This window comes from Paenibacillus catalpae, assembly GCF_900112695.1.
Taxonomy (GTDB): domain Bacteria; phylum Bacillota; class Bacilli; order Paenibacillales; family Paenibacillaceae; genus Pristimantibacillus; species Pristimantibacillus catalpae.
Window position 1 is genome coordinate 115,343 of record NZ_FOMT01000003.1, and the last position, 461,373, is coordinate 576,715.

377 protein-coding genes, 1 tRNA gene, 3 pseudogenes and 1 other annotated feature (2 of these 382 only partly in view) are annotated in these 461,373 nt (G+C 49.2%); of the genes and pseudogenes, 303 read left to right on the forward strand and 78 right to left on the reverse strand.

The window, feature by feature from the left end; translation table 11 throughout:
- From purU to ppnP, 3 genes are all read left to right on the forward strand, one after another.
- Positions 1 to 707, forward strand: partial view of a formyltetrahydrofolate deformylase gene (purU, locus tag BM200_RS14265; RefSeq protein WP_041613315.1) — the 3' portion only. It extends 172 nt beyond the left edge of the window; only the last 707 of its 879 coding nucleotides appear in the window; the start codon falls outside the window, past its left edge; the stop codon is at positions 705 to 707.
- A 153-nt stretch (positions 708 to 860) separates the two neighbouring features.
- Positions 861 to 2,879: a transketolase gene (tkt, locus tag BM200_RS14270; RefSeq protein WP_091186590.1), complete on the forward strand. Its 2,019-nt coding sequence runs from the start codon at positions 861 to 863 to the stop codon at positions 2,877 to 2,879.
- Positions 2,880 to 2,917: 38 nt separating this feature from the next.
- Positions 2,918 to 3,235 carry a pyrimidine/purine nucleoside phosphorylase gene (gene ppnP / locus BM200_RS14275; protein ID WP_091186591.1) on the forward strand — a complete coding sequence of 106 codons (318 nt, stop codon included), beginning with the start codon at positions 2,918 to 2,920 and terminating at the stop codon, positions 3,233 to 3,235.
- A 264-nt stretch (positions 3,236 to 3,499) separates the two neighbouring features.
- Here the strand turns inward: ppnP and BM200_RS14280 are convergent, their stop codons facing one another.
- Positions 3,500 to 4,399: an NAD(P)-dependent oxidoreductase gene (locus BM200_RS14280; RefSeq protein WP_139230785.1), complete on the reverse strand. Its 900-nt coding sequence runs from the start codon at positions 4,397 to 4,399 to the stop codon at positions 3,500 to 3,502.
- A gap of 186 nt (positions 4,400 to 4,585) precedes the next feature.
- Here BM200_RS14280 and BM200_RS14285 point away from each other — a divergent pair, with 186 nt between their 5' ends.
- From BM200_RS14285 to BM200_RS14310, 6 genes are all read left to right on the forward strand, one after another.
- Complete coding sequence (locus BM200_RS14285) at positions 4,586 to 5,935, forward strand: glucose-6-phosphate isomerase (RefSeq protein WP_091186595.1); 1,350 nt, start codon at positions 4,586 to 4,588, stop codon at positions 5,933 to 5,935.
- Positions 5,935 to 6,567, forward strand: a complete 633-nt coding sequence (locus BM200_RS14290) for a YigZ family protein (protein ID WP_091186597.1) — start codon at positions 5,935 to 5,937, stop codon at positions 6,565 to 6,567. Before BM200_RS14285 ends, BM200_RS14290 begins: the two co-directional genes overlap by 1 nt.
- Before the next feature lie 264 nt (positions 6,568 to 6,831).
- A complete protein-coding gene (gene cysT / locus BM200_RS14295) occupies positions 6,832 to 7,647 on the forward strand; it encodes a sulfate ABC transporter permease subunit CysT (RefSeq protein WP_091187866.1) in 816 nt (271 codons plus the stop codon).
- Between the two features lie 2 nt (positions 7,648 to 7,649).
- A complete protein-coding gene (locus BM200_RS14300; RefSeq protein ID WP_091187868.1) occupies positions 7,650 to 8,447 on the forward strand; it encodes a sulfate ABC transporter permease subunit in 798 nt (265 codons plus the stop codon).
- 3 nt (positions 8,448 to 8,450) lie between these two features.
- Positions 8,451 to 9,515: a sulfate/molybdate ABC transporter ATP-binding protein gene (locus BM200_RS14305; protein WP_091186600.1), complete on the forward strand. Its 1,065-nt coding sequence runs from the start codon at positions 8,451 to 8,453 to the stop codon at positions 9,513 to 9,515.
- A 55-nt stretch (positions 9,516 to 9,570) separates the two neighbouring features.
- Positions 9,571 to 10,632 carry a sulfate ABC transporter substrate-binding protein gene (locus BM200_RS14310; RefSeq protein ID WP_091186602.1) on the forward strand — a complete coding sequence of 354 codons (1,062 nt, stop codon included), beginning with the start codon at positions 9,571 to 9,573 and terminating at the stop codon, positions 10,630 to 10,632.
- Between the two features lie 69 nt (positions 10,633 to 10,701).
- Here the strand turns inward: BM200_RS14310 and BM200_RS14315 are convergent, their stop codons facing one another.
- The gene (locus BM200_RS14315) at positions 10,702 to 11,508 is read right to left on the reverse strand and encodes a Cof-type HAD-IIB family hydrolase (protein ID WP_091186605.1); all 807 of its coding nucleotides are present in this window, start codon (positions 11,506 to 11,508) and stop codon (positions 10,702 to 10,704) included.
- A gap of 177 nt (positions 11,509 to 11,685) precedes the next feature.
- On the opposite strand from BM200_RS14315, the gene BM200_RS14320 reads away from it, so the two are divergent.
- The 4 genes from BM200_RS14320 to BM200_RS14335 all read left to right on the forward strand — a co-directional run bounded on the left by BM200_RS14320 (position 11,686) and on the right by BM200_RS14335 (position 14,640).
- Entirely contained in the window at positions 11,686 to 13,104 is a 1,419-nt protein-coding gene (locus BM200_RS14320; protein WP_091186607.1) for a S41 family peptidase, read from the forward strand.
- Between the two features lie 96 nt (positions 13,105 to 13,200).
- Positions 13,201 to 13,422 (forward strand): DUF1450 domain-containing protein, encoded by a 222-nt coding sequence (locus BM200_RS14325; protein WP_091186609.1) that lies wholly within the window; start codon positions 13,201 to 13,203, stop codon positions 13,420 to 13,422.
- A gap of 93 nt (positions 13,423 to 13,515) precedes the next feature.
- Complete coding sequence (locus BM200_RS14330; RefSeq protein ID WP_091186611.1) at positions 13,516 to 14,019, forward strand: ferritin; 504 nt, start codon at positions 13,516 to 13,518, stop codon at positions 14,017 to 14,019.
- Positions 14,020 to 14,091: 72 nt separating this feature from the next.
- Positions 14,092 to 14,640 (forward strand): hypothetical protein, encoded by a 549-nt coding sequence (locus BM200_RS14335; protein WP_091186613.1) that lies wholly within the window; start codon positions 14,092 to 14,094, stop codon positions 14,638 to 14,640.
- Here the strand turns inward: BM200_RS14335 and BM200_RS14340 are convergent.
- The gene (locus BM200_RS14340; protein ID WP_245773026.1) at positions 14,631 to 16,715 is read right to left on the reverse strand and encodes an ATP-dependent helicase; all 2,085 of its coding nucleotides are present in this window, start codon (positions 16,713 to 16,715) and stop codon (positions 14,631 to 14,633) included. The two genes, BM200_RS14335 and BM200_RS14340, sit on opposite strands and share 10 nt — an antisense overlap.
- A gap of 94 nt (positions 16,716 to 16,809) precedes the next feature.
- On the opposite strand from BM200_RS14340, the gene BM200_RS14345 reads away from it, so the two are divergent.
- The 3 genes from BM200_RS14345 to fur all read left to right on the forward strand — a co-directional run bounded on the left by BM200_RS14345 (position 16,810) and on the right by fur (position 18,608).
- Positions 16,810 to 17,376 carry a GNAT family N-acetyltransferase gene (locus BM200_RS14345; protein ID WP_091186615.1) on the forward strand — a complete coding sequence of 189 codons (567 nt, stop codon included), beginning with the start codon at positions 16,810 to 16,812 and terminating at the stop codon, positions 17,374 to 17,376.
- An 80-nt stretch (positions 17,377 to 17,456) separates the two neighbouring features.
- On the forward strand, positions 17,457 to 17,993 hold the full coding sequence (locus BM200_RS14350; RefSeq protein ID WP_245773027.1) for a GNAT family N-acetyltransferase: 537 nt from the start codon (positions 17,457 to 17,459) through the stop codon (positions 17,991 to 17,993).
- 144 nt (positions 17,994 to 18,137) lie between these two features.
- Positions 18,138 to 18,608 (forward strand): ferric iron uptake transcriptional regulator, encoded by a 471-nt coding sequence (fur, locus tag BM200_RS14355; RefSeq protein ID WP_091187871.1) that lies wholly within the window; start codon positions 18,138 to 18,140, stop codon positions 18,606 to 18,608.
- Between the two features lie 49 nt (positions 18,609 to 18,657).
- Here the strand turns inward: fur and BM200_RS14360 are convergent, their stop codons facing one another.
- Both BM200_RS14360 and BM200_RS14365 read right to left on the reverse strand, forming a co-directional pair.
- Positions 18,658 to 18,990, reverse strand: coding sequence for a DUF1904 family protein (locus BM200_RS14360; protein ID WP_091186620.1), 333 nt, complete (start codon positions 18,988 to 18,990; stop codon positions 18,658 to 18,660).
- 148 nt (positions 18,991 to 19,138) lie between these two features.
- On the reverse strand, positions 19,139 to 21,004 hold the full coding sequence (locus tag BM200_RS14365; RefSeq protein ID WP_245773028.1) for a prenyltransferase/squalene oxidase repeat-containing protein: 1,866 nt from the start codon (positions 21,002 to 21,004) through the stop codon (positions 19,139 to 19,141).
- Between the two features lie 119 nt (positions 21,005 to 21,123).
- Here BM200_RS14365 and BM200_RS14370 point away from each other — a divergent pair, with 119 nt between their 5' ends.
- The gene (locus BM200_RS14370; RefSeq protein ID WP_091186622.1) at positions 21,124 to 21,471 is read left to right on the forward strand and encodes a hypothetical protein; all 348 of its coding nucleotides are present in this window, start codon (positions 21,124 to 21,126) and stop codon (positions 21,469 to 21,471) included.
- A 53-nt stretch (positions 21,472 to 21,524) separates the two neighbouring features.
- Here the strand turns inward: BM200_RS14370 and BM200_RS14375 are convergent, their stop codons facing one another.
- Positions 21,525 to 21,821 carry a DUF6509 family protein gene (locus BM200_RS14375; protein WP_091186624.1) on the reverse strand — a complete coding sequence of 99 codons (297 nt, stop codon included), beginning with the start codon at positions 21,819 to 21,821 and terminating at the stop codon, positions 21,525 to 21,527.
- 13 nt (positions 21,822 to 21,834) lie between these two features.
- On the reverse strand, positions 21,835 to 22,797 hold the full coding sequence (locus tag BM200_RS14380) for an RluA family pseudouridine synthase (RefSeq protein WP_091186627.1): 963 nt from the start codon (positions 22,795 to 22,797) through the stop codon (positions 21,835 to 21,837).
- A 278-nt stretch (positions 22,798 to 23,075) separates the two neighbouring features.
- Between BM200_RS14380 and BM200_RS14385 the strand changes: the two genes are divergently transcribed.
- From BM200_RS14385 to BM200_RS14395, 3 genes are all read left to right on the forward strand, one after another.
- Positions 23,076 to 24,614, forward strand: coding sequence for a stalk domain-containing protein (locus BM200_RS14385; protein ID WP_175532872.1), 1,539 nt, complete (start codon positions 23,076 to 23,078; stop codon positions 24,612 to 24,614).
- Positions 24,615 to 24,738: 124 nt separating this feature from the next.
- Positions 24,739 to 26,565, forward strand: a complete 1,827-nt coding sequence (locus tag BM200_RS14390) for a B12-binding domain-containing radical SAM protein (RefSeq protein ID WP_091186632.1) — start codon at positions 24,739 to 24,741, stop codon at positions 26,563 to 26,565.
- Positions 26,566 to 26,708: 143 nt separating this feature from the next.
- Positions 26,709 to 27,386: a deoxynucleoside kinase gene (locus BM200_RS14395; RefSeq protein ID WP_091186634.1), complete on the forward strand. Its 678-nt coding sequence runs from the start codon at positions 26,709 to 26,711 to the stop codon at positions 27,384 to 27,386.
- A gap of 46 nt (positions 27,387 to 27,432) precedes the next feature.
- Here the strand turns inward: BM200_RS14395 and BM200_RS14400 are convergent, their stop codons facing one another.
- Entirely contained in the window at positions 27,433 to 28,674 is a 1,242-nt protein-coding gene (locus tag BM200_RS14400; RefSeq protein WP_091186636.1) for an MFS transporter, read from the reverse strand.
- Positions 28,675 to 28,697: 23 nt separating this feature from the next.
- Positions 28,698 to 29,696 (reverse strand): ROK family transcriptional regulator, encoded by a 999-nt coding sequence (locus BM200_RS14405; RefSeq protein WP_091186638.1) that lies wholly within the window; start codon positions 29,694 to 29,696, stop codon positions 28,698 to 28,700.
- A gap of 472 nt (positions 29,697 to 30,168) precedes the next feature.
- On the opposite strand from BM200_RS14405, the gene BM200_RS14415 reads away from it, so the two are divergent.
- Positions 30,169 to 30,348, forward strand: coding sequence for a hypothetical protein (locus BM200_RS14415; protein ID WP_091186643.1), 180 nt, complete (start codon positions 30,169 to 30,171; stop codon positions 30,346 to 30,348).
- 116 nt (positions 30,349 to 30,464) lie between these two features.
- Here BM200_RS14415 and mnmM read toward each other — a convergent pair whose 3' ends face one another.
- Together mnmM and mnmL are read right to left on the reverse strand one after the other, a co-directional pair.
- A complete protein-coding gene (mnmM, locus tag BM200_RS14420) occupies positions 30,465 to 31,043 on the reverse strand; it encodes a tRNA 5-(aminomethyl)-2-thiouridylate-methyltransferase MnmM (RefSeq protein ID WP_091186644.1) in 579 nt (192 codons plus the stop codon).
- Position 31,044: 1 nt separating this feature from the next.
- Positions 31,045 to 32,016 carry a tRNA modification radical SAM protein MnmL/YtqA gene (gene mnmL / locus BM200_RS14425; protein WP_091186647.1) on the reverse strand — a complete coding sequence of 324 codons (972 nt, stop codon included), beginning with the start codon at positions 32,014 to 32,016 and terminating at the stop codon, positions 31,045 to 31,047.
- A gap of 288 nt (positions 32,017 to 32,304) precedes the next feature.
- Between mnmL and BM200_RS14430 the strand changes: the two genes are divergently transcribed.
- Both BM200_RS14430 and trmB read left to right on the forward strand, forming a co-directional pair.
- On the forward strand, positions 32,305 to 32,511 hold the full coding sequence (locus BM200_RS14430; RefSeq protein WP_091186649.1) for a hypothetical protein: 207 nt from the start codon (positions 32,305 to 32,307) through the stop codon (positions 32,509 to 32,511).
- 161 nt (positions 32,512 to 32,672) lie between these two features.
- Positions 32,673 to 33,437, forward strand: coding sequence for a tRNA (guanosine(46)-N7)-methyltransferase TrmB (trmB, locus tag BM200_RS14435; RefSeq protein ID WP_091186653.1), 765 nt, complete (start codon positions 32,673 to 32,675; stop codon positions 33,435 to 33,437).
- Positions 33,438 to 33,821: 384 nt separating this feature from the next.
- On the opposite strand, the gene BM200_RS14440 is transcribed toward trmB, so the two are convergent.
- Entirely contained in the window at positions 33,822 to 34,385 is a 564-nt protein-coding gene (locus BM200_RS14440; RefSeq protein ID WP_091186655.1) for a phosphatase PAP2 family protein, read from the reverse strand.
- Between the two features lie 273 nt (positions 34,386 to 34,658).
- Between BM200_RS14440 and BM200_RS14445 the strand changes: the two genes are divergently transcribed.
- From BM200_RS14445 to rplT, 5 genes are all read left to right on the forward strand, one after another.
- Positions 34,659 to 35,837: a glycosyltransferase family 4 protein gene (locus BM200_RS14445; RefSeq protein ID WP_091186657.1), complete on the forward strand. Its 1,179-nt coding sequence runs from the start codon at positions 34,659 to 34,661 to the stop codon at positions 35,835 to 35,837.
- Positions 35,838 to 36,185: 348 nt separating this feature from the next.
- Positions 36,186 to 37,424 carry a glycosyltransferase family 2 protein gene (locus tag BM200_RS14450; RefSeq protein ID WP_091186660.1) on the forward strand — a complete coding sequence of 413 codons (1,239 nt, stop codon included), beginning with the start codon at positions 36,186 to 36,188 and terminating at the stop codon, positions 37,422 to 37,424.
- Positions 37,425 to 37,501: 77 nt separating this feature from the next.
- Positions 37,502 to 37,666, forward strand: a sequence feature (ribosomal protein L20 leader region).
- A 56-nt stretch (positions 37,667 to 37,722) separates the two neighbouring features.
- Positions 37,723 to 38,220 carry a translation initiation factor IF-3 gene (gene infC, locus BM200_RS14455; protein ID WP_139230786.1) on the forward strand — a complete coding sequence of 166 codons (498 nt, stop codon included), beginning with the start codon at positions 37,723 to 37,725 and terminating at the stop codon, positions 38,218 to 38,220.
- Between the two features lie 20 nt (positions 38,221 to 38,240).
- Positions 38,241 to 38,441, forward strand: coding sequence for a 50S ribosomal protein L35 (gene rpmI, locus BM200_RS14460; RefSeq protein WP_091186665.1), 201 nt, complete (start codon positions 38,241 to 38,243; stop codon positions 38,439 to 38,441).
- A 54-nt stretch (positions 38,442 to 38,495) separates the two neighbouring features.
- A complete protein-coding gene (gene rplT / locus BM200_RS14465; protein ID WP_091186667.1) occupies positions 38,496 to 38,855 on the forward strand; it encodes a 50S ribosomal protein L20 in 360 nt (119 codons plus the stop codon).
- Positions 38,856 to 38,975: 120 nt separating this feature from the next.
- Here the strand turns inward: rplT and BM200_RS14470 are convergent, their stop codons facing one another.
- Positions 38,976 to 39,845, reverse strand: a complete 870-nt coding sequence (locus BM200_RS14470; RefSeq protein WP_091186669.1) for an AraC family transcriptional regulator — start codon at positions 39,843 to 39,845, stop codon at positions 38,976 to 38,978.
- Between the two features lie 197 nt (positions 39,846 to 40,042).
- Between BM200_RS14470 and BM200_RS14475 the strand changes: the two genes are divergently transcribed.
- Positions 40,043 to 42,361, forward strand: coding sequence for a glycoside hydrolase family 95 protein (locus tag BM200_RS14475; RefSeq protein WP_091186670.1), 2,319 nt, complete (start codon positions 40,043 to 40,045; stop codon positions 42,359 to 42,361).
- Positions 42,362 to 42,539: 178 nt separating this feature from the next.
- Positions 42,540 to 45,575, forward strand: coding sequence for a carbohydrate-binding protein (locus BM200_RS14480; RefSeq protein ID WP_091186672.1), 3,036 nt, complete (start codon positions 42,540 to 42,542; stop codon positions 45,573 to 45,575).
- 269 nt (positions 45,576 to 45,844) lie between these two features.
- Here the strand turns inward: BM200_RS14480 and BM200_RS14485 are convergent, their stop codons facing one another.
- Together BM200_RS14485 and BM200_RS14490 are read right to left on the reverse strand one after the other, a co-directional pair.
- On the reverse strand, positions 45,845 to 47,587 hold the full coding sequence (locus BM200_RS14485) for a sensor histidine kinase (RefSeq protein WP_091186674.1): 1,743 nt from the start codon (positions 47,585 to 47,587) through the stop codon (positions 45,845 to 45,847).
- A gap of 17 nt (positions 47,588 to 47,604) precedes the next feature.
- On the reverse strand, positions 47,605 to 49,206 hold the full coding sequence (locus BM200_RS14490) for a response regulator (protein ID WP_091186676.1): 1,602 nt from the start codon (positions 49,204 to 49,206) through the stop codon (positions 47,605 to 47,607).
- 210 nt (positions 49,207 to 49,416) lie between these two features.
- On the opposite strand from BM200_RS14490, the gene BM200_RS14495 reads away from it, so the two are divergent.
- From BM200_RS14495 to BM200_RS14515, 5 genes are all read left to right on the forward strand, one after another.
- Positions 49,417 to 50,400 (forward strand): ABC transporter permease, encoded by a 984-nt coding sequence (locus BM200_RS14495; protein WP_091187875.1) that lies wholly within the window; start codon positions 49,417 to 49,419, stop codon positions 50,398 to 50,400.
- Between the two features lie 27 nt (positions 50,401 to 50,427).
- On the forward strand, positions 50,428 to 51,315 hold the full coding sequence (locus tag BM200_RS14500) for a carbohydrate ABC transporter permease (RefSeq protein WP_091186679.1): 888 nt from the start codon (positions 50,428 to 50,430) through the stop codon (positions 51,313 to 51,315).
- Between the two features lie 106 nt (positions 51,316 to 51,421).
- Positions 51,422 to 53,053 carry an ABC transporter substrate-binding protein gene (locus BM200_RS14505; protein ID WP_091186681.1) on the forward strand — a complete coding sequence of 544 codons (1,632 nt, stop codon included), beginning with the start codon at positions 51,422 to 51,424 and terminating at the stop codon, positions 53,051 to 53,053.
- A 122-nt stretch (positions 53,054 to 53,175) separates the two neighbouring features.
- The gene (locus BM200_RS14510) at positions 53,176 to 55,233 is read left to right on the forward strand and encodes an alpha-galactosidase (RefSeq protein ID WP_139230787.1); all 2,058 of its coding nucleotides are present in this window, start codon (positions 53,176 to 53,178) and stop codon (positions 55,231 to 55,233) included.
- A gap of 269 nt (positions 55,234 to 55,502) precedes the next feature.
- Complete coding sequence (locus BM200_RS14515) at positions 55,503 to 55,889, forward strand: hypothetical protein (protein WP_091186685.1); 387 nt, start codon at positions 55,503 to 55,505, stop codon at positions 55,887 to 55,889.
- Positions 55,890 to 55,893: 4 nt separating this feature from the next.
- Here BM200_RS14515 and BM200_RS14520 read toward each other — a convergent pair whose 3' ends face one another.
- Positions 55,894 to 56,355 carry a GNAT family N-acetyltransferase gene (locus tag BM200_RS14520; protein ID WP_091186688.1) on the reverse strand — a complete coding sequence of 154 codons (462 nt, stop codon included), beginning with the start codon at positions 56,353 to 56,355 and terminating at the stop codon, positions 55,894 to 55,896.
- Between the two features lie 521 nt (positions 56,356 to 56,876).
- Between BM200_RS14520 and ilvB the strand changes: the two genes are divergently transcribed.
- The 27 genes from ilvB (at position 56,877) to BM200_RS14655 (ending at position 89,421) form a co-directional block, all read left to right on the forward strand.
- On the forward strand, positions 56,877 to 58,622 hold the full coding sequence (ilvB, locus tag BM200_RS14525; protein ID WP_091186690.1) for a biosynthetic-type acetolactate synthase large subunit: 1,746 nt from the start codon (positions 56,877 to 56,879) through the stop codon (positions 58,620 to 58,622).
- A complete protein-coding gene (ilvN, locus tag BM200_RS14530; RefSeq protein ID WP_091186692.1) occupies positions 58,619 to 59,104 on the forward strand; it encodes an acetolactate synthase small subunit in 486 nt (161 codons plus the stop codon). Before ilvB ends, ilvN begins: the two co-directional genes overlap by 4 nt.
- A 160-nt stretch (positions 59,105 to 59,264) precedes the next feature.
- Positions 59,265 to 60,257, forward strand: a complete 993-nt coding sequence (ilvC, locus tag BM200_RS14535; protein ID WP_015842927.1) for a ketol-acid reductoisomerase — start codon at positions 59,265 to 59,267, stop codon at positions 60,255 to 60,257.
- Positions 60,258 to 60,389: 132 nt separating this feature from the next.
- Positions 60,390 to 61,934 (forward strand): 2-isopropylmalate synthase, encoded by a 1,545-nt coding sequence (locus BM200_RS14540; protein WP_091186694.1) that lies wholly within the window; start codon positions 60,390 to 60,392, stop codon positions 61,932 to 61,934.
- A 103-nt stretch (positions 61,935 to 62,037) separates the two neighbouring features.
- On the forward strand, positions 62,038 to 62,436 hold the full coding sequence (locus tag BM200_RS14545; protein ID WP_091186696.1) for a secondary thiamine-phosphate synthase enzyme YjbQ: 399 nt from the start codon (positions 62,038 to 62,040) through the stop codon (positions 62,434 to 62,436).
- Between the two features lie 135 nt (positions 62,437 to 62,571).
- Positions 62,572 to 63,651 (forward strand): 3-isopropylmalate dehydrogenase, encoded by a 1,080-nt coding sequence (gene leuB / locus BM200_RS14550; RefSeq protein WP_091186699.1) that lies wholly within the window; start codon positions 62,572 to 62,574, stop codon positions 63,649 to 63,651.
- A 148-nt stretch (positions 63,652 to 63,799) separates the two neighbouring features.
- A complete protein-coding gene (locus BM200_RS14555) occupies positions 63,800 to 64,348 on the forward strand; it encodes a peroxiredoxin (RefSeq protein WP_091186702.1) in 549 nt (182 codons plus the stop codon).
- Positions 64,349 to 64,652: 304 nt separating this feature from the next.
- Positions 64,653 to 65,069 carry a hypothetical protein gene (locus BM200_RS14560; RefSeq protein WP_091186704.1) on the forward strand — a complete coding sequence of 139 codons (417 nt, stop codon included), beginning with the start codon at positions 64,653 to 64,655 and terminating at the stop codon, positions 65,067 to 65,069.
- A 162-nt stretch (positions 65,070 to 65,231) separates the two neighbouring features.
- A complete protein-coding gene (sigI, locus tag BM200_RS14565; protein WP_091186707.1) occupies positions 65,232 to 66,026 on the forward strand; it encodes an RNA polymerase sigma factor SigI in 795 nt (264 codons plus the stop codon).
- The gene (locus BM200_RS14570) at positions 66,023 to 67,318 is read left to right on the forward strand and encodes an anti-sigma factor domain-containing protein (protein WP_091186709.1); all 1,296 of its coding nucleotides are present in this window, start codon (positions 66,023 to 66,025) and stop codon (positions 67,316 to 67,318) included. The genes sigI and BM200_RS14570 overlap by 4 nt, the downstream gene beginning before the upstream one ends.
- A 172-nt stretch (positions 67,319 to 67,490) precedes the next feature.
- Positions 67,491 to 68,870, forward strand: coding sequence for an ATP-binding protein (locus BM200_RS14575; protein WP_091186712.1), 1,380 nt, complete (start codon positions 67,491 to 67,493; stop codon positions 68,868 to 68,870).
- Between the two features lie 73 nt (positions 68,871 to 68,943).
- Positions 68,944 to 70,461 (forward strand): leucyl aminopeptidase, encoded by a 1,518-nt coding sequence (locus tag BM200_RS14580; protein WP_091186722.1) that lies wholly within the window; start codon positions 68,944 to 68,946, stop codon positions 70,459 to 70,461.
- Positions 70,462 to 70,796: 335 nt separating this feature from the next.
- Entirely contained in the window at positions 70,797 to 72,365 is a 1,569-nt protein-coding gene (locus tag BM200_RS14585; protein ID WP_091186725.1) for a response regulator transcription factor, read from the forward strand.
- A gap of 15 nt (positions 72,366 to 72,380) precedes the next feature.
- Positions 72,381 to 74,114 (forward strand): sensor histidine kinase, encoded by a 1,734-nt coding sequence (locus tag BM200_RS14590; RefSeq protein WP_091186728.1) that lies wholly within the window; start codon positions 72,381 to 72,383, stop codon positions 74,112 to 74,114.
- A 133-nt stretch (positions 74,115 to 74,247) separates the two neighbouring features.
- A complete protein-coding gene (locus BM200_RS14595; protein ID WP_091186737.1) occupies positions 74,248 to 75,960 on the forward strand; it encodes an ABC transporter substrate-binding protein in 1,713 nt (570 codons plus the stop codon).
- 152 nt (positions 75,961 to 76,112) lie between these two features.
- Positions 76,113 to 77,015 carry an ABC transporter permease gene (locus tag BM200_RS14600; RefSeq protein ID WP_245773070.1) on the forward strand — a complete coding sequence of 301 codons (903 nt, stop codon included), beginning with the start codon at positions 76,113 to 76,115 and terminating at the stop codon, positions 77,013 to 77,015.
- Positions 77,016 to 77,053: 38 nt separating this feature from the next.
- Positions 77,054 to 77,974: a carbohydrate ABC transporter permease gene (locus BM200_RS14605; protein WP_091186743.1), complete on the forward strand. Its 921-nt coding sequence runs from the start codon at positions 77,054 to 77,056 to the stop codon at positions 77,972 to 77,974.
- Between the two features lie 159 nt (positions 77,975 to 78,133).
- The gene (locus BM200_RS14610) at positions 78,134 to 80,197 is read left to right on the forward strand and encodes an alpha-glucuronidase family glycosyl hydrolase (RefSeq protein ID WP_091186746.1); all 2,064 of its coding nucleotides are present in this window, start codon (positions 78,134 to 78,136) and stop codon (positions 80,195 to 80,197) included.
- 28 nt (positions 80,198 to 80,225) lie between these two features.
- On the forward strand, positions 80,226 to 81,233 hold the full coding sequence (locus BM200_RS14615) for an endo-1,4-beta-xylanase (RefSeq protein ID WP_091186751.1): 1,008 nt from the start codon (positions 80,226 to 80,228) through the stop codon (positions 81,231 to 81,233).
- 72 nt (positions 81,234 to 81,305) lie between these two features.
- Positions 81,306 to 82,880: a glycoside hydrolase family 43 protein gene (locus BM200_RS14620; protein ID WP_091186752.1), complete on the forward strand. Its 1,575-nt coding sequence runs from the start codon at positions 81,306 to 81,308 to the stop codon at positions 82,878 to 82,880.
- A 122-nt stretch (positions 82,881 to 83,002) separates the two neighbouring features.
- Positions 83,003 to 83,710, forward strand: coding sequence for a response regulator transcription factor (locus BM200_RS14625; protein ID WP_091186753.1), 708 nt, complete (start codon positions 83,003 to 83,005; stop codon positions 83,708 to 83,710).
- Complete coding sequence (locus tag BM200_RS14630; RefSeq protein ID WP_091186754.1) at positions 83,707 to 84,738, forward strand: sensor histidine kinase; 1,032 nt, start codon at positions 83,707 to 83,709, stop codon at positions 84,736 to 84,738. Before BM200_RS14625 ends, BM200_RS14630 begins: the two co-directional genes overlap by 4 nt.
- 62 nt (positions 84,739 to 84,800) lie before the next feature.
- A complete protein-coding gene (locus BM200_RS14635; RefSeq protein WP_091186756.1) occupies positions 84,801 to 85,721 on the forward strand; it encodes an ABC transporter ATP-binding protein in 921 nt (306 codons plus the stop codon).
- Positions 85,714 to 86,451, forward strand: a complete 738-nt coding sequence (locus tag BM200_RS14640) for an ABC transporter permease (protein ID WP_091186758.1) — start codon at positions 85,714 to 85,716, stop codon at positions 86,449 to 86,451. The genes BM200_RS14635 and BM200_RS14640 overlap by 8 nt, the downstream gene beginning before the upstream one ends.
- A complete protein-coding gene (locus BM200_RS14645) occupies positions 86,451 to 87,254 on the forward strand; it encodes an undecaprenyl-diphosphate phosphatase (protein ID WP_091186759.1) in 804 nt (267 codons plus the stop codon). The genes BM200_RS14640 and BM200_RS14645 overlap by 1 nt, the downstream gene beginning before the upstream one ends.
- Positions 87,255 to 87,466: 212 nt before the next feature.
- On the forward strand, positions 87,467 to 88,591 hold the full coding sequence (locus BM200_RS14650; protein ID WP_091186761.1) for an NADH-dependent flavin oxidoreductase: 1,125 nt from the start codon (positions 87,467 to 87,469) through the stop codon (positions 88,589 to 88,591).
- A 122-nt stretch (positions 88,592 to 88,713) separates the two neighbouring features.
- On the forward strand, positions 88,714 to 89,421 hold the full coding sequence (locus BM200_RS14655) for a DNA alkylation repair protein (protein WP_091186763.1): 708 nt from the start codon (positions 88,714 to 88,716) through the stop codon (positions 89,419 to 89,421).
- A 38-nt stretch (positions 89,422 to 89,459) separates the two neighbouring features.
- Here BM200_RS14655 and BM200_RS14660 read toward each other — a convergent pair whose 3' ends face one another.
- Complete coding sequence (locus tag BM200_RS14660; RefSeq protein ID WP_175532873.1) at positions 89,460 to 90,659, reverse strand: MFS transporter; 1,200 nt, start codon at positions 90,657 to 90,659, stop codon at positions 89,460 to 89,462.
- Between the two features lie 170 nt (positions 90,660 to 90,829).
- On the opposite strand from BM200_RS14660, the gene BM200_RS14665 reads away from it, so the two are divergent.
- Entirely contained in the window at positions 90,830 to 91,666 is an 837-nt protein-coding gene (locus BM200_RS14665) for a helix-turn-helix domain-containing protein (protein WP_091186768.1), read from the forward strand.
- A gap of 60 nt (positions 91,667 to 91,726) precedes the next feature.
- Here the strand turns inward: BM200_RS14665 and BM200_RS14670 are convergent, their stop codons facing one another.
- On the reverse strand, positions 91,727 to 92,326 hold the full coding sequence (locus BM200_RS14670; RefSeq protein ID WP_091186771.1) for a DJ-1/PfpI family protein: 600 nt from the start codon (positions 92,324 to 92,326) through the stop codon (positions 91,727 to 91,729).
- A gap of 333 nt (positions 92,327 to 92,659) precedes the next feature.
- On the opposite strand from BM200_RS14670, the gene BM200_RS14675 reads away from it, so the two are divergent.
- From BM200_RS14675 to BM200_RS14695, 5 genes are all read left to right on the forward strand, one after another.
- On the forward strand, positions 92,660 to 94,468 hold the full coding sequence (locus BM200_RS14675; RefSeq protein ID WP_091186773.1) for a cache domain-containing sensor histidine kinase: 1,809 nt from the start codon (positions 92,660 to 92,662) through the stop codon (positions 94,466 to 94,468).
- Positions 94,461 to 95,795 carry a response regulator gene (locus tag BM200_RS14680; protein ID WP_091186775.1) on the forward strand — a complete coding sequence of 445 codons (1,335 nt, stop codon included), beginning with the start codon at positions 94,461 to 94,463 and terminating at the stop codon, positions 95,793 to 95,795. Before BM200_RS14675 ends, BM200_RS14680 begins: the two co-directional genes overlap by 8 nt.
- 96 nt (positions 95,796 to 95,891) lie before the next feature.
- Positions 95,892 to 96,815 (forward strand): carbohydrate ABC transporter permease, encoded by a 924-nt coding sequence (locus BM200_RS14685; protein ID WP_091186777.1) that lies wholly within the window; start codon positions 95,892 to 95,894, stop codon positions 96,813 to 96,815.
- The gene (locus BM200_RS14690; RefSeq protein WP_091186780.1) at positions 96,812 to 97,684 is read left to right on the forward strand and encodes a carbohydrate ABC transporter permease; all 873 of its coding nucleotides are present in this window, start codon (positions 96,812 to 96,814) and stop codon (positions 97,682 to 97,684) included. The genes BM200_RS14685 and BM200_RS14690 overlap by 4 nt, the downstream gene beginning before the upstream one ends.
- 115 nt (positions 97,685 to 97,799) lie before the next feature.
- On the forward strand, positions 97,800 to 99,257 hold the full coding sequence (locus BM200_RS14695) for an ABC transporter substrate-binding protein (RefSeq protein WP_091186782.1): 1,458 nt from the start codon (positions 97,800 to 97,802) through the stop codon (positions 99,255 to 99,257).
- Positions 99,258 to 99,374: 117 nt separating this feature from the next.
- On the opposite strand, the gene BM200_RS14700 is transcribed toward BM200_RS14695, so the two are convergent.
- The gene (locus tag BM200_RS14700) at positions 99,375 to 100,235 is read right to left on the reverse strand and encodes an alpha/beta fold hydrolase (protein WP_091186786.1); all 861 of its coding nucleotides are present in this window, start codon (positions 100,233 to 100,235) and stop codon (positions 99,375 to 99,377) included.
- 4 nt (positions 100,236 to 100,239) lie between these two features.
- Complete coding sequence (locus BM200_RS14705; protein ID WP_091186789.1) at positions 100,240 to 100,725, reverse strand: quercetin 2,3-dioxygenase; 486 nt, start codon at positions 100,723 to 100,725, stop codon at positions 100,240 to 100,242.
- 419 nt (positions 100,726 to 101,144) lie between these two features.
- Here BM200_RS14705 and BM200_RS14710 point away from each other — a divergent pair, with 419 nt between their 5' ends.
- Complete coding sequence (locus BM200_RS14710; RefSeq protein ID WP_091186791.1) at positions 101,145 to 102,548, forward strand: glycoside hydrolase family 32 protein; 1,404 nt, start codon at positions 101,145 to 101,147, stop codon at positions 102,546 to 102,548.
- Positions 102,549 to 102,701: 153 nt separating this feature from the next.
- Here the strand turns inward: BM200_RS14710 and BM200_RS14715 are convergent, their stop codons facing one another.
- Positions 102,702 to 102,929, reverse strand: coding sequence for an NUDIX domain-containing protein (locus BM200_RS14715; protein WP_091186793.1), 228 nt, complete (start codon positions 102,927 to 102,929; stop codon positions 102,702 to 102,704).
- Positions 102,930 to 102,980: 51 nt separating this feature from the next.
- Between BM200_RS14715 and BM200_RS14720 the strand changes: the two are divergent.
- Positions 102,981 to 103,601: pseudogene (locus tag BM200_RS14720) on the forward strand (hypothetical protein); the annotation flags it as partial.
- Between the two features lie 462 nt (positions 103,602 to 104,063).
- Here BM200_RS14720 and BM200_RS14725 read toward each other — a convergent pair.
- From BM200_RS14725 to BM200_RS14740, 4 genes are all read right to left on the reverse strand, one after another.
- Complete coding sequence (locus tag BM200_RS14725; protein WP_281248380.1) at positions 104,064 to 105,452, reverse strand: sugar porter family MFS transporter; 1,389 nt, start codon at positions 105,450 to 105,452, stop codon at positions 104,064 to 104,066.
- 243 nt (positions 105,453 to 105,695) lie between these two features.
- Positions 105,696 to 107,042, reverse strand: a complete 1,347-nt coding sequence (locus BM200_RS14730) for a response regulator transcription factor (protein ID WP_091186794.1) — start codon at positions 107,040 to 107,042, stop codon at positions 105,696 to 105,698.
- On the reverse strand, positions 107,020 to 108,486 hold the full coding sequence (locus BM200_RS14735) for a sensor histidine kinase (protein ID WP_091186797.1): 1,467 nt from the start codon (positions 108,484 to 108,486) through the stop codon (positions 107,020 to 107,022). Before BM200_RS14735 ends, BM200_RS14730 begins: the two co-directional genes overlap by 23 nt.
- Positions 108,483 to 109,463 carry a substrate-binding domain-containing protein gene (locus tag BM200_RS14740; protein WP_091186800.1) on the reverse strand — a complete coding sequence of 327 codons (981 nt, stop codon included), beginning with the start codon at positions 109,461 to 109,463 and terminating at the stop codon, positions 108,483 to 108,485. The genes BM200_RS14735 and BM200_RS14740 overlap by 4 nt, the downstream gene beginning before the upstream one ends.
- A gap of 172 nt (positions 109,464 to 109,635) precedes the next feature.
- Between BM200_RS14740 and BM200_RS14745 the strand changes: the two genes are divergently transcribed.
- Positions 109,636 to 111,459: a PAS domain-containing sensor histidine kinase gene (locus BM200_RS14745; RefSeq protein ID WP_091186801.1), complete on the forward strand. Its 1,824-nt coding sequence runs from the start codon at positions 109,636 to 109,638 to the stop codon at positions 111,457 to 111,459.
- A 34-nt stretch (positions 111,460 to 111,493) separates the two neighbouring features.
- On the opposite strand, the gene BM200_RS14750 is transcribed toward BM200_RS14745, so the two are convergent.
- Positions 111,494 to 112,507 carry a LacI family DNA-binding transcriptional regulator gene (locus BM200_RS14750; protein ID WP_091186804.1) on the reverse strand — a complete coding sequence of 338 codons (1,014 nt, stop codon included), beginning with the start codon at positions 112,505 to 112,507 and terminating at the stop codon, positions 111,494 to 111,496.
- Positions 112,508 to 112,652: 145 nt separating this feature from the next.
- Between BM200_RS14750 and BM200_RS14755 the strand changes: the two genes are divergently transcribed.
- Genes BM200_RS14755 through BM200_RS14770 form a run of 4 tightly spaced genes read left to right on the forward strand, consistent with a single transcriptional unit; the run spans position 112,653 to position 117,096 of the window.
- The gene (locus tag BM200_RS14755) at positions 112,653 to 114,443 is read left to right on the forward strand and encodes an L-fucose isomerase (protein WP_091186807.1); all 1,791 of its coding nucleotides are present in this window, start codon (positions 112,653 to 112,655) and stop codon (positions 114,441 to 114,443) included.
- A 14-nt stretch (positions 114,444 to 114,457) separates the two neighbouring features.
- Positions 114,458 to 115,117 (forward strand): class II aldolase/adducin family protein, encoded by a 660-nt coding sequence (locus BM200_RS14760; RefSeq protein WP_091186810.1) that lies wholly within the window; start codon positions 114,458 to 114,460, stop codon positions 115,115 to 115,117.
- Between the two features lie 41 nt (positions 115,118 to 115,158).
- Positions 115,159 to 116,643 (forward strand): rhamnulokinase, encoded by a 1,485-nt coding sequence (locus BM200_RS14765; protein WP_091186812.1) that lies wholly within the window; start codon positions 115,159 to 115,161, stop codon positions 116,641 to 116,643.
- 24 nt (positions 116,644 to 116,667) lie between these two features.
- The gene (locus BM200_RS14770; protein ID WP_091186814.1) at positions 116,668 to 117,096 is read left to right on the forward strand and encodes an RbsD/FucU family protein; all 429 of its coding nucleotides are present in this window, start codon (positions 116,668 to 116,670) and stop codon (positions 117,094 to 117,096) included.
- A gap of 125 nt (positions 117,097 to 117,221) precedes the next feature.
- On the opposite strand, the gene BM200_RS14775 is transcribed toward BM200_RS14770, so the two are convergent.
- Positions 117,222 to 118,844: a glycosyl hydrolase gene (locus BM200_RS14775; protein WP_091186818.1), complete on the reverse strand. Its 1,623-nt coding sequence runs from the start codon at positions 118,842 to 118,844 to the stop codon at positions 117,222 to 117,224.
- Between the two features lie 247 nt (positions 118,845 to 119,091).
- Here BM200_RS14775 and BM200_RS14780 point away from each other — a divergent pair, with 247 nt between their 5' ends.
- Positions 119,092 to 120,621: a TolB family protein gene (locus tag BM200_RS14780; protein WP_091186821.1), complete on the forward strand. Its 1,530-nt coding sequence runs from the start codon at positions 119,092 to 119,094 to the stop codon at positions 120,619 to 120,621.
- A gap of 77 nt (positions 120,622 to 120,698) precedes the next feature.
- Here BM200_RS14780 and BM200_RS14785 read toward each other — a convergent pair whose 3' ends face one another.
- The gene (locus BM200_RS14785; RefSeq protein ID WP_091186824.1) at positions 120,699 to 120,995 is read right to left on the reverse strand and encodes a CD3324 family protein; all 297 of its coding nucleotides are present in this window, start codon (positions 120,993 to 120,995) and stop codon (positions 120,699 to 120,701) included.
- 426 nt (positions 120,996 to 121,421) lie between these two features.
- On the opposite strand from BM200_RS14785, the gene BM200_RS14790 reads away from it, so the two are divergent.
- The 6 genes from BM200_RS14790 to BM200_RS14815 all read left to right on the forward strand — a co-directional run bounded on the left by BM200_RS14790 (position 121,422) and on the right by BM200_RS14815 (position 127,142).
- On the forward strand, positions 121,422 to 122,102 hold the full coding sequence (locus tag BM200_RS14790; RefSeq protein ID WP_091186826.1) for a FadR/GntR family transcriptional regulator: 681 nt from the start codon (positions 121,422 to 121,424) through the stop codon (positions 122,100 to 122,102).
- A 94-nt stretch (positions 122,103 to 122,196) separates the two neighbouring features.
- Positions 122,197 to 123,522: an ABC transporter substrate-binding protein gene (locus BM200_RS14795; RefSeq protein WP_091186828.1), complete on the forward strand. Its 1,326-nt coding sequence runs from the start codon at positions 122,197 to 122,199 to the stop codon at positions 123,520 to 123,522.
- 66 nt (positions 123,523 to 123,588) lie between these two features.
- Entirely contained in the window at positions 123,589 to 124,470 is an 882-nt protein-coding gene (locus BM200_RS14800; RefSeq protein WP_175532874.1) for a carbohydrate ABC transporter permease, read from the forward strand.
- Entirely contained in the window at positions 124,471 to 125,298 is an 828-nt protein-coding gene (locus BM200_RS14805; protein ID WP_091186830.1) for a carbohydrate ABC transporter permease, read from the forward strand. It begins immediately after the preceding gene.
- 51 nt (positions 125,299 to 125,349) lie between these two features.
- Entirely contained in the window at positions 125,350 to 126,525 is a 1,176-nt protein-coding gene (locus tag BM200_RS14810) for a trans-sulfuration enzyme family protein (protein WP_245773029.1), read from the forward strand.
- 209 nt (positions 126,526 to 126,734) lie between these two features.
- Positions 126,735 to 127,142 (forward strand): acyl-CoA thioesterase, encoded by a 408-nt coding sequence (locus BM200_RS14815; RefSeq protein WP_091186837.1) that lies wholly within the window; start codon positions 126,735 to 126,737, stop codon positions 127,140 to 127,142.
- Here BM200_RS14815 and BM200_RS14820 read toward each other — a convergent pair whose 3' ends face one another.
- Both BM200_RS14820 and BM200_RS14825 read right to left on the reverse strand, forming a co-directional pair.
- Positions 127,143 to 128,369: an aspartate aminotransferase family protein gene (locus tag BM200_RS14820; RefSeq protein ID WP_091186838.1), complete on the reverse strand. Its 1,227-nt coding sequence runs from the start codon at positions 128,367 to 128,369 to the stop codon at positions 127,143 to 127,145.
- A gap of 160 nt (positions 128,370 to 128,529) precedes the next feature.
- Positions 128,530 to 129,873, reverse strand: coding sequence for a TrkH family potassium uptake protein (locus tag BM200_RS14825; RefSeq protein ID WP_091186841.1), 1,344 nt, complete (start codon positions 129,871 to 129,873; stop codon positions 128,530 to 128,532).
- Between the two features lie 107 nt (positions 129,874 to 129,980).
- Here BM200_RS14825 and BM200_RS14830 point away from each other — a divergent pair, with 107 nt between their 5' ends.
- Genes BM200_RS14830 through BM200_RS14840 form a run of 3 tightly spaced genes read left to right on the forward strand, consistent with a single transcriptional unit; the run spans position 129,981 to position 132,765 of the window.
- Positions 129,981 to 131,216, forward strand: a complete 1,236-nt coding sequence (locus BM200_RS14830) for a DUF445 domain-containing protein (RefSeq protein WP_175532875.1) — start codon at positions 129,981 to 129,983, stop codon at positions 131,214 to 131,216.
- A gap of 36 nt (positions 131,217 to 131,252) precedes the next feature.
- A complete protein-coding gene (locus BM200_RS14835; protein ID WP_091187880.1) occupies positions 131,253 to 131,993 on the forward strand; it encodes an ABC transporter ATP-binding protein in 741 nt (246 codons plus the stop codon).
- Between the two features lie 4 nt (positions 131,994 to 131,997).
- Positions 131,998 to 132,765 carry an ABC transporter permease gene (locus BM200_RS14840; protein ID WP_091186846.1) on the forward strand — a complete coding sequence of 256 codons (768 nt, stop codon included), beginning with the start codon at positions 131,998 to 132,000 and terminating at the stop codon, positions 132,763 to 132,765.
- Positions 132,766 to 132,881: 116 nt separating this feature from the next.
- On the opposite strand, the gene BM200_RS14845 is transcribed toward BM200_RS14840, so the two are convergent.
- Both BM200_RS14845 and BM200_RS14850 read right to left on the reverse strand, forming a co-directional pair.
- Entirely contained in the window at positions 132,882 to 134,243 is a 1,362-nt protein-coding gene (locus BM200_RS14845) for an arsenic transporter (RefSeq protein WP_091186848.1), read from the reverse strand.
- Positions 134,244 to 134,477: 234 nt separating this feature from the next.
- A complete protein-coding gene (locus BM200_RS14850) occupies positions 134,478 to 134,813 on the reverse strand; it encodes a winged helix-turn-helix transcriptional regulator (protein WP_091186850.1) in 336 nt (111 codons plus the stop codon).
- Between the two features lie 289 nt (positions 134,814 to 135,102).
- On the opposite strand from BM200_RS14850, the gene BM200_RS14855 reads away from it, so the two are divergent.
- From BM200_RS14855 to BM200_RS14865, 3 genes are all read left to right on the forward strand, one after another.
- Positions 135,103 to 135,843 carry a GTP cyclohydrolase II gene (locus BM200_RS14855; RefSeq protein ID WP_091187881.1) on the forward strand — a complete coding sequence of 247 codons (741 nt, stop codon included), beginning with the start codon at positions 135,103 to 135,105 and terminating at the stop codon, positions 135,841 to 135,843.
- Between the two features lie 123 nt (positions 135,844 to 135,966).
- On the forward strand, positions 135,967 to 136,968 hold the full coding sequence (locus BM200_RS14860; RefSeq protein ID WP_091186853.1) for a hypothetical protein: 1,002 nt from the start codon (positions 135,967 to 135,969) through the stop codon (positions 136,966 to 136,968).
- A gap of 92 nt (positions 136,969 to 137,060) precedes the next feature.
- Positions 137,061 to 138,023 (forward strand): aldolase catalytic domain-containing protein, encoded by a 963-nt coding sequence (locus tag BM200_RS14865; RefSeq protein WP_091186855.1) that lies wholly within the window; start codon positions 137,061 to 137,063, stop codon positions 138,021 to 138,023.
- A 422-nt stretch (positions 138,024 to 138,445) separates the two neighbouring features.
- Here the strand turns inward: BM200_RS14865 and BM200_RS14870 are convergent, their stop codons facing one another.
- The gene (locus tag BM200_RS14870) at positions 138,446 to 138,874 is read right to left on the reverse strand and encodes a GNAT family N-acetyltransferase (protein WP_425434570.1); all 429 of its coding nucleotides are present in this window, start codon (positions 138,872 to 138,874) and stop codon (positions 138,446 to 138,448) included.
- 38 nt (positions 138,875 to 138,912) lie between these two features.
- A complete protein-coding gene (locus tag BM200_RS14875; protein WP_091186858.1) occupies positions 138,913 to 139,215 on the reverse strand; it encodes a hypothetical protein in 303 nt (100 codons plus the stop codon).
- Positions 139,216 to 139,361: 146 nt separating this feature from the next.
- On the opposite strand from BM200_RS14875, the gene BM200_RS14880 reads away from it, so the two are divergent.
- From BM200_RS14880 to BM200_RS14910, 7 genes are all read left to right on the forward strand, one after another.
- Positions 139,362 to 140,654, forward strand: coding sequence for a VWA domain-containing protein (locus BM200_RS14880; RefSeq protein WP_091186860.1), 1,293 nt, complete (start codon positions 139,362 to 139,364; stop codon positions 140,652 to 140,654).
- 149 nt (positions 140,655 to 140,803) lie between these two features.
- On the forward strand, positions 140,804 to 141,511 hold the full coding sequence (gene pxpB, locus BM200_RS14885; RefSeq protein WP_175532876.1) for a 5-oxoprolinase subunit PxpB: 708 nt from the start codon (positions 140,804 to 140,806) through the stop codon (positions 141,509 to 141,511).
- 32 nt (positions 141,512 to 141,543) lie between these two features.
- Entirely contained in the window at positions 141,544 to 142,632 is a 1,089-nt protein-coding gene (locus BM200_RS14890) for a 5-oxoprolinase subunit C family protein (RefSeq protein ID WP_245773030.1), read from the forward strand.
- A 17-nt stretch (positions 142,633 to 142,649) separates the two neighbouring features.
- Positions 142,650 to 143,426, forward strand: a complete 777-nt coding sequence (locus BM200_RS14895) for a LamB/YcsF family protein (protein WP_091186865.1) — start codon at positions 142,650 to 142,652, stop codon at positions 143,424 to 143,426.
- 3 nt (positions 143,427 to 143,429) lie between these two features.
- Positions 143,430 to 143,855, forward strand: coding sequence for a gamma-glutamylcyclotransferase family protein (locus BM200_RS14900; RefSeq protein ID WP_091186868.1), 426 nt, complete (start codon positions 143,430 to 143,432; stop codon positions 143,853 to 143,855).
- Positions 143,856 to 143,947: 92 nt separating this feature from the next.
- The gene (locus tag BM200_RS14905; protein WP_015842998.1) at positions 143,948 to 144,136 is read left to right on the forward strand and encodes a hypothetical protein; all 189 of its coding nucleotides are present in this window, start codon (positions 143,948 to 143,950) and stop codon (positions 144,134 to 144,136) included.
- Positions 144,137 to 144,367: 231 nt separating this feature from the next.
- Positions 144,368 to 146,059 carry a methyl-accepting chemotaxis protein gene (locus BM200_RS14910; RefSeq protein WP_091186870.1) on the forward strand — a complete coding sequence of 564 codons (1,692 nt, stop codon included), beginning with the start codon at positions 144,368 to 144,370 and terminating at the stop codon, positions 146,057 to 146,059.
- A 504-nt stretch (positions 146,060 to 146,563) separates the two neighbouring features.
- Here BM200_RS14910 and BM200_RS14915 read toward each other — a convergent pair.
- The 3 genes from BM200_RS14915 to BM200_RS30030 all read right to left on the reverse strand — a co-directional run bounded on the left by BM200_RS14915 (position 146,564) and on the right by BM200_RS30030 (position 148,700).
- The gene (locus BM200_RS14915; RefSeq protein ID WP_091186873.1) at positions 146,564 to 147,835 is read right to left on the reverse strand and encodes an MFS transporter; all 1,272 of its coding nucleotides are present in this window, start codon (positions 147,833 to 147,835) and stop codon (positions 146,564 to 146,566) included.
- A 133-nt stretch (positions 147,836 to 147,968) separates the two neighbouring features.
- On the reverse strand, positions 147,969 to 148,430 hold the full coding sequence (locus tag BM200_RS14920; RefSeq protein WP_091186875.1) for a MarR family winged helix-turn-helix transcriptional regulator: 462 nt from the start codon (positions 148,428 to 148,430) through the stop codon (positions 147,969 to 147,971).
- Positions 148,431 to 148,556: 126 nt separating this feature from the next.
- Positions 148,557 to 148,700, reverse strand: coding sequence for a hypothetical protein (locus tag BM200_RS30030; protein WP_175532877.1), 144 nt, complete (start codon positions 148,698 to 148,700; stop codon positions 148,557 to 148,559).
- Positions 148,701 to 149,007: 307 nt separating this feature from the next.
- Between BM200_RS30030 and BM200_RS14925 the strand changes: the two genes are divergently transcribed.
- The 6 genes from BM200_RS14925 to BM200_RS14945 all read left to right on the forward strand — a co-directional run bounded on the left by BM200_RS14925 (position 149,008) and on the right by BM200_RS14945 (position 158,908).
- On the forward strand, positions 149,008 to 149,850 hold the full coding sequence (locus BM200_RS14925; protein ID WP_091186878.1) for a sensor histidine kinase: 843 nt from the start codon (positions 149,008 to 149,010) through the stop codon (positions 149,848 to 149,850).
- Positions 149,847 to 150,554, forward strand: a complete 708-nt coding sequence (locus BM200_RS14930; RefSeq protein WP_091186881.1) for a response regulator — start codon at positions 149,847 to 149,849, stop codon at positions 150,552 to 150,554. The genes BM200_RS14925 and BM200_RS14930 overlap by 4 nt, the downstream gene beginning before the upstream one ends.
- Positions 150,555 to 150,680: 126 nt before the next feature.
- Positions 150,681 to 150,809 (forward strand): hypothetical protein, encoded by a 129-nt coding sequence (locus tag BM200_RS30625; protein ID WP_281248384.1) that lies wholly within the window; start codon positions 150,681 to 150,683, stop codon positions 150,807 to 150,809.
- Between the two features lie 145 nt (positions 150,810 to 150,954).
- Positions 150,955 to 151,986, forward strand: coding sequence for a phenylalanine--tRNA ligase subunit alpha (gene pheS / locus BM200_RS14935; RefSeq protein WP_091186882.1), 1,032 nt, complete (start codon positions 150,955 to 150,957; stop codon positions 151,984 to 151,986).
- 18 nt (positions 151,987 to 152,004) lie between these two features.
- A complete protein-coding gene (gene pheT / locus BM200_RS14940) occupies positions 152,005 to 154,452 on the forward strand; it encodes a phenylalanine--tRNA ligase subunit beta (RefSeq protein ID WP_091186885.1) in 2,448 nt (815 codons plus the stop codon).
- Positions 154,453 to 154,720: 268 nt separating this feature from the next.
- Positions 154,721 to 158,908, forward strand: coding sequence for a hypothetical protein (locus tag BM200_RS14945; protein WP_091186887.1), 4,188 nt, complete (start codon positions 154,721 to 154,723; stop codon positions 158,906 to 158,908).
- A 119-nt stretch (positions 158,909 to 159,027) separates the two neighbouring features.
- Here BM200_RS14945 and BM200_RS14950 read toward each other — a convergent pair whose 3' ends face one another.
- The 3 genes from BM200_RS14950 to BM200_RS14960 form a co-directional block, all read right to left on the reverse strand.
- Complete coding sequence (locus BM200_RS14950) at positions 159,028 to 159,708, reverse strand: SDR family NAD(P)-dependent oxidoreductase (protein WP_091186890.1); 681 nt, start codon at positions 159,706 to 159,708, stop codon at positions 159,028 to 159,030.
- A 339-nt stretch (positions 159,709 to 160,047) separates the two neighbouring features.
- The gene (locus BM200_RS14955) at positions 160,048 to 160,416 is read right to left on the reverse strand and encodes a cupredoxin domain-containing protein (protein WP_091186892.1); all 369 of its coding nucleotides are present in this window, start codon (positions 160,414 to 160,416) and stop codon (positions 160,048 to 160,050) included.
- Between the two features lie 150 nt (positions 160,417 to 160,566).
- Positions 160,567 to 160,935 (reverse strand): phage holin family protein, encoded by a 369-nt coding sequence (locus BM200_RS14960; protein WP_091186895.1) that lies wholly within the window; start codon positions 160,933 to 160,935, stop codon positions 160,567 to 160,569.
- Between the two features lie 159 nt (positions 160,936 to 161,094).
- Here BM200_RS14960 and BM200_RS14965 point away from each other — a divergent pair, with 159 nt between their 5' ends.
- The 5 genes from BM200_RS14965 to cysK all read left to right on the forward strand — a co-directional run bounded on the left by BM200_RS14965 (position 161,095) and on the right by cysK (position 167,155).
- Positions 161,095 to 163,467, forward strand: a complete 2,373-nt coding sequence (locus tag BM200_RS14965; RefSeq protein WP_091186896.1) for an endonuclease MutS2 — start codon at positions 161,095 to 161,097, stop codon at positions 163,465 to 163,467.
- 54 nt (positions 163,468 to 163,521) lie between these two features.
- Positions 163,522 to 163,944: a DUF350 domain-containing protein gene (locus BM200_RS14970; RefSeq protein WP_091186899.1), complete on the forward strand. Its 423-nt coding sequence runs from the start codon at positions 163,522 to 163,524 to the stop codon at positions 163,942 to 163,944.
- Between the two features lie 199 nt (positions 163,945 to 164,143).
- On the forward strand, positions 164,144 to 164,650 hold the full coding sequence (locus BM200_RS14975; RefSeq protein ID WP_091186900.1) for a hypothetical protein: 507 nt from the start codon (positions 164,144 to 164,146) through the stop codon (positions 164,648 to 164,650).
- 144 nt (positions 164,651 to 164,794) lie between these two features.
- Positions 164,795 to 166,084: an MFS transporter gene (locus tag BM200_RS14980; RefSeq protein WP_091186903.1), complete on the forward strand. Its 1,290-nt coding sequence runs from the start codon at positions 164,795 to 164,797 to the stop codon at positions 166,082 to 166,084.
- Positions 166,085 to 166,237: 153 nt separating this feature from the next.
- Positions 166,238 to 167,155: a cysteine synthase A gene (gene cysK / locus BM200_RS14985; RefSeq protein ID WP_091186905.1), complete on the forward strand. Its 918-nt coding sequence runs from the start codon at positions 166,238 to 166,240 to the stop codon at positions 167,153 to 167,155.
- A gap of 20 nt (positions 167,156 to 167,175) precedes the next feature.
- On the opposite strand, the gene BM200_RS14990 is transcribed toward cysK, so the two are convergent.
- Positions 167,176 to 168,240 (reverse strand): CotH kinase family protein, encoded by a 1,065-nt coding sequence (locus BM200_RS14990; RefSeq protein WP_091186909.1) that lies wholly within the window; start codon positions 168,238 to 168,240, stop codon positions 167,176 to 167,178.
- A 316-nt stretch (positions 168,241 to 168,556) separates the two neighbouring features.
- On the opposite strand from BM200_RS14990, the gene BM200_RS14995 reads away from it, so the two are divergent.
- The 19 genes from BM200_RS14995 (at position 168,557) to BM200_RS15085 (ending at position 191,425) form a co-directional block, all read left to right on the forward strand.
- Positions 168,557 to 169,300 (forward strand): hypothetical protein, encoded by a 744-nt coding sequence (locus BM200_RS14995; protein ID WP_091186911.1) that lies wholly within the window; start codon positions 168,557 to 168,559, stop codon positions 169,298 to 169,300.
- Positions 169,301 to 169,374: 74 nt separating this feature from the next.
- Positions 169,375 to 170,040, forward strand: coding sequence for a DUF2642 domain-containing protein (locus tag BM200_RS15000; RefSeq protein ID WP_091186913.1), 666 nt, complete (start codon positions 169,375 to 169,377; stop codon positions 170,038 to 170,040).
- Positions 170,041 to 170,156: 116 nt separating this feature from the next.
- Positions 170,157 to 171,257 (forward strand): endospore germination permease, encoded by a 1,101-nt coding sequence (locus BM200_RS15005; protein WP_175532878.1) that lies wholly within the window; start codon positions 170,157 to 170,159, stop codon positions 171,255 to 171,257.
- 13 nt (positions 171,258 to 171,270) lie between these two features.
- Positions 171,271 to 172,767 (forward strand): spore germination protein, encoded by a 1,497-nt coding sequence (locus BM200_RS15010; RefSeq protein WP_091186918.1) that lies wholly within the window; start codon positions 171,271 to 171,273, stop codon positions 172,765 to 172,767.
- A complete protein-coding gene (locus tag BM200_RS15015; RefSeq protein WP_091186921.1) occupies positions 172,764 to 173,927 on the forward strand; it encodes a Ger(x)C family spore germination protein in 1,164 nt (387 codons plus the stop codon). Before BM200_RS15010 ends, BM200_RS15015 begins: the two co-directional genes overlap by 4 nt.
- A 73-nt stretch (positions 173,928 to 174,000) precedes the next feature.
- Positions 174,001 to 174,222 (forward strand): hypothetical protein, encoded by a 222-nt coding sequence (locus BM200_RS15020; protein ID WP_091186922.1) that lies wholly within the window; start codon positions 174,001 to 174,003, stop codon positions 174,220 to 174,222.
- Between the two features lie 57 nt (positions 174,223 to 174,279).
- Positions 174,280 to 174,663, forward strand: coding sequence for a spore coat protein (locus BM200_RS15025; RefSeq protein ID WP_091186924.1), 384 nt, complete (start codon positions 174,280 to 174,282; stop codon positions 174,661 to 174,663).
- Positions 174,664 to 174,757: 94 nt separating this feature from the next.
- Entirely contained in the window at positions 174,758 to 175,249 is a 492-nt protein-coding gene (locus BM200_RS15030) for an Lrp/AsnC family transcriptional regulator (RefSeq protein WP_015843024.1), read from the forward strand.
- Between the two features lie 12 nt (positions 175,250 to 175,261).
- On the forward strand, positions 175,262 to 176,470 hold the full coding sequence (locus tag BM200_RS15035) for an aminotransferase class I/II-fold pyridoxal phosphate-dependent enzyme (RefSeq protein ID WP_091186926.1): 1,209 nt from the start codon (positions 175,262 to 175,264) through the stop codon (positions 176,468 to 176,470).
- Positions 176,471 to 176,598: 128 nt separating this feature from the next.
- Positions 176,599 to 177,171, forward strand: coding sequence for a cob(I)yrinic acid a,c-diamide adenosyltransferase (locus tag BM200_RS15040; RefSeq protein ID WP_091186929.1), 573 nt, complete (start codon positions 176,599 to 176,601; stop codon positions 177,169 to 177,171).
- A complete protein-coding gene (locus BM200_RS15045; protein WP_245773031.1) occupies positions 177,168 to 178,112 on the forward strand; it encodes an RluA family pseudouridine synthase in 945 nt (314 codons plus the stop codon). The genes BM200_RS15040 and BM200_RS15045 overlap by 4 nt, the downstream gene beginning before the upstream one ends.
- Before the next feature lie 43 nt (positions 178,113 to 178,155).
- Positions 178,156 to 178,518, forward strand: coding sequence for an arsenate reductase family protein (locus tag BM200_RS15050; protein WP_091186931.1), 363 nt, complete (start codon positions 178,156 to 178,158; stop codon positions 178,516 to 178,518).
- A gap of 4 nt (positions 178,519 to 178,522) precedes the next feature.
- Positions 178,523 to 179,716, forward strand: a complete 1,194-nt coding sequence (locus tag BM200_RS15055) for an aminotransferase class I/II-fold pyridoxal phosphate-dependent enzyme (protein ID WP_091186934.1) — start codon at positions 178,523 to 178,525, stop codon at positions 179,714 to 179,716.
- Between the two features lie 646 nt (positions 179,717 to 180,362).
- Complete coding sequence (locus BM200_RS15060) at positions 180,363 to 181,220, forward strand: 5'-3' exonuclease (protein ID WP_091186936.1); 858 nt, start codon at positions 180,363 to 180,365, stop codon at positions 181,218 to 181,220.
- A gap of 285 nt (positions 181,221 to 181,505) precedes the next feature.
- Entirely contained in the window at positions 181,506 to 189,209 is a 7,704-nt protein-coding gene (locus BM200_RS15065; RefSeq protein ID WP_091186939.1) for an S-layer homology domain-containing protein, read from the forward strand.
- A gap of 161 nt (positions 189,210 to 189,370) precedes the next feature.
- The gene (locus tag BM200_RS15070; RefSeq protein WP_091186942.1) at positions 189,371 to 189,853 is read left to right on the forward strand and encodes a GNAT family N-acetyltransferase; all 483 of its coding nucleotides are present in this window, start codon (positions 189,371 to 189,373) and stop codon (positions 189,851 to 189,853) included.
- Complete coding sequence (locus BM200_RS15075; protein WP_091186945.1) at positions 189,850 to 190,368, forward strand: phage tail protein; 519 nt, start codon at positions 189,850 to 189,852, stop codon at positions 190,366 to 190,368. The genes BM200_RS15070 and BM200_RS15075 overlap by 4 nt, the downstream gene beginning before the upstream one ends.
- Before the next feature lie 16 nt (positions 190,369 to 190,384).
- The gene (locus BM200_RS15080; protein WP_091186947.1) at positions 190,385 to 190,882 is read left to right on the forward strand and encodes a phage tail protein; all 498 of its coding nucleotides are present in this window, start codon (positions 190,385 to 190,387) and stop codon (positions 190,880 to 190,882) included.
- Between the two features lie 21 nt (positions 190,883 to 190,903).
- Positions 190,904 to 191,425, forward strand: a complete 522-nt coding sequence (locus BM200_RS15085) for a phage tail protein (protein WP_091186949.1) — start codon at positions 190,904 to 190,906, stop codon at positions 191,423 to 191,425.
- Between the two features lie 54 nt (positions 191,426 to 191,479).
- Here BM200_RS15085 and BM200_RS15090 read toward each other — a convergent pair whose 3' ends face one another.
- Positions 191,480 to 191,752 (reverse strand): hypothetical protein, encoded by a 273-nt coding sequence (locus tag BM200_RS15090; protein WP_091186952.1) that lies wholly within the window; start codon positions 191,750 to 191,752, stop codon positions 191,480 to 191,482.
- A gap of 57 nt (positions 191,753 to 191,809) precedes the next feature.
- The gene (locus tag BM200_RS15095; RefSeq protein ID WP_175532879.1) at positions 191,810 to 192,106 is read right to left on the reverse strand and encodes a DUF3055 domain-containing protein; all 297 of its coding nucleotides are present in this window, start codon (positions 192,104 to 192,106) and stop codon (positions 191,810 to 191,812) included.
- Positions 192,107 to 192,310: 204 nt separating this feature from the next.
- Between BM200_RS15095 and BM200_RS15100 the strand changes: the two genes are divergently transcribed.
- Positions 192,311 to 193,294 (forward strand): HRDC domain-containing protein, encoded by a 984-nt coding sequence (locus tag BM200_RS15100; RefSeq protein ID WP_091186955.1) that lies wholly within the window; start codon positions 192,311 to 192,313, stop codon positions 193,292 to 193,294.
- A 23-nt stretch (positions 193,295 to 193,317) separates the two neighbouring features.
- Here BM200_RS15100 and BM200_RS15105 read toward each other — a convergent pair whose 3' ends face one another.
- Entirely contained in the window at positions 193,318 to 194,292 is a 975-nt protein-coding gene (locus tag BM200_RS15105; RefSeq protein ID WP_091186957.1) for a zinc dependent phospholipase C family protein, read from the reverse strand.
- 168 nt (positions 194,293 to 194,460) lie between these two features.
- Between BM200_RS15105 and BM200_RS15110 the strand changes: the two genes are divergently transcribed.
- From BM200_RS15110 to BM200_RS15135, 6 genes are all read left to right on the forward strand, one after another.
- The gene (locus tag BM200_RS15110; RefSeq protein ID WP_091186960.1) at positions 194,461 to 194,922 is read left to right on the forward strand and encodes a chemotaxis protein CheX; all 462 of its coding nucleotides are present in this window, start codon (positions 194,461 to 194,463) and stop codon (positions 194,920 to 194,922) included.
- Between the two features lie 114 nt (positions 194,923 to 195,036).
- Positions 195,037 to 195,810 carry an SDR family NAD(P)-dependent oxidoreductase gene (locus BM200_RS15115; protein WP_091186962.1) on the forward strand — a complete coding sequence of 258 codons (774 nt, stop codon included), beginning with the start codon at positions 195,037 to 195,039 and terminating at the stop codon, positions 195,808 to 195,810.
- Between the two features lie 24 nt (positions 195,811 to 195,834).
- Positions 195,835 to 197,256 (forward strand): DEAD/DEAH box helicase, encoded by a 1,422-nt coding sequence (locus BM200_RS15120; protein WP_091186964.1) that lies wholly within the window; start codon positions 195,835 to 195,837, stop codon positions 197,254 to 197,256.
- A gap of 116 nt (positions 197,257 to 197,372) precedes the next feature.
- Positions 197,373 to 198,569, forward strand: coding sequence for an S-layer homology domain-containing protein (locus tag BM200_RS15125; protein ID WP_091186967.1), 1,197 nt, complete (start codon positions 197,373 to 197,375; stop codon positions 198,567 to 198,569).
- A gap of 134 nt (positions 198,570 to 198,703) precedes the next feature.
- On the forward strand, positions 198,704 to 199,456 hold the full coding sequence (locus tag BM200_RS15130; protein ID WP_091186969.1) for an ABC transporter ATP-binding protein: 753 nt from the start codon (positions 198,704 to 198,706) through the stop codon (positions 199,454 to 199,456).
- The gene (locus BM200_RS15135; protein WP_091186971.1) at positions 199,453 to 200,706 is read left to right on the forward strand and encodes an ABC transporter permease; all 1,254 of its coding nucleotides are present in this window, start codon (positions 199,453 to 199,455) and stop codon (positions 200,704 to 200,706) included. Before BM200_RS15130 ends, BM200_RS15135 begins: the two co-directional genes overlap by 4 nt.
- A 44-nt stretch (positions 200,707 to 200,750) precedes the next feature.
- Here the strand turns inward: BM200_RS15135 and BM200_RS15140 are convergent, their stop codons facing one another.
- Positions 200,751 to 202,046, reverse strand: coding sequence for an aminotransferase class I/II-fold pyridoxal phosphate-dependent enzyme (locus tag BM200_RS15140; RefSeq protein WP_091186973.1), 1,296 nt, complete (start codon positions 202,044 to 202,046; stop codon positions 200,751 to 200,753).
- 437 nt (positions 202,047 to 202,483) lie between these two features.
- Between BM200_RS15140 and BM200_RS15145 the strand changes: the two genes are divergently transcribed.
- On the forward strand, positions 202,484 to 203,269 hold the full coding sequence (locus BM200_RS15145) for a helix-turn-helix domain-containing protein (RefSeq protein ID WP_091186974.1): 786 nt from the start codon (positions 202,484 to 202,486) through the stop codon (positions 203,267 to 203,269).
- 236 nt (positions 203,270 to 203,505) lie between these two features.
- Here BM200_RS15145 and asd read toward each other — a convergent pair whose 3' ends face one another.
- The gene (gene asd / locus BM200_RS15150; protein ID WP_091186977.1) at positions 203,506 to 204,297 is read right to left on the reverse strand and encodes an archaetidylserine decarboxylase; all 792 of its coding nucleotides are present in this window, start codon (positions 204,295 to 204,297) and stop codon (positions 203,506 to 203,508) included.
- Positions 204,298 to 204,459: 162 nt separating this feature from the next.
- Between asd and BM200_RS15155 the strand changes: the two genes are divergently transcribed.
- The 11 genes from BM200_RS15155 (at position 204,460) to BM200_RS15205 (ending at position 218,613) form a co-directional block, all read left to right on the forward strand.
- Positions 204,460 to 205,788, forward strand: coding sequence for a glycosyltransferase family 4 protein (locus tag BM200_RS15155; RefSeq protein WP_091186978.1), 1,329 nt, complete (start codon positions 204,460 to 204,462; stop codon positions 205,786 to 205,788).
- Positions 205,789 to 205,961: 173 nt separating this feature from the next.
- The gene (locus BM200_RS15160; RefSeq protein ID WP_091186981.1) at positions 205,962 to 211,742 is read left to right on the forward strand and encodes a WIAG-tail domain; all 5,781 of its coding nucleotides are present in this window, start codon (positions 205,962 to 205,964) and stop codon (positions 211,740 to 211,742) included.
- Positions 211,743 to 211,918: 176 nt separating this feature from the next.
- Positions 211,919 to 212,749: a glycosyltransferase family 2 protein gene (locus tag BM200_RS15165; protein WP_281248385.1), complete on the forward strand. Its 831-nt coding sequence runs from the start codon at positions 211,919 to 211,921 to the stop codon at positions 212,747 to 212,749.
- Positions 212,750 to 212,777: 28 nt separating this feature from the next.
- Entirely contained in the window at positions 212,778 to 213,500 is a 723-nt protein-coding gene (locus BM200_RS15170) for a sugar phosphate nucleotidyltransferase (protein WP_091186986.1), read from the forward strand.
- Between the two features lie 16 nt (positions 213,501 to 213,516).
- Positions 213,517 to 214,869 carry a glycosyltransferase family 2 protein gene (locus BM200_RS15175; protein WP_091186988.1) on the forward strand — a complete coding sequence of 451 codons (1,353 nt, stop codon included), beginning with the start codon at positions 213,517 to 213,519 and terminating at the stop codon, positions 214,867 to 214,869.
- 101 nt (positions 214,870 to 214,970) lie between these two features.
- Positions 214,971 to 215,261 carry a nucleoside-diphosphate sugar epimerase gene (locus BM200_RS15180; RefSeq protein ID WP_245773032.1) on the forward strand — a complete coding sequence of 97 codons (291 nt, stop codon included), beginning with the start codon at positions 214,971 to 214,973 and terminating at the stop codon, positions 215,259 to 215,261.
- A gap of 24 nt (positions 215,262 to 215,285) precedes the next feature.
- On the forward strand, positions 215,286 to 215,624 hold the full coding sequence (locus BM200_RS15185) for an alpha-helical endospore appendage domain-containing protein (protein ID WP_091186993.1): 339 nt from the start codon (positions 215,286 to 215,288) through the stop codon (positions 215,622 to 215,624).
- Positions 215,621 to 215,938 carry a hypothetical protein gene (locus tag BM200_RS15190; protein WP_091186996.1) on the forward strand — a complete coding sequence of 106 codons (318 nt, stop codon included), beginning with the start codon at positions 215,621 to 215,623 and terminating at the stop codon, positions 215,936 to 215,938. Before BM200_RS15185 ends, BM200_RS15190 begins: the two co-directional genes overlap by 4 nt.
- Positions 215,935 to 216,222, forward strand: a complete 288-nt coding sequence (locus BM200_RS15195; protein WP_091186997.1) for a hypothetical protein — start codon at positions 215,935 to 215,937, stop codon at positions 216,220 to 216,222. Before BM200_RS15190 ends, BM200_RS15195 begins: the two co-directional genes overlap by 4 nt.
- Positions 216,223 to 216,325: 103 nt before the next feature.
- On the forward strand, positions 216,326 to 217,432 hold the full coding sequence (locus tag BM200_RS15200; RefSeq protein WP_245773033.1) for a CgeB family protein: 1,107 nt from the start codon (positions 216,326 to 216,328) through the stop codon (positions 217,430 to 217,432).
- 11 nt (positions 217,433 to 217,443) lie between these two features.
- Positions 217,444 to 218,613: a CgeB family protein gene (locus BM200_RS15205; protein WP_091187001.1), complete on the forward strand. Its 1,170-nt coding sequence runs from the start codon at positions 217,444 to 217,446 to the stop codon at positions 218,611 to 218,613.
- On the opposite strand, the gene BM200_RS15210 is transcribed toward BM200_RS15205, so the two are convergent.
- Positions 218,575 to 219,564 carry a ketoacyl-ACP synthase III gene (locus BM200_RS15210; RefSeq protein ID WP_091187004.1) on the reverse strand — a complete coding sequence of 330 codons (990 nt, stop codon included), beginning with the start codon at positions 219,562 to 219,564 and terminating at the stop codon, positions 218,575 to 218,577. The two genes, BM200_RS15205 and BM200_RS15210, sit on opposite strands and share 39 nt — an antisense overlap.
- A gap of 169 nt (positions 219,565 to 219,733) precedes the next feature.
- Here BM200_RS15210 and BM200_RS15215 point away from each other — a divergent pair, with 169 nt between their 5' ends.
- Together BM200_RS15215 and BM200_RS15220 are read left to right on the forward strand one after the other, a co-directional pair.
- Positions 219,734 to 220,582, forward strand: a complete 849-nt coding sequence (locus tag BM200_RS15215) for a YhcN/YlaJ family sporulation lipoprotein (RefSeq protein WP_091187005.1) — start codon at positions 219,734 to 219,736, stop codon at positions 220,580 to 220,582.
- 196 nt (positions 220,583 to 220,778) lie between these two features.
- The gene (locus tag BM200_RS15220; protein WP_006040330.1) at positions 220,779 to 221,003 is read left to right on the forward strand and encodes a helix-turn-helix domain-containing protein; all 225 of its coding nucleotides are present in this window, start codon (positions 220,779 to 220,781) and stop codon (positions 221,001 to 221,003) included.
- Positions 221,004 to 221,214: 211 nt separating this feature from the next.
- Here the strand turns inward: BM200_RS15220 and BM200_RS15225 are convergent, their stop codons facing one another.
- Positions 221,215 to 222,843: a catalase gene (locus BM200_RS15225; RefSeq protein ID WP_091187006.1), complete on the reverse strand. Its 1,629-nt coding sequence runs from the start codon at positions 222,841 to 222,843 to the stop codon at positions 221,215 to 221,217.
- A gap of 190 nt (positions 222,844 to 223,033) precedes the next feature.
- Here BM200_RS15225 and BM200_RS15230 point away from each other — a divergent pair, with 190 nt between their 5' ends.
- The 18 genes from BM200_RS15230 to BM200_RS15315 all read left to right on the forward strand — a co-directional run bounded on the left by BM200_RS15230 (position 223,034) and on the right by BM200_RS15315 (position 249,286).
- Positions 223,034 to 224,638, forward strand: coding sequence for a response regulator transcription factor (locus BM200_RS15230; RefSeq protein WP_091187009.1), 1,605 nt, complete (start codon positions 223,034 to 223,036; stop codon positions 224,636 to 224,638).
- On the forward strand, positions 224,635 to 226,410 hold the full coding sequence (locus BM200_RS15235) for a sensor histidine kinase (RefSeq protein WP_091187011.1): 1,776 nt from the start codon (positions 224,635 to 224,637) through the stop codon (positions 226,408 to 226,410). The genes BM200_RS15230 and BM200_RS15235 overlap by 4 nt, the downstream gene beginning before the upstream one ends.
- Positions 226,411 to 226,527: 117 nt before the next feature.
- Complete coding sequence (locus BM200_RS15240; protein ID WP_245773034.1) at positions 226,528 to 227,967, forward strand: ABC transporter substrate-binding protein; 1,440 nt, start codon at positions 226,528 to 226,530, stop codon at positions 227,965 to 227,967.
- Between the two features lie 89 nt (positions 227,968 to 228,056).
- Positions 228,057 to 229,004, forward strand: a complete 948-nt coding sequence (locus tag BM200_RS15245) for a carbohydrate ABC transporter permease (RefSeq protein WP_425434571.1) — start codon at positions 228,057 to 228,059, stop codon at positions 229,002 to 229,004.
- Positions 229,004 to 229,834, forward strand: coding sequence for a carbohydrate ABC transporter permease (locus BM200_RS15250; RefSeq protein WP_091187013.1), 831 nt, complete (start codon positions 229,004 to 229,006; stop codon positions 229,832 to 229,834). The genes BM200_RS15245 and BM200_RS15250 overlap by 1 nt, the downstream gene beginning before the upstream one ends.
- 101 nt (positions 229,835 to 229,935) lie before the next feature.
- Positions 229,936 to 231,780, forward strand: coding sequence for a glycoside hydrolase family 127 protein (locus BM200_RS15255; protein ID WP_245773035.1), 1,845 nt, complete (start codon positions 229,936 to 229,938; stop codon positions 231,778 to 231,780).
- Positions 231,781 to 232,140: 360 nt separating this feature from the next.
- Positions 232,141 to 232,818, forward strand: coding sequence for a tetratricopeptide repeat protein (locus BM200_RS15260; protein ID WP_091187015.1), 678 nt, complete (start codon positions 232,141 to 232,143; stop codon positions 232,816 to 232,818).
- Between the two features lie 100 nt (positions 232,819 to 232,918).
- The gene (locus tag BM200_RS15265) at positions 232,919 to 234,664 is read left to right on the forward strand and encodes a sensor histidine kinase (RefSeq protein ID WP_091187018.1); all 1,746 of its coding nucleotides are present in this window, start codon (positions 232,919 to 232,921) and stop codon (positions 234,662 to 234,664) included.
- Positions 234,665 to 234,796: 132 nt separating this feature from the next.
- Positions 234,797 to 236,383 carry an SWIM zinc finger family protein gene (locus tag BM200_RS15270; RefSeq protein WP_091187020.1) on the forward strand — a complete coding sequence of 529 codons (1,587 nt, stop codon included), beginning with the start codon at positions 234,797 to 234,799 and terminating at the stop codon, positions 236,381 to 236,383.
- The gene (locus tag BM200_RS15275; RefSeq protein ID WP_091187023.1) at positions 236,380 to 239,274 is read left to right on the forward strand and encodes a DEAD/DEAH box helicase; all 2,895 of its coding nucleotides are present in this window, start codon (positions 236,380 to 236,382) and stop codon (positions 239,272 to 239,274) included. The genes BM200_RS15270 and BM200_RS15275 overlap by 4 nt, the downstream gene beginning before the upstream one ends.
- A 9-nt stretch (positions 239,275 to 239,283) precedes the next feature.
- Positions 239,284 to 239,466: a hypothetical protein gene (locus tag BM200_RS15280; protein ID WP_091187024.1), complete on the forward strand. Its 183-nt coding sequence runs from the start codon at positions 239,284 to 239,286 to the stop codon at positions 239,464 to 239,466.
- A 193-nt stretch (positions 239,467 to 239,659) separates the two neighbouring features.
- Positions 239,660 to 241,033: an extracellular solute-binding protein gene (locus BM200_RS15285; RefSeq protein WP_091187027.1), complete on the forward strand. Its 1,374-nt coding sequence runs from the start codon at positions 239,660 to 239,662 to the stop codon at positions 241,031 to 241,033.
- Positions 241,034 to 241,273: 240 nt separating this feature from the next.
- Positions 241,274 to 242,155 carry a carbohydrate ABC transporter permease gene (locus tag BM200_RS15290; protein ID WP_091187029.1) on the forward strand — a complete coding sequence of 294 codons (882 nt, stop codon included), beginning with the start codon at positions 241,274 to 241,276 and terminating at the stop codon, positions 242,153 to 242,155.
- On the forward strand, positions 242,155 to 243,012 hold the full coding sequence (locus BM200_RS15295; protein WP_091187030.1) for a carbohydrate ABC transporter permease: 858 nt from the start codon (positions 242,155 to 242,157) through the stop codon (positions 243,010 to 243,012). Before BM200_RS15290 ends, BM200_RS15295 begins: the two co-directional genes overlap by 1 nt.
- A gap of 24 nt (positions 243,013 to 243,036) precedes the next feature.
- Positions 243,037 to 244,857, forward strand: coding sequence for a cache domain-containing sensor histidine kinase (locus BM200_RS15300; protein WP_091187032.1), 1,821 nt, complete (start codon positions 243,037 to 243,039; stop codon positions 244,855 to 244,857).
- Positions 244,854 to 246,485: a response regulator transcription factor gene (locus BM200_RS15305; protein WP_091187035.1), complete on the forward strand. Its 1,632-nt coding sequence runs from the start codon at positions 244,854 to 244,856 to the stop codon at positions 246,483 to 246,485. The genes BM200_RS15300 and BM200_RS15305 overlap by 4 nt, the downstream gene beginning before the upstream one ends.
- A 26-nt stretch (positions 246,486 to 246,511) precedes the next feature.
- Positions 246,512 to 248,119, forward strand: coding sequence for a glycoside hydrolase family 3 protein (locus BM200_RS15310; RefSeq protein ID WP_091187038.1), 1,608 nt, complete (start codon positions 246,512 to 246,514; stop codon positions 248,117 to 248,119).
- A gap of 189 nt (positions 248,120 to 248,308) precedes the next feature.
- Positions 248,309 to 249,286 (forward strand): aldo/keto reductase, encoded by a 978-nt coding sequence (locus BM200_RS15315; RefSeq protein ID WP_091187041.1) that lies wholly within the window; start codon positions 248,309 to 248,311, stop codon positions 249,284 to 249,286.
- Positions 249,287 to 249,345: 59 nt separating this feature from the next.
- On the opposite strand, the gene BM200_RS15320 is transcribed toward BM200_RS15315, so the two are convergent.
- Together BM200_RS15320 and yfbR are read right to left on the reverse strand one after the other, a co-directional pair.
- Positions 249,346 to 249,774, reverse strand: coding sequence for an NUDIX hydrolase (locus BM200_RS15320; protein ID WP_091187044.1), 429 nt, complete (start codon positions 249,772 to 249,774; stop codon positions 249,346 to 249,348).
- An 84-nt stretch (positions 249,775 to 249,858) separates the two neighbouring features.
- Positions 249,859 to 250,455, reverse strand: a complete 597-nt coding sequence (gene yfbR, locus BM200_RS15325; protein WP_091187046.1) for a 5'-deoxynucleotidase — start codon at positions 250,453 to 250,455, stop codon at positions 249,859 to 249,861.
- Positions 250,456 to 250,691: 236 nt separating this feature from the next.
- On the opposite strand from yfbR, the gene BM200_RS15330 reads away from it, so the two are divergent.
- From BM200_RS15330 to BM200_RS15345, 4 genes are all read left to right on the forward strand, one after another.
- Positions 250,692 to 251,555 carry a Na-translocating system protein MpsC family protein gene (locus tag BM200_RS15330; protein WP_091187049.1) on the forward strand — a complete coding sequence of 288 codons (864 nt, stop codon included), beginning with the start codon at positions 250,692 to 250,694 and terminating at the stop codon, positions 251,553 to 251,555.
- Positions 251,556 to 251,565: 10 nt separating this feature from the next.
- A complete protein-coding gene (locus tag BM200_RS15335) occupies positions 251,566 to 252,597 on the forward strand; it encodes a bile acid:sodium symporter family protein (RefSeq protein WP_342716375.1) in 1,032 nt (343 codons plus the stop codon).
- 54 nt (positions 252,598 to 252,651) lie between these two features.
- The gene (gene pnpS / locus BM200_RS15340; RefSeq protein WP_091187052.1) at positions 252,652 to 254,427 is read left to right on the forward strand and encodes a two-component system histidine kinase PnpS; all 1,776 of its coding nucleotides are present in this window, start codon (positions 252,652 to 252,654) and stop codon (positions 254,425 to 254,427) included.
- A gap of 96 nt (positions 254,428 to 254,523) precedes the next feature.
- Complete coding sequence (locus BM200_RS15345; RefSeq protein WP_091187054.1) at positions 254,524 to 255,243, forward strand: response regulator transcription factor; 720 nt, start codon at positions 254,524 to 254,526, stop codon at positions 255,241 to 255,243.
- A 26-nt stretch (positions 255,244 to 255,269) separates the two neighbouring features.
- Here BM200_RS15345 and BM200_RS15350 read toward each other — a convergent pair whose 3' ends face one another.
- The gene (locus BM200_RS15350; protein ID WP_091187056.1) at positions 255,270 to 256,136 is read right to left on the reverse strand and encodes an AraC family transcriptional regulator; all 867 of its coding nucleotides are present in this window, start codon (positions 256,134 to 256,136) and stop codon (positions 255,270 to 255,272) included.
- A 163-nt stretch (positions 256,137 to 256,299) separates the two neighbouring features.
- On the opposite strand from BM200_RS15350, the gene BM200_RS15355 reads away from it, so the two are divergent.
- Positions 256,300 to 257,274 (forward strand): 2-hydroxyacid dehydrogenase, encoded by a 975-nt coding sequence (locus BM200_RS15355; protein ID WP_091187059.1) that lies wholly within the window; start codon positions 256,300 to 256,302, stop codon positions 257,272 to 257,274.
- A gap of 44 nt (positions 257,275 to 257,318) precedes the next feature.
- On the opposite strand, the gene BM200_RS15360 is transcribed toward BM200_RS15355, so the two are convergent.
- Entirely contained in the window at positions 257,319 to 257,867 is a 549-nt protein-coding gene (locus BM200_RS15360) for a pyridoxamine 5'-phosphate oxidase family protein (protein ID WP_091187061.1), read from the reverse strand.
- Positions 257,868 to 257,983: 116 nt separating this feature from the next.
- Here BM200_RS15360 and pdxR point away from each other — a divergent pair, with 116 nt between their 5' ends.
- The 3 genes from pdxR (at position 257,984) to BM200_RS15375 (ending at position 261,590) form a co-directional block, all read left to right on the forward strand.
- Complete coding sequence (pdxR, locus tag BM200_RS15365; RefSeq protein WP_091187064.1) at positions 257,984 to 259,441, forward strand: MocR-like pyridoxine biosynthesis transcription factor PdxR; 1,458 nt, start codon at positions 257,984 to 257,986, stop codon at positions 259,439 to 259,441.
- Positions 259,438 to 259,794: a nucleotide excision repair endonuclease gene (locus BM200_RS15370; RefSeq protein WP_175532881.1), complete on the forward strand. Its 357-nt coding sequence runs from the start codon at positions 259,438 to 259,440 to the stop codon at positions 259,792 to 259,794. Before pdxR ends, BM200_RS15370 begins: the two co-directional genes overlap by 4 nt.
- 176 nt (positions 259,795 to 259,970) lie before the next feature.
- Positions 259,971 to 261,590, forward strand: coding sequence for a glycoside hydrolase family 9 protein (locus tag BM200_RS15375; RefSeq protein WP_091187068.1), 1,620 nt, complete (start codon positions 259,971 to 259,973; stop codon positions 261,588 to 261,590).
- A gap of 199 nt (positions 261,591 to 261,789) precedes the next feature.
- Here BM200_RS15375 and BM200_RS15380 read toward each other — a convergent pair whose 3' ends face one another.
- The 4 genes from BM200_RS15380 to BM200_RS15395 all read right to left on the reverse strand — a co-directional run bounded on the left by BM200_RS15380 (position 261,790) and on the right by BM200_RS15395 (position 266,662).
- On the reverse strand, positions 261,790 to 262,695 hold the full coding sequence (locus BM200_RS15380; RefSeq protein ID WP_091187071.1) for a GNAT family N-acetyltransferase: 906 nt from the start codon (positions 262,693 to 262,695) through the stop codon (positions 261,790 to 261,792).
- Between the two features lie 12 nt (positions 262,696 to 262,707).
- Positions 262,708 to 264,402, reverse strand: a complete 1,695-nt coding sequence (locus BM200_RS15385) for a M3 family oligoendopeptidase (RefSeq protein ID WP_091187073.1) — start codon at positions 264,400 to 264,402, stop codon at positions 262,708 to 262,710.
- A 185-nt stretch (positions 264,403 to 264,587) separates the two neighbouring features.
- Positions 264,588 to 265,769, reverse strand: coding sequence for a M20 family metallopeptidase (locus BM200_RS15390; RefSeq protein WP_091187076.1), 1,182 nt, complete (start codon positions 265,767 to 265,769; stop codon positions 264,588 to 264,590).
- 65 nt (positions 265,770 to 265,834) lie between these two features.
- Complete coding sequence (locus tag BM200_RS15395) at positions 265,835 to 266,662, reverse strand: AraC family transcriptional regulator (RefSeq protein ID WP_091187078.1); 828 nt, start codon at positions 266,660 to 266,662, stop codon at positions 265,835 to 265,837.
- 126 nt (positions 266,663 to 266,788) lie between these two features.
- On the opposite strand from BM200_RS15395, the gene BM200_RS15400 reads away from it, so the two are divergent.
- The 8 genes from BM200_RS15400 to phoU all read left to right on the forward strand — a co-directional run bounded on the left by BM200_RS15400 (position 266,789) and on the right by phoU (position 277,186).
- Positions 266,789 to 268,864, forward strand: a complete 2,076-nt coding sequence (locus BM200_RS15400) for a beta-galactosidase (RefSeq protein ID WP_091187080.1) — start codon at positions 266,789 to 266,791, stop codon at positions 268,862 to 268,864.
- Positions 268,865 to 269,251: 387 nt separating this feature from the next.
- Positions 269,252 to 270,511 (forward strand): tyrosine--tRNA ligase, encoded by a 1,260-nt coding sequence (gene tyrS / locus BM200_RS15405; RefSeq protein WP_091187082.1) that lies wholly within the window; start codon positions 269,252 to 269,254, stop codon positions 270,509 to 270,511.
- A gap of 163 nt (positions 270,512 to 270,674) precedes the next feature.
- Positions 270,675 to 271,271 (forward strand): Gmad2 immunoglobulin-like domain-containing protein, encoded by a 597-nt coding sequence (locus tag BM200_RS15410; protein WP_091187085.1) that lies wholly within the window; start codon positions 270,675 to 270,677, stop codon positions 271,269 to 271,271.
- Positions 271,272 to 271,824: 553 nt separating this feature from the next.
- Positions 271,825 to 271,983: a hypothetical protein gene (locus BM200_RS30035; RefSeq protein ID WP_175532882.1), complete on the forward strand. Its 159-nt coding sequence runs from the start codon at positions 271,825 to 271,827 to the stop codon at positions 271,981 to 271,983.
- Positions 271,984 to 272,013: 30 nt separating this feature from the next.
- Positions 272,014 to 274,203 (forward strand): hypothetical protein, encoded by a 2,190-nt coding sequence (locus BM200_RS15415; protein WP_091187087.1) that lies wholly within the window; start codon positions 272,014 to 272,016, stop codon positions 274,201 to 274,203.
- Between the two features lie 166 nt (positions 274,204 to 274,369).
- Positions 274,370 to 275,506, forward strand: a complete 1,137-nt coding sequence (locus BM200_RS15420) for a methyl-accepting chemotaxis protein (RefSeq protein WP_091187090.1) — start codon at positions 274,370 to 274,372, stop codon at positions 275,504 to 275,506.
- Positions 275,507 to 275,713: 207 nt separating this feature from the next.
- Entirely contained in the window at positions 275,714 to 276,490 is a 777-nt protein-coding gene (gene pstB, locus BM200_RS15425; protein WP_217649569.1) for a phosphate ABC transporter ATP-binding protein PstB, read from the forward strand.
- 24 nt (positions 276,491 to 276,514) lie between these two features.
- Positions 276,515 to 277,186 carry a phosphate signaling complex protein PhoU gene (gene phoU / locus BM200_RS15430; RefSeq protein WP_091187900.1) on the forward strand — a complete coding sequence of 224 codons (672 nt, stop codon included), beginning with the start codon at positions 276,515 to 276,517 and terminating at the stop codon, positions 277,184 to 277,186.
- A gap of 126 nt (positions 277,187 to 277,312) precedes the next feature.
- On the opposite strand, the gene BM200_RS15435 is transcribed toward phoU, so the two are convergent.
- The gene (locus BM200_RS15435) at positions 277,313 to 278,446 is read right to left on the reverse strand and encodes a HupE/UreJ family protein (RefSeq protein ID WP_175532883.1); all 1,134 of its coding nucleotides are present in this window, start codon (positions 278,444 to 278,446) and stop codon (positions 277,313 to 277,315) included.
- A gap of 389 nt (positions 278,447 to 278,835) precedes the next feature.
- On the opposite strand from BM200_RS15435, the gene BM200_RS15440 reads away from it, so the two are divergent.
- The 6 genes from BM200_RS15440 (at position 278,836) to BM200_RS15465 (ending at position 291,580) form a co-directional block, all read left to right on the forward strand.
- On the forward strand, positions 278,836 to 285,630 hold the full coding sequence (locus tag BM200_RS15440) for an S-layer homology domain-containing protein (protein ID WP_091187094.1): 6,795 nt from the start codon (positions 278,836 to 278,838) through the stop codon (positions 285,628 to 285,630).
- A gap of 129 nt (positions 285,631 to 285,759) precedes the next feature.
- On the forward strand, positions 285,760 to 288,438 hold the full coding sequence (gene polA, locus BM200_RS15445) for a DNA polymerase I (protein ID WP_091187096.1): 2,679 nt from the start codon (positions 285,760 to 285,762) through the stop codon (positions 288,436 to 288,438).
- A 270-nt stretch (positions 288,439 to 288,708) separates the two neighbouring features.
- Positions 288,709 to 289,572, forward strand: coding sequence for a DNA-formamidopyrimidine glycosylase (mutM, locus tag BM200_RS15450; protein ID WP_091187098.1), 864 nt, complete (start codon positions 288,709 to 288,711; stop codon positions 289,570 to 289,572).
- A 117-nt stretch (positions 289,573 to 289,689) separates the two neighbouring features.
- A complete protein-coding gene (gene ytaF, locus BM200_RS15455; protein ID WP_091187101.1) occupies positions 289,690 to 290,388 on the forward strand; it encodes a sporulation membrane protein YtaF in 699 nt (232 codons plus the stop codon).
- A gap of 38 nt (positions 290,389 to 290,426) precedes the next feature.
- Positions 290,427 to 291,017 (forward strand): dephospho-CoA kinase, encoded by a 591-nt coding sequence (coaE, locus tag BM200_RS15460; protein ID WP_091187103.1) that lies wholly within the window; start codon positions 290,427 to 290,429, stop codon positions 291,015 to 291,017.
- Complete coding sequence (locus tag BM200_RS15465) at positions 291,014 to 291,580, forward strand: lytic transglycosylase domain-containing protein (RefSeq protein ID WP_091187902.1); 567 nt, start codon at positions 291,014 to 291,016, stop codon at positions 291,578 to 291,580. Before coaE ends, BM200_RS15465 begins: the two co-directional genes overlap by 4 nt.
- A gap of 78 nt (positions 291,581 to 291,658) precedes the next feature.
- Here BM200_RS15465 and BM200_RS15470 read toward each other — a convergent pair whose 3' ends face one another.
- Entirely contained in the window at positions 291,659 to 291,871 is a 213-nt protein-coding gene (locus BM200_RS15470) for an alpha/beta-type small acid-soluble spore protein (RefSeq protein ID WP_091187105.1), read from the reverse strand.
- Positions 291,872 to 291,988: 117 nt separating this feature from the next.
- Between BM200_RS15470 and nrdR the strand changes: the two genes are divergently transcribed.
- The 8 genes and pseudogenes from nrdR to BM200_RS15515 all read left to right on the forward strand — a co-directional run.
- The gene (gene nrdR / locus BM200_RS15475) at positions 291,989 to 292,474 is read left to right on the forward strand and encodes a transcriptional regulator NrdR (protein ID WP_091187107.1); all 486 of its coding nucleotides are present in this window, start codon (positions 291,989 to 291,991) and stop codon (positions 292,472 to 292,474) included.
- Between the two features lie 268 nt (positions 292,475 to 292,742).
- A tRNA-Ala gene (locus BM200_RS15485) sits at positions 292,743 to 292,818 on the forward strand.
- A gap of 391 nt (positions 292,819 to 293,209) precedes the next feature.
- The gene (locus BM200_RS15490) at positions 293,210 to 293,389 is read left to right on the forward strand and encodes a hypothetical protein (protein WP_091187108.1); all 180 of its coding nucleotides are present in this window, start codon (positions 293,210 to 293,212) and stop codon (positions 293,387 to 293,389) included.
- Positions 293,390 to 293,791: 402 nt separating this feature from the next.
- Entirely contained in the window at positions 293,792 to 294,259 is a 468-nt protein-coding gene (locus BM200_RS15495; RefSeq protein WP_091187110.1) for a hypothetical protein, read from the forward strand.
- Between the two features lie 148 nt (positions 294,260 to 294,407).
- Positions 294,408 to 294,701: a hypothetical protein gene (locus BM200_RS15500; RefSeq protein WP_091187112.1), complete on the forward strand. Its 294-nt coding sequence runs from the start codon at positions 294,408 to 294,410 to the stop codon at positions 294,699 to 294,701.
- Positions 294,702 to 294,830: 129 nt separating this feature from the next.
- On the forward strand, positions 294,831 to 295,277 hold the full coding sequence (locus tag BM200_RS15505; protein ID WP_091187113.1) for a hypothetical protein: 447 nt from the start codon (positions 294,831 to 294,833) through the stop codon (positions 295,275 to 295,277).
- A gap of 193 nt (positions 295,278 to 295,470) precedes the next feature.
- Positions 295,471 to 295,893, forward strand: a complete 423-nt coding sequence (gene fosM, locus BM200_RS15510) for a FosM family fosfomycin resistance protein (protein ID WP_091187115.1) — start codon at positions 295,471 to 295,473, stop codon at positions 295,891 to 295,893.
- Between the two features lie 497 nt (positions 295,894 to 296,390).
- Positions 296,391 to 296,585: pseudogene (locus BM200_RS15515) on the forward strand (manganese catalase family protein); the annotation flags it as partial.
- Between the two features lie 282 nt (positions 296,586 to 296,867).
- On the opposite strand, the gene BM200_RS15520 reads toward BM200_RS15515, so the two are convergent.
- Entirely contained in the window at positions 296,868 to 297,572 is a 705-nt protein-coding gene (locus BM200_RS15520; RefSeq protein ID WP_091187116.1) for a hypothetical protein, read from the reverse strand.
- Positions 297,573 to 298,751: 1,179 nt separating this feature from the next.
- Here BM200_RS15520 and BM200_RS15530 point away from each other — a divergent pair.
- The 8 genes from BM200_RS15530 to BM200_RS15565 all read left to right on the forward strand — a co-directional run bounded on the left by BM200_RS15530 (position 298,752) and on the right by BM200_RS15565 (position 308,770).
- Entirely contained in the window at positions 298,752 to 299,606 is an 855-nt protein-coding gene (locus BM200_RS15530) for an NAD(P)H-binding protein (protein WP_091187119.1), read from the forward strand.
- Positions 299,607 to 300,025: 419 nt separating this feature from the next.
- Positions 300,026 to 300,259 carry a DUF896 domain-containing protein gene (locus BM200_RS15535; protein ID WP_091187122.1) on the forward strand — a complete coding sequence of 78 codons (234 nt, stop codon included), beginning with the start codon at positions 300,026 to 300,028 and terminating at the stop codon, positions 300,257 to 300,259.
- An 85-nt stretch (positions 300,260 to 300,344) separates the two neighbouring features.
- Positions 300,345 to 300,743: a DoxX family protein gene (locus tag BM200_RS15540; RefSeq protein WP_091187125.1), complete on the forward strand. Its 399-nt coding sequence runs from the start codon at positions 300,345 to 300,347 to the stop codon at positions 300,741 to 300,743.
- 835 nt (positions 300,744 to 301,578) lie between these two features.
- A complete protein-coding gene (locus BM200_RS15545; RefSeq protein WP_091187127.1) occupies positions 301,579 to 302,478 on the forward strand; it encodes a LysR family transcriptional regulator in 900 nt (299 codons plus the stop codon).
- Positions 302,463 to 303,326 (forward strand): LysR family transcriptional regulator, encoded by an 864-nt coding sequence (locus BM200_RS15550; protein ID WP_091187130.1) that lies wholly within the window; start codon positions 302,463 to 302,465, stop codon positions 303,324 to 303,326. The genes BM200_RS15545 and BM200_RS15550 overlap by 16 nt, the downstream gene beginning before the upstream one ends.
- A 255-nt stretch (positions 303,327 to 303,581) precedes the next feature.
- The gene (locus tag BM200_RS15555) at positions 303,582 to 305,279 is read left to right on the forward strand and encodes a type 2 periplasmic-binding domain-containing protein (RefSeq protein WP_245773036.1); all 1,698 of its coding nucleotides are present in this window, start codon (positions 303,582 to 303,584) and stop codon (positions 305,277 to 305,279) included.
- Between the two features lie 38 nt (positions 305,280 to 305,317).
- Complete coding sequence (locus tag BM200_RS15560) at positions 305,318 to 307,204, forward strand: histidine kinase (protein WP_091187906.1); 1,887 nt, start codon at positions 305,318 to 305,320, stop codon at positions 307,202 to 307,204.
- Between the two features lie 9 nt (positions 307,205 to 307,213).
- Positions 307,214 to 308,770, forward strand: coding sequence for a response regulator (locus BM200_RS15565; protein ID WP_091187132.1), 1,557 nt, complete (start codon positions 307,214 to 307,216; stop codon positions 308,768 to 308,770).
- A 96-nt stretch (positions 308,771 to 308,866) separates the two neighbouring features.
- Here the strand turns inward: BM200_RS15565 and BM200_RS15570 are convergent, their stop codons facing one another.
- Positions 308,867 to 309,706, reverse strand: coding sequence for an alpha/beta fold hydrolase (locus BM200_RS15570; protein WP_091187135.1), 840 nt, complete (start codon positions 309,704 to 309,706; stop codon positions 308,867 to 308,869).
- Between the two features lie 75 nt (positions 309,707 to 309,781).
- Positions 309,782 to 310,420 carry a hydrolase gene (locus BM200_RS15575; RefSeq protein WP_091187136.1) on the reverse strand — a complete coding sequence of 213 codons (639 nt, stop codon included), beginning with the start codon at positions 310,418 to 310,420 and terminating at the stop codon, positions 309,782 to 309,784.
- Between the two features lie 290 nt (positions 310,421 to 310,710).
- Here BM200_RS15575 and BM200_RS15580 point away from each other — a divergent pair, with 290 nt between their 5' ends.
- Together BM200_RS15580 and BM200_RS15585 are read left to right on the forward strand one after the other, a co-directional pair.
- Positions 310,711 to 310,905, forward strand: coding sequence for a DUF1427 family protein (locus BM200_RS15580; RefSeq protein ID WP_245773038.1), 195 nt, complete (start codon positions 310,711 to 310,713; stop codon positions 310,903 to 310,905).
- A gap of 24 nt (positions 310,906 to 310,929) precedes the next feature.
- Positions 310,930 to 312,762: an amidohydrolase gene (locus tag BM200_RS15585; protein ID WP_091187139.1), complete on the forward strand. Its 1,833-nt coding sequence runs from the start codon at positions 310,930 to 310,932 to the stop codon at positions 312,760 to 312,762.
- A gap of 167 nt (positions 312,763 to 312,929) precedes the next feature.
- Here BM200_RS15585 and BM200_RS15590 read toward each other — a convergent pair whose 3' ends face one another.
- Positions 312,930 to 314,138 (reverse strand): MFS transporter, encoded by a 1,209-nt coding sequence (locus BM200_RS15590; protein WP_091187140.1) that lies wholly within the window; start codon positions 314,136 to 314,138, stop codon positions 312,930 to 312,932.
- Positions 314,131 to 314,538 carry a hypothetical protein gene (locus tag BM200_RS15595; RefSeq protein ID WP_091187142.1) on the reverse strand — a complete coding sequence of 136 codons (408 nt, stop codon included), beginning with the start codon at positions 314,536 to 314,538 and terminating at the stop codon, positions 314,131 to 314,133. Before BM200_RS15595 ends, BM200_RS15590 begins: the two co-directional genes overlap by 8 nt.
- 183 nt (positions 314,539 to 314,721) lie before the next feature.
- On the opposite strand from BM200_RS15595, the gene BM200_RS15600 reads away from it, so the two are divergent.
- The 3 genes from BM200_RS15600 to BM200_RS15610 all read left to right on the forward strand — a co-directional run bounded on the left by BM200_RS15600 (position 314,722) and on the right by BM200_RS15610 (position 317,380).
- Positions 314,722 to 315,159 carry a Dps family protein gene (locus BM200_RS15600; protein ID WP_091187144.1) on the forward strand — a complete coding sequence of 146 codons (438 nt, stop codon included), beginning with the start codon at positions 314,722 to 314,724 and terminating at the stop codon, positions 315,157 to 315,159.
- A 237-nt stretch (positions 315,160 to 315,396) separates the two neighbouring features.
- Positions 315,397 to 316,347, forward strand: a complete 951-nt coding sequence (locus BM200_RS15605; protein ID WP_091187909.1) for a ring-cleaving dioxygenase — start codon at positions 315,397 to 315,399, stop codon at positions 316,345 to 316,347.
- Between the two features lie 34 nt (positions 316,348 to 316,381).
- Positions 316,382 to 317,380 (forward strand): type I glyceraldehyde-3-phosphate dehydrogenase, encoded by a 999-nt coding sequence (locus BM200_RS15610; RefSeq protein ID WP_091187147.1) that lies wholly within the window; start codon positions 316,382 to 316,384, stop codon positions 317,378 to 317,380.
- 92 nt (positions 317,381 to 317,472) lie between these two features.
- Here BM200_RS15610 and katA read toward each other — a convergent pair whose 3' ends face one another.
- A complete protein-coding gene (gene katA / locus BM200_RS15615) occupies positions 317,473 to 318,924 on the reverse strand; it encodes a catalase KatA (RefSeq protein WP_091187910.1) in 1,452 nt (483 codons plus the stop codon).
- A gap of 277 nt (positions 318,925 to 319,201) precedes the next feature.
- Here katA and BM200_RS15620 point away from each other — a divergent pair, with 277 nt between their 5' ends.
- The 15 genes from BM200_RS15620 to desA all read left to right on the forward strand — a co-directional run bounded on the left by BM200_RS15620 (position 319,202) and on the right by desA (position 340,155).
- Complete coding sequence (locus tag BM200_RS15620; protein ID WP_175532884.1) at positions 319,202 to 319,585, forward strand: cupredoxin domain-containing protein; 384 nt, start codon at positions 319,202 to 319,204, stop codon at positions 319,583 to 319,585.
- A gap of 508 nt (positions 319,586 to 320,093) precedes the next feature.
- Entirely contained in the window at positions 320,094 to 321,878 is a 1,785-nt protein-coding gene (locus BM200_RS15625; RefSeq protein WP_091187153.1) for a glycoside hydrolase family 35 protein, read from the forward strand.
- Between the two features lie 2 nt (positions 321,879 to 321,880).
- On the forward strand, positions 321,881 to 323,272 hold the full coding sequence (locus BM200_RS15630; protein WP_091187154.1) for an alpha-L-fucosidase: 1,392 nt from the start codon (positions 321,881 to 321,883) through the stop codon (positions 323,270 to 323,272).
- 108 nt (positions 323,273 to 323,380) lie between these two features.
- Positions 323,381 to 325,603 carry a helix-turn-helix domain-containing protein gene (locus BM200_RS15635; protein WP_175532885.1) on the forward strand — a complete coding sequence of 741 codons (2,223 nt, stop codon included), beginning with the start codon at positions 323,381 to 323,383 and terminating at the stop codon, positions 325,601 to 325,603.
- Positions 325,604 to 325,905: 302 nt separating this feature from the next.
- A complete protein-coding gene (locus BM200_RS15640; RefSeq protein ID WP_245773039.1) occupies positions 325,906 to 326,814 on the forward strand; it encodes an ABC transporter permease in 909 nt (302 codons plus the stop codon).
- Between the two features lie 14 nt (positions 326,815 to 326,828).
- Positions 326,829 to 327,728, forward strand: coding sequence for a carbohydrate ABC transporter permease (locus BM200_RS15645; protein WP_091187161.1), 900 nt, complete (start codon positions 326,829 to 326,831; stop codon positions 327,726 to 327,728).
- A 149-nt stretch (positions 327,729 to 327,877) separates the two neighbouring features.
- Positions 327,878 to 329,542 (forward strand): type 2 periplasmic-binding domain-containing protein, encoded by a 1,665-nt coding sequence (locus tag BM200_RS15650; RefSeq protein ID WP_091187162.1) that lies wholly within the window; start codon positions 327,878 to 327,880, stop codon positions 329,540 to 329,542.
- A gap of 85 nt (positions 329,543 to 329,627) precedes the next feature.
- The gene (locus BM200_RS15655; RefSeq protein WP_091187165.1) at positions 329,628 to 331,937 is read left to right on the forward strand and encodes a glycoside hydrolase family 3 N-terminal domain-containing protein; all 2,310 of its coding nucleotides are present in this window, start codon (positions 329,628 to 329,630) and stop codon (positions 331,935 to 331,937) included.
- A gap of 5 nt (positions 331,938 to 331,942) precedes the next feature.
- Positions 331,943 to 335,086: an alpha-mannosidase gene (locus BM200_RS15660; RefSeq protein ID WP_091187168.1), complete on the forward strand. Its 3,144-nt coding sequence runs from the start codon at positions 331,943 to 331,945 to the stop codon at positions 335,084 to 335,086.
- A gap of 33 nt (positions 335,087 to 335,119) precedes the next feature.
- Positions 335,120 to 335,992 (forward strand): sugar phosphate isomerase/epimerase family protein, encoded by an 873-nt coding sequence (locus BM200_RS15665; RefSeq protein WP_091187170.1) that lies wholly within the window; start codon positions 335,120 to 335,122, stop codon positions 335,990 to 335,992.
- Positions 335,993 to 336,025: 33 nt separating this feature from the next.
- Positions 336,026 to 337,309, forward strand: coding sequence for an alpha-L-fucosidase (locus tag BM200_RS15670; protein ID WP_091187912.1), 1,284 nt, complete (start codon positions 336,026 to 336,028; stop codon positions 337,307 to 337,309).
- A 375-nt stretch (positions 337,310 to 337,684) separates the two neighbouring features.
- A complete protein-coding gene (locus BM200_RS15675) occupies positions 337,685 to 338,014 on the forward strand; it encodes a PadR family transcriptional regulator (RefSeq protein WP_091187172.1) in 330 nt (109 codons plus the stop codon).
- Positions 338,011 to 338,409, forward strand: a complete 399-nt coding sequence (locus BM200_RS15680) for a permease prefix domain 1-containing protein (protein ID WP_091187173.1) — start codon at positions 338,011 to 338,013, stop codon at positions 338,407 to 338,409. The genes BM200_RS15675 and BM200_RS15680 overlap by 4 nt, the downstream gene beginning before the upstream one ends.
- A 13-nt stretch (positions 338,410 to 338,422) precedes the next feature.
- The gene (locus BM200_RS15685) at positions 338,423 to 339,061 is read left to right on the forward strand and encodes a hypothetical protein (protein ID WP_091187175.1); all 639 of its coding nucleotides are present in this window, start codon (positions 338,423 to 338,425) and stop codon (positions 339,059 to 339,061) included.
- A gap of 47 nt (positions 339,062 to 339,108) precedes the next feature.
- Entirely contained in the window at positions 339,109 to 340,155 is a 1,047-nt protein-coding gene (gene desA / locus BM200_RS15690) for a Delta(5) desaturase DesA (RefSeq protein WP_091187177.1), read from the forward strand.
- 120 nt (positions 340,156 to 340,275) lie between these two features.
- Here desA and BM200_RS15695 read toward each other — a convergent pair whose 3' ends face one another.
- The gene (locus tag BM200_RS15695) at positions 340,276 to 341,373 is read right to left on the reverse strand and encodes a helix-turn-helix domain-containing protein (protein WP_175532886.1); all 1,098 of its coding nucleotides are present in this window, start codon (positions 341,371 to 341,373) and stop codon (positions 340,276 to 340,278) included.
- Positions 341,374 to 341,772: 399 nt separating this feature from the next.
- On the opposite strand from BM200_RS15695, the gene BM200_RS15700 reads away from it, so the two are divergent.
- Positions 341,773 to 348,357 carry an S-layer homology domain-containing protein gene (locus BM200_RS15700; protein WP_091187181.1) on the forward strand — a complete coding sequence of 2,195 codons (6,585 nt, stop codon included), beginning with the start codon at positions 341,773 to 341,775 and terminating at the stop codon, positions 348,355 to 348,357.
- Positions 348,358 to 348,460: 103 nt separating this feature from the next.
- Entirely contained in the window at positions 348,461 to 349,582 is a 1,122-nt protein-coding gene (locus BM200_RS15705; protein WP_175532887.1) for a HupE/UreJ family protein, read from the forward strand.
- Positions 349,583 to 349,626: 44 nt separating this feature from the next.
- Here the strand turns inward: BM200_RS15705 and gdhA are convergent, their stop codons facing one another.
- Positions 349,627 to 351,006, reverse strand: coding sequence for an NADP-specific glutamate dehydrogenase (gene gdhA, locus BM200_RS15710; RefSeq protein WP_091187185.1), 1,380 nt, complete (start codon positions 351,004 to 351,006; stop codon positions 349,627 to 349,629).
- A 151-nt stretch (positions 351,007 to 351,157) separates the two neighbouring features.
- Between gdhA and gltC the strand changes: the two genes are divergently transcribed.
- The 18 genes from gltC (at position 351,158) to BM200_RS15800 (ending at position 369,102) form a co-directional block, all read left to right on the forward strand.
- Positions 351,158 to 352,057, forward strand: coding sequence for a glutamate biosynthesis transcriptional regulator GltC (gltC, locus tag BM200_RS15715; protein WP_091187188.1), 900 nt, complete (start codon positions 351,158 to 351,160; stop codon positions 352,055 to 352,057).
- A 131-nt stretch (positions 352,058 to 352,188) separates the two neighbouring features.
- A complete protein-coding gene (locus BM200_RS15720; RefSeq protein WP_091187913.1) occupies positions 352,189 to 353,682 on the forward strand; it encodes a spore germination protein in 1,494 nt (497 codons plus the stop codon).
- A 15-nt stretch (positions 353,683 to 353,697) separates the two neighbouring features.
- On the forward strand, positions 353,698 to 354,789 hold the full coding sequence (locus BM200_RS15725) for a Ger(x)C family spore germination protein (RefSeq protein WP_091187190.1): 1,092 nt from the start codon (positions 353,698 to 353,700) through the stop codon (positions 354,787 to 354,789).
- Positions 354,790 to 354,827: 38 nt separating this feature from the next.
- Positions 354,828 to 355,928, forward strand: a complete 1,101-nt coding sequence (locus BM200_RS15730; protein ID WP_175532888.1) for a GerAB/ArcD/ProY family transporter — start codon at positions 354,828 to 354,830, stop codon at positions 355,926 to 355,928.
- Between the two features lie 94 nt (positions 355,929 to 356,022).
- Positions 356,023 to 356,205 carry a YjfB family protein gene (locus BM200_RS15735; RefSeq protein WP_425434572.1) on the forward strand — a complete coding sequence of 61 codons (183 nt, stop codon included), beginning with the start codon at positions 356,023 to 356,025 and terminating at the stop codon, positions 356,203 to 356,205.
- 177 nt (positions 356,206 to 356,382) lie between these two features.
- Positions 356,383 to 356,751, forward strand: coding sequence for a DoxX family protein (locus tag BM200_RS15740; RefSeq protein ID WP_091187197.1), 369 nt, complete (start codon positions 356,383 to 356,385; stop codon positions 356,749 to 356,751).
- Between the two features lie 275 nt (positions 356,752 to 357,026).
- Positions 357,027 to 357,983, forward strand: coding sequence for an alpha/beta hydrolase (locus BM200_RS15745; protein WP_091187199.1), 957 nt, complete (start codon positions 357,027 to 357,029; stop codon positions 357,981 to 357,983).
- Positions 357,984 to 358,012: 29 nt separating this feature from the next.
- A complete protein-coding gene (locus BM200_RS15750; RefSeq protein WP_091187201.1) occupies positions 358,013 to 358,576 on the forward strand; it encodes an NADPH-dependent FMN reductase in 564 nt (187 codons plus the stop codon).
- 62 nt (positions 358,577 to 358,638) lie between these two features.
- Positions 358,639 to 359,637 (forward strand): type I glyceraldehyde-3-phosphate dehydrogenase, encoded by a 999-nt coding sequence (locus BM200_RS15755; protein ID WP_091187204.1) that lies wholly within the window; start codon positions 358,639 to 358,641, stop codon positions 359,635 to 359,637.
- A gap of 185 nt (positions 359,638 to 359,822) precedes the next feature.
- Entirely contained in the window at positions 359,823 to 360,827 is a 1,005-nt protein-coding gene (locus BM200_RS15760) for an ABC transporter substrate-binding protein (protein WP_245773040.1), read from the forward strand.
- 3 nt (positions 360,828 to 360,830) lie between these two features.
- Positions 360,831 to 361,580 carry an IucA/IucC family C-terminal-domain containing protein gene (locus BM200_RS15765; RefSeq protein ID WP_091187207.1) on the forward strand — a complete coding sequence of 250 codons (750 nt, stop codon included), beginning with the start codon at positions 360,831 to 360,833 and terminating at the stop codon, positions 361,578 to 361,580.
- Positions 361,581 to 361,731: 151 nt separating this feature from the next.
- Positions 361,732 to 363,033, forward strand: coding sequence for an AraC family transcriptional regulator (locus BM200_RS15770; protein ID WP_091187210.1), 1,302 nt, complete (start codon positions 361,732 to 361,734; stop codon positions 363,031 to 363,033).
- On the forward strand, positions 362,985 to 363,398 hold the full coding sequence (locus BM200_RS29705) for an ABC transporter substrate-binding protein (protein ID WP_139230789.1): 414 nt from the start codon (positions 362,985 to 362,987) through the stop codon (positions 363,396 to 363,398). Before BM200_RS15770 ends, BM200_RS29705 begins: the two co-directional genes overlap by 49 nt.
- A 213-nt stretch (positions 363,399 to 363,611) precedes the next feature.
- On the forward strand, positions 363,612 to 364,421 hold the full coding sequence (locus BM200_RS15780; RefSeq protein ID WP_091187214.1) for an ABC transporter ATP-binding protein: 810 nt from the start codon (positions 363,612 to 363,614) through the stop codon (positions 364,419 to 364,421).
- 81 nt (positions 364,422 to 364,502) lie between these two features.
- Complete coding sequence (locus BM200_RS15785; RefSeq protein ID WP_245773041.1) at positions 364,503 to 365,270, forward strand: ABC transporter permease; 768 nt, start codon at positions 364,503 to 364,505, stop codon at positions 365,268 to 365,270.
- A gap of 60 nt (positions 365,271 to 365,330) precedes the next feature.
- Entirely contained in the window at positions 365,331 to 366,677 is a 1,347-nt protein-coding gene (locus BM200_RS15790; protein WP_091187218.1) for an LLM class flavin-dependent oxidoreductase, read from the forward strand.
- A gap of 27 nt (positions 366,678 to 366,704) precedes the next feature.
- On the forward strand, positions 366,705 to 367,724 hold the full coding sequence (locus BM200_RS15795) for an ABC transporter substrate-binding protein (RefSeq protein WP_091187219.1): 1,020 nt from the start codon (positions 366,705 to 366,707) through the stop codon (positions 367,722 to 367,724).
- A gap of 34 nt (positions 367,725 to 367,758) precedes the next feature.
- Positions 367,759 to 369,102: an LLM class flavin-dependent oxidoreductase gene (locus tag BM200_RS15800; RefSeq protein ID WP_091187222.1), complete on the forward strand. Its 1,344-nt coding sequence runs from the start codon at positions 367,759 to 367,761 to the stop codon at positions 369,100 to 369,102.
- Positions 369,103 to 369,164: 62 nt separating this feature from the next.
- On the opposite strand, the gene BM200_RS15805 is transcribed toward BM200_RS15800, so the two are convergent.
- Positions 369,165 to 370,076 carry an SDR family oxidoreductase gene (locus BM200_RS15805; protein WP_091187223.1) on the reverse strand — a complete coding sequence of 304 codons (912 nt, stop codon included), beginning with the start codon at positions 370,074 to 370,076 and terminating at the stop codon, positions 369,165 to 369,167.
- 172 nt (positions 370,077 to 370,248) lie between these two features.
- Between BM200_RS15805 and BM200_RS15810 the strand changes: the two genes are divergently transcribed.
- The 3 genes from BM200_RS15810 (at position 370,249) to BM200_RS15820 (ending at position 372,032) form a co-directional block, all read left to right on the forward strand.
- Entirely contained in the window at positions 370,249 to 371,208 is a 960-nt protein-coding gene (locus tag BM200_RS15810; RefSeq protein WP_091187226.1) for a helix-turn-helix transcriptional regulator, read from the forward strand.
- Between the two features lie 103 nt (positions 371,209 to 371,311).
- On the forward strand, positions 371,312 to 371,590 hold the full coding sequence (locus BM200_RS15815) for an ArsR/SmtB family transcription factor (protein ID WP_091187228.1): 279 nt from the start codon (positions 371,312 to 371,314) through the stop codon (positions 371,588 to 371,590).
- A 58-nt stretch (positions 371,591 to 371,648) separates the two neighbouring features.
- Positions 371,649 to 372,032, forward strand: a complete 384-nt coding sequence (locus BM200_RS15820) for a VOC family protein (protein WP_091187916.1) — start codon at positions 371,649 to 371,651, stop codon at positions 372,030 to 372,032.
- Positions 372,033 to 372,185: 153 nt separating this feature from the next.
- On the opposite strand, the gene BM200_RS15825 is transcribed toward BM200_RS15820, so the two are convergent.
- Positions 372,186 to 372,638 carry a Dps family protein gene (locus BM200_RS15825; RefSeq protein WP_091187230.1) on the reverse strand — a complete coding sequence of 151 codons (453 nt, stop codon included), beginning with the start codon at positions 372,636 to 372,638 and terminating at the stop codon, positions 372,186 to 372,188.
- 150 nt (positions 372,639 to 372,788) lie between these two features.
- Between BM200_RS15825 and BM200_RS15830 the strand changes: the two genes are divergently transcribed.
- The 5 genes and pseudogenes from BM200_RS15830 (at position 372,789) to BM200_RS15845 (ending at position 376,582) form a co-directional block, all read left to right on the forward strand.
- Positions 372,789 to 372,983 carry a DUF2188 domain-containing protein gene (locus tag BM200_RS15830; protein ID WP_091187233.1) on the forward strand — a complete coding sequence of 65 codons (195 nt, stop codon included), beginning with the start codon at positions 372,789 to 372,791 and terminating at the stop codon, positions 372,981 to 372,983.
- Positions 372,984 to 373,174: 191 nt separating this feature from the next.
- Positions 373,175 to 373,285, forward strand: a pseudogene (locus BM200_RS30390) (pentapeptide repeat-containing protein); the annotation flags it as partial.
- 14 nt (positions 373,286 to 373,299) lie between these two features.
- A complete protein-coding gene (locus tag BM200_RS15835) occupies positions 373,300 to 374,544 on the forward strand; it encodes a serine hydrolase domain-containing protein (protein ID WP_217649570.1) in 1,245 nt (414 codons plus the stop codon).
- A gap of 443 nt (positions 374,545 to 374,987) precedes the next feature.
- Positions 374,988 to 375,782, forward strand: a complete 795-nt coding sequence (locus BM200_RS15840) for a protein kinase family protein (RefSeq protein ID WP_091187234.1) — start codon at positions 374,988 to 374,990, stop codon at positions 375,780 to 375,782.
- 116 nt (positions 375,783 to 375,898) lie between these two features.
- On the forward strand, positions 375,899 to 376,582 hold the full coding sequence (locus BM200_RS15845; RefSeq protein WP_091187237.1) for a protein kinase family protein: 684 nt from the start codon (positions 375,899 to 375,901) through the stop codon (positions 376,580 to 376,582).
- Between the two features lie 188 nt (positions 376,583 to 376,770).
- Here BM200_RS15845 and BM200_RS15850 read toward each other — a convergent pair whose 3' ends face one another.
- From BM200_RS15850 to BM200_RS15860, 3 genes are all read right to left on the reverse strand, one after another.
- Entirely contained in the window at positions 376,771 to 378,174 is a 1,404-nt protein-coding gene (locus tag BM200_RS15850) for a family 43 glycosylhydrolase (RefSeq protein WP_091187238.1), read from the reverse strand.
- 257 nt (positions 378,175 to 378,431) lie between these two features.
- Positions 378,432 to 380,621 (reverse strand): catalase/peroxidase HPI, encoded by a 2,190-nt coding sequence (gene katG, locus BM200_RS15855; protein WP_091187241.1) that lies wholly within the window; start codon positions 380,619 to 380,621, stop codon positions 378,432 to 378,434.
- Between the two features lie 146 nt (positions 380,622 to 380,767).
- Positions 380,768 to 381,595 (reverse strand): alpha/beta fold hydrolase, encoded by an 828-nt coding sequence (locus BM200_RS15860; protein WP_245773042.1) that lies wholly within the window; start codon positions 381,593 to 381,595, stop codon positions 380,768 to 380,770.
- 154 nt (positions 381,596 to 381,749) lie between these two features.
- Between BM200_RS15860 and BM200_RS15865 the strand changes: the two genes are divergently transcribed.
- On the forward strand, positions 381,750 to 382,202 hold the full coding sequence (locus BM200_RS15865) for an Lrp/AsnC family transcriptional regulator (RefSeq protein WP_091187245.1): 453 nt from the start codon (positions 381,750 to 381,752) through the stop codon (positions 382,200 to 382,202).
- 57 nt (positions 382,203 to 382,259) lie between these two features.
- Here BM200_RS15865 and BM200_RS15870 read toward each other — a convergent pair whose 3' ends face one another.
- On the reverse strand, positions 382,260 to 382,658 hold the full coding sequence (locus BM200_RS15870; RefSeq protein WP_342716407.1) for a VOC family protein: 399 nt from the start codon (positions 382,656 to 382,658) through the stop codon (positions 382,260 to 382,262).
- 243 nt (positions 382,659 to 382,901) lie between these two features.
- Between BM200_RS15870 and BM200_RS15875 the strand changes: the two genes are divergently transcribed.
- From BM200_RS15875 to BM200_RS15960, 18 genes are all read left to right on the forward strand, one after another.
- Entirely contained in the window at positions 382,902 to 385,169 is a 2,268-nt protein-coding gene (locus BM200_RS15875) for a helix-turn-helix domain-containing protein (RefSeq protein WP_175532889.1), read from the forward strand.
- A gap of 373 nt (positions 385,170 to 385,542) precedes the next feature.
- Complete coding sequence (locus BM200_RS15880) at positions 385,543 to 387,159, forward strand: extracellular solute-binding protein (RefSeq protein WP_091187249.1); 1,617 nt, start codon at positions 385,543 to 385,545, stop codon at positions 387,157 to 387,159.
- 89 nt (positions 387,160 to 387,248) lie between these two features.
- The gene (locus tag BM200_RS15885) at positions 387,249 to 388,151 is read left to right on the forward strand and encodes an ABC transporter permease (RefSeq protein WP_091187251.1); all 903 of its coding nucleotides are present in this window, start codon (positions 387,249 to 387,251) and stop codon (positions 388,149 to 388,151) included.
- Between the two features lie 39 nt (positions 388,152 to 388,190).
- On the forward strand, positions 388,191 to 389,066 hold the full coding sequence (locus BM200_RS15890; RefSeq protein WP_091187254.1) for a carbohydrate ABC transporter permease: 876 nt from the start codon (positions 388,191 to 388,193) through the stop codon (positions 389,064 to 389,066).
- Between the two features lie 46 nt (positions 389,067 to 389,112).
- Positions 389,113 to 390,063 carry a sugar phosphate isomerase/epimerase family protein gene (locus tag BM200_RS15895; RefSeq protein ID WP_091187256.1) on the forward strand — a complete coding sequence of 317 codons (951 nt, stop codon included), beginning with the start codon at positions 389,113 to 389,115 and terminating at the stop codon, positions 390,061 to 390,063.
- A gap of 3 nt (positions 390,064 to 390,066) precedes the next feature.
- Positions 390,067 to 390,750: a hypothetical protein gene (locus BM200_RS15900; protein ID WP_091187258.1), complete on the forward strand. Its 684-nt coding sequence runs from the start codon at positions 390,067 to 390,069 to the stop codon at positions 390,748 to 390,750.
- A gap of 5 nt (positions 390,751 to 390,755) precedes the next feature.
- Positions 390,756 to 392,516, forward strand: coding sequence for a hypothetical protein (locus BM200_RS15905; protein WP_175532915.1), 1,761 nt, complete (start codon positions 390,756 to 390,758; stop codon positions 392,514 to 392,516).
- On the forward strand, positions 392,513 to 394,750 hold the full coding sequence (locus tag BM200_RS15910; protein WP_091187263.1) for a glycoside hydrolase family 88/105 protein: 2,238 nt from the start codon (positions 392,513 to 392,515) through the stop codon (positions 394,748 to 394,750). The genes BM200_RS15905 and BM200_RS15910 overlap by 4 nt, the downstream gene beginning before the upstream one ends.
- Before the next feature lie 24 nt (positions 394,751 to 394,774).
- Complete coding sequence (locus tag BM200_RS15915) at positions 394,775 to 395,446, forward strand: MgtC/SapB family protein (protein ID WP_091187264.1); 672 nt, start codon at positions 394,775 to 394,777, stop codon at positions 395,444 to 395,446.
- 97 nt (positions 395,447 to 395,543) lie between these two features.
- Positions 395,544 to 396,584 (forward strand): LacI family DNA-binding transcriptional regulator, encoded by a 1,041-nt coding sequence (locus BM200_RS15920; protein WP_091187922.1) that lies wholly within the window; start codon positions 395,544 to 395,546, stop codon positions 396,582 to 396,584.
- A gap of 112 nt (positions 396,585 to 396,696) precedes the next feature.
- Entirely contained in the window at positions 396,697 to 397,776 is a 1,080-nt protein-coding gene (locus BM200_RS15925) for a Gfo/Idh/MocA family protein (protein ID WP_091187267.1), read from the forward strand.
- 95 nt (positions 397,777 to 397,871) lie between these two features.
- Positions 397,872 to 398,366 (forward strand): VanZ family protein, encoded by a 495-nt coding sequence (locus BM200_RS15930; RefSeq protein ID WP_091187269.1) that lies wholly within the window; start codon positions 397,872 to 397,874, stop codon positions 398,364 to 398,366.
- 32 nt (positions 398,367 to 398,398) lie between these two features.
- Positions 398,399 to 398,506 carry an ATP-binding protein gene (locus BM200_RS15935; RefSeq protein WP_091187272.1) on the forward strand — a complete coding sequence of 36 codons (108 nt, stop codon included), beginning with the start codon at positions 398,399 to 398,401 and terminating at the stop codon, positions 398,504 to 398,506.
- A gap of 154 nt (positions 398,507 to 398,660) precedes the next feature.
- On the forward strand, positions 398,661 to 399,554 hold the full coding sequence (locus tag BM200_RS15940; RefSeq protein WP_091187274.1) for an ABC transporter permease: 894 nt from the start codon (positions 398,661 to 398,663) through the stop codon (positions 399,552 to 399,554).
- Between the two features lie 3 nt (positions 399,555 to 399,557).
- Complete coding sequence (locus BM200_RS15945) at positions 399,558 to 400,451, forward strand: carbohydrate ABC transporter permease (protein ID WP_091187276.1); 894 nt, start codon at positions 399,558 to 399,560, stop codon at positions 400,449 to 400,451.
- A 94-nt stretch (positions 400,452 to 400,545) separates the two neighbouring features.
- Positions 400,546 to 402,216: a type 2 periplasmic-binding domain-containing protein gene (locus tag BM200_RS15950; protein WP_091187278.1), complete on the forward strand. Its 1,671-nt coding sequence runs from the start codon at positions 400,546 to 400,548 to the stop codon at positions 402,214 to 402,216.
- A 104-nt stretch (positions 402,217 to 402,320) separates the two neighbouring features.
- Complete coding sequence (locus tag BM200_RS15955; protein ID WP_175532890.1) at positions 402,321 to 404,105, forward strand: cache domain-containing sensor histidine kinase; 1,785 nt, start codon at positions 402,321 to 402,323, stop codon at positions 404,103 to 404,105.
- Positions 404,106 to 404,107: 2 nt separating this feature from the next.
- Positions 404,108 to 405,709 (forward strand): response regulator transcription factor, encoded by a 1,602-nt coding sequence (locus tag BM200_RS15960; protein ID WP_091187282.1) that lies wholly within the window; start codon positions 404,108 to 404,110, stop codon positions 405,707 to 405,709.
- Between the two features lie 41 nt (positions 405,710 to 405,750).
- On the opposite strand, the gene BM200_RS15965 is transcribed toward BM200_RS15960, so the two are convergent.
- On the reverse strand, positions 405,751 to 406,578 hold the full coding sequence (locus BM200_RS15965; protein WP_091187285.1) for an AraC family transcriptional regulator: 828 nt from the start codon (positions 406,576 to 406,578) through the stop codon (positions 405,751 to 405,753).
- A 119-nt stretch (positions 406,579 to 406,697) separates the two neighbouring features.
- On the opposite strand from BM200_RS15965, the gene BM200_RS15970 reads away from it, so the two are divergent.
- Complete coding sequence (locus tag BM200_RS15970) at positions 406,698 to 408,752, forward strand: beta-galactosidase (RefSeq protein ID WP_091187287.1); 2,055 nt, start codon at positions 406,698 to 406,700, stop codon at positions 408,750 to 408,752.
- Positions 408,753 to 408,900: 148 nt separating this feature from the next.
- Here the strand turns inward: BM200_RS15970 and BM200_RS15975 are convergent, their stop codons facing one another.
- Positions 408,901 to 409,764 carry an AraC family transcriptional regulator gene (locus BM200_RS15975; RefSeq protein WP_091187289.1) on the reverse strand — a complete coding sequence of 288 codons (864 nt, stop codon included), beginning with the start codon at positions 409,762 to 409,764 and terminating at the stop codon, positions 408,901 to 408,903.
- Between the two features lie 183 nt (positions 409,765 to 409,947).
- Between BM200_RS15975 and BM200_RS15980 the strand changes: the two genes are divergently transcribed.
- From BM200_RS15980 to BM200_RS16005, 6 genes are all read left to right on the forward strand, one after another.
- The gene (locus BM200_RS15980; protein WP_091187292.1) at positions 409,948 to 411,921 is read left to right on the forward strand and encodes an alpha-L-rhamnosidase-related protein; all 1,974 of its coding nucleotides are present in this window, start codon (positions 409,948 to 409,950) and stop codon (positions 411,919 to 411,921) included.
- Between the two features lie 219 nt (positions 411,922 to 412,140).
- Positions 412,141 to 414,408 carry an AraC family transcriptional regulator gene (locus BM200_RS15985; RefSeq protein WP_091187294.1) on the forward strand — a complete coding sequence of 756 codons (2,268 nt, stop codon included), beginning with the start codon at positions 412,141 to 412,143 and terminating at the stop codon, positions 414,406 to 414,408.
- A gap of 246 nt (positions 414,409 to 414,654) precedes the next feature.
- Positions 414,655 to 415,620, forward strand: coding sequence for an ABC transporter permease (locus BM200_RS15990; RefSeq protein ID WP_091187297.1), 966 nt, complete (start codon positions 414,655 to 414,657; stop codon positions 415,618 to 415,620).
- A 69-nt stretch (positions 415,621 to 415,689) separates the two neighbouring features.
- Positions 415,690 to 416,589 (forward strand): carbohydrate ABC transporter permease, encoded by a 900-nt coding sequence (locus BM200_RS15995; protein WP_091187299.1) that lies wholly within the window; start codon positions 415,690 to 415,692, stop codon positions 416,587 to 416,589.
- A 36-nt stretch (positions 416,590 to 416,625) separates the two neighbouring features.
- Positions 416,626 to 418,281: a type 2 periplasmic-binding domain-containing protein gene (locus BM200_RS16000; RefSeq protein ID WP_091187924.1), complete on the forward strand. Its 1,656-nt coding sequence runs from the start codon at positions 416,626 to 416,628 to the stop codon at positions 418,279 to 418,281.
- 67 nt (positions 418,282 to 418,348) lie between these two features.
- Positions 418,349 to 419,383: a glycoside hydrolase family 88/105 protein gene (locus tag BM200_RS16005; RefSeq protein ID WP_245773043.1), complete on the forward strand. Its 1,035-nt coding sequence runs from the start codon at positions 418,349 to 418,351 to the stop codon at positions 419,381 to 419,383.
- A 73-nt stretch (positions 419,384 to 419,456) separates the two neighbouring features.
- Here BM200_RS16005 and BM200_RS16010 read toward each other — a convergent pair whose 3' ends face one another.
- Positions 419,457 to 420,074, reverse strand: a complete 618-nt coding sequence (locus BM200_RS16010; protein WP_091187304.1) for an NAD(P)H-dependent oxidoreductase — start codon at positions 420,072 to 420,074, stop codon at positions 419,457 to 419,459.
- 159 nt (positions 420,075 to 420,233) lie between these two features.
- Between BM200_RS16010 and BM200_RS16015 the strand changes: the two genes are divergently transcribed.
- The 8 genes from BM200_RS16015 (at position 420,234) to BM200_RS30400 (ending at position 429,714) form a co-directional block, all read left to right on the forward strand.
- Positions 420,234 to 420,866 carry a helix-turn-helix domain-containing protein gene (locus BM200_RS16015; RefSeq protein ID WP_091187306.1) on the forward strand — a complete coding sequence of 211 codons (633 nt, stop codon included), beginning with the start codon at positions 420,234 to 420,236 and terminating at the stop codon, positions 420,864 to 420,866.
- 145 nt (positions 420,867 to 421,011) lie between these two features.
- Positions 421,012 to 421,962 carry an ABC transporter permease gene (locus tag BM200_RS16020; protein ID WP_245773044.1) on the forward strand — a complete coding sequence of 317 codons (951 nt, stop codon included), beginning with the start codon at positions 421,012 to 421,014 and terminating at the stop codon, positions 421,960 to 421,962.
- 11 nt (positions 421,963 to 421,973) lie between these two features.
- Positions 421,974 to 422,846: a carbohydrate ABC transporter permease gene (locus BM200_RS16025; protein WP_425434573.1), complete on the forward strand. Its 873-nt coding sequence runs from the start codon at positions 421,974 to 421,976 to the stop codon at positions 422,844 to 422,846.
- Positions 422,847 to 422,962: 116 nt separating this feature from the next.
- Entirely contained in the window at positions 422,963 to 424,552 is a 1,590-nt protein-coding gene (locus tag BM200_RS16030) for an extracellular solute-binding protein (protein ID WP_091187307.1), read from the forward strand.
- A 140-nt stretch (positions 424,553 to 424,692) separates the two neighbouring features.
- On the forward strand, positions 424,693 to 426,117 hold the full coding sequence (locus BM200_RS16035; RefSeq protein WP_091187310.1) for a response regulator transcription factor: 1,425 nt from the start codon (positions 424,693 to 424,695) through the stop codon (positions 426,115 to 426,117).
- Positions 426,118 to 426,138: 21 nt separating this feature from the next.
- On the forward strand, positions 426,139 to 427,944 hold the full coding sequence (locus BM200_RS16040; RefSeq protein WP_245773045.1) for a cache domain-containing sensor histidine kinase: 1,806 nt from the start codon (positions 426,139 to 426,141) through the stop codon (positions 427,942 to 427,944).
- A gap of 17 nt (positions 427,945 to 427,961) precedes the next feature.
- Complete coding sequence (locus BM200_RS30395; protein WP_245773046.1) at positions 427,962 to 428,762, forward strand: UvrD-helicase domain-containing protein; 801 nt, start codon at positions 427,962 to 427,964, stop codon at positions 428,760 to 428,762.
- 211 nt (positions 428,763 to 428,973) lie between these two features.
- A complete protein-coding gene (locus tag BM200_RS30400) occupies positions 428,974 to 429,714 on the forward strand; it encodes a 3'-5' exonuclease (protein WP_245773047.1) in 741 nt (246 codons plus the stop codon).
- Positions 429,715 to 429,719: 5 nt separating this feature from the next.
- Here the strand turns inward: BM200_RS30400 and BM200_RS16050 are convergent, their stop codons facing one another.
- Positions 429,720 to 430,256, reverse strand: a complete 537-nt coding sequence (locus BM200_RS16050) for a TetR/AcrR family transcriptional regulator (protein WP_091187314.1) — start codon at positions 430,254 to 430,256, stop codon at positions 429,720 to 429,722.
- A 377-nt stretch (positions 430,257 to 430,633) separates the two neighbouring features.
- Here BM200_RS16050 and BM200_RS16055 point away from each other — a divergent pair, with 377 nt between their 5' ends.
- The gene (locus BM200_RS16055) at positions 430,634 to 431,113 is read left to right on the forward strand and encodes a beta-galactosidase trimerization domain-containing protein (RefSeq protein WP_175532891.1); all 480 of its coding nucleotides are present in this window, start codon (positions 430,634 to 430,636) and stop codon (positions 431,111 to 431,113) included.
- Positions 431,114 to 431,246: 133 nt separating this feature from the next.
- On the opposite strand, the gene BM200_RS16060 is transcribed toward BM200_RS16055, so the two are convergent.
- Entirely contained in the window at positions 431,247 to 432,086 is an 840-nt protein-coding gene (locus BM200_RS16060; RefSeq protein ID WP_091187317.1) for a helix-turn-helix domain-containing protein, read from the reverse strand.
- A 141-nt stretch (positions 432,087 to 432,227) separates the two neighbouring features.
- On the opposite strand from BM200_RS16060, the gene BM200_RS16065 reads away from it, so the two are divergent.
- The 6 genes from BM200_RS16065 to BM200_RS16090 all read left to right on the forward strand — a co-directional run bounded on the left by BM200_RS16065 (position 432,228) and on the right by BM200_RS16090 (position 442,023).
- A complete protein-coding gene (locus BM200_RS16065; protein WP_091187319.1) occupies positions 432,228 to 435,329 on the forward strand; it encodes a glycoside hydrolase family 2 TIM barrel-domain containing protein in 3,102 nt (1,033 codons plus the stop codon).
- Between the two features lie 121 nt (positions 435,330 to 435,450).
- Positions 435,451 to 436,980 carry a response regulator transcription factor gene (locus BM200_RS16070; protein ID WP_175532892.1) on the forward strand — a complete coding sequence of 510 codons (1,530 nt, stop codon included), beginning with the start codon at positions 435,451 to 435,453 and terminating at the stop codon, positions 436,978 to 436,980.
- Positions 436,981 to 436,983: 3 nt separating this feature from the next.
- Positions 436,984 to 438,711, forward strand: a complete 1,728-nt coding sequence (locus BM200_RS16075) for a cache domain-containing sensor histidine kinase (protein WP_091187322.1) — start codon at positions 436,984 to 436,986, stop codon at positions 438,709 to 438,711.
- A gap of 143 nt (positions 438,712 to 438,854) precedes the next feature.
- Complete coding sequence (locus BM200_RS16080; protein WP_091187324.1) at positions 438,855 to 440,210, forward strand: ABC transporter substrate-binding protein; 1,356 nt, start codon at positions 438,855 to 438,857, stop codon at positions 440,208 to 440,210.
- A 74-nt stretch (positions 440,211 to 440,284) separates the two neighbouring features.
- Complete coding sequence (locus BM200_RS16085) at positions 440,285 to 441,214, forward strand: carbohydrate ABC transporter permease (protein WP_091187325.1); 930 nt, start codon at positions 440,285 to 440,287, stop codon at positions 441,212 to 441,214.
- Positions 441,211 to 442,023 (forward strand): carbohydrate ABC transporter permease, encoded by an 813-nt coding sequence (locus BM200_RS16090; RefSeq protein ID WP_091187327.1) that lies wholly within the window; start codon positions 441,211 to 441,213, stop codon positions 442,021 to 442,023. The genes BM200_RS16085 and BM200_RS16090 overlap by 4 nt, the downstream gene beginning before the upstream one ends.
- Positions 442,024 to 442,202: 179 nt before the next feature.
- On the opposite strand, the gene BM200_RS16095 is transcribed toward BM200_RS16090, so the two are convergent.
- On the reverse strand, positions 442,203 to 443,012 hold the full coding sequence (locus tag BM200_RS16095) for an SDR family NAD(P)-dependent oxidoreductase (RefSeq protein ID WP_091187328.1): 810 nt from the start codon (positions 443,010 to 443,012) through the stop codon (positions 442,203 to 442,205).
- 283 nt (positions 443,013 to 443,295) lie between these two features.
- On the opposite strand from BM200_RS16095, the gene BM200_RS16100 reads away from it, so the two are divergent.
- The 12 genes from BM200_RS16100 to BM200_RS16155 all read left to right on the forward strand — a co-directional run.
- On the forward strand, positions 443,296 to 445,080 hold the full coding sequence (locus BM200_RS16100) for a sensor histidine kinase (protein ID WP_245773048.1): 1,785 nt from the start codon (positions 443,296 to 443,298) through the stop codon (positions 445,078 to 445,080).
- Positions 445,081 to 445,110: 30 nt separating this feature from the next.
- Complete coding sequence (locus BM200_RS16105; RefSeq protein ID WP_091187331.1) at positions 445,111 to 446,694, forward strand: response regulator; 1,584 nt, start codon at positions 445,111 to 445,113, stop codon at positions 446,692 to 446,694.
- A gap of 149 nt (positions 446,695 to 446,843) precedes the next feature.
- Positions 446,844 to 447,749, forward strand: coding sequence for an ABC transporter permease (locus tag BM200_RS16110; RefSeq protein WP_091187333.1), 906 nt, complete (start codon positions 446,844 to 446,846; stop codon positions 447,747 to 447,749).
- A gap of 2 nt (positions 447,750 to 447,751) precedes the next feature.
- The gene (locus BM200_RS16115) at positions 447,752 to 448,627 is read left to right on the forward strand and encodes a carbohydrate ABC transporter permease (RefSeq protein ID WP_091187334.1); all 876 of its coding nucleotides are present in this window, start codon (positions 447,752 to 447,754) and stop codon (positions 448,625 to 448,627) included.
- Between the two features lie 68 nt (positions 448,628 to 448,695).
- Positions 448,696 to 450,270 (forward strand): type 2 periplasmic-binding domain-containing protein, encoded by a 1,575-nt coding sequence (locus BM200_RS16120; RefSeq protein WP_091187336.1) that lies wholly within the window; start codon positions 448,696 to 448,698, stop codon positions 450,268 to 450,270.
- Between the two features lie 75 nt (positions 450,271 to 450,345).
- On the forward strand, positions 450,346 to 453,006 hold the full coding sequence (locus BM200_RS16125; RefSeq protein ID WP_091187338.1) for a glycosylhydrolase-like jelly roll fold domain-containing protein: 2,661 nt from the start codon (positions 450,346 to 450,348) through the stop codon (positions 453,004 to 453,006).
- Positions 453,007 to 453,164: 158 nt separating this feature from the next.
- The gene (locus BM200_RS16130; protein ID WP_091187340.1) at positions 453,165 to 454,448 is read left to right on the forward strand and encodes a glycoside hydrolase family 1 protein; all 1,284 of its coding nucleotides are present in this window, start codon (positions 453,165 to 453,167) and stop codon (positions 454,446 to 454,448) included.
- Between the two features lie 205 nt (positions 454,449 to 454,653).
- A complete protein-coding gene (locus BM200_RS16135) occupies positions 454,654 to 455,610 on the forward strand; it encodes an ABC transporter permease (RefSeq protein WP_091187342.1) in 957 nt (318 codons plus the stop codon).
- A gap of 152 nt (positions 455,611 to 455,762) precedes the next feature.
- Complete coding sequence (locus BM200_RS16140) at positions 455,763 to 456,647, forward strand: carbohydrate ABC transporter permease (protein WP_091187343.1); 885 nt, start codon at positions 455,763 to 455,765, stop codon at positions 456,645 to 456,647.
- A 130-nt stretch (positions 456,648 to 456,777) separates the two neighbouring features.
- Positions 456,778 to 458,538, forward strand: coding sequence for a sensor histidine kinase (locus BM200_RS16145; protein WP_175532893.1), 1,761 nt, complete (start codon positions 456,778 to 456,780; stop codon positions 458,536 to 458,538).
- Entirely contained in the window at positions 458,535 to 460,145 is a 1,611-nt protein-coding gene (locus BM200_RS16150; protein ID WP_091187347.1) for a response regulator transcription factor, read from the forward strand. The genes BM200_RS16145 and BM200_RS16150 overlap by 4 nt, the downstream gene beginning before the upstream one ends.
- Before the next feature lie 95 nt (positions 460,146 to 460,240).
- A protein-coding gene (locus tag BM200_RS16155; RefSeq protein WP_091187348.1) for an ABC transporter substrate-binding protein crosses the window boundary here: on the forward strand, positions 460,241 to 461,373 show its 5' portion. Its footprint extends 406 nt past the window's final position; 1,133 of the gene's 1,539 nt are visible here — the first part of the coding sequence; it begins with the start codon at positions 460,241 to 460,243; its stop codon lies beyond the right edge, outside the window.

Below are 461,373 nucleotides of genomic sequence, written 5' to 3' on the forward strand. Positions count from 1 at the left end.
GCTTTGAATTTGATTTGAACGATATGGACAAGGAGCTTCCGGTTCTCGTTGAAGATTTCGCCCGTGTCGCGGACCGCTTCGATATGAAATGGCATACGTTCCGCGCGAGCCGCAAGAAGCGTCTTGCGATCTTTGTCTCCAAGGAAGACCATTGCCTGATGGAGCTTCTGTGGCAGTGGAAAGCAGGCGACCTGGACGCGGATATTGCGATGGTCGTGAGCAACCACCCGGATATGAAGGACATGGTTGAATCGTTTGGCATTCCGTACCACCATATTCCGGTAACGGCGGACACCAAAGCCGAAGCGGAACGCAAGCAGATGGAGATCGTTGCGGACAAGGCGGACCTCATTGTACTTGCCCGTTACATGCAGATCATCTCGCCGAAATTCATCGAGCAGTTCCCGAACCGCATTATCAATATCCACCATTCCTTCCTTCCGGCGTTCGTTGGAGGCAAGCCTTATGCGCAAGCTTATAATCGCGGTGTTAAAATCATCGGCGCAACGGCACATTATGTAACGGAGGAACTCGACGGCGGTCCGATTATCGAACAAGACGTTCAGCGCGTCAGTCACCGCGACAATGTAGAGGAATTGAAACGAATCGGCCGTACAATCGAGCGCGTCGTTCTCGCGCGTGCCGTGAAATGGCATACCGAAGACCGCATTATTGTACATCAGAACAAAACGGTCGTTTTCAATTAATCCAATAAATGCTCTCGTCTTTCTCCATTTTAAGGATGGCAAACGGGTTTTCGGAATGGTACAATATTCAAAGCCTTGCGCTACAACTCGCGCTATATCCAGAAATATAGAGAGACAGAGCAATTTTAAACAGGAATTAGGAGGAAGTAAGAAATGACAGTTACACAAAAATCGATTGAACAGCTTTCGATCGACACGATCCGTACGCTGGCAATCGACTCCATCGAGAAAGCAAAATCCGGACATCCAGGCATGCCAATGGGCGCAGCTCCAATGGGCTATCAATTGTTCGCGAAAAACATGACACATAATCCGTCGAACCCGACTTGGATTAACCGTGACCGTTTCGTATTGTCCGCAGGACATGGTTCGATGCTGCTGTACAGCTTGCTTCACCTGAGCGGTTATGATCTTCCTCTGGAAGAGCTGCAAAACTTCCGTCAATGGGGCTCCCTGACTCCAGGTCACCCGGAATTCGGCCACACTGCTGGCGTTGACGCAACAACGGGTCCGCTTGGACAAGGTGTTGCTATGGCCGTAGGTATGGCGATGGCAGAAGCTCATCTTGCAGCTACTTATAACAAAGAAGGCTTTGACGTTGTTAATCACTTCACATACTCCATTTGCGGCGACGGCGACCTGATGGAAGGCATCTCCCATGAAGCTGCTTCCTTTGCAGGCCACCTGAAGCTTGGCAAATTGGTTGTTCTGTATGATTCGAATGATATCTCCCTTGACGGCGCTCTTGACTTGTCGTACTCCGAAAGCGTTCAAAAACGTTTCGAAGGCTACGGCTGGCAAGTTCTTCGCGTTGAAGACGGCAACGACCTGAACGCATTGTCCAAAGCTATCGCTGAAGCGCAAGCAGAAAGAGGCAAACCGACTTTGATCGAAGTGAAGACGGTTATCGGTTACGGCAGCCCGAACAAAGGCGGCAAAGGCGGACATGCTGGTCCTCACGGTTCCCCGCTGGGTGCTGACGAGACTAAACTGACCAAACAATTCTACGGCTGGTCCGAAGATCACCAATTCCATGTACCGGATGAGGTTCGCGCTCACTTCGCGGAAGTGAAACAAAACGGCGAGAAAGCAAACGCGGCTTGGAACGAGCAGTTCGCTGCTTATAAAGCAGCTCATCCAGAGCTTGCAGCTCAATTCGAGCTTGCTACTTCCGGTCAATTGCCTGAGGGCTGGGATGCCGATCTTCCTAAATACACAACGTCCGACAACGCGGTATCGACTCGCGTAGCATCGGGTAACGCCCTGAACGGTCTTGTGAAAAACGTGCCTAACCTGGCTGGCGGTTCCGCTGACCTGGAGAGCTCGACAATGACTCACCTTAAAGGTCTTGCACAATTCAAACCAGGCAGCTACGACGGCCGCAACATCTACTACGGTGTACGTGAATTCGGTATGGCTGCAGCAATGAACGGCATGAGCCTGCATGGCGGTATGAAAGTATTCGGCGGTACGTTCTTCGTGTTCACAGACTACCTCCGTCCGGCTATTCGCCTTGCTGCAATCATGAAACAACCGGTAACTTACGTTCTGACGCATGACTCGATCGCTGTTGGCGAAGACGGTCCTACGCATGAACCTATCGAGCAGCTGGCTTCGATCCGCATCATTCCTGATCTGACCGTTATTCGTCCTGCTGATGCAAACGAAACTTCTGCAGCATGGGCTTATGCGGTTGAGAACCAAAGCAATCCGGTAGCGCTTGTTCTGACTCGTCAAAACCTGCCGATCCTGGAAGGTACTGTATCCGGTTCCCGTGAAAACATTAAACGTGGTGCTTATGTTGTATCTGATGCAGCAAACGGCGCTCCACAAGCTCAAATCATCGCTACTGGTTCCGAGGTTCAACTTGCTGTTGCCGCTCAAAAAGCACTTGCTGAAGAGGGCATTCAAGTTCGCGTTATCAGCATGCCAAGCTGGGATTTGTTCGAGAAACAAGACAAAGCTTACAGAGATTCCGTTATTTTGCCTGAAGTTAAAGCTCGCGTAGCGGTAGAGATGGCTCATCCATTTGGTTGGGAACGTTATGTTGGCGACCAAGGCGCGATTATCGCAATCGACCGTTTCGGCGCTTCCGCTCCTGGCGACCGCGTCATTAAAGAGTACGGCTTCACGGTTGAGAACGTAGTAAGCAAAGTTAAGTCGGTCCTGTAATTTAATAAGCTATTTGGCGTAGAGGAGCTAACCATACAATGTCGCAATTTGAAAACGTAACGGTTGTCAAAGAGGCTAATGTTTACTTTGACGGTAAAGTAACTAGCCGTGCTGTTCTGTTTGCAGACGGCACGAAAAAAACGCTTGGCATTATGCTTCCTGGCGACTACGAGTTCGGCACGGATTGCATTGAAATCATGGAAATCCTGGCTGGCGACCTGAAAGTACAGCTTCCTGGGGAAACAGAATGGCTGCACATTCAAGGCAAAGGTGAATTCACCGTTCCGGCCAACACGAAGTTCAAGCTTCAAGTAGCGGCTGTATCTGACTACTGCTGCTCTTACATCTACGAATAGCATCGATTGAAAAAGGGGCCGTCCCATCGTCATAAATATGACGATGGGACGGCCCCTTTGTAATTAGGTTAAATTGCAAACTGCGCATCCGAATGTTCTTCCGATCGCCATTGCTCGGGGGTTCCTTTGAATTAAAGAAGTAAGGTTGGAATCCCCTCACAAAAGCGACCGCTTACGCTTCTCCAGAATCATAAGAAATCAAAACTAAAAGTGGCCATGCTTTAAAAACGGCATGGCTGCTTTTAGTATCTCAATGAAATATTTTTACTTATCTCCGCCGATCTTGCGGCCGATCCATTGCTCGTAGGCTTGCGTAACGCTGCTCATGTCGAGCTCTCCGAGTCCCATGGAGTCACCGACCTGGAACAAGCTCTTGGCGGCTTCCAGCATCGGTGTAGGTACTTTCAGGTTATCTGACAATACGGAGGACAGACGGAGGTCTTTCAGCATAAGCGCCAGGGAAAATTGGACATCATAGTCGTTAGCGAGAATTTTCTCGCCTTTCAGCTCAGCTGTCCGGCTTGCTGCGCCGCCCGATTGCACCAGCTCAAAGAACGCGCTGCCGTTAATGCCGCCGCTGGCTGCAATTGCCATGCCTTCAGCAAGTGCCGCCATATTGATGCCAACAATCGTGTTATGAGCGAGCTTGGCGGTAGCGCCGCTGCCGTTAGCCCCCATATGTATCACTTTGCGTCCCATAGCAAGCAATACGTCTTCGACGTCTTTAAGAGCTGCTTCCGTACCGCCAACCATAAACGTCAATGTACCGCCTTCTGCAGCAGGCTTGCTGCCGGTTACAGGAGCATCAAGGAAAACGGCGCCTTTCGACTCTGCCGTCGATGTCAGCTCGAGAGCCAGTGAAGGAGAGATCGTGCTGCTGTCAATCAAGATTGTGCCCGGACGAACTGCGCCGAATATACCATTGTCTCCAAAATACACCTCGCGGATCGCCGCATCATTGCTGATCATCGTAATGACAATTTCCGATTCACGAACGGCATCGGCAGGGGAAACTGCTTCCTTAGCCCCACACTGAATCAATTCGCCGGCTTTTCCGGCCGTCCGGTTGTAGACGGTAACTTCATAACCGCTGCGAAGCAGGTTCGCAGCCATGCCATTGCCCATAACGCCAAGACCGATAAATCCGATTTTTTTCATGTACATTTCCCTCCATTGTATCTTTATTATGATGATTAATTCATCAAGCTATAAAAGCTTTTACTAATCATTATAGATAATCTTCATACCTTTTTCATTGTTTAGTCGCTTGTTTTTCAAATCTAAATCCGATATTCTAAAGGCTAAGACAAGCAGGTTACTGAAAAACATTATCAGGGAGGCCTTTTTCTCATGAGTAAAACAGTAAAATTCGATTACACGAAAGCACTTGGCTTTATTGGTCAACATGAGATTGATCATTTGACAGAACAGGTTCGTATCGCCCACGAACAATTACATAACGGTACTGGCGCAGGCTCTGACTACCTCGGTTGGATTGACCTGCCTTCTAATTATGACAAGGAAGAATTCGCCCGCATCAAGCAATCCGCCGAGAAAATCCAATCCGATTCCGAAGTACTGGTTGTTATTGGTATCGGCGGTTCTTACCTCGGCGCGCGTGCAGCGATCGAAATGCTCTCGAATTCTTTCTACAACCTGCAGACGAAAGAACAACGCAAGACGCCTCAAGTTCTGTTCGCAGGCAACAACATCAGCTCGACTTATGTGACTCACCTGCTTCAATTGCTCGAAGGCCGTGACTGGTCGATCAACGTAATCTCCAAATCCGGTACAACAACAGAGCCGGCGATTGCTTTCCGTATTTTCCGCGAAGCGCTGGAGAACAAATACGGCAAAGAAGCAGCTCGCAAACGGATCTATGCAACAACCGACCAAGCAAAAGGCGCCCTGAAAAAACTGGCGACTGAAGAAGGCTACGAGTCGTTTATTATTCCTGACGATGTAGGCGGACGCTATTCCGTGCTGACAGCAGTAGGCCTTCTGCCAATCGCCGTTGCCGGCATTGACATCGACGCGATGATGCAGGGCGCAGCTGACGCATCGAAAGAATACAGCAACCCGAACCTCGCCGAGAACGAGGCTTATCAATATGCAGCAGCACGTAACGCCTTGTACCGCAAAGGCAAAGTAACGGAAATTCTCGTTAACTACGAGCCTAACCTGCACTTTGTATCCGAGTGGTGGAAGCAGCTCTTCGGCGAAAGCGAAGGCAAAGACTACAAAGGTATCTATCCGGCATCCGTTGACTTCTCGACAGACCTGCACTCGATGGGCCAATTCATCCAGGAGGGCAACCGCAATATTTTCGAAACGGTTATCCAAGTGAATGAAGTAGCGGAGCATATCACAATCGGCAGCGACCCTGCTGACCTCGACGGATTGAACTTCCTGACAGGCAAAACAATGGACTTCGTCAACAAGAAAGCATTCCAAGGTACGCTTCTGGCTCATACAGACGGACAAGTGCCTAACTTTATCGTAAACATCGCCGACACGACACCATATACGTTTGGTTACATGGTGTACTTCTTCGAGAAAGCCTGCGGCATCAGCGGTTACCTGCTGGGCGTAAATCCGTTCGACCAACCGGGCGTTGAAGCGTACAAACGCAACATGTTCGCGCTGCTCGGCAAACCGGGCTACGAGAAAGAAAAGGCTGAGCTCGAAGCTCGTCTGTAATGCTGGAGCGTTATTCAACGGTTAGAGCGCAGGGCAGTGAAGAGATCGTTATCAAGAAGTCCCGTTTTATCGGCTATGCAAAGCCGGTGGAGACGGAGGAGGAAGCCGTCCAGTTCATCGATGAGATTAAACGGCTTCACCGGAGCGCGACTCATAACTGCTCGGCTTACGTTGTCGGGGAGCGCGATCAGCATCAGAAAGCCTCCGATGATGGTGAACCAAGCGGAACGGCGGGCAAGCCGATTCTTGAGGTCATCAAGCATAAAGGGTTGAAAAATGTTGCTGTCGTGGTAACCCGCTATTTCGGCGGTATTATGCTTGGAGCCGGCGGACTTGTCCGTGCTTATACGGATGGCGCTGTAGCCGGGATCGAAGCGGCCGGCGAAATCGTGCAGGTGCTGCACCGCGAAGTTTTTGTGGATGTGGACTACACCTGGTACGGCAAAGTGGAGAATGAACTTCATGGCCGGGGAACGCGTCTAGGCGGAACCGAATTCACGGATCGTGTTATTGTGAAATGCCTGCCCGTCGTGTCAGAGGCGGATGCCTTTGTCGCATGGATCACCGATATGACGCAAGGTCAGGCTGTTATAACAGAAGGCGAAGAAGTCTATTATATTGAAGGCGAATAAAAGAAAGCCGCAGGTTGTCTTGGTTTAAAGACAACCTGCGGCTTTTTGCAATTCCTCCGCAGCCAAAGGATGAAATACTCTAGAAAAAATGGACAGCCTTCTTACGCAGAAATTGTAAAAATGGGATTGACTAGACCAGTTGTTGTCTGCTAAATTTAGAATACCAAGTGAGTTAATAGGAATTGTAATGAATAATTGATCATGATTACGATGAACAAGCAAACACCTGCGGCTCGAGCCGACGGTTTGGAGGTCATTAGCAGCATGAATGTCATGTTTCGCAGCAAGTGGTGGAGCTTCGGATTTCGAAGCGCGATTATGCTCTACTTTTTTATCTTAATTGTACTTCCCATTATCGGAATTTATTCGCAGTCGATTTCCAGTGGTTTCGTGCCATTCTGGGAGAGTATATCGGATCCTCTTGCATGGAAGGCAGTCCTGCTGACCATCAAGCTGGCGCTTATTGCTACCGTCATTAATGTGCTGCTGGGTTCCATGATCGGCTGGGTGCTCATCAGGTACCGTTTTCCGGGAAGAAGGATCTTGAACAGCTTGGTTGACCTGCCGTTCGCGCTTCCGACAGCGGTTACCGGACTTATGATCTTGCTTTTGCTTGGTCCAGGCAGTTTCGTCGGCGAGCTTGCTTCGAAGATGGGCTTCGAGATTGTATTCCATCAGCCGGCTATCGTTATAGCCATGGTCTTTGTTACTTTTCCGTTTGTGATCCGGGCTGTGCAGCCTTTGCTTGAGGAGATTGACAAGTCGGAAGAAGAAGCAGCCTACACGATGGGGGCTACCAAGCTTCGGACGTTCTTCAGCGTTATTTATCCTTCGATGCTTCCGGGTGTAATCAGCGGTGCGATGCTGGCTTTTTCGAGAGCGCTGGCGGAGTTTGGGGCTGTTGTGCTTGTAGCAGGCAATATTCCGGGAAAGACGCTGATTGCCGCCGTTTATATTTTCGGAGAAATTGAAAGTGATAATCCACAAGGAGCTGCAGCGGTTTCCGTAATGCTGCTGACGCTTTCGTTTATCATTTTATGGACGGTCAACCTGATTCAATCGAGGAGGCCGGGAAAATGACAATTAGACGAACGTGGATTGGCCTTACGTATATTGTTTTTACCTTATTGCTGATTATTCCGCTTATTGAAATATTTACAGGCTCTTGGGCTGACGGCTGGAGCGGCTTTATTGAAGGTCTGACCCGCAAGCAATCGCTGCATGCCCTTCAGATGACAGCCAGTATCGTCGTTGTTGTAACAGTCATTAACACGGTGTTTGGCGTGATGCTGGCACTGTATCTGGTTCGTGCCGAGTGGATTGGAGCACGCATGAAGCGTCTGCTCAACAGCATCGTCGATTTGCCGTTTGCCGTATCTCCCGTGATTGGGGGCTTGATGATTGTTCTCTTGCTCGGTCCTAATACGGTGATCGGTGCCTTCTTTGAGGATTCGGGATTTAAAGTGGTGTACGCTTTGCCGGGGATGATTCTTGCTTCCCTGTTCGTCACGTTCCCTCTGATGGTGCGTGAAGTACTGCCGGTGCTGCAGGAAATTGGAGCGCAGCAGGAGGAGGCGGCATCTACACTTGGTGCTTATTCGTGGTATACGTTCTGGAAAGTCACCTGGCCGTCAATCCGCTGGGGAGTAATCTATGGCGTTGTACTTACCGTCGCCAGAACGCTTGGCGAATTTGGTGCGGTTCTGGTCGTTTCAGGAAACATTATGAACAAGACGCAGACTGCGACGACACTCGTGTATCAGGACGTGGAGAACTTTAACGTAGTGGAGGCCAATGGCGTAGCTTTGGTGCTTGCGGTGTTCTCGGTAGGCCTTCTCCTCTTAATGGAATGGGCGAAAAAACGAAAGGAAGTGCATTAAGCCATGCATATTGAAGTTCGCAACCTTAACAAAAGCTTTGGCGATTTCCATGCCGTGCAAGATGTCAGCTTTGAGATTGAAAAGGGTCACTTGATCGGACTTCTTGGTCCAAGCGGCGGCGGCAAGACGTCGATTCTTCGTATGCTGGCCGGCCTTGAGACGCCAACCTCCGGCGATATCATTTTCCACGGCAAACGTGTGAATGATCTGCCTCCGCAAGAGCGGGGTATTGGCTTCGTATTTCAGAACTATGCTTTGTTTAAGCATATGACGGTGTATGAGAACATCGCTTTTGGTCTGAAGGTCAAAAAGCAGTCCAAAGAACAAATCCGAGAGCGCGTATCCACTCTGGTTGAGCTTACCGGCCTCAAAGGCTTCGAGCACCGTTACGTGCATCAGCTGTCCGGCGGTCAACGCCAGCGTGTTGCTTTTGCCCGCGCACTTGCTCCCGAGCCTCAGCTCTTGCTGCTGGATGAGCCGTTTGCGGCGATTGATGCGAAGATCCGTACCGAGCTTAGGACCTGGCTGAAAGAGATGATCGAGCGTGTCGGCATTACGTCTATCTTCGTTACTCATGACCAGGAAGAAGCGATTGAGGTGGCGGACGAGATTATGATCATCGGCAAAGGCCGGCTTGAGCAGAAGGGTACCCCTTGGGAAATTTATAAAAATCCGCAAACCCCGTTTGTTGCCAGCTTCATCGGCGAATCGACGATTGTGGAAGATATTAAAGTGTTAAAAGGCTTTGACGCTGCTTTGTCTTATCCGGGTACTAAGGCACTGATTCGTCCTGAATATATTGAGATCGGCAAGCCGGGCGAGATTCGCCTGCAATCTGCAACGGTGAAGGCAACAGTGAAGGCTTTGCATTTCCGCGGCAGTGAATGGATGGTTGAGCTGCTCGTCGATAATGTAAAGCTTATCACGTACCGCTCGCTTGAGAAGGAAGTGCTGCAGCCCGGGGAGCAGGTAAGCGTGCTTGTCCACCGTGCGTATCTCTTTAACGACAATGACAGCTGGATTATGGAAAACAGCCTGAAGGTTGACCCAATGCCGATTCATATTTAAAGATACCGTTTACGCTTGGCTATTATCTTTTAAGCAGAAAGAGTTGTATACGAACATGAATATAAATCGAAGAGCAAGCCGGCGGATTACCGTGCTGCTCCTTGCCGTACTGATGCTAATCGCAGCAGGCTGCGGCAAGGAAGAGCCGAAGCAGCCCGCCGAGTCTACCGCACAAGACGGTGATGTAACGCTTGTCATCGGTGCCTATTCCGTGGTGAAGGATGCGTTCAGCGAACTGCTGCCGCAATTCCAGGCCTACTGGAAGGAGCAAACCGGTCAGAAGGTTGTATTCCAGGAATCGTATGAAGCTTCAGGGACGCAAGCCCGGGCAATTGCGGGGGGCTTCGAGGCGGACGTTGCGATTCTGGCGATGGAAGGCGATCTCGATAAGATTACGGATGCAGGCTTCATCACGCAGGATTGGAAAGCTCAGCCTAATCACGGTCTCATTACGAAATCGATTGCTGTACTCGGTACAAGAGAGGGCAATCCGAAGGGGATTAAGGATTGGGATGATTTAACCCGCAAAGATGTTAAGGTGCTATATCCGAATCCCAAAACCTCCGGCGGCGCACAATGGGATATTAACGCGATCTACGGTGCCGGGCTTAAGAAATCCGAAGCGGAGACCGGCACGAAGGATCCGGCATTCGCCAAGAAGTATCTGGCGTCCATTCATAAGAATGTGGAATCGCTCGATAAGAGCGGCCGTGCTTCTATGGCAGCATTCGAATATGGCGTCGGAGATGTTATCGTGACGTATGAGAATGAACTGCTTGCCCGTATTATGAACGGCGTGAAGTATGATATTGTTGTTCCGAAGAATACTATCCTGATTGAAAATCCGGCAGCTGTAGTGGATAAGAACGTTGATAAACACGGTACACGCAAAGTAGCCGAGGCGTTTATCTCTTATCTGCAAAGCGAAGAGGCGCAGCGTACATTCGTGAAATACGGTTTCCGTTCGGTTGACGAGAAGGTAGCCGAAGAGTCGAAGGATAAATATGTCGTTCCTGAAGGATTGTTTGATATCAGCTATTTGGGCGGCTGGAAGGAAGTCCGCGCATCGCTCTATTCGAAGAAAGGCATCTGGTACCAGGTGCTTGCGGGGATCTAGGTTTTAAATGAGAAAAACTCCATGGTGGAAGCTTCGCTTCCCTACCATGGAGTTTTTTGCTGCACATATTTACTTGGCAGCAGGCTGCAATACGAATTTCTCAATGACATGGCGTACGCCTTCTTCATTATTCGTAAGCGTAATATAGTCCGCAATTTCCTTCAGCTTAGGCGTGGCGTTGCCCATCGCTACGCCAAGACCGGCTGCTTCGATCATCTCGTGATCATTCCACGCATCGCCAATCGCAATGGTCTGATCCAGCGTGCAGCCCAAATGCTCAGCCATAAAGCGGAGAGCATGGCCCTTGGTACCTTCCTTATGCATGAACTCGAGATAGTGGGCTTTGGATTTCGTAATATGAACTCGGTCGCCAATCATCGGCCTCAGCTGCTCGGCAAGCTGATCCAGATAAGCCGGCTCATCAATAATCAGCATTTTGTTGTTTGGCTTCTCCAGCAAAGCTTCAAAATCTTCAGCCACGACATACGGAATATTGGTTAAAGTCGAGTACTTGATGGCTTTGTCATTCGCTTCTTTCACATATAAAATATCATCCGCATAAAGCTGCAAATGGAGGCCGTGCTCCTCTGCAAAAGCGTAAAGCTCCTTTGCCGCATCCTGGGGCACGCATCGCTCGTACAGCACCTCTCCGTCCAGCAGGGTTTTGACCAGCGAGCCCTGATAGGTAATGATCGGGACATTCAGCTGGATCTGGTCGGCAATTTTTTTCGCGGAAGCGTACATCCTTCCGGTTGCCAGGGTAACGGTAACTCCTTGTGCGATAGCGTCCTCCATCGCTTTTTTTGTGCCTTCCGTTACCTTTAATTCATCATTAAGAAGCGTATCATCAACATCGATTGCAATTAATTTGTACACGTACTCTCTCTCCCGTCTCTGTATCGTCCAATTCCGAAAGCTAGGTTGATTGTAGCGAAAATAATAGTCCGGTTCAAGCCTGTTAAGGACATGCCTCCCCGCTATATTTGCTCCGCAGACCCCAAATAAGCTACAGTAGAAGACAGAACGATCAGTCATAGTCAGGAGTGACCCTAAGTGAAAGAATTCTCGAATGAGGCAGCGAAGCAGCGAATTATAACGCTGGCGATTCTTGGTGCATTATTATTTACGATTATCGGATTTATTCTTGGCTGGATCTGGATGGAAGTACGGTACCCGATGCTGAGGGAGCCGGCCTTCCGTAATTTTACGGTATCCTACAACACCATCATGGATAAATATTTAAACGGCGCGAAGTCGGAAGAGCTCATTAACGGCGCCTCTCAAGGCATGCTTGCTTCACTAGGTGATCCTTACTCCAGATATTTGATCAAGGAGCAGGGCAGCGCATATACGCAAGGCTATGAAGGGGAATTTTCCGGTGTCGGTATTACCCTTCAGGAAGCGGACGGCAAGTTTATCGTAGCCAGCATTACAGAAGGAGCACCGGCAGAGCGCGGAGGAGTCCATGCGGGGGATGAAATCGTTGGCGTGAACGGGATCTCTATTAAAGGGAAAGCTTATAATGACATCATAACGATTCTTCGCGGAGATGTCGGAACAAAGGTGAAGCTGACCCTGCACCGCGGAGGCGAAGCCAAGCCTGTTGAGGTGGAGCTTACGAGGGAAGCTATTGCCGTACATACCGTATCGTCGGAAATGCTTAGCGGAGGGATTGGGCATGTAACAATCTCGAAGTTTGGCGAGAAGACGGACGATGAGTTCAAAACCGAGGTGGAGAAGCTGCAAAAAGAAGGGATGACGAAGCTGCTGCTTGATCTTCGTTCCAATCCCGGCGGGCTGCTTCAATCTACGATCCAAATAGCGAATATGCTTGTACCTAAAGATAAAGCGATCCTTGAGGTTGTATACAAGAACAACAGCAAGACGATTACCTACCGTTCGAAGCAGGATAAACCTTGGACAATTCCGATTGTCGTCCTTGTAAACGGACAATCTGCAAGTGCCAGCGAAGTTCTGACAGCAGCGCTGAAGGAATCTGCTGGCGCGACGGTTGTGGGGGAGAAGACCTTTGGGAAAGGGATTGTTCAGACCTTCCAGCAGTTTAAAGACAAATCGGTTCTCAGTCTGACGGAGGCACAGTGGAAAACACCTGGCGGCACTTGGATCCATAAGCAAGGCGTAACACCGGATGTCAAGGTGGCGCTGCCGGCTTACGCAAACCTCAGCCAGCTTCCATTTGGAACAGAGCTTAAGACCGGCAGTTACGGGGAAAATGTGAAGACGCTCCAGCTGATGCTGCAGGAGCTGGGCTATACGCCTGTTGGCGATACCGGTTTGTTTGATGAACGGACCGCAGATGCGCTTAGCCGGTTCCAGAAGGACGAGAAGCTGGCGGATACCGGTAAATTCAACGATATGACGGGTTATCGGATTCTCGAGCTGCTGAGCGACAAGCTGAAGGAAGAGGATACGCAGCTTCACAAAGGGATCGAAATTTTGAATAGTAAATAAGCAGCCTCCGTATTCGCTATTGACAACGGGAATGATAATTATTATCATTTCTTATAGAATGTATTACACCGTTGCGCAGCGAGGTGAGCCGGCTTGATGAAGAAGATCAAATACTGCACCCGGAATTTGAAGAACGGGACAAAGCCCGTTTACAAGGCCATGAAGGCCAAATATCCGGAAATAAAGATGAAGAAGAAAGACTGTCTGGGCAACTGCAGAACCTGCAAGCGCGAAAGCTTTGTGATGGTTAAGTCGAAAAGCATCTGCGCATCAAGCCCGGACCAGTTGTATAAAGAGCTTAAGAAGATGATCGGATAATCAAATATTTTGGATAATTTTACAAAGGACGGCTTTTGCCGTCCTTTCTGTTTGTGTTAGAATAAGACAAACAAGGAAAGAGGTGCATAAGCGATGAATGATAACTTAGCAGAAGCGCTCAATGAACAGATGAATTTTGAATTTTATTCGGCGCATGTGTATCTTGCAATGGCAGCATATTGCTCCGGCGAAAGTCTCGATGGATTCGCGAACTTCTTCATTATTCAAGCGGAAGAAGAACGATTCCACGGTATGAAAATATACAAATTCCTGAATGACCGCGGACGTCGTGCTACACTTACAGCGCTTGGCGAACCAAAGAATGAATATGCGTCGATGCTTGATGCTTTCGAGCACGGCTACGCGCATGAGCAGCAAAATACGAAACGCTTCTACAACCTGGCTGATATCGCGCTGAACGACCGCGAGCATGCAACGATGTACTTCCTGAAGTGGTTCATCGACGAACAGGTTGAAGAAGAAGCATTGTTCGATAACATTATCCAGAAGCTGAAGCGGATCGATAAGGACAGCAATGCCTTCTACATGCTGGATGCGGAATTCGCACAGCGTTCGTTTGTGGCACCAGCGGAATAAAAGACATCATGAAAGAACAGGACCTGGCAGTAACACTGCCGGGTCCCGTTTTTTTTATGAGGATAAGACGAGGTGAATGCATTGTTGTTTACAGCTCAGCGCTTATTAGGTTTTGCTGCTCTATTATTTGGCGTTTTCATGATGTTTGTAACATTACCGCTTGGGCTTATCTTTGCAGGCGCAGGTTTTGTGCTTATATCTTTGGCCGAGCTTGTCCGAATGCAACAGGGTACTTATCATCTGGCATTAGGGCTCCCATACAAGAACGAACAGATTAATGAAATAATTAAACGCAGTACACCTGTGAAGGTGTTCTCGACTGGCTTGAGCATCCATCCATTCGACGGTACGGCGTATCCGCTGCTTCAGCTTCACGGAGAATCTTATTTACGGGCTAAGGCCTTTATTCCCTACATAGAACAGAGTGAAATGGAGTACCGGTTTTCCTTCCCGGATGTTGACCCGGTACTCCTCCTATGTGAGCCCCGCTGCGGACAAGGCAGCAGCTTGTTTCAGTTTAATGAACAGGTATTCGTTAAGCTATCGGCATTGCCCTTGACTATTAAGAGAGAAGGCGACAGGCTGCGGATTGAAGTCGCATCACAGCCGCATCAGTTATAGGCATTTATAATAAATGAGGATACCGCCGCGGGCTTGCCGCGGTAATAAGCGGGAGAGCTGATATACAGCTCCTCTTCTGCTCTTGTGACGGCCACGTAAGCAAGTCTTCTTTCTTCTTCCATTGCCGCTTCCGCGATGTTGTCGCCAGCTTGAATGGCACTGCGGTCGCTGTTCTTCTCCGCCGTGATCGCCGAGCTGTGAGGCAGAATGCCTTCGGATACTCCGCACACAAATACGACCGGAAACTCCAGTCCCTTTGATTTGTGAATGGTCATGAAGTTGACCGCATCGTCATTCCTGCTGCCCGATTTCATCCGCTTCATCTCTTCATGCTTCGCAGCAATTTCGTCGACGAAGGAGAGGAATGTTCCAATCTGATCAAACCGCTTCGCCGAGGCCTCGAGCTCATCCAGCATTTCTTTCAAGGAATCCTTGTGCTCGGTTAAGGCTGGACCGCTTTTGTTCGCATCAAGGAATTGATCGTAAAATTCAATGCGCAGCCGACGGATTGCGGCCTCCGGCTTAAGTCTCTCCAGGGAACGGATCAATTTGATCCGTTCTTTTATTTTCTCCTGATGGAAAGACTTAATATCGGGGAACCGGGTCAGGTGAATAAGCGGCCATTTCTTGGCCTGTTTCTTATCCTCGTTCCATATAAACGCCATCGCTTGATCCGGGCGGACATACATCGTGGCAAGCATCGCTTCCATGGCATCGAAGTTGCGGCGGTCAATGGACAAGCGAAGATGGGCGATAACCGGCTTAATGACCCATTGCTCATACAGGGATTCACCGCTGCCGTAATCGATAAACGGCACCTGGCGGATGACCAGCTGGTCGAACACCGCCCGGCTGCTGCTGGCTGTTCGGAACAAAATCGCAAAGTCGCGGTATGAGCGGTCTTTTTTCTCCTTCTGCTGCAGCAGGGTGTTTACGATGAGATCCGCTTCATCATCGCTGTTGCCGGGCCTTGCGTATACCGGAGGAAGGCCATGAGGCCTTGCAGTCAGCAGTGTTTTGCTCCGCCGCTGTTTATTATGACGGATAACCGCGTTGCCAAGGCCTACGATTCCCGAGCCTGAACGGTAATTAACGTCCAGGATGACATTGGTTGCGCCGGGGAACTGCTGCTCGAAGTTCAAGATGTATTCATTACGCGCCCCGTTAAACGAGTAGATCGTCTGGTCATCATCGCCAACCACCATCAGATTCCGATGCGGCTGAACAAGCAGCTTGATAATCTCATATTGGATCGTATTCGTATCCTGGAACTCATCAATCATGACGTAACGGAAACGGTGCTGCAGCATGGAGAGAAGCTTCTGATCCTGTTTCAGCAGCTGATAAGCCTCCAGCAGCATATCATCATAATCGATGAGATCCGCTTCCCGTTTCCATTCTTCATAACAGGTAAAGATAAGCTTAAGCTGCCTGTCCTCCTCCGTTTTCTCCGGGAGGTCCGAAACGGGAATCATCTGCATCTTATAAGAGGAGAGTAAAGTAATCAGCGTTTCCGGCTGGTACGTTTCATGCAAATTACGCTCCCGCAGCAGCCGTTTGAAGTAAATTTGCTTGCGTCCGGTTTCACCCAGAATGTTCTGCTTATACCCGCGTCTGCGAAGCAGGAGCAGGCAGAAGGAATGAAACGTACGTGCTTCGATACGCGAGGCTGCCGTCTCCCCGATATTCGGCAATGTGCTGATCCGAAGCTTCATTTCGTCGGCCGCTTTTTTGGAGAAGGTCATGAGCAGCAGCTGCTGGGGCTGAATGCCGCGGACCGACAACATATACCCTGTCCGGCAGACGAGGACGGACGTTTTGCCTGAGCCTGCGCCGGCGAGTGTCAGAATCGGGCCGTCAATGTGGCGGACGGCAGCGATCTGCCGTTGGTTGAGCCGAATTCCTTGGCTCTCCAGGGCCCGGAAATAGAAGGCGTCCTTATCGGAAGCCGGAACCAGCTGCTCGCTTGTATCTGCGGCAGCAGGCGCGGCAGGTACGAGATTTTTATTTACGACTCCATAAGGGCGTTTGTAGTAAATTTTATTGTTGGAATTTGTTGCATTGTTCATGTTCATTGTCTGTAATCACCTGTTGTCGATTATAGCATGATAGAATGGATGTTCGTACGTTAAACTGGAATTATTAATATTTGGAGAGGAACGTGACAGCATGATTGGACCGGCAGGCAAGGAAGATGTGGAGCAAGTAATGCCGCTCCTGCATGAAGCAATCGGCAATATCGCCTGTTCGCTTGCAGGAGTAGAGGATGAGGCGGAAGCGATGCGGATATTGGCTGATTTTTATAGGGAAGAGGGAAACCGGGTCAGCTACAGGAATGTGATTGTAGACAAAAGAGATGATGCTGTTGCGGGCATAGTCGTTTGTTATGCCGGGGATAAGGCGGAGGAGCTGGATCAGCCTCTTATTGAGCGCGTGAAACGGGTAACGGGAATTGCCGATTATTCGATCCTGACCGAAACCCGTCCGGGCGAGTTCTATTTGGACTCCATTGCTGTACATGCGTCGTTCCGCAATCAGGGGATCGCCAAAGCTCTGATGGCGGCTTTCGAGCGGGAAGCCGTGAAGCAGGGCTACAATCTCGTCTCTTTAATCGTCGAGGAATATAACGGTCAGGCACGTATGCTCTATGAAAAAATGGGCTATAAGGAAGATGGTGAGCTGATCGTCAGTGGTCATCGCTATACGAGAATGGTAAAGACTGTATCCGGAGAATAAAGGCGAGGAAAGAAGGAATGGGGCGAGTTGTGTCGAAAATGTAGAACCGGCGTAATATTAAACGTATTGGGTGATACATAATGAACTTAATCCCTTCTTCGTGGAGTACCCCGACTTTTAGTTGTGAAGATTTGCAGCCGTTTGAGATCGGCATGATGCAGGAGTTATACATGGCAAGTGCGCCGGTCACCTTATGGGACGGCAAAGAGCATGATCCCCATTACATCGAGCGTTCCTATCACGAAGGCATTCTGCCGGAAGGCGGCGTGAAGGAGCAGTTCCGGATTCAGACCATCAGGCTCAAAACAACAGAGGAAATTGTCGGCTTCATCAGCATGTATCACGGCTATCCGCAGTCCGATTCGCTTTATTTGGCGATGATGTGCATAAGCGGAGATTTTCAGAATCAGGGCTACGGCCAGGAAGTGATGAAGCATTTTCTGCTTGAAATCGGGCTGTTGGGCTATTTCGAGATCAGGGTTAATGTCTCACTCCGCAATTGGGCGGGTCTGCGGTTCTGGACCAAATCCGGCTTTAATCTGATCAGCGGCATCTTTGGCGACACGGAATTTGCAGAGGGCAAATTTGCGGATATCGAGCTGATTAACCGTTGGTGATAAAAAGCTGTGAATTTTTAGATGTCATTGTGTAATGATTATAACTATGTTAAGATTGTAATTATTCTAAATTATAATCATTCTAAATAAGATGGAAGTACAGAGTATAATGAAGCACAGGAAAGGCGGGTGAGCTTTACGATGATCGAGGAACAATTAGAAACGATCAACCGTCAACTAAGAACAAAGGGTTACAAATTAACGCCGCAGCGGGCAGCGACCGTTCGTGTATTGCTGGAGAATGAGAAGGATCATCTGAGTGCAGAGGATGTCTACATGCTGCTTAAACGCAGCAATCCGGATATTGGACTTGCAACGGTCTATCGTTCCCTGGAACTGCTGAGTGAGCTGCATGTTGTGGAAAAAGTGAATTTTGGCGACGGCGCGACGCGTTACGATCTTCGCAGCAGTGATCAGGAGCATCACCATCATCATCTGATCTGTACCGAATGCGGTACGGTTGAGGAGATTAAGGATGACTGGCTGCTTCCGATGGAGAATCGGATTGCAAAGGAATTCGGATTTAAGGTATTGGATCACCGGCTTGATTTCCATGGAATTTGCAAAGCCTGCAAAAGCAAGGCAAGCGACAATGACCATAAAGCGGTATCTTAAAATAATAAGGAGCCTTGGGATCGATGGATCGACCCAAAGGCTCCTTTTTTTATTCACATGGCTTGCCGTTTATGTAGTAGCTGTCCTCGCGATAAGTGCGGAACGCAACCTCCACCTCATCCGTTCCGATACTTGCCAGATATGTGGTGATCGCTTGCGCGAAACGGTCACGTACAGCTTGTCCGCGCTCGAACCAGCCCACTTCCACAAACGGGTAGGATTGTCCTTCGTCAAGGCCTCCGAAGATAGCGGTCGTGTGAATGTAGTCCATCGTAAAATTATCCGTACCGCACTCGCATATGGAAGCCAGTTCTTCTGCCAGGGCAAGGCTGACCGTTGAAAGCCGTTCTGCGGGTATTCCCCGGAATAATAGTTGCGGCATAATATGCTCACCTCTTTCCTTCATTGCTGTCTAACCAATAGATTACCTTGACCCGGCAACAGATTGCAATGGCGGTTGCGGACTTTGCTGTTTTTGCGTTATCGTTGAGAGAAGAAAGGCCCCCTTATGCAAGGGAGCCTGCCGGAATTCAACTGTATTTCAGCCAAATATTGCTGAGGGCAAGCAGCGGCCAAATATAATTGTTGCTGGCATAATGGACGTAGACACTGCCGGGAAGCGCTCCGCCCGTGGGGTAGGTGTAAGTCCAATCATGCCGGTCAAGAGACTGTAAAAGGGCTTCGACACCGCGCTCAAGGGCCGGTGTAGGCTTTGGCAGCGCGGCAGTCAGCCCATCAAGCGCCCATGCGGTCTGAGATGGTGTACTGCCGTTTAAAGGGACGTAACGTCTGACTTTATCGCTGATGCAGGATTCACCCCAGCCGCCATCCTCATTCTGGACTTCAAGCAGCCAATCGACGCCTTTTTTGACAGCCGGATGATCCTCCGCAATGCCTACAGCCGTCAGCCCCTGAATAGCGGCGCTTGTGCCATGTACATATGTGATGCCCCACCGGCCATACCAGCTTCCGTTGCTTTCCTGCTGGGACAGGACCCAACGGATAGTGGATTCGATCCAGCTGTTGCCGGCATTCATGCCAAGCTCCTGGCCGAGAAACTGCAATGTCCTTGAGGTCAAATCGACGGTAGAGGGATCAACGGCGATATCCTTGGCTCCGTCAAAAGCAAAAAAGTTGATCGGAAGCCGTGAGCCCTCCCGCTCAAAAGCCGGCCAGCCGCCATTATCGTTACGCATCGTCAGCACCCAGTTCAATCCGCGCTGCCAGTCCGCCTGAAGCTCCGGCGTACGTGAGCTGTAAGGCTGAATAGCGCGCAAAGCGGCGGTCGTATCATCCACATCCGGATAAAGGGTATTCACATTCGAGAAGCCCCAGCCGCCTGCAGGTGTCCCTGGATTGCGGATGGCCCAGTCCCCAAGCTGGCTTTGCTGTCTTTGGCGCAGATAGGTGCCGGCGTTCTCCAGTGCGGTTGAGGTCGGGTTTACTCCGGATTTGCGCAAGGCATGAACAAGCATGGCGGTGTCCCATACCTCGGAGGAGGCAATCTGCACATGGCTGTTGTTGCACATGACAGAACGGATGCCGGTTACCATGCGGTGAATCAGTGGTGAGCTAGGGGAATAACCGAGCATAAGAAGTGCCAGAATCATAAACATGGTAGCTGTTGTATAGGTAAGCAGCGTGCCGTCCGGTTCGAGACGGTCGAACATGAACTGAACCGCCTTCTCCTGCGGGGTAGGCGATTCGAACGGAAGCAGCTCGGACAGGGATAAGGATCCGACCAAGGTGGCAAGGGCTGCAATCCATGGCGAATCATTCTCGAATTTCTTCGAACTGCTTGCAAACAGATCGGACAGATCAGGCATGGACGCGCTGGGCTGCGTGAACTGGGCATTAGCCAGCATAATGATCGGTACGATATGTACGCGGGCATGCCCGGACAAGGAGTACAGATCAATACCGATCCCATGCTCGGAGAAAAAGACCTCCAGAGGAATGCGCATCGACTTCGGCCATGTTGCCTGACCTGCCGAGGCGAGAATGGCTTGCGTCAGAAGAGAACGGATTTTGGACAAGCCGCCCTTGCTTAGAATAAACTGCTTGGCTCGTTGCAGCCGCGGGTCCTGCTTGGTCAAATAACCGGAGTAAAGCAGAGCAAAATAAGCTTCGGAAGTAGCATCCAAATTGCCGTCTTCTTCGTCCGGGTATATTTTCCACGCACCGTTAGGAAGCTGTCTGCTTAATATCCGCTGGGCTATTTGTCGAATAAGGGCTTCGCCCTGTCCGTAACCAAGCATCCGGAGAATAATGATGAAGTAACTGTCCGGCATCGTGCCGGAATCAAAGCAAAGGCGCCATGCGCCATCCGACGATTGCAGCTGCAGAAGCTCACTCTGCATTCGTTCGATCCTCGCGCGGATCCGATTCATATCCATATTCCGCATTCATTCCTTTACTGCGATGATATTGCTGCTTGTAATGTATATGCGGGAGCCCGCGGGGAAAGCCTTGCAACTTTCCATGCGTTACCATAATGAGAGGAGATGTTGGTCCGATGTACGACATTACAATTGATTTGTATAAAAACTGGATTGATACCGTTAAGGAAGTGTTCAAAGGTTCAGGTCATCCGCTTCCGGGAGACCTGAGCGACACGGAGGTTGCTATTGCGTATTTCCGCCAGACCGCACAGTCGGATGAGGAGGCGGCAGCGCAGCAGCAGTTAAATGAAGAAAGGCTCAGGGGCATGCAGCAAACGATTATGGACAACTTCGAGGAGGTTGTGCTGCCGGATATCAGGAATCGGACGCGTTACTCAGGCAGCCGGTTCTGCTTCCAATGGGTATACAACAATGGCGAACATATTGTCGAGGAGTATTCCTCTTACCGTATTCCGTTGTAACAGAAAAAAGAGGCTGACCCGATAGACGACCGGGCAGCCTCTTCCTGTTTCAGTTATTCATCCGCTTCCTTGTAGTGCTCTGCGCAAAAGGCGAGCAGCTCCTGCTCTTCTTCATCCTCTAATTCGAAATCGAGCAGCTTCTCCGTAACCCGTTCAATCAGCTCGTGCTTGATCAGGCGGCCGCCGCTTTCCTCTGCACTGTATACGGCCCGGATATAAATGCCGCTCTTCGAATACAGCTCATCTTCCTCATCCAGATCAATATCAATCAGGAACTCATAACGGCGTCCGGATAAAATACCGAATGGATCTTTAATAAATTCTACGCTATAGCCTGTAATCTCAAGCATTGGTTATCATCCTTTACTTCTTCTGTCTGGTTTGGGCTGTCTCGTTCCGAAGCGGATTGTAGAACAGCTTGGGAATACCGGTATCAAACTTCAGCATTTCCCCGGTTACCGGGTGTTCAAAAGCAAGAATACGCGCATGCAGGCCAAGACGCCCGATCGGTTTGGTCCGGGAGCCGTATTTTTTATCTCCCGCGATAGGGTGCCCGATATCCTCCATATGGACGCGGATCTGATTTTTACGGCCGGTCTCCAGATGAACCTCCAAGAGGGAGAACGCTTTGCCGGGCTGCAGCAGCTTGTAGTGGGTAACCGCATGCTGTCCGTCGTTGGGGTACGGGCTGGAGTACATCTTCAGCGTCTTGCTCTCTTTCAGCCAGGAGGTAATGGTCCCCTCTGTCCGTTTCACTTCGCCTTCGACAAGCGCGACATAAGATCGTTCCTTCACGATGGTCTGCCACTCTTCCTGAAGCTTCTGCTGCACGGCTTCGCTTTTTGCGAACATCAGTACCCCGGAAGTATCCCGGTCGAGACGGTGAACGATAAAGATCCGGTTCTTCGGATCTGCCGTGCGGACATGCGCCATAAGCTGGCGGTATGCGGTCAGATCGGCTTCCTTGTCCGAAGCGATCGTGAGAAGTCCTGCGTCTTTGCTTGCGACAATGACATGATCATCCTCGTGCAGGATCGTAAGTCCGATGAAGGGAACCTTCTCCTGCTCCCGTTCTTTGCGGATGACCACGGTTTGTCCCGGCTGAAGCTGATAGTTATATTTCGTTTCAACGTGATCATTCACGTAAACTTGTCCATGCGCGAGGAGCGATTTGACCGAATTGCGGCCCTGGTTCAAATGAGCCAGTAAAAAAACGAGCAGCTCAGATGCCTCGGTGACGGCAAACGACTTGTTTGGCGCCGGATTCTTGGCCTGGGTGCTCTTGGCCTGACTATTTTTAGCCGGGCTATAGGGTTTCTTTGACATGAATTTACGTTCCTCCTGCTTTGTCCAAAACATGGGTTGCAAACCAACCCGTTTACTTGGCTTCTTCAAGCTTGACTGCTATCACTATACCATGACAAGGCTGGCAAATTCTACGCGGAGGGCTTCATATTGCGTTCATGTTGAGCCGATATAATATACGTTGGTATTATTACCCTATGAAACCATTTTCATAGACAAACGCAGGCAGATAGTGGTACGATTAATAAATCTATCATTATCACTGGTAATACAGTAAGAATTTGGGGGAAATGGTAAACGTGAAAAGAAATCTAGCTTATGCCTTGTTAAGCCCGCTGCTTGCAGCAGGCCTCTTGCTTTCTCCGCTGGCGGCGCCTCAGCATGCTGCAGCTGCTCCGGTCAAATTGGCTGCCACAGCCAAAACTTCGATTAGCGTCTATGTCGATGATAAGAAGCTATCTCTCTCCAAAGCTCCTTATACGAAAAATGGCGTAACCTACGTGCCGATGCGCGAGCTGTTTAAAGCCCTCGATGCTTCGGTAACATGGGAAGCCAAAGCACAAACGATCATTGTACGGAAAGACTTCACGTCCATTACGTTAACGATTGGCAATAAGACGGCTCTCATCAACGGGAAATCGGTGAAGCTGGATGGAGCGCCCGAGATTAAGAACAATACAACCTATGTTCCGGCCCGCTTTGTTGCCGAGTCGCTTGGCGGTACGGTGAAATGGGATAACGCAGGTCGTGCGGTGCGCATTACAACAGAAGAATATGAGTGGGAGAAGGAATACGAGCAGGTTCAGGAAGAGCTGAGCAATCGCCCGAAATATACACCAAAGCAAATCGTTGATATGTACGACGACAGCGTTGTAACGATTACGACGAATTTAGCTCTTGGCAGCGGCGTGGTTATTGACGACCGTTATATCCTGACGAATTATCATGTAATGCAGGATGCCTCTTCGGCAACGGCAATTACCGTTAATAACAAGGAGATCAAAGTGTCCGGCGTAGTCGCCTACAGCAAGGACAATGATCTCGCTATTATCCAGACAGACCGTTCGATCGGTGCAACGCCTGTTGAGGTAGGCTACGGCAGCCTGAACGTGAAAAAAGGCGATAAGGTTGTCGCGATCGGAAGCCCGCTTGGTCTTCAAAATACGGTCTCTGACGGATTAATCAGCGGCGTTGTATACATAGGCAGTACACGCTATATCCAGACGAGTGCTCCAATTGACCATGGCAGCTCCGGCGGTGCATTGTTTGATGAATACGGTGAGTTGATTGGCATTACATCCGGGGGGTATACCTCTCAGGCTGACTTAAACTTTGCCGTCTCGTCGCTCTATGGAGCGATTCTGATGGAGGATCTTCCTGCTAAGCCTGCAGATAACGTGAAATTCCTTGATCCAACACTGCCGGCAACTCTTGTCGGCGAATCGAATGACAAAATTGCGGCTCTGCTGAAAGAGCAGTTCAGCTCGCTTAATACGGACCAAGGAATGTTGGAACTGAGCAATTGGAAGGTTACTCGGGATTCGCAGGGCTGGCTCGTTATTACATCCGATATTGATCCGGTATTTTACACTTATTACGGCGGTCAGACCAAAGAGGAGCTTCGTACCTGGGCAATTAACCTGGCTTACGAGCTTCATCGCATGCTGCCAGGCGACAAGATCCAGTTCCAGATTTTCTTCGATCGTATATTTGGCTTCGAGCCGCGCGGCTTTGACTCCAGTGAAGTGAAGGCGCTCGGCAATGAGAAATGGCAAGTCCGCTTCCCGGTTCTGGATATGCAGTTTAAAGATCAGCTTTATATTGATGTAAGGGACTAATTCCTATTATACGAGAGGCTTACCGCGGGGAGATTTACGCTCCTTGCGGCAAGCCTCTTCTTTTTTACCCGTGTTTTCGGTACAATAGAAGTCATCTTGCATGAGAGTAGAAAGAGGTACCGTGATGAAAGTTGTGTTATCCACACTAAATGCCAAATATATTCATACCTCGCTCGCCCTGCGCTGCTTGAAAGCGTACAGCGGCGAGCAATTTGATATGGAGATTGCCGAGTATACGATTAAGGATCCGGTGATGAACATTGTTTCGGATATTTTCTCGCGTAATCCAGATGTCGTCGGCTTCTCCTGTTACATCTGGAATATTGAAGAGACCATTACCGTCATCAATATGCTGCGCAAAATTATGCCGGAAATTAAGATCGTCCTTGGAGGTCCCGAGGTAAGTTATGACACGGAATATTGGATGCAGCGGATTCCCGAGGTTGATTTTATCGTCGTTGGCGAAGGGGAAGAGACCTTCCATCATTTGCTGACGGAGATTGAAGGAGCGGGCAAGTACCATATGGTATTCGGTATTGCTTACCGCAAGCAGCGCGAGGACCGCGCAGACGTTCTTGTTAATCCGGGCCGTCCCAAGCTGGATCTAGCGACACTGCCATCACCGCACCGTTTCCAGGAGGATATTCCACATCTCGGCAGCCGGGTCGTTTATTTCGAGACAAGCCGCGGCTGTCCGTTCAGCTGCCAATTCTGCTTATCGAGTATTGAGGTTGGCGTCCGTTACTTCGATATGGAGCGGACGAAAGCCGATATTACGTATTTGATCGATTCCGGCGCGAAGCTGATCAAGTTTGTGGACCGTACGTTTAACATCAAGCGGGACTACGCTCTCGAGATGTTCAAATTCCTGATCGAGAACCACCGGGGCTGTGTCTTCCAGTTCGAGATTACGGCAGATATTATGCGACCTGAAGTGCTGGATTATTTGGCTGAGCATGCGCCGCCGGGCATCTTCCGCTTCGAGATTGGCGTGCAATCAACGAATGATCCGACGAATGAAGCGGTGCAGCGCCGCCAGAACTGGAAGAAGCTTGTCCGTACCGTCACGAAGGTGAAGGAGTCCGGCAAGATCGACCAGCATCTGGACTTGATCGCAGGCCTGCCGCTTGAGAATTACGATACATTCCGCGGCACGTTTAACGATGTATTCGAATTAGGGCCGGAAGAGCTGCAGCTCGGGTTCCTTAAGATGCTTCGCGGCACGGGCTTGCGCCTTGATGCTGAGAAGTGGGGTTATATTTATATGGATCATGCCCCTTACGAAATGCTCGGCAATGATCTGATGCCGTTCGGCGACATTGTGCGGATCAAGCGGGTGGAGGATGTGCTTGAGAAGTACTGGAATGCGCATCGGATGGACCGCACGCTGAACTATCTAATAAAAGAGGTATTCCCTTCGGCCTTTGATTTCTTCCAATCCTTCGGGGATTTCTGGGAAGGGAGAGGCTGGCAGAAGATCGGCCATCAGCTTGAGGATTTGTTCTCGCGGCTGTGGGCGTTCCTAGGCGAGTACAAAGCTGGTGCGGCATCCGAAGAAGTGGATAAGCTGGATCTTGATGTTGTACTTGGCCTCATGAAGTACGATTACTTCCTCAACCATAACTACAAGCCGCGAAAAACATGGTGGGAGTTCACCATGGACAAAACGGTATGGAGCACTTGGATGCGCCGTCTGATTGAGCATCCGGAGGAAGTATCGGAAGACTTTGCAGCGCTTGGCCTGAACGAGAAAGAACTGCACAAGCATACGGTTATCGAGATGATCCCGTTTGACCTGGAGCATTATCTGGCAACGGGCGAGATTAATAAAGATAAGCATACGCTGCTTGCTGTCCTGTACGCTCTGGCCTCCGGCGAGCGTCAGGCGAAGCCGACACCTAAGCCGTTTATGCTGAAAGTAAGCCGCGATGCATTGCCTGTAAGCTTGTAAAAGTATGGATAAGGCCGCCCTTTGTGGCGGCCTTTCATTGTTTAGCGCCGTTCGGCATTCCTTAGGGATATTAAACCATTGCTCACCGTTATCCATATGATACAATTAGAAGCTATGTGGAGTTTATAAAGGAGCTATTATTTATGGAACATTCTATTCCTTCTGACGCGCTGATTACCATAGCAGGTACGGTTGGAGTCGGCAAATCGACGTTAACCTCTGTTCTGGCCGAGCGCCTTGGCTTTCGCACATCGCTGGAGCAGGTTGATCATAATCCGTATCTGGAGAAGTTTTATCACGATTTTGAAAGATGGAGCTTTCATCTGCAAATTTATTTTTTGGCCGAGCGCTTTAAGGAGCAGAAAGCGATCTTTGAGGCAGGCGGAGGTTTTGTGCAGGACCGTTCCATCTATGAGGATACGGGCATCTTTGCGAAGATGCACGCGGATCAGGGGACGATGAGCGCAACGGATTATGAGACGTACACCAGCTTGTTCGAAGCCATGGTGATGACGCCGTATTTTCCGCATCCGGACGTTCTGATCTATCTGGAGGGCAGCCTGCCGTCCATTCTGAGCCGGATCGAGGCGCGCGGGCGGGAAATGGAAATTCAAACGGAACGCGCCTATTGGGAGCGGATGTATGAACGATATGCCGTCTGGATCGATGAGTTTACCGCATGCCCGGTGCTCCGGCTTAACATTGACGACTATGACGTCAATGACCCGGCATCGATGGATGGCATTATCGCGCAAATCGCGGAAGCAATCGGGGAATCGCGGCTGGCGAAAGCTCAAGCGGCTGCAGCTAGAGAACAATGATGTAATGGAAAAAAACTGCCGGACTCCGGCAGTTTTTTTGTGTTGTTCAGGATTTAATTGATTCGTCTGCGCTTATAACCGCCTGCGCTGTTTTGGCATTTGCATTTGGTTTGAGAAAGGCATTCAGCCGTTCAGAGAATAAGAGCATGGCTGCTGCGCACAGAACAATATAGAACGGGAAGATGCCGATGGTAAGGGAGGAAGCCAGTAATCCCAGAAGCGGCGGCATCAGCGTGCTGCCCGTATAAGCTACAGCCATTTGATACCCCATAATGGTTTGGGACTGTTTTTTTCCGAACCGCACTGGTGTCTCATGCAGCATACAGGGATAGATCGGAGCAAGACCAAACCCGACTATAATAAAACCAGCCAAAGTAAAGCCGTCGGGAAGCGGAAGGAAGAGCAGCAAAGCGCCGATTAGAGCAATCAGCTGACCGCCCCGGATCAGATTGCGATTGCTGACCTTAAAGGTGATAAAGCCAGTAATAAACCGTCCTGCCGTTATGCCTGCATAGTAGAGCGATACCCACTGAGCTGCCGTTGAAGCGGACACATTCTTCATGTTTACAAGGAAGCTGCTGCCCCAGAGGCCTACGGCAGCTTCAATTCCGCAGTACAGCATGAAGGAGACAAGAGCCAGCTTGACGCCCTTGATCTTCAGGGGATGCCTGGCAGCATCCTCTTCAGGCAGCTCATGGATTACATCTTCCTGCTCTGCTGTGGATGAAGCTTTGTGAATCTTGGCTACACGGTCCCATAACGGGAGGGTGAAGAACAAGATGACAACAAGCGCGCATTGGATGGCTGCCACGGTCAGATAGCCGTATCTCCAGGCGTTGTTTGTAATGAACTGGGCCATAATGACTGGACCAAGCGTAGCGCCTACACCCCAGAAGCAATGCAGCCAGCTCATATGATGCGCTTTGTAATGGGCGGCAACATAGTTGTTAAGGCCGGCATCAACCGCTCCTGCTCCCAGCCCTAACGGTATGGCACAGACAAGAAGCCAGATCAGGGACGGAGAAGTGGAATAGCCGAGCAAGGCACCGGCCGTCATAATACAGCTGACCAGGGTTACTCTTCCGGTGCCAAAGCGGCTAAGAATCGTACCGCTCGCCAGGCTGGAAACGATGGTTCCGGCCGCAATCGTCATATACAGGACACCTGCTGCACCAAGCGGAGCATGAAGCTCCGGCTGCATAACCGGCCATGCGGATCCGAGCAAGGAGTCGGGTAAGCCCAGGCTGATAAAAGCCAAATAAATAATGATCAAGAAGAACGTTGCCATGCGAATTCACCTGTTTCTTTTATTCATGTCGAAATCATAAGATCGAGACCCAGGCTTTGCAGCCCGTTCAGATAATCCTTTGTCATATCGCTGGCCATAAGCAGCGGAAGATGCTCCTTCGGAATATAATCGGCGCTCCGCTCCGATATTCTCTCAAGGAGCGAGGTATTAACCTCGGCATTATTAAAAATGATCGTATGGGGATTAATAATCGCCGTAAACGATGCGACCAGACGGCTGATGGCATCAAGCCGGCTCTCTCTGTCATTTTTTTGCATCGCCTGGTGGAAGTTGGATTGATCGTATTGGGGCACATAAGTAACCTCGCCTGAGAAGTAGGTGCTTCCCCTCACCACATCCCCGTTAATCATAATGCCGGCGCCGGGGCCAAATTGCCCGAAGTACAAATAGACGAGGGACGGATTATCCTTATGACCGCCATTCTTGTAATAGCCCAGGACGGCGGCATTCATATCGTTCTCGACCACAACCGGCAGAGCAAATCTCTCCTCCAGCTGCTCTTTCAGGTTGATATTCTGGAAATTCGGATAGTCCGGGATATGAATTATCCGTCCGTTATTAACCGCACCCGGAACACCAATTGCAATGGATTTGATTGTGGGATGGTTTTCAATAAGCTGCTCAATGTGCGTGGTCAGGCTGGGAACATCATTGATGAGCGCACTGGATGTTGTACCCTGCTCCTTGATCTCTCCTGCACAGTTAAAGATGGTATAACTCATATCCGATTTCTCGTAAAAGATCGCAAGCCCCAGCATAAACTCCGGGTTATACGCATAACGCTGCGCTCTTCGGCCGCCGCTTGAGTCATCTAGTCCAACGTTCAGGAGCTCGCCGGCTTCTTCCATTTGCGCGAGAAACTTGCTGATCGTGGGAAAGCTGATACCAAGCTTCTGGCTGAGCTCTGCCTTTGTGGCGCTTCCAAGCGTCAGCAGAGCAGACCGCAGGCCATGAAGAATGACATTTTTCATCTCTTTTGGTGTTGCGAGCAAATCACTCACGGTCGTATACAACTCCTCTACAGAGACTTATTAAACATGTTTAATAAGTTGGTTTGATCGTACCAGAAAATAATCCTTGGAGCAAGACGGGAGGCGAGAGAAAATGATTTACGCAGTTGACGGTTATGCGTGGCTTAGCGATGTATGACATCGTTAAGGAAGGGGAAGCAGCTAGTTTGTGAGCTTAACGATGCTGCCGATCGTCAAGGAGCGGCGTTGGGCGGGAAAGTGGCGGATTGAAGCCTGGGTTACACTTCCGGTGACGGCAAACAATCATATGGAACAAGCGCGGGCATGCAAGTTCAACGTTAAAATCCCCTTACAGAACACATATATTAAATCTATAAGTCCAAGGAAAACATATATTATTCTTATCATTATAACTCGCTTACTATGGATGTAGAAAGGATGAGGCTCTGAAATTAATAATCAACACGAGGTAAACCAAGCCTCGAATAAATGGGATGTTCTTATGCCGTACCATAATTACCATACTGCCGAGCTGCTGTACAAAATGCGCCAAGCCGAACTCAACCGGGCGATCCGCTCAGGGCTGTACGTCAAGCATGATGACGATTTTAATAAAACGCGCCGCAAACTCGCAGCTCCGCTGCTGCATATGATGAAGCCCCTCATGTGGAGAAAAAGATGATCAGCCGCGCATGTAAAAGGACCACCCCAGGTACGGACGGTCCTCCAATACTCTCTTCCATATTCATCATCAGCCAAGCAGAGCTTACCAAATGCCCGCCAATCAAGCTCCAGGCACTATCTCTTCTCCACAGCGATCAAATACGGCGCGGTGTCCCGTTGCGGCTGGCGGTACAGCACAGCCGCATATAATGCCCCGGGCAGGGAAGCTGCCCAGTCCTCGACAATCGCTGCCTCATCGGCTCCTCCCGGATGTCCCGGATACAGCGCGATCGTTACGATGCCGCCACGGCGCAGCAATGACAGAGCCGCATCCAGGGCGGCTACTGTAGTTGTCGGGACAGTAATGACTGACTCGTCGCCGCCCGGCAGATAGCCGAGATTGAACATCACGGCCGCAACCTTTCCCTGCGCGGAGGCACCGGCCGCCTCCGCCATTTTGGCGTGACTGACCAGATGCAGCTTCACTTCAGGAAGCTTGTCCGGATGTGCATAGGAGCGAAGGCGCTCCTGCGTGCGGTCCAGCGCCTCCTGCTGGATGTCAAAGGCGTGAACGATGCCGCGTGGTCCAACCAGCTCGGCGAGCGCAAGCGTATCTACACCTCCGCCGGCGGTCGCGTCAATGACCGTATCGCCGGGCTTAACACGTTCGGCGATCCATTTGTGTGCCATGCTGAGTATCGACAGGAATCCCATTTTACACCGCCCTCCAAAGCTTGCCTTGCCATGTGTTGCGGCGCTTCAGCTCGGCATCGATGGCGTTCAGGACAACCCATTTCTGCATGCTCCACATCGGTCCGACCAGAAGATCTTTGGGAGCATCTCCTGTGAGTCTCTGAATGATCATCTCGGGAGGCAGAAATTCGAGAGTATCAACGATCAGCTTCACATACTCATCAAGCTCGAGAAACCGGAGAAGTCCGGCTTCGTATTGCTTCACCATTGGTGTTTTGCGCATGAGATGGAGCAGGTGAATTTTGATGCCCTGCACGTCCATTTGTGCAACGGCGCGGCCTGTGTCGAGCATCATTTCATGGCTTTCCTGCGGCAGGCCATAAATAATATGCGCGCATACCCGGATGCCCCGCTCGCGAAGGCGGCGTACCGCATCCAGATAGCAGGCCGTATCATGAGCCCGGTTAATAAGCTGGGAAGTGGATTCATGCACCGTCTGAAGCCCCATCTCAATCCAGAGATATGTCCGCTCGTTCAGCTCCGCAAGATAGTCCACCACATCATCAGGCAGGCAATCCGGCCGGGTTGCGATGGACAAGCCAACAACGCCTGGCTGCTGCAAAATAACCTCGTAATATTCCCGCAGCTCTTCGACCGGCGCATACGTATTCGTATAAGCCTGGAAGTAACCGATATAATTCGCCTCTGGCCATTTCTGGTGCTGGCGGTCCTTGATTGTATTGAACTGTGTCACAAGATCGTCGCGCCTTCTGCCGGCGAAGTCACCGGAGCCGCGGGCGCTGCAGAAGGTGCAGCCGCCTGTCGCGATTGAGCCGTCGCGGTTCGGGCAGGTAAAGCCGGCATCCAGCATAACCTTAAAAACTTTTCCCCCGAACTGCTCGCGCATCTCGTAGTTCCATGTATGAAATCGTTTATCGCTCCACAGCATTGGCTGTTCTGGCGTCAATTGCGATGCATTTGCATTTGCTTTCATGCCGTTCTCCTTTTAAGCGGATAAGAATTGCATCCTTCATTTTATCGGAAAGCAGGGGCAAAAGCCACGTTGAATTACAGAGCTGTTGCAGGGCATTAGTTGACATGAGACGAGCTGGAAATTATTTCGCCGCCAGCAACATTTGGGCTTGCAAAACCTAACATGATCTGTTATATTAAAAGTGCGACAAATCAATGAAAAAACCTTACATGCTTAATTCGCAATGATCGTCATAAAACGTCGATAAACTGGTAATGCTGTAATAAAAAAATCGATGAGGTGATCTTAATGAGTCAACAAACAAGAATTCCGCATGGCGACGAGAAAGTAACAGTAGAATTAACAGTGAAAGAATTGATGGCGCTTTCAGGCATCCGGTTCCATAACAACCATCATATTGAAGTATCCGCGCGTAAGAAGCTGAACGAAGTGATTGAGAATACTTACCGCGATGTTCAAGCCGAAGGTCCAATTGATTATCAGCTGCTTGTTTAATCATTTCGCAGCGTTAGTATCCACACAAAACTAAAGCCTTGACGATTTCAGAATCGTTAAAGGCTTTTTCTTTTTGCCGTGATTGCGATTAGCATCTTTACAAGGCGGTGCAACTTGGGCACAATAAGGACTAGCATAATTAGTAGGAGGACCAGTACAAGATGCGTTTAAGAGGAAGAAAAGGAATCCGCGAATCGCTGGAGGCGCAGCCGGAGTTGGTTGTACTTGATGCGAAGCCGCTCAAAGGCAAATGGCGCGAGTTTTTCGGCAACGATAAGCCGATCCATGTGGAGCTTGGCATGGGGAAAGGCCGTTTTATCAGCAATATGAGCTTCCGTAATCCGGATAATAACTACATTGGTGTTGATATGTATGACGAGCTGATCCGCCGTGCAAGCGACAAAGCCCGCAACATTTGGGAGGAAAGCGGAGTAGAGGAGCCGCCGAATCTGGCGCTGCTTCGTGCCAACATCGAGCATATTGAAGAGATGTTTGAGCCGGGAGAGATCGAACGGATTTATCTGAATTTCAGCGATCCATGGCCAAAAAGCAAGCATGCCCGCCGCCGGCTGACGCATCCGCGCTTCCTGTTGAAGTATGCCCAACTGCTGAACGAACGCGGAGAGATTCATTTCAAGACCGATTCGGAATCCCTCTTCGAGTTCTCGCTCAACAGCTTTGCGGAAGTGGAGCTGCAGCTTCGCAATATCTCGCTTAATCTTCATAAGAATGGACCTCGCGAGGATCTTGTCTTTACCGAATACGAGATGAAGTTCATGGAGAAGGGCCAGCCAATCTTCCGCCTTGAAGCGGTTATCGGAGAAGCTGTTCTGCGTGAATACCGGGAAAACAAGCTGGAGAACTCGCGCCGCGAAGAAGCGGAAGCCGCGGCTGCCGGCCAGGACGAAGACGAATCAGCTGAATAAGTAAGCAATCAGTTAATAGCGCATATAAAATAACGGTGCAGGGAATATCCCTTGCACCGTTATTTTATAATTTTGGAGCATCCTATGTTGCTTCGCTCTACATTGGATTCCATCCAACATAATTCCCAATTGAAATGGTATTTGTCTGCCTACGTTGGAGTTGATGCACTATAAAGAGCATTATAGTTCTCAATATTTTCGTTTCTGAGAGGTTGTACGTTGGAGGAAATCCAGCCTGCAGCAGATTAAGAAGCATAAAAGAATAAATTTACCGGATTAACTCCAGCGTACGGCGCAGTGCTCCCGCTTTCCAGCCTTTTAGGCCGCTGAATAAAAAGAAGAGCTGTTCCACCGGTCATGACGACTTTAGGAGCAGCCCTTTTTCTAGAATAATGTAAGAGTCCAACCGTACTCCACCGTTAACGCCGTCAGCGTGCCGACAAGCGCGCCCGCACAAACATCCGACGGATAATGGAGTCCAAGATACATGCGGGACCATGCAACAGAAAGCGCAAGCACGACCGCGATTGGCATGATGACCGGGAACCATATTCCGCTTGCCCCGATAATCGGAATGATGAACGCGAAGACGGCTGTTGTATGTCCGGAAGGGAAGGAAGAGTCGACAAGCGGCTTTTTCCCCGTGTTAACCCCGTTTAACGCCTGATAAGGGCGAAGTCTTTTTAATTTTCGTTTCACGACATAAACAGGCAGATGACTTAAAAATACGGCAGTAAAACATTGCCAGCCTGTCATGCTCCATGGATTGGGTGCAAACATCGCAATAAGGAAAGAGCTGATGAGTGTAAAGGACGCTCCACCAACATGCGTCACTGTGCTTAGATATATCCCAAGACAACGGTGAAGCCTGCTTTGCGAACGGCGCTGATTCGCCCATAGGATCATTTGCAATTCCCGGGTTCGTAACCACCCTAGCATTCTTCTCATCCGTTTCCTCCTAAAAAGAATTGCGAAGCAATTCTTGCTTCGAAAGCATACGCTTAAAGAATTGCGAAGCAATTAGATTGCTTAATTCCCACACATTATAATCGATATTTGCTTATTATGGTTCAATTTATAAGCTTGTACAAGTTTTAAGTTTATACGAAGACAGCGGATTGCAAAAGATTAACTTATTTTTAAAATGACGTTAATTTTCCGCTAACAGACCTCCTGTAGAATGGAGCCGATCAAGGTTTCATTCCGAAGGAGGCGTTCTTCATGAGAGTTGCGCTTTTTACCGACACGTATGAACCTGATGTGAATGGCGTTGCACGCACGCTTGGCCGCTGGACCGATTATTTGAAGCGTCAAGGTGCCGAAGTGCTTGTCCTTGCCCCGGATTCCGCTTCCGGCAAGCCAAGCAGCAAAGGACCAAGCTCAGTAGAGCGCTTCGCAAGCCTGCCCTTCTTCTTATATCCCGAGTGCCGTCTGGCACTTCCTAACCCGATTCATATCCGCAGGGCGCTGAAGGAATTCCGTCCGACGATTATCCACGTGGCTACTCCGTTTAACCTGGGGCTTTGCGGCATCCATTATGCCCGCAAACTCCGTATTCCACTAGTTGCGTCCTACCATACCCATTTTGATCAATATTTGCCGTTTTACAATTTGCAATGGATGGCAAAGCTGTTATGGAGATATATGGAATGGTTTCACCATGATTGCCGCTCCATTTATGTGCCTTCCCGTTCCACTTACCAGGATTTGAAGGACAAAGGCTGGGATGCCGGCCGGCTTGAAATATGGAGCCGCGGCATTGATACGGATGCCTTTCATCCTTCCGTGAACCGGGAAGAGTGGCTCCAAAAGCATGGAATCGACAGCAGCCGATTTGTTGTGCTTTACGTTGGAAGGCTGGCTCCCGAGAAAAATGTCGATACCGCGTTAGATGCTTTTGCCGAATTCCGCCAAAATATATGCCAAGAAGCGGTTTTTGTCATAGCAGGTGACGGCCCTTCGTCAGATGCGCTGAAGGAACGCTGCCGCCGTGAAGGTATTGATGCCCGTTTTATCGGCTTTACAGCGATGCCGGATTTGCAGCAATGGTATGCTGCAGCTGATCTGTTCCTGTTCCCATCTGCGACGGAAACATTTGGCAATGTCGTGCTGGAGGCGATGTCCTGCGGTGCCCCGGTCATCTGCGCGGACAAGGGCGGCGTAACAGATTCCGTTCAGCATGGCGTTACGGGCTTGTTATGTGATCCCGAAAATCCCAGGTCATTTACGAATGCTATGGGGCTGCTCTACAGCAACCCTGAATTGCGCACCGCGCTTGCCGAGCAAGGCAGAATTTACAGTCAGAAGCAATCCTGGGATGCTATTTTCGACAAACTGGCTTCCAGTTTTGAACGTTATTCGATACCGGTTCAGCCACATATTCGTCACAAAGCAAAGTGATGGACCGGGAACATTGTATCAACTCTACACGTATGTATTGGACGTAAGGGCTAAAAATTCAGGAAATGGATGAAAATAAGGGCGATAGGACGCAAAAGGAGGTAATATAACCATCTGCTTGCTATGCAAGCGTTTTACTGGCTGGAAAACGGATAATGACGGGAAATAGAGGTTTTGACAAAGATAAGCAATGTGTGGAAAATCAAAAAGGTCTCACGAATCGCTTATACAAATAAAAAAGCGGCGTAAGAACACATGAGAGAAATGATAGTAAAGAGCCTGTCGGCGCCTGTAAGGGTGATCAGAACGGGCAATTAAAAAGGGGTCTCAAGGGGGCAGTACCGAAAAATGTTCAACACAATTATGCTAGTGTTCCAAGTCGTATTTGCATTGCTGGGCTTGTACCAACTGTTTTTGACTTGTTTTGGCTGGCACCGCAAGAAAGAAGATTTATCCCATCCGCCGCAAAAGACATTTGCCTTGCTGGTTGCGGCACATAACGAAGAGCAGGTTGTCGGGGCGCTTATTGAAAACCTGCTGAAGCTGAAATATCCGCGTGAGCTGTTTGACATTTTTGTCATCTGCGACAACTGCACGGACCGCACCGTCGATATTGTGAACAGCTATGAAGGCGTCTATGCCTGCGTGCGCAATAACAAGAACCAGCGGGGCAAGGGCTATGCCGTGGAATGGATGCTGAAAGAACTGTGGAAAATGCCTAAAAGCTATGACGGCGTTGCGATCTTTGATGCCGACAATCTGGTGGCGACAGACTTCTTGCAGTACATGAACAACGATTTGATTAACGGACATCAGGTTATTCAGGGCTATCTGGATACGAAAAACCCGAACGACTCGTGGATCAGCTCGGCAAATGCGATCAATTACTGGTTCTGTAACCGCCTTTGGCAGCTGCCGCGTACCAATCTGGGTCTTGCTAATTTCCTCGGAGGCACGGGCATGTGCTTTGACGCCAAGCTGCTGCAGGAAATGGGCTGGGGCGCAACGAGCCTTGTAGAAGATCTTGAATTTACTGTCCGTTGTATTCAACGGGGAATTTATCCGAAGTTTAATTTCGAAGCGAAAGTGTTCGACGAGAAGCCGATTACGTTCCAGGCATCGGCACGTCAGCGGCTGCGCTGGATGCAAGGACATTTCGACGTAACGCGCAAGTATATGCTGCCGCTCTTGTGGCAGGGTATTAAAGATCGCAGCATGACTAAGATTGACGCTGCGCTGTACGTATTCAACGCATATAACTACCTTGCCGGCTTCTTCATCGCGGCGATCATCTGGGGAGATGTGCTCCTCTTTGGCGGCAACAATGTGGAATCGGTCTATAACCTGCTGCCATTCTGGCTCAGCGTTCCGTACATGGCTTACGTGTTTATCCAAATTCCGCTCTCCATGTACATGGCGAAGGTGCCGTGGAAACTTTACCTGCGGATTCCGACATTCTTGTTGTTCACGTTGTCTTGGTGGCCCATTACGGTTCATGCGTTCTTCACGCAAAACAACAAGAAGTGGAGCCATACGCAGCATACGCGCGTTATTCGTCTCGAAGACGTGCAAAGCAAACAGCTGTAATAACACATGGTGAGATGGGTTGACACATATAAATCCACTGTGTTATAGTATGTCGGTAGCGTTTTTGACAAATATATTTGCACAAGCAGAAGCACCCGCTTCTCACCTTTCGGTTCAGCCGGCTGGTTCGCGATAATCGACTAAAAGCTTATCGAGTTACTTCCTTGGTGAAGATAACGAGGGCGGCCACAATGAACGGTTATACAATGCGGGTTCGTGCGAACCCGCATTTTTTATTTTGTAAACACACATAAACATCCTATCTTGGAGGTGGCACGTTATTAGCAGAGAACATCAAATCAACGATGAGATCCGGGCCAGAGAAGTACGACTTGTTGGCGCGGACGGCGAGCAAATCGGCATCAAATCGATCCGTGACGCTTTGCAGATGGCAATTGACCTGAGCTTGGATCTGGTGAATGTAGCACCGACGGCTAAACCGCCGGTATGCCGGATTATGGACTACGGTAAATTCCGTTACGAGCAACAGAAGAAAGAAAAAGAAGCGCGCAAGAATCAAAAGATCGTCGACCTTAAGGAAGTTTGGTTCCGTGCCAACATCGACGAGCATGACTATCAAACGAAATATCGTAATGTTGTGAAGTTCTTGGGTGAAGGCGATAAAGTTAAAGCTTCCGTACGTTTCCGCGGACGGGAAATTGCCCATGCGTCGATCGGCCAGAAAATTCTGGACCGCCTGGCGCAAGAGGTTGCCGAAATATGCAGCGTAGAACGTGCACCGAAGCTGGAAGGCCGGAGCATGATTATGATTTTGGCACCAAAAAGCAACAGCTAAATAAAGGGAGGATAATCGACATGCCTAAAATGAAAACACACAGCAGTCTGAAAGACCGCTTCAAAATTACTGGTACTGGTAAAGTGAAACGCTATAAAGCGTTCAGAAACCACTTGCTTTCCCACAAATCCGGTCGTCAAAAACGTGTACTTGCTGGCCAACCACTGATGGCAGCTGGCGACGTTCGTCGTATTCAACAAGGTCTCGCTAACCTTAAATAGTAGCAATTGTTCAGATAAGCTTAATCAAATTCAACCTACGGGAGGTTTCCACTCATGGCAAGAGTTAAAGGCGGTTTTGTCCGCGCTCGTCGTCGTAAAAGAATTCTTAAATTGGCAAAAGGTTATTTCGGTTCGAAGCACCGTCTGTTTAAAACAGCAAAGGAGCAAGTTGGTAAATCGCTTCTTTACGCATACCGTGACCGTCGTCAAAACAAACGTGAATTCCGCAGACTGTGGATCGTTCGTATTAACGCGGCTGCACGTCAAAACGGTCTTTCCTACAACAAATTCATGCACGGCCTGAAACTGGCTGGCATCGAAGTAAACCGTAAAATCCTGGCTGACCTGGCTGTTAACGATATCAACTCGTTCAACTCCCTTGCTGGCGTTGCAAAAGAGAAAATTAACGCTTAGTTCCAAGCGTGATGATAGAAGAGGTTGTCCCCCTTGCGGGGGACAACCTCTTTGTTTGTTTTGAGGGCCAAGCTGCCTGTTAATTCAGCATCGCAGAGGGCAATCTAATCAAAAAAGGATCTAGATGAGAGCGGAACCAGAAGAAGGCTGTAACCGGTAAGCCCGCGGGCTTGCCCCATAGTAAGAGCTGAAATGGCGGGTAAACGGATGTATCGATGTATACCCGAGCCGCTCCGCAATAGCGGTGACGGAATAATCCGTTTCGACGAGCAGCTGGGCTGCCTGTTTCATCAGAAGCCTGTGACGGTACACTTGCGGAGTAAAACCGGTCTCGCGCTGAAAGAGGGAATGGAAGTAGGAACGTTTGAGACCGCACATCGCGGCCCATTCCTCTACGGGGGTCCGCGTCTCTGGATGCTCGTTCAAATGGGCAAGCAGCTTGACGATCCGGAAATCTCTGGGCTGACGGCTGTGAATGACGTTGTACCAGCTGAGTATCCAGCTATACAGCAGACTGTTCACGAGTTCGCTGCGGTAGTGCGTGGATTCTTCAAATTGTCTTCCTATCGATACGAAGGAATCATACAGCCAGGGATAGGGCTGGAGCGAGAAGCGGCTGGGCAGGGAGTTCAGCTCCGGGCACGGTTCCACAACCGGGCCGGAATCCAACAGGAATGGTTCAGGTGCATGAATGAACACCCTATTATAGGAGCTGGGCGAGCCCTCCCACATATCGCAATACAGATTATGAGAAGACAGTGGCTGGCCTTTTCTAATATGAAAGGCATGAGGTTCGCCGGGACGCAGAAAAATGAGAGTCCGCCGTTCGATGGGATACAGCTTCCCGTTCACTTCCATTTCTCCCGGTCCGTCATCGAATAGATGGAACGCGTACACATTGCTGACGCGCAGCTTCTCATTCCATCCCCCCACATACAGATAACGCATGGAATCGCCGATATAAGGTTTTATTTCATTAAGGGTTCTCATTGCTTTCCCTGCCTTTGCAGCCCGTCCAGCCGGTAATCGGGTACGATCCTCTAAGCAATTTAACGGATGAATCGTCAAATGATTGGACTGGTGGGCAAATACGTCTATTCCTATCAATGTTACAATAATGACGCGATTTGCGAAAGGGCTTTCACCGCTAGAGCGGACGATTAGCCAACAGGGAGAGGGAGATTACGATGAGAATGATATATGCGCAGCCGGCTGCAGGCTGGAAGCAAGGGCTGCCGCTGGGCAACGGGCAGCTTGGCGCCGTGCTGCACGGCGGGATCAACAGTGAAACCTGGAATATGACGGAAGTGACCTTCTGGTCAGGCAAGCCGGAGCGCTTTGGAGGATCCAACGATGCGAGAGAAAAGCTGTCCGTCATGCGGGAAGCCTTTTTTAACGGCGATTATGTGCTTGGAGATAAGCTGGCGGCTGAGCAGCTGGAGCCAAAGAAAGGTAACTTCGGTACGAATCTGTCGTTATGCGATATTCTGATCGGCTATGGGGATGACGGCGGGGAATTGATTCGAGAGCTGGATCTGGAGCGTGCGGTTGCAACGGTATCTTACCAAAGCAGCTCCGGCGCGGCGATAAGCAGGGAAACGTTCGCGACACATGCGGATGGTGTACTGGTCTCCCGGATAAAGGGCGACCGGGCAGGAAGTATCTCCCTGACGCTTCGCATCCAAGGCAGAACCAATACGTTTGATGCTTGGCTGGAAGGGCCGGATAAGCTGGCCTTCCGCACGCAGGCGACGGAAACGATTCATAGCGATGGCACTTGCGGAGTCTGGAGCGAAGGCGGATTAAAGGCCGTCGTTACAGGCGGGCGCGTGCATGGGGAAGTTGATGCGATAGTCGTCGAGCAAGCCGATGAGGTAGTACTCTATTTTGCGGTGGGAACCGATTATGGCCATAAGGACGACAGATGGAAGGAAGAGAGCCCGGAGCGGCTGGCGGCAGCGGAGGAGAAAGGGTTCGAACAGCTATTGGAGGATCATGTACGGGATTATCAGGCGTTGTTTGGACGCGTTAGCCTTGACTTGGGAGGCTCGGATACCTATGCCTCTCTTCCAACGGATGAGCGGATCCGCCGGCTGCGGGCCGGCGAATCGGAAGACAACGGGCTCATCGCGTTGTTTTATCAATACGGGCGTTATTTGACGATTGCGGGCTCGCGGAGCGACTCCAGGCTGCCGCTTCACCTGCAGGGGATTTGGAATGACGGTGAGGCTAATGCCATGGCTTGGAGCTGTGACTATCATCTGGACGTCAACACGGAGATGAATTATTATCCGACAGAGGTTAGTAATCTGGCGGAATGCCATGTTCCGCTTATGAATTATATCGAGCAGCTGTCTGAGGCCGGACGTGCGGCAGCGGAAGATTTCTACGGCTGTGAGGGCTGGGTTGCTCATGTGTTCTCCAACGCATGGGGATTTGCTTCACCGGGTTGGGGAAGGTCGTGGGGGCTGAATGTAACGGGCGGCTTGTGGATCGCGACTCATTTGAAGGAGCACTACGAATATGGCATGGATGGCGAATTTTTGTCCCGTCAGGCGTATCCGGTCATGAGGGAAGCAGCGCTGTTCTTCCTGGATTATATGACGGTTCATCCGCAGTACGGCTGGCTGGTAACGGGACCATCGAACTCGCCGGAGAACAGCTTCTATCCGGGACCGCCGGAGCAGGGTGAGCAGCAGCTATCCATGGGAACAACGATGGACCAGATGCTGGTCCGAGACTTGTTCGTTTTCGTCCTGGAGTCGGCAGAGCTGCTTGAGACAGATGCGGAACTGCAACAGCGGCTGAGGGAGGCGATTACGCTGCTGCCGCCACTTCAAATCGGCAAGCGAGGCCAACTGCAGGAATGGCTGGAGGATTATGAGGAAGCACAGCCGCAACACCGGCATTTCTCTCACCTGTACGGCGTTTATCCGGGCAATCAGATTACGCCGGAGCAGACGCCGGAGCTAAGTGCGGCCATGAGACAAACCTTGCTGGGGCGGATGCTCGTCGACGAGCTGGAGGATATCGAATTTACGGCAGCGCTGTTTGCTTTAGGCTTCTCCAGGCTGCATGACGGGAATCAGGCGGTGAAGCATGTCCGGCATTTGATCGGAGAGCTTTGCTTCGACAATCTGCTGTCGTATTCCAAACCGGGTGTTGCCGGTGCCGAGACGAATATTTTTGTTATTGACGGTAACTTCGGCGGGACGGCAGCTATCGCTGATATGCTGCTTCAAAGCCATTCGGGCTCCATCCATCTGCTGCCCGCTTTGCCTATAGACTGGTCAACCGGTTCCTACCGCGGGCTGCGTGCTAAGGGGAATGCGATCGCTGCAGCCTCCTGGAAGGATGGCCGATTGACGGAAGCGGTTATAACGGCCTATTCCGATCTGGAGACGGTCGTCAAAAACGACGGCAGACAGATCGGTCTGCAGTTGGAAGCAGGCAAACGTTACCGGCTGGATGGCCAGCTGAACCTGATTGAGGTTAAGACGCTATAATAAATGCATTCCAAACCGCTAAAGGAAAGCGGCCTTAAGGGGCTTTGCTTCAAACTTTGGCGGTTTGTCGTATCGTTCGTTAAATATTTGGATTGTTCAAGCCCCTTCTCTGTTTTACAGTGAAGACGCAACGTGAAAGCGCTTTAACATTTTCGATGCGAACAGGAGGCTTGATGTAATGAAAAGGAAATATGGGGCATGGTCCGGCAAAGGCTTGTTCCTCTTGCTGGTGGCAGTCCTGATTGTCCAGTTAGCCGGGGGAACGATCGGGCGGGAAGTCGAGGCCGCAAGTACGGACACAACCGCAGCTCTAGCTGACGGCAGCTACTCGTATGAAGCGGAAGCAGCAGGGAATACACTGGCAGGCAAAGCGGAGATCAAAGCATGCGCGGAAGCGACCGGCTGCTCGGGCGGCCAAATAGTCGGCGGGCTGTGGGGCGGTTCGTCTCTGACCTTCAACGAAGTGACGGTAGAGACAGCTGGTGTATATACATTGACGGTGCACTACATTTCCGGTGATCCAAGATCGGTAGGAATTAGCGTAAACGGCGGCGCGCTGGATCATTATGATTTGCCGAAGACAGTGGATTGGAACACGCTTGGCGCCTATGAGCTGGAGCTTGAGCTGAAGGCGGGAAGCAACACCATTCGTCTGGACGACGAGGGCAGCTATTCGCCGGATATCGACCGGATCGAGCTCAAGCTGTCCGATGGTGGTCCTGGCGAGCCTGGTACAGGCACTGCTTATGAGGCAGAAGCGTCTGTCAACGTCTTGACGGGAAATGCGTCCGTCAGCGGCTGCAGTGCTGCTACCGGCTGCTCGGGCGGTAAGAAAGTAGGAAATCTGTGGGGCGGCTCTACCTTGCAATTCCATGATGTGATGGCGGAGAAGGCCGGTGTGTATTCGCTTAGCGTCTATTACATTTCGGGAGATCCGCGTCCGGTATCCATTGCTGTCAATGACGGCCCTTCGGACAATTACGCGCTGCCCAAAACCGAAAACTGGGACACCATTGGCGTGTTCAAGCTGGAGATTGAGCTGAAGGCGGGAGCAAACACAATTACGTTTAACGATGACGGCGGTTGGTCGCCGGATATCGATAAGCTGGAGATCGCAGCTGCGGAAGGACCAGGTGAGGATCCGGGTCCGATTGACAACATTGGCCAAATCGGCCAAGTGATCGACTCGAAAAAGTATGGATCTATCAAAGTAACGGCGCATGAGAAAGGAGCAACCTTCGTTTCCGGCTCCTACAGCATTACGTACAATACGGAATCGGGACTTGCGGCTTTTGCTTGGAACGGCAAAACGCTTGTAAAAGGCGCTTATGCCAGCGCTCAGCTGGGAGATCAGCTGCTGGAAAGCCGTAAATACGCGGAGCATCTCTTCAGGCTCAGCGACATCCAGAAAATCAAGGATGGACATGGTAAAGGCGTCCGCATTACGGTTGAGAACCGCAGCGAAGGCTTGCCGATCATGAAGCAAACCTATCAGCTGTATGAGGATCAGCCCTACTTCCTCGTATCGCAGCAAGTGGTGAGCAGCTCCGAGGTCAGCTCGAACGACATGGCTCCGCTTGTCGTAAATGCGAGCGGTGGCGTTGATATTGGCAGCTATGAAGACAACCGGGTTCTGATCACGCCGTATGACAATGACGCATGGTCGCGTTATCAGGCTCGCACGATCAATACAGCATTAAATAACAATAACTATATCAGCTCCGAGATGACGGCCATCTATGATAACACAACCCGCAGCGGCCTTGTCATTGGCTCGGTTACGCATGATGTATGGAAAACGGGCATTTTCTGGAGCGGCTCTAATGACAAGCTTAATAAATTAAAGGTGTATGGCGGCTTCACATCGCTCACATCAACGCATGACAGCATCGGGCATGGACAAGTAACGGGCACAACCATTACTTCCCCGCAAATTGCAGTAGGCTACTATGCGGATTACCGTGACGGACTGGAAAATTACGGGGAAGCCAACGCAGCCGTTGCTCCGCCGCTTAAGTTTGAGAAGGGCGTGCCTTCCGGCGTGCCGGTCGGCTGGAACAGCTGGGGGGCGTACGAAAGCTCGCTCAGCTACGATAAAGTCGTTGAAGTATCGAACTTCTTCAAGGCTAATCTGCAGTCTTTCACCAACAAAGGTACCGTCTACATCAATATGGACTCCTATTGGGATAATCTGTCCGAACAGCAGCTTCGCGACGCTGTGAAGCTGATCCGTAATAACGGGCAGAAAGCCGGCATTTACTATGGTCCTTTCGTATACTGGGGAGACAATATGTCGCAGCCCGTAGAAGGGACAAACGGCAAATACACCTACGGCGATATCGTGCTACGTGATGCTGATGGCAACATCCTTCCTAAGGTGGATGGCGCATATGCCATCGACCCTACACATCCGGGCTCGAAGCAGCGCGTTGAATATGTATTCAAGAAGTTCCTGGATTACGGCTTTGAATATATCAAGATCGACTTCCTGTCCCATGGCTCGTTTGAGGGCAAGCATTACGATCCTATGGCGCAGACTGGCATTCAAGCGTACAACCAGGGAATGGCTCATATCGACAAGACGCTTGGCGGCAAAATGTTCATCAGCGCTTCAATCGCGCCATTGTTCCCTAGCCAATACGCTCATGCAAGACGCATTTCCTGCGATGTCGACGGCTCGCTCGGCCGCACGGAATACCAGCTTAACAACCTGACCTACGGCTGGTGGCAGAACGGTACCATCTACACTTACACCGATCCGGATTACATGACGCTCGCAAAAGGCGGTTCATTTAATGCGGCGCAAACACGGGTTAATGCAGCAGCTATTTCCGGCACCGTGTATATGAACTCGGATGACGTAAGCAAGGTAGAAACACAAGAGCTGATGAAATCGCTGCTCACAAACAAAAACGTCAACGACATCGCCCTGATCGGCGAAGCTTTCCGTCCGGTTGAAGGCAATACGGGCAACGCTGCGGCAGACGTATTCGTTATGCAGGACAACAAGGACTACTACCTCGCCGTGTTCAACTACACGAATGACGCCGTAGTAAAATCCGTTGATCTGAAGCGTGCTCTAGGCATCTCCGCAACCTCGAAGGTTGAGCTCGCAGACGCTTGGACCGGCTCCAAAATCGAAGCTCAAGGTACTCTCCAATTGAGCCTGGAAGGCGCTCAATCCAAGCTCTTCAAGGTAAAGATCAAGAAATAATAGCAAAACGGCTGTGCCGGGGAAACCCAGCGCAGCCGTTTTGTTTTAAACGGTCACCCCAATATTGGTGACGTACTTTTTTCGTGGTAATTTAAGAACTTGATTAAAAGGTTAGATGCAAACGGAGCAATTAAATGATTCTGGAGAAGTGGTAACGTTCGCTTTTGTGAAGGGATTCCAATCCTATTGGAATAGTTCAAGGAATCCCTGAGCAATGGCGATCGGAAGAACATTTAATTGTGCAGTTGCCGTTTAACCTATATTTGTTCTTACTTGCCAGGAATCCGAATCGTCACCGTTGTCCCGATTCCAAGTCGGCTAAATATCGACACCCCATACGAATCGCCAAACAGCAGCTTGATCCTATTATCTACATTACGCACGCCATACCCCGACAGCGTATCCTCGCTTTGCGGCAGGGAATCGTTTGGCATCCGCATGCCCATGCCGTCATCAATTACTTTTAGCAGAATGTCCTGTCCCTCGCGATAAGCGCGGATAATAATATTGATGCCATGCTCGTGATCCCAAATCGCATGGTTAATGCAGTTTTCTACGAAAGGTTGAAGCGTCAGCTTAAGGATTGGGCAGGGCAGCACGGACTCTTCAATATCGTAGTGGACCCGGAGCAAATTGGCGAACCGCACCTGTTGGATCGAGACATAATAACGGGTCAGCTGAATTTCCTCATGCACCGACAGCGTGTTTTTCCCTTTGTTTAGTGATATCCGGTAAAACTTCGCCAGATCGGTCACCATCTTGTTCATCCGCGGATCGTCATTACGGATAGCAAGCGATGAGATCGACGCGAGCGAGTTGTACAGGAAATGCGGGTTAATCTGTGCCTGCAGTACGTTCAGCTCCGCCTCCCGCTTATCGATCTCCTTCATGTAGACATCAGAGATCAGTGAGCTCAGGCGCTGGCTCATTTTTCGCAGCGCATTGCCGATTTGGCCAATCTCATCCCGGCCAAGCGGCCGGATATCGATAAGCTCGAAATCCTCCCGCTCGATGCGGCGGATCATGCCGACAAGCTTCTCCATCCGTTTGGTGAACAGCCTTGCGGTCACATAAATCAGGACCGCCATGAGGGCGAGACTGACTAAAGCGTACGTCAATATCCGTTTGGCGGTTAAATGCGCCTTGGACAGAAAGCTGCTGTAAGGAATGAGAGAAACGCTTTTCCAGCCGTATTTGGTTGTATTGTAGACAACGAGCACACGCTCTCCCTTATACGTACTGTCGAATTGACCGCTCTTCTCGACCGGAAACGAAGCTGGCAGATCGATCGGCTGATTCAGAAGGCTTTTATCCTTGGCGGACATCACGATGCCTTCTTCGTTAATGATCAGTACCGTCTTGTCACTCGCTTCCTTCTCCATCAGCCGGAAAATATCGGATTCCAGTATATTGATCGTCAGTACGCCGTAGGGATTGTTCATGCTGCTAATATTCAGTAACCGCGACAGCGTGAACATCGGCGGCTTGTCGGGCTCTGAAGGGGAGGTGACGAACCTTACGTCCCCGAAGCTGCCGCTGAGCGATTGGTAAGCCAAGGTATTACGGAATTTTTTATCCATGGACTTAATGTACATGCCGTCGGTAGGAAGCGTCTCATTGCTGATGAAGACCGTCATGGATTCAATGTCCGGATTCGTCGTCAGCATGTTTACGAACGAGTTGTTAATGTATTTGTAAGCATCGACGAAGAGCGAAGGATCCTTCGAATAATCATTCGTCAGATAGGCGCGCAGCGTAGAGTCCAGATACAACGTAGCGGACAGCTTCGTGTACGTATCCAGCTTGTTCTCCAGGTTGGAGTTAATTTGCGCAACGGTTGAGCCTGTATTCGCTACCATTTGAGAAGAGAGCTCGCTGCGAATAGTGGAATAGGAATACTGAACGAAAAAGAGCAAGGGGAGAATGCCCCCCAGTAAGAACATAACAAACAGCTTCTCGCGAAGCCGCCAATTGTATAAGGGATTCATCAGCCATCCGGCAAACTTCCTCATGAACAGACCACTCCAGCCTAAAGTTGCAATTTGCGGTATTCGTTAGGCGTGCTGCCTTTATGCTTCTGGAATACCGAGCAGAAATAAGAGACGTTCTCATAGCTGACCCGATGGGCGATCTCGCGCACCTTCAGCGACCGGTCCTTCAGCAGCTCCGACGCATGACTCATGCGGACGCGGGTCAAATAATCGAGGATGGTCTCGCCAGTCTTTTCTTTAAAGATCGTCCGTACATAGTTTGGTGACAAAAAGACTTCTTTGGCGATATCCTCCACCGTAAGGGGCAGATGATAGCGCTCGGCGATCAGCTTCATAATCTGCTCGGCAACCGACTGATGGCGGTCAATATCCCGCTCAGCCGCAGCTTTCAGCAGCTCCGAACAAAAGCGAAGCGCATAGGCGTGATAATGGGCGATTGTCGGCAGCGACGATAGCTCCTTCCAATGATCGGCAAGCAGCTGTTCTCGAAGCGGTCCTACCATCAGAGAGGTAAAATGCTGCTCCAGGACGGTCAGCAGCTGGATGACCGCCCGAACGGCGAAATTCCGTTCAATCCGCTCCTGCCGCATGCTGGAGAACCAGTCGTCGAGCACCTGGCTGACACGCTCCGCATCTTCCGCTTGCACGGCTGAAATAAGGGAAGCCGCAGCGCCTTCGACAGGCATATCCGTCTGCTTCGCCATCTCCCCGCTGCAGCTACGGATGACGGAGCCTGCCTGCCGGTACAGCTTCACTTCATTGCAGCGCTGCGATTCCTCGAACGCCTCCTTGAGCAGATGAAACCCCTTGTAAGGGCCGGACAGTCCAATGGTCGCAAAGGCCTCTCCTTCAGCGGTTACTGTCAACAGCTCCTCCCGGAGCAGCTCCCAATAAGCCGTTTCCCAGTGCTGGGGTTTTCCTTGGAACAGAATAAATAACGTGTTTGGGCCGGTCTCCAGAACGATAGCGGCGTCCAGTCTCCGCTTCAGCAAATCCCGCGCTGACTCTGCTGCATCTGCCATCAGAATAGAGGAGGACTGCTGTGTCCGTTCGCTTTCGGACTCTCCCTCGGCTCTCTGGCTGCGAAAAGCCGGAGGCTCCAGCGTCATGTAAGCGGCTCCATAAGATTGATGGGCGAGGAAGCCGGAGGCCCCTTTCTCCCATTGCCTGATCCACCCGAGCCGACGTTCTGGGGAGGTCTCGCGAACAATGCGCAGCAGCAGCTTCTCCAGCCGCCAGCCGCCTCCTTCACTTGCAAGCTGCTCCTCCTCGCATTTCTTTTTAACCTTTTCCAGAAGAACAAGCAGCTCTTCCATGTCGATTGGTTTCAGCAGGTAGCCAGCCGCTTCGATATTCAGGGCGGACTTTATATATTGGAATTCGTTATGGCCGCTTAAATAAATAATTTTGACGCTCTTGTCAATTTGCTTCGCGCGCCGCCCGAATTCAAGCCCATCCATGATGGGCATGCGCACATCCGTTACAATGATGTCCGGCTTAAGCTCCGTGAGCTTGGCCAATGCTTCCTTGCCGTTTCGCGCCGTTCCGACGACCTGGATGCCGGCTTGCTCCCATGGAACGTAATGCTCCATCGTCTCCAGCTCGATCGCTTCATCGTCCACCAGCAGCACAGTATACATTTCGGCACCGCCTCTCTAGAAGTAATTTAACGATAATATCCACGTTGTTACTAGTTTAACGGCTATGCCGTTATTCAACAATGGAGCAAAAGGAAGTGTGTGGGTTTCGAGCATGAATCGGTAGATCTTATTATAGAACGGTCATTTTGCCCGGCCTATAATAAGGACACGAAGCAGATGAAAACGCAATCAATTCAAGGGGGCAACACGATGAACATGCAAACGAAGGCGCATCCGGAGGGAAAAGGAGCGCTTGCCGTCAAGCGGAATAGAGGCGGGCTGCTGGGCAGGCTGAAAGAGCAGCGGCTGCTTTACGTACTGATGCTGCCCGCAATCATCCTGACCCTGATGTTCTCCTATGTGCCGATGTTCGGGCTTTATATGGCGTTCATTAATTATCAGCCGGGCGGCGGATCATTTTTCAAGCAATTTTTCACGACGGATTTCGTAGGGCTGCAGTGGTTTAATTACTTCTTCACAAACGGCGATTTCGTGCGGATTATGCGCAACACGCTGGCGCAAAGCTTCCTGTCGCTGCTGTTCGGGTTTCCAATGCCGATCATTCTGGCGCTTATGATTAATGAACTGCGAAACGGCTGGTTCAAGCGAACGTTCCAGACCGTCTCGTACATGCCGCATTTTATCTCCTGGGTAATCGCGGCGAACATCATTATTACGATGCTCTCATCGGGCGGAGTCATTAACAACATTCTGACCGGGCTTCATATTATCGATGAACCGATCCAGTTCATGCAGAAGGGGCATCTCTTCTGGTGGATTATCGCTTTCTCGAATGCGTGGAAGGACATGGGCTTTAACGCAATCATGTATCTGGCTGCTATTGCGGCAATCAACCCCGAGCTGTACGAGGTGGCGAAGGTTGACGGTGCAAGCCGTCTGAAGCAAATGCTGCACATTACGCTTCCGTCCATCCGGCCGACCATTATCATTTTAGCAATACTCGCGGTTGGCGGTATTTTGAACGCAGGCTTTGACCAGCAGTACCTGCTCCAAAACAACACGGTCATGGAGTACTCGGAAGTTATCGATACGTACACGTACAAATACGGTCTGCAAAACGGCATGTTCTCCTACGGTGCCGCCGTCGGATTGTTCAAATCGGTCGTGGCTTTCATACTTGTCATCGCCGTGAACCAGATGGCTAAAAAAATGGAAGAGCAGTCGCTGTTCTAGAACAATGACGGAAGAGGAGAGCAGACTATGGTAAAAGACAAAAAAGATTTTCTCTTTATGACCGCCGTTTACACCTTTATCGTTGCGATATTTATCGTTACGTTCTATCCCTTTTGGAATGTCTTCATCATTTCCCTCAACAGTGCGGAAGACACGTTGCGGGGGCATCTGTATCTGTGGCCGAGAGAGTTCAGCCTGGCGAGCTATAAGCAAATTTTGACCGACAGTGAGATATGGACGGCGATCAGGGTTACCTTGATGCGTACGGTAATCGGCACGCCTCTGGCGGTCATCACCATCAGCATGCTGGCGTTTGCGCTCAGCAAGAAGGAGCTGGTCGCGAACCGTTTCTGGACGTTATATTTCGTCTTCACGATGTATTTTGGCGGTGGACTTATTCCTTATTACATGGTGCTCAAAAGCTTTCATCTGATCGACAGCTTTATGGTGTTTATCGTGCCGGGCTTGATGAACGTGTTCTATATGATCATTATTAGAACCTTTATGCAGGGGCTGCCGCAGGAGCTGGATGAGTCGGCGAAGATGGACGGAGCAAACTACATCCAGATTTTCTTCCGTATTATTTTGCCGCTGACGACTCCTGTGCTCGCTACAATCGGCCTGTTCACGGCGATCAGCCATTGGAATTCCTGGTTTGACTCGTATGTATTTACGTATAATCCGGATTTGAAGACGCTGCAGGCGGTACTCGTCAAAATCCTTAATCAGTACCAGACCGGCTCAATGGTTGGCGATGCGCAGGCTATGGCGAATTCGGCCAAACGTCTCGCCGTATCCCCGGATACGATCCGGATGGCCGCAACCATGGTTGCTACGCTTCCTATTATTATGGTGTATCCGTTCCTGCAAAAATATTTCGTGAAAGGCATGACGCTGGGCGCGGTTAAGAGCTAACCCGCCCGGTTATAGCAGATTATTTGCGGGAGGTGCAGCCAGGCAGAAAAAAAGGCCGTACAAGTTTTCCGAATAGCCTATAATTATTGAATAAGGGGGATTTCATATGAATGCAAAAAAATGGATGTTGTCGCTTCTGACAACCGTAATGATGATTTCCGTAATATCTGCATGTTCTTCGAATTCATCCAATAAACCAAGCAATACAGGAACGGCGAATACGGGGACGGAAAATAACGGCGGAACAAAAGAACCAAGCACGGATCCGATCACCATTACGTTCTTTGATAAAAATACAGGTGACAAATTCGATAACGCCATCGCCAAAGAAATTACGAAACGTACCGGCGTAACGATTGAGATCCAGCAGCCAACGGGCAACCCGACGGAAAAGCTGAACCTGATGCTGGCGAGCGACGATTTGCCGGACATGATCATGTTCGACCGTTCCAGCGATCTGGTGGCGAAATACACGGAAGCGGGTTCGATTATTCCGCTGGATGATCTGATTGCGCAATACGGCCCGGACGTAAAAGAAATGTACGGCGATGTCTTGAACAAAACGCGTTACAAGGACGGCAAAAACTACTATCTGTCCAACTGGTATGGTCTTGAGCATGAGCCTGTATTCGGCTTCAACATGCGCAAGGATATCGTGAAGGAGCTTGCGCCGGATAAAGCGGACGGCGGTGTTCCGTTCACGCAAAGCGAGTTCAAGCAGCTTTTGGTCGATTTCAAGGCGAAATACCCGCAAATCGACGGCAAGGATTCGATCGCTCTGACGATGGACGGCGAGAACTGGGGCGGCACGCTCGGCACCTTCAAGGGAATGTTTGGCCTGATGCCTTATTACGAGCATGACGGCAAGCTGCAATATGATGTGAAGGATCCGAAGTACAAAGACATGATTCTGTTCATGAACGACTTGTACCGCTCCGGCCTGATGGACAAAGAATGGGCGATCAACAAGCGTCAGGTATGGGAGCAAAAAATCGCAACAGGAACCATTTTCTCCTCGACCGGCGCTTATTGGGATCTGGGCAACTCCAACACCATCCTCAAAAAGGATAAAAGCGAAGAAGCGCAGCTGTTTGCTTATAAAGTGGTTGCAGACGGCGTAGATCCTGCGAAGACGACTTACGGCGGCCGCAGCTCCCTTGGCTGGGACGCAATTGCCATTACGAAGAAGAACAAAAATCCGGAACGTACGATGCAATTCATTAACTTCCTTGCAAGTGAAGAAGGTCAATACCTGCTCATGTGGGGTATCGAAGGCACGCATTGGGATATGAAGGACGGCAAGCATGTGCCGCGTCCGGAAACGCTCCAAGCTTTCAAAGACGACTGGGCGGCTTATACGAAAGAAACAGGCATCCGCAAATGGACCTGGTTTGTTAAAAACGGACCTGGCACAGACGGCACACCGTATGACCTTCCAGGCCGTTACGAACGTTCTCCGATTGACCAGATGGCCATCAAGAACTTGTCGGACAGCATTTTTGACACCGCGATTTACGATGGCATAAGCCCGCAGGGCGGCACGCCGGAAGCATTGTCCGAGCAAAAGATCAGCGATATTACGAAGCAAGCGATTACGAAAGCGATTATGGCTTCTTCGGCTGAAGAAGCAAGCTCGATTTTTGACAAAATGCTGTCCGATATGAAAGGCGCAGGCGACGATAAAGTTGAAGCGGTGTACACGAGCAATTACGAGGCCCGCAAAGAACTGTGGAATTAATCGCGCTCATATAATCAAAGCAGACAGGTTAAAGGGGGAGGCCAGCTGAGCTGGCTTTTTCCCATATAGCAAAAAGTAGCTATTAAGAAGCTATCAATCTATTGAAGAATGGGAGCGAAGAAATGATGACGACGGATATGGGGCAATTCAAGCTGGAGCAGGCTTCCGGAATCTTTGCGGCAGATAACGGCCTGTTGAAGGTGACGGCGAATACGGAAAACGGAACGCTGGCGCTTACTTGGAAAAACGGACAAACAATGACTGGTCTGCACGCGGAAGCGCGCGTGGGCGGAGAGGTCGTTCGTTCTTCCTGGTATGGCTCGCATGCCGTTCCTGAAAGCTCCGTGCAAACGATCAAGGATGGATTTGGCGAAGGGCTTCGTTTCAGCTTCGAGCATGAAGAGCCGGGTAAGCCTGTGCTGAAGCAGCGGATCCGGTTGTATAATCATCTGCCTTACGCCTTGATTGAGCTGGAGGCAGTGAATGCCCAGGAATGGGAGACCAACGAATTGGCCCCTCTTGCTGTATACCTCAATGACAATGGCGTTCTTGATTTCGGCGACAGCTCGAAGGAAGAGATCCGCTCACTGTTTATCCCATTCGACAATGATAAATGGGTGCGCTTTAGTTCTTATGCCAATCCTGCCAGCGTCCGCAGCTATGAGGTGACGGCGATCTACCGGGCGGAATCCCGTCGTGGCTTCGTTATCGGCTCAGTTACGCATGACACGTGGAAAACGGCGATTGACGTTGAGGGCACATTCTCGGAAGCAATCGGCCGTCTGCGCGTACTGGCGGGTGCTTCGGATATGCAGACGCGTGATACGGTTCCGCACGGCACGCTTCGGGGAACATCGATCGTCTCGTCAACCATTCTTGTAGGCGCTTACGATGACTATCGTGAAGGCATGGAAGCTTACGGAAAAGCGAATGCGGTTGTTCAGCCGGCCCTTTCTTGGTCCGGTGGTGTTCCGATGGGCTGGAACAGCTGGTCGGCCGTTATGGCGAAGCTTGATTATGATGTCTATACCCATACCTCCGATTTCTTCGCGAAGGAGCTTCAAGGGAATGGCTTTGCCGATCAGGAAGGCAGCCTTTACGTCAACTTTGACGCATTCTCGGGCAATTTGAAGGAAGAGGAGCTGGCCGATGCCGTCCGCCGGGTGAAGGCAAACGGCCAGAAGCCGGGAACGTATTATACGCCTTTTGCCTTCTGGGGCAATGACCCGGATACGCCCGTTGAGGGGACGGACGGTGCTGTCCTGTACCGTGAGATCTTGCTGAAGGACGCGGCGGGCAAGCCGCTGCCGAAGCTGGACGGCGCGTTCCCGATTGACCCTTCGCATCCGGAAGCAATCGCACGTATTTTGCGCAAGCTTGAGGAAGTGACTGCCGACGGCTTTGATTATTTGAAAATGGACTTTTTGGCGCATGGTGCGATGGAAGGGGTTCACTATGATCCTTCGATCCGTACCGGCATCCAGGCTTACAATTACGGTATGGCCGCTATTGCGGAAGCGCTTAGTCCGGAGCGCCTTGGACGCCCGTTCCTGATCAATCTGTCTATTGCTCCGCTGTTCCCGCATGGCTACGCGCATAGCCGTCGCGTTTCCTGCGATGCCTTTGGCATGATCAGCGATACCGAATATATGCTGAACGCACTGACGTACGGCTGGTGGATCAGCGACAATCTATACCGCTTTAATGATCCGGATCATATCGTCTTGTTCAAGAGCTGCAATCAGGAGTCTACCTCTCTGCATGAAGGCCGCAGCCGCTTGAATTCCGGTATTATTGCCGGCACTTCTCTGCTGCTCGGCGACGATTACCGGATGGAGGAGGCAGCAGCCCGTGCGAAAGCATGGATGACCAACAGGGAAGTCATGGCGCTTGCAAGGCGCGGGGAGTCCTTCCGTCCGGCTGAGGGACGAAGCGGTACGGGCGGCGAGGATCTGTATTCTTTGGCTGGCGATGGCGGCGCCTGGGTTGCAGTCTTCAACTTCGATGCGGAAAGCGGTAAGTCGAAGGAGATCGACTTGTCCCGTGTGGGCATCGACGGTTCGAAGGGGTTGACCGTTCGCGACTTGTGGAGCGGCGAATCGTTCAGCCTGAAGCCTGGCTCGTCCAAGCATACCGTTGAGCTTGAGCCAGCCGAATCGAAGCTGTTGTACTACATCTAAACGAATTGCAAATAAAGCGCTGCAGGAGCTATTCTGCGGCGTTTTATTTATTTGCTTTTTGCATGAATGATCCTATCACAGCCTTTCCCGTTAAACAGAACACCCCGATCCCGGCACAGTGCTGGAATCGGGGTTTTGTTCATCCCAAATATATATTCCTATTATAAATGAAATAGGTTCACGCTTCGGTCCGCTTTCAAGGACAAACAAACAGGCAGGCCGCAAGCCTTCTGAATATGCTAAAGAACAACGGGAAAGGAGGGATACTCATGAGCAAAGTTTCCAAGTCACAAGTTAAGAAGTTAGTCGGCAAACAGATCTATGCGGTTCGCAAAGACGGATCAGTCGTAACAGGCAAGCTTGTAGAACTGCGGCAAAACAAGCTCGTACTGGCACCTCTGAGAAAAGAGAAGGGGAAAGTGGTTAAAACCAAAGCCTTCTTGCCGCTGGTATTGTTTGATCTTCTTGTTATCGGCACATTGCCGTTCTGGGGTGGCGGCGGTTGCGGTTGCGGTGGCTCTGGCTGCGGCAAATGCGGCGGCGGCGGTTACGGCGGCGGTTATGGCGGTGGCTATGGTGGCGGTTATAACGGCGGTTACGGCGGCGGTTATGGCAGCGGCTATGGCGGCGGTCCGTACGGCGGCGGTTTTTACTAAATTATTAGTAGTAAGATGAGGAAGCAAGCGGCTTAATCATTTCATAACAGCGGAGCTCCGGATAATACTGGACGGCTTGATAGCCCAGGCGACTGTACAGATTTTTGGCCTTGGTATTGATATCGTCCACGAAAAGTCTGGATGCTCTGCAGTTTTGGGTTAAGCCGTAAGCTTCGGCGGCCAGCAGCAGCTTCCTGCCCCATTGCCGGTTGCGGTGATCCGGATGCACGACAAGCATATCGAGATACAGGATTTCGCCTGTAATTTCAAATCGGATAAAGCCGAAGGGCTTGCTTGTTTTTCCTTCTGCAGCTACATAAGTAACACCGCGCCGGAACCGGACGGGCAGATCTCTTAAGGTCTGGGCATCCAGGGGATGGGCCGTATGGGACATCGGGATAAGCTCGGCTTGAATGAGGCGGAAAATTTCCTTGTCGTCTGTCTTGGGATTACGTGCTCGTATCATCAGCGATCCGTCCTGACCGAATGAAATTGCCGAAATTGGGCTATGTTATCATATGAATGAAAGGCGAATTATGCCTTAACTATTTTTTCGAAATTGTTAGGCAGTTTAGCTTGACGAACAAGTACTCAAGGCATATAATAAAGAAAATCTTATCCAAGCATATGTTATCGGCAATGATGAGGACGAAGTGTTAAGGGCTCTTTTGCTCAGAGAGCGGATGGATCAGCTGCAACCATCGCCAAAACCCCTTTTCTACGAGCTCACCTCGGAGCTGTTTTCCTGAAAAGCAACATCCGTCAAATGTTGGCTATTAGGGAAAATCGCAAGACACGCGTTATTGTGTCAAAGGTATGGGCGTATTGTGCGCACACGTTCATTACCTTATGGAGGTTATGCATCGCAAGATGTATAACGAATTTGGGTGGTACCACGGAAGATATAACCTTTCGTCCCTCAGGCTTCAATTTTTGAAGCTGGAGGAACGAGAGGTTTTTTTGTTGTTTTCGAGAGGAGGATGACTAATGGTCACGCAAAGTGCAACGCTGAAGTCAAAAGAAGAAGTTATGGAACGGATGAGAAAGCCTGAAGTAATTTCCGGTTCTGAAATATTACTCCGTAGTTTGGTGCTGGAAGGCGTCGATTGCGTGTTTGGTTATCCGGGTGGTGCTGTACTTTATATTTACGATGCAATGCACGGATTCTCCGATTTCAACCATGTGCTCACACGGCATGAGCAAGGCGCGATCCATGCAGCAGACGGATATGCCCGTGCAAGCGGCAACGTTGGCGTGTGTATCGCCACATCCGGTCCAGGAGCTACGAACCTCGTTACGGGGATTGCAACAGCTTATATGGACTCAGTACCACTCGTTGTTATTACCGGTAACGTCATCTCGTCCCTGATCGGTACGGATGCCTTCCAGGAAGCGGATATTACAGGTATTACAATGCCGATTACAAAACACAGCTACATGGTCCGTGATGTAGAGGATCTTCCTCGCATTATCCATGAGGCCTTCCATATCGCCAACACTGGCCGTAAAGGTCCGGTTCTGATCGATATTCCGAAGGATGTATCTGCGGCCAAAACCTTGTTCAAGCCGGTAACGGAAGTGAGTATCCGCGGTTACAACCCAACGGTATCGCCAAACAAACTGCAAGTGGACAAATTGATCAAAGCGATTGAAGCGTCCGAGCGTCCGCTCATTCTGGCTGGCGGCGGTGTTGTTTACTCCGGTGCACATGAGGAACTGCTCGAATTCGTAACGAAAACAGAAATTCCGATCACTACGACTTTGCTGGGCCTTGGCGGCTTCCCAAGCGGCAACGATTTCTGGCTTGGCATGCCGGGTATGCATGGCACGTACACAGCCAACAAATCGATCCAGTCCGCGGATCTTCTTATTAATATCGGCGCGCGTTTCGATGACCGCGTAACGGGCAAGCTTGCCGGCTTTGCTCCACTGGCGAAAATCGTTCACATCGATATTGATCCGGCGGAGATCGGCAAGAACGTTCCTACCGATATTCCTATCGTAGGCGATGTGAAGACGGTTCTGCAGCAAGCTAACCTGCTTGCGAAACGCGCGGACAAAGCTGACGCTTGGCGCGAGCAGATCCAGGAATCGAAAGCGCAATATCCGTTCAGCTACAAGGACTCGGATGTTGAGCTGAAGCCGCAATGGGTTGTTGAGATGATCCATGAAACAACAAACGGCGATGCGATTGTTACAACTGACGTAGGCCAGCATCAAATGTGGGCTGCGCAATATTATAAATTCAACAAACCTCGCTCTTGGGTAACTTCCGGCGGTCTTGGTACGATGGGCTTCGGCTTCCCGTCTGCAATCGGTGCCCAAATGGCGAACCCGGATCGTGTTGTTGTATCGATTAACGGTGACGGCGGCATGCAAATGTGCGCGCAAGAGCTTGCCATCTGTGCAATCAACAAAATCCCGGTTAAGGTTGTTATTTTGAACAACCAGGTGCTTGGCATGGTTCGTCAATGGCAAGAGCTGATTCACGAGAACCGCTTCAGCCATATCGATCTGGCGGGCAGCCCGGACTTCGTTAAGCTGGCAGAAGCTTACGGCGTAAAAGGCTTCCGCGCCTCGAACAAAGAAGAAGCGAAGGCCGTATGGGAAGAGGCGCTGAATCATCCTGGACCTGCGGTAGTTGAATTCGTCGTTCGCAGAGACGAGAATGTGTATCCGATGGTTGCACAGGGCAGCACAATCGACCAGATGATCATGGGGGATGCGGAATGAAAAAGCACACGATCGCAGTAATCGTAAACGATCAGCCCGGCGTTCTGCAGCGTGTATCCGGCTTGTTCGGACGCCGTGGCTTCAATATTGAGAGCATTACCGTTGGTGCAAGCGAAGAGCAGGGCTTGTCCCGTATGGTTATCGTCACTTCTGGCGATGACCATACGCTCGAGCAAGTTACAAAACAGCTGTACAAGCTGATTGACGTTATTAAAGTAATCGACCTGAGCTCCAATCCGATGGTATCCCGTGAGCTTGCGCTTATCAAAGTAAGTGCAGAGCCCGCATCGCGTCCGGAAATTCTTGGCGTTGTGGATACCTTCCGCGCTGCTGTAGTTGATATCGGCACTCATTCGCTTATCGTTCAAGTTATCGGCGATACAGAGAAAATCGATGCCATGGTAGAGCTTTTGAAGCCTTATGGCATCCGCGAGCTTTCCCGTACTGGCGTAACAGCGCTTAACCGCGGTAACGCGCGTTAATAACAATTGAAATAACATTTATAATAAGCTATATCCCGTTTTGAACGGGAGTTTAAGGGGAGAATTTTCCGAAATAGAAGAAGTATGGACTTCCTCTATCCGATCTTCTTTTCTTAAACACCCGTTCAAAAGGGTTAAATTAAAGGAGGCAATCATTAAAATGGCAGTTACATTGTATTATGAAAAAGACGCAGACCAAGGCGTACTTCAAGGTAAAACAATCGCAGTTATCGGTTACGGCAGCCAAGGCCATGCACAAGCGCAAAACCTTCGCGACAGCGGCCTGAAAGTAGTTATCGGCCTTCGTCCGGGTAAATCCGCAGACGTAGCAGCAAAAGACGGTTTCGAAGTGTTGACTGTTGCCGAAGCGACTAAAGTTGCTGACGTTGTTCAAATTTTGCTCCCTGACGAAACCCAAGCGAAAGTATATGCGGAAGAAATCGAACCAAACCTGAAAAAAGGCGCGGCTCTGATGTTCTCCCACGGCTTCAACATTCACTATGGCCAAATCGTGCCTAGCAAAGATACAGACGTATTCCTGGTAGCTCCTAAATCCCCTGGTCATATGGTTCGCCGTACATACCAAGAGGGCTTCGGCGTTCCTGGTCTGATCGCAATCCACCAAGATGCTTCCGGCAACGCGAAAGCAATTGGTCTTGCTTATGCAAAAGGTATCGGCTGTACTCGTGCAGGCGTTATCGAAACTTCCTTCAAAGAAGAAACAGAAACAGACTTGTTCGGTGAGCAAGCTGTACTGTGCGGCGGCGCTTCCGCGCTGGTTAAAGCGGGCTTCGAAACTTTGGTTGAAGCTGGCTACGCTCCAGAAATGGCTTACTTCGAGTGCTTGCACGAGCTGAAGCTGATCGTTGACCTGATGTATGAAGGCGGTCTGGCTACAATGCGCGACTCGATCTCCAACACAGCTGAATACGGCGACTATGTAACTGGTCCACGTATCGTTACAGAAGAAACGAAAAAAGAAATGAAACGCGTTCTGGAAGACATCCAATCCGGCCGCTTCGCACGCGACTTCATTCTAGAAAACCAATCGAACCGTGCTATGCTGACAGCTACTCGTCGTAACGAAGCTGCTCATCCAATCGAGCAAACTGGTAAACAGCTGCGCGAACTGATGCACTGGATCAAAAAGTAATAAGATCATAACCCGCATATAAAAAGATGTTATCCCGGTTCGCCGGAGTGCGAGTAGGTTAGGTTCCAAACCTGCCTTGCATGCGTTCTGAGCGGTCCGGGATGATTCTGTTCTCGGAGGTGTAAGGCACAAATGCGAAAAATTTATATTTTTGACACGACGCTTCGTGACGGAGAGCAGTCTCCCGGTGTTAACCTGAACACGAAAGAAAAGGTTGAGATCGCGCTGCAGCTCGAGAAGCTTGGTGTGGACCGTATTGAAGCAGGTTTCCCTGCGGCTTCCCCAGGAGACCTCGCGGCTGTTCATGCGGTTGCCAGCGCAGTTAAGAATGCAACGATTATTGGCTTGTCACGCTCCCGCGAACAGGACATCGACGCGGTACGTGAAGCGCTGAAAGGCGCACAGGATCCGTCTATTCACGTGTTTCTTGCAACCAGTCCGATTCACCGCAAGCATAAGCTGCGGATGGAGAAGGAACAGGTGCTGGAAACAGCTGAACGCGCGATCCTATACGCGAAGAAGTATTTCAGCAAAATCGAATTCTCGCTTGAAGATGCAGGACGCACCGAGCTTGACTTCGTCTGCCAAATGACGGAAATGGCGATTCGCGCTGGCGCTTCTGTCGTGAATCTTCCGGATACGGTTGGTTATTTGAATCCGCTTGAATACGGCAACATCTTCAAGACGGTGAAGGAAAATGTGCCAAACATCGAAAAAATCCAGCTTAGCGCGCACTGCCATGACGATCTCGGCATGGCAACGGCTAACGCTCTCGCTGCCATCCTGAACGGCGCCGACCAGATCGAAGGAACGATCAACGGTATCGGCGAACGGGCAGGCAATACGGCGCTGGAGGAAGTCGCGCTGGCGCTTGAGACGCGTTTCGATTATTTTGGAGCAAAAACCGGGCTGAACCTGAAAGAAATCGCAAAAACAAGCCGCCTTGTAAGCAAGCTGACCGGCATGGTCATCCCTGGCAACAAAGCGATTGTTGGCGCAAACGCATTTGCGCATGAATCCGGCATTCACCAGGATGGTATGCTGAAGGAGAAAACGACTTACGAGATCATTTCTCCGGATACAATCGGCCTTCGCGATTCCAAGCTTGTTCTTGGCAAGCATTCCGGCCGTCATGCGTTCCGCGAGAAACTGATCGACCTAGGCTACGAGCTCGATGAGGAAGCGGTTAATGCAGCTTTCGCGAAGTTCAAGGATTTGGCCGACCGCAAGAAGCATGTAACGGATGAAGATATCCGTGCCTTCTTGGAAGAGAAGCTGATCGATACGCCTGAAGTATTTACGCTTGAGGCGATTCAAGTGAGCTACGGCAACCAGTCGACACCTAGCGCTTCGGTACGTATCCGTACTGCGGATGGCGTTACTCGCGAAGAAGTAGCGATTGGCAACGGTTCGGTAGACGCGATCTATAATGCAATCGATAAAGTAACGGCCGAAGCGGTTGAGCTTGAGGATTATTCCATCAAGTCGGTATCGCAAGGCAAGGATGCGCAAGGCGAGGTGCATGTCGTGCTGAAGCAGGATGAAGTATCTGCCCAAGGCCGCGGCCTAAGCACGGACATCCTTGAAGCAAGTGCTCGTGCTTATATCGACGCACTGAACCGTCTCATCGAGAAGCGTAAGTCCCCTGGGCGCCGTGACAAGATGAGCCTGATCTAACAAGCAATGCCCTCAAGGATGAACAAATGAAGAAGGTTTCATTTTGTTCAGCTAGTGAGGGCTTTTTTTGTTTTGTTCATAGGAAAAGGGGCGAGACGAAGATATGATGACTGAAACGCTGCAAACTTCAAGAAGAGATGAAATGATTGATATTACGCGTAAGGTAGCGTCGATCGTGGCACGGGAAGGAATTCAGAACGGGCTTGCCGTTGTGTACTGTCCGCACACGACAGCCGGCATCACTATTCAGGAGAATGCAGATCCGGATGTAAAGCATGATATCCTGATGCGTCTTAACGAGGTATACCCGTGGGAGCATCCGAAATACCGCCATGCGGAAGGGAATACGGCTTCCCATCTGAAGGCGCTCACGACGGGGACAAGCCAGACGATAGTGATCAACAGCGGCAAGCTGGTGCTTGGAACCTGGCAAGGCATCTATTTCTGTGAATTTGACGGGCCGAGAAGCCGTGAATATCATGTTAAATTGATTAACGGGTAGATAGGCTGACTGCCTTTATAAGAAGCACCTATAAAGATGATAGATTTTATATCTTGGTTTTCATGCAAGAAATGTGGTACAAATGATAACAGAATGAGAATAGCTTAATAGAGCGAATACGAGGAGTGTTTAATTATGTCAGAAGTGAAAAAAATCGCTGTCATCGCCGGCGACGGTATCGGTCCAGAGGTAGTTGGCGAAGCGCTTAAAGTAATGAAAAAAACCGAGGAATTGTTCGGTTACCAATTTGAATTCGAGCATGGTCTGTTCGGCGGTATTGCGATTGATGAGAAAGGTACACCACTGCCGCAAGAAACGCTTGAGATTTGTAAAAATGCAGACGCAGTTCTGCTCGGCGCTGTAGGCGGCCCGAAATGGGACAACAACTCGAAAGAGCTTCGTCCGGAAACAGGCTTGCTCGGCATTCGTAAAGCACTCGGCTTGTTCTCGAACATCCGTCCTGCTAATGTATTCGACTGCCTGAAGGAAGCTTCGACGTTGAAACCGGAAGTGCTGGAAGGTACTGACCTGATCGTTGTCCGTGAATTGACTGGCGGCATCTACTTCGGCGAGAAATTCCGCCGCGAAGGCGCAAATGGCGAAGAAGCTGTTGATACTTGCGTATACAACGTTCAAGAGGTTGAGCGTATCGTACGCCAAGCATTCGAAATCGCAATGACTCGCAGCAAACGCCTGGCTTCGGTAGATAAAGCTAACGTTCTGGAAACTTCCCGTCTGTGGCGTGAAGTGGTTAACCGGATCGCACCTGAGTATCCGGAAGTTGAACTTGAGCATGTACTCGTTGACAACTGCGCCATGCAATTGCTCCGCCGTCCATCCAGCTTTGACGTTATCGTAACGGAAAATATGTTTGGCGACATTTTGAGCGACGAAGCTGCTATGCTGACAGGTTCGATCGGCATGTTGTCCTCCGCATCCCTTGGCGAAGGAAGCTTCGGCCTTTACGAGCCGGTACACGGCTCTGCTCCCGACATTGCTGGACAAGGCATCTCGAACCCGATCGCAACAATTCTCTCCGTTGCACTCATGTTCCGTCTGACATTTGGCTACCATGAAGCAGCCCAAGTCATTGAAGATGCAGTTAAAAATGTGCTTGACGCTGGTCACCGTACAGGCGACATCGCGGTTGATAAGAGCACGGCAATCGGCACAACTGCAATGGGCGATCTGATCGTTGCAGCAATGACAAAATAAGAGTCCCTTATTTATAATCATTATAAAGAAATATTGATTACAATATTGACTTTATTATAGACTGATGTTACTATTCTATAAGTAAGTCACGGAATAATAGTGACATTAACTATAAAAATTGTTGGATTGGTTAAGGAGGAATTGTATTATGGCAGAGCGTTTGGTTGGCCGTCCGGCTCCAGACTTCAAGATGGATACGGCGACAGGTGACGGTAAAGATTTCGGAACAGCAACTCTTGCTGATTACAAAGGTAAATGGCTGGTATTGTTCTTCTACCCACTCGACTTCACATTTGTATGCCCGACTGAAATTACAGCTTTGAGCCTTGCTTCCGAGCAATTCAAAGCACTGAATACAGAAGTTCTTGGTGTATCCGTTGACAGCAAACACAGCCACCGTGCTTGGATCAACACACCAGTTAACGACAATGGCCTTGGCCAATTGAACTTCCCATTGGCTGCTGACATCACGAAGAGCGTTGCTCGTGACTACGGCGTCCTGATCGAAGAAGAAGGCGTTGCACTCCGCGGTCTGTACATCATCGATCCGGATGGCGAAGTGAAATACCAAGTCGTTAACCATAACGACGTAGGCCGTAGCGTTGACGAAACGCTTCGCGTATTGCAAGCATTGCAATCCGGCGGTCTGTGCCCAATGAACTGGAAACCAGGTCAACAAACTCTGGTTGCGAAATAAGCTTTCGTTGCGGACAAGAAGTGCCCGTACCACAAATGTGGTACGGGCCTTTTTTTATGGAAAATAGTAGGCAGCCGAAAGGAAAATCCTGGTTTGCAAGTAGAAAGAAGCCGGATTATGCTTATAAAGCAGGAATTTCGGTATAGAGAAGCGAATAAGTTGAGAAGGAAGCATGCGCTGGTTACCTTGATCCTTACGAATAAAGAATTATCGCAAAGAACGCGAAAATTCTTTTGAGCTGATCCTTACGAAGCAAGAATTATCGCAAAGAACGCGAAAATTCTTTTGAGGAGGTTGTCACCCGATGAGCTTTTGTTGTGGAGCGAGTATGATCGGAACGAAAGGCACTTTGAAGCATATGCGTACTCATATTCATAATGTACCGATACTTTTTTGTCCTGTCTGCCACCGTGTAGAGATTCATTATTTAATTGAGAATGAATATGAAATTTTGGCTGAATATGCGCATGGGGACGGCGCCGCCGAGGTTGATTTCCAGGATTATGTGGAGCAGGAAGGCAAGGCTTTGTACGAGAACTGCGTGAATCACGAGAGTGAGGATCCTATGGAGATTGTACTTAGCCAGATTGATATTTCGCTTGATCTGTTAAGCTTTGCGAAGCAGATTGGCGATGCAGAATGGGAAAATGAGCTTAAGACGCGTTTAGGCATGTTAAGCGGAAGACGAAATAAACTACGGCAGCGACGAACTTCTGTTTAACTTAGAGGATACACCAAAGTTAAGCCTCCGGAGCCGGAGGCTTTTTTATTTCGAATGAGGCTTTCTCATGTTATTTCTCATATTTCTAACATTTGTTAATGTGGAACCCCCTCAAAAATGAAGGGACGTATCGAAACTTATACAGAGAGGAGGATACTCTTCATGTTTAAACGGTTTTTGCGGCGGTCAACTGCCGCTGAAGCTAAGCATGACGAAAGATTAGCTCCTGAGCAAATCATTAAACTTATTCATGATGGCGATGAGCAGCAGAGGGAGAAATTTATTTCCGATTACAAGCCGTATGTAGCCAAGGTTACCAGCGGATTTTGCAAGCGGTATGTAGACCCGACGCGTGATGATGAGTTTAGTGTGGCGTTAACTGCATTTAATGAAGCGATTACGCAGTTTTCCCCGGAGTCGGGCAGATCTTTCCTCAGTTTTGCAGAAACAGTTATGCGCCGAAGACTGATTGACTATGTGCGCAAGGAGCAGCGTCATTTGAAGACGGTGCCCTATACAGCCTTTGATCAGCAGGATGAAGAGGAACAGATTTATAACCCGATTGATACCAAGATGGCATTGCAGGCCTATCAGCTGAAGCAGGACGGCGATGAAAGGCGGCTCGAGATTGAGGAATATACCAAGGAGCTGCAACAGTTCCAGATTTCCTTCATGGAGCTTGCGGAATGTTCGCCCAAGCATGCCGATTCCCGCCTGCTGCTGCAGGGGATTGCACAGACGCTTGCAGGAACGCGGGAGCTGTTTGCCCAGCTGTATGTATCGGGTAAGCTTCCGGTTAAAGAGCTGACGGAGCTATGCGGTGTATCCCGGAAAACGGTAGAGCGCAATCGAAAATATATCATCGCGATTTCACTTATTTTAAATGGTACATATCCATATTTATCGGACTACCTAAATATAACGATATCAATGCCAGGGAAGGAGGCGGGATTATGAAACGAGGGATTGTTCTCTCCATAGAAAAGAAGAAGGCTGTCGTCATGACGGCGGATGGCCAGTTCATTTCAGTCCCGCATCAATCCCATATGCGAGTTGGAGAGGAAGCCGCGATTCCGGCTGAGACCGTGGCGCCTGCGCGCAAACCGAAACGGGTCTATTGGTATACAGGCGCAGCTGCAGCTGCGGCGGTTCTGCTGTTTTTTATCCCGTTCTTTTACCTCACAACGGCGGAGGCACATCCTGTAGTCGCTTACGTGAGTTTGGATATTAATCCAAGCATTGAAATGGGTGTGGACAAACAGCAGCTTGTACAGGAGCTCAAGGGCTTAAACAGTGACGGGCAGGCGATTGTAAGCAAGCTGAGCTTTAAAGGGAAGCCTCTTGACGCTGTTGCAGCTTCTATTATGAGTACGGTCGCGGCTGAGCATTATTTGGACAATCCGAATAAAGACATCGTAATCACTAGTTACATGCTTGATAAACAAAAGGGTGCAGACGATCTTGAGAAAACGGTAGCTGGTGCGGTCGACCAAAAGGTTAAGGAAACCATCAAACAAATCGATGTCAACAATGAACCCAATGTAACGGTGCTTTCCATTCCTTTCGAAGTTCGTGAAGAAGCAGCTGCCAACGGAATATCATCCGGGAAAATGGCCGTTTATTTAATTGCCAAGGATGAAGGCTACGACATCAAGCTCGAACAATTGAAGGGAAAATCTATTGCAGAAGCCACTCAGGAAGCGGGCGGCGTAAAGAAGATTGTCGAGCAAGGCGCAAGCAAAGAGAAGCTGAAAGAGCTGGCTTTGAAGGAAAAGCAAAGCAAGAAACCAGCAAAAGCAACATCTGCTGCGGATAAATCTTCAACTTCTAAAACGGATACCGTTACCGGCAAGAGCCCGAAAACGGATTCGGCAAAAAAAACAGAAACACCGCCGAAGCTTCCGACAAAACCTACAGAAACAAAAAGACCGGGATGGTCAAAAAATAACGAGTCCAATAAACCAAATCGCCCCGTGAAGCCGATATCACCAACCAAGCCCTCTGGCTTGGAAATGGATAAGTGGCCAAACGGGGATTGGTCTAATAATAGAAAAGATCAAAATGACAGAGACGATAACAAGAAAAGCAGCAACACCGATAAGGATAAAGTGACAAATAGCTCAAACCAGCTGGAGAATTGGTCTTGGCGAAATGATGGTAATGATCGCGATGACCGTAATGATAGCGATGATGATCATAAGGATGATAGGCGGAATGAATCGGATAATCGTCATGATCGGAATAGATAAGCTGAGAAGGGATAGGACGATAGGCACGGGAAAATAGTCTTTTAATTAGTGGAAATTGCCCCAGCTTTCGACAAAGTCTCCGATTGACAGCTATTGGTAATAAATCCTATGATAATAGTGATATGTTATGTATGTAAAAGTTGTCTATAGATGTGGCCGGGGAGGGTTGATGATGCATTCCATTAGAAAGCGCTATTTCCCGGCGCTTGCCGAATATATTCGTGGCGGCGAGGAGCAGTCCCTCTACAAAGCATCCGCAATCGGTAAAGACATGCAAAGCTTCAACCCTGAGGAGATTATTGCTGTTCACGAAGAAAGCATTCAATATTTGGCCGCCAATGTGGAATCTGAGGAAGCGGTAAAACTCTATAATCAATCGTTTATGTTTCTTATAGAAGTGATGGTCGCTTACAGGCTGAATGAAGTTCCAGTTGATACCGTTGAGCAAAAATTCTCAGATATGCGGGAAAGGCTTTTTCTGTCCAACCGGTCTTTTGAGATGGTAAAACATAAGTACGAGAATGTCCTCCAGCATATGGACAGCGGGATCGCACTGTTTGACAGTGACGGGATCCTGTCTTTTATTAATGTCCGGATGGCGAAGCTGCTGGATATTCCGCGCAAAACGCTGGTTGGCTGCAATCTGCGGGAGATGCTGCTGCATCCTTTGCTCAAGCGTTCTACCAAGCGTGTTGTTCTCCGCTTATATAAGGAAATGATTCTTAAGCGGAATGTTTATTATGAGTTCCAGGATAAAGACGGCAAGCACCTGCTCGTCACCTTCACCTATGGTGACCAGATGAATGGTGATTTTCTTGTAAGCGTGAAGGATGTATCCGAGTACAAGCAGATCGAGCAGACTGCCCTGCAAAACGACAAGCTGGCGATGCTTGGCCGTATAGCTGCAGCGATCGCACATGAGATCCGAAATCCGCTAACTTCGATTCGCGGCTTTATTCAGCTGCTCCGGCCTTATTTGATGCAGCTGGGCAAGGAAGAATATGCCCGGATTATTCTTACGGAGATTGACCGTGCGAATGATATTATTTTCGAATTTTTGAATTCATCCAAGCCTTCAGCCCCTATGAAGAAATCAGTCTCGATTAACCGGTTGATTCAGGAAGTCATTCTGCTTACAGAAAGCGAAGCCTTGATGCGTAACTGCGACATTCAATTGGAAACCTACGAGAATGATCGCGATCTGATGGTCTCTATCGATGTGAAACAGATCAAGCAGGTGGTCCTGAATATCGTGAAGAACTCTATTGATGCCATTGAATCGCTCCAGGAAGCAAGAAGGGGCCGGATTGATCTTGTTGTAAGGTCTGATGGACAATTCGCGGAGATTACGTTGAAGGACAATGGCAAAGGAATGGATAAAGCGACGCTTGCCCGTTTGTTTGATCCTTTCTTCACAACGAAGGAGGCAGGCACCGGGCTTGGCTTGTCCGTCAGTTACCGGATTATCCGCAATCATGGCGGCTCGATCCGCGTGGACAGCACGGAGGGAAGCGGCACATCGTTTGTTATCTATTTGCCATTAGCTGAATAAACGATTAGAATCGGGGATAGATCGCTATAATCATGCGGTCCCCGATTTTGTCATTGAAAGAGAGGAATTATTAATGCGTACACATTTTACATATGAGGCGGCTGCTACGGCAGGCTCTGCGGATGCGATCGTCAGGCTGATCAATGCGGCAGAGCTTAAGGCTGGCAGCATGGCACAATGGGTGCAGCCGCAGATTGACGAAGCGGTCCGGGGCTTGTTTGCCAAAGGACTGTTTAAAGCTGAGCCGCAACAAACAGAAACCTTGTCGACCCTTGGTCTTCATTCGGCTTCGCATATTATTTTTGCAGGGTATGACGAGCAGACCGGCGTGGACGGTCTTCGTCTTGCTGCGGCTGCTGCTGCAAATGCCTTGAAACGGGTTAAAGCACAAACGGCTCAGATTCGTCTGCCGGAAGCGATCGTTTCTTCTGCAGATTATACGTTGCAACAAGCAGCTCAGGCGTTGGTCGAAGGACTGTCTCTGGCCGTATATGACCGTCTTCCCGATTTGCGTCAGACGAAGCAGCGTTATGCTTTATCCCATGTATCCTTTGTCCCTGCTGCAGGAGCGGCAGTTCCTTCGGATATTGCAGAGCAGTGGAACGAGGGAATTGCCATAGGCCAGTTGTATGCAGAAGGCGTTATGGTTGCGCGTGATTTGACCAATATGCCGGGCAATAAGCTGGTACCGGAGGCTCTTGCTGCGCATGCCGAAGAGCTTGCGAGAGATTATGATCTGGATATTGAAGTATTGGATGAATGGAGCGCAGCCGAGCAAGGGATGGGCGGTCTGCTTGCTGTTGGTCAAGGCAGCATCCATGCACCAAGAATGATCGTGCTTCATTATAAAGGTGCTCCTGATCAGGAGGAGGCTTGGGGCCTCATCGGCAAAGGAATTACCTTTGATACAGGCGGTATCTCTTTGAAGAAAGGCCCGGGTATGGAGGAAATGATCTCCGATATGGGCGGAGCAGCGGCTGTTCTTGGCGCTATGCGCATTATCGCCGAGCTAAAGCCGGAAGTGAATGTGATTGCCGTTATCCCGACAGCTGAAAATATGCCTTCTGCCCAGGCCTTTAAACCGGGCGATGTTATTAAAATGATGAACGGCTTAACGGTAGAAATCGTAAATACCGATGCAGAAGGACGTTTAGTTCTGGCAGACGGCCTGACAACAGCCATCCGCCGCGGGGCAACGCAGCTGGTCGATGTAGCAACACTGACTGGTGCGGTCATGGTTGCATTAGGCACGGAGGCGACTGGCGCCGTAACGAATAATGAAGCATTAATGCAGCAGGTGTCTCAAGCTGCAGTACGTTCCGGTGAGCGGATCTGGCAGCTGCCGGCATATCCGGAATATAAGAGAATGCTTCGAAGCGATGCGGCTGATCTGAAGAACAGCGGCGGACGGTATGCGGGTGCAACGACCGGCGGATTGTTTATCGGTGCTTTTGCAGAGGATTTACCTTGGGTGCATCTGGATATTGCCGGTACGGCATTCCTGGATAAAAGCCGCGGGATTGAGCCAAAAGGCGCAACCGGCGTTATGGTCCGCACACTGGTCGAATTGGTGACGAAGAACGAGGAGTAAGAAGATACATCGAAACAGCTAGTTATGAACGGCTGAAATCCAGGCCGTCATAGCTGGCTGTTTTTGCTTTAATTCACAAAGAATGTTCTATAGTTTTTTGGTATCAATGGTAAAGCGACAGCCGTACAATTCTCGGTGTACACCAAGAAGATAGAGGACAACATGTATTTGAAATCGCTTTCAAATAACTAATAAGCTTTCAAATACCTAACAATAGGAGAATAAGTGATAATCACAGTGGGATGTAGTTACAGAGAATTGATTTTATAATAATGACAGTCATTAAGTATATTCGTGAGCAGTGTTAGAGATTCGGGTGTCAGGGGGCTTTGCAGATGTACAAAGTGTTGCTGGTGGATGATGAAATTTTTGTGCGTAAAGGGTTGCGGAATTTAATAGACTGGGAATCGCTCGGCTATGAAATCTGCGATGAAGCAGATAACGGTCAGGAAGCCCTTGAGAAGATTAAGCAGCTTGAACCGGACTTGGTTATTGCCGATATCCGGATGCCGGTGCTGGATGGGCTGGAGCTGATCCGGACGGTCACGGAAGAAGGCGGGCACAGCCCGACTTTTATTATTGTCAGCGGATATCATGATTTTCAATATGCACAGCGGGCCCTAAGGTACGGGGTTCATGACTATATATTAAAGCCGATTGATGAAGCTGAATTGGAAACCACTTTGAAGGCGCTTTCCGGGACGCTTGGGCTGAAGAAGCTTACCACGATTGCAGGAGACAGCCTCGTGACGGATTCCATCGTAGAAACGCTTGTACAAGGCCAGTTCTCAGAAGCGGATAACGGGGCTTTATCTGCTGCGCTTCAGATGCCGGAGGTCTCCAGCTTCGATTACGCGCTGATCGAGCTTCATTCCAATGCTCAACTGACAGGAAACGAATGGCAGGCTAAGGAGCTGGCTGCCGTGGTCCAATCGGTAACAGCTAACCCGGCCAGCAAAATTCCCGTTTATGAGCAGGCGAGCGGCTTATTTGGTCTGCTTATAGATCTGCGCCAATTCATTTCGCGTGATGGAAGACTTGAATCAGCCTACTCCAATCTTCACGCAGCGATTGCGAAAGCTTCCGGTAGGCCGGTAACGTTATATATCGGCAAGACGGTTAAACGACTTCAGGATATGTGTATTTCCTACCGCTCTGCCAACGAAGCGATGTCCTATAAATATGCGGAGAACGGGACATCTGTTATTTATGCGAGCGGGGTGCAGGGAACACCTCTGTATTATTTCGACGTGGATTCAGAGCTGTACAGCAGGCTTCTCGAACGGCTGGAGGAAAATAATGAGGAGTTATATGAGCAGGATATCGATTTGTTATTCCGGCAATTCGTCGAGAAGAGATTTGCTCCTAATGCGGTAGCCAATACGATTACCCGGTTTGTTATCGGCATTATTAATATTATCCGGAAGATGGATGGCGACGAGAAAGGATTGCGCATGCTTCCATTTATGATGGATGGGCAGAGCGGGTACACCAGGCTGCAAGATTTGAAAGGCTTGTTTACGGAATTCCTCCGCGAAGCGGCGGCTTATTTGGCGGAGCTTCGAAATGAGCAGTCCAAGGGCGGTATCGAACGGATTAAGAAATACATTGAAGCAAGCTATACCGAGAATATTAGCCTTAAGAGTATTGCAGGCAAATTTTATATGAACTCCGTTTATTTGGGACAGCTGTTCCGTAAAACGTATGGCATTTATTTTAATGACTTTCTTCTGCAGATTCGCATCGGGGAAGCGAAGAAGCTGCTTCGCCAAACGGATCTTCGCATGTATGAAATTGCCGAAAAAGTGGGTTTTCAGAACGCCGATTATTTTGTAACCCAATTCGAGAAGCTGGAGAAAGTAACCCCGACCGATTACCGCAACAAGCTGCTGGGCAAAAAATAAACGGGTGGAGATTTGATGGGCAGATTTCATTGGAATCATCTTAAGCTGCGGGACAAGCTCCTGCTAATGTATATCCTCTGTGTATTTATCCCGATCGTTCTGACGAATATCGTCTTCTATAACGTAACGACCAATAATATTAAGAATCAGAAGACGCATGATGCCGACATCGCCCTGGAGAAGCTTCAGGGCGAGCTTCGTGCTGTCATCGATGAAGCGGCGGGCATCTCTTACTTGTATTATATTGACCCCTTTCTAAATGAGCTTCTGGACCGGAATTACGATTCGCAAATCGAATACGTAGAGGCATTCAATAACGTCCGGAGTGTCTTCAACAAATCGGAGCAGGCGTACAAAACGACCAGCTCTACGGTTATTTATACCGATAATCCGACCGTCTTGTCCTCGGGACCTATTATGCCGCTAAGCGATACGGTTAAGGAATCCGACTGGTACCGGGGCTTTATGAAGACGAATGTTTCCTATCCCCTATTCATTCAAGATAACGATACCTTCAGCCTTGTTCAAAGACTGAACTACGTCAAGGGCAACGGGTATAACAATCTGATCAAGATTGATCTAAACATGACGACCGTTAAGCAGCTGTTTGCCATCTCGGGCTTTGAGGGCACGATTTATTTCCTGAACCCGGAAGGGGCGATTCTATATTCCAATGACAACAGCTTGGATTGGCGTTCGCAGGCTTCACAGCTTACAGCCTTGCCTAAGTCCGGCCATTCCCTTTTCTTTGACAAAGTCTATACGAACAACAATTATTTGAATGGCTGGTCGCTGCATGGCGTCATTAACGAGGGGAGCTTCCTGCATGATGTGCGGAAGTCCGGTTCCTTCGTCATCTACTTGGCGCTTATTAATTTCGTGCTGCCGTCCTTGATTATTGCGGCTCTTTCCAGGTCCATACATGTGCGGCTTGTTAAGATCGTCAAGCATATGAAAAAAGTGAAGAATCAGCATTTCGAGACGATTCCGCTTGACGGATCACGTGATGAGATCGGCCAGTTAACCGGTGAATTTAACCGGATGACCGAACGGATCGATAACCTCATTACGGATGTGTATCTTGCCGATATCCAGAAGAAGGATTTGGAGATCCGGCAGCGGCAGGCGCAGCTTCATGCCCTTCACAGCCAGATTAATCCCCATTTTCTGTTCAATTCCCTGGAAACCATCCGCATGCGGAGCATGATGAAAGGGGAGACCGAGACGGCCAAGACGATTCATTATATGGCGAAAATTTTCCGTAAGTCGATATCCTGGAAGCGCAGCTGGGTGTCGATCCGTGAGGAGATTGAGCTGACGGAATGCTTCCTCGAAATTCAGAAATACCGGTTTGGCGACAAGCTGCAGTATCAGCTGACCATCGAGGATGCGGTATATGATCAAATGATACCGAAGATGACGTTCCTGCCTTTTGTCGAGAATGCCAGCATTCACGGGATTGAAAGCACGCCGGGGATTGGCCTGATCCAGATCCATATCGGCATTACCGGCAATAAATTGATGTTCAGACTGACCGATAACGGGATCGGCATGTCTGAAGCCAAGCTGTCAGAGCTGCTGAATTACCTCCGAATGGATGATTCCATGGGTGACAACGTAGGGATGAAAAACGTCTATACCAGGCTTAAATTGTGCTATAAGGACTCCTTCGAATTCGACATCCATAGTGCCGAAGGTCATGGGACCACTGTCGAACTACGTCTTCCTCTCGACATGAACGGCCAATAAACGGCAAAAATGTTGAACTATGCTTTTCAAAGTACGAACTAAAGTTTGAGGGGTAATCAAGATTTCGGATTCGTTTTATGATGAAAGTGCTTACAACAAACACGTTGAAATGACGAAAGGGGTCTAAAAAGAAATGGTTAACAAAAAGCTTTTAACTGTCAGCCTGGCAGCTGCGATGTTAGCTGTTACAGCTTCCGCTTGCGGCGGCAATAACGATAACAATGCAAACAGCGGCAACTCTGGCAACAGCGGCAATGCAGCTACCAATGCCTCCACTTCTCCTGAAGCGGATGACAAAACACCCGTCACTTTCTCGTACTACAGCTTTTCCAGCCAGAAGGATACTCTGGCGAGCGACACCGTTATCGGTAAAGAACTGCAAACCCAGACCGGTGTGGACTGGAAAATGGAGTTCCTCGTTGGCGACCCGCAAACGAAATCCGGCGTTATGATTGCAAGCGGCGACTACCCGGACGTTATCGTGCCGGAAGGCGAAATCGACAAGCTGCTTGACGCTGGCGCATTTATTCCGCTTGACGATCTGATCGAGCAATACGGTCCAAACATCAAGCGCGTATACGGTCCTTATTTCGATAAATTCAGACAAGCAGACGGTAAAATGTACTTCCTGCCGTTTGGAGCTAACCAAGGCTACATCGGCGATCCCGGCATCAGCCAAGGCGCATTCTGGATCCAACGCTCCGTTCTGAAGGAAGCGGGATATCCGAAAGTGAAGACGCTTGACCAATACTTCGATCTGATCAAGCAATACCAAGAGAAGCATCCGCAAGTGGACGGCAAGGATACCATCGGCTTTGCATCGCTTGCAGGTCCTGCCGACAGCTTCTTCTCGATTACAAACCCTGCCATGCACCTTGCAGGTTACCCGAATGACGGCGATGTAATCGTCGACATGAACACTCATGAAGCCAAAACGTATGCAGCTACAGACATCGAGAAAAAATGGCTGCAAAAGCTGAATCAAGTGAACTCGGAAGGCTTGTTCGATCCTGAGACCTTCACAGCGAACAAAGACCAATTCCTCGCTAAGCTGACTTCCGGCCGCGTACTGGGTTACTTCAACTATGCATGGCAAGTTGGAGACGCGACAAACAATCTGAAGAAAGCCGGCATCGACGAGAAGCGTTACGCTCCGCTGCCTATCGTATTTGATGAGAACACGAAAGACCAGTACGTAGATCCGCCTAGCTTTGTTAACAACCGCGGTATCGGCATCTCGGTTAAAGCGAAAGACGCGGTGCGCATCATCAAGTACTTCGATAACTTGCTCAAAGAAGAGAACCAGGTTCTCGTTCAATGGGGCGTGAAAGACCAAAACTATACGGTTGACGCAAACGGCCGTTTTGTGATGGACGCTCAGCAAATTGCCGACCGCAACGACCCCGAGAAAAAACGTACAATCGGATGGCAGTACTTCGAGTACAGCTGGCCTCGTTACGGCAACAACTCCGTACTGGCTGACGGCAATGCTTATGGTGTAGGCAATCAGCCGGAAGTTGCTTATGCCGGCTACACAGATGGCGACAAAGCCCTTCTGGATGCATACGGCGTGAAGACATTCTCCGAGTACTTCTCGAAACCGGATGAGCGTTCTTGGTACCCGGCTTGGAGCATTAACAAAGGTCAAGGAACGCCTGAGCAAATCTTCCAGCAAAAAGCCAGCGACTTGCAGAAGAAATTCATTCCGAAGCTTGTCCTTGCCAAATCCGGCGATTTCGATTCGATCTGGAACGATTATGTAGGCCAAATGAGCAAGCTTGGCGTGAAAGACTATGAAACCTTCGTAACAAAAGTTGTTCAAGACCGTATCGCAGGCAAATGGTAACCAAATAAAAGTAGACGGAAGGCCGGAACGCTATTCCGGCCTTCCGATCTATGATCCATGCAGGATGCTAGAGAGGGGAAGAGCAAGTGGAGAACCTACACGAAGTTACACCAGTTGTCAAAAGCCCAAGAGCAAGCGGATCACGGCTTCAACTGTTCTTTACAAAACTATTGCACCAGAAAACACTCGTACTCATGTCAATGCCATTTGTGTTGTGGCTGTTCCTGTTTAAATATGTACCGCTCTGGGGCTGGACAATCTCCTTTCAAAAGTTTAGACCAGCCAAGGATTTGTTCGATCAGGAATGGGTAGGCTGGAAAAACTTCCGCTTCCTGTTCAACGATGATTCCTTCTATCGCGTGTTAAGAAATACGGTCGTAATGAGCTCAATTAATCTCGTATTAGGTTTTGTTACCGCAATTGTATTAGCCATTCTATTAAATGAGCTTCGCCAAGTTATGTTCAAGCGGGTCGTACAGACGATCAGCTACTTACCGCATTTCATTTCCTGGGTCGTTGCGGCCAACATTATTTCTTCGGCGCTGGCGCCTGAAGGGATCGTTAATATCTTATTAACGAAAATGCATCTTATTGATCAGCCTATCTTGTGGCTGGGCAAAGGGAATTACTTCTGGGGCATCCTTGGAGCATCGGAAGTTTGGAAAAACGTAGGCTGGAATACCATTATCTATTTGGCGGCAATTACAACCATTGATCCTTCCCAATATGAAGCTGCCGAGATTGACGGGGCGAACCGTTTCCAACGGATTCTGCACATTACATTACCGGGTCTTAAATCGGTTATCGTTATCCTGTTGATCATGAATCTTGGAAATATTTTGGAATCGGGATTTGAGCCGCAATACTTGCTCGGCAACGGGATGACCGTGGACTATTCCGAGAACCTTGATATATTTGTCTTGAAATACGGCATGAACATGGGCAACTATTCCTTGGCTACGGCAGCCGGCATGTTCAAAACGGTCGTCAGCTTTATCTTCCTCTTGTCTGCCAATTCCATTGCGAAGCGGCTTGGCGAGAGCAGACTGTTCTAGATTTATCGAATGCAAGCTGAAGCAAGGAGGCTATCGACATGAAAGAAAGTTCGGCCAAAGCAAGGTACAACTCCTTACCGGATAAAATTTTTGACATAAGTAATATAGTTTTTATGTTGTTGATTGTAACGGTGACATTATATCCTTTTCTTAATATGTTCGCTCTATCGTTTAACGATGCGAATGATTCGATCCGCGGTGGCATCTATGCTTGGCCACGGATGTGGACCTGGGATAACTACAGCTATATCTTTAATGAAGCATCGATTTATCACGCTACGCTGATCTCGGCTTTGCGTACGATTATTGGCACCATTACTTCCGTTTTCTGTACAGCTATGCTGGCCTATACGATTAGCCGTCAAGAGTATGTGCTTCGCAAATTTGTAACGGTAATTGCGATCTTCACGATGTACTTCAGCGGTGGGCTCATTCCTGGTTACCTGTTAATCAAAGAGCTTCATATGATTAATTCCTTCTGGGTATATATCATCCCGGGCATCATCGGAGTTTTCAATATGATCGTTATCCGTTCCTTTATTGAAGGCTTGCCGGATGGCATTATGGAATCGGCGAAAATTGACGGCGCAGGCGACTTCACCACCTTCATGCGAATTGTACTACCGTTGACGGTACCAGCCCTCGCGACTGTAGCGTTGTTTGTAGCCGTATATCAATGGAATTCGTGGTTTGATGTATTCTTGTACAATTCTTCTCATCTTAACCTGAGCACTCTGCAGTACGAGTTAATGAAAATTTTGCAGACTTCGAATACGGCAGCATCTTCAACGAATGCGGGCGATCAGTTTGCCGCGGGTCAATCCGGCGTAACGGCCGTTACGCCAACCTCGATCCGTGCAACGATGACGATTATTGCGAGTCTGCCGATTATTATGGTGTATCCATTCCTGCAAAAGTACTTTGTAAAAGGGATGACCGTAGGCGGCGTCAAAGGTTAATCAAAAAAATATTCGTTTACAGACGCGTCCGTTCGACTTTTCCTTAGGAATCGGGCGGGCGCAATTCTTTTGAGAAATGCTTGCTTACGAGGTAGGAATCACCACAAAATGACCGGAACCTGGCCAACGGAGTGGAAATTCTTTTTAGGAGGATGAGTGATGGGAGACAACGGATATGCAGCTTGGCTTAGATATGACCAGATGACGGATGAGAAGCTGACGGATGAATATAAAGGCTGGACAGGCGAGCTTGTGCTGCCCTCGGGAGTTCCGGTAGAAGGGGTATTAAAGACAGCCGCTCAAGAATTGTCGAGGGGTATTCGTTCTATGATTGGGACAACGCCTACGGTTACCCATGAGGCTTCCCAGCAGCGTTTTATTGTCCTTGACGTTCTTGGTGGAGGAACTTGGGTTGATCAGGCATCAGGCATTGTGCCGGCATTGTCTGATGAAGGCTACATCTTGAAAACCATTCATGAAGCTGATCGGGAGTACATTGTTGCAGCTGGCCGCACGGAGAAAGGCGCGCTGTATGCGGCGTTCCATTTGCTCCGCCTGCTGCAATCCGGTGCTGCTATTGGTCAGTTGAATCTGATTGAATCGCCGAAATACAGCCTGCGCATGATTAATCATTGGGATAATATCGACGGCAGCGTGGAGCGCGGTTACTCCGGACGATCGATTTTTTATGAAGGAAATAAAGTGCTGACCGGTTCGGATCGGATTCGCGATTATGCCCGTCTGATGGCATCCGTCGGCATTAACGGCATTGCGATAAATAATGTAAACGTTCACCGGGAGGAGACTTTCCTCATTACCGAGAAGCTGCTGCCGGATGTAGCCCGTATTGCGGAAGTATTCGGTGAATACGGGATCAAGCTGTTCCTGAGCGTAAACTATGCGGGAACAATTGAGATTGGCGGCCTTACGACAGCTGATCCACTTGATCCAAACGTACGTGCCTGGTGGAAAGAAAAAGCGGCAGAAGTATACCGCTATATTCCGGACTTTGGCGGCTTTCTTGTGAAAGCGGATTCGGAGAATCGTCCGGGGCCGTTCACGTATGGCCGTGATCATGCAGACGGTGCCAATATGCTGGCGGAAGCGCTGGAGCCTTACGGCGGTATTGTCTTATGGCGCTGCTTCGTTTATAACTGCCATCAGGACTGGCGTGACCGTTCCACCGACCGTGCCCGCGCAGCTTATGATCACTTCAAGCCGCTGGACGGACGCTTTGAGGATAATGTCATCCTGCAGATCAAGAATGGACCGATGGACTTCCAGGTCCGCGAGCCGGTATCGCCACTCTTTGGCGCCATGGAGCATACGAATCAGATGATGGAATTCCAGATTGCGCAGGAATATACGGGCCAGCAGAAGGATGTCTGCTTCCTGATCCCGCAGTGGAAGGAAGTATTGAACTTTGATACCTATGTCAAAGGCGCGGGCAGCACGGTGAAGGAAATCGCCGCTGGTCGGGTTCATGCTTATACGCATAGCGGCATTACAGCCGTAAGCAATATCGGCAACGATGAGAACTGGACAGGACATCATCTTGCTCAAGCGAACCTGTACGGCTACGGCCGACTGATCTGGAATCCGGAGCTGACATCGGAGGAGATCGCCAAGGAATGGGCTGCGCAAACGTTTGGCGGTAATGAGAAAGTACAAGACGTTATCGTAAACTTCCTGCTCGAGTCCTGGTCCATCTATGAGAACTATACAGCGCCTCTTGGTGTAGGCTGGATGGTCACGCCGCATTACCATTACGGTCCGGATATTGACGGCTATGAGTATTCCAAGTGGGGAACGTATCATTTTGCCGATCATAAAGGAATTGGGGTTGACCGTACGGTTGCAACAGGCACGGGCTATAGCAGTCAGTATACGCAGCCAAACGCTGAGATTTATGACAGCCTTGAAGCTTGCCCGGATGAGCTGCTGCTCTTCTTCCATCATGTACCTTACACGCATCAGCTGAAATCCGGCAAGACCGTTATTCAGCATATATACGATACGCATTTTGCCGGCGTGGAGCAGGTTGAATATTGGATCAGCCGCTGGCTGGAGCTCGAGGGACTTGTGGACGAAGAACGGTTCCGTCATGTGGCCGGCCGCATGAATCGTCAATTGGAGAATGCAAAGCAATGGCGCGACATTATGAATACTTACTTCTTCCGCAAATCCGGTATTCCGGATGCTCATAACCGGGTTATTTACTAATTTCATAAACAAGGAGATGGTGCAGGATATGTCACAACCATCAACAATACCAGCCCTTCATTCCGTTTATAAGGAATTCTTCGATATTGGGGCAGCCATTAATCTGAAGACAATAGAGACGCAGAAGGACGTGCTGACGACCCATTACAATAGTTTAACCGCGGAAAACGATATGAAGTTCGAGCGTATTCATCCATCGGAGGGCGTGTACACGTTTGAAGCAGCCGATAAAATCGCAGACTTCGCTGCGGCAAACGGCATGAAGCTTCGCGGGCATACGCTGGTTTGGCATAATCAGACGCCGGACTGGGTATTCGAAGGAACGGATGGGGCACCGGTTGACCGTGAAACGCTGCTTGCCCGGATGAAGAGCCATATCGAGACCGTGGTTGGCCGGTATAAAGGTATAATCTACGGCTGGGATGTCGTAAATGAGGTCATTGAGGACAAAAGCGATGTCTGGCTTCGGGAATCCAAGTGGCTGAACCTGGTCGGGGAAGATTTTATTGCGAAAGCATTCGAATTTGCGCACGCAGCCGACCCGAAAGCGGTTCTGTTCTACAATGATTACAACGAGTGCAACCCGGAGAAGCGGGACAAGATCATTCGCCTCGTTCAATCGCTGCAGAATAAGGATGTACCTATTCATGGGATCGGCCTGCAGGGGCATTGGAATTTGAACGGCCCAAGTCTTGCCGAGATCCGGGAAGCGATCGAACGTTATGCCGCGCTTGGTCTCAAGCTGCAGGTAACGGAGCTTGATATTTCGGTATTTGATTACGAGGACAAGCGGACAGATTTGACCGAGCCGACAGCCGAGATGCTGGAACGGCAGGCCGAGCGTTATGAACAGATATTTGGTCTGTTCCGCGAGTACAAAGACGTTCTTACTGCAGTAACGTTCTGGGGTGCAGCCGATGATTATACCTGGCTTGATCACTTCCCGGTCCGTGGGCGGAAAAATTGGCCGTTTGTGTTTGATGCCAAGCATGAACCTAAAGCTTCCTTCTGGAAGATTGCCAACTGGCAGAAATAAGCTTGAATTGGAGACGGAGCCTTTCCAGAGGGCTCCGTTCCTTATCTTTCTAACAGAAAGCGGGGCAAACCATTGACGGCAAACAGAGCAGCAGGCAGAGCAGCCTACCGTAACCCGGTACTGCCGGGCTTTTATCCGGATCCAAGTGCCATTCGGGTTGGCGAGGATTATTATTTGGCAACAAGCACGTTTGAATATTTTCCCGGCGTACCGGTGTTTCACAGCAAGGATCTGATCCATTGGGAGCAAATCGGTCATGTGTTAACGAGAGAAAGCCAGGTGAATCTGCTTGGGCGCAACAGCTCGGAGGGAATTTACGCGCCTACGCTCCGTTATCATGACGGCGTATTTTATATGATTACTACGGATGTATACGGAATTGGCAACTTCTATGTTACGGCGGAGGATCCGGCAGGGCCATGGTCCGATCCGATTGTCATTCCGCATGGCAATATTGACCCTTCGTTATTTTTTGACGAAGACGGCAAAGTGTACGTATCCGCGCAATCCGGCTTTGGGGAGACCTCCCATATTATTCAATATGAGATTGATATCCGGACAGGCAAGGCATTATCGGAGCCGGTTGTCGTATGGGAAGGGGACGAGGGGCCTTGGGTAGAAGGTCCGCATTTGTACAAAATAAACGGTCTCTATTATATGATGACTGCTTCCGGCGGTACGGGGCCTATGCACAGGGAGATTATCGGCAGGAGCGAATCTCCATATGGACCTTTCGAGATGCTGCCGCATCCGATTCTGACGCATAACGGGTTATCGGATCACCCGATTCAATATACCGGCCATGTCGAATTGATTGATGATGTGCATGGCCAGTGGTGGGCGTTGTTTCTTGGCGTACGTCCGCAAGGCGGCAAAGGCAGCGTGCTGGGACGCGAGACATTCCTTGCACCTGTCAAGTGGACCGAAGACGGCTGGCCGATGATTGATAATAATCAAGGTCATGTCTCTATAGATATGGAAGTACCGGCTGTTATGAGGCAGCGAGCCCAAGGGATCAAGGTTTCTTCCAGCCAGCGGTATACGACGAAGTTCTCGTCTGAAGGACTTGGCATGGAATGGATCTATACCCGCGTTATTCCAGGGCCAGATGCGATGTCTTTGACGGAGCGGGATGGCTGCCTCAGACTGACCGGCAACGCCAACGGGCTTCGTGACGGAGGAGCGAATGTATTTGTCTGCCGCCGCCAGCAGCATCATCGGATGAGAAGCGAGACCAGGTTAACCTTTGCGCCGGGAAAAGACGGGGAGCAGGCGGGCATTGCAGCCCGGTTAAGCGATCAATCCTATTATTCGATCGGAGTTGCGAAGAAGGAAGGACAGACCGGTATCCTAGTGACAGCCATGACGCAAGGGAGCGGTACGGAAGCTTTTACGCCAATGAAAGAGCCGGTTCCGGTTAGATTGTCGATCCGTTCGGATGAGAAGGAGTATGAGCTGATGTACACCTTGGGAGGGGCATCCGCTGAGTGGATCAGCCTCGGGACATGGCCGGCCGAAGCATTAACACCAGACGCGGACGGCGCGTTTACCGGCGTATGCCTGGGCATGTATGCAGAGGGAACAGAAGCAGGAAGCTCGGCACCGGCTTATTATGACTATTTTGAATACGAGGGATTTGTGGAATAATAGCTCATGGGTTTACTTCATAGATACAGCAGAAGCCGCGTATATCGCGGCTTTTTTGAATTGTAAAAGTAGATTGATGTTATAATTGGAAAATATATAAAGCTGAAGGAGAATCTCATGGAATGAGTGAAATTAAACTGCTTATTGCCGAGGATGATAAGGAAATACGAGAATTATTGAAAAAATATTTAGAGCGCGAATTGTACGCAGTGGATACAGCAAATGATGGCAATGAGGCCCTTTATAGGTTTCGACAAGGGGGCTATCATTTAGTGATTTTGGATTTGATGATGCCTCAATTGGATGGCATTGAAGTTTGCAAAGCGATCAGGAGCATCTCTAATGTACCTATTGTCATGCTGACGGCGAAAGATCATGAAACAGAAAAAATATTAGGTTTAAGCATTGGCGCGGACGATTACATTACAAAACCGTTTAGCATCCATGAGGTCATAGCCAGAGTCAAATCCCTGCTGCGGCGCTATATGATTCTTGGCAGCGAAGGAGAAGAACCATCCCAACATTTATTGATTTTCAAGGGAATTGCTATTGATCCGAAAGCGTATACGGTTCATATCGAAGGCAGCCAAACGGCGTTAACCGCCAAGGAATTTGAATTGCTTAAGCTGCTAGCCTCCAATCCGGGACAAGTATTTACAAAAACGCAAATCTTCCGGCAAGTTTGGGGAACCGACTACATCGAAGATGATAATACCGTAATGGTTCATATTCGTAAACTGCGCAAGAAAATTGAGTTAGACCCCTCTCAGCCTCAATATATTCAGACCGTTTGGGGGATCGGTTATAAATTTTCGGGAGAAAAAGCATGAATACCGCAAAGACATTAGTCATGTTAGTGATACAGCTATGCTTGACGGCAATCGTTCTACTCCTAACGAGAAACACTTTAGGCGGCTTGGGATGGACCTTAGCAGCCTTATTAATCGGGTTAAATTTGGCGATGCTCGCAGGAACGATCCGTACTCGTCAAGATTTAATGCGCATTTCAAACCTCCTGCGCCAAGTAGCAGCGGGCAATTATAAAACCAGATTGCTTGCCAAGCAAGACGATCGATGGAACGAAATGGTTTTTACAATTAATAAGCTCATTAGCAGGTTTGAAAAGATACAAATTGAAGCTGCTCAATCGCATACGGCAAGGCAGCGGCTCTTGTCCAGCATTTCGCATGATATTCGAACACCGCTAACTTCGATAATCGGTTATATAGACGCATTAAGAGATGGGCAGTGGGAATCGGAATCGGAATCGGAGAAACAATCCTATCTTGCCATTCTATCTGCTAAATCAGCTCGCTTAAAAGAGTTAATTGACGATTTATTCACAATGGCCAAGCTTGACGCCGATGAATTGCCCATGAAAGAAGAAATATTGGATTTCGCCGAAATGGCAAGAGAGACGCTAATTGAGTTTTTACCAAAAATCGAAAAAGAAGAGATCAAGCTCCAGATTGAGCTTCCGGAGGTAGGCTGCTTCATTAAGGCAGATCAAATTGCCGTAACCCGCATGATTCAAAATATGATTAAAAACGCTATCCAGTACGGCGGAGAAGGGAAAGTGATCGGTGTCGATCTTCTTGAGAACAATGGCGTTTATGAACTAACGATCTGGGATCGAGGTCCAGGAATTAGTGCGGCTGAGCTTTCCCGTATCTTCGAGAGAAGCTATCGGGCAGATAAAGCCAGAGGTTCAAGCGGCGGTGGAAGCGGACTGGGTCTATCTATCGTTAAGGCTTTGGCTGAAAAAAATCATGGTTCGGTGCATGCCAACAGCAAGCCCTGGGACAAAACGGAATTCACCATTGCGTTTCAGAAATCGATTGGATTAAGAAACAGTTAAGAAACAGATAAACTCCAGTTAAAGCCGCTTTCTTATAATAAGACAAAGAGGAGGCGGTACGAATGAACGCCATTATCAAAACCGTTAATCTAACCAAACAGTATGGCGGCGAAAAAGCGGTAGACAATGTCAGCTTAACCGTTCAACAAGGTGAAATCTATGGATTTCTTGGACGAAATGGAGCAGGCAAAACAACGACGATACGAATGCTCCTGGGGCTGATCAAGCCGACATACGGACAGATTGAGATCTTTGGCAGCGATTTGCTATTAAGTAAAAAGGAAGTATTGCGAAGAATCGGTTCGATAGTTGAAGTTCCGGGCTTTTATGAGAATCTGACCGCCAAAGAGAACTTGCAAATTAATGCGAAAATCATGGGCGTTCATAAAAACAACGCAATCGAAGAAGCATTAGAGATTGTTGGTTTACAGCATGAAACAAGGAAACTAACAGGGAAATTCTCGCTCGGCATGAAGCAGCGTCTTGGCATTGCCAGAGCACTTTTGCATTATCCGGAGCTATTGATCCTCGATGAACCAACCAATGGACTGGATCCGATCGGCATCAAGGAAATGCGGAGATTGATAAAAACATTGGCGCAAGAACGTCAAATAACCGTATTGATTTCGAGCCATATTTTATCCGAAGTTGAGCTGCTCGCAGATCGGTTAGGAATTATTCATGAAGGCAGACTGCTGGAGGAAATAAGTATAGACAAACTGCACATGGCCAACCGCCGGTATATGGAATTCCAGGTTGATGACGATAATAAAGCGGCTCTTTTACTGGAGAAACATATGGGCATTATCGATTATACGGTACAGGCTGAAGGGAATATTCGCATTTATTCTCATTTCGGTCAACAAGGCAAAATAAACAAACTTTTTGTTGAACATGGTATTGAAGTGGAGAAAATCGCGGTCAGCGAAAATAATCTGGAGGATTATTTCGCAAATCTTGTAGGAGGTGGTACGATTGGTTGATTTGCTTTCTACCGAACTCCTTAAACTGAAACGTTCCAAAATGCTGGTGCTCAGTCTTGCGGGTGCTGCACTGGCACCTTTCTTTGTTGTGCTTGCTTTCTATATTGATTTACTAAAGATGTCGAAGACGGATAACGCTATATTCGAGGCTCTTTTCTATAACACGAGTATGTATACCATATTGCTAATGGCGGTTCCTTTATATAGCGTTGTAATTGCCTATTTATTCGGCCGTGAATATATAGAGGATACTTTGAAAAATCTGTTGACGATTCCGGTAACAAGGACAAGCATCATTCTAAGCAAAATGCTGTTATTGTTATTATGGATCTATCTCCTGACGTTGGAAGCATGGGTAGTGACATTTGTCTTTGGTTTATTGCTTCAATTCAAAGGCTTAACCATGGATCTTATGTTGGATTCTTTGATTGAATACATGATTGGAGCTACCCTTCTTGCCGTGTTGTCGACACCAATCGTATTGATCGTCACCATCATGAAATCTTACGTGCCGGCTATAATTGCATCGATAGCGATTACTTTAGTGAATTTATTGGTGTTTAATTCCGATTACCGAGCTTTAAACCCATGGTCAGCGGTATTCGATATTGCTCATGATTCCCTGTCTTCCGTTTATCCGGCTGCCGTTACTTATTCCATAATCGCGTTAACCTCGATAACCGGCCTAGTGATCACCTTGATCTATTTTAGAAAGGTGGATATTCACTAATGGTTGATATCATCAGCGCTATTCTACTGGGCATTATAGAAGGCTTAACCGAATTTTTGCCCGTATCATCAACAGGACATCTCATACTTGCCGGGCATTTATTGGGCTTTGAAGGGGAGTCTGAGACAACATTTAAAATTGTTATTCAGCTGGGAGCTGTATTGGCCGTATTGATTCTTTATTGGCGAAGGTATTTAGAAATCGGAGTGAACCTGATTAAACTCGATTTCTCCAAGAACAAAGGCCTGAATGCTATTCATATGTTTCTGGCCATGATACCTGCACTGATTATGTATTTGTTGTTTAAGGATTTCATAAAAGGCCGTTTATTCGGTCCAATGCCCGTATTAATCGGCTTAATTATTGGCGGCGTTCTAATGTTGATTGCGTCGCGCATAAGAAGAACGGTAACGGCTGACAATACCGATGATATGAATTATAAGCAAGCATTTGGAATTGGACTTTTTCAATGTCTCGCTTTGTGGCCGGGATTTTCAAGATCCGGTTCGACGATCTCAGGCGGGCTGTTACTTGGAACCAGCCAAAAAGCTGCAGCCGATTTTACGTTTATGATATCGGTTCCGGTCATGTTCGGGGCAACGCTGTTGGATTTATATGAAAGCCGCGACCTATTGTCGTCGGAGGATATCATTTTATTGTTAATCGGCTTTGCAACTGCTTTTGCCGTCGCGATGCTTGCTGTTGTCACTTTTCTCAAGGTGATTAAAAGGCTTAGGTTGGAATGGTTTGCACTATACAGGTTTGTCCTTGCAGGTGCTTTCTATTTAATTGTTATGTTATAGGGACACAACAGGCACGGGGACTTTAGAGAAACAGACCGCGAAGAAGCTTCGCAGCCTGTTTCTTTTTAATTGTCGGATGGCTCAATCTGAAATTGCAAAAAAAATCCGGAGGTTAATCTTGACAATCTAAACTGTATATCATAATATTACAGTAACAAAAGTGATTACAGTTAAGAAAAGAGCATGCGATGCTTTTATGAGGAGTGGAGAACTTGGATCAGAAATATAAACCTTTATTTGAATCCTTTAAATTCCGAAGCGGTGTAGAGGTGAAGAACCGGATTATCATGGCACCTATGACGCACTCCTCTTCGAATGATGACGGAACGGTAACCGATGCGGAGCTTGAATACTACGCCCGCCGTTCAGACGGAGCAGGCCTCGTGATTACCGCATGTATTTATGTCACGCCAAGCGGCAAAGGATTTCCCGGGGAATTCGGCGGACACAGCGATGAGATGATTCCTGGCCTGACCCGATTGGCTGAGACCATTAAAGCAAAAGGCGCAAAGGCTGTTCTGCAAATTTTCCATGGCGGCCGTCGAGTGTCACCGGCATTGGTGCCAAACGGCGATGTGGTCAGCGCAAGCGCAGTTGCAGCGACGGAAAATTCGGATGTCGTTCCTCGTGAACTGACTCATGAAGAGATCGAGTCCATCATCCGCGATTTTGGCGAAACGACTCGGCGTGCTGCGATTGCAGGATTCGACGGAGTGGAAATTCACGGCGCGAACACTTATCTTCTCCAGCAGTTTTACTCTCCGCATTCCAATCGCAGGAATGATCAATGGGGTGGAGATATTGACCGTCGTCTTGCTTTCCCGCTTGCCGTTGTAGATGAAGTGAAACGGGCCGCGGCTGAACATGCGAAAGGTCCTTTCCTGGTCGGATACCGCTTCTCGCCGGAAGAGCCGGAAACTCCGGGGCTTACGATGGAGGATACGTTCCGCTTGGTTGATGAGCTGGCGCAGAAGGAATTGGATTACATCCATGTGTCGCTGTTTGATTTCCGTTCCAAGCCGGCGCGTGGAGCAGATGACAGCAAATCAAGACTCGAATGGATTACGGAGCGGGTAGGGCATCTTGTACCGGTCATTGGCGTAGGTTCCATTCATACGGCGGACGAAGCGATTGAAGTCCAGCAGACGGGAGCTCCTCTGGTTGCGCTTGGACGCGTTCTGCTTACCGACCCGGATTGGGTACAAAAGGTTGAAACCGGTCGTGCGGATGAGATTCAGCCCCGCTTAAGCTTAAGCTCGCAGAAGCAGCTTGTAATTCCCGACGGTTTATGGCGCATGCTGACGGCAAGAGAAGGCTGGCTGCCATTTACCGATTAATATAAATGAGGGCTGACAAGGCGGCGCATACAACGCGTCGAATTGTCAGCCCTTTTTGTTTTGCAGAAGTCTTCCCGCAACGTTATACTCAAACCAAGAAGAGTACAATTGGAGGCCAAGAAATGACCTTTGATGAGGTAATGCAGGCTTTAGAAGCTATGGGAAGCGAGCAGACGAAGAGCACCTATTTGCGTCATGGCGCAATGGAGCCTTTCTTCGGCGTGAAGATCGGCGATATGAAGAAGCTGGTCAAAGAGGTGAAGAAGGATCAGGAGCTGGTGTACAAGCTGTACAATTCCGGCAATTATGACGCGATGTATTTGGCGGGATTGACTGTAAATCCTAAGAGCATCACGAAAACGACGCTTCAGCATTGGGTCAAGCAGGCTAACTGGTATTCGCCTGCCGAATACACGGTAGCCAATGTGACCGCGGAGAGCCCATTTGCCAGAGAGCTGGCGATGGAATGGATCGGCTCACCTGAAGAATTAATCGCGGTAGCGGGTTGGAGCACCTATGCGAACTACGTCACCATTGCCCCGGATGAGCAGCTGGATTTAACCGAAATCCGCAAGCTGCTGGAGCAGGTTAGGCAGAGCGTTCATGGAGAGCGGAACCGCGTCCGTTATGTAATGAACACTTTTGTTATTTGCGTAGCGTCGTACGTCGTGCCTTTGACAGTGGAGGCAAAAGCGGTGGCGGAAGCGATTGGAGCCGTTAAGGTTGATGTCGGCAACACAGCCTGTAAGGTCCCCCTGGCTTCTGAGTATATTGCCAAGATTGAAGCAAAAGGAACCATTGGCAGCAAGAAGAAGACCTGTATTTGTTAAATAAAACGAAGGCTGCTCCTCAGTAAGGAGCAGCCTTTTTAAGCTTCAGCGGCAGCCTGCAAGGCTGCCTTTTTTCTGTCCGACTGATCAAGACTATAGCTGTAGGCAGTAGCGGCAAAGGCAAGCAGCGCGAGCACGGCCGCTGTCCAGGGAAGATATTGCAGACCGTAATGATCGGTTACGAACGCTCCGGCGGATGAACCAACCGCGATTCCGATATTTGCGCTAATCGGAAGCAGAGAAGCAGCGAAGTCTTTGGCCGTTGGGACAAATTGCTCGGTCAAATGAATGAAATAAAGCTGACAAGCCGCATTAATCGTAAACGAGATAAGAGCAATCGCCATCAAGCTGATGACGCCGGGCCATGTGAATTGTACGGTGAAGCCAAAAATCACATAAACAGCGGTGTGGATCAGAAACAGCTTTTTCAACTTCGCCATATAAGTGCCGGTTGCAATCTTACCGCCGAGCAAATTACTGAGTATCGTTACAGCACCATAGACTAGCAGGATCGTGCTGGTGCGTCCTTCCGAAATATGCATGACCTCCAGCATAAGCGGATTAATATACGTGTAGATCACGAATATGGCTGCAATTCCGATAATCGGGATGAGAAAGGCAAGCAGCACCCGCGGGTTCGACATCAACCGAAGCTGATCCTTCATTGAGCTTTGTACCGCAGGCAAATTTCTCGGCACGATTTTATAAAGAAGCAGCAGACTTAAGATCCCGCAAGCCGCGACCAGCCAGAAGGCGGCAGGCCATTCAAAGTGCAGGCCGACGAAGGTTCCGATCGGTACGCCCAGCACATTGGCAATAGTAAACCCGCCTATGATGTAGGAAAGCGCCTGACCTCTTCGCTCGGGAGAAACGCAATCCGTGCTGATGGACACAGCGAGGGACACGCTTAACCCGCAAAAGACAGCCGTTGCCATTCTCGTAAAGAATAAGACCGGATAATTAAAGGATAAAGCACTCCCCATTGTAAACAAAACAACAAGCGAGGCACCAAGAAGCAAGGCGCGGCGTTTCGTGAAATAACCGGCAGCCATCATCACAACAGGCGTTCCCGCCGCATAAGCAATCGCAAAGCCCGAGACCATTATGCCGGTTTGGGCAACAGACACGCCAAGGCTGTCAGCGATTGGAGTCAGCAGGCCGACAATAACATATTCCGTCGTCCCCAGAATAAACGCTAACAGGGTAAAGGAAAAGATAAGCAGGTTTTCTTTTTTCATGTTAAACATCCTCCATACAGGCATCTTACATTCAACAGCTTAAAGGATGCCCCCTGCTGCGGCAATGAAGCATCTTGCCGTATTTGCCTTTGATGTGATATATCTTGCTGTGCTATGAAAAAGCAATGCAGGAAACAAGCGGATATCGTGTATGATAAAGAAAACAAGCCATGATGGATATTGAGGTGGGAACCATTCAAAGCCGATTATTATATACGGGAAAAGTATGCGATGCGCCAGATTGGAATTTTCCGAGTCATAAGCATGATGATCTGCATGAGATTTTGGTTGTGTGTGACGGCAAGGGGACTTTCATAATCGGAGGAATCTCATACAGCGTCGGCGGGGGAGATATTTTGGTCTATAACAAGGGGGTGCTGCATGAAGAGCAATCCTCCAGTGACAGCCCGTTGTTTACGTATTATTGCGGATTTACTTTGCAGGAGGTTTTGCCCGAGGAGGATTGGGTAATCCCTTCTGATCAGAAGCCGGTCATTCGTTCAAGCCGGATATTTCCGGAGACGGCCGCTTTGATGAAGATGCTCTTTGATGAATCCTCCGTCAAGGAAGAAGGACATGAGCCAATCAGCCACTATCTGCTGAATTCCATTATTCTGCTCATCAGGCGCGCGGTTGGTCATCAGCGGCAGGATAAAGTGGAGGAATCTGCTCCAAGCCTCGTCGCGCAGATTAAAGATTATATCGACCGGAACTTCACGCAATCCATTACCTTGAAGGATTTGGGCCGGCAATTTCATGTGAATCCGTATTATATTTCGCATATCTTCAAGGATAACTATCAAATCTCCCCGATCAACTATGCCATTCACAGGCGGATCGGGGAGGCAACCCGACTGCTTGTATCAACGGAAATGAAGGTTTGGGAGATAGCGAAGCTTCTTGGCTATGACAATCCGAATTATTTCTCGATTATATTCCGCAGAGTAACCGGGCTGTCTCCCAATCAGTTCCGGGAAAGCAATCAGCAGAATTTATTTCCGCGGTAAACATAAAAGCGGCAGCTGATGGCTTAGTGAGCCAAAGCTGCCGCTAACGCGGTCTGTGGGTTATGGGGTAATGGCTTCTGCACTCGCTGCCTTAGCAGCGTCCTCGCGGACAAGCTTCAGGAACTCGCGCATAAAGCCGGGAAGATCGGGCCAGGCATGGCCGGTCACCAGCTTGCCGTCAACATGGAGCGTCTCGTCGGCATAGCAGGCGCCAAGGCGCTCTACTTCCAGGCGTGAAGCATTATACGAAGTCATCGTGCGTCCATTGAAATAGCTGTAATCGGGCAGTGCCAGGAACACCTGCGCACCATGGCAGATCGCGCCGATTGGTTTATCGGCATCGATGAAATGCTGCAGAATACGAGGAAGCTCCGCGTTGCCGCGAATGTATTCCGGTGCTCTGCCGCCAGGAATAAGAATGGCTGCATATTCGGAAGGCTCTACATCAGTAAAGCCCAAATGGGATTGCAGTTGATGAGCCGGCTTTTCCGTATACGTATCCCAGCCGTCAATAAAATCATGACATACGGTATGTAACGTTTTCTGTGTCGGTGAAGCGATAACAGCCTCGTAGCCTTCCTCCAGCAGCCTGTAATAAGGATAATACACTTCTAACACTTCCGCGGCATCGCCAGTCACAATAAGTACTTTGTTCGACATGAGCTCACTCCTCAAAAGAATTGTGAAGCAATTCTTACTTCGTAAGCGTTCGCTTAAAGAATTGTGAAGCAATTCTTACTTCGTAAGCATCCGCTTAAAGAATTGTGAAGCAATTCTTACTACGTAAGCGTTCAACACAGTTATTATGCTCCTTGCCTTCGAGACAGTCAATATTTTCCTTTTTATAAAAGAAGGATTCTAACAAAAATCGATCCATTCTACTAGAATGACAGCTTGAAGTGCGTTAAATTACCTATACAATAAATAAGAATAGCCATACTGCTTACATTCATATTTGCTATATTTAAGGAAGGAAGCTGGGGGTGCATCATCATGAGAACGGGCTTTTCCAATCCAATGACCAAACTTAGCGTGAAGCAGCAGCTGCTGTTATTGTTCCTGCTGATGGTCAGCCCGATATTCATTCTTCACAGCTACGGAAATTCGGAGGCCGAACACATATTAAAACGGCATGTCACGAATGCCTATGCTGAGCTGAACAAACAGAACCATACGCTGATCGACCGGGATATTGATACCGTCAACAAGATTACAACGACCATTATCCAAAACCCGATTGCGCAGCAGCTCGTACCAAATGGCGATGAAACCGTCATTGAACGTGTCCGAAAATACGAAAAAATGGATGCGTTGCTTGCAGGTTATTCAACCGCTCTCAATGGCGGGGAGGCTGTCTATTACAGCCTGTATATCTATGATCCTCATAATGAATATTTCTTCGCACCCAAAGTGCAGATGATCCAAAGCGGCGTCTATTTCTTCACCGATGCCAACAAACCGAAGTGGTTTGATACGGCTTTAAAGCTCAAGGGTCTTGGTTTCATGGAAATTATCGAGAATAACGATATGCTCGTCAAGAAGCGAACGCTTGCTTATATCCGCGCTGTTAATACGGTCAATCAAGGACATAGCGTTATCGGTGTACTGGTGGCAACGAACATGGATAAGAAGCTGGCCGAATCCATGCAATCCGTCTCCCTGCCAGGCGGTGAGATCTTCTTCACGGATCAGAACAATTATATATTAGCCTCAACAGATCCGAAGATGATGGGTACTACGGTAGAGCTTCCTGCAACCGCTTCCGAAAATCAGCCCGAAACTCTCGATAAGCCGATTATGACTTCGGAACACATTTATATTTCAAGCGATAATGAGCTGCTGCAGCAGCGTCTCCTCTACAAAATCCCGATTAAGTCGCTCCTTCAGCAGCAAAATGAAGTGAAGCGGGTCATTCAGCTTATATCGGTGGCGTACATTTTGTTCGGATGTATTGTAATCTTCTATTTCTGGCGTTCCTTAATGACACCGTTGCAAAGACTAGCGACGTTTGTCCGCCGTTATGAGCCTGGCAAGCGAGTGCCGGAGACGCCTGGCAAAGGCAGAAATGACGAGGTGGGGGTATTGATTGGAGCCCTTTACGATATGGCCCGCCGCTTGAATGGACTCATCCATGACAAGTACCAAATGGAGATCAAGCAGCGGGAGAGCCAGCTGCAAATTTTGTATCAGCAGATTAATCCGCATCTCCTCTACAACACTCTCGAAAGTATCTATTGGAAAAGCTCGCTGGAAGGCAATTCCGAGTCCGCGGAAATGATCAAGGAGCTGTCGAAGCTGATGAAAATCAGTTTAAGCCGCGGCAGGGAGCTGATTACGCTGGCGGAGGAATTGGAGCATGCGGCTGCTTATGTGAAGCTGCAGCAGAAGCGTTATGATTATGACTTCCAGGTTATCTGGTCCGTACCGGACACGATGATGAACCATCTCATTCCGAAGGTGACGCTTCAACCGCTTATTGAAAATGCCATGATCCATGGCGTCAAGAATATGGGAGAAGACGGAGAAATTCATATTACAGCTGATTATGAAGGGGATAAGCTGCTTATTCGCGTTGAGGATAACGGCTATAAGGACGCTGATTATAAAGCGATCGAATCTCTATTAAATGAGCCTTCCGCAAATCCGGCATCCGGCTACGGCATTAAAAACATTCATCAGCGGCTTCAGCTGCATTTTGGCAATATATACGGCATTGGGTACAAGAAAAGAAACGGCGGCGGAACCATCGTAACGATCGTGCTTCCGGCAGCGGGCGAAAGGAAGGAACAGGGCGATGTATAACATACTGGTGGTGGATGACGAGCCGCTTATTTGCAAAGGACTTAGCAGCGTGCTGGCTTCTTCCGGCATTGATATTTCTGCCATTCATATGGCACATAACGGCTATGAGGCATTAGACGTCCTGAGGACGGATGATATCGATCTGCTTGTTACGGATATTCAGATGGGCTCAATGAACGGCATTGAGCTTATGCAGCAGGCGAAGTTAATTAAGCCATGGGTGCAGACGATCATCATCTCCGCTCATGAAACCTTTCAATATGCTCAAATGGCGATTCGTCTTGGAGCCAAAGATTATTTGATTAAACCGCTTAACAACGAGCAGTTTTTGGATTCCGTGCGCAACGTGCTGCTTAAGCTGCGCAAGCCTGAGCCAACCGAGCAAGAAGAATTGATCGCGGGGATGCAGGAGCATTTCCATATGGATGAGCTTAATCCGCGGTCTGTGGAATGGCTGAATCAGTTGGTGAGCGAGCAGCCTTCGCTTAAGGTGCAAGATATTGCAGCGATTTTGAAGGAAAAACACGGAATCGTGTTAGAGGGTCCTTATTACTCCATGATTAGAATTCGGTTAAATCTATCTGATCGTAACCGCGAATTGTCGAAGACGGATGAGAAGCTGCTTCGGTACGCGGCTCTTAATATTGTTAATGAACTGTTCGACGAACATTGGAACCGAACGGCCTTTTATGCCTCGGAGCGGGATATCAATATTATTTTGCAGTGGAATGAAACGCAGTATGGGACGGCGGCATCATCCGGTCTTATGAATGAGCTTGATATGGTCGGGCGAAGCCTCCACTTCAACATTCAGAAATATTTGGGCATGACAAGCGTAATTGGCATCAGCCAAATCCTGAAAGGGATTGAGTTTATTGACGTTCTTCATGATCAGGTTATAAAAGCGCTCGGTTGTAACGAACGGCATAAAGACCATTACGTGTTCTATTACGGGGATTTTAACTGGAATCAATATTCGCAGCGGCCCACCGAGGAAGAATTCACCGCCCAGACGAGCTTAATCGTCGAGAAAGCGATGGAGTATATTAACCTGAATTATGCGCAAAAGGGTTTAACGCTGCATGAAGTCGCACAGAACAATCATGTCAGCCCCAACTACCTCAGCTATCTCTTCAAGAAGGAGACCGGCTATAACCTGTGGGAATACGTCGTGAAGCTTCGGATGGAAGAGAGCAAGCGGCTTCTTCTCAACACCGATATGAGGCGGTACGAGATTTCGGAGAAGGTCGGGTATGAATCGCCGGAGCATTTTAGCAAAATTTTCAAAAAATATTACGGCATGAGCCCAAGCGAGCTAAAGAAGTAGAATCACTCATCATTGCCTTGGATATGCACATTACCTCGAGAGGGTCCTTTTTTTACAATAGGGGAAGAGGATTGTTAAAGAAAAGAGGGAGACATAATGGAAACGCACGCTGCCGCAAACGCGCCTCTCGAGCGTAAAGGCCGAATGGCCGTATTTTGGAGGAAGCACTTCTGGGGATTATTGTTCCTGCTTCCGGCCTTCATCATTTTTATCTTGTTTTTATGGGTCCCGATCGTCAAAGGATTCGTGTACAGCTTCTACCACATTGACTTTGTAAAAGGGAACAGCTTTGTCGGCTTTGACAATTATAAAGTTGCTCTTCACGATGGGGATGCCTGGACGGCGGTGAAGAACACCGTTTATTATATGTTCCTCTGTCTGGTAATCGGCTTCTGGATTCCGATTGTATTCGCCATCGCGATTTCCGAGCTTCGCCGTTTCCAAGGCATTGTCCGCGTAGCCGCTTATCTGCCGAATATTATTCCGGTCGTTGTCCTGTACGGATTATGGCGCTGGTTCTACGATCCGGTTGGTCCGATCAACGGCGTTATAACCGGGTGGTTCGGCAATGAGCCGATCGCCTTCATGACCGATACAAACTGGTCGATGATCTCTCTAGTTATTATGGAGTCCTGGCAGCAATTCGGCTCGGCTATGCTTATCTATCTGGCGGCCGTGCTCAGCATACCGCGTGATTGGTATGAAGCAGCGGAGATTGACGGGGCTGGCGTATGGAACCGGATTCGCCATATTACGCTGCCTTCGATCAAAGGGCTGCTTGGCCTGCTGCTTATTTTGCAGCTGATCGGCACTTCGCAAGGCTATCAATCGCAGCTCGCGATGCTGGACGGCGGACCTAACAACGCCACTCTGACCTACGCTTTGCTGATTGTGAAATACGCCTTTAACCAACAAAATTACGGGGTTGCAGCAGCGCTTGGCGTCCTTATGTTTATCGTGCTGGGCTTGCTCGCGATCGTTCAATATAGGCTTCAAGGCAAGGAGGGAGATGTTCGATGAAACAGATGGATAGGGGAATTCTCTCTTCGTTTGACTTGAAGAAGAAGCCGGTTCTTATTGGCTACTCAATTATGGTGCTTGTGCTGGTGGTCATGTCCTGCTCCATGCTTTATCCGATTCTGACAACGTTTTTTAACGGCTTGAAAACCAATGTGGAAGTTAACTCCTTCCCGCCGAGATTTCTGCCAAGTGAATGGCATTTCGACAACTATGACAAAGGCTGGAATTTTATCGACTTGCCAGAGTTTTTAAGAAATACGCTTTATATTTTTGGAGGAAACCTCGTCATTACGGTCGTTGTTCTTGGACTTGCATCGTTTAGCTTGTCCAGGCTGCATGTGCCCAAAAGGAAAGCGGTCTATTTCTTCTTCATGATGACCTTGTTTATTCCGCCAACGACGTACATTATTCCGAACTTCGTTAACCTGAAGGATCTGGGCCTAATGAACTCCTTTGCAGCCTTTTGGCTGCCGGCAGGCGCCAATGCCTTCTTCCTGCTGCTGCTGAAAAACTTCTTCGACGAAATTCATTATGAAATATTCGAAGCAGCGCGTATTGACGGCGCATCCGACTATCGAAGCTTCGTGCAGATTGCGTTACCTCTGTCGGTGCCAATCTTCTCTACGCTGGCGATCTTTATTTTCTCATCCTCATGGAATGACTGGTTCTGGCCTTCGCTCATTATGCATAATGACAGCCATTATCCGCTCGCAACCGCTATCTATAAATACGTCATAAATGCCAGGGGTCTGGCACTGAATATTCGCTTTGCGATATTAACGATGGTGATGATTCCGCCAATTGTCGTGTTCCTGGTCTTCCAGAAATATATCATGCGCGGGTTACATCTGGGCGGTGTGAAAGGTTAGTATTCAAATCGTAATCGTGCACATGATCGGAATAGGAATACACCTCGCAGGCTCCCTCCATTCTCCACTATGATGAGGGAGCAGCAAATAAATTATCACGAGAAGGGGAGTTTCAATGAGAAAGAACATCGTTACGGCAGTAGCAGCGGTATTGCTTTGTTCGACCCTTGCAGCTTGCGGCGGCAACAATAACACAACAAGCAACGGAAACCAAAAGCCAGCAGAAAGCAACGCAAACGCAAGCGCCAGCACAAATACGGCTACTGACACTCCAGAGCAGACAGAAGACATCACTCAGAAAAAAGTTAAAATCAGCATTTATTATCCGCTTCCTGACCAAGTAGAGAACCGGAAGCTGGAAGATGACAAAATCGCACGCTTCAACAAAGTGTACCCTAACGTTGAGATCGTGAAGAGCGACTGGCATTATGCTCCTAACGAAATCGGGATTAAAATGGCGGCAAACGAAGCGCCAACCTTTTTCAACACGTATGCTACAGAAGCCAAGTTCCTGGTCGAAAAAGGCTGGGCGGCTGACATTACAGACCTGTACAACAGCTATGAATTCAAAGACCAAATCAACCCGGTTCTTCAAAACCAATTCATCATAGACGGCAAAGTGTATGGCGTCGCTCAAAAAGGTTACGTTACGACAACGGTTGTTAACAAAAAAATGCTGGACGATAAAGGCGTAGCGGTTCCTTCGTACGACTGGACGTGGGACGATATGCTGAACACGGCCAAAGGCGTAGCGGATGCGAAAAAAGGCATTGCTGGCATCGCGCCAATGGGCAAAGGCAATGAAGCAGGCTGGAACTGGACTAACTTCTTGTTCGAGGCTGGCGGCGAGATTCAAAACATTGCGGACGGCAAAGTAACAGCGGCTTTCAACTCCGAAGCCGGTCTAAAAGCACTTGATTTCTATAACAAACTCAGATGGGATGCAGACGTTATTCCGAAAGACTGGGCACTTGGCTGGGGCGATGCAGTAGGTGCATTTGGCCAAGGACGCACGGCAATGGTTATCGCTGGTGCGGAAGGCGTGCTTGAGCAAGCGCTGAACCAAGGCGGCATGAAGATCGAAGACGTACTGACTTACCCAATGCCTGCAGCTCAGGCAGGCGGCAAGCATACCGGCGTACTGGGCGGCGACTACCTCGTCATCAACCCGAACGCAACAAAAGACGAGCAAGAAATGGCATTCCGTTACATTACATTCGATTACTTCACAGACGACTACCTGGCATCTCTCGAGAAGGATATCCAAGCCCGTCAAACGGAAGGCAAGTTCTTCATTCCGCCGCATATCAACTACTTCAGCCCGGACTCGGAATACGGCCAAAAAGCGCAAGCCATCTTCGATAAATACGACAACGTGTACAAATACAACGCTGAATCGAACGCTCTGCTCGACGGCAAACCTGAAGCCCAGTACAACACGCAAGAATACTACGGCTCTATGACAAACGTGCTGCAAGAAGTATTCTCGAAAAAAGGTACCGACCTTCAAGCACAGCTAGACGCAGCTGCTAAAGAAATGCAGTCGAAATACTACGACGCAATTAAACCTTAAGAGGACGGGAGCTGCCTCTTACCTTACCCCATAACAAGAACGGCCGTGCAGATGATATCATCTCTGCACGGCCGTTCTTATTTTTTGACAGATCGACTCCGGTTCACTCACTAAAGGTCAAGCCTTTTTGACCTGAAAGACGAAATCGGTCACGACTCTCGATAATTCTTGCGGACTCTCGACATGGCTCATATGACCGCCTGCTTCAAAGGTATAGAGCTGCGAGTTAGGCATTTGCTCAGCCATTTCCGCAGCCCAACGCGGGCCGCAGTTGAAATCATATTCGCCGACCAGGATGAGAGTCGGTGTATGAATCGTATTTATAACATCTCTCGCATCCCACGTATACGGCTTCCGATTCGGAACAACGTTGAAATTCAAATGGTCTTTCCATTCCATGAACTCTTTCGGGAGGTTCCAATAATCGCCGAAGAATGCGGGTAACAACCGCTTCAAGAGAATCAGAATGGACTCATTGTCTTGTGCTGCTCCTGTTATCATGTCCATCCAAGCCTGTTTCGCATCTTGTGCCTCGGGACGATCCGGCCAGCGCTGCGCATAGAGCTCGATTTGCCGAACCTGCTCCATACCAAGATCAGGTCCCATACAAGGAGCGCTGCTATAGAGAATCAGTCCTCCGAGCTCATCCGGGTAATCAAGGGCATATTGTATTCCGACAAAACCTCCGTGGGAATGTCCCAGGAAGTAGGGTCTATGGGCTCCAATGTGCTCTGCGATTTTATGGGCATGATAGGCATACCGCAGCATATTGTAATCCCCATCAGGCAGCATTCCTGAATTCCCCGTTCCTACAGGTTCGATATAGACAACGGTCATAGTTTGTTCAAGTAACGGCATACGCATATAATTCCAATGGAAACCGGGACCGCCTGCATGGACCAGACAAACCGGCCCTTTGCCGGCTATGTGAAAGCTTTGTTCTACCCCGTCGATAGAAATCGTATGATGTCCAATCATAATCTTAAAGACCCGGATAAGTAATATTGTATTTTTTGGATACTTGTATGAGTGTCTGAATCAGTTCAGGAGTAGGGGGCTGAATTTGTGTTTCCATTCCTTCCTCGTAAGGAACGCCCAACTCCTTTACAAATGAATCGAATCCTGCAGGGTAGGCCGTAACCAGGAAACGGGCTTTTTTTGATTTCGCCTTAAAGGTATGCGGAATACCGCGAGGGGCGAAGACATATTCCCCGCTTTTAACCAAAAACGTTTCATCCCCAAGCGTCATCTCTAATTCTCCATCCAACAAATAAAAAGATTCGTCTTCATTTCCATGGATATGAAGGGGAGGTCCATCATTCTCGCTAACCGAACAATGCACCACGCAAAATTCCCCGTTTGTGTCTTCCCCGCTTACCAATATGGAATTAATGTCCGAAAGGAATAAGAATGTATTTTCTTTATTGGGATTCCGATGCATCTTACCGGCTTTGCTTTGATTGCTCATGGTCACTCACTGTCTCCTCTTTGATGTCCATTTATTTGTATTGCCCTGCGCAGTAAATGAGATCGATCATTCCCATATTAAAAACTTATTCTCCGGTTTTGTCAATTTAGCTAACATAATCTTAATATTTCATGATGTTCCATCGGTTTTTAATTGGAAGTTTACTAAACTTTAATATTCTTCAGCCTGTTTTTTTGCCAACAATAGAAATTCCTTGCATTCAGAGATAAGAGACTGCATCAATTAGCGGATGCTTCCATAGCTATGCTTGATGCTTAATAAAGCCGCGAAGAGATCATCTTTACCCATTTGAAGAATGATTCTCGTTCAAGTGTTGACATATTTAATATATCGTTTATATTGTGAATGTAAACGTACGTTAGCATATAGCTGGCAGCAAATAGGATAGGGGAGATTTCATGGACCGTTATAGACCAAGGTATCATTTTACGGCACCACGCAATTGGATGAACGACCCGAATGGCCCTTTTCAGTTAAACGGCGTGTATCATTTGTTTTATCAGCATAATCCTTCAAAGCCCGAATGGGGCGATATTCATTGGGGGCATGCTGCAAGCCCTGATTTGGTGAACTGGACTCATCTGCCGGTTGGGTTGGCTCCATCCTATGAGCTTGGCGAGTCCCATTGTTTTTCGGGCTGTTCCGTTGTTAATGACGGGGAAGTGACGATGTTTTATACAAGCATTGGTGAAGGTGATCGGAATCCAACTACAGGTGCTCAGCAATGGATGGCCCGCGGGACAGATTTACGCACTTGGCACAAGCCAGCTATTAACCCGGTCCTGACTTTGGATTTGCATGAGGATCTTCAGATTAAGGATTGGAGAGATCCTTACGTCTGGAAGAGTGAAGACGGGTGGCGAATGATCCTTGGCGGCATTCATGAGGAAAAAGGCTGTGCCTTCATTTACCATTCTGACGATTTAGAACAATGGAGCTTTAAGGGGATTTTTTATAAAGGCGAAGAATGGATCTGGGAATGCCCGCATCTGTTCCGTTTTGGCGATAAAGCGGTTTTATTCTACTCTCCGAGCGGTCCGGTACGATATCTTTCCGGCACCATTAGCGGCGATAAGCTGATAGATGTGCAAAAACACGGCACCGTCGACTCCGGCGGATGGGAAGGCTATTATGCATCAACCGGATTTGTTGATGAGAACGGACGCCGCATTTTACATGGCTGGATCCCGGAAGGCAGCAGGGGCGAAGAGTTCCCTGAGAACCTGGACTGGGCCGGGGCACTCGCACTGCCGCGTGTCGTTGATCTGAAGGCAAGCGGGGCTCTCTCCATGTCACCAGTGCCTGAACTGGAGACACTGAGGGGCGAGAGTCGCAGCTTTACGGATATCGCTGTTGGGCCAACACCAACAAGTACAGGAATACAATCGGCCTCTTTCGAATGCTCGCTCGAACTCGACAGACAGACGATGGCTAACACAGCTCTAATTATTTCCGTCTTTGCTTCGGCATGCGGCAAGGAGCATACGGATGTCCGTCTAGACCTTGCCTCCAAATCCATTACAATCGACCGCACGAATTCAAGTCTGCTTCCAAAAGTACATAAAACCCCGGTTAAGGGTGAGCTCCCGTCTACAGAGGGTACGGAAAGAATCAAACTGCGTATATTTGCGGATCAGTCTATAGTAGAAGTATTTGTGGATGACGAGACTTGCCTTACGGCCAGAGTCTATCCAGCCCTGGAGGACAGCAGCGGAATTCAGCTGCGTACAAGCAGCGGCGAATCCGTTGTCTCCAGCATGCGGATCTGGGAGATGAAGGCTGCGGATATCCGAATGGAATAAAGTGCAACAATAAGAAAGGGCACCTTCTTCGAGGCGCCCTTTCTATTACTCGTCATACTCCGTCTCTCCGATTTCAGTAAACCGAAAGCAGCTTTTTAGAGAAGCAGTGCCGCTAATCCATTGGGGTATAACGTTTTTGATCCTTCTGTGAAATCAGTTAACCGGATCGAAACAACAAATATAGCGAATTATTGTAAAGTCAGCTCCCAGCTCCTCGTGATATTCTCTAACTAACGTTTCTCTCGAATGCTCACCCAGCTCAATTGTTCCGCCGATAGGCCGGTAATAATAACCGGTTCCTTTTGAGTGTTCGTGTTTTTCTTCCACGAGAATTGTATCATTGTGTATGATAACTCCTAATGCGTTCGCGCACGGTAGCATGACAGGTCCTCCTTTTATAAATACCAATTACTTTAGGCAAGGTGATCAGAAATGAAAATCGGCTGTTTGCATGCCCATTATTCCAACATTGAATATATTCAAGCTGCTATTGGCTCGAAGGCGGAGCTGATTCACTTTGTTGATCCTGGACTTATGAACCGGATAATGGTTGATACAAGCTTCGATCTGACGAAAGCGAAGGCCAAAGTCATCGAGCAGCTCGAATGGATCGCCCAATCGGGAGTTGATGTCATTCTTATTACCTGCACGAACTATATAGCTTTGCTGGAAGAAATTGAAATCTCTATTCCCATCATAAAAATAGACGAGCCCTTTTTCAATGAGCTGTGTCAAATAACACAACCGCAAATTCTACTGTTTACGAACCCTGCAACGGTTGAAGGAACAATGAAAAGGCTGAATAATGCTGCCGCATCACGGGGCCAACAACCACCGGACATCGAGGCCCGCATCATTGAACATACTTTTGACCTTATTATGGAGGGCCATAAAACTCGATACACAGAAGAAGTATGCAAGTATATCCATAACCTTCTGCAATCCGAACCGGATAAGAAGATAGCCGTCGCCCAGTTATCAATGGTGGAAGCTGCCGAGAGAGCAGCTCACGAACGGGGGGCAGCAATCGGTAATCCATTAGAATCTTTGATAATTCTTTTCTCGGGAGAGGATATCTATTATACCGGCAATCATCTTCACGTAGGTAATTGGGATAAGGAACATTCTCCCCATAACCATGAAGAAGGCATTGCATGGGAGAGAGTGGACGGGACGATGGATCTTTATTATTTAGACCCGGATGTTGAAGATTTTAGAGGGGTCTATATTTGTAATGTAAAATCAAATGAAGAGGCAGATGAACGCTTCAGAAAATGGGTTATAAACAAAAAATAAGCTGGGCGAAGTTAATCGCCCAGCTTACTTGCTTTTATTAGAATGGTAATCGATTGAAGAAAAGGGGTATCTCCCGAGGAAAGCATATACTTCCGAAGCGACTTTCTTTCAGAAAGTTTTAAGCGCCTGCCTTTGCCTGCAAATTGCAACATTTGAATGTTGTTCAAGAAATTGCAGGCAACAGCGGCCGAAGGAGATACCCACCTTCCAACGACACTTTTATTTGTTCCAGGACGCCTCAATTTCCTCGAGCGACTTGCCTTTCGTTTCCGGAACGACACGCATCGTGAACAAGAACGTAATCAGCGACATCGCGCCGAAGATCCAGAACGTTACGGCAGGACCTGCCGACTCCAGCATTGGCGGGAACGATTGCGATACAACATAATCGGCAATCCAGAGTGCCATCGAAGCAATTGCGGTAGCCCGGCCGCGGACACGGTTCGGGAAGATTTCGCTCAAGATAACCCAAACGACAGGTCCAAGCGATACGGCAAAGGCTGCTACATAGATCAGAATAAAGACAAGAATAAGTGAACCGGTCGTGTGTCCGGTATGGAACGCAATACCGATAACCGCCAGACAGATTGTCATGACAGACGAACCAACAAGCAGCAATACTTTACGGCCGACTTTGTCGATCAGCCAGATCGCGAGAATCGTGAACAGGAAGTTAACGAGACCGATCAGAATCGTTTGGACAAGGGAAGAATCCGTGCCCGAACCCATCGATTTAAAGATTTCCGGCGCATAGTACATAACCGCGTTAATACCCGTTACTTGCTGAAGGATCGCAAGCACAACACCAACGATTAGTGCCAGGCGAATACCCGGGCGGAAAATCTCTTTTAACGAGCTGCCTTTTTCTATAGCAAATGATGCTTTAATATCCAGAACTTCTTGCTTCGCATCAGCTTCACCGTGGATACGAAGAAGGATGTTTAACGCCTGTTCCGATTTGCCTTGCTTGATCAGCCATCTAGGGCTCTCTGGTACGAAGAACAACAAGATGAAGAAGAGAACACCAGGCACAACGCCGACACCAAACATCCAGCGCCATGCATTAGCAATATCCCAGGCATCATCGCCATAGCCGGCAATCCCGGAGTTAACGAAGTAGACAAGGAAGATCCCGGTTACCGTTGCGAATTGGTTCAAGGCAACGAGACGGCCGCGATATTTGGCCGGTGCGATCTCCGCGTTATACAGCGGACAGAGAGTAGAGGTGATCCCGATGCCAAGACCGCCAATTATACGGGCGATGATATACATCGAGAAAGTATCCGGAATAGCAGAGCCGATCGATCCGATAATGAACAGGACTGCTGCTGCGATAAGTACTTTTTTGCGGCCGAAACGGTCGCTCAGTACTCCCGAGAAAGCCGCGCCGACAATACATCCGATGATAAGCGAGGAGACGGCCCAGCCGACTTCCACCTCGTTAAGGTCAAACCGGTCTTGCATAAATCCGATAGCACCGGATACAACGGCTGTATCAAAGCCGAATAATAAACCGCCAAGGGCGGCAATCATGGAAACGAGCGTAACGAACTTCATGCTTTTGCCGTTGTGGGCATTGGCGGAGAGGTTAGTGTTTAAGCTGCTCACTTTATTTATTCCCCTTCCATATGACTAATTGAATAAGTGGTTGTATGTTGAAGCGTTTCTCATTATATCACCGGAACCGCAGACATTAGCGGGTATTCGACAGCACATATTTGTGATGTTCCAGCATCGTAATGGCGCGGCTCCGGCCGTAATGGAAAGAGTTTTGCGGGAGTAGCATTTTTTTAGTCTGCATAACAAAAAAGTCCATGCCCGAGAGTGGCATGAACTTCCTGAATATCCTGATCATTTCGCTTGACTGCGGTATTCCGTCGGAGTGACTCCGGTTACGCGCTTAAATACCCGGCTGAAATAATTCGGATCTTTATACCCGACTTCAAAGCACACTTCCTTCAAGGCCAGCTCATCGGCAGAGGCGATCAGCTGCTTTGCTTTATCAATCCTAAGGCCCGTCAAATAATCGATAAAGGTTGCCCCGACCTGCTGCTTGAACACTTTGCTGAAGTAATGAGGGTTCAAGTGGACATGCTCGGCCGTTTCCTCGAGTGACAGCTCCTCTGTAAAATGCAGCATGATATACTGCTTGGCTTTATCTATGACAGTGATCGTCTGCTGTTCCCTCTGCTCCCGGATCCGCTGCAGAGCGGAAATGACATAGGAACGCTGATCCTCCGAATGCGCTTGCTCATCCGAAGAGACGGGGCGCTCCGGCGTATTTGAACCGGGGCCTTGCACAACCTCCTCGAAATCACAAACCTCGCCTATATGCCGGTCAACATCAGAGGCAAATACGGCTTCGAAATACGATTTGCGCCAGCCGTCCGCACCGGATTGGACCGATCCGATTCCGACGGTAATCGGCACCTGGAATTGCCGCTCGGACAGACTGCACAGCTTCTCGCCAAAAGACTTGATACCCGGTTTCCAGGAAGTCTCCCCCGTATCATTCCGTATAAAGATGGCCATATGCAGGTCAATCAAGGAGCTGACAATACAGGATATTCCGTACGTTTTCGCAAAACTTCGGAAGGTCTCGTACAGCTTTTTCTTGTCGAGCGTATAAATCTGCTTCGGAAAGGCGACAACAACAGCACATCCTTCATCGAGCGGGAAGTCCAGCCAGTCGGATAATTGCATTTCATCCGCATCCAGTACTTGATCGACCATAAACAAGAGGGACAGCTCATTCTCTACCAGCGGATGCAGCTGGGATACCTTATCTCTTAAGTGGAGCTCTTCGGTCCGTTTGGACTTATCGCGCTCCAATTCGTCAATGAGCTGGGATAGGGTGGAGGAGATTTGCTCGCGACCGGCAGGCTTCACGATATATTCCTTCACGCCAAGCGATACCGCTTCTTTGGCATAGGCAAAAAAGTCATAAGCCGTTACCAGAATAAACTTGGTGTCCGGCAGCAGCGACTTAATTTCCCGGATAGCCTGCAAACCTTGAATACCGGGCATATTAATATCCATCATAATGATATGCGGGCGGAATTCCTCCGCCTGTTCAATGGCTCGCCGGCCATTATCGGCGTGGGCGATCTGAAACATGCCAGGCAGCATGCGATGAATGAGAAGCTCGAGCCCTTCGCGCTCCAGCGCTTCATCATCAGCGATCAATAGACGGTACATCGTGAATCGCTCCTCCTTTCTGCTCTTTTGCAGGCGTCTTGGGCAGGAGGAGAATAACCGACGTTCCCCGTCCTGGCTCGCTTTCAATCCGGACAATATCCGGCCGGTTATAAAACAGTCTCAGCCGCTTGATGACATTGCGGGTGCCAAAGCCCATAGAATTTTTTTTGGCAGGTGCGGGGCTGGGAGGGTCTTGCATAGCCAGGAGCGAATCACGCTCCGCAGCATTCATTCCTGCACCGTTATCCGTGATGGCGACCACCACATTCTCACCCGTTTGCTCTATAACAAGCTGAATTACTCCGCCGGATTCCATCCGTTCCACGCCATGGACAAAGGCATTTTCCACAAGCGGTTGGATGGTCAGAGCGGGGATCAATATTCCCAGTACGGACTCGTCGATCTTCTGCCCGATCTCTACACGGCTCCGGAAGCGGGCCTGCTGGATCGTAAAATATTCCCGAACATGCTTTAGCTCATCTCCAAGCGTAACGGGCCGGTCCAACTGACTCAGATTATAACGGATCAGCTTGGACATCGACACAATGAGATCGCTTGTCTGATCGGCTCCTTCCAGGAGTGCCAGTTTGGAAAGCACATTTAGCGTGTTAAATAAAAAATGCGGATTAATCTGACTCTGAAGCGCCTGAAGCTCAAGCTCTTTGACCAGACGCTCCGATTCCATCCGTTCCTTATCCCTGCCCATCAAATCATTCAAGTCATTAATCATATGCCGGAACGATTCCGACAGGATGCCAAGCTCATCATTTGATCGATCCGGAAGGTATGCAGGATCCAGCTGTCCCTTGGACAGACGCCGGGCTGTTTGTACCAGACGGTCTACGGGCTCGGTAATGCTTCTGGAGATCCATAGGGCAAGGACGATACTGAGCAGGGTATTAATGATGAACACTGCGGGTCCAAGCCAGTCCATTCGTACGATTTCCAATTGAACGCTCCGGTATACCGGTTCATAGGCGCTAAGCTCCAGGTCAATAAGCCTGCGTTCCTCCTCGCGGATAAAAGAGCTTGTCCGCTCCGCATCTTCATAGTAGGCAAGCGCCTCTGTTGGAGCTTCGGATTTTCCGGCTGCCTGCGCTTGTTCCGCAAGCGTCTCAAGCATATGCACATACCCTTGCAGCACACCGGCAATATCGGATTCGGTTCGCTGATTGGCCAGCCGTTCCTTGGTCTGGACAAGGGCTGCCTGCTGCCGCTGAAGGGCAAGCCGGCTGCTTTCTTCAGGATTAAGCAAATAGGTATACAAGGCCCGGACATTATTGTCGGCTGTTTGCGCTGATTGCGTGTAGAGGAGCATGCGGTCCATCATTGTATTGTAGCTGTGCTGTACGGTTTTGGAGCTTTCAAACAGGAAGAAAGTCACGCCGTTCGTAAGCAGAACGAGCAGCGGAATAAAGAACAGCAACTTTTTGCGGAGTGTCACCGGGCAGAGACCTCCTTGTCCGTTAGGACGGAAATAGGAGTGTACTGCTGTGGAGTGACGGTCCGCCCTTGAAAATAATCATTCAGGATGGACACGGCTTTATAACCCATCTGGGAGGGCTGCTGTACGATCGAAGATACGATCTGCTTATTTTTTATGGCGGCAAGTGTATCCTCCAAATCGTCAAAGGCGTATATTTTCACGCCGCCTGGCTTGATCCGGGCAACGGCTTCTGCCATGCCAATCCCGTCAAGGGAGCTGAAGCCTACCATGTATTTGATCTCGGGATGCTCCTTCAGCATTTGCTCCGCTTGCTGCGCGGCTTGCAGCCGGGAAATATTCGAGGCACTTACCTCGGCAATGGACAGTCCGCTGTAGGTTTCAATGACCGATTGGAAGCCCTCGAGGCGCAGACGCTGATTCGCGGCGTCCTTGCTTCCGACCAAGACGCCAATCATGCCGACCGGGTCCTTATTTTCCACCGCAATCAGTCGTCCCATCTCTTGCCCGGCGTATGTATTATTGGTGCCTACATAAGCGAGGCGTTTGCTGCCCGGCTCATCCGTATCCACCGCAATGACCGGAATGCCCAGCTTGTTCGCTTTTTCGATTAACGATCGGTTCTGCTCATTGCCTATGCCTTGAAGGATAATGCCGTCCATCTTGGAGGCAATGGCTTTCTCGAGAAGCTTCATTTGTTCCTCCGCATCAATGCGGAAAGGTCCCGTATACTGCAATTCCATATGATATTGTCCGGCTGCTTCCAGGGCGCCCTGTTCAACGGATCTCCAGAATGGATTGTCCAGCTCTTGCGAGATAAGGGCAATCTGCAGCCTCGCGTGATCCTCCTCGCTTGCCTCAAGCGGGGTGACAAGCCCTCTAATCCGCCCGGTAGACAGATAGAATTGGACCAGCACATAGACAAAAATTATAAGTAATAGAAGAACGCCGATGTTCCATCTTCTTCGGTTAGCCATCTGCTTCTCAAGCTCTCCTCGGGTGACTGAATAATAGCCACATTATACATGAATGGTCATTAAACCCAAAATTAATCTAATTTCAATGTTCATGTAAGCAGGGGATTCCAGCATTTTGTGGAATTGTTTGAATAGCGATCACTTTGACTTCGAAAAGGTGGAAAATATTCGAATGGACAAGCATGGTCATTTTATGAAGCATTCCTTTATGGAATCCATATGGAATAATATTCCCGACGGGATTGTCGTGATAGATTTGGACGAGAATGTACTGGACGTTAATCCGGGCTTCGAAGCGCTCCATGGATGGACAAGAGAAGAGCTGATCGGCAAACCATGCTGTTTCACGCCTGTTCATCTTCTGGAAGAGAGAAGAATTATGATTGAAAAGGTGAGAAGCGGCGAGCCTCTGCAATGCCAGGAAACGTTCAAGATGCGCAAGGACGGGACGTTGGTCTACGTTAGCGTGACGATTTCCGCTCTGAGGGATGACTGCGGAGAGATCATTGGACTTGTCGGAATCGAGAGGGACATTTCGGACCGGATCAAGATGGAAGCTTCCTTGTTTGAAGCGGAAAGCTTGTATAGTCATCTGGCTGACAGTGCGCTTGCTGGTGTATTCGTTGGACAGAATGGCCGTATTTTGTACGCGAATCCTTATTTGGCCGCGCTTTATGGATATACGAACGAAGAATTGCTGCAGGTTGACCTGGAACAGCTGATGCTGCCCGGCGAGCTGGAAGTGGTCACGCGTGATGCAGAGATGACCTTAATGGAGCAAAAACAGATCTATTTTCACTTTAATATTACAGGGGTGAAGAAGGACGGATCTCCTGTCCACCTCGAGGGCAATTCCTGCCTAATCTCCTTCCAAGGCAAGCCGGCGCTGCTTGGTACTGTGCAAGATATTACGATCAAGAAGGAAAAAGAGCGTTCCCTTCGCGACAGCGCCAATATGTATCAGCGAATTATCAAGTTCCTCCCTGAGCCGATTGTCCTGATCGACAACGGTGAAATTGTGTATGCCAACAAATTAGCAGTCAAGCTGATTGGTGCCGCGGATGACAGCGAGATGGTCGGAAGACCAATCTTTGATTATGTAGATCCGGCATACAGCCGTGCGCTGACAAAAGTACTGAACAAAGTAATCCATACCGATGATCCGACGAACTTTATCGAGAATAAGCTGCTGTGCAAGGACGGCCAGACCATTGACGTAGAGATGTCCAGCATCCGGATTCACAATTACCGTGGCAAAATGGTCATTTTGACCGTGATCCGGGATTTGACGGACCGGAAGCGGTCGGAGGAGATGCTTGTCCGCTCCGAGAAGCTTTCGGTGATCGGACAGCTGGCGGCGGGAGTGGCGCATGAAATCCGCAATCCGTTAACCGCGCTCAAAGGCTTTACCCAACTGCTCAAATCAAAGGCAGAGGGGAACTCCTTCTACTATGACATCATGACCAATGAGCTGGACCGGATTAATTTTATCGTAAATGAGTTTATGACGCTGGCGAAGCCGCATTTCTCCAAGTTCAGCACGCGCAGGCTGGATCATATTCTACACGCGGTTATATCCATTCTGGAGACACAGGCTATTCTGATGAACGTATCGATCCGAACGGAATTCGAGAACTGCATCCCGTCGATTTACTGCGACGAGAACCAGCTGAAGCAGGTCTTTATCAATATTATTAAAAACGCAATCGAAGCGATGCCATTGGGGGGACAAATTACGATATCGGCGGCGATGGAGCCGGATCAGGAGCGGGTGCGCCTGACGATCCGCGATGAAGGAATGGGTATCCCCGATTCGATTATCCGTCAGATCGGACAGCCGTTCATTACAACCAAGGAGAAGGGGACGGGGCTAGGCCTTATGATCAGCTCCCGGATCATCGAGGCTCATCAGGGTCTCATGCATATTTCGAGCGTTCCCGACGAGGGTACAACGATTGAGATCATTCTGCCGTTAAATATGGAAGAAGAAAAATAAACAGAAGGCTGAGCGTATTCGCTCAGCCTTCTGTTTATTTCATAGGAGAGACCGACCGGCGGATAATTAATTCCGCGGGCAGGACGATTTTTTTCCAGGGGCCGGCTTCATTCTTGTTCTGAATGCGGTCAATCAGCATTTGCATCCCCAAATAGCCGAATTGATAGGCTTGCTGCGCGGCAACCGTCATAAAGGGATCGACCTCCGAATAGGGGCCGAAATCATCAAAGCAAACGATCGAGATATCCTCGGGAATCCGGAGATTCCGCTTCCGGAGCAGGCGGATCGCTTCGATTGCCAGAACATTATTGCCGGCAACAAGAGCCGTAGGCTGCGGATCAAGCGAATCCATCCAGGCATCCATCTCCGACAGATCGGTGCGCGGGCCATAGCTTGTCTCGAAGACAATCTTCTCGTCATGTGCAAGCCCGTTCAGGATTAACGCTTCCCGGTATCCTTCGAGACGCAGGCGGGCGCTTGAGATCGTATCCGATCCGTTCACCAAGGCGATGCGGCAATGACCCTGCTGAACAAGGTGGTTAACTAATTGGCGGGCGCCTTCCTTGCTGTCACCAAGCACGATGTCGCATTCTACTCCCGGCACTTCGCGGTCCAGCAGGACAAACGGGATGTTATGCCGCTGCAGCGATTCGAGATGGGGCAGTGACGGATCACCGGCCGGAGCAATCATCACGCCGTCTACCCGGGTCGTCAGAATGGTGTTAATATAATCGGCTTCCTTCTCCAGACTCTCGTCGCTGTTGCCAAACAGCAGACGGTAGCCGTTCTTGGTGGCGGCATCCTCGGCTCCCCGCGATAACGTTGTATAGAAAGGGTTCGTAATATCGGTAATCAGCAGGAACAAGCTGCGGGTCTGCTGGAGGACAAGGCTCCGCGCCATCTGGTTCGGAACATAGTTCAGTTCTTCCATCACCTTTTTGACTTTAGCCCTCGTCTTCTCGCTTATTCGGCCTGTGTTATTGATAACTCTGGAAACGGTCATTGCGGATACGTTGGCTTTCTCCGCAATATCATAGATGGTAACCATGCATGACTACTCCTCATCGACAATTCATGCTTTTATCTTACAAGAGAAAACGATTGACAGCAACAGGTGGCCTTGCTAAATTAGAGTTATCGGTAACATTTTTATTTCTGGTTTTACTATCATTCACTCATTTGGAGGGGTATTAATGACGGACATCGCTTATCGCTTTCAGAATGGTTTTCCGAAGATCGGGATTCGCCCTACGATAGACGGGCGCCGCAAAGGCGTTCGTGAATCACTTGAAGTGCAAACGATGAACATGGCCAGATCGGTAGCTAATCTGATCGCCGAGCATCTTCGTTATCCGAACGGCGAACCGGTGGAATGTGTCATTGCAGATACGACGATTGGCGGTGTAGCAGAAGCAGCGGCATGCGCTGACAAATTCGCCCGCGAGAATGTTGGGGTATCGATAACGGTAACGCCATGCTGGTGCTATGGAACGGAAACGATGGATATGAATGCGGCCATTCCGAATGCGGTATGGGGCTTTAACGGAACGGAGCGCCCTGGCGCGGTCTATCTGGCAGCCGTTCTTGCAGGTTACGCACAGAAAGGCATTCCGGCATTTGGCATTTACGGCGAGGAGGTACAGGAAGCATCGGATACGTCAATTCCGGATGACGTGAGAGGCAAGCTCTTGTCGTTTGCAAAAGCGGGTCTTGCCGTTGCATATATGCGCGGCAAATCGTATCTGTCGATGGGATCGGTCTCGATGGGCATTGCGGGCTCGATTGTAAGCGATTCCTTTTTCCAGGAATATCTCGGCATGCGCACGGAATATATCGATATGTCCGAGTTTGTCCGCCGCTTCGAAGAGCAGATTTATGATCCTGCGGAATTTGAGAAAGCCTTGTCTTGGGTGAAGGAGAATTGCGTGGAAGGTCCGGACAACAACCCGGCTGCGATTCAAACCTCGCGCGAGAAGAAGGATCAGGATTGGGAGACCGTTGTGAAGATGGCGATTATCGCCCGCGACCTGATGATCGGCAACCCGCGTCTTGCCGAGCTTGGCTTTGGCGAAGAAGCAATGGGCCATAACGCGATTGTGTCCGGCTTCCAGGGTCAGCGCCAATGGACGGATCATTTCCCGAACGGCGACTTTATGGAAGCGATTCTGAACTCCTCGTTTGACTGGAACGGCATCCGCCCTCCATTTATCGTTGCGACGGAGAATGACAGCTTGAACGGTGTTGTCATGCTGTTTGGTTATCTGTTGACGAATACGCCGCAAATCTTCGCGGATGTGCGCACTTACTGGAGTCCGTCATCGGTTGAGCGTGTAACGGGGCATAAGCTTGAAGGCCTGGCAGCTAACGGAATCCTGCATCTGCTGAACTCCGGTTCGGCTACTCTGGACGGCAGCGGCGAGCAGCAGATTGACGGCAAGCCAGCGATGAAGCCTTTCTGGGAGATTACGGAGAAGGAAGCTGCGGATTGTCTTGCAGCCACTTCCTGGAGACCGGCAGGCGTTGAGTATTTCCGCGGCGGCGGCTTCTCCTCCGATTTCTTGTCCCGCGGCGGCATGCCGATGACGATGTCCCGGATCAACTTTGTAAAAGGCGTTGGGCCGGTGCTGCAAATTGCGGAAGGCTACTCAGTAGAGCTGCCAAGCGAGGTTCATGACAAACTCGACAACCGGACAGATCCAACTTGGCCAACCACCTGGTTCGCTCCGATTCTGACAGGCAAGGGAGCCTTCACTTCAGTCTACGACGTTATGGATAACTGGGGCGCTAACCATGGCTCGATCAGCTATGGCCATATCGGTGCAGAGCTGATTACGCTCGCTTCGATGCTGCGTATTCCGGTGAATATGCACAATGTTCCGGAAGAGAATATTTTCCGTCCGCGGGCTTGGGGATTGTTTGGTACGAACGACAAAGAGGCGGCTGATTACCGCGCTTGCTCGAACTTCGGGCCATTGTACAAATAAATTCTTTTTAGGGGATGAGCGGATTGGATATTCGGCAGGAGCTGTGTAAATACGCAAGAAAGACAGTGGCAAATAAGCTGGTCGTTGGGCCGGGCGGAAACATCAGTGCAAAGCACGAAGGGAAGATGTATCTGTCCCCAAGCGGCTTTGCGCTGGATGAGATTGAACCGGAGCAATGGGTAGCCGTTGATATTGAGACAGGTGCGGTGGAGGAGAACGGTCTTCGTCCTTCCTCCGAGGTGCTTATGCACTTGTACGCTTACCGGGCGAACCCTGCTATCGGCGCGATCGTGCATACGCATCCGCCTTATTGTATTGCTTTTACGCTGGTGGAAGAGGAGCTTCCGATTATGTTCCCGGACCAGGCGGCGCTTGTCGGCAAGACCGTCTATATTCCTTATGTACTGCCAACAACGGAAAAGCTGGCGGATGCTCTTGTCCCTAAGGTGAAGGAAGCAAGCAGCATTTTGCTTGGCAATCATGGTCTTGTGACGACGGGACGCAATCTGCGTGAAGCGTATTACCGGACGGAGGTTGTGGAGGAAAGCGCGAAGATCTTCCTTATTGCCAGCCAAGTCAAGGAGCCGAAGGTGTTGACGAAGGAAGAGTTCGAGGAGATTGCTTCGCTTGAGAGCGAAGCTTACCGGATTAAGCTGCTGCAGAAGCAGCAATAACATTTTGAGGCAGCTGCCGCTGCTAGGAGGGATACAGACATATGTTGCAAACAACCGTATTGGCGTTTGATCTTGGAGCGAGCAGCGGCAGGGCGCTGATTGGCAAGCTGACGAGAGCCGAAGACGGAGAGCGCAGGCTGGAAGTCGAAGAAATCCACCGTTTTCCGAATGTAGCCGTTCAGGTTGGACGTCATTTGCATTGGGATATTCTAAGGCTGCTGCAGGAGATGAAGCATGCGCTGCGCAAAGCGTTCCAGCTTGGGTTTAAGCCGGTTACCTTTGGCGTAGATACATGGGGCGTTGACTTTGGGCTCCTGGATGCCAATGGCGAGCTGCTAGGCAATCCTTATCATTATCGGGATCCTCATACGGAAGGACTGATTGAGGAGATTGAAGCCTTGTTTGGCAAAGAGGAGCTCTTCCGGCAGGGCGGTCTGCAGTTTATGCCGTTTAATACGATCTATCAGCTCTATGCGATGAAGAAGGCGGCTTCTCCTAAGCTGGAGGCTGCCAGAACGCTGCTTCTAACGCCTGATTTGCTCGTTTATTTGCTTACGGGACAGCGGGCTTGCGAATTTTCGATGGCGACCACCACGCAGCTTCTGCATCCTGAGAGCCGGCAGTGGAACACGTCTTTAATGGAGAAGCTGGGCATTCCGTCAGATGTATTCCTGGAGCCGGTCTATCCGGGCACGCGGATTGGTCCATTGTCGGAGGAAGTTTGCGAGGAGCTGGGCATTCCATCCGTTGAGGCTGTAGCGGTAGCAACGCATGATACGGAGTCGGCTGTAGCGGCTATTCCGGCCGGGGCAGGAGCATTTGTCTATTTGGTATGCGGCACCTGGTCACTGGTGGGGACAGAGCTTGATCAGCCCTTGCTGACGGCAGAAGCGATGGAGCTCGAGTTCTCGAATGAAGGCGGTGCAGGCGGCAAATACCAGCTCCTCAAAAATATTATGGGGCTATGGATATTGCAGGAGTGCAAACGGGAGTGGGATGAGCAGGGCAATGTCTATTCCTTTGCCGAATTGGCAAATATGGCTGAGCAAGAGGAAGCTTTCCGCAGTCTGATTAACCCGGATGATCTGCGCTTCTTTGGCCCGTCGAATATGACCGAGAAGGTAAGAAGCTATTGCCGCGAGTCGGGTCAGCCCGTTCCGATAACGGAGTCGGAGGTTGCGCGTTGTATTATGGACAGCCTTGCCCTCAGGTACAGATCTGCTCTGGAGCAGATCGAAAAGCTGACCGGCGAGCGCTACGGCGGCATGCATATGGTTGGCGGCGGTATTCAGAACAAGCTGCTTTGCCGCCTGACGGCTAATGCAATCGGACGCCCGGTATGGGCAGGGCCGGTGGAAGCAAGCGCGATTGGCAACATGCTGGCGCAGTTCATGGCGCTGGGGAAATGTACGGATCTTGCGGAGGCGCGGCAATTGTCTGCTGCTTCCTTCCCGGTCGACATTTACGAGCCGTCGGATATGGATATATGGAATGAGACCTACGAACGATTCAAGCAGCTGCTGTAGGCTGCCTAATTGGGAGGACCAAGTATGTTAAAGGGTATTCCGAAAATCATTTCACCCGAGCTGTTGAAGGTATTAGCCGAGATGGGGCATAGTGATGAAATCGTGCTTGCTGACGGCAATTTCCCGGCGGTGAGCCATGCGCAGCGTCTAGTCCGTTGTGACGGACATGGCGTACCGGAGCTGCTGGATGCGATCCTGCAGCTGTTCCCGCTCGATCAATATGTGGAAAAGCCGGCCGCTCTCATGCAGGTGATGCCCGGTGATCCGGCAGAAACGCCGATCTGGGGCGAGTACAAAGCGATTATTACGCGGCGCAGCGGCTTGGAAGAGCCGTTCGAGGAAGTGGAGCGGTTCGCGTTCTACGAGCGTGCGAAGAAGGCTTATGCCATCGTCGCAACAGGAGAAAGCGCCATTTACGCTAATCTGATCTTGAAAAAAGGCGTCATTTCATAATGTATGGCAAGAAGCTGTCCATCCGGACAGCTTCTTTGCATGGCTCGGACGCTGGTACTCGGAGCGCGCTATGAAAAAGTAAAGGCCGTACCAAGGTAAACAACCTTGGCACGGCCTATTTTCTATTAAGTCGTCTTGAACGTATACGATTTACGGGAAGCTTCGCGGTTCTTGGAATCATATACGATAACCTCGATTTTGTGGCTGCCGGCTTTCAGTTTGTCCGGCTGGATCGAGAAGGTGTACGGATACTGCTGACGCGTCAGCACAACAGCGCCGTCCAGCTTAATTACCACTTTGCTGATGTACGGATCATAGGTTTTTACCCACACAATGCCGGTAGCCGGTTTGCCGATCGTACCCTGGTTCGCGAACTTGCTTACCGTTTTTGCATAGCTGCTCGTACCTGATGCAACCTTGGACAAGTAATAAGGATCTTGAATCAACTTGCTGTAGGAGCTGAGCAAGGCCGGACTTTCCGTCAGGCTGAAGTTGTTTAAGCTCCGTTCCGCGCTGTAGGAATCCGTCAGAGTATTGAGACTGAACCAGTTGATTGATTTTACCCTCGGATATTTCAGCTTCGCACCATGGTAAAGCATGTTCATTTTCGTAATGGCAAAATTTACGGCCGAAGTATTGCCCGCTTTACTGAAATGCGTCGCTCCAAATTCGCTGATCATAATCGGCTTGCGGGAAGCGTAAAGCTTATAGGTATAATCAAGAGAGTCCAGCGGATTGACCTGGTCGGCAGGCTCTTTGACGTTGCCGTTGAAATATTTGACGCTATAGATGCTGAGGCCAACCCAATCGACATAATCATCACCAGGATAATAAGAGGCGATTTTTTGTTTCGGATTAGCTGCTGGCGACCAGACCATCGCGACATTTGGCGCTTCTTCCTTCATCACCTTCGAGACGAGGCGGAATTTCTCGATGTAGAGCGAAGGATTGCCGTTCCACTTCACCCAGCTGCCGTTCATCTCGGAGGCGAAACGGAGGAAGATCGGGATGCCTGCTGCTTTCGCGTCCCGCGCGAATTTGCGTAAATACGCGTCATCCTTCACGGCGCTCAGCCCGTTATCCGGCTGCAAGGCAATCTGAATAGCTCCGCCTGCTTTCTTGACCGTTTCTGCCCAATGATAGGGGAAGGCGCTGCCGTATTTATGATAATTGAAATATACGGCATGCTGCTTGCCGGACAGCTTGTTGAAGGCGCTGAACTTGCCGTCCTTTTGTTTCTCGACGCCGCTGTCTTTCTCGATATAAGCACCGATATACATCCCTGACGCAGGCTCAAACTTCGCCAAGCTGCCTGTTGTTGCCGCGGTTGAGCCTGCCTTTTCCAAATAGAGCTCAATCTGCGTATTGAGCGCGTCGGCTTTGGCGAGTACGGCATAATAGGTGTTCAGATCGCCTGTTTTTTCCCCAATGGCCTTATGGATCTTGGCTTCCCGATAATACGTATCGGCTGCTTTCTGGAATTGCTTGTCCGACGCATAGGCCTCGGCCAGCTTCCGCAAATATCCGGCCTGCACGGACTGGGCAACGGCCAGCTCAAATTCCTTAATCGCCAGTTTGATTTTGCCTTGATTCATATAAGCAACGCCATTCGTGTAATGCTTCCAGTGATGAACGGTGTCTGCTGCACTTACTGTCCGTGCCAGCGGTTGTACCGATAAGGCCAGAATAAACGCCATCAGAAGGATGATGCGCAATCCCCGCCAGATTTGCTTACGTGCGGTTGTCATTTGTAATGCCCTCCTTGTTTGTCCTATAGCTTGTTCTCTCTGCCTGGAATAGGCATTTCTTTCTACAGTTATCGGCTGAGTAATCGAACGTGTGAATAACTTGCCTGAAATGCGTACTTAAGTCCTATTAAATCTTTATACACGCGGACCCGGGAATATGAAACGGATTGTACTCCCAATAGATATAGCAACCTTTTTCTGGAAACGAAAGTCTAGTATGTAATATTGAAAAAGGGAGGCTTAACGGATGAAGCTTACCGCTGTATCCCTCACTGTTCTGACATTAATCATGGGCTGCGGTTCTGATGGAGGTCCAACAATGAGCTACACGCCTTCTGTGCCTTTGGCAGCGGAAACCTCTCCCGCTAATCCGTCACCTGCGTCCAAAGGGCATGACGATAAAGAGAGATTGCGAGCAGAGCTGGTTAAACATGACAACGGCTTCTCCTTTCCTTTACATATTTCGGAAGGAGCTGGCGGTTTTGGCACACAAACGCTGCTTGTCCCACATGAAGATCATCTTGTTGCCCATCTTGTAAAACGGACTGCATATGAGCCGGATGGCAAAAGATTTCAGCTTGATGTCGTCACCATTCAACCGGAGGAGCAGGACTATTATATTTATCCGGTGGCAGATGTTATCGTTCAGGATGATTATTCCGTCGACTCCATTGCCGGAGCTTACGGATTCACTGATCAGAATCAGCTTGTTCTGATTCAGCCGAAGGAGCGTGATGACGGGCAGGAAGGTGTGCAATACGATGTGATCGCACTCGATCCTTACACCGGCCGGATCAGGACAATTGCTGCGGATGCGGTTCCCGATGTGTCACCGGCCTTTTACGCGAAGGGATGGATGGATTCGTCCGGTCAGCTGTATTTGAACAGCTATTCCGATGGCCGTCTCTGGTCCGTAGATACAAGCAGCGGTCAAGTCCGCCTTATAGAGGGGGAATTCAAACATAGCTGGCCGTTGTATCTACTTAGCGCATCGCCAAGCGGCAATTTGTTCTGGCACGAACAAGAGGATAACTTCCGGTTGTACAATCGGAATGGGGAACAGCTCAAGGTGATTCCTCAAGCGCCCGGCTTTCATTCTTATCCGGCTTTCGAATGGAGTCCGGACAGCCGGCATGCAGCCTTAGCCTTTACTTTAAGTGACAGCCGGGACCATGTTCTGGGCGGAGAGGATGCCTATATCATTGCTCCGGAAGTCATTGCTTTCTATGATCAGACAGGGACGTTAACATGGGATGTTCAGGCAAAGCCCAAGGAAGGATTTACGAATGTGGACTGGAACGGTTGGCTTGCAGACGGTGAACAAGGCATTTTATCCTGGTACAGGCTGGACCGGTCTGAAGAAGGAGCAGCCCCTCACAAGGTTGATCTGAGCTACGCTTTGGCCGATGTGACAACGGGCAAACTTACTGAGCTGACACCGGCTAAAAGGCTGGAGGATCTGGAGAAACCAGTGCCGGTTGCAAGGCGAACTGCCGAGCCCCTGTTTATAGACCGCGAAGAAGAGCTTTACTGGTCGCCCGCGGAGGTACAGGCAAATGCCAATAGAAGTTATGTTCTGCTCTCACAGCCTGCGGACTCGCAGCTCATTTGGGCAACTTATGATTATAATGCGGGGCAGACAACGATTACCCGCTATGATCCGGTGAATCACGCCGCTTCAACTACCGTGTTTAACGAGCTGCTTGGGGAAGAACTTCAGTTAGTCAATGACACGCTTGTCGTTGATAACAAGATGAATTACAAATGGATTCATTGAGAAGAAAAGGCTAACAGCCTGCCCACGTATTTACCGGTGGCAGGCTATCTTTATGGTGCTGCTATATGAGTACCGCATCAGCTTCCGCTGGTTATGCGGGCATTCTGCTGTTGTTTGCATATGATCTTGCGTAAGCTGTCCCCGGATAAAAAGTAAACCCGCTCAAGGTCAGCGATTGACTGCCCCTTGCAATATTCCGCATAGATCTCATCATTGCGATCATTGATCCGCGCTTTGGTGCCGCTCAGCTGTCCCCAGCCGGCGCGCTCCTCGCTTTGTTTCGGAATGTAGAGCAATTCGCCATCAATATATTGCTGGATTTGCCTAAGCAGAGTCTGGGGAAGCACATCTTTCCCGTTTTTGTAACGCCCCATCGAGGCCCTCCTCTAATAGTTGATTCTTTTGGCTTTCGTTGGCTTGTTTAGCGTTAAACATGGCTAACCCTCCTCCTTTCATATTTTGCATTGCGATTATTATCAAATGGAAGGGGGAACCGAAGGCTCCCCCTATATGGGTATTCGCTTACGCGAATACCACCTCGTGGATCTGAATCATTTCGTTCAGCCTCCTTTCCGGTCATTTCGTCGGCCCGACATCTATATTAACGCATAGAAAGGCGGCATCCCGCAAGGTCAAAAACGGTTAAATTTGTATTTTGCCAAAAATGCCGTTCATATCACTCCAATATCCTCTTTAGCGGATAGAAGGCCGGCGAGGGTGGCAAACGCGCTGCTAGTTGACATTGGAAAGATATTTCAATAAGATTCACCTATCAGATAGGTATAAAGGAAGGTTGACATATGAATCGTAAAATCAAGAAGCAGCATACGCATGAACTCGTTTCGGAAGAAATTATCAAATATATTGCCGACAAGGGGCTGGAGGAAGGGGAAAAGCTTCCGTCCGTCGACGAGCTCGTTTCGTTGTTTGGGGTCGGCCGTTCTTCCTTGCGCGAAGCGCTGAGATATTTGGAAGCGGTTGAAATCGTCAAGGTCATTAACGGCAAGGGCATTTACGTAACCGATTCCGGTTCTTACCGGTACAGCGGAAAAGTGAAAATTGACAACGAAAAATCGTTTTTGCTTGATATTCTGGATGTCCGGAGGGCGCTGGAGGGCAAAGCCGTCGAGCTGGCCGCGAAACGGATAACGGATGGCAAAATCGAAGAGATGAAGGCATGTTTGGCGGAATACGATGCACGAAAACAGGAAGGTCTGGATACGTCGGCGATTGATTACGAATTCCATCAGCATATTTACGACGCCGCAGGCAATCCTCTTCTTCACAGCGTGTATGACTCCATATCGGAGCTGGTCAAAAAGTTTTTCTCGGGTCCGTTTGGAGTGAAAGAGCTGTTCGATAATACGTATCCGTTCCACCGCACCTTATTCGAAGGGATTGAAAGCCACGATTGGAAGCACGCGCTTAATGAATTTAACAAAATGATGGATATCATCGAAGAAACGATACGGGAGTATTGACAGAAAATTTAGATATTGACAATTCGTAAATGTCTCACTTATATTTAACCTATCAGACAGGTATACAGTATGATACTCATTAAGGGGGATTCCAATGCAACAAAAGTCTTGGAAGAAATCGCTGTTATCCGTATCTATGATTGGTTTGGCACTCAGTTTGACCGCGACGGCCTGCAGCTCGTCCGGATCCAAGAACGGCAATGGGGGAGACGACAAGGTAGTCACGCTGCGCATGATAGAAAGCTTAACGAGCCCTAACCGCACGGCCGTCATTCAAGAAAGCATAAAAGCATTTATGGATCAGAATCCAAACATTAAGGTCGAATTGATTTCACCGCCGTTTGATCAGGCTGACAACAAAATCAGAACGATGCTGAACGCAAAACAGGAGCTCGACGTGCTTGAGGTTCGCGACCTGAACGTGGCGGAATTCGTGAACAACGGCTACGTGGAACCGCTAAACGAATATACGAAAAGCTGGGATGACTTCAGCACCGTTACTTCCGTCGCCCAGTCCGTTGCTTCCGTCGGCGATAAGCTGTATTTTATCCCGAATGGACTGTATCAACGGCAGTTGTTTTACCGCGCGGACTGGCTGAAGGACGCGGGAATCACTGTTCCGGCTACATACGAGGAGCTGGTTGAAGCTTCCGTGAAGCTGACCGATCCTTCCAAGAACCGCTTTGGCTTCTCGTTCCGAGGAGGATCAGGCGCCAACGCTGTGCCGGATACGATGATTCAGGCGTACAGCTCGGATAAGATCAATATGGATGACGCCATGTTCCTGAAGGACGGCGGTACGATCTATTCGTCTCCTGAAGCGAAGGAAGCGGTTGAACAGTACGTGAAGCTGTATAAGGTAGGTTCGCCGCCGGACTCCATTAACTGGGGCTTCCAGGAACAAGTGCAGGCGTTCACCTCCGGCGTAACGGCATTCCTCTTGCAGGATCCGGATGTTATCCAAACGTTGACCGACAGCATGGAGGAAGGCACATGGGCAACCGCTCCGATGCCGAAGGGGCCGCAGGGCAAAGCGCTGATTTCCGCTGGCGGTGCGGGTTGGGGAATCCCATCCTACTCCAAAAACAAAGAAGCGGCCTGGAAGCTGATCAGCTTCCTGTCTTCGCCGGAAGAGAACACGAAGCTGTCCAAGAGCCACGGCACAGTACCGATTCATTCTTCCGCCACGGAGGATGCATTTTTCCAAAACGGACCTTACAAGACGCTGCTGGATATGACGAATCAACCGGATACATTCATCAACTTCAAGCCGCCTTTCCAATATCCAGCCAACGGACAATGGGGCACGGTCGCCATGGAGTCCGGGCAGAGGATGCTGCTGGGCAAGGCGAGCGTAGAAGATACGCTGAAAGAATGGGACGACTACTGGGTGAAAGCGAAAGCACAATTGAACAACTGATCGGTATAAGCGGTGGGCGGCAATCGATCCGCCCACCGCATTTTACTAGCGGGGAAGGTGTTTGGTGTGAGCAAGCAACGTACGTACATACTGCTTAGTTTGGTTCCGGCATTGGTATTGCTGCTGGTGTTCACGTTCTATCCTTTCTTGCAAGGGGTAGTGATGGCGTTTCAAAATTATGTGCTGTTTGATCTGACGAACGTTAAGTTCATTGGATTTCAAAATTTTGAGACCGCGTTTCAGGACGCAAAGTTTCTTGCGGCACTTGAGAACAGTGCGTATTGGGTGTTTTTTTCGCTAGTCCTGCAGTTTCTGATTGGTTTGTCGCTTGCGCTTATGCTGCGCAAGAACTTTAGAGGAAGAGGCGTCTATCAAGGCTTCGTTTTCTATTCCTGGGCATTGTCCGGTTTTCTAATCGGCCTGATCTGGAAGTGGATGTTCAACTCGCAGATCGGCGTCATTAACGATCTGCTCATGCGGGCAGGCCTCATCGATACGCGCATCGGCTTTCTCTCCGATCCGGATTGGGCCATGACGTCGGTCATCATTGCAAACGTCTGGTACGGCATTGCGTTTTTTGCGATTATGCTCCTGGCCGCGCTGCAATCGGTGCCCGCGGATCTGTACGAAGCGGCGGAGATGGATGGAGCCGGAGGGCTGCGCAAGTTCTTTAACGTAACGTTTCCGTATATACTGCCGACGGTTATTGCAACGACATTGCTTCGGGCGATCTGGATCTTCAACGATCCGTCCATCATCTATGGCCTAACGAACGGCGGGCCAGCCGGAACGACCCATATTCTCTCTTCGCTCATGCTGGAGAAGATCATCTATGGCGGGGATTACGGAATGGCAGCGGCGATTGGCGTTATCATGATCATCATTCTCATGCTGTATACCGTGTTTTATTTGTTTGCTACAAGATCGGAAAAGGCAGGTGATTTCTAGATGAAGCTGCGTTTGTTGACTAGTCTGAAGTCGCTGTATCTGGCTTTGTTTTTCCTGATCATGGTTTTCCCGTTGTATTGGATCGTGATCACTTCGCTGAAGCCGCGGAAGGAAATTTTTTCACTGCCGATTCGGTACTGGCCGGAGAGGTTTACGCTCGAAAACTACGCCAACATCTTTAAAGTATCGAAGTTTCATGTCTATATCGGCAACAGTCTGCTTGTTTCGGTAATCGCCGCCATCATCGTCATCTGTATTGCGACGTTAAGCGGCTATGTTATGGCCCGGTTTCAATTCCGGGGGCATAAGCAAATTATGATGGCTTTCTTCTCGACGCAAATGCTGCCCGGTTTTATTTCGCTGGCGCCGCTCTATCTATTGATGTCGGACATGAACCTGATCAACAACCGGTTGTCCTTGGTCCTTACCTATACGGTCATGCTCATTCCTTTCTCTACGATTATGCTGCGCGGTTTCTTCCAGCGGATCCCGAGCAGTCTGGAGGAAGCGGCGATGATTGACGGCTGCTCCCGTTTGACGGCATTGATTCGGGTAATCATTCCGGTGATGTTGCCGGGTATCGCGTCGACTTTTATTTTTGCATTCGTGCAAAATTGGAACGAGCTGTTTATGGCGGTCATGTTTCTTGACGACGAAAGCCTAAAGACGCTGCCCGTTGCGATGAACTCCTTCGTTATGAAGTTCGACGTGGATTGGGGTTCAATGTCCGCCGGCACCGTATTGTCGGTCATTCCAACTGTCGTACTGTTTGCATTCGCTCAGCGGTATATCGTGGAAGGGCTGACGCAAGGCGCCGAGAAAGGCTAGCGGTGGAATGTCACATACAAAGGAATGACACAAACAAAGGAATGTATACCTATGGAGAGAAAACAAATGGATGAAGGGCTGTACACCAAAGTGTCGCATGACGGAGTGGATACGAATCACCACGGCGCCGTCACCATCCCAATCTATCAAAATAGCCTGTTCGCGTTCGAGAACCATGAATCGTTCGATCAAGCCATGAAGGACGTATTGGCCGCCACCGTCTATTCCCGGGGCAACAACCCGACGGTACAATATTTGGAGAGTAAAATCGCCGATCTGGAAGCGGCCGAGAAGGCGCGCTGCTTCGCATCTGGGATGGCAGCCATTGCCGGCTCTTTGCACGCGCTCTTGCGATCGGGCGACCATGTGATCTGCGTCAATCAAGCCTACGGGCCAACGAGGCAGTTTTTGGACGAATTGTCCGAACGGTACCAGGTCGAAGTCACTTATGTCGATGGATGCCTGTTATCCGATTTCGAAGACGCTTTGCGGCCGAACACGCGCCTGATCTATTTGGAGAGCCCGACATCAGGGCTGTTCCAGCTGCAGGATCTGGAGGGAGTCTCGTCGCTTGCGAAACGGGCGGGAGCTCTCACGATGATTGACAGCAGCTGGGCGACGCCATGCTTCCAGCGTCCGCTAACTTGGGGCATTGATCTTGTCCTTCACTCGATGACCAAGTATTTTTCCGGACATAGCGACTGCCTGGGAGGCGTCGTTGCAGGGCGCGCGGACCTGATCGACGAAATTGCGAACAAGGGTTATATGCTGTTTGGCGGCGTCATGACTCCGCACACGGCCTCCCTCATGATACGGGGACTGCGAACGCTTCCGCTCAGGATGGAGAGACATCAGCGAAACGGCTTGATCATTGCGGAATATATGGAGAAACATCCGCTCGTGAACCGGGTGAATCATCCTGGCCTGCCTTCCCATCCGCAGCACGCTCTTGCGCGCAAGCAATTGGACGGATTCAGCAGCCTATTTTCCTTCGAGACGCAGGTGTCGGTAGAGTTACTGAAGAAATGGGCGGACGCTTTGCGTTATTTCCGGATCGGTGTAAGCTGGGGCGGGTTCGAAAGCCTGGTGACGGTCGGTCAAACGCCGGCGAGCCGTAATTTGGGGGGGACCAACCCTTCGGTAGCCCGGTTGTTCATCGGTCTGGAGGATCCTCAGACGCTGATCGAGGATATCGAGCAGGCTTGGAGGCAAGTGATCGAGGCATAGCCTAAGGAGATTACTAACGTTAAATGAATTTGCTTGAAAGTAAATAGTTGCAGGATATCACCCCGCCGCAGGCGGGTTCTTTTTTTTGCCCGTTATTAATCGTTTATTAGGAAATAATATACAAACTGCTGTCGAAAAGTAGTGGGTCATAGGCGCATGTGTTATTTTTATAAGTAGTTACTTAAGTCTATTTAAGGAGAATCCATGGAATGAAATCATCACTATCCATTATTGTTCGCTCAACAGAAATTGACGTCAATGGTCACGTAAACAACGCAAAATATTTGGAATATTTCGAATGGGGGCGTGAAGAATGGTACGAACAATGCGGGCTTCCCTATGAAACTTTCGAGAAAATGGATATACAAACGGTTACGGTGAACATTAACGTGAACTATAGAAGAGAGTGCAGACAAGGTGACAAACTAACTGTCACCTGTCAGCCCGAAAAAATAGGTCGTTCCAGTTACGTTTTGAAACAGGAAATCCAGGGCGAGCGCGGCGAAGTGCGCGCTGATGCATTCGTAACGAGCGTAACGATGGATCGCTTAACCCGCAAAAGCCGTGAAGTGCCTAATGAATTGAGGAAATTCTTTGAGCAAGAAAAGCAGCAGTAATCAGGAATAAACGGCCTCGTTCTTTAACCCGTAAGCTTCTAATACTCCTGTCAAAATCCGAATCATCTTCTCGACCTCTTCAGCTGTTACGATAAGCGGCGGCATTAAGCGGATTGTGTGGGCGTTAGGCGCGTTAATAAGGAGACCTTCCTTCATGCATTCCGCAGCAAGAACCGGGGCTGATCCAACAGGCACGTCAAATGCAAGTAGCAGTCCTTTGCCGCGAATCTGATTGACCGCATAATCCTTGGACAGCACCGTAAGCTTCTCTTGTATCAACGTGCCTTGATTAGCGGCATTCCCTGCCAGCCCGCGCTCAAGGATCTCGGTGACAACGGCGTGGCCGGCCGCCATGCCAAGAGGTGCAGCGCTGTAGGTACCGCCTTGATCGCCGGGCTCAAACAGATCATATTGGGCGGTGGTCAGCATGGCCGAGAGCGGGAATCCGCCTGCAATCCCTTTGGCCAGTGTCATCACATCCGGCTTCACGCCGTAATGCTCATAAGCAAACAGCTTGCCTGTTCTCCCAAGCCCCGTCTGCACTTCGTCGAAGATCAGCATAATGTTGTATACATCGCAAGCTTTGCGCAAGGCCCTTAAATAGGGGGCATCAACCGAGTGGACGCCGCCTTCACCCTGGACAAGCTCGAGCATAATCGCACAGGTACGGTCGCTGATGGCGGCGAAGCAGGCATCAAAGTCGTTGATCGGAACATGAATGAAGCCGGGAACCTTAGGCTCGAACAGAGGCTGGTAGGATGGCTTTCCGGTTGCGGACATGGTTGCCAGCGTTCTGCCGTGGAAGCTGTTTGTCATCGTAATAATCTCATAAGCACCGTTCAGACGGAGAGCGCCATGCTTGCGGGCAAGCTTTATGGCGCTTTCGTTCGCTTCGGCGCCGCTGCTGGCGAAGAATACCTTGTCAAAGCCGGAAATTTCCGTCAGGAGGTCCGCAAATTCAATCATGGGCTTGTTATAGAAACCCGGGCTTGCATGCACCAGCTGGCCGCTCTGATAAGTCAAAGCCTCTTGCAGGACGGAAGGAGAGTGCCCGAGACTGGTCACTGCCCAGCCCCCGATAAAGTCCAGGTAGGACTTGCCTTCGGTATCCCATAAATACATGCCTTCCCCTCGGGTCATTACAACATCAGGACGATTAGCCGTATATAGAAGCGATTGCTTGGCGGATGAGAGCAAACTGTCGGTTGTTTTGTTTAACGATTGCATGAATGGTCGAACCTCCATCTCTTACGTGATGTGAATTAATATACATCATAGTGAATAATAATTCAACAACCGGATGAGCCATTTGCAAAAAGATTATTTTCCTGCACCCGCGCATAAGAAGCGGCCAATCCGCATAAGCAGATTGGCCGCTGGCGTTCCATTATCCGATTATAATTTTGCCCTCCGGATGCCTGTAAAGCTCCTTCGCCTGGTTAGGTACCAAGGTATAAGCCAAGGTGAGCGGACCCATCCGTCCGACAAACATAACGATAATAATTAGTATTTTTCCGATATCGGTCAAGTTCGGGGTTAGTCCCATGGATAAACCCGTTGTCCCGAAGGCGGAGGTGACTTCGAACATGACGGTTAAGAAATCAGTCCTCTCCGTAGCCGTTAAAATCATCGTAAACAAGACAATAGTGGCTACCGATACCGCCGTAATCGTCAATGCTTTGTGAACGCGGTCCTTTGCTAACCGGCGCTTGAAGAAGACAACATCCTCCTTGCCCCGGATCATCGCGATAACCGCTCCGACCAGAATGGCAAACGTGGTTACCTTGATGCCGCCGCCTGCGGAGCCGGGAGAGGCCCCGATAAACATCAGAATGATAAGCAGGAACTGGCTGGCATTACGCATGTCCGCGATGTTCAGAGTATTCGCTCCGCCGGAGCGGGGCGAGATGGACTGGAACAGGGAGCTGTACAGCTTGCCGGACAAGCTCAGCGGCTCCAGTGTATTGGTGAATTCGAATATAAAGAGAAGCACCGCTCCTCCAAGGAACAAGATGCCGGAGGTGTTCAGCACCACCTTGGAATGCAGCGACAGCTTGCGGATCTTGGGATAATCAATCACTTCGGCCAGCACGATAAAACCGATACCGCCAAGGAAAATAAGCATCATCAGTACCGCATTAATGACCGGGTCATCCACATGATTGGTAAAGCTGTTAAAGGGACCATGAAGGGGGCCCATAATATCAAGCCCGGCATTCGTGAACAGGGATACGCTGTGGAAGACGCCATAATACAGGGCTTTATCAAACGGCATGATAGCTGACCAACGGATAGCGAGAATAAGCGCGCCTGTAAGTTCAATCGTAAAGGCATAGATCAGAACGCGGCGGATAAAACGGACAATACCTTCAAGCGAAGTATGGCTCATCGACTCCTGCAGCCATAGCCGCTCCCGGAGAGATATCCGCTTGCGAAAGGCAAGGGCGAATAAAGTCGCCATCGTCATAAAGCCAAGACCTCCAACCTGCATCAGCATCAGGATGACGACCTCGCCGAAGGTGGAGTAATGTGTTCCGGTATCCACAACAACAAGCCCGGTTACGCAAGCGGATGTTGTGGCTGTAAAGAATGCATCGATAAAAGGAGTATGTACACCGTCTTCCGAAGCGTACGGCAACGACAGCAGGATGGAGCCGATCAGAATAATAACAATAAAGCCTGCGGTCAGGATTTGGGGCGGACTAATTTTGGTCAATATGGATTTCTTCAACCGTAATCACCTTTCATGGAAGCATCGGCTTTAACCGAATTCTGAGTTCTTAAAATTATCTGGTATAATTAGTATAAATGCAAACGGTACAGGAGGACTACAACTTCATGAAATCAAGATATATTGCAAGTTTGTCACTAGCTATTATGCTTATTGGTTTTATTGTGACCAGATGGTGGCTTCCGGATAATTGGTGGATCCGGCTATTGGAGAGCGGCTTCGAGGCGGGATTGGTCGGCGGTATTGCGGACTGGTTTGCCGTCACTGCCCTTTTCCGGCATCCGTTTGGCATTCCCATTCCTCACACATCCCTCCTCCTGAAGAACAGGGATAAAATCGTTAATTCGCTTATTTCCGCTATGGAAAACGAACTGCTGAACAAGGAAAGCATCAGCAGAAAGCTGAAAGAGCTGAAGCTGTTCAAAGGAATCGCATCGGCAGCTACCGGCCTGATCGGCAAGCGCAAATTGCGGGTTGGGGTACTTCGGTTCGCCCAAGCTTCGCTTGAACAGATTCCGCTCGAGAAGCTAAGCGCCAAGATTCAAGAGCTTGCAGCCGATTATATCCGCAAGCAAGACATCGTTCCGGTTGTAGATAAACTGACGGACAAATTCGTCTATGACGGCTGGGATGAGAAGGCGCTGGATTTTGTGCTGGAGCAGGGCAAAGAATGGGTGAAGAAGCGGGAAACCGAGCAGTTTTTCGGAAGACTGGCCCACAGCAAGATGGAGGAGCTGCAGGTTGGCGGCTTTATGGGCTTTGCGGTACAGGCGTTTGTTGGCTTTATGAGTCCGGAGAAGCTTGGTCCACTCATTCAGGGCATGCTGTTATCCAGCATCAAGGAACTGGGCATGCCGGGCAATCCGAATCGGCAGAAGCTGCTTGATGAGCTGAAAAAACATGCTTTGGCTTTATCCGCAAACGAAGAGATGATGGCCAGACTGAAAGCAGGGCTGCAGTCCGGCGTTGAAAGCGTAGGGACGGAGCATTTTATCCATCTTCGTCTGGAGGAGCTTCGCCAGCTGGTGCTCGACAAGCTTGAGGAGGAATGCTTGAACGGCGGCCGTTCGCTCGTCAGAGGCTTCCGCTTCTTAATTGAGCAAGCAAGGAGCAGGGAAGAGCTTATTAACCGCTGGGAACAAGCCATTCTCGGCTACACCGTAAGCTGGATCGAGAAGAATCATTACCGGATCGGAATGCTTGTCCGCGATAATGTGAACCAAATGGATGATCAGGCACTGGTTCAAATGCTTGAGCAGAAGATCGGCAATGATCTGCAGTGGATCCGCGTGAATGGCGCGGTATGCGGCTTTATTGTCGGCATCATCCTGTTCTTCTTCTAAAGGAAGGACGCGTAGAAGGAGTAGTCCGTATTGCAAATGCAATTAAAGAACATTTCAAAATCTAAATTCGATGTTCAAGGGGAATGGTTGTTTCGGGAGATAGCAGCAGAGATACGTCCCAATGACCGAATTGCTCTTCTAGGAGGCTCCGGGCAAGGGAAAAGCACGCTGCTCCGCATTTTGTCGCTGCTTGAGCCGTTTGATCATGGAACGGTTCTTATGGATGGACGGTCAAGCACGGAATGGATGCCGCAAAGCTGGCGCAAGAAGGTTACTTACGTGGCGCAGAAGCCAATCATGCGAAGCGGCAGTATTGCGTTTAATCTTCAAACGGTCAGCATGCTTCACGGCGGCCCCTTCGAAGAAGAGCTGGCCCGCCGGTATATGGAGGCCGTGGAGCTTGGGCGGGCGGACTGGAATAAACAAGCAGCGGATCTCTCGGGCGGCGAACAGCAGCGGCTTGCGCTTGTCCGTTCACTTATGCTTCGACCCGAGATCCTGCTTCTGGATGAGATTACGTCTTCTCTTGATCCTGGGAGCAAGCAAGCAGTCGAGAAGCTTCTCTTGGAATGGGTATCTGAAGCAACCAACGGAGCAGCCAGATCCTACGTGTGGATAACCCATGATCTGGAGCAGGCCCGTGCTGTCAGCAACCAGGTATGGTTTATGGCAGAAGGCTGTTTGCTAGAGAGAACAGAGACGGCAGCGTTCTTCCAAAGTCCGGCTACTGAGCAGGCCAGGGTGTTCATTAGGGGCATACAGGAGGGAAAGAGGTAGAGCGATGAGTAATATGGCCCTCATTTGTACCTTATGTTTTGTTGCGGTTGCCGCATTTATATCCATGAGACAGAAGCTTGGATTGGAAAAGGAGATCCTGATCGGTACTTTACGATCTGCCATCCAGCTGTTGTTTATCGGTTATGTCCTGCATTTTATATTTGAGACAAGCCATCCTGCGTTTATCGTTATCATTATCTTGTGCATGATCCTGGTTGCTGCATGGAATGCGGGGGCAAAAGCGAGGCATGTCCGTGGTATCCGAAGCCGGATCGCCATAGCCCTTGCCTGTACGGAAGGGGTAACGATGGCGATTCTGCTGGGACTTGGAATCATTACTCCTACTCCGCAATATATCATTCCGGTCAGCGGGATTATTATCGGAAGCTCGATGATCGTATGCGGATTGTTGTTGAATCATATGAAGCGGGAGATGGAGACGGCAAGGGGGGAAATGGAGATGCTCCTTGCACTTGGCGCATCGGAAAAACAGGCCATTCACAGCTCCTTGCGGCGCTCCGTCAGAGCCAGCATGATTCCGACAATCGACGGAATGAAGACGGTAGGATTGGTACAGCTTCCCGGGATGATGACAGGGATGATTGTTGCCGGAGCTGATCCGGTTGAAGCGGTCCGGTATCAGATTTTGATTATGTTTGTTCTTGCCTCATCGGCGGCAATGACCGCTATGGTGCTAAGCTTAATCAGTTATAAATTATGGTTCACAAGAGATGCCAGGCTGCTGCCTTTATTGCCTGCAGAGAATCAGTGATGTTCGCACAATGCAGTACGGGTGACTCCCTGCCAAGGGGGTACCCGCATCCTGGATTTCATAACGAATAAATAGAGCTTCTGATGATTAACATCAAGGATGCGAATACCCGGGGCTTAAGGGGAAGGATACAGCCAGGAGACCCAATAGGCCAAACATACTAAAGTAAAGATGAGGGTTGGCGGTATAACCATAAACGTAACTTTTACATATTCTTTCCAACTGAGCTTCACTTTGTATTGTTTCAGAATATGCAGCCATAAGAGCGAAGCCAGAGTCCCGATCGGAAGCAGAAGCGATCCGATATCACTGCCGATAACACTTGCCAGGTAGGCGATTTTTAGTGTCAAGGGGTCCAGACCCATCTGGGTCAAGGTCAAAGTTCCAACCATTAGGGCAGGGTGGTTATTAAAGAGGGTAGACAAGAGCGAGATGAGCCCGCCCATTAATAAGCTGGCATTTAATAGATCCCCAGATACAAGAGGCTGGAATACATGAACGAGCAGACGGGTTAATCCGATATTGTTCAAGCCGTAAATGATGACATACATGCCAAAGGCGAAGATAAGAATATGCCATGGGATTTTGACCAGAACATCCTTCGGAGAGACTTTCAAATGAATCCAGCGCCAAGCCAGCAGGAGAAGCGACCCGGCAACGGCTATCCACTCTATCGGGATTTGAAAATAAGAACCGGCGAACAAGCTGATTCGAACGGCAAACACAAACAATAAAATGTTGAGCATAAAGCGGTTGCTGTATATGCGGCTGGAGCGTTCATCGGAGGAATGGCTGAGAGGATGGCTTGTAATCGGATGGCGCGGGATCGTGAACGTCTTCGGTATTTTTTTGGGCAGCTGGCGGTAAAAGTAAAAAAACATTAAGGTAACCAGAAATACCAGGCCAAGGCTTGCAGGGACAAACATCATTAAGGTATGCATGTACAAATCCATATGAACGATCTTCAGAGCAATCAGATTGACGATATTGCTGACACCGATTGGCGCGCTGGAAGCGGTGGCAACCAAGGCTCCGGATATTAAATAAGGGATCTTCTGACGGTTCTTCAGGCCAAGATGCTGCAGCATGATTAACAGGATGGGGGTTGTAATGAGGATACTTCCGTCGTTGTTGAAGAAAAGGGTCATCAGAAAACATAGGAGATTGACATACCAGAACAAACGGATCCCCGAGCCACGTGCCCGTACAGCTAGTCCTTCGGCTGCCCAAATAAAAAAGCCAAAGCTTTCAAGGACAATCGCCATGACGATTGTCGCCATAATCGTTATCGCAGCTCCGCTTACTGTTGTGCTGATTTGAACAAGATCCTGGAGGGATACCGCACCGCTTAATATAACGAGTACCGCACCTATGGTTGCAGGCACAGCCTCGTTGAGACCTCTTGGTCTCCAGAGGATAAGCAGTAAAGTAAAGGCAAACGAGATTAATGTAATTGAAACCGCAGCGGAATTTACCATTTGTAATCACCTCATTTCAGACTGGATGCTTTTGCGGTTTCCTTCCTCCTTTCATCGCGATTTTCTACTACAACTATCTCTAGCAGATATTGATAGTATATTTATATGAGCCTTATTATTGGGACGTACTGGTCATATGAATCTATTAATCTATAAATCCGCGATTGATATATAAAGAAAAAAGCCCGCCCTTTCCATAATGGAGAGGACAAGCTACTATAAATAAGAACTGTATTATTCAGAAAGGACAGCTGCCTGCTCCTTGCTGATCCAATCCTGTGACCACTTCTGTATTTCCCTTACGACAGGCTCCAGGGCGCGCCCTTTCTCTGTTAGGGAATACTCGATGCGGACGGGAATTTCCGGATAGACCACGCGGGTGACGATCCCTTCATTTTCCAAATCCTTGAAACGTTCGGATAACAGCCTGCCGCTGATGGGAAGCGCGGCTTGAACTGCGCAGAAACGCTGCGGTCCGGCTAACAGCTGATAAATAATTAGGCCGACCCAACGTTTTCCAATGAGATCCATCCCTTTCTGCACGCGCGGACAAAGGTCAGATTGCTCCATAGCGATCACCTCGATTGATTTCCACTCCATTATAGTCACAATAACAATTGAATACAAGCAAACTTTTGTAGAGCTTGTAACTTGACGTCACTTGTTTATGAATTTATAATTAGTTACTATTAGTAACGAAGTTTCTGCAATGATTTCCATTGTATCCAGAGCAGGCCATATGCGGATGAACCAGCAGCCTGTTGCGCGATTGCACAATTCTCAATATACTGGTATCTACTGCAAGAATTTGGTCAATCATACGTGGTTTATTATTCAGCTAAAAAAGAAGGTGCGGTATATGTCTAATCAACATATCTTATCGATATTAAAAAATAAAATCAAAACAATCGACAATGGTGACCATGCGATCCATGTTGTGGGTCCAATCAAGCTCCCTGTCGAGCTGGACGGAGAGACTGTCACGTTCCAGTGGTACAGCTGGCTGCGTCGTGATATTCAGAAAAGTGAATCCGTTGAAGAACTGATCACGGAACTGAATAACGTTCATTACGCGGAATTTCAGCAATCCAGTGTATTGGTCTACGGTGATTTCGAGCAAGAGGAAGAAGTGCTCATCCGAATGCACAGCATTTGTCACACCGGCGATATCTTTGGCAGTCAGCGCTGCGATTGCGGCTTCCAGCTCAAGCAATCCATGAGGATGATTATTGCTAATGGAGCAGGTGCATTGTTCTATCTGGCGAACCACGAAGGCCGTGGAATCGGCTTATTCAGCAAAGCGATGGCTTATCTGCTGCAAGAGGAAGGTCTAGATACCGTGGATGCGAATCTTGAGCTTGGTTTTGCCGAGGATGCCCGTGATTACAGCGAGGCCATTCATGTCCTCAAGCTGCTTCGCCAAGCTCCGGTATCCATTATTACGAATAATCCCCGTAAAGTGGAAGCCATGCGCGCCGCGGGGATGAACATTGTTTCCCGAGTACCGTTATGGGGAGAATCCTCCGTTCATAATGAGAAATATTTATCTACGAAGGTTGCCCGTTCCGGTCATTTCGAGCGGGAGCTCGCGGTAAAATAAGGAACAGGCCGGATATTCCGGCCTGTTTTTTTATTTGCTGACCGAAACCAATCGATCTGTCATGTCGTCTAATGGATATGCTCAATCTGGCATACACTATATGGAACGGAAGGTTGGGTGTATATGAAATCTCGTCTAAAACCATCTATATATATATTGCTGACGATAGGCATCACCATCGGATTGATGGGTTGCAGCACAGCTGAGCGGAATGAACAGGCCGCCCCGAATAAACGGACAACGACAGAGGCAGACGCGAAGGAGGCAGTTGAAACAAGCTCCGAGCAGGATGCTCTCATACATAAATTTAATACGGTGGTCAGCACGGCCAAGGAAGCCTCTGACATTGTATCCTTCTTGAACGAGAACCTGAACAAGGCAGGGCAAAATCATGCGGATCAGATGGTACGGGAGTTGTATGCCTTCTACAGCAAAGACCTGCAAACTTCCCAGGAGGCATTCTTTGGTGAGAATGTGCAAAATGTGCTGACGGAGATGGATTGGCCGATTACATCAGCAAATGCCGCATCCATTCAAGATGAGGCGGTCAGACAGCTGGTTGTGACCAAATTATCCGGCGGCTACAAGCTTGTATGGGTAGAAGGAACCATCTATCCGATCGTGGACTACAGCAACCAGCAGAAATACAGTATGTACTTGTCCAAGCCGTTAAACAGCTATATTGCCCTGAAGGCTGCTGAATCAAGCGAGCCGGCGGCCATGGATGCCGGACTTGTCATTGCTTGGGATGAGCTTGCCAACAGGGCGATTATGGCGGAAACCTTCCTTAACGATTATCCGGATTCCCCGGATTATAAGGAAGTGGAAGGCATTTATTTGGACAGCTATCTACGCATGTATATACAAGGGCTTGCGAATACTCCGATTTTCGATTCGGGCACCTTAAAGCTGGTACCGGAAGTGAAAGCAAGCTACGTGAAGCTGTCGAATGAAAATCCGAATTCCGTAACCGGCATCATGGCGGATCGTTTCCTGGAAATACTGGCTAAGTCAGATGATGTCGCAATGGTTCGGGGGCCGGGCGGAAAGCAGATGCTGCCAGAGGTGGACCAGTTCCAGAAAAACTACCGGCGGGTGGCGCAAAAGCTGTTGCAGGAAGCCTGAAGATCATCCAAAAAACGACAAAATTATTTTGCGTTCCTCATCCATTTCAAGTATGATTGGATGTAACATAAACGAACCAGAAGGAGAAGGACATGAACTCGAAAACTAGCCATTGTAAAATTGTCGATTGTACGGTCCGCGACGGCGGACTTGTGAACAACTGGGATTTCAGCGTTGAATTCGTTCAACATCTCTATAAAACCTTGAACGAAGCCGGCGTAGATTATATGGAAATCGGTTATAAAAACTCGCCAAAGCTGCTGAAAGGCGCTGACACGGCAGGCCCTTGGCGCTTCCTGGACGACAACTTCCTGAAGCAGGTCATCCCGAACAAAGGCAATACGAAGCTGTCCGCTCTTGTCGATATCGGACGTGTAGACGAGAATGACATTTTGCCGCGCAGTGAAAGCCTGCTTGACCTGATTCGCGTAGCCTGCTATATCCAGGACGTGGACAAGGCTCTTGAGCTGGTTCAGCTGTTCCATGACCGCGGTTATGAAACAACGCTTAACATCATGGCGCTCTCCAATGTAATGGAGAACCAGTTGATTGAAGCATTCGAACTGATCAAGGAAAGCGTAGTAGACGTTGTCTACATCGTTGACTCGTACGGCAGCCTGAAGCCTAACGACTACAGCTACCTGATCGATAAATTCCAGCATCATCTGCCTAACAAGCGTCTCGGCATCCACACGCATAACAACATGCAGCTTGCTTTCGCCAATACGCTGATTGCTGCTGAGAAGGGCATCGAACTGCTTGATGCTTCCGTATACGGCATGGGCCGCGCGGCAGGGAACTGCAACACGGAGCTGCTCGTAGCTAATCTGCAAAATGCGAAATACAACGTACGCCCGGTTCTCGATATGATCGAGAAATACATGATTCCGCTTCGTGAGAAAGAAGAGTGGGGTTACATCATTCCTTACATGATCACAGGAATGCTGGACGAGCATCCGCGTTCGGCAATGGCGCTTCGCGATTCCGAAGACAAAGATAATTGCGTGGACTTCTACGATCGTTTGACGACTCCGGAAGTTGCTCATAGCAAGTAGTGGTAGGGGCTGCCTTGGTTAAGGCAGCTTTTTTTATTTGGTTAATGCTGCTCAGGGGGATTTATTTATGCTCAGGACGGTATTGTATCACCTTCGGCTGGTGTTACCATTCTGAATATTGAATTTACTCGTCTAACGAGTATTCAGAATGGCAAAGGCAGACGCTGCGCTCCTTCAGGAGATACAATACCTCTCTTCGCACTCAACCTTCACACACAAACCCAAATAACTGGGCTGCCTAAAAATAGGCAGCCCCTTTTTGGGGGGAGGCGGTGGTTGGCGCCTGATGAGTAATCAGGCGCTCGGATGTGTGAGTATTTCGCGCGAGCGGGTGAATAGCGTGATTAGGATTGGCTAGAGATTAAGTAAGGGCAAAAGAAAAGGAGCTGCCAGTAACAGGCAACTCCTTGGGAAAGCAGATTTTACAGCGTCTTTTTCATGGTGACGTGGGGGATACCCTCTTCCATGAAGATATCGGATACGGTGTTGTAGCCGAGTTTGGAATAGAAAGGTTCGGCGTGAGTCTGGCCGTTCAGCTTGGCTTCCTTGAGACCTTCATCGCGGGCGATAGACTCCAAAGCTTCAACAACGGCACGGCCGAGACCGTATTTGCGGTGGGACTCGAGGACGCAGATCCGCTGCAGCTTCGCAACGCCATCCACATCTCTAAGGCGGCCTGTTGCTGCGGGCTCGCCATTATATAGGACGAGAACATGCTTGGCAGTTTCGTCGAATTCGTCGTATTCGTTTTCCGCTGGTACACCCTGCTCGTCCACAAATACTTTTTTGCGGATATCAAAGGCCGCCTGAAGATCTTGTTCGCTCGTAATCAGTCTTGAAGTAATAGTCATGTTGTTCTCGTTCTCCTTCCATATGTACAAGAGGCTTTTTAGGTTTCGCGGAGCTCTCCGTCTCCTCGAAGGGCAGCAGCCTGATGCGGCTCGTTCGGATGAAGATAAGCGGTCCCGTTAAAGGTTCGCCCGTCTTTTGCTGTTGCGTACAGCTCGACCCGAATATCCTCGCTTTGTCCAAACCATTGGAGCAGCTCGGCATCTTCTACGCCGTTCACATCTACATACCACAGCCTCGATCCGTAATCCGACACCAGTACCAGCTCAGCTGATTGAAACGGAAGCTCCTTCATCTGCTGCTGGTATACAATCTCAATGTCTTTTAGTTGAATAATTTCCATTCGTGCAGCCCTCCATGACTGGCATAGATCGGCTTCCGATATCGTCTGCCGGGATGCCTGCTATTGATTGTAATGTTGATCGCCGGTTAATGCAACAATCATCCAATCCCTAGCGTCTAATAGTAAAAAAAAGGGGGTTGTGGAAAATGCTAAGAGTTCATACGAGAAGCAAGCTCATGACCATGATTTTTTCGCTGTTCGTTATTCTGCTTATTCTAGGAGGCTGTTCTTCTTCTAGCGAAAATAACGCAGCTGCCAACAAAGGTGATTCAGCCCCAGGGACGGATACCGGCACATCCGAGTCAGCTGCTGACGACCGGGGGAACACGGTGGAGGATACGGCCGAGGAACCGGAAGCTCACAAGGAAGAGGTGCGCCGTCAGGGACGGACAGATGCTCCGATTCAGGCAGGGCAGCTCACGGCCGGCGAGTGGGATGATCTTGCCGCTTGGGAGAGGTTCAACAATTTATTGAACAGCCGTGAAGGCAGTGACAGCTCAACATATTGGGGCTTTGAGTTCTTTAATCGGCTGGAGGTATTGGTAACCTCGGACGGCAAGGCTGTATCCGACGCGACCGTGAAGCTGATCGGCCAGCAGAAGGAGACAGTCTGGTCAGCCAGAACTAATGCCGATGGCAAAGCGTATTTGTTCGCCGGTTTGTTCCCGGATAATCAGCAGCCTAATCAACGAACGCGTTACTCTGTGGAAGTGATGGCGGAACAGCAGAAGAAAAAGGTATCCAATATCGAAGTTCCGGGTCAAGGAGCTTTGAAGATCGATCTAGACGGCGAGCTGCCGGTCTCCGATCAGGTTGATGTTATGTTCGTTGTGGATACGACGGGCTCCATGCAGGATGAAATGGACTATTTGGAAGCGGAACTGAAGGATGTAATTACCCGGGTGGGGGATCAGCATGCGAATCAGCTGGATATAAAGATGAGCTCGAATTTTTACCGTGACATTCATGACGACTATGTGGTGAAGTCGAATCCTTTTACAGCCAATATTGATCAAGCGGTTCGTCTTATCGCCATGCAGAAGGCGCAGGGAGGCGGGGATTATCCCGAAGCGGTAGAGCAGGCTTTGCGGGATGCCGTCAGCGGGCATAAATGGAGTGAGGATGCGCGTGCCAGACTGCTCTTCCTTGTGCTTGACGCACCGCCTCATCATGAGACTCAGATTTTGCAGGAAATGCATAGCGCGATAACGGAAGCGGCCAAGGAAGGCATTCGTATTATTCCGGTCGCGTCAAGCGGGGTTGACGTGGATACAGAGTACTTGCTGCGGTTTGCGGCTGTTGCAACCGGAGGAACCTATTTATTCCTGACGGACGACAGCGGGATTGGCAGTGATCACCTGGAGCCGGCAGTAGGCGAATATGAGACAAAGCTGCTGAATGATCTGCTGGTTGAGGTTATCAACCGGTATGTGCAATGATGCGGACAGCAATAGCCAAATCAGACAGAAATATTGTGCTTCAGCTAAGAGGAGGTGTCCCGAGGGGCACTTCTTTTTCTGTTATAGGATGGCCGTTATAACGGATTTCTCTTACAATGGGTAAAAGACTAACGACGGGGGTGCAGATCATGTCAATTCAGGTAACACCGCTAGGTGACCGTGCAATCGTCCTTCAGCAGGATGACACGGCAGGCGCGGACGGCTGGAAGCAGATGGCTGACCTTGCATGGAAGTTGAAGCTGCAAGCCGAAGCGTGGATGATTGACATTGTTCCGGCTTACGAGACGGTAACGGTTCTGTACGACCCTGCTTTACTGTGGCTGGAGATCGAGAACGGACCGGAACCCGGCAGTCTCCTGCCCTATCAGCTGGCGGAACGGAAGCTGACCGCACTTATGGAGGACGGAAGGGCAGCGGCTGAACGGGAGATACAAGGACGCAGGATTGATCTGCCTACCTATTACGGAGGGAAACACGGCCCGGATGTGGAGGAGTCGGCAGCGCGCTCGGGTCTGACGGCGGATCAATTCATCGAGGAGCACTCCAAGGTGGAATATACGGTGGCCATGATCGGGTTTATGCCGGGCTTTCCATATTTGAGCGGTCTGCCAGAGAAGCTGGAGCAGCCGCGCAAATCAGCTCCACGCGCCGTAGTACCTGCGGGATCTGTTGGTATTGCCGGGAAGCAGACCGGGATTTATCCGCTCGCGACTCCCGGCGGCTGGCAGATTATCGGGTATACGCCAATTGTGATGTTCAACAAGGAACGAAGGGAGCCTGTGCTGCTTCGAGCAGGTGACCGCATCAGATTTATTCCTGTCTCCAATGACAGTTAACGACGGATCGAAGGAATAGAGGGGAAGTTGGAATGGGAATCCAAACGGTAAGTGCTCATGGCATGAAGGTGGTAAAAGCAGGCCTGCTTACGACGGTTCAGGATCTGGGGAGAATAGGCTATCGTTCCTCCGGCATTTCAACGGGCGGAGCGATGGACCGGTATGCCCTCCGGATGGCCAACCTTCTCGTTGGCAACGAGGAAGGGGCAGCAGGACTTGAGATAACGCTTGTTGGACCGGAGCTTGAGGTGGAGACAGATCTTCTGATTGCCGTTTGCGGCGCTTATCTGGAGCCAACCATCGATGGCGAAGAGCTGCCGATGTGGCGGCCGGTCTTTGTACCGCGCGGCGCGGTGCTCCGCTTTGGCGGCGCAATCAGCGGCTGCCGCGCATACATAGCGGCAGCGGGGGGCTTCGGCGTGCCGCGCGAGCTCGGCAGCCGCAGCACGGATGTGCGCGCCGCGCTGGGCGGGCTGGCCGGGCGGCGACTTGCCGCCGGCGATGCCCTGCCCTGCGGCGCAGGGCAGGGCGCAGCTGCCCCGTTCCAGTGGGCAGCTGCATGGGCCACGGCGCTGTCGCGGCAGGGCAAAGCCGCCGCCGCGACAGCGCCGGAAGCGGCCGGCCGCCGCCTGCCATGGGCTGCCGCGCCGTGGTTTGCGCCGCCGGGAGCCTACGGCGGCGGCGACGGCGAAGACGGCATCGTGCTTCGCGCGATGCCGGGGAGCGAATACGGGCAGTTTAGCGAAGCTGCCCGTGAAGCCTTGTTCCGGGAGCGGTATGCCGTCGCTCCCGCCTCGGACCGGATGGGGTGCCGCCTGACCGGCACCCCGCTCATAAGGCAGTCCCGTGCGGAGCTGCTCTCGCACGGGGTAACGCCCGGCGCCGTGCAGGTGCCGCCCGGCGGCGGGCCAATTATTCTTGCCGCCGACTGCCAGACGACCGGCGGCTACCCCAAAATCGCGCATGTCGCGACAGTCGACATGCCGCTTCTGGCCCAAGCGAAACCGGGTGATGCCATCCGGTTTCAGCTTGTCACCCTGGACGAAGCACAGCGGCTGGACCGCCGGCGGGAGCTGGACATCCGCTATCTGGTCGCTGCAATTCGCAGTCGTCAGCCATAAGCGAAAGGAGAACAAGCATGGCAATTATTAATCGCACGGTTGATCTCAACTGTGATTTCGGAGAAGGCTATGGCATCTATTCCTTCGGACAGGATGCAGAGCTTCTCCAATATGTAACAAGCGTGAATATCGCCTGCGGCTTTCATGCCGGTGATCCTCATACGATGAACACCGCAGTGAAGCAGGCTATGGCTGCCGGCGCTGCCATTGGCGCCCATCCCGGCCTGCCGGACCGGCTTGGCTTTGGCCGCCGGGCAATGCAGGTTACCGCTTCTGAGGTGTACGAGTTTGTCTTGTATCAGCTAGGCGCCCTGCAAGCCTTTGTTCGCGCGATAGGCGGCGAGCTTGCTCATCTGAAGCCGCATGGTGCCCTTTATCATATGGCCAATCAGGATAAGGCGGTCGCGGAAGCCATTGTCAGAGCTGCGATGGCTATTGATGATCAGCTTATCGTTTACGGCCAATCCGGCAGTCAGCTGCTGGATACGGCGATGTATTACGGCATGCCTTCCGCTTCCGAGGTGTTTGCGGACCGGACTTACGAGCCCGATGGCAGTCTGGCCTCCCGCAGCAAGCGAGGGGCTGTTCTGCAGGATGCAGACGAGGCTGCTTCGCAAGCGGTAGCGATGGCATTACAGGGAATCGCTTTTACCCCGGAAGGTGCACCGGTACGTGTACTGGCGGATACGATTTGCCTGCACGGCGATGGTCCTCACGCAGCCCTGTTTGCTTCCCGTATCCGGGAGGCGCTGATAAAAGCCGGCATTACCCTGCAAGCACCAGGCAGGTCATAAGGCATGCATTCACGGGACACGGTGACGGTATTCATATACGGCTCTTTACTGCCGGGCCTTATCAATCATTTTGTCGCAGCACCCTTTATCAGGAAAATGGAAGCTGGTATGATCATGGGCAGATTGGTGGATGCCGGGGCGTATCCTGCTGCGGTGAGGGACCAGACAGCCCGGAAGAACGGTTCGGTTATTCAAGGATTATGGCTAACAATTGACCGGGCAGGACTCGCTTTGCTCGATGAGCTGGAGGAGTTTTACGGCATCGAGGAAAAAAATGATTATGAACGGGTCTGGGTTCGTGATGACAAGAATCCGTTTACGCAGGGCTGGGTGTATATTTGGCCGGATGACCGAGGTTTTCCGCCGGTTCCCGGATCTTATTGGCCGGATTATTTGGATAACTTAACCAGTAAACCAAAGCTTTCATGATATGTTAATTTCCTGCTAGACTGGAAGCACATAATCTCCTAAAATTAGATATTATGTAGAGGCATGATCTAGGGCTAGGGGAGAGATTAACTATGACTGAAGATGGTATTACGGGAGAATTCTTTGAAGGTTATAAGGTCACATTCCCTATGGGACGGTATGATGTATCGGTCTATATGACGAAAGTTTATTATGAAGCCTGGAAATACTTCAGGGATGCCGAGATTACGGATGTTTGGGTGGAAGAGGTTAAGCTGGACTTGGTTAAATTTCTGAAATAAGCTATAAAGTTGGATCCGGGGAATGTACCTTTTGGGTATATTCTCTTTTTTTATGCTTCAAAAGTCTAAAAATCCCAGATTTTGTACTAGATCATCGTAGGTCAATTCTCCTAAAATAAGGAATGTTAATATCGTTAATTTATGGAATTAGTGGAAATAAAAACAAATCTCCGATCAGCAGCATGAATCGCAGCCGTTTTTAGTAACCATTACCCAATAAGAGGTGCAGTAATGAAGTTGACCGTAAGCAGGAAATTGTTCATTGGTTTTTTGACTGTGCTTGTCATCTTGACGGCAATTGTTTGTATCGGTTATTCCAAAATAACTTCGGTGGATCAAGCGTATGGGAAGTTGATTGATGATAAGGCGAAAAAATTATTATTGATCCAGGAGATGAACGTTGCGATCAAGAAGGAGCAGCTGAATGCCCGGGGATACTTGATCGTAAAGGATGAATCCTCCGCCCAAAATTTCAAGGAGGCTCATGTTAGCTTCCTGAAGCTAAGCGGTGATCTGAATGCCATCATTAAGCTTGCGAAAGCGAAGGAACTGCTTACAGAACTGATTGAGCTGGAAAATCAATTCCATGAAGTTGCGACTCAGGAGATGCAGCTGAAGGACCAGAATAAAACCGAAGGATATTTGATGCTGCTTACTACACAGGGACATGAGATTGCTTCGGCTTTTGACAGCAAGATGGATGAACTGACGGCTTATCAGCAGACGGTTATGAATGAGGGTCACACCGCAACGTCTGAGCAGATCGAGGGTATCAAAACCTCCATGCTGCTCCTTGGGGTGTTTGCTATTCTGATCGGGCTTGCGGTTGCGTTATACATAGGCAGAATCATTAGCAGACCGGTAGTGGAGCTGTCCAAAGCTGCGGAAAAAATAGCGGCGGGAGACCTGACTTCATCGGAGCTGGATGTGAAAAACAAAGATGAGATCGGAGATTTGGCGGTCTCCTTTAAGAAGATGCGCCGGAATTTGCGAGAGCTGATTCAGACCGTCAGCTCGAATGCGGGGCAGGTAGCGGCATCGGCTGAAGAACTGACGGCAAGTGCGGACCAGACCTCGCTTGCGACAGAGCAAATTGCAACCACTATGCAATCCGTCGCATCAGGGATAGAAAATCAGTTCAATACCGTGGAAGAAGCATCCAGGACGATTACCGAAATCTCGATTGGGGCGCAGGAGATTGCGCGTAACACGCAGATTGTTTCGGATACAACGCTTGATGCTTATTCAAAGGCTGCAGAAGGCACCGCCTCTATTCAGACCGTAATCGGGCAGATGAAGGCGATATCGCGTACGGTTAACGAGCTGTCCCAAGTTATTGGCTGTCTCGGTGCGAGCTCTCAGGAGATCGGACAAATCAGCAGTGTCATTAAGGGCCTGTCTACTCAAACCAATCTTCTTGCGCTTAATGCCGCGATTGAGGCAGCAAGAGCCGGTGAGCATGGGCGCGGATTTGCAATAGTAGCTGTTGAGGTGCGGAAATTAGCCGAGCAGTCGAGTCTGTCGGCCCAGCAAATATCCGGGTTAATTGAAACCATTCAGGAGGAGACGCAAAAAGCCGTTCAGTCGATGGAAGCAGCGACGGTTGAGGTCAGCGAGGGGCTTGGGATGGTTAATACCGCGGGAGAATCCTTCGGATCCATTCAGACGTCGGTGAATATCGTGTCGATCCAAATTCAGGAGGTATCCTCATCCGTTCAGCAAATGGCGGCCGGTGCCGAGCAGATGGTTCAATCGATGAAATCGATCACCGAAGTGTCGGAGCATACGGCTTCCGGCGCCCAGCAGGTATCCGCATCCGCGGAAGAACAGTTGGAAGCGATGAAAGGTATTTCCGGCGCTGCTTTGAATTTGTCCCAGATGGCAGAACAGTTGCAGTTGGAGATTGAGAAATTTAGGGTGTAACGCAGAAAACACGGATGATCTTTACCCGTGTTTTCTTGCGGACGAAATCCCGGATACGCTCTTTGTATCGGGGATTTTCGCTGGGGGCGGAAATAACGGATGGCAGTATATCCGATATTTCTCGCTGGCTTGAAATGTTGTAAAGGGCGGAAATAACGGATGGCAGTTAATCCACTAGTGGTGTTAGATATGTCATGTTGGTGAGCGCCACACTGGATTTCATCCAGCATAATCGACGTGAGAGCAGGTATTTGTCCGCGACATTGGAATTGATGCAGCATAATGAGCTCACGTAGCCCGGTATCCTCCTTTCATAGCCCTTTACGTTGGATGTAATCCATTCTGAGCATGCGATGGCAGCCTGCAAGGATAAATTTACTGGAGTAAATCCAACGTATGACCTCCACAGTTTTTATTGATGATCGACGGTTATGCCCTTCCGACCAAGAAAACCTCGGACGCTTCCCTGCAATTGAAGGCAGTGTCCGAGATTTCTTAATCAAATCAGGCCTGAACTGCAGGTCCCTTGCGTTCCGTCAGATGTCTTTTGACGCGAATAGCCATCAGAGAGGCAAAGAAGCAGGTGAAGCCTGCGATGACAAAAGCCTGCGAGTAGCTTCCGAGCCAGTCGCGCATTACTCCTGCGCCATAAGCGGCGGTTGAAGCACCGATCTGATGAGCCACCACGATCCAGCCAAAGATCATGCCGGATTTTTCCTTGCCGAATGTTTCACCGGCGAGCTTCGCCGTTGGCGGCACGGTGGCGATCCAATCCAGGCCGTAGAACACCGAGAAAACAACAAGCATTGCCGGTGTGGCAGTAAGCGCGTAAGGAAGGAACAGCAAAGATAATCCTCTAAGGCCGTAATACCAGAACAGCAGCCACCGGCTGTCGAAGCGGTCAGACAACCAGCCGGAGATGGTCGTACCAAAGAGATCGAATATACCCATCATGGCAAGCAGTCCGGCAGCAGCCACTTCCACCATCCCATGATCACCGCAAGCCGCAATCAGATGAGTGCCGATCAGGCCGTTCGTGGAAAATCCGCAGAAGAAGAAGGTCCCGGCGAGCAGCCAGAACGTTTTATTTTTCATCGCATAAGCGAGATTCTGAATAGGAGACAGGAACAGATTACCCCGGAAAGGCGTTGGCTGTACAATCTCATCTGTCCCGTATGGAGCTGCACCCACCTCGGACGGATGATTCTTCATCCAGATCGCAACAATGACAAATACGGCTAGGATACCTGCAACGGCCGTATACATCGCATACCGCCAGCCGTAATCGGAGGTCATCTTGGCCAGCAGCGGCAGGAACAGCAGCTGTCCGGCAGCAGCGCTTGCCGTCAGCATCCCCACAACAAGCCCTTTTCTTTTGACAAACCACAGATTACTGACCGTTACACCAAGCACATTCGCCATCATGCCGGTCGCAAGACCAGAGACAAGCCCCCACAGCAGATCAAATTGCCACAAGGCAGTAATGAACGGAGTAAGCGCGAGACTGACGGCGAGTACCGACAAGGATAAGAGCACGACCTTGCGGATGCCGAAGCGAAGCAGCAGGGCGGCGGAGAATGGACCAACCAGACCGTATAGTAAAATGCCGATGGAGGCAACGCTGGATATTTCGCCTCTGCTCCAGCCAAATTCCTCCTGGAAGGGGATCATGAGCACGCTGGGCATTGAACGGATGCCTGCCGACACCAGCAGCGTAATGAATGTAAGGAGGACGATAATCCACCCGTAATAAAATTTACTTTTGACCTGATTCATGAAACCGCACCTCATCCTTTGTTTGTACATACAACTCTATTCCGAAAAAAGTTCCTGTTAAGGAACATGGTTTGGAGCTGTTTTGAACGGATTGAAAATGTTCAGAACGTTGACCGTTGAGCTGCGCTCACTTTTATCTCTCTAATTGCTCGCTAGTCGACTCCAGGGATTGTGTCAGCATCTTTGCTGCTTCAATTCCGAGAACAGCTTGATACGATTCTAGCAGCTGCTTGGAAGCGGCACGGATTGTGGGCTCAAGCTCCCTGCCTTTCTCAGTCGGATAGATAAGTACGGTTTTCCCTTGTACCTTGCGTTCTACAAGATGTTTGGCCTCCAGCTTATCGATGAACCGGGTAAGAGTAGAAGGGGTAATATACAGCTTTTCGGATAATTCCTTTTGCGTAATGCCTGGTTTGGCTACACAAAGCCGAATGACATAACCGTAGCCGGGTGCAAGCCCTGTTGTAGCAAATGCTTCGTCGGCCATACGCGTTACCGCTCTGCTCAGACGATTGGCCGTGAAATATAAACAGCTGTGCAAGAAAGCTTCATTATCGTCCGCAGCAGCTGCCGGATCAATGTCGTCGTTTCTCATATCCTATGCCCTCCTTGCTGTTTGATGATTTCTATTTTGTATGTACAACAAAAATAAATGGAAATGGATTCCCTGTCAATAGAAAAAACGCCCCCAAGCCAATAGCGGAGGCGTATCTTATTCTAATTACTTATCTTCCTCAGACTCATAAGCGATTAAGCTGATTGTTGAGCCGATCTGATCGGTCAGTTTTTGTTCCAATTGACGAATTTCTTCAAGTGCTTCAGTGCGGTCTGCGAGCTCTGCAAGTTTGAAATGGCCGTCTGTCACCGGTAGGTCCTCCCCTCATACCCTTTTTCTCATTGTGCTCGCGGCAGAACCTTCTTATACGAATTGTTCTTTCTGCAGGCGTCTAGTACACTTGGAGGGGAGTTCTTTTTCCATTACCCGGGAAATGTTATCCTCGTTAATGATTTATAACGTTAGTTAACGCTTGCGAGGTATGAATCGCTGTAATTGGCCGGAATACGGCCAATTAAATCCGCAATTCATTTAAGTTAATGCTTACGAAGCAAGAATCATCACGAACAGCCCAATCCCAGGCTGTTTGTGTGCTAATTCTTTTTAGGAGGGCACCATGTCCTATAAATCGCTGAAATTTTTAATTCTATGGATCCCTACGATTGTGGTTGGCTTCTGGGAATATGTCCGGCACGTCTTCCTGCTGCCGTACATTTCAATGGAGCTGGGCAACTTCCTGGCCCCGGTTCTTGTGTTTCTCTTTACTTTAACTTTATTGCGCGGGTTGTTTGCCAAGCTGGAACAGATGCAGGAGGCGCTTCAACGGGAGCGGGTTTCGAAAGCGGCTTTCCAGCAGAGGGAGCAGCTGGCACGCGAGCTGCATGACGGCATCTCCCAATCGCTCTTCCTGTTGTCGGTTAAGCTGGATAAGCTCGAGCACTCTGATTTAAATGACGATGCAAGACAAACAACCGTTCAGATCCGCCAAACGGTCAAGCATGTCTACGAAGATGTCCGGCAGTCGATCGCAAATTTGCAGTCGCCTTCCGTTGTCGTGGACGTTTCCTGGCTGAATGCGATTCATAGCGCAGCGTATGATCTGCTGCAAAACAGCGGGGTGCGCGTTCATCTGGATTGGCAGCTGCCGGAGGGTGCTTTAACGAATAAACAACTGGTAGAGCTGCAGGCGATTATCAGGGAAGCGCTTATGAATGTCCGCAAGTATGCACAGGCGACGGAAGTGCAGGTAATTAGTCATGAGCAAGGCGAAGCGGGGTTTTATTGCGAGGTCAGGGACAACGGAGTCGGGGCTCCGCCAAGCGAGCTTGAAGCAAAGGACCGGTACGGCGTAAGGATGATGAGGGACCGTGCGGAGCAGATGGGCTGGGCGTTTGATATTAGAAGTGCGGAACGTAAAGGGACAACGGTTCTTATTGAATCAGGAGGTGACAGAAAATGAATGGAGCAGGAACGCAAATTCGTGTTTTTCTGGTGGATGATCATCCGCATGGAAGGGAAGGCATGAGGGAAATTATCGGATTGGATCCGGAATTTATTGTGGTTGGGGAAGCAGCAAGCGGTGAAGAAGCAATTGCACGGATTGATGATGTTTTGCCCGATCTTGTGCTGATGGATATTAATATGCCCGGCATGGGCGGCCTCGAAGCAACGCAGCAGCTGAAGTTTCTGTATCCGTCTCTTAAGATTGTAATGGTGACGGTCTCGGATGATATTACTCATCTGTTCGAAGCCATCAAGCGGGGAGCTCAAGGATACTTGTTCAAGAACCTTTCGCCTTCCGCCTGGAGAGAATATCTCCGGGCTGTCGTGGATGATGAAGCGCCAATGTCAAAGGAAATTGCCTTCAAGCTGCTGCAGGAGTTTTCTTCGGCCGCCTCTTCGAACGGGACAAGCACAATCAAGCCAGGAGGATCTGCGGGTGCATTTGATCCTTCCGCCATGACAACGCCGCTTACCTCGCGTGAGAAGGATATTCTTGAGCGGGTTGTGACGGGAGAGTCCAACAAGGAAATTGCGACGGCCTTCGGGTTGTCTGAGCATACCGTCAAAAACCATCTCAAGAACATTTTGCAAAAGCTGCATCTCGACAACCGCGTCCAGCTTACCCGATATGCTTATGAGCAGGGACTGCTCAAAAAATAAGTTTGTCCTGCATTGAATGGTTGCAAGGAAATACGGAAATGCATATAATATAGATTATTGTGTCCAACAGCATCAAAGCTTTGATGGAGATAAGTAAGCAGAGCTTCCGTACAGGGAGAAGGCGCCATGGATTGCGAGCGTCTTTACGGGATTAGGCTGCCGAAGTTCACTCCGGAGCAGACGCCTGAACCGCTTAAAGCCATACGCCTAAAGCGAATTAGGGAAGGTCCGGTTCCCGCCGTTAACGGGGCTTGAGGGATTGTGATTATGCCTGTTTCATTTTTGAGCAGGGATAACTCGGCAATCCGAATTAGGGTGGTACCACGGTCTTTCGTCCCTTACGGGGAGGAAGGCCTTTTTTTTATGGTTTGATATTCGATGATGGAGGCGAGATTTTACGATGAAAGAACGTTTGGAAGCATTGCGCGCAGAAGCGCTGCAAGAACTGCAGCAGGTCGATAATCCGCAGCAGCTGAATGATTTGCGTGTAAAATACTTAGGAAAAAAAGGGGCGCTGACCGAGATTTTGCGCGGTATGGGCGGCTTAAGCGCTGAAGAGCGTCCTATTATCGGCCAAGTGGGTAACGATGTGCGCGCCGCTATTGAGACCGTCATTGACGAGAAGCAAAACGCATTCCTTGCGGCTGAAACGGAAAACCGTCTTCGCGCGGAAACCATTGACGTCACGCTGCCGGGCAAAGCTTTGCCAACTGGCGCTGTACATCCTCTGAACAAAGTCGCGCAGGAAATCGAAGATGTGTTTGTAGGTCTGGGTTATTCCATTGCCGAAGGTCCGGAAGTGGAAACTGACTACTTCAACTTCGAAGCTCTCAACCTTCCGAAGAACCACCCTGCCCGCGATATGCAGGATTCGTTCTATATTACGGAGGATATTCTGATGCGGACGCATACATCCCCGGTACAAGTGCGGACGATGCAGCAAATGAACGGCAAGCCGATCAAAGTCATCTGCCCGGGCAAAGTATACCGCCGCGATGATGACGACGCGACGCATTCGTTCCAGTTCAATCAAATTGAAGGACTTGTGGTTGGTCCTAACATCCGCATGAGCGATCTGAAAGGAACGCTGCTTCAATTTGTGCAGCAAATGTACGGCGAGCAGGCACAAATTCGTCTTCGCCCAAGCTTCTTCCCGTTCACGGAGCCAAGTGCGGAAGTTGACGTAACGTGCGTGCAATGCGGCGGCCATGGCTGCCGGATGTGTAAACAAACAGGCTGGCTCGAAATTCTCGGCTGCGGCATGGTTCATCCGCGCGTTCTCGAGATGGGCGGCTACGATCCCGCAGAGGTGAGCGGTTTTGCGTTCGGCATGGGCGTGGAACGTATTGCGCTTTTGAAATACGGCATCGATGATATCCGTCATTTCTATACGAACGATCAGCGGTTCTTAAGCCAATTCGCGAGAATGTAAGGGGAGGGGAAATAAGCGATGAAAGTATCATATCAATGGTTGAATAAATATATCGATTTGTCTGGCTTCACGGCTGAAGAGCTGGCGGAGAAAATGACGCGCGGCGGTATTGAGATCGACGGCGTGGAATCCTTGAATAAAGGCGTATCCGGCGTTGTTGTCGGTTACGTGAAATCTCGTGAGAAGCACCCGGATGCCGACAAGCTGAGCGTGTGTAAGATTGACGTTGGTACAGGCGAAGAGCTTCAAATCGTATGCGGAGCCAAAAACGTAGACGCCGGTCAAAAAGTACCGGTTGCGATGATTGGCGCGAAGCTGCCGGGAGATTTTGCGATCAAACGCGCGAAGCTGCGCGGCGTGGAATCGCAGGGGATGATCTGCTCGGCGAAGGAGCTTGGCATTAACGACAAGCTGCTGCCGAAAGAGCAGCAGGAAGGTATTCTTGTGCTGCCGGAAGCGACTCCGGTAGGTACGCCAATTGGGGATGTTCTTGGCATCAACGATGAAGTGCTTGAACTGGATCTGACGCCTAACCGTTCGGACTGCCTCAGCATGCTTGGCGTTGCTTATGAGATTGGCGCCTTGACGGGCCGCGAAGTGCGTTTGCCAGAGCCTGCGGTTAACCATGCAGCTGAACGCGCGGACAGCCATATCTCCGTATCGATCAGCGCGAAAGAGCAGTGCTCGCATTACAGCGCTCGTTACATTAAAGGCGTTAAGATCGGACCGTCTCCGCAATGGCTGCAAAACCGCCTGATCGCTGCGGGCATCCGTCCGATCAGCAACGTTGTGGACGTGACGAACTTTGTTATGCTCGAGTACGGCCAGCCGCTTCATGCTTTTGACGCGGATTCCATTACGACGGGCCGCATTGATGTACGTCTGGCTAATCCGGGCGAGAAGCTCGTAACGCTGGATGATCAAGAGCGTGCTCTTGAACCGCATATGCTTGTTATTACGGACGGTGAGAAAGCTGTTGCCCTTGCTGGCGTAATGGGCGGAGCGAACTCGGAAGTATCCGAGAAGACCGTTAACATTCTGCTTGAGTCGGCGAAGTTCGACGGCGGTACAGTCCGTAAAACCTCCCGCCAGCTTGGTCTCCGTTCCGAATCGAGCATCCGCTTCGAGAAGGAAGTGGATCCGGCCCGCGTCATTCCAGCCCTGAACCGTGCTGCTGCTCTTATTGCCGAGCTTGCCGATGGTCTTGTGGAAGAAGGAATCGTTGAGGTGGTAGCGAGTGAAGCTGCACCTGCCGTTGTTGATGTGACTCTTGCGAAAATCAACGGTTACCTGGGTACGGAGCTTTCACGCCTTGAAGTTCAAACGATTTTCGATCGTCTGCACTTTAGCTACCGTCTATCGGATGCGAATGATCTGTTCTCCGTAACGGTACCAACGCGCCGCGGCGATATTACGCGCGATGTTGACTTGATTGAAGAAGTAGCCCGCTTGTTCGGCTATGACAATATTCCAACGACTCCAATTCACGGTGACGTAACGCCTGGCGCGCTGACGAAGCCGCAGGCAATCCGCCGTGATCTGCGCAGAAGATTAACCGATGCCGGTCTGCATGAAGTCATCAGCTACTCGTTCACAGGCCCATCCCGTACAGAACTGTTCCCTGACCTGTCCGGCAAGGATCTGAAGCCGGTCAAGCTGGCGATGCCAATGAGCGAGGACCGCAGCGTTCTCCGTACAACGCTGATTGCGCAGCTGATCGAGACGGCCGTCTATAACCGCAACCGTAAAAACGAATCCTCTGCTATTTTCGAAATCGGCAGCGTCTTCCACACCGATGAAGAGCAGCTTACGCGTCTTCCGCAGGAGAAGCATCGCTTGGCTGTTCTGTTTACAGGCAACCGCGTAGATGCACAGTGGAACCGCAAATCGGCTCCGGTTGATTTTTACGATGCGAAAGGCGTTCTGGAGACGGTCATTGATGTTCTTGGTTTAACGGCCAGAGTGCGTTATGAATCGGCTCAACCGTTGAACTTCCATCCGGGCAGAACAGCGGCGGTTATCGTGGATACGGCGCATGGTCCGGAAACGATCGGTTATGTCGGCCAATTGCATCCAACTCTGCAGCATGAGAGCGATATTGCTGATACGTACGTGGTTGAGGTTGAACTGGGTAAATTGTATGAGCTGGCTGATTCCGACATTGAATACAAAGCTCTTCCTCGTTACCCGGCTATGCAGCGCGATATCGCTGTTGTGCTTGATCAGTCTGTTCCGGCAGCGAAGCTGACGGCAACGGCTTGGGCCGTTGCAGGCGAATTGCTCGAATCCGTTCGAGTGTTCGACGTGTTCACGGGCGAGAAGCTTGGCGCGGGTAAAAAGAGCGTTGCTTTGTCTCTCGTTTACCGTCATGAAGGCCGTACGCTGAACGATGAAGAAGTGACTGAACTGCATGGCAAAGTCGTTGCAGAGCTTGAACAATCTTTTGCGGCAGAATTAAGAAAGTAGGCAGGAAACCTTTTAAGTCGCATCGAAATAGTTCCTTGTGAACTTTCGATGCGGCTTTTTTTGTGTTTTTTCCCTCGAAAAGGTTCTGAAAGATGAGTTTTTTCACAGATTTGAAACTTTTATTGCTGGTTTTTGTTACATAGATGAAGGCAAATGGTCTGATTTGCTTAGCACGTTATAAAAATATGAAAAACGAATGCGGCCTCTCCATAGGACGAAGCAGTCGTTACACTTGATACGAGACATATTTAATAGGAGGTTACCCAGTATGGATACTGATCAAACCGTTGTTACCGTTGATATATACGGTCATCAATATAAACTAAAAGGCCACAACAATGCTGATTATATTAAAAGGGTAGCTGGCACGATTGACGATGCCATGAAAAAGCTCGCGATCGGCTCTCCTCGTCTTGATATGCCAAAGCTGGCTGTACTTGCTGCCGTGCAAATGACGGAGGAAGTGTTCCGTCTGCGCCGTGAAAACGATAATTTGCATGACGCGGAAGCAAAGCGTCTTGTGCTGGTGGATTTGCTGGAGCAGGCAAGCAGGCTGGAAATCTCGCTTCGCGAGGAGCTGGCTGCCGTTCAGCAGAAGTCGAAGGACGATCTCGAAGAGCTCCGCAGTGAATACGAGACAGAGCTTGCAGCGGTGAAAGCTGCTGCAGCTGAAGAACTTGCTGCGAAGCTGGAGGAAGCGGCCGAGCTTCTTGCATTAGCACAAGCTGAGGCAACGGAGGAGATCGAGCGTGTTCAGGCGCTTGCGGCAGAGCAGCTGGAGCAGGAGCTGGAGCTGGCCCAGGCAAAAGCGGAAGCTGAGCTGGAGCGTGAGCGTGCGAAGGCAGCAGAAGTGTTGGCTGACCAGCAGGCACAGGCTGCGCAGGAGCTGGATCGCGAACGCAGGAGAGCCGTAGAAGCGGCCGAAGAATTGGCGCTTTCGCAAGCGATGGCTGCGGAAGAGCTCGAAATCGAGCGTGCGAAAGCAGCGGAAGAGCTGGCGGAGCAGCTGGAGCGTGAGCGTGCAAGAGCAGCGGAAACGTTAGCGCAGCAGCAGGCGCAAGCGGCGCAGGAGCTGGAGCAGGAGCGCGCGAGAGCGGCGGAAGCAGCGGAAGAGCTGGCTTTGGCGCAAGCGCTTGCCGCGGAAGAGCTGGAACGCGAGCGTGCGAAAGCAGCGGAGGTATTGGCGCAGCAGCTGGAGCGTGAGCGTGCAAGAGCGGCTGAAGCGTTAGCGCAGCAGCAGGCGCAAGCAGCGCAGGAGCTGGAACGCGAGCGCGCGAGAGCGGCGGAAGCAGCGGACGAGCTGGCACTTTCGCAAGCGTTAGCTGCAGAGGAGCTCGAAAGTGAGCGTGCGAAAGCCGCGGAGCTGCTGGCGGAGCAGCAAGCGGCAGCGGCACAGGAGCTGGAGCGCGAGCGGGTGAGAGCGGTGGAAGCAGCGGAAGAGCTGGCTTTGGCGCAAGCTCTGGCAGCTGAGGAGCTGGAACGAGAGCGTGCGAAAGCGGCAGAAGAGCTGGCGGAGCAGCTGGAACGTGAGCGTTCGAGAGCAGCAGAGGCGTTAGCGCAGCAGCAGGCGGCAGCAGCGGAGCAGTTGGAGCGCGAGCGTGCAAGAGCGGCTGAAGCAGCGGAAGAGTTGGCACTGGCGCAAGCTCTGGCTGCGGAGGAACTCGAACGCGAGCGTGCGAAAGCCGCGGAAGAGCTGGCGGAGCAGCAAGCAGCAGCAGCTCAGGAGCTGGAGCGTGAGCGCATAAGAGCAGTGGAAGCAGCGGAAGAGCTGGCGCTGTCGCAAGCGCTGGCTGCTGAAGATATGGAGCGCGAGCGCGCGAAAGCGGCAGTAGAGCTCGCAGAGCGGCTGGAACGTGAGCGTGTAAGAGCCGCAGAGGCATTGGCTCAGCAGCAGGCGCAAGCGGCGCAGAAGCTTGAGCAAGAGCGCGCAAGAGCTGCAGAAGCCGCGGAGGAGTTGACACTGGCGCAAGCGCTGGCCGCGGAAGAGCTCGAACGCGAGCGTGCGAGAGCAGCGGAAGAGCTGGCAGAGCAATTGGAGCGTGAACGGGCAAGAGCCGCGGAGGCATTGGCTCAGCAACAAGCGGCAGCGGCGCAGGAGCTGGAGCGCGAGCGTGCAAGAGCGGCAGAAGCCGCGGACGAGCTGGCACTTTCGCAAGCTCTGGCTGCGGAAGAGCTCGAACGCGAACGGGCGAAGGCGGCAGAATTGTTGGCCGAGCAAGTCGGGCGCGAGCGTGCGAGAGCATCGCAAGTACTTGCCGAGCAGCAAGCGGCGGCAGCACGGGTACTTGAGCTGGAGCGCGCAAAAATGGCGGAAACAGCTGAGGAATTAGCGTTGGCGCAAGCACTGGCTGAGGAAGAGCTTGAACGCGAGCGTGCAAGAGCCGCGGAGGCGTTGACTGAAGAGCAATCAAAGGCAGCGCAAGAATTAGCGTTAGCCCAGGCACTGGCTGCAGAGGAGCTTGAGCATGAGCGTGTAAAAGCCGCCGAGCTGGCAGAGTTGTTAGAGCGCGAGCGCGCTAGAGCGGCGGAGGCAGCGGATGAACTTGCATTAGCGCAGGTACTGGCTGCGGAAGAGCTGGAACGTGAACGTATGAAAGCTGCGGAATTACTGGCCGAGCAGTTGGAACAAGAACGAGCAAGAACGGCACAAGCACTTACTGAGCAGCAAGCAGCAGCGGCGCAGGAGCTGGAGCGTGAACGCGCAAAAATGGCGGAAGCAGCAGATGAGCTGACATTGGCTCAGGTAATTGCTGCCGAAGAGCTGGAGCAAGAACGCGTCAAGGCCGTTGAGCTTGTTCAGTCGAAGGAGCAGCAGTGGCAGGAGCAGCTTGATCAACTGGAACAAACGTTGAGGGCTGATTTTGAACGCCGCCGTAACAGCTGGATTGAGGAACGTACAAGGCTCTTGACTAAAGTGTCTGAGCTTGAGCAAGCCTGGAACCAGGACAAGCAGTCGCATGAACTCCGCCTCCAAGCTGCAGATGATCATCTGATGCAGGCGATGGAGCAAGAAGAGGCGCTGCGCTCTTCCATTCAGGTGATGGAGCAGCAAGCGCAGGAGCTTGATCTGCAATATGCGGATGCCAAAGAGCAGCTGGAGGAAGTTTCCCGGCAATATGCGCTGTCGCTTGAAACAATCGGACAATTGGAACAGCAAGCTGCCAAGCAGCAAAATTTGCAAACGGCTGTTGAAGTTCTCGCTGCGGAACAAACAGAGAAGCTGCAGCATTTGCAGGAGCAATTTGACCTTCTTCAAGATGAAATGGAGAAACAGCAGCGTAAATTTGAAGCGGAACGCTCAGCTATTGAGCAGCTTCATGCGGATCGATATAGTGAGGCGGAGCGCCGTCTGGCAGAGCAGGCTCAGCAATTGACCGAAGCCTCCGCTATTTTCGAAGAGAAAGAGCTTGAGCTGGAAATTCAATTCGAAGAAGACAAGCAAAAGCTGGAACGCAAATATCAAGAACAGCAGGAACAGATTGAACTGCGTCATGCCGAGCAGCAATTTGAACTGAAGGAACGGTATGAGAAACGATACGCTGAACTTCAGCAGCAGCTGGAGGAATCCCAACTGTCGCAGCAAGAGCTGGAAAACCGGCTTCAAGTTCAACAGACAGCTACTGCGGAGCAGCATGAACAACAAATCACCGAGCTGGAGCAGCGTCATCAAGATCAGCTGCGCGCACTCGAGAAGCAGTTTGCCGAGCAGACCGAATGGCTGGAACTTCAGCATTTGGAGCAAATCGAATTGCTTGAACGCCAGCAGCAAGAGCTTAAGGCGGAGTGGGATGAACGGGAGCAGGAGCATTATCGCAAATTCGACCTGCAAAGACAGCAATACGAACACCGCTATGAAGAACGTCTGTCGGAGGCGGAAGAGCGGTATTCTGAGCTTCTGTCCAAGCAGGAAGAACAGCAGCATAATCTGCGCCTTCGAATCGAGGAGCTGGAAGCTGCGATGTCAGAAGCAGAGCTACGCGGACTTGAAAAGGAAGAACTGCTCACCCTTTCAATGAAACGCGAGAGCGAGCTTTTGGAGCAGCTTGAATATACAGCGGCTCGGGAGCGAATCACGGTACAGCAGATCGAGGCGGCGGCATCTCAAATCCAGAATTTAAGCGAGCAGCTTCAAGCCGAGCAGCAGCTTGTGCGGCAGGCGAAGCAAGAAGCAGAGCGTTTAACGGAGTTGGAACGTGCCCGCGAATCAGCAGAGAAGTCCCTTCTCGAACAGCTTGAGGCGGCACGCCTGGAAGCGGCTGCGGCTGCTGAGCTGCGCATGATGCTCGATGAGCGTTCGCAAACGTTGTCAGCCGAGCATCAGGAAGCATCCGGAGAAACAGAAGCTCTTCGCGAGGAATTAAGAGTTCTGTCCGTGAAGCATGAGAAGTTGGAGATTGAATACCGCAAGCTTCAAACCGAGTACAATGAATGGATTGAACTGATCGAGCACAGTTAAATAGGATAACGAAGAGCCATCCGCTTACAAGCGGATGGCTCTTTTGTTGTGCGAGATGGAACTGTGCGCGAAAAAGCCCGTTCCAATGACTTATCATTGGAACGGGCTTAATCAACATGTTAACCGTAGCTTACGATGGTGCCTGTTGGTCCGCCAACCGGCAGGCTGGCCAGTCGGTTGAGGTCCGGGGTAACGACAGCCGGATCTTTGCCCGTTGCGTGCATTTCGGTACGCAAGGTACCTGGATTATAGAGATTAACGAGGATGCCATGCTCATGCTCTTCGTCGGCTAGTGTGCGGGTCAGCGATTCCAGGCCTGCTTTTGCTGCGCTGTAGGCGGCATAACCGCCCGCCCCGTTCCAGGATAAGCCGGATGTTATATTGATAATACGGCCATATTTGCTTTTGCGCATTGCCGGGAGTACGGCTCGGGTCAGAAGGAATGGTCCTGTCAGATTAGTCGCCACTTGCGCATGCCAATCCTCTGAGGTTAATTCTAATACGGATCCGGGCTCAAGCACGGCAGCATTATTTAGTAAAACATGTATGGTACCCCATCGGTCAACGACCTGCTGGACTGCGGATTGTATTTGTTCTTCCTGCGTAATATCGGTAGGGATGATAAGTGCTTCTCGCCCAGTGGTCTGCTTGATCAACGCCGCAGTCTCCTGCAGCTTGCTCTCGCGGCGGCCCAGTAAAGCAACTTCGGCCCCCTCCTTCGCGAATGACAGGGAAGTTGCTCTGCCGAGTCCTGAACCTGCACCGCTTACGATGGCAATCCGTCCGTTTAATAAACTCATAAGATCATTCCCTTCTAAAATGAATAATCCCCAAAATAGCCATGTCCGAAGCTATAATGATTATTCATACTTCGTAAGCATCAGCCAATGAATAATCCCCAAAATAGCCATGTCCGAAGCTATAATGATTATTCATGCTTTGTAAGCATCAGCCAAGATGGATTTATGAATCATCTTATCAGACCGGAAGGTGTAAGGGGAAGAGCTGCGACCATCAGTCTTTCTTACCCTTTTGTAAAGGAATCATTATAATTCATATGTGCCTTGGCGTCCGTCCATGTCGTGAAAACAAAAAAGACCTCTTCGCAAAGAGGTCTTCATTATTCAACATGCGGTTTATTAAGCTGCTTCTACAATAAGCTTGGCCTTCATTTTCGAATGACCTTGGCCGCATGGAATATTGCATGTAATTTCGTATTCGCCGGCATCCAGCGTAACGGTTTTTGCCTTATTTTGAGTAAGTTTAAGGTTAGTCTTCTCAATTTCAACACCATGAACGCCATCGATTAGTTCGAGCTTCAGCGTCTGGCCTTTTTTGATGTGATATTCCGGCTGATCGAATTCCCAGCTGCTTGCTTTAATGACAACGTCTGCAACATCCGAGCTTGCTGCGTTTGATCCATCGTTATTGCCATTGCTGTTTGATCCGCAAGCGGCAACGACGAACACAAGGCACAACACAGATGCAAAAATGAGCCACTTCTTCATCAACAATACCCCTCCCATAACAAACTTGAAAAATAGAATTCTTTCCCTTATTGTAGCTTATCCCGAGCAGTTTTGCAGTGACAGTCCCGTGACAAATGAAAAAGCCCTTGACCATCGTTTCCGATAGGACAAGGGCTTTTGGTTGTGATCCTAGTCGCGATTGCGGTAATCGCTTCTGCCAGCTTCGTACGGGGTGCTGACCGGTATAAACAAGTCGATAATCCCAATGACAAGAGCGGCTAAAATCGCGCCAAGCCAAGTTACGGACACTCCACCAATGATAAACTGTGCAATCCAGATGACAGCTGCGCTGGCGATAAAACCAACGATTCCTCGTCCGAACGGGGTAACCCTTTTGCCGAAAATACCTTCAATGATCCAGCCGAGCGCCGCAATGACAAGAGCCAGCAGGAGAGCACTCCAGAATCCGCCGACACTGAACTGTGGAACGATCCAGCCTACAACCATTAATACAATGGCTGCAACGATAAAACGGACTACATGACCAAGAAAACTCATATCGTTAGCCTCCTTATGTTAGGTTAGCCTAAGTATGGTGCGCTTCTTTTCCCAGTTCTATTATGACCATTAATCGGGGAAACATGTATGAAACAAGATGTGACATCGTGCATCCTAAACCCTGATCAGCTATAATAAAAAGGCGAGAGGAGTGTTCACTTGGACAGCAAAATTTTATCCACTTTGGAATTTCATAAAATAACGAATAAATTAGTGCAGCATGCCGCTACATCGCTTGGAAAAAGCGTAGCGGAACAGCTTGCTCCAAACTCTGATCTGGAAGACGTCAAGCTCATGCTGCAGGCAACAGACGAGGCTTATAAGGCAGACCGGCTGAAGGGAAATGCGCCGTTCGGCGGTATTGTCAATATTAGTGCGTCCTTGCACCGTGCACGGATTGGCGGGACCTTGAACCCGGCCGAGCTGCTGGATATCGCAGCAACTGCCAGGGGAGCGCGGCGGGTGAAGAAGCATATCGACATTCTTCATGAAGATGATCCGATTCCGCTTCTGTTCCAATTGACCGAGCAATTGTCCGAGCACAAGCCGCTTGAGGATGCGATCTTTGACTGCATCGACGATCAGGGTGAAGTAATGGACAGCGCAAGCCCGGAGCTTGCATCCATACGCCGCGAGCTGCGCAGCGGGGAGTCTCGTATCCGTGAAAAGCTGGAGCAGATGATCCGTTCGTCCTCGGTACAAAAGATGCTGCAGGATGCGATTATTACGCTTCGGAATGACCGTTACGTCATTCCGGTCAAGCAGGAGTACCGTTCGCATTTTGGCGGTATCGTCCATGATCAGTCCGGTTCAGGGGCTACCCTGTTTATTGAGCCGGAAGCGATTGTATCCATGAATAACAAGCTGAGGGAAACGAAAGCTGCAGAGCTTCGTGAAATTGAGAAAATCCTGCAAAAGCTGACTGCCCGCGCTGCAGATTATGTAGAGGACCTGCTGTATAATCAGGATCTGCTCGGCAAACTGGACTTCGCTTATGCGAAAGCCCGGCTTGCTCATGAAATGAAAGCCACCTTGCCGCGCATGAATGACAGAGGCTTCCTCAAAATAAAACGGGGCCGTCATCCATTAATCGCGCCGGACAAGGTTGTGCCGCTTGATGTGGAGCTTGGCAATCAATTCACGGCAATTATTGTTACCGGCCCGAATACCGGGGGTAAAACCGTCTCGCTGAAGACAGTGGGATTGCTAAGCCTTATGGCGATGTCCGGATTGTTCGTTCCCGCGGAAGACGGCAGCCAGCTTTGCGTATTCGATTCCATCTATGCGGATATCGGCGATGAGCAAAGTATCGAGCAAAGCTTGAGTACGTTCTCCAGCCATATGACAAACATAATCCGGATTCTTGGAGCGATGACGTCGAAAAGTCTGGTGCTTCTTGACGAGCTTGGAGCAGGGACGGATCCGGCAGAAGGCTCGGCTCTTGCGATTGCAATCCTGGAGCATATCCATAAGCTTGACAGCCGAATTATCGCGACGACCCATTACAGCGAGCTGAAGGCTTATGCCTACAACCGTAAAGGTGTAATAAATGCAAGCATGGAGTTTGATGTAGCGACATTAAGTCCGACTTATCGTCTTCTTGTTGGTGTGCCTGGCCGCAGTAACGCCTTTGCGATCGCTGAACGCCTTGGTCTCAGCCAAGAGATTATCGATCATGCGCGCGGTGAGGTGAGTGAAGAAGATCTTCGCGTCGAGAATATGATTGCTTCACTCGAAGAGGATCGGCTTAGCGCCGAGTCTGAGCGTAATACGGCAGAGTCTATGCGGCGGGATATGGAAGCGCAGCGCGTGCGCCATGAGGCGGAGCTTCAACGCTTCGAAGAACAGCGCGACAAGATGCTGCAAAAGGCGCAAGAGGAAGCGAATGAGGCTGTTGCCAAAGCAAGACGAGAAGCAGATCAGATTATTGCAGATTTGCGCAAGCTTGCACTGGAAGAAGGGGCTTCCGTCAAGGAGCATAAGCTTATAGAAGCGAAGCGCAAATTGGAGGAGGCAGCACCGGAGCTTGCATCGAAGAAGAAGCGCCCGGCTGGTGGAGGAAGCGCGAAGAAACCTGCGAAGATTGGGGCAGGTGACGAGGTTATGGTCTACAGCCTCAATCAGAAGGGCACGGTCGTTGAGATTGGCGGTTCGGATGCTACCGTTCAGCTTGGCATTATGAAGATGAAGGTCGCCCTGGATGATCTGGAGCTGGTTAAGACAGTGGTGCAGGTCAATAAGCAGCAGCCCAAACAAACGACAAGCCTCAAACGTTCCAAAGACGATAATTTGAAGATGGAACTGGATCTTCGCGGCGCTAATCTGGAGGAAGCCATTATTGAGGTGGATCGTTTCCTTGATGAAACATATTTGGGCGGACTCGGCCAAGTATATATTATTCACGGGATAGGAACCGGCGTGCTTCGTGCCGGCATACAGCAATATTTGCGCAGACACAGTCTGGTGAAGAGTTACCGTCTTGGTCAATACGGCGAGGGTGGAGCAGGCGTAACGGTGGCGGAGCTGAAGTAGCTTCGCCGTCGACAAGCTTGCGGCGGAAGGAAGCAAGCAATAGGAGTGATAAAGATGGGTAATGAAGTCGATCGTCTGCTCAGCAATTCGTATGCGGCATCTCTCGTTTATGTATCGCTGGTAGTGCTGTCGCTTATCGTCTTTTTGTCCGTTTTTGAGCTTGTGACCCGTTATAATTGCTGGAAAGAGATCAAGAGCGGCAATTTATCGGTAGCCATGGCGACAAGCGGGAAAATATTCGGGATATGCAATATTTTCAGGTTTTCGATTGAAGCAAATGTTTCGGTGTATGAAAGTCTGATCTGGGGTATATTCGGCTTTATTATATTACTTGCTGCCTATTTATTATTTGAATTTCTTACCCCGGTATTTCGTATTGATGACGAAATTGCAAAGGATAACCGGGCTGTAGGATTTATTGCGATGGTTATTTCGATTTCTTTGTCTTATGTTATTGGAGCTGCGATTATTTTGTAGCTGGCATATGCTTTCGAAGTTAAGAATTGCTTCGCAATTCTTTAAGCGTATGCTTTCGAAGTTAAGAATTGCTTCGCAATTCTTTTTAGGAGGGCAGTCATGAAGTATTTTTGGGGGATATTGCTCGCGATTGCAATTATATTTTTTGGACTAGGCGTTATCTATATTATGAACAATTAAGCTTGCGGAGGTTATTGTAATGGAAGAGCAAAACATTTGTCCATGGTGTTACACCGAGATTGTGTGGGATGAGGAGATTGGACCGGAGAAACATTGTCCGCATTGCGAGAACGAGCTGAGCGGCTACCGGACGATGCAGATCGGGATCGACCGCGATGAGGATGATCGGGAAGAGGATTGGGACGAGAAGGAAGAAGCGAAGCAGGATGATTCTTATAACGAAGATTCCAATGAAGGTTTCCGCCAATTGAATGTTTCGTGGCTTGCAGCGGAGCAGACGATTCGTCAAATCACGGATAGTCAGGATGAAGCACCGGAATGCCCGACATGCCGTGAATTTATGCTGGAGGCGGGCAAACAAAGCGTAACGCTTCAGCCGACTATTCATGCGGCAACCGGCAAACCGGTTATACAATCGCCGTTTGAGACTGTAACGTATATTTGCCCTTCCTGCTTCCAGACCTCGACGGTTCTAGGTCCGGAAGCCCGCGATCAGATGCTGGCATTGCTCACGCCAAAAGAGTAATTATTGGTAAGCAAGCATGTACCCTGCTCATTCGGGAAACCTAACAGCGGATCACCATTGTTAGCTGATCCTTACGAAGCAAGAATTACACAAACAGCCTTGACGAAGCTAATAGTGTGGTAATTCTTTTTAGGAGGAATCGGATTGAAGCAGAGTCAATATGGCGTTAAGACCGGCGGACGCATGCCAAGCAGGTCGGTTGGCCGGAGCGTCACAGGTTCACGCCAAGGCGGAGGGCTGGGATCACAAGCCATCCTGCTGCTTGCCGTACAAGGATTGTTTGGTGTGGCAAGCGCGCTGTCCGGAACGTTTATCCCGGTCTATCTCTGGAAGGCAAGCCAGTCCTTTATGCTGATCGGCTTGTTCACGCTTGGACAATACGTCACAAGCGGGATCACCTTTTGGCTGGCAGGCAAATGGGTGAAGGAACATCATAAAATGTACAGCCTCCGTCTTGGCATCGTGCTGTCGGGGGCGTTTTATTTTACGGTATTGTTGCTTGGCCCTCAGGCCAAAACCTACGGCATACCTCTTGGCATGTTAAGTGGGATGGCGCTCGGCTTTTATTGGATGGCTTACAACGTCGTTTACTTTGAAATCACCGAACCGGATAACCGAGACCGGTTCAACGGAATCGCGGGTATTCTTGGTGCGTTATCGGGGATTATCGCCCCTTGGGTATCGGGTTTCCTGATCACCACCCTTCAGGGCGAGCGCGGATACAAGCTGATTTTTACCATATCGCTTGTTATCTTTGGCCTGTCTGTCGTTGGCAGCTTCTGGCTGACGAACCGGGGCGTACAGGGTGAAAAATATAAGTGGTTCCTGGGTTTCGAACAGCTTAAGGAAAACGGCAATCCCTGGCGGCGGATGTTCGCAGCAACGGTGGCGCAAGGCGTGCGCGAAGGCGTATTTATGTTCCTTATCGGACTGGTGATTTATATTGCAACCAAAAATGAAGGCAAGCTGGGCAACTTCTCCCTCATCACTTCTCTGGTTGCCTTAATCAGCTTCTGGTTTGTTGGAAAACGGCTCAAACCCAGTAACCGGAGGATCTCAATGCTGGCGGGCACTATTATGATCGGACTTGTCATTCTTCCGCTGTTCTATCACGTCAAATACAGCACGTTACTTATATTTGGTATCGGTACTTCGCTGTTTATCCCGCTATACATTATCCCGATGACATCGCGGGTATTTGATCTGATCGGTCATTCCGAGCAGAGCGCCAAAAACCGCGAGGAGCTGATCGTTCTCCGCGAAGCCGGTCTCATTGTAGGCCGTGTCATCGGCCTTGCCGCCTATCTTGTTGTCATTTCGATGACGCAGACACCGGCGGCTATCGTCACTTTAATGTTCTGTGTTGGCATTGTTCCGATAGCCGGATGGTTCTTTATCCGGCCCTTCCTTTCTGCCAACAATAAATTTCGTTAAGTGCTTTTAAAGTTTTCAGTCGTCCGAAAGTGCGTAGCGTGTCTATGAATGAGAAGCGTAGCGCTCGCCTTGTCCCTGAATTTCAACCGCAGAAGCTGACATGCGAAGCATAGCTCGATGGGATGACTGAAATCTACACGAAAAGGAGAATTTATGCCACGAATTGTATCTACCATCACCGACCTCATCGGCGATACGCCAGTCATCAAGCTTAACCGCCTGGTAGAAGCGGGAAGCGCTGATGTCTGCGTAAAGCTTGAGCGGTTCAACCCAAGCGGCAGCGTGAAAGACCGCGCCGCTGCAGCCCTTATACAGGCCGCCGAACAAGGCGGTCTGATCCGTCCCGGAAGCACCATTATCGAGCCGACCAGCGGAAACACCGGCATTGGCCTTGCGATGAACGCAGCTGCCAAAGGGTATAAGCTCATTCTGATCATGCCCGACAATATGTCGGCAGAACGGATTAAGCTGCTTCAGGCTTACGGGGCAGACGTTGTCCTGACACCAGCTGCAGAAAGAATGCCCGGAGCCATTCGCAAAGCTCTGGAGCTGCAGGCGCAAATTCCGGGCAGCTTTATTCCGAATCAATTCGAGAACCATGCTAACCCGGATATTCACCGCACGACAACAGCCGTTGAGATTCTCCGGCAAACCGAAGGCAAGCTTGATGCCTTTATTGCTACAGCCGGAACGGGGGGCACCATAACGGGTACCGGAGAAACGTTAAAGGCCGCTTTGCCTCATATACATATCGCCGTTGTAGAACCTGCGGGTTCACCCGTTTTGTCCGGAGGACAGCCTGGACCCCATAAGCTGGTCGGTACAAGCCCCGGTTTTGTACCTGCAATCCTGAATACACAAGTATATGATGAAATCATTCAGGTGGCCGATGAAGATGCCATTCGGACAATGAGAGGCCTCGCGCGTGAGGAAGGACTATTGCTTGGACCTTCCTCCGGTGCCTCGGTATGGGCAGCGATGCAGGTTGCCCGGAAGCTTGGACCGGGCAAACGCGTTTTGTGTATTGCTCCGGATACGGGTGAACGCTATTTGAGCATGAATCTATTTTAAGAAGAGAAAGCCCTTAAAGCTTATTTCCAAGCTTTAAGGGCTTCTTTTATGAGTCCCCGGCGTTCTCTTACATAATCGAGGATAAAGGATGGTTCATCGAGATACGTTTCAAAGCTGCTCTTACGCGTGAAATCATCACGGATCGCGGGCGTAATCTCCTTATACATCCGGTTAATGATAGGATCAATGCGTTCAACGGTAAAGGCTGTTTTTAATAGATTCTGCAGAATGACGCGGTATTTCTTGCGGCAGGATGAGAAGGTAAACAGCTTGGCGGTCAGATCATTATACCCTTGCAAGCGTACGAGGTTGCTGCCGCACGGCTTCCCGTAACAATTTCTCCCCCAGGTCCCCTCGTAATCCCAAGGGATAATCCTGTATTTGCGGGTATTCTTATGCTCATAAATCGCATAGTTCTGGTCGAAACCGTCATAATTGCCGGTCAGTACCGCTCCGGCGAGCCACAATAAATACTGGTTAATATCCAATCTCTTGGCGGTATAAACGCTCAGTTGTTTACTTGAAAGGGAATTAATATTGCGGATGAACCGAACGAGACGGTATTTGGTGTTAGATTGTCCCTTCACGATTTCATAACCGTCGAATAAGGAGCCCTTCTTACTTTTTGTATTCTGATCAATCAGGCTAAAGTCCGCACTGTCATTAACGGCATAAATGAGGGAGGTAAAGCCTATTCCGCGCTTTTTGAAGAACCGCTGGTCTACCGCTTCAATCTCTAAGTAAACCCCTTGCGGATAGCCGTTGATCTCAACGGAAATATGCTTGGTCTCTGGAGACGGTACGCCAATTGAGTTAAAGAACTGAAAGGACAAGGCGTTGCGGATCATGGAAGGATCATCAAACTCAGCGTTCCAGTGGAGTGTTTTGCCCCAGTCCAGTCTTATCTCGAAAGACTTCTTATTGTAATTACGCGTATGGCCGCCCCGAATACCGCATGTCGCTGAATAGTCTTTACCATCTATTTCAATACGGATCGGTTTAAACGATTTACTCCAAGGATTATTTTTGAGGTCTCTCAGATCATCCTCGTCAATGTCAATTTTGCGAATTGGGAGCTGTTCCACGGCATCACCCCTTAGACCGAAATCAAAGCCTATCGTGGCCGATAGGCTCCTGTGCTTATTTACCGTATTCGGAAAAGGGGGCGAATGACACCCTAAATGTCATTATTTTGTTTTTTTTGACCTTTTGAACGCATAAATGGTTACTAATCTAGTACCTCTCCTATACGGGATACATATAGATATATTACAAACCGTCACCAATGGTAGATGACTAGAGAGTGAAACACCAGCAAGATCAGCCTATTAGTGGTAGAAGGTCAATTGGATGGCACGGTTGTAAATCTATTAAGCAAGAATCATCGGAGGGATTTATTACATGTACGAATGCAATTGGCAGCAAGGAAACAACAGCCACAACAGCCACAAAAGCCACAAAAGCCACAGAAGCCACAGAAGCAATGGCAGCACTGGAAACACAGGAAACACAGGAAACACAGTCAGCGGCAATAGCGAACTTAAAAACCTGGTAGGCGAATTTGTCAGAATCAACCGTGGCGGGCCGGAATCTCTGGAAGGTAAACTACTTGCAGTAAAAAGCGACTACCTGGTGCTGTCGACAAGAGAAGGTGTTGTCTATGTTGACCTCGACCATGTCAAAAGCGTAACGGGATTTGCTAATCCAAAAAGCGGCGGCGTAAACAATGACTATATCAATGCCACTAACTTCAGAGGTGTCATTCGAGCATTAACGAAGGAATTCGTGCAAATCAACTGGGGCGGACCGGAGAAGATTGAAGGCTTCCTCGCGGAAGTACAAGGCAATACAGCACTGGTTGTAGCCAATAATCAAGTTGTATATCTCCTTGTTGATCATATCAAAACGATCAAAAAACTGGGCGGCAAATCGGGCGGTAACAAATCCGGAGGCAACAAAAACAGCAACCAATCCGGCGGCAACAAAAATAACAAATCTGGCGGCAATAAAAACAACAAATCAGGTTCGCAAACGCAAGGTCAATCCGGCGGCAACAAGAATAAAACAGGTGCTCAAGCGCAAGGACAATCGACAGGCAATAAATCGAGAAAATCCGGTGGCAGCAACCGCTCGAAAAAAGGCTAACCGATAGATGCCGGGCATGATTCTCTGTGCCTGGCATCAACTTCGGATACGCTTTTAAAAAGGAGGTCGAGCAGTTGAAGAACCGTCATCCTCTCTTAGATACACAGGTTGAACTCGTAATTTCCGGGAAGGCGGGTATAAGAGGGAAAATCATTGATTTTGGACCGGATATATTAGTGCTGTATAATGGCGTTCAGTTTTTCTATATTCCGCTTATTCACATGCAGCAGATGAGAGTTATTTACGATGATGAACAGAACTACAGCAGTACACCGGAGCTCCCTTTTGAGCCTTATAATGATTCCATCTCTTTTCGCAAAATTCTATTAAATTCCAAAGGAATGTTCTCTGAAATCTATATTACGGGTAATCAATCTATCCATGGATATGTTACGGCTGTTATGAATGATTTCTTTGTCTTCTATTCTCCTATCTACCATTCCGTCATGATTTCAATGCGTCATCTCAAGTACCTGGTTCCGTATAATGCTAATGTAACCCCATATTCTTTGTCCGCTGAACAATTCCCGTTAAAACCTACACCGTTAACCCTTGCCCGTACGTTCGACCAGCAGATTCGCAAACATATGGGACAGTTTGTTGTTATTGATCTCGGGGAGAACCCGAGAAAGACAGGCGTGCTCAAAAATATCGATCTTAACTTGCTTGAAATTGCGGATGCGAGCGGATCGTCGGTGTTTATCCATTACGATCATGTGAAAACCATTCATTTGCCTTAAACAAACAAAGCCCTTTGATCGTGACCAGCCGATCAAAGGGCTTATTTGTGCGTGAACAGAAATGCATTACTTTCCTGCCTTGGGGGAATGCTGGGAACGAAAGAAGGTGAATGTCTGTGCAGCTTGCTTCCAAACCTATCGGTTTATGGCCAATTGTTATGATGACTCTGCTTAGTGTTGGCCTTGCTAATCATGTCATTGTTGTTCCGATGCTGCTGGCCGAAGCTAAGAGGGACGCCTGGTTATGCATTCCGGTCGCGCTTATTATTGCCCTTCCGATTGCAGCTTTTCCTCTGCAGCGGGTCATGTTCAAGATGAACAGGGTGCGTTTTGACGAGTGGCTCAAGCAGCGTATTCCGGCCTTTTTTGTATGGCTGATTATTGCAATTATTAATCTCGCCTTGCTGTTTGTTGCCTTTGGTACATTAGTGGATGTTGTCGCCTGGACGTCGAACACTTATTTGCCGGAGACCCCGCAAATTGTAGTCTTGTTTATCTTTTGCTTTATAAGCATGTTTGCAGCTATGAACGGACTGCGCACGATTGCTTATGTTTCGTGTATCTTACTTCCCATTGTTGTTGGACTAGGGGATTTTGTGATGTCGGCTAATATGCCCGTCAAGGACTACCGGTATTTGCTTCCGATGCTCGAGATGGGGTTCTCCCCGATATTCAAGGGAGCTGTACATTCACTAAGCGCCTTTATGGAGCTGTCCTTCCTGCTGCTCATCCAACATGAGATGACGAAGAGCTTTAAGAAATGGCATCTTGTTCTTCTGACGATCATGCTTATGACGCTTACGATTGGTCCTACGATCGGAGCCATCACTTTGTTTGGACCAAACGAAGCCAGTCTCATGCGTTACCCGGCTTATTCCCAGTGGCGGCTCGTGAAGATCGGCAAATATTTCGAGCATGTTGATTTCTTTGCGGTCTTTCAATGGCTCTCTGGTGCCTTAATCCGAATCTCGCTGCCGCTCTATCTGATTCAGATTTATGGTCCGTTCAAGAAGCTGAAGCATAAGTGGATCAGCATGCTGATAACCGTTCTCTTGTTGATGGTTGCAAGCTTTACCGTTCTTATGAAAATGAAGTGGTATATGATTCTGATGCACGCTTATTTCTCGGTTGCCTGGATCGTATTCGGCATCCTTTTGCTGCTGCTGTGGGTGCTTTCGTTCCGAAATGTGAGGAAAACAGCAGAGCCGAAAGCTTAAGGGGGTTACAGCTATGAGTCGCGAGTCGAATGAGCAAGATCGCAAATGTGACCGTCTGGACATGATTTATGATGAGCTGGCGGGTTCCGGCGATGTCGTCAACCAAACGATTGAGGTCGGCGAGGATCCAAAGCGGGTATTCCGCATTCTCATGTGCAGCGGCATGGTAGATATGCAGACGGTATTTATCGCTTTATTGCCACAGCTGGACAAGCTTGCTGCAAATTTAAATAGAATTACTGGTCAGCCCAAACATGATGGCGACTTAAATGCTCGGGTCACAATGGAAAATAACCAATCGCAAAAAGAAGGCTTTTCGTTTGGCGCACGCTTGTCGCTCGACAATGAAAGGGAGATTGCGCATTTCTTCTCTAGCCTTTATTCGGGGAGTGTCATGGCCGTCGATGAAGCTACGCGATCCGTCTATTCCTTTGATATCGCCGGCATACCGGGCCGCCAGCCGGAAGAATCAACAATGGAGCTGTCCGTTAAAGGGCCGCGGGACGGGTTTGTTGAAGGAATAGCCACGAATATTGCGCTGATTCGCAGGAGGCTAAGGACACCGGATCTTTATGTGGAATATTTTAAAATCGGGAACGAATCGCAGACAGAGGTCTCCATGATGTTCATGAAAAGCAAAGCGGAAGCTTCTCTGGTCAAAGAAGCCAGGAAGAGGCTTCACGCCATTCATATTGAAGCGCTGTACAGCTCTTCCGAGCTGGAAGAACTGGTATCGGACAGGCCGAACAGCCTGTTTCCGCTGGTTGATTATATTGGTCGTCCTGACTATGTCGTTCAATCGCTTATGCAAGGCAGGGTATGTCTGCTGGTAGATGGTAATCCATCCGTTATTATTCTTCCGGGCAATCTGACGCTGCTCATCAAATCGCCCGAGGATGCTCACCTGCCCTATTATTACGTGTCGCTTGAAAGGATACTCCGCATTATCGGTTTTGTTCTTGCTATTTGTCTGCCGGGCTTTTGGATAGCGTTGTCCGCTTATAATACGGATCAAATTCCGTTCACTCTGCTGGCTACGGTAACCAATTCCCGGATCGGACTTCCGATATCCGCAACGATGGAAATGTTCCTTATGATGGGGATGTTCGAGTTATTCCGGGAGGCGGGTGTCAGGCTGCCGAGGCCAGTTGGCCAGACGGTGTCCGTTGTAGGCGGTCTTATAATCGGGGATGCCGCCATCCGGGCAGGCATAACCTCTCCGACCATGCTCGTGGCAGCGGCTATTGCGGCCGTCTCAACCTTTACGCTTGTGAACCAGACGTTAAGTGGTACAGTGAGCATTTTACGTTTTTTCGTGTTAATCCTCTCTTCGATCTTTGGGATATTCGGCTTCTTCGTTGGCGTGTTTATGATCCTGATCTATATGTGTTCGCTCGAAACGTTTAATCAGAATTATATGCAGCCGCTTGCCCCAATCAAATGGAGGGAGCTCATTACGGGATTACTGCAAAAGTCTTGGAAGTCCAGAGCCAAAGGTGAGAAACCATGACGGTTCATGCAAGCATGCGAAAGGTTATGAAGACTCTTAAAGTCAGCTTGGCATTGTGTGCGATGCTGATAACCGGAGGCTGCTGGGACGAGGTTAATCTTCAGGATGTCAGTTATATTTCTGCTATCGGTGTTGATTATGTAGACGATCACTTTATCGTGTATGCCCAGATGATTTCATTTGGCGTTATTGCCAAGCAGGAGGGCGCGCCGCCCCCAGGCAGCCCGATATGGATAGGGAAACATGAAGGGGATACCAATCTGGCCGCCATATTCAACCTGATGGATTCTTCGCAATACAAGCTGTCGCTCAATCATTTGAAGTCGGTCGTGATCCACGAGCGTGCTTTCAGCGAAATAGAGCAGATTATCGACAGCCTTAACCGCTTGAGTTCTACAAGATTCAATTCGCTTGTATTTGGGACCAAAACGGACATTAATGATTTGTTTACGATGGATATGTTATTTAACAAAACACCGTTAACGACTCCGCTCTACGCACCGCATATCGAGAATAATCAGAACAGTTATGTTAAGCCGATGACGCTTCAGACGTTAGTGCGCGGAGCGCTTGAGCCTGCAATGGTGGTAAAGCTGCCGTCGCTATCCCTTTTACCGGAAGATTGGGAGAACAACAAAAAGAGGCTGAGATTTTTAACCATTGACGGAACGTTTCTATTTAACGAAAAAAAATCAGTCGGCTTTGTATCACGAGAGAAATCCAAGGGTCTGGTCTGGACAAGCGAAGGATTCAGGCGTTCGCTCGTTCCGATTCGGGTTGATGATAGAAGAGCATCCGTTGTTATTGATACGGCCAAATCCAATGTTAAGGTTAACTGGGAAAACAATAAGCCCAAATTTGTGCTAAAGACAAATCTGACTGGACATTTGATTGAGGCATCCAGCGAATTTACGGATCAGGAGCTTGTTTCTAATGTGGAGCGGGTAGTAAAAGCGCAGATGGAGGATACCTTTTTGAAGGGATTAGCCATGAATGCTGATCTTTATGATTTGGAGCATGAGCTTTACCGGTATCACAATAAAGCATGGAGGCATCTGGTTCAAGAGGAATGGAAGCCTACACCGAAAGATTTGACTATCGAAGTGAAATACCGGATTACGAAGGAATCAGAGCTTCGGTCGAAATCGGAACTCCATTAGCATACATAATCCATGGAATTTCTGCCCATAATACGTATGCTTCCATAAATTTGGCATGAAGGAGACAAACTATATGCTTCAAGCTCTAACCGCGAAGGAACTGGAATATATCGCGGACTCGATGTCCAATGAAGACTTGCTGATTAAACAAAATGCACTGCTTGCTTCCCTTGCAACCAACCCGGCTTTAAGACAGGCTGGTATGGCTGAATTGCAAACCCATCAGCAGCATTATCAAACTTTGCTGCAGGCGCTGCAGCAGCACCAGCATCTGGCGCCTACACAGCCTCAATAAATTGGAATTGGGTCTTGCGAAGTAGTTTTCAATGAAAAATTAAAGGAGGACAAACAAATGTATCAACAGCACCATTTGCCGGATGAAGATTTGGCTTACACGGTTCTTTCTGATTTGAAGCGAGTTGTCCGTGAATATGCGACAGCGGCAACGGAGTCGACTTGTCCCGAAGTACGCCAGATGTTCACGCATCTGCTGAACAGCACGCTAAAGCTGCAAGGTAACCTGTTCCAGGCTATGCAGTCGCAAAATATGTACAGCACCGCATCTTCGGCTTTGCGCCAGGAAATTGACAAGCAAACGAAGGAATATCAGCAAACCCAGCAAAAAACGCAGCAGTATTTGCAGCAGCGTCTGGGCGGCAATCAGCCGTCTTTCCCGCAATACGGACAGTTCCAGCAACAGCAGCAGCACCAGTCGCATCAGCCTTATTACATGTAAAGACCCTTCGGGGTCTTTCGTTTTTTTTCTTTGCAGGAACCTTTAATTCGTTGTAAAATATTTTAATAACCGCAGTTTTGGAAGGAGTTTGACGATGAACGAACTACAGCTGAAAGTGCTGGAGCTGCTCAAGGAAGACGCGCGCCGTGACGCCGATCTGATCGCCGCCATGCTGAATGAGCCGGTCGAGAGCGTAAAGCAGGCGATTGCTTACATGGAAGAGGAACATATCATCGTTAAATATGCAACGGTTGTGAACTGGAGCAAGGTTGATGACGAGAAGGTTACGGCATTGATCGAGGTTCAAATTACACCTGAGCGCGGGCGTGGCTTTGAAGGCATTGCCGAGCGCATTTACTTATACCCGGAAGTGAAGTCGGTCTATCTGATGTCCGGAGCATATGACCTGCTTGTCGAGATTGAGGGTAAAAACTTGAAAGAGGTCGCCTCTTTTGTTTCCAATAAATTATCGCCGATCGACAAAGTACTGTCGACAAAAACGAACTTTATTTTGAAAAAATACAAACAGGACGGAATTATCTTCGAGGAGCATGAAGGTGACCATCGACTGATGATTTCGCCGTAAAGGATGAAGGCTATGATTAAAGACGAGGTAACATCCAATCATCGCCAATCGATGGCTGAGTATCTGTCGCCGCTTGCACGGAGCATTAAACCGTCAGGCATCCGGCGCTTTTTTGATTTGGTCAGTACCCGGAAGGATGTAATTACACTTGGTGTCGGAGAGCCGGATTTCGTAACGCCTTGGCATGTGCGTGATGCGGCTGTTTATGCACTGGAGAAAGGAAAGACGCAATATACCTCCAATGCGGGCATGCCGGAGCTGCGTGAAGCCATTGGACAATATTTGAACGATTCGTTTGCTGTTTCTTATAATCCTGCCAATGAAGTCTTGGTTACTGTTGGCGGCAGTGAAGCGATTGATCTTGCGCTGCGGGCGCTGATCAGCCCTGGCGACGAGATTCTCATTCCTGAGCCATGCTATATTTCCTATTCGCCAATTACGACGCTGAGCGGCGGCAAAGCCGTTGGCATTGAAACGTTTGCGAAAGATAATTTCAAGCTGAAGGCGGAATCGCTGCGCGCGGCGATTACACCTAAATCCAAAGTTCTTATTTTATGTTATCCAAGCAATCCAACCGGCGGCATTATGACTTATGAGGACTGGCTGCCGATTGCGAAGGTCGTTGAAGAGAACGATCTTATCGTTATTTCTGACGAAATCTACGCGGAGCTTACTTATGGCGCGAAGCATGTAAGCTTTGCTGCAATTCCGGGCATGAAGGACCGGACGCTTCTGGTGAGCGGCTTCTCCAAAGCTTTTGCAATGACCGGCTGGCGCATGGGTTATGCATGCGGTCATCAGGATCTGATTGGCGCTATGCTGAAGATTCATCAATATACCGTTATGTGTGCGCCAATTATGGCACAATACGCTGCGCTTGAGGCATTAACCCCTCATGGCCTGGAAGAGAAGGATCGGATGATGGAGTCTTACAACCAGCGCAGACGGCTTGTTGTGAAGGGATTCCGCGAGATTGGTCTTGAATGCCATGAACCGGAAGGTGCGTTCTACGCGTTCCCGTCTATTGTCTCAACCGGACTTACTTCCGAGCAATTCGCACAGCGGCTGCTGGAGGAAGGGAACGTTGCTGCTGTACCGGGTGATGTATTTGGCCTTGGCGGCGAAGGACATCTCCGCTGCTCCTATGCAACTTCTGTTGCCCAGCTTACCGAAGCGCTTGACCGGATCGGACAATTTGTCCGTAAGCTGAATCAGGGCTAATACGTATATGTTTGAAGCAGGCAGGGCACGTCCTTGCCTGTTTTTTTGTGAGCAGCGGAATCTTCGAAGGCAAGTTTATTTATGGTATAGTGTAAGGAATTAGCTTAACAGGAAAGGGCGGATCAGTTGTGAAAATATATACACGTACGGGAGATAAAGGCCAGACCTCTCTTATTGGAGGGCGCGTACGCAAAGACGATATCCGCGTGGAAGCTTACGGCACGATCGACGAGCTAAATGCTTTTGTCGGGCAGGCAGCGGCGGAGGCTGCAAGGCATGAGGAGCTTAAGGATTTGGCGGAGCTGCTCGTAGACATTATGCAGGAGCTGTTCGACTGCGGGTCGGATTTGGCGTATGCAAGTCCAGGAGCGCCTTTGAAGGTGACGGAAGAGGCGGCAGCCAGACTTGAAGCGATGATTGACCAATATACCGAGGAAGCGCCGGAAATAACGAGATTTATTTTGCCGGGAGGAAGCTCGGTCTCCGCGTTGCTGCATGTGTGCCGGACCGTATGCCGCCGCGCGGAGCGCCGCGTTGTAACGCTGGCCGCCGAGCATCCCGCTAATCCGGAAGTGCAGAAATATTTGAACCGTCTGTCAGACTTCTTCTTCGCTGCGGCAAGAGCGGCTAATGCAAAGCTTGACGTGCCTGACACCGATTATGTTCGGAGCGCGGAAGTATTCCGCAAGAAGTCCAAATGACGGCAGCGGATGTTGCAGGCTATTATAAAGCGCTGACCGTTGAGGTTGGCGCTGATATGGCAGGAAAAGACGTCAGAACGGTGCTGGAGAGGAAGCTTGGCGTCTCGCGCTCCCTTCTGTCCCGGCTCAAGCTGACGGAATACGGAATTACGATTAATGGCGTAAGGGCCTATACAACGGCTAAGGTTGCCGAGGGAGATCAGGTTGCGATCCGGATGGAGGAAGAGATTTCGGAAGATATTTTGCCGCAGGAGCTACCTCTATCGATCGTGTTTGAGGACGATTATTTGCTTGTCGTGAACAAACCGGCGGGTATTATTGTCCATCCGACAAAGGGGCATTACACCAATACGCTTGCCAACGGAATTGTGCATCATTGGCAGACACAGGGCGAGCGTGTCCGGTTCCGGCCTGTGCACCGATTGGATGAGGATACCTCGGGACTTGTCGTAATAGCGAAAAATCCATATATTCATCAGCAATTGTCCGAGCAGCTGCAGGCGGGAACGATTATGAAGATCTATTGCGCATACGTCTATGGGAAGCCAATACCTGCAGACGGTACGGTGGATGCTCCTATCGACCGCGATCCTGACGACCCTCATGTCAGAATCGTAACGCCTGAAGGTTATCCTTCGGTGACGCATTACAAGACGGTGGCTGTATTTGATGAAGGTCAAGCTTCGCGGGTACGGTTAAAGCTGGAGACCGGACGGACCCATCAGATTCGCGTTCATATGAAGCATATTGGCTGCCCGCTTATTGGAGACGGCAAGTACGGACTCCAGTCAGGCAGGGTTGACGAGTGGGAAACGATCGCTGGCCGTCAGGCTCTGCATGCGGAGACGCTTGGGCTGACGCATCCGATGACGAAGGAATGGGTGGAATGGACAGCAGCGCTGCCACCGGATTTATGGGCTCTGGAACAAGAATTAACATGAGCGATTATTAGATTAACCTGCTAACTAGGAGGATTTACACAAGATGAGCAAGCTGACTATTTATCAATATCCGAAATGCGGTACATGCCGCGAGGCCGTGAAATCATTGCAGGCGAAAGGCAATGAGCTGGAACTGAAGCATATCGTAGAAGAGACTCCAACGCCAGATGAATTGAGAGTGCTGGTCAAGAACAGCGGACTGGAGCTTAAGAAGTTCTTTAATACTTCAGGTGAAGTGTACAAGGCGCTTGGCCTGAAGGACAAGCTTGGCAGCATGAGCGAACAGGAGCAGCTGGAGCTGCTGGCTTCCAGCGGCATGTTAATCAAACGCCCGATTGTGACTGACGGCAACAAGGTGACGGTTGGCTATAAGGAAGAACAATACGAGCAAGTATGGAACGGGTGAGGATATGAACAAACCATGGCGTTCTGACCGTTTGTCCCAGCTTGGCTCTTCGATTTTCGCCGAGGTTGCGGAGTGGCGCGCCGAAGCCGCTGGCAAAGGCCGGGATATTATCAATCTGGGCATTGGCAGTCCGGACAAGCCTCCAACGGAGGCTGTTAGAAAAGCACTTAGCGATGCGGCGCTCCGTACCGATATATATGCCTATCCGGGAACGCATGGCAGTGCCGGCTTCCGCAGGCAGGCGGCTGCCTGGATGAAGCACCGGTTCGGAGTTAACTTGGATTCTGACAAGGAGCTTGTCTCCCTGATGGGTTCGCAGGACGGATTATCTCATCTGGCGATGTCGCTTTGTAATCCCGGCGATGTTGTGATTGTGCCGAATCCCGGTTATCCGATTTATAGGGCGGCACTGGCATTGGCAGGCGTCGAGCCTTATTTGCTGCCGCTGAAGGAAGAGAATCAATTCCTTCCGGAGCTGGATTCGGTGCCGATTGATGTGTGGCGGCGCGCCAAATTTATTTTGCTCAACTATCCGGGTAATCCGGTATCGGCAGTTGCCGATCTTGCTTTCTTCGAGCGTTTGCTAGCAAAAGCGAAGCAATACGGTGTGCTTGTCGTACATGACGCGGCCTATTCGGAGATGGCCTTTGACGGGCACGAGCCGCCAAGCATATTGGCAGTACCGGGTGCTCTGGAGGGAGCGGTAGAATTCCATTCCTTGTCCAAAAGCTTCAACATGGCCGGCTGCCGGATCGGCTTCCTAGCAGGCAACCGCGAAGCGGTAGGCGCTTTGCGCGAGCTGAAGGAGAATATCGATTACGGCGTATTTGGCGCCGTACAAGAAGCGGGCGTAGCAGCTCTGCAAGAAGCGATGTCTGCTTCTGCGCCGCCAAAAGCCGGCGTATTATATGAACAACGGCGTGACTCCTTCGTTGCGGCGTTGGCAGCAGGGGGCTGGGCAGTCGAGAAGCCAAAGGCAACAATGTTCATCTGGGCGAAGCTGCCGAAGCGCAGTGACGGAACGACATGGACCTCGCGCGAGTTTGCCCGCGGGTTGCTTGATCAAACGGGAGTAGTCGTGATCCCGGGCGAAGCGTTTGGCAGCGAAGGCGAAGGATTCGTGCGGATTGCGCTGGTCGAAGACGAAGCTCGTTTGCTTGAGGCTGCTCGTAGAATCGGGGAGTATGTTCGTTACTAGGTGCGCGCAATACGCAAGCCAATACTCTTCCGATCGCTGTGGTCTCGAATTTCTTGTTTTCAAGCCGCTTTAGCGGATGAAATTCGATGACCAAGGCGAACGCTAAATGCTTTCTGAAAGAAAGCTACTTCGTAAGCATAAACTTTGCTTCTTCAGAGTATTGGGGCTTGCTTCGCTTCGTCCAGCAATTTTATAGGGGCAGTCTCCATCACTTAGTAATTTGAGTGATGGAGTTTTCTTCACATGTCATCACTCGGAATATGAGTGATGACTAAACGCTGCCCAAACCCGTACAGGGTTTGGGGTTCATCTTAATGCAAATTCAGCGGGGAACGGAGCAAGGGAATGTTCTGGTGTAGGAGCGGTGAGCGGAGTAAGGGAATGTTCTTTGAGAAGCGGAGCGCTCGCCTTTGTGTCCGGATTCGGACCTTGCTCCGAATGTTCAAGGAATCCGGGCACAACAGCGATCGAAAGAACATTCCCTTACGCAGCGATCCCGGCGACTCCACCAAAGAAGAACATTCCCCAGCGCAGTGACCACAGCGCCCCCAGCTCCTCACCAGTCCAAATGCCAGCTTTTGCATTACAATGAACACCAAGACTACTGTACAATAGATCTATATTATGAAGTGAGGATGGCCTCCTAATGAACGAAAATAAAATTCTTATTGTAGACGGAATGGCGTTGCTTTTCCGGGCTTATTTTGCACAGCAATACAGTGCCAGACGGTTGGCTGACGGCACGCCGACGAATGCCATTTATGGTTTCATGCAATACCTGTTTGACGCAGTGAACCAGTTCCAGCCGACCCATGTGGCTTGCTGCTGGGATATGGGGAGCAAGACGTTCCGCACCGAAATGTATTCTAATTATAAAGCAAACCGGCCGGAAGCTCCGGAAGATTTGATCCCGCAATTCTCCCTCGTCAAAGATATCGTAGCTGCTCTTGGGATTCCGAATATCGGAATTGAAGGCTACGAAGCGGATGACTGTATCGGAACCGTCTCGAAGCAGCTCAGCGAGATGGCTCATGTGTACATCCTGACGGGCGATCATGATATGCTGCAGCTCGTAACCGACCGTATTCATGTTGTCATTATGAAAAAAGGCAGAGGCAACTATGCCGTCTACGATCTAGGCTTCCTTAAAGAAGAGAAAGGTATCCATCCTTTCCAAGTGATCGAGATGAAAGGCCTGACAGGCGACACTAGCGACAACTATCCGGGTGTTAAAGGCATCGGTGAAAAAACAGCCTTGAAGCTTCTTCAGGAGTTTGAATCCATCGACGGCATTTTAGGGAATCTGGATTCACTGTCCAAAAGCATTAAAGCGAAGATAGAAGCTGATCTCGACATGCTGCATCTATCCCGCACGCTTGCACGGATTAATATTGAAGTACCTGTAGCATGCAGCTTGGAAGAATGCGTATGGAGCGTTCCGGCTGAAGCAGAAGTTGTATTCGAGAAATATCGCCTGGCCTCATTATTAAAAATAATCATTTAACTTGAAGGCAGCTGTGCCAAACACAGCTGCCTTCTTTTTTACCAAATAATACTAAGTTTCTGTTTGGAAGAAAGGAAACTGGAAGGAAATGTCGAATTGGTAGGTTAGGCCTATATGGACTGAAAATAAACAACTTCTCCTGTGAGCATTGCCCCATTGGTCATTAACAGGGCAACAGCGCATAATGAGAGGGTTTTTGGTGCGAAATCCGGCAGAATTCGCGAGCAGTAGGGAAGACAACCGCTACGGGGGCAAGGGTCATCAGAACAACTAAGGAGGCGAATTATGAAAGGTGTTTTACGGAAATTAGGAATGGCGGTTATGACAGTAATGCTGGCATTAATCGTATTTAGGCTGCTGCCTGCACAAACGGGCTACGCTGCAACGCTGGCACCTATTCCGGTGTCGATTGATTATTTTGCAGATGAGTCTGGAACTTATCCAGACGGTGATGAGTACACTTCTTACGGGAATTGGGTAGGTACGCATTTCGAATTTGGGGTTTCCCAAACCGTTCTTCAATTTGATCTGAGCACAATCCCTATCTCGGATACGGTAACTAGTGCCTTGATTAAACTCTACGTATTGGATCCGGATTTTCCGATTGGAGGAACGGCAGACATAAATGTTTATGGGTCCAATAATGATAGTATATCTGAGAGCGCGAGTTCTTCGGTACCATCAAAGGACCAATTAATTGTTACGAAAACTTTTGACCGAAATATTCAAAATACGTTTATTACAATCGATATTGCAAGCTATATTAATAGCCAGCTAGCTTCGGGGGATAGTAAAGCAACATTGATCCTGACCGGCAGAGATATTTCGAGTACTCCAAATACCTCTAATGAAATTGCGATTGTCTCAAAAAGCCCCAATACACCTGCAGATAAAGCTGATAAAATACCAACTCTCAACGTAACGACATCAACCGTTCCAAAGGCGACGTCTGTAACGGTTCCAGGAAGCGGTACATACGTAGCCGGACAACCTCTTGATTTTACAGTTAACTTTGACCGTAATGTTACGGTAACCGGTACTCCTCAATTACCTTTAACGATTGGTTCATCAAACGTCAGCGCCAATTATGTGTCAGGCTCTGGTTCAAAAGCATTAACTTTCCGATACACGGTAACGAATAATCAGCTGGATACGGATGGTATTGCGCTAGGCAATTCAATCAACCTTAATAGTGGTTCGATTAATAATTCAACAACTGGTGAAGCTGCGATTCTTGCTCTCAATAATATTGGCTCATTAACCAATGTAAAAGTAGACTCGGTAGTACCAACGGTATCCTCCGTAACGGTCCCGGCGAATGCTACTTATGGCAGCGGACAAAGCCTGCAGTTTACGATGAAGTTTAATGAAGCTGTAACCGTGGCTGGCGGAACGCCAAGCCTTGGGCTCACCATTGGTTCGACAAACATCCAAGCGGCTTATTCAAGCGGTTCGGGGTCAGATTCCCTAGTATTCCGTTATACCTTGCAAGATGGGCAAAGCGATGCGAACGGAATTACCGTTGGGACCCTTGCTCTTAATACCGCAACTATTAAAGATGCTGCGGGTAATGCGGCCGATATGACGCTTAACAGCGTTGGCAGCACAACCGGCGTGCTGGTAGATACTGCAGCACCAACAGTCAGTTCAGTGGATGTACCAGTATCAGGTACATATAAAACGGGGGATCAGCTTCAATTCACGGTCCGCTATGACGAAAATGTAAACGTAACGGGCACTCCATACTTGCCTGTTACGATAGGCAGTTCATCCGTTCAGGCAAACTTTGTATCCGGTTCGGGGACGAAAAATCTCCTGTTCAGCTACACGGTACAAGCGGGCGACCTTGATTCCGATGGTATCCAGACAGGTTCAAGCCTGGTGTTGAATGGCGGAATCATTCGAGATGCAGCGAACAATAACGCGAGTCTTGCATTAGCGGGAATCGGCAGCAGCACGGTGCTGGTAGATGCTGTCGCCCCGATGGTAAACAGCGTAGCTGTACCAACGGCTAAAACCTACCTGGCCGGGCAGAATCTCGATTTTACCGTTCTCTATAATGAAAACGTGACGGTGACAGGAACCCCGTATTTGCCAGTAACGATTGGCAGTACAACCGTGCAGGCGAAATACCTGTCCGGGTCGGGAAGCAGTAATCTGGTGTTCCGTTACGTGATTCAGGCAGGTGACACGGATGCAAACGGGATTACTGTTGCCTCCGGCTTGAATTTGAATGGCGGTACCATAGATGACGCCGTTACGAATCATGCAAATGTAGCCTTGAATAGTGTTGGCGACACGACAGCGGTTCTCGTGGATGCTGTAGCTCCATCGGTTACCAGTGTTGATGTCCCAACAAGTCATACCTATGGGACAGCTTCCAATTTGGACTTTAAGATTCATTTTGATGAAAAAGTCGTTATTTCCGGCGGAACGCCATCCATTCCTGTAATGATTGGTTCCTCTTCGGTTCAAGCGGAATATTTATCCGGTACAGGTACGGATACGCTTGTATTCCGTTACGTTGTTCAAGCAGGCGACAATGATAATGATGGTATTGAAGTTGGCAGTTCCATTGTGCCCAATGGCAGTACGCTCATGGATGAAGCCGAAAATGCTGCAAGCCTGACGCTGGCTGGCGTTGGCAGTACAACAGCCGTTCAGGTTGATACGGCAGCACCGGCGGTAACGAGTGCAGATGTACCGGCAGCTGGCAGCTATAAATCAGGTGCAGAACTTTTTTTTACCATCCACTATAATGAGAGCGTTACGGTAACAGGAGCACCAACGTTGCCAGTCACAATCGGTTCTGCGGCTGTTCAAGCAACCTATGTATCCGGAACGGGATCCAATGCCCTATTATTCCGATATACGGTTCTTGATGGTCAGGAAGATGCGGATGGCATCCAAGTTGGCAGTACACTGGCACTGAATGGAGGAACGCTGAAGGATGCGGCAGGCAATGCGGCAGACCTGACCTTGACCGGCGTTGGCGATACCGGCGAAGTGCTGGTCGATGCGGTGGCACCGTCTGTTGCAAGTATTGAAGTACCTGCTGCTGGTATTTATAAAGAAGGCGACGACCTAATTATTAAAATTCATTATGATGAAAAAGTTGCCGTAACCGGTTCGCCTTACATCACGGTAACGATTGGCAGCACGACGGTTCATGCTGCTTATGCTTCTGGTACGGGCACGAATGCCATCGCCTTCAGCTATTCCGTGCAGCCCGGAGACGAGGACACAAACGGCATTGAATTGGGCGCGGTTGTTTTAAACGGCGGAGCGCTTAATGATGCAGCTGGCAATACCGCAAGCTTATCTCTGGCTTCTGCAGGAAGCACCAATGCTGTCCTGGTTGATACATCAGCACCAGCTGTTAGTAGTGTAGATGTACCTGATAACGGGATTTATAAAGCGGGAGACACTTTGGAGTTTAAGGTTCATTACGACGAAAAAGTTAACGTAACCGGCGGAACGCCATTCTTGCCGATTACAATTGGCTCCACAATTGTACAGGCTGCTTATGTGTCGGGCTCAGGAACAAACGCTCTTGTATTCCGCTATGAAGTACAAGCTGGAGATAACGACAATGACGGCATCGGGGCCGGAAGCTCCCTCCATTTGAATGGAGCGACTCTTCTGGACGCCGCAGGCAATGCAGCAGCTCTGACTCTATCGGGAACAGGAAGCACAAGCAGCATTCTTGTTGATACAACAGCACCTGCCGTCAGCAGTGTGCAGGTACCAAGCGTTGCGAACTACCATGAGGGTTCGGCTTTGAATTTTACGGTTCACTACAGTGAAAAAGTAAAGGTTACAGGAACACCGATTCTTCTCCTTACGATTGGTTCAGCTACCGCTCAAGCGGAATATGTATCGGGTTCGGATACCGATTCGTTGGTATTCAGCTATACCGTTCTATCCGGACAGCTGGATTTGGACGGAATCTCGGTTGGCAGCTCGGTGAACCTGAATGGAGGTACGATTAAAGATGCTGCAGGTAATATTGCAGATCTGACTCTTGTTTCAGTTGGTGATACGAGTGGCGTAATCGTTGATGCGATTGCTCCAGCTATTGAAAGTGTAGATCTGCCTGCTAATGATACTTATGTTGCAGGAGAGCATCTGGATTTCACCATTCACTATGACGAGGCAATAACGGTAACCGGAACGCCATCCATTTCGATTACTCTTGGTTCGGCTAGCGTACAAGCTCAATATGTATCCGGAACGGGAACAAAAGCATTGCTGTTCCGCTATACGGTACAAAACGGCGATTATGATCAGGATGGCATCGAAGTAGGAGCCTTAACTCTTAACGGCGGGACACTGAAGGATGCTACAGGCAATAACGCCGAGGCTGTACTTAGCGGTCTGGGCAGCACAGCTGCAGTAAAGGTGGATGCCGTTGCTTCGGCAGCAATAAGCCTGGATGTTCCGGCTGACGGAACCTATAAAGCAGACGAAGCATTAACGTTCACCGTTCATTATGATGAAGCGGTGTTTGTCGCCGATGGAACACCATACCTGTCTGTAACGATTGGCTCTGCACCCGTACAAGCCTCGTATAAGTCCGGGTCTGGCACAAAAGACCTGGTATTCCAATTCACGGTTGAAGCAGGTCAGGAAGATACCGACGGCATTGAAGTAGGCAGCACGGTAAATTTGGACGGTGCTTCCATTAAAGATGCGGCTGGAAATGCGGCTGGCCTTGCGTTTACGGGAGCAGGCAAGATTAGCACGGTACGCGTGGATGCCGTTGTGCCAACGGTAAGCAGCGTAAGTGTTCCGCCAAGTGGAACCTATAAAGAAGGAGATCATCTCAACTTTTCGGTTAACTTTAATGAGAATGTAGCTGTAAACGGCGGTACACCGTATTTAACCGTTACGATCGGTTCAACTCAAGTACATGCGCAGTATGTTTCGGGTACAGGAACAAGCAAGCTTGAATTCCTTTACGCGCTGCAAGCTGGAGAACTTGATGCAGATGGTATCCTGTTAGGCAGTACGATCTCTCTTAACGGCAGTTCGCTTAAAGATGCGGCTGGTAACGCTGCAGAATTGACTCTTCATCTTATTGGAAGCACAAACGAAGTGAAGGTTGACGGGATTGCCCCATCCATTGCAAGTGTAGTCTTGCCGGCGGATGATACGTACGTTGCTGGTGAGCATCTAGATTTCACAATTAATTATGATGAGGCGGTAGCCGTAACCGGAACGCCATCCATCTCGATCACTCTTGGTTCGGATACTGTGCAAGCCCAATATGTCTCGGGTACAGACACAGCCCTGCTGTTCCGCTACACGGTTCAAAATGGCGACAATGACTCAGACGGTATTGAAGCAGGAGCCTTAAATCTTAACGGCGGAACACTAAAAGACGCAGCAGGAAATAACGCCAAGATTGTTCTTAGCGGTTTGGGCAGCACGGCAGCGGTGAAGGTGGATGCCGTTGCTCCAAGCATCACGCAGGTGGATGTTCCAACGAACGGATCTTATAAAGAGGGAACAACCTTGCAATTCACGGTTCATTACAGTGAGCAAGTTAACGTATCCGCTGGTACTCCGAAGCTGGATGTAAGCCTTGACGCCAAAACCGTTCAAGCGGAGTATGTATCGGGATCGGGTACTAATGCCCTTGTGTTCCAATATAAAGTATTAGCTGGTGATGCGGATTCGGACGGTATCAAGCTTGCTGCAGGAATCTCCTTGAATGGAGCAGCAGTAACCGACCAAGCAGGCAATTCAGCTTCACTGACGCTTTCGAGTGCTGGCGATACAAGCGCCGTGCTGGTAGACACAACAGCACCGGTTGTAAGCCTCGTCAGCGTTCCGGCAGATGGAACGTACCACGCGGGAGCAAATCTTGATTTTATCGTGAAAGTAAGCGAACCTGTTATTCTTACTGGCACGGCGGGAACGCCATACATTCGAGTACAGGTAGGATCTGCTGTCGTCAATGCAGAATACCTCGAGGCTGTATCGTCAAGCGAACTCAAATTCCGCTACACGGTACGTCTGGAGGATCAGGATTCGGACGGAATAAGCATTGATTCCGACGCACTTGTCTTGAACGGGGCAATTATTACAGATGCTGCCGGCAACAGTCTCAGCACTACGCTTAACAGTATCGGTGCTGCCCAGAACGTCAAAGTCAGCAATAACTTTTCAATCGCGTTAAGCGAGACAAGCTGGACGAATAAAGACGTAACCGTCACAGTAACGACCGACCCGGACAACACGATTGAGTATAAGCTTGGCAGCGGCGGAACATGGACCAGCTATACGGCTCCGGTTGTGGTATCTCAGGAAGGACTAACGACATTTTACGCCAGAGTCATTGACCTTGGGAATCACACTAGCGAAGCCAAGTCAGCCGAAGTGAAGATAGATAAGACTGCTCCGGTTATCATGTTGATTGGCGATGATACGGTTACAGTTTACAGCGGAAACACTTATACGGAGCAAGGCGCCAACGTTCAGGATGCGAATCCGGCAGCACCTTTGGCAACCGTAACCGGAACAGTAGATACCGCAGCGCTGGGTACTTATACCCTGCATTATAACGCAGTTGATCTGGCGGGTAACCCGGCTGTAGAAGTGATTCGCACGGTTAAAGTAGTCAACAAGCCAGTCAGCAGCACCAATGTGCGCCAAGTAAGGGTTGAAGTTGGTGACCCGGATCACCCGCAAGTTGTTGTTGTCATCGATATTGTTCGCGAGATAATCGGCGGCAAGAAGGTCGACACCGTCATCATGAATGAGGACAAGATCAAACAAGCGGTCGAAAGCGCCATTGGCGCACATCAAGGAACCGTTAGAATTATCGTTGATGATATTCCTGGCGACCCTGCCGATCAGGTTAAAGTGAAGCTGACTGTCAATTCCATTAAATATCTGCTCGACAGCTCGATTCAAGTTGAGATTCAAACGGAGAATGCAACGCTTCATCTGTCTACCGAGGCTTTGGGGGCGATGAAAGGCAGTCAGGAGTTCTTCTTCGATATTATGCCGATCCGTAAAAAGGACGAGCAGGCAGCGATTAAAGATAGAACCGCTAATGCTGATGCTATTCGCAAAATCGTGAAGTCAGGCAATGTGAGCATAATCGGCATGCCGATGACGATCGAAACGAATTTGCCGAAAGTAGCTGTACAGGTTACATTCCCGCTGGATCCTAATGTGATTCCAAGCGATTTGAATCAAAGAAAACTGTTCCTCGCCAGCCTTGGCGTATACATTGAACACTCGGACGGCGATGAGGTATTCCAGCGCGGTAATATTATCTATAACGACAAAGGTTATCCGGTTGGCATCCAAATTGAAGTAAACAAGTTTAGTACGTTTACAATTGTTTCAGCAGAAGGAGCAGGTGTCCACCATGATGCTTATATGACCGGATATTCCGACGGTACGTTCCGTCCGAATCAGTCGGTGACAAGAGCGGAAATGAGCACCATGTTGTATCGTCTGCTGTCGGGCACACTTACGGGCAAAGGTTCCGTCACCGCCTTTAAGGACGTATCCAGTAATTATTGGGCGGCTGAAGCGATTCGCTGGGGACAGCAGGTTGGTCTTCTGAACGGTTATCCGGATCACAGCTTTAAGCCTAATGCGACGATTACGCGCGCTGAAATGGCAGCTATTATTGCCAAATGGCTGCAGCTTGATCCTGCTGCCGCAAATCCCGCGTTCCGCGATGCGAAAGGACACTGGGCTTCCGCCCAGATTGCTGCAGTAGCGAAGCTCGGCTACATGACCGGATATTCTGACGGTACATTCCGTCCGGACCAGTCTCTAACCCGTGCAGAAGCAGTCGTTATTATTAACCGGATTCTTGGCCGCGGTCCATTGAGCGGCGTGACAACGCCTACCTGGAAGGATGTACCGTCTTCGTTCTGGGCATTTGGAGCCATCGAAGAAGCATCAAGGACCCATGACGCGGCACGTGATTCTAGCGGAAAAGAAGAATATATTCCGGAATAAATCTATCTCAAAAACCGTCCCAGCCTACCTTAGTGCAGGGGCGGTTTTTCTCGAATTTATCGCTATTTTTATACATTAATTGACAGTATCCGTCTCTTGATTCTATAGTAGAATTGCACTATGTTTTTTCTAATATTTACTATCCGAAATATGGGGGTGCGATGCTGGTAATAGAATCAGCTTATCCTGAGGATGACAGCTTTTTGTTCGACGTGTATGCCGATACAAGACGCGAAGAGATGGAAGCCTGGGGATGGCCGCCGGGGGAGGCAGCAGCTTTTCTGCGCATGCAGTTTGAGCTTCAGACCAGATCATATGCCATGCAGTTCCCGGATGCCGTCACGCAGGTCATTACTCATGGAGAAGATAGAATTGGACGGATGATTGTGTCGAGGAACAGCTCTATTCATCTCATTGATATTTCTTTGCTGACTGCTTGCCGCAACAGGGGAATAGGATCGTTGGTATTGGAAAGCTTGCAGCAGGAAGCAGCGGCAGCGGGACTGCCCGTTAAGCTCAGCGTAATGGAGCACAATCCGGCAAAGCGGTTGTATGAAAGACTTGGCTTCAAGGTCATAGGGGAAGCTTTTCCGTATATTTCTATGTCCTGGCAGCCAGATACTAGAGAGGAGAAGTTAATATGAGTGATCAGTATATTGGGGAAATCCGCATGTTTGGCGGTAATTTTCCACCTCTTGGATGGGAATTTTGCAACGGGCAGCTGCTGCCAATCAGCCAATTTGATGCTTTGTTTATGCTGATTGGGACGACTTATGGCGGCGACGGCGTATCGACTTTTGCATTGCCGGATCTCCAAGGACGAATCCCTGTACATATGGGACGTAATAATGCGACAGGGACTACGTACGTGCTAGGCCAAAAGGCAGGCACGGAGACGGTTACCTTAACGGCAAATCAGATGCCGGCCCATACGCATATTCCAAACAGCTCAAACCTTGAAGGACAGACGAATAGTCCGGAAAATGCTTATTGGGCGAGCAGCTCGAAAATTCAATACGCCGATACAGCTCCAAACGCGACATTAAATCCGGCGGCTATCGGCGCTGCCGGAGGCAATCAGCCGCATGACAATATGATGCCATACGGTGCGGTCAGTTTTATTATTTCGACTGAAGGAATTTTCCCGCAACAAAACTAATAGAGGAGGATTCATTATGGCAGAACCGTTTCTTGGAGAAGTTCGAGTATTTCCTTTTGGCTTTGCTCCTAAAGGCTGGGCACAGTGTAACGGACAGCTTCTTTCAATTGCACAAAATCAGGCCTTATTCTCGCTTCTTGGCACATTCTATGGTGGAGATGGCGTGACGACCTTTGCTCTCCCCAATCTGCAGGGGCGCGTTCCGATTCATTTTTCGAATAATCATCCTTTGGGGCAAGTAGGCGGAGAGGAAGTTCATACGCTTACGATCAACGAAATGCCTCAACATACGCATCAGGCAACTGGCGCGACGGATGCGACGGACAACGATGCAGCAGGAAAAACCTGGGGGACTTCGCCAAACGTAACTCCATACAGCACGGTTTCAAATGCCCCCATGTCTCCTAACGCTATCGCTTCAGCAGGCGGCAGTCAGGCGCATGAGAACAGACAGCCTTATACGGTAGTCAATTACTGCATCGCATTGAACGGAATTTACCCGTCCAGAAACTAAGAGAGGGAGAGGCTGATTGATATGGATCCATACGTAGGAGAGATCAGGCTGTTTGCAGGAAACTTTGCCCCGAAAGGCTGGGCGTTTTGCAATGGGCAGATTTTGCCCATTTCCCAAAACACGGCTTTATTCTCGTTGCTTGGAGTCAATTATGGAGGAGATGGGAGAGTGACGTTTGCTCTGCCAAATCTTCAAGGACGCGCTCCGATGCATTGGGGCAATGGGCCGGGTTTGACGCCTAGAGATATAGGTGAAGTCGGAGGATCGGAGAGCGTTACTTTGCTTTCTTCCGAAATGCCGTCACATAATCATCTTGCTAATGCGCAAACCGTTCCCAATAAATCGGAAGCGAGTAATGATATTTGGGCAAATGCAGGTGCAGGCCGCGGCTCCTTCCAGAATTATTCGGATAAATTGGATAAGCCTTTTAATCCGATGGCGATTGGCGTGTCCGGCGGCTCGCAGCCGCATAACAATATGCAGCCGTATGTTGCCATGAATTATATTATTGCCCTGGAAGGCGTTTTCCCGCCTAGACACTAAGCGGCGAGACTAAGAAGAAAGCCCCGGCTAAGCTTAGCCGGGGCTTTCTTTTCATTATGGTTCATCCATCGCATCAGGGAGTGCGTCATAATCATCGTCGCCAGGATAATCACGGCCTAAATCTTCGTGCAGGGAGCTGTTCTCATAACCGTAAGGCTTGGAAGAACGCTGATCAATGCGCCAAGGCCTGCTTTTGCCCGTTGGCCCCGTGATGCTGGAGCCGTAGGAGCCGTCCGGAAACTCCTCATGCGCGAGATCATTCCTTTGTGATTCTACCGTCGATAAATCCGTATATTCGCTGCGGTCTTCGTTGCTAAACCGATCCACCGATATCTCCTCCTGAAATGGCGTAAGTTTGCGTTCGCCCTCTCAGTTTACCCTGGATTAATCGGTAAAATTCACCGTTCCTACTACAAAATATAAAAACTGGGCAAGGTCGGCCGCTTCTTCCTCTGTCAACTTGAAGGTGTATTCCAGATAGCCTTCCTCTTCCAGATCATCCGGTCCGATTATGGCGGTTCGTCCGGCTTGGAGGTCGGTAACCAGCTTCTTGCCATAGAACCTTGCCGTTGCCATAATAGCGAGGTCAAAGCGCTTCATGCTTGGCGTTATAAAGGTCACAAATCTGGTCGATGTATCTTCGGTTGTATCGGACATAAAATCAAAATCAGGCAGCAGCATGTTGTAAAGCCTCCACTAATCGTTTGCACACATTATACAATAAGAAAACGCTTGTAAGAAAGAGAACGTTATGATAGCATTAAAACTAATCGAATAAACGAACGTGAGGAAGCACCTCTCTTGCAAATTGCAGGAGGGGTGCTTTTTTTTGCGTTCAAGTTCATTCGTCCCGATATTCCAAATTAATAGAGGAGTGAAGCAAGCATGCATATCGTTTTTTTGAACACGTTTGAAAAGCCGGCCGAGGACGGTACAATCGTTAGCGGTAAGTTGTCCATCTGTGAGCGCGACGGGATTTGGGCTGTCTTATGGTCAGAGGGTGAAGAGGAAGCCGTCAGCTGGTTCGAAGGCACCTCATGGGAAGAGATGATGATCGCATTCCGCCATGGTGTTGCCGTGAAGATGGGCGAAGGCTATACGCCGGTTGTAGATGGCATGCTGGAGGAAAAGCGGGGCGGAGCCGGCAGCTTCCTGTCTATGCTGCAGTGTTACGGTGAGCTTCATGTAAAGCAGGAGCTGTTCGAAGCGCTTCGTGAATGGCGGCGCAAGAAAGCAGTATCGGAGAAACGTTCCGCTTATCTTGTCGCTACGAACCGGATGCTGTGGATGATCAGCGCTTTTGTCCCCTATACAACCGAGGAATTGCTGCAAATCCCGGGCTGGGGCGAGCAGAAGCACGCGGCTTATGGGCAGGAGCTGCTGGAGATTACAGCGCAGCATAGCCGTGAGACTGCGTTTCCGCTGAAATGGGTGGCAGAGAAGCTTGAGCCCTCTGTTTATACACAATGGATGTATAAGCAGAAGGAGGCACGTTACAAGAATGATATGATCCGGCAGCAGCAGAAGAAGCGGATCTTGAGCTTTGTGTTTGAGGGCGGTTCGATGGAGCAGCTGCAGTCGGAGCTGGAACTGCCCCGCCGTGAAATAATGGACCGGATTGAGCAGCTTGAGACGGAAGGCTACGACTTTGAACCGCTTATAGCAAGAGAGCTCGCTGATATGCCGGATTCGGAGAGAGAATTGATCTGGGAAACGTTCCGCCAGACCGGCGACCGCTATTTGAAACCTGTGCTGCAGCGTGTGTATGGCGAGGATAGCGTGAAGGAAAAGCAAATGGACGTGCTTTACGAACGGCTTCGTCTCGTTCGTCTTCACTACCGCAAATCGGCGAAGCAGCAAGCCATGTAATTGCTTGGAAGAGAAGCACCCTGTCAGGGTGCTTCCTTTATGCCGCCGTCCGGCCAGATCGGCTCAGCGTACCGGATCATGGCCCCGGAATCACATGGCAAACCGGTTTCATAGGATAGATTGCCGACCCGGTCAGCCGCTGTTTGACGAAGCTCCGGATGGCTGTTGCCGTTTCTTAAATAATGAAGAACAGCGGGGATAACAAGCAGCGCGTCATCCATAGCTCTATCCCATAGTGTCCAGGCCGTCTCATTATGAATAACCGATTTGTCAGAGGGATCAATCCATGGCTGACCTGCTTCGTTTAACACATCGTAAGGCACATGCTTGCGAAAAACGAAAGGTTCAATCTGGCCGAAGGTAACGGAGCGCTTGATTGCGGAAGGATCATGGAACAGCCGCTGTGCCCGGATCATATCCCGGACGGCGCTATTCCAGTCTTCCCCGCGGATAGCAGACGAAAGCCCGGAATAGAAGCTTGCCGTGATGGACTGGAAGGCCTGAACGATAGCCTCCGGCAGCTTGCCTCCCGTATCTATTTTCCTCCAGACCGGTGTCCTCCAGGTTTCTATTCCCCACAGCCGCCTCGCAATCAAAGTATCCATCATGACCTCGTAACGCTGATGATCCCATTTACGGAAGCCGGATCTGCTGAATACAAGCGGATGAATATGCCGGTCGAGCACATGATGAAGCACAAAGCCTATCGAATAGACGACGGCTGGGTCAGGGTGGTCAGCATCGGCTGAGCGACCGACAACCGAATCAAGCAGCTTCATAATGACAGGGCCGCAATCCCGGTTATGCATTTCTGTCCCGAGTTGAATCATAGGCGACTTGCCCTGCCAGGGCAGAAAGCGGTGATAAAACAAAAAGTCGGGTCCTTGGCAGCCCAAGTTAAATAAACGGCGCAGCGGCTCCGAGGAGATAAGGCCTGCCTCTTGCAGGCGATCAAGTACTTTTTGGCCAAAAATAAGATGGGTCCACACGTTAGGCATGGAAGAAAACCTCCGGATATTGTCAAAATTAGTATGATAAAGTGACCATTTACATAGGACTTAAGTTTCATTAATGAGAATATTAGTATACTTGTCCTACATATTTCAGTATAATGGAAATTAGAATAGACTACGTGCGAATTTTGTCGAAAAGGAGCGTTCCCGCTAATGAAGGCAGAATACATTAATCCGTTTCTTGAAGCCGCAACGATCGTCATTGAACAGGTGATCCAGATTCGGCCTTCCACCGGAAAGCTAGGCCTGAAGAAAATCGAATCGGTAGAAAATCATATTTGGATTCAGATTGGGATTAATGGACAAATGAATGGCGATATTGTATTTGGACTTAATGAGCAGGTGGCTCTGAAGATGGTCTCAGCCATGATGGGCGGATTTATTATTTCCGAGATGGATGAGATTGGCCGCAGTGCGATATCTGAGCTTGGCAATATGATTAGCGGCAATGCGAGCACCATGCTGTACAATCAAGGCGTTCATATAGACATTACGCCTCCGAGAATTATTCTGTCGGCAAGCGCTGAAGGCTTAACTGCCGGACAAGCTTTAACTGTACCTCTCATCATGGACGGCATCGGTGAATTTGATATCCAAGTGTTAGTCGCATCGTAACATAGAAGCAGGCTCCTTCGGGAGCTTTTTTTTTGCGTATCTTTTGCTAATCGGTGACTGATCAAGTACACTGAAGAGATAAAGATTGAGAGAAGCGGATGCAGGTGATGATGATTGCTTAAGGGGAAAATAGTCCTTATTTCCGGGGCTTCCAGCGGCATTGGAGCGGTCACGGCAAGACAGCTCGCAAAGCTTGGAGCAATCCCGATCTTGACCGGGCGTAGCCTGGAACGGCTTCGCAAGCACGCGGCAGGGATCGGTGCTGCTTGCCCGATGTATCAGATGGATGTAACGGATATGAAGCAGGTACAGCAGACAGTGGATCAGATTATAGCTAAGTACGGCAGAATCGATGTTCTGCTGAATAATGCGGGCTTTGGCAAATTTGAAACTTTTCTGGACGCAGAGGTAGAGAGCTTTGAACGGATGATGGATACCAACTTTATGGGAGTCGTCCGTTGTACCAAAGCCGTGCTGCCTTACATGCTGAAGCAGGGAAGCGGACATATTGTTAATATCGCTTCCATGGCGGGGAAGATCGGTTCATCGAAGTCTACCGGTTATTCGGCTACCAAGCATGCGGTGCTCGGCTTTACCAACTCGCTGCGCATGGAGCTGAACGGAACGAATATTACGGTATCCGCGGTGAATCCGGGTCCGATTCGTACAGAGTTTTTTGATGTTGCTGATCCTTCCGGAACTTATGTGAAGAATGTCAGCTGGTTTATGATGAAGCCTGAATATGTGGCAAGTCAAATTATTAAAGTGATGGAACGCAAGAAAGCCGAAGTGGATTTGCCCAAGACGGCGGCATTTGGCATTAAGCTTTATCAGCTGTTCCCGCGAATCGCCGACCGTGTATTCGGCGGCTGGTTTAATCGAAAATAGCGGTGAAATAAGAGAGGAACGTATATGAGTCAGAAAACATGGAATGAATTAGGCATTAATCAAACGCTTGGCGAGAAGCTGGAAGCGAGCAACATAAAAGTGCCTTCGGCTATTCAGGCCGAAGCAATCCCGACTTTATTGGAAGGACGGGATGTATCCGCGCGTTCACAGACGGGCTCGGGTAAGACGCTGGCGTATTTGCTGCCGATGCTGCAGCAGTTGAAAGCATCCTCGAGTGCCATTCAAGCGATCATTCTGGCGCCTACGCAGGAGCTTGCGATGCAAATTGTGCGCGTAGCGGACAGTTATGCCGAGCCGCTTGGACTACGTGTTCAGCAGCTTATCGGCGGTGCGGCGATGAAGCGTCAAATCGAGAAGCTGAAGCTCCGCCCGCAGATTGTCATTGGTACACCGGGGCGTATACACGAGCTGCTTAAGCTGCGCAAGCTGAAGCTGAGTGAGGTTCGTCATATCGTTATTGATGAAGCGGATCAGGTATTTGAGCTTGGTTCAACACGCGAAGTGGAGACCATTCTGTTCGCCATGAGTCAAGAACGCCAAATGGCGTTCTTCTCGGCGACTTATCCCGAAGTGATGTCACGCTTCGAGAAACGTTGGATGAAGGATCCCGTTCGAATTCAAATTTCGCCTGAACAACGGGTTTCGGAGACGATTACCAACTTCTATGTCGTGTGCGATAAACGGGACAAGCCGGATGTGGCAAGACGAATTGTTCGGTTGCTGAAGCCGGAATCGGCTCTTCTGTTCCTGAACGTAACCGAAAATATTGCGAATTGGGAAGCAAAGCTGAGCTATGAAGGCTTTACAGTGGAAACCTTGTACGGGGATTCGGATAAGCAGCGCCGTGCTGCAACCCTGCAAAGATTCCGTGAAGGCAAAATCCAGCTGCTTCTGGCGACCGATGTAGCGGCAAGAGGTCTGGACATTGAAGGCCTGCCGCTTGTTATTAACCTGGAACCGCCAATTGATGCGGATCACTATGTTCACCGTGCAGGACGTACCGGACGAATGGGCCGGACAGGGACGGTTGTTTCGCTTATTACGCCGCAAGAGCGGTTCATTATGGAAAAATTCCGCAAGTCGCTGCATATCGAGCTGCCGGAAAAAGCAATGTACAAGGGTGAATTTGTATTGCCAAGCGAGCTGCCTGATAAGGCCTCTGCGCGGCCGGCTCCCCGCAAAACTGCCGAGAAGTCCGAGGTAAACACGCGTTCCTATGTACCGCCGCAGAACAGCAAAGAGTGGGAAACGCTGCTCAAGGAATCAAAAAAGCCGAAGAAAGAAAATGCAGCGAAGCCCGAAGGCGCTGCTCCGGCGCCACGTCCGAAGCAGCCTGCGACCAAGCAGGAACGGCTTCGCGACAAGAAAGACAAGGGCGCTCCGAAATGGCTGAAGGCCAAACGTGAAGCTAAAGAAAACGAATAAAAAGAATTTTTTTTAAAAGCCACCCTCCCAAAACTTTAGACCTTCGACGAAACGTATAGGCGAAGGTACAAACGGAACATATTTCCGTAAACAAGTTTAAGGGAGAGTGGCTTTTTATGACGAAGCGTACGGTATGGAAAAAAACGGTGATTTCATCGCTTGCAGTTATGATGCTTGCTGGTGGTGCATCCTCGGCATTCGCAAACGGTGACGGCGGAAGAAAAGGCGACGATCGTGACGACAAGAAGCAAGAAAAAGAAGTAAAAGTGAACTGGAAATTCAAAGATGAAGACGATATGAAATGGGCGATGGAATATATTATGCGCCTTGCATCGAAGGGCGTATTTACAGGTTATGAGGACGGTACGTTCAAACCGCACCAAAAAATTTCCCGTATCGAGACACTTGTTGCGGCTGTTCGTCTGATGGGCCTTCGCGAACAAGCGGAATCCACGGAAGAAATGAGCACGAAGCTTAACTTCAAGGATGCAGACCTGCTCGCGAAAAAATATCCTTGGGCAGTTGGTTATGTGGCAGTAGCGGTTGAGAACGATCTGTTCTCCGAAACGGAAACTGCGGTAAATCCGCAGGCAAATGCAACTCGTCTATGGGCGGCAACGATTCTCGTTAAAGCGCTTAAATTGGAAGATGAGGCGAAGGCTCTCAATAATACACAGCTGGACTTCAAGGATGCGAAGAACATTCCTGCAGGTTCTGTCGGTTATGTTGCGCTTGCTATCAAGAAAGGCATTATTACAGGTTACAACGATAATACATTCCGTCCGAACCAGCCGGTATCCCGTGCAGAGCTTGCAGCCCTGCTTGACCGCACAGATAACGAAATTCCGGATAACGATGGACAAGCCATTACAGGCAAGCTGAAGGCAGCTGCTTCCAATGGTCAAATCACAATTACTCAAACAGACGGTACAGATTTGACGCTTAGCCTGGATCCGAATGTATTTATCTTTAGAGACGACAAGAAAGCAGCGGTAAGCGCCCTGAAAGCCGGCGATGAGATTCTTGTACGTACCTACCAGAACAAAGTCGTATTCATTGAGGTTACGAAAGAAGCAGTGGAAGAATCCACTCAGTTTGACGTAACAGGTAAAATCAATACGATCACTTATGACGCAAACGGCAAGCTGTCCACCATTTCCATTACGAAGCAAGAAGGAAATCAAACAACGGTAACGATCTATAATGTTGCGGCAAACGTACTGATTGCCGGTGACCGCAATAATCTGGTAACTGGTCATGATGTTAGAGTTACAGGTAATGCCGGCGTTATTGCAGGTATTACAATTATCTAATAGATACGATGAAGCAGGCATTCCCTTCCCTCGTGGAAAGGAATGCCTGTTTTTTTTGTTTTTTTTTGATATTAATGCTGTAATTCGGTATGCTTGTAAGAGATTATTTATCTTGTAATTGAAGGTGACGGAACATGAGTGAACCCATTCTGCAGGTTGCCGGCTTGACCGGCGGTTACAGCCCGCGTCGCCCTGTGCTTCATGATGTGACGTTCGAGGTTCGGGCAGGAGAAATGGTAGGTTTAATAGGTTTGAATGGTGCAGGCAAAAGTACCACGATCAAGCATGTACTAGGCCTTATGAAGCAGCATCAGGGGCTTGTGAAAGTGGATGGCGTTACGCTGGAGGAGAACGCGGAGCGGTACCGGTCTGCTTTTGCCTATGTGCCGGAAACGCCCGTGCTGTTTGATGAGCTGACGGTAGAAGAGCATTTGCGCCTGACCGGCATGGCCTATAATGTCGCGGAGCGGGAGTTCGGAGAGAGGCAGGAGCAGTTGCTGGACGAATTCCAAATGAAAGCTAAACGCACTGCTTTTGCTTCTCATCTGTCCAAGGGGATGAAGCAGAAGGTCATGATTATGAATGCCCTGCTCTCTGAGCCGCCGCTTTATATGATCGATGAACCTTTCCTGGGATTGGATCCGCTTGGCATCCGTTCCTTGCTGGAAAGGCTTGTTGAGGTGAAGAAGCGGGGGTCAGCGATCCTGATGAGCTCTCATATCCTGTCGACGGTGGAAGCTTATTGTGACCGGTTTATTATTTTGCATCAAGGCAGAGTGGCAGCGTACGGCACACTTGAAGAGGTATGCCAGGCAGCCGGAATTGAAGCGCGGGGCGGGGCGCTGGAGGATGCCTTCTATAAGCTTGTAACAGAGGGAAGCCAATGAGCGGAGCAGATCGATCCCTGGAGTCTCTATGGCTGAAGAGGTCGCGTGAATTCCGCAAAGAAGTTACTCCTTACTTCGGCTATATGGCACAAAGCGGATTTCCGCTATTTGTGTCGCTTATTGTACTGTCTTCGGCGTTTGGATACATTAAGCTGATCCGGGATTTGCCTAGCGATTTTCCGATTACGCTTGTTGGTACCATTGCCTTGTTTCTCATACTTAGCTGGAGTCCGCTTCGGAGCTGGTTAACGATGCCGGATCTTGTCTTTCATATGCCGCGGGAAGCGGAAATGAAGAGCTATTTGCGAAGAGCCTTCCGTCGTTCGGCGATGATGACTTCCTTGCTTGGCCTTGTTGTTCTTCTGCTTTATTGGCCGATTTACAGGCAAGGTGACGGAGAAGCAGGCTTTGGTATTCTGCTGCTCTTTGCGGCAGTTATTCGAGCAGCCAATCTGCTCGGAGCATGGCAAGAAAGGAAATTGGCCTGGTCAAGCGTCCGGCTGCTGCTCCGGCTGCTGCGCTGGGCAGCCAATGCTTTAGCGCTAGCTGTTTTACTGACAAGCGAGCCATGGCAGGCGGCGTTGTTCCTGCTGCTGCTCATTGCCCTATTTGCGGTGCTGTACCGGCTGCCAGACAAGCATACCTTCCCGTGGGAGCGGCTGATCGAAGAGGAATCCCGTACCCGGAGGAGCTACTATCTGTTTTTTGGCCTATTTATCGATGTTCCAACGCTGCCTTCCCGTACGGCTTCAAGAGCTTATCTGGCGTGGATCCTCCGGTATATTCCGAATCGGCATCGCCTGACTTACGTTTATTTGTATGCGGGGTCGCTCGTCCGGACGGAGATTGGCGGAATTGTGCTGCGGCTTGTTGTGTTATTCGCGCTTATCTTGTATTGGTTTGCGGAAGACGGATGGCTGTCAGGCTGGGGCGCTGCGGCGGCCTATATCGTTCTTCTTCAGCTTGTCGCTGTACAGCTGGGGGGACTCAGGCACGCTCACCGTTACTCCGTATGGCGGCATGTTTATCCGTTGCCGGATGCGGAGCGGGCAAGCAGTCTTCTGATCGTTGACCGATGGGCTATGGCGGCGGTTGCGTTATTGACGTGGCTCCCGGCTGCCATAATGCTGCTGCTTCAAGGCCTGGTTATTCCGGCAGTCTTCGCGCTGCTTGCCGCTTATGCACAAATCTTGTTCGTTCGCCCCGGCCGCCTTCGCCGTAAGCTGGTTGAAGATGCCGAGGAAGAATAATGGGGTGAAAAAAAGCTGTCCTCGATGAGGACAGCTTTTCTAAATTAACCGATTAGTTCGGTAACCGCTTTGTAGATGGTGTCGAACAGCTCTTCCAGATTCGGCTCCTCAATGCAGGAGAATGCTACGCGAAGATCGGTCTCGCCAAGCGCGATGGTCCCGATGCCGTATTCGTCGAGAAGCCGGGTGCGGACTTCTTCCGCCGATACGCCTTTCAGCTTAAGGCACATGAAGTATCCGGAGTTGAACGGATAGTAGCTCCATACATCGCCGTAACGTCCGCTGTCGAGCAGCGATTTTACTTTATTGGCGCGCTGCTTCATCACATCGTATTTTTCTGCCTTTTGCTCATCGAACTCAGCCGATTGCAACGCGCGAAGAACGAAGGTTTGCGATGGATGCGGACCGCTCGAGATTGTCGCACGGATGATGCCCATTGTTTTCTGCTCAAGTGCAACCAGAACTTTATCGGAAGGGTTAGCGTAAGTAATAAATCCAACGCGGAAGCCCCATACATATTCTTCTTTGGTAGCACCGTCTACTTTAACCGCAAGCACGCGAGGGTGCAGATCGGCGAGTTTGCCAAACAGCGACTCATGCAGCGAATCTTCAAAAAACAAACCGAAGTAGGCATCATCTGTAACCGCAACAACGTTAATGCCGGCTTCTGCCGCATCACGGATAGCCGCAACAATCTCTTCGCCTTCTTTAGGACCAGGCGAATAGCCTGTAGGGTTGTTCGGGAAGTTGAGAATGACAATCGCTTTGCCTTTGTCTTTCTGGCTGAGCAGAGCTTCGCGCAGACCGGCACTGTTGAAGCGGTACTCATCGTTATACAGCGGATATTCAACAATCTCGGCACCACGGCGAATGTTGAAGGTCAGTTCATAGTTTTCCCAATTCTTGTTCGGGATGATGACAGCATCGCCAGCATCGGCGAACAGGTCGGCAACAATACTCAGACCGTGTGTCAATGCATTTGTAGCGACAGGGTTGCTGAATTTTTTGCCTTCCAGGGACGGGTTTTCCTTGATCATCTTGGTGCGCCATGCGGAACGCAGCTCCGGCTTCCCTGCAGGCGGCGCGTATTCATATATATCTTTTGGTTCATAAGAGGATAACGTATCTTGAATAACTTTCAGGTGCATGGGCTGACCATTTTCAATTGCTATGCCGATTGTGGCGTTAAATTTCTTAGCCTTGGCCTTTGCTTCTGCGGATTGGCTGAGTATGCCTTCTTTCGGGAAATAAATCGCTTTTCCTAAAGCGGACAACATGTCGTAGACGTTCGGACTTTCGGCTTCGAGCGTCTCATTCAACTGCTGAGCAAGTGGGTTCATGGACTTCATTCCATCCTTCCGGGAAATCAATTCGTCATTTAACGCTTATCGGGTGCTATTATAACATTTTTTTAACAAAGCAAACCATTCTAAAATGCAAATTTTTTTGTCATTTGTGCAAACGGGCGGCTATACAAGCTTGCGCAAGAGATTCCGGCTGTTGTATGATGTCGGCAAGAACGCCATTTTTCGCGAAAAAGCTTAGGAAAAGCTACGAAAATACTATTTACGAAGGACGTATGCTTCCTATCAAGTATGCACTTGATTGAGTGAATCAAACGTTAGATTCTGCTTACGAAGTAATTTTGCTTACGATGTACGTTTGTTTCAAACCGAGCATAGCTCGGTTAAATGAACCAAACGTTTGATTATGCTTACGAAGTAATTTTGCTTAATAACAAAGACCGTTATTAAACAAAATTTTTAGGAGGATACCCATGCTGCACTTATCTCCGGATTCGTACATTAAATTGCCGCCTATTGCCAAGATCGTATGTGAACCGGGCTGGAAATGGCAGCGGCGGGAAAAGCCGATGGCGAACTATGATTTATTTTATGTATGGAGCGGCGAAGGGGAAGTGGAAGTAAACGGGACAACGTATCCGGTCGGGAAAGGAAGCTGCTTCCTGTTCAGACCGGGCGATTATACGAGTGCGACCCATAATCCGCAGAAGCCCCTTGTATTAACTTATATCCATTTTGACGTGCGTGAGCCGGTGCAGCTTGTGCCGGAGCGGTACCGGAAGTTAACGGATACGGTTGATTTCGAATATTTGCTGTCCAGGTATGTCCGGCTGTTCCTGGTTGAAACTTACGCGGCTGAGGAAGAGGCGCTGCTTGTGCTGAAGCAGCTGATGATTCATCTGCTGCGGGAGGACCGTGAGCTGCCGATTGAGCGGAAAGGAAGCAACCAGTTAACGGAGGCGATTCACGAGGTAGCGAACTATGTGAAGCAGCATCCAAGCGTAGCGCACCGGGTAGAGGATCTGGCGATGCGCGCACAGCTGTCTCCGCGGTATTTTTCCGTGAAATTCAAAGAAATGATCGGAATGTCCGTGCAGTCTTATATGATCCGCACGCGGATTGAAAGGGCTCAGCATCTGCTGATGCATGAAGGGATGAATGTAACAGAGGTTGCAGATGCGCTTGGCTACAGGGATATTTTCTTCTTCAGCAGACAGTTCAAGCAATATACGGGACGCAGTCCATCCGAGATCCGTTAAAAAAGGCGCCGCGGGGATAACTCCCGCGGCGCCTTTTGTTGAATAAATGCAGCCATTCGAGCAATAAATGGCTTCAATCGGCCTTCAAACATAAGTTGATTGGTAAAGTGCGATTGGGGCATTGAATGATCTTGAGAAGCGAAGCGTCCGCCTTTGCTCAGGGGATTCCCTCCTATAGAACAATTAAAGGAATCCCCGAGCAACAGCGGTCGAAAGAACATTCAATGCGTAATGAGCTACTTTACCTCAATCAACTTCCCCAGCATCTCACCCATACGTACCTTTAATCCGGGTGCGAGGTCCTGCCTGGGAACAAAGGTGTCGTCTTGCATCAGCAGGACAACCGTCGAACCGAATTCGAAATAGGCGAGCTCGTCACCTTTGACAGCCTGCTCACGAATCGGCTCCACGTAACGGATGCTGCTGACATTCATGGCGCCGACCTTGACGACCGCCGTTTCTCCTCCGTCATGCTTGATGTATGTAATAAGTCTCTCGTTCCGGCTGAGGACACGGCGCATACGGCGAAGGCCAAAGTCATTAACCGGATATACCTTGCCCGGAACATGCTCGCGTTCTACGATCCGCCCGTCTACCGGTGTATGGATACGGTGATAATCGGTTGGACTTAAGTACAAGACGATGTAATAGCCTTCGCGGTAATGATCCGTTCGGGGAGACCGGTTAAGCAGCTCCTCGATCGTATAATCCTGCCCTTTTACATTTACAATTGTACCGGCTTTAATGGGACCTGCTCCCGTTATTAAGGCATCCACCGGACTTATAAGGGCTGTAGTCTCATCATGTATAATCCGGGAGCCGGGCTTCAGGCGCCTTGTGAAAAACTCATTTAATGTGCTGTATGCATGCAGCGGTTTCTCCGCTTCTTCGATTTGAATATTGTACATGCTGGCGAATCTCGGAATCCATCCTCGGCTTGCTTTCGACTGCGCGAAGCGGCCGGTCAGTCTGGAAATCCATTTGCGCGAACTAAGCTCCGTCATGGCTTGAAACAACCATCCCATCATGCCCGCACCTTCACGTCCTTTCCTTGCATCTTTTCTTCGAACAGTGTGACACAACCGGCCTTACAAATCAATAGCGTAGGCATCCGCTCAACCTTGTGGCAATTTCGGAAGGGCTCGCGTATGCTAACTGCAAATTGATAACGAAGGAGGCCTTCCTTCGACATGTCGCCTGTGAAAGTGGCATTCGTTACACCAGGAGCCTATCCGATCCCATCGGGGAACAGCAGCTCTGTTGAACGGGTTGTTGAAAAATTCGTCCCTCTGCTGCGTCCTAGTGTTGAGCCTCGCATCTACGGAAAAATCGGTCGGAATTTGCCCCGCAGAAGCATGGTTAATGATGTTGTTTGCGAGAGATTTCATACAGCCAAAAGATCGGCTTATGTTGCGAACGTAGGACACGCCTTAAAGAAATTTGGCCCGCAAATTATACAAGTCGAGAATCGCCCGACTTATTTATTGAAACTGAAGCGTTCCAATCCAAAAGCTAAAATATGGCTTAATCTGCATTCCTCCACTTATATTAGTCCGAGGCATATCTCGGACACACAGCTTCGCAAGAGCTTTGCCCTTGCGGACCGGATAATCGTAAACAGTGAATTTCTACGGACCCTGGTGCTTGAGAAGGTGCCGGAAGCAAGGATGAAAATCCGCGTCGTATATCCGGGTGTGGAGACCCGGAGATTTCAATCCCGCTATACCGCAGAGGGCGAAGCGGCCCGCAGGCATCATCGGGAGCGTAAGGGCCTGGCTCACCGCAAAGTAGTGATGTTCCTCGGCAGGCTTATCCCGCTTAAAGGTGTACATCATTTGCTGTCCATTGTCCCTAGGCTTATTAAAGTTCATCCCGATCTCCTTGTTGTTATTGTGGGCAGCCCTTTCTATGGCTCTCACCGGACAACGGCTTATTCACGCAAGCTGATCAAGATGGGTGAGCGGTACAAGAAACATGTCCGGTTCGTGCCCTATGTTCCTTATTCGGAAGTGCCGGGCTGGTTCATGGCGGCTGACATTTCCGTGATGCCATCCGGGAAGCGTGAAGCATTCGGGCTGGTAAACGTAGAGGCAATGGCAACAGGACTGCCCGTTATTGCAACCCGCGCTGGCGGGATGCAAGAGATAATCCAGCACGGAGAGACCGGTTATCTGATCAACCAGAAGGAAATCAAGGCTGAATTGACCGAGAAGCTCCTATTATTGCTTCACAATGCTGCTCTGCGCCGGCAGATGGGGATAAAAAGCAGGCAGCGGGTAGAGCAGCTGTTTACATGGGAGCATACGGCGAAGCGGTGGTTAAAGATTCAAAGAAATGAAGTTGACCTCAAATTCCGCGATGACCCGGAACAGTTTGATGAACAAATATATATGGAGCCGCCTCCTGTGCCTGATCTAAATCAAGGTATCGCCTATGAGGATGAACAGGTCATCAGCTACGATATGGGCTTCATTAATCTCGAGCATTTAAAAGCTACTTCGCAAAAGGACGGCGGGTAAAACCTGCTGTCCTTTTGTCATGTTTACGCGCATCTCTCACCGCGAAGCATTGCATTGCAACAGAGGGGGCGAAGCCGAATCTGATTGGTCCAATCGGAAAACGGCAGTAGCGCGCCCATGGGTAGGAGCATATAGTGAAATAACTTTGAGGAGGAAGAAAGAAGGAGAGGTCAATGACTAAAGGAAAATCGTCGAAAAACGCCAAAGGGCGTAAGCCGAATTATTATGTCGATAATCCAAATGCCTCGGAATTAAAGTGGCTGGATGAATTAAACCGCAAGAAGAATACGGTGCAATCTAACAACCGCCTTGTCCCGCAGCCAAAGCCGGAAGAGACCAGGCCGGTCATTATTAATGCCATTGCTCCTGCCGAAAAGGCGCCTCAAGCGGAGACGTTTTTGATCCCTGCATTGACGGAAGAATTGATCCTTATTGCCGATGCCTCCTCATCGGCTGAAGTGAGCAGCGCTGAGACAGAGCGGCTTATAGAGGAGATTACTTCGTATAATGCGGATCCCGTGACGGAGCCGGAGCAGAAGCCAAATCTGCAACAAGAGCAGAAGCAGGCACTGGAGCAAGAATGGAAGCCGGAAATGAAACAAGAACAGGCGAAAGAGTTGAAGCAAGAGCCAACACCTGAGCCGACACCTGAGCCAACCTACGATCAGAAGCTCGATAAACTGGTGGAAAAGCAGGATCTGTATAAGCCGTTTCCGTTTATTTATTCGGATGATATCGTGGACGGTGCAGTGACCGGCAGCAAGCTTGCTCCTTATTCTGTCGACTCGGATAAAATGCGCCCAAGCAGCATCAATGCCTCCACAATTGCCGATTATGCCGTCAATAACATTCATCTTGCCCCGGGTGCGGTAACGGGAAATAAAGTTTCACCTTCTGCTATTACGGGCGATCATCTCTCGAACAGTTCCATTACGGGGGATAAAATCGTTGATTCCTCCATTAACGGCAGCAAGCTGGAGGACGGCAGCATCACATCCGAGAAGCTGGCCGACCGGACGATCGACTCCAGCAAAATCTCGGACGGTTCGATTACGTCGAGGCATCTCCAGCCTTTTCTCATTACAGAAGAGCTGATCGACAATCATGCCATCTCATCGGATAAAATCCAGAACAGCGCTGTACGCACAGAAAAAATCGCCAACGAAGCCATTACCAACTCGAAGCTTGGCGAAGCCTCCGTTACTCATTCCAAGCTGCGTGACGGAGCGATTACCGGCAGCAAGCTCGCCTCGGACACGATTGAATCCGTGCATCTGAAACAAGGACTGCTTCTGGCGGAGCATGTCTCGCTAGGAGCTATCCTGGGGAAGCACGTGGCTCCAGACGCCATCACGCAAGAGCATCTGGCGGAAGGGGCGGTAGGCACCGGAGCCCTTCAACCTCAATCCGTAAACGCCGAGCGGATCGCACCAAGGGCCGTTAATGCAACACATCTCCAGCAAGAGGCTGTAACGGGGGATCATATTGTAGGCGGACAAATCGGCAGCAAGCATCTTGCAGATCAAAGCGTCATCTCGATCAAGCTGGCGAATGAAGCCGTGCAAACCCGGCATGTCGGCCGCAGCAGCATTATTTCCGATCATATTGCCATCGGGCAAATTGAGCAGCGCCATATTGCTCATCAGGTGGTATCCCGTCAGCATTTGCAGTCCAGTTCGGTTGGCAGAGAGCAGCTGCAGGACGGTTCTGTAAAAGGAGAGAAGATTGCGCCTCAAGCGATTAATACCGAGCATCTGAGCGACTCTGCCGTAGGTACTCATCAGCTTGCGGATCAATCTGTAACCGACAAGAAAATCGCCGACGGTGCGGTTAAGAGCTCCAAGCTGGCTGCCGGATCTATCGAGAGCGGCCATCTGAAGAACGAGATCATTACTTTCCAGAAAATTGCGCCTGAAGCACTCCGGTCCTATCATTTCTCGGCAGGTGCGGTTACGGAGGATGCCATATCACCGGAAGCCATCTCCGGTGAACATCTGAAGCCAAAGCTCATTGAGAAGCAGCATTTTGCTAATCAGGCGGTAGGTACGGATGCGGTGCAGGATCTTTCCATTACAAGCGGCAAGATCGCATTTGGAGCCATTACCGAGTTCAACTTATCTCCGAATGCCGTTCATCCGCATCATTTGGCTGATCATAGCATCGGCTCCCAGAAACTTGCTCCGGAATCGGTCACAACCGATAAGCTTGCCGGGTCAAGCGTAACGGCTTCGAAGCTTGGCGAAGGCAGTGTGAATGAACAGCATATTGCACCGGGTGCGGTTAATTCCGATGCCATTCAGTCATCTTCGATTCGCAGCGGTCATGTACAGACTTCCTCTATAGACAGCGCGCATGTGAAGGACGGCGCTATACAGTCTGCTCATCTCGCAAGCGATGCGGTGACGGAGCAGCATTTGTCGGGCAGCAGCGTGAAGACGGATCATCTGTCTGACCAGTCGGTCACAACCAGGAAGCTGGCTCCCACATCAGTAACCAGCGAGAAGCTGGCGGACGCCAGCGTGACATCCTCTAAGCTAGCTGATGGCAGCGTGCTTTCAAATCATATTGCAGCCGATTCCATCCATTCAGAACTAATTCGCACGGGGGCGATTACGTCTGAGCATCTGCAGGCGGGAGCTATTCTTGCGGAGCATATGGGGTATCAGTCCGTTACCGAGATGAATCTGTCGTATGACATTGTGAATACGGACCATATTGCCGATCAGGCTGTTACGGCAAGCAAGCTGTCCAAGGATTCGGTCACGAGCGAGAAGCTGACGGATTCGAGCGTAATAACCTCCAAGCTGGCTGACGGAAGCGTTACGGCAAGCAAACTTGCGGAGGGATCGATCTATTCGGAGTTAATCCGTCCTTTATCAATTCAAGGGGATCATGTCGAGCCGCTCTCGATTCGTTCGGAGCATCTGAAGGACAGCGTTATCGAAGCTAACCATATTCGCAGCGGCGCAGTTGGCACGGATGCTCTGTCTAACCAGTCAATAACCGCCTCCAAGCTGACGACAGCGGCTATCCAATCCAGCCATATCGGAAATGAAACGGTGTTGAGCCGTCATCTGGCGAGTGATTCCGTCCTTGGCATTCATATTGGCGAAGGCAGTGTCCGTTCTGTCCATTTATCGGATGAAGCGGTCACGGAAGCCAAGCTGGCTCCGCTTAGCGTGGGAGAGGTCCACATTCAAGACGGATCGGTTAATGCAGAAGCGCTGCAAAATGACATTGTTGGTACAGAGCATCTCGTAGACGGGGCTGTTCAGGAATCCAAGCTTGCATCCTTATCCGTTAGTACCCGTCATATCCAGCTGCAATCGATTCAGGATAAGCATCTGACACCTGGAAGCGTGGATGAGAGCAAGCTGCAAAACGGCGCGGTGACTTCCTCCAAGCTGGCGGTCGACACGGTATCCGGCGATCATCTGCGGCTTGAGACCATCGCGAGCAAGCATATTAAGGCGGATTCGATTCTAAGCTATCATCTCCGCAAAGGAACGGTCTCCTTCGATCATTTGAGTGCGGATGTTCTGAATGAGTTTAAGCCTAAAAACATTGCAGAGGAACAGCTGGCCGAAGGCATTATTGGTTCCTCCAAGCTTGCGGATGGCAGTGTGATCACGAGCAAGCTGGCTGGCGAAAGTGTAACTACAGAGAAACTTGCCGATGACAGTGTGACGACAGGAAAGCTTGCGGATGGAAGCATTACGGGCAGCAAGCTGGCATTCGAGAGCGTTACGAGCGATAAGCTGGCAGGCGAGAGCATCACAAGCAGCAAGCTTGCAGCAGGCAGCGTGACAAGCGATAAGCTGGCTGATAACAGCATTACGGCCGGCAAGCTTGCAGATGGAAGCATGACAGGCAGCAAGCTTGCATTTGAGAGCATTACAGGTGATAAGCTGACTCCGGAAAGCGTCACAGGCAGCAAGCTTGCCGGCGGAAGCATTACGGGCGATAAGCTTGCTGATGAGAGCATTACTAGCCGCAAGCTGGCGGATGGAATTATCACAACCGGGAAATTCGCGGACGGCAGCATTACAGGCAGCAAGCTTGCGGGGGAGAGTATCACAGGCGACAAGCTGGCGGATGGAAGTATTACAAGCAGCAAGCTTGCCGATGAAAGCATCTCCTCCGAGAAGCTTCTTGACGAGAGCGTGACGGGCCGCAAGCTTGCCGACGAAAGCGTCATAACCGAGAAGCTTGCCGACGATAGTATCACTACCCGGAAGCTGGTTGATGAAAGTGTGACCGCCGATAAGCTCGCTGATGACAGCATCACCGCCGTTAAGTTGGCCAATCAGGCAGTAACGGGCAGCAAGCTGGCTGACGAGAGCGTAACCTCCGAGAAGCTTGCCGATGATAGTATTACAACCCGGAAGCTGGTTGATGAAAGTGTGACCAGCGATAAGCTTGCTGACGAAAGCGTAACAAGCATGAAGCTGGCCGACCTGGCTGTCACTGGCAGCAAGCTGGCGGGCGAGAGCATTACAACGGAGAAGCTGTCAGCAGGAAGTGTCACAGCCGATAAGCTTGCGACAGAGAGTGTAACCAGACGCAAGCTTGCCGATGAAAGCGTGACGACAGAGAAGCTTGCCGATGACAGTATCACGAGCCGCAAGTTGGCTGGTGAAAGTGTCACCTCCGAGAAGCTCGCGGACGGAAATGTCATCACGAGCAAGCTGGCCGACCTGGCTGTCACCGGCAGCAAGCTTGCCGATGAGAGTGTCTCAACCGGGAAGCTGGTCGATTATAGTATCTCAAGCCGCAAGCTTATTGATGAAAGTGTCACCTCCGAGAAGCTTGCTAACGAAAGTGTGATTACCGCCAAACTTGCCGATCAGGCTGTAACAGGAAGCAAGCTGGCTGACCTAAGCATTACAAGCGAGAAGCTGTCAGCAGGAAGTATTACAGCTGATAAGCTGGCGGTAGAGAGCATAACCGGCAGTAAACTCGCTGATGAAAGTGTCACAACCGAGAAGCTTGCCGATGACAGCATTACGAGCCGTAAACTGCTAGATGAAAGTGTAACCGCAGAGAAGCTGGCAGGCGAAAGCATCACGACCTTGAAGCTGGCTGACCTTGCGGTGACCAGCAGCAAGCTTGCCGATGAAAGTGTAACCGCTGAGAAGCTTGCCGACAACAGTATTACAACTCACAAGCTTGCCGACGATAGCATAACCGCCGGGAAGCTGGCGTTCGAGAGTGTCACATCGGATAAACTAGCAAGCGAAAGCATTACCACCAGTAAGCTCGCGGGCGGCAGTGTAACGAGTGAGAAACTAGCCGATTACAGCATCACAAGCGGTAAGCTGGCTGGTGAAAGTGTAACCGGCGATAAGCTGGCATCCGGAAGCATTACAACGGAGAAGCTGGCGGGCAGCAGTGTAACGAGTGAGAAGCTGGCCGATTACAGCATCACCGCCGAGAAGCTTGCCGACGAGATCATCACAACAGATAAACTGGTCGATGAAAGTGTGACGAGCGAGAAGCTGGCTGATGAGAGCGTAACAAGAGAGAAGCTTGCAGAAGGCAGTGTATGCGGCTGGCATGTAGCATCCGAGTCTATCACGATGGATAAATTGGCACCGGAGCTTGTGTCTGCCTTATTCCCGGCCGAAACCGAGGAGCCGGCTATAGAGCAGGCGGAAGTGGAAGCAGAGCCAGAGCCTTCCTTCATCCGCTCTACCGGATCCGGTCAGGTCATTCAGCAGTTTGGGCTGGCTCCGTATTCGTTCTTCAAAAAAGGAAAACAGCTGGAGATCGAGATTACGTTCGACGAGCCGTTCAGCAATTCAAATTATGTTGTTACCGCCATTTGCGATAACCCGGAATGTTATGTTTCCGTCTTTAGCAAATCTACGGGCAGTGCCATTCTCAACATTGTCCGTTCCAGAGGTTCATTTGAACCGGAGGGTTATATGAACTGGATAGCCATTGGCCGGTAAAATTCATAGTTTCAATAGGGGATTGGGAGCGCAAGTATACGCTCCTATCCTCTTTTTTATTTGGAGCGGGACAGACGTCTTGGAAGTTGTACAAATGCCGTTGCGCCAGCAGTCTGCATACATACTATGTGATGTACATCAAATCTTCTTTCACATTTTAATAGGCGTAAACTGAGGTGATTCAGTGGATGAAACGCGCGGAGCGATTGATAGGCAGCCGGGCCGGTGGCCGATCGACGGAGTACGGGATCCCCGCTTCTTTCAAGCCTCATCCTAATCCGGTCGTATCGGTGATTATCCCTGTTATGAACGAAAAATCGACCATCGGGCGCGTGATTCGCGAAGCTGCAAAAGTACATCCCCGGACAGAAGTCATTGTTGTTGCCAATGGTTCAACGGATGGTTCAATTGCAATTGCTAGAAAGATGGGAGCTAGAGTGCTGCAATATGATAAGCCTCTTGGTCATGACGTAGGCAGGACGATAGGGGCACTAGAGGCCAGAGGAGAGGTACTGCTCTTTATAGATGGAGATATGGTTATATCAGCTTCTCAATTACGCCCCTACATTCACGCCGTGAGAGAAAAAGGGGTAGACGCGGCATTAAACAACTATTCCGGTCCTGTCCGTAAGGCAAAGGTTCATAGTGTTGTACTGGCCAAACATGCCTTGAATGTTATTCTTCAAAGACCCGATCTGAAGGGCATATCGTTCACCGCCGTACCGCATGCGATTAGCCGCAGATGTCTGGATACGATAGGGGCTTCAGCCTTGTCTGTTCCTCCGCTGGCTCATGCGATGACTGTGAAACAGGGGCTTAAGGTAAGCGCGGTACACACCGTTAATGTCGGCAAAATAAATAAACCCCGGCCAGAGCGGGAGAAGAAAAATCCGCTCGAACGGTTAATTCTAGGCGATCATTTGGAGGCGATCTATTGGCTGCTGTCATGCACAGATGAACGGGGCGGGTTCGAGGATCGGCTGCGTAAGCGCGAGATGGCCTTGTAAGTCTGCACATGGTTAGGAGGATTGCACGATGAAAGCTGTAATATTGGCAGGTGGAACCGGTTCGCGGCTAATGCCATTAACTTCTTATATCAATAAGCATATGCTGCCAATCGGCAGACATCCGATGATCCATCACGGGATTCAAACCTTGCGTAAAGCAGGAATAAAGGAAATTCTAATCACTACTAACCGCCAGTCTGCAGGAATGTTTATTCAATATTTCGGCAGCGGTGAAGAGATGGCGGTGTCGCTTGCCTACCGGATTCAGGAAGGAGCCGGTGGCATTGCGGATGCCTTGCAGCTGGCAAGACCGTTTATTGCTGATGGGGAGAAGTTCCTTGTTCTTCTGGGTGACAATTTATTCGAAGAGGATTTGACTCCTTATATTCATGAATTTCAACAGCAGCAAGACGGAGCGATGGTGCTTCTCAAGGAGGTAGACGATCCTCACCGGTACGGTATACCAATCTTTCATCCAAACGGTGCGATTAAACACATTGTAGAGAAGCCTGAAAAGCCGCAATCGAATCTATCGGTTACCGGTTTATATATGTATAGTTCCGATGTCTTCCAGCGGATCGAGAATATCAGCCCTTCAAGCAGAGGTGAGCTTGAGATTACGGATTTGAATAATCTGTACGCTGCTGCCGGTCTCTTAACCTACCGGACGTTGTCCGGCTGGTGGATGGATGCGGGGACATTCGAGTCACTGAAGGAAGCATCCGCCCGATATTGGGATATAGAATACTAGACGGGAGAGATTATGAGTGAGACGCAAACCGCGGGGCATCCGTCGTCTCAAGCTCGCGCCATCGCAAGAGGGCAGGAGATCGGCCAACTATCAGGCCGGTTTGCAAGCGGGATACAATCAGGGACTACAGGCCGGTCAGAGCAGCTATCATTCTCTGTTCGAAGGAACGAGCATTATTATCCCGAGTTACAATCAAGTGGAGTATTTAAGAGGCTGCATCGACAGCATTATGGATAATACGGAGCAGCCTCATGAGATTATTGTCATCGATAACGCATCCACAGACGGAACAGCCGAATATTTGGAGCAGCTGGACGGTCAAGTGCGTTACCGGGTGCTGGATCAGAATTACGGCTTTGCCGGCGCAGTGAATATGGGTCTGATGATGGCCAAAGGGACTACGATGGTCATCCTCAATAACGATACCTTAATGACGGATAACTGGCTTGGCAATTTGCTGATCTGTCTGCACAGCGATCCTAAGATTGGAATGGTAGGTCCTGTCACCAATTATATTAGCGGTGATCAGCAGATTAAAGTGCCTTATGAGAGTATCGAGGATATGCCTGAATTCGCCAGACTAAACAATATTTCCGATCCAAAGCGCTGGGAAAGAACAGACAGGCTGCCGGGCTTCTGCCTCTTGTTCCGCAGGGAGCTGTGGGAGCAAATCGGGTTCCTGGATGAAGGGTTCGAATTCGGGAACTACGAAGATGATGATTATAATATTCGGACCAGGCTGCTCGGCTACTCCCTTGTTATTGCAAGAGATTGTTTTATTCATCATTTCGGAAGCGTCAGCATCAAAGCGCTGGGAGATCAGCTGGAACAGGTGACCACCCGGAATATGGTTTATTATATGACCAAATGGAATAACCCGTACGCATGGATTCATCAGGTTCGTGCAAGCGAGCCTCATATCCCTGCACTTGCCGCAAAGGGAGAAACAGCCTTTTACCCGGAAGGTGTTGTTGTGAAGGGAATTGGAGCGCAAGCCTATTGGATCGAAAATGGGGTTAAACGTCCGATTGAAGGCGAGTGGTCCGGACCGGTTATACGTCTGCCGCAAATTCTGATCCGCAGCTGGCCGATTGGCGATGCTCTTGCTGCCGGAGAAGCGGTATCCAAATGGCATTCGCTGCATTCCGTTCACAATGGCGCGCCATTGCATGGTCAGATCGCAAGCGGGCTGGACGGCTTCCTGTATTATCTGCAGAATGGCACGAAGCGGAAGATTATTACCGAAGCGGCGTCTGTCGCCTGGTACTTGCATGAGAGGGCCAAATATCCGCTGACGGTGGAACAGCTGCAGGCAATGCCGGAAGGGCTGCCTCTTATTCCTCCGGTCAAACTTCGTCAGGCTTTATAAGCTTTGGCTTTCCTGCTGCAAGTATCACCCGTTTTCGATGATGCATATGCTGGTATGACGACAACTGAACAGAGATGTTTTTGGCTGCAGAGGAGGGATTTGTGTTGCAGCAGATCGTAAACGAAATTATTGAACATTTATCTCATTCCCATAATCAAATGGCTCGTATGATCGATTCGAAGCGCCATGTTGTTGTAAGAATGGCTGAGGTTGTAAAGGCCATTCCCGACAACAATCCGAACTTCGGGGGCACGGAAGGGCTGCTCACGAACACGCAATCCCTGCTTGGGGGAATTGTTTCTTATTTGAACACGATTGCCGAATTGCAAGAGACCCTTGCAGCACAGCTGACGTTTACCGTTCGCGAACTACGCCTCGAGGAAGAAGAGTGAACGGCCGGAAGGAGGATGTTTGTCATGAATAGGGAGCAGGCTTATCGACGCATGCTTGGCGCAACAGCCAATATGCAGTGGAATATTGCGATGATGCTGGAGGCCAAAGCCGAAGAAGCAGAAAAAGCGCGCCATTGGATATGCAATCATATCACAGCGGCATCCTTCCTTGGCGATCAGACGCAGATCAAACAGACTGCCCAAATCAACGAACAGGTTATCGAAGTATTGGACGGCGTGAACAAAATGAGCCAAGGGATTCTCTCCGTTATGAAATCCGTATTGCCTAGATCAAATGATGGCGGAGGCGATGATGACGGGGATGACGAAGAGATGCTGTTCGGCATGGGTGATATGAATTGAATACGATCACGCAAAGAGAACAGGAAGTGAAGCTGCAGCTTCTCTCTTCCCTCGCCAGAAGCCAAACCGCCCTTGCCCGCATTCTGGATAGTATAGCCGGCATATCGGAGGCTTCCCCGGAGCTTGCCAGAAGTATTGCCGAGAATGTGAAACTATTGACATCCATGCAGAAGAATATAGCGGAATCCGTAACGGGGCTGACCATGCGCCATAAGCCAATGAAGCATGGAAGCCCCGGCGGTCCATGGCTTAATGCAAGAATTATCAGAAACCTCAAGATAAAGACGTCATTGCGAAGGAGGCGTTTGATATGAAAAAGAAGATTGCTTCTGCAGCCAAACGAAAAACCAAACGCAAGCCTCATGTCCGTACCAAACGCAAATTGAGCGGAGCACGAAAGACGACAAGCAAGAAGTCAGGCAAAGGCGCGATGAGCCGCCGGAAGTCATCGGTCAGAAAAAGAAGAAGAAAAAGCGCAAGCTTTGATCCCGTCAGCTATGATGACGGTTTTAACCAGACCTATAATGACGGTTATAACGCCGGATTTGCCAAAGGCTTCGAAGACGGGCACCAGATTGCCTATGAGACGCAGGTTTAATTGCAACTTACGATAGAGGTCTTAGATCTGCCTTGTTCATGCCCGGGATGGACAAATCAGGATTAAGGCTTTTTTTGTATAACGACGAGAAGCGGGCAGGTGAGTGGGAACTTTGGATACGGCAGCAGCTTCCTTCCAACAGGGCAGGCAGCATGGTTATTCAGCCGGATTTCATGCAGGATGGCGGGATGGAGCCTGCGAATGGGTAAAGTCGTCTCCCGTAGCTCCGATGCCGGAGCTCATGCCACTGCGTGTACTCTATATTCCGCAAGGGTCCTTAGGTTTTGAATCGATTGATTCCGGTATTGTCCAGGCGCTGCAGAGATGTGTCAGCGAGGTGCATCTGGGTTCGCAGGAAGGTTTGCTCCAGCAGGCTGCAGCCATTCAACCGGATATCATGCTTGTACTGAACGGACTTTACACCTTCCCGCCGGATCATCTGGAACAAATAGATGCAATCCGAGCACTCGGGATCAAGACGGTCATCTGGTTTGTGGATGACCCGTATATGACGGCTCACACCGTGCAAATCGCACCGCATTATGATGTTGTGTTAACCCATGAACGAGGCACGGTAGAGCTGTATCAGCAGCAAGGCTGCCCGCAGGTGTTTCATTTGCCGCTCGCGGTGAATGACGCCGTATTCCGGCCGTTTCGGGCAGAAAAGCAATATCAATATGAGGTTTGTTTTATAGGAGTAGCCTTCTGGAACCGGGTAGAGCTGATCGATTCCATTGCCGAGCAACTGTCCCGCCGGAAGCTGTTTATTGCCGGGGGGCATTGGGATCGTCTGCAGCGTTATTCGCTGCTCAAGCCTTATATCCATTTGGACGGCATTACACCTGAAGCAGCCGCCCATTATTATAACGGCTCCAAGATTGTGATTAATCTGCATCGTACAGACGTACCCGGGAAAGACAATCAGATTGATGCCCAAATGCCGGGACTGTCGATCAATCCAAGGACGTATGATGTATCGGCCTGCGCAACGCTGCAACTAACGGATATTCGGGATGATCTTATGACCCAGTACCGTCCAGGCTACGAGATTGAGACTTACAACGGCGCACAGGAGCTGGTGGAGAAGATTGATTATTATTTATCCCATGAGGAAGAACGGCTCCGTATTGCGATGAGAGGGATGTACCGGACTTTGCGCGATCATACGATGACTACGCGAATGGCTGTGTTATTGAATTTATTGAAGTAGGAGTGACGAATATGGCGCCAGGACTCAAAAGGAAGACTGATGAGGAGGCTGGACGAGCGGCAGGTTACCAAATGGGATGGGAGCATGGATACTGGTATGGGCTATGCGATGAGGCGATCAGCCGTATTCCGCAGGTCAATAAAGTATGGCCAATCCACGTGATGTACGTGGAAACGGGCAAAGGCTTTCCTTATTCCCCTATTGATGAAGCCGTAAAGGAGACCTTAGCTTCCCTAGTACAGCGGTTAACGGTCGTGAACGGCACGCAGCCGGTGGCGGAGCTTGCGATTGCTGACCGGCCGGATATGGTTATTGTGCTTGACGGGCTGCAGTTTGATGTCGGGCAGATTGCGGCTCTTAGGAATAACGGCATCCGTACAGCGATTTGGCTCACCGATGATCCTTATTATATGGACATTACAACTTCCATCGTCCCGCATTATGACACGGTGTTCACGCTGGAGAGAAATGCAGTGGACTATTATAAACAGCTTGGCTGTCAGAACGTCCATTATCTCCCTTTCTGCTTTCATCCCGCGCAATATCGCCCGACCAATCCCGACCGCTCCAGCCATAAGGAAATTACGTTTATTGGTTCTGCCTACTTGAACAGGGTTAACTATTTCAATGAATTAACTCCTTATTTGGCGGGGAAAAACACATTAATATCCGGCATATGGTGGGACCGATTAACCAAATATGATCTTCTCCGCTCCAAAATCAAGCTGAATCACTGGATGGGGCCGACAGACACGGCTCTCACTTATAATGCTTCCAAAATCGTTATTAATATGCATCGGGCCCATGATGATGCCCTGTATAACAGCAACAGAATCGGATTAACGGCGGTCTCGCCAAATCCGCGTACGTTCGAGATTGCAGCTTGCGCTGTTCTCCAGGTATGCGACAGCCGCGACGATCTCGCTTCGTTTTTCACGCCTGGGGTGGAGATCGTCACGTATTCCTCGCCGGCCGAGCTGGTGGAGAAGATGGAGTATTACCTGAAGCACGAGGATGAGAGGAAACAAATCGCCCTTCGCGGCATGTACAGGGCGTTCCGGGATCATACGTATGCGAACCGCCTTCATGCGATGCTGTCGATCTTATTCCCTACTCCGGCCCCCCCACCATTTCCGGCTCCATTAGATGGACCAGCGGAGCAGAACGCCGGACTGGGTTAATCCGCCGCCAAAACCATAGAGCAGCAGCAAATGTCCGGGCAACACACGGCCGTCACGGACAGCGGCATCAAGAGCAAGCGGAATGGATGCTGCAGATGTATTGCCGTAATGCTCAATGCTCGACAAAGCCTGCTGCTCGCTTATGCCGGTCCGTTCGCATAACGCGTCAATGATCCGCTGATTCGCGTTGTGCGGAACGAACCAGTTAATACTGGACGGAGTATAACCGCTGTCTTGCAATAATCCGGTAATTCCCTCAGATACATGGGTAAGCGCCCATTTGTATACTTCCCGGCCATTTTGTACAATGCGGCTGGTTGTATCTATATCTGCAGCGTTAATGACAGGGGACAAGCCGCTCCGGTAGACATGATGTCCGCCTGCGCCGTCTGTTTGGGCAGAGACCGCCAGAATATCGCCTGTGGCTCCCGCCTCCATCAATATGGCGCCAGCCCCGTCGCCAAACAGGATGCAGGTCGTACGGTCCTCGTAGTTCGTTACCTTGGACAAGGTTTCTCCGCCAATGACAAGAATCTTACGGTAAACACCGGAGAGGAGCAAACCATTCGCCAATTGAATCGCGGAAGTAAAGCCGGCGCAGGCTGCCTGAATATCAATCGCTCCGCAATGCGTGATGCCTAGTGCGGCCTGCACTTGAGCGGCAACGCTTGGGATCACATTATCCGGCGTAGAAGTGGCAACAATAATGTAGTCGACATCCTCAAGGTTAACCCCATACCGTTCCTGCATATTTCGAATTGCCCGAATACATAAGTCACTTGTGAACTGATCGTCTGCTGCAATGCGGCGTTCACGGATTCCGGTACGCTGCACGATCCATTCATCGGAAGTCTCAACGATGTGTTCCAAATCAACGTTCGATAAAATTTTGTCAGGTGTATAAGTGCCGATGGCTGTAATTGCTGCATTGGAGTGCAACTGCTTTTCCATGGTAAACAGCTCCTCTATTTTCTTTATTAGTACCTGGTTCTAATACTTGATATTAAATTACTGAAATGGAGCGGATTTGTCAAGCGGCATATTGGATAGGTTCCTCGTATCCGAGCACAATAAGTGACGGGTCAAAGCCTAACCAAACGAATGGAGGAGTGGCCAGTTCATGAAAAACAAATTCATTCTTCTTACAGCAAGTGTGGCTTTAGCAACGACGTTAGCGGGATGCGCAGCGAATCAGGGGGATATCGGCAACAAGAACATCCGTCCGAACAGTGTGCGATACGATGCTAACGGAAACATGATCCGTAATATGGCGGCTCCGGGTGCATTGAACGACAAGCGTTTCGCGAATGATCAAATGAACGAAATGAACCGCGTCAATGGCCGCCGTCTCAACAGCAATAACATTGTCGGCAGTCATAAAAATTATAAGATGGAAATGAGCGATGAAATCGCGAAGCGGCTTGTAGCTATGAATACGGTTAAGACCGCGAACGTCATGCTGACCGATAATAATGCTTATGTTGCCGTATCTTTCGAAGATCATACACGCGGCCTTAGTGCAAAAAGCTACAGCCGCACGAATTTGAGCAGCCCGATTACCGATGCGAACCGTCACATGAACGGAACGTACGGCTCTAACGGGAAATACGGCATGAACGGCATGAACGGCACGTATGGCATGAACGGTACGATGGGCGGACACGACAATAACGGCATTCGCGGCCTGAGCACTACCGATACCGGCGAAAGCCGTCTGACCGATCAAATCAAGAGTGATATCGCTGCAGAAGTGAAGCGTCTTCATCCAACGGTTCAAAATGTTTATGTATCCGCAAACCCGGATTTTGTGAACCGCATGAACAGCTATATGGGCGATGTACGACTTGGTCACCCGATTCAAGGCTTTGTATCCGAATTTAACGCGATGGTCGAGCGCATCTTCCCGGCTAATGCGACAAAGTTAAATTCGAGTAAGCATACCACTCCGTATATTTACGATCACCGTTAATCGCGGGCAATAAACAGGCATAAGAAAGGAGGGCTGTCCCAAAGGTCGTAATGACCTTAAGACAGCCCTCCTTTTATTATAAGCGCCCATTTTCCCTACATACAGCACCATTGCTATAGCCAATTCATACAATAATTTGACTGTATCCCTTAACCTTGTTAAACCATAAAAACCCGAGCAAGGAGGGGTGACAAACTTGAAGGGTAGCGACCATAAGAGCAAGTTTTTATTAACGCATCGTGAACGCGAGGTATTTGAGCTGCTGGTGCAGGATAAGACTACTAGAGATATTGCGCAGCAATTATTTATCAGCGAGAAAACCGTCCGCAACCATATCTCTAATGTCATGCAAAAATTGAACGTTAAAGGTCGTTCGCAAGCGGTTGTCGAGCTGATCAAGCTTGGGGAGTTGCAAATCTAACCATCCCATACTCGATACGGGCTATTCCATTTTCCCCGCTCCTTTCTATAAGGTGCGGGGGATTTACTTTGTAATCACTTTGTTTCAATTTCGACAAAGTTCTTTAATCTTAGACTAAGGTTTATTCGATACAATCATATGCATCAACCCCACAGTTGATACCATTTCTAGGACAGGCCCGCTTCCGCAAGCGGGCCCTTTTTTTGTTTCCTCAATAACCGTCCGTTTTGTGCCCAAGCTCTTCGGCTATTTCCATACCTTCGCGCGCAGGGAATGTGCCCTCGTGATCGGATTTCATCGCGGCAGACTTCTTAATGGCTTCGGCGACAAGACGGCCGTATTCCGGATCTGCCTGCGTCAGATTCGCTAGCATCTTCTCCTGGATGACAGGCGCGCAGGTCGACAATGCATCCCCCAGATTGTGAATGAGCTCGTCACGCTCCCACTGCTCCAGCTTCCGGAACGTATCGCCCGCCTGGCCAAAATCATTGGTCCGGTCGATTGTCTGTCTAACCAGCTCTGCATCATAATGCGGTTCATGCGGCTGGCCGGAGGCTTCAGCCTCTACAAGTCCGTTCAGGCTAGAAGGCTCGTAGTTGATATGCGGATTTTGTCCGGGCGCAACATCGACATAGAAAGCCATCTGGCCGTCGCGCTGATTGGTGGTCACCCGTTTCTTCGGCGCATTAATCGGCAGCTGCAGGTAGTTCGAGCCAACGCGGTAACGCTGGGTGTCGGAATAAGATAAGGTGCGGCCTTGCAGCATTTTGTCATCCGAGAAATCAAGTCCGTCGACCAGTACGCCTGTGCCGAATGCCGCTTGCTCCACTTCTGCAAAATAGTTCTCCGGATTTTTATTCAGCACCATCTTGCCGACCGGCACCATTGGGAATTTGTCTTCATCCCACAGCTTGGTATCGTCGAGCGGATCGAAATCAAGCTCCGGATGCTCCCCATCCTCCATGATTTGGACCTTCAGCTCCCAGGAAGGATAATCTCCCCGTTCAATGGCCTCATACAGATCCTGTGTAGCATGGTTGAAGTTCTTCGCCTGAATCTCTTCCGCTTCGGATTGAGTCAGGTTTTTGACGCCTTGCTGCGGATCCCAGTGATATTTGACCAGCACCGCTTCACCCTTTGCGTTCACCCATTTGTATGTATTCACACCGGAGCCTTGCATCTGACGGTAGTTAGCCGGTATGCCCCATGGCGAGAACAGGAACGTAATCATATGCGTCGCCTCCGGCGTATTCGAGACAAAGTCGAAGAAGCGCTCCATCGATTGAAGGTTCGTGACCGGATCGGGCTTGAAGGCATGAACCATATCAGGGAACTTCATCGCATCCCGGATGAAGAAGATCTTCAGGTTATTGCCGACCAGATCCCAGTTGCCGTCCTCGGTGTAAAACTTGGTTGCGAAGCCGCGAGGATCTCGGAGAGTCTCCGGCGAATGCCCGCCGTGGATAACACTGGAGAAGCGGACAAAGACAGGGGTCTGCTTGCCTTTTTCCTGGAACAGCTTGGCTCTTGTATAATTGCCGATCGGCTCATTGCCAAACGTACCATAAGCCTCGAAATAACCATGTGCGCCTGCACCGCGGGCATGCACGACACGCTCAGGAATACGTTCCCGGTCGAAGTGGGTGATCTTCTCGATAAACTGGTAGTTTTCGAGCGTCGCGGGACCGCGGTTGCCAACGGTTCTTGTATTCTGATTGTTGGATACCGGATGGCCTTGTCTTGTTGTCAGCGTCCTATCGGTTTCGCCGGCCCCTTTGCGGTTATCGGTTGCACCGCCTGCGCCGGTCGCATTAGTGCCGTTTGTATCATTACCAGACATTTTAATCTATCCTCCATTTCCATATTTACGTTGATTTGGCCGATTACTCCAATACTATTCCTCATTCCGTATGAGTTTATGAAAGGGCTGCTGTAAATATTGTCAAATGACTATCCCCCTATTCAAGCGAGGAGGTGCGTAGTACTGTATATAAAAACAGCCTGTATAGAGGGTGGAAGGGACGAAGGTCATGAACATACTGATCGTTGACGATGAGCCGCGGCACTTAAGAGGCATGGCCGGCATGATTCAATCGATGCGCCCGGCTGCGAAGGTTATGACTGCGAAAGACGGCGAAGCCGCGCTTGCTCTAGTAAGAGAAGAACGGCCGGATGTCGTGTTAAGCGATATCCAGATGCCGAATTTGGACGGTTTGTCGTTCCTGCAGCAGCTGAAGGAAGAAGAGCTGCAGTCCAAGGTCGTTATGGTATCGGCATACAATTTGTTTGAATATGCCCAAAAGGCCATTCGACACGGCGCCTTTGACTATTTGCTCAAGCCGATTGACCGGGATAAAGTAGAGGCGGTCCTGCAGAGGCTGGAGAAGGAGATCTCGGAGGAAGCCAGGCAGCGCGGTGAATCCGCTGATATAAGAAGCAAGCTTAAGCATGCTGAATCCGCTTACCGAAGCCGGATGCTTCATCAGTGGCTGATCGGGGAGCTGCAGCGGGACCAAGGTGCCGAGTTGGAAGAGTGGCCGATGCTGCAGCAAGTGAATGCCCTCCTGCTGACAGATATCAGAATGGTGGAGGCCGCGGAAGTCCATCCGCCGCAGCTGATGGAAGAGCTGCCTCGGCAGCTAAAAAAGCTCGGGGAGAAATTCGGACAAGTCTGCGTATTTCCTCTCCAGACGATGCAGCAAGGAGGCAGACTAGTTACTGCGCTCGCGCTCGAACCATTGTCTGGCCTGTCCACAGCTGAGCTTGCTGCCGCGCTGAAGGATTGTTCCTCTTCCTGGCAGCTGCATGGCAAGGTCATTCACGGGATGGCTATCAGGGCAGGTAAGGAAACTATTCCGGATTTGTATCACAGGGCGGAGAGGGCCCTGCATTATGCATTCCATGAGGAATGGCACGGAGTTGTATCTGCGGAGGAGCTTGCCGCAAAAGAGACGAAGGAGGCGCTCTACATGCTGGATGGGGAGCTTCTGTTCGAGGCTCTTCAAGAAGCTTCCCTGAACAAGGCGGAGGAGATGTGCCGTGAAGCGTTCAGGACTCTGGCAGCCGGAGGGTATACCGATCCTAAGCTGATGATTAATTATGCGGCATTAACCTTGATCAAGATCAAAAGCAGAACCTCGGGCATTATTGATCCGCATGTTGGAAGCGTACTCACGGAGGCAGCTTCCACATCTATTCCTTCCTGCAGCACGAGCAATGAGCTGCTGGAGCATCTGCTGTGCTGTCTGGCAGCTGTACACCAGGCGCTTGCGGAACGGAAGCAGGGCAGCGGTGATGCAGCCGTTGAGCAGTGCTTAAGCTGGATTCAGACCCATTATAATGAGGATCTTACGCTTGAGATGGCAGCCGAGCGGTTCCATTTCAATCCGTCTTATTTCAGCACCCTGATCAAAAGCCGTACTGGCCGTTCGTTCTCTGATCATCTGACAGAATCGCGGATACGGGAAGCGAAAGCGCTGCTTGCATCCGGGAAGCTCAAAATATACGAAATTGCGGAACGCTGCGGTTACCGGGATACGAAATATTTTACCCGAATCTTCAAACGGCAGGTTGGCTTGTCCCCGGAAGCTTATAAGCATACGGCTCGTCCATTGACCGGAGGCGATACACCATGACATTTAGGAAAAGGCTGCTGCTCAGCTATGTGACGCTGATTGCACTGCCGCTGCTTGTGCTCAGTTCACTATTCTACCGGACAAGTCTCAATGTAGTAACCGAGCAGGCGCAGAAAAACGTGTTCGATGTGGTCATGAAAAATAATGATGTGATCGACACAAAGCTCGGCATCGCGGATCAGAACAGCCGGGCGCTATTTGTGGACAAAGACTTATACCAGATCTTTAACGATCTCAATTCGGCAAATGAAGAAGAGCTGCTGGCGGCCGACCGTCAGATTTCAGCTATCTTAAGCAAATATTACTCTCTGAACGAGGATGTCTATTCGGCACAGCTGTGGACCTCTTATTACAGCTTCGGAAGCTCCGTGCAAATGCCGCTTGGCGATCCGGTACAGTCGGACGTCTATAAGGAAGCTGTTCGGGCGGGCGGGAAAATGGTCTGGTATCCGACGTATGACTTTATCCGGATGTTCGATCAGCCATGGCTTCAGGACGGGAATATCGACTTCCGTTATTTGTTCTCTGCCACAAGGCTGCTTAATTTCTCTCATATGGAGGACAGCTCGCTTGTAAAGCTGAAGCCGGATGTAGAACGTCCTGTGCTTACCATCAGCTTCAAATCAACCGTGATGGACAAACTCTTTGAGAAAAGCATTCCTGCCGGGTCTTCTTATATGGTTCTCGATCCGGATAATATTGTTGTTGCTTCAAGCGACAAAACGATGCTTACAAAACCGTTCACTGAAGACTGGGTTGATCCGTTCAGGGAGAAGAATAACGGTACAGCGCGGATTAAGATTAACGGGAATAATCAGATCGTCAGCTTCGCAAGGTCGGAAATTACCGGCTGGATGTCCATCGTGGTTACGCCGGAGTCTGCGCTTGTAAGCAGCCTGGTGCCGATTATCCGAACTTCGACGCTGGTTACCGCCATTGCCTTAAGCGTGGTTGCTCTGTTGTTTGCGTACTTTATCCTTAGCCGCATTACCGGCCCTATCAAAAAGCTGATGAGCGCCATGCGTTTGGTTGGGGAAGGGGATTTCGGGACTCATGTTGAGGTAAGGAGCCAAGATGAATTTGGGCTGCTTTCGCAGCGCTTTAACCGGATGAATGACCGGATCGCGATGCTGGTGAAAGAAAATTACGAAATTAAACTGAAAGAGAAAGAAGCGGAGATTCAGGCACTAAACATGCAGATGAATCCTCATTTTCTATACAACACCCTTAATATCATGAACTGGACAGCCATTGAGAACAATCAGGCGGAGCTGAGCAAGATGCTCGTCTGCCTGTCTAATATGCTGCATTATACGTCCCGGAAGGACTGGGGCGCTGTTCATCTGACGGAAGAACTGGAATGGATGCGCAATTATTTCTTCATCATGTCAGCGCGGTTCGAGGGCAAGTTCACGGTTGCTTATGAGATTGAGCCGGCGCTGTATGAGAATAAGGTGCCAAGGCTGCTGTTCCAGCCCTTTGTGGAAAATGCTATATTGCACGGATTCAGCGGGATGGATGAAGGCGGGATTATTACGATACGGGGCTGGTTTGAAGATGACAGCCGGTATTTCGAAATCCGCGACAACGGACGGGGAATCAGCAAGGAAGGGATAGACGCGATTCTATATAAGGAATCCGCATCCGTCGGAATTAAAAATACGATCTCGCGTATCCGGATGGCCTATGGCGACGAGTATGGCATCCACATTCACTCCTCTCCCGGCAAGGGAACAAGTATTGTGATCCATCTGCCGAACAAGACCCAATAAAAGTCCACCATTCTAGAAATGCTCGGGTTTTGTAAGCGTTATCTATCATCTACAATAAAAGCAATCATAGACTGCAGCTATGAGCCATGAGGATGGAAATTAGAGAGGGGCTCGAAAATGATGAATAGGAATCGATGGAAATACTCTTCCGCATTTATGGTTACGGTTCTATCAGCTGTGCTTGTCATGTCCGGCTGTACCAAGTCTGATAGTTCCAATGGGAATTCCTCATCCGGTAATAACACAAACAGTTCGGCAGACAGTGAAGGAACAGGTACTAAAAACGGCGAGAAAATTACACTGAAACTGACCGGATGGGGCGCACCGGCAGAGGTAGCGGCATACAAATCGGCCATTGCCAATTTCGAACAAACTCATCCGAACGTTAAAGTCGAATTTCAATCGATTAGCAGCAGTGATTACGATACGAAGCTGACGACGATGGTTGCCGGCAACGACGCGCCGGATGTAGCGATGATGGAGTCTGCGACGATTGCCTTCCCGCTCGCTGAAGAAGGCAAGTTCCTGAACTTGCAGGACTTCCTTGCTAACGATCAGCAGATTACACTCGACTCCATCGTTCCGAATATTACGTATTCCCAGGCGCCGGGCAATATTATCGGCATTGGCCCAGGCCCGGAAACATTCGGACTGTTCTATAACGCAGATGTATTTAAGGATGCAGGTATCGAACCGCCTCCTTCCGATATTTCGAAAGCATGGACCTGGGATCAGTTCGTCGAAGTTGCGAAACAGTTGACGCTTGATAATAAGGGACGTAATGCGACAGATCCGAATTTCGATCCTAAAAATATTAAACAGTTTGGTATTAACCTCCCGACATGGTGGGGGCAATACAGTAACTTTATCTATTCCAATGGTGGAGATTTCCTGTCAGCAGACGGCAAGACCTTCGCTCTTAATCAACCAGCGGCTGTAGAAGTCATTCAAAAGCTTGCTGATCTGATTAACGTGCATCACGTCGCTCCGTCTCCTCTGCAGTCGAAGAATATCCCGGGGACAAACGTGGCGCTGCAGACGAAGAAAGTAGCAATGGCTATCGATGGTCAATGGGCTACTTCATCGCTTGCTGAATCCAAGGTCAACTTTAACGTAGGTGTCCTGCCTGTGATGAAAGAACCAGTAACAACGGTTGTAGCTGGCATGTTCTCGATCTTCAAATCGACCAAGCATCCACAGGAAGCTTGGGAGCTCTTGAAGGCGCTGCTTGATCCGGAGGCATCGCTTGACATGCTGACGAACGGAACATGGATGCCAGCTCCTAAAGACTGGTATACCGACAGTGAGAAGCTTGCAAAGTGGACAAAAGATCTTCCTGCCCGTCCATCCGGCTATCAAGGTGCCATTATTGACATGCTGCTGAATCACAGCCATGCAACACCAACCGCTTATGTGAAGAATTTCAACAAAATTATGGATGTCGTGAATCCCGCTCTCGATAAAGTGTGGCTGGGTAAACAGTCGGCCCAGGAAGCGCTTGATTCCATTGCCGCGAAAGCACAGCAGCAGGTACAAGGCCGACGCGACGTCGAGTAAACAGTCTGCGGTAGTGGATGAAAGAAGAGGACAGCGGTTCTTGGCTCTTCAAGAACGTTGTCCTCTTTCATAGACAGGAGGGATACGGCATGGAAATGACGGCCAAAGATGTGACGCAAGCGGGGGCAAGAGCCGGGAAAAAATTCTCCAAACGGGAGAAGAAGGCGTTGTTCTATGGTCTGCTCTTTACAGCGCCGGCGGTACTCGGCTTTCTCATTTTTACACTAGGTCCGATGATCGCCAGTTTATATTTAAGCTTAACGGATTACAACGTATTCAAGGATACAACACACTTTATCGGTCTGGACAATTATACAAAGCTGTTCAGTGGTGAAGATGATCTGTTCTACAAGTCGCTTGGTACCACTTTTTATTTTGTTATTCTGCGCGTACCAGCGGTCATCATCATCTCGTTCTTCCTGGCCATTTTGCTGAATATGAACTTAAAGGGTCGTTCGCTGTTCCGGACGATTATCTATCTGCCAAGTATTGTTCCGGCGGTTGCCTCTTCGATGATCTGGCTGTGGCTGATGAACCCTGATCTAGGCTTGCTTAATACCGCTCTGGAATGGCTGCACCTGCCGACAAGCTCGTGGCTATTCGGAGAGGGCAGTGTTATCCCATCCGTCGTGCTTACGACTTTATGGGGAATCGGCGGGACGGTTATTATCTTCCTCGCCGGCTTGTCTGGTGTACCGAAGTCCTATTACGAAGCAATCGATGTAGACGGCGGCGGCTGGTACAGCAAGCTGCGCCATATTACCGTTCCAATGCTGACGCCAACGATCTTCTTCAATACGATCATGACGATTATCGGCTCTTTCCAGGTGTTCAGTGAAGCTTATATCCTGACCCAAGGCGGACCTAATAACAAAAGCTTGTTCTTTGTCTTCTACCTGTGGAGAACGGCTTTCCGTGATACGGAAATGGGCTATGCATCCGCACTTGCTTGGGTGCTGTTCGTTATCATTATGATCTTTACGGTGTTTATCTTCAAAACCTCGAAATCCTGGGTGCATTATGAGGGGGAGAGATAATGAGAGAATCCAGGCTAAAACTGACTGCGGGGTTTACTACCCTGCTGATTATTTCCGTGATGTTTATCGTGCCGTTTGTATGGCTGCTGCGCAGCTCGGTGATGGATCTGTCTCAAATTTTCATTATGCCGCCGCAGTGGATTCCGAAGCCCTTTCACTTTGAAAACTTCAAGGAAGCTATGACGGTCGTGCCGTTTGGCGCTTTCTTCAAAAATACGCTTATTATCGTAGCCGGTGTTTTGATCGGCACAGTCGTCTCCAGTACCATTGCTGCATTCGGCTTCTCCCGCATTAAGTGGAAGGGCCGCGATATGGTGTTTGCTATTCTGATGTCTGCAATGATGCTGCCAGGAGCGGTAACACTCATTCCAAGCTTTCTCGGCTGGAAGGAGCTTGGCTTCTACGATACGTTCTATCCGCTCATCCTTCCTTCGTATTTCGGCGGCGGTATATTTAATATCTTCCTGCTGCGTCAATTCTACATGTCGATTCCTCAGGACTTTGATGAGGCGGCGGTTGTGGACGGAGCGACTTATTTCCAAATCTATTGGCGGATTCTGCTGCCGCTCAGCCGTTCGGCTGTTATTGTTGTAGCGCTCTTTACATTCCTTGGATCATGGAATGACTTTATGGGGCCGCTTATTTATCTGAAGAGCGACAGCCGCTTTACGCTTGCGCTAGGTCTGCAGATGTTCCAGGGCAGCTATAACGCGCAGTGGGATTTGTTGATGGCGGCTTCTACAGCAGTTGTACTGCCTTGCGTTCTTGTCTTCTTGATCGGACAGAGGTTCTTCCTTGAGGGGATTACGCTGACCGGGCTTAAAGGATGAGGAGCATAACGATTAAAAGTTATGGCATAAGAAGCAAGCATCATCATAAATAGCGGGAATTACGCCTTTTGTGTGATCATTCCTTTTAGGAGGCACAAGCAATGAGCATGACGAAGCAGTCGAATGTGATAAAAGGCTGGCGGGGAGTCCCGTTTTCGGACGTATCCATCAGTGACGCTTTCTGGCGGCCGCGTCTTGAGACGCTAAAGAATGTAACGATTGGCGTCTGTCTCGATCAATGCGAGAAGACTAACCGAATCGCGAACTTTGCGCTTGCGGGCGGGCTCATCGAAGGCAAATACGAGGGCATGTACTACAATGATTCCGATGTATACAAGGTGCTCGAAGGCGCTGCATACTCGCTGATGACGGACCGTGATCCGAAGCTCGAAGCGGAGATCGACCGGATTATCGGATTGATCGAGGCTGCGCAGGAGAGCGATGGGTACTTATCTACGTATTACACGGTTGAAGCGCCGGACCAGAAGTGGACCGACATGGAGAAGCATGAAATGTACAACGGCGGCCATCTGATAGAAGCAGCGGTTGCTTATTACCAGGCAACAGGCAAGCGCCAGCTGCTTGATGTCGCCTGCCGTCTGGCGGATCATTATGACTCGATCTTTGGTCCGGGCAAGCGTCACTGGGCAGAAGGACATGAGGAGATCGAGCTGGCGCTTGTGAAGCTCTTTGGCGCGACAGGTGAGGAGCGTTACTGGAAGCTTGCGCTCTGGCTGCTGGAGGAACGCGGACACGGTCACGGGGTTGGCGCGATTTGGGATAAAGAGGACTGGGGACCGGCGTATTGCCAGGATGATGTTCCGGTCAGGGATATTCGTGAAGTGAAGGGGCATGCCGTACGGGCGATGTATCTCTATACGGCGATGGCAGATGTGGTTCTTGCCTCCGGAGATCCGGCTTATATGGAGGCGCTTGACCGGGTATGGGCGCATACGGTTGAACGGAACATGTACTTGACCGGCGGCATTGGACCATCCGTTCATAATGAAGGCTTTACGCATGATTACGACCTGCCTAACGAATCGGCCTATTGCGAGACCTGCGCGGCGATTGCGATGGCGTTCTGGAATCAACGGATGAATCTGCTTCATGGCGACGGAAAATATGCGGATATCGTGGAGCGGGAGCTGTTTAACGGGGCATTGTCCGGGATTTCGCTCTCCGGCGACCGGTTCTTCTATGTCAATCCGCTGGCTTCCAAAGGGGAGCATCACCGGGTGGAATGGTTCCACACCTCCTGCTGTCCAACGAACCTGGCGCGGTTTCTGCCGTCAATCGGCCAATACGTGTATGCAAGATCGGCAGACGGCATTGCGGTGAACCAATATTTGAGCAGTGAGACAAAGGTTGAATTACCGGGCGGCGGCAGCGTGCAAATCGCCCAGTCAACGGCTTATCCTTGGGATGGGCGGGTTGAAATCCGTTTGTCCCCGGATCAGGCAGACGAGTTTGCATTACGGCTTCGCCTGCCGGGCTGGTGTAGAAGCTACCGGATTCTGGCGCAGGGCGAACCGGTAACAGGAGCCGAAGCATTGGCGGAAAACGGTTATCTCGTATTGAAGCGGCATTGGTCCAAGGGCGATACCGTGGAGCTTGCGCTGGATATGCCGGTAGCCGCGGTGCGTTCCCGCGAAGAGGTAGAAGCAAACCGGGGACGGATCGCCTTCCAGCGCGGCCCGGTCGTGTATTGCATGGAACAAGTCGGGAATGAAGGACTCAGCTACGACGGCTTTGCCGTAAAAGCAACGGAGCCGTTTGTTGCCGAGTACACGGGAGACCAGCTTGGCGGAGTAACGATATTGCGAGGCAGAACAGAGGCGGGCCTTCCACTCGAACTTATCCCTTATTATGCCTGGGACAACAGAGATGCGGGTTTCATGCAGGTATGGGTACGGGAAGCGGAGGATCGCGGGCTATACCGGTAAACCTGCCGGCAAATAAAGTTAGTGCAAAAAAAAGAGCAGTCCGTACAGCCGTGTAACATGGCTGTATGGACTGCTCTTTTTTTGTGCTAATCATCATTCCGTCCATTTTTTTTAATGTTAATTGGACCGTGGGGAGAATATCTTGTAATAAACCCTGATGCTTTTCGTACATAAGGTAATCGGTGAAATCTATTTCTCAAGCCGATAGGGTTATGTTAAGATTATTAAATACAAATTTCACCAAACAGGCTGTGTAAAAAGCTCCTTATAATACTGATTTTTTTATGCTTACGAAGTAAGAATCGCCACAATTGGCCTGATACGGCCAATTTGTGTGCCCATTCTTTTTAGGAGGCTCCAATGGGAAAACTCTTTTTATTATTCGTTTTTTTTACTTGGATATTTGGAAATCCGATTATTGCTATTCTAGCTATTTTATTTATTGTATATGTGTTGGACCGCAAATTTATTGGTTTAACGCCAAGCTTGTTGAAGCCGATTCGCCGGTCTTCCCGGCTCAAAAAGCTGAAACGGCATATTACGCAGTCCCCTAACGACACGTCATCGAAGGTGGAGATTGCCCGGATTCTGATCGAAAAGAAGAAATACCGGGAAGCACTGAGCCTGCTCGAGCCGCTCGAGCAGATGCTGGATGAATCGGCGGAGTATTGGGATGATCTTGGCCTATGCCTGATGCAGACCGGACAATCGGAGGCAGGTGAAGCCGCCATGAGCAAGGCGTTGCTGCTTAATCCGAGGGTGAAATACGGCGCTCCTTATTTAAGGCTGGCCGCTTATTATTCGGAGCATGACGCGGAGAGAGCCCTGTCCTATATTGAAGCGTTTCAGGATATTCATTCATCCTCCTGTGAGGCCTACTATCGACTCGCCGACATTTACGAGCAGATGAACCGCAAAGAAGACGCGATGGAAGCCGTTCGGGAAGGACTCCGGATTTACCGGTCCCTGCCGCGGTACAAGAAACGTGTGGAGCGTAAATGGGCTTTGCGTCTCTTTATAAGGAAGACCCGCGGGTGATGGAAAGAACTTCTTGTTTGTTTTGCTATAAGCCATATTGTTGTTTCGGTGAAAATCATCCATAATCGAAGTACATTACGAGAGCTTAAAGGAGCATCATATGCCGCGCAATACTTGGCTCATGGCGATTAGCTTGAGCGTTATCATCGTTTTACTCAGCAATGCTGCTTATTATTTTCTGACCAAAAAAACGTTGGAAGATGCGCTTAACCATGAGATGCGGGCTGTTGCAAGGCAGATCGAATTTTCTGTCGAGCAATCCCGGCTTGGTGCCGAGAAGTTCCAGGATCAGATCGGACGGGAGCTTCGGATTGTTTCGATTGCGGCGCAGTATGCGCTGGATCCGGACGTGGAGAAGGTTACGAATGAACAGCTTAAGGAATTAAGCGCTAAGCTGGGTGTCGAACATATTACGTTGTTGAAGAGAACAGAGGACAATATCATCTTGTACAAGTCCTCGGATGAGAACGAGCTCGGCAAAGGGACGAAAACCTGGGATCCCTGGTATGTCGCCTTTAATCAGTTGTTTGATAATAAGCAGGTCAGCATCGATTGGCTGGGCCAGGCGCTTCCTAACTTTTGGAGCGGACCGTTTGAGGTCGCTTCCACGGACCCGGACAGCATCTACAAGTGGGGATATTATTACGACGGAACGACCAACTATATTATTGATCCGTACGTCAATTACACGGCACTGGCTGAATATGAGAAGCTGACAGGTATTAATGAACTGATAGATAAATCGATCGGCAGCAGTGATTCTTTACTGGAAGCGACCGTTATTAATCCAATGACCTTTGGCAAAGGATCCTTTGACACCGTGAATGAAGACGGTGAAATTCAAGGACATTTGCTGCAGAAGGATATCTTTTATGGAACGTACCGTTATAAGTCTGATCGAGATGTAGAGTATGTACGGAAAGCCTATAATACAGGTGAAAATATTTCTGTCAAAGCGAATATCGACGGCAAGCATGTGCTCAAAATGTTTATTCCGGTCACGACCGGCGATGAAGTTAATCTTGTCAATGAGAATGGCGAACCGATTCATGGCTATGTGCTTTCTCTGGTCTCCGACTATCAGGTTATTCAGGACAGATTGGACAGCCAGTTTCTGAACATCGCGATCGTAATCTTCCTGGTCACGGGTATCAGCATTCTTATTGTTGCCTTTGCGATGCAATATTTCCGTCAGTCCCGGGAGAAGGTCGTTGTGGTAACGCAGCAGACTTATGTCGATGAGATCAATAGCATGTTTCAGTCGATACGGGCGCAGCGGCATGACTTCCTGAATCATGTTCAGACGATCCATTCCCTTGCGGAGCTGAACAAATCCAAGGAGCTTGTCGCTTATACGAAAGAGCTTACCGGCGAAATCCGGCTCATGAACGATATTATCAATATCGGCAACCCTGCGATTGCGGCGCTGATCCGCTCGAAAATTTCGCAGGCGGAAAGCTGCCGGATTGCCTTTACCTGCTCTTTCAGCGGACTTAACCGGCTGGAAATGGGGATCAAGACGCTGGATGTGAACCGGATGCTTGGCAATTTGATCGATAACGCGTTTGATGAGGTTATGAAATACGGCGAGGAATGCCGTGAGGTGGAGCTGACAGGAAGCCAGATGGACGGCTTTATCGAATTCTGCATCAGTAACACCTGTGCGAATGCACACGAGATCAAGGAAAAGCCGTTGTTCGAAGCAGGCTTCTCGACCAAGGATGATGCCCACCAAGGGCTGGGCTTGTATACCGTTAAGTCGATTACGGAGCAATATAAGGGAACCATTCAGGTGAACACAGAGATCGAGAACAAAATTACGTTCTATATTCGTATCCCGCACTAATAATGCCTTATCATTCAGCAGTCCGTTTCCTCTTCAGGAGCGAAATGGGCTGCTTTTGTCTTTTCAGAGGGGGCATTTTTTGTGGTATACTAATAAGATGCTAGGTGAACGGAAGAGGGCGGGTGAACGATCTTGGCAAGTCTTGATAATAAGCTTCATACAGCGCTTGAACACAGTCTAGGGCAGCATTTGAACGAAGAAATCATTCGCCGCGGATGGGATTATTATCGGAGCGGCCAGGTGCTGAATGTCAAGCAGGCCGATGAAGAGACATTATACGGCGCCGTGCAGGGGTCGGATGTCTATTCGGTGCTGCTTGACTCGGATCATTTTCGATACAGCAAATGTACTTGTCCCTTTAATGATTATTGCAAACATATGGCGGCTGTCTATTTCGCTTATTGCCACAGCCTGGACGGGGAATCCGCGGCGAAAGCTGCTTATGACCGTATTCTGGGTGTTGAGGAGAAACCGCAGCGGTCGGTAACGGTAAGTGTGCCGAAGTTTAGCGGCCGGCATGTCCAGCCATCCGATGATGCCCCGCCGGAAGAATGGGGATTGTGGATGGAGGCGGAGTACGGCGAGACTTGGCGGAGCTGCCGTCATTCGCTTCATTCCCTGCAGCCGGTTCTGTCGGCACTTAAGGGAACAACGAAGCATTGGGACAAACGGAGCCAGCGTCTGCACTGGATGAGCGTTATTTTATTTGTGCTCGATCAGGCGGAGCAGGCCATCAAGACGGTCGATACGTTCAGCCGTTATTATCATGAAATGTCGTTTTTGCGCATGGCGGAGCCATGGGTAGAGCATTACTATACGCTGGCGCTTGAGCTTGAGCCGTCAGAGGTAACCGGCCAAGTCCGCAGTTGGCTGGATTACGTGGCGGGTTATGCGAAGAGCAAAGCAGTGAAAAACGAGCAGCAGTTGTTTGACTGGACCTATATTTATTTGGCGATATGCGAGCGGATGTCGCAAAATACCGAGTGGTATGAGCATGAGCTGGATGTGATTACGAAGGAAGAGCACCGGGATCCGGGAGAGCCGGTTAATTTGACCTTTGTGCATACGGCAGCTGCGATGCTCTGCTTCTTCGGAAGGAATGATGAAGCGGCGCTGGCGCATTTCGGCAGAACGGATTTCCAGCGCTCGCAGAAGGTGATCTATCCTTGCGTCGCGCAGCGTCTCGAAGAGGGAGACTGGGATGTTATCGGTCATTGGATGAGCTTCCTGCATGAGCATATTTCTAAGGTGAAAAATGCGAGGACGATTGGTCCGTTCATGACCTTGTGCAGAAGAGCAGATACCGATCAGCCGGATGAACCCCGCTGGACCCGGTATATGGTGGAGATGCTGCCCCACTCCTATTCCGATTTGTCGGACCACTGGCTGGCTGTAAAGAAATACGAGGAATGGGCGGATTTGCAGCTGCTTATTGGCATGAAGCCGGATGATCTGGGCATTCAGAATGTGCGTGAGGTTGCGAAGGTTGCGCCAAGCGTGATGATCCCGCTTTATCATCAGTCGATTGAGGAATCCATTAATTCACGCAACCGGCAGGGCTACCGGCTTGCAGTGAAAGAACTGAAAAAGCTTGAGAGGCTGTATAAAGCCGAAAAGCAAGCGGATAAGTGGGAGCGTTATATTGCTGGCATTGTAAGCAAGTATCAACGGCTTCGCGCGTTTCAGGAAGAGCTGTGGAAAGGAAAAATCGTAACATGAAATCATTCATCGGCGCTCGGACATTACTCGTGGACGGCTACTGGAAGCAAGGCGATAAAGCAGAAGAACATGCCATCCTGCTGGCGGCAGCAGACCGTGCTGAAAGTCCGGCAAGGCTGAAGCAGGTTCTCTTTGCCTGGCATCAGCCTTCCTGGTATGGTGCGGAAATAGAAGAAATCGATACGGAGGGCGGGAAAGCGCTAAAGCTGTCTCCGCTTCTCGCTGTCGATTATTTATCCTCACCGCAGCATGTACGGCTGCTGCAGGTGGAATGGACGGACCGGGTGCAAGGCTTGATGCATATGGCAGGCAAGCTTCGTCAGGCGCTGCTTGAGGGGTGGTTCCAGCCTGATTGGAGCGGCTGGTCGGAGTACCGGAGGGCTTGGAGGCTTGAAGTTCCCGCTGATGAGGCAGATTTTCAGGCAGAATGGGATCGGCTGGTACGGGAATTCAATATAATTGGCGCGGACCAATGGCTAAGCGAAGCCGTTGAAGAAATTCTCGCGCAAAATGATCATGCCGCAGGGGCATGGCGCAAAATTGCCGCAGCAGCGGGCGGAGAATCCGTATTGCTGCATAAGGCGTCGGATGAAGAGGACTGGTTGATTGCCCTTGGTCTTCATAAAGATACGATGCCGTTTAAGGTTGCCCTTCAGCTGGCGGAGCCGGTAGAAGGCGCGACCTGGCAGCTTCGGCCGGCTTTGCAGGACCGAAACGGCGGCCCGTGGATCCCGGTTGTGCCGTATAGAGGGCAATGGCAGGCTTTATTTGAACAGGATGGACCGCTGCCGGAAGATTGGACACCTCATCTCGAAGCCAGACTAGCGAAGGAGCACGGCAAGTGGCTCGCTGTATTGCCGGACTGGAGAGATGAAGTCGATCCGGAGCAGCTGCGAAGGCAGCTCACGGATAATGATGCCTGGTTCTTTATGGAGAAGGCGAGCCTGAAGCTGCTTGAGGCAGGTTGTCCTGTGCTGCTGCCTAGCTGGTGGGAAGCCGTCCGTTCTCGCCGTCTGAGGCTGAAAGCGAAGATGAAGTCTTCGGTTGGCTCGGATGCGCAGCCAATGTTTGGCCTGGATCAGATTGTTCAATTCGACTGGAAGATGGCGCTTGGCAATGTTGACTTGTCGGAGTCGGAGTTCATGCGGCTTGCCGAAGAGAACCGCAGGCTGATGAACATCGGAGGCGAGTGGGTCCATCTGGATCCGCAGGATGTAGCTCAGATCCGGGACTGGATGAAGCGGGTTGGCAAGCGTACGGGGCTGTCGTTCCGTGATGTGATGGAAATGCATTTGCTAGGCGGCTCTGTAATGGAAGATGGTGAGGATGCATCCATTGGTCTCCGCGCTGAGGTTGAGCTGAATGATCATTTAACGAGATGGCTCGAGCAGCTGCAGCATACGGCCGAGATTCCTCTGGTGGAAGTGCCAAGCAGCTTCCTGGGCTCCCTTCGTCCTTACCAGCTGCAAGGCGTATCCTGGATGCTGTTCCTCAGAAGGTTTGGTCTTGGCGGCGTACTTGCCGATGATATGGGTCTTGGCAAGACGATTCAGTTCATGGCGTATTTGTCCTATGTGAAGGAGCACGGAGACAAGAGCCGCGGGCCGTCTCTTCTGATTTGCCCCACTTCGGTCATTGGCAACTGGGAGAAGGAGCTGGAGAAGTTCGCTCCAACCCTTCAGGCCTACCTGCATTATGGACCGAAGAGGGAAAAAGGCGAGGCACTCCGGGAAGCGATCAAGGATGCCGATATTGTCATCACGTCCTACTCTCTTGCCCAAATTGATGAAGAAGAGCTGAATCAGATCGAGTGGGATGCCTTATGCCTGGATGAAGCTCAAAATATAAAAAATGTATATACCAAGCAGTCGGCTGCTATCCGCGCGCTGCCTGCGAATCACCGGATTGCGCTTACGGGTACGCCGATGGAGAACCGGCTGACCGAGCTGTGGTCGATCTATGATTTTATTAATCCCGGTTATCTCGGCAGCATTGGGGAGTTCCGCAAAGCGATTGTGCTGCCAATCGAGCGTAACCGCGATGAAGAGGTGATCAGCGGTCTGCAGCGGTGGGTGAAGCCGTTTATGCTCCGCAGAGTGAAGAAGGATCCTGCGATTCAGCTGTCGCTTCCGGACAAGAATGAAGCGAAGACTTACTTGACGTTAACGACAGAGCAAGGCGCGATCTACGAAAATATTGTTGCAGACCTGCTGGAGAAGCTGGATAAGCTTGGACCGATGCAGCGTCGCGGCCTAATTCTTGCATCGCTTACGCGGCTTAAGCAGCTATGCGACCATCCGGCCATGCTTGGTGAGGAACGCCAGCTCCAGCAGTGGGATGAGAACCGCTCGAATAAGGTAGCACGCCTTCTTGAGATGGTCGAGGAAATCGCATCCGAAGGAGAGCGCTGCCTGATCTTTACACAGTTTGTGGATATGGGCGAGCAGCTCAAGAAGCTGCTTGAAGAGCGTCTGGAGCTTCAGGTTCCGTACTTGCATGGCGGCGTGCCAAAGGCAAAGCGGGATGAAATGATCGAGAAGTTCCAGAATCCGGAAGAGCCGTGCTGTGCATTTGTTCTGTCGCTTAAGGCGGGCGGTACCGGTCTTAATCTGACCGCGGCCAATCATGTCTTCCATTTCGACCGCTGGTGGAATCCGGCTGTCGAGAATCAGGCGACAGACCGGGCATTCCGGATCGGGCAGACGAAGAAGGTGCAGGTCCACAAGTTTATTACGCTTGGCACGCTTGAGGAGAAGATCGATGAGATGATTGACCGCAAGCAGCAGCTTAACGAGCAGGTGGTAGGACAGTCGGAGCAATGGATTACCGAGCTGTCTACGGATGAACTGAAGGAGCTGTTCGCGCTCCGGAAAAACTGGTTAAAGGGATGAGGGGGATAAATGTCTGAGGAGAAGGACAAATGGGCCAAAGCGATGACCGAACGCCATACCGGTTCCCCTGAGCCTAATCAGCCAGATAAGGGGAGCGGCGATCAGGAGACGTCAGGTTCTGTACAAGGAAATGAAGAGTGGAGAGCTTTTTATGAGGCAATACGAGCTCATATTCAGGATATGCGTAAGTAATATGTAACCTAACATTACACAGTCTGTCGGAAATAGTAACCCGAGAGGCTGTGTTTTTTTATCCCTGTTTCGAAAAATAATAGAATTGTATCCCTCAACGGGCTTATTTTCGACCTCCCGAGCATTGAATGATGGAATCTATAATAAGGGTGCAAGGCAAACAAGCAACATTATATCGAGGAGGTCTTCTTAAATGAAAAAAAGCACTTTGCTCATCGCCACTTTACTTGCTTCATTCACCATGGTCGCTTCTGCTTGCGGATCAAACAATAACGGTGGCAACAACACTCCTGCAAGCTCGGAAGCTTCGCAAGAGCCGGCAGCTACAACGGAAGCAACGCCAAGTCCGGAAGCAAAGGATGTAACCTTATCGCTTCGCCATACGCAAATTAAAGAGACGAGCAAAAACCGCCTTAAAATTCTCGAGGATGTTGTTAAGAAAACACAAGATGAAAATCCTGGTCTTACCTTCAAGCTGGAAGGGATCGACGAAGTCGTCAACCGCGATCAAAAGCTGAAAGCGGAAATGACAGCAGGCAACCCGCCTGATATCTTCGAAGTATTCGGCGGCGCTGACCTGAACCTGTATGTAAAAGCAGGCCGCATGCTTGATCTGACGCCAATCATTGAAGAGCTTGGCATTAAAGACAAATTCGCAAGCCTCGACGAATTTACGGTTGACGGCAAAGTATATGGCCTGCCATTCGGCGGCTACTCGGAAGGTATTTTCTACAACAAGAAAATCTTCTCCGATCTGGGTCTCTCCGTTCCAACAACCTGGGATCAGCTGATTGAAGTTTCGGACAAAATCAAAGCGGCAAAAATCACGCCGCTCGGTCTGGCAGCAAAAGACGGCTGGGTAAACGGCATGCTCTGGAACACGGTTATGGAACGCAACGTCGGCATCGACGCCATCAACAAACTCGTTACCGGCGAAACCAAATGGACGGATGCAGGCTTTGTTAAAGGCTTCACCGACTATGCGGATCTTGTAAACCGCGACTACTTCACAAAAGGTGCACTGGGTCTTGCTTATGCCGACCAAGGTGCTCAATTGCTTTCCGGCAAAGCAGCGATGGTATTCACCGGCACATGGGATGCCAGCCGCTTCACAGGCGAAGAAGCAGGCGACCTGAAAGGTCAAATCGGCTACTTCAACTTCCCGTCGATCGCAGGCGGCGCAGGCGACCAAACGTCGATCAATGCATCGTACTCGAACGGCTTCGGCTTCTCGGCTAATCTGAACGAAGATCAAGTTGCAATGGTTAAGAAATTTATCACTAACTTCTATAGCGAAGAAATTCAAAAACGCACGCTTCTTGAAGATAAAGTACTTCCTTCCATGAAGCTGTCCGACCTTTCTGGCGTAGACCCGCTGATCTCTGAAGTACTGACGGTCATGGCAAACGCTTCGACTTCCTGGAAAGCTTATGACGCCATCGTTCAACCTGCTGTAGGCGCTGTTGTTAACGTAGGTCTGCAAGAGCTGATCGGCAAGGTGAGCAAGCCTGAGAAGGTAGCTAAGGATATTCAGGCCGCACAGGACAAAGCTAACGCTGCGAAGTAGCGCGGAAGTTTCATTCTTCCGATCGCCATTGCCACCGAATTTCTTCATTACAATCCGCATAGCGGATGAAATTCGGGTGGCAAAAGCGAACATTTCATTTCTCCAGAATGATACTTCCGCTCCGCTAGTGCGGCGTGAGAACATCCGAAACTACTTCACAGGCAAGGGAAATAGGAAGGGGAAAAAGCTAAGGTTTTTAGTGAACCTTAGCTTTTTTACAGGAAAGCAGGAGGCGAAGTTATGAACAAGGCTCTCAAAAATCCATTAACGTACATCGCGTTCATTATTCCAACGCTTGTATTGTATGCTTTGTTTTTTGTATATCCGGTTATCGTATCGTTTGTTTACGGATTCTTTCAATGGGACGGCATTACTGAAAAAGTGTTTATCGGAGTGGACAATTTCACCCGGCTGTGGAAAGACGATGTGTTCCTGAAATCGCTTGCGAACAATTTCTACTTTATGGCGTTCTCCCTAGTTGTGAATATTCCGCTCGTCTTCCTTATCTCGATTCTGATCAGTAAGGTTGGGCGTATGCGTGACTTCTACAAGTCGGCCGTATTTGTTCCTGTCGTTATCTCGACAGCCACGGTGGCTATATTGTTTGGCGTGTTGTACAACTACGATTCGGGTCTTATCAACCAGTTCATCCGTTTAGTCGCTCCTGACAGCTGGGCGCGTGAATGGCTGTCGGATCCAAAGCTTGCGATGCTCTCGATCCTGATTGCGAACGCATGGCAGAACATCGGCTTCTTTATTGTTCTCTGTCTCGCTGCGATTCTGAACATTCCGAAGGAAATCGTAGAAGCTTCAAAGATTGACGGCATAAATGGCTGGACGGAAACTTGGCTGATTACGCTCCCGCTTATCCGCCCTGTATTGTTCGTTATGCTGCTTCTTACGGTGTCCGGTACGATGAAAGTGCTTGATATCGTTCAGATCATGACGAACGGCGGTCCATTCCAATCCACGGAAGTAATGTCCACGTACATGCTGAAGGTTGGCTTCCGCTCAATGGAGCTTGGATACGGCAGTGCGATTGGCGTAACGATGTTTATTCTGATTCTCGTGCTCACGGGCATCCTGCAAAAACTGACGAAGCATGAGGAGGTGCAGTACTAATGAATGCAGCATTAACAGGTTTTCGCAAAGGAAAGTTCTGGATTCATTTTTCTCTGATTGTATATATCGTTGCCAGTCTGTTCCCGCTCGTCTGGCTGCTCATGTCTTCGTTCAAAACGAGCCGCGAGATTACGGTTAACACGTGGGCATTCCCGAAGCAGTTCAATTTCGATAACTACAGGCAGGCGTGGGAAACGGCAAAGATCGGTCTTTATGCCTGGAACAGCTTCTATGTTACGATTGTGGCCTGCCTGGTTACCCTGCTGTTCGCAGCGATGACTTCGTTTGCGTTAGCCCGTATGAAATACTCCCGGATGAACAAAGCGGTGTACCAGTTTATCCTGTTCGGACTGCTTGTTCCGCCGGGCGCCTTGTTCATTCCGCTGTACCGTTTGATCCAGCAAATGAGCCTTGGCGGCATCCATTTGTACAATTCGCATTTCGGCCTTATTTTGGTATACTGCACATATGCATTGCCCATAACCGTATTTATTATTTATGCTTTTATGTTATCGATACCCGGTGAACTTGAAGAAGCGGGGATTATGGATGGGCTTTCGGCGGGCGGATTGTTCGTGAAAGTCGTTCTGCCGATCTCTCTGCCGGCGCTTGTTACGGTTACCATTCTGAATTTCATCGGCAACTGGAATGAATACATTTTATCCCAATTATTTATAACATCCGAATCGCTTCGCACGCTGCCGACGGGTATGGCAAGCTTTAATGACGGCTACCGCACGAACTTTGCCGCATTGTCCGCTGCCGTCATCATGAGTATTATACCGGTGCTTGTTGTGTACTTCTTCTTGCAGAAGCAAATTATCGAAGGCATGACAGCGGGGAGCGTGAAGGGATAAGGACGATTGGAAGGGGCCCGCTAGATGAACTTGAGACCGAAACTGATGCTTGCGTTTATCCTTCTGGTCGTGTTTCCGATGATCGGACTTGGCATCGTGTCTTTTCTTAATACGGAAACCGTTCTGGAGAAGAAATACAGCGAGCAGACCGAGATATCGCTCAAGGCCGTCGGAGGAAATATCAAGTACTTCTTCAAGGAGCTTGATCAGCTCTCGGACGGTAATTTAACGAGCTCCGAGGTGCAGGATACGCTGAATTACAGTAAATATTATTCCAGAGATGATGCCAGCACCTTGATTGCCATCAACCAATCGGAAAAGGAAATGAAGCGGATTCTGTTCCAGCATCCGGCTGTCAGCTACGTGGTGCTGTACGCCATGGATGGAACGATGTTCCGCGCCTTCCGCAATGATCCAACGACGTTTCGGCCGATTGCGTTCGAAGCGTTGAAGGATCAGCCCCTCTATAATGAAACCATTCAGTTAGGCGGCCGTCCGAAGTGGATTGGCCCTTATGAGCATCAGGAGCTGACGGGGGTTGAGCCGCCGTTATTTACCCAGCTCCGGCTTGTCAAAGATTACGAAACGCTTGCCGATCTTGGCCTCATGATTACCCAGTATAAGACCGAAGAGGTCTATACGATGCTGAATACCTTCCTGAATCCGGAGGCGGAAGGCCCGAATGCCAGATATGTCATCGTGAACACCGAAGGACTTGTCATGCTGGACAGCGGCAAGCATTTCGAGGGGACGAACATTGCGGATTACTCGAGCGAGCTTCCTCAGAATACGACGGATTATTCAAGCTCCAGACTGCGCTTTAACGGAGATGACGCTCTAGTCTCTTCCTATAATCTGGGGTTTAACGGCTGGGTTCTGGTATCAGTGAAATCATGGGATTCGTTAACGAATGAGAATGAACGTTTTGTCCAATGGATTGGCATGATAACGATTCTTTGTCTATTGTCCGCGATCTTATTTAATATCTTCTTCGTGAACCGCGTAGCCAAAAGTATTATCAAGGTTGTCCGCAAAATGCGTCTTGTTGAGCAAGGGCTTCTGGATATTCGCGTAAATGCGCAGGGGAAGGATGAAACGGTGCTTCTTGCCAACAGCTTCAACAGCATGGTGGAGCGGATTGGCGAGCTGCTTACCGAAGTGCGCACGGAACAGGAGCGCAAGCAGCATGCCGAGATGATGCTGATGCAGGCGCAGATCAAGCCTCATTTCCTGTTTAATACACTGGAGTCCATCAATGCGCTTGCTGCCCAGAATGAAGGCGGGAAGATTATGATGATGGTGCGGCGTTTAAGCAATCTGCTGCGCACAAGCATGCATCATACGGAAGAAATTTTCCTCAGCCAGGAGATTGAGCATGTACGCAGTTACCTGGAAATTCAGAAGTACCGGTTCGAGGACTTATTTACTTATGAATTGAATGTATCGGAAGAAGCGTTTGACTATTCAATCCTCAAGCTGACGCTTCAGCCGCTTGTAGAGAATAGTATCCAGCATGGCTTTGAAGGGCTGGAAGACGGAGCAGGCATCATTACGATTGATGTCTCTGTCGAAGCTCATCAAGTGGTCATCATGGTCAGCGATAACGGACATGGCATGAACGAGCAGACGCTCAAAAAGTTCGCCGAAAGGAATCAGCAGCTGCCAAGCGGAAAACGGCGTAATGCCGCAGAGCTTGGAGAACGGCGGGGACTGGGGCTCCGCAATGTAGCGGATCGCCTTCGCATTCATTATGGTCCATCTTACGGATTAAGGATCTGCAGCGCAGAAGGATATGGCACAGTTATTCGCTGCACCATTCCGAAAAACAGAGGTGAACGATTATGAACGGCAAAGTATTGCTCGTAGATGATGAACCGCACATTACCCGTAATTTGGAGAAGGTTATTCCATGGGAGATGCTTGGCTTAACCGTTGGCGGAACAGCGAAAAACGGGATGGAGGCCCTTGAGCTTCTGGAGTCTGAATCGTTTGATCTTGTGTTATGTGATATCCGGATGCCGGTGATGGACGGACTGGAACTCGTTCGGCATATTCGGGAAAAAGGAACGGAAAGCGACATTATTATGCTGTCCGGCTATCAGGATTTTGCATATACCCGGGCTGCTATCCAATATGGCGTGAAGGATTATGTCTTAAAGCCTATCCCTTATGACGAATTAACGGGAGTTATTGCCCGGGTAATGGCCAATCAGCGTCAGAAGAAAAAGCAGCAAAGCGAGGAGCAGCAGAAGATCGGCCGGATGATAGACCTTGCGAGCGAGAAGATTTTATACGATATTCTGATGGATTATACGGAAGTGACAAGCGGCAACTGGCTGTTTAGCGGGGAAGAGCAGGAGCTGGATAAAAGGTATGTGCTGATTGTGCTTGATCTGGATGTAAGCTCGGAGCGAACGAAGGATTGGCGCGAATGGTCGGATAAAGAGCGGAAGCTGTGGAATTTCGCGGTATGTAATGTTCTTCGGGAGAGGCTGCAGCAGAATGGTCTTCATCATGCGGTTATTCAGATCCGCGACGGCGAATGGTGTGTGCTGATCGAGTGCGAGAAATCGCTGCCGTATGATTTGAAGCAGATTACCGCATGGACAGAGCTTTTGCTCACTGCGGTGAAAAATCACGTCAAGCTGTCGTTATACGCGGGTATTTACCGGGAATACGCTGATGTAACGGCTTTATCGCAAGCCTATAAGCTGGTTCAGCAGGGGATGCAGCTTACTCCTGTTCAAGAGCAGACGGCTGTCTACCCGGATGACCGTGTAGGCTCTTCGAGGGAAGATCAGGCGTTCTGGGATACATCCGAGAAGCTGATCGGAGCGGTTAAACGCGGCGATACAACGGTTGTTGACGATGAGCTCAAACGGCTGACGACACAGCTGCAGCGCATGAACGAAACCTCGCTTGGACGCTTCAAGCCGATGCTGCATTTCTTCGTGCTGAACCTGATGCGGGAGACGAAGGAAATGGGCATTTTCTCGCGCGAGCAGGAAGATCTGCTGTGGCTGAAGCTTGACCGGCGGTTTGGGATCAAGGATTTGCTGTCGGTTATCTTGCAGGTGACCAAGGCGGTTGCCGAGAAATCGACGGATAAGAAGAAGCAGTCGGAACGTTCGATGGCGGAAGCCAAATCATTCCTCAGCCGCAATTTGTACCGGGATTTGAGCGTGGAAGAGGCCGCATCCCATGTCGGTTTAAGCACCTCCTATTTCAGCTTGCTGTTTAAACAAACCTATAATGAGACTTTTATTGAGTATGTAACCCGTGAACGGATGGAGAAGGCGAAGTCGCTGCTGGCCGATACCATGAAAAGCATTGCGCAGATCGCCAAGGGAGTTGGTTACGCGGAACGGCGGTATTTTACGAAAGTATTTATGAAGTATACAGGGGAGAATCCAACGGATTACCGGAATAAGCATCAGCAGATTGTATCCGTTCAGGAGGAACAAGAAAGCTAGAGTACCGGGAAGAAGGGGACGGGGAAATGGGAGAGTTGAATTGGAACAGCTGGACGCTGCGGGAGAAGGTTGGTCAGCTGTTTGTATTTGGGTTTCACGGATATGAGCCAACCGGGGAGATTACTTCGTTAATCGAAAAATACGGCATTGGCGGAACGATTTATTTCGGGCGTAATGTGCGTGATGCGGAGCAGGTTCATCAATTGTCCAGCTCGCTGAAGCAGATTGCAGCTCATGCCGGCCGGCCTAATGTACTTGTCGCGATTGACCAGGAAGGCGGTATGGTAGCCCGTATTGTAGATGGCGTCACGTTGATGCCCGGCAATATGGCGATGGGCGCAACAGGCTCAGCGGAGGGAGCAGGTGAAACGGCACGCGTTTGCGGCGAAGAGCTTCGCTTGCTAGGTGTCACAATGAACTATGCGCCATGTTTGGATGTCAATAATAACCCGGATAATCCTGTTATTAACGTTCGATCCTATGGTGACCGTCCTCAGGTGGTTGGGGAACTGGGGAAAGCAGCTTTGCTGGGCTATCAGGTTTCTAAAGTTGCCGCAACGGTAAAACATTTTCCCGGTCATGGCGATACCTCGGTAGACTCGCATCATGATTTGCCGGTGCTGCCCCATGACCGGGAACGGCTTGATGCCATCGAGCTCGCGCCTTTCCGTGCCGCTATTGCGGCAGGAACTGCGGCTATTATGACGGCTCACGTCTGCTTGCCCGCGCTTGATCCATCGGGTAAACCGTCAACGTTGTCTCAGCCGGTATTAACAGGATTGCTCCGTGAGGAGCTTGGCTACAAAGGCGTCATTGTAACGGATTGCCTCGAAATGGACGCTATCGATAAATTTTACGGTCCGGAGAAAGGCGCGGTATTGGCGCTTCAAGCCGGTGCGGATATGGTGCTTGTCAGCCATACGTATGAGAAGCAGGTTGCTGCGCTTGAAGCCGTGGTTGCTGCTGTCGAGAACGGAGAGCTGTCGGAGGAGCGCATCAACGAATCGCTCGCACGGGTGATGCAGCTGAAGATGGACTATGAAGTGGAGGCACCTCTGGCATCATGGGAAAAAGCGGCCCAATTAATAGGGACAACGTCCAATAAAGCGGTGGCCCGAAAATGGAGTGAGGCGTCGGCGACACTTGTGAAAAACGAAGGCTCGCTGCTTCCGCTTCGCCGCGAAGCACGGACGCTTGTGCTGTGGCCGGATATTAAGCCGGTATCGGTTGCCGATGAGATGTTATCGGGTGACGGTACGCTTGGCGATTACTTGAAAGCCCGGCTTGGCCAAGTCGAGGAGCGTTTGATGAGCGGGAACGATCCGCTGGCGGGTCTCGATGCATTCAAGCAGATTGTTGTGGTTACTTATGATGCGACAAAACATCCGATTGAGCGCGAGATTGCCGAGCAGGTAATAGCATTGGCTGGTGACCGCACCGTTGCGGTGTCCGTCCGCAATCCGCTCGATTTGAAGGTATACCCGGACGTGAAGGCCTATTTGGCGGTATACGAATGCCGTCCGCTTGCTCTCGAATCGGCTGCCAAAGTATTAACCGGCGAGCTTGCGCCAACCGGCCAATTGCCGCTCGAATTATCCTCGCAATATCCGTTTGGGTGGAGCGAAACGCTGTAAATAGAACCGCCTCTGATGGTCATGGCTGACCGTTCAGGGGCTTTTTTTTCGTGTCGCATTTTCACAGTAACATGGAAGTAACTAAGTAAATCATTTTTCCCTACTTAAATCGGTCATTCCTCTGATGTATAATGAGTTGCAACTTATGCCGCACCAACTGCTACATATTCTCTATTAGAGGTGATAATCATGGAGTACCGGGTGTTAGGACGATCGGGTTTGAAAGTAAGCGAGATTAGCTTGGGCTGCTGGGCAATAGGCGGACCATCGTGGCGGGACGGTAGTCCCGTAGGCTGGTCTGGCAATGATGATAACGAATCGCTTGCAGGCTTGCGCAGAGCTCATGAGCTTGGCATCAATCATTTGGATACGGCTGATGTATATGGCGATGGCCATTCGGAGCGGGTGATTGGACAGTTTCTGAAGGATGTTCCGCGTGAATCGGTTGTTGTAGCCTCGAAAGTAGGGTGGTTCAGAGGGACTGCGCCTAACGCGATGCAACCTGTACATATCCGTCACCAATTGGAGCAGACGCTAACGAATCTGGGTACGGATTACGTTGATCTTTATTATTTTCATAATTCGAATTTTGGTCCGGATGATCAGTATCTGGAAGAAGCGGCCGACACGATGCGCGAGCTTCAAAAAGAAGGAAAAGTACGCGTTATTGGCCAATCGGCTTACAGCTATGCGGATTTTATGCGGGTATGCCCGGTAACACGTCCGGAGGTGCTGCAGTTTAATTATAACGCCTTCGGCAACGAGTTCGATCAGCAGGGAACCAACCTGTTCCAATGGGCGGAGCAAGAAAATCTCGGCATGGTGCTGTTTGGCCCCCTTGCTCAAGGGCTGCTGCTGGATAAATTTGATCCGGAGAATCCTCCTCAATTCGGAGAAGGGGATATTCGTTCGACGAATCAGTCCTACTCCAAGGAAAGGCTGCTCGAAATACGGAGACAGCTTCAGCCTCTTAAAGAGCATTTCGGCAGCGCTACACAAGAGCTGGTTCGGGCTGCGATACAATATGCTTTGGCGCAATCCCCCAATGCATGCGTGATTCCCGGGTTCAAGAATACCCGCCAAGTAGAATCAAATGCAGAGGCAGCAGGCAGACCCCTTCAAGCTCAGGAAGTGGAGCTAATCAAACAAGCCTTTCGCAGAGGCTAAAACCATAGAAAGCTCCCTCGCAAACCAATATGAAATGGGATGCGAGGGAGCTTCTTTTGTTATATCCATTGTCTTGGACCAATCGTATGGAAAGGAGGCCTTCGATCCGTATTAAGCGCGTCAAGGATACGGTTGTAGGTGAAATCACTTATTGGCCGCGGAAGATCGTCGGGCGTACAATAGCGGCATTCCAGAATTTCAGGGGAGTTCGGTATGGGCTGCTGATCTCCATCGCAGGCAGCAATAAAGACAAAATGATGCATATCATATGCCGGGTCATAATAGATGCCTGTCAGCGTACCGATCTCAACCTGTAAGCCGGTTTCCTCGAGAACTTCCCTTGCTGCAGTTTGCTGGACTGATTCATTGATCTCCGATTTTCCTCCGGGCAGATCCCAGTTGTTTTTGCCATAGCTGTGTTTAACAAGCAGAATTTTACCCTCTGCATTGGTAATAATAGCCGCAGCTCCCATCAGCTTGTCCGACAAATCTAATCACTCCTTGGGTGAAACTCATATAGATAAATGCCAATTTTTGGAATGTTGTTGCAGGATCACTATCGCTTTTTTCGACTAACTCAACTCATCCAGCGTCTTCCCAAGACTCGGCGCCATATTTGCAAGGAACCACTCGGTTTCGGGCAGCCCAAGCTGCTCGAGGGCGGCTTCCGTCTGTCCCTGAGCGACTAGAAACTCGCGGTTCCCGGTTGAAACCTCGGTTAAGCACTTCAAATATGCGTCTAGCAGGTCGGCGGCTTTTACGATTTTGTGCAGCAGCTGTTCTTCCTCGGACAATGTGCCTCCCGGCTTGCCAAGCAGCGGGGCGTACGAGTCTTGCAGCGGTTCCGGAACCATGCCAAGCAGCCGCTCGGCAGCCATTGCTTCAATCTCGCGGAAGCTCGCGAGCATCTTCGGATTATGATGCTTGACGGGAGTTGGAATATCGCCGGTGAATACCTCGGTCGCATCATGAAACAAGGCCAGCGTCACGGCGCGGTCTGCATTAAAGCTGCGGCCGAAAAAGCTGTTGCCGATCTCGCATAACATATGGGCAAGCAGCGCAACGTGGAAGGAATGCTCTGCTACGGTTTCCTTGGTTGTATTGCGCATCAGACTCCAGCGTTCAATATATTTAAGCCGGTACATATAAGCGAAAAAATGACTTTCCATTCGATCTAAGCGCTCCTCTCTCTTTTCCACTCCATTAAAGTGTTTTTCCTACTATATCCTACCATATCTGATAGGCGAGATGCGGAGTTCATCCTAACGAACCCTCACTAAGAACAGGATGATTCAGAAATTATATTTTTTTCTTGTTTTAATGAATAAAAATCATTAGAACTAAATAAGAGTTGTTTACAACAACTTTTATTTAGGCTTTTTTTGTCTTTACGACTATTAAATAATTGAAGGTAAAAGAAATTGCGAGCCATATTGGAAGATTACTGCGAGAGGCTTTTGGAAAAGGACCGCAATCTATTTTTGTAAATATCAGCCGCCCGTTTATTGTCATTTACTTAAGAAATTTTTTATCGCCAACGGAGAAGATTCTTCTTCAGCAAAATATAACGCAGGAAAACCAGAACAAGTCGAAGCTGCTGCAAGCGGAGAAACTGACCGCAGTCGGGCAGCTCGCGGCATCCATTGCCCATGAAATAAGAAATCCGCTTACGTCGCTAAAAGGATTTATCCATCTAATCGAACAAGCCGTTTCCGGGGTCAGCAAAAGTTATTTCGAAATTATGAAGGATGAGCTGAAAAGAATCGAGCTCATTACGAGTGAACTGCTTTATTTGGCCAAGCCGCAGGCTCAGGAATTCAAAGATGAACATATTGGCCAGATCATTCAGGATGTTATATTGCTCATGGGTTCACAAGCCTTAATGAATAATGTGGAGCTAAGAACTTCCCGTCTGGAGAATCTGCCTGTCGTCCATTGCGTCGGGGCACAGCTGAAGCAGGTATTTATCAATCTTATCAAAAATGCGATGGAAGCTATGCCGGATGGCGGCGCAATCGACATTGTTGCCTCCAGACCAAGCGCAGATATGATTGTGATACAAGTCAGAGATGAAGGCAAAGGAATTTCAGGAATTCCTCAAGAGCTCATTTCCAAAATCGGCTCCCCCTTTTATACCACCAAGGAAAACGGGAAGGGTCTTGGCATGATGGCTACGCAGCAAATCATTTTTTACCATAAAGGAACTCTGGAGATTTCGAGCAGAGAAGGCGAAGGGACAACCATTCATATTGCTTTACCGGCATTATAAGGAAGTTAACATGGCTCGAGTATGCTATTATAAAATCTATAATGTTGATCCACCATATTATAGAAGTGAGGGATGGCTTACGAGGGCGTTTGGACTAAGGTTTAATCAGTTTTTCGAACGATGGATGTTTCTGCTGATCCCGGGATCGCTCGTCCTGGGGTTTCTTTTTGCCGATATGCTTGCTCCGATGGTGGATGCCGTGCCTTATCTGTTTGCTTATGTTACTTTGACTATGGGGATTGGCTGCGGCCTTCGGCATTTATATGAGGTTATTAAAAAGCCAGGCATTCTCGTATGGACGTTAATTCTTGCCCATCTGGTCTCACCGCTCGTCGCATATGGGCTTGGTGCGCTGCTGTTCGGAGCGTCATCGCCATACGTCGTAGGGCTGGTCTTGTTTACGATTATCCCGCTTGGCGTATCCACAGTCCTGTGGGTAGGCATGTCGGGCGGCAGCGTGCCGCTCGTGCTTGCGATGGTCGTGCTGGATTCCGCATTAAGTCCGCTGGTCGTTCCTTACGGCATTCATTTGTTCTTCGATACAACCGTCGATATTGCGATAGGTCCCATTATGTTCGACTTGTTTGTTATTGTCGTATTGCCGACGATAGTTGGTGTAGCGCTGTATGAGATCAGCAAAGGGCGGATCCAGGAGAAGGTGAAGCCGGTGGCGATGCCGATCTCGAAGCTGTGTTTTGTGGCAGTTGTTGCCCTGAATGCCTCGGCGATTGCGCCGTATGTCGACCAGCTCAAACAGGACATGCTGAAGCTGATCCCGCTTGTTATTGTGCTGGTAGGGGTATGTTATGCAGTAGGGTTCCTCGGAACGGCTAAATATATGAGCAAGGATGTACAGGTAACGGTATCTTACGCTACGGGCATGCGCAATATTTCGCTGGGCATTGTCTTGGCTTTAGGTTATTTCAGCCCGCTGGCAGCGGTGCCGGTCGTTCTGTCCATTCTCGTTCAGCAGCCTCTTGCGACTGTACATCATTTTGTTTTACAGAAACTTAACAGAAACAAGACTGGCGAAGCAGCGTAAGCACATGTACGATAAAACGAGTGACTATGAGGCAAGAGGAGATGGGCTATAGCCATGAACAGCTTTCGTAACCGGCTTACTTTTACCATGATTATTATACTTGCGTTGTCCGTTACGGCAGCAGGTCTCTTCATGGCGAAGACGTTTAAGGATAATCATATTAATGCGCTTGAGGACAATATGATCCGCGAGATGCATATCATTCTGGCCAAAACCGAATGGAAAGAAGGAGATAAGGCAAGCCTGTTCCCTTATTTCACGAAGGAAGCTGAAACCCTCAGAACCTATGCGGATTCCCGGGTCACCTTTATTGCCGGCGACGGCACGGTTCTTGGCGATTCGGATCATGCCCCGGACACGATGGATAACCACAGCAACCGGATTGAGGTTATGGAGGCTCATAAAGAAGGTGTCGGACGAGCCATCCGGTACAGCGATACCTTGAAGGAAAATTTATTGTATGTAGCGATTACCGCTAATCCTTCTGACCCGAACTCCAACGTGATTCGGCTTGCAATGAGTTTGAATGAAGTGGATAAGAGCATTAATCAGTTGTGGACCGTATTAATTATCGGACTTCTGGTCTTGTTCATTGTTGCCGCTTTTATCAGCTATCGGATCGCACTTAGCTTAACCCGTCCGCTTGAACAAATTACGAAGGTTGCCCAGCGCATCAAGCAGCTCGATTATAAAGCGCGGGTGAAGGTCAGGAAGCAGGATGAGGTCGGCGAGCTTGGTCATGCGATTAATGCGATGGCAGAAAGCCTTGAAGTACAGATGACACGCATCCGGCAAAATGAAAGCCAGCTGGAAAGCGTCCTCGATAACATGATTAACGGAGTTATGATGATTGATCCTACCGGCCGGATTGTGCTCATGAGCAAGCGTGCGGAAGAGATTCTGGGCTTCTCGGCGCGTGAGTTGGTTGGACGCAATTATGCGGAGGCGAAGCAGCAGTACGAGCTGTCCCAGCTTATTCAAGAGGCATTAGCCAGCCGGGAGCATATAAAAGAGGAGATTACGTTCTACTTCCCGGAGGAGCGCCTCTTGGAGCTGAACCTTGTTCCGATTCATCAGGAAAACAACGAATTCAGCGGACTGCTGCTTGTTCTGCAGGACGTCACGGCAATAAGGCGCCTCGAGAGAATGCGCAGCGAGTTTGTGGCGAATGTGTCTCATGAGCTGAAGACGCCGATTGCCGCCGTAAAAGGCTTTGCCGAAACGCTGCTCGGCGGGGCCGTGAACGATGAGGAGACCGCACGTTCCTTCCTGCAAATCATATTTGATGAGAGCGACAGGCTGAACCGCTTGATCGGGGACATTCTGGCGCTGTCCAAAATCGAATCCAAACGTGTTCCGCTCTATTTCTCACCGGTAGAGCTTGATTCCTTCATGCTCAAGACCGTCACGATGATGGAGACGGAAGCAGCCCGTAAGTCAATTAAACTCGATTTGCAAATGGAAAACGGGCTTTATGTCGAAGCCGATGAGGACCGTTTGCGACAAATTATGATGAATGTGATCGCAAATGGCATAAACTATACTCCGGAGGGCGGCAAAGTCTCGGTTAACATTAGAAGTTTGGATGAGGATCATATCCGAATCCAGATCAGCGACACCGGCATCGGCATTCCGAAGAAGGATCTGCCGCGTATCTTTGAACGCTTCTACCGCGTGGATAAAGCAAGATCCCGCAGTTCAGGCGGCACAGGATTAGGCCTTTCGATCGTGAAGCATCTGATTGAGCTGCATAAAGGAACAATATCGGTTACAAGTGAGGTTGGAAACGGCTCAACCTTCGTTATCGAGCTGCCTGTTCTCCAGCAATAATCAGCCTGACTTAAAAATTTACCCATTCTTCATGAAATCGTGATAAAATAAGGTTGAAAAATTGTGTGTCCCAGGCTGGACAGGCTGGAGGTTATCATGTCGCATAAAGTGCTGGTTATTGAAGATGAACCAACATTAGCTCGGCTTTTGTCGTATAATCTGACGCAAGAAGGCTATACCACGACGGTTATTGATCATGGGGCGACAGGGCTGCAGACCGCTTTGCAGCGCACCTTTGATTTAATTATTCTGGATATCATGCTGCCAGGCTTGAATGGGTTTGAAATATTAACGCGCCTTCGTCAGAACGGCGTAAAGACTCCGATTATTATTTTGACGGCACGTAATGCGGAGGAAGAAGTCGTTCAAGGGCTGAAGCACGGTGCTGACGACTATATCACGAAGCCGTTTGGCGTTGCAGAATTGCTGGCTCGGGTATCGGCCGTATTGCGCCGGACACAGCTGGATGATGTGGTGCCGATTGAAACATCGGAGAAGGTTATTACAGCCGGAGACTTGTCGATCTATCCGGAGAAGTACGAAGTGATTCTTAACGGAGAGACCGTACCGCTTCGTCCGAAGGAATTCGAGGTTCTTCTGTACCTGGTTCAACGTCCCGGGATGGTCATTACCCGCGATGATCTGATGAATGTGGTATGGGGCTTTGATTACATCGGCGGCCAGCGTACGGTTGACGTTCACGTCAGCTCACTCCGCAAGAAGCTGGAATTAGGCCAGACGGTACAGATCGAATCGATTCGCGGCGTTGGTTATAAACTCGTTATGTCAAAAAAACTCGTCACACCAAAGGGATAAGGTGGACGAGTTTTTTTCGTGTGCCGCTATTGTCTGTTCCAATCGAGCATCTTGCGCTGGAATTGCTTGGGCGAGCAGTCATTGTATTTCTTGAACATTTTATAGAAGTGGGCCATGTTCGGCATGCCGATCCGCTCTCCAACCTCGGTAATGCTCAAATCCTTTGTCAGAAGAATACGTTCTGCCCATTTGATCTTCCGGTAGTTCACAAATTCGGTGAATGACATGCCAATCGTCTTTTTGAAAAATTTAACGAAGTAATAATAGCTCATATTGGCGATCCGGCATACCTCCTCCACCTGAATGCGGTCGGTCAGCCGGTTCTCGACGTAGTCCAGGACGGGCTTCAGCCGGAGACGGTCGAAGTCATCCTGCTCGGCGAGCATCTTCCGGTGATCGTTGCGCAGCAGCGTCAGGAGGATCTGCTTGATCAGAACGCTTACGGCAATCTCATAACCGGTCTCCTTGCGGTCTGCTTCATGATGAAGCTCGCGGATAAAGTCGCCGATCTGCTTCTTCACCTTGCTGTTCTCCTGGAAAATATAATTGGCCTGGCTAAGCGAATTCTCTGTTTCCGAGAAATAACGCATGTAAGCAATGGTGCTTTGATCGAAAAAGGGCTCGAGCTCGAACTGCAGCACGATATAATCGAGATTCCCGACGCTCTTGTCGCGATGCAGCTGCGAGGCGCCAATCATAATGATGTCGCCTGCTTCAAGGTGGTAGCTTTCTTCCTCAATGTCAACATCCAGCTTGCCTTTTATAATATAGAGCAGCTCAAGCTGCCGGTGATAATGCCAATTGGTGAAATCGTCATCCTTTCGAATCGGCTGCCAGACACGCAAGGATAACAAAGGGTTTTCATAGACAACTTTTTCGTTAAACGGCTCCACCCTTGCTGGTCCCACCTTACGTAGAAGTTTAGCTCTGCACATGCCGTCAAAGCGATATGCAGCCTTTCTTCATTGTAGTGGGCTTCAGCCTTAAAGGCAACCATTCGCCAAATCACTTTGGACATAGGTATAATAGAATCATAACCTGAGAGGAGTTGACGGCATGCGGCCAAAAGTATACATATCATCTAAAGTATCCGATGAGGTGAAAGCTTACCTCGATCAGTATTGTGAATGCGAAATGTGGCAGAATCCGGAGAGAGCCATTACCGGGCAGGAGCTTGCCGAACAAATCGGGGACGCAGAAGGGCTGATTGCAGCCGGCAATGCAATCAGCGAACGGCTGCTCAGTGCGGCGCCCAAGCTGAGAGCGGTCAGCAATATTTCGGTAGGCTACAATCATAATGATCTGGACGCCATGAAAAAGCGCGGTATTATCGGCACGCATACGCCTTATGTGCTGGACGATACGGTAGCGGATCTGACGCTTGCCCTTATGCTGGCGGCTGCCAGAAGAGTAACGGAGCTGCACAATCTGGTACGCGGCGGCGGCTGGCAGCGTGGTGTCGGCGAGCAGCTGTTTGGTCTTGATGTGCATCATGCAAAGCTTGGCATTATCGGCATGGGCCGGATTGGTGAAAAGATTGCGAAGCGGGCGAAATTCGGCTTTGACATGGAAGTCTCCTACTATAACCGCAGCCGCAAGCCGGACACGGAAGAACGGCTTGGCGTGAACTACCTGCCGCTGAATGACGTGCTGGAGCAGTCGGATTTTATCGTCCTGATGACACCGCTGACGGCGGAGACCAAGCATATGATTGGCGAAGAGCAGTTCAATCGGATGAAACGCAGCGCAATCTTTATCAACGTATCACGCGGCGAGACGGTTGATGAAGCGGCGCTGATCGAAACGCTGCGCAGCAAGCGGATTTATGCGGCGGGTCTGGATGTATACGAGAAGGAACCGGTCAGCCCGGACAATCCGCTGCTTCAGCTCGATAATGTCGTGACGCTGCCGCATATCGGCTCGGCTACGAAGAAGACGAGAGATGATATGGCGATGCTCGCTGCCCGCAACCTGGTGGATGCGTTATACGGCAGAGAGCCGCAATATGTGATACCGGAACTAAAGAACTAATCTCATAAAAGAGAAGGAGCCTCTGCTTGCTGCAGAGGCTTCCTTTATTTCAGGTCGTCACGGGCGGTTCGGCCGTTTCCAAACATTTTCGAAGGATTCACTTCGCTTTCTTTAGCAGTAATGGAGCTGGATATGAGCTTGAAGACCGATGTTTTGCTGCCCATGGACGATACATACCGCTCCAGGTGGCTCTTCGCGAGCGGCCGGTCGAAGTAGCCGGGAACATATTTGTTCAGCATCACCTGCATGGCCGCAGTTGCTTCGTCCCAATCGGTTACCTTCATGATGGTGCCGTAGATCACTGCGCTCATATAAGCGGTGTCGACATGGGCAGGCGTCGGGTCGGCAATGGTGCCATACTCTTCGCTGACGGTGAAGCAGGCTTCGGGGTTGTCAGCAATCATGTCGATTTTCCGTCCTTCGGAAGCCCCGTGGAAGTAGATGGCGTCATCCTTCCAGACGAAGTTTAACGGTACGACATAAGGAACATTGTCCGAGGCAAGACCAAGAAATCCGGTGCGTGCCTGCTCAAGGAAGGATTGGATTTTGCCTGTATCGGTGCAGGCTCTTTTTTGTAAGCGGATGGGAAACATCGTTCATTCCTGCCTTTCTGTCGGTTGATTGTGTTATTATTGTAGAAGGAATCTGTCCTTGTCAAAAGGTACAGTTTTGTTGAAAATAAGGGGTACAGATTGGAGGCAGCCATGTCATGATTAGCGTGACGCCGGAATTGGATAATGAAAGTAATATTCCGCTGTATCAGCAGCTTTTTATCTATTTGAAGAGACAGATTGAATCGGGCATGGTGCAGGAGAATGACCGTCTGCCCTCGATCCGCCAGCTGTCCTCTTATTTGTCCGTCAGCAAAAATACCGTCGAATCGGCTTATCAGCAGCTTCTGGCGGAAGGCTATATCCAGAGCAGGCTTCGCAGCGGATTATATGTTATGCCGCTGGATAAGCTCGAGAGGGCAGCAAGCCAGAAGCTCGCAAGTGCTGAGGCTGCACAAAAATCGGAAGAGATACCCCCTCATGCGATAAATTTCGAATACGGCGACGTAGAGCTGGAGCATTTTCCCGTACGGCTGTGGAAGAAATGTCTCGTGGATGCGCTGGAAGAATGTACAACGGAGGTATACGGCTACGGTGACCGACAAGGCCATGCGGGGCTTAGGGCGGAGATCGCCCGATATTTGTACCAGTCACGCGGAGTGGTATGCGCTCCGGATCAAATCTTCTTAAGTGCCGGGACACAGACAACGGTCAGCCTGCTCGCCCAGCTGCTGCCTTTGCCAGAGGAAATCGCGATGGAGGAGCCGGGTTATAACGGGGTCAGAACGGTGCTGCTGAATATGGGCCGGAAGATAATTCCGGTTCCGTTAGACCATGACGGGATTTCTGTCGAGCATTTGAGACACAGCGGCGCCAAGACCGTGTATGTGACGCCTTCTCATCAGTTTCCCATCGGTATGATTATGCCGGTCCAAAACCGGATCAAGCTGCTGCAGTGGGCGTATGAGCAAGACGGTTACATCATAGAGGATGACTTCGACAGCGAGCTTCGTTATCAAGGCCAGCCGATTCCGGCTCTCAAGGCTCTTGATACCGGCGACAAAGTTATTTATTTGGGAACATTCTCGAAATCGTTCCTGCCGGGTATACGTCTCAGTTATATGGTGCTTCCTGAGCGGGCGGCGCTGGACTACCGCAGCAAGCTGCAGGCATACAGCCAGTCTGTCTCGCCGTTAATTCAGGCGGCTATGTACCGGTTTATGAAGGAAGGGTACTTCGAAAGTCATATCCGCAAGATGAGAAAGCTGTACCAATCCCGGCATCGGACGCTCCTACGCGTGATTCAGGAACAGCTTGGCAGCCAGGTTGGGGTTATCGGTCAGCGATCGGGCATGCATCTCCTGCTGGATGTCTATGAGCGGTCAAGCGATAAGCTCGTGCAGCAGGCGCTGGAGCATGGGGTAATTGCATATACGCCAGAGAAGCACTGGCTGCATCCGGAGAATTGTCCGCCTTCCTTCATCATGCTTGGATTTGGCGGCCTGAGCGAGGAGAAGCTCCGGGAAGGAATTATTCGCCTCCGCAGGGCTTGGTTTCCCCAAGATGTGATACAATATGATATAAACAGATTAGGAAAGAGAAGTGAATTCTTTTGATTACCATTACGATTCCGGAACCGGATGTTACGATTTACAAGCAAGTGAACCCTGAGCTCAGCCATATTTACAACTTTACGGATTTTCATCTCATTACGCGTGAGAAAGGCGGCTTCTTTATTTTCTACAACTTCAAAGGCGATGTGCTGTTTGTTGGCAAAGCCAGGAAGCTGAGACCACGAATCAAGAAGCATTTTGAAGACAGCGTATCTCCAATGAAGAATTACCGTGATGAAGTGACCAAGATTGAGATTTATGTGAATGAAGATCCGGTGGAGCGGGAGATTTACGAGACGTACCTGATCAATAAATTCCAGGCGAAGTATAATGTGGACAAGGTATTGTTCCGTTAAAAAGCTTGCGCTAGAAGGTAAAGGCTGCTCAGCAATGAGGGCCTTTTTTTGATTTTTTTGATGGAATATGAGGATTTCGCTGAATGTTCTTTAGTTTCGGTAGTCCATGGAATCGAGGGATGAGATATAATGTAGCGGCTTGATCTATTCTCGAGGTGGAGAGGGGATTCGCTGATATGGAACAGGAGATCCGAAAGACGATTGTGGTTAATCAGCTTGGCTACCGGACTACGGATAGCAAGATCGCGGTTATTTCGGGAGAAAGCAGATCATTCCGATTAATAAACAAAACGACGGGGGAAGCCGTATGGGAAGGGCTGACCGGTACGGCACGGGAAGATGCTTCGAGCGGCTTGACGGTTTGCAGGGCGGATTTTTCGGACTGGAAGCTGGCGGGAGTATATAGTCTTGAGACAGATGGCGGACAAAGCTCGGACTTGTTTGTCATCGGGGAAGATGTATATGAAGCTGCTCATCAGGCCTTGTTGAAAGCGTTTTATTTCTTCCGTTGCGGAATTGATCTGGAGGAGACGTATGCCGGGGAGTGGAAGCATGGAAAATGCCACCTAACACCTGCGATCGTTTACGGTGAGGATGAAAGGCGAGTGGACGCATGGGGCGGATGGCATGATGCCGGCGACTACGGCAAATATGTTGGGCCGGGAGCGAAAGCGGTGGCGGATCTTCTGCTTGCCTATGAATATTATCCGGATGCCTTCACCAAAGCGGTGCCGCTGCCTGAAACGGACGGCGTAATGCCTGACGCGCTCCATGAATGCCGGTATGAGCTGGAATGGATGCAGCGCATGCAGGATACGGAATCCGGGGGCGTCTTCCACAAGCTGACTACGCTGCGGTTCCCTGCACCGGATACCATGCCCGAGGAAGATAACGATGAGCTGTATGTTTCGCCGGTCTCGGCAACGGCAACAGGCTGTTATGCAGCCATTATGGCGATGGCGGCACGCGTGTATGAGCCGTTTGATCAGGCGTTTGCGTCCGGTTGCCTGTCCGCTTCGGAGCGGGCATGGGAATGGCTGGTGCGTCATCCTGAATATCCGTGCTTCCGTAATCCGCCTGAGATCGTTACAGGGGAATATGGCGATAAGCAGGATGCTGATGAACGGTATTGGGCTGCGGCAGAGCTTTATCGAACGACGGGAGAAGAACGGTATCATACAGCATTCCGGCAGTTGGCGGAGCTTGCCTTCGACAAGTGTGAGCTGGGATGGGCAGACATGGGCGGTTACGGGACAATCTCTTATTTGTTGTCAGAGCGCGAGACAAACTCGGATTTGGCGGAGCAATTAAGGACTGGTCTGTTGAGCCGTGCAGAACAACTCGCTGCAGTATGCAGACAGGATGGGTTTGGCATTTCGCTGCGGCCTGAGCAGTACATATGGGGCAGCAATATGCTTGTGCTGAATCAGGCGATGCTGCTGTTGTTGGCAGATCGGGTGGCTCAGACGACTGCTTATGAGAATCTGGCTCTGGATCACATTCATTATTTATTCGGAAGGAACGCCGTAGGCATGAGTTACGTGACAGGGTTCGGAAGCCGTCCGGTCCGGCATCCGCATCATCGCCCGTCCGAAGGCGACGGCGTGGATGAGCCTGTACCGGGGCTTGTGTCCGGCGGGCCAAACCTTGGCCTTCAGGATGAATATGCCCGCGAGCATCTGAAGGGCAGGGCTCCTGCAGCTGCCTTCGCCGATGTGATGGAAAGCTACTCCACGAATGAAGTAACTATTTACTGGAACTCGCCGGCTGTGTTTGTATTGAGTCATTTTGTGTAAGGTAAGTGCTGCCTGGAAGTAAATAAGACCCTAAAGAGGGTCTTACGCTCTGAAAGTATCGTTATTAGAACAAATAAGACCCTTGAAGGGTCTTATTTGTTCTTGCCTTTGGTATGTTCCGTATCGAGCGAGGCTGCGCGAAAATCGTTAAGGTCCCTTGGGGACCTTAACGTCGAATAGATGGTATCTTGTACTAAGGTTAGGGTCCCTCAGGGATCTTAACCTCAGCTTCAGACATATCGCGGATCATCAATACCTGCTCCATCGTTGCCGTTAATCCCATTTCGGTCAGCAGCTCAACGAGCAACGTATGGGATGCCCGAATATTAAAGGCGGAACGCCGGCAAGTCTCGCCGGGCTGCCATACCTCATGCAAAGCGGCCAGCATAATATCCTTGGTATCGGTACGGCCGGCTGCGACCTCTAGCCGGTACAGGACGATGCCCGTTAACATGCCGTCCGGACTGAAGGTCCGCCGGTACAACGCATAACCTGCTGCCTCGCCGCCATCAAAGACGGCTACACTTTCGCCATCTTTCAAGCTAGGCAGGTCAGCCTGCCATACTTCGCCTGGAGAGTAGAGCGGAAGTCTTGCGGCTTCCGCCGCCATGCCGAGCGCAATCTGATAAGGATGCTCATACGTATCATCCATATCCGGAATGGGCTTCTCCGTCGACAGGATGAGAAGGCGGTCGACCTGCTCATACCCCATCCCCTCATATAGCCGAATAGCATTATCATTCTGCGATATCGCTTCAAGATTTGCCTGGCTGACGCCTAGTTCCTCATACAACTCGAGATTCCTTTGCATAAGGGCTTTGCCGATACCCTTGTTTCGGAAAGCGGGTACGATCGCTGTTCCACCGTTCCAAGCCAGCTTCCTGTCCTCTTGCTCGCGGAAACCGTTCATCACCAGTCCCGCGGGCTCACCGTCGACATAACAGGCGAAGGAGTGCTCAAGCGAGAGACCTTCCGTGGCAGTTCGGCTGATGAACCGCTCCAGCGGGATAGCTGCTGGAACGAAATAACCTTCAAAGGCTTGATTCCATAGCTCCGATACTTCCTTGATCGGAAGCTCGCTTAGGGGCCGGAACGTAATCGTCATGCTTCGGCCTCCTTACAGCGCTTTGTCGTCTACACTATCCAGCCAGCTGTCGATGCTGCCGATGACCGAAGTGACGCAGCCATCCTCGAACGGCGAGATGAGGCCGGCAACCTTAACCAGCTCGGTGAAGGAGAGGCTTCCGCCCTGGCGGCACAAGTTGAGGTAATCTGTCCATGCGGCAGTCCGGTCCTCGTGCATTCTTTTCCAGAACTGAAAGGCACAGATCTGCGCCAAGGTGTAGTCGATATAGTAGAACGGACTGCCGAAGACATGCCCTTGACGCTGCCAATAGGCACCGTGATCCAGATAGCTGTTTTCCTCATAGTCGCGGTGCGGCAAATATTTCTTCTCGATTTCCCGCCATGCCGCTTTGCGCTCGGCTGGCGTAGCATCCGGATTCTCATAGACGAAGTGCTGGAATTCGTCTACCGTTACGCCGTAAGGGAGGAAGAGCAGGGAGCCCGCCAGATGCTGGAACCGGTATTTATCCACATCCTCCTTGAAGAATAGGTCCATCCACGGCCAAGTGAAGAACTCCATACTCATCGAATGGATCTCACAGGCTTCGTAAGTCGGGAAGGCATATTCCGGTACGGCAAAGCTTCTGCTCTCATATACCTGGAAGGCGTGGCCGGCTTCATGCGTCAGGACGTCGATATCACCGGCAGTACCGTTAAAGTTGGAGAAAATAAACGGCGCGCCGTACTCGCTGATATACGTACAGTAACCGCCGCCTTGCTTGCCTTTTTTGGCAACCAGGTCCATTAGCCCGTTCTCCTGCATGAAGGTGAAAAATTCATCCGTCTCGGGCGACAGCTCGGCGTACATCCTGGCACCATTGTCAACGATCCATTCCGGGCTGCCTTTGGGCTTCGCATTCCCGGACAGGAAAGCGAGATTCTCATCGTAGTAGTAGAGCTGATCCACACCAATCCGCTGACGCTGGCGTTCCTTCAGCTTGGTTGCAACAGGCACGATATGCTCAAGCACCTGATTGCGGAAGTTTGCGACCATCTCCGCCGTATAATCGGTACGGCTCATACGCGCATAACCAAGCTCAACGAAATTCGCGAAGCCCAGCTTTTTCGCAATTCGGGTACGTACTTTCACAAGCTCATCATAGATCCGGTCGAACTCAGCCTCATTCTCCGCCATAAAGCCGGAGGAAGCTTCCGATGCAGCTTTGCGTACAGAGCGGTCAGTCGATTGCTGGAAAGGGGAGAGTTGGGACAACGTCCGTTCTTCACCGTCGAACATGATTTTGGCCGAAGCAATCAGCTTCGAGTATTCGGTAGACAGCTTGTTCTCCTGCTGGAGATCCTCGATGACCTCCGGGCTGAATGTCTTCAGCGACAGCTCGGCCAGCTGGAACAGCTGACGGCCCCATTTGTTCTCAAGCTCTGCACGGAATGGGGAATTGACCAACGCCCGGTAATAATCGGTTATGTATTCCTGTACGACAGGCCCGTTCTCGTCGAAGAAATCCTGTTCGGCTTTATAAAATTCATCGTTGGTATCAATCGAATGACGGATGCTCGCAATCTGCTGCATCGTGTCAAATTCGCTCCGCAGCTTATTCATGCCCGACATTGCGGCATCCTGCTCTTCGAAACGGCTTGCTGCATTAAACGCGGATAGAAGCTCCTTGAATTGTTTCTCGAAAGACGCTACTTCGGGACGTTCATAACGATACTCATTAAATTTCAATTGGATACACCTGCCCTCTCTTGATCAATAGTTTAGAAAATAGGAAATGGATGGTAGAACCATTGCCTTATGACTATTCGTTAGGATTAGCGGTTAATCCTGCTTCATCCGCAAGCGAAGAGGCTTCCTTCACCAATGCTCAGGCGAAGAGAAGCCTCTAATGAACGTATGTTCAGGATGGGCGGTTATTTCTTGGTCTTCAGCTCGAATTCCTCGCGAATTCTTGCAAGCAAAGCCGGATCGGCAACGACGTCATAAGCCGTTGCAGCGAGTGTCTTGGCGGCGAAGATCATCCGGTCAAGCGCACGCTCGGTCATCGCCGCATCACGGAATTCCACCGTGTGGAGAAGGAAGCGTTCCTCAACCATTTTCACATAAGGATGAATAGCGGGACAACGGACGGACACATTGCCAAGATCCAGCGAGCCGTGATCCTTTCCGGTCTCAATCTCTTCCGGCTTTACGCCTAATTCAAGCAGATTAGCCGTAAAGCATTCGGATAACGCCTCATTCGTAAGCAGCTCATCGTAGGAGAATTCGTAATTATTCATCTCCAGCCTGCAGCCGGTCTGCAGCGCTGCTCCTTCGGCGCAGCGGCGTACCTTCTCGGCCAGTTCATTCGTGTAAGCCCGGGTGGCGGAACGCACGTAAAACTGGGCGGAAGCATAGTCCGGAATGACGTTTGGCGCTTTGCCGCCGTTATCGATGATGCCATGGATGCGTGCATCGCTTCGGGTCTGCTGACGGAGCGCATTCACGCTGTTGAACAGCTGCAGAACGGCATCGAGCGCGTTAATGCCTTCATAAGGGCTTGCTGCCGCATGAGCCGGCTTGCCGAAATATTCGAACCGGATGGCGTCAAGCGCAAGCGAATCGCCGGATTTCTCGAATGTATAGTAGGGATGCGCCATAAGGGCAAAGTCGCAGTCGTCAAACAATCCGGCTTCGGACATCGGCACTTTAGCGCCTTTCGTTTCCTCAGCCGGGGTGCCGTAGACGCGGATTGTTCCGCCGTATTGATCCAGTACGGCCTTTAATCCGACCGCCGCCGCAATTCCCATCGTGCAGATCAGATGATGGCCGCAGGCATGGCCGATATCGGGCAAGGCATCATATTCGCAGAGGAAGGCGACTGTTGGACCCGGTTTGCCGGAAGAATAGGTTCCAATAAATGCAGTAGGGATGCCAAGCGTTCCCCGTTCTACCGAGAAGCCATGTCTCTCCAGCTCAGCGCACAGCATAGCGGCCGACTTGAATTCCTCGTGGCCAAGCTCCGGATTGGCGCCAATTGTCCGTGAGATTTGTTTGAATGATTCTGCATGGGATTCAATCGCATCCCATACAAGTTGTTTGCTGCTGCTTGTCATGGACAAGCCTCCTTCTCTATCTTATCCCCACCATTATAACTGAAACGCCTGAGGTGAACCAAAATCTAATGAATGCCATGCAGCTTCTTGAACTGCTCCGGACTCATCCCCTCCAGCTTCTTGAAGACCGTGGTGAAGTAGCTCGCGCTGTCGAAGCCAACCATCGAAGCGATCTCGTGCATCTTATTTTCTCTCCCGAGATACATCAGCTCCTTGCTGCGGTTAATGCGCTCACGGTTCACGTATTCCATCGGCCGCATGCCCATCAGCTGCTTGAAGAGGCGGCACAGATATTGCGGGGTAACGCCTATGCGTGAAGACAAGTCTTGAATGGTCATCACGCCGTCGATATGCTCTTCAATATATCGAATGACCGGATTGAGCCTGGTATAATACTGCTCCGCGGATTGAGTGCTCACTTGGACTACCTTCATCAGATCCAGCAGGAACAGATAAACAAGCTTGGAGCATTCGATTCCGAGAAAAGGAAGCCCGGATTCCGCCATAGCGGAAATACCCCGCAGATGAGCGACGATCATCTCGCTGTCGGTAACGGAATAGAGCCCGGGCTCTTTAATGCCGGCTTGCGCAAGCAAATCCTCGGCCAGGCTGCCGCCAAAGCTGATAAAATAAACATCCCAAGGCTCACGGACCGCATAATAACGGTGAGGAACACCGGGAAATAAGCAAAAGCCCTGACCGGCTTTCACCGTATATCGCTCTTCGCCGATCCACAATTCGCCCTCGCCGCCGGTTGCCTGCAGCCACTGGTAATGCGGAAAACCCTGCTGACGATCAATCGTCTCTTGATTATTCCAGTGTCCGATTATATCTACATAGAGGGGAAGCTTACGGTCGGAATCGGCCAGAATCGGAAATACCAATTTATCCATGATGGAGCCACTTCCAGTTTCATATTTTTAAAGTAATGTGAATATAATGTGATTTTATTGGATTTGAATGCGTATTACAATATTAATATCGTAATAGACATAACACTCGTATGGAGGTTAATAACAATGACTTTGAAGTTCCCGCCACTCAGCAACAAATTCCCGCAAATGCTCCATGGAGCGGATTATAACCCCGATCAATGGCTTGATTATCCTCATGTTCTGGAAGAAGATATCCGTCTGATGAAGCTGTCGAGCAGCAATGTGATGTCTGTCGGCATTTTCTCATGGGCAGCTTATGAGCCTGAAGAAGGCGTATATACGTTTGAATGGATGGACCAATTGCTTGACCGCTTTGCAGCGAACGGGATCTATGCTTTGCTGGCAACGCCAAGCGGTGCAAGACCAGCCTGGATGTCGCAAAAATATCCGGAGGTTCTTCGCGTAGAAGAGAACGGAATCCGCAACCTGCACGGCGCGCGCCATAACCACTGCTTCTCTTCGCCGGTATACCGCGCGAAGGTGCAGGAGATGAACCGCAAGCTGGCTGAACGTTACTCGGAGCATCCGGCGGTAATCGGCTGGCATATCTCCAATGAGTTTGGCGGCGAGTGCCATTGCAACTACTGTACAGAAGCCTTCCAACAGTGGCTGGAGAAGCGTTACGGCACGATCGAAGCATTGAACCATGCCTGGTGGACAACGTTCTGGGCACATAAATATACAAGCTTCAGCCAGATCGAAACCCCAACCTACCGCGGCGAAAAAGCCGTTCACGGCATGAATGTGGACTGGAGACGATTCGTAACCGACCAGACCGTCGATTTCTGCCGCAAGGAGATGGAGCCGCTGCGCGAGATTAATCCGGAGCTGCCGATTACTACAAACTTCATGCTGGACTTTGAGCCGCTGAACTATTGGAAGTTTGCCGATCTTCTCGACATGATCTCGTGGGATGCTTACCCGACCTGGCATGATGCGAAGGATCAAAGCGAGCTTGCGGCATGGATCGGCTTCAACCATGACGTGTTCCGTTCGCTAAAAGGCGGCAAGCCGTTTATGCTGATGGAAAGCACGCCAAGCATGACGAACTGGCAGCCTATCAGCAAGCTGAAGAAGCCGGGCATGCATTTGCTTGCGTCGATGCAGGCGGTTGCGCACGGCTCGGATACGGTTCAATATTTCCAATGGCGCAAAAGCCGCGGCTCCAGCGAGAAGCTGCATGGTGCGGTAGTAGATCATGTCGGTCATGAGAATACCCGCGTCTTCAAGGATGTTACGGACGTAGGTCAAGCACTGGAACAGCTCCAAGAAGTTGTCGGAACCTCGGTGAAGCCGCAAGTAGCGATCATCAATGACTGGGAGAACCGCTGGGCCGTGAAGGATTCGCAAGGCCCCCGCAACGGCGGCATCCATTATGAAGAAACATTGAAACGTCACTACCGTCCGCTCTGGGATATGGGCGTGCCCGTTGATATTATCGATTCGGAATGTGCGCTTGACTCGTACAAGCTTCTCATTGCCCCGATGCTGTACATGGTGCGTCCGGGTGTTGGCGAGCGAATTGAGGAGTTTGTGCGTAACGGCGGTACTTTCGTAGCTACGTACTGGTCCGGTATCGTAAACGAAAGCGACCTTTGCTTCCTTGACGGCTTCCCGGGACCGCTTCGCAAGACGCTTGGCATCTGGTCGGAGGAGATCGATTCCCTGCATGACGGCGAGACGAACCGTGTCGTGATGTCGGCAGGCAACAAGCTGGGGCTTCAAGGCGAGTACGAGGCTTATGAGCTGTGCGATCTGATCCACCTGGAAGGCGCAGAAGCATTGGCCGTATACGGCGATGACTTCTACGCTGGCCGTCCGGCCTTGACTGTGAACCAGCTTGGCGAAGGCAAAGCTTATTATGTGGCTTCCCGTAACAAGGAGCCGTTCTTTACCGACTTCTTCAAGAAGCTGGTGGAACAGGAAGGGCTGAAGCGTGTTATTGATACGGAGCTTCCGCACGGCGTGACGGCGCAATTACGCTCCGACGGCGAGCATGATTATGTGTTTGTGATGAACTTCAGCGAGACGGAGCAGCTTGTTAAGCTGGATGAGCAGGAGTACGAAGATGTACTGGCCGGCGGTAAAGCGGGTAATGAGCTGGCGCTTCCGCTCAATGGCGTGCGTATTCTGAAAAGAAAAGCAAGCTTCCATGCCTAAACCAGCTGCTTTCCGCAGCCTGTTCCAAGCCGGAAACTCAGCTTAAATGATAATAGATTGACATTTATTGCGCCATTCTCTATAATTTCTGTAATCTGATATAACTTATGCGACGAATGAGCGCAGTAGCGGCTTAATCCCTGTTCTAGAAAGCCGGGGGGCGATGGAACCCGGCACACATTAAGTCCCGCGAAATACACTCTGGAGCATCTCGGGTAATGCCGGGCGGAATTGGCGAACGATATCTCGCCCGAGAGCGGTATGAACGTTTGCGTGCGCGCGGCGTCTTCATGCAATTTGGGTGGTAACACGGTGATCAAATCGTCCCTATGTCTGTATAGACTAGGGGCGTTTTTTTATTTTTATTTAAAAAAAGGAGAGCTGACAATGAACATTATTGATGAACTGGAATGGCGAGATGCCATTAATCAACAAACCGATGAAGAGGGACTCCGCGCTTTGACAAACGAGAAGGCCGTCTCGCTATATTGCGGAGTCGATCCGACGGGAGACAGTATGCATATCGGCCACTTGATCCCATTCATGGTGCTCAAGCGATTCCAGTTGGCAGGCCACCGGCCTGTCATTCTGATCGGAGGCGCAACGGGAACGATTGGCGACCCAAGCGGCCGCACATCCGAGCGTTCTTTGCAGACGCTGGAGCAGATCCAGTCGAATGTCGAAGCGCTGGCTGCCCAGCTTCGCAAGCTGTTCCTCACCGAAGGCGACAACAATATCCGCATGGTTAATAACTATGACTGGACCCATAAGATCAACGTCATTGAGTTCTTGCGCGACTACGGCAAAAACTTCAGCGTCAATACGATGCTCGCGAAGGATGTCGTATCGAGCCGGCTCGATAGCGGCATTTCGTTTACGGAATTCTCGTACCAAATTTTGCAATCGCTCGATTTTCTTCACCTATACCGAGAAGAAGACGTGCAGCTGCAGATCGGGGGCTCCGACCAATGGGGCAATATTACGAGCGGCCTTGACCTGATCCGCAAGAAGGAAGGCAGCGAAGCGAAGGCGTTTGGCTTGACGATTCCGCTCATGCTGAAGGCTGACGGCACGAAGTTCGGCAAAACGGCAGGCGGCGCAATCTGGCTGGACCCGGATAAGACGACGCCTTATGAGTTCTACCAGTTCTGGGCGAATACCGACGACCGTGATGTTGTGAAATATTTGAAATACTTTACGTTCCTCTCCAAGGAAGAGATTGAAGGACTCGCCGAGAAAGTGAATACGGAGCCTCATAAGCGGGAAGCTCAGAAGAAGCTTGCCGAAGAGATGACTCGCTTTGTCCATAGCGAAGAGCTGCTGCAGCAAGCGCTGCGTATTACGGCCGCGTTGTTCAGCGGTGATATCAAGTCGCTCAGCGCAGACGAAATCGAGCAGGGCTTCAAGGAAATGCCGACATTCGAATCCGCGGGAGATGCGAAGAACATCGTTGATTGGCTGGTTGATCTCGGTATCGAGCCTTCCAAGCGTCAAGCGAGAGAGGATATCACAAACGGCGCTATCTCCATGAACGGCGAGCGCGTGACCGACCTTATGCTGGAGGTGTCCACGGAGCACGCAATCGGAGGACGCTTCATCATTATCCGCAAAGGCAAAAAAAATTACAGCTTGGTGAAGATAGCCTAGGTCTAAATCCCCCTGATTCTATCCTATTTTGGATGAAGCAGGGGGGTTTTTGTTGAGGCGTACTTGGAGCGGGTGCGGCAACTGGCATGTTAGACACACTAGTCCACATAGAATGGGAATATGGCCGGGCAGTTAGGCGGATTCTGAAAAATGAGGTGTGGACATGCTTCGTGGATATAAGGGATTTATTGTTGGTTTACTGATGGGCGGACTGCTCATGACGGCTTTGCCCTCGATGGCGGCTACGAACAAGACGACTTATTCGTTGACGGAAGCGGGTTATCCGATTGAAGTAAATGGTACGGTCTATACAGGCCAGGGACTGCCTGTCCTGAATTACAAAGGAAACACCTACGTGCCGCTTAGGGCGGTGGGGGATATGCTTGGCGCTTCTGTGGCATGGAATAACAAGCTGGGGAAGGTTGTTATTTCCTCAGAGCTGGCCCCATGCAATTCGGCGTTTTGTGACGTAAAAGTGAGCGGCTCGGGAGGTCATTATACCGTCTCCGGAAAAGGCAGAGTGTTCGAGGCGGTTATGCAATACGCGGTGGAAGACGGGCACAATTATTTGCTCGAAGGCCATCAAATGCTGAATGAGGGGGCGCCTGCCTGGTCGCCGTTCTCATTGGATATTATCCTCCCGCCAGAGCAGCTGCCTTCGAACGGGACGCTGATGCTCGAGCTGTTCGAATACAGCGCGGAGGACGGCTCGCGAATCAACGCGTTAAGCATCCCATTGGAGACGTTCGGCACTAACTAGTGAAAAAGCTGACTGCTTCAGCTGCTCTAAGACCGGAAACTGCAAGCAAAGCGCATAATGGCGCTTCAGCTTGCAGTTTTTTTGTTGGTTAGAAAAAAATGATGCTTCCGTCCTATCTTTTATTTGGCGAAAAGCAAGATTCATAAAATAATGTTAGGAGTGTCGCGATGTTAATATAACAAATGAGTCAAATTTGGTTGAAAAACCTCGAATTAAAACGAGTGTCCTCGAATTATAAATAAAAATAGTCATTTTCACTGTCATAAAGTCCAAGTTAGTCCTTGTAATGAAATATTGATTATATATAATGATTATATTAATATATTGAACAAGAATCCTTGATGCTCAATCCTTTTAATTTCGAGGGGGATGATCGCTGCCAGACCAACCAACATTCGCATCTGTAGAACACTTCATGATGAACCGCACTTTACATCCTTCACACTACCTATCACACACCCTAGTCGGCCCCTAGAACAATCACGAATCACTCATACCATTCCTGGAGGTGGAGCCATGATTCAAACTGCTTTATGGAAGCGGGTTTGGCGGCTTGGAGACGTCATTATGGAAGCGCCGCGATGAACAAGCGCTGAAGATTATTGACGATCTGCGTAATCAGATGAAGAAAACGGGCTACGACGACGCCGTTAAGTATATGAACGAAAAACTGAAGGGGAAAGAAATCGTTACCCTTCAAATGCCGAACTAACGGTTCGGATACAAAGGAGGCAGCTTAAGAGTGGGGAAGAAACACGAACGTGCCGAATGGACGGGATTTCAGGAATCTCGCCCCTACGGGCCGAAGTATGATTTAAGAACGGATTTCGTCATGGTGTATGGGCTGTCGGACCAGCTCGAGGAACGGATTGAAGGCTGGAGGAAAGCCGGCTATACGATTCATCTCATGACCGGTGTCTCATGGGGAGAATATCAGGATTATTTGTACGAAAAATTTGACGGCAGGAATCATTGGGACGAAGCCCAGATGGACCGGTTCGGCAACTATATTCAGCACGGCAAGGATGTGCCGTATATGGTTCCGACGGTCGCTTTCTCCGAGTATTTGGCAACCTATATCAAGAAAGCGATCGACTGCGGAGTCGAGGCCATCCATCTGGAGGAACCGGAATACTGGGCGCAGTCGGGCTATTCGGAGGCGTTCAAGCGAGAGTGGCTGACTTATTACGGGGAGCCGTGGACGGCTCCTCACCTCTCGCCGGATGCGCAATACCGGGCTTCGAAGCTGAAGGCTTATCTGTATTACCGGGCGCTGGACCGGCTCTGCGCACAGATGAAAGAATATGCCCTGGTTACCTATGACCGGCAGGTTCGTTTCTACGTGCCTACGCACAGCCTGATTAATTACACGCAATGGCGAATCATCAGCCCGGAGGCGCTGCTCGTCTCGATGCCTTCCTGCGATGGGTTCATTGCGCAGATTTGGACGGGAACGGCGAGAACGTCGAATGTGTATCAGGGCATCCGTAGGGAGCGCACCTTCGAGACGGCGTTCCTGGAATACGGCATTATGCAGGAGCTGACTCGGGGGACGGGAAGGGATATGTGGTTCCTGCATGATCCGATTGAAGACAATCCTCGTTATAGCTGGAGCGATTACCGCCATAACTACCGGGCAACGGTTGTCGCTTCCCTGCTTCATCCCGGCGTCTCGAAGTTCGAAGTATGTCCTTGGCCATGGCGGGTATTCACGTTGGGGTATCCGACCGAAGATGGTAAAGGAAAAGAAGTCATACCGGCAAGTTACAAGACCGTCCTTCTTACGGTCATGAACGTGCTCCGGGATCTTCACCACCACGTGGAAGAAGAAGATGACGCCTATACGAGAGGGATCGGCCTGCTCTTGTCCAATTCCGCTATGTATCAAAGAGGCGATGTCGTGCCTGAAGAGACGGAGCCGCTGACCAGCGACAAAAAAGCCGAGGGGATGACGACATCGGATATGCTGTCACCTGAGCAGCAGGAGCTGCTGGATTTTTCGGCGTTTTATGGTCTTGCTCTGCCGCTCGTGAAGGACGGCATCCCTCTGCGTCCGGTGCAGCTGGACAACGCGCTGACCTTCCCGGGGTATCTGGACGATTACAAAGTGCTTCTTCTCAGCTACGAGTACATGAAGCCCGAGCATGCGGGGCTGCATCAGGCGATTGCGGGATGGGTCAGAGACGGCGGCGTGCTCATCTATGTCGGCGACGGATCGGATGACTTCCATGGCGTGCGCGAGTGGTGGAACCGGGAAGGCAGCCGGAGAACCTATGAGCGGCCGGACCAGCATTTGTTCGAGACGCTGGGACTATCCGCCAATCAGGAGGACGGCGAATATGCAGCGGGTGCCGGATTTGTCATCGTGCGCCGCGTTCATCCAGCCGTTCTGTCGCGTACGAGCGAAGGCGCGGACATGGTCCGGGCATGCGTGCAGCAAGCGCTCACGCTCAGAGGCGAGGCCGAAGCGTACCGCACTAGCGGCATGCTTCGGATCAAGCGGGGGCCGTATGTTATCGCGCAAGCGCTTGACGAGACCAAGCATGAGGGAAATCAATTGGAGGGACTGTATATCGACCTGTTCGAGCATGATCTCCCGATACTCCATAACGTTGAATTGAAGCCGGGTCACAATTGCTTGTTATACGATCTGAACGCTGCGGAGGCAGCTAACGACGGCGGCATTCCGAAGATTCTTGTCAGCTCATCGCGCATTGAGGACGAAACGGCGGATGCGAAGACAATCACCTTCCGTTCGGAAAGCCCGTCAGAAATGACGGTCAGCACTCGCCTGCGCGTTTCTTCAGCTCCCGCTCAAGTAACGGCAGACGGCCTTAAGGCGGAACAAGTGTATGACGAAGCTTCCAGGACGCTCCTAATCCGGTATCCTGGCAAGCCGGAAGGTGTTCTGGTGGAAGTGGCGTGGAACTAAAGGATGATAGTTTAAAAAATAGCGGTGCATACCTGCACGGCTATTTTTTTGCTTTTGAACAGGTGATCAGGCCATTTTTAACGCTGCGATAACATTTCTATGAAATGGAATTGATGCTTAAGGCCTATATTTAGTAACAGGAGCCCATAGAGAAAGGTGAGAGACCATGACGAATGCTGTATTAGAACGTCAATCGAAAGAAAGACAAGTCGAACCTGCTCGTATCTCAACCCGCCTGTTAGAGTTTATCCGGATGGTGCCTGTAATTGCCGCATCCAGTTCCTGCAAAGACACCATTGCTTTATTTAAGGAGCATCCGGACAGCGAATGTGTAGTGATAAGCGGAGATGGAGCGGAGAAGGACAAGCCTGTAGGACTAATGATGCGTAATCAGTTTTTTATGCGACTCAGTCAGAGGTTTGGCGTGGATCTGTATTACGAAAAGCCGGTCTCGGAACTGATGGACCCTTCTCCTATGATCGTGGACCAAAGCTATTCCCCGCAGCAGCTCATCGATAATGCGCTGAAGCGTGAAGACAGCGTTCTATACAACTGTGTCATCGTAACGAAAGACGGTCTGGTAAAAGGGATCTTAACGGTCTCCGATCTGCTCCGCATGTCCAGACAGCTTCAGCAGGAAGCGGTGGACGGACAGGTGAAGACGATCAACAGCGTCGGAAGCCGGGTGAAAGAGATTGATCAGGCCGTAAGCTCGGTTCGGCAATCCGCACTGGATGGCAAGCAAATATCTGCGGATATGGTGGACTTGACGTTAAGCGGCAAGAATCAATTGGACAAGGTGACTGCTGCATTCGCCAAGCTGGCAGCCAATTCGATGCAGCAAGAGCAGCGGATGAATGAGCTGCAATCTGAAGCGGGCTCGATCAGCCATGTTTCCAAGCTCATCAAAGAGCTGGCGGAGCAAAGCAATCTGCTGGCGATTAACGCTTCTATTGAAGCAGCGCGTGCAGGCGAGCATGGCAGAGGCTTTGCTGTTGTAGCCGGTGAGGTTATGAAGCTGGCCAATGAAACGAAGCGTTCCGCTGAGTCCATTACGACTCTGACGAAGACGATTGTAGCGGCCATTGAGCAGACAGCTGGGCTTGCGCGGGAAGGCCGCGAAGAGGCGGTTGTCAGTGAAACCTGCGTTCATGAAGCAGGCAGTGTCTTCAGTCATTTGTTCCAGGCATCAGCAAACAGCAAGAGCAGCTCGGAGCAGATTGGCAAGCTTTCGGAGCAAGCTTACCAGCAGACGGTGCATGTGTCGCAGGAGATCGATAAGCTGCTGGGGTCCTATTTTTAACATGGAATTTACAAAACTTCAATACCCGATTTACAAACGGCTAGTAGGATAGATACGTCAGAGTAAAATTGCGTATTTCCGGTTATCGGATAGGTTACCCATTATAACTCAGGTTATGATTTCGAAATGAATGGCCAAGCCTCAGTATGAAACTCGTTCATCTGAGGCTGTTGTTCATTATCTATGCATATGCGGAGGAGAACGATCATGCAAACGACCTTATTGCAGACGAAGCCCTTAATTGACATTAACAAGCTGAACTTGTATTACGGAGCTTTCCATGCCTTGAAGGATGTTTCGCTCACCATTCCCGAGAAGGCGATTACCGCTTTTATCGGTCCTTCCGGCTGCGGCAAATCCACGCTGCTTCGGACGCTTAACCGGATGAACGATATGATTCCGGGCACAAGAATCGAAGGCAGCATCGCGATTGGCGGAACGGAAATTTATTCGAATGATGTAGACGTGGAGACCCTTCGCAAGAAGGTGGGTATGGTATTCCAACAGCCGAATCCGTTTCCGAAATCGATCTACGACAATGTGGCTTATGGCCCGCGCCTTCATGGCATTACGAGCAAGAAGCAACTGGACGAGATTGTGGAGACGAGTTTGAAGTCTGCCGTACTCTGGGATGAAGTGAAGGACTATATGAAGCGCTCGGCACTAAGCCTCTCGGGCGGTCAGCAGCAGCGGCTTTGTATTGCGCGTGCAATTGCGGTAAATCCGGATGTTCTGCTGATGGACGAAGCAACTTCGGCGCTTGACCCGATCTCGACACTAAAGATCGAAGAGCTGGCGCAAGAGCTGAAAGACCGTTATACGATTGTGATGGTTACGCATAACATGCATCAAGCAGCACGCGTTTCGAATCAAACGGTCTTTTTCTTGAACGGTGAGGTTGTGGAGTTCTCGGAAACGGAGAAGCTGTTCTCCAACCCGACTGATCAGCGGACAGAAGATTACATTAGCGGACGTTTCGGCTAAGACATAAGGGGGATTAGGAATATGATGGCAACGAGAAAAGAGTTTGACCATGGTTTGGAGCAGCTCCATAATCTGCTCGTAGAGATGGGCACATTCGTGGAAGAGGCGCTGGTGGATTCAATGAAGGCGCTCAGCGGCACGGATGTTGAGAAAGCAAGAGCTATCATTACGAATGACCAGCATCTGAACCATCTGGAGGACCAGATTACTGATCTTGGCTCCAAGCTGATTGCCACGCAGCAGCCGGTTGCCAAGGACCTGCGCCGGATTTTGGCTGCGTTCAAGATTGCGTCGGATCTCGAAAGAATGGGCGACCTTTGCGTGAACATTGCGAAGTTTGTTGTACGTCTCGAGGGACAATCACTCATCAAGCCCTTGATTGACTTGCCGCGTATGGCTGAGATCGTGCAGACCATGACTTATGAGTCGATTCAATCTTTTGTGCAGGAAAATGTGGACTTGGCTTACAAGCTGGCAACGGAAGATGATCAGGTTGATGCGCTTTGCGCCCAAATCTCTCGCGAGCTGCTGTCGCTTATGATGGAGAATCCGCGCAACATTACGCAGGCAACCGTCCTAAACCTTGTAGCCCGCAACATCGAGCGGATCGGTGACCATGCCACGAACATCGGCGAGAGTGTTGTTTATCTCGTGACAAACAAACGTCCGGATCTAAATATCCAGCATAATATTTAATCTTTTTATCACAACAAAAGGGACTGCCCATTTCGATGGTTGGTCCCTTTTGTGTTTGTCGGTACATCGAAAATTCAAAAGTGGCCGTGCAGAGGTGAGTACCCCGCACGGCCACTTTGTTTCCATTTACAGCAGTCGCTCGTAGAGCCAGAAAGCTCCGGCTGCAGCGATCAGAACGGACGCTGCTTGCACAGTCCGGTAGTAGCCTTTGTAGCGCTGGGCGTACCTGATGACCGGAACAGCAAGGGCTACAAGACAAAGCTGAATGAATTCAATCCCGATGTTGAAGCTTGCCAGATCAACCGCCACATATGGTTTGGGGATGTCCATGCCTAGCAGAATGTCAGCGAAGCCCATGCCATGAATCAATCCGAACGCGAAAGTGACAAGCCAACGGAATCGTATCTTTTTGAAGAAAATATTCTCAACGGCTACGTATATAATGCTTAATGCGATGATGGATTCAATAAACCTTGAAGGGAAATGCAAGATCTCGAGATAGGTCAAGGTTAGTGTAATACTGTGTGCAATGGTGAATGCGGTAATCGTAGCCGCATACTGCTTAAAGCTCTGTCTGCCCAGCAGAAGTGCGAGCAGGAACAGCAAATGGTCATAGCCACCTAAGATGTGATGCATGCCAAGCTTGAAGAAGGAGTACCAGGCGGAATCCTTGAAGCTGAATGAAGCCTTTGCATCGGTTGTTGCATTGGCGGTTACGGAAGACTGATTATCGAGTGCTGCTCCGGAAACGGAATCCTCGGCTTCCTGTCCTTGTTCCAGCTGCGGTTCTGTATGAATCATCGTCCAATCGCGTTCATTGCCGGTCAGTATGGCTTGACTGACATCGGCGCCGCTTTTTGCGATAAGCAGATTGGCATAGTTCGTATTGCTGTCATTGTAATAAAGGCCATCGTTTAAATGAACCGTTTCCCCATAAGGAACTGCCGGATAGATAAAATGGACGGTGACGTAGTTCATATCGTTCTTCTGCGTGAATTCGATGCCGGCATCTTCTCCAGCTTGATCCTGCTGTCCGACTTCGAGGTACATGGAATCCTCGATAAAGTGGATGATGGTTGCCTGATTAGCCGTTAATTCCACTTGATCCAGCTTACCGTCTCCATTTGTATCCACATCCACCTTCTCCAGAACGGATAACTCATCAATAGAAAAGTCCAGCTTTGTCTGATCCTGATCGAATGTAATCTCGGTATAGCTTGCGCTAAGAGGATGCGCACTAGCAGTCTTGGGTAAAGACATAACTGGTATCAGCGTGATCAAAAGCAACATTAAAAGTCGCTTAGTTATTGAAATTTTGTTCAGAAAAACAACCCCCAGATGCAGATGTGTTTAATAAAATTATAGGTCCGGCCGAAAACTTGTGTCAATTCATTTAGCGAGTAATAATAATATATTTACCTTAACTTAATATAAAAAAGGATTTTATTTACATAATTTAATATTGAAAATCAAGTTTAATAAAACAACATCATATGTTGATCTAGAGTTTACATTAAGATGTTATATTCAGGTGTGGTTTCGACAATATGTTGCAAGAAGGTGATCCAGGGGATTTGTATTCAGATCTTTTTGTAGTTGTTCAAGGGGAAAGTGAAATTTGAACATTTGTTCAAATAGGAGAGTGACATATGTTTATTTCTTTGTCAAGCAAAAAGAAGAAGTGGACAAGCATGCTGCTGATTGCTTCGATGTCGGCAGGATTGTTGTCCAGTGTAGGCGTTCCAAAGGTGCAGGCAGCCGCAGGAACAGCTGATCACGTAGTGATTAGCCAGGTGTATGGAGGCGGTGGGAATAGCGGAGCTCAGTATACGTACGATTTTATTGAATTGTACAACCCAACTGACGCTGATGTTCCTTTGCAAGGCTGGTCAGTACAATACACAAGTTCGACGGGGGTTTTTTCCAGCGCAAATATGACGCCGCTTTCGGGATCAATCAAGGCACACGGATATTACCTGATACAAGAAAAAAATGGAGCAGGTACTATTAAGGATTTGCCTGCTCCTGATGTAGCGGGTGGCTTAATCAACATGTCTGCTTCAGCCGGGAAAGTAGCGTTAGTGAAATCGATTACTCCTATTGGCAATACAGCAGGGGATACAGCTTTGCTTGGTAATGCTGACCTTGTTGATTTCCTTGGATATGGCAGTGATAATGACGTCAAGAACAACAAACAAGTAAACCAGTACGAAACAGCGGGGATTACTGTATTATCAAACTCAACGGCTGCCCTGCGTAAATCTTCAAGTACAGATACAACCGGTACGACAGGATTAGGTGCAGGCTACGATACGAATGATAACTCGTCAGATTTTATCATTACGGCTCCAGCCCCAAGAAACTCTGCATCGCCTCTTGAAGTTCCTCCAACAGATGGGGGGAGCGAGCTGCCAGCGAGCCCCAAAGCAGCAGGTAAAGAAATCAAGCTGCTAGCCGGCATGTTAACCGGATACGCTGGTGCAGCGTTGCCAAATTCCACAGTTAATGTCTATTCGGCGGATACACATACGCTGATCACGTCGACGACATCTAACGAAGACGGCGCCTTTGAAGCTCCGGTCGGAACAACTTCTTCGGTCATCGTCACTGTTCAAGAGACAGGCAAAGCCGAAAGTGTTGATCTGGTTATCAATGAGGCAGTTAAAGCATCTGCCGTCACTGTGAGCGGATATGTTATTGACGGCTCGAATGCTGGTACGATTGCCGGAACAGCCGGCGCGGCTGGCGCTATCATCTCCGTTTACTCGGATGAAGCACTAACTGCCAAGCTGTCGACAAGTGGTGGTGCCCAGTCGGTAACGGCAGGCAGCGACAAATCGTTCACTTTTAAGCTTAGCAATGCTCCAGCCACGGTCTATGTGACACAGCAGATCAATTCCGCAAACGGAAGAGGACTTGAAAGTGACGGTGTACAAACAGACAGTCTAGATACTTCGATTGTTACACCGATTAGTACACTCCATCAAGTCGATTCCGGAGGTAAAGCCATTTATGATGGTTCTATATTTACAATCGAAGGTGTTGTAACGGTTAGTAATAATGTGCTTGGAACCAACACGTATTACGTTCAAGATGAAGCATCTGGTGTGAACATCTACGGCGGCACAACTTCCGGTTTGACGATTGTGAAAGGCGATCGGCTGCGTATTACGGGAACAGTTGATTTTTATAACGGGCTGGTTGAACTCATACCTACACTAGTGGAGCGAGTTGGTACGGAAGCATTACTTCCGGAGCCTATTACATCCACAGTAACTGGACTTGCAAATTATGATACGGCTGAACCAATGGAAGGTAAGCTTGTAACCGTTACGGCTAAAGTGACCAATCCAGCAGCCAATGGTGCTAACTACAATGTATCCGTTCAAGATCCAAACGATCCGACCAAACTGATAACTGTCCGCGTCATTACTGCCGGAACGGGTATTGATACATTGTCATCGTTGCAAAAGGACAAAACCTACGTGATCACAGGGGTCCTGGGGCAATATGTTTCTTCCTCTCCTTACAAAACGGGCTACCAGCTGTTTCCGCGTTCTATAGCGGACATCGTGCCTACACTGTCAATTACACATACGCCTATCCAACAGACGTATATCAATGTGGATGTCCATGTAGAAGCTAGTGTAGATGGCGCCGCTTCGGTGAAGCTGTATTACCGTAAGGCAGGAACAACGGAATACACAGCTATTCCAATGATCCTGTCGGGAACAAGCTCGTACACCGGTACGATCTCGAAGGACGCGATCGGCAGCTCGAACTTCGAATACTACATTGAGGCTTCTTCTGCTGTTGCAACCAAGTCATCAGGTACGGCAGCAGCTCCATTCGCTGTAACTCTGACTTTAGATGCTGAAGGTCCGGAGTACTCTGGCGCTGTACCGGAACAGGGTTATCGTGCTGAAACTTACCGTCCTTCCATTGCTATCGAGCTGGATGATTTGAGCGGTATTGATCTGAATACGATCAGTCTTATTCTCGATGAGACTGACGTATCGGCTTCGATCACGAAGACTCCTGCTTCGACGTCGAATCAGCATGTGAAGGTGTCTTATTTGCCCACTGCTGATCTTGCTCTTGGCGCACATACCTTAAAGGTTGCTTCCAAAGATTTTGTTGGCAACGAAAGCTCCATCGAATGGTCCTTCGAAGTAAGCGAACCGTTCACAGGCGGCAATCATTACAAAGGAACAACCCATAACCATACCAACATCTCGCATGATGGTACAGGCTCGCCGGAAGATGCCCTGAAGGCTGCTCAGAAATACGGCTATGACTGGTTCGCTTTCTCTGATCATTCCCATGATATCGATGCTCCGGCATCGGGTACCTTTACCGACACGGTAAAGAACGAAGGCGAAATGGAGGAGAGAACAGGCGGTGCCGATTGGCAGTTGACGAAAACTCTTTCCAAGGAATATACGAAAAATAACGATTTTGTCGTATTCCCGGCATTCGAGATGACCTCAACAACATGGGGACATTCTAATGTTTTTGGTACGGAAAACTTCATTGATCGTAAAGAAAACGGCGGTATCTACAATACTGATGTTAATCAATATTATGCCTGGGTGCTGACGCATGACGAAGCGGTAGCCCAATTTAACCATCCGAATGATCCGAAGGGTTCCTTCAATAATATGAAGCCGAATGTTGAGGCAGAAAAGCTGTTTACAATGTTCGAGGTTGGCAATGGTTCGGGACACTACTCGTACGCGAATGCAGAGCAAACGTACTTCGGCGCGTTGGATCTTGGCTGGAAGATTGCTCCAACCTACGGGGAAGACAATCATGACGGCACATGGGGCCAAACGATGAAACGGACAGTTATCGTATCGGAGGATCTGTCGCCGGAGTCGCTTTTGGATTCGATGCGGAAGAGACGCGTGTATATGGTCGAAGATCCAAACATGACGCTGGAATTTATGGCTAACGGCATTTATATGGGCGGCGTAGCGGAAGGCTCCAAGCTGAACTTCAGCGTAAAAGGCAATGACACGGTCGCAGAGAACCGCTCCATGACCGAATATGACTATTTGCCTGCAGATTATGTTTCGAATGACAATGTTGCGAAGGTTGAACTGATCTCGAACGGTGGTAAAGTGGTTGACACTTACGTACCGGCTGATAGCTCCAAGTCCTTCGCATGGGAACCGTCCGTTGACGTAACGGGCGGACAGCAATGGTACATGATTCGTGTAACGCAGGCTGACGGTGAGCGTGCGTACTCGTCTCCAATCTGGTCGCAGGATACGGAAGTGGATGTCAAGATTTCTACGGCTGAAGTGGAAGGCGCTGCTCTCATTCAAGGCACGGAAGCAACGCTTAAAGCGGATATCAGCAATACAGGTACTAGCACACTTTCGAATCTGTCGGTGAAATTCTATTATGACAGCGAGGATGAAGCGCATCTGATTGGCACGAGCACAATTGTCTCGCTTGCGAGCAATACGATCTCCTCGGTTAGCGTGAAGTGGCCGGATCCTGTTGTTGGTGATCATAAGCTCATAGCCGTTGTGACCTCGCCTTCGGGAGACAATCCGGCAGACAACAAATTTACGATTGATGTTACGGTGAAAGCACCGCTTGGCATTAAAGTAGTGGTTGATGCAAGCCACCAGAACGAGAATACATCCAGTGATACAAACAGTACGTATAAAAATAAACTGGGCTTGTTCAAGCAAATGCTGGCGCAAGAAGGCTACACCGTTGTTGAAAATACTTTTCCAATAACAGCTGAGCTGCTGGCAGGGGTTAAAGTGCTCGTGGTGACCAACCCTGGCGTAGACTTTACGGCTGACGAGAATGCAGCAGTAAAAACCTTTGTTGACAGCGGCGGCTCGCTGTTTATGCTGGGTAAAAGTAATTTCAGCGCAGATCCAACGTTGAATAACGATCTGCTTGAGTCAATCGGCTCTACCATTCAAATTTCGAATGATGGAATTTACGATGATTCAGCAACGGGCAACTATTGGTCTACGCCTGCTACGGCCAAGCATGCGGTCAAGATGTTCCCTAACATCGTGGACAACGGCATCATGGACGGCGTTAACTGGCTGGAGTATTACAGCGGTTCGAGCTTGTTCAAGGTTGGCGGTGGACCGCTGACAAACAGCAGCTCGGTATCCATTCTGGCTGGCGGTAATGAAACGACTTACCAGACGACTGTGAAGGCGCCGACTTATTCGTACGACATCGTGTCCGACACAACAGGCGGCTCTGCAATCCCGGCAATGGCTTCCGAGGTTCTGCCTAACAACAGCCGAGTTATTGTTACTGGCATGAACGTAGTCAATGATTTGGAATGGGATAACACGTATGGCGACTACGGAAATAATGATTTTGGCCTGAATGCGATCAACTGGCTGGCAGGTCGCGGTACAACCGTATCGGACATTGGCTCAGCTCGTGCGCTTCCTGACGATAAGGACGTTGTTGTTCAGGGGGTTGTCACCACCGGAGCAGGCGTATTCTTTGATGCCTTCTACGTGCAGGACGCAACAGGCGGCATTATGGCGTTCAAGGAGGTGCCGGACGGCTCGCTGCAGCTTGGCGATACGGTTCGCGTGCATGGTAAGATCAAAACCTTCGAGAACAACAAAGAGCTTGAATTCGACTCATTTGCCAAGGATGTTGTTGTCGTTAAGCACGGCACGGCGCTTGCGCCAAAAGTCATAGCAACAGGGGACGCAAATCTCCCGGTTAATCAAGGCTTGCTTGTTAAAGTAAGAGGCTCCGTCACGAAAAAGTATGACGACAACTCCTATGTCATCAATGACGGCAGCGGAGAAATTCTGGTATTCACGGACGGCTATATCGTCAACCAATCCGGGCCGGTTCCAACAGCGGCAATCGGAGATCAGTTGGAAGCGGTTGGCCTGCTTGGCGGCTTCTCGGATGGGGTACGGATTCGTGTCCGGGATACGAAGGAACTGAAGGTCAGCGCAGTTCCGGAGAAGGACGTATCGATCAAAGAGCTTTCTGTCTTCGATAACACGAATGAAGTAGACAAATCTCCAGTTGTTGCTCCTGGGGTGAAGAACTATGCGGTTGAAGTAGAGAGCAGCACGAAACAATTACTGATGTATGTTGTTCCAACGGATGCTGAAGCAAAAGTAACCATTACCGGTGGAGTTCAGGATCCGAATGAGCCTATTAAGGCGATGTTCAACATTCCGGACAAGACCACAACATTTACCATAAAGGTCACTTCGCCAGATGGATCGGCTACCGAGACTTACACGCTAATCGTTACGAAAAAGGATGCGCCGGTTATTACGCCGCCTGCTGGTGGTGGAAGTACAACTGTACCTTCCAGTCCGCTTGAGGAAGCGTTGAGCAATGCAACCTCGTCGACGATTACGGTGAAGGTATCGGGTTCAATCTTTACGATCAGCGCGGCAGAGCTCGCGAAGTTCCTGGCTCAGAACAAAGTAGAGACAATCGTCTTTGAATCACAGACAGGCTCGTATATCTTTAATCCGGGTCAATATGACTGGAGCAAGCTCGCAGCATTACTTGGGCTCTCGCTGACGGATTTGCAATTGAAGCTTGAAATGAAGGAAGACGAGACGGCATCTGATGCTGCAAACAAAGCGGGAATGAAGGTTCTTGGTTCCGCCAGCTTCGAACTTAAAGGCGTGAAGAAGGATGGACAAGAGATCGTCCTTAACGATCTTGGCCATTACATCAAACATACCGTGAAGCTGGACAACCAGCCGAACGCTGGCCATACGGCAGTTGTTCGTGTAGATACGGACGCTAAAGGAAACACCGTCTATACACCGGTACCGTTTGTTATTAACGGAACGGAATTGTCGGTATTGAGCCGTACAGACGGCACGTTCCTGATCGTGCAAACAGATAAATCGTTTGAAGACACAACATCCCATTGGGCAAAAGACGAGATTAATGCGCTCGCTAATCTCCTGGTCGTAGACGGAGTAGGCGAAGGGTCGTTTGATCCGAACCGCTCCATCACGCGTGCTGAGTTCACTGCGCTGGTTGTTCGCCTGTTTGGTCTTGCGACGCCGGACGCTGCAGGAAGCAGCAAGTTTGAGGATGTTCAGTCTAATGATTGGTTCGCATCCGTTGTTGCTGCTGCGACAGGGGCTGGCCTCATTAACGGTTATGAAGATGGCGAGTTTAGACCGGATCAAACCATTACCCGCGAGGAAATGGCGGTTATTCTGTCCCGCGGTCTTACGTTCGCAGGTCACAAAGGTGATGCAGCAAGTGCCGGGGCTTTTGCAGACCAAAAAGATATTCCAGCTTGGGCGGCGGAAGCGATCAGCCAGCTTGCAGGATTTGGTATTGTGAACGGCAAACCTGGCAATGAGTTTGATCCGTCAGGCGAGGCAACGCGCGCAGAAAGCGCCGTGATGCTGTTCAGATTGCTGTCGATTCTGACGTTTGCGAAGTAACGGAATTGGTTAGAGTAAGCCGCCTGGGCAGAAGCCCCGGCGGCTTTCTTTTTACCCTGCCGATGGCGAGGAGATTGCTTCATAAATATGGTATGATAGAGGCTAGAAATGGTTAGGTGAGGTGTCGAAATGGACAAGTGGATATTAATTGACGGCAATAGTATCGCGAACCGTGCATTTTACGCGATGCCGCCGCTTACAAACTCAGCAGGTTTACATACGAATGCGGTATTTGGATTTACAACGATGCTGCTTAGATTGCTGGAAGAAGAGAAGCCGACACATGTGCTTGTTGCATTTGACGCGGGCAAAGTGGTGTTCCGGCATGAAGGCTATACGGAATATAAAGGCGGCCGTGCGAAAACTCCGCCTGAGCTGTCTGAGCAATTCCCGGTTATGAAGGATTTGTTGAAAGCGTTCGGTATCTCTCAATTCGAGCTGTCCGGCTATGAAGCCGATGATATTATCGGTACGCTGACGCGTATGGCCGACGAGCAGAACGTGCAGACCCTGGTTGTTACAGGCGATAAGGATATGCTGCAGCTGGCTTCGGATAATGTGACGATTGCGATTACACGCAAAGGGATCAGCGAAGTGGAGCAGTTCTCCCCGGCTGCCATTGATGAGAAATACGGGTTGAAGCCAATGCAAATCATTGACCTGAAAGGTCTGATGGGCGATGCTTCCGATAATATTCCGGGTATTCCGGGCGTTGGCGAGAAGACGGCGCTGAAGATGCTGCATGAATTCGGATCCGTCGAAGAAGTGCTGGCGAATACGGACAGCCTGAAAGGCAAGATGAAGGAAAAGGTCGAGACGCATAAAGACGATGCGATTATGAGTAAAAAGCTTGCAACGATCTTCCGTGAAGTGCCGCTTGAGCACGGCGTGGACGATATCCGTTATGACGGCTACCAGCCGGCGGTACTTGCAGATGCATTCCGCAAGCTGGAATTCAAATCGTTGATCGAGCGTCTGGATTTGAGCGGCGAAGGAGCGGACAGCGGGGAAGAAGCTGCCCTTGCCGTTGAACTGAATGTGGTCGTTATTGAATCGGATAATGACGGTGAAGCCTTGCAGACTATGCTGTCAGCCCTTCAGGAGGCAGGCGCGGATCATGGCTTATATGTAGAAGCGATTGGCGAGAACCCGCATCAGGCAGTCGTGTTGGGTCTTGCTGCAGCAGTTGGAGATACGGCGTATGTTGTGCCAATAGCTGCACTTCAGCAGCCGTTTGCTGCGGAGCTGCGCTCTTGGCTTGCTGATGAAGACAAGCCTAAGAACGGCTTCGATACGCATAAGATTGAGCTGGCTCTCGGTTGGAGCGGGATCGAATGGAAAGGCGCAGCCTTTGACGTGCAGCTTGCCGCTTATTTACTTGATCCGACAGATACGAACCTGACGCTGAATGCTTTATGCGACCGTTACGGCCAAGCTTCGGTGCCGCTGGATGAAGCGGTATACGGCAAAGGTGCCAAGTTCAAGGTGCCGGATACCGAGCTGCTGTACCGCCATCTTGCGGTGAAGGCAGATGCCGTTCGCAAGCTGACGGCCCTGGAGAGTGCCGATCTGGAGAAGAGAGGCATGAACAAGCTGTTTTATGAGCTGGAACAACCGTTATCTGTTATATTGGCCGGCATGGAGCGACAAGGGATTGAGGTCGAAAAAGCAGAGCTGGAACGTCTTGGCAGCGAACTTGAGAGCAAGCTGACATCAGCTGTAAGTGAAATTCACCGCTTGGCTGGTATGGAGTTCAATATTGGCTCACCTAAGCAGCTTGGCGAGGTTTTGTTTGAAATGCTGGGACTTCCCGTTCAGAAGAAGACGAAGACCGGTTACTCGACAGATGCGGAAGTGCTGGAGAAACTGGCGCCATATCATGAGATCGTTCCGCTAATCCTGCATTACCGTACTTTGTCTAAGCTGCAGTCAACGTATATCGAAGGTCTCCTGAAAGAGATCCGTCAGGAAACCGGCAAGATCCATACGTATTACCGCCAGACGATTGCGGCAACCGGACGCCTGAGCAGCCAGTTCCCGAATCTGCAGAACATTCCGATCCGCCTTGAGGAAGGCCGGCAGATCCGCAAGGCATTTGTTCCGTCCGAGCCGGGCTGGTATATTCTGGCGGCGGACTATTCGCAGATCGAACTGCGCGTTCTTGCCCATATTTCCGGCGATGAGCGGCTGAAGGAAGCTTTTATCCACGACATGGATATTCATACAAAGACGGCGATGGACGTATTTGGCGTGTCTGCCGATCAGGTGGATGCGAATATGCGCCGTTCGGCGAAGGCTGTTAACTTCGGCATTGTGTACGGAATCAGTGATTTTGGTTTATCACAGAACTTGAACATTACGCGTAAGGAAGCGGCGAAGTTTATCGAGCAGTACTTCGAAGTTTTCCAGGGCGTACGCAAGTATATGGACGATATCGTCATGCAGGCTCGCCGTGACGGCTTTGTAACGACATTGCTGGAGCGCCGCCGTTACCTGCCTGAGATTAAGGCATCCAACTTCAATCTCCGCTCCTTCGCAGAGCGTACGGCGATGAATACGCCGATCCAGGGGACTGCAGCCGATATTATCAAGCTGGCGATGGTGCGCATGGATGAGACCCTTCGCGAGCGCGGGCTGAAGAGCCGCATGCTGCTTCAGGTACATGACGAACTTGTCTTTGAAGTTCCTGAAGAAGAGCTTGAGCTCATGAAGGAGCTTGTGCCAAGTGTCATGGCGGGTGCGCTGCAGCTTGATGTACCGCTGAAGGCGGACGTGAACTACGGCGTCAACTGGTACGAAGCGAAGTAAAGGCTGACGCAGGATTGACAATCCTATCCTTCTCAAGCGAAGTTTCGCTTGCTCAATGTGGGAATAGCGAAGCTAACCCACCTGTGCGAAAGTTTCGCGTAAGCAAGGGATTGACAAACTATCCCTCTCAAGCGAAGTTTCGCTTGCTTAATGTGGGAATAGCGAAGCTAACCCACCTGTGCGAAAGTTTCGCGTAAGCAAGGGATTGACAAACTATCCCTCTCCTAAGCCGCTTCGAATCAGGTATAATGGGTGTTGAGGTGAGTAGACATGCCTGAATTGCCAGAGGTAGAAACGGTAAGAAGAACATTAATTGAGCTTGTCGCCGGTAAACGAATTGCTTCGGTGACAGTTAAGCTGCCGCGTATTATACAACGCCCTGCTGAGCCGGAGGCGTTCGCAGCGGCATTAGCCGGACGGACGATTCAGACCGTTGAACGGCGCGGAAAGTTTCTGAGAATTGTATTGGATGGTCTCGTGCTTGTCTCCCATCTTCGGATGGAAGGACGCTATGGCGTGTTCCCAAGCGATGAGCCGGTTGAACTTCATACCCATGTCCTGTTTCATTTTGATGATGGAACAGATTTGAGATATAAAGATGTACGCCAGTTTGGCACCATGCACCTGTTCGAACCTGGTACGGAGTTCGAGATGAAACCGCTGAATAAGCTGGGCCTGGAGCCTTTAGATAATGATGCTTTTTCAGCGGAGGCTTTACGAGGTCTGCTCGGAAAAAAAACGGGTCTTATCAAGCCGCTTCTGCTGAATCAGGAATATGTGGTGGGGCTTGGCAATATTTATGTGGATGAGGCTTTATTTCTTGCAGGCATTCATCCGGAGCGGACAGCCGATTCCTTAAAGAAGGCGGAATGGGTCCTTCTTCATGAGGCGATTGTTTCGACGCTCGCCAAGGCTGTCGCAGCAGGCGGTTCTTCCGTTAAATCGTATGTGAACGGGCAAGGGGAGATGGGCATGTTCCAGCACCAATTGCTTGTATACGGCAGGAAGAACGAGCCTTGCACGAATTGCGGCCGGTTAATTGAGAAATCCGTTGTAGGCGGCAGAGGAACGCATACTTGCGCGAGCTGCCAGCCATATCCGAAAGCCCGTAAAAAGGCTGTCCGGCAGGTTTAATGCACCCTAACCAATTCCCCGCATATGCTGTTGTTGTTACGAACAATAGGCGGATGTCTAGATAAGCGCGCTACAGCGTTAGGAAAAGACATCCCAGTGTGCGGGGAGGGCTGCGGGTTGTTCGCGCATTTTGCTTCATTGCTGGTGCTTGCTTTTGCTGTCAGTGTGGACGGCTTCGGAGTAGGCGTGACATACGGATTGCGGCGAATTAGAATACCGCTCTTGTCGGTTGTTATTATCGCATGTTGCTCAGGATTGGTTATTTTTTTATCGATGCTGGTTGGTTCTTGGATTACGGGGTATTTGTCTCCTTTTGTGGCAAAGCTGTTTGGGGCGGTTGTTCTTGTCGGCATTGGGACATGGGCGCTGCTGCAGCTAAGACGAAGCGGGCGTGAAGCTGCTGAAGGTCAGGCAGAAGGCGATGCCGAGCACGCAGCAGAAGCGGATTCGGACCCGTCTGACCGGTCTCATCCTGTTCTTGTTGTCATCGTTGAATTGAAGCGCCTGGGATTGGTTATACAAATATTGCGGACTCCGCAGGCCGCCGACGTGGATAAGTCGGGGACGATCTCTGCAGCCGAAGCGGTAATGCTGGGGGTTGCCCTGTCATTTGATGCTTTAGGCGCCGGTATCGGAGCTGCCATGATCGGGTTATCTCCGTTATTAACTCCAATTATGATCGCTGCGGCGAGTGCTATTTTTTTGCTTGGCGGGATGCGGTTTGGCTTCCGGTTCTCTAACTGGAAGGGTATGCAGGCGGTATCGGTGCTCCCGGGCATTTTATTGATAGTTATCGGAATTTGTAAGCTTTTATAAAGGAACAGGCAGGATCTATTTGAACGGGGTGAAAGCTAATGAAGATCGGTTTAACCGGCGGGATCGCTACCGGCAAAAGCACCGTTGCTGCCATGCTGGTAGAACGCGGTGCGCTGCTGGTCGATGCTGATCAGGTTGCGAGAGAGGTTGTTATGCCCGGCGAACCGGCTTTAGAGGCGGTCGCCTCTGCGTTTGGACAAGCTGTTATACATACGGACGGAACGCTTAACCGGAAAGCGCTGGGCGGAATTGTTTTTAACAACCGCGAATCGCTGGCACAGCTTGAGAGTATACTACATCCGGCCATTCGTAATCGCATGCAGCAGCAGATCAGGCAATATGAGGAGCAGTCTCAGTTGGTTGTAGCTGATATCCCTTTATTGTATGAGACAGGGCAGGAAGGACTGTATGACGGCATTATGGTCGTATACGTTCCTCAGCAGCTTCAGCTGAAACGGCTGATGGAGCGCAACGGTTTGCCAGAAGAAGAAGCATTACGTCGCATTGGACTTCAAATGGATATCGAGCAGAAGAGAAGCCGTGCGGATTGGGTAATTGATAATAGCGGTTCACTTGAAGAGACAAGACGACAGGTGGACGATTTTTGGAAAAGCAAGGATTTGCCATGAGGTGGTTAGTTCGAAAAAGAGTGCTGCTTCTTCTGCTCATCGGCCTCATTGGTGTGTTATTTCTGAATTCCAATTGGATTGCCCGCATGATGTATCCGATACAATTCAAGGAAGACATAAGTGCAAGTGCATCGAATTATGGCGTTGACCCACATCTGATTGCGGCAATTATCCGGACGGAAACGAACTATTCCACCGGACAGGTCTCGAAAAAAGGGGCACTTGGCCTCATGCAGATTATGCCCGATACGGCGGACTGGATCATTAAGCAGGCGGATTTCTCGAATGTAACCCGAGATATGCTGCAGAATCGGCCTGATGTCAGTATTGAAGTCGGAGCATGGTATTTACAATCCTTGCACAAACAATTTAACCAGAATTCCATAGCGGTTATCGCAGCTTATAATGCCGGTCCCGGCAATGTAAGAAAGTGGCTTGATTCAGGCAGATGGGACGGCAGGCTGGATACGGCGGATCAGATTCCGTACGGGGAAACCAGGCACTATGTACAACGCGTTATTTATTATTATAATAAGTACAAAGATCTTTATCCGGTTATCTAATTTAGACGAGAAGAAGCCTTGGCCGTCCGCCGCTTCAGGACGGAACAGCCAAAGCATCTGTTATACATGATGAAATCATTATTGACGGCCTGCAAGGGATTGTTCGGCAATTTGCACCAAGCGGCGAGTAATGTTACCCCCGATGTAGCCTGCGTCTTTAGTAAGCAGGTTGCCATAGTAACCGTCTTGCGACAACGCAATACCCAGCTCTTGAGCGACCTCGTATTTCATTTGGTCCAGTGCTGCAGTGGCTTGCGGTACAAGCAGTGTGCTGCTGTTGTTCGAGCTCATTGATGTTCACCTCCTTGCGGTTGGTAAATGTATTATGTGCGGAATTCGCAACTTCATTCAGGTAACGATTGGAAATTATTAAAATAATAAAAACAGGATTCGGAAGGAGTGAAAATGATGAAATGCCCATACTGCGATTTTGCAGGTACGAAGGTGCTTGATTCCAGACCAGCAAATGAGAACAAATCCATTCGCAGACGGCGCGAATGTGAGAAATGCAGCCGAAGGTTCACGACTTTCGAGATGATTGAGGAAACTCCGCTGATCGTTATCAAGAAAGGCGGCAGCCGGGAAGAATTCAGCCGTGACAAAATTCTCCGCGGCCTCATACGGGCTTGTGAGAAACGCCCAGTGTCCGTTGAACGTCTCGAGGTTATCGTCTCCGAAGTTGAGAAGGAGCTTCGTACTACTGCTCTTGCAGAAGTGGAGAGCCGTGATATCGGTGAGATCGTGATGAGCCAGTTGTATCCGGTGGACGAAGTCGCTTATGTGCGGTTTGCATCCGTCTACAGACAGTTCAAGGACATCGATATGTTCATGAAAGAGCTGAACAGCTTGTTGTCCAAGCATCCGATTAACATGAACAATCCAGGCAACATGTAGCTGAATGAGATAGTCCTTTCCTTAAGCAGCAGGGGAGGGCTATTTGCTCTTATGAAGGGAGAGGAGTGAGGTTATTCGTCACTTGACAGCATGTGGCGTTCAAGTGAAGGAGGGTCCCGTTGCCCGTACAGGGGCAATAGGCAAGATATCGTGTCCGTCTATACGTGACCCCGATCTCAAACGATGTAAATTAAGTTTGGGATAACTGCAAAGGGAAGGATTGACAGGCATCATTTTTCTATGCTATTATTTTGCTATTCTAGCATTTGGGGCCATAGCTCAGCTGGGAGAGCGCATCGCTGGCAGCGATGAGGTCAGGGGTTCGATCCCCCTTGGCTCCACCATAATAAAAACACTCAAAACCCTTGTGAATCAAGGGTTTTTCTTTATTTTTGGCAAGATGATAATTGGCGGTAAAGTACCTATTTTCGGTAATTGGGGACGGATTGGGGACGAAAAATTATTTGAAGCATTTAAGTGGTTTCTTTAAAACCAGCAAATATAAACGACAGCATAGTTAGAAAACAGCATATGGAGTGCAGATATTTTGTTAGTTAATTTTGAATTGACCGGTGAACGTTAGTTCAACCCATTTTAGAGAATCTGGCTTGGAAGCAGCAGCTACATTTTCATTTAACTATTGGGCAGGGACCCAGTTAAGTATTAATGAGTTTTTCTTGAATATCAGATGTTCGTTATAATATAGCTACTATGATAGGTTAATTGGAGGGGCACATGTTTCGGTCTTCAATGAAACTTGATGAAGTAAGAGTAATTGGCAGGGATAAAGCAGTGGAGCAATTGAAGTTCTTAGTAGTACAGCAAATTAGAGCAGCTGGTAAAGAGGAAAACAATTATAGCCGCTCTGTAGAAGAAAATGATAAAGACCTAATAGTATCTGCAATTCCAAAGTGATTTCAGATACAAAGCCGCTTTTTCTAGCTGCCAGGTTTGTTAAAAAAGCAAGTAGAAGAACGTAAAAAGAAGCTATTATAGAGACATGGCATATACTACTTAATCAGCAATAGAATAATTGTAGGTTATGTTATAAGGCGCACATAACCAAAACAGGCCTCCTTTCAGAGGTCTGTTTTTTATTGTGGTAATTTGGTTTTTGATTACATTAGCTCTTAGAATACTTTCTCAACCAGACGACAAGAGCTTCAATACAATTTCATATTTTGTTTAAGAAATTCTATACGGTCTAGAGAACCAAAGAGCTAAAGTTATTAAGCTAACGGGCAGGATAGTTCCAATTCATGGTAAAATAATCGTAGAGGGAATGAGATGAACCAAGCATAATGAGAGGTGAATGCATTGGAATTTGGCGAAGACTTAATAAAAGAGTTCTTAGAACATAAAGAAGCAAATCCAAACACATTTACTTGGTGGAGTTTTGTGAACATAAAATCTGATTTACAAACAGCACTCGGGTTTGCAAAGTTCTTCTATCCAGAAATCATAGAAGTTAATGGATGTTTTCTTCTGAAGGACAAATATGACGAACAAAGATTTCAAAGCTGGAAAGATGCCTGTAATAATAGCAAGAAGTGTATTGAACGAATGATGAATCTATACGAATTGGCTGACTTCTTTCATATCAATACTACCTTTGATGAGGGAGATGACATACAGGGGCAAGTCAAAGCATTAGGTGAAGCATTGAAGTTGTTTTGGTCAATGAGCTTCAGAGACAGATTTCCTGAACGCCAGATTGTCGTAGATATCTTTGTAGAGTATGACGACCAACTCTTTATCACCGTTTATGAAGAACTAAACAAATAACAATGTGAATTTGCAAACTAAGTAAATTAAGCAAACGGATACTATAGCTTAATCAATACAGTGGTGGCTGGTCAGGAGATAACTACGTATCTCTAAATGAACTGATTGCAATTAGTGGAAAATCACTTTTATGGGAAGCTGGTGGTGTATGAGCGTATCAAGTGAAAGTCGTAAAGGGGATAGAATTTATGTGATCGAAGGATTCATTGCAAAGATAGTCACTGATAATAAAGGACATTTTGATTTATTAAGATCAAATGAACTCGATATTGGCGATACAGTTGTTTTTTTAGACTGGAGTCTCGAAACAGTCGGAGATGAATTAGAGATCTTCATTCACTACGTTGATAATAATGGTGAAGAGTTAAAGGCGAAAGAAACCTATTTCGTTACCGAGGATGTTTGGAATAATCTCAGAGCTTATTTTACCAGTTTGAATTAAGCTAACGGCGAACTTTAGCTCAATAAAGACCGCGCGGTAGCTCGCAAAATGATGAGCTGCCGTTTTCTCAACTAAAGGGCAGATATGCTGAATGGTACAATGGTTGGGGATGGGAGGTGGGTCATATATATGAATTTTATATACTGGATAACAGTACCTGTGTACACGTTACTTTTAACATTTATCTTGTTGTTTGCAATTCTTGTCGTCTTTAAAAACTTAATGAAAAAAGAATCTTATAAATGGATAAATGAAAGATTCTCCGAGAAAACTCAAAAAGCTATTATATTTTTTGGAAGGGTAATATGTTTAGGCTTTATTGTACTTATTTTCAGTTATTCAATTCCTTATTGGAAAGATTCTAGTTTATTAATAACAGGGCATTGTAGTTATGACGAAGGGTCTCCAACTAATTTCTATCATAAATCAAAGGACCTAAATGACTATGTTGAATTAAATGGAAATCACGGAAAGTTGATTTCTTTTCTTTTTACCGCAAGGATGACTCCCGGAGTAAAATACAAAGTTAAATACTTACCTAATACAAATACGGGAATATACATTAAGAAGTTATAGGGCTTATTTAAAAAAGCACAAATATCGTTCAAACATAAAAGGATTGAACTAACTGGGAACGTTAGTTCAACCATCATGGAGTAGTATGTCGCAACGGCAGCTGCTCCTTTTTTATTAAGCTAAAGGGAGGATAGTTTAATAAGATTTACTTCCTTTGTATAATAATTAAGAAGTCTAATTACGAGGTGGTAAGGTGTCTATAAAAGGCTTGAATCACTTTTTATTTTCAGTTTCTAATTTAAAGAATTCTATTGAGTTTTATCAAAATGTTTTTGATGCAAAATTGTTAATTAAGGGTAGAGGTACTGCCTATTTTGATTTGAATGGAATGTGGATTGCCCTGAATGTAGAAAAAGATATTCCCCGTAATGAAATAAGCCAATCATACACTCATATAGCTTTTTCAATAGAAGAAGCTGACTTTGTAGAAATGTATGAGAAACTAATGGAATTGAATGTAAATATCTTGTCAGGTCGTCCAAGAGATGAAAAAGATAGGAAGTCTATTTATTTTACTGACCCAGATGGCCATAAGTTTGAGTTTCATACAGGTACTTTACAAGATAGAATAGATTACTACAAACAAGAAAAAGCACATATGGAGTTTTTCGATTAAAGGATTTCCTTGTTGAACTCCCTCGGTACGATTTAGTTTTCTCACGAATGCTCGCTTATTCGCAGGATTTCTCCCTTGCTAGAGATGCAGAAAGATAGTAAGAGAACCATTGTTGAAGACCAGAACAACATGAAGGCATGACGAAATAGAGGGGGAGGTTGTCGTCCCATATCCTTCCATATACTGCACGCATGCTCCACGCCGCCCCTGGAGGTTTTCACTCCCATGTCTCAACGGGTCTTTGCCCTCTCATTCCTTCGTTACGCCTGTCCAGAGGGTGGAGGCCGGTCTTGCTAACGGTACGGGTCGGTTAGAGCGTCCTCCTGGATGATGGGATTTTAAGGGCTATGACCCGTTGCGTACTCCCATCGTACCGAGGCGCTTTTCTTTTTGCAAAGATGAAATTAATCCATCTACAGGAATGCTAACGGGTAACGTTAGTTCAATAAAACATAATCTTCAGTGCTCATTGCTTAGCATTAGAATCAACGGTGATTTTGTACGAGGATATTGCTGCAGAAGAGAAAGCAAGAGCGACCTATCAATGGCTAATCGATATGACGGATGATGTGGATTTACAGGATGGACTAAAGTTTCTTCGTGAGCGAGAGATCGTTCATTCGTTGAGGTTTAGGGAAGCGGTTGAGATGATTAAGTCCGACTGGGGAACGAAAAAAGTATTTAAAGTGTAGGGTAAGAAATAATAACACCGAGCAATAATTAGACAGCAGTCGGTCTATGACCGACTGCTAGTTGCTTAATTGGCGTTAGGCTGGCAGTGTAGATGTGGAAACGGGAGATTAATCGACTAACCAAAACCAATAATTTAGATTCTTTACAACTAACTATTATAGTCGTATCCGTCGTATCCATAGTGTCGTGGATTACTGTACCAAAATAACCGGTCGGGAATGGGCGTGTGTATTTAACGAATGGCAAGTGTCGTTTAATTCCAAGTATTATATAAAGTTCTTTTAAAGACACCATGTTAAAAACTTTCTATAGTGTACTTTATTTTCAATTATCTCATTGTCGTATACCATTAGGTATAAGTGTTTAACTCGCGAGGCAAATTGTTGTACGAATTCATCCTGCTCAATTTCGTCAATCTTAAATCCGCTTACATCAATAAATAATTGGCCAATCATTTCTGGTGCTTTAGTAGCTTCTATTAGGTGATCAAAATAAACACTCTTAACAATTGAAATATCATGTTTTTCAATCTCAAAATAAGCGCTACTGCGAAAATCATCTTTGAAAGTTTTTTCAACAGATAAATGTTTTATATATTTATCAATTTGATCTTCTTCCAATATTTCAGCAAATGCTTCATAGGCAGATTCTTTGGCATAATCTGCTTGAATACTGATAGGTTTACCGTCAGAAGTTGTATTCACAAAAACATTCTTAAATACAAATGTAAATAAATCTATTTCCTCATATATGTTCTCCGTTATAAACCAAGAGGTTGATCCCGTCAATTCGGTAATCCCAAAGTCACGTTTCATAGAATAGTGATGAGCAAGGATTGCTTGTATGTTTATCATACTCTTAATAATACTTTTGATTTTCTCCTTGTCATCTATAGTTTTTGAGGTATAGCGATTAGTAGTGATCCTTTCAGTAGGTAACGTTTTTTGAGAGAATTGCTTCATCTCAGAAAAATTGATTCTTCTCATAAAACTCCCCTTCCTTTTAGAAAATAAGGTGAACTATGATTAATTATTATCACAGTTCACCTCTACATAAAAGTTTAATAATGCAAGTTTAATTAATTGGCCAAGTTTCAACGTCAGGTGTAGCCGCTAAAGTTCCGCTCTCGAGTAATGTAACACTTAAATTTGAAGCAGTAGTGCTAACTACACTTACATTCGCTGGAATGGAAAATGGTAGACCAACCCGTTGAGTAAATGTAGCTGCAGGAAAAGAATTCGTGAAAGAGGCACTTTTTTTACTAAAATATGTTTGAGGGAATAGTACACTTGTGTCAGCGACAGTAACCCGGGTTCAGCCCGCGCGGACGGAATGAAATGGAGGAGCACGGCGTCTGAATCTACCGCTAAAAGTCCTCGCCGAGTAAGCTTCGTCAGCCATTAAATAACAGATTCGGACATCCCATGATGAGGAGACAAGTCAAGCGCAGTCGGATCCCCCTTGGCTCCACCAAACACAAATATATAAAACGCCAAATTAAGGCGTGTTTTTTGTGATTGGTGAAGCCCATAAGGGGGCGAACCCGGGTTCAGTCCGCGCGGACGGAATGAAATGGAGGAGCACGGCGTCTGAATCTACCGCTAAAAGTCCTCGGCGAGTAAGCTTCGTCAGCCATTAAATAAGAAATTCGGACATCCCATGATGAGGAGACAAGTTATGCGCAGTCGGATCCCCCTTGGCTCCACCAAACACAAATATATAACACGCCAAATTAAGGCGTGTTTTTTTGTGTTTGGTGAAGCCCATAAGGGGGCGAACCCGGATTCAGTCCGCGCGGACGGAATGAAATGGAGGAGCACGGCGTCTGAATCTACCGCTAAAAGTCCTCGCCGAGTAAGCTTGTCAGCCATTAAATAAGAAATTCGGACATCCCATGATCAGGAGACAAGTTATGCGCAGTCGGATCCCCTTGGCTCCACCAAACACAAATATATAACACGCCAAATTAAGGCGTGTTTTTGTGTTCAGCCCGCGCGGACGGAAGAAATGGTCACAGCCGATTTATGGGGCAATTTTACATGGGTGGACAGTCATTGTCAAAAGTGGCGAAAGCCATTGAACTACTGGCTACAGAAGTTGCCCCTGTTGTTCGCAGAGAAATTCGCAAGAAACAAAATACGGTATAAAGAATGGAGAAGATAACAATGAAAATTGGAATAAACGGTGCAAGCGGTAATTTGGGTACAGCGACGGTAAAACATCTGTTGGAGCGTGCGGCAGGGGAGCATAGCGTAGTAGCGATCACGCGTTCACCCGAGAAAATGACTATGGGTGGTGTAGAAGCTCGCTTTGGTGATTACGATCAACCTGAATCGCTTATCGAGGCTTACAAAGGATTGGACCGACTGCTGCTTATCCCTTCGACCAGTTTACAATCTGGTGCACGATCGGCTCAAAACATTGCAGCCATTAATGCAGCTGTTGAAGCTGGTGTATCCCATATCGTCCTTGTTTCGTCTGTAGGAGCGCGAAATACAGAGCAACCGAACATTGCATTCGACTACTTTGCTAGTGAGCAGCATCTGATGCGCAAGGCTCCAAAGTGGAGCATTCTACGCATGAGCTACTACGCGGAGGCTCTCATCAATGAAGCTCAGATGTCATTAGCGCATGGCGTGCTCACAGGTCTTAGCGAAAACAAAGTCAGCTTTGTCTCCCGTGACGATTTAGCTGCAGCTGCAGCCGGATTGCTGATCAGCGAAGGTCATGATGGTTCAATCTACACAGGAACTGGACCAGTAAGCTTTACGGGTGCGGAGCGTGCTGAGCTCATAGCAAAAGTTAGCGGAAAACCGTTGGCATTCTTCACGCTTCCGATTGAGACACTGCAAGGTCAACTCGAGCAAGCTGGACTTCCGACTGCTGTCATTACAGCAATTGTAAGCATTCAACAAAACTTCTCTAACGGGGACTTCGATATCGTGACGGGGGATATCGAAAAACTCTCCGGCCGTCCAGCGCGTAGCCTTGAATCAATCTTGTCAGCGTCATTCCAGTAATCTAGACTATGGAATACAAAACAGGGGACAACTCTTAGAGTTGTCCCCTATTGATTTCAGACTAGGGAAAAAACTTTTCATTTTGCCTGTTGACAACAGCAGGAATATAAGTTATCTTTAAATCAAGATATTTAACTTAAAGACAAACGAAACAAATCTTCAAAGTCATACAACAGCAGTTCAAATCGATAGTAAAATGCGAAGTACAATGAGTATTCAGCATCGTCTGTTGTAAAGAAAGAATTTTTTATCTCCCATATCTTAAATTTAAGATAATTAAATTAAAGACAAAACAAACTAATCCAAGGAGTGATTCTTATGCTCAACCGTACTTCAGGCATTTACCATCGAAGTGTTGGAGCGTGTACGCTTTATCCGTCAGTAACTTAACTATTAATTTTTGAAATGAGGTGCAGATTATGATTGCCATTCTGGGACGTATTAACGAATTGAGCAGAAAACAGCATGCTGAAGGACTAAACGAGCAGGAGAAAAAAGAACAGACAAAGCTTCGCAATGAGTATTTGCAGCAGATTCGAGGCCAAGTTCACGATATGTTGTTGGGTGTCTCGGTAATCGATGACAACGGGCAAGACGTAACTCCGGCGAGGCTGGCAGCCGATAAAGCGAATTTGCCAAGGGATGACCGCTAGACGGATATTCTCAATACGATTATAGGGCAAGATTCGCTAAGAAACTTTAAGATCAACACTATAAAAATTTGGGAGATGAATGAAAATGATGGATTTGGGACTTCTTATTATTCGGGTAGTGGTAGGATTATTGTTTGTTGGTCATGGAGCACAGAAACTGTTCGGCCTGTTCGGGGGATATGGCCCGAAAGGGACAGGAGGCTGGATGGAATCGGTTGGCATTCGTCCTGGTGTTGTTATGGCTGTCTTTGCTGGAGTATTGGAACTGCTGGGCGGGGCATTGTTCGCCGCAGGGCTGTTCACAGTAGCAGCAGGAGTGATGATTGTAGTCACCATGGCAGGTGCTATAGTTAAAGTGCATCGGCCTAACGGCCTGTGGGCAACGGCAAACGGGTATGAATATCCACTGGTACTCGTTGCTGTAGCTATTGGCGTTGCGCTGACAGGAGCAGGAGCTTACTCACTGGATGCGCTGTTGTTCTAATGTGGGCACGAAATTATAATCAATAATACTGTGGTCTCTTACGGAGGACTCTAGTTGAATGAACAAGGAGCAGCTGCCCTGGCAGCTGCTCCTGTTTTATTAAAGTGTTTTTGCCGCAGAGTCCTAAATACATACCGAATAGACCTATCAGTCTCAACATTGGTGCTGTGGAGATGGGATGTGGAATGATCTTATAATTTTAACCTATAAAACGTATAGAAAATATAGAATTGTTCGATATACTTCGGTATCAATATTATGATTCTAATAAGTATAACATTCAACTGGGAGTCACAGACAATACGAAATAGCGCTTAGCAAGCGGTAATTCATAAGGAAAGGAAGTAGATTAGTGACACTATTCCAAGTAAACGAATGGCTGGACGAATACAATGACTATATGCTGCTCTATAGAATGTTCGGTGATCAAACCTATGTAAATGAAGCAGATGAAATTATGAAGAGCATGGAAAGATATGTTAGTAAAATGCTAATGCTTGAAAAATGTAAACTTACATTATAGGAGGCAAGGTTCACTTAGCTATTAACCGCCAACGCGATTTTGCCATTCCCCCAGTCTTGCCATTGCTGCTACTAATATTCGCTATATGCCGGAGTAGCGGACGAAATAGGCCTCCGTATTGCAGTCGACCTCCGCGAATCGGTTTTTTCATATTTTTAAACCACACCATAGTGTTCTCACGCACCAACCCTAAAATCTAGCAACCCTCACCTGAAATCTAGCGGATATATTATATGACGGGTTCTTTCATATAATGTTTACAAAGTCCATCAATAATACGATACGGCTCATCTAACTAAGAGGTGATACATAGTGGAATTGCGCCAGCTTGAATATTTTATTCAAATTTGCAAATCAGGAAGTTTCACCAAAGCCAAAGAAGAATTAGGTGTGACTCAGCCTACATTAAGTCAGCAAATGCGGGTTTTGGAAGGTGAATATAATATTCAACTGTTCGATCGGGTAAGCAGAGGGGTTGAAGTAACGGAAGCGGGAAAAATTCTCTTGAATAAGGGCAACGCTATTATGAAACTTCTTGAGGAGGCGCAAAATGAAATAGATGGCCGAAACAATAAATCCAGAGAAACGATTTCTATTGGGTGTTGTCCCGCCGAACTTGAATATCTGGCTCCTTACTTTATGAGATTCCACCAAAAATACCCGAATATTTTTTTGAAAATTATCGATGCAGAGGATGCCGAGAATAAAGTGTTAGAACAAAGGGTGGACATTGGAATCACCGCAAATCCGGTTAATCATGCTTCGGTCATTTCGACTCATTTGTATAGACAACAAATGGCGTTGTTGATTCATTCAGAACATCCCTTGGCCAATAAAACGTCGATTCCTTTTCGGTCTTTGAAGCATACGGATTCCATTATGTTTCGAGAACAAAACAAATCACTAATTGACAGTTATTGCTTCTCTAGTGGGTTTACCTTGAAGTCGATAATAGAAACTTCATCCACTTCAGTATTGACTCATTGGGTTCGTCATGGACTTGGAGCAGCTCTTTTACCGACATCTTTGCTCGAAAGTCTAAAAGACGATTCTTTGCACGTTGTCAAACTGGAAGGCCATATTCCTTACTGGGATATCTCTCTCGTGCATCTTAATTCCGTTAATATGAGATCCAATGCACGCTTATTCATTCAAGAGATGGATTCCTATGTAAGAGAGGTCGAGGTGAATCTTTTGTGTTCAGGCAGTTAGAATGTTTCATTCAAATTTGCATAGAGGGAAGCTTTACTAAGGCAGCAGAAGTTTTAATGATTTCACAACCTTCTTTAAGCCAACAAATCCGCTTTCTGGAGGAAGAAGTTGGAAGTCCTTTGTTCGAGAGAGTTGGTAGAGGGGTAAAGATTACAGCCGACGGGGAAATACTATACGAAAAAGCCCTTTCCGTGATGAGGCTCATAGAAGAATCGAAAAAAGAAACTTACGAGTTACGCTATTCTCTGGCAAATAAACTTTCAATAGGCATTTCGCCCATGGACTTTTTTAGTTTAATACCCCGTATTTTGAAATTCCATGAACAGCATCCGGACATTACATTGAAATTCGCCAGTGTGGAAAATACATCACAGCAATTATTGAATGGTAGTATCGATATTGGTATTACCGACCATTATAATCCAAACAAAGAAATTCATCTGATGCACCTGTATAAAGAGGAACAAGCGTTGGTCGTTTATGCGGATCATCCATGGGCAGATCGAACCTTTATTTCTTTTCGAGAGCTGGAAGATTTAGAAACATCCTTATTTGTTGGGGATAAAAGTTTAATCAAACATCTTCATTCATTCAGCACGAAAATCGCTAAATCCTTACAATCAAAGTTTGAGTCAACTTCCACGGCAATTCTTCTTTCTATGGTACTGCAAAAGATGGGGGTAGCTATTTTACCTGCATCTTTAATCGAAAGCTTTTCTGGTCAGCAATTGAAAATGATTCGTCTCATCGATCCAACGCCTGTTCGTGAGATTAAGCTTATTTTTAAAAAGCATCATTATAATAATCCCTCTGTTCAGAAATGTATCAATTTTTTTCTGGATAACTAGAACACCCACCTCTATTGAAAGCGAGCCAAGACGAAGGGATATTTCCTTGTCGTGCTCGCTTATTCTAGTTAGCGGCGCAGGAAATCTGATAGTATCCCTTCCTTAAGTGTAAGCCTTTTCCTTCCCTTTGCTTGCTATAACCATTATACTAGCAGTAAATTGAGGCTACTGAACAGCATAGTCCTGATTAACGTGGTAATATATCACATTTATGGGGCATTAAGTTCACTGCTAACGGCCGAAGGAGAATTAGGAATGGATCAAATGCGTAAATCAGCAATGCTGTTACTAACACTGATGATGTGTTGGACGTTAGCGGCTTGTTCTGGGAACACAGGCACATCGAGCAATGGCACTTCTAAGAATCATGCGAACTTCAACGCCAAGCTTAAGGAGGCAGATGCACCGCAAACGAAGCCCTCTCCTGATGAGCCTGCCTGGAAGCTGGACACGACACCGATTACGTTTGACTGGTATATCAATTTCGATTGGTTCACCAGCAAGTGGGGAGGCAACGCCGTTTCCGATTATATAACGAAGAAGACGGGCGTCAGCTTGAACTTTCTCGTGCCTGCTGGCGATGCCGGCGAGAAGCTCAACACGATGATGGCGGCAAGGTCGCTACCTGACTTTATCACGCTAGGCTGGTATGAGGATTCCGTGATGAAGATGATTAATGGGGATATGGTGCTTCCATTAAATGAGCTAGCGGATCAGTATGATCCTTATTTCTTCAAGGTCGCCGATCCCGCGAAGCTTAGCTGGTATACACAGGCTGACGGCAATGTGTACGGCTACCCTAATGCCTCTTCATCCCCTGGGGATTATCGAAAATATGGCCAGCTTTTTACGTCTAACCAAACCTTTGTTGTCCGGAAAGACATGTATGAAGCACTAGGGAAGCCGGATATGAGCACGCCAGAAGGTTTTCTTGGCGCTCTGAAGGCTGCGAAGGAGAAGTTTCCGGAAGTGGACGGCCAGCCGCTCATTCCTATCGGGCTGCATGAATTTACGGAAACCGGTAACTATTCGCTGGAAGCGTATCTTCAGAACTTCCTGGCCATCCCGCAGCAGAAAGACGGCAAATTGTACGACCGTCGAAGCGATCCAACCTATTTGAAATGGCTGAAGGTGTTCCGGCAAGCGAATGAGGACGGGTTAATGCCGACAGATGTCTATATTGATGAAAAACGACTGGAAAAAGATGAAAAAATATCGCAAGGGCGCTATTTTGCTATGCTGTATCAGTGGTCTGATTTTTCAGAGATTAACCAAAAGTTATATCAGAAGGACCCAAATAAGGTGTATATCGCGATTGATGGTCCGGCCAATGATGCGCATGATGCGCCAACACTTGCGGGAAATGGCGTTTCCGGCTGGACCGTGACGCTTATTTCGAAGAACGTTAAGGATAAAAAGCGTGCGATTGCTTTCCTCAGCTATTTGCTGAGCGAAGAGGGAAACAAGGATTTGTATTTGGGAGAGAAAGGCGTTACTTACGATACGATAGACGGCAAAGATCAGTTTTTTCCGGACGTAATGCATCTGCTCAACACCGATCGCCAAGCGTTTGATAAAAAATATGGCGGTTCTTATATGTATTGGATGCTGATGGATACAAACATGAATCTAGCATGGATGACGGGGATGGATGCTGATCCTGCCAAACAAATTGCCGATTGGACGAGAGGTAAGACAATCAGCATGGCCGAATTCGACAATCTGGATCCGGACCCGACGACGAAGGAAGGTATTGCGGAAGTCGAACAAACGCGGCTCTGGGCCGAGACGCTGCCGAAACTGCTGATGTCGGGGTCTGATGCTGAATTCGATCAACTGTTTAACGAATTCATGAAGACCATTACCGAGGCTCCGGAGTATGAGGCCATCGTAAATAGCCGACAAGCAGCCTATGAACGGAATGTACAAAAGCTGGAGTTGTCAATTAAATAATAGTTTTATAGAGGAAGCAGCAGGATGTGAAACAGGAGATGGGGCACCCGGCAATACGTTGGTTAATGGGCATTCGTGCATCTGCGTTTAAACTTTCGCTTCAGGTCAAGTTAATTCTGTCATTTATGTTTGTTATCTTCATACCGGTTATTCTATTCTCTTGGTATACGCTCAAAGAAGAATCCGCCAAGGCAATGGAAGAATTGATGAAGAACAACGAGAACGTACTGGCAGTCGAGAAGATAAATATTGAAAATAACGTGGAGCTGATGGGATGGACCAGTCAGCTTGCGTTATCTAATCGGGAAATGAACAATTATCTGCAAATTGAACAAACTCAGGATGCAGCGCATGTTTTTCATATTAAGAAAGATGTTGTCAACAGCTTTCAATATTTTCTGTTCAACAATCCTCGAATTGCAAATGTGCGGTTGTTCACGGACAACCTTTATGTGAATGAGATTTGGCCAGTCATCCTACAGGAATCACGTATTCAGGACAAGCCTTGGCATGAAGCCGTGATGAAGCAGAGCGGTTTGCCCTGGTGGGAGATACAGGATAGCGTAGCCCTCACCGGTTTGCCGTCCGAACCATCGCCGAATGAGCCCTTCATGACGTACTTGCAGGAATTCAAATATGCAGACAACAGAGCGCATAACGGGATTTTAGAAATATCGATGAAGCTGTCGAATTTCTTTTCTCGAACGTTCAGCAGTGTGCAGGACAGGAACTCCCAGTTGATTGTAGTAGCAAGGAGCGGACAGGTATTCAGCTTGGAGGCTTCACCTGTATTCGAGCAGCATAGCGCGGAGCAATTAATGAACAACGTGAAGCTGACGAGGAATACAGATTACGAGATGGTACAGTTCAAGGTTAACGGGCAGTCATACTTGGCCTTTCAAAGCTACATTCCATCGATCGACGTACATCTGGTCAATATGGTTAGTCTTGAGGACACAATGGAAGGCATTAACCACTCGAGAGTTCGTTATATGATACTCATTTCGTTACTAGTGGCATTTCTCGTACTGCTGTCTTACTCGATGCAGGCGATGATTTTGCGCAGGCTTAAGGTATTAAGAGAATCCATGCAACAGATGAGAAGCGGCAACTTCAACGTTGAGCTGCCGCCGATTACCGGAACCGATGAGGTAGGAGAGCTAGGCTTGCATTACAGTAAGCTCATTCTGAAGATTAACGAGCTTATTCAAGAACAGGCAGCTAGGCAGGCGGCAGGCAAAGAAGCCGAGCTTCGGGCTCTAAAGAACCAAATAGATTCCCACTTCCTCTACAATACGCTGGAGAACGTCAAGATGCTGGCGGAGATTGATGGGCAGTACCTTATATCGGACATCATGACCTCGCTAGGCGGTATGATGCGGTATTCAATGGAATGGCAGCAGGATCACGTGATGCTCAGCGATGAGATTCAGCAGGTCCAGCATTATGTATCCGTCATGAATATCCGTTATGATGGAAGACTTGATCTAAGGTTGTCGATTGCATCGGAATGCCTCAAGCAGGAATCGCTCAAAATGTCGCTGCAGCCCGCAGTAGAGAATGCAATCAAACATGGGATGAGCCGCATGCATTCCAGCGACGGAAATCTTGTCATTATGATCTCTGCCGTCCGGCGTGATCAAGCTTGCGTCATAGAGATTACGGACAGCGGCTGCGGCATACCGGAAGAGAAGCTGAGTTTATTGAATCGAATGCTACGAATGGAAGAGTCCGCTTACCAGGATGTCCGGCAATCATTCGTTCGCGAAAATAACCAGGACAGCAATGGGATTGGTCTTCGTAATGTGGACCAACGCTTAGTGATGAGCTATGGGACGGAATGCGGGATTCAGATCGAGAGTCAGGAAGGAAGCTATACGCGCATAATCATGACTTTGCCGTATCGGGTCCTTGGAGGGGGTTAGAAGACACTTATGATTAGCTTGCTGATCGTCGACGACGAGAAGATCATTCGTAGAGGCTTGGAATCGGTAATTGAGAGGCAGTTTCCTAATCTGTTCAACTACCGATTTGCAGAGAATGGACAAGAGGCGCTGGAGCTTCTTAGCCAGAAGCCTGCGGATATTATGTTTACAGATATCCGAATGCCAATTATGGATGGGATCGAACTACTCGAACAGCTGCAAGAGCATTCCGTAAGGCCCGAGATTGTACTGCTGTCTGGCTATAATCAGTTCGTATATGCGCAAAAAGCGATTCGCTTTGCTGTGAAGGATTATCTCGTGAAGCCTGTAATACGCGAGGAGTTGTTTGCCGTCCTGGAGCGAATGATTAAGGAAATAAGGATGAGAGAAGAGCGGGCAGACAAGGCGGGCGAAGATGCCAGCCTTGTTGCTGCCGAGCTGGTTACCCAGCATTTGACCCAGAAGGATGTTAGTGATGCGGTAACACAAAGCAAGCTGAAGCAAGCCGGCTTTAGCTTGTTGGATGAAAGATATACGTTGGGCTTGCTTACGCGGCGCGGTGGAGGATCAGAGCCTGGCAGAACGGATGCCGCTTCTTTCAGGCATCAAATCGCCGAGCTGTTACAAGGGCATATGGATTGGATGCTCACGCGTGATGGAGAAGGCGGAACGATTATGATCGTACGCGATCCGGTTATGTTCTACCAGTTATCGGAACGGTGGGCGGTCAGTGGTTATGATTCGCAGCTGCGAATCGCGATTAGCAAGTCTGTTCAAGGGATAGAGCAGATAAGGTGGGCATACAGCCAAGCGAAGCAAACCTTGAAATACAGTATTGTGCTTCCGGAGCTCGACGTGTTGGACTACACCAGCATAAATGAGCGCAATGAGCGGCATGTCGTTCCTATTGAGTTAATTCAAAGAATATTGAATCTCATGGGAATGGGACGCGGCGATGAAATCAAACAACTTCTCGCTCAAATCCTCGATATTCGCATTATTAGAAGCAGCGAGATCGGTTATCTGGAACGTATTAGCCAACTGCTCAACGAGGAACTGTTCGACAAGCTGTTCCGCATCTACGGGCATAAGATACTTGGCCTTTTAAGGACGTACGCCTGTGTTGGTCACATCGGAAACTTCGAGCGATTTGAAGACTATTACATAGCCGTCGAGCAGCTTCTCGATAGTCTGGATAGGTTCATCCAAGATCGGAGAGAGCAAGTTCCGACGGAACAAAATACGATGCAAAAAGTGCTCGCCTACTTGCAGACGCATTATGCCGACGATTTGAACATGGCGGTCGTGTCCAACCATTTCTCACTTAATTACTCGTATTTCAGCCAGGCCTTCCAAGAATATAGCGGTGAAAATTTCTCGAACTATGTTCGCCGGTTAAGGCTGGACAAGGCGAAGGAGCTGCTCGTGCACTCCGATTTGAAGGTGTACGAAATTAGTGAGCAGGTTGGATTCGAAAACGTGAAGCATTTTACGAGAATATTCAAGGATACCGAAGGCATCACAGCGCTGGAATTCCGAAGCCAACGCAGGCGGTTTAAAACTTAACAAACAAATGACCCACAAGAGTCACCTTGTTAAGGTGTCATTCTTATGGGTCACATTTCAACTGATGGTTCCGTGACGATTCATTCATTTATTTATTTATTTCTTATTAAGGAAATGAATTAAAGCGGTATTGAATTCTTCGGGATGAGTCGCGTTCAAACCATGAGGTCCACCTTCAATGACAACGAGTTGACTGCCCGCAACAGCTTCGTGGGAAAGTTGACCGCTTACCTCAAGCGTCACAATCGCATCGGAATCGCCATGGATAACAAGCAATGGGATATCAAATTTCGCCAAATCGTCACGGAAATCTGTTCGGCCGAAAGCATCAATACAATCCAGCGTCCCTTTTGGCGATGCATAAGAAGCAATATCAAGGTTGTAAGCACGGAAGGACTCGCTGACCAGGTCAGTTCTATCTCCAGCTTTATAGAAATTGTGAGTGAAGCTGTCAAGGAAGGCGACACGGTCCTTCTTCAAACCGTCTTGGAAGGCTTGAATGGTGGCCTCATCCAGACCGCCTTCCGGATGCTCGTCAGATTTATAAAAGAACGGAGGAACCGCTGCAGCGAGCACGGCTTTTTTGACACGGCTCGTTCCGTATGTGCCAATGTAACGGGCAACCTCCCCGCCACCCATCGAAAATCCGACCAGTGTTACATCCTTAAGGTCTAGATGTTTAATTAGCTTATGGAGATCCGTCGCAAACGTATCATAGTCGTAACCGTTCCACGGCTTTGAGGATTGTCCGAATCCGCGGCGGTCATAGGTAATTACGCGGTAACCTGCTTCGATGAGCGCTGGAACTTGCCCCTCCCACGAGCGCCCGCTCAGTGGCCAGCCATGGATTAATATCACTGGTTTGCCTGCCCCAAGATCCTCAAAGTACAATTCAATGGGTTGTCCGTTTTCTGTTCCTACTGTTAATTTAGACATGCTTCATCCTTCACTCCTCTGATAATCGTCTCTCTATCGTTCACTCCATTTAAGCTGTTCCCCTTGGGAATAGGTTTATCCCCCGTGGCCGCCAAACATCGCTTGGGCGTAAACAAGACCCGCGCCATAGGCACCACCATGTTGCATAGCAATCTCCAAGACTGCATCATATGTTTCTTGACGTGCCCAATCGCGTTGATACTCAAGAAGAACAGACATCCAAGTAACGGGAATTGCTCCCGCTTGTATCATGCGTTGAACGGCAATGTCATGCGCCTCCGTGGTAGTGCCGCCTGAAGCGTCCGTTACAATGTATACTTCAAATCCATCTTTAATGGCTGAAACTGTAGGGAAAGCAAGACAAACTTCCGTCCAAAGCGCTGCCATGATGAGCTTTTTACGGCCCGTTTTCTTCACGGCTGCCAGGAAATTTTCATCTTCCCAAGAATTCATTGTTGTACGGTCAATTGGCTTATTGTCTGGAAATACCTCTTGAATTTGCGGATGAAGCGGGCCTGAAAAAGATTCCGCTGCTACAGTTGTTAGAATGGTGGGCGCATTGAAAACTTTGGCTGTCTTGGCCAATCCAACCGTATTGTTAATGATGGTTTGACGGTCGGCGCTTTGAACGCCAAAGAGCATTTGAGGCTGGTGGTCTACAAGAATAATGGCAGAATTATCAGCCGTAAGTAAATCCGTTTTCCCGTTAAACATAAATAAGATCCCTACCTTTTCCGGATATGATTACAACAGTTCAATAAATTGGAAATCCTGCTGCATGTACTCAGTCTATTGAAATGTAACTGTGCAAACAATTCTCAGTTTTCTATATGTTTCATAGGGAAAAGCTATATATATCAAAAGTTCTATAAATGATATCCATAAGCAAATCCTATGGCTGTTATAGAGAAAGCCTTATTGCTAGTAAAAATGTTGACTCTTAGACTTAAGAATAGCAGGCATCTAGTAGCAACATGACAATGATAAGAATGGAGGTAGAAGATATGAGTATGGGTTCTATGGGTTTTATGGGTTCTATGGTTCTGGCTCTTGCTGCAGGTATTGTAATTGGCGTTATTTTTCAATCGCTTAAGATCCCTTCGCCAGCACCGCCTTTTTTGGGACTGCTTGGTCTCGCAGGAATGTTTTTAGGCCAGCGGCTGATACCCTGGATACAGCAATTGCTAAACAACAAATAAATAATTTAAAGGGAGAGTGGAGTCATGTCCAAGAAAACGATAGATGTTGAAGCCAATTTGGTCATTCACAATGCCAGTATAGTAACGATGGACGATTCAAATCCTGCAGCAACGGCAGTTGCAATTAAGGACGGCCAATTCCTAGCTGTGGGTGATGATGCCGAAATCATGAAATATGTTGGATCATCTACTCAGGTTGTGAACGCAAACAAACGAATGTTAATACCGGGCTTGAACGATTCCCATATTCATCTCATTCGAGGCGGTCTCAACTATAACCTTGAGCTTCGTTGGGACGGAGTGCCATCCGTAGCGGATGCATTGCGTATGTTGAAGAAACAAGTGGATCGTACGCCAGCTCCTCATTGGGTCCGTGTTGTAGGCGGCTGGACAGAGTTCCAATTCATTGAACGCCGTATGCCAACTCTGGATGAAATCAATCGAATTGCTCCCGACACACCCGTTTTTATCCTCAATCTTTACCGTCAAGCTTTTCTGAACAAAGCTGCCTTGCGAGTAATTGGTTATACAAAAGATACGCCGAACCCGCCAGGCGGAGAAATCCAAAGGGATAGCAAAGGCAATCCAACAGGAATGCTCATCGCTAGGCCTAATGCTACGATTTTGTATGCTACCTTAGCTAAAGGGCCTAAGCTTTCATACGAGGACCAAATTAATTCAACTCGACTATTTATGAGGGAATTGAATCGATTTGGGGTCACAAGCGTTATTGACGCCGGCGGGGGCTTTCAGAACTATCCCGATGATTATCAGGTGTTTGACGAACTTGATAAACGTGAAGAAATTACGGTTCGCACGGCGTACAATTTATTCACGCAGCATCCCAAGAATGAATTGAGTGACTTTAAAGCATGGACCGCTTCATCGCAGCCGTACACGGGCAGTTCCTACTATCGTCATAACGGTGCCGGTGAAATGCTTGTTTATAGCGCGGCAGACTTTGAAGATTTTGTAGAGCCTCGTCCGGAGCTGCCTGCTGTACTGGAAGATGAGCTATTTGATGTTTCTCGGCACCTCGTTGAACAACGCTGGCCGTTTCGTCTTCATGCAACCTATGGAGAGTCCATTACGCGCTTCCTCGATGTATTTGAGCGCGTAAATAAAGAAGTGCCTTTCAAAGACTTGCGCTGGATTCTGGATCATGCCGAAACCATTCAGGAGAAGGATTTGGAGCGGGTTGTGGAATTAGGCGGTTCGATTGCCGTTCAAAGCCGAATGGCTTTCCAAGGCGAGTATTTCGTCGAAAGATATGGGGCCAAAGCAGCGGAAAATGCTCCTCCGATAACGAAGATGCTTAAGCATGGATTACGTGTCGGAGTAGGTACGGATGCGACAAGAGTAGCCAGTTATAATCCGTGGGTTGCCCTATACTGGTTAGTGACGGGTAAGACATTAGGCGGGTTAAGCCTGTACCCTGAATCCAATCGTGTAGAAAGGCATGAAGCTCTTCGCATGTATACGGCGGGGAATGCATGGTTTTCCAAAGAGGAAGATGTCAAAGGACAAATTAAAGAGGGTCATTATGCTGATTTTTCGATTCTTTCCGATAATTTCTTGCTTGTCCCCGAAGAGGCCATTAAAAAAATTGAATCGGTCTTCACGGTTGTAGGAGGCAAGATTGTCTACGGCACCAACGAATTCGAGTCTTTGTCGCCTCCGGCTCCGAAAGCCAGTCCTGACTGGTCTCCGCATAATGTCTTTGGCGGCTATTACAAGGAACCGCAATATGGAGGCGGATCAGGTGCCCATGCACCTAATCAGGTCCATCTTCATCATAAGTGTAACCATCACCATCATGGCAGCGGTTTCTGTGACCTGGATTGCTTTGTCTTCTAAAAATAGCTTGCTTGATTGAATGCTCCCCATACGGTAGACAGGTGAAATAAGAAAACCTGTTCCAGTATGGGGAGCTTTTTCGTGCATAGGAATAAACGTAATGCCACAGGCAAAAGGAATCGGCCTCATGTCCAATGTAATTCTAGACCGAGGCCGATTCCTTGATTTTATTGATTGATCGGGCTAATGGTTTCCTTTCGCTCTAAGCGAATAAATAATGGGACAACCGTGCTTAACAGCAGCAATCCGGCTAACACCTCGAAAGTAGGCCCATGACCTTGGGTATCGATCAAATAAATGGAGATGATAGGGCCAAGGGAGGCTCCAATAAAAAGCATAAACATATGGAAAGAAAGAGCACTGGCTCGTAACTCTCCGGCTAAAGTGCCTATTAATGATAACAAGGCGGGAAGGGCCATAGCTATGCCGGCAGTAAATATAATGCTTGTCGGGATCAATAATGCGAGGTTCTCCGAGATGCCTACCAGACCTAGACCAATACCGGCCATAATCAAACCGCACCACAGAACATTTTTCACGCCATACCTGGTAACGAGACCTCCATCAAACGGAGAAATGAACATACCGATGATACCTGCCGCGCGAACCCATAGGATTTCCTGATGGCTGAGACCGAAGAGAGGGCTGCTTAGATAACTTCCAATCGTGGAGAAAAAACCGACGAGTGCAATAAAGAGCGTTGAGGAAATGATGTAACAGATGGGCAAACTTTTTTTCCTGAAAATACCGCCAATGCGCTTTAGAGGAGTAAAAAAATCGTCCTTCGGCTTTTGTATTACATCCTTGGGTATACCTATTGTAATCAAAATAAGCGACACAAAATACACGATGCCAAGGATATAAAATACATCATTCCAGCTTAGTCCCATTACGATCGTGCTGCTATAGATCTGACCAACGATGCTGGCCATTAAAAAGGCGGTGCTTATAAACCCGAGGATCGTTACCCTTTTATTAGTCGGGAACATCTCCATTGCGTAGGCTAACACGGAAGGCGGAAACATGGATGCTGCCAATCCCTGTATAACCCTTAGGACGATAAGCCATTGAAACTCATGAACGGTTCCTATAAAAGGGGTTGATACCGTGAGTAAGCCTAACCCGGTTATCATCATTTTTTTTCGTCCATAACGATCGGAAAGCCCCCCGAACAGGAGTGCTCCACCGGCAAAAGCAAAAGAAAACGCGCTGCCTGCCCAAGCCGCTTCGGAAGAGGAGACCTGGAATACGTCCTCAAATACGGAGAACAGAGGGATCGTTAAATATAGGGAAGAGACGACAATTAATGAACACCAGAATAGAATAAGGGTTGTTAGATTATAACGAGGTGGAATTGGTTTTACGGCGTTATTCAAAAGTGGCCCCCCTTTTTTCAGCTGTATTGATGTCTTTCACATTTAAAAATACGTTGACAGCAAAAACAAGAATTCCACATCCGGCAACGGTTTCGCCCATGCGTTTTATAATCGATAACCATTCCTGATCATAGCCGTTTGCAATAAATGATAGCGAGATCAACATAATTGGCAAGCCTGTGCCATGCAGCCAGAAGTGCCATTTAGCTAGACGTGACTCTGCGGCTTTGGGAAAACGCAGATAAGTAAATCCGCAAAGGGCCAAGGTTGCCCATCCGAAAAGATTGGCGTGGGCATGAACGCTAGTTAGTGCAAAGTTCAATGTTGCACCCATGTAAATTCCAATGCCAATACCGAGAACAATATAAATAACCGCCATTTTTAGAAAACGTACTCCCATTCAAATTCTCCTTTATATTTGGTGTAACATAATCGTATAAACGGCGGTTCGCGCGATCAATATCGATCTTTCTATGTCTCGTATAGCATTTACTTATAATGAAGAATCCCCGTATACACAAGTTTGCCCGGTGTGTTATAGTGGGTCCTGGAATTTAGTGCTAAATTTGAAAGGGGCTTTTTTATGTCTGAAAAACTTACGGAAGTGCTAAACATTCAGATCGCGAACTGGAGTCTTCTGTTCACCAAACTGCATAACTATCATTGGTATGTCAAAGGTCCGCAGTTCTTCACTTTGCATTTGAAGTTTGAAGAACTATACACGGAAGCTGCGCTTCATGTAGACAATCTTGCCGAGCGTCTGCTGGCATTAGGCGGCAGCCCTGTAGCGACTTTGCATGGAGTTCTTGAAACCGCAACGGTAAAAGATGCAGTCGGTGACGAGAGCGCTACGGAGATGGTCCGCACGATTGTAGCCGATTTTGGAACTATTGTTGATGAGCTTAAAGAAGGGATGAGCATCGCTAATCGTGAAGACGATGAGACAACCGGTGATATGCTCTTGGCCATTCATTACTCACTTGAAAAGCATGTATGGATGTTGAAATCATTTTTAGGGTAATCGAGATCCGTTGTCTAATCTGCTATGTTATCCGCAAAAGCCTGGGGGAATCCCAGGCTTTTTTAATCGGAACAAAATGGATTGCTCGTGCCAAAGATATAGTAAATTCGCTATGCAAGTATAGAAAAAAGGGAATGGTTCGCTCGAACTCTTTTCTCTATGATTTGAATGAGGAGTATGTTCAGTTATTAGCATGATCGATAAATCAAACAGAAGGAGTTGGGGGAAATGGGTAATATCGCAATGAAAACAGGAGGGATCCATCATATTACTTGTTTCGTGAAGAATGCGCAGAGAAATGTAGATTTTTACGCCGGAGTTCTGGGTCTTCGTCTTGTAAAAAAAACAATTAACTTTGATGCACCTGAAGTATACCATTTGTACTTCGGCAACGAAAAAGGCAGCCCTGGAACCATTATTACGTTCTTTCCGCACGAATTTTCTAGTAAGGGCCGCATTGGAGGAGGACAAGTAGGTACAACAACATACGTAGTGCCAACAGGTGCACTTGATTTTTGGAAAGCACGCCTCACCGCATTCGATATTTCCTTCACGGAAAGTGCCCGTTTTTCCGAAAGCTATATCGAATTTTTAGATGTTGACGGTCTGCAGCTAGAGATTGTTGAACGGGAAGACGGTGCTCTCAATACGTGGTCATCCGGAGGTATTCCAACGGATAAGGCGATCAAAGGATTTGGGGGCGCGGTGCTATACAGCACGGTATCGACAGAGACCATGCAGGTACTTGAGGACGTCTTAGGTCTTCAAAAAGTAGGGCAGGATGGCGGCTTTATTCGCTATAAGGCTGAAGGGGACATCGGCAACCTCATTGACGTAAATGCGGAGCCCATGGAATGGGGGATCCCCGGTGCTGGCACCGTTCACCATATTGCGTGGCGAGCCAAGGATTTCGAAGACCATGAAGCTTGGAGAAGCCATGTGGAAAGAAGCGGTTTTCATCCTACGCCAATTATTGACCGACAGTATTTCCATGCCATCTATTTTCGCGAGCACGGCGGCATTTTGTTCGAAATCGCGACGGATCCGCCAGGGTTCGCGAATGATGAGCATGAAGATCATCTGGGCGAGGTATTAATGCTGCCAACATGGTTTGAAAACAGCCGTGCCGAAATCGAAAGGAACCTGCCCCCTATTCAAGTGCAGGAACTCAAGTCAATTAAGCAATGAAACACAATTTTCTTCACTCAAATAGGAGGGTATCATGAGTAAAATTGCAATATTTGGATTTGGGAGAATCGGCCGGCAATTACTTAGAGTAGCACTTCAGGAGAAGCTCTTTGTACCTTATTCGATCTCTGATATAAAAGATGAATCTATGCTTGCGGCTCTTTTTGAAGTGGATACGAATTATAAACGTTGGCCTGAAGAGGTCCTCGGCCGAGAAGGGGCTATCATCATAGGCGGCCGTGAAATCCGGTATTTGAATTCGTCCAATGAAGTGCCTAATTGGGGAGAACTAGGCGTTGAGTTGGTGGTTGACTGTACGGGACGTGCCGTAACCAGACCCGTCGCACAATTGCATTTGGATCGCGGCGCCAAGCGTGTGCTTGTCAGCGGGCCAAGCAAAAGTCTCGAAGACTGCGACGCCGTTTTGCTTAAAGGAATTAATCTCAGCAGCTTCGATCCGGAGAAGCATAAAATTATTAGTATGGCCAGCTGTACAACCAATGCGCTGGCACCTGTAGTGAAATTAGTTAGAGAAAATTACGGCATTAAATACGGCCTCTTTTCCACGGTTCATTCTTATACCAATACACAATCATTAACCGATCAGCCTATGAGGGATCGGCGGGATTCTTGGGCAGCAGCAGAAAATATCATCCCGTCATCCTCGGGAGCGGCGAAGGCTCTCAAGTTTATTTGGAGCGATCTCCAAATTACCGGAAAGGCATACCGAATTCCGACCCGCACAGGCAGCATTGCGGAGCTTAATCTGATAACAGAGAAATCATGCTCCGTTCAAGAGATCAATGAAATGTTCCGCCTTGCCGCGAGTGAAGGGGAACTTAAGGGAGTTCTGGATGTTTTGGAGGGTGAATGGGCCTCTTCCCGTATTGTAGGGGATTCTCATTCCTCTATTATTGATCTGCCATTAACGCAGGTGCAGGGAGAGCTTTTATCCGTAGCTGCTTGGTATGATAATGAGTGGGGTTACGCTTCCCGGCTAGCCGAAGTTGCTGCTTTTCTTGTCGCACAATAATTGGTTTGGAGCATTATATTACGCAAAAAAGAGCAGTTACTCCGGCTATCACTAGCCGCCAGTAACTGCTCTTTGTTTAATGAAGGGATTTATTAAGCCAGCTCTGTAACTCTTAAACCAAGTCCCTCGGCAACCGCATTTCCCCATTCAGGGTCCGCTTTATAAAAATGGGCGATTTGACGAAGCTTTATCTCTTCCTTCTCAACCGGTTTCATTGCGTTCACAATGTTATTGATCAAGCGCCGTCGCTCTTCTGCATGAAGTAACCGGTACAAGTCACCAGGTTGGGTGTAATGATCATTATGGTCATAAGGGACGCTGTCGGCTGAACCGGATACTTCAAACGAGGCTGTCTTGTATGCTTCAGATTCAATTGCTCCGCCGTAACTATTCGGTTCATAATATACGGCATTTCCCCCGTTGCGATCATAACGCATTTGACCATCACGCTGGTTATTATTCACTTCGGCGACAGGTTTATTAATAGGAAGCGTGTTGTGATTGGTGCCCACCCGATAGCGATGTGCATCGGCATAGGCGAACAAACGACCTTGAAGCATTTTATCAGGAGAAGCCTCAATACCAGGGACGAATGCTCCGGGTGAAAAAGCGGCTTGTTCCACCTCGGCGAAATAATTTTCCGGATTACGATCAAGTACCATGCGTCCAACCTCGATAAGAGGATAGTCTTTTTGCGACCAAACCTTTGTTACATCAAATGGGTCGAAACGATACGTATTCGCATCTTCCAGCGGCATCATTTGAACATACAACTTCCATGCGGGGAAGTTTTCTTTTTCTATGGCATGAAACAAATCCTCCATGTGATAATCCGGGTTCTCACCGGCCAGTTTGGCAGCTAGTTCGACATCCAGATTTTTTACTCCCTGCTCCGTTCTGAAATGATATTTTACCCAAACCCCTTGTCCACTTGCATTGACCCACTTAAACGTGTGGCTTCCATAACCATGCATGTGACGGAATGTAGCAGGTATGCCGCGATCAGACATCAGGATGGATACCTGGTGCAAGGACTCGGGAGACAGGGACCAGAAATCCCATACTGCGTTAGGGTTTTTCAGATGAGTTTGAGGGTGTCGTTTCTGCGTATGAATGAAATCTGGAAATTTAATGGCATCCCGTATGAAGAAGACAGGAGTGTTGTTTCCTACCAAGTCGTAGTTTCCTTCTTCGGTGTAAAACTTTACGGCGAAACCTCGAGGGTCACGTACGGTATCTGCAGAGCCGAGTTCGCCTGCAACGGTGGAGAAACGTACAAACACGGGCGTGCGTTTACCAACCTCGGACAAGAAATTGGCTTTTGTATAGGAAGATACATCATGGGTGACTTCAAAATATCCGTGAGCCCCGGCGCCTTTGGCATGAACTACACGTTCAGGGACTCGTTCGCGATTGAAATGAGCAAGCTTTTCAAGAAGATGAACGTCTTGAATGAGCGTTGGACCTCGAGAGCCGGCAGTCATGGAATTCTGGTTATCTCCAACTGGAGCTCCCCAACTTGTCGTTATTTGGCCATTCTTGATTTCCAAATTAATGCCTCCAATATATTAAATTAGTACAACCTAATAGGGTGGTGTCAGAAACATCTTAATATCCATTTTGGGCATCCATCAATATGGATCTATCTATATTTGACATAGCTATCGTTTATATCTTTCTTTATAAAGTCAGCGCAACAATAGGTGTGAAGCGGGTATTAACCATAGATATTAGAAAGTCCTATGACAGATATAAACAAAGGCATATTGATAGATTTAAATGGGAGGAATTAAGCTATTACCATCACAAGGAGGGGATAACGTGTTTCGTATAACATGGGTTTTCGGCATTATTGTTGCATATGTCATATTGCTAACAGCATGCGGAGCTAGTAAAAATGAAGAAGTTCAATCGGGATCTGGTGAAGGGTCAGAAACAATTGCGAATGAAGTCGTTATCACGGCAAAGAACTGGGAGTTTGATAAAGCTGAGTATCGAATTAAAAAAGGGGAAGCCGTTAAGCTAACTTTAGAGTCGGGCTCTGGCGTACACGGCATTGCATTTGAAGACCTTGAAATCAAAGAACTTCGCTCCGGTGATTCCAAGGTTGTGACAATAAATGAGGCGGGTACGTATGAATTCTCCTGTAATATAATGTGCGGCTCAGGCCACGCCAATATGAAGGCTAAACTGATAGTTGAATAAAATAGCTGTAACTTGCTTGGAAAATAGATCAATAGTGAGGTTTATTTGAAAATGATAACAGTGAAAGAACGGAATGGAATGACAGAAATTCCAAACGTACAGCATGTTAAAACTATGAATAACTTTGAATATGAACTAAATAATACCTTGTCCGGGAGTGAACTATCTGAACGGTTAACCCGATTGGCCGAACTTTTAAGAAATGGAGAAAAGTATTCTTTCAACTTGCGGATAAAAGGACAAGGCATTTAATATCACTAAATCCGATTTGGATTCGGGAAAAATAATCATAACAAAAAACACGCCTAATTTCAGGCGTGTTTTTTGTATTTGGTGGAGCCAAAAGTATTCTGCACTTCACTTTTTTCGCCGAAAACGGCTTCCGGGAAAATCGCATAGTGCTTGCCGGTGGGTGGAAAATGGTGAAGCAGCCGAAAAAATCCCGTTGAGCACGGGGGATGCCGCGTTTATTCTTATTCTGCCAACATTAGATGAAAGGAGTGTGGAGATGGGCGTTTTCTCGAAAGACAAAGATACGTTTATGGACAATGGAAAACCTGTCCGTCTGCTCTCCGGGGCGATGCATTATTTTCGGATTATTCCCGAGTATTGGCGGGACCGGCTGCTGAAGCTGAAAGCTTGCGGGCTGAATACTGTCGAAACGTATATCGCCTGGAATGTTCATGAACCAAAGGAAGGCGAGTTTCGATTCGATGGCATGGCCGACGTCTGCGCCTACATCGAGCTTGCGGGCAGCCTTGGCCTTCATGTCATCGTTCGTCCGAGTCCGTATATTTGCGCGGAGTTTGAATTCGGCGGATTACCTGCGTGGCTGCTAGCCGATTCCGATATGCAGCTTAGATGCAGCCATCCGGCGTTTCTGCGGAAGGTCGATGCGTATTATGACACACTCATTCCACGGCTATTGCAGCTGTTGTCCACGAACGGTGGTCCGATCATCGCCGTTCAGATCGAGAACGAATACGGCAGCTATGGCAATGACGCGAAGTACCTTGATTATCTGAAGCAAGCGTTGATTACGCGTGGAGTAGATACGCTGCTCTTTACTTCCGACGGACCGACAGACGCTCTGCTGCAAGGCGGTTCCGTCCCTGGCGTACTCGCAACGGCCAATTTCGGCTCGCATCCTACATCGTCCTTCGCCAAGTTGCAGGAGTATCAGCCGGACGGGCCGATCATGTGCATGGAGTATTGGAACGGCTGGTTCGACCATTGGGGTAAGCCGCATCATACGCGCGATGCCGCAGACGCCGCGGCTGTCCTCGAGGAGATGCTGTCGCTAGGCGCGTCGGTCAACTTCTATATGTTCCACGGCGGTACGAATTTTGGCTTTTATAACGGCGCGAATTGCCAGGAGCCGAATTTGTACGAGCCAACGATTACGAGCTACGACTACGACGCGCTGCTCGACGAGACAGGGCAGCCGACGGAGAAATATTTCGCTGCGCGTGATGTGATCGCCCGGTACACGGAGATGGCGAATTTGCCAGAGCTGCCGGCGCTGGCGCCTAGGCAAGCCTATGGCCGCGTCGAGCTGATAGAGCAGGCGGCCTTGTTCGGACAATTAGAAGCGCTCTCCGATCCTGTTCAGGTAGTTGCGCCGCTGCCAATGGAAAAGTTCGGACAGCAGTACGGCTTTATTTTGTATTCGACGAGAGTTTCCGGTCCAAGGCCGGAGGAGCGGCTGTTCATTCAAGAGGTTCGTGACAGGGCGCTCATCTTCGTAGACGGTGAGTACAAAGGCACGATCGAGCGGTCGCAGACGGTCCAATCGCTGCCGATTGCCATAACGCCGGGAGGCGCGAGGCTCGATATTCTAGTGGAGAACATGGGCAGGATCAACTACGGCCCTTACCTTAAAGATGCGAAGGGCATCACCGAAGGGGTGCGCCTCGGCTTCCAGTTTCTATTCGACTGGACAGTCCGGCCCTTGCCGCTTGCTGATTTGGCGAGGCTTAGCTACGACTGCCGGCAGTCGGCCTCCCAGGAGGGACCGCTCTTCTGCAGAGGAACGTTCCGCGCCGAAGCATGCGCCGATACATTCATTGACATGCAGGGCTGGACGAAAGGCGTCGTCTTCATCAACGGGTTCAATCTTGGCCGCTATTGGGAGCGAGGGCCGCAGCGGACATTATACGTACCTGCGCCGCTCCTGCGCACCGGCGACAATGAAATCGTCATTTTCGAGCTGCACCAAACACGGGAGTCCACGGTCGTCTTGACCGATGCGCCAATACTGGATTCCCTTGCAAACGATACGAGGAGGAATTAGCAATGAGCGAAGAGATGAAAGAAGCTGTACACGAGGTAGAGAACGGAGTCCACAATTACAGCAGTGAAACCGATTGGGTGAAGCCGGAGAACCCGGTGACGCTGGAACGGCTGGAATGGTTCAAGGATCAGAAGCTGGCTTTGATGATGCACTGGGGGCCATATTCTCAGATCGGCATGGTTGAATCGTGGATTCTGAGCGACGAGGACGGCGACTGGGCCAGAAACGACGTTGATTGGACGAATGATTATGAAGAAATGAAACGTGAATATTTCGATCTGGGCAAGACGTTTAATCCGATCCGCTTCGAGCCGGAGAAATGGGCGGAAGCGGCGGCTGAAGGCGGCTTCAAATATCTAATCTTTACGACCAAGCACCATGATGGCTTCTGTATGTGGGATACAAAAACGACGGATTACCGCATCACCGGAAGCGAGACACCATTCCATACGCACCGTTATGCTGACATATGCAAAAACCTCTTCGACGCGTTCCGTGACAAGGGACTAGCGATTTCTGCTTACTTCTCCAAAGCGGACTGGCACACGCCGACTTATTGGGCGCCAGACACAGAACGCGGCACGCATACGTGGCGTGGACCGTCGTACAATCCGAAGGAGAATCCGGAGCTGTGGGAGAAATTCGTGTCATTCACGCATGAACAAATTATGGAGCTGCTGACCAACTACGGCCGAATCGATATTTTATGGCTTGATGCCGGTTGGGTAAGAGAAGGCGGCCGAGTCAGCCAGGACATCCGTCTCGGCGAAGTCGTAGAGCGCGCACGTCAGACGCAGCCGTGGCTGCTCTCGGCCGACCGCACCGTCGGCGGCCCATACGAGAATTACGTCACGCCGGAGCAGACCATTCCAGAGCGTCCACTGAACGTACCGTGGGAGAGCTGTATTACGCTCGGAACTTCGTTCTCCTTCGGGTTCGATGACCGCTATAAATCCGCGCGGCAATTGGTAAACATCTTGATGGAGGTCGTCGCCAAGGGCGGCAATCTGGCCTTGAACGTTGGCCCGCAGCCGGACGGCAGATTGCCGAAGGGCGCACTCAGAAGCATGAAAGAGCTCGGCGCCTGGATGAAGGTGCATGGCGAAGCCGTGTACGGCACTCGCATTTGCGCACCGTACTTCACAGGTGAGTGCGCCTTCACGCGCAAAGGCGAGACGGTCTACTGCACGTACTTGTACGCAAGCGAGGATACGCCGGTTAATGCGACGATTTCCGTTCCGTACTCGGATGAGGTTTCGAAGGTCGAGCTAGTTGGCACTGATGAGCCTGTTGCGTTCACGCGCAGCGGCGAGGGAATGAACTTGCGGCTTCCGGCGAGTCAATTGAAAGGTGGCAAAGCGCCGATTGCGCATGTGTTCCGCTTGCTTCCTTAAGATAGGAACAGCGATGGTAGAGTGGCTGACGCATATCGTGTAAAATTAATTTTTTAAAGCTATCATGACAGGTAGCTCCGACAAATGGCGGGCGAGGGGAGGGATAACATGAATAGCAGTTGGTTTCGTAAATTACTTCTATCGTATCTTCCCGTGTTCGTTGTGGTCGTTACGATCCTGTTCGTCGTGTTCTTCCAATCGCTGAGCGAGCAGAATCGTAAGCAAGCGGTTAAAGCCAATGAGTTCTTGGCGGAGCAAGCCATAAGGATTACGGACAATTCCCTGAAGGCGCTCGATTATCAAATTTTGCGCGCTACGCTGTCATCCAGCGAACTGAAGCGATTCTTTGGGACGAACAGCAACGATGTATACGGCAGTATCCAGGCAAATAAGCTGATGGATGACTGGAAGCTGAATTACGCTATTATCGACTCGGCCTATTTGATTCGCTTGAAGGATCAGTTTATCCTGGGCGACGGATCGGCGCAGCAGTCGAAGTTTCTGGATCAATCGTTCATTCAGCCCTATATTGAGCAGCGCGTGCCGCTTGGCGAATGGTCGGGAAAAAGGAGCTTCAAGCCATACACAACGTCGGTGCCATCTGATGTCATCACGTACGTACAGGGGTACCCACAGTTTTCGACGGTGAAGCAAGGGTTCGTCGTCGTCAACGTCAGCTTGGCGAAGCTGAAGCAGACGATTGCGCCGATGTACAATCCGAATGTGACCTTCGTTCAGTTCAACGACAGCCAAGGAGGCATACTGATGAACGATGGCGACAAGCTGCTTAACAAACGAGGTATTCTGGGCAATTACGTCTCCACGTATACTGGCTGGAAAGCTGAAAGCGGTCTGGCAAGCGGCACACTGTCCGAGATTGCGCTAGACTTCTACAGCGCTTGGGTCATTATCGCGTTTGCCGTCGTACTGCTTGGCGTCATTTGGGTCGTTCATATTACGCGCCGCAATTACAAGCCGGTCAGCCAGCTCGTATCACTAATCCGGACGAGTGCGTTAATTAAGCCTGATACCGACATGGGTTTGCCCAGCAGCAACGAGTTCGGCTTCATCCAAGGTGCGCTGGAGCAGCTGATGGAGGAAACGACAAAGACGCGGCAGAAGAACAAGGAAACGATTATTTTGCAGAAGAAACACCGGTTCCAAGAGGTGGTCGAGGGGGCTGTCCCGATTCGCGAGACGGAGTGGCAGACGGATCTGCTCGCTTTTCACATCCAGCCAGCGGGCACTTTGGCCTTCATGCTGGAGCTGGAAATCGACCGTTATGCACAGTTTATCAAGCGCTACCAGCACCAGGATCAATCGATGCTCAAATTCGTTGTCTCCAGCGTCACGCAGGAAATCGCTACGATGAGCGGCGCTTCGGTGTGGGCGGAATGGATTGCGGACCGCAGGATGTCTGCAATTGTTTGGGTGCCTGACGACTCGGAGGGCGCGGCGTTAAGCGTGTTGATCGGGGAGCAGATCGTGGAGTGGGTGCGCGGCAATTTGAGCTTCTCCGTCACGATCGGCGTGCACGGCATGGCGTGCAATCTCGAGGAAATAAGACGATCGCACGAAATCGCGCGTGACCTGCTGCATTACAAAGCCGTGCTCGGGATGGGGCGGTTGCTTGACGCAGCGGAGCTGGAAAGAGCGAAGTTCCGCTCCCATGATTTTTTCGGCACCATTCAAGCGCTGGCGCAGGCGATTCGGCTTGCCGAGGGTGGATGGCGGAAGCCGATGGACGAGCTGTTCAGCCAGATGACGGATGCTGTCTCATCGCGTAAGGAAATCGAGAGCTTTATGCAGTTTCTCCACCAGCAGCTGAAACGGATGTTTATGGAGCTGCCCAAAGATTATCGCAATGTGTGGAAAGATACTAGCACGGAATTGCTGGAGCTGCTGGCCGATTGGGAGACGTTGGACGAATTGAAGCAGGGCTGCACGCTCATCTTCGAGGCGGCGGCCGCCAAGCTGACGGTCTTGAAAGATTCGCAGCGTACGCGGGCCGTTATCGGGGATATCCGGTCGTACATTGAAGATAATTATCCAAATCCGGAGCTGTCGCTCGATCATTTGAGCGATAAGTTCGCCATCAGCGCGAAGAACATCAGTAAGCTGTTTAAGGAGGAATCCGGCTGCAACTTCGTCGATTTCCTAATTGGGCTGCGGATGGACAAAGCGAAGCTGCTACTGCTGTCGACGGATCAGTCACTCCAGGAAATCAGCGGGGAAGTCGGTTATTTTAATTATAATTCCTTTAATCGTGCATTTAAGAACGTAGCAGGCATGTCACCAAGCGATTATCGCAAACAGCAGGCGGTACGGTAAATGGATTAAACCTTGAGTCTGCCGAAGTTGTCGGCAGACTCAAGGTTTTTTTGTTTGTTGCCCGACTGGACCAGCGAAAATCATGCATTGTAGAAAAATGTGGAGCCCGCATTTTTCACCGCCCACTATGCGCCAGGACAGCGCTCCGACGAAAATTGCATGCTCGCAGAATCTTACGAATTGCCGCTTCTTGAGGCGGCGGGCTAGAATCAGGCTATCGAACCGAGCGGGGCTTGGCAGGAAACATAATGCGGCCCGTCGCTTCGGATCATAAACGGATTCTGATAGAAGGAGTAATGCGGATGGTTCAAACCACATGGATGAGAATGAAGCGAAGTTGGGAGCTGTATCTCCTTGTCCTTCTGCCGGTGCTGTATCTAATCATATTTCAGTACATTCCGATGTTCGGGGTAATTATCGCCTTCAAAGATTTCAATATCATCAAAGGCATCTTGGGTAGCCCGTGGGTAGGCTTCAAACATTTTACCGACCTGTTCCAATCGCCGAACTTCCCGCTGTTAATTAAGAATACATTGCTGATCAGCCTGTATTCCTTGCTGGCGGGCTTCCCGATTCCGATTTTCCTGGCGCTGGCGTTAAACGAAATCCGGACGGGCTTCTTCAAGAAATCCGTACAGATGATCACGTATGCCCCCCATTTCATTTCGACCGTCGTTATGGTGTCGATCATTATCTTGATGCTTTCGCCACATGTTGGCGTAGTGGATCGGTTGTTCACGTTCTTCGGCTGGTCGGACACGAACTTCATGGGCGAGCCGAAATTGTTCAAATCGATTTACGTGTGGTCTGGTGTGTGGCAAGAAATGGGATACGCTTCTATTATCTATATCGCTGCTTTAGCCGGCGTCGATCCTTCGCTCTACGAAGCGGCGCGCATGGACGGAGCGTCCCGAATTAAGAAAATTCTCCATATCGATTTACCTTCCTTGCTTCCAATTGCCATTACCATGCTGATCCTGAGTTTGGGCAGCGTGATGGGGGTCGGCTTTGAGAAAATCTACTTGATGCAAAATTCGCTCAACGTGAGCACGTCAGAGGTTATTTCTACCTATGTCTATAAGGTCGGTCTCCTCGGCGCCAACTTCAGCTTCTCTTCTGCGGTGGGATTGTTCAATTCCATTATCAATTTGGTGCTTCTCGTCAGCGTTAATGCTATTGCTCGTAAAGTTTCAGAAAATAGTCTGTGGTAGAAAGGCGGCCGTCTATGTTGACCAAATCAAAAATCCGGGAACCGTTCGGCGACCGCGTCTTGCTCGTCACGATTTATGTTCTACTCGGCGCACTTACGCTGACGGTGCTTTACCCGCTGCTTTATATTCTCAGCTCGTCCCTCAGCTCTCCTAACGCCGTGGTATCTGGGCAAGTATGGCTGTATCCGGTAGAGTTCTCGCTCAAAGCTTATAAGTCGATTTTCCAAAGCTCGCAGTTAATGCTCGGTTACTATAATAGTATCGTTTACACGGTTGTTGGTACTTTCATCAACGTTTCGTTTACCGTATTGATGGCCTTCCCGCTGTCGCAGCGTATGATGGCAGGCCGCAAGTACATCATGATTCTGATGATGATCACGATGTTCTTCAGCGGTGGACTTATTCCAACCTATTTGTTGGTGAAAAATTTGCATCTGCTTGATACACGCTGGGCGTTGTGGCTTCCAAGCGCATTCTCGGTCTTCCAGGTCATTATCGCCAGAACCTTCTTCATGTCGTCGATTCCGACTGAATTGCAAGAGGCTGCGCAAATGGACGGCTGTCGGGATACGCGATATCTATGGAGCATTGTGCTGCCGCTGTCGAAGCCCATTCTCGCGGTTATGACATTGATGTACGCGGTAGGACATTGGAATGCTTACTTCGATGCCCTCATTTACTTGAGATCCGAGCATCTGTTCCCGCTGCAATATGTTCTTCGAAATATGTTGATTCTGAACGCAGCCGATCCGGAGATGTTAGCGAATACGGCTCAGAAGCTGCGGGATCAAGGCTTCGAGCAAGTGCTGAAATACGCGCTGATCGTCGTAGCTTGCGTACCTGTGCTCATTATGTACCCTTTTGTGCAAAAGCATTTCGTGAAAGGCGTCATGATCGGTTCCCTGAAAGGCTGATTTATGATGGAGGTTAATCTCGTAAATTCTAGGTGGAGGTGAGGCGGCAGGCGATTTAGCGCATTAACGGGACATGGCAGGGGGAGTCGTCCAAGCTGACGTTTGGGTGGCACAAGAGAACTTATACATTCCAAGGAGGAATCAATGCTATGAAAAAGTCCATCTGGGTATCGCTTATGCTTGTCATGATCATCAGCAGTTTTGTGCTCTCCGCATGTGGAAGTCAAGAAAACAATAACGGTTCGAATAGCGCGAATACGGAAGCTTCCGGCACGAACGCAGCGGACAAGCCGGCCAAGACGATCAATATCGGATTCTTCGCTCCGCAAGGGAAGGCGCCGCTCGAAGATAACGACTATACCAAATATATCGAACAGAAATTCAACGTCAACATTAAGTGGGATCTTGCGCCAACGGATGCGCTGGTGGACCGCAGACAGCTGCTGCTTGCGAGCGGCGACTATCCGGAAGTATTCCTGGAAGGCAAATTCACGAACTCTGATCTCATGACGTACGGCAAGCAAGGCGTACTCGTGCCGCTGAACGATCTGATCGACAAATACGCGCCGAATCTGAAAAAAATGATGGACGAGAAGCCGTATTTGAAAGAAGCGATGACGGCGCCAGACGGCAACATTTACGGTATTCCGCGCTTCAACGAATGCTACCACTGCACATTCTCGCAGAAATATTGGATCAACCAAGAATGGCTTGACAAGGTCGGCCTCAAAGTTCCGACCACAACAGACGAGCTCTACACCGTGCTGAAAGCGTTCAAGACGCAAGATCCAAACGGCAACGGCAAAGCGGATGAAATTCCGCTGACTGGCGCACCGAACAAATACGTATGGAACGGCAACATCGACTCGTTCCTGATGAATTCATTCATTTATAACGATAATGACAAGTACTTAACCATTGCGGACGGCAAAGTTGATTTTGCCGCGAACAAGCCGGAATGGAAGGAAGGCCTGGCGTACATGCACAAGCTGTACAGCGAAGGCTTGATCGACAAGGCATCCTTCACGCAGAACGATCAAGCGGTCGCCCAGCTCGGCAATCGCGAAGGCGACGAGGTCGTAGGCTCCATCACGACGGCGCTGCTCAGCTACCTGGTCGATACGTATGACGACACGAAACCACGGGCCAAGCATTGGGTCATTGTTCCGCCACTGAAAGGACCGGAAGGTGTTCAGCTTGCAGGCATGTCGCAGGGCTTTGGCGAATTCGCAATGGCCATTACGAACAAAGCAAGCGAAGAGCAGCAAATCGCAGCGATCAAAATCGCCGATTACGCATTTACCGAAGAAGGTGCATTGTACAGCGAATACGGTCTGAAAGAAGGCATTGGCTGGAATAAAGCGAAGGCGGATGAGAAGAACATCGAAGGTCAGCCTGCGAAATATAGCTTTGCCAACCTGGCGAAGGCTGACCCTAACGTCGTTCGTAATGACAGCTGGTCGCTGCTTGGACCAAAGGATCTGTCGAAGAGCTTCCGTGACCTGTTTGCGACAGCGCAAGATCCGCTCACTGGCGCAGGCTACGAGAAGCGTCTTGCAGACGCAACAAGCACGTATGCTCCATATGCACCAAAAGAATCCTACCCATCCAGCGCATTCGTCCGTCCTGAGGATACGGATACAATGGCGCAGCTGGCAACATCCATTAAAGATTATGTACAGTCCAATATGGCGCAATTCATTATCGGCGATAAGAACCTCGATAAGGATTGGGATTCCTATTTGAAAGGGTTTGATGGTTTAAACCTGCCGCAGTACATCAAGATTTATCAATTAGCGATTGAGAAAAATTAAGACAAAGATAACAGCAGAGGGGAGTATACCTTCGAGTATACTTCACTCTGCTTGTCTTCGGAGAGGAAGGCAGGTGTACCGATTGATGCGTTACAAAGACGCTGCGCTCCCGCCAGCCGAACGGGCGGACGATCTGCTTGCGCGCATGACGGCGGAAGAGAAGATCGGACAGATGACCCAGCCATTCGGTTGGAAAATGTATCATAAGCGGTCAGGCGGCACGATTGAGCTTGATGCCGAATTTCAAGCACGGATCAAGGAGGGCGGAATCGGTTCCTTGTACGGCACTCTGCGTGCGGATCCTTGGACAGAAGTGACGCTCGAGAACGGACTGTCACCGGAGGAAGGCGCCCGCGCTGTCAATGACATTCAGCGATATGCAATCGAGCATTCCCGGCTTGGTATCCCTATTCTGTTCGGCGAAGAATGCTCGCACGGCCATATGGCGATTGGTGCGACGGTGTTTCCGGTTCCGCTGCTCATTGGCAGTACTTGGAACGTGGATCTGTACCGCAAGATGTGCCGAGCCGTGGCGCTGGAAACCCGCAGTCAGGGCGGAGCTGCCACCTATTCGCCGGTGCTGGACGTTGTACGCGATCCGCGCTGGGGAAGAACCGAGGAGTGCTTCGGTGAAGATCCGTTCATGACCGGTGAGATGGCGGTTGCCGCCGTGCAGGGCTTGCAGGGCGAGCGTCTTGATGGGGAGGGCAGCTTAATTGCGACGCTGAAGCACTTTGTCGGCTACGGCCATTCTGAAGGGGGACGCAACGCTGGTCCTGTTCATATGGGAAAACGCGAGCTGCACGAAGTCGATTTGTTACCTTTCCGTAAGGGAGTCGAGGCGGGAGCGATGTCCATCATGCCGGCCTACAACGAGATTGACGGCATTCCTTGCACGTCGAATGAAGAACTGCTGAACGGGGTGCTGCGTCAACATTGGGGTTTCGAGGGCTTCGTCATTACTGACTGTGGTGCCGTCAATATGCTGGCTTCGGGCCATGATGTAGCCGAAGGCGGTGAAGAAGCTTCGGCGATCTCTGTGAAGGCGGGCATCGATATGGAAATGTCAGGCGCTATGTTCGCGGGGCATTTGCATCATGCATTGCAGAACGGCCTTGTCACCGAAGCTGATCTGGATCTCGCGGTACGCCGGATTCTTGAAGCTAAGTTTAAGCTTGGTCTATTCGAACGCCCTTATGTCAATCCGGAAGCGGCTGCACGCGTTATCGGCTGCCTGGAACATGCGGAGCTGGCGCGTGAGATCGCCCGCCAAGGCATCGTCCTCTTGAAGAACGAGGACAAGACACTTCCATTGTCTAAAACTCATGCCGGCAAAATCGCGATCATCGGCCCGAACGCCGACCATATCTACAACCAGCTCGGTGACTATACGTCGCCGCAGCCAAGAGAGCGTATCGTAACGTTGCTTGACGGAATCAAGGCCGCGCTCGGCGAGGAGGCTCCGGATCGCGTGCTCTATGCACCGGGCTGCCGGATTCAAGGCGATTCCCGTGAAGGCTTCGCTTCCGCGCTGTCCTGCGCCGAACAGGCGGACGTCGTCGTGCTAGCACTCGGCGGTTCCAGCGCCAGAGATTTCGGCGATGGTACGATTGATTTGCGTACAGGTGCATCCGTTGTATCGGGTCTGTCATGGAGCGACATGGAGTGTGGGGAAGGGATCGACCGCGCTAGCCTTCATCTGATGGGCGTTCAGCTGGAGCTGGCTCAGGCTATTCATAAGCTCGGCAAGCGGATGATCGTTGTTTATATTAACGGACGTCCGATCGTTGAACCTTGGCTTGAGGAGCAAGCCCATGCCATTATCGAAGCTTGGTATCCGGGACAGGAAGGGGGAACGGCGCTTGCCGAAATTCTATTCGGCGACGTCAATCCTTCGGGCAGGCTGACCTTGTCCGTGCCGAAGGATGTCGGCCAGCTGCCGGTGTACTATAACGCCAAACGAAGCCGTTCCAAACGGTATTTGGAAATGGATACGAAGCCTCTCTATCCGTTCGGGTACGGACTTAGCTACACAACATTTGCTTACAGTGAGCTGGAAGTATCTCCGGCAGTGATTATGCCGGATGGTGAAGCAACGGTTACCGTTAGAGTAACGAATACCGGCGAAGCCGCTGGGACCGAGGTCGTTCAATTGTATATTACCGACGTTGTCAGCTCGACAACGAGACCGACGAAGGAATTGAAGGGCTTCGAGCGCGTGTCGCTTGCGCCTGGTGAAACGAAGGCTGTGCAATTTACAGTCGGCAGGGAGCAACTGCTAATGCTGGATGCGCGGCTTAAGCCTGTCGTGGAGCCAGGTGTATTCAAGGTGACGGTAGGCAGCCATGCAGAAACAGGGAAGTGGGCAGCTTTGACTGTGCTGGGAAAGGGGTAACACACATGCATCGTATCAATCGATTCATTCGTCATTTATCGGAGCGCCGGTGGGCGGAGTCGCATCCGCTGCAGAACTGGAAAGTTAAGAAAACCCGTTATGGTCTTCCGGGCGAATACGAGACCCTCCCCGGCGGCGAGGAAAGTCAACAGACAGACATGCTGCTCGATGGGCAATATGGGATTACCTATTTTCTGACCAAGCAGATTACCATCCCGCAGGAATGGGAGCCCGGAACGGCTGGTTTGAGAATCAGCGGCGGCGGCGAGGGCTTGCTTCGCGTCAATGGGGCGTCCTATCAAGGCATCGACCGCAATCATAAAGTCGTTCCGTTGTATTTGGAAGGAGTGGGCCTAACGCCGCTGCTGGAATTTGAGCTGTTTGACCCGATTCCAGAGCCTGTCGATCCACTTAACAATCAGGCGCCGGTCAACCCACCTGTGACGAAGTTCGATGTAAAGCTTGTCCGATTAAACAAGGCGGCACAAAGCTTGCTTTATACCGTGCAGGCTGTTTATGAGACGATGATTCTGTTGCCCGAGCAGGACAATAACCGCGGGCGTCAGCTCGATGCGCTGTATGAAACCATGCAAGCCTGCGACGACTTGCACGAGGAAGGATGGCATAGTCAGGAGATTCTGTCGGCCATTGAACGACGTCTGGCTGACCGGATTACTACCATGTTCCCGATACTTCCGACACAGGGCAAGATGCATATGGTCGGGCAGTCTCATATCGACATCGCTTGGCTATGGCCGGTTAGGGAGACGGTCCGCAAAGTAAGCCGTACGTTCTCCACGATGACGTCGCTGATGGATGAGTACCCGGATTTCGTCTACTCTCAAAGCCAGCCGCTTCTGTATGCCTTTGTGAAAGAGCATGATCCCGCGCTGTATGCCAAAATCAAGAAGGCAGTCGCCGAAGGACGATGGGAGCTCGTCGGCGGCATGTGGGTGGAACCGGATTTGAACATTCCAAGCGGCGAATCGCTCGTCCGCCAAATCCTCCATGGTCAGCAATTTTACCGTGATGAATTCGGCAAAGGATCGGCGATCGAATGGCTGCCCGATACGTTCGGCTATTGCGCTTCGCTTCCGCAGATTCTGAAGCTTGCTGGCGTTGATTATTTCATGACGACCAAGCTGAATTGGAACGATACGAACAAGTTCCCGCATGAATTATTCCGCTGGATCGGTATCGACGGAACATCGATTGTTTCTTACCTAAGCCATGCGCTTAATGAGAATACGAGGCCAAAAAACGTGGCAGAGAGCTGGAACGCTTACAGACAGAAGGACAAGCTCAATGAGCTGATGCTTCTTTACGGACATGGCGACGGCGGGGGCGGCGTGACGCGCGACATGATTGAGCTCGTGCAGCGAAGTAGTCTAATGCCGGGTCTGCCTGCGGGCAGCTTCAGCACGGCTGGCGCATTCTTCGAACAGGTCGGCCATGTTGCAGAGACGTTGCCGGAATGGCATGGTGACTTGTATCTGGAGCTGCACCGCGGCACGCTGACGACGCACGGCCGGAACAAGCGAAGCAACCGCAAAGCGGAAGCACTCTACCGCGAAGCGGAAATTTGGGGCACGCTGGCTCGCGCTTACACGGGCGCGGACATGGATGCCGAAGCGATGAACCGGGGCTGGAAGCTTATGCTGCTTAATCAGTTCCACGACATCATCCCGGGCACGGCGATTACGGAGACGTACGAGACCTCGGCCACGGAGTACGAGGAAATCTTCTCGCTTGGCGGCAAGGAGCTGGACCAAGCGCTGCTTGCGCTAGCGGGAGCGGTAGACGCGGTGGGCGAAGGAACGCCGTACATGGTGTTCAACAGCCTTGGCTGGGAGCGCGAAGACACGATTCTCATCACAGGCGGAGCGGAGCTTGCAGGAACCTGCGCCTATGATGAAGCGGGCTTCCGTCTGCCATGCGATTGGCTGTCGGATGAAGCGGCAGGAAGAGATCAACAAGGCGGGTTGATGGTGACGGTTCAGGCGATTCCAGCGTTTGGCTACAAGACGATCTGGCTGCGGCAAGCGGCTGGCAAAGAAGATCAGCAGCGGAGCGCTAGCCTGAACGAGACCGACTTGAGTGAATGGGAAACCGTGCATTACCGGCTGGAATTCAACGAACGAGGCGAGATCGTGCGCTGGTGGGACAAAGCGGCGCAGCGCGAACTGCTACGGCCGGGCGCCAAGGCGAACGAGCTGCAGTTTTTCCATGACAAGCCAACGTATTGGGATGCGTGGGACATCGATCCGAAGTACGAGCAGCAGCCAGCTGGACAGGCTGAGCTTATTGGGAAGCGGCTTATCTTGTCCGGCGACACAGCCGATATTATCCGGTTCGAGTGGAAGCTTGGACTGTCACTTATCACGCAGGATCTGATTCTCTATCCGAATCAGAAGCGCGTCGATTTCAAAACTCGCGTGTTATGGCGGGAAAACCACAAATTGCTGAAGGTAGCGTTCCCTATGGACATCTTGTCTACCAAAGCGGCGTACGAAATTCCGTTTGGTGCCTTGGAACGTCCAACGCACCGCAATACGAGCTGGGAGCAAGCGCAGTACGAAGTGTGCGGGCATCGATGGGCGGACATTTCGGAAGGTGGTTACGGGGTCAGCTTGCTGAACGACAGCAAGTACGGCTATGACGTTAAGAATAGCGTTCTTCGCCTTTCCTTGTTGCGTGCTCCGAAATGGCCGGATAACACGGCAGATCAAGGCGAGCATGAATTTACGTATGCGCTCTATCCGCATGAGCAGGATTGGCGCAGCGCCGAAGTCGTGCGTAGAGCAGCTGAGCTGAATCATCCGGCAACCTTGCTTCATTTGCCTGCAGGAAGCGGGAACGGCGCAGGCAAAGGCCGGCTGCCGTCGACGAATACGCTGATGCAACTTGAAAGCCGTACGGTTGTGCTCGACACGGTGAAGCCTGCGGAAAGCGGTGAGGGCATTGTGCTTCGGTTCTACGAATCGACCGGCAGTCGCGATAGGATCGTGTTCGAGCTGCCGCCGGCCACGAAACGTGCTAACGTTGTTAATTTGCTGGAAGATGTCATGGAAACCTGCAGCGTCGGCCCGAATGGTACAGTGGAGCTGATATTCAATCCGTTTGAGATCAAATCGATTCATTTGTTCTAGTATATTTTAATCATGGGAGAGGCGGTAACCGCGATGAAAATCGGATTAAGTACGTACAGCTTGCTTGGAGCTCTCAATTCCGGCGAAATGACGGTTCTGGACGCAATTGATTGGATTAAAGAGAACGGCGGGGAGCATATGGAAATCGTGCCGTACGGCTTCACACTCGTCGATAACCCGGAATTGACAGACGCGGTGCGAGAGAAGGCGAAGGCGGTCGGCATCGAGCTGTCGAATTATTCTATGCCGGCGAATTTCGTGCAGCCGGATGAACCGTCTTTCGAGGCGGAGATGGACCGCGTCAAAGCTCATGTTGATCTCGTTCACCGGCTCGGCATAAAGCATATGCGCCACGACGTGACGGCGTTCTCGATCGAGAAGGAGCAGACGACGATCGCCTGGTTCGAAGAGAGCCTGCCGCTTATCATCAAAGGCAGCCGGATTATCGCCGACTATGCAGCGCAATTCGGTATTACGACAACGATCGAGAATCACGGCTTCAGCGTTCAGGCGAGCGACCGGGTACAGCGGGTGCTGCAGGCGGTAGACCGTCCGAATTTCAAGACGACGCTCGACGTTGGCAATTTCATGTGCGTGGATGAGAATCCGGTCATCGGCGTTATGAAGAACTTGCCTTATGCATCTCTGGTGCATTTCAAAGATTTCTACTTCCGTTCGTTCGACGAGTCTCCCGGCGGCGGTGACTGGTTCCGCACAAGCAACGGCAACTATCTGCGCGGGGCGATCGTTGGGCATGGTGAGATTCCGCTGCGCCGCATCGTGAAGCTGATAAAAGGCTCCGGGTATGATGGCAACGTCACGGTCGAATTCGAAGGCATGGAAGAGTGCAAGATGGCTTCGCGGATCGCAATGGACAATCTTCGTCAGCTGTGGCAGGAAGCCTAAGAAAATTCGTTAATGGGGAAGGCGGATTTGAGCATGCAGACAGATAAGACGGAAGAATCGCGCATCGTGCCAACGGCCAAACAGTTGGCTTATCAGGATTGGGAGTTTGGTTTGTTCTTGCATTTCGGCTTGCGGACGTTCTATGAAGGCTATGCTGATTTCGACGAGCGGAAGATGACGCCTGCCGATTTCAATCCGGTCCAACTCGACTGCGAGCAGTGGATTCGGACAGCCAAGGAAGCGGGAATGGAATACGCGGTCCTGACTGCGAAGCATCACGATGGCTTCTCCAACTGGCCGTCCAAGTACAGCCGGTTCACGGTCGAAGCGTCGCCGTGGAAAGATGGCAAAGGCGACGTCGTGCGCGAATACGTTGACGCTTGCCGTAAGTACGGTGTAAAGGTGGGTTTGTATTACTCGCCTTACGATGGCTCGGCCGATTTCTATTCGCAGGATGCGCAGGCGTATGACGATTATTTCGTCAATCAAATTACTGAGCTGCTTAGTGATTACGGCGACATCGATATCCTGTGGTTCGACGGCTGCGGCTCCGAGAATCACGAATACGATTGGCCTCGGATTATCGGAACGATCCGCCGACTGCAGCCGAGTATTCTAATCTTCAACATGGGCGATCCGGATTTCCGCTGGATCGGCAACGAGGACGGCATTGCCCCAATTCCGTGCTGGAACACGGTCGAATCTGCCGACTTCTCGATCTACACGGAGAAGAAGGAACAATTCGGCAAACGGTTATGGCTGCCTGCGGAATGCGACGTGCAGATGCGGCAGAACGGCAGCACCTGGTTCTACAGTGACAATGACGAACACATGGTTAAGAGTGTGGACGAGCTGATGGGCCTCTATTACCTGTCCATTGGCCGTGGCACGAATCTGCTGCTCAACATCGGACCAAACCGCGAAGGCTTGCTGCCTGCCAAGGATACGGCGCATTTAACGGCGTTTGGAGACGAAATCCGTCGCCGCTTCGGTGGGCCAATCGCGTCGCTTGACGCATGTCGGCAGGAAGGGCGGCAATGGCGATACAAAGCTTCGATGCCGCATATCATTGATCACATTATCATCCAAGAGAATTTGACGGACGGCGAGTGCGTGCTCTCCTTCACCGTGTCGGTGCTATCGGCGAAGACCCATACGCCGGTAGCCGTCTACGAGGGTCGAAACATCGGCCATAAAGCGATTATCCGCATCCCAGCGGTCAAAGTGGCCGGAGTGATCGTGGAAGTGACGGCTTGCGACGGGGAGCCTGTTCTCCGTGAGCTGAGCTTCCACTATGCGGGGGACACCGATTCGTAGTTGCAAAGAAACCTAACGGCTTTTACGTTAGGTTTCTTTTTTAATTAAACATCTGCGTGAGATGTCATCATTGTGGCTTTGCGAACCAGAAATCCTTGGTGAGTGAGCGTTTATTGGTCTTGCGTGTTAACCATTACATATTCTCATTGTAATTGGAAATTATTAATAACTCTTCATAAAATTTATGAAGAACTTCTTAATTTTTGGCCTGTTCATTTTTATTGGGGATATGACGGATTTAACCTGCTTTCGAGCAGGTTTTTCCTTATGTAGATGACAGGTTATTTTCCAAAAATAAAGATTACTTTGACACGTAGAGTACTTTAGGGTAGTATTACTCTATCAGATAGAATAGTTAAGCAAGGAGGGCTCAGTATTATTAGGAGCGACATTATTCGCGGGCATTTGGATCCAATTATCTTACGCTTGATCCTGGAAAAGGATCGGTACGGATATGAAATTTCTAAAGAGATCAGCCTGCGAACGAAGGACAGATTCCAGATTAAAGAAGCGACCTTGTATGCGGTATTCCAAAGGCTTGAGAATAAGGAGCTTATTGAGTCATATTACGGAGATGTCTCTCATGGAGGACAGAGGAAATACTACCGAATAACAACATTAGGCAAGGCCTATTTGCGGGAAACGGTTAAAGAATGGCAGGAAATCAAGGAAATTATCGACGTGTTCATGGAGGGATTGATTTGAAATCAATAAAGCAGCATGTAGACGAATTGTTCAAGGGTATTCCGGAGAGCGAGAAAAAGAAGATCATCAAACAGGAAATTGTGGCTAACCTTCAGGAGAAGGTATTCGACTTGATGGAGCAGGGGAAGGAAGAAGAGGATGCGATCAACAAAGCGATTGTCGAGTTCGGAGACATCGAGGAGATCAAGCAGCAGCTTGGACACAAACTGCCTACAAGAAGGAATAACGCCAAATTAAATCTTGGTTTTTCGATCTGGGGCAGCCTTCTGATCATCGCACTTGTTGTATTCGTGAATTTCTATTATACCCCGGATGTGATCTGGTTCGTTTACCCGACATTTGCTGTTCTTTGGTGGCCGTTGTCCATGGTGTTTAATTGGTTGCGCTTAAGGTGAGGAGGTCGACCTAATGATAGATAGGCAGCAAGTGGGATTTGCCGCAATTGGCAGCTTGATGAGCATCTTGTTTTTTATGATCGTGAATTTCTTAACTACCCCAAGTGATATTTGGTTTATTTATCCGGCGTTTGTATTATTGTTCTGGCCGCTCAGCCTGGCATCCGTAAGAAAAGGCTATTACAAGCTGTATTCCTTGCTCGGAAGCCTGCTCGTTATCATCCTTATGCTTACGATTAACTATATGCAATCCCCCGAGTATCCGTGGTTCGTCTATGCCGTATTTCCGGTCATATGGTGGCCGATTGTGATGTATAGCGGGTCAAAAGCAAAGACGTTAACGTTCGCTGTAATTGCAGGCATAAGTGCGATTTTGTACTATTCGATCTTAAATGCTGTTATGTCGCCTGATTATCCTTGGGCCATATATCCTGCTTTTGCTGTGATCTGGTGGCCGCTTGCACTCTATTATGTCCGTAAGAAACAGTACTACAGCTTTTCCATCTCTGCCAGCTCACTAATGATTGCGTTCTTTATTACGGTCAATGTGGTTTCGTCTCCGGATACCATCTGGGCGATTTATCCGATCTTCGCCGTATTGTGGTGGCCGCTTAGCATGTACTATTTTCAGGTTAAGAGAATCAAGAACTGATCTAACCCAGATTAAATGGAATGTCCATAAGGACAGAGGGGAACTATATGCAAACATCCGTACGTCAACTGAAAAAGGACATGGCTCCTTATGAGAAATCAAATGCCAGGACCAGCATTCTACAGATCTTGAACACCATCTTGCCGTTTGTAGTGCTCTGGTATGTTGCCTATCTCTCGCTCTCCGTATCTTATTTGCTCACTTTAGCTATTGCGGTTGTCGCATCCGGATTCGTCGTTCGGACATTTATTATTTTCCACGATTGCTGTCACCAGTCCATGTTCAAGAGCAAGAGATTAAATGAAATAGTCGGAACGTTTACGGGCATTCTCACTTTCTTCCCTTATTATCAATGGAAGCATGCGCACTCCATTCATCATGCTACCAGCAGTAATCTGAATAAAAGGGGAATAGGGGACATATGGATCCTTACGGTAGAGGAGTATTTAACTTCTTCCGTATGGAAGCGTATAGGTTACAGATTGTATAGGAATCCTTTTGTTTTGTTCGTTCTTGGACCGTTCTACACGATTCTCATTGAAAATCGCTTCAACCGGAAAAATGCCAAAGCGAAAGAACGCATCAATTTGTATTTGACGAATTTGGGTATTGTGCTTCTGGCAGGACTGGTCTGTTGGGCTGTTGGCTGGCAAGCCTTTCTAATGGTTCAGCTTCCGATCTTCTATGTTTCCGGAGCAGCCGGTATCTGGTTGTTTTATGTGCAGCACCAATTCGAAGACAGCTACTTCGAGAACGAAGAAGAGTGGGATTATGTGAAGGCGGCAGTTGAAGGAAGCTCTTATTACAAGCTGCCTAAGCTGCTGCAATGGCTGACGGGGAATATCGGCTTCCACCATGTTCATCACCTGAGCCCTAGAGTGCCGAACTATTACTTGGAAGAAGCTCATAAGATGACGCCAGCTTTGCATAAGGTGACCACCATAACCATTGCCTCCAGCCTGCAGGCGATTCGATTCCGTCTCTGGGATGAGAGCAACAAGAGATTTGTGGGATTCAAAGAAATAAGCGAGAGAGTCAAAATGAAAGAGGCTGACTCAAAAGGCGTTCGCTCGCTAGAGAAAAAGCGTGCATAATCGATGAGGATTCTAAAAAAGCGATGCAGGGTGCTACCCCTGCATCGCTTTTTTGCGATTTTAGTCTCTCTCAGCTTTCTTCAGCAAGTTATGGGCAAGCGAAACTTATGGGATTTTCAGTTATTTTACCTTGTGAATTTGAGAAATTTGCTGCTTCCGGTATTCACCGGGCGATATCCCGATCTGCTTCTTGAACATCCGGTTGAAGGACGTTATATTAGCATATCCGACCTGCATGCTGATGTCCTGGATGGACATTTCGGTGACGACGAGCAGCTCCTTTGCCTTGCGGATGCGAATTTCGTTCAGATGGTCGCTGAAGTTCGCGCCGGTCTTCTCTTTTATAAATACGGATAAATATGCAGGGGACATGGTCAGCAGCTGAGACAAATAGGCAAGCGACAAATCTTGAGAGTAACGGGTGTTTAAAATATCCATCACAAGGGACGCGATCGGATCCTGATGCTGTTGAGCGTCTTTGATGAAGGCGGCGACATGCTCGAAAAGTTCTGCAAACGTATTCAAATAGTCCTGGATAGTTCCGCATTCATACAATTGCTTGATAATGGAGTAGACCGTCTCGGCCTCTTCGGCTTCCAAGTGCAGCGGTTCCAGCTTAACCCACACTTTGGCCGCCGTAAGGTTAGCTAAGTGCCGGTAGGCTTGTATTGCAGCTTTGCTTTTGACAAAGTGGTCAATCAATTGGGACACCATCTGCATAGCGCCTTCGGGGTTGCCCGATTGCAAAAAAGAGCTGAGCGCCTGCTCGTGCTTAGGACTTAAAAGTAGTGGGGGAGTAGTCTTCAGCTTGTCAATGACTTGAGTCTCCTCGGTCAAGTTCGCTTGCTTGGCCATCTCCTGCACTTGCTGATAGGCGGCGCCAAGCTCATTATAACGAACGGGCTGCGTACCGACTGCAATAATGACCTGGCAGCGGATATTCTCCCATTTCAAGACCGGTTTCAACGTATGCATGAATGAGGCGATTTTGTCGCGGGTGGTTCCATAGAAGACAGTGACGATACTATCTGTCTCGATCTGGAACGTATCTGTGTCGTTGAACCGCTCACTTATCCGAATATGGAGCGATTCGGCGATGCTGTGAAGGACATACTGCTGTTCATAGCTGGCGCAAGCTTCTTTTGGAAATCGAAAATGAAAGAGCACGACATGACAGCTTCGGTTGGCAGACAGCCGGTTGCTCCAATCTACACTCAAAACGCCGTTTATATTCCTTAGCCGGTTTAAACATTCCAAGCGAGATAGGGCAGAAAATTGGGTTGAATTCGAACCTAACTTCTTGAAGCTGTTAGAAGGCCCTTTCCGCGCAGACATTCTCATGAAAGGAATCCCACTTTCCAGTTGTATTTGTCCATTTATTCATTTTACTTCCAATAAGTGAGTCCTGAATTAAGATAATGTTATCGCAATGTCAAATAAGCGATAGACCCTGCTTAAGAAACTATGCATGAATTACTGACTTTTCGAGAATTCCGCTGATCTTCTAAAGAGTTGCATGCTATCGAATGAAATGTGAATAGGCATTCCACTTCTGCTGGATTAAAATGTCTGTGAATTAGGCAGCAGCAATCTTAATAGAAGCGGAGTGTGTGAGGAATGAACAGGTTGTTCAAACAGGTGCGGAGGCGGTTCATCGCGGGAACGATGACGGCAGTGCTTGTCGTAACGGGCTTGCCGATCGGCGCAACCGGAACGGCTAACGCAGAGGTACTACAGCTTGAACCGGAGCTATTGATTACGGAAATCGTAGCAAACTCTCCGAACTATACGCCTCCGGGCGGAAGTGGTACTGACGATAACGCTTGGGAATACGTCGAGCTGTACAATAACAGCGGCTCTGCAATCTCGCTTAATGACTACTATATTACCAGGGACAACTATAACGGCGGCTCTCATTACGAGTACCCCATTGAAGCTGGCCGTGTGCTTGAGCCTCAGCAGACGATTGTTGTAAGAGGACAAAGCAATGCTTCCGATCCTGCGACAGCAGAAGAGCATGACACTCTTGCATCGTTTAACTCGGTTTACCATACCGAGCTGTCGGACAATCAAGTCACCTATATGGACCAGTCCAGCGGAGGCAACCTCCCGAACACGGGTACGCAGACGGTAACGGTGAAACGGTCTTCGAATAATGAAACGGTTGTAGCCGCGAGATATAACGACGTGGATTCGACTGGAGCGCCGTTGATCAACTCCTCCAACAACATCGACGACAGCAATGGTAAAAGCATCGTATTTGCCTACAGTCCGCTTTCCGGAACAACGGCGATGACGAAGCTGTCATCCAAGCAAGCGCCAACGCCGGGAAGCCTGATTGCGGGACAACCGGTTGCGGATACGGGTGTTCCGGCGACGGCACCTCCCGTATTAAGTCACGTTCCGCAGACGACACCGATCCAGCCGCAAAATTATTCCGTAACGGCTGACGTGAGCAGCGATGGTACTTTGCTTTCTGCGAAGCTCTATTATAAAAAAGCGGAAGAATCTGCGTATACGCCAGTCCCGATCAGCGTCAAGGATGTTCAATCACTTACGGGCGTAATTCCGGAAAGCGCTATGCGGGGGACAAGCAAGATCGACTACTATATCGAAGCCTCGAACTCGGCTGGTACAACAAGAATCCCGTCTGCGGCCGACAGCTTCTACGAGCTGCAGATCGCACAGCCTGAGCAGCCTGAGGAACCAGAGCAGCCTCCGGTTCTGCTCATTTCGGAAATCGTGTTCAACACCCCGAATATCGGAAGCGGGGATGTGAACGCTTGGGAATACTTCGAAATTTACAACAACAGCAGTGAGCCAATCGCGCTGCAGGACTACCAAATCCAATATTTTAATGGTTCAGCATTAGCGTACGAGTGGACGTTCAGAGACAGCAAGACCATTCAGCCCAATCAGACGATGGTTGTGCGCGCTTATTACAGTGACGAACAAAACGGCTCGCTGGACAAGTTTAACGGAGCCTACAAGGTGTCGCTTACAGAGAGCGATCTCGTCTCGTTTGATCACCCGTCCGGTAATCTCATCAACACGAACGAGCACACGGTATCGATCGTGAAGAAGACCGGCGAAGCGGTCGAAACGATCGTGTCCGCGAAGTACAATGACGGTTGCCCGGCTGATGCGGCGACCAATTGCGATGATTTAAACAATACTTCCGTCATCTATAAGGTGGATGGCCAAAAGACCAGGCTGATGGAGAAGGCAGGAAGCAAGGTCGCCCCAACTCCAGGCTCGTTGGTTGCCGAACAGCTTTCGCCTCATATCGAGCATGCGCTGGCTGCGGGTTCCACTTTGGAAAAGGATCTTCCGATCTCCGCCGTCATTACGAGTGCGGCCGGCACGATTCAAGGCGCGAAGCTTTACTTCAAGACGGATAAGGATGCGGATTATACCTCCGTCAATATGACCGCGGGATCAGAAAACCGCTATAGCGCCGTCATTCCAAAGGAAGCATTTGATGCGGAAGCCGAGTACCTCTATTACTATATCGAGGCAATCGACGGCATCCATACGAGAAAGAATCCTTTCTCCGGCGATCCCTATGAAATCAAGGTGTTCCACTCGGTTACGGATGCTGCACCTTTGCTTCTGATCACGGAGCTCGTGCCAGATGACAAGGGCAGCGACATGTACGAGTACATCGAAATGTACAACAACACGGATCGCAGCGTTAATCTGAAGGACTATGCGATCTACTACGAATTTTCCCATGGCGCCACCATTAAGTGGGATTTGACGGAGGACTTTACCCTGCCTTCGAAGCAAACGGCGGTTATCTGGGTGAAATCCGATTTGAGTCTCGACAAGTCGCTGGCTGACTTTAATGCGCATTGGAGTTCGGTTACGGGTTCAACCGTGAGCCTGTCAGGCGCGCAAGTGACTTCTCTTTACTCGATCGGGATGGACAATACCAGCGAGGGACGTATCCTGGTTGCTCCGGATGCGGCCGATTGGGTCGGCCATTGGGGCGGCGCCATTTCGCAGGCTTGGTATAACGTTGCCAAGGATGAAGTGAACGATGATGGAAAAAGCGTTGTATACGAATATCCGAAAGGCGATCCGAACCCGCAATTCCTGAATCGGATGTTTGAGCGTTCCGCAGGTCAAACGGCTACGCCGGGCGTAATTGTCGAAGGACAGGTGCCTGAGATAACATCAGAGATTCCCGAGGATACAGCAAAGCCGGTAATCGCCTATGCAGCTCCATCAGGCAACCAGCCTTTCGGAAGCTTGAATGTTACGGCAACGATTACCGACGACGTCAAAGTGGACCGGGCTGCGCTCTTCTTCAAAAGAACGGGCGATTCCGCTTACCAGGAAGCTAACTTGCTTCGCTCGTCGACAAATTCGAATGAATACAGCGGCACGATAGCGATGGATAAAATTCTCGGAGCAGCCGCAATCGAATATTTCATCGAAGCAACGGACGGCCAGAACGTATCTCGTTCGACGGACGGCGGTACCGAGCCATACAAGGTGACGTTTGAACCGAAGAGCAAGCTGTGGCTCGATTTTGCTCCGAACAGCTTCTTGAAAGGCAATAGCCGCATTCAAGGCAATGCCCTCGATGCAGGTCGCACGTTAAGTTTGAAGGTGGACGGGCAGACCCTGGCTAGCGAGAAAGCGTTAAGTGACAATGCTTATCTGACTTTTAATGCCGACAATATGGAGAAGAGCTTCAATGATGGCTTGTACGTAAACGGGCAGCTGGTCTCCACGTTCCCTAACGTGTCCTACCTGGCTCCTCATGTCGCAACGGTACCGAAGAGTCTGCTGAAGCCGGGTAATAACGTGTTGCTCGTGACGGCAGGCAACAAGCTGGATCCACTAGGCAAGGAAGGCAATAACGATGACTATAAAATTGAGAACATCAAGCTTTTACTCGGCAATGGCGAGCAAGTAGCCGTTACGGCTAGAGGCAAGGTGCTCGACAAAGACCAATTTACGGCCGTCGATCCGGCAAAACGACAAAAGGTCGGCGACAGCACCGGATACTTCGAATATCTCGAGCTTACCGTTAACCTGCCTGAAGCGCTGTTCTACGGCGCAGCGTTGGAGCTTGACACGAAAACTTTGTCTGATGGCGAGCACACATTCGAGGTGTCCGACGCGGAAGCGGGAACGAAAGCAAGCGTATCCGCAATCGTCGACAACACGCTCCCGGTGTTCGACGAGTTCTCGATTAAAGATGGCGAAACGTACAGCGGCAATATTTCGCTGAATGCTAAAGCAACTGATACGACTTCCGGTATTGGCTCGACGACGGCAACCTTGGACGGCGCAGCCGTGACACTTCCGACTCAAGTAAAAGCATCTGAGCTCTCTGCCGGAGACCATGTATTCCGCGTTTCCGTCAAGGACAAGGCGGGTAACGAAGCGGTTCGCTCCGCAGCGTTCAGCGTCGGCAGCGAAATACCAAGCAACTCTTTTGAGCCGACGCCGGCGGATAACGCAACGAACGTTGGAACAAATGCGCAGCTTGGCGTAAAAGTAAGCGATCCGAACGGGGATGCGATGGATGTCAGCTTCCGCGAGGCATACCGTTACAATTACAGCAATCGCACGGATATCGAAGGCTTCTCCAATTCGACGGACCGTGAGCCTCCGCTCGAGCTAAGCCCGGCCGGCGAAACGGCGGTCTCCGCAGAAGCGATTAATCAGGTAAAGAGTGTTGACGGAACTTATTTTGTGACCGACGCGGACGGCCTGTTCCCTTATCAGCGTTATGACTTCAAGCTCGATCAAGAGCCTGGCGATATCGCGAACGTTGAAGTGGTCTGGAAAGGACACTCGCTGCCGGATCGTCAAGTAACGTTATATACTTGGAACTACAACACGAACAAATGGGTAAGAGCCACATCGGGCGTTGGAGCTGAAGACTTCGAACTGAAGGTGACAGTCAGCGCTGCGGACATGGTAAAAGATAAAACGATTCACGTGCTTGTACAGGATCTCGTACCGGCTGCCGAAGACGGAGTCGACTTCAGCTTCGCATGGGCGAGTGACACGCAATATTACTCCGATTCATATCCGGAGATTTACGACAAAGAAATGAAATACGTGGCGGACATGAAGGACGAGAAGAAAATTTCCTATCTCATTCATACCGGCGACTTGGTCGATGACTTCAACCGCCCGGACGAGTGGAAGGTTGCCAGCGACAGCATGAAGCGTCTGGAGGATGCCGGCGTTCCATATGGCGTCGTAACGGGCAACCATGACGTCAACCATGACGAATCCAATTACACCGAGTATTGGAAGTATTTTGGCCGCGAACGTTTCGAAGACCAGCCGTATTATGGCGACGATCTTAACAACAACCGTGACCACTACGATTTGATCTCGGTTAAGGGCCAGGATTTCCTGATTATGTACCTTGGCTGGAACATTCAGGACAATACGGTGGAATGGGCAAACGAGGTGCTTAAGAAGTATCCGGATCGCTACGTGATCATCGGTACCCACGAGTACATCTCTCCGACTGGCGCTTATTCCGGTCAAGGCGAGATGATCTGGAACGAAATCGTAGCGAAGAATGACAATGTTCGCATGGTGCTTTGCGGACACTTGCACGGCGTTGCCTATAACGTCAAGCATGTCGAAAACAGTGACCGCGTCGTTATCGAAATGCTGGCGGATTACCAATCCGGTCCGCAAGGCGGACAGGGCTACATGAGATTCCTGGAGTTCAATTTGGCCGCTAACCAAATCCATGTCACAACTTACTCGGCTTATATGAACGACAGCAATTTCTTCGAGGAGGAAGGCAAGGACGACTTCTTGCTGCCTTACAAGACACAAGACCCGAGTAAGCAGGTTGCCACCGATTTTATCGGAGTGAATGTCTACGGAAGCAAGGAGATTGGCAGCCAGGCCAATGTGGCAAGCGGCGGCACCGCGACCGCAAGCTGGCCGAACCGCTCGAGCAATACGGTCTATAATTGGTATGCGATTGCCACGGATAAGAACGGGGACAGCGCGACATCGGATATTTGGAGCTTCTTGACCGGCGGCACGTCCGTGCCTCCGACGACGCCAACGAATCCGACTACTCCGTCGAATCCTGAACCTGATTCCGGTGTAACGGTTATTTCTCCGAATGCGATTCCCGCAACGGGAGAAGTTACATTAAAGCCTGCAGCAGGTGCCAACGCGATTGCGCTTAGCGCAGATGCGCTTGCCAGAATTGGCAGCCGAGAAGTGAAAATCGAGACCGATAACAACGGTATTGTCATCATTCCAAATGCCGTTCTGCAGTCTCTCGGCGGAAAGCTGGGTAACGGAAGCGAACTGATTGTCAAGCTGGACAAAATGACGCAGACGTCGATCGATCAGGCAGAAGAGAACGCAGGAGCGAAATGGAAAGCGGAAATGGAAGCGAAGGGCGCTGCCTTGCAGCTTTCATTCAGCGAACGCAGCAAATCCGGCAGTCTGACTACCATTGGCACGCTGCCAAGCCCTGTCAAGATCGAATTGAAGGCAGATTCGATTAACAACGTCAAGCTTGCGGGCATTTACCGTATCGACGAGATCGGCAATGCCGTCTGGATCGGCGGCGAGTATGCGAACGGCAGCTTTACAGCTTCTGTTGATCAACCGGGCAAGTATATCGTCATGGAATACAGCAAGTCTTACAGTGACGTATCTTCAAGCAATTGGGCTTACGATTACGTACAGGAGCTTTCGTTCCGGGGGATCGTAAATGGCATCAGCGATAACAAGTTTGGCGCCAACCAGCCTACGACACGCGCGGAATTCGTAACCTTGCTCGCAAGGGCGCTTGGTCTTGCCGATTCTGCTTCAACGGCTTCGAAGTTCAAGGACGTTAAAGCGGGAAGCTGGTATGCGGATGCCGTAGGCGCTGCCGTTCAGGCGGGGATCGTAACAGGCATCACCGCTGACAGCTTCCAGCCGGACAAACGAATCAGTCGCGAAGAAATGGCGGTCCTGATCATTCGAGCTCTCGAGTACAAGCAAGGTACCCCTATAGCGGAATCAGACGGCGTTTCGTACAAGGATGCCGGCAAGATCAGCGCTTGGGCACAAGATGCGATCGATAAAGCGAACGCGCTTGGCATCATGACCGGCCGCGAGAACGGGCAATTCGCTCCGCAAGCGAATGCAACCCGCTTGGAAAGCGCCAAAGTGATCTACGAAATATTGGAACAATTGAAATAACGGGCAGTTTTCGCCGGGCCGGCGCATGGGAGCACTTGTCTCCTTAGCGCTGGCTCGGGTTTTACCAACCGTTATCGCTTGTCCAAGGAGGCTTTCGAATCCCATGAAAAAGGCGACTGCGTTTCTGGCCGTCTGTCTGTTCCTGTTCGGCATTGTTCCGCATGCGTACGCGCATATGAACACCTATGGTTATTCGGACATTAACGTAAATGGCGGGCAGCTTGAATACGATTTGTATTTGGATATAACGGAAGTGTCCCAGTGGATGGATATGCGTTCCGGCGGCGTGTTTATCATCGATCCAGACCAATCCTCTCCGGCAGAAGGAGAAGTGTCGTGGACGGAAGAAGATTTACGCCCTCTGATCGCGGATTCGCTTGTCTTACAGGCAGGCGGTGAAACTCTGGAGCCAAAGATTGGAGAAATTGCAACAAAAAATAGAAACAACGGCTTATGCTTGTTTATGAAGCTTACCTATCAGCTTCCAGACGGAGCTTCGGATTATAGAATCAACTATAACTTTTTCTTTGATACCGATCCGGCTCATCAAAACTTCGCGACTATCCGCGAAGCGGACTCTTCCAAGGATATCGTGTTTAACAGCGGGAATAAAACGGTGACCGAGATGCTTGGCGCATCTGCGGCGGATTCATCCAAAACGACGGTTGAGGTGCCAAACTGGCTCATGTCGATGTGGGAGTATTTACGAATTGGCGTCGAGCATATTTTGAGCGGAATCGATCATCTGCTCTTCATTGCCGCGCTTGTCATCGCGAAGCAGCGCAAACGGGATTACGTGAAGGTGCTGACGGCATTTACGATTGGGCACAGCTTGACGATCGCGCTCTCGGCCCTTGAGGTCGTGAATTTGCCCCCAGCATTCGTCGAGCCCGTCATTGCGCTAAGCATCGCCTATGTGGCGGTAGAGAATATTTGGCTCAAAAAGGTGAAGCGCCGTTGGATCATTGCCATGGGCTTCGGCTTGATCCATGGCTTTGGCTTCGCCGTGGTGCTGCGCGGCGCGATGAGCGACCGTTTCCTGTTGACCCTGTTTTCATTTAACGTTGGCGTCGAAATCGGCCAATTGGCCGTTCTGGCCGTACTGCTTCCGCTGCTCATTTGGATCGGCCGGTACAAAGCTTACAAGTACGCGAATTACGCAGCCTCCTCGTTCGTCGCTGTCATCGGACTGTATTGGTTTGTAACGCGTATTATCGAAGGGTAAGAATGAAAAAACCTCTTCTCCGCAAGGAGAAGAGGTTTTTTGTATTAAACGCCCTGAGCGATCATCGCGTCAGCGACTTTGACAAATCCGGCGATGTTAGCGCCGATCACCAGGTTGCCGGGCACGCCGTATACTTCGGAAGCTTTTACGCTTTCGCTATAGATGTTGTGCATAATCAGCTGCAGCTTGGCATCCACTTCATCCATCGTCCAGGACAGTCTTGCGCTGTTTTGCGCCATTTCGAGGGCCGAGACAGACACGCCGCCCGCGTTTGCTGCTTTCGCTGGAGCGAACAGGACCTTGTTGTCCAGGAAGACATCGATCGCCTCTAGTGTGGACGGCATATTAGCGCCTTCACCGACTGCTTTAACGCCGTTGCGAACAAGAAGTTCGGCTGAGGCTTTGTCGATTTCGTTTTGGGTTGCGCATGGCAGAGCGATATCGCAAGCAATCGTCCAAATGCCGGAGCAGCCTTCTACGTAGATGGCATCAGGATGCTCAAGCACGTAGTCTTTACATCTGCGGTTTTCGACTTCTTTCAAACGTTTAATTGTATCCAGATTAATGCCGGCTTCATGATAAATATAACCGCTGGAATCACTGCATGCTACGACTTTTGCGCCAAGCTGAATCGCTTTTTCCATCGCGTAGATCGATACGTTGCCGGATCCCGACACGACTACGGTGCTGCCATTAAAGCTGCGTCCCGCGCTTTTGAGCATTTCATCAACAAAGTATACGCAGCCATACCCGGTTGCTTCCTTGCGGCCAAGACTTCCTCCGTACCCGAGTCCTTTACCGGTTAAAACACCTGCTTCATAGGCGCCAACCAGCTTTTTATATTGCCCAAACATATAGCCGATTTCTCTGGCGCCAACGCCGATATCGCCAGCAGGAACATCCGTATCCGGACCAATATGCTTGCTGAGCTCGGTCATGAAGCTTTGGCAGAAGCGCATAATTTCCAGATCCGATTTGCCTTTTGGATCGAAATCAGCCCCGCCTTTACCGCCGCCGATAGACTGCCCGGTTAACGAGTTTTTGAAGATTTGCTCGAACCCCAGGAATTTGATGATGCTGGCATTTACGGAAGGATGGAAGCGTAATCCGCCTTTATAAGGGCCTATCGCATTGTTGAATTGAACGCGGAAACCGCGGTTTACTCTTACCTTGCCATTGTCGTCCGTCCAAGGTACTCTGAACGAAATGATCCGATCCGGCTCGACCAGTCGATCCAGAACAGCGTGCTCGATATATTTCGGGTTTTGGGAGAGTACGGGTATCAGGGAAAGGAACACTTCTTTTACAGCCTGATGAAATTCACCTTCACCCGGATTGCGTTTTTGAACCGTTTCAAATAACTGATCGATGTAATGGTGTGCAACCTCTGTATTTGCTTGCTCAACTTCCTGGACAATACTCATGACGAACAACACTCCTTATAATGGATGGATGACAATTCACTTCTCTTTGTTAATTTAGTAGTTTAATATTAATATTAAATAATTAATCGCAACAATATTCAGATAAGATAAAGTTGATGCGTTTTGCGCATGAAGAATAGGGGCTTAATTTGTGGAGATTAGACAAATGAGATATTTTGTGGAAGTTGCGAAGAGAGAACATGTGACAGAAGCCGCCAATGTCTTGCATGTTGCCCAATCCTCTGTCAGCAGACAGCTTGCTCAATTGGAAAGCGAATTAGGAGTAGATTTATTCATTCGCAAGGGACGGCGGGTAAAGTTAACCCCAATAGGAAAGATCCTGCTCAAGCGGGTAGAGCAGATGCTGAACATGATGAACGAGGCGGAAAGAGAAGTGAAGGAATATCTGGATCCGGAAAAAGGGGTCGTTCGCATTGCATTCCCGATCAGCTTGGCAGCGCATGTACTGCCAAAGGCCATATATGCCTTCCGGAAACGGTACCCGGAAGCGAAATTTCAAATGAGACAAGCTCTCTATCATGACCTGGTTGATGGGGTCATTAATGGTGAATTTAATCTGGCTATGATTGCCCCGCTGCCAAGCGAAGATAAACATGTCGAGCAAAAGCTGCTCTTCACAGAGCGGATTGTGGCGCTTCTGCCCATCCATCATCCGCTTGCTAACCAGTCCAGCATACAGCTGTGGGAGATGAAGGATGAGTCCTTTGTCACACTGCCGGAAGGGACGATTTTTCGGGAAATTGTATTAAACGCGTGCAGGGAAATCGGATTTACGCCTCATATTGCCTTTGAAGGGGATGATATCGATGCGTTAAAAGGGCTAGTGTCAGCAGGGCTCGGAATAGCGCTTATGCCCGAAGTCACCTTGGTTGAGAGCATTCCGCAATCAACGGTGAAGATCCCGATCGCAGACCCCGCCGTGACCCGAAGCATCGGCATTATTTGTCCAACTCAGCGCAAATTGCTTCCCACGGAGCAGTTGTTCTATCGTTTTCTTTCGGAATTTTACACACCGGATTACAAACTGTAAATATACAAAACTCCTTGATCCCAAGGAGTTTTTTTGTTTTTCAATCGGCACAGTCTAATCTGCTGCCAAGAATAATTGAGGCGGCTATGGTAAAAAATACATTTACCTATAATGCGATTCGAGGGAATGACATGGCTGACAATCAGAAAACAGAACCCAGGGATATGACCCAATTCCTAAAGCAATTGAAGCAGTCCAGCGATTTTAAAACGATCCAGCTCAGTATTGGCGACAAACAGCTGAGCATCTCTTATTTCAAAACCTTGATTGATGAGAAGCTGCTTCAGTCCCATGTCATTCTTCCCTTGCAGGAGCGTGCGCTGGATTTAGATTTCAGGCAGCTTGAGGACTTAAAAACTTGGATTCCGATTGAGGATATAGAAATGACGGGTCAGGTTGAGAGTATTCAAGCCAAGCTGTTGAAAGGCTGCGCAGTTGCGACACTCGATAAAGAGTTTTGCAAGTATGCTTTGATCGAATTGGCTAGTATAGAAGGACTTAGAAAAAACAATGATACCGAAAATGAATTTAGCGTTGTTGGACCCAAGGTAGGTTTCGTAGAGAGTATTGACACAAACATCGGCTTGTTACGAGCGCAAATCAACATTCCAACCTTGGTTGTCAAAGAAATCCTGGTTGGCACGACCTCCAAAACAAGAGTGGCCATTATTTATATTGATGGAGTGACCAATAAGCGAAACGTTAAAACGGTAGAGCAAAGGCTGGAGCAAATCGACTATGACGTTATTTTCGATACTTCCCAATTAGATCAGTTCATCTCGGACAACTCCCTGACACCGTTTCCTTTATTTTTGTCTACGGAACGCCGAGACCGGGTTGTATATGCGCTCATTACCGGACAAGTTGCGGTTGTTAGTGATGGATCACCTTATTTCATCACGGGTCCTTCCACCTTGTTTGATTTCTTCCTGTCGCCTGAAGATTACTATTTGCCCTGGATTTTAGGCTCCTTTTTCAGAATGATTCGTATTTTCGGCGTTATTTTTTCCTTATTTGCAACCTCCATGTATATCGCCATCACTACGTTTCACTATGAAGTCATTCCGAGGGATTTGCTCGAGCCGTTAATATTCTCCAGAAGAAATGTCCCTTTTCCGCCGCTCCTTGAAGTGCTTTTTCTGGAGATTACGATTGAGTTTCTCCGGGAGGCTGGAGCCAGGCTTCCAACGAAGATCGGTCAGACCTTAGGTATCGTAGGCGGTATCGTGATTGGTCAGGCTACAGTTCTGGCCGGTTTGACAAGTAATATTCTGGTTATTATCGTGGCCTTCTCGGCGCTGGCTTCGTTTGCTACGCCAATCTATAAGATGTCTAACGCGATTCGATTTTTGCGCTTTCCGATGATATTCGCCTCGTCGATTTGGGGAGCCCTGGGACTGTTTATAGGGATTGGTTTTCTTCTTGTCCACCTCACGCGTCTGACCTCATTAGGTATGCCGTATCTCGTCCCCATTCATCCATTAAGAGTACGGGATCTCAAAGACAGCTTTATACGTCCGTCGTATCAGTTTACTAACAAGCGGCCGAGCTATTTAAGACCTGATTCTTCAGTCAAGTACAAGCCCGGGAAGGTAAAGAGAAAGAACGATCTGGATAGAGAATGACTTAGGAAGGCGGGAATGATGGAGTTGAGAAGCAGAACCTTCCTGATTATTGTTCTAAGCATGCTGCTTACTGCGTGCGGAGATACAAACATTGTGAACAGTATCAAATTTGTCCAAACCATAGGTTACGATGCCGCTCAGAACGGGGTTACCAGCAGCGCGGTTATAGCCAATTACGAGGAACAGGGGAAGTCAAAGCTGGAATTTTACGTGACGGAGTCCAAGTCCGTATACGACAGCATGCCCAAGCTTAACATGAAGCTTGATTTCCCGATTGAATATGGGCAGCTGAGAATGGCATTATTCGGAGACAGCTTCGCACGAAATGGGATAACAACGGCAATCGAGAGTTTGATCCGTGACCCCAAAATATCCTCGAGAGTGCATCTTGGCGTTGCGGATAGAGCTGCGCTGGAGCTGCTCAATATTGGCGAGAATAGACGTGATCCGTATTTTTTGTCCGATATGATCGAACAGAATATGAAGTATGGTAATTTGCCGATGATGAATCTTCACTTAACCTTCTTTAATTATTACGGCACCGGAAGGGATTTCTTTCTGCCTCATTTTACGGTTGAACGAGACGAAATCAAGCTTGATGGCATAGCTCTGTTTAAAGGCGATAAGTTCAAAACCAAAATTGGCATAAGGGATTCCTTCTTGCTGAAAATGCTGCTGGAAGATTCTAAAAATGGGAGCATTATGGTTCCTATGACAAGTGCGGATCAAACCCGCGCGGAGTATTTCCTGATGAACAGCATTCACTCCAAACCTAACTATAAGGTGATACGTACTGGATATCCAGCCTCCGTTGCCATTCATGTGAAACTTAACGCTCAAGTCAAGGATGTCCCGCAATGGATTGATCTTACTTCGGAGGATCAGATCGCCTTGCTTGAAAAAAGCATAGAGGTCTATTGCGAAAGTGAAATACAGAAGTTTATCTCCTTATGCAAAAGAAACAACGTGGATCCGCTGGGCCTAGGGGATCTGTTTAGAAGCAAATCGAAGGAATGGAACTCGCAGGAGTTCGAGGAGCATTATAACGCATTAGCAACGACCGTTCATGTAAATGCCCGTATTATCCGAACTGGCGCAGGTGGTTAAGGCAGCATGCTATGCTCTTTGGGGAAGGTGACACAAGTTTGAGTAATGAAATCAGCGACAAATATACAATATCACCCCACTTAATTGTTTTTCCTCTCTATGTGAGCATGGTGGGAGTTGGAATAATGACTTACCAAAGAAGAGTAATTGAGCACGCCGGTTATAATGCATGGATCTCCGTTATGTTAACGGGGATTATCATGCATCTCCTCATATGGATGCTTTATAAGATATTATCATCAATCGAAGACTCGAATGATATCGTGACCATTAATCATAAGCTGTTCGGAAAGCTTTTGGGCAACCTGATCAACCTTGCGATTGTTCTGTATTTTGTTTTTGGGGCATTTGTTAAATTCAAGGTTTATATGGAAATGATTCAAGTGTGGTTATTTCCCAGTATGAACTTTCTACCCGTCAGTATTGTTATTGCTCTGCTTGTCTACTATGCGGTCTCTGGCGGAATCCGATCTGTGACGGGAATCTCGGTTTGGGCGACGATCATCTCATTAGTTTCCATCATTCCGCAGATATCTCTTACCTTTCCTTTTTTGCATCCGATGAACCTGCTGCCTCTGTTGAATCATTCGGCCTCGGATATTCTTCTCTCCTCAAAAGATATGGCATTTGAGTATCTGGGGGTTGAGACGCTGCTATTCCTGTATCCGTTTGTTAGGACACCCGAAAAGTCGCAAAAATGGGCGCATTTTATCATGTTATTGGTTACCTTACTGTATTTGATGATTTTGATCCTGGCCTTTATGTTTTTCACCGAAGAACAGCTGCGGCATACCATTTGGCCGACTCTAAATATGATTGGCATCTTTGAAGTCCCGCTGCTTCAAAGACTTGAATATATGGCCATTTCATTATGGTTTATTAAAATAATAGCCGGCATTTCCATCTTTATATGGGCGGCATGCCGTGGAATGAAAGTCGCTTTTCACCTAAGGCCGCGATTAAGTTTGATTGTTTTTCTCACCGCCATTACGGCTTTATGCCATTTCATTATCGACCACAGAACGGTTGAACGGGTGTCTGAAATCTATTCAAATATCGGCGTATACTTTCTTTATGCCTATATACCGTTTGTCTTTCTATGCGTGATGATTCGGAAAAAATTGATAAAGCCCATTTGACCTGCTGAAGGCGACATGGTAGCTATATGGCTAACGAATGACCGCTAATAAACCGATACTACAGGAGAACTCTAAATTCTATAGAGACAGGAGGATGATGATGGATATTCCGGCCCTTTCCGTTTCCATGTCGCACAGCAAGCTTATGAACGACGTAGGAATCAGCGTGCTCAAAATGGCTAAGGATCATACGACGCAGCAGTCGCAGCAGCTGGTGCAAATGATGATGCAAAGCGTGCAGCCCCACCTGGGCGGCCATATCGATTTGCGAGCGTAAGAATGTGATAAGAAGCTAGACCGCCTTTGCGCCTATAAGACGCGAGAGGCGGTTTTTTTAATTTGCATTTATTAAAAAAAAACGCTTTACAGGACACCAAAAGGTGTTATATTATAAAGACATAAAAGGACACCAAATGGTGTCTGATAAATCAAGCGAATAGGGAGCGGTTTAAACATGCATATTCTAGCCATTATTCTTCAAAGCTGGTTGCTTTTCTCCATGGCATTCTTTGGCGGGAGCAAGCTTGCGGGAGCAAAGCATCAGGTCGATTTGTTTAACGAAATTAGATTTCCTCAATGGTTCCGCGTCGTTACAGGCATCGTTCAAATAGCGGCTTGCGCAGGACTCATTATCGGTTATTGGAACGCGGAGATTGCTGCATGGACCGCTGTATTCATCGGAGTTATGATGCTGGTTGCGATCGTCTCGCACGTCAGAGTGAAACATCCGTTTGGAAAAGTATTTCCGGCCATCTTGAATCTTGCGATAGCCATTGCAGTAGTATGCTTGTATGCAAATGAACTGTCCAATCTGTTTGGATAATGACAAAAACCGTTACGCTGATCCTCTCAGTGCAACGGTTTTTTATTTTTACTAAATATTAATGAAAAAAGCATTTATAAGGGGTGAATATATGCAATTTTTAGGTCTTCTCCTTGCATAAAAATGGTAAAATAATCACTATATTTGAAGTGAAAATTAACCTAATCTAATAGTATTGAAGGAATTAACACAAGATTCATTTTGCAGCATAACGGTGATTAAGTAGTGATAGGTCTGTAGTGGATGAAATCAAATCATGTGAGGAGAGAGAAGACATGACAGAGAAAACCGTAGGCAAGAAGCTTGTGCTGGAACCCGAAGCATTGAAATTTGCGCAGGATACGGCAAACCCGCCGTATTTATTTGATCTTGGTCCAGAAAAGGGACGCGAAACGGTAGATAACGTTCAAGCCGGAGATGTTCCGAAGCTGCCTGTTGATATTACCGATCTGAACATTGACGGTGGACCAGGCGGGAAGGTTTCCGTTCGTATTCTTCGCGCTCCGAATACGACGAAGAAGCTGCCGGCCATACTATATATTCACGGAGCCGGCTGGGTATTCGGCAACGCCCATACCCACGATCGTCTCATCCGAGAGCTGGCGATAGGCGCGGAAGCGGCTGTTGTCTTCCCGAACTACAGTTTGTCGCCGGAAGCGAAATACCCGACGGCAATAGAAGAGATCTATGCAACCCTACAATGGATTGCGGAGAAAGGCGAAGAGCATGGCTTGGATACGAGCCGGCTGTATGTTGCCGGAGACAGTGTTGGCGGTAATATGACGGCGGCAATTACGCTGCTGGCCAAAGAACGTAAAGGCCCCGAGATTCACAAGCAGCTGCTGTTCTATCCGGTTACCGATGCAGGGAATGATACCGAATCCTACAAAGAATTTGCGACCGGATATTTCCTCCGCCGCGATGCAATGGCTTGGTTCTGGGATCAATATACGACAAGCCCAAGCGAGCGCGAAGAAATATACGCATCTCCGCTGCGCGCAACGACGGAACAGCTTGCGGGCTTGCCGCCTGCCCTGATCATAACGGCAGAAGCCGATGTCCTTCGTGATGAAGGCGAAGCCTATGCGAATAAACTTCGTGAGGCTGGTGTACGGGTTACGCAAGCGCGTTTCCAGGGAATCATTCATGATTTCGTCATGCTGAACGCCCTGGCGGATACTTCTGCTGCACGCGGCGCAATTATGCTCGCCAACGCTTGGCTGAAGGAATAGCATCTTTTACCCGACAGGAGGGATTGAACTTGACGAAGAAGATAGGTCTCATTGTCGGAAGCTTAAGGGAGCTTTCCTACAATGGCATGATAGCCGATACAATCCCGGAGTTAGTGGAGAACGCAGAATATGAACACATTGCAATAGCCGAGCTTCCCTTATACAACGCGGATCTGGATCATGGGGACGGGCCGGATGCGGTGAAGCTGTTCCGGGAAGCGATCAGGCGGTCAGACGGTATCATCATCCTTACCCCTGAATACAACTCAGGCACCCCAGGTGTACTCAAGAATGCGCTCGACTGGGCTTCGACCCCGACCAAAACCGCTGTGTTGATCAAAAAGCCTGTCGCTGTCGTTGGAGCTACACCCGGTGTGAAGGGGACTATTTTGTCGCAGCAGCAGGTCAGACAGACTCTCGAGGCAACACAGTCGTATGTGCTGCCTCATCAGAAAATGTACATTTCAGAAATCATCCATAAGGTGGATCAGGAAAGCCGTAAGCTTACCGATGAAACGACCAGAAAGTATTTGCAGCGTTATGTGCAGTCGTTTGTCCAATGGATCGATCAGGCCGATCGTTTGAATTCGTAAGATCCCGGCTTTCCTACCGGGTAAAATATGAAAGCGTAAATATGCGCGGGTAGGAGTATATCATGAACAATATTGCTATATTTGGATTCGGACGTATCGGAAGACAGCTTCTTCGAGTAGCCTTGCAGGATAAGCTGTTCGTGCCGGTGTCCATCTCGGATATTAAAGACGAAGCATCGCTTGCCGCCCTGTTCGAGGTAGATACGAATTATAAACGTTGGCCGGAGTCTGTAACAGGTTCAGAGGGGACAATCAAAATTGGCGACCGTTCTATCCTCTACCTAAACTCTTCGCAGGAAATTCCGAACTGGAGCGAGCTGGGCGTCGGGCTTGTCATCGACTGCACGGGACGGGCTGTGACAAGACAGGTTGCGCAGCTTCATCTGGATCGTGGCGCGAAACGCGTGCTTGTCAGCGGACCAAGCAAATCGCTTGAGGACTGTGACGCCGTTCTGCTGAAAGGAATCAATCTGGACAGCTTTGATCCGGAAAAGCATAAAATCATCAGCATGGCGAGCTGCACGACCAATGCGCTGGCCCCTGTCGTGAAGTTGGTCCGTGAAAATTATGGTATTCAGTATGGGCTGTTCTCCACGGTGCATTCATACACAAATACGCAATCGCTGACCGATCAGCCGATGAGAGACCGCAGAGACTCATGGGCAGCCGCGGAAAATATTATTCCTTCTTCTTCAGGCGCGGCAAAGGCGCTTAAGTTTATTTGGCCGGATCTGCAAATTACGGGGAAAGCTTACCGGATTCCAACACGTACCGGAAGTATCGCGGAGCTGAATCTGGTAACCGAGAAACCGTGCACGGCTCAAGAAATTAATGATATGTTCCGGCAAGCTGCACAGGCAGGACCTCTTAATGGAGTTCTCGATGTGCTGGAAGGGGAGTGGGCATCCTCGCGTATCGTAGGCGATTCCCATTCTTCGATTATTGACCTGCCGCTGACTCACGTGCAAGGCGGACTCTTATCTGTAGCCGCTTGGTATGATAATGAGTGGGGTTATGCATCACGCCTTGCTGAAGTAGCCGCATTTTTAAGCCGGAGTTAATCACACAAATACCGTGCCCCGCTTTCTCTAAGGAGAAGGCGGGTTTTTGTTTGTTTCTGGATCGATCGTATAATTGTCGCGATATGATAAGCAGTCTGTCGTGATCTTTCATTGGAAAGGAGTGAAAAACAAGTAGAATCAATAATGAAAATCATTATCAGAGATAAGGAAGAGGAGATATTACGTTGAAAAGACTTCATCAATCCGTTTATTATGCAACGTTGTTCATTTGTTTCATGCTGACGGCATGCAGCTCGGGAGGAAATAACGCAAACGCGCCAAGCAGCACGCCTTCATCATCTCCGCAGGCGGAAGCTCAAGATACTTCGGAGCCTGAAAGCGGCAATCCCTATCCAGTGACCATAAAGCATCTGAAAGGTGAATATACACTGGAGAAAAAGCCTGAGGTTATTGCCGTTCTGGATGCGAAATTCGCCGACCAGCTGATTGCGCTTGAGGAGAAGCCCGCGGGAAGTGTAAAAGCAGCTGGTTCGGATACGGATTTCCCGGAATATTTGAGGGATAAGCTGGGAGACGTGAAGCTGCTGGGCACACGGGATGAGCCTAATCTGGAAGCGGTGCTGGCCTTGCAGCCGGATTTGATTCTGATGACGGATTTTCAAGAGGCAGCTTACGGCAATATCAGTAAAATAGCGCCAACCGTTGTGCTGGACTTCGATGAGGATTGGCGCGTGACTTTGGAAACCATGGGTAAAATAGTGGGCAAGCAGGCACAAGCGAAGGCTGTAGAGCAAGCCTATGAAGAAAAAGCTTCCAAACTTAAAGAGCAGCTTGCTGCAAAGCTCGGCGATGAGACCGTTGCGCTTATTCGTCCAAGAACAGAAGGAATACGCGTTCACGCTCCGGATCATCGTACAGGAGCTATTCTTTATAAGGATTTGGGCTTGAACGTTCCGGCATTCGTTGCGGCGGCTGACGATACTTCCTATGAGATTTCGCTGGAAGCAGTTAGCGAGATTGGCGCTGACCATTACTTCTTATTATCGGATGCCATGTTTGCGGATTCGGTTAAGGAGCTGGAAAGCACGAATATATGGAAATCACTCGAGCCGGTGAAAAACAATCATGCGTATAAAGTGGACACCACATCATGGATTGCCTATTATGGACCAATTGCGAACAGCATGATTATCGAGCAAGCTGCGGAAGCCTTGCTAGGGAAAGAATAGGGGATGGATCCATTTCTGGCATCCGACGCCTGGAAAGAGCTTGCCAACGATTACAACCTGGCGGTTGGCGAGGTCCCTCAGCAAAGTCTCAAATCGCTGGCCTTAAGCGAGCTGCTGGAAGGGGAGTCCTGCAGAGCGTACATAAATTGGCTGATGAGGCATATAGGCGCTCCTAATTCCAGTGTTGCTGCCTCCATGCTTGTAAAAAGAATGGGCAGACTGCTCGTTGCTCCGGTGCTTAGTGCCATGTCCTATCATAATCAAGGGATTGGAATGAAGCTTGAGAACTGTCGATTGTTTCATCTCGACGATTCCTCCGCCGGAACGACTTTTCCTTTTATGACTCTTTCCGATATTAGCATCACCGCGCCTGACGATCATCCTAGAGAGACGTGGCGGGCTGAAGTGATCAGACAATTGTTCGCAGATCGCCTGACCCCGCTCATGAAGCATATAGCAGAAGCGGGTTCGGTATCGATGGCAATCCTGTGGGAAAATGTAATGGTTCGCATCGCTCCTGTATATGCTCACGATGAGAACCAGGACGAAGAATGGAATCAGCGAGTACGGGATGATTTTTTCTTTCTTGCCAATGAAGCTTCCGGCGAGCTGTACGGCATGAGGAAAAATCCGATAGCCTCCTTTACAGAGACAAGAGAAGACGATCGTCTTACGGGACGAAGCAAGCGATTGACCTGCTGTCTCTATTATCAAATGGCGCCTGAATACTGCCTAAAGTGCCCTAAGCTGTAACCTGCCGGACCTCTGTCATAAGAACCTTTCAATCTTTATGGAGTCTTACAATTGACTGTGAGAATCATTTTCAATTAAAATAGCAGAACAGGGAAAATGATACATAACAAGCGTGCAGCTCCATGATGACATAGGTTTGGAGAGGTGTTAGATGCCACTACAGGAACAATTATCGCTATGGAATGATATGGCGGTCAAAGTACTTGATGTTCAGCGAGAAAACTTGCTTCCAGGCAGCGATATTCGCCGGTATGACATACCGGCGAATATGCTGTTTTTTGCATGCAGCGGACACGGTAAACTGCTTGTAGACGGGATCTCACATACGATTAATCCCTTTTTTGTCTGCCACGCAGGCAAGGAGGCAGCTATCGATCTCGTGTCGGTTGCGGAGCCGATCGAATATATCGCCATCTATTATAAGGCCGAGCTCATTCCTTCCGGCGAAAGAGAGCACGACTCCGAGATTTCGCTTTTGCAGATTCCATTTGGGTTCAGCCCTGCCAAGCGGTTATCCTTGCATCAGGTGATGGAACAAATCGCGTCCAAATGGAGCATGAGGCAAGGAATGGAAGGCTTTCATGCCAATGCGCTTCTGCAGGGCTTGCTTTATGATCTGCTGAAGCAGCAGCTGACGATCGGCTATCAGACTCCTTCAGAGGCTGTCGGCATCGTGACGACTTATATTGATGCTCATTATCATAAGCCAATAAGACTGGATTTGTTGGCCGAGCTTGTGCATTGCAGCTCCAGACAGCTGCAAAGATGGTTTAATCAGCAGCTGGAGCTTGGACCGATGGAGTATGTGATCAAGGTCAGAATGAATCATGCGGCACAGCTGCTCCAGCATACCGGGGCGACAATTCAGGAAATTGCGCAAAGCATCGGGTATCGGGATATGTATTATTTTAGCAGGGCCTTTAAAAATTATTACGGGACCGCACCGCTTGATTTCCGTCGTGCTTCCCAATCTGATGCTGAAGTCATAAAGCATGCAAAAGGCGAGCTTCGCTTGCAGCAGCCGCCAAAGCGTATTGCGGTACTTGATGTACAGTACGCGGACCAGCTGTTCACGCTAAATGAATTTCCTGCCGGAAGCGTGGGGATAGGAGGCGGTGACATCTGCTGCTTCCCTGATTTTTTGCAAAATAGGCTGGGACAATTTACGGTGCTTGGGACATGTGAACAGGTTAATATGGAGGCTGTAGCCGCGCTTGCGCCCGATCTTATCATATGTACGGATTTGCATGAACAGCTTTACTCAAAGCTAAGCCAATTGGCTCCGACTCTGATGTTTCATCGAAATGAGGATTGGCGCAAGATCCTGGTCATTTTTGGCGTCATCACTGGCAAAAGGCAGAGGGCTGCCAAATATTGCTGGAGTACCGTGAGAAGACCGCAAAATTGTCTAGCCTGCTTGCTAAGAAGCTGCGGGGCCAGCATGTCGCGTTGATTCGTCCTCGTGACACGTCTATTCGCCTTCATACGGCAATTCATCGCACGGGCGCCGTTTTATATGCGGATTTGGGTTTGCCCGCGCCGTTTTATATAACAGGGGACTCTGTCTCGGATACCGCGTACCATATTTCACTGGAGGATCTGCCTGAAGTGAATGCCAGTCATTATTTTCTGCTGAGCAATGAAATGTTCAAGGAGCGGGTCACCGATATGCAGCAGAGCGTGGAGTGGAATTCGCTTAGCGCTGTGAAGGAGCATTGTGTATACACGGTGGATGCTTCGACCTGGATTGGGTCTTACGGTCCGACGGGAATTAACCGTATTGTGGATGAGGTAGCTCTATCCTTGCTTGGAGCATAGTCTGCACACCAAAATTGGACTAAACGTCCTATATTGACAACACGAAGTATTATGCTATATTAATCTCATGGTTTTACTTGGTATTTATTGGATTGACCGATCAAAAATAGGATTCGCTGACCGGGTAACTGGAAGCGCAGAGGACCAACACTTGTTGTGGTTAGCTGCGCTTTTTTTGTTTTCTGCCTGGCCTAAAGAGAAAGGGTGAGAGATATGCCGGCAAGTGAAAAAATCAGATTCGAGAAAGTAGCAAAGAGCTTTATCGTACGCGATCCAAAACAAAAGGGCGCGACGCAGCAATTCACTGCGGTGAAAGATTTGAGCTTCACCGTCAAGGAAGGCGAGTTCATTACGCTGGTAGGGCCAAGCGGATGCGGGAAATCCACTCTCCTTGATTTGATCAGCGGTTTATCAAGTCCAACAAGCGGGCGTATCTACATGGACGGCAAGGAGATTACAGGCCCCGGACTCGATCGGGGGATTGTTTTCCAGCAATATGCTTTATTCCCATGGAAGACGGCACGCGGCAATATCGAGTTTGGATTGGAGGCGAAGGGAGTTCCCAAGCACGAGCGCAAGGAATTAGCCGAGCATTTTCTGGCGTTAGTCGGACTTAGTGCTTTTGCCAACCGGTATCCGCATGAGCTGTCCGGAGGGATGAAGCAGCGCGTAGCGATTGCAAGAAGTCTTGCGTTCAACCCGGACGTTCTGTTAATGGATGAACCCTTCGCGGCACTGGATGCGCAAACGCGGGAAACCTTGCAAAGCGAGCTGCTTCGAATCTGGCAGAAAACGAAGAAGACGATTATTTTCATTACGCATGGGATCGATGAAGCGGTATACCTGGGGGAACGCGTTGTTGTTCTGACTCCGGGGCCAGGCACGGTGAAGAAGATTGTTGATATTCCTTTGAAGCACCGGCTGGATGATGCGGATATACGCTCGCACCCGGAATTTGTGAAGGCACGGCATGAAGTGTGGAGCTTGCTCCACGAGCTGGAGTATCAAGGTGCTTATATCTGATTGATAAGAGAGGAGTGCATTTGATTGGAGAATGTAAAAGCTGTTCCAAGACCCTTGCCGAGCAGAAGGATTAGAATTAACTTGTCACTGAACATACGAAAGCTGTTCAAACAGTCTATCGTGCTTGTCTTATTAGCCGTGGTATGGCAGTTTGCCCCGCTTACGGGAGTTGCAGATCCGGCCTTTTTACCGCCTTTCTCTGATGTCATTCAGGCACTGTGGAATTTGATCCTATCCGGCGAACTGTTTCATCACTTTGCAGCCAGCATGGTTCGTTCGTTAAGCGGCTTTGCTTTGGCACTGCTCGTCGCAATCCCGTTAGGCTTGACTATTGGCTGGTACCCTCTTGCCAGAGAGCTACTGAATCCGGTGATGGAATTGTTCCGAAACACAGCGGCATTAGCCTTGCTCCCGGTGTTTATGCTCATACTCGGAATCGGCGAAACATCCAAGATCGCAATTGTCCTGTTCGCATGCACCTGGCCGATTCTTCTGAATACAATCGCCGCTGTAGGCAACGTTGATCCTTTGCTGATCAAATCGGCCCGATCGATGAACATCTCCTCCTTCAAGCTGTTTATCAAGGTTATTCTGCCTGCGTCCGTACCGACTATCTTTACCGGCATCCGCATGGCGGGAACGGGAGCGATACTAGTGTTGATCGCTGCGGAGATGGTTGGTGCCAAGGAAGGTCTAGGTTACCTCATCACCTATTCGCAATATAACTTCGAGATTCCCGAGATGTTTGCGGGCATCCTCACGATTGCTTTGCTTGGCCTCTTAATTAATCAAGGATTAAGCATGATTGAGCGCAAGTTGTCCCGATGGAAGCAGCAGGTGAACGGGTAAATTTTTTTATGTCAAATGTTGATTAAAAATATAGGATTAGTATGAATAGGAGCGGGAAGTATGGCAAATAAACAAATGAAGCTTGGAGCGTTTTTTAATCTGCCGGGACATCATGTAGCCAGCTGGCGTTATCCTTCAACGGATCCCCGCCGAACCCTGGATCTGGAGTATTTGAAGGAGCTGGCACAAACGGCGGAGCGGGGCAAATTCGATATGATTTTTTTCGCCGATATCCTTGGTCTCAAACGTCTCGGGAATTTCGCGACCTCAACGGTTAAGCTTGATCCGCTTATTATTATCGCGGCACTTGCGGCAGTCACCCGTAATATCGGTCTAACCGCGACGCTGACGACCACTTATAATGAGCCGTTCCAGGTAGCGCGCAAGTTCGCGGCGATTGATCATCTGTCGGGAGGGCGTGCCGGGTGGAATGTGGTGACTTCCGGGAATGAGAAGGAGGCGTCGCTGTTTGGCAAGGAGAAGCATCTCGAGCATGCTCGCCGCTACGAGCGGGCAGAAGAATTCGTCGAGCTAACGAAGAAGCTGTGGTTCTCCATTGAACAAGAGGCGCTTGTTATCGATAAGGAGAAGGGCCAATTTCTGAACGTCGATAACGTTCATCCCGTGGATCATCAGGGGGAATGGTTCAAGGTACAAGGCTTGCTGGATGCCCCGTCATCACCGCAAGGACACCCCGTCATCGTGCAGGCGGGATCTTCGGAAGCGGGGAAAGAGCTTGCAGCGAAGACGGCGGAGGTGATTTTCACGGCATGGCAGACGCTGGAGGAAGCACAAGTCTTCTATCGGGATGTAAAAGGGCGTTTGGCGAAATACGGGCGCAAGCCGGACGATCTGAAAATTATGCCCGGCGTATTCATCACCGTTGCGAATACCGAAGCAGAAGCGATCGCGAAACGCAAAGAGTTAAACAGCTACATTTTGCCGGAGGTTGGTCTCGAGTACTTATCTAACTTTATTGGCGTGGATTTGAGCGGTTACGACGTGGACGCGCCGCTTCCTGCAAGCGGAGAGATCGAGGACAAGACGAACCCGCAGACTCGTACGAATATCATTCGTGCTTTGGCGGAACGGGAAGGCTTGGGAACGCTGCGTGAGGTTTACGAATTTATTGCGGGTGCGCGCGGTCATCGGGAAATTGTAGGCACGCCAGCTCAGATCGCGGATCAGTTAGAGGAATGGTTCTTAAATGATGGCGCGGACGGGTTTAATGTGATGCCGCCTACGTTCCCTGAAGGTTTGAACGACATTGTTGATCTTGTCATACCGGAATTACAACGCCGCGGATTATTCCGGACGGAATACGAAGGGGATACACTGCGCGGAAATCTAGGGTTGTCCATTCCCGTTAATCCGTACAAGAAGCAGCCGCAGCAAACGCATCAATAAAATGAGATTAGGTCGGGGGGTAGTCTTATGAAGAGACGATTTAAACAAACGAGTACATTCTTATTAACGCTTGGATTAGCCAGTGCGCTTCTGGCTGGCTGCGCGGACAGCAAAGCAAAGTCGGGCGAAGAGGATAAGGTGCTGCAGTACAATTCGTCACCTGGAAGCGTGTCGTTCCCGGAGCTGGCGAAGGATTTGGGGTACCTCGGCGATTTGGAGCTGGAATCGATCGGGAGTACCACCGGAGGGCCGGAAAGTATTCAGTTAACGGCGACCAAACAAATTGATTTCGGGTCTGCTTTTAACGGGGCAATTATCAAATCCATCTCGCAGAACGTCAAGATCAAATCGGTAATCGGCTCGTATGGCAGCGATAAGCACACGTATATCGGGGCTTATGTGCTTGAAGGCAGCCCTATCAAATCGCCTAAAGATTTTATAGGCAAAAAAGTAGGCGTTAATACGCTAGGCGCGCATTTGGAGTTCGTCACCAAGGATTATTTGCGCAAAGGCGGCTTGACCGAGAAGGAAATCGAGCAAGTGACGCTGGTGACGATCCCTTCCGCAAACGCGGAGCAAATTCTTCGCAGCAATCAGATCGATGTGATTTTATCCAGCGGCATAGCAAGAGACCGGGCTCTGGATAAGGGCGGGATCGTTGAGCTCTTTAAAGACATTGATGTTTATAAATCCGAGTTCACGGCAGGTGATTATTTCTTCCGGGAGGAGTACATCAAGAACAACCCTGATACCGTTAAGCAATTTGTTGAAGGGGTGGCAAAAGCTATTGAATGGGCTCGCACGACTCCGCGGGAAGAAGTCATCAAGCGGTTTGAGGAGATTATTAAGAAACGAGACCCGAACGAACCGACGGAGAACCTCAAATATTGGAAAAGCACGGGGATCGCTCAAGCTGGCGGCGTTATTGCGCCGGATGAATACCAGGTCTGGATTGACTGGCTGGTGGCAAACGGAGATCTGAAGAAAGGGCAAGTAAAGGCCGAGGATTTGTACACAAACGAATTTAATACTTACGCCAAAAAGTAACGGTATATCCAATAAAAAAAATGGAGTGGTGAAGATGACATTGAAACAAATGAAGCTTGGAGCATTTATCATGCTGCCTGGACATCATGTGGCAAGCTGGAGGCATCCTCATTCAGGAGCAGACCGTACCTTTGATCTGGCGTACTTAACGGAGATCGCCCGGACGGCAGAACGCGCGAAGTTCGACATGATTTTTTTCGCAGATGGGTTTGGTTCTAATCTGAACGAGCATTCCAGTTCTGCCCTTAAGCTGGATCCGGTTGTTCTAATCTCGGCACTTGGAGCCGTTACAGAGAACATCGGGTTAGCGGCCACATTAACAACAACGTATAACGAGCCTTTTCATGTCGCACGCAAATTCGGCTCTATTAACCACCTCTCGAACGGCCGCGCTGCCTGGAATGTTGTGACCTCTGCGAACGACAAGGAGTCCTTCCTGTTCGGCAAAGAGAAGCATCTGGAGCATGCGAGTCGGTATGAACGCGCGGAGGAATTTGTTGAACTTGTACAAAAGTTGTGGCAGTCCATTGAACCGGAAGCGCTTGTCATAGATAAAGAGAATGGGCGTTTCCTTGATGTTGATAAAGTTCATCCCGTTGATCACGAAGGCAAATGGTTTAAAGTAACCGGTACATTGGATTCTCCTTCGAATCCTCACGGGAATCCGGTCATCGTGCAGGCAGGGTCATCGGAAGCGGGGAAAGAGCTTGCCGCCAAGACCGCGGAAGTCATATTCACCGCCTGGCAGACGCTGGAGGAAGCACAAGCCTTCTATCGGGACGTCAAAGGACGCCTCGCCAACTATGGTCGTGATAAGGATGAGCTTAAAATCATGCCGGGCGTCTTCATTACGGTGGCGAGGACAGAAGAGGAGGCGCTGGCGAAGCAGAAGGAGTTGAACAGCTACATCCTGCCGGAAGTCGGATTAGCTTATCTGTCGGCATTCACCAATACCGATTTGTCCGGCTACGATGTAGATGGGCCGCTGCCTGAATTCGGCACGATTGAAGATAAGACGAATCCTCGCATACGCTACAATATTATCCGAGAAATTGCTGAACGCGAGCATTTAACAACGATCCGCGCCGTATATGAACGGATTGCCGGTGCGCGCGGACACCGCGAAATCGTCGGAACGCCTTCGCAGATTGCCGATCAGCTGGAGGAGTGGTTCCTAAACGAGGGAGCTGATGGCTTCAATATCATGTCGCCGTATTTCCCCGGCGGATTCGAAGATATTATCGAGCTCGTTATTCCCGAGCTGCAGCGGCGGGGCTTGTTCCGCACCGAATACGAGAGCCGAACGCTTCGTGGGAATTTAGGCTTGCCTCTTGCGGTCAAGAATCGGGAGAAGGATCGAACAGCGGTTGGTCATTAGTTCTTAGTACATAAATAACGCAGCCCAACAGGGCTGCGTTATTTATTTGGTATGGCCCTAGGTTATCTATATCCGCTGACGTCCGCAGGTTTACCAGCTTCCATAACCTCAACCAGATAAGGCATGCAATTTGGCCGGGAGCCATCCACATCCGTGAAGCCATAAACCTGCGCAAGCTGACCGCTCGAAAGGGATTGTCCATTCCAACGCGTAACATCGGGATCGCCTGCCAGCGCAGCAACAGCACGGCCCACATAGCGGGGGGATTCGGAAATTAGAAAGTGAGGCTCTTCGGACGCCGCATGCTGCCAGTTCTCTTCTGTCACCTTGAAATGCTCCAGCATGATCTCGGAACGAAGCCAGCCAGGCGTGAGGGAGACGGCTGCGCATTCATAAGGCTTAACCTCTTGAGCCAGCGCCCAAGCCATGCGAATAATAGAGGTTTTGGCCATATCGTAGTATATGGATAATCGGTAGTGCTCCTGATTGTATTCGGCGGTTCCGTCCGTCATCTCCACGATCAGCCCGTTCTTGCTCTTAATGAGGAGGGGGAGGGCATAATGATTCGTGATCAGATGGGTATCAATGGCGAGTCGCAGTAAACGGAATCCCTTCTCCAGCGAATGCTCCCACACGGGGACATTCCATTCAACGAGGTATTCGCCTCCCCAAATATCATTCACCAGAATATCTAGCCGTCCTTGTTCCTCCTCAATGCGGTTCACTAAGGCTTGCACCTGTTCAGGAACCAGGTGGTCCACCTGCACGGCTATACCTAGTCCGCCCGCCTTCGTTACAAGCTCCGCTGTCTCTTCAATTGTTTCCGGCCGGTTGTATTCGGAAAGCTGCGTCCTTGTCGTACGGCCGGTGACATACACCGTTGCGCCGGCTGCACCTAATTCAATAGCAATCCCGCGCCCGGCTCCCCGTGTTGCTCCTGCTACTAAAGCGATTTTTCCATGTAAAGGTTTCATCTCGTTGCCTGCCTCCTAAAAAGAATTGTGAAGCAATTCTTGCTTCGTAAGCATTCGCTTAAAGAATTGTGAAGCAATTCTTGCTTTATTGATTCTTTCGTGATTGTAATCTATAATGACGACATCTTTTGTCATATATAAAAATCTTTATAAAGCGAAGGTGAACATACAAATGAGGGCAGATCGTCTGCTTAGTATTATGATTTTGCTTCAGAATCATGAGATTATGACAACAAAGGAGCTTGCGAGCAAGCTGGAGGTATCGGATCGTACGATATTACGGGACATGGATGCGCTGAGTCTTGCCGGAGTACCTGTTGTAGCTGACCGTGGGAAAACAGGGGGATGGAGGCTGATGGATCACTACCGAAGTTATTTGAGTGGTCTGAAGCTGGAAGACACGAAGGCTTTATTTATCCTTCCCTCTGACCAAATGCTGAAGGATTTGGGCGTTGAGATAGACGGACTGGATATCCGCCAGAAGCTGCTGGCTTCCTTGCCCGGTTCAAGCAAGAGCGAAGCGCGGCACTACATGGAGAAGATTTATATGGATACGGGAACATGGAAACCTTCTAATGATAAGAATAAGGCTTTGCTCATGATTCAAAAAGCATTGTGGGAGGATGCCAAGCTTAACATCGTTTATCAGAAGACAAATGGCACCAGCTCACAAAGGGTTGTCAGTCCATTGGGACTCGTGGCAAAAGGCAGCTCCTGGTATCTGGTCGCGATGAATGACGAGGGAGATTATCGTAATTTCAAGGTGTCCAGAATCTTGGAGGCTGAAGCCGCAGCAGAGTTATTTACCAGACCTGCGCAGTTTGACTTGGCTGCATATTGGAAGCAAAGCAAGCTGAATTTTGCCGAGTCCCTTCCATCCTTGGAAGTAAAGGTTGCTGCGCATGCTTCTATTATTGGCCGTCTAACCTTCACGGACAGATTTGTAGAAAAGATAGATATGGAAACACGAGCCGAAGATGAGATGGTTTCCGCGACCCTCCGTTTTAATACGGAGCAGGAAGCCGTGGAATTTGTACTTGGTTTTGGAGGAGCAATGAGGCTGGTACAGCCGGAATATTTGATCGAGAAGGTCGTGCAGCAGGCGAAAGCTGTAATAGCCATATACGAATAGGTATCAGAATCGCATAAAGATTGCATAATGCGGTTTCGCTAACATGCAACTTTTAAGTTGCTTATGATTGACAGGCAACCAGAGGGTTGCTTATAATCGAAATATGAAATGGGACAGAGACACAATATTCAAAGCACTTGGCGACTCGACTCGGCGGCTTATGTTAGACGAACTATCCGAACGTAACGAGCAGACGATGTATGAACTAACGGTACGTCTGATTACAAAGCACGATCTCGCCATTTCGCGGCAAGCGATCGCTAAACATCTATCTGTTTTAGAAGATGCAGGACTCGTCAAATCAGAAAAAAAGGGGAAATTTCGAGTGGTTATTTTCAATAACGAGCCACTGAAAAATTTGCTGAAAGGGTGGATAGAGTAATTTTTAATTAAAAAATTCTATCGATTACGCTGCAAAAAATAAAAGGAGGAAAAGCATGATGAATATTATTGTTACCAGTCTATTTGTTCAAGATCAAGACAAGGCATTGGAATTTTATACAGAAACTCTGGGCTTTGTGAAAAAGCATGACGTACCCATGGGGAAATTCAGATGGATAGCGCTTGTTTCTCCCGATGCTCAAGAGGGTACCGAGCTTATACTTGAACCGAATGAACATCCTGCCGCCAAAGAATATCAGAAGAGGATATCTGCAGAAGGCATTCCGGCAACAATGTTTGGCGTTGCAGATATTCATATAGAGTACAATCGATTATTGGAGAACGGCGTGAAGTTTACAATGAAACCAACAAAAATGGGCGAGTTCACAATAGCTGTCTTCGACGATACATGCGGAAACTTAATTCAGATGATTCAGAAGTAAACAAATGACAAAACGTTGTGTCGCATATACAACTTGGGTCGCGTGAATTGCGGCCTTTTTATTTTGTGTATACAAGCTCTTGTCTTTTGCTCGGGACAAGAACTTGTATACATCTCAGTATGAGAAACAAGCAAGAGTGAGGCTACAGCGCTCTTATTTACCGTTAAATGCGCTTAGCATCCAAACGTGTTTTTCGAGCTTCTTATGGATGGCAAGCAGCATATCCGCTGTTGTTTCGTCACCGGCTTCTTCCGCGGCTTCCATGCCCTCTTTTAACTCTTCGGTAACAGACGAAAAGTCTTTAATCAGCTGGTCTACCATTTGTTCGGCCGTTTCCTTGCCGCTTGCTTCCTTGATTGTGGACTCTTCAAGGAAGTCGCTCATTCTGGCAATTGGCTGGCCCTTCACCGCGAGCAGACGCTCCGCGATTTCATCGACGTGCAGCGCGGCTTCCTCGTAGAGCTCCTGGAATTTTATGTGCAGCGTAAAGAATTGCGAACCTTTGACATACCAGTGATAGTTGTGAAGCTTCGTATAGAGAATGCTCCAGTTGGCGACCTGGCGGTTCAAGTGTTGCTGGATGGTTTTTGTTTTGGTAGTAGTCATCGTTCATTCTTCCCTTCCGTGTTAAATTGAATTATTCCTATCATTACACCTATCTGCGCCAAACGAAACAGCATCGGCAAGGTGCGTGCCGTGATTCAAATCCACCCGTGCTGTCTATAAGAAGGTAGAAAAGGTATAGGAGGAATGAACATGCCCTGGAATAAAGACGACTATCCGGATTCGCTCAAAAACTTCATGGCGCCGATCCGCAACAAGGCTATCGAGATAGCTAACGAGCTGTTGAAGGACGGCTATTCCGAAGGCCGTGCGATCTCAATCGCGACCGCCAAGGCCAAAGAATGGGGAGAAGGTCATCACGAGCAGATCCGCAAGAAAGGCCATTGACGGACTGCCATTCTGCACGGAAATCAAGCTGAACGGGCTGGGGTCTTGTCAATTGGACCAATCCGATCAGCCGGTCTGCCTGACAAGAAATAGTGAATACAACTTGAGAAACCGCGCAGAGCGCGGTTTTTTTGTTAGGTACGCACAAATTATTTGAGACAAAGTATTTTATTCATAAAAGTACATTGACGTATTATCGCATGATCAAAACCATATGCTTTGACGACGCAACAATGGATAAACTGACCTATGCACAGCTCAAAGGCATGGGAGCCGAATTGTCCAAAGTTACGGTTCGATAAAGGAGGGAAATCAAATGAAAAAGATGACAACGGGACAAAACAATAAAGGCTTCTCCGAAACAGGACTGCGCAGAATGCGCGACGTGCTGGCAAGGCATGTCGCGTCAGGGAAGATTCCTGGACTCGTCGCCTTGGTCAGCCGGCACGGTGAGACTCACGTCGAAGCGATCGGTACGATGCGCCATGACGGCGGTGCGCCGATGCGCCGGGACACGATCTTTCGGATGGCGTCTACTTCCAAGCCGGTCGCGGTCGCGCCGGTGATGATCCTGCTCGATGAGTGCAGGCTGCGGCTGGATGACCCCGTAGATCCGTGGCTGCCCGAACTTGCTGACCGGCGGGTGCTGAAACGGCCCGACGGTCCGCTGGACGACACCGTGCCGGCGCGTCGGCCGATCACCGTGCGGGATCTGTTGACCTCCACGTTCGGGCTCGGCATGGATATCACGTCGCTGGGCACTCCGATTATGGGCGCGATCTTCGAGCAGGGGCTCACGCCAGATCTACCGGTACCGATGCCCGAGCCGGAAGAGTGGATGCGCCGCCTCGGCACGCTTCCGCTGATGCACCAGCCCGGAGAGCGCTGGCAGTACCACATCAGCAACGATCTACTCGGCGTGCTCGTCGACAGGGTCACTGGCCAGTCGTTTGAGACGTTCCTGCGCGAACGCATCTTCGAACCCCTGGGCATGAAGGACACCGGTTTCCACGTGCCCGACAACAAGATCGACCGGCTTCCGCCCCTTTACGCCCCCAACCCGCAGACCGGAGAGTTCACCGTGTGGGACGAAGCCAAGGGGGGGCGCCACAGCCAGCCTCCCGCGTTCCAGGGCGGCGGAGGCGGACTTTGCTCCACTGTCGACGACTACCATGCATACTACCGGATGTTGCTGAATCACGGGATGCACGGGACCGAGCGGATTCTGTCTCGGCCCGCCGTCGAGCTGATGACCACCAACCGTCTCACGCCGGAGCAGCAAGCCGCCCGAAACGCTATGGCCAGAGACAACGTCCATTTGTCATTTGGTCAAGGGCAGCACGGCGGCTGGGGATTCGGAATGGCGGTACGCACCTACCGTGGTGACTACGCGTCCATCGGCCAGTTCGGCTGGGACGGCGGAAGCGGCACCTCGACCTATGCCGACCCGGACAATCAGCTCTTTGGAATGCTGCTCACCCAAGTCGGAATGTCAACCCCGGACTCAGCGCGGCTTATCCATGATTTCTGGACTACGGTCTATCAGGCAATCGAAGACTGATACGAAAGCTCCGCGATACTTAATTCGTACAAAAAGGCCGGTGAATGTCATCGGCCTTTTTGTGGCAGAACCAAGATGCGACACAGCTCCAACATACTATAATGATTGAAGAGAAAAACAGAATAGAGGGGGCGCTGGTATCCCCCTGATTAGAAAATGATTATAAGTACAATGATGAGTGTGAGAAAAACAATGCATATCATCGAGGCTATTTTGGTATAACGGAGAGCTCCTTCGGATAGTTCAGGCTCTTCGTTAATTCACCTCCCGGTCACTAATACGAACCCATTAACCATTTGTTGCGTATAACTTCAATGCTTATGATAAATCATTTCACCGGAAGAAGCGGCATGCGCGGCATCCAACGGGGCAGGATTATTTAAGAGATTAATTGAAATAATAGTAGGGATCAACTAAATAATAGGATGTAAGAAAGGTGACACATGGGGCTATCCGAAGAAATTCTACATTCATTTAATCTTAGCGGGGATATTGTGGCATTAGAAGGTGGGCAGAATACTTCTGTAAGAGTCAGCAATGCCGTATTAAAACCTGTGGATGATGTGAAGCACTGCGAATGGTTACTAAATGTTATGCACCAAATCAATCCTCAAGGTTATAGGGTATCCAAACCTATAAGAAGTAAATACGGTACTTTCGTAAGTAAAGGAGTGGCTTGCACTCATTATGAAACGGGCCAGGACATGAAAGGGCGCGTAGAAGAAAAGCTTCAGGTATCGAGGCTGCTCCACCGCGATCTGTCTACGGTAGCTACTATGGATTATCCTCCTGCCGACAATCCTTGGTCCAAGGGGCATCGAATAGCATGGCAATTAGATGAATTGCCAAGAGAACTGCCTAAAGAGATAAAGCTATGTTTAATTGATTTACTTGGAAGGGTAAGCCTAAAAAAGCGATATAAAGTACAGATTGTACATAGCGATTTATCGGGAAATATCCTTTTTGATCAAGGTCTAAGTCCGTTAGTCATTGATTTTTCACCAACTATTGCCCCGGTTGAATATGCGGAGGCCATTTTAGTTTGTGATTGTATCGCATGGCAAGGGAGCGAGGTTTCTGAGATTGCCCTTCTTCCGGTTGATGAACGATATAGAGAGATGATTATCCGGGCAATCATTTTCCGTTTGGCGGTTTCCGCTATTTTGTCAAAAGGTGATTATATTCAATTTTACGAGGAGTACCGGGCATTCAAACCCATTATTGAGTATATCGATTAGAGTTATATTGAACGGGACCCTCAAACCAGCTTCTATATTAATGCCCCTCCGAATCGTGAGCAGGAACCCATAACCCTTCGACGTAATTAATGCCAAAGCAAGAAGGAGAGATATTTATGATTGAAGACTGGAAACAAGTTGAGGAAGCATTGAGGAATATTGAGGTTGTTGGGCATGAGAACAATAAGCCTGTTTCCGTCATTGGTTTTTCGGAAAATCTGCGTTGCATCGGCATCGGAACGGATGCCGCGGTTTTTTATTACCCTGACACTCCTAATTACGCCTATAAAGTGTATTCCACTCAGTCATTAGAGAAAAAGGAAGTGGAGGCAGATATATATAAACGCTTAGAAGGATCATCGTATTTCCCCCATTGTTATGGAACGGGACCTAACTATCTGGTATTAAGTTTCGAACAAGGAGTTACCTTATATGACTGTCTTATACAAGGTGTCCGAGTTTCAGAGCAAGTGATCCAAGACGTTGAAAATGCCCGAGAGTTTGTCCGTAGTCAGGGGCTGAACCCAAGGGATATTCATCTGAAAAATGTTCTTTTGCAAGAGGGAAGAGGTAAAGTCCTTGATGTATCGGAATATATCAAGGAAGGTAACGATAGCCGTTGGGAACACTTGGTGTGGACCTACAAACATTTTTATCCCCTGATAAGCGAAATGCAGGTGCCAGCATGGATTTTGGAAACCATAACGAACTGGTATAACCGGATTGATGCGGCAAGCTTTGGAATAGAAGATTTCTCTAAACGTGTGAGTCAACTTTTCTTTGGAAAACGCAGCAAGTGAAGGGGGACAAGATGACCCTCCCAGACCAATTGCACTAGCTCATTACAAATGCAAATTAAGCAGCAGCCGGCCTTATTATTAAGGCCGGCTGCTTGTGTTCATAGAGTACCTGCATCTCTTGCCGATCAGAAAGAAGGGAAGATTGGACGATAATCACCTCGCCTTGATCGCGAGCCGCTTTGGAGAGACTAAGCTTTGAACAGGTCGAAGCAGTCGAGTTCACCGTAGCCATCGCCTTTGGAGAAGCGAATTTTGTTCCAGCCTGCATTTAGCGTTAGACGTGCGACCGAGGCGCCCCAGTTCTCCCAGCCTTTATTTGCAATATACAGGTTGCTTGTGCTTGTGTTATTGACTGTCATAACGAGGAATGACCAGTCCAATCCTGTTGTCCCATTGCCGGTGCGGGCGGACATCACATAATCTCCGGCAGTTGCCGCATATACGTCAAACTCTACATAACTGTTTGCCGTATCGATATGTCCGGCTTTGCTTCCGCCAGAGCCGTTCGGGCTGGAGGAAGCATAAGCGACGCCTCCGAATACACCTGCCTCTCCTTCGTAACGGCTGCGGACCGTGTCTCCTGAAGGAATGGCAATAGGCGTGTTAGGAGCTGCGGGAGCTCCGAGATTTGGAGTGTTATCCGTGTTCCAGGTGAACTTCTGTGCGCGGATTTCTCTATTCCATCCGCCTCCGGCGTATTTGGCCGTATGATAAACGATCCAATCTTCCGTACCGTCCGGTGATTTCGTGAAGGAATGATGTCCGGGACCGTATAAGCCGTTGCCGGATTGGAAGATCGGCTGGTTTCGTTTTGTCCATGATGAAGCCTGCAGAAGATTGCTGCCCGTATTCGCCGTAATGAGCCCTAAGCAATAACCATCAGTCCAGCTCCCGCTTGCAGAGTAGACGAGACTAACGACACCGTTGCGGACGATGACCTGAGGTCCTTCGTTAACGGAAGGGGAGGTATTGGTCTCCCATGAATAGGTTGGATGTGCAATTTCGACCCGCGCTGAGTCGATCGTCCATGGATTGCTCATATGGGCTATGTACAGCTTCTGCGAGACATTTGTTGTTCCTTCCCATCCCGACCAAATGAAATACAAATTATTATTTACCTGCAGTACAGTTCCGTCGATGGCCCAACGGTTGGTGGAATCCGTAATTTGTCCCTTATTGACCCATGTACCCGTCATTGGATCTGCAGAAGTGTTCTCCAATACGTACATGCGATGATTATCGTTGTTGCCGTCATCTTTGGCGTAATAGATGTACCAGGCATTGTTGATGTAATGAATTTCGGGAGCCCAGACGTTGCAGCATCCGGTTGAAATGACTTTCTTGGTGCCTGCATCTACCCCGGTAAGCGACTTGGACTTCCAGATCGTTACGTCACCGCCCGTCGTCTTCGTAAAGTAATAGAAGCCGTCGGTATGCTTGTAGATCCATGGGTCTGCGCCATCCTGAAAAATGACGTTGTAAAAGTTTCCGCTTTGCTTGGAGGGCGTTGCGCTTGCTGCTCCCGGAAGGACAAGAAGCAATAACAGGAATAATGCCAAACTTTTGATAGCGTTTACACGAAATTTCATCATTACACCAACCCTTCGCACTGAGTTTGTATTCAGGTATAGTTAATCATTTCCATTACGCGAGAAACAGGACATGATTTTAGATCGTCCGGACATTTTTTTGGTCAAGCCGTCGAGAATATCGTGGGAAATCGCTCCTCACGCCAAGCTTCAAGGCGTAACACTCGTTACTGTCATACATGATAGGAGACGCTCGCGTAACAACAAGAAATCAGCCTGTTGAGTAATCTCAACAGGCTGATTATATTTATATTTTTTTATTAGTTCGCTTGAAGATCGTAACGATCGGCATTCATGACTTTGACCCATGCCGCAGCAAAGTCACGTACAAACTTTTCTTGGTTATCGTCTTGGGCATACAGTTCCGCAATGGCACGCAGAACGGAGTTGGAGCCAAATACCAGGTCGACTCTGGTTGCTGTGCGGTCGACTCGGCCGGTCGTGCGGTTGCGTCCGTAGTAAACGCCGCCGTCTCTAGGCTCCCACGCAATATTCATGTCGAGCAGCTTCACAAAGAAGTCGTTCGTAAGCGTGCCAACACGTTCTGTAAACACGCCATGCTGGGTACCGCCGTAGTTCGTGCCAAGAACACGCAGGCCGCCAACTAGAGCAGTCATCTCCGGTGCGGTAAGGTTCAGCAGCTGAGCTTTGTCTACTAGGAGCTCTTCGGCACTTACACTGTACTGCTTCTTCAGATAATTGCGGAAGCCATCGGCAACGGGCTCCAGCACGGCAAAGCTGTCTACATCGGTTTGTTCCTGCGTCGCATCGCCGCGGCCCGGAGTGAAAGGAACCGTAATCGTAAAGCCAGCGTCTTGCGCGGCTTTTTCGACTGCGGCGCTGCCTCCCAGAACAATCAGATCGGCAAGACTGACTTTCTTGTCCAGCTCCTCTTGAATGCCCTCCAGGATGGTAAGCACTTTAGTAAGCTGCTGAGGCTGATTCACATCCCAATCCTGCTGCGGAGCAAGACGGATGCGGGCACCATTGGCACCGCCGCGCATATCGGAGATGCGGAAGGTGCTGGCCGAAGCCCATGCCGTTGTTACGAGCTCACTGATGGTAAGACCTGAATCCAATATTTTGGCCTTCAGTTCAGCTACTTCTTCATCGTTTAAAGTATAGTCGGCAGCCGGTACAACATCCTGCCAGATCAGCTCTTCTGTTGGAACCTCAGGGCCTAAGTATCTTGCACGGGGACCCATGTCGCGATGAGTCAGCTTGAACCATGCACGGGCAAAGGCATCGGCAAACTCTTCCGGATTCTCATGATAACGGCGGGCAATCTTCTCGTATGCAGGATCCACGCGCAGGGCCATGTCCGCGGTTGTCATCATCGTTGGAACACGGACGGATGCATCCTCTGCATCCGGTGCAAGATGATGCTCAGCCTGATCAATGGCAACCCAGATATGTGCACCGGCCGGGCTCTTCGAAAGCTCCCATTCATACCCGAACAGGATGTCAAAGAAGCCGTTATCCCATTGAGTTGGATTAGCTGTCCAGGCTCCTTCCACGCCGCTGGTAATGGCGTCGCGTCCTTTGCCGGAGCCATGCGTGCTCAGCCATCCAAGTCCTTGTGCTTCGAGTGGGGCAGCTTCAGGATCCGGACCAACAAGAGCGGCATCGCCCGCACCATGCGCCTTGCCAAATGTATGGCCGCCAGCAACCAGGGCAACCGTCTCTTCATCGTTCATTCCCATGCGTCCGAACGTTTCGCGAATGTCGCGGGCGCTGCCAAGCGGATCGGGCTTACCGTTAGGGCCTTCCGGATTGACATAAATCAAGCCCATTTGAACAGCTGCAAGCGGGTTTTCAAGATCGCGGTCACCTGTGTAACGATTGTCACCAAGCCATTCTCTTTCATTGCCCCAGTAGATATCTTCCTCCGGGTGCCAGACATCCGCTCGTCCTCCGCCAAAGCCAAATGTCTTGCCGCCCATGGATTCAATAGCGACATTGCCTGTCAGAATCATCAGGTCGGCCCAAGAGATCTTGTTGCCGTACTTTTGCTTGATTGGCCACAGAAGGCGTCGCGCCTTATCCAGGTTGCCGTTGTCCGGCCAGCTGTTAAGCGGAGCAAAACGCTGCGTGCCGCTGCCGGCGCCTCCGCGGCCATCGCCTGTCCGATATGTACCTGCGGAGTGCCAAGCCATACGGATAAAGAAAGGGCCGTAATGTCCAAAGTCGGCCGGCCACCATTCTTGACTGTCTGTCATTAAATTTCGAAGATCCTGTTTAAGAGCCTGGTAGTCCAGCTTCTTGAATTCTTCCGCGTAATCAAAGTCTTCACCCATAGGATTCGATTTTCTGTCATGCTGGTGCAGAATGCCCAGGTTGAGCTGGTTAGGCCACCAATCTCTATTTGAAGTACCACTAGATTTGAAACTTGTAGCACTTCCATGCATCACCGGGCACTTTCCTGCGTTAGAAGAAACAGTAGCGTCCATACGATCAGCTCCTATTAGTCTTATTAAAGTAGCAAACGAGAGAAAAAATTTGCACTTATCCTCTTTATAAAACGATATGAAACTGAAATCAATCTTAGATGTAAAATTTCATCCAATCTTCACGCAAATCTGACAATTTAACGGGGTTAAATGGTCTTCGAAACGAGAAAATCAAGTACCTCTCTTATATACTCCGCCGGAAACTCTATATTCGGCAAATGGACGGCGGGTAACATAACGAGCTTCGATCCTGGTACCGAGGCCGCGATCCATTCGCTGTGGCTTGGAAGAGTAACGGTATCGTATTGGCCGGCTATGACTAACGTCGGACGGTTGATCAATGTAACGGTCCGGCGCAAATCCAGATCTCGAATGGCGGCATAGGCGCCGGCAAGGCCTTGTTTAGGAGTGGCAAGCACCATGGCACGAAATGCCGCTGCGGCTTCACCCTCTGGCTCAATCATGTGACGAGGGAACCAGTTCCCGATGAACATGTCCGCGAAATCGGACATGTTCTCGGCTTGCTCTACGGAAGTAATCAGACTATCCCAAAGGGATGCAGGTCCCAGGTAAGAGGAGGTATTGGAAAGGATCAGCCGGTCAATCCGCTCGGGAGTATGGATGGCAAGCCATTGGCCAACCACTCCGCCTAATGAGAGTCCAAGAAAATGAACGCGTTTGATGCTGAGTGCTTCGAGCATTTCAACGACATCACGGCCAAACCGGTCAATTGAATATGCTCCTGCCGGGGCATCTGAAGCACCATGGCCGCGATAGTCATAACGCAGCACGCGGAAATGCTCGGATAACTCCGGGATTTGACCGTCCCACATATTCATCGAGGTAGCGATGGAATTCGCGAGAACCAGCACGGGCTTAGTCTCCGAACCATCCATTCGATAAGCCATACGAACCCCGTCACCCGTTGTGAAAAAGTTAACCCCGCGATTGCTCTTCATTTCGTTTTTAGTCATCGTCATCAATCTCCCTTGCGGATTAGTTTATTAATGACATTTTATTGAAGAAAACGTACACTTTAAATAAGATTAGTAAGGAAGTATAGGTCATGAAACTTAATTTTCACTTTGTTTTTGGTCATTAACTTTATGAAAATGAGGTGCTTTGTTTATGGACCAAATCGATTATAAAATCTTATCCGCACTGCATGATAACGCCCGGCTTCCAATTGCCGAGTTGAGCCGAATGATTTCGATGTCGCAGCCTGCTGTCACCGAAAGACTCCGCAAGCTGGAGGATCAGGAGGTGATAACAGGTTATCGGGCGGAGTTTTCCGCGGAAAAGCTGGGTAAGCATACAACTGCATTTGTTTTGTTTAAAACGAATCAATGCAAAGACTTTCTCGCGTTTAGCGAATCGTCCCCCGAAGTGATTGATGTATACAGAATTAGCGGGGAATACAATTATTTAATGAGGGTGGTAACCGAGACAAGCGGAACGTTGGCTCGATTTCTGGATGCCTGCAATAAGTACGGTTTTTCGTTGCCTTTAATTGTGCTGACAACCCCGTTCGAGAATAAAAGCCTGGCTCAGCCCTTATTAATCGCGAAAGAAATGCCATAATAACAAAAAAACGGCTATCTCAAAGTCATCATTGATAACGTTGAGATAGCCTCTATTTTATTGCTTCGTAATCATCCACGTGACCCCGTATGGATCAATCACTTCTCCGTAATAAGCGCCCCATGGCTGAAGAGCAAACGGGTATTTGCTTTCGCCGCCTTCGCTCAGCTTGGCATAAGCCGATGTGGCTTCGGATACATCGTCATAGCTAAGCGAGATGCAAATGCTGCGGTTATACGCTACCGGCTCGAAGGTGTCGGCCATCATTAACGGATTAGTACCGGCTACAGTTAAGCTTAGATGCATCACTTTATCCTTCATGATGTCCGGTGTACCGGGCGTCTCACCGTATGTAGTGAGGAACTGAATTTCGCCGCCCAGGGCCTGTACGTAAAACTCCGCTTGACCTCTTGCATCTTGCGACATCAAATAAGAATTCATTTTTGCTCCCATCATTGTTCAACAACCTCTCATATCGATTTTGTCTTTCTATATGTACGACGAATGAACAATGACATAATCGACAGGGAATAAAAAAATTTTTTAAATCGTTCATTTCCTTCAACTTTTACTGTCGAAACGGTTTCGATTCAGGGTAAGCCGTGCTACAATATAGGCACAAGTAAACCGCTTTACTTAGTTATGCCATTATTTGTGATAACGCTTACATGTAGAGTCGGGCGTGGCAGGAGGTTATTCATGCTCAAGCTTAACAATTGGTATTTACGGCTGCTCGTTTCTTATTTTCCGATTCTGGTGCTAACCGTATCCATGATCATCTTTTTGTCGTTTATCGCGGTTAATGAAATATCCCGCTCAGAGACGGCCAAGGCCGATAAAATCACGACAGGATATGTCGTAAACAGTGTGGAACGGGCAGTGCGCGAAGTGGAATTTAATGTATTGAAGGAAGCCGAGTCGAACAAGAGCTATGCGGCTTATTTGAATGGTGCATCCGAGTCCACAACGATTAAATATAATGTCGTCCATAGCTTGCGGTCGATGATCGAGAATAATGACTTGGTCGAGTCGATTTATTTGTACAGGCAGTCGGATAATACCGTGCTGACATCCAGCGGCATAACCGATCTGGCCGAGTTTGGCGATCGTGCATTTATCCAGAAGGCTAATGAAAACCGTGATTACCAGGGATGGTCGGGAAGCCGGAAATTCCAGGAATACGACGGGCTAAAGCCGGTTCAGGTCATTTCGATGTACAAGCAGACGCCGCTTCCGTTCGGGAAGGACGGCATTCTGGTCATTAACATTAATTTGTACAATGTAGAGCAATTAATCGGGAGCATGACCAATCATCAGGTCTCGTTCATGCGGATAACCGATGCGGCCATGCAGCCGATTTATCCGGGAGATGGCTCGGCTCCCGACGGAAAAGTGCTGACAACGCTCAGATCAGGGGCGCTGGGCTGGACGTTTGAGAGCGGTATTCAGGCCGGCCATTTGCTCAGCTGGGTATCGGTTGTTTCGTATGTATGGGTTATTATCGCGGTTCTGACGTTCGTGGTCGCGATCGTGTATATTATTTGGGTTACCCGGCGCAATTACAAGCCGATCAGGCTGATGATGAACCGGATTCAAGCGCTTCAATTGCGGGGGAGCGACGGCACCACGGTCAAGATGGACGATCTGACGATGATCGACCGCGCGCTCGAAAATCTGATCGTGCAGTCGGAGGATCATGAGAAGGAGCAGCGCGAAAGCGTTGTGCTTCAACGCAGGCAGCTGTTTAATGAGCTCATAAATGGACAGCGCAGTGATCAAATGATGGAACGGCTTCGCAGACTGAATCTTCTTCCGGATACGGGGCGGTTTGCGGTTATGGTTGTCAGACTGAACCGGTATGAGGATTTCCAGGCGGACAATACCCTTCATGAGCAGAACGTATTGAAATTCGCATTAGGCAATGTCATGCAGGAGCTCGCCAATAATGAAGGCCTGCAAGGTTGGGGAGAGTGGTCGGCATCCGATCGGATCACTTTTGTATTCGCTTCAGGCCACACCGGGACGCAGGTGCAGGATCAGCTTCGCCAAACGGCAATCGTTGCTAAGGAATGGGTAAGGGAGCATTTGCGCTTTAACCTGTCGATCGGAATCGGCTCCATCGTGAAGGACTGGAACGGAGTCGGAGATTCTTACCGCGATGCCTTAAGCGGCATGGAATATCAATTCGCCATCGGGCGAAATGCCGTTACTTTCAGCGGCGATATTCCGCAGGACCAGCCGCGCGGGATGTATAATTACATGCAGCAGTGTACGGCTTGCGTACAGGAATTCCGTCTGACGAATGAATCCTGGCGGGATACGTTCGAGCAGCTATTCAAGCACTTCGAAACAGATGTGATGAAGGATGAAGATATTTTATCGCTTATTCAGCTTTTCCTGCAGATGCTCAGCCGCGAGCTGAAGGAGCTGTCGGACACGTTAAACGAATGTCTGGATGGTGCCCGGATTTCAGAATTGCTCGTAAGTCTGAGAGGAGCATCAACGCTGCCGGAGATGAAAGAGCTCCTGTCGGATTATTTGATTCATGTCTATGATACGTATATAGCGATGAGCCAGGCCAAAGGCTATAAGACGATGATTACCGAGATAAGAGCCTACATTCAAGAGAACTTTGCCGACCCGGATTTGTCTCTCAAGCATTTGAGTGACCGCTTCGAAATATCCGGCAAATATGCCAGTCATCTGTTCAAGCTGGAATACGATATGAAGTTCGTGGATTTTCTTGTACAGCTTCGGATGCAGCAGGCGGAGCGTCTGCTCGCCGAAACGGAAGAGACGGTTCAAAATATTGCCCTTCAAGTTGGTTATGCTAACTCAATAACGTTCGGACGGGTGTTCAAGAGGTTGACCGGCGTAACGCCGGGCGAATTCCGCAAACTGAAGATGCGTCCTTCCACTATAGCATTGGGAGTACAGGACAATCGTGATGAAGCGACTGCAGAATGAAGACAATAACGATTTATTAATGATGACAGCGGCGGTCCGGATAAAGCAATTTATTCGCACCGCCGCTGTATTCTTTTTCACGGCTAACTCTAATGTTTATCTCGGGAAACGGCTTTAATATGGGCTTTTTGCATTGCGGTTTATATCGGGAAAATGATTTATTCTAAGCCTGAGAAGCCTTGCGGGGCAAAGGATTGGAGGAACGGTTTGCTGCGCCGAAACTGGTTTATTGTCACCATTGTGCAGTCCGTGTCATACTGAGGCCACTTCCCAAACACGGACCGACAGCAATGCTTGTAAGCGTGTTCAATCAACAACAACACCGGGTGCAGGAAGCAAACCTAAAAGGGATGAAAGAGGGGTTGGGATTTGAATGAAACCTAACAAAAGAGGAAGAAAAACAGCCAGCACTCTATTAACGGCTACGCTCGCAGGCACGATGCTGATCAGCGCATGCAGCAATAGCGGCGGCAACGAGAAAGCAAACGAATCAACAGGAGGCGAAGCGGCTTCCGGCGGCAAAGCATCTACACTTAAGGTTGAAGTATTCGACCGGGGCAATTCTCCTGCAGGTTCTTCTATTACAAAAAACTACTTAACACAGTTTGTACAGGATAAATTCGGCACTCCTAACAACATCAATGTGCAATTCGTGCCGATCCCGCGTTCGGAAGAGGTTCAAAAGCTGAACGTTCTTATGGCAAGCGGCAGCGACGTTCCGGATATCGTGTTCACGTATGATTCGGGTACCTTCTACCGTTACGCACAGCAAGGCGGTCTGACAGATCTGGGCGAGCTGCTTGATCAGTACGGTCCAAACCTGAAGAAGTTCCTGGGCGATGAAACACTGGCATACGGCCAATATGAAGGCAAGCAATTTGCTCTTCCGGCTAAACGCTCCCATCTGGGTAAATACTCTTCATTCGTCCGTCAGGATTGGCTCGAGAAGCTGAGTCTGCCAGTGCCGACTACAACAGATGAATTGTATGCGACGCTGAAAGCGTTTAAGGAAAAAGATCCGGGTCAAACCGGCGGAAAAGTGATTCCGCTTGGCATGTCGCTTGCACCGGCTCAATACGAGCCGCTGATCTGGTCCTTCATCGAGCCGGTAACGGATGAGCAGCGTTATACGCTGACACAGCAGCTTGGATCGCGTGATTATCCGGTATTGCTGCCAGGCTTCAAGGAAGCCCTGCAATTCATGAACAAACTGTATAACGAAGGACTTATGAGCGCTGATTTCAGCCTTGATGAAGACAAGAAGAAGCTTAATGAAGATGCTGCTAAAGGCCTCGTTGGATTCTTTAGCGAAGATGATATGAACCCGTTCTATCCGGACGGTCTGTACGCAACGCTCCAGAAGAATATTCCGGATGCAAAGTTATCCGCAGTGGATGTGTACACCAACTCGGAAGGCAAGCATCCGAAGCCGGAATACGCGCCAATCGGTATGTTCCTGATGATTCCGAAGAGCAGCCAGCATGCCGTGGAAGCAATCAAATACCTTGATTGGATGGCTTCGGAGGGCAACCTGTTTGATATGCAAAACGGCGTTGAAGGCGAGAACTATACGCTTCAGGATGGCGTTCCGATCGTGAAGGCCGATGCTGCGGATGAAGTGAAAAACCGAATCTATAACTATGGCGATATGGCGATTATCTCGAACGGCAAGCAGCTGGGCGATGCAGACAAGAACGTGGAAGCATATGTAGTCGGCATGCCGGAAGCTTTCCAGGAAGAAACGCGCAAAGCTTTGTCGGTCTCCAGATCCGATACCATCAAGCCGGTCTTGTTCGACCGTCCGATCGAGGCACAAGCGAAATACGGCACCGCTCTTCTTGATAAGTTCAACGAAATTATTGTAAAAACAACAATGGTAAAACCTGACCAATTCGAAAGCACGTTTGAATCCGTGATGAAGGATTATATGGCTAACGGCGGTCAAGCGATTTTGGATGAACGCACAAAAGCTTACGAGGCAATGAAATAAGACAGAATTGATGAAATGGCTTGGAGACGATGAGCGTCCTGGACGTTCACGTCTCCGGGCATGATCGTAAGTGGACAGGGGTGGATAGGATGAAAGGAACCGCTTATTTACGAAGATATTGGCAATTATATGCCTTGCTTATTTTACCGGTCAGTTACTTTATTGTTTTTAAATACGGTCCGATGTACGGCATTCTAATCGCGTTTAAAGATTTCAACTTCTTCCAAGGCATTAACGGCAGCGAGTGGATCGGCTTCGACGGATTCCGGGAAGTGTTTGCAATGCCCGACTTTTACAAGGTATTGCGCAATACATTGATGCTTAACTTCCTGGATTTAATCGTATCGTTCCCGGCTCCTCTATTCCTGGCCATTATGCTCTATGAGCTGAAAATAGTATGGTTCAAAAAGCTGTCGCAAACGATTTTGTACATTCCGCATTTTATTTCCTGGGTCATAATCGGCGGGATTGTCTACCAGGTATTTGGCACACAGTCCGGCATGATTAACAATATCATCACGTCCATCGGCTTTGATGCGATTCCGTTTCTGACGGACAAGAAAGACTGGCTGATCACTTATTTGGTTGTTGGCGTCTGGCAAAGCGCCGGATGGGGGACGATCATTTATCTTGCAGCTCTAACCGGTATTAATAAGGAGCTCTTTGAAGCAGCGGACGTGGATGGCGCAGGCCGTCTCAGAAAGATCTGGAGCATTACGCTTCCATCGCTGAAGCCAACGATTGTAACTCTGCTGATTATCAATCTGGGACATATGATTGCGATCGGATTTGAACGTCCTTACATTATTGGCAATACCGCCGTTAGGGATTATGCGGATGTGCTCAGCACCTTCGTCTACCGTATCGGCATTGAATCCGGCCAATATACGATTGCTACCGTCGTTGGTTTATTCCAGGCTATTGTCGGACTGGTCTTCGTGCTTGGCGCGAACTATACCTCCAAGAAACTGGCGGATCAAAGTATTCTATAAAAAACGATGCTATCGAAAACGAGAAAGGAGCGATAAGACATGAGAGATCGACACGCCAGCCGGACATTTGATGCGATTAATACGATCGCGATACTTTTCTTCGTGCTGCTATGTCTGGCTCCGTTTATTCATATAATTGCGATTTCCTTAAGCTCGTCGCGTGCCATTATGTCCGGCGAGGTTAGTATTCTACCAGTGGAAATCAATTGGGGTGCATACGAGCAGGTATTCTCGGATATGTCCATGATCCGTTCGCTTGGCTTCACGGTTATGCTGACGGTTCTGTTCACGGTATTTTGTATGCTGATGTCGATTGCGGCAGCGTATCCGCTTGCCAAGACCAAATTAAAAGGCCGCAAGAGCGTGATGTTTATTATCGTAATCACGATGTTCTTCAGCGGCGGCATTATCCCAGAATATATGCTGGTGCGCAATCTGAATCTGCTGGATTCCATCTGGTCCCTTGTACTGCCCGGACTCATCAGTCCGTTCTATCTCATCATCTTGATTACATTCTTTCAAAATATTCCCGACTCACTGGAGGAATCGGCGGAAATTGACGGCAGCTCTTATTTCCGCACGCTGGTCAGCATTATCGTGCCGCTGTCGATGCCGGTTATTGCAACGCTGAGCCTCTTCTATGCAGTAGGCCGCTGGAACGGTTTTACCGATACGCTGATGTATATTACAAGTCCGGAGATGTATCCGCTCCAGTTAAAGCTTTACCAGCTGGTTCAAAACAACATGGTCAGCGAATTGATGTCAGCAGAAGGCGCGAGCGGAGTCCAATTGCTGCAGCCGGAAAGCTTGAAAGCCGCAAGCGTTATCTTCGCAACCGTACCGATCCTGATCGTCTATCCGTGGCTGCAGCGTTATTTCGTAAGCGGCGTTATGCTTGGCGCGGTTAAAGGTTAAGCAAACAGGCGGCAATTCGCCGCTATTTATCTGGAGGGCTTGAGTGATGGGGAAGGACAAAGGACAATATTCGTTCTCAACATGCTGGAATATTAAGCGGCATCATACAGGCAGCGGAATGATCGAGGAGATCAAGGAGCTTGGCTTCCGCTATGTTGAGCTGAACTATAATGTGACAAATGAGCTGTTAACGACAATTGAGCCGATGATTGAACGGGCAGAAATCGGGGTGTCGAGCGTCCACAATACGTTCCCGCATGTAGCGGATCCCGATTACGGAACCGACTCGGTATTGCTGGGCTTCGACGACGAGGAGAAGCGCCAGCGCGCAATCGAGCTGCTGATTCGTTCAGCCGAATACGCGAACCGGTACGGGGCGAAGGCCGTTGTTGTTCATCCGGGAGAGGTTCCTTTCGACTACAACATCGATCAGGAGCTCAAGAAGATTTATAACGAGCAAGGCGCGGAATCGTCCGCTTACATCAAGCTTTGGAGCGAAATGATCGAGCGCAGGGAGTCATTAGCCGGCCACTATCTGCAACGGATCGGAGATAGTCTCGAGGAAGTATGCGACCGGATTGACGCAAAGGGCTGGGACGTATCGATCGGAATCGAAACACGCTCGCGCTGCTACCAGATGCCGACGCTTGGAGAAGCGAAATCGGTCTTCGACCGGCTGAAAGGCGCGAGGGTTGGTTTATGGTACGATTTTGGCCATGGCATGATGATGGAGCGAATGGGACTATACGATAATGCGCGGGAAATGGAAGCGATCAAGGATCATGTCGTCGGCATTCATATTCATGAAACGGTGGGCTTGTCGGATCACTGGTGCCCTTACGTGCACAGCGGCGATAGGAACTACTTTGACCGTTTCCTCCCGATTATCGCAGCGGCTCCCGTGAAGGTGTATGAGCTGAAGGCGGCATGTACGCCGGAGGAAATCGAACTCAGCCATGAACGGCTGCTCGATAAACTAGCGGCATTCGGGGGATAGAGCATGGACATCAAGCTCTTGGCAGCTTACGCACCGAGGTTATATTTGGATAAGAAGGAACCTTTCTATCCGGTACGGGTGGGAGTGACCAAGATTCGGCAGGGCGGGCATTCCCCGTCCTTTCCGCGCAGGTTTGAACATCTGGCGCGAGAAATTGAATATGTGATTGAATTCGCTATTTACTGGGATTATGACAGTCAGCATTTGTACGAGCTGGAGCATGTCTGGGTGCACGTGGATAAGGATGGCGCAGTTGCGGATGCGGAGGCAAGCTTCCATGGCAAATATATGAAGGCACTGCTTCCGGACCGATCAAACCTGGACGGGAAGACGGTAAGCCTCTATTCTCAGCCGGGAAAGCATGCTTTCTCGGCAATACCCATCCTATTCGAGCTGCTGCCCCATGCAAGAACCGCTACGGATCAGGACGCCGGATTGGATGGCCTGACCCTGCCGGATTGGTATAAGGCCAAGGGGCAGTACGACGACAAGACAAATGAGCTGGTACGAACCTATCAGCAAAAATATCACCGTTTTACGCCAACCTTCGAATTCGTCCCTTATGAACTCGCCGAGAAGGAGCTCTTGTTTGTTCCATGGGAAGAACTGTACGAGGAAATACCGGATCGAATCGAAGCGGAGCTGGCAACGATCAGGCATCGCTTAAAGGAACCTTTGGAAGGATGATTACAATGTACGAGAAGCTGGCAGCCGTCAACGACGGCTGGGTCAAACGAGGAGCAGATAATCAAATCATGGACAGTCAAAGCCGCTTCTATGGCGGAGTGGCTGATCCGGACAGCGGGATCCCTTTTGCAACCCATACGGGAACGTTAGCGGTCATGGCCATCTGGGGATGCGCCCTTGTTGATGAACAGTCCCGATATTATCATGACGAGCAGCTGCTGTACCGGCTGGAGTTGTCGGCCGCTTTTATTGTCCGCCAGCAGCATGCCGACGGCACGATTTCGCCGGGCTGGACGAATATGCATTCCCCTCCGGATACGGCTTTTGCCGTTGTTGGGCTTGCCCAGCTTTATGAGCTGCTGGAAAAGCATGACTGGGAGGCGTTGGTTTCCGTTCGCAGCCATATCCGCCGCTTCCTTGAGCAGTCCGTTCCGGCCATGCTGACCGGAGGCTGCCATACCCCTAATCACCGCTGGGTCCTGACGGCCGCCCTTGGTTTCCTGTACCGGCTGACCGGCATTGAAGAGCTTGTCGCGAGAGCGGATGCCTGGCTAGCCGAAGGGATCGATTGTACGGAAGACGGGGAATGGACCGAACGCAGCAACGGTATTTATAACGGGGTAAGCGACGTGATGCTGTATCATACGGCTGAGCTGCTTAGCCATCCCGAGCTCTTGGAGCCGGTTCGCCGCAACCTGCGAATGATGGCTTATCTGATCCATCCGGACGGGGAGGTGGTAACGGATTATTCCGGCCGGCAGGACTTTGGCCATCCATATGATATGTCCGGTTATTTGCTGGTATCCTGCCTGATGGCGGAGTATGACAAGGATCCGCTGTTTGCGGCGCTTGCAGAATTAGGAGCTGACTGTTCTACCCATCCGGGAGCGATTCCGAATAACGCTTTGCTAGGCTTGTTGCTTCACCCTGAATTGCGCGAAACTGCGGTTAAGCCGGGCAAATTGCCTGATCCATACAAGGTAGTCATTAACGGGCAATTCGACAGGAAGCATTATTTAAGCCAGATGGACTCGGCCGGACATGGCGGGAAGATCTACCACAGCCGTCTTCATCCCGAGTTTGGCGCTCCGGTTGCCCGGCAGCGGGATGGTCACACCAGTGTAACGGTTATGGCGGAAACTAATTCTTTCTTTGCGCTGCGGCATGGGAAAGCAAAGCTGCTTGGCGTACAGGTGAGCAGCACGTTTGAGCCGGGCTTTATCAAGATGAACGGGATGGAACAGCTGGATAACGGCTACCTGCTTTCCGGAACAGAGGCGAAAGGCTACTACGGTCCGATTGCAACCGACAGGCTGCCGGAATTTGCGGCAGGCCAGGTCAGTCCTTGGTATCTGCTTCCGCATCAGCTGCGTGAAGTTACGCATTTGCAGCAGCATCAGGTGCAAGTGGAGTTGACTGAAACCGGAGACGGCTGGAAACTTCGCGTAAGCTGCGACAAGCCGGATGTGCTGATGACCCAGATTTCCTTCATATTCGGGAAGGATGGGGAATTCAGCGGAGGTGAGCGGTCAACTGCCGAAGCGGGCTCCGAGTTTTGGAAGGACGGTACGGTGACCTTCAAGGCCGGCGACGACTGGATCGAGCTGGACGGCGGCGCGCACGAGCACCGGATGAAATCCATCCGCGGAGCTTCCTATCCGGCTGACTGCCAGACCCTTGTCGTAAACGTGCTAACGCCATATGAGCGGACGTTCCATATTCGACTGTCGCAATCAGCGGATGGTATGGGGAGGAACGGACAATGACCGTATATATAGAGCCCCGGGACAGCGCGAGGTATGCGTTTGGCGATGAGGAACGCCGCATTCTGGAGCTGGTGGCCAGCCGTTATGTCGGCGCCAATCCGCCAATTCCGTTTGCCTGTCGCGCCTTCTCGCATCAGGGCATTCTGCAAAATGAAGAAGGCTTGTACGACATGGAGCTGACTTCCCGCTGGCCGCAAGCGGCAAACGGCGATTACGCTTACGTGTACGGACTTGTGTGGAGCGACAATGAGCGCTCCATTGATTGTAATCTGGAGCCTATCGGTCCAATACGGTTATATATGAACGATCAGCCGTTATTCCGTACGTCTGCAGTGGAAGAGATGAAGCCGGATGCCCGCGTTGTTATTCCGATGCTGCTCGCCAAAGGGTGGAACCGGATTTTGATCGAAGCAAGGCGGACGCCTGCAGGCTTCGGCTGCCGATTTGGAGCAGATGAAGCGAAGGTGCGGATTTTGAACGTGCTTGCTCCATTTTCCGGCCGTGAAGGAAGTGCCGGATGGGTATTCTCGGAGCCGGTGAAGAAGTCCTGTTACGGAGAAGGGAATTTCCCTGATGATCGTCAGCCGGAAGAGGAGACTGGCATCCGCTGGCTTCCTCGCACGAAGTGGCGGGAAGAGGAGGAAGCAAAGCCGAACCTGGAGCGTCTGTACGGGAGTCCGGAGACAACGGTTGCCGGCTATGGCTGGACACAGCTTCCGGTATCGGGGGCAGCAGATTCTCTTGTGCTGGAAGGATGTGTATTTGGACCGGCTTCGGTGTGGCTGGACGGCAAGCTTGTGCTCAGTCTGGCTGAAGCGGGAGCTTTCCGTGAAAGTTTGAAGCCGGAGGATGGCAAAGGTCATCTATTGATCCGTACGGAAAGCGGTGCGCGGGGCTGGGGCTTCGAGCTGAGGGCTTCGGCAGACGGCAAGCCGCTTGCTTTGGAACAGCCTGTACACATTCACGGTTACGGCGGCTCATGGCTTTATGCCGGGCCAATTGCTGCAAATACGGAGCTGGATGCCTCTATGATAGGCCAGGTGTCTACCCTCCTGCCTGCTGCTGATCTTAACGGACAGCCTTCCGGCAGCACCTATTGGGAGCTGGATATGCCTCAGACCCGTCTTCGTCCGTTCTACGAGAACGCGATGCTGAGCAACAAATGGACCGTAGGAACTGCCACCAATTATGGCCGGTGGGATTATCCGCTTGGCGTCACCATGTATGGATTGCTGCGTACGGCGAGGGAATTAAACCGCGAGGATTGGTCCAATTATGCGCTGTCGCATATCCGCACTTGCACGGATATGTACGATTACTCCTTGTGGGACCGCCAGGAATACGGCTTCCCTAGCGTCAATCATCAACTGGTGCTGATGCGGATGCTGGACAATTGCGGCTCGTTTGGCTCTGCGATGCTGGAAGCACATTTGCAGGAAGGTGACGGCATATTCCGGCGTATTGCGGATAAGGTCGCGGACTTTATGCTGAAGCGGCTGGAACGTAGAGAGGACGGCGCCTTCTTCCGGCTGAGCGAAGGGGAGTATTTCGACAACACGCTTTGGGCAGATGATCTGTATATGAGCGGGCCTTTCCTGACTCGTTATGCGGTCATCAGCGGAAATCGTGAAGCGTTAGATGAAGCAGCACGGCAGTTTTTGCTGTTCCGACATTACCTGTTTATGGAAGAAGAACGGATTATGTCGCACGTGTATGATTTCAAATACGGCCAGGCCACCAGAGTGCCTTGGGGACGGGGCAACGGGTGGGTGTTGTTCTCCCTCTCCGAATTGCTTGAACGTTTGCCGGAAGATCATCCGAATCGCGATGCGCTGCTCGATTTCTTCCGGACGATGTGTTCCGGGGTTGCCGACCTACAGGGAAGCTCGGGCTTATGGAGACAGGTATTAAACGAACCGGAAGCCTATGAAGAAGCTTCTTGTACCGCGATGTTCGCTTACGCTTTCGCCCGCGGTATCCGCTTTGGCTGGCTGCCGGGCAATCGCGATTATGCGGCTGCGGCAAGGAAGGCGTGGAGGGGATTAACCGAAAAAGCGATTGACCGTTCGGGCAATGTGCACGGCGTATGCAGCGGCTCGAGGTACTCTTTCTCCCCGGATTATTATATGTACGACTTGCGCACGGTCGTTAACGATAATCATGGCATCGGCATTATGATGCTTGCCGGCGTGGAAGTCAGCTTGCTAAACGGTGCAAGAAAGCCTGCCGGTTAGCAAGCTCAGAAAGGGGGAGAAGCGTTGTTTGCAATTAAGCTTGGTGCGGCATTAGCCCTTGGTCTGCTGATCGGGGTGGACCGCCAGCTCCGGCATAAGCCCCTTGGGATCAAGACGAGTATGGTTATATCGGTCGCAAGCTGCCTCATTACGATGGTCTCCATTGAAGCGGCAGCTTCGCTTTCCCATCCGGGAATGACCAACATGGATCCAATGCGTCTGGCTGCGCAAATCGTGAGCGGCGTTGGCTTTATATGCGCCGGAGTTATTCTGAGGCGGAACAATGATGTGATTTCCGGCCTGACGACAGCCGCTATGGTTTGGTCCGCTTCGGCGCTTGGCATAGCGGCAGGTGCCGGCTTTTACAAGGAAGCTTTTACTGCAGCCGGCATTATTATTCTTGCCGTTAATCTGGTGCCGCTTGCCGTTCGCGCATTGGGTCCGTCGAAGCTGCGTGAGCGTGACGTATCGGTCTGCATGACCTTCGACCGTTCGGCGGAGCTCGGCGGAATGCTCGAGAACATCCGGTCCGATCATCAGATCAAGCATACAACAATCAAAGACATTGGAGATGGCCGAAAGGAAATCCGGCTCGTCCTGTCGTCCGGGGATCTCTATCCGACGACCTCTGTCTATGATGAGATGCGCCGTTTAAAGAATGTCCTCTCGGTTGAAGTAGAAAATATAAGTTCATAAGAGCAATTTTCATTTATTCCAGATAACCGTTGAAAGCGCTCTCCTTAACGCGCATAATGGACTTAAATATGTTACGTGCGAATGGAGACTGCCCATGATGAAAGCGACCATATATGATGTAGCTAAGGAAGCCGGCGTATCGATTGCAACGGTATCACTTGTCATTAACGGCAAAGGAAAAATCAGCGAAGAACGCCGGGAAGAGATCAGGCAGATCATGGTGCGCATGGGCTACAAGCCAAGCATGATTGCTACTGCCCTTACCGGCAAGAAGACGTATGCATTTGGTTTGCTCGTGCCGGACATCTCGAATCCTTTCTTCGCCGAGATTGCGAGGGCCGTTGAGGATGAAGGGCAGCGCCACGGATACAGCGTCTTTATTTGCAGCACGGATAACAAGGACGAGAAGGCCCGGCATTATGCCGCGCTGCTGCAGCAGAAGAATGTAGACGGCGTCATTATCAGCACGGGTATGAAAGAGCTGTCCGTATTGAACCCTTTACTCCAGGGCGGAGTTCCGGTTGCGCTGCTCGCCCGGGAATTTCCTTCGGTTGCGGTTCCGTCCGTTGTTGTGGACGATTATGCGGGAGGCGCAGCAGCGGCAGAGCATTTGATCTCGCTTGGCCATAGCCGGCTCGCGGTGCTGGCCGAACAGGAATCAATCAGCAGCAGCAGAGAACGCGTGCGTGGGTTTAGACAGACTGCCGAAGCAGCAGGCGTATTCCTGGAACCGCTATTCGTCGTCAGCTGCGGTCATAAAGACGGCAAGGACAGAGCGATGGAGCTGCTCCAAATGAAGGACCGTCCAACCGCGATCTTTTGCTGCAACGACCTTCTTGCGATTGGTGCACTGCGGGCGGCCAAGGAAATGGGCATGCGGATTCCGCAGGACTGCTCCATTATTGGATTTGACGATACGGTACTCGCTTCCGTAACGGATCCGCCGCTGACAACGATTGCCCAACCAATCGAACAGATGGGGCAGAAGGCTGTACAGCTTCTGGTCCGTCAGATCGGACAGCCGGGAGAAGAGGCCGAGAGAATTGTGCTCCCTCCATCTCTAACGATCCGGCAGTCGGCAGCGGTGCCAAGTAATGATTCCCGGTATAACCATCTGGATGAAAAAACCTCAGGCTGATTGTTCGGCTTGACTCAAAGGCCCGCGGGTTCGGAACACTTCCGGACTACGGGCCTTTATGATTGTTTTTATGAAGGACAAGTTACTGATATACTGGGGAAGAGGTGATTTTATGAGCATAGTACGGTTTGGCATTATAGGAGGCGGCTGGCGCAGCGAGTTTTTCCTGCGTATTGCAAAGGCTTTGCCCGAACTGTTTGAAGTCGCGGGCGTCGTCGTGCGCGATGGGGAGAAAGGCAAAGCATTCGAGCAGACATGGGGAGTGTCCACATTCCGCACGATCGAAGCGATGCTGGAAGGTGCGTCACTGTCGTTCGCGGTTGTCAGTGTACCGAGGAAGGTTGCGCCGGATGTGATACTGGAGCTCTCCAGCAGGGATGTTCCCGTGCTGTGCGAGACACCTCCTGCCGAGAAGCTGGAGGATCTCATTGCGTTATACCGGCAGGTCGGCGGAAAAGGGCGTATCCAGGTTGCGGAGCAGTATGCCTTCCAGCCGAATCATGCCGGGAGGCTGGCCATTGTCCGTTCCGGCAAGCTTGGCGAGGTGACGCAGGCACAAGTGTCGGCTGCGCACGATTATCATGGCATCAGCCTGATGCGCCGCTTCCTTGGCATTGGCTTCGAAAACGCGGCTATTCGTGCCACGTCCTTCACGTCGCCGATTATCGGGGGCCCAGGCCGTTCCGGTCCGCCGGAAGAGAGCCGCATCGTACAATCGCAGCAGGTTATGGCCTCCTTCGATTTTGGCGGAAAGTACGGCGTCTACGATTTTACCGGCGACCAGTATTTCTCGTGGATCCGTTCACCGCGTCTGCTTGTGAGAGGAGAACGGGGCGAAATTAACAACTTTGATGTCCGTTACCTGCTCGATCACCTGACCCCGGTCCATCTGCAGCTGACCCGTCAGCAAGCGGGTCTGGACGGCAATTTGGAAGGGTACTACTTGAAGAGCCTGCACTGCGGCGAACAGGTTGTCTACAGGAACACCACAGCGCCGGCGCGTTTGACCGACGACGAGATTGCAGTGGCTGCCTGCTTGGAACGGATGAGCGTCTATGCTGCCGGCGGAGAAGATTTCTATAGCCTGGCGGAAGCATGCCAGGATCATTATCTGGCATTAATGATGCAGCAATCCCTGCAATCTGGCGAGACGGTCACGACTGAGACCCAATGCTGGGCGGAGGATAATTAAGAAAAATTTTAGATTTGCCCTGCTTATTTTTTAAGCAATGCGTCTTATTCTGAATAAGTCAAGCAACTGGCTTATCAGAAAGGCAGGGATCAAGAATGAAGTACACAAAAGGAAGCATCCTATCGGTTCTCTTTTTATTTTATCTATACCTTTTGCTCAAGGTGATCTTATTTAAGTTCGGTTCGGTTAACATAGCGCATCTATGGCAGCAGCTTCACTGGACGTTAGAATATCCCGAATATATGCAATACGGGCTGCAGCGGGCTAATTTTACACCTTTCGAATCGATCTCACAAAACCTTCACCGGCTGTCGGATCGTAATGACCAGATTAATTTCTTTGGTAATATTGCCATATTCCTGCCTTGCGGAATTCTTGTTGGCCTATGGACGAAACATAGTACAACCATCTCCTTTCTTGGCGCGGTCACATTATCTTTTGGCATAAGCCTGGCATTGGAATGCTCGCAGTTCATCTTCGCTATGGGCAGCTTTGATGTCGATGATCTTATTCTGAACGGTCTCGGCGGGCTGTTAGGATGGTGGATTCTGTTTGTTATTCGCAGAGAAACAGCCCTTGCACAAGTCTAAAGACTTGAGCCAGGGCTGTTTTCTTAAGCGGCTTGTCGATTACGCAGAAGATTGTACTGCTGCATGGAGGAACGATAGAGGCAGAGAGCAGACCCCGGGAAGGCACAACGTTCACGGTGCGAATTCCGGATGAGAGATAAGGAGTAAAGGGAACAAGCAGCGTCTTCGCGCTGCTTGTTTTTGTTATAGACGTTGTAAACATCTTCTCAAATCGATAGAAATCTAATCGTTGTTACGTTTCTCCCTTTTTGCGCTGCCGGTAGAATGAAGGTGTAGATAAGGAGGAGGACATCCATGATAGCGAAGATGTATAAATACCGCTGGCAATACCTGATGATTTTGCCCGCGGTTGTGCTGCTGTTTCTATTCAACTATATTCCGATGCTGGGCATTCAGATTGCGTTCAAAAACTTCTCCATCGGCACATCGATCTGGGACAGCAGCTGGACTGGATTTGATAATTTCTCGTTTGTTCATGAGCCGCAATTCTGGAAGGTAGTTCAGAACACCCTTTATATTTCGGTTTTGAAATTTGTCTTTGGTTTCCCGATGCCGATTCTCCTCGCACTTATGATTAATGAAGTAACGCATCCGTTCTTCAAAAAATTCGTGCAATCGGTCAGCTATCTGCCGCATTTCTTCTCGTGGATAGTGGTGGCTTATATCCTGCAATCTTTCTTAACGCTAGACGGCGGACTTGTGAATGACCTCATTGGACGCGCTGGCGGAGAGCCCATCTTCTTCCTTGGCACGAATGAATGGTTCCGACCCATGATTGTATCCAGCGGACTATGGAAAGAGGTGGGTTGGAACACCATTCTCTACCTAGCGGCAATCTCCACCATTGATCCGCAGCTTTATGAAGCGGCGAAGGTTGAAGGAGCAGGGAAGTTTGCACAGATGCGGCATATTACATTTCCGGGCATTCTGCCAACGATATCGATTGTCCTGATCCTGAGCATACCGAGTTTAATTACGGTGGGGATGGATCAGATCTATCCGATGATGAATTCGGCAAACCAGGAAGTGGCCGATGTTCTCGATACCTATGTGCTTCGTAATGGGCTACAGCAAGGATATTTCGGAATGGCAACTGCGGTTGGTCTAGTGTCATCGCTCATTAGTCTCCTGCTCGTCGTGACGACGAACGCATTCTCCAAGAAAATCAACGGTGAGGGGCTGTGGTGACAGATGAAAGCAACGGCACTGGAACGAATCGGACAAGGAATTATCGTAATCCTCCTATTACTAATGTGCGTTTCCATTATATATCCATTTGTTTATATGCTGGCGATCTCGCTTAATACCGGGGCAGATGCCGCAAAGGGCGGTGTTTATCTCTGGCCGCGGTCATTTACCTGGATTAACTATGAAATTGTTCTTGGTAATCAGGTCATCCGCCATGCTTATTTGATTACCATTGCAAGAACGGTTGTGGGTACAATCGGCGGACTTGCTATTACCCTTGCGGCCGCTTACGGATTATCTTATAAACGTCTTCCGTTCCGTAACGGCATCTTAACTTATATTCTCTTGACCATGCTGTTTAGCGGGGGACTCATTCCCTTCTACATTCAATTGTTTAAACTTGGACTGACCAATACGTTTTGGGTGTATGTCATCCCGGGGCTCTTCTCAGCGTGGAATATGTTTGTTATGCAAAAGTTTATACAAGGCATTCCCGAAGCGTTGTTCGAGTCTGCCGAGCTGGACGGCGCCGGCCCCGTTCGGATTCTGATTCAGATTGTCGTGCCGCTGTCGAAGCCGATGCTTGCCGCTCTTGGACTCTTTACGGCTGTTGGTCATTGGAATGACTGGTTCTCGGGAGCCTTCTATGTGACCAGCCAGAATCTGATTCCGGTTCAAACCTTCCTGCAGCAGCTGCTGACAGCACAAGATTTGTCTGCGATCATGAGCTCGAATCAAAATCAGGAAGCGTTGGCACGGAGCTCGATGGATAATATTACGCTGATGTCGGTTAAGATGGCTACGGTTATGATCAGCGCGCTTCCGATTCTCGCGATTTATCCGTTCCTGCAGAAGTATTTCGCCAAAGGCGTTTTGATTGGTTCGGTCAAAGGCTGACTTGCTCTCGAATTCTAAGACTTTTCAACTTGGGTATAATTGATCTACCATATACCAATTGATTGATTCATATAAACAAGGGGAGGAAAAAAGCATGAAAATGAAAAAAAGCAGTATCGCAGCTCTAACCTTGGCGGCCACTTTAAGTATTACCGCAGGCTGCTCCGGCAATAGCAATGCAGATCAGAATAACACGGATAAACCGGCTAACTCTACAAATACGACAATGACGGACAACGGAGGCAAGTTCAAGCTTTGGCTGGGCTGGACGGCAACGGTTAATAATGACAGTCTGGTTCAGCAGTATTGGAAAACAGAGGAGCCTGGTGTAGACGTTCAGCTTGAAGCGACGCAGGGCGATGTTTTGACAGCGCTTAACCTGAAGCTTAATACGGGAGGCTTTGATGACGCGGCTATCTTCGGACGCAGCCAGGTTATTGACGATGCCATGAAGCGCTCTAACCTGCTCCAGCCTCTTGAGCAGTACTTTAATATGCCGGATAAATATCCAAGTCTGGCAGCCATTCCGAAGGAATATTTGGAGCAGATGAAAGACGCGGACGGACATATTTGGTCGATTCCTTCTTACTTCGATATCGACCCTTCCGAGCCATGGCCAGGCTGGTCATCCAGTGCATGGTTTATCCGGACGGATATTCTGGAGAAGGTTGGAATGACGGAGAAAGATCTTAGTACCCTTGATGGCGTAGAGACTTATCTGAAGAAAGCAGCGGAGCTTAAGGATGAGTCAGGCAAGAGCATGCTGCCTCTAGGTATTCTTACGGATAAGAACGATGAGAATGCGGTCCTGGCTGCATTCGGCGTGACGGTTGCATCGGCTGGCGGTGTTACTCCGGTGAAACAAGATGGCGACAACTTTGTCTTTATGTATGACAATCCAGGCTTCAAAGCTGCTTACAAGTGGATGAACAGTCTATATCGTGACAAGCTCGTTGATCCGGAGGCATTAACCGATAAGAGTGAACGCTACATCGAGAAGAACAAAAATGGCCGTTATGCCATGAACATCGGCAGCTTCTGGAATTTTGACGCTTCCTTATGGGAGCAGCTGGATGGCCCGACAGCACCAGGCTGGTTCTACAAACCGATTCCTTTCCCGCAGATTGAAGGCGTGAGCGGGCCAGGTGCTACGCAAATCATTAACCCTTATCCGGGATATGACACGTATATCAGTAAAAATACGAAAAACCTTGATGCGATTCTTAAGTTCTATGATTATACCTTAACACCAAAGCCGGAGCAGAACATGGTTGTGAATGAAGGACCGGTAGGCAAGTACTGGGACTGGGTGGATCAACCTTACGGCAAGTGGACATTTACGGATGAGAACTACAAAGCGCTGCGCAACTCGGGCGATCAGGCCAAGAAAGCGCAAGTGACGCCGGAGCTCTATATGACTTCGAACTACAGCAATGAATGGTATGCTTGGTGGACCAGCGAGCAATTTCATGCCGGCGGTGCCAAGACAGGGGAGTTCTCTCAAGACATTGCCAAGATGGGAGCTACTCGCGTCGCGGAAAATTATGATATGGTAAAAGCAAAAGCGGGCGGCGCTTGGGAGAAATACGCGCCTGAGCTGACCACCGTATATAAAGAGTATCGCGCGAAGCTGCTTATGGCGAAGGACGATGCCCAATTCGAGAAAGCATGGACGGAATTTACTTCTGCCCTTGAGAAACGGGGCCATTGGAGCGAGCTTAAGGCAGAATGGAATGAGTTATATCAAGCAATGAGCACGAAATAAGACAAGATAAACGCATATCGAGGAGCAGCCCTATTACGGGGATGCTCCCTTTGCAGTTTCCCGGCCGATTACAGATTCCGGGCAAAGAATGGGAGAAATGCCTGATGCGACGCTGGATTGAGAGAAATACGATCCGATTGACCCGTAAGATGAGTCTGCGCGGCAAAATTGTTCTGCTCTACGGACTAATCGTGGTTATTCCTACGATTATTTTAGGAGTTGGCGCAGGATATTTGGCCCTTCAAAACGTCAGGGACAATTATATCGTCACCATTAATGAAGCCGTTCGTCAGACGACGCAGAGCGTTGAGTTCCGCAAGCAGAGCTACGATCTTCTTGCGAACCGGACGGGAACGGACGGAGAGCTTATTTCCAGGCTGAGCCGGACCTATGCGAGTTGGAATGAACAGCTCGAATCGGTGAATTACATTGATCGTTCTTTTCAGGTGATGAGCCGCTATTTGCCCGGTATTGAAAACTTTCGGATTTATCATGACAATGAGACGCTTACGGAGGATGGAGGATTGTTATGGAAACCGTCTGACAGACCGTTAAATCATACCGATGAGAAGTCCTGGTATGAAAGCGTAATGGCTTCGCCCATTGCCCTGCAATGGTCTGATGCACCCGGTGAACACGCACAGCTTGCGGTTTCCCGAAAAATTACGAACGCTACGGGCTATAGCTATGGTGCCATTTATATGCTTCTCGATTATAACAGCGTATTTGGCGAGCTGATGGACCGCCCTTTCAAAGGCTCAGGCAGTCTGTATTTATTAGATGAAAATGACCGGATTATCGCTGCCTCAGATCGTTCACTGATCGGCCAGCCGGTTGAAGCGACATCGCTGTCCGGGCTTTGGGCGAGCGTTGGCGGGGCCGAGAGCCTGACCAATAACGGCGAATATTTTACGGTTCGTCACATCAATGGCGAGTGGAAGGTCGCCGCGCTTATCCAAATGCGTCAAATGGAGAAGCAATCCGCCTTAATTGTGTACAGTATTGTTGCGATCACGGTCTTTTTCCTGTTTTTCTCCATGTTTCTGGTTATGATCGTTCTGAAAAACGTTGTTTTCCGTATTCATAAGCTGGGTCACCGGATGAGTGATATAGCCGAAGGGGATTTTGACGTAACCGTACAAAGCAGGAGCAGAGACGAGCTTGGGGATCTGGAGATGATGTTTAACCAGATGACGGGTAAGCTGGGCTCTGTTATTGAAATGCTAAGCAGCGCCAAATTACAAGAGAAGGAATCTTCATTCCGGGCACTCCAAGCTCAGATCAATCCGCACTTTATTTATAATTCGCTTAGTTTGCTTCAATGGCGTGCTCTTGATCAAGGAGATCAGACTCAGGTAGAGACGATTGAAGCGTTGACGACCTTTTACCGGTTCGCCCTTGACAATACGTCTAATGTGACGCTTATTCATAAAGAACTGGAGCATGTGAAGGCTTATCTGGATATCCAGCAGCTGCGCTATCCGGATCGTGTCCGTATCGATTGGGAGATTGACGAGGATGTGCTGGAACTCTACTCGATCAAGCTGATTTTGCAGCCTATCGTTGAGAATTCTTATATTCACGGCAAGATTTTTACCCGGCCTCATGCTAATATCGCAATTCGTATTCAACGATTAAATAATCAGGTTCAATATGAAGTCAGAGACAATGGTGTCGGGATGGATGCCGAGACGCTGGCCTTTATCCGGAATGGAAAAAAAGCGGGTAAAGGCAACGGGTTTGGATTGTTAAACATTAGAGAACGTCTTCATATGTATTTTGGCGACACCGGCTCCTTAAATGTCGAGAGTAACCCTGAGATTGGAACGGTCATTACGATCACAATGCCTGTCTATACGCATAAGCCTCATATTCAACGGGAGGGATAATCTTGCTGCAAGCACTTATTGTAGATGACGAGCCGTCACATGTTCATGGATTGGTTAAGCATATTCCTTGGACTAAGCTTGGTTACACGACCCCGCTCACAGCGGAGTCAGGTGAAGAGGCGATACCTATTCTTGAAGCGGGTCGAATCGATGTGCTGATAACCGATGTATCGATGCCCGGTATGAACGGCATTGAGCTTGCTGCTGAAGCCAAATTGATTCATCCGGACATTCAGATTCTGGTTATTAGCGGGTATAATGAATTCGAATTTGCGCAGGAAGCGATTGAAGTAGGGGCAAAGGGATATGTGCTCAAGCCTCTCAAATTATCTGAGATAGAACGTAAACTGACGGCTTTCAGGCAAACGATTGAGAGTATAACCCAAATCAATGAACAGACCGTAAAGCTCAAGGAAATAGTCTCGGACAGCCAGGGAATGCTGAAGGATACGTTTATCTTCGATATTCTGGAGGAAGAGCCGATGGAGGAGGAAGCCTTGCGCTCCTGGTGTCAGCTGCTCAATTTGCCGAACCGGCCAACGGAGGGAATCCAATTAATTACGGCTGTCCTCGATAACTATTCGGATTCTGCTGCCGGCAATGCCCAGAGCAAGCTAATGCTTGGTTCAGCTCTACTGCAATCTGCTTCAGTGGCTTTGCAAGATTTTGGCAACCTTCTGGTCTCGAAGGTTAGACCGGACCAGGTTGTGGTTATTCTTGTTAATCCGCCTATAGATAAAAGAAGCAGTATCGACAAACAAATGAAATTTGTCCAGGAATATATGCACAACAGCAATGGGGTATCGGTTACGGTTGGCATCAGCCGCCCGGGCTTTGACTGGCGGGAATTGAATCAGATTTTCAGGGAAGTGAATTTTACGATCGCCGATGCCAGGCAGAGCGGGAGCGGGCAGCTTGTCTATGTGGGGAGTACAGAGCAAAAGGCTTTTGAGGATTTCCGAATGCATGAGAATATGCTGCCCCAATTGTTAATGCTGGCTGAAAGTGACGATCCCGTTCTGTTAGTCGATAAAGTCGAACAGTCCTTTAAGGATTTGGAGAGGAGAGGCCATACCCTCGCTTATATTCAGTCTCTCAGCATAAGTCTGCTCGGCGAACTTTCGCGTAAAGTATGGCAGGATACAGAGGAGATTAATTTTCTGAACAAGCGTGCCTGGCACCGGCTGCTCGACTGTAAAACAACCGATATGATGAAGGACATTGTTATCGATTATATTCGTTCGGCTGTGATGCTTGTGAGGAAAGAACGCACGCTCCAGCAGCATCATTTGATCAGCCGTATCGTTTCTTATATGGAAGACCAACTGTCCAACAGCATGACCGTAAAGCAGCTCGCTGACCGGTTTCATCTCAGCGCTGGACACTTAAGCGTATTGTTCAAGAAAGAAACGGGACTGACGATTTCCGATTTTGTGAAAAACCTGAGAATGAAAAAGGCGAAGGAAATGCTGCAGGATCCTTCGATTAAGATATATGAAGTGGCAGAACGGGTAGGGTTTCAAACGCCGGCTTATTTTACCTATCAATTCAAGAAAAACGAAGGTTGTACACCACAGGAATATCGCGACCGGTTTTATGTTTAATATTTTTTTGCAGGAGCGGAATCTATCCGCTCTTTTTTTTCTTAAGTTCCGTACAGCTTCCGGTAAGTCTCCGGCGTCATGCCTTCCTTCTGGCGAAATGTGGATACGAAGTGGCTAGCATCACGGAATCCAACCGCCTCTCCAATTCGGCGCACGGTCCAATCCGGCCGGGAAGGCAGCCATTCCTTCGCCTTCCGAATCCTCAGCTGAATGAGATAGGAGTACGCGGTTTGGCCAAACAGCTCGCGGAATCTTTCGTTGAGCTGCCGTTCGCCGATGCCAAGCTGCGATGCCATATCAGCAAGTCCAATCTCCGGATTGGCGAATTCATGCTCCAGCCAGTCCAGCAGGACTTGTATCCGCTCCAGCCGTTTGGACATGGAAGGCCGGTTAGCAGTTCGCGCGTCTGTCCGGAGGAGAGTAAGGAATTGGTATAATGCAGCCGAGGACTGCCAGCCGGACGGGTCACTTCCCGTTTCGGCGAACGCCAGCATGCTGTAAAGCTGTTCGGGAATCCGGTCGCTGCCGGCTTCCCATTGAAAGCGTTCGGCGCTGCTCCAGCCGAATGATTGCACAATACTTGCAGCCAGGCTGCCTTGAAACGTAATATAGCCGGTCTGCCACCATCCGTTTTTTGCTTCGTATCGATGTGCGGTACCGGGAGCAAGAAGAACGCCTGATCTCTCTGTCATTTTCCAAAGCTGACCGTTTACCGTCAGCTCGCCTTCACCTTCAAGCGTCTGCAGCCAATGAAAATAGGGGTAGCCGTCCGGCCGGTCCAATGTCTCTTGATCGGGATTAAAGCCGATCGTCTCCAGCTGTAAAGGAAGCGGTTCCGAAGGGAATGCGGGAACGACGCGTCTCATCATAATGAACCTCCATATTTTTATATGCCAGATCGTTTATTTTATATGGGATGCGATAATGTTAAGGCTTACAATAAAAGAAGCTAATGCAGTTTTATCATATACAATAGAGGTGTGACAAGATGATAAATGAGAAGAAGCCAAAGATTTGGTACGGCGGAGATTACAATCCGGATCAATGGGAGAAGGATGTGTGGGACGAGGATTTGCGCATGTTCAAGCTTGCCGGAATCGATGTGGCCACGCTGAACGTATTCGCATGGGCGAAAAATCAGCCCGATGAGGATTCGTATGATTTCGGCTGGCTCGATGAAATGATGGACAAGCTTCATGCGGACGGCGTTGGCGTTTGTCTCGCAACAAGTACAGCTGCGCATCCGGCTTGGATGGCGCGCAAATACCCGGATGTCCTGCAAGTGGATTTCAACGGCAACAAACGCAAGTTTGGCGGACGCCATAACTCTTGCCCGAACAGCCCAACCTTCCGCAAGTATTCGGTGCGCATGGCAGAGAAGCTGGCTGAGAGGTACAAGGATCATCCGGCTTTGCTTATTTGGCATATTAACAACGAATACGGCGGTGCGGGCAATTGCTATTGCGACAACTGCGAAGCAGCATTCCGGGTATGGCTGAAGGAACGATACGGTACGATCGAAGCGGTAAACCGCGCGTGGAATACGGCTTTCTGGGGTCATATTTTCTATGACTTTGAAGATATCGTTCTGCCAAGCGGCCGCAGCGAGGAATGGCACGGCGCGAACGGCCGGACGGAGACGAACTTCCAAGGTCTCTCGCTGGATTACATGCGATTCCATTCCGACAGCCTGCTCGATTGCTATAAGCTCGAGTATGAAGCGGTCAAGAAGCATACACCGGAAATTCCGGTTACGACCAATCTGATGGGGGCTTTCAAGAAGCTCGATTATCATAAATGGGCGAAGCACATGGACGTTGTATCCTGGGATAACTACCCAAGGTTTGATACGCCGCATAGCTATACGGCTATGATGCATGATCTGATGCGCGGTCTGAAGGCCGGTCAGCCGTTTATGCTGATGGAGCAGACGCCAAGCCAGCAGAACTGGCAGCCCTACAACTCGCTTAAGCGTCCTGGCGTTATGCGGTTATGGAGCTATCAGGCGGTGGCCCGCGGTGCGGATACCGTCCTGTTCTTTCAGCTGCGCCGTTCGGTTGGGGCTTGCGAGAAGTATCATGGTGCCGTGATTGAGCATGTCGGGCATGAGCATACCCGCGTATTCCGCGAATGCGCGGAGCTTGGTGCAGAGCTTGGAAAGCTCGGCGACAAGCTCCTGGACTCCAGAATGAAAGCGAAAGTAGCGATTCTGTTTGACTGGGAAAACTGGTGGGCTATTGAAATGTCCAGCGGTCCAACGATTGCCCTCAAATATGTAACCGAAGCTCACAAGTTCTACGATGCGCTTTACCGGGCGGGAATTGCGGCCGATGTCGTCAGCGTGGAAGCGGACCTCAGCGATTATGATCTTGTCATCGCGCCAGTAATGTATATGGTGAAGCAGGGAGTTGCAGCTAAGCTTGAGAAATTCGTTGAAGCTGGCGGTTCGGTCATTTCGACTTACTTCAGCGGTATTGTTAACGAGACTGACCTCGTTACGCTGGGCGGTTATCCTGGCGAGCTCCGTAAGTTGTTTGGTATCTGGGCGGAAGAGATCGATGCCTTGCTTCCAACCCAGCGCAACCGGATTGTGCTGTCGGATAACGCGCTTGGTTCGAAGCCGGAATATGAGTGCGGGATGATCTGCGATCTAATCCACTCGGAAGGCGCCGAAGTGAAAGCGGTATACGGCGATGACTTCTATCGCGGCATGCCGGCCCTTACCGTCAACAAGTTTGGCGCAGGCGAGGCATGGTACTTGGCTACAAGTCCGGAAGCGGAATTCCTGCAGGAGTGGCTGCCTCAGCTATGCGCATCCCGCGGCATCAAACCTCTCGTACCTGCAACGCCTGAAGGCGTGGAAACGACAATCCGATCCAAAGACGGCCAGGATTACTTGTTTATCCTTAATCACAAAGCCGATTCTGTTACGGTGGAGCTTGGCGAACATTCCGGTATTAACCTGCTGACAGATGTTCCTGTCCAAGGTGGCAGCACAGAGCTTGCAGGCTATGATGTGCAAATCATCAAGCTGGAAAAATAAACAAACAGCGGCAGCCCAATGGCCGTGTAAGTTTAGATTTCGCCTTTGCTCGGGGATTCCAACCTTCGCTTATTCAATCAAGTAATCCCGGAGCAACAGCGCTCGGAAGAACATTTGAAATGCGCAGTCCATCGTTTACTGGTTTAATTTACAACGAAGACTTCCGGTATTCCGTAGGGGTAAGCCCTACGTTCTTTTTAAATGTGCTGTTGAACGAGTCGATGCTTGCGTAACCAACAAGCTCGGCAATGATGGCAATCTTTTGACTGCTTCCTCGCAGGAGCTCACAGCTTTTCCGAATGCGAAGACTTTGAAGATAAGCTCCATAGGATTGTCCCGTATGCTTCAAGAAGAGCCGTTGAAGCTGTCTCGAGCTCCATCCCGATACATGGGACAGCTCGGACAGCGTCACGGCTTTATTGAAGTTGTGCTCCAGATAATCAATGACCAGATGGAACCCTGCAGATTCATTTCGCTCATCTTCTTGAGCTTCGAATTTACGTCTATAAACCGTAACGATGAGTTGATTCAGCAAGGCATACAGCATTGTTTTGGAACCAAGCTTGTTAGCCGACATTTCCTGATGAAGCTGCAGCATCAGGCTCTCGATTGACCCGTCCCGATCAAAGACGGAATAGTACGATGAGGCGTTGTTCGTCAGAGAAGACAAGTGCTCCTGGATAGGCAGTTCTTGAAAGATTGACAGCTGATCCGCCAAATGGGGATCAAATAGGCAATTATAGACGACGGGCTGCTTACTGGACCGTTCCGATGAAGCGGGTCTGAACACATGAGCTACTCCAATCGGAATGACAAATAACAGTCCTTTGTGAATGGGAAATGTCTCCTGTCCGATATGATGAAAGCCATTCCCTTCGGCTACGTAACAAAACTCAATGAAATCATGAGCATGGTAGGGGACCAGAAAGTCTTCCGTAAACCGGTTGACCAGCATATGCAGATTTTCTTGCAAAAAATATTGGCGCTCAAATACCTCGTGTGTACGGTTCATCCTCTCATTCCTCGCACATTGATATACGATTAGTATAACGCGGCCATTGTCGTGATGTCATGATAACAGGGGTAAAATGTCCTTTTCGACCGGAAGATATGCTTGTGAAGCCGATATAATGGAAGCATAATGACTGGTTATTGCCTCCGTTTTTTTACAGAGCTGTGAAAGGATGAGAAGAAGATGCTGCAAACCCCAGAATGGATTTGGTACCCGGGAGATTTCGAGATTTATCATCATTTGCTGCTCAATACCCGGCGGGAAGAACGTTATCATCAATGGCCTGCTTTCTGGCGGCTCGACGACTGCTATCATAATGTTCGTTTCCGTAAAGAAGTCCTTTGCGATCATCCTGAAGAAATTACGGTGTATGCCCATGGCGTCGGACATGCTTGGGTGGACGGAATCAAGTATCCTTTTGGAAAGCCGATCCCCCTCACATCCGGCAGCCATAAGCTCGAGATTAGTGTGGCACGAACAGACGGCTTGCCTTGTATCTTTGTGGACGGAGTGCAGTGTGCCAGCAATTCGACCTGGGAGGCAAATGATTACAGCATCGATTGGCTGCCCGCCGGCTGCAACGGGTTGTACCGGAATAAAGAAGATGATCCTAAAGTATTCTTCTTTCAGTATGAGGAAATCCAGCCTGTATCCATTGAGCAAAGAGAAAACGGACTGCTGTATGATTACGGAAAAGAAACCTTTGCCCAACTAGCGTTCGAGAACATTCAAGCCGCTGGCGATATCCATCTTAATTATGGCGAATCGATAGAAGAAGCATTGGATACGGAACATAGTATTCTGATAGACACGGTTCCGGCCGGTAACGATTCCTATCGCTGCCCTGCCCGAGCATTCCGGTATTTATTTGTACAAGGGGCGGAGAAGGGGCAGTTTGAGCTTACTGCTTCGTATGAATATTTGCCGCTTGAGCAAAAAGGAACGTTCACCTGCTCGAATGATCAGATCAACCGGATCTGGGAGATGGCCGAATATACCCTTCACCTCAACAGCCGGGAGTTCTTTCTGGACGGAATCAAGCGGGATCGCTGGGTATGGTCGGGTGACGCATACCAGAGCTATCTGATTAATAACTATATTTATTTCGACCCGGAGATTACGAAGCGGACGATTATTGCCCTTCGCGGCAAGGACCCTATCGTCAGACATATTAATACGATCATGGATTACTCCTTCTACTGGGTCATGAGTATTTATGATTATTATCAAACAACGAGGGACATCGATTTTGTTGCCTTCATCTATCCACGAATGAAGTCCATGATGGAGTATTGCATCTCTCGAACAGATGAAGACGGGTTTATCCGCGGCAGAGAGGGAGATTGGGTATTCATCGACTGGGCGGAAATCGATAAGACCGGCGCAGTCTGCGCCGAGCAAATGCTGTATGCGGAAAGCTTAAAGGCCGCATGGGCTTGCGGAGAGCTGCTGGGCGCTGGCGAAGAACGTTATTTGGCAAGTTACAAGCAGTTAAAGAGCCGGATTGATGAGTGCTTCTGGGATGAAGAGCTGGGAGCGTACATCGACAGTTTCGAATCCGGGAAACGCAATGTCACGCGGCATGCGAATATATTTGCGTTGTTATGGGAGTTTGCGGACAACGAGCAGCGGGAGAGCATTATCACCAATGTTCTTCTCAATGACGAGGTTCCCCGGATCAGCACGCCGTACTTCAAGTTTTATGAACTCGAGGTCATGTGCAGGATCGGACGGTTGGATTATGTCTCAGCGCAAATTCAAAGTTATTGGGGCGGCATGATACAGCTGGATGCGACGACCTTCTGGGAGGAATATAACCCTGACATTACCGGTCCTGAGCGATTGGGCATGTACGGCGACCGTTACGGCAAAAGCTTATGCCATGCGTGGGGAGCAAGTCCCATTTATTTATTGGGACGGTATTACTTTGGCGTTTATCCAACGTCGGCAGGCTACGAGACCTTCGCCATTGAGCCGCAGCATGGCGGTTTGGAATGGTTAAAAGGAACCATTCCTGTAAACGGGGGAACGGTTACTGTTGCGCTGACGCAAGAAGTACTGGAGGTTATATCCGATCGGGCTGGTGGTACCGTTCGAATGAACGGACTGGAGTATCCTCTGCTGAAGGATATTCCTTTTAACCTAACCCTGAAATAGAAAACATGCGTAAGCCGGCCAGATTAAACTTGCCGGCTTATTTTCATTTTATAATCTATAAAATCAAATAGGGAAATAGACCCAGCGATTCTTTATAGTGTATAATTATCCAATATGAATCTGGTTAGGGACAATTAACGAAATAAAATTAAAGCGCTTTCATTATTAACATTAGTGCAACTCCATAGCGATCCTGATAGACGATAGGAGGACCGGCGGATGAAACGATTTCCCATGATGCTTCAGCTGATGTTGACCCTGATTTGTGTCATGGCTATTCCGACTGCCATTCTGACATGGTATAGCGGTACGCAAATTGTGGGGTACTCAGAAAGCGCCATTGCGGATACCTCGCTTGCGGGACTTCGCGCGAACCGCGAGCTTAACGAGAACGCTCTGAGTAATCTGTCGCAGGATGCGGTGCAGCTGGCCGGAACGAATATTTTCGACCGGATCCGAAGCTTCCAGACGTACTCGGAGCTTAACTCCGATTATAGTGATGTCAGCAGCGCACTCCAGGTACTTAATGAGCTCGTCAGCCTTAATCACCGCGTGGATGGCGTAAACTCCACCTACTTCCTGCTTGATGGAGCCGATTATGTTGTATCGACCGACCGGGGAATTACAAAGCTGGACCGGTATGAACCGGTTGACTGGATGGAGAAGGCGCTTGAAGGGCGGAGAGGGATTGGTGGGGTATGGTATCCCCGTCAATTGGAATCCGGGGATCAGGTTGTCTCCTACCTATTGCCACTGAATCGCTTGTCAACGACAACGCGCGGGACTATCGTCGTTAATTTGAGCGAAAGCCAGATCGCCAATTACCTAAGCTCGTCGGAACCGGGGGCCGAAGGATTCATGCTCCTGAAATCGGACGGTACTATTATTTCGCATAATGATAAGTCTTTGATTCTCACTGACGGCTATGAACAGCCTTATATCAAGCAAATCCTGAACGAGCCGGCAAGAGAAGGCCATGCCTTCCATGTGCTTGAAGGAGAGCGGCTGCTCTATACCTGGTCGCGTTCGGATCAACTCGGATGGTGGAATATTAACGTCTATTCCATGGATCAATTGATGACGAAGACGTTTAACCTGCAGCGGAGCATTATTTTTATTACGGGAATGATTATTATTGCAGGCACTATCCTTGCCGTTCTGCTTGCCACCTGGTTATCCCAACCGGTGCGGAAGCTCGTCCGAACCATGCGGGAACGCAGCGGTCTCGGCAGCACGAACAAGAACGAATTGGCCTTCCTGGAGTCAGCGTTCAGACGGATGCAGGAGGAAGAGGAAGGGCTGCACACACTGCTCCAGGAACGAGAGCAGGATACCCGGAGCTTGTCGATCCATCATTTGCTGCGCGGCGATGTGAAGAAACAGATCGCGGAGATGTTCCCTGAACGCTACTACACCGTTGCGGTTGTCTCCATCGATCGTTTCAGGAGGTATGTAAGCAAGAACAACCCGGAGACCCGAAGCTATAACCGCTATCTTCTGCTCTCGAAATGCGAGAGCCTGTTCCCGGAGGGAATCTATGCAAGGGGGATTTACCAAGGGGATGGCTGCTTTGTATTTATTATGAATTATGGACAAGAAGAGCTGGAGAATGGTTTGACTCAATTGAGAGGAACTCTTGTTCAAATCAGGGATACCGCACTTGATTTGCTGGGTCACTCCGTGACGACAGGCGTAAGCAGCCAGACGGAGTTTGGAGACAGCATGCCCGAACGGGTGGCGGAAGCAACGGAAGCGATCAAGCACCGCATGATCAAAGGAAGCGGATGTATTTTCCATTGGAAGCCGGAAGCCGAACGCAGCAAAAAATATATATACCCGACAAATAGCGAGCGGCGGATCGTTAATTTTCTGGAGCGCGCAGATCTGGACAGTATTCTTGCGGAGCTGGATACGGTCCGCAAGGATATCATTTCCGATGAATCGATCTCTTACGATAATATCTTGTTCATCTATAATCAGATCATTGGCGTCACAATCAAGCATCTTAGGGAAAACAATATCAGCACGTCTCGAATCTTTGCGGGCCGGGGCAATATTTATTCCGCTATTGCTTCCACTGACACGCTGGATGAACTGGAGAATTATCTTCATGACTTCTTCAAAGAGATCATTCAGCATCTGGAACGAAATACGGGAGAAGCAAATCACGGCGAGCGGATTATTCGTTATCTGGAGGAAAATTTCTGCAAGGAAATTGTATTCGAAGAGATGGCGAAGGAGATTGGGATCAGTTATTCCTATATGCGTAAGATCGTCTTTGAATTAACCGGCAAAAGCTTGATTGATTATACGAATCAATTGCGGATCGAGAAGGCAAAGCTGCTGCTCGTGGATTCAAAAATGACGATAACACAAATTGCTTCCGAAGTCGGTTATTACAACGTCCAGAGCTTTAACCGGTTTTTCCGCAAGTACGAAGGAATGCCTCCAAGCAGCTATAAGACATCAAGATCCAAGACCTCGTAAAGAACTTTAATAGCAAGGAACAGAGCTGTCGGAAGACAGCTTTTATTTTTGCTCATACCTATCAGAATTGATTATGATTCGCGGAGGAATGGGGAAAATGAGCCATTAACAATCAAAAATGACAGGAAGAATCATTACTCAAGATTTACCGATTGGAAATGGCGGGGGTATGATGAGGTCAGCCAACGGACAATGTCTAGTGCCAACAATAGACCGGGGGACGTTAATCGCTGAGGGGGTGAGAATGTGAAAATTGAAAGCGCTTCACGCCAAAATGAAACCGCTTTAAAAAATATCGGATTAGATAGACGCGGAATGATACATTACCTCCGGCGGGACTGGCAGCTTTATTTGCTTCTAATGATTCCGCTCGCTTTTGTACTGGTCTTCAAATACGCACCGATGTCCGGGCTCATCCTTGCATTTAAAAACTATAAAATTGCAAAAGGGTTCTGGGGCAGCGAGTGGGCAGGCTTTGAAATTTTCAGAGAAATATTCGCCAAGCATGACTTTGGCCGTGCCGTCCGCAACACGATAATGCTAAACGGTCTTGACCTGCTGTTCAGCTTTACGATGCCAATCGTGCTTGCGCTGCTGCTTAATGAGATCAGAAGCGTAAGGTTCAAGCGTATTAATCAAACCCTGCTATACCTGCCGCATTTTCTGTCCTGGATTATTATCGGTGCAATTGCTTACCAGCTGCTCAGCGAGAGTAATGGCGCGATCAATAATCTCATTGCCATGATGGGCGGCGACCGGATTCCGTTCCTTCAGGAAGATACTCATTGGCTGATTAGTTATCTGGCCATCGGCGTCTGGCAGAGCATGGGATGGGGAACCATCATCTACCTCGCTTCAATCAGCAGCATTAACCCGGAAATGTACGAAGCAGCCATCGTGGATGGCGCAGGGCGCTGGCGAAAGGTATGGAATGTTACGCTGCCATCAATCCGCGTGACCATTGTAACCTTGCTTATAATGAACCTTGGCAAAGTGATGGAAGGCTCATTCGAGCGGGTGTTTGCCCTGCAGAACAAGGCTACGACAGAGTATACGGTTACGATCCCGGTACTGGTGTACCGGTGGGGGATTGAGAGCGGGAACTTCAGCCGGGCTACCGCGCTTGGATTGTTCCAGGCTGTCATCGGGCTTGTGCTCGTACTCGCCGCCGACCGGATTGCGAAGAAGCTTGGCGAAGACGGACTTTTATAGCTCTATGCTTGCGAAGTAAGGATTCCCACAAAAAGCATGCGGCAATTCTTTTAAGATACGAGGTGAATCATGAAAACATCTGGCAGCACACTTGCTGTTTATCGCAAAAGGCGTTTTGACATTTGGGATGTGCTGATCCACCTCTCCCTGCTCATCGCCTCGCTGGCCTGTTTATTACCGTTCCTGCATGTTGTATCCAAGTCATTAAGTGAAGACGCTTTTGTTATTGCCAACAAAGTATTCATCTGGCCGGAAGGGTTCACTCTCGGCGCTTACGAGAAGATTTTCGCCGATGACAGTATTATTCGCTCTTTGTATGTGTCGGTCCTCGTTACCGTACTGTTTACGGTTCTTGGGATGATCATCACCATATGTGCGGCGTATCCTTTATCCCGCAAGCAGCTTAAGGGACGTACGGTACTGACCTTCATCTTTATGTTCACCCTGTACTTCAGCGGCGGCATTATTCCCGAGTACATGCTGATTAACAACTTAGGCATGCTGGATACAATCTGGTCGATCATACTGCCTCCGGCGTTTAGCGCATTCAACCTGCTTATTATGAAGACCGCGCTTTCGAGCAGTATACCGGACAGTCTGGAGGAGTCGGCACGAATTGACGGCGCGGGACATTTCCGCATTCTCGTCAGCATCGTTATTCCGCTGTCCAAACCCATCATTGCAACCTTGTCCCTCTTCTATGCCGTTGGACGCTGGAACACGTATCAGGATGCTCTATTCTACATCAAGCAGAATGTTGATCTGAGACCTCTGCAGCTAAAGCTGTATTACCTTGTGATTCAGGCGAGCGAAAGCTTCCAGCTGGAGTCTACACAGGTATCGCTAAGTAATCCCGAGGTGCTTAAAGCATCATGCGTTGTATTCGCAACCCTTCCGATTATTTGCGTGTATCCGTTTATCCAGAAGTATTTTGTCCAAGGCGTTATGCTTGGAGCGGTTAAGGAATAACCTCGAATGGAAAATAATGAAATGGGGGAACAAGCAATGAGAAAATTTACGTCCACGGTATTGGCTCTATTCGTGGCAGCTGGTCTCATGGCGGGCTGCACGGGTAATAACAACGGGAACGCAAACAGTTCTACTGAACCTTCTCCATCCGCAAGCAATACGGCCAGCAACGCGCCAAGCGACGCGGCCGAGGGCAAATATCCCGATTATTCGAAAGGTTTTCCAGAGAAAGTCACTCTTCAAATTCCGGTTTATGAACGCGCTTTCGAAGGCTGGAACGTAACCGACAACTACTATACGCGCTGGATTCAGAAGGAATTTGGCGATAAGTACAACATCGACGTCAAATTCGTGCCGATTACAAGAAACAGCGAAGTAACGGACTATGAGCAGCTGCTTGCTTCGCACAAGGCTCCGGACATCATTTTCCACTATGACATGCCTCAAGCACTTGCTTATTACGGCGAGGACGTTATGCAGGAGCTGGACTATGATGAAATCGCGAACTATGCTCCAACGTACTGGAAAAATATGAGCGAGACGATCAAGCAGTACGGTATCGTAGACGGCAAAAATGTATTCTTCTTTGCACAGCGTCCGGCAGTCGATAACTTCACCACGCTGATCCGCAAAGACTGGGTTGAAAAGGTTGGCATGAAAGTAGAGGATCTGACCTCCCTTGAGAAATATAACGAAATGCTGGAGAAATGGAAGGCGGCTGGACTTGGTATTGCCGGCGCATCCCTCTTGCAGAACAACTATACCTTCAACTATGCCTTCCGTGACTGGCCGATTGATCCGAAATACCGCGCGCTGTATTCCGATCTTGGTGTAGCGGACCTGACTACGAAGGAAACAGAGAAATACCTGAAGAACCTGAACTACCAATACAATCATGGTCTGATCGATAAAGAATTCTATCTGCGCAATGACGATGCGAAGACGAAAGCGGAATTTGTTGCAGGCAAGACAGGCACGTACGGCTTCTATCTCGCCAGCAATACCGACGTGCTGACAGCTACGCTGAAGAACAATCCGGATGCGCAATTTGCGGTACTTCCAGGTACGGCTGGAGTTCCGGAAGGCAACAAACCCCAAGGCCGTGCTTATTGGCCATTCGGCTTGATTATGGGTATGAACTATGAATCGACGGATGAGGAACGCGCTGCGGTATGGATGTACCTAGAATGGATGAGCCAGCCGGAGAACCTGTTCTACCTCCAGAACGGCGTTGAAGGTCAGAACTACACGCTGGATGCAGACGGTCTTGCCGTTAAGAATCCGGATTACAAAGGGGAATCCGTACTGTCCCAGAACAACAATAAAGACTATTTCGCACTCGTCAGTGAAGTTGTGCAATACACGGATCCGGCAGTAACGCGCAAAGCCTACTTGCAAAACTGGTCGCCTCCAGGCTATGAGTACCTGGCTGAAGATGTGCTGAACAACTTTGAGAAGTACGCGGAATTCCGTACTCCGGATGCGCTGTTCAGCGTTGTTCTCGAGAAAGTAAACGAGTACAAAGCCGATCTGAACTCCCTTTTCCAGGAGCTTTATGTGAAGATAGCTCTCGCGCCAGAGGATCAGTTCGATAAAGTCTATGAGGAAGCGAAGAAGACGTATCTGGATGCCGGCTATCAGGAAATTTTGGATGAGAAACAAAAAGCAATCGACGCAGGCCAATTTAAGTAATCTCTAGAACAACATTCAAGCCCCTGCCGCAAGCGGGGGTTTTGGATTTCCGGGAGGCATGGGGACATTGAAACTTAATGCAACTGCTGTAGATTTGAAGCAAATCGCGGGACAAGTGGTGGATTACACCTTCGGGATGGATCTGACATGGGATTGGCCTGGCGGCGTCGCCTTCTACGGGGTGAGCCGGGCGTTTGAAGCAACAGGCGAGACGGCTTATCTGGAACGCATGGCTGCCTGGGTGGATGAATATATCGAAGCGGGGCTGCCAAGCTGGACGGTGAATACCTGTGCTATGGGGCATATGCTTCTCACCTTGCATGAACATACGCAGGATCAAAAATATCTCGATATTATTATGAGCAAAGTGGATTATCTGGAGAATAAGGCGCTCCGCTTCGGAGACCGGGTGCTCCAGCATACGGTATCAGCGAAGAATGATTTCCCTGAGCAATGCTGGGCGGATACACTCTTCATGGCGGCGTATTTCCTGTTGAGGGTTGGTGTTATGCAGGGTCGCAAGGATCTGATTGAAGATGCCCTTCATCAATTCTATTGGCATATCAATTACTTGCAGGATGAAGAGGACGGCTTATGGTACCACGGCTACAACCATATCAATAAGGATCATATGTCCGGCATGTACTGGGCGCGCGCCAATGCATGGGCAGCTTATACGATGTCGCGGGCAGCAAGAGGAGTGCCGGAAGGCTATCTGTACCCTCCGATGATGCATATTTGGAGCGCCTTGCGGGATCAGCTTGCGGCCATCAAGAAGCTGCAGAAGGAGGACGGCCTTTGGGGAACGGTGCTCGACTATCCGGAGGCTTACGGCGAAGTATCCGCTACGGCAGGTATCGCAGCAGCAATGGTCATGCAGAATAACCCCCTTCATGGCAAGTATGTGCAGAAAGCATTGGACGGTGTACTTGCCAACATTGCGAGCAGCGGCAGGGTGCTGAATGTATCCGGCGGAACGGCCGTGATGAAGGACATTGACGGATATCTCGGCATCGATAAGAAGTGGGCGCAAGGCTGGGGGCAGGGGCTCGCGCTAGCGCTGCTGACGGCTGTGATCGAGAATGAAAAAAGAGCCGTCTAAGCAGAAAAAGATTGATTTGAACCGCAAGGGCTGTCGCCTTTGCGGTTTTGCTCGTTGCAGGAGTTATCCGGACTTACATTTTTGTAAATCTGCGTTCCGTCTTATGCAATTCATGCTGGCGTTTCTCCAGACTGCGATGCTCCATACCGGTGTAGTTATACCACTTCAGCTTGCGAATCCCCATTTTACGGAATGTTCCCCGAAATAAAATCTTGGTTACGGGATCGCCAAATATCCACTTGTACACGGCATTAGGCGTACTCATAACGGTTAACAAGGAGACGCCTTTAAGCTTAGGCATCAGGCTGTAAAAGGGACGGCCTCCCTTTCCTTCATCAAACAAAACGCCTTTCACAAATACTTTGTCGATAAAGCCTTTTGTAAGCGCGGGCATTGCTTCCCACCAGATCGGGAAAATAAAGATGATATGATCAGCTGCGATCAGCCGCTGTTGATACTGGAGGACAAGCGGGTCATTTGTTCTTCTCTGCCGCCACATCGCAAGATCATCTGCCGATGTGACCGGATTAAAGCCGTCAGCATGTAAATCAATGAGATCGATATGATGGCCATTCGCGGTTAAGCCGCGTGTTGCAGCTGCCAATAACGCAGCAGAGTAGCTTCTTTGATGAACGATATTTTCGGATGCGGCAGCTCCATAGGGATGATCAAAGACAATAACAATATTCACGAAGGGTCACCTCTGATTGAATTTTGTGAATCAATATTGATTCTTTGGAATCAATCATATTATTTTGTTTCCTGGAAGTCAATAATGTTTCTATGTATATTTATTTGGTGCCCGATCACTGATATACTACAAGCAGATGATGAATAAGGAGAGCATTCAATGACGCATTCCGCAGAAAAAGAAATCCTCCTGAACGAAATGCTAGTTCAGGTAGGTCTTATACAGAAGAAATTTCAATCTGAAGGCGAGGATGAAGAAAAGCGCTGGATGATGGCTCAAACGAAGGATCCCAAAGCTATTCAATTTCTAAAAGAAACATCGACGATTATGCTGCATGTGATCGATGCAATTGGTGAGATGCAGCCGGTTAACGGGATTGCGATCTCGAAGCACTTTGGCATTCCAAGAGGCAGCATATCGAAGCTTACGCGCAGGCTTGTTGAACAAGAGGTGATAAACAGCGAGAATTTGCCAGGCAATAAGAAAGAGGTATGGTTCTCCCTTACCCCCTTGGGCCAAAGCATTTATGATCTCCATAAGAATTTACACGCTCAAATTGGGCAAAATGTCCGGAAATTTCTCGGCAGGTATAGCATCGAGCAGATGAAATTTCTGTTGCAATGCATGAAGGATACGTCGCAAACCTCATGGGTTGCGGATGAGACGAAGGAGCGTAAAGAAGCGCCCCAGGAGACCTCCGCCATGAGCGACATGCTGGCGCTGCTTCAGCAATTAGACGACCGCAAGCTAAAGAAGGCGAAGGAGTTAATTCAGGTCGCTTTCTTTGATTAGTTGGAAGAGAAAAGCACGCCGTTTAATGGCGTGCTTTTTTAATTTATTACAAAACCTCACTTAATAAATTACATTTTATTAAAAATTCCAGCAGGTATAATTTTTTACAAGAGCTCACCTTATAAGGAAAGAGGGATTGATAATATTGAAAGCGGTTTTAGGCAGCGATAGTCAGCGTATCAAAATAAGGAGAACAAACCGAATCGTTCAAAACCTAAAAAGAGATTATTTGTTATATGCCCTCTTACTGCTGCCAATGGCGTATATCGCGATTTTTAAATATGCGCCAATCTACGGCGTGCTGATGGCCTTCCAGGATTACAACATTTTTCAGGGAATCAGCGGAAGCGAGTGGGTCGGGCTTGACGTATTCCAGTTCATCTTTCAGCAGGACAGCTTTTACCGCGCTTTAAAAAACACGCTTATTCTGAATCTTCTGGATTTGGCTGCAGGCTTCCCGGCACCTATTATACTGGCGATTTTGTTAAATGAACTCAGGTTTACGCGCTTTAAAAAATTAACGCAAACCGTTCTGTATCTGCCGCATTTTTTGTCCTGGGTCATTATCGGAGGCATGGTATACCTGATGTTCTCGTCGGGCGGCATGGCCAATACAATCTTGTCCGGCATTGGTCTTGGCAAAATGGAATTTCTCTCCGACAAAACAAACTGGCTAATCATGTATGTGGCCGTTGGGATATGGCAGAGTGCCGGCTGGGGGACAATTCTTTATTTGGCTGCTATGATCGGGATAAACAAGGATTTGTACGAGGCGGCAGACATCGACGGGAGCAGCAGACTTCGTAAAATCTGGCATATTACGTTGCCGGGCATCAAACCAACCATCATCATTCTGCTTATTTTACAGATCGGAAGAATGGTCTCGATCGGGTTCGACCGGCCGTTCGTAATGGGAAATTCTCTCGTCAGCGATTACTCCGATGTAATAAGCACTTATGTCTATCGGATCGGGATCGGCTCCGGCGATTTTTCGCAGGCAACGGCTGTCGGATTGTTCCAATCGGTTGTTGGACTGATATTTCTACTATCGGCCAATTACATTGCCAAAAAAATCGGCGAGCAAGGAATTTGGTAAAGGGCGTGAGTTTGTTGAGCAGATCAAAAACGAATCTCGTAGACATGCTGATTGTTTTATTCATAACGGTGGTTTCATTAACCTGTCTTGTTCCGTTCTTATATATGATAGCGCTTTCTTTCAGTTCGAATAATGCGATAATATCACAGAAGGTTTCGCTTTGGCCGGTAGAATTTACGCTTGAAACCTATAAAACGATCTTGAGCGATAACGACATGATTTATACCCTTGGTTATACCATTGTGCTTACCATTTTGTTTACCGCGTGCTGCATGTTCTTAACCATATGCGCAGCCTATCCGCTTACGAAGAAAAGATTGATGGGCAGAAATTTTATGTTAACCGCGATGGTGTTCACCATGTATTTCAGCGGAGGACTGATTCCGAGCTATATCCTGGTGAAAAACCTGGACATGATGAACACGATGAGCAGTCTGATTTTGCCTGGCGCATTGAGTGTTTTTAATATGATCATACTCAAAACCTTCTTCTCGTCTCTTCCGGAGAGCCTGGAAGAAGCGGCAGCCATTGACGGTTGTAATGAATGGGGCATTCTTGTCAAGGTTGTTCTTCCGTTATCCATGCCTTCAATAGCCACATTAAGCCTCTTTTACGCGGTTGACAGATGGAACGGCTTCCAGGATGCGCTGTTTTATATCACAGACAAGAACCTATATCCGATGCAATTAAAGCTGTATCAGATTATTACCGCCAACCAGCAGCTGGATTCGCAGCAAGGCGAAGGAAGCATGGGGGCGTTTATCGTTCCGGAATCCTTGAAGGCCGCAAGCGTCATGTTTGCTACCGTACCGATCTTGCTGGTCTATCCAAAGCTTCAGAAATATTTTGTTGACGGCGTGATGACGGGGGCTATTAAGGGATAAGGCAATCGAATGGAAAGGTGGTGATCGTTGCCTGATTGCCGGAATGTTATGAACAATTATTGGGGCCAAGTATGATTTCATAAAGACGACGACTAAGAAAAAGTGAGGTTGAAAACATGAACAAAAAAATGTTGGTGTTATTGCCCGTTCTTACTTTGTTAGCCAGCGGATTGGCAGGGTGCGGCGGCGATAACAATAATAAAGGGAACCAGCCGACCGAAGCATCGTCCGATTCAACAGAGACCAAAGGCACTTCAGGCACTCCGGTTACTCTTACGGTAGAAGTATTTGACAGAGGTATACAGGGACAGCCCGATTTGAACAATAATACCTGGACAAGGTATATTAATGAAAATTTCGGCAAGGCGAATAATGCAGTCGTGAAATTTGTTACGGTTCCGAGATCGCAGGAGATTGATAAGCTGAACGTCATGATGGCAGCGGACGAAGCGCCGGATATTTCCTTTACTTATGACAGCGCAACCGTATCCCGGTACGCAAAGATTAACGGGATTATGCCATTGGACGATCTGCTTGAGAAGTACGGCCAGGATCTGAAAAATTATCTGGGTGAGACCGTTCTTACTTACGGGCAATTCAACGGAAAACAGATGGCGATCCCCGCAAAACGAACCTCGCTGGCTTGGATCGGCAGTTTTATCCGGAAGGATTGGCTGGATAAATTAGGACTGCCTGTCCCGACAAACAGGGATGAATTGTATAATACTCTCGTTGCGTTCAGAGATCAAAATCCCGGAGGCGTAGACGGCGTTATTCCTTGGGGATTGGCGGCGACCGGCATGAATTACGGCACCGGCAATTTGGCCGAGTCTTTCTGGGGTGAGCAGTCGGAGGAGGAATTCGTAACCTCTCCGAATTGGTTAAAGCCCGGAAACAAGGAATCGCTGAAATTCCTCAACAAGCTGTACAACGAAAAGCTGATCAGCCCGGATTTTGCGCTGGACAAAACCGCAAAGCAGGCGGACGCAGATGTCACAAACGGCAAAGTCGGTTTTTTCAGCGCAAACTGGGATTACGCGTTCAGACAGAACATAAGCGAGCCGCTTAAAGCCAATGTGCCTGAAGCCAACTTTGTTCCGATCGATACGTTTAAAAACGATGAAGGCAAATACAAAAAAATGGTGTACAACGAAAATGGCGTCAATGTCTTTATTCCGAAGTCCAGTAAAAATGCAGAGCTGGCAATCAAATACTTAAACTGGATGGCGAACCCCGACGTGTTATTTTTCCTGCAATACGGGGAGGAGGGAGTTAACCACAAAATGGTTGACGGAATCCCGCAGGTTATTGCGCAAACCGGCGACAATATGCAAACCAGCCCCCAAAATCTCGACTATACCCTGGTGGTAAACGGCGTTGAGCTAGGAGATCAAGAGAAGAACATTAAGGCGCTTTCCGCTTCGTATTCCGGATTAGAAGAGACCGCGGTGCAATCTTACAAAATTAATACGACGGACGGTTACACCGCCTTCTTCTACGATACGCCAAATGAAGCCAACATCAAGTTCGGCAAGACGCTTGGGGATATGAACAAGCAAATGACGGATAAGCTGATTGTATGCAAGCCTTCGGAATTCGACAGCTTGTACGACAAGCTTGTTGACGAATATATGGCAGCAGGCGGCAAGGCTGTTATGGAAGAGAATATGAAAATTTACGAAGCGATGCAGGCAAACAAGAAGTGATATAATGGGTTAGCTTGCTGACAAGCCTATGGACTTAAGGGTCCATAGGCCTTTGTCTATATGAAATGAATAGCTATGATTCGTGCCTGGTTACTGGAATTCCCGCGATTATGACGAGAAGAACCTATTGGGAGGTACTTATGTATAGTGTCATTATTGTAGATGATGAGCCATGGGCGATTAAGGGAATAAGAAATGCCTTTGATTGGAGTAAACACGGATTTGAAATCACGGGTCAGTTCACGAGCGTTCATAAGGCATTTGAGTTTATATGCGAGGAAAGTCCCGATTTGATCGTTACAGACATTAGAATGCCTGAAATTTCCGGGCTGGAGCTAATGAGAATGACCAGAGAAAAGGGCAAGGATGCCGATTTTGTTGTTGTAAGCGGTTTTGCCGAATTTGCCTATGCGCAGGAAGCTATAAGATACGGGGCGCTTGATTATTTCTTAAAGCCTATCGATATTGAGCTGGCGGATTCTTTAATAAAAAAGCTGGCTGTTCATTTTGCTAACAAGAGAGGCAATCAAAATAACCTTATCCTGGAGGCATTAATATCGGCGGACAAAAATGAATTGAGCCGTTTAACCCGTTTCTTTGACTGTTTCTCGGAGAATGACTATTATCGCGCGCTGATCCTTTATTCTAATCGTGATAATATCAGCAGCAAAAAGAGGTTTGATGTTGAACATACCTTGGAAATAGAGCTGGGATCAAGGAAAACGCTATACATACTAAAAAGTGGCCAAATCACGAATTTGAAAGAGCTTAATTTTACGGGATCAGATATTAAAGCAGCAGGAATCAGCAGTATCTCAAATCATTACAAGGATTTTGCGAAGCTGATCAAAGAATCCGATCTGGCAGCATCCAAGGTTTTTTTGAATGAGGATGAAAAGGGCCTGTTCGAATACGAACAAAAGCTGAATATAGTCAAGCCTTTTATAGACAGCATATCCGTTATTATTCAGGAGAAACAGTTCGAAGCATTGGAAGATACCATGGGGAGGCTTAAAAACGACTTTAGCAAAAATAACGCAGGAATGGGGGAGGTTGTTTATTTATGGAATCAGGTGGTCAGCGTGTTGTTGGCTTCCTTCTACGAAGAGTTGAAAGACATGGAGCTGGGCTTCCTTAATTATTCCGAGCTCAAGGAGCGCTTTGAAAACTTTGAATCCTTATGCAGTTTTTTATATGATGTCCTTCTCTATATCAGGCAGTTGGACCGTCAATCCGTAAGTGAAGGCGATATCAGCTCCTATTTTACCCAGATGGTGAAATATATCGATAATCATTATTCAACCAAGTTGTATCTTAAAGATTTATCTGCAAAGTTTTTTCTTAATCAGGTGTATTGCTGCCAGCTTTTCAAGAAAAATTTGGGGAAAACCTTCTCGGAGTATGTTACGGAATTGCGAATAAACAAAGCCTGCGAGCTGTTGAAACATACGGCAATGTCAGTTGAGGAAGTGGCATTAAAGGTAGGAATTAGTGATTATTATTATTTCAATAAAGTATTCAAGAAGCAATGCGGAATAACTCCCGCCAAGTACAGAAAATGCTGATTTTTAAATTAACGAATCGGAGTGGGCGGCTTGAAGATCAGCAAACTGAAGCTCAAGCATCAGATCTTCCTTATCGTGTTATTTTCGGTCATCATCTTTACCTTTATGGAGGCTTATTTCTATTTCAGCTTTTATAATCTGACCCAGACAAGGGCTGCCAATTACGGAAACAAAATCATTGAGCAGACGCGCCAAAAGATCGATTCGGTGTTCAACGATATAAAAATCAGCACCAACATAGCCGTGGACAATAGAAAGATTCAGGAATTTACAACGGCTGAAGATGATTACACGAGAGATATTGATATAGGCAATTACGTCATCGATTTGATGGAATATATGAGATCCTTTAATTCCTATGTAAACGGAATAGTCATTAATGATAATGCAGGAAGAAAAGTTTACAGCATCGATACGAAAACCGGCGATATCTTTTTCTTGAATCAGTATCACGACTTTATCAACAAATACAAAAACGACAGCGAGGCGTTAAAAAAGGGAAGGTTTACGGATTTATTAAAGGACGAGAAAACCGGAAATGAATATTTCTTTTACGTGGTACCTATTATCGAATCGATAGGCGGCGTTCATTTTTCCAAAAGAACCGGTTTTTGTTCCATTATGGTCAATACCGGAAAGCTGCAGGAGTTGATTGAAAATACGGAGCTTACGCCGCATTCCACCTTGTATATTCTGAACAGCAGTAACGAAGTAATAGCTTCCAACCAGGCAAGCTTCCGCGGCGTTTTATTCGAAGACATCCTGTCCGCAGACCGGGAGAGCTTGACAAGCGGGGTGAAAACGAGGATTAACGGGGAGAAGGTTATCGTTCAGCAAAAAGGTCTGGAGCAGGCGGACGGGTGGAGTATCGTCAGCATTATTCCGGTCCATGAATTGACATCCGACATGAACCCTATTAAGAACAACAGTATTATTGCCGGAATCGGAATCATTTTGAGCCTCTTTATTCTGGGATATTTTTTTCTGAATAATTTGACGCGGCCGGTTATGGGTCTTGTAGCGGATATGAGGAAAATCGGCAAGCGGGAGGCCGGCTTCAGAGTAAAGGTCCGCTCAACGAATGAAGTTGGGGTATTGGCTTATGATATTAATCGCATGATCGACAAGATGGAGGATATGTCCAGTCATGTTATCCATACACAAGCAAGATTGTACGAATCGGAGCTTAACAAGAAGCAGGCGGAATTTTCTGCCCTGCAGAGTCAAATCAATCCGCATTTCCTCTACAATACTTTAAATTGCATTAGCAGCATCGGGCTGGAATACGGCAGCAAGGAAATTGCCCAGATCACCTCGTGCATGTCTAAAATTTTCCGATACAGCGTGAAAGAGGATGAACTGGTACGGATCAGCGAGGAAATCGAATGCATTAAGGCCTATTTGAATATTATCTCTATTCGATATGAAAACAAGTTTGCCATGGAAGTGCGGATAGATGAGAAGCTGCTCGACCTGCAAACACCCAAAATGATTTTGCAGCCTATTGTGGAGAACGCGGTTTATCATGGCCTTGAGAGAGTTGATGCAGGCGGACAGCTTAAGGTTACCGGCTATATTGATGCCAAAGGAGACATATGCTTTACTATAACGGACTCGGGAAGAGGGATGGAAGAGGAGAAGCTCGGGCACATAAAAGCAAAGCTGGATACGGAAGATCCGGATAGAGGGTCAGGGAAAAGCATTGGTCTATCGAATATAAACAACCGAATAAAGCTGCTGTTTGGAGAAGGCTACGGGGTGGTAGAAATCGTTAGCCGAATGGGGTACGGGACTGCTGTAACCGTTAAAATCCCGGCGCTGAAATAGAAACGACGAAGGCCTGAATGCCGCAAGCATTCAGGCCTTTCTCATGGCGTCATACTGATGCCATTTTGCCAGCCTGCGATATTTACGATTGGCGCTCCCCGGTTGCCGGTTTATTTTATGATTACAATGTCGGGAGTGCCCGTTATATTGCACCTGAGGGAGAGATTGAAGGGGATATTGAATTAAAGAGACAGTACCGGATCAAGCAGGGCGTCATGGACTATATGATAGAGAGTTCCATCAACATTAATGACGAGGTGCTGCAAAAGGAGCTTAGCCAAACCTCGGATGAGAAGATGAAGAATATCGTTGCGACAATTCAAAAGGAACAAAACGAGATCATTCGTAATGAATCTTCTTATGAGCTTCTTATTCAAGGCGTAGCGGGATCGGGCAAAACGTCGGTAGCGCTGCACCGAATTGCCTTTCTGCTATACAGGCACAAGGGGCTGCTAACTCCCGATAATATGCTGATTCTCTCGCCAAACAAAGTGTTCTCCGATTATATCTCGAATGTCCTTCCTGAGCTCGGCGAAGAACAGATAGCCGAAATCGGATTCGACGCCATTGCAGCCAGCGAGCTCGCCTCTGTATGCACCTTCCAGACATTCGACGAGCAGGTATCCGAGCTGGCTGTTTCCCCGGAACCTGATTTAATTGAGCGTATACGGTTTAAGGCTAACATGGCGTTTGTAACGGAAATGGACCGGTTTGTGAACGAGGTTGAGGAAAACTATTTTTGCCCGACAGATCTGTACATTGCCGATGTACATCTGACCAAACAGCAAATAGCAAATGCCTACGAAGCGGGCCAGTAACCTGCCATTCAAGCAACGGATAGATAGAACGGCAGTATTGATCGCCGCGGGAGCAAGGGACAGCAGTGGTGATAAAGCAGCGAAATCGACGTCAAACAAGATCAAAACAGCAGTTAAGAAGATGGTAAAAACGAATAAACTCCTTACCATATAACGGGACTTCTACGATTACCTTGGAAGGCCGGAGTTGTTCCGGTTCAAGAGCAGGAGAATGGTGGAATTCTCCGACGTTTTTCCGCTTGTCTATTTGAAAATCCGGCTTGAGGGCTCAACAAGATATGAAGCAGTCAAGCACCTGCTCGTGGATGAAATGCAGGATTATACGGCGGTTCAATATGCGGTTATCTCCTTATTGTTCAAATGCAAAAAAACAATTCTTGGCGACAGCTCGCAATCGGTTAATCCTTACTCCTCCTCATCCATCTCTGTGATTAAGCAGGTATTTCCCGGAGCAGACACGGTAGAGCTGCTCAAGAGTTACCGGTCAACCTACGAGATTATTCATTTCATTCAGAGGATTAATCCCAATAGCAAGATCATTCCGATAGAACGGCATGGCGATCAGCCGCGGATCATGCAAGCTTCTGATCATGCTGAAGAGCTTGTGCAAATTAACGAACGGATTAAGCAATTCGAGGAGTCCGGCAACCGCACGTTAGGGATCATTTGCAAGACGCAGGCTCAGGCGACACAGCTCTATGAGGAATTAAGCCAATCTCACGGGATGATCCATCTGCTTACTTTCAGCAGCGAAAGGTTTCAGGAAGGTATTATAATAACTTCTTCCCATATGGCAAAAGGGCTGGAATTCGACCATGTCATCGTTCCTTTTGTAAGCGAGTCTAATTACAACTCAGAACTGGATAGAAGCTTGCTATATATTGCTTGCTCGAGAGCGATGCATGCGTTGGCATTGACCTTTCATGGAGCATCCTGCCCGTTTATTTCGTAGAAAAGTTAATTGAAGATCGTATCGAAGATTGACTCAATTTTGCTAACAATATCAAACTGACCGTTATCGAATTTCCACATTACGATAGCTCCGATCATGGCTGCGGTATAGGCATCAAAAAGCTTTTTCGCAGGCTCCGTGGAATGAATTTCCTTCCTTTCAATCGCTTTACGGATCAAGTCTATGGATTGGCCCTCCGCATTCAAATAGGTGTGAAAATGCTCGCCGTCAAGCTCAAAGTCAGCCATAAGGATGTGATACATAAAGTCGTGACCGACTTGATGAAGGATAGCTGCGTAATCCAGCGTATGTTTCTTAAGGATTTGCTTGGGGGAAATTAAGCTTAGATCCAAGGAGATATTGGTAACCTGGGTGGAAAACCAAAATAATAGCAATTCGTTTTTACTAGTAAAGTGATGGTAAAAGGAACCTCGCGTTACTTTGAGCTGATTGCAAATCATGTTGATGCTGACTTGCTCGAAGCCAAGCTCTTTGAACATGCTTACGGCTACTTCACACATGTTTTCTTTCGTTGTAATCATCCGTTTCAACTCCTAAAACGTTTAGTTCATTTGACCAAGTACATTCTTGGTCATGAATTAAACGTACTTCGTAAGCGTAATCCTAAAACGTTTAGTTCATTTGACCAAGTACATTCTTGGTCATGAATTAAACGTACTTCGTAAGCGTAATCCTAAAGCGTTTAGTTCATTTGACCAAGTACATTCTTGGTCATGAATTAAACGTACTTCGTAAGCGGATTATAGCATAAAAAGAGAAAAAACCAGCTTAGTTTCTTGTTGCCGACCAAAAGAAAAGGCCAACCATTAGTCTCTGGTTGACCTAAGTTCCAATGGTATATTCATTACTTCGCAGTTTCCGGAATTGATCCGGCGTGATCCCTTGTGACTCTCGAAATTTGCGGATAAACGCATGCTGGATAAGGCCGCTGCCCGGTCCTTTGGCCGGTGTTGCGGGAACGACCGTCGCGGAATACGATCCAGTCGGGAACGATATTCACGCGATCAGGACGAAAAGCGGTCAAACGTATTCGTGCAGCCAGTGGTGCGATATTCTTGAGCCGGCAGGCGCGGAGACGATGGCCTGGTACGAAGACGACTTCTTTGCCGGCAAAGCGGCGGCTACGGTACGCGAGCTCGGCAAAGGAAAAGTTTATTATTTGGGCACGATTGCCGAGGAGAGCTTCTATCTGGAGCTTTTCCGGGAGGCCATTGACGAGGCCGGGGTAAACCGTCTTCCCGATCTTCCGGAAGGCGTGCAAGTTTCTGTGCGGAGTAAAGGTACCGCACGTTACATGTTTATTATGAACCTTACGCGGAAACGGCAGATTGTTTCTCTTGGCGGCGAATTTACTAGTCTCCAAGAAAGCAGCAAATAACCAGTAATAGCCGGAATAGAGAAATGGAACGGGAAGCGAAGGAACGATTTCGCTTCCCGTTCTGATTGTTTATTGTACGAATTGGGCGAGCATCTTCGGAAACTGTATCTCGTTCGATGCCTTAGTTGCTTGCTTATCTATGGCGGTTCCCGATATAACGTCCTGGAGGCATGCCTTCCGATTTCGTAAATTGCTTGGTAAAGGAATAAATATCCCCATAACCAAGACTAACGGCTACGTGTTTGATGGGGAGTCCGGAGAGGAGCATCATTTTGGCCTGTTTCATTAAATGTTCAATGTGGTACCGCTGAGGAGAAACTCCGGTCGTAGCTTTAAATAGCTTCCTGAAATTCTCATAGCCCATATTTACGGCTGCTGCGGCTTCCTTAATATCGTAATGGATATCATTGGCGCCACCGATCAGTTGGCAGGCCTTCGAAATTTTGTGATCATTGTGCTCTCTCTGAGTATGATGTACGCTGCCGTGCAAACGGATAATGAGCTCTTGAGCTCTCATCAGCAAATAGGGGAGACTTTCATCCACGGCGCCTTTAAGGGTGTTCAGCAGGGCGGCAAAATCATTCAAAACATCGCCTGTATGCCGCGTCTGTTGCACCTCTTGGTCGGAATTTATAATGCCGAGCGTTTTGAGGTAATGGTAGACAGGATAACCTATGCTGATATAAAACTCGATCCATTCCCCATTCGGCTCGATTTCGGTGGAGTGCAAACGATCGGGCAAACGCTGTACCAGATCTCCCGCTTTCATCGGAATAACGGTACCGTTCTTTGAGATAAATCGTCCGTTGCCTTGCAGGACCAATAAACAGCTGTAATATCCGATCTTGAAGTCATATTGGGAACGCTCCGCCGTTCTTTTTCTCATAAAGCCGCATGACAAAATGCCCTGGTCGAAATCGTCTCCGATACACCGGTATACGACATCGTTTTCCTTTATATGATCGAAATTCATATCGTCGCTGCACCTACCAAAATGGATAAATGAAATACCAGACCTAACATTTTATATGATGACTTGTCCTTATATTATAAGGGTATCGATTTTTATAGTACAACCAATTAAGACAATTAATGAGGAGGTTATTCGAAACGTATGAAGCTGAACAGAGACTGGGAGAATCCGCATGTCGCACACAAGAACCGTCATCCCATGCATGAACCGTATGGAATATACGAAACCGTGGAACAGGCGCTAAGCGGCGACCGGAGAGCGTCAAAATACGTAAAATGCTTAAACGGCACTTGGAAATTTAAAACGTTTTCATCTCCGGATGTAGTAACTGATGAGTTTTATCATCCTGCATATGACGTGTCCAAATGGGATGATATCCCTGTTCCTTCCAACTGGGAGTTGTTCGGATACGGGAAACCTATATACACTAATATTAAGTATCCCTTTGCGCGGAAGGGGGCGGACTCTCATCACGAAATTCAACTGAAGCAAGATGAATTTGTTTTGAATCCGCCTTATGTTCCGGAGGATAACCTCACCGGATGTTATGTCCTATCGTTCGAAATTCCTGAACATTTTAACGGCAGAGATTTGTTTATCGATTTTGCCGGTGTAGAATCCTGCTTTTATCTGTGGTTAAACGGGAAGTTCGTCGGTTATTCGCAGGACAGCAAGCTTAACGCTTCTTTTGATATTACCGATTACATCCAAGCGGGGCAGAACCATTTGGCCGTTCAGGTGATGCGATTCGGAGCCGGTTCTTATCTGGAGGATCAGGACTACTGGCATCTATCGGGTATTTTCAGAGATGTTCTGATTTATGCAAAACCGCGAATGCGAATTCATGATTATAAAATCGAAACGCTTTTCCCGGGTGATTATGACAATGCCGAATTAGCCGTGACGGTTTATCCTAATAATCAAGCAAGCTGTTATGGGGAAGCTTACGTGCGACTGTCTCTTTATGATCACGCTCGAAAATTGGTTACGCAATTTGAGACGCCGAAGTTTGCGGATTTCAGATCCTACCTGCAAGACAACTATGTGGCAAAAGTCAAACAAACCATTAAGAGTCCCCAATTGTGGAGCGACGAAATTCCTTACCTCTATAAATTGGTATTGGAAATGATTGACCCTGACGGAAATGTCGTTGACATCGAGAGTGCAAATGTCGGCTTCCGAGAAATCAGCATCGATAACACCGGGATATTGAAAATTAACGGCAAACGTCTCATCATTCGCGGAACCAACCTTCATGCATTCTGTCCCGAAACGGGGCGCGTGGTGTCGACGGAGTATATGAGTGAGCAGATCAAGATCATGAAATCGCTAAATATCAATGCGGTAAGAACGAGTCACTATCCGCATGCCGTCGAATGGTACGACCTTTGTGATGAACTGGGCATATATGTTGTGGATGAGGCCAATATTGAGACCCATGGCATCGGCGGCCAGCTCAGCGCATCTCCCGAATGGACGCATGCTTATATGGAACGTGCAGCACGGATGGTGCTAAGAGATAAAAATCATCCCTCGATCATTCTGTGGTCCTTGGGAAATGAGTCCGGTTACGGAGCGAACCATGCTGCCATGTACGGGTGGATGAAGGAATATGATAAAACAAGATATGTTCAGTATGAGTCCTTGAATCCTCCGGCCAATATTTCCGATATCATGGCGCCCATGTATCCTCAGAAGGATTGGATCGTGGATTGCATGACGAGCAGCGATGACTTGCGGCCGTTTATTATGTGTGAATATGCGTACGCGAAAAGCAACAGCAACGGGAATTTCAAGGAATTCTGGGACCTTATTTATAAATTCCCGCGGTTTCAGGGCGGCTTCATTTGGGATTTCCAGGATAAAGCGCTTGCCTTGCATGATGAATCTGGGAACAAAAAATATGTTTATGGCGGCGCCTTCCAGGAAGAGATTATTGATTCCGCGCCCGATATGTGCCTGAACGGCATTGTATTTCCGGATTTAACGCTGAAACCGGCTGCCTATGAAATTAAAAATGTACAAGCTCCCGTCCAGATCGATTATTTTGAACGGCCTTATGATGTTCCCGGTAATAAAAGTTATCGAATTTATAATCATTATACGCATCGGGACTTAAGCCACCTGGACATCGGTTGGGAACTTGTTTGCGACGGGAAGGTTGTGGAAAACGGTACATTACCCCGATTACACACGCCGGCCGGAGCTATCGAAAGACTTCAGGCACCATACGATCCAACCAAGGTCTCCGGGGAAGCGTTCCTGAATTTTTATGCTTATCTGAACGAGGATACCTATTATGCAAATAAGGGAATCTGTATCTATGCATGCCAGGTCGAGTTGAAAGATTCCGTATATAAAATACATACCGGGGATATTCAAAGCGGGAGCCTGGTATATGAAGAAGCTGCGGATCGAATTCATATCTATAATGAAAATACGAACGTGGTCTTCTCGAAAGAAACGGCAGAGTTCATTTCTGTCAGATACAATAATCAAGACTACTTTACGGGCGGAGCGAACAATTTCTATCGGCCGCCAACGGGGATAGACGCAGGTGTGCCTGGTGAGACGCTAAACTATGCAGATGATTGGAGAAGCCTCGGGCTGGACTCCGATCAGAAAGAGATCAAGCGTATCCGGGTATATGCGGCGCTTGCTTCCGTCAATATTCAGGTTCATGCTCTGTATCATGGATGCATTGAAACACAAACGGAGTATGCGATTGGCGGAAAAGGCATTGAAATTACTAACACTGTCGTGAATAACGCCAATGTCGATACCTTACCGAGAATCGGTCTGAGCTTTACCTTCCCTGCTGCCTGGAAAAGTATCAAATGGTATGGCCGCGGGCCATGGGAGAACTATGCGGACCGTAAAACGGCTGCCTTCGTCGGTATCTATGAAAGCTCTGTTGAAGAACAGCATGTTCCCTACATCGTGCCGGTTGAGTGCGGGGGCAAGGAAGATGTCCGTTATTTGTATGTGTCGGCGGATGACCGCAAGGTAAAAGTTACCTCGGCGGGTCACTTCCATTTTGACATCCATCAGTACAGCATCGGACAGTATGACAATGCCGCCTATGAGGACGAGCTTGGCACATCCGATTCTGTTTTCCTTCAAATCGATTACAAACATGCAGGTCTTGGTGGAGATACTGGATGGACCAAAAATATTCACGATGAATATAAAATCGAAAAGGGCATCTATGTATACAAGATTACTTTAGAGATCGTGGATTAAATTGTAGAGCCCCGAAAGCGAAGAATAGAAGTTAACCGCCGTCAGCCGCAAGCTGGCGGCTTTTTCGATTTATCAGGCTTTTTGCTATTTGCAATGCAGCACTTGAACGGGGATGAAAAAGATGCCGATTAAAGTTTTGCTGGTCGACGATGAACCGTTGGCCTTAGAGAATGTTTATGAACTGGTACCGTGGGAGGAGTATGGCTTCGAAGTCGCCGCACGCACGACAAGCGGAAGGACGGCCTTAAAGCTTTTCGAGCAGCATCGGCCGCAGATTGTTATTACGGATATCTCGATGTCTCCAATGGACGGACTCGAACTTGGAAGAATTATTCAGCAATTAGAACCGGCAACCAGATTGATTTTTCTGACTGCATATCGGGACTTTGATTATGCGAGGCAAGCGATCGAGATGAGGGCTGTCCATTATTTGCTGAAGCATGAAATCAGCCGAAATCGTCTGCTCGAGCAATTGCTTTTCCTCAGAAAAGAGATTGAAGCTGAAACGGATCAACGTGCGAGAGGCCAGCGGGAAGCGTTAAAGAGTTTCCTCGCAGGGAGTCTCCCGAAGGATGAAATTTCAAGGATCGATAGGCAGGAGGTCCGTATTCCAATCCTTGATCAAAATACCGGAACGTTCGGGCTGCTTTACTTCGAATGGGACACGGAGCTTCTGCTGGATGGTTCTCGCCGAGGAATGCCCTGGCCTGGTGTTAATCAGAGAACTGAAGTGGAGCAGGTGATTCGCTCACGGAACGATGAAGTCGTGGAAACGGCGATTGTCGAAGTTATGAACGGCGGTTATACGGTGTTATTAAAGCTGTCTGTTCCGAACAGCATCCTTCTCCTGCATCGTATTCTGCAGAAGGTGGCGGCGAGTCTGCTGGACGCGTTTATGAGAGACAATGGAAAAGCGCCTGTTATCATGATGGCCTCCTGCGCGGACAAAGAGGTTCTTCCCGCGTTGCAGGCGAAGCTGCGAGAACAGTATGACTATACGTTTTTTTTGCCTCCCCGCTCACTTTGTCTTCTGGAACAAGTTCCGCGTGAGGAAGAGCGGTTATTGGCAGAAGCAACTGACATTTGGACGGGGTATGCAACGGAGAAGATCTCGTTAAAAAAATATTTGAAAAAAATCATTGAACATTGCCGCATGGGTTCTCTTCATACGATGATTCGCTTGGCCCATGCCGAGTGGCAAAAGGATGCTGATCCCCGCGAGATCGTGCCTGCCCTTGGTTCGAACGCAGAACAAATCGCAGCTTCGTTGTATCGCATTGCGGAAGGCCGGGTGAAAAATAGAATGGAGAATTCACAAAACTATTCCCGCTGGGTGTCGAAAGCGATGGAATACGTGCGGGAGCATTACGACGATCCGGAATTGTCGTTGGAGAAGGTGGCCGGCAGCTTGCAGATCAGCAGCATTCATTTGCGAACGACCTTCAAGAGGGAGACCGGACAATCCTTGCTCGACTTTACGACAGATTACCGGATCGAGATGGCGAAGAAGCTGTTAAGAAAAGAAGAGTTAAAGGTCTATGAAGTCTCGGAGAAAGTAGGGTATAAGACCAGCCAGTACTTTAGTCAAGTCTTCCGCCGAGTGACCGGGATGCAGCCTAAGGATTACGCATTAAAGGAAGGTGAGGAGTGAACGGTGCGGAAGATTAAGAACAAGATATTAGGAAGCGTTATCCTTATCGTCACATTATCGCTAACAGCAATCAGCATCCTCGCTTATGAAAGCTTCTCCTCCATTCTGGAGGCACAGGCACTTAAGGAAGATACGATTCATTTGGAGCAGACAAACAATCAGCTCAATCAGCTCATTGATGACGTCCAGAAGTATGCGGCCAACATGGTAAATGATGAGCTGCTGCTTAAATTTGCTTCGAAGACAGAATACCCGTCGGTTTACGATGAACTGAGCGCCTACCGGGATGTCGTGACTCAATTGACGAAATTTAACGTGCTGCGCGATTATTTGCAGAGCTCGGCCATTGTTCGATCGGACGGTCGAGTGTTCTGGTCCGCCCTATATCTGGATCCCTACTTTGAGCAGCTTCTGCTCGAGGACTGGTTCACAGACGCGACGGCCAATTCGGTCAAGAGCGGGTTCACCGCCCCCCACTTTATACAGGATCAAGGTCCGAAGAAAGTTGTCACCTTCTTTATCCGCTTCGATCCGGAATATGGCGGTATGCTTTTGCTAAATATCGATTATTCGGCCTTCTCGGATCTATTCGATTATTTATCGCTCTCTTTCGACAAGGTTGCCTGGGTCGGGCCTCGCGGTTCCGTCATGTACAACCATGGGTGGGCGGACACTACTCCTCCGCTTCCGTCGGCTGAAGAAGAGGGAAGGCTCATCGTAAAGCAGCAAGATAACGCTTATCAACTTACCGGACGGCTGGACAAGACCGAATGGTCGGTGGTCACCTTTACCTCCAAGGACCGATTCTATGAATGGCTCGGCGACATCATTAAATACTGGGCCGTGTTTGTGGCGCTGTGCGTAGCGCTGTGTTTCGTCATGTTCCTTCCGATTATCTCCAGCATTGTCAGGCCGATTTCGCAAATGTCCAAAGCGATGAAGCAGGTGTCGATGGGCAATTTACAGGTTAGTCTGACCTTTCGCAGCAACGACGAGCTCTCGGTACTTGGCAGTGGCTTTCAGACGATGATCGGAAGTCTTCGGCGCCAGATGGCCGAGCGGGAAGAGCAGGAACGCAGGAACCGCAAGATGTCAGCCGAGCTGTTGTTTGCGCAGATCAATCCTCATTTTATTTACAATACACTCAATACCGTCGTGTATTTGGCTCGTAAGGGTAATCGCGAAGCTATCGAAGAAATGGTCGAGTCGTTTATCGGAATTTTGCAGGATGCCGTCCATATCGGAGAGACAGGCCAGTATGTAGCGGTGGAGCAGGAGATTGAACTGATCGATCATTATGTTAGGATCCAAAGATACCGTTATACGGAGAGGTTTCGGCTCGAGTGGGAGACCGAGGAGCAGGCAAAGCCAATTCGGATTCCCAAAAGCCTTATCCAACCGCTAGTGGAAAATGCGATTTTTCACGGATTTGCGGAGAAGGAGTCCCAAGGCTTAATTCGGATATCCGTTCGCTTGCTTGGGGAGCGGATTCAAATCAAGGTGAGGGATAACGGATGTGGGATGGCGACGGAGATCGCCAGAGCGGTTGAGGAGGGCTCACTGCCATCAACCAGAAGGCCAAGCGGAGGCATGAGACGCATCGGGCTGCGCAATATTCGCGAACGTATCGATTATTTGTACGGTGAAGCGGGGCGAATGACCGTTCAGTCCCGAGAAGGCCAAGGGACGGTTATTACCATCGAGCTTCCGGCTTCGGGACCTTCAGATTGAAACGGCTATCGTTTTTTGAACAAAACTATCGGATCGTCTCGTTGTTGCATCGGAACGCTCGGGATATAGTACCAATAGAGCAGAGGATGCCGTGCTAAAAGGGGATTCGACTGTATCATTAGACTAATAGGGGGAATAGCAAGGTGCTTAAATTTTGGCGTAACAAAATGTCGATGGCATTACTATGCATGACGATCATACTCGTGCTGGCAGGCTGTGGCTCGAACGGCGGCAACAGCTCTGGCGACAACGCAGGAAGTTCCGCAAATGCTTCTGCAAGCGCGAATGGCTCGACCGATCCGGAGTCCATCTCCGCCAAGCTGACCGTTTGGGGTTGGGACAAGGCCTGGTTCGAAGGCACGGCGCAGAAGTTCAATGAGAAATATCCAAATATCAAACTGAACTTTGTCGAGGTCTCGGCAGCGGATTACTTGAAGAAAATTCAAACCTCAATGGCCTCGGGCTCGGAGTTGCCGGATATCGTCTGGGCGGAATCAGCGTTTCGCGGTGCTCTTTACGAATTAAATATTCTGCAGAGCCTCACAGCCGAACCGTATAATTTCGATAAATCCAAATTGCTGGACTTTGAGCTTCCGTTACTGTCGGACAGCAAGGGCAATCTTGTCGGCCTGGAGCAATCAGGCTCCCCTGGTGCACTGGCTTATAAGCGCGATTTGGCCAAGCAGTACTTTGGGACGGACGATCCGAGCCAATTAGCCGGAATGTTTGCAGACTGGGATTCTTTTATCGCAAAGGGTAAGGAAGTGTACGAACAAAGCGGTGGCAAGACCTTCATGTTTGGTAGCTTGATGGACGCGTACACGGTATTATCCAACCAAGGAACCGTTCCGATCGTGGACGGCACAAGCGTGAATACAGGAGAAATGCTGAATTTGTTCACAAAGCTCCAATCCGTGAGGGACAATCAGAACGACGGCAAGCTCTGGATGTGGTCCCCGACCTGGAATTCATCCTACTCGCAGGACAACGTGATTTTCTACCCCGCGGCCAACTGGTCTCCGCAATTCGTCATCAAGCCTAACGATAAAAGCAGCGACGGACGCTGGGGATTAATGGTGCCTCCAGGAGGCGGGTATCCGTACGGCGGGACGACGATCGGCATTTGGAAGGACAGCAAAAACAAAGACGCCGCATGGATATATCTCAACTGGTTGCTCGGTTCGGACGAAGGGGCGCAGGCGAATTTCGAAGTATCCAACTATATCCTCCCTCTTAAATCTTTCTTCAGTGACACTTCCAAATTGTCATCTGGCGAGGATTCGTTCTTCGGCGGACAAGATCTTGGCAAATTCTGGGTAGATGAAGTGTTCCCAAGCATCAAGTCCAAGCCGGTCACCAAGTATGACCAGGATATCTACAGTTCGTCCGAGCTTGTTTTGCAAGTCATGTCGCAGGACCAAAGCTTTAATGCCGACAAGGCTCTGGCGAAATGGGAGGAGCAGCTCAAGAAAAACCATCCTGAACTCACTTTTGATTAGCGGTTATTAGAATATGGAAAGTGGGGAGGCCGGAAAAACCGGCAGCCCCTTCCTTGGATAGGAAGTGACTTAAAATGAGTAAGACTAGCGCGCTTAAAGGTAAAAACAAGTGGCCGTATCTGTTCATAACCCCTTATTTCTTGTCATACGGCGTACTAAGTTTATTTCCAATTCTATTTACGCTGTATATCAGCCTGACCGATTGGGATCTATATGGAAACCGCCATTTTATCGGGCTCGATAATTTTAAGCAGCTCTTCCTGCATGACTCGTTTTTCTGGAAGTCCATGCTTAATGTATTTCTGTTTCTTGCAGGCTATTTGCCAGCCCTTGTTCTATTCGGAATGTTAATCGCCAGTTTGATCGAAAGCAGGCTGATTCGACGCAAGACTATTTTTCGTCTTAGCTTCTTCAGCGCTTATATGACAACGCCGGTTGCGGTTGGCATCATCTTTTCATTGCTTTTTGATTGGCAAGGTGGTTTTATTAATAATCTTCTAACCGAAATGGGTTGGATAGATTCAAAGATCAACTGGCTTGGTTCCCCAGATTCGGCCAGGTGGATCGTCATTTTGATGATCTTTTGGAAGAACCTTGGTTACTTTGTTATGTTCTATACTGCAGGCATGGCAGGAATAGAGGCTTCCATATATGAAGCGGCCGTTATTGACGGGGCATCTTCCAAGGATGTTTTTTTCCGGATTACAATGCCATTACTAAAGCCTATAAACATGTTTCTCATCATAACATCGATTATCAGCGGGCTGCAGCTGGTCGAGGAACCAATGCTGCTGTTCAGCGGATGGGCGTCTGGAAGCAGCATGGTCGGAGGCCCCGAAGGTTCTGCCTTCACACCGATCTGGTATATGTTCGATGCATCATTTAACGGAAGTGCATTCAAATACGGAAAAGGCGCGGCAATCGCTTATTCGACATTTCTCTTTATTGCTCTATTCTCAGTTTTTGGAATGAAATGGATGAATAGAAGGGGGGAGGAACAATGAGAGCAGGCAAATGGTTAACGGTGTTGTCTCTGAGTTTTATCTCCCTTCTTTTTTTATTTCCTTTTTACTTGATGATCGTCATGGGAACCTATTATTCTGAGGATCTGTTCAAGAAACTTCCGCTCCTTCCATCTGGTTACTTCGTTGAGAATATGAAAACAATTTTGTCGGCGAATATCCTTCATAATTATTGGAACAGTTTCTATGTAGCGGTTCTGTTTACGTTCGTGACGGTGGGAGTAGCGGCGATAACGGGGTTTGCTTTCGGAAAATACGAATTTGCGGGAAAGAAATATTTGTATGGGTTTATACTCCTGACGATGATGATCCCGGGGCAACTCGGATTAATCGCGTATGTCATGGAGATGAAGTGGTTCCATCTTAACAATACTCACGCACCTCTCATTTTGGCTGGTCTTAACAATGCGTTTGGCGTCTTCTTTATGACGCAATTTGCCCGCTCGTCAGTGCCAGCTGAAGTCGTTGAGAGTGCCCGGATCGACGGTTGCTCGGAACCCGGGCTGTTCGTCCGCATCGTCGTTCCGTTCCTTTTGCCGGCAATCAGCACACTTGGACTGATTTCATTCCTTGGATCATGGAATAACTACTTGCTTCCATTAGTCACAATTAACAAGCCGGATTTATATACGATGCCGCTCGGAATTGCAAATTTATCCACGGTGTTTCGTACTGATTATTCAGCAAGTATTCTAGGGCTGACCTTAGGCACATTGCCGTTGATCGTTTTGTTTTTGTTCGGCTCCAAGACATTGGTTCAAGGATTGACGGGCGGTGCGGTCAAAGGTTGATTCAAGTGCGACCGTGAAGGATATGTAGCAAAGTTAAAAATAAAAACAAATCAGCGTTGCCATGAGAATTAATTCGGCAATGCTGATTTGTTTTTTCACCGCACCGTTAAGCTCGAGCATTAATTCATGGATGGAAAGAAGATCGAACCTCTCTTGTGAGTTAGCCTCTATCAATGTTATTAGTTTAGAATTTCCGGATGAGACCACTTGGTTGGAGTCACTTTACCAACATGGGCGCCGGCGTCCACGGGTATGGCAGAACCGCTGATATAACGGGCGAGATCGGAAGCCAGGAATAAGGCTACGTGAGCCACTTCCTTTGGATCGCCAAGCCTGCCGTTTGGCGACAGAATATTCGCATATTGCTGCACGACCTCCTCGGGCGCATCTCTCCAGATCGACGTCCGGATTGTGCCCGGGCATATAGCGTTAACGGTGATGTTATAGGCGGCATAATCTAGTGCGGCACTCTTCGTTAATCCTACAACGCCATGCTTGGATGACGTATAAATCGCCATGGCGCTGTTGCCCATGATACCGGCCAATGAAGCCACATTAATGACGAATCCGCCCGGGGATTTCGATTTCAGGATCGCCTCGATTCCAAATTTCATTCCCATAAATACTCCCTTAAGGTCGATAGCCGTAATTTTATCGAATTCTTCAATCGAGTATTCGTGGATGGGCCTGCTGTCGGCACTGATCCCTGCGTTATTCACGATGCCGTCTAGTCGGCCATAAGTCGTTACGGCAAAATCGATTAATCCCCTGACATCCTCTTCTAGACTTACGTCTGTTTTGAAAAAGACCGCTTCTCCGCCGCCGGTTATAATATCCTGAACAACTCCCAGTCCTTTATCGGCATTAATATCCGAAACAATAACTTTCATACCGTTCTCGGCATAACAAAGCGCGATCGCTTTCCCGAGCCCGTCTGCCGCACCGGTAACAATGGCAACTTTACCTTCTACGCTTGAGAAATCCGTCATGTAAAACACCCCCTCCATATTAAAACATACACATGTATGTTTTAATATGGATATTAGCTTTGCAAGGAAGGCCTGTCAAGCATGAGCCTTTCTTCAAGGGGGATATTTTGATTACTGGCCGATAAAGACTACAATAAATCATAAAAATGACCGTGTAAAAACTTAAAAATCACTATTGGATTATCGATTATGCTTAACTTGTATTTCCGTGTAATCGGTTACAAATAGGAGTAAAGGCAGGGCGACCATGGAGCAAAGAGGCTGGATGCGAAGGGCAGTTTCGATGATCAGAAATATGAGATTCCAGAACAAATTAATGGCGGGGTATCTTTTGGCCTGCGTGATTCCGCTGCTTGGCGTAAGCGTACTTATTTTTCATAAATCGGCGGAAGGGCTCGAGCAATCCTCCCAGGAATTCGCCTCCTTGTATACGTCCCAAATCAGGACGACATTAAACGAATTCATTGATGAATATGACAAGGTTACGAAATCTGTGCTGGTTGACAGCGAAGTCATCCACAATCTAGGGCAAGAGAAAAGCTTGTCCATGGACGAGCTGATTATTCAAAGAGTAGCTGTTCAAAGATTGCTAATGCGCGTCACTTTGCTTAAGCCGGCGATTGGTACCGCCATGTTAATCAGCCGGGATAACAATGTGTATCAATACACGACAACAACGAGCAGAGTGAACGAAAGCATGCTGTTATCCCGGGAGTGGTACAAGCGGCTCCGCAGCTCGGAGGATACGTTTTTTATTACCGGACTGCATGACCGTTCCTATTATGAGGATAAAGGAGCAGGAGCCGTCGTGACGGTAGGAAGAGTGTTGTTCAGCTCTGATGGGGCGTATGCGGGAATGCTTCTTATCGATCTGGATCCGTTCACGCTCCTGCAGCTTGATCCTGATTTTATATTGGCCCGGGACAAATACGGGATCAGTGTCATCATCAGCAATCGCGAGCAGGAAATCGTCTACCATTCCGATGCGGCCAGCGGCCGGCTGTCCTGGGAACAGGTGCTTGAATCCGGAGAGGAGTATATCAAGGGTGACAGCGGTGATGACCGGATTATCTTAACGGGAAGCACCACGCAGGAGAAGCTGTTTATCAAAACCGAGATACCCCGATCGAAGCTGCTGCAGAAGATCAATCAGATCAAAGCGATGACCGTGATCGCTATCCTGATGAGCTGTCTGGTCATCACGATCATTTCGCTTGGTTTGAGCTATACCATTACAAGGCCTATTAAGGCGCTCCGCAGAAGAATGAAGCAGGCGGAAACCGGACAATATTTGCCTATTGAGCATGTACAGTCTAACGACGAGATCGGAAGTCTGGTACACAGCTACAACAAAATGATTATTACGATTCGAACCTTGATTGAAGATGTCTACCTGGCCGAGATCAAGCAGCGTCAAGCGAAGCTCATCGCGCTTCAGAACCAGATCAATCCGCACATGCTGTACAATACTTTGGAATCGATCCGCATGAAGGCTTTGGTGAAGGACGACGAAGAGACAGCGGATATGATCAAAATTTTAGCCCGCATGTTCCGCTTAACCTTGGGGAAAGAAGGCAGGCACCATTCAGTGCAGCATGAATTGGAGTACACGGCCAATTATTTGCAGCTTCAGAATATCCGGTTTGATCATTCCTTCCATTTGCATATAAAGGTCCCGGATGAAATGCTGCGGTGCAGCATTATCCCTCTTGTATTCCAGCCGATCGTAGAAAACAGCATCAATCATGGATTTGAGGACTACAGCAGGCCTCTGAATATCGGGATTGAGGGCATCTGGACGGAAGAAGGGGAAATCCTGATCCGAATTACCGATGATGGCGCCGGGATTTCTTCAGAAAAGCATAAGGAGCTGCTTCATTTGCTGGAGGAGGCAGGTTCGGGCAAGCACAAGCTAGCTGACACCGGTCTGCCGGAAAATGAAGGATTAGGGCTGAAAAATATTGCCGAAAGGATCAAGCTCCATTACGGTGACCGGTATTACCTGACGATCCGCCCTGGACAGGACAGCCGCGGAACAACCGTGGAAATTTTAATCCCTGGGAATTAAATCATTGTTGGATAAGGAGAGATGTTTGAAATGCGGTTGATCTTGGTGGATGACGAAAAGGGCATTGTGGACGGTCTCAAAAAAATGATCAGCCGGTATATCCCGGAATGCGAAGTTGTCGGCACGGCTCACAACGGTGTGGACGGGTTCAAGCTTATTCAGAAAATGCACCCGGATATCGTTATTACGGATATTCGGATGCCTCAGGCAGACGGCCTCGATATGATCGGCATGCTGCAAGAAGCGAACGTTCAAACGAAGTTCATTCTGCTCAGCGGCTATGCCGACTTTGAATATGCCCGAAGAGGGATGCAGCTTGGCGTGCAGTTTTATATCAATAAACCGGTCGAGGAAGATGAATTGCGCGACTGTATGTATACGGTCATGAAAACCATACAAGCGGAAAAGGTGAAACGCCGGGAAGTAGATGATCTGAAGCAGGAGGTGCACAGCCTCATGCAAGAGAACGCCTTGCGGGATCTTCTGGATATCGGCAGCGAGAACGAGGACGTGATGGAAGAGCTGCTTCGGATTGCGCGCATTCCATCAGCGGGTACCTGGTTCGCCTGTATGCTGCTTGAATTTTATGGCCCTACGGACAACCTGAAAGACTCCGGCATTCAGCAGGTGCTCGACCAGATTGACCAGGTTCTTGAAAAATACCGCGGCGTATATCGGTTTCGCTATTCAGGTTCCCAGATTGCGGTAATCGTGTCGCAAGGCCGCTCTATCGGTTATGCGGACCTGGTGAGCTCGGTACATCGGCTGAAGGAGCAAGTCTATCAGCAAATCGAGCTGTCTATGACTGTCGGAGTTGGTACGGTTCAGAAAGGAGCCGCCGGTATCGGTTTGTCATTTGAGGAAGCCCGTCATGCGCTAAGCTATAAAGTGATCAAGGGGGCTAACGCCGTAATCGCCTATCCTGAAATTCATAATCTGACAGGACGGAGCCAGCCGGTTCCGGAGGTGATGATCACGAAGCTGGAAGCAGCGCTTGAAAATCTGGATGAGAGGGAAGGCGCAGGCATTATACGAGAGATCTTCCGGGTGATGGAAGCCAAAGCAGGCATGAGTCCCACGGATCTCCAGCTGCAGTGCTTAAACATCCTTTTGTCCAGCGTACGCAAAATGTCCTTCCAGCAGCTCCAGCAGAATGATTTCCTGGGCCGTCATATCCTGTCACTGGAGGGGATGTCCAGGTTTCAGACGTTGGAAAGTCTGGAGGAGTGGATGGTTGAAGTCATTCGAAAGATTATTGTATTTAAACAAGAGCATCATATTCCGAAGAAAAAGGATATTATCGCGGAGGTTAAGGAATACGTCTCCGAACATTACAACGAACCGATTACGCTGGCGGATTTGTCCGCGCGCTTTTTCATCAGTCCTTATTATTTAAGCCAGTTTTTCAAACAAAAAACGGGGGATACCTATGTCAATTATTTGACCCGGATTAGGATTGGCAAAGCGAAGGAACTGCTTGAGAAAACCGATTTGAAGGTATACGAGGTATGCCAGATGGTAGGCTACTCGGATACGCAGCATTTTGCGCGAATGTTTGAGAAACTAACCGGTTACAAACCAAGGGATTACCGTAAACAGCTGCCAAACGTATAATTTTGCTTGGCCAGTGGTTTTTTACTTAAAAATGACCTTGTTTATCCTTAAAAAAGCCCGATTGAGAGGGCTTACCCCTGGTTGTATAGTTACGATGTAAGCGAATTCAGTAAGCGAATTCAACATCAGGATACGGGGGGAACAACATATTGAAAGCAATTGCATTTCATCGAATGAAGGTCTATTGGCCTCTGTATGTCATGGCGATTCCGGGAATTATTTTTCTTATTGTATTTAAATACATTCCTCTGGCCGGCGCTGTAATCGCATTCAAGGATTATTCGGTTTTTAAAGGGTTTATGGATAGCCCTTGGGTAGGCTTCAAGCATTTTGAAACGCTGCTGAATCACCCGGACTTCGCCCGCGTGTTCGGCAACACGCTCATGCTGGGATTTCTCAAGCTTGTCCTGGTTTTCCCGGTGCCCGTGCTGCTGGCGCTGATGATCAACGAGATTCGCAAATCGGCACTGAAGAAAGGGATTCAGACCGCGCTTTATATCCCGCACTTCTTGTCCTGGGTTATTGTGGCCGGCATCGTGTTTGATTTCTTCTCGTTAAGCGGATTGTTTAACATTGTCCTCGGATGGTTTGACCACGAGCCGGTGCTGGCGATGCAGGACAGCGATTACTTCCGGCCCGTATATGTCATTTCCTCCATATGGAGAGACGCCGGCTGGGGAACCGTGGTGTATATGGCTGCGATCAGCGCCATTGATCCCCAGCTGTACGAATCGGCGATGATCGACGGAGCTTCCAAGTTCAGGCAGATGCGCCACATTACGTTCCCGCTGCTGCTGCCTACCGTATTGGTGCTCTTCCTTCTTGAAATCGGCAACTTCCTGGATCTGGGCTTCGACCAGGTATTCAATCTGATTACGCCGATGACCTACAACGTGGGAGATATTCTCGATACGTACGTCTTCCGGACAGGCATTCAGCAAGCGCAGTACAGCTTCGCAACGGCGGTTGGCCTATTCCAGTCGGTTATCGGATTTGTCCTGGTGTATATCTTCAACAGGGTGTCGAAGAAAGTATCGGATGGGGGGCTCTGGTAGACATGTTCGAATCGAGAAGCGAAAAAGTATTTGTTTCCGGCATTACGGTTATTCTCATCCTCTTGTCCGCCATTGCCGTCATTCCGCTCCTGTCCGTTATCGCCACTTCGCTCAGTTCCAAAAGCGCAGTGGATATGAACCTGGTCACCTTATGGCCTAAGCAATTTACCTTTGACTCCTGGGGGTATATTATCGACCGCCCTGACTTGTGGAGAGCTTTTTTCCTTACCTTGGGCTCGACAGTGATCGGAACGGCGCTGGCTCTTCTCATGACCGCGCTGCTTGCGTATCCGCTGTCTAAGACGAAGTCGGAGTTCGCCTGGGGCGGCGTAATCATGGTTGCCGTCGTCATTGCAATGATTTTCAAGGCGCCTATCGTACCTTACTTCCTGACCGTTCGAGGCATTGGACTTTATAATAATCCGCTTGTTCTGATCATTCCGCATATCCTGAATCCGTTCAACTTGATCATTATGCGGACATTCTTTAAGCAATTCTCCAAGGAGCTGGAGGAAGCGGCTTTACTTGAGGGATGCGGTTATTTTCGGATGCTGTTCCAGCTGGTGCTGCCTCTGTCCAAGGCCGTTCTTGCAACGCTTGCTTTATTCTATGGAGTATTGCTCTGGAATCAATTCCAGCATCCGCTCTTCTTCTTGCAAAATCCGGACTGGTTCCCTCTGCAAATCAAGATCCGCCAGTTCATTACGGATGACAGCGTGATTATGGCAGGCTCCGCATCGACGGCTGATTTGAACTATAACACGCGGACCTTAAGAGCAGCGACGGTTATCTTTGCGATTGTCCCGATTATTCTGGTCTATCCTTTCCTGCAAAAGTATTTCGTCAAAGGGGCTATGATTGGCTCCGTAAAAGGGTAAGGCATCATCTACGGTTTATAGGCGAACAGCCTTAAACATAGCATGCAAACAAACAAGGGGGAAAACAAATGAAGGCCAGAAAAATGGGGTTATTATTAGCAGCCGGCATCGTTGCGGTTACGGCTGTAACGGGCTGCAGCGGAAACGCAAAGAACTCATCCGCAAATTCCGGCAAGAATCAAACGGAGAGCGCGGACGGTACGGTCGACATTGAGGTGTGGGGGACCAATATCGGCTATAAGCCGGTTACGAAGGGTAGCAAGCTGTATGAATTTTATAAAGAAAAGCTTGGGGTTGGCGTTATTAACCCTTATGTGGAATGGAACGGAGGCACGAACTACCTCAACCAGCTGAACCTGAAGATCGCCGCTAACGAAATGCCGGATTTATTCATACCCCAACAGGGCATAGAGGACAATTTGGCCAAAAACGGCGCGATTGCGGATTTGACGGATTTGCTGCCTAAATATGCGCCAAACGTTTGGTCAGCCATTCCGGAGGATATTTGGAATGTCGTAAAAGCAAACGACCCAACCGGTCAAGGCCGAATTTATTATATTCCAAACATTGTGGAGTATGGTCGTTATGCGAGCATGATCCGCCAGGATTGGTTGGATAAGCTAGGCTTGTCGATGCCTAAGACGCAAGACGAATACGTAAAGGTGCTGGAAGCCTTCCGGGACAAGGATCCGAACGGAAACGGCCAAAAGGACGAGATTCCAACCGGCGGACGGGAGCAGGCCCGCTGGATGGATCATCTGTTTGCCATGTACGGGGTAGCGATGTTTGAAGGTTATCCGGACTGGGATATTTACGATGGTCAGCTTACTTACTCCGCGGTAACGCCAAATATGAAAGCTTCTCTGGAGTTTATAGCCAAGCTGTACAAGGAAGGCCTGATCGACAAGGAATCGCTGCTCAACACGAAGGATAAGTGGGAAGGCAAGATTCAGTCGGACAGGGTTGGGAATTATTTCCATTGGGTCGAACAAGGAAATCTGGTGTTCGAGAATCTGTATAAGAGCACGGGCGTAAAGGCGCAATATTCCGTTCTTCCTCTGCCCGAGGTTCCGGGATATAAGGGTTTCTACACGATGAAGAAGATCGCGAATCCGCAATGGCTGGTTAAGAACAACAAGGACCAAGACAAGCTTATGGCAACGTTGAAGCTGCTGAACAATATATACGACAAGAACAACTGGAAGGATCTGTACCTAGGCGTGGAAGGCATGCACTACGAAATGAAGGATGGCAAAGCCATCAAGCTGCCGGATGACAAGAGCACGCAAGAAAATCAAATTCTTAATCCGGTGAATAACGTATCGACATTAGACATGACCATTGATCTCTTTAACAGCACGGCATCGGAAGAGAATAAGTGGGAGATTGATCAAGTTACCCGCAACATGCAGGAAGCTCAGAAGTATGCCAAAGCGATTGCCGGCGCCGGACTGCCTGCAAACATTTACGACGGCTTCCCCGATATCAACAACCGAACTTTGTATGCGGAGTATGCGACCAAAATTATTATCGGGGAGTATCCGATCAGCAAGTTTGACGAGTTTGTAGATAAGTGGAACAAATCCGGCGGTGAAGAAGTAACGAAACGCGCAAGAGAATGGTACGAGAAAGTAAATAAATAGGCACTTTCAATCCGCCCGGCATCGATTCGAAGACGGGCGGACTTTTTTATCTTAACGGCAACAGGAGGCCTAATCATGAGTAATCGTCTTAAGGAAGTGCTTGAAGGTCAGGAACATAATTATATTCTTCCGTTTCTCTGGCAGCATGGGGAAGAAGAGTATAGAATTCGGGAAGAGATGGCACGTGTTCATGAGTCGGGAATCGGGGCGGTGTGCATCGAAGCCCGGCCGCATCCGGATTTTCTTGGTCCGAAGTGGTGGTCGGATTTGGATATTATTATGGATGAGGCAAGGCAACGCGGCATGAAGGTATGGCTGCTGGATGATGATCATTTCCCGACAGGGCATGCGGCAGGCCAAGTGAAGCAGGCTCCGGAAGAGTTTCATCGCAAGTTTTTGGCCGAGCGTTATATCGATACGGTTGGGCCGGCAAAAGGCACCTCCCTTTTGTTGGATACGCTGCTGATGAACGGACTTCGTCCGACATTCTCAACTGTAGAGTATGCTAAAGGTAGTAATAAGCTTATTTCGGTTGTAGCGGTGCAACGGAATCCTCTCGATGGGGCATTGCTTAGAGAATGTATGGATCTTACCGAACTTGTTACGGACGGTATCCTCTATTGGGATATCCCGGAAGGGTATTGGCGGGTATTTGTTATTTCAGAAAACAAAGATGGCGGAAGTATAGCTCAGGAGGATTACCTAAATCCGCTGGTTCGAGACTCCGTCCGCATTCTAATCGATACGGTGTATGAAACCGTCTATGAACGGTACAAGTCAGATTTCGGCAGCACCTTTGCCGGATTCTTTTCCGATGAACCCGGATTCTATAACGATAAAACGACCTTTGATTTCCAATCGAGACCGGGTAAAAAAGGAGTGCCGCTTCCTTGGAGCAATGAAGTGTCATCCCTGTTGGAACAGGCATTAGGCCAAGATTACTGCAAGCATCTTCATCTTCTCTGGCAGGAGGATTCAGAAGAGTATTTTAAAGTCGTTCGGTACACGTATATGAATATCGTCAGCAAGCTCTATGCGGACAATTTCTGCAACCAAATCGGAGAGTGGTGCAGAGCCCGCGGAGTAGAATATATCGGACATGTACTTGAAGATAACAACGTTCATGCAAGACTCGGGCCAGGCCCAGGCCATTTCTTCCGTTCGCTCTGGGGGCAGGATATGTCGGGGCTTGATGTGGTGCTGTGGCAGATCGTCCCGGGCTTTGATGAATTGAGCTTCCGCAACACTTCGGGGGAGACGGACAGTGAGTTCTTTCACTATGGACTTGCTAAGCTTGGCGTGTCGCTTGGGCACATTGATCCGAAAAAACAAGGCCGGACGATGTGCGAGGTGTATGGGGCATATGGCTGGACGGAAGGTCTGAAGCTGATGAAGTGGCTGACTGACCATATGCTGGTCCGGGGCGTTAACTATTTTGTTCCGCATGCCTTTACTCAGAAAGCCTTTCCGGATCCGGATTGTCCGCCGCATATGTATGCCGGCGGGAAAAATCCGCAGTACCGCTATTATAATCATTTGAATCGCTACATGAATCGGATTAGTCACCTGATTTCAGGCGGAAGACATGTGGCAACTGCGGCCGTTCTGTATCACGCTGAAGCTGAGTGGTCCGGGGAAGCGATGTATTTCCATAAACCAGTAAAGGCATTGATGCAGCATCAAATCGACTGCGATGTTCTTCCGGTTGACGTCCTATTGGAAGCGTCAAGCGTGAAGGACAACAAGCTGCTTGTAAATCAAGAGGATTATGAATGCCTGATTGTGCCTTATTCCGAAGCGCTTCCGGAATCGATGATTCGAGGCTTGGGTCAGTTTGCTGAACAAGGACTTGAGATTCTTTTCATCCAAGGACTGCCGTCAAGATCAAGTGAGGGCTCTGATGCTTCAGCCGAATTATCGTGGCTTGCCGATCATCCGAATGTGAAGCTGGTGTCTTTGGACAATCTAGCACAGGAGCTTATTGCAAGCGGTCATTACGATGTCAGAGTGGATCAATATCAGCCGTATCTTCGAAACTATCACTACCTTCATGATGGCCTGGAGGTGTTTATGTTCTTTAACGAACACCCGTATCAAACGATCGATACGAGGATTAATCTTCCGATCCAAGGGGATGTCTATGCCTATGATGCCTACCTGAATCGGATGACCAGAATTAAAGCAGATAGGAAAGATGGTAGAAGTACGGTGCAGCTGGTCCTTTCTCCATATGAATCTATCCTCATCCTCCACGGGGCGGATCTTGATAATTGCATCGCGATTCCACAACAAATAGCTGGAGCAGGCTTAGAGTTATCAGGTGAATGGACGGTTTCTATCGCTAATGCTGAACAGTACCCTAACTTCAAGGAATGGGGAAATCTGGCGGCGTTAACGACTATGAGCAGGCCTGACTATTTACCGCGATTCAGCGGCACGTTCCGATATGAAACGGAATTTGAATGGAAAGAATCCTCGGTCCAGGCTCACATAGAACTGGGAGAGGTTTATGAAACGGCGGAGGTATGGTTGAATGGCGAGCAGGCAGGAGTCCGCATATGCCCTCCTTACCGTCTGGAAATCAGCGGTCTGCTGAAGAAGGGCATAAACAAGCTTGTCATCGAAGTCACGAATACGCTTGCAAAAGACCAACGCGATTTTTTGTCGTCCTTTGCGCAGCAGGAGCCAAGTGGACTTATCGGACCAGTTACCGTGAGAAGAATTACAAAAACGTAAGATTATTTTTGAGGTGCTGTGAGAAACAGTGCCTTTTTTTATTTTCGAGTCCTTTTGAATATGTCGTCAAAACGTTAGTGTTGCGTCGTTAATGTGTTAGTTGTCCTTTGGTATCGGCTATAAAATGGGGCTATAACCGAAACTAAGGGGGAGTAAGCATGGGATTACTATTTCCAGATCATTTTTTATGGGGAGCATCAACGGCCGCCCATCAGGTAGAAGGCAATAATACGAATTCTGATTTTTGGCTGATGGAAAATTTGGAAGGGTCGTTGTTCAAGGAGCCATCAGGCAGCGCTGTAGACCACTATAACCGTTATAGGGAGGATATTGCGGCAATGGCCCGTTTGGGCCTGAATGCCTATCGGTTCTCCATTGAATGGGCTCGGATTGAGCCGGAGGAAGGGCGATTCGAACCGGCGGAAATCGAACATTACCGGGACATGCTGCTTGCATGTAAAGAATCGAATATCACACCAATCGTTACCCTGCATCATTTCAGCTCGCCTCAATGGTTAATCCGTGAAGGAGGCTGGGAATCGGCTCAAACGCCTGCACGGTTTGCCCGTTACTGTACGCATGTTATGCGTGAGTTAGGCGATTTGCTTCCGTACGTATGTACGATTAACGAAGCGAACATCTCCATTGGAATCAAAAAAATTATGAAGCGCATGCAAGCCCAAGCGAAAACCCCGGGAGCGCAGGTCGGCCTGAATACGGGAGACAACATGTCTCAAATGCAAAAATATTTTATGGCACTGAGCAAGGCATTTGGCCTGCCTCCAACCGAGGTCCATTCTTTCCTGGCTCCTCGCACTGAGAATGGCCTGACGACGATATTTCAAGCGCATAGGGAAGCAAAAGCGGCAATTCGACGGATTAGTCCGCTGACAAAGGTCGGAGTGACGCTGTCGCTTTACGACATACAAAGTGTGCCCGGCGGAGAAGAGCAAGCGGCACATGCCTGGCAGGAGGAGTTTCTTCAATTCCTCCCTTATCTGCAGGACGATGACTTTTTCGGGTTGCAAAACTATACGCGTGCCGTTTATGGACCGGAGGGAATTCTTCCTTTACCGGAAGGCGCCGAGATCACCCAGATGGGGAACGAATATTACCCGGAGGGGCTGGGAGCTGTTGTCCGATATGTCAGCAAGCAGCTAAATATTCCAATCATCATCACGGAGAACGGGATAGCAACGGATGATGATACGCGCCGTGTTGCCTTTATTGATCAAGCGTTGAAGGGCGTGCATGATTGTATTGCGGACGGCATTCAGGTGAATGGCTATATGCATTGGTCGCTGATGGATAATTTTGAGTGGCAGCTCGGGTTCTCCAAACGATTTGGACTTATTGAAGTGGACCGAACCAGTCAGGAACGGACAATAAAACCTAGCGGTATTCATCTGGGGAACATTGCGAAGAGGAACGCGATCCAATAGATTCATGGGGCCGTAGAGCCCGAAGGGGCTGAACGGGCGTTTGCCCGTTCAGTCTTTTTTAATTCTGAGGCCGTTTGTATTGAATCATCGAAAAGTCGATAAAACGTCAGGATGAGGTCGTCAGATTGTTAGTTGGATGTAACCGCATCCATTAAGATCGAAGTAAGAACTATCAAAGTCAATTACAGAAAGGAATGGATTTTGAATGGACACAGCGCTTGTACCGCAGGCGGGTATTCCGCACAAGAAAAAAAAGAATAAATACCGCAAATATGCGCCTCTACTAATCATGATGGTGCCCGGACTTCTATACCTGTTGTTCAATAACTATCTGCCGATGCTCGGGATCGCGATTGCTTTCAAAAAAATAAACTTCGCTAAAGGCTTGCTGGAAAGCGATTGGGTTGCTTTTGAAAATTTTAAGTACCTGTTTAAGACGTCAGACGCTTTTATCATTACTCGTAATACAATCCTCTATAATCTTCTGTTTATTGTTGTGGGAACTTTCTTGTCCTTTGCCTGTGCTATATTGCTGAACGAAATCAAAAACAAAGCCGTATTGAAGTTCTACCAAAGCATCATCACGCTGCCGCACTTGATTTCTATGGTTATCGTCAGCTATCTGGTCTACGCCCTCCTGAGTGCGGATACGGGATTTATGAATCATACGGTACTCCCTTGGTTTGGCATGAAGGATGGCATTTCGTGGTATACCGAAGAAAAGTACTGGCCGTGGATATTAACCTTGGTTCATTTCTGGAAAAGCGTCGGTTACTCCAGCATCGTCTTCTTTGCGGCGCTGCTTGGCATTGACGAGGAGTATTATGAAGCCGCGAGACTTGACGGTGCAAGCCGGCTCCAGCAGATCCGCCACATTACTTTGCCCATTCTGACACCGGTCATCATTATGCTGACGCTGCTTAGCATCGGACGTATCTTCTACTCGGATTTCGGCTTATTCTATCAGGTGCCAATGAACTCCGGAGCCTTATTTAACACAACGGCTACGATTGATACCTATGTATTCAAAGGGCTGATGGGCAGCGGCGATATTGGCATGTCTGCTGCGGCAGGCGTCTATCAATCGATCGTTGGATTCTTGCTCGTCATGCTTGCGAACTATATTGTGCGGCTGTACAGCAAAGACAGCGCATTGTTCTAAGCCTGTGCTTACGAAGCAGAATTGCTTCGCAATTCTTTTAGCTTATGCTTACGAAGCAAGAATTGCTTTGCAATTCTTTTAGCTTATGCTTACGAAGCAGAATTGCTTCGCAATTCTTTTAGCTTCACAATTCTTTTAGGAGGCAGACAACCATGAAGAACGAGAGTAGAGGCTTGACCTTATTCAGCCATATCATGATGTTCTTGTTCGCCGTATTTTGCATCGTCCCGTTCGTTCTGCTTATTTCCGCTTCGCTGACGGATCAGAATGATATCATCGCACACGGATACTCCTTCATCCCCCAAACATTCAGCACTTCAGCGTACGAGTACTTGTATGAGAGAGGGGCGGAAATCACCCGTGCTTACGGAGTTACGATCTTCGTGACGGTAGTTGGTACGGTACTTGGCTTAGCTATCACGACCTTATTGGCCTATCCGCTGTCCAGAAGTGTTACCCCTCATCGTAATCTGATTATGTTTATCGTCTTCTTCACGATGCTGTTTCAAGGCGGGCTTGTACCCTCCTACCTGGTATACACTCAGATTTTTGATATTAAAAATACGATTTGGGCCTTGATCATCCCCGGGCTTCTAATGAACGGATTTTACGTCATGCTGATGCGGACTTTCTTCCAATCGACTATTCCGGGCGCATTGATTGAATCTGCGCAAATGGATGGGGCTGGTGAATACAGAACCTTATGGTCCATCGTGCTTCCGTTGTCTACGCCCATACTGGCGACGATTGGCTTGTTTGAATGTATTATGTACTGGAACGACTGGCAGCTCGGGATGATTTACATCACCAACCCTAAGCTGTTCAGTATTCAAAACCTGCTTAACCGAATTATGCAGGACATCGATTTCATCAACACCAATTTGTCCAGCAATGCTAGCGATGTAATGCAGCAAATGCCTACCGATTCCGTAAAAATGGCCATTGCGGTAATCGGAGTGCTGCCTATCCTTGTAGCGTATCCTTTCTTCCAAAAATACTTTATCAAAGGCATCATGATTGGTGCCGTTAAAGGCTAAAGAACGAACAACTCCTAAAGTTCCATATTGAACGCCACAACTGAAAGATATGGTTGTGGCGTTAGTGCTTGCTAAACGTTTATGATAGATGCAAGACTTATTACCTATCCGCAAAAGGGGCCCGGAAGACATGAAAACTCCAATATTGTACTGGCAGCAAACCTCTCTTCGGTTCAAGTTGATCGTCAGCGTACTTATTATGACGACGCCTCTGATAGGGATGCTTATCTACAACAACTACTATGCGATTCATGTCGTCCGCGGCCAGGTTGCGGATTCCTATAAGAATACGTTAAAGCTGTATAAGAATCAGATCGATTCCAATCTTGACGATATCGACTCGTATATGAGTACGGTAGCCGGTTCCGGCTATGATTTGTTATCCCTTAGCCAGGCAGCGACGGATGGAGACTACTACTCTTCCAAGATTTATTTATTCAACAAACTAAGCCAGGAGATTAATTTGTTTGATCCGATTGGCTCCTTTTTTGTATATACCAAACATAGACAAGATTATTTGAATGTATCAAAGAGCGATCCCTATGCCATCAAGGAACATGACAGAATCCAAGAATTTATCATAGACTACATTCACGAAAGTCCATTTCCGCAGGGCGGTTCATCATCTAAAGTGTGGACGTCTGTCCGGATTGATGACGACAACTACCTGATCGATATTGTGCATGCCGGCGATGCCTACCTTGGAGCATGGATCAAAACCGATGAAATATTAACACCTCTCGATTCTCTTCAGATTGGTGAAGGGGGAGAGGCGTTGTTAGCCAATATGCAAAATGAACCTATTTCCAATTCAATTCTAGCAGGTAAATATGGGATCGAGCTTAAGCAAGATGTAAGCGAGTATTACATCTCGGGCACGAGAAAGAAATTTCTCGTTATAGGGGCGCCTTCAAATCGCGGAGACTTCAATACGGTTGCATTAGTGCCTGATGAATATATATTGGCAAAGCTCCCCTATCTTCAATACATTATTTGGTTTATTACGTTAGCAGCCTTTCTATTTGTCCCTATAGGACTTTATTCCATGAGGAGATCGATTCTGCTTCCTTTATATCGATTGCTGAGAACGATGAAGAAGGTCAGGGAAGGCGACTGGAGCAGCAGGGTAGAGCTGAGTCATACTTCCGGGGAATTTCAAATCATTGGCGGAGCGTTTAACGCCATGATGTCTGAGGTGGAACGCCTTCGCGTCAATGTATACGAGGAGCAGCTGAACAAGCAAAAAGAGGAGCTGCAGCGTCTGCAGCTGCAGGTCAATCCTCATTTTTTCCTGAACACGCTTAATATCATTTATAATCTGGCAAAGGTCAAAAATTATGATTTAATCCTGGAAATGACGATGTCGTTAATCGAATATTTCCGTTACATGTTCCGAAGCAATACCTCGTTCGTACCGCTCAGGGACGAGCTTGATCATACCCGGAATTATTTGAAGATTCAAAGTCTGCGGTTTCCGGAAAAACTGAAATGGGTGATTCATTCGCCCGAATATTTATCGGATGTGCCTATCCCGCCGCTAGTTATCCAATCCTTTGTCGAGAATGCGATTAAACATGCCGTTACGCTGGATGAGCCGCTCTCCATTGTTGTGAACATTGAATTTTTGACCGAGGAGCAAGGGTCCAGAATGAAAATAAGCATCAGGGATTCAGGGCAAGGATTTAATCGTGAACTGCTTGCAGAGCTGCAGGCAGGCAGAAGCGTTGCGAATGAACTTGGCGAACATACCGGAATCTGGAACGTGGAACGGCGAATAAGGCTTTTATACGGTGAAACGGCCTCGATCCAATATGATAACGATAAGGAGACAGGAGGAGCGAGGATTGAGATGATTATGCCTACAAATCCGGGAATGGAGGAAACAAGATGAATTACCAGCTGCTTATTGTAGACGACGAAGTTCTTGCCATTGAAGGGGTAAAGGCAGATCTCGATCTTCCTAAATTGGGCATCGCCAAGCTGCTTACTGCAATCAACATCCGGCAAGCTAAAGACTTGTTCGAAAGCGAAAGAATCGATATTCTGCTGTGCGATATCGAGATGCCTCAAGGAAGCGGATTTGATCTGTTGTCTTGGGTGCAAGAGCACTACCCGAACACGGCGACAATCTTCTTCACAAGCCATGCCAATTTCAAATACGCCAAGGAAGCGCTCCAGCTAGGGAGTCTGGATTATTTGCTCAAGCCTGTTCGAGCGGCCGACTTGGAGAATGCCATTCGAAAGGCGCAAGCCGTTATTGACCGAAGCAGCGAAATGAATAGAAACAGTCAATCCCACCAATTATGGCTTAAGCATCATACCTTTATAATCGAACGGTTCTGGGTAGATCTGATCAATCATTCTACACCAAGCAAGCCAGCCGCAATTAGAGATCAAGTGGAGCGTCATCATATTCCGATCAGCGATGAATCGGTCTTTCTTCCCATTCTGATTTCCATTAAGAGATGGAAGAAAGGGCTTGATCGAAGAGACGAGAAGATTCTTGAATACGCGCTTAGAAAATCCGCTGAAGAAATGTTAATCGGCGATCATTCAAACGGAATATGCTTTCCGCTCGATCGGGGAATGCTTCTGGTCATACTGGTCACAAACCGGGGAACGAGCTGGGATTATGACTACTTGATTAACGCTTTTCAACAATATACGGATTCATGCAACCATTATTTCTATTGTGACCTGTCCTGTTATTTCGGGAAGACGGTAGAAGCCTGTGAGATGGCGGACATGGTTGCGGAGTTGCGGCGTCGGGACCGGAACAATGTAGTCTTCGCAAACCAGCTTTTCTTGCATGATGATAATTGGAGCTCCATGCCGCCCGTAAAGCTTCCGGCACTCGGAGTAGTGGCTTCTCTGCTAAAGACGGGCACGAAGGATGCCGTTGTTCATGAAGTGGAAGCGATCGTAAACAACCTTGTCCATAATCAGGGGATAGATGCCGGGACTTTACATCAGTTCAATCAAAATTTCACGCAAGTCGTATACTCCTTTCTCAACCTAAGAGGTATTGAAGCGAATCAGTTATTCGGAGATGAAGAGTCAAGACAGATTTCGGAGTCGGCAGTCTTGTCCCTAACCAATATGATGGCATGGGTGCATCATGCGGTGAGTAAAGCGATGAACCATGCGGAGGTAGTAAAAGAAACCGAAAAGATCGTTCGAAGCGTCAAAAGCTATATTTCTCTTCATTTAGACCAGGATATGACGCGGGAAATGATCGCTGACCAGGTCTTTCTGCATCCGGATTATTTAACAAGAATTTTCAAGAAAGAAACGGGCTATGCTTTATCCGATTATATTGTACTGGAAAAAATAAAGGTTGCGAGGGAACTATTGTCTCAAACGGACCGCCCCGTAAGCTCAATAGCATCGACGCTCGGTTATACGAATTTCTCGTATTTTACAAAGCTGTTCAAAAAGCATGCCGGGATCGGGCCAATGGAATATAGAAATCAGTTCTCGGCTGCTAACAAGTCGTGAAAACGCTATTATGCGGTCGTTAGATTGCTAGTCGGTTAATGATGCACAGCGATATGATGAAGGAGTTCATTCATTATATTTTAGGGGGACATACGATGAATAAAAAAGCCAGACTAGCCACGCTGACGCTTGCCGCTGTCATGCTAACCGGAGTGGCGGCAGGATGCTCGTCATCCAAGAATGAAGGTAACAAGGGTACATCCTCAGAGCCGGCTTCGAGTGCAAGCGCAAGTCCAGCCAGCGCTACAAAAGATCCGTATGAGATTGCCATTGCCGTGCCGGTATTTGGTGCTGTCCCGAAGGATTTGCCAGCGGTACAAGAAGAAATCAGCAAAATCGCGCAAGCTAAAATGAATACAACGGTAAAGATCATACCTGTCAGTATCGGTGCGTGGGGCCAGCAGATGAATCTGATGACTTCCGGCCGCGAGAAGCTGGATTTGTTCTTTGAATTTGGTCAAGGTTATAGTGCCGATGTAGCTGCAGGAAAGATTATCCCGCTGGATGATCTCCTGAATCAATATGGAGAGGGAATCAAAAACCAGATTGCTCCGGAGTATTTGAATAGCGCCAAGATTAATGGGAAAATCTACGGAGCGCCTGTCTACAAGGATTATACGACAGGGGTTCCCGGGGTGCTTATGCGAAAAGATCTGGTAGACAAATATCAGATTGATGTAGCCTCTATCAAGACAATTGACGACCTGGATCAAGTCTATGAGACGATAAAAAAGAACGAGCCGACAATCGTTCCGCTTGGTGCCGGATTAACCCTGCCTTCGGATAAATATGTTTGGTACGATAAACTGGGAGACCGTTATGGGGTATTGCCCGGTTATGACAATGATCTTAAGGTTGTGAACCTCTTTGAAACCAAAGAGTATGAGGACTATCTGAATAAAATGCACAGCTGGGCGAAGGCAGGATACTTTAATAAGGATGCGGCTACGAGTCAAGTTGGGGGATTTGAACTGCTGAAAGCGGATAAAGCCTTTTCTTACTTTATCGGTCTTAAACCGGGCAACTTGGAATCGGAAACGAGAGCTGCGGGCAAAGAGCTTGTATTCGTGCCTTTAATGTCGGACATTTATGCAACTACATCCGATACCCTTGGAGGCTTGTGGACCATCTCCAGCAACTCCTCGAATCCTGAGCGAGTGATGATGTTTATGAATCTGATGTACACGGATAAGGATATCGCGAATTTATTCATTTTTGGCATTGAGGG

What these genes read in the sequence shown, in the direction of transcription:
- BM200_RS14745 (WP_091186801.1), top strand. Translation starts at nt 109,636, where the DNA reads ATGGACAAGCATGGTCATTTTATGAAGCATTCCTTTATGGAATCCATA.
- BM200_RS15595 (WP_091187142.1), bottom strand. Translation starts at nt 314,538, where the DNA reads ATGGGAGTACGTTTTCTAAAAATGGCGGTTATTTATATTGTTCTCGGT.
- BM200_RS14910 (WP_091186870.1), top strand. Translation starts at nt 144,368, where the DNA reads ATGAAGTTGACCGTAAGCAGGAAATTGTTCATTGGTTTTTTGACTGTG.
- BM200_RS15465 (WP_091187902.1), top strand. Translation starts at nt 291,014, where the DNA reads ATGAGGTGGTTAGTTCGAAAAAGAGTGCTGCTTCTTCTGCTCATCGGC.
- BM200_RS15275 (WP_091187023.1), top strand. Translation starts at nt 236,380, where the DNA reads ATGAAATCATTCATCGGCGCTCGGACATTACTCGTGGACGGCTACTGG.
- BM200_RS14560 (WP_091186704.1), top strand. Translation starts at nt 64,653, where the DNA reads ATGAGCTTTTGTTGTGGAGCGAGTATGATCGGAACGAAAGGCACTTTG.
- BM200_RS14310 (WP_091186602.1), top strand. Translation starts at nt 9,571, where the DNA reads ATGAATATAAATCGAAGAGCAAGCCGGCGGATTACCGTGCTGCTCCTT.
- BM200_RS14820 (WP_091186838.1), bottom strand. Translation starts at nt 128,369, where the DNA reads ATGCAATCGTTAAACAAAACAACCGACAGTTTGCTCTCATCCGCCAAG.
- BM200_RS16100 (WP_245773048.1), top strand. Translation starts at nt 443,296, where the DNA reads ATGATCAGAAATATGAGATTCCAGAACAAATTAATGGCGGGGTATCTT.
- BM200_RS14915 (WP_091186873.1), bottom strand. Translation starts at nt 147,835, where the DNA reads ATGAATCAGGTCAAAAGTAAATTTTATTACGGGTGGATTATCGTCCTC.
- BM200_RS15500 (WP_091187112.1), top strand. Translation starts at nt 294,408, where the DNA reads ATGAGCGTATCAAGTGAAAGTCGTAAAGGGGATAGAATTTATGTGATC.
- BM200_RS14850 (WP_091186850.1), bottom strand. Translation starts at nt 134,813, where the DNA reads ATGGAGCAATCTGACCTTTGTCCGCGCGTGCAGAAAGGGATGGATCTC.
- BM200_RS14575 (WP_091186712.1), top strand. Translation starts at nt 67,491, where the DNA reads ATGCATTCCATTAGAAAGCGCTATTTCCCGGCGCTTGCCGAATATATT.
- BM200_RS14585 (WP_091186725.1), top strand. Translation starts at nt 70,797, where the DNA reads ATGTACAAAGTGTTGCTGGTGGATGATGAAATTTTTGTGCGTAAAGGG.
- BM200_RS14605 (WP_091186743.1), top strand. Translation starts at nt 77,054, where the DNA reads ATGAAAGAAAGTTCGGCCAAAGCAAGGTACAACTCCTTACCGGATAAA.
- BM200_RS14400 (WP_091186636.1), bottom strand. Translation starts at nt 28,674, where the DNA reads ATGGCAACGTTCTTCTTGATCATTATTTATTTGGCTTTTATCAGCCTG.
- BM200_RS15670 (WP_091187912.1), top strand. Translation starts at nt 336,026, where the DNA reads ATGCAGACAGATAAGACGGAAGAATCGCGCATCGTGCCAACGGCCAAA.
- BM200_RS15060 (WP_091186936.1), top strand. Translation starts at nt 180,363, where the DNA reads ATGAACGAAAATAAAATTCTTATTGTAGACGGAATGGCGTTGCTTTTC.
- BM200_RS15030 (WP_015843024.1), top strand. Translation starts at nt 174,758, where the DNA reads ATGAACGAACTACAGCTGAAAGTGCTGGAGCTGCTCAAGGAAGACGCG.
- BM200_RS15280 (WP_091187024.1), top strand. Translation starts at nt 239,284, where the DNA reads ATGTCTGAGGAGAAGGACAAATGGGCCAAAGCGATGACCGAACGCCAT.
- BM200_RS14375 (WP_091186624.1), bottom strand. Translation starts at nt 21,821, where the DNA reads ATGCTTGAGATTACAGGCTATAGCGTAGAATTTATTAAAGATCCATTC.
- BM200_RS16085 (WP_091187325.1), top strand. Translation starts at nt 440,285, where the DNA reads ATGAGTAAGACTAGCGCGCTTAAAGGTAAAAACAAGTGGCCGTATCTG.
- BM200_RS14680 (WP_091186775.1), top strand. Translation starts at nt 94,461, where the DNA reads ATGTATAACATACTGGTGGTGGATGACGAGCCGCTTATTTGCAAAGGA.
- BM200_RS14345 (WP_091186615.1), top strand. Translation starts at nt 16,810, where the DNA reads ATGATTGGACCGGCAGGCAAGGAAGATGTGGAGCAAGTAATGCCGCTC.
- BM200_RS15045 (WP_245773031.1), top strand. Translation starts at nt 177,168, where the DNA reads ATGACGGCAGCGGATGTTGCAGGCTATTATAAAGCGCTGACCGTTGAG.
- BM200_RS14635 (WP_091186756.1), top strand. Translation starts at nt 84,801, where the DNA reads ATGAACGCCATTATCAAAACCGTTAATCTAACCAAACAGTATGGCGGC.
- BM200_RS14775 (WP_091186818.1), bottom strand. Translation starts at nt 118,844, where the DNA reads ATGACAACCGCACGTAAGCAAATCTGGCGGGGATTGCGCATCATCCTT.
- BM200_RS15925 (WP_091187267.1), top strand. Translation starts at nt 396,697, where the DNA reads ATGAGCATAGTACGGTTTGGCATTATAGGAGGCGGCTGGCGCAGCGAG.
- BM200_RS14480 (WP_091186672.1), top strand. Translation starts at nt 42,540, where the DNA reads ATGAAAAGGAAATATGGGGCATGGTCCGGCAAAGGCTTGTTCCTCTTG.
- BM200_RS16065 (WP_091187319.1), top strand. Translation starts at nt 432,228, where the DNA reads ATGAAGCTGAACAGAGACTGGGAGAATCCGCATGTCGCACACAAGAAC.
- BM200_RS15900 (WP_091187258.1), top strand. Translation starts at nt 390,067, where the DNA reads ATGGACATCAAGCTCTTGGCAGCTTACGCACCGAGGTTATATTTGGAT.
- BM200_RS15650 (WP_091187162.1), top strand. Translation starts at nt 327,878, where the DNA reads ATGAAAAAGTCCATCTGGGTATCGCTTATGCTTGTCATGATCATCAGC.
- BM200_RS14590 (WP_091186728.1), top strand. Translation starts at nt 72,381, where the DNA reads ATGGGCAGATTTCATTGGAATCATCTTAAGCTGCGGGACAAGCTCCTG.
- pheT (WP_091186885.1), top strand. Translation starts at nt 152,005, where the DNA reads ATGAAAGTATCATATCAATGGTTGAATAAATATATCGATTTGTCTGGC.
- pheS (WP_091186882.1), top strand. Translation starts at nt 150,955, where the DNA reads ATGAAAGAACGTTTGGAAGCATTGCGCGCAGAAGCGCTGCAAGAACTG.
- BM200_RS15765 (WP_091187207.1), top strand. Translation starts at nt 360,831, where the DNA reads ATGGATCCATTTCTGGCATCCGACGCCTGGAAAGAGCTTGCCAACGAT.
- BM200_RS15300 (WP_091187032.1), top strand. Translation starts at nt 243,037, where the DNA reads ATGAACTTGAGACCGAAACTGATGCTTGCGTTTATCCTTCTGGTCGTG.
- BM200_RS14930 (WP_091186881.1), top strand. Translation starts at nt 149,847, where the DNA reads ATGAATGGAGCAGGAACGCAAATTCGTGTTTTTCTGGTGGATGATCAT.
- BM200_RS14395 (WP_091186634.1), top strand. Translation starts at nt 26,709, where the DNA reads ATGGAACATTCTATTCCTTCTGACGCGCTGATTACCATAGCAGGTACG.
- BM200_RS15640 (WP_245773039.1), top strand. Translation starts at nt 325,906, where the DNA reads ATGGTTCAAACCACATGGATGAGAATGAAGCGAAGTTGGGAGCTGTAT.
- BM200_RS15875 (WP_175532889.1), top strand. Translation starts at nt 382,902, where the DNA reads ATGCTCAAGCTTAACAATTGGTATTTACGGCTGCTCGTTTCTTATTTT.
- BM200_RS14615 (WP_091186751.1), top strand. Translation starts at nt 80,226, where the DNA reads ATGTCACAACCATCAACAATACCAGCCCTTCATTCCGTTTATAAGGAA.
- BM200_RS14705 (WP_091186789.1), bottom strand. Translation starts at nt 100,725, where the DNA reads ATGAGCAATCAAAGCAAAGCCGGTAAGATGCATCGGAATCCCAATAAA.
- coaE (WP_091187103.1), top strand. Translation starts at nt 290,427, where the DNA reads ATGAAGATCGGTTTAACCGGCGGGATCGCTACCGGCAAAAGCACCGTT.
- BM200_RS15885 (WP_091187251.1), top strand. Translation starts at nt 387,249, where the DNA reads ATGAAAGGAACCGCTTATTTACGAAGATATTGGCAATTATATGCCTTG.
- pstB (WP_217649569.1), top strand. Translation starts at nt 275,714, where the DNA reads ATGCAAACGACCTTATTGCAGACGAAGCCCTTAATTGACATTAACAAG.
- BM200_RS15435 (WP_175532883.1), bottom strand. Translation starts at nt 278,446, where the DNA reads ATGTCTTTACCCAAGACTGCTAGTGCGCATCCTCTTAGCGCAAGCTAT.
- BM200_RS14290 (WP_091186597.1), top strand. Translation starts at nt 5,935, where the DNA reads ATGCTGGAGCGTTATTCAACGGTTAGAGCGCAGGGCAGTGAAGAGATC.
- cysT (WP_091187866.1), top strand. Translation starts at nt 6,832, where the DNA reads ATGAATGTCATGTTTCGCAGCAAGTGGTGGAGCTTCGGATTTCGAAGC.
- BM200_RS15575 (WP_091187136.1), bottom strand. Translation starts at nt 310,420, where the DNA reads ATGTTTAACGGGAAAACGGATTTACTTACGGCTGATAATTCTGCCATT.
- sigI (WP_091186707.1), top strand. Translation starts at nt 65,232, where the DNA reads ATGTTTAAACGGTTTTTGCGGCGGTCAACTGCCGCTGAAGCTAAGCAT.
- BM200_RS15505 (WP_091187113.1), top strand. Translation starts at nt 294,831, where the DNA reads ATGAATTTTATATACTGGATAACAGTACCTGTGTACACGTTACTTTTA.
- BM200_RS16140 (WP_091187343.1), top strand. Translation starts at nt 455,763, where the DNA reads ATGAAGAACGAGAGTAGAGGCTTGACCTTATTCAGCCATATCATGATG.
- BM200_RS15800 (WP_091187222.1), top strand. Translation starts at nt 367,759, where the DNA reads ATGACATTGAAACAAATGAAGCTTGGAGCATTTATCATGCTGCCTGGA.
- BM200_RS15830 (WP_091187233.1), top strand. Translation starts at nt 372,789, where the DNA reads ATGCCCTGGAATAAAGACGACTATCCGGATTCGCTCAAAAACTTCATG.
- yfbR (WP_091187046.1), bottom strand. Translation starts at nt 250,455, where the DNA reads ATGGAAAGTCATTTTTTCGCTTATATGTACCGGCTTAAATATATTGAA.
- BM200_RS15420 (WP_091187090.1), top strand. Translation starts at nt 274,370, where the DNA reads ATGACGAATGCTGTATTAGAACGTCAATCGAAAGAAAGACAAGTCGAA.
- BM200_RS15555 (WP_245773036.1), top strand. Translation starts at nt 303,582, where the DNA reads ATGGATCAAATGCGTAAATCAGCAATGCTGTTACTAACACTGATGATG.
- BM200_RS15980 (WP_091187292.1), top strand. Translation starts at nt 409,948, where the DNA reads ATGCTGCAAACCCCAGAATGGATTTGGTACCCGGGAGATTTCGAGATT.
- BM200_RS15315 (WP_091187041.1), top strand. Translation starts at nt 248,309, where the DNA reads ATGGAGTACCGGGTGTTAGGACGATCGGGTTTGAAAGTAAGCGAGATT.
- BM200_RS15125 (WP_091186967.1), top strand. Translation starts at nt 197,373, where the DNA reads ATGACGAAGCGTACGGTATGGAAAAAAACGGTGATTTCATCGCTTGCA.
- BM200_RS15700 (WP_091187181.1), top strand. Translation starts at nt 341,773, where the DNA reads ATGAACAGGTTGTTCAAACAGGTGCGGAGGCGGTTCATCGCGGGAACG.
- BM200_RS14665 (WP_091186768.1), top strand. Translation starts at nt 90,830, where the DNA reads ATGATGGATATTGAGGTGGGAACCATTCAAAGCCGATTATTATATACG.
- BM200_RS14555 (WP_091186702.1), top strand. Translation starts at nt 63,800, where the DNA reads ATGGCAGAGCGTTTGGTTGGCCGTCCGGCTCCAGACTTCAAGATGGAT.
- BM200_RS15440 (WP_091187094.1), top strand. Translation starts at nt 278,836, where the DNA reads ATGTTTATTTCTTTGTCAAGCAAAAAGAAGAAGTGGACAAGCATGCTG.
- BM200_RS15645 (WP_091187161.1), top strand. Translation starts at nt 326,829, where the DNA reads ATGTTGACCAAATCAAAAATCCGGGAACCGTTCGGCGACCGCGTCTTG.
- BM200_RS16015 (WP_091187306.1), top strand. Translation starts at nt 420,234, where the DNA reads ATGACGCATTCCGCAGAAAAAGAAATCCTCCTGAACGAAATGCTAGTT.
- BM200_RS14485 (WP_091186674.1), bottom strand. Translation starts at nt 47,587, where the DNA reads ATGAGGAAGTTTGCCGGATGGCTGATGAATCCCTTATACAATTGGCGG.
- BM200_RS15770 (WP_091187210.1), top strand. Translation starts at nt 361,732, where the DNA reads ATGCCACTACAGGAACAATTATCGCTATGGAATGATATGGCGGTCAAA.
- BM200_RS15520 (WP_091187116.1), bottom strand. Translation starts at nt 297,572, where the DNA reads ATGAGAAGAATCAATTTTTCTGAGATGAAGCAATTCTCTCAAAAAACG.
- BM200_RS15100 (WP_091186955.1), top strand. Translation starts at nt 192,311, where the DNA reads ATGCATATCGTTTTTTTGAACACGTTTGAAAAGCCGGCCGAGGACGGT.
- BM200_RS14960 (WP_091186895.1), bottom strand. Translation starts at nt 160,935, where the DNA reads ATGAGTTTTCTTGGTCATGTAGTCCGTTTTATCGTTGCAGCCATTGTA.
- BM200_RS15265 (WP_091187018.1), top strand. Translation starts at nt 232,919, where the DNA reads ATGCCGCGCAATACTTGGCTCATGGCGATTAGCTTGAGCGTTATCATC.
- ilvN (WP_091186692.1), top strand. Translation starts at nt 58,619, where the DNA reads ATGAAAAAGCACACGATCGCAGTAATCGTAAACGATCAGCCCGGCGTT.
- BM200_RS16105 (WP_091187331.1), top strand. Translation starts at nt 445,111, where the DNA reads ATGCGGTTGATCTTGGTGGATGACGAAAAGGGCATTGTGGACGGTCTC.
- BM200_RS15410 (WP_091187085.1), top strand. Translation starts at nt 270,675, where the DNA reads ATGCTTCGTGGATATAAGGGATTTATTGTTGGTTTACTGATGGGCGGA.
- BM200_RS15985 (WP_091187294.1), top strand. Translation starts at nt 412,141, where the DNA reads ATGAAACGATTTCCCATGATGCTTCAGCTGATGTTGACCCTGATTTGT.
- BM200_RS14380 (WP_091186627.1), bottom strand. Translation starts at nt 22,797, where the DNA reads ATGTCAAAGAAACCCTATAGCCCGGCTAAAAATAGTCAGGCCAAGAGC.
- BM200_RS15470 (WP_091187105.1), bottom strand. Translation starts at nt 291,871, where the DNA reads ATGAGCTCGAACAACAGCAGCACACTGCTTGTACCGCAAGCCACTGCA.
- BM200_RS15895 (WP_091187256.1), top strand. Translation starts at nt 389,113, where the DNA reads ATGGGGAAGGACAAAGGACAATATTCGTTCTCAACATGCTGGAATATT.
- BM200_RS15085 (WP_091186949.1), top strand. Translation starts at nt 190,904, where the DNA reads ATGGATCCATACGTAGGAGAGATCAGGCTGTTTGCAGGAAACTTTGCC.
- BM200_RS30400 (WP_245773047.1), top strand. Translation starts at nt 428,974, where the DNA reads ATGGTGGAATTCTCCGACGTTTTTCCGCTTGTCTATTTGAAAATCCGG.
- BM200_RS15905 (WP_175532915.1), top strand. Translation starts at nt 390,756, where the DNA reads ATGTACGAGAAGCTGGCAGCCGTCAACGACGGCTGGGTCAAACGAGGA.
- BM200_RS14955 (WP_091186892.1), bottom strand. Translation starts at nt 160,416, where the DNA reads ATGAAGAAGTGGCTCATTTTTGCATCTGTGTTGTGCCTTGTGTTCGTC.
- BM200_RS14505 (WP_091186681.1), top strand. Translation starts at nt 51,422, where the DNA reads ATGAATGCAAAAAAATGGATGTTGTCGCTTCTGACAACCGTAATGATG.
- BM200_RS15140 (WP_091186973.1), bottom strand. Translation starts at nt 202,046, where the DNA reads ATGAACCCACTTGCTCAGCAGTTGAATGAGACGCTCGAAGCCGAAAGT.
- BM200_RS15050 (WP_091186931.1), top strand. Translation starts at nt 178,156, where the DNA reads ATGAGCAAGCTGACTATTTATCAATATCCGAAATGCGGTACATGCCGC.
- BM200_RS14970 (WP_091186899.1), top strand. Translation starts at nt 163,522, where the DNA reads ATGGGTAATGAAGTCGATCGTCTGCTCAGCAATTCGTATGCGGCATCT.
- BM200_RS16115 (WP_091187334.1), top strand. Translation starts at nt 447,752, where the DNA reads ATGTTCGAATCGAGAAGCGAAAAAGTATTTGTTTCCGGCATTACGGTT.
- BM200_RS14685 (WP_091186777.1), top strand. Translation starts at nt 95,892, where the DNA reads ATGGAAACGCACGCTGCCGCAAACGCGCCTCTCGAGCGTAAAGGCCGA.
- BM200_RS15940 (WP_091187274.1), top strand. Translation starts at nt 398,661, where the DNA reads ATGATAGCGAAGATGTATAAATACCGCTGGCAATACCTGATGATTTTG.
- BM200_RS15530 (WP_091187119.1), top strand. Translation starts at nt 298,752, where the DNA reads ATGAAAATTGGAATAAACGGTGCAAGCGGTAATTTGGGTACAGCGACG.
- BM200_RS15995 (WP_091187299.1), top strand. Translation starts at nt 415,690, where the DNA reads ATGAAAACATCTGGCAGCACACTTGCTGTTTATCGCAAAAGGCGTTTT.
- BM200_RS16120 (WP_091187336.1), top strand. Translation starts at nt 448,696, where the DNA reads ATGAAGGCCAGAAAAATGGGGTTATTATTAGCAGCCGGCATCGTTGCG.
- BM200_RS15865 (WP_091187245.1), top strand. Translation starts at nt 381,750, where the DNA reads ATGGACCAAATCGATTATAAAATCTTATCCGCACTGCATGATAACGCC.
- BM200_RS14370 (WP_091186622.1), top strand. Translation starts at nt 21,124, where the DNA reads ATGTACGACATTACAATTGATTTGTATAAAAACTGGATTGATACCGTT.
- BM200_RS14710 (WP_091186791.1), top strand. Translation starts at nt 101,145, where the DNA reads ATGGACCGTTATAGACCAAGGTATCATTTTACGGCACCACGCAATTGG.
- BM200_RS15105 (WP_091186957.1), bottom strand. Translation starts at nt 194,292, where the DNA reads ATGCCTAACGTGTGGACCCATCTTATTTTTGGCCAAAAAGTACTTGAT.
- BM200_RS15305 (WP_091187035.1), top strand. Translation starts at nt 244,854, where the DNA reads ATGAACGGCAAAGTATTGCTCGTAGATGATGAACCGCACATTACCCGT.
- BM200_RS14975 (WP_091186900.1), top strand. Translation starts at nt 164,144, where the DNA reads ATGGAAGAGCAAAACATTTGTCCATGGTGTTACACCGAGATTGTGTGG.
- BM200_RS15065 (WP_091186939.1), top strand. Translation starts at nt 181,506, where the DNA reads ATGAAAGGTGTTTTACGGAAATTAGGAATGGCGGTTATGACAGTAATG.
- BM200_RS16060 (WP_091187317.1), bottom strand. Translation starts at nt 432,086, where the DNA reads ATGAATTTCGATCATATAAAGGAAAACGATGTCGTATACCGGTGTATC.
- BM200_RS16035 (WP_091187310.1), top strand. Translation starts at nt 424,693, where the DNA reads ATGTATAGTGTCATTATTGTAGATGATGAGCCATGGGCGATTAAGGGA.
- BM200_RS15790 (WP_091187218.1), top strand. Translation starts at nt 365,331, where the DNA reads ATGGCAAATAAACAAATGAAGCTTGGAGCGTTTTTTAATCTGCCGGGA.
- BM200_RS15095 (WP_175532879.1), bottom strand. Translation starts at nt 192,106, where the DNA reads ATGCTGCTGCCTGATTTTGATTTTATGTCCGATACAACCGAAGATACA.
- tyrS (WP_091187082.1), top strand. Translation starts at nt 269,252, where the DNA reads ATGAACATTATTGATGAACTGGAATGGCGAGATGCCATTAATCAACAA.
- BM200_RS15850 (WP_091187238.1), bottom strand. Translation starts at nt 378,174, where the DNA reads ATGATGAAATTTCGTGTAAACGCTATCAAAAGTTTGGCATTATTCCTG.
- BM200_RS15070 (WP_091186942.1), top strand. Translation starts at nt 189,371, where the DNA reads ATGCTGGTAATAGAATCAGCTTATCCTGAGGATGACAGCTTTTTGTTC.
- rplT (WP_091186667.1), top strand. Translation starts at nt 38,496, where the DNA reads ATGGCAAGAGTTAAAGGCGGTTTTGTCCGCGCTCGTCGTCGTAAAAGA.
- BM200_RS15255 (WP_245773035.1), top strand. Translation starts at nt 229,936, where the DNA reads ATGAGCATGACGAAGCAGTCGAATGTGATAAAAGGCTGGCGGGGAGTC.
- BM200_RS15170 (WP_091186986.1), top strand. Translation starts at nt 212,778, where the DNA reads ATGAAAGCTGTAATATTGGCAGGTGGAACCGGTTCGCGGCTAATGCCA.
- BM200_RS14360 (WP_091186620.1), bottom strand. Translation starts at nt 18,990, where the DNA reads ATGCCGCAACTATTATTCCGGGGAATACCCGCAGAACGGCTTTCAACG.
- BM200_RS16145 (WP_175532893.1), top strand. Translation starts at nt 456,778, where the DNA reads ATGAAAACTCCAATATTGTACTGGCAGCAAACCTCTCTTCGGTTCAAG.
- BM200_RS16050 (WP_091187314.1), bottom strand. Translation starts at nt 430,256, where the DNA reads ATGATTACAACGAAAGAAAACATGTGTGAAGTAGCCGTAAGCATGTTC.
- BM200_RS15080 (WP_091186947.1), top strand. Translation starts at nt 190,385, where the DNA reads ATGGCAGAACCGTTTCTTGGAGAAGTTCGAGTATTTCCTTTTGGCTTT.
- BM200_RS15635 (WP_175532885.1), top strand. Translation starts at nt 323,381, where the DNA reads ATGAATAGCAGTTGGTTTCGTAAATTACTTCTATCGTATCTTCCCGTG.
- BM200_RS14855 (WP_091187881.1), top strand. Translation starts at nt 135,103, where the DNA reads ATGTCTAATCAACATATCTTATCGATATTAAAAAATAAAATCAAAACA.
- BM200_RS14875 (WP_091186858.1), bottom strand. Translation starts at nt 139,215, where the DNA reads ATGGAAATTATTCAACTAAAAGACATTGAGATTGTATACCAGCAGCAG.
- BM200_RS14945 (WP_091186887.1), top strand. Translation starts at nt 154,721, where the DNA reads ATGGATACTGATCAAACCGTTGTTACCGTTGATATATACGGTCATCAA.
- BM200_RS15815 (WP_091187228.1), top strand. Translation starts at nt 371,312, where the DNA reads ATGAAATGGGACAGAGACACAATATTCAAAGCACTTGGCGACTCGACT.
- pdxR (WP_091187064.1), top strand. Translation starts at nt 257,984, where the DNA reads ATGATTAGCGTGACGCCGGAATTGGATAATGAAAGTAATATTCCGCTG.
- BM200_RS15930 (WP_091187269.1), top strand. Translation starts at nt 397,872, where the DNA reads ATGAAGTACACAAAAGGAAGCATCCTATCGGTTCTCTTTTTATTTTAT.
- BM200_RS16095 (WP_091187328.1), bottom strand. Translation starts at nt 443,012, where the DNA reads ATGACGGATTTCTCAAGCGTAGAAGGTAAAGTTGCCATTGTTACCGGT.
- leuB (WP_091186699.1), top strand. Translation starts at nt 62,572, where the DNA reads ATGTCAGAAGTGAAAAAAATCGCTGTCATCGCCGGCGACGGTATCGGT.
- BM200_RS15725 (WP_091187190.1), top strand. Translation starts at nt 353,698, where the DNA reads ATGATGGAGTTGAGAAGCAGAACCTTCCTGATTATTGTTCTAAGCATG.
- BM200_RS15610 (WP_091187147.1), top strand. Translation starts at nt 316,382, where the DNA reads ATGAGTAAAATTGCAATATTTGGATTTGGGAGAATCGGCCGGCAATTA.
- BM200_RS14545 (WP_091186696.1), top strand. Translation starts at nt 62,038, where the DNA reads ATGATGACTGAAACGCTGCAAACTTCAAGAAGAGATGAAATGATTGAT.
- BM200_RS15120 (WP_091186964.1), top strand. Translation starts at nt 195,835, where the DNA reads ATGAGTCAGAAAACATGGAATGAATTAGGCATTAATCAAACGCTTGGC.
- BM200_RS15585 (WP_091187139.1), top strand. Translation starts at nt 310,930, where the DNA reads ATGTCCAAGAAAACGATAGATGTTGAAGCCAATTTGGTCATTCACAAT.
- BM200_RS15250 (WP_091187013.1), top strand. Translation starts at nt 229,004, where the DNA reads ATGAGAGAATCCAGGCTAAAACTGACTGCGGGGTTTACTACCCTGCTG.
- BM200_RS15015 (WP_091186921.1), top strand. Translation starts at nt 172,764, where the DNA reads ATGACGGTTCATGCAAGCATGCGAAAGGTTATGAAGACTCTTAAAGTC.
- BM200_RS16000 (WP_091187924.1), top strand. Translation starts at nt 416,626, where the DNA reads ATGAGAAAATTTACGTCCACGGTATTGGCTCTATTCGTGGCAGCTGGT.
- BM200_RS14440 (WP_091186655.1), bottom strand. Translation starts at nt 34,385, where the DNA reads ATGAGAAGAATGCTAGGGTGGTTACGAACCCGGGAATTGCAAATGATC.
- mnmL (WP_091186647.1), bottom strand. Translation starts at nt 32,016, where the DNA reads ATGAAAGCAAATGCAAATGCATCGCAATTGACGCCAGAACAGCCAATG.
- BM200_RS14540 (WP_091186694.1), top strand. Translation starts at nt 60,390, where the DNA reads ATGCGAAAAATTTATATTTTTGACACGACGCTTCGTGACGGAGAGCAG.
- BM200_RS15630 (WP_091187154.1), top strand. Translation starts at nt 321,881, where the DNA reads ATGAGCGAAGAGATGAAAGAAGCTGTACACGAGGTAGAGAACGGAGTC.
- BM200_RS15625 (WP_091187153.1), top strand. Translation starts at nt 320,094, where the DNA reads ATGGGCGTTTTCTCGAAAGACAAAGATACGTTTATGGACAATGGAAAA.
- pxpB (WP_175532876.1), top strand. Translation starts at nt 140,804, where the DNA reads ATGTCAATTCAGGTAACACCGCTAGGTGACCGTGCAATCGTCCTTCAG.
- pnpS (WP_091187052.1), top strand. Translation starts at nt 252,652, where the DNA reads ATGAACAGCTTTCGTAACCGGCTTACTTTTACCATGATTATTATACTT.
- BM200_RS16135 (WP_091187342.1), top strand. Translation starts at nt 454,654, where the DNA reads ATGGACACAGCGCTTGTACCGCAGGCGGGTATTCCGCACAAGAAAAAA.
- BM200_RS14890 (WP_245773030.1), top strand. Translation starts at nt 141,544, where the DNA reads ATGGGAATCCAAACGGTAAGTGCTCATGGCATGAAGGTGGTAAAAGCA.
- BM200_RS15975 (WP_091187289.1), bottom strand. Translation starts at nt 409,764, where the DNA reads ATGAACCGTACACACGAGGTATTTGAGCGCCAATATTTTTTGCAAGAA.
- BM200_RS16125 (WP_091187338.1), top strand. Translation starts at nt 450,346, where the DNA reads ATGAGTAATCGTCTTAAGGAAGTGCTTGAAGGTCAGGAACATAATTAT.
- BM200_RS15735 (WP_425434572.1), top strand. Translation starts at nt 356,023, where the DNA reads ATGATGATGGATATTCCGGCCCTTTCCGTTTCCATGTCGCACAGCAAG.
- BM200_RS14995 (WP_091186911.1), top strand. Translation starts at nt 168,557, where the DNA reads ATGTACGAATGCAATTGGCAGCAAGGAAACAACAGCCACAACAGCCAC.
- BM200_RS15225 (WP_091187006.1), bottom strand. Translation starts at nt 222,843, where the DNA reads ATGTCTGGTAATGATACAAACGGCACTAATGCGACCGGCGCAGGCGGT.
- BM200_RS15310 (WP_091187038.1), top strand. Translation starts at nt 246,512, where the DNA reads ATGGGAGAGTTGAATTGGAACAGCTGGACGCTGCGGGAGAAGGTTGGT.
- BM200_RS30395 (WP_245773046.1), top strand. Translation starts at nt 427,962, where the DNA reads ATGCCGCAAGCATTCAGGCCTTTCTCATGGCGTCATACTGATGCCATT.
- BM200_RS14655 (WP_091186763.1), top strand. Translation starts at nt 88,714, where the DNA reads ATGACCTTTGATGAGGTAATGCAGGCTTTAGAAGCTATGGGAAGCGAG.
- BM200_RS15970 (WP_091187287.1), top strand. Translation starts at nt 406,698, where the DNA reads ATGATAAATGAGAAGAAGCCAAAGATTTGGTACGGCGGAGATTACAAT.
- BM200_RS15945 (WP_091187276.1), top strand. Translation starts at nt 399,558, where the DNA reads ATGAAAGCAACGGCACTGGAACGAATCGGACAAGGAATTATCGTAATC.
- BM200_RS14815 (WP_091186837.1), top strand. Translation starts at nt 126,735, where the DNA reads ATGAAATCATCACTATCCATTATTGTTCGCTCAACAGAAATTGACGTC.
- BM200_RS14755 (WP_091186807.1), top strand. Translation starts at nt 112,653, where the DNA reads ATGACGGACATCGCTTATCGCTTTCAGAATGGTTTTCCGAAGATCGGG.
- BM200_RS14500 (WP_091186679.1), top strand. Translation starts at nt 50,428, where the DNA reads ATGGTAAAAGACAAAAAAGATTTTCTCTTTATGACCGCCGTTTACACC.
- BM200_RS14785 (WP_091186824.1), bottom strand. Translation starts at nt 120,995, where the DNA reads ATGGGGCGTTACAAAAACGGGAAAGATGTGCTTCCCCAGACTCTGCTT.
- BM200_RS14630 (WP_091186754.1), top strand. Translation starts at nt 83,707, where the DNA reads ATGAATACCGCAAAGACATTAGTCATGTTAGTGATACAGCTATGCTTG.
- BM200_RS15345 (WP_091187054.1), top strand. Translation starts at nt 254,524, where the DNA reads ATGTCGCATAAAGTGCTGGTTATTGAAGATGAACCAACATTAGCTCGG.
- BM200_RS15390 (WP_091187076.1), bottom strand. Translation starts at nt 265,769, where the DNA reads ATGACAAGCAGCAGCAAACAACTTGTATGGGATGCGATTGAATCCCAT.
- BM200_RS15540 (WP_091187125.1), top strand. Translation starts at nt 300,345, where the DNA reads ATGATGGATTTGGGACTTCTTATTATTCGGGTAGTGGTAGGATTATTG.
- BM200_RS16090 (WP_091187327.1), top strand. Translation starts at nt 441,211, where the DNA reads ATGAGAGCAGGCAAATGGTTAACGGTGTTGTCTCTGAGTTTTATCTCC.
- BM200_RS14740 (WP_091186800.1), bottom strand. Translation starts at nt 109,463, where the DNA reads ATGGCTAACCGAAGAAGATGGAACATCGGCGTTCTTCTATTACTTATA.
- BM200_RS15950 (WP_091187278.1), top strand. Translation starts at nt 400,546, where the DNA reads ATGAAAATGAAAAAAAGCAGTATCGCAGCTCTAACCTTGGCGGCCACT.
- BM200_RS15780 (WP_091187214.1), top strand. Translation starts at nt 363,612, where the DNA reads ATGCCGGCAAGTGAAAAAATCAGATTCGAGAAAGTAGCAAAGAGCTTT.
- BM200_RS15845 (WP_091187237.1), top strand. Translation starts at nt 375,899, where the DNA reads ATGATTGAAGACTGGAAACAAGTTGAGGAAGCATTGAGGAATATTGAG.
- BM200_RS14365 (WP_245773028.1), bottom strand. Translation starts at nt 21,004, where the DNA reads ATGGATATGAATCGGATCCGCGCGAGGATCGAACGAATGCAGAGTGAG.
- BM200_RS14660 (WP_175532873.1), bottom strand. Translation starts at nt 90,659, where the DNA reads ATGAAAAAAGAAAACCTGCTTATCTTTTCCTTTACCCTGTTAGCGTTT.
- BM200_RS14810 (WP_245773029.1), top strand. Translation starts at nt 125,350, where the DNA reads ATGGAGAGAAAACAAATGGATGAAGGGCTGTACACCAAAGTGTCGCAT.
- BM200_RS14830 (WP_175532875.1), top strand. Translation starts at nt 129,981, where the DNA reads ATGAAATCAAGATATATTGCAAGTTTGTCACTAGCTATTATGCTTATT.
- BM200_RS14340 (WP_245773026.1), bottom strand. Translation starts at nt 16,715, where the DNA reads ATGAACATGAACAATGCAACAAATTCCAACAATAAAATTTACTACAAA.
- BM200_RS15665 (WP_091187170.1), top strand. Translation starts at nt 335,120, where the DNA reads ATGAAAATCGGATTAAGTACGTACAGCTTGCTTGGAGCTCTCAATTCC.
- BM200_RS16070 (WP_175532892.1), top strand. Translation starts at nt 435,451, where the DNA reads ATGCCGATTAAAGTTTTGCTGGTCGACGATGAACCGTTGGCCTTAGAG.
- BM200_RS14470 (WP_091186669.1), bottom strand. Translation starts at nt 39,845, where the DNA reads ATGAGAACCCTTAATGAAATAAAACCTTATATCGGCGATTCCATGCGT.
- BM200_RS15600 (WP_091187144.1), top strand. Translation starts at nt 314,722, where the DNA reads ATGTCTGAAAAACTTACGGAAGTGCTAAACATTCAGATCGCGAACTGG.
- BM200_RS15110 (WP_091186960.1), top strand. Translation starts at nt 194,461, where the DNA reads ATGAAGGCAGAATACATTAATCCGTTTCTTGAAGCCGCAACGATCGTC.
- BM200_RS14835 (WP_091187880.1), top strand. Translation starts at nt 131,253, where the DNA reads ATGCAATTAAAGAACATTTCAAAATCTAAATTCGATGTTCAAGGGGAA.
- BM200_RS15560 (WP_091187906.1), top strand. Translation starts at nt 305,318, where the DNA reads ATGGGGCACCCGGCAATACGTTGGTTAATGGGCATTCGTGCATCTGCG.
- BM200_RS14510 (WP_139230787.1), top strand. Translation starts at nt 53,176, where the DNA reads ATGATGACGACGGATATGGGGCAATTCAAGCTGGAGCAGGCTTCCGGA.
- BM200_RS15890 (WP_091187254.1), top strand. Translation starts at nt 388,191, where the DNA reads ATGAGAGATCGACACGCCAGCCGGACATTTGATGCGATTAATACGATC.
- BM200_RS15285 (WP_091187027.1), top strand. Translation starts at nt 239,660, where the DNA reads ATGAAAAAAAGCACTTTGCTCATCGCCACTTTACTTGCTTCATTCACC.
- BM200_RS15740 (WP_091187197.1), top strand. Translation starts at nt 356,383, where the DNA reads ATGCATATTCTAGCCATTATTCTTCAAAGCTGGTTGCTTTTCTCCATG.
- BM200_RS14305 (WP_091186600.1), top strand. Translation starts at nt 8,451, where the DNA reads ATGCATATTGAAGTTCGCAACCTTAACAAAAGCTTTGGCGATTTCCAT.
- BM200_RS15020 (WP_091186922.1), top strand. Translation starts at nt 174,001, where the DNA reads ATGCTTCAAGCTCTAACCGCGAAGGAACTGGAATATATCGCGGACTCG.
- BM200_RS15155 (WP_091186978.1), top strand. Translation starts at nt 204,460, where the DNA reads ATGTCGCCTGTGAAAGTGGCATTCGTTACACCAGGAGCCTATCCGATC.
- BM200_RS14515 (WP_091186685.1), top strand. Translation starts at nt 55,503, where the DNA reads ATGAGCAAAGTTTCCAAGTCACAAGTTAAGAAGTTAGTCGGCAAACAG.
- gdhA (WP_091187185.1), bottom strand. Translation starts at nt 351,006, where the DNA reads ATGAGTATTGTCCAGGAAGTTGAGCAAGCAAATACAGAGGTTGCACAC.
- BM200_RS15130 (WP_091186969.1), top strand. Translation starts at nt 198,704, where the DNA reads ATGAGTGAACCCATTCTGCAGGTTGCCGGCTTGACCGGCGGTTACAGC.
- BM200_RS14645 (WP_091186759.1), top strand. Translation starts at nt 86,451, where the DNA reads ATGGTTGATATCATCAGCGCTATTCTACTGGGCATTATAGAAGGCTTA.
- BM200_RS15210 (WP_091187004.1), bottom strand. Translation starts at nt 219,564, where the DNA reads ATGGAAAAGCAGTTGCACTCCAATGCAGCAATTACAGCCATCGGCACT.
- BM200_RS30625 (WP_281248384.1), top strand. Translation starts at nt 150,681, where the DNA reads ATGGATTGCGAGCGTCTTTACGGGATTAGGCTGCCGAAGTTCACTCCG.
- BM200_RS15795 (WP_091187219.1), top strand. Translation starts at nt 366,705, where the DNA reads ATGAAGAGACGATTTAAACAAACGAGTACATTCTTATTAACGCTTGGA.
- BM200_RS15825 (WP_091187230.1), bottom strand. Translation starts at nt 372,638, where the DNA reads ATGACTACTACCAAAACAAAAACCATCCAGCAACACTTGAACCGCCAG.
- BM200_RS15290 (WP_091187029.1), top strand. Translation starts at nt 241,274, where the DNA reads ATGAACAAGGCTCTCAAAAATCCATTAACGTACATCGCGTTCATTATT.
- BM200_RS14780 (WP_091186821.1), top strand. Translation starts at nt 119,092, where the DNA reads ATGAAGCTTACCGCTGTATCCCTCACTGTTCTGACATTAATCATGGGC.
- BM200_RS14330 (WP_091186611.1), top strand. Translation starts at nt 13,516, where the DNA reads ATGAATGATAACTTAGCAGAAGCGCTCAATGAACAGATGAATTTTGAA.
- BM200_RS14895 (WP_091186865.1), top strand. Translation starts at nt 142,650, where the DNA reads ATGGCAATTATTAATCGCACGGTTGATCTCAACTGTGATTTCGGAGAA.
- BM200_RS15835 (WP_217649570.1), top strand. Translation starts at nt 373,300, where the DNA reads ATGAAAAAGATGACAACGGGACAAAACAATAAAGGCTTCTCCGAAACA.
- BM200_RS15910 (WP_091187263.1), top strand. Translation starts at nt 392,513, where the DNA reads ATGACCGTATATATAGAGCCCCGGGACAGCGCGAGGTATGCGTTTGGC.
- BM200_RS14350 (WP_245773027.1), top strand. Translation starts at nt 17,457, where the DNA reads ATGAACTTAATCCCTTCTTCGTGGAGTACCCCGACTTTTAGTTGTGAA.
- BM200_RS15075 (WP_091186945.1), top strand. Translation starts at nt 189,850, where the DNA reads ATGAGTGATCAGTATATTGGGGAAATCCGCATGTTTGGCGGTAATTTT.
- BM200_RS14675 (WP_091186773.1), top strand. Translation starts at nt 92,660, where the DNA reads ATGAGAACGGGCTTTTCCAATCCAATGACCAAACTTAGCGTGAAGCAG.
- BM200_RS16030 (WP_091187307.1), top strand. Translation starts at nt 422,963, where the DNA reads ATGAACAAAAAAATGTTGGTGTTATTGCCCGTTCTTACTTTGTTAGCC.
- BM200_RS15260 (WP_091187015.1), top strand. Translation starts at nt 232,141, where the DNA reads ATGGGAAAACTCTTTTTATTATTCGTTTTTTTTACTTGGATATTTGGA.
- BM200_RS14845 (WP_091186848.1), bottom strand. Translation starts at nt 134,243, where the DNA reads ATGGTAAATTCCGCTGCGGTTTCAATTACATTAATCTCGTTTGCCTTT.
- phoU (WP_091187900.1), top strand. Translation starts at nt 276,515, where the DNA reads ATGGCAACGAGAAAAGAGTTTGACCATGGTTTGGAGCAGCTCCATAAT.
- BM200_RS14325 (WP_091186609.1), top strand. Translation starts at nt 13,201, where the DNA reads ATGAAGAAGATCAAATACTGCACCCGGAATTTGAAGAACGGGACAAAG.
- BM200_RS14860 (WP_091186853.1), top strand. Translation starts at nt 135,967, where the DNA reads ATGAAATCTCGTCTAAAACCATCTATATATATATTGCTGACGATAGGC.
- trmB (WP_091186653.1), top strand. Translation starts at nt 32,673, where the DNA reads ATGCGTTTAAGAGGAAGAAAAGGAATCCGCGAATCGCTGGAGGCGCAG.
- BM200_RS14280 (WP_139230785.1), bottom strand. Translation starts at nt 4,399, where the DNA reads ATGTACATGAAAAAAATCGGATTTATCGGTCTTGGCGTTATGGGCAAT.
- katG (WP_091187241.1), bottom strand. Translation starts at nt 380,621, where the DNA reads ATGGACGCTACTGTTTCTTCTAACGCAGGAAAGTGCCCGGTGATGCAT.
- BM200_RS15135 (WP_091186971.1), top strand. Translation starts at nt 199,453, where the DNA reads ATGAGCGGAGCAGATCGATCCCTGGAGTCTCTATGGCTGAAGAGGTCG.
- ppnP (WP_091186591.1), top strand. Translation starts at nt 2,918, where the DNA reads ATGTCGCAATTTGAAAACGTAACGGTTGTCAAAGAGGCTAATGTTTAC.
- BM200_RS14790 (WP_091186826.1), top strand. Translation starts at nt 121,422, where the DNA reads ATGAATCGTAAAATCAAGAAGCAGCATACGCATGAACTCGTTTCGGAA.
- BM200_RS15205 (WP_091187001.1), top strand. Translation starts at nt 217,444, where the DNA reads ATGGCGCCAGGACTCAAAAGGAAGACTGATGAGGAGGCTGGACGAGCG.
- BM200_RS15035 (WP_091186926.1), top strand. Translation starts at nt 175,262, where the DNA reads ATGATTAAAGACGAGGTAACATCCAATCATCGCCAATCGATGGCTGAG.
- BM200_RS15755 (WP_091187204.1), top strand. Translation starts at nt 358,639, where the DNA reads ATGAACAATATTGCTATATTTGGATTCGGACGTATCGGAAGACAGCTT.
- BM200_RS14950 (WP_091186890.1), bottom strand. Translation starts at nt 159,708, where the DNA reads ATGAGTTTATTAAACGGACGGATTGCCATCGTAAGCGGTGCAGGTTCA.
- BM200_RS15745 (WP_091187199.1), top strand. Translation starts at nt 357,027, where the DNA reads ATGACAGAGAAAACCGTAGGCAAGAAGCTTGTGCTGGAACCCGAAGCA.
- BM200_RS15025 (WP_091186924.1), top strand. Translation starts at nt 174,280, where the DNA reads ATGTATCAACAGCACCATTTGCCGGATGAAGATTTGGCTTACACGGTT.
- BM200_RS15380 (WP_091187071.1), bottom strand. Translation starts at nt 262,695, where the DNA reads ATGACGATTACGTTCCGGCCCCTAAGCGAGCTTCCGATCAAGGAAGTA.
- BM200_RS14625 (WP_091186753.1), top strand. Translation starts at nt 83,003, where the DNA reads ATGAGTGAAATTAAACTGCTTATTGCCGAGGATGATAAGGAAATACGA.
- BM200_RS15185 (WP_091186993.1), top strand. Translation starts at nt 215,286, where the DNA reads ATGAATAGGGAGCAGGCTTATCGACGCATGCTTGGCGCAACAGCCAAT.
- BM200_RS16130 (WP_091187340.1), top strand. Translation starts at nt 453,165, where the DNA reads ATGGGATTACTATTTCCAGATCATTTTTTATGGGGAGCATCAACGGCC.
- BM200_RS14880 (WP_091186860.1), top strand. Translation starts at nt 139,362, where the DNA reads ATGCTAAGAGTTCATACGAGAAGCAAGCTCATGACCATGATTTTTTCG.
- BM200_RS15965 (WP_091187285.1), bottom strand. Translation starts at nt 406,578, where the DNA reads ATGATGAGACGCGTCGTTCCCGCATTCCCTTCGGAACCGCTTCCTTTA.
- tkt (WP_091186590.1), top strand. Translation starts at nt 861, where the DNA reads ATGACAGTTACACAAAAATCGATTGAACAGCTTTCGATCGACACGATC.
- BM200_RS14730 (WP_091186794.1), bottom strand. Translation starts at nt 107,042, where the DNA reads ATGTACCGTCTATTGATCGCTGATGATGAAGCGCTGGAGCGCGAAGGG.
- BM200_RS14795 (WP_091186828.1), top strand. Translation starts at nt 122,197, where the DNA reads ATGCAACAAAAGTCTTGGAAGAAATCGCTGTTATCCGTATCTATGATT.
- BM200_RS15840 (WP_091187234.1), top strand. Translation starts at nt 374,988, where the DNA reads ATGGGGCTATCCGAAGAAATTCTACATTCATTTAATCTTAGCGGGGAT.
- BM200_RS14700 (WP_091186786.1), bottom strand. Translation starts at nt 100,235, where the DNA reads ATGATTGGACATCATACGATTTCTATCGACGGGGTAGAACAAAGCTTT.
- mutM (WP_091187098.1), top strand. Translation starts at nt 288,709, where the DNA reads ATGCCTGAATTGCCAGAGGTAGAAACGGTAAGAAGAACATTAATTGAG.
- BM200_RS15805 (WP_091187223.1), bottom strand. Translation starts at nt 370,076, where the DNA reads ATGAAACCTTTACATGGAAAAATCGCTTTAGTAGCAGGAGCAACACGG.
- BM200_RS15215 (WP_091187005.1), top strand. Translation starts at nt 219,734, where the DNA reads ATGAAAAACAAATTCATTCTTCTTACAGCAAGTGTGGCTTTAGCAACG.
- BM200_RS15230 (WP_091187009.1), top strand. Translation starts at nt 223,034, where the DNA reads ATGAACATACTGATCGTTGACGATGAGCCGCGGCACTTAAGAGGCATG.
- BM200_RS15685 (WP_091187175.1), top strand. Translation starts at nt 338,423, where the DNA reads ATGATAGATAGGCAGCAAGTGGGATTTGCCGCAATTGGCAGCTTGATG.
- BM200_RS15810 (WP_091187226.1), top strand. Translation starts at nt 370,249, where the DNA reads ATGAGGGCAGATCGTCTGCTTAGTATTATGATTTTGCTTCAGAATCAT.
- BM200_RS14570 (WP_091186709.1), top strand. Translation starts at nt 66,023, where the DNA reads ATGAAACGAGGGATTGTTCTCTCCATAGAAAAGAAGAAGGCTGTCGTC.
- BM200_RS15565 (WP_091187132.1), top strand. Translation starts at nt 307,214, where the DNA reads ATGATTAGCTTGCTGATCGTCGACGACGAGAAGATCATTCGTAGAGGC.
- nrdR (WP_091187107.1), top strand. Translation starts at nt 291,989, where the DNA reads ATGAAATGCCCATACTGCGATTTTGCAGGTACGAAGGTGCTTGATTCC.
- BM200_RS15580 (WP_245773038.1), top strand. Translation starts at nt 310,711, where the DNA reads ATGAGTATGGGTTCTATGGGTTTTATGGGTTCTATGGTTCTGGCTCTT.
- BM200_RS14285 (WP_091186595.1), top strand. Translation starts at nt 4,586, where the DNA reads ATGAGTAAAACAGTAAAATTCGATTACACGAAAGCACTTGGCTTTATT.
- BM200_RS14750 (WP_091186804.1), bottom strand. Translation starts at nt 112,507, where the DNA reads ATGGTTACCATCTATGATATTGCGGAGAAAGCCAACGTATCCGCAATG.
- BM200_RS15660 (WP_091187168.1), top strand. Translation starts at nt 331,943, where the DNA reads ATGCATCGTATCAATCGATTCATTCGTCATTTATCGGAGCGCCGGTGG.
- BM200_RS14490 (WP_091186676.1), bottom strand. Translation starts at nt 49,206, where the DNA reads ATGTATACTGTGCTGCTGGTGGACGATGAAGCGATCGAGCTGGAGACG.
- BM200_RS14445 (WP_091186657.1), top strand. Translation starts at nt 34,659, where the DNA reads ATGAGAGTTGCGCTTTTTACCGACACGTATGAACCTGATGTGAATGGC.
- BM200_RS14415 (WP_091186643.1), top strand. Translation starts at nt 30,169, where the DNA reads ATGCCGTACCATAATTACCATACTGCCGAGCTGCTGTACAAAATGCGC.
- BM200_RS14450 (WP_091186660.1), top strand. Translation starts at nt 36,186, where the DNA reads ATGTTCAACACAATTATGCTAGTGTTCCAAGTCGTATTTGCATTGCTG.
- BM200_RS15160 (WP_091186981.1), top strand. Translation starts at nt 205,962, where the DNA reads ATGACTAAAGGAAAATCGTCGAAAAACGCCAAAGGGCGTAAGCCGAAT.
- BM200_RS15400 (WP_091187080.1), top strand. Translation starts at nt 266,789, where the DNA reads ATGACTTTGAAGTTCCCGCCACTCAGCAACAAATTCCCGCAAATGCTC.
- BM200_RS16150 (WP_091187347.1), top strand. Translation starts at nt 458,535, where the DNA reads ATGAATTACCAGCTGCTTATTGTAGACGACGAAGTTCTTGCCATTGAA.
- BM200_RS15195 (WP_091186997.1), top strand. Translation starts at nt 215,935, where the DNA reads ATGAAAAAGAAGATTGCTTCTGCAGCCAAACGAAAAACCAAACGCAAG.
- BM200_RS15055 (WP_091186934.1), top strand. Translation starts at nt 178,523, where the DNA reads ATGAACAAACCATGGCGTTCTGACCGTTTGTCCCAGCTTGGCTCTTCG.
- BM200_RS15240 (WP_245773034.1), top strand. Translation starts at nt 226,528, where the DNA reads ATGATGAATAGGAATCGATGGAAATACTCTTCCGCATTTATGGTTACG.
- rpmI (WP_091186665.1), top strand. Translation starts at nt 38,241, where the DNA reads ATGCCTAAAATGAAAACACACAGCAGTCTGAAAGACCGCTTCAAAATT.
- BM200_RS14920 (WP_091186875.1), bottom strand. Translation starts at nt 148,430, where the DNA reads ATGAGAAACGACGACATTGATCCGGCAGCTGCTGCGGACGATAATGAA.
- BM200_RS15245 (WP_425434571.1), top strand. Translation starts at nt 228,057, where the DNA reads ATGGAAATGACGGCCAAAGATGTGACGCAAGCGGGGGCAAGAGCCGGG.
- BM200_RS14905 (WP_015842998.1), top strand. Translation starts at nt 143,948, where the DNA reads ATGACTGAAGATGGTATTACGGGAGAATTCTTTGAAGGTTATAAGGTC.
- BM200_RS15880 (WP_091187249.1), top strand. Translation starts at nt 385,543, where the DNA reads ATGAAACCTAACAAAAGAGGAAGAAAAACAGCCAGCACTCTATTAACG.
- BM200_RS15820 (WP_091187916.1), top strand. Translation starts at nt 371,649, where the DNA reads ATGAATATTATTGTTACCAGTCTATTTGTTCAAGATCAAGACAAGGCA.
- BM200_RS15955 (WP_175532890.1), top strand. Translation starts at nt 402,321, where the DNA reads ATGCGACGCTGGATTGAGAGAAATACGATCCGATTGACCCGTAAGATG.
- ilvB (WP_091186690.1), top strand. Translation starts at nt 56,877, where the DNA reads ATGGTCACGCAAAGTGCAACGCTGAAGTCAAAAGAAGAAGTTATGGAA.
- BM200_RS14840 (WP_091186846.1), top strand. Translation starts at nt 131,998, where the DNA reads ATGAGTAATATGGCCCTCATTTGTACCTTATGTTTTGTTGCGGTTGCC.
- BM200_RS14695 (WP_091186782.1), top strand. Translation starts at nt 97,800, where the DNA reads ATGAGAAAGAACATCGTTACGGCAGTAGCAGCGGTATTGCTTTGTTCG.
- cysK (WP_091186905.1), top strand. Translation starts at nt 166,238, where the DNA reads ATGCCACGAATTGTATCTACCATCACCGACCTCATCGGCGATACGCCA.
- polA (WP_091187096.1), top strand. Translation starts at nt 285,760, where the DNA reads ATGGACAAGTGGATATTAATTGACGGCAATAGTATCGCGAACCGTGCA.
- BM200_RS14770 (WP_091186814.1), top strand. Translation starts at nt 116,668, where the DNA reads ATGTTAAAGGGTATTCCGAAAATCATTTCACCCGAGCTGTTGAAGGTA.
- BM200_RS15860 (WP_245773042.1), bottom strand. Translation starts at nt 381,595, where the DNA reads ATGACTAAAAACGAAATGAAGAGCAATCGCGGGGTTAACTTTTTCACA.
- BM200_RS15335 (WP_342716375.1), top strand. Translation starts at nt 251,566, where the DNA reads ATGGCTCGAGTATGCTATTATAAAATCTATAATGTTGATCCACCATAT.
- BM200_RS15355 (WP_091187059.1), top strand. Translation starts at nt 256,300, where the DNA reads ATGCGGCCAAAAGTATACATATCATCTAAAGTATCCGATGAGGTGAAA.
- BM200_RS14925 (WP_091186878.1), top strand. Translation starts at nt 149,008, where the DNA reads ATGTCCTATAAATCGCTGAAATTTTTAATTCTATGGATCCCTACGATT.
- BM200_RS14595 (WP_091186737.1), top strand. Translation starts at nt 74,248, where the DNA reads ATGGTTAACAAAAAGCTTTTAACTGTCAGCCTGGCAGCTGCGATGTTA.
- BM200_RS14765 (WP_091186812.1), top strand. Translation starts at nt 115,159, where the DNA reads ATGTTGCAAACAACCGTATTGGCGTTTGATCTTGGAGCGAGCAGCGGC.
- BM200_RS14715 (WP_091186793.1), bottom strand. Translation starts at nt 102,929, where the DNA reads ATGCTACCGTGCGCGAACGCATTAGGAGTTATCATACACAATGATACA.
- BM200_RS14805 (WP_091186830.1), top strand. Translation starts at nt 124,471, where the DNA reads ATGAAGCTGCGTTTGTTGACTAGTCTGAAGTCGCTGTATCTGGCTTTG.
- BM200_RS14430 (WP_091186649.1), top strand. Translation starts at nt 32,305, where the DNA reads ATGAGTCAACAAACAAGAATTCCGCATGGCGACGAGAAAGTAACAGTA.
- BM200_RS15490 (WP_091187108.1), top strand. Translation starts at nt 293,210, where the DNA reads ATGTTTCGGTCTTCAATGAAACTTGATGAAGTAAGAGTAATTGGCAGG.
- BM200_RS15145 (WP_091186974.1), top strand. Translation starts at nt 202,484, where the DNA reads ATGCTGCACTTATCTCCGGATTCGTACATTAAATTGCCGCCTATTGCC.
- BM200_RS14610 (WP_091186746.1), top strand. Translation starts at nt 78,134, where the DNA reads ATGGGAGACAACGGATATGCAGCTTGGCTTAGATATGACCAGATGACG.
- BM200_RS14690 (WP_091186780.1), top strand. Translation starts at nt 96,812, where the DNA reads ATGAAACAGATGGATAGGGGAATTCTCTCTTCGTTTGACTTGAAGAAG.
- ilvC (WP_015842927.1), top strand. Translation starts at nt 59,265, where the DNA reads ATGGCAGTTACATTGTATTATGAAAAAGACGCAGACCAAGGCGTACTT.
- BM200_RS15295 (WP_091187030.1), top strand. Translation starts at nt 242,155, where the DNA reads ATGAATGCAGCATTAACAGGTTTTCGCAAAGGAAAGTTCTGGATTCAT.
- BM200_RS15705 (WP_175532887.1), top strand. Translation starts at nt 348,461, where the DNA reads ATGAAAAAGGCGACTGCGTTTCTGGCCGTCTGTCTGTTCCTGTTCGGC.
- BM200_RS15920 (WP_091187922.1), top strand. Translation starts at nt 395,544, where the DNA reads ATGAAAGCGACCATATATGATGTAGCTAAGGAAGCCGGCGTATCGATT.
- BM200_RS15870 (WP_342716407.1), bottom strand. Translation starts at nt 382,658, where the DNA reads ATGATGGGAGCAAAAATGAATTCTTATTTGATGTCGCAAGATGCAAGA.
- BM200_RS15720 (WP_091187913.1), top strand. Translation starts at nt 352,189, where the DNA reads ATGGCTGACAATCAGAAAACAGAACCCAGGGATATGACCCAATTCCTA.
- asd (WP_091186977.1), bottom strand. Translation starts at nt 204,297, where the DNA reads ATGATGGGATGGTTGTTTCAAGCCATGACGGAGCTTAGTTCGCGCAAA.
- BM200_RS15655 (WP_091187165.1), top strand. Translation starts at nt 329,628, where the DNA reads ATGCGTTACAAAGACGCTGCGCTCCCGCCAGCCGAACGGGCGGACGAT.
- BM200_RS14520 (WP_091186688.1), bottom strand. Translation starts at nt 56,355, where the DNA reads ATGATACGAGCACGTAATCCCAAGACAGACGACAAGGAAATTTTCCGC.
- BM200_RS14900 (WP_091186868.1), top strand. Translation starts at nt 143,430, where the DNA reads ATGCATTCACGGGACACGGTGACGGTATTCATATACGGCTCTTTACTG.
- BM200_RS14475 (WP_091186670.1), top strand. Translation starts at nt 40,043, where the DNA reads ATGAGAATGATATATGCGCAGCCGGCTGCAGGCTGGAAGCAAGGGCTG.
- BM200_RS15535 (WP_091187122.1), top strand. Translation starts at nt 300,026, where the DNA reads ATGATTGCCATTCTGGGACGTATTAACGAATTGAGCAGAAAACAGCAT.
- BM200_RS14390 (WP_091186632.1), top strand. Translation starts at nt 24,739, where the DNA reads ATGAAAGTTGTGTTATCCACACTAAATGCCAAATATATTCATACCTCG.
- mnmM (WP_091186644.1), bottom strand. Translation starts at nt 31,043, where the DNA reads ATGGGATTCCTGTCGATACTCAGCATGGCACACAAATGGATCGCCGAA.
- BM200_RS14870 (WP_425434570.1), bottom strand. Translation starts at nt 138,874, where the DNA reads ATGACTATTACTTCAAGACTGATTACGAGCGAACAAGATCTTCAGGCG.
- BM200_RS14670 (WP_091186771.1), bottom strand. Translation starts at nt 92,326, where the DNA reads ATGTCGAACAAAGTACTTATTGTGACTGGCGATGCCGCGGAAGTGTTA.
- BM200_RS15570 (WP_091187135.1), bottom strand. Translation starts at nt 309,706, where the DNA reads ATGTCTAAATTAACAGTAGGAACAGAAAACGGACAACCCATTGAATTG.
- desA (WP_091187177.1), top strand. Translation starts at nt 339,109, where the DNA reads ATGCAAACATCCGTACGTCAACTGAAAAAGGACATGGCTCCTTATGAG.
- BM200_RS14760 (WP_091186810.1), top strand. Translation starts at nt 114,458, where the DNA reads ATGAGCGGATTGGATATTCGGCAGGAGCTGTGTAAATACGCAAGAAAG.
- BM200_RS14495 (WP_091187875.1), top strand. Translation starts at nt 49,417, where the DNA reads ATGAACATGCAAACGAAGGCGCATCCGGAGGGAAAAGGAGCGCTTGCC.
- BM200_RS15395 (WP_091187078.1), bottom strand. Translation starts at nt 266,662, where the DNA reads ATGGATAAATTGGTATTTCCGATTCTGGCCGATTCCGACCGTAAGCTT.
- BM200_RS15375 (WP_091187068.1), top strand. Translation starts at nt 259,971, where the DNA reads ATGGAACAGGAGATCCGAAAGACGATTGTGGTTAATCAGCTTGGCTAC.
- BM200_RS14865 (WP_091186855.1), top strand. Translation starts at nt 137,061, where the DNA reads ATGAACTCGAAAACTAGCCATTGTAAAATTGTCGATTGTACGGTCCGC.
- BM200_RS14580 (WP_091186722.1), top strand. Translation starts at nt 68,944, where the DNA reads ATGCGTACACATTTTACATATGAGGCGGCTGCTACGGCAGGCTCTGCG.
- BM200_RS15235 (WP_091187011.1), top strand. Translation starts at nt 224,635, where the DNA reads ATGACATTTAGGAAAAGGCTGCTGCTCAGCTATGTGACGCTGATTGCA.
- BM200_RS15360 (WP_091187061.1), bottom strand. Translation starts at nt 257,867, where the DNA reads ATGTTTCCCATCCGCTTACAAAAAAGAGCCTGCACCGATACAGGCAAA.
- BM200_RS15010 (WP_091186918.1), top strand. Translation starts at nt 171,271, where the DNA reads ATGAGTCGCGAGTCGAATGAGCAAGATCGCAAATGTGACCGTCTGGAC.